Source organism: Psychrobacter sp. AntiMn-1, from assembly GCF_001854065.1.
Taxonomy (GTDB): domain Bacteria; phylum Pseudomonadota; class Gammaproteobacteria; order Pseudomonadales; family Moraxellaceae; genus Psychrobacter; species Psychrobacter pacificensis.
In genome coordinates this window covers 2,133,845-2,595,217 of sequence record NZ_CP012969.1, presented here as the reverse complement: position 1 = coordinate 2,595,217, position 461,373 = coordinate 2,133,845, and the positions used below count along the sequence as shown (strand labels likewise).

399 protein-coding genes, 7 tRNA genes, 3 rRNA genes and 4 pseudogenes (2 of these 413 only partly in view) are annotated in these 461,373 nt (G+C 44.1%); 181 read left to right on the top strand and 232 right to left on the bottom strand.

Features of this window, described 5'->3' with window-relative positions; translation table 11 throughout:
• A protein-coding gene (locus tag AOT82_RS11105) for a hypothetical protein (RefSeq protein ID WP_071003030.1) crosses the window boundary here: on the top strand, positions 1-363 show its 3' portion. 78 nt of this gene lie to the left of the window's left edge; only the last 363 of its 441 coding nucleotides appear in the window; the start codon falls outside the window, past its left edge; its stop codon occupies positions 361-363.
• Positions 364-470: 107 nt separating this feature from the next.
• Entirely contained in the window at positions 471-923 is a 453-nt protein-coding gene (locus AOT82_RS11100; protein ID WP_071003029.1) for a cell division protein ZapA, read from the top strand.
• Positions 924-1,069: 146 nt separating this feature from the next.
• Here AOT82_RS11100 and AOT82_RS11095 read toward each other — a convergent pair whose 3' ends face one another.
• From AOT82_RS11095 to AOT82_RS11080, 4 genes are all read right to left on the bottom strand, one after another.
• Positions 1,070-1,366, bottom strand: coding sequence for a hypothetical protein (locus tag AOT82_RS11095; RefSeq protein WP_071003028.1), 297 nt, complete (start codon positions 1,364-1,366; stop codon positions 1,070-1,072).
• A gap of 249 nt (positions 1,367-1,615) precedes the next feature.
• Positions 1,616-3,709 carry a glycine--tRNA ligase subunit beta gene (gene glyS, locus AOT82_RS11090; protein ID WP_071003027.1) on the bottom strand — a complete coding sequence of 698 codons (2,094 nt, stop codon included), beginning with the start codon at positions 3,707-3,709 and terminating at the stop codon, positions 1,616-1,618.
• A 9-nt stretch (positions 3,710-3,718) separates the two neighbouring features.
• Entirely contained in the window at positions 3,719-4,720 is a 1,002-nt protein-coding gene (gene glyQ / locus AOT82_RS11085) for a glycine--tRNA ligase subunit alpha (RefSeq protein ID WP_223333560.1), read from the bottom strand.
• Positions 4,721-5,171: 451 nt separating this feature from the next.
• On the bottom strand, positions 5,172-5,384 hold the full coding sequence (locus tag AOT82_RS11080) for a PspC domain-containing protein (protein ID WP_071003026.1): 213 nt from the start codon (positions 5,382-5,384) through the stop codon (positions 5,172-5,174).
• 581 nt (positions 5,385-5,965) lie between these two features.
• Here AOT82_RS11080 and nadR point away from each other — a divergent pair.
• The 3 genes from nadR (at position 5,966) to AOT82_RS11065 (ending at position 8,527) form a co-directional block, all read left to right on the top strand.
• Complete coding sequence (gene nadR / locus AOT82_RS11075; protein ID WP_071003025.1) at positions 5,966-7,033, top strand: multifunctional transcriptional regulator/nicotinamide-nucleotide adenylyltransferase/ribosylnicotinamide kinase NadR; 1,068 nt, start codon at positions 5,966-5,968, stop codon at positions 7,031-7,033.
• Positions 7,034-7,148: 115 nt separating this feature from the next.
• Complete coding sequence (pnuC, locus tag AOT82_RS11070; RefSeq protein ID WP_071003024.1) at positions 7,149-7,880, top strand: nicotinamide riboside transporter PnuC; 732 nt, start codon at positions 7,149-7,151, stop codon at positions 7,878-7,880.
• 212 nt (positions 7,881-8,092) lie between these two features.
• Positions 8,093-8,527 carry an Mpo1 family 2-hydroxy fatty acid dioxygenase gene (locus tag AOT82_RS11065; protein WP_071003023.1) on the top strand — a complete coding sequence of 145 codons (435 nt, stop codon included), beginning with the start codon at positions 8,093-8,095 and terminating at the stop codon, positions 8,525-8,527.
• A gap of 173 nt (positions 8,528-8,700) precedes the next feature.
• Here the strand turns inward: AOT82_RS11065 and AOT82_RS11060 are convergent, their stop codons facing one another.
• The 3 genes from AOT82_RS11060 to AOT82_RS11050 all read right to left on the bottom strand — a co-directional run bounded on the left by AOT82_RS11060 (position 8,701) and on the right by AOT82_RS11050 (position 11,240).
• Complete coding sequence (locus tag AOT82_RS11060; RefSeq protein WP_071003022.1) at positions 8,701-9,312, bottom strand: nitroreductase family protein; 612 nt, start codon at positions 9,310-9,312, stop codon at positions 8,701-8,703.
• A 307-nt stretch (positions 9,313-9,619) separates the two neighbouring features.
• Positions 9,620-10,459, bottom strand: coding sequence for a pirin family protein (locus AOT82_RS11055; RefSeq protein ID WP_237182779.1), 840 nt, complete (start codon positions 10,457-10,459; stop codon positions 9,620-9,622).
• Between the two features lie 67 nt (positions 10,460-10,526).
• On the bottom strand, positions 10,527-11,240 hold the full coding sequence (locus tag AOT82_RS11050) for a pirin family protein (RefSeq protein ID WP_071003021.1): 714 nt from the start codon (positions 11,238-11,240) through the stop codon (positions 10,527-10,529).
• 159 nt (positions 11,241-11,399) lie between these two features.
• On the opposite strand from AOT82_RS11050, the gene AOT82_RS11045 reads away from it, so the two are divergent.
• The gene (locus AOT82_RS11045) at positions 11,400-12,305 is read left to right on the top strand and encodes a LysR family transcriptional regulator (protein ID WP_071003020.1); all 906 of its coding nucleotides are present in this window, start codon (positions 11,400-11,402) and stop codon (positions 12,303-12,305) included.
• Between the two features lie 362 nt (positions 12,306-12,667).
• Here AOT82_RS11045 and AOT82_RS11040 read toward each other — a convergent pair whose 3' ends face one another.
• The 4 genes from AOT82_RS11040 to AOT82_RS11025 all read right to left on the bottom strand — a co-directional run bounded on the left by AOT82_RS11040 (position 12,668) and on the right by AOT82_RS11025 (position 15,036).
• The gene (locus AOT82_RS11040; RefSeq protein WP_143007412.1) at positions 12,668-13,072 is read right to left on the bottom strand and encodes a roadblock/LC7 domain-containing protein; all 405 of its coding nucleotides are present in this window, start codon (positions 13,070-13,072) and stop codon (positions 12,668-12,670) included.
• 8 nt (positions 13,073-13,080) lie between these two features.
• On the bottom strand, positions 13,081-13,614 hold the full coding sequence (locus tag AOT82_RS11035; RefSeq protein WP_071003018.1) for a GTP-binding protein: 534 nt from the start codon (positions 13,612-13,614) through the stop codon (positions 13,081-13,083).
• A gap of 4 nt (positions 13,615-13,618) precedes the next feature.
• Complete coding sequence (locus tag AOT82_RS11030) at positions 13,619-14,347, bottom strand: BLUF domain-containing protein (protein WP_071003017.1); 729 nt, start codon at positions 14,345-14,347, stop codon at positions 13,619-13,621.
• 329 nt (positions 14,348-14,676) lie between these two features.
• A complete protein-coding gene (locus AOT82_RS11025; protein WP_071003016.1) occupies positions 14,677-15,036 on the bottom strand; it encodes a hypothetical protein in 360 nt (119 codons plus the stop codon).
• Positions 15,037-15,472: 436 nt separating this feature from the next.
• On the opposite strand from AOT82_RS11025, the gene AOT82_RS14350 reads away from it, so the two are divergent.
• The 4 genes from AOT82_RS14350 (at position 15,473) to AOT82_RS14335 (ending at position 16,705) form a co-directional block, all read left to right on the top strand.
• Positions 15,473-15,625, top strand: a complete 153-nt coding sequence (locus AOT82_RS14350) for a transposase (RefSeq protein WP_442965702.1) — start codon at positions 15,473-15,475, stop codon at positions 15,623-15,625.
• Positions 15,609-15,794, top strand: a complete 186-nt coding sequence (locus tag AOT82_RS14345; RefSeq protein WP_442965719.1) for a transposase — start codon at positions 15,609-15,611, stop codon at positions 15,792-15,794. The genes AOT82_RS14350 and AOT82_RS14345 overlap by 17 nt, the downstream gene beginning before the upstream one ends.
• 86 nt (positions 15,795-15,880) lie before the next feature.
• Positions 15,881-16,237 (top strand): hypothetical protein, encoded by a 357-nt coding sequence (locus AOT82_RS14340; protein ID WP_442965724.1) that lies wholly within the window; start codon positions 15,881-15,883, stop codon positions 16,235-16,237.
• 93 nt (positions 16,238-16,330) lie between these two features.
• Complete coding sequence (locus AOT82_RS14335; RefSeq protein ID WP_442965701.1) at positions 16,331-16,705, top strand: integrase core domain-containing protein; 375 nt, start codon at positions 16,331-16,333, stop codon at positions 16,703-16,705.
• A gap of 241 nt (positions 16,706-16,946) precedes the next feature.
• Here AOT82_RS14335 and AOT82_RS11010 read toward each other — a convergent pair.
• Positions 16,947-17,021: transfer RNA gene (locus AOT82_RS11010), tRNA-Gly, on the bottom strand.
• Positions 17,022-17,604: 583 nt separating this feature from the next.
• On the opposite strand from AOT82_RS11010, the gene AOT82_RS11005 reads away from it, so the two are divergent.
• From AOT82_RS11005 to AOT82_RS10990, 4 genes are all read left to right on the top strand, one after another.
• Complete coding sequence (locus AOT82_RS11005; protein ID WP_071003015.1) at positions 17,605-18,417, top strand: M48 family metallopeptidase; 813 nt, start codon at positions 17,605-17,607, stop codon at positions 18,415-18,417.
• A 228-nt stretch (positions 18,418-18,645) separates the two neighbouring features.
• Entirely contained in the window at positions 18,646-18,966 is a 321-nt protein-coding gene (locus AOT82_RS11000; RefSeq protein ID WP_058025709.1) for a BolA family protein, read from the top strand.
• 60 nt (positions 18,967-19,026) lie between these two features.
• A complete protein-coding gene (locus AOT82_RS10995) occupies positions 19,027-19,386 on the top strand; it encodes a SirB2 family protein (protein ID WP_071003014.1) in 360 nt (119 codons plus the stop codon).
• Between the two features lie 185 nt (positions 19,387-19,571).
• On the top strand, positions 19,572-19,973 hold the full coding sequence (locus tag AOT82_RS10990) for a hypothetical protein (RefSeq protein WP_071003013.1): 402 nt from the start codon (positions 19,572-19,574) through the stop codon (positions 19,971-19,973).
• Between the two features lie 139 nt (positions 19,974-20,112).
• Here AOT82_RS10990 and trxC read toward each other — a convergent pair whose 3' ends face one another.
• Positions 20,113-20,550, bottom strand: a complete 438-nt coding sequence (trxC, locus tag AOT82_RS10985; RefSeq protein ID WP_071003012.1) for a thioredoxin TrxC — start codon at positions 20,548-20,550, stop codon at positions 20,113-20,115.
• 139 nt (positions 20,551-20,689) lie between these two features.
• Positions 20,690-21,562 carry an MBL fold metallo-hydrolase gene (locus AOT82_RS10980; RefSeq protein WP_071003011.1) on the bottom strand — a complete coding sequence of 291 codons (873 nt, stop codon included), beginning with the start codon at positions 21,560-21,562 and terminating at the stop codon, positions 20,690-20,692.
• A gap of 238 nt (positions 21,563-21,800) precedes the next feature.
• Between AOT82_RS10980 and AOT82_RS10975 the strand changes: the two genes are divergently transcribed.
• The 5 genes from AOT82_RS10975 (at position 21,801) to AOT82_RS10955 (ending at position 25,889) form a co-directional block, all read left to right on the top strand.
• On the top strand, positions 21,801-22,226 hold the full coding sequence (locus tag AOT82_RS10975) for an ArsR/SmtB family transcription factor (protein ID WP_228724536.1): 426 nt from the start codon (positions 21,801-21,803) through the stop codon (positions 22,224-22,226).
• 54 nt (positions 22,227-22,280) lie between these two features.
• The gene (locus tag AOT82_RS10970; RefSeq protein WP_071003010.1) at positions 22,281-23,990 is read left to right on the top strand and encodes a SulP family inorganic anion transporter; all 1,710 of its coding nucleotides are present in this window, start codon (positions 22,281-22,283) and stop codon (positions 23,988-23,990) included.
• A gap of 225 nt (positions 23,991-24,215) precedes the next feature.
• Positions 24,216-24,551: a beta-lactamase hydrolase domain-containing protein gene (locus AOT82_RS10965; protein ID WP_071003009.1), complete on the top strand. Its 336-nt coding sequence runs from the start codon at positions 24,216-24,218 to the stop codon at positions 24,549-24,551.
• 73 nt (positions 24,552-24,624) lie between these two features.
• A complete protein-coding gene (locus tag AOT82_RS10960; RefSeq protein ID WP_071003008.1) occupies positions 24,625-24,957 on the top strand; it encodes a TIGR01244 family sulfur transferase in 333 nt (110 codons plus the stop codon).
• 182 nt (positions 24,958-25,139) lie between these two features.
• Positions 25,140-25,889 (top strand): glutathione S-transferase family protein, encoded by a 750-nt coding sequence (locus AOT82_RS10955; RefSeq protein ID WP_071003007.1) that lies wholly within the window; start codon positions 25,140-25,142, stop codon positions 25,887-25,889.
• Between the two features lie 73 nt (positions 25,890-25,962).
• Here the strand turns inward: AOT82_RS10955 and AOT82_RS10950 are convergent, their stop codons facing one another.
• Positions 25,963-27,411 carry an alanine/glycine:cation symporter family protein gene (locus tag AOT82_RS10950; protein ID WP_071003006.1) on the bottom strand — a complete coding sequence of 483 codons (1,449 nt, stop codon included), beginning with the start codon at positions 27,409-27,411 and terminating at the stop codon, positions 25,963-25,965.
• Between the two features lie 264 nt (positions 27,412-27,675).
• On the bottom strand, positions 27,676-29,253 hold the full coding sequence (gene ahpF, locus AOT82_RS10945; RefSeq protein WP_071003005.1) for an alkyl hydroperoxide reductase subunit F: 1,578 nt from the start codon (positions 29,251-29,253) through the stop codon (positions 27,676-27,678).
• Between the two features lie 362 nt (positions 29,254-29,615).
• Here ahpF and AOT82_RS10940 point away from each other — a divergent pair, with 362 nt between their 5' ends.
• Positions 29,616-29,864, top strand: a complete 249-nt coding sequence (locus AOT82_RS10940) for a YdcH family protein (RefSeq protein ID WP_071003004.1) — start codon at positions 29,616-29,618, stop codon at positions 29,862-29,864.
• Between the two features lie 416 nt (positions 29,865-30,280).
• Here the strand turns inward: AOT82_RS10940 and ahpC are convergent, their stop codons facing one another.
• Positions 30,281-30,847, bottom strand: coding sequence for an alkyl hydroperoxide reductase subunit C (gene ahpC / locus AOT82_RS10935; protein WP_058025494.1), 567 nt, complete (start codon positions 30,845-30,847; stop codon positions 30,281-30,283).
• A gap of 282 nt (positions 30,848-31,129) precedes the next feature.
• Between ahpC and AOT82_RS10930 the strand changes: the two genes are divergently transcribed.
• Complete coding sequence (locus AOT82_RS10930) at positions 31,130-32,038, top strand: hydrogen peroxide-inducible genes activator (protein WP_058025493.1); 909 nt, start codon at positions 31,130-31,132, stop codon at positions 32,036-32,038.
• 23 nt (positions 32,039-32,061) lie between these two features.
• Positions 32,062-32,733: an HD domain-containing protein gene (locus tag AOT82_RS10925; RefSeq protein WP_071003003.1), complete on the top strand. Its 672-nt coding sequence runs from the start codon at positions 32,062-32,064 to the stop codon at positions 32,731-32,733.
• Here the strand turns inward: AOT82_RS10925 and AOT82_RS10920 are convergent.
• From AOT82_RS10920 to AOT82_RS10890, 7 genes are all read right to left on the bottom strand, one after another.
• Positions 32,711-33,313 carry a methyltransferase domain-containing protein gene (locus tag AOT82_RS10920; RefSeq protein WP_071003002.1) on the bottom strand — a complete coding sequence of 201 codons (603 nt, stop codon included), beginning with the start codon at positions 33,311-33,313 and terminating at the stop codon, positions 32,711-32,713. The genes AOT82_RS10925 and AOT82_RS10920 overlap by 23 nt on opposite strands.
• 193 nt (positions 33,314-33,506) lie before the next feature.
• A complete protein-coding gene (locus tag AOT82_RS10915; protein ID WP_227517144.1) occupies positions 33,507-34,154 on the bottom strand; it encodes a M48 family metallopeptidase in 648 nt (215 codons plus the stop codon).
• A gap of 49 nt (positions 34,155-34,203) precedes the next feature.
• Positions 34,204-35,736 (bottom strand): DUF1513 domain-containing protein, encoded by a 1,533-nt coding sequence (locus tag AOT82_RS10910; RefSeq protein ID WP_071003000.1) that lies wholly within the window; start codon positions 35,734-35,736, stop codon positions 34,204-34,206.
• A 3-nt stretch (positions 35,737-35,739) separates the two neighbouring features.
• Entirely contained in the window at positions 35,740-36,891 is a 1,152-nt protein-coding gene (locus AOT82_RS10905) for an imelysin family protein (RefSeq protein ID WP_071002999.1), read from the bottom strand.
• Positions 36,892-36,974: 83 nt separating this feature from the next.
• Positions 36,975-38,624 (bottom strand): di-heme oxidoreductase family protein, encoded by a 1,650-nt coding sequence (locus AOT82_RS10900; RefSeq protein ID WP_071003764.1) that lies wholly within the window; start codon positions 38,622-38,624, stop codon positions 36,975-36,977.
• Between the two features lie 226 nt (positions 38,625-38,850).
• Complete coding sequence (locus AOT82_RS10895) at positions 38,851-40,308, bottom strand: imelysin family protein (RefSeq protein WP_071002998.1); 1,458 nt, start codon at positions 40,306-40,308, stop codon at positions 38,851-38,853.
• 426 nt (positions 40,309-40,734) lie between these two features.
• Complete coding sequence (locus tag AOT82_RS10890; protein WP_071002997.1) at positions 40,735-41,391, bottom strand: OmpA family protein; 657 nt, start codon at positions 41,389-41,391, stop codon at positions 40,735-40,737.
• Positions 41,392-41,839: 448 nt separating this feature from the next.
• Here AOT82_RS10890 and AOT82_RS10885 point away from each other — a divergent pair, with 448 nt between their 5' ends.
• From AOT82_RS10885 to minE, 5 genes are all read left to right on the top strand, one after another.
• On the top strand, positions 41,840-42,805 hold the full coding sequence (locus tag AOT82_RS10885) for an acyltransferase (protein WP_071002996.1): 966 nt from the start codon (positions 41,840-41,842) through the stop codon (positions 42,803-42,805).
• A 341-nt stretch (positions 42,806-43,146) separates the two neighbouring features.
• Positions 43,147-44,238 carry a hypothetical protein gene (locus tag AOT82_RS10880; protein ID WP_227517143.1) on the top strand — a complete coding sequence of 364 codons (1,092 nt, stop codon included), beginning with the start codon at positions 43,147-43,149 and terminating at the stop codon, positions 44,236-44,238.
• Positions 44,239-44,314: 76 nt separating this feature from the next.
• Complete coding sequence (gene minC, locus AOT82_RS10875) at positions 44,315-45,142, top strand: septum site-determining protein MinC (protein ID WP_071002994.1); 828 nt, start codon at positions 44,315-44,317, stop codon at positions 45,140-45,142.
• A 414-nt stretch (positions 45,143-45,556) separates the two neighbouring features.
• On the top strand, positions 45,557-46,369 hold the full coding sequence (minD, locus tag AOT82_RS10870) for a septum site-determining protein MinD (RefSeq protein ID WP_071002993.1): 813 nt from the start codon (positions 45,557-45,559) through the stop codon (positions 46,367-46,369).
• A 2-nt stretch (positions 46,370-46,371) separates the two neighbouring features.
• Positions 46,372-46,662, top strand: a complete 291-nt coding sequence (minE, locus tag AOT82_RS10865; RefSeq protein WP_071003763.1) for a cell division topological specificity factor MinE — start codon at positions 46,372-46,374, stop codon at positions 46,660-46,662.
• 143 nt (positions 46,663-46,805) lie between these two features.
• Here the strand turns inward: minE and AOT82_RS10860 are convergent, their stop codons facing one another.
• Entirely contained in the window at positions 46,806-47,327 is a 522-nt protein-coding gene (locus tag AOT82_RS10860) for a cytochrome b (protein ID WP_071002992.1), read from the bottom strand.
• Between the two features lie 120 nt (positions 47,328-47,447).
• On the opposite strand from AOT82_RS10860, the gene AOT82_RS10855 reads away from it, so the two are divergent.
• The gene (locus AOT82_RS10855) at positions 47,448-48,542 is read left to right on the top strand and encodes an IS4 family transposase (RefSeq protein ID WP_071001282.1); all 1,095 of its coding nucleotides are present in this window, start codon (positions 47,448-47,450) and stop codon (positions 48,540-48,542) included.
• 124 nt (positions 48,543-48,666) lie between these two features.
• Here the strand turns inward: AOT82_RS10855 and AOT82_RS10850 are convergent, their stop codons facing one another.
• From AOT82_RS10850 to pilG, 8 genes and pseudogenes are all read right to left on the bottom strand, one after another.
• Positions 48,667-49,164, bottom strand: a complete 498-nt coding sequence (locus AOT82_RS10850; RefSeq protein WP_058025479.1) for a hypothetical protein — start codon at positions 49,162-49,164, stop codon at positions 48,667-48,669.
• A 17-nt stretch (positions 49,165-49,181) separates the two neighbouring features.
• Positions 49,182-50,183, bottom strand: coding sequence for a chemotaxis protein CheB (locus tag AOT82_RS10845; RefSeq protein WP_071002991.1), 1,002 nt, complete (start codon positions 50,181-50,183; stop codon positions 49,182-49,184).
• Positions 50,173-57,081 (bottom strand): Hpt domain-containing protein, encoded by a 6,909-nt coding sequence (locus AOT82_RS10840; RefSeq protein ID WP_071002990.1) that lies wholly within the window; start codon positions 57,079-57,081, stop codon positions 50,173-50,175. The genes AOT82_RS10845 and AOT82_RS10840 overlap by 11 nt, the downstream gene beginning before the upstream one ends.
• Before the next feature lie 30 nt (positions 57,082-57,111).
• The gene (locus tag AOT82_RS10835) at positions 57,112-58,047 is read right to left on the bottom strand and encodes a CheR family methyltransferase (RefSeq protein WP_071002989.1); all 936 of its coding nucleotides are present in this window, start codon (positions 58,045-58,047) and stop codon (positions 57,112-57,114) included.
• Positions 58,048-58,156: 109 nt separating this feature from the next.
• A pseudogene (locus AOT82_RS10830) lies at positions 58,157-59,230 on the bottom strand (methyl-accepting chemotaxis protein); the annotation flags it as partial.
• Between the two features lie 516 nt (positions 59,231-59,746).
• On the bottom strand, positions 59,747-60,277 hold the full coding sequence (locus AOT82_RS10825) for a chemotaxis protein CheW (RefSeq protein WP_071002987.1): 531 nt from the start codon (positions 60,275-60,277) through the stop codon (positions 59,747-59,749).
• A 3-nt stretch (positions 60,278-60,280) separates the two neighbouring features.
• Complete coding sequence (locus AOT82_RS10820; RefSeq protein ID WP_071002986.1) at positions 60,281-60,643, bottom strand: response regulator; 363 nt, start codon at positions 60,641-60,643, stop codon at positions 60,281-60,283.
• Positions 60,644-60,826: 183 nt separating this feature from the next.
• The gene (pilG, locus tag AOT82_RS10815; RefSeq protein WP_057761576.1) at positions 60,827-61,204 is read right to left on the bottom strand and encodes a twitching motility response regulator PilG; all 378 of its coding nucleotides are present in this window, start codon (positions 61,202-61,204) and stop codon (positions 60,827-60,829) included.
• 679 nt (positions 61,205-61,883) lie between these two features.
• Here pilG and AOT82_RS10810 point away from each other — a divergent pair.
• The 7 genes from AOT82_RS10810 (at position 61,884) to AOT82_RS10780 (ending at position 70,409) form a co-directional block, all read left to right on the top strand.
• A complete protein-coding gene (locus AOT82_RS10810; RefSeq protein WP_071002985.1) occupies positions 61,884-63,140 on the top strand; it encodes an HlyD family efflux transporter periplasmic adaptor subunit in 1,257 nt (418 codons plus the stop codon).
• Positions 63,141-63,447: 307 nt separating this feature from the next.
• Complete coding sequence (locus AOT82_RS10805; RefSeq protein WP_058025471.1) at positions 63,448-64,170, top strand: response regulator transcription factor; 723 nt, start codon at positions 63,448-63,450, stop codon at positions 64,168-64,170.
• 76 nt (positions 64,171-64,246) lie between these two features.
• Positions 64,247-66,322, top strand: a complete 2,076-nt coding sequence (locus tag AOT82_RS10800) for a sensor histidine kinase (RefSeq protein ID WP_071002984.1) — start codon at positions 64,247-64,249, stop codon at positions 66,320-66,322.
• Positions 66,323-66,583: 261 nt separating this feature from the next.
• Positions 66,584-67,354, top strand: coding sequence for a methionine ABC transporter ATP-binding protein (locus tag AOT82_RS10795; protein ID WP_071002983.1), 771 nt, complete (start codon positions 66,584-66,586; stop codon positions 67,352-67,354).
• Between the two features lie 19 nt (positions 67,355-67,373).
• Positions 67,374-68,060 carry a methionine ABC transporter permease gene (locus tag AOT82_RS10790; RefSeq protein WP_071002982.1) on the top strand — a complete coding sequence of 229 codons (687 nt, stop codon included), beginning with the start codon at positions 67,374-67,376 and terminating at the stop codon, positions 68,058-68,060.
• A gap of 169 nt (positions 68,061-68,229) precedes the next feature.
• Positions 68,230-69,210 (top strand): MetQ/NlpA family ABC transporter substrate-binding protein, encoded by a 981-nt coding sequence (locus AOT82_RS10785; protein WP_071002981.1) that lies wholly within the window; start codon positions 68,230-68,232, stop codon positions 69,208-69,210.
• A 350-nt stretch (positions 69,211-69,560) separates the two neighbouring features.
• A complete protein-coding gene (locus AOT82_RS10780) occupies positions 69,561-70,409 on the top strand; it encodes an aldo/keto reductase (RefSeq protein ID WP_071002980.1) in 849 nt (282 codons plus the stop codon).
• Between the two features lie 86 nt (positions 70,410-70,495).
• On the opposite strand, the gene ccmE is transcribed toward AOT82_RS10780, so the two are convergent.
• From ccmE to ccmA, 6 genes are all read right to left on the bottom strand, one after another.
• Entirely contained in the window at positions 70,496-70,996 is a 501-nt protein-coding gene (ccmE, locus tag AOT82_RS10775) for a cytochrome c maturation protein CcmE (protein WP_071002979.1), read from the bottom strand.
• A gap of 254 nt (positions 70,997-71,250) precedes the next feature.
• The gene (ccmD, locus tag AOT82_RS10770; protein ID WP_071002978.1) at positions 71,251-71,472 is read right to left on the bottom strand and encodes a heme exporter protein CcmD; all 222 of its coding nucleotides are present in this window, start codon (positions 71,470-71,472) and stop codon (positions 71,251-71,253) included.
• Positions 71,473-71,488: 16 nt separating this feature from the next.
• Positions 71,489-72,277 (bottom strand): heme ABC transporter permease, encoded by a 789-nt coding sequence (locus AOT82_RS10765; RefSeq protein WP_058025463.1) that lies wholly within the window; start codon positions 72,275-72,277, stop codon positions 71,489-71,491.
• A gap of 226 nt (positions 72,278-72,503) precedes the next feature.
• Positions 72,504-73,160 (bottom strand): heme exporter protein CcmB, encoded by a 657-nt coding sequence (locus AOT82_RS10760; protein WP_071003762.1) that lies wholly within the window; start codon positions 73,158-73,160, stop codon positions 72,504-72,506.
• Positions 73,161-73,203: 43 nt separating this feature from the next.
• Positions 73,204-73,395, bottom strand: a complete 192-nt coding sequence (locus tag AOT82_RS13950; protein ID WP_197496661.1) for a hypothetical protein — start codon at positions 73,393-73,395, stop codon at positions 73,204-73,206.
• A gap of 45 nt (positions 73,396-73,440) precedes the next feature.
• Positions 73,441-74,070: a heme ABC exporter ATP-binding protein CcmA gene (gene ccmA, locus AOT82_RS10755; RefSeq protein WP_071002977.1), complete on the bottom strand. Its 630-nt coding sequence runs from the start codon at positions 74,068-74,070 to the stop codon at positions 73,441-73,443.
• 162 nt (positions 74,071-74,232) lie between these two features.
• Between ccmA and AOT82_RS10750 the strand changes: the two genes are divergently transcribed.
• From AOT82_RS10750 to AOT82_RS10735, 4 genes are all read left to right on the top strand, one after another.
• Complete coding sequence (locus tag AOT82_RS10750; protein ID WP_227517142.1) at positions 74,233-75,342, top strand: hypothetical protein; 1,110 nt, start codon at positions 74,233-74,235, stop codon at positions 75,340-75,342.
• 30 nt (positions 75,343-75,372) lie between these two features.
• A complete protein-coding gene (locus AOT82_RS10745) occupies positions 75,373-76,140 on the top strand; it encodes a YbjN domain-containing protein (RefSeq protein ID WP_071002976.1) in 768 nt (255 codons plus the stop codon).
• 109 nt (positions 76,141-76,249) lie between these two features.
• Positions 76,250-77,167, top strand: coding sequence for a histone deacetylase family protein (locus AOT82_RS10740; protein ID WP_071002975.1), 918 nt, complete (start codon positions 76,250-76,252; stop codon positions 77,165-77,167).
• Between the two features lie 56 nt (positions 77,168-77,223).
• Positions 77,224-77,430, top strand: a complete 207-nt coding sequence (locus tag AOT82_RS10735) for a DUF2905 domain-containing protein (RefSeq protein WP_071002974.1) — start codon at positions 77,224-77,226, stop codon at positions 77,428-77,430.
• Positions 77,431-77,585: 155 nt separating this feature from the next.
• Here the strand turns inward: AOT82_RS10735 and AOT82_RS10730 are convergent, their stop codons facing one another.
• Both AOT82_RS10730 and coaBC read right to left on the bottom strand, forming a co-directional pair.
• Complete coding sequence (locus AOT82_RS10730) at positions 77,586-78,368, bottom strand: sulfite exporter TauE/SafE family protein (RefSeq protein ID WP_071002973.1); 783 nt, start codon at positions 78,366-78,368, stop codon at positions 77,586-77,588.
• 42 nt (positions 78,369-78,410) lie between these two features.
• Positions 78,411-79,808, bottom strand: a complete 1,398-nt coding sequence (coaBC, locus tag AOT82_RS10725; RefSeq protein WP_071002972.1) for a bifunctional phosphopantothenoylcysteine decarboxylase/phosphopantothenate--cysteine ligase CoaBC — start codon at positions 79,806-79,808, stop codon at positions 78,411-78,413.
• A 128-nt stretch (positions 79,809-79,936) separates the two neighbouring features.
• Between coaBC and radC the strand changes: the two genes are divergently transcribed.
• From radC to AOT82_RS10710, 3 genes are all read left to right on the top strand, one after another.
• Positions 79,937-80,620, top strand: coding sequence for a RadC family protein (radC, locus tag AOT82_RS10720; RefSeq protein WP_071002971.1), 684 nt, complete (start codon positions 79,937-79,939; stop codon positions 80,618-80,620).
• Between the two features lie 362 nt (positions 80,621-80,982).
• Positions 80,983-83,889: an acyl-CoA dehydrogenase gene (locus tag AOT82_RS10715; RefSeq protein WP_083328931.1), complete on the top strand. Its 2,907-nt coding sequence runs from the start codon at positions 80,983-80,985 to the stop codon at positions 83,887-83,889.
• 492 nt (positions 83,890-84,381) lie between these two features.
• Positions 84,382-85,758 (top strand): dicarboxylate/amino acid:cation symporter, encoded by a 1,377-nt coding sequence (locus AOT82_RS10710; protein ID WP_071002970.1) that lies wholly within the window; start codon positions 84,382-84,384, stop codon positions 85,756-85,758.
• Positions 85,759-85,852: 94 nt separating this feature from the next.
• Here the strand turns inward: AOT82_RS10710 and AOT82_RS10705 are convergent, their stop codons facing one another.
• On the bottom strand, positions 85,853-86,608 hold the full coding sequence (locus AOT82_RS10705; protein WP_058025453.1) for a TSUP family transporter: 756 nt from the start codon (positions 86,606-86,608) through the stop codon (positions 85,853-85,855).
• A gap of 506 nt (positions 86,609-87,114) precedes the next feature.
• Between AOT82_RS10705 and nhaA the strand changes: the two genes are divergently transcribed.
• Together nhaA and AOT82_RS10695 are read left to right on the top strand one after the other, a co-directional pair.
• Positions 87,115-88,317 carry a Na+/H+ antiporter NhaA gene (gene nhaA / locus AOT82_RS10700; RefSeq protein WP_071002969.1) on the top strand — a complete coding sequence of 401 codons (1,203 nt, stop codon included), beginning with the start codon at positions 87,115-87,117 and terminating at the stop codon, positions 88,315-88,317.
• 377 nt (positions 88,318-88,694) lie between these two features.
• On the top strand, positions 88,695-90,047 hold the full coding sequence (locus AOT82_RS10695) for an oxygenase MpaB family protein (RefSeq protein ID WP_071002968.1): 1,353 nt from the start codon (positions 88,695-88,697) through the stop codon (positions 90,045-90,047).
• 10 nt (positions 90,048-90,057) lie between these two features.
• Here the strand turns inward: AOT82_RS10695 and AOT82_RS10690 are convergent, their stop codons facing one another.
• Complete coding sequence (locus tag AOT82_RS10690; RefSeq protein WP_071002967.1) at positions 90,058-90,792, bottom strand: NUDIX hydrolase; 735 nt, start codon at positions 90,790-90,792, stop codon at positions 90,058-90,060.
• A 765-nt stretch (positions 90,793-91,557) separates the two neighbouring features.
• Between AOT82_RS10690 and AOT82_RS10685 the strand changes: the two genes are divergently transcribed.
• The 3 genes from AOT82_RS10685 to AOT82_RS10675 all read left to right on the top strand — a co-directional run bounded on the left by AOT82_RS10685 (position 91,558) and on the right by AOT82_RS10675 (position 94,452).
• On the top strand, positions 91,558-92,373 hold the full coding sequence (locus AOT82_RS10685; RefSeq protein WP_071002966.1) for an SDR family oxidoreductase: 816 nt from the start codon (positions 91,558-91,560) through the stop codon (positions 92,371-92,373).
• 4 nt (positions 92,374-92,377) lie between these two features.
• Positions 92,378-93,649 (top strand): AGE family epimerase/isomerase, encoded by a 1,272-nt coding sequence (locus AOT82_RS10680; RefSeq protein ID WP_156770991.1) that lies wholly within the window; start codon positions 92,378-92,380, stop codon positions 93,647-93,649.
• A gap of 239 nt (positions 93,650-93,888) precedes the next feature.
• The gene (locus AOT82_RS10675; RefSeq protein ID WP_058025448.1) at positions 93,889-94,452 is read left to right on the top strand and encodes an NUDIX hydrolase; all 564 of its coding nucleotides are present in this window, start codon (positions 93,889-93,891) and stop codon (positions 94,450-94,452) included.
• A 67-nt stretch (positions 94,453-94,519) separates the two neighbouring features.
• Here AOT82_RS10675 and AOT82_RS10670 read toward each other — a convergent pair whose 3' ends face one another.
• Positions 94,520-97,600, bottom strand: coding sequence for an insulinase family protein (locus AOT82_RS10670; protein WP_071002964.1), 3,081 nt, complete (start codon positions 97,598-97,600; stop codon positions 94,520-94,522).
• An 814-nt stretch (positions 97,601-98,414) separates the two neighbouring features.
• On the opposite strand from AOT82_RS10670, the gene AOT82_RS10665 reads away from it, so the two are divergent.
• Positions 98,415-98,876 carry a universal stress protein gene (locus AOT82_RS10665; protein ID WP_071002963.1) on the top strand — a complete coding sequence of 154 codons (462 nt, stop codon included), beginning with the start codon at positions 98,415-98,417 and terminating at the stop codon, positions 98,874-98,876.
• 99 nt (positions 98,877-98,975) lie between these two features.
• On the opposite strand, the gene AOT82_RS10660 is transcribed toward AOT82_RS10665, so the two are convergent.
• Positions 98,976-99,911: a LysR substrate-binding domain-containing protein gene (locus tag AOT82_RS10660; RefSeq protein ID WP_071002962.1), complete on the bottom strand. Its 936-nt coding sequence runs from the start codon at positions 99,909-99,911 to the stop codon at positions 98,976-98,978.
• A gap of 222 nt (positions 99,912-100,133) precedes the next feature.
• Between AOT82_RS10660 and AOT82_RS10655 the strand changes: the two genes are divergently transcribed.
• Positions 100,134-101,258 carry a YeiH family protein gene (locus AOT82_RS10655; RefSeq protein ID WP_071002961.1) on the top strand — a complete coding sequence of 375 codons (1,125 nt, stop codon included), beginning with the start codon at positions 100,134-100,136 and terminating at the stop codon, positions 101,256-101,258.
• Positions 101,259-101,446: 188 nt separating this feature from the next.
• Here AOT82_RS10655 and cspE read toward each other — a convergent pair whose 3' ends face one another.
• On the bottom strand, positions 101,447-101,656 hold the full coding sequence (gene cspE / locus AOT82_RS10650) for a transcription antiterminator/RNA stability regulator CspE (protein WP_025644841.1): 210 nt from the start codon (positions 101,654-101,656) through the stop codon (positions 101,447-101,449).
• 233 nt (positions 101,657-101,889) lie between these two features.
• Positions 101,890-102,315: a YbaN family protein gene (locus AOT82_RS10645; RefSeq protein WP_071002960.1), complete on the bottom strand. Its 426-nt coding sequence runs from the start codon at positions 102,313-102,315 to the stop codon at positions 101,890-101,892.
• Between the two features lie 828 nt (positions 102,316-103,143).
• Between AOT82_RS10645 and AOT82_RS10640 the strand changes: the two genes are divergently transcribed.
• Positions 103,144-104,040 carry an ABC transporter substrate-binding protein gene (locus AOT82_RS10640; protein ID WP_071002959.1) on the top strand — a complete coding sequence of 299 codons (897 nt, stop codon included), beginning with the start codon at positions 103,144-103,146 and terminating at the stop codon, positions 104,038-104,040.
• Positions 104,041-104,113: 73 nt separating this feature from the next.
• On the opposite strand, the gene AOT82_RS14260 is transcribed toward AOT82_RS10640, so the two are convergent.
• The 3 genes from AOT82_RS14260 to AOT82_RS10630 form a co-directional block, all read right to left on the bottom strand.
• Positions 104,114-104,239 (bottom strand): hypothetical protein, encoded by a 126-nt coding sequence (locus AOT82_RS14260; protein WP_257785218.1) that lies wholly within the window; start codon positions 104,237-104,239, stop codon positions 104,114-104,116.
• 35 nt (positions 104,240-104,274) lie between these two features.
• On the bottom strand, positions 104,275-105,339 hold the full coding sequence (locus tag AOT82_RS10635; RefSeq protein ID WP_071002958.1) for a RelA/SpoT domain-containing protein: 1,065 nt from the start codon (positions 105,337-105,339) through the stop codon (positions 104,275-104,277).
• A 270-nt stretch (positions 105,340-105,609) separates the two neighbouring features.
• Positions 105,610-108,543, bottom strand: a complete 2,934-nt coding sequence (locus AOT82_RS10630; protein WP_071002957.1) for a valine--tRNA ligase — start codon at positions 108,541-108,543, stop codon at positions 105,610-105,612.
• A gap of 290 nt (positions 108,544-108,833) precedes the next feature.
• On the opposite strand from AOT82_RS10630, the gene AOT82_RS14115 reads away from it, so the two are divergent.
• Both AOT82_RS14115 and AOT82_RS10625 read left to right on the top strand, forming a co-directional pair.
• A complete protein-coding gene (locus AOT82_RS14115) occupies positions 108,834-109,154 on the top strand; it encodes a hypothetical protein (protein ID WP_227517141.1) in 321 nt (106 codons plus the stop codon).
• A 29-nt stretch (positions 109,155-109,183) separates the two neighbouring features.
• Positions 109,184-109,984: a formate/nitrite transporter family protein gene (locus AOT82_RS10625; protein WP_223333556.1), complete on the top strand. Its 801-nt coding sequence runs from the start codon at positions 109,184-109,186 to the stop codon at positions 109,982-109,984.
• Positions 109,985-110,150: 166 nt separating this feature from the next.
• Here the strand turns inward: AOT82_RS10625 and AOT82_RS10620 are convergent, their stop codons facing one another.
• The 6 genes from AOT82_RS10620 to AOT82_RS10595 form a co-directional block, all read right to left on the bottom strand.
• Positions 110,151-111,074 (bottom strand): bile acid:sodium symporter family protein, encoded by a 924-nt coding sequence (locus AOT82_RS10620; RefSeq protein WP_071002956.1) that lies wholly within the window; start codon positions 111,072-111,074, stop codon positions 110,151-110,153.
• A gap of 312 nt (positions 111,075-111,386) precedes the next feature.
• Positions 111,387-111,920 (bottom strand): YbjQ family protein, encoded by a 534-nt coding sequence (locus tag AOT82_RS10615; protein WP_071002955.1) that lies wholly within the window; start codon positions 111,918-111,920, stop codon positions 111,387-111,389.
• A gap of 78 nt (positions 111,921-111,998) precedes the next feature.
• A complete protein-coding gene (locus tag AOT82_RS10610) occupies positions 111,999-112,436 on the bottom strand; it encodes a YbjQ family protein (protein WP_071002954.1) in 438 nt (145 codons plus the stop codon).
• A gap of 109 nt (positions 112,437-112,545) precedes the next feature.
• Positions 112,546-113,103 carry a UPF0149 family protein gene (locus tag AOT82_RS10605; protein WP_071002953.1) on the bottom strand — a complete coding sequence of 186 codons (558 nt, stop codon included), beginning with the start codon at positions 113,101-113,103 and terminating at the stop codon, positions 112,546-112,548.
• Between the two features lie 248 nt (positions 113,104-113,351).
• A complete protein-coding gene (locus AOT82_RS10600) occupies positions 113,352-113,588 on the bottom strand; it encodes a PA3496 family putative envelope integrity protein (protein WP_057761656.1) in 237 nt (78 codons plus the stop codon).
• A gap of 185 nt (positions 113,589-113,773) precedes the next feature.
• Positions 113,774-115,240, bottom strand: coding sequence for a hypothetical protein (locus AOT82_RS10595; RefSeq protein ID WP_071002952.1), 1,467 nt, complete (start codon positions 115,238-115,240; stop codon positions 113,774-113,776).
• Positions 115,241-115,717: 477 nt separating this feature from the next.
• Between AOT82_RS10595 and serB the strand changes: the two genes are divergently transcribed.
• The 6 genes from serB (at position 115,718) to hemJ (ending at position 121,338) form a co-directional block, all read left to right on the top strand.
• Positions 115,718-116,908, top strand: a complete 1,191-nt coding sequence (serB, locus tag AOT82_RS10590; protein WP_071002951.1) for a phosphoserine phosphatase SerB — start codon at positions 115,718-115,720, stop codon at positions 116,906-116,908.
• 182 nt (positions 116,909-117,090) lie between these two features.
• Positions 117,091-118,086: a DUF368 domain-containing protein gene (locus AOT82_RS10585; RefSeq protein ID WP_071002950.1), complete on the top strand. Its 996-nt coding sequence runs from the start codon at positions 117,091-117,093 to the stop codon at positions 118,084-118,086.
• Positions 118,087-118,369: 283 nt separating this feature from the next.
• Positions 118,370-118,762 (top strand): AciT family ciprofloxacin tolerance protein, encoded by a 393-nt coding sequence (gene aciT, locus AOT82_RS10580; protein WP_227517140.1) that lies wholly within the window; start codon positions 118,370-118,372, stop codon positions 118,760-118,762.
• A 189-nt stretch (positions 118,763-118,951) separates the two neighbouring features.
• Positions 118,952-119,458: an SCP2 sterol-binding domain-containing protein gene (locus tag AOT82_RS10575; protein ID WP_071002949.1), complete on the top strand. Its 507-nt coding sequence runs from the start codon at positions 118,952-118,954 to the stop codon at positions 119,456-119,458.
• 257 nt (positions 119,459-119,715) lie between these two features.
• Complete coding sequence (gene bioB / locus AOT82_RS10570; RefSeq protein ID WP_071002948.1) at positions 119,716-120,828, top strand: biotin synthase BioB; 1,113 nt, start codon at positions 119,716-119,718, stop codon at positions 120,826-120,828.
• A gap of 75 nt (positions 120,829-120,903) precedes the next feature.
• Positions 120,904-121,338 (top strand): protoporphyrinogen oxidase HemJ, encoded by a 435-nt coding sequence (gene hemJ, locus AOT82_RS10565; protein WP_071002947.1) that lies wholly within the window; start codon positions 120,904-120,906, stop codon positions 121,336-121,338.
• A 114-nt stretch (positions 121,339-121,452) separates the two neighbouring features.
• On the opposite strand, the gene AOT82_RS10560 is transcribed toward hemJ, so the two are convergent.
• The 5 genes from AOT82_RS10560 to AOT82_RS10540 all read right to left on the bottom strand — a co-directional run bounded on the left by AOT82_RS10560 (position 121,453) and on the right by AOT82_RS10540 (position 127,960).
• Complete coding sequence (locus AOT82_RS10560; protein WP_071002946.1) at positions 121,453-122,217, bottom strand: hypothetical protein; 765 nt, start codon at positions 122,215-122,217, stop codon at positions 121,453-121,455.
• 265 nt (positions 122,218-122,482) lie between these two features.
• On the bottom strand, positions 122,483-122,974 hold the full coding sequence (locus AOT82_RS10555; protein WP_071002945.1) for a hypothetical protein: 492 nt from the start codon (positions 122,972-122,974) through the stop codon (positions 122,483-122,485).
• Positions 122,975-123,093: 119 nt separating this feature from the next.
• Positions 123,094-123,810 carry a ribonuclease PH gene (gene rph, locus AOT82_RS10550; protein WP_071002944.1) on the bottom strand — a complete coding sequence of 239 codons (717 nt, stop codon included), beginning with the start codon at positions 123,808-123,810 and terminating at the stop codon, positions 123,094-123,096.
• A 182-nt stretch (positions 123,811-123,992) separates the two neighbouring features.
• A complete protein-coding gene (locus AOT82_RS10545) occupies positions 123,993-125,792 on the bottom strand; it encodes an AMP-binding protein (RefSeq protein WP_083328930.1) in 1,800 nt (599 codons plus the stop codon).
• 440 nt (positions 125,793-126,232) lie between these two features.
• Positions 126,233-127,960: an AMP-binding protein gene (locus AOT82_RS10540; RefSeq protein ID WP_071002943.1), complete on the bottom strand. Its 1,728-nt coding sequence runs from the start codon at positions 127,958-127,960 to the stop codon at positions 126,233-126,235.
• 778 nt (positions 127,961-128,738) lie between these two features.
• Between AOT82_RS10540 and parC the strand changes: the two genes are divergently transcribed.
• Positions 128,739-131,045 (top strand): DNA topoisomerase IV subunit A, encoded by a 2,307-nt coding sequence (gene parC, locus AOT82_RS10535; RefSeq protein WP_071002942.1) that lies wholly within the window; start codon positions 128,739-128,741, stop codon positions 131,043-131,045.
• Between the two features lie 247 nt (positions 131,046-131,292).
• On the opposite strand, the gene AOT82_RS10530 is transcribed toward parC, so the two are convergent.
• The 4 genes from AOT82_RS10530 to AOT82_RS10515 all read right to left on the bottom strand — a co-directional run bounded on the left by AOT82_RS10530 (position 131,293) and on the right by AOT82_RS10515 (position 134,020).
• A complete protein-coding gene (locus AOT82_RS10530; RefSeq protein WP_071002941.1) occupies positions 131,293-131,754 on the bottom strand; it encodes a BLUF domain-containing protein in 462 nt (153 codons plus the stop codon).
• A gap of 301 nt (positions 131,755-132,055) precedes the next feature.
• Positions 132,056-132,529, bottom strand: coding sequence for a BLUF domain-containing protein (locus tag AOT82_RS10525; protein ID WP_071002940.1), 474 nt, complete (start codon positions 132,527-132,529; stop codon positions 132,056-132,058).
• A 231-nt stretch (positions 132,530-132,760) separates the two neighbouring features.
• Positions 132,761-133,069, bottom strand: coding sequence for a BLUF domain-containing protein (locus AOT82_RS10520; RefSeq protein ID WP_071002939.1), 309 nt, complete (start codon positions 133,067-133,069; stop codon positions 132,761-132,763).
• A 357-nt stretch (positions 133,070-133,426) separates the two neighbouring features.
• Positions 133,427-134,020: a hemerythrin domain-containing protein gene (locus AOT82_RS10515; protein WP_083328929.1), complete on the bottom strand. Its 594-nt coding sequence runs from the start codon at positions 134,018-134,020 to the stop codon at positions 133,427-133,429.
• Between the two features lie 393 nt (positions 134,021-134,413).
• Here AOT82_RS10515 and AOT82_RS10510 point away from each other — a divergent pair, with 393 nt between their 5' ends.
• Positions 134,414-135,253, top strand: a complete 840-nt coding sequence (locus AOT82_RS10510) for a Cof-type HAD-IIB family hydrolase (protein WP_083328928.1) — start codon at positions 134,414-134,416, stop codon at positions 135,251-135,253.
• Positions 135,254-135,295: 42 nt separating this feature from the next.
• On the opposite strand, the gene AOT82_RS10505 is transcribed toward AOT82_RS10510, so the two are convergent.
• A complete protein-coding gene (locus AOT82_RS10505; RefSeq protein ID WP_071002938.1) occupies positions 135,296-136,108 on the bottom strand; it encodes a 3-oxoacyl-ACP reductase in 813 nt (270 codons plus the stop codon).
• A gap of 359 nt (positions 136,109-136,467) precedes the next feature.
• Between AOT82_RS10505 and AOT82_RS10500 the strand changes: the two genes are divergently transcribed.
• A complete protein-coding gene (locus AOT82_RS10500) occupies positions 136,468-137,595 on the top strand; it encodes an ABC transporter substrate-binding protein (protein WP_071002937.1) in 1,128 nt (375 codons plus the stop codon).
• An 81-nt stretch (positions 137,596-137,676) separates the two neighbouring features.
• Here AOT82_RS10500 and AOT82_RS10495 read toward each other — a convergent pair whose 3' ends face one another.
• From AOT82_RS10495 to pilM, 11 genes are all read right to left on the bottom strand, one after another.
• Entirely contained in the window at positions 137,677-138,888 is a 1,212-nt protein-coding gene (locus AOT82_RS10495; RefSeq protein ID WP_071002936.1) for an FUSC family protein, read from the bottom strand.
• A 206-nt stretch (positions 138,889-139,094) separates the two neighbouring features.
• Positions 139,095-140,516 (bottom strand): glutamate synthase subunit beta, encoded by a 1,422-nt coding sequence (locus tag AOT82_RS10490; RefSeq protein ID WP_058024467.1) that lies wholly within the window; start codon positions 140,514-140,516, stop codon positions 139,095-139,097.
• A 232-nt stretch (positions 140,517-140,748) separates the two neighbouring features.
• The gene (gltB, locus tag AOT82_RS10485) at positions 140,749-145,212 is read right to left on the bottom strand and encodes a glutamate synthase large subunit (protein ID WP_071002935.1); all 4,464 of its coding nucleotides are present in this window, start codon (positions 145,210-145,212) and stop codon (positions 140,749-140,751) included.
• Positions 145,213-146,093: 881 nt separating this feature from the next.
• Positions 146,094-147,233 (bottom strand): hypothetical protein, encoded by a 1,140-nt coding sequence (locus AOT82_RS10480; protein ID WP_071002934.1) that lies wholly within the window; start codon positions 147,231-147,233, stop codon positions 146,094-146,096.
• Between the two features lie 135 nt (positions 147,234-147,368).
• Positions 147,369-148,478, bottom strand: coding sequence for a 3-dehydroquinate synthase (gene aroB / locus AOT82_RS10475; protein WP_071002933.1), 1,110 nt, complete (start codon positions 148,476-148,478; stop codon positions 147,369-147,371).
• 78 nt (positions 148,479-148,556) lie between these two features.
• Positions 148,557-149,117 (bottom strand): shikimate kinase AroK, encoded by a 561-nt coding sequence (gene aroK / locus AOT82_RS10470; RefSeq protein WP_071002932.1) that lies wholly within the window; start codon positions 149,115-149,117, stop codon positions 148,557-148,559.
• Between the two features lie 205 nt (positions 149,118-149,322).
• A complete protein-coding gene (gene pilQ, locus AOT82_RS10465) occupies positions 149,323-151,692 on the bottom strand; it encodes a type IV pilus secretin PilQ (protein WP_071002931.1) in 2,370 nt (789 codons plus the stop codon).
• A gap of 27 nt (positions 151,693-151,719) precedes the next feature.
• Complete coding sequence (locus AOT82_RS10460) at positions 151,720-152,253, bottom strand: pilus assembly protein PilP (RefSeq protein ID WP_058025948.1); 534 nt, start codon at positions 152,251-152,253, stop codon at positions 151,720-151,722.
• Positions 152,253-152,987, bottom strand: coding sequence for a type 4a pilus biogenesis protein PilO (locus AOT82_RS10455; protein ID WP_071002930.1), 735 nt, complete (start codon positions 152,985-152,987; stop codon positions 152,253-152,255). Before AOT82_RS10455 ends, AOT82_RS10460 begins: the two co-directional genes overlap by 1 nt.
• Positions 152,984-153,634, bottom strand: coding sequence for a PilN domain-containing protein (locus AOT82_RS10450; RefSeq protein ID WP_071002929.1), 651 nt, complete (start codon positions 153,632-153,634; stop codon positions 152,984-152,986). Before AOT82_RS10450 ends, AOT82_RS10455 begins: the two co-directional genes overlap by 4 nt.
• The gene (gene pilM, locus AOT82_RS10445; RefSeq protein ID WP_071002928.1) at positions 153,634-154,689 is read right to left on the bottom strand and encodes a type IV pilus assembly protein PilM; all 1,056 of its coding nucleotides are present in this window, start codon (positions 154,687-154,689) and stop codon (positions 153,634-153,636) included. Before pilM ends, AOT82_RS10450 begins: the two co-directional genes overlap by 1 nt.
• Positions 154,690-154,881: 192 nt before the next feature.
• Between pilM and AOT82_RS10440 the strand changes: the two genes are divergently transcribed.
• Entirely contained in the window at positions 154,882-157,527 is a 2,646-nt protein-coding gene (locus AOT82_RS10440) for a penicillin-binding protein 1A (RefSeq protein ID WP_071002927.1), read from the top strand.
• 102 nt (positions 157,528-157,629) lie between these two features.
• On the opposite strand, the gene AOT82_RS10435 is transcribed toward AOT82_RS10440, so the two are convergent.
• From AOT82_RS10435 to AOT82_RS10365, 15 genes are all read right to left on the bottom strand, one after another.
• Positions 157,630-158,154: a DUF6586 family protein gene (locus tag AOT82_RS10435; protein ID WP_071002926.1), complete on the bottom strand. Its 525-nt coding sequence runs from the start codon at positions 158,152-158,154 to the stop codon at positions 157,630-157,632.
• 165 nt (positions 158,155-158,319) lie between these two features.
• On the bottom strand, positions 158,320-162,537 hold the full coding sequence (gene rpoC / locus AOT82_RS10430; RefSeq protein WP_071002925.1) for a DNA-directed RNA polymerase subunit beta': 4,218 nt from the start codon (positions 162,535-162,537) through the stop codon (positions 158,320-158,322).
• A 151-nt stretch (positions 162,538-162,688) separates the two neighbouring features.
• Positions 162,689-166,807 carry a DNA-directed RNA polymerase subunit beta gene (rpoB, locus tag AOT82_RS10425; protein WP_071002924.1) on the bottom strand — a complete coding sequence of 1,373 codons (4,119 nt, stop codon included), beginning with the start codon at positions 166,805-166,807 and terminating at the stop codon, positions 162,689-162,691.
• Positions 166,808-167,570: 763 nt separating this feature from the next.
• The gene (gene rplL / locus AOT82_RS10420) at positions 167,571-167,948 is read right to left on the bottom strand and encodes a 50S ribosomal protein L7/L12 (RefSeq protein ID WP_071002923.1); all 378 of its coding nucleotides are present in this window, start codon (positions 167,946-167,948) and stop codon (positions 167,571-167,573) included.
• A gap of 120 nt (positions 167,949-168,068) precedes the next feature.
• Positions 168,069-168,596 (bottom strand): 50S ribosomal protein L10, encoded by a 528-nt coding sequence (rplJ, locus tag AOT82_RS10415; protein ID WP_071002922.1) that lies wholly within the window; start codon positions 168,594-168,596, stop codon positions 168,069-168,071.
• Positions 168,597-169,070: 474 nt separating this feature from the next.
• A complete protein-coding gene (rplA, locus tag AOT82_RS10410; protein ID WP_071002921.1) occupies positions 169,071-169,772 on the bottom strand; it encodes a 50S ribosomal protein L1 in 702 nt (233 codons plus the stop codon).
• A complete protein-coding gene (rplK, locus tag AOT82_RS10405) occupies positions 169,772-170,203 on the bottom strand; it encodes a 50S ribosomal protein L11 (RefSeq protein ID WP_071002920.1) in 432 nt (143 codons plus the stop codon). Before rplK ends, rplA begins: the two co-directional genes overlap by 1 nt.
• Positions 170,204-170,298: 95 nt before the next feature.
• Entirely contained in the window at positions 170,299-170,829 is a 531-nt protein-coding gene (gene nusG / locus AOT82_RS10400; protein WP_071002919.1) for a transcription termination/antitermination protein NusG, read from the bottom strand.
• 71 nt (positions 170,830-170,900) lie between these two features.
• Positions 170,901-171,386, bottom strand: coding sequence for a preprotein translocase subunit SecE (secE, locus tag AOT82_RS10395; protein WP_071002918.1), 486 nt, complete (start codon positions 171,384-171,386; stop codon positions 170,901-170,903).
• A gap of 51 nt (positions 171,387-171,437) precedes the next feature.
• Positions 171,438-171,513 (bottom strand) — tRNA-Trp (locus tag AOT82_RS10390).
• Between the two features lie 368 nt (positions 171,514-171,881).
• Positions 171,882-173,072, bottom strand: a complete 1,191-nt coding sequence (tuf, locus tag AOT82_RS10385; RefSeq protein WP_071002260.1) for an elongation factor Tu — start codon at positions 173,070-173,072, stop codon at positions 171,882-171,884.
• A gap of 223 nt (positions 173,073-173,295) precedes the next feature.
• Positions 173,296-175,422 carry an elongation factor G gene (gene fusA, locus AOT82_RS10380; protein ID WP_071002917.1) on the bottom strand — a complete coding sequence of 709 codons (2,127 nt, stop codon included), beginning with the start codon at positions 175,420-175,422 and terminating at the stop codon, positions 173,296-173,298.
• Positions 175,423-175,773: 351 nt separating this feature from the next.
• Positions 175,774-176,247 carry a 30S ribosomal protein S7 gene (gene rpsG / locus AOT82_RS10375; protein ID WP_057761735.1) on the bottom strand — a complete coding sequence of 158 codons (474 nt, stop codon included), beginning with the start codon at positions 176,245-176,247 and terminating at the stop codon, positions 175,774-175,776.
• Between the two features lie 208 nt (positions 176,248-176,455).
• On the bottom strand, positions 176,456-176,830 hold the full coding sequence (rpsL, locus tag AOT82_RS10370; protein ID WP_011281154.1) for a 30S ribosomal protein S12: 375 nt from the start codon (positions 176,828-176,830) through the stop codon (positions 176,456-176,458).
• A gap of 409 nt (positions 176,831-177,239) precedes the next feature.
• The gene (locus AOT82_RS10365; protein WP_071002916.1) at positions 177,240-178,328 is read right to left on the bottom strand and encodes an EcsC family protein; all 1,089 of its coding nucleotides are present in this window, start codon (positions 178,326-178,328) and stop codon (positions 177,240-177,242) included.
• Between the two features lie 555 nt (positions 178,329-178,883).
• Here AOT82_RS10365 and AOT82_RS10360 point away from each other — a divergent pair.
• Positions 178,884-180,119, top strand: a complete 1,236-nt coding sequence (locus AOT82_RS10360; RefSeq protein ID WP_071002915.1) for a beta-ketoacyl-ACP synthase II — start codon at positions 178,884-178,886, stop codon at positions 180,117-180,119.
• Positions 180,120-180,122: 3 nt separating this feature from the next.
• Positions 180,123-181,826, top strand: a complete 1,704-nt coding sequence (locus AOT82_RS10355) for an anthranilate synthase component I family protein (protein ID WP_071003756.1) — start codon at positions 180,123-180,125, stop codon at positions 181,824-181,826.
• Positions 181,827-181,940: 114 nt separating this feature from the next.
• Here the strand turns inward: AOT82_RS10355 and hisC are convergent, their stop codons facing one another.
• From hisC to AOT82_RS10315, 8 genes are all read right to left on the bottom strand, one after another.
• On the bottom strand, positions 181,941-183,074 hold the full coding sequence (gene hisC / locus AOT82_RS10350; protein ID WP_071002914.1) for a histidinol-phosphate transaminase: 1,134 nt from the start codon (positions 183,072-183,074) through the stop codon (positions 181,941-181,943).
• 76 nt (positions 183,075-183,150) lie between these two features.
• A complete protein-coding gene (gene hisD / locus AOT82_RS10345) occupies positions 183,151-184,446 on the bottom strand; it encodes a histidinol dehydrogenase (protein WP_071002913.1) in 1,296 nt (431 codons plus the stop codon).
• A gap of 251 nt (positions 184,447-184,697) precedes the next feature.
• Positions 184,698-185,390, bottom strand: coding sequence for an ATP phosphoribosyltransferase (gene hisG / locus AOT82_RS10340; protein WP_071002912.1), 693 nt, complete (start codon positions 185,388-185,390; stop codon positions 184,698-184,700).
• A 96-nt stretch (positions 185,391-185,486) separates the two neighbouring features.
• Complete coding sequence (murA, locus tag AOT82_RS10335) at positions 185,487-186,755, bottom strand: UDP-N-acetylglucosamine 1-carboxyvinyltransferase (protein ID WP_058025508.1); 1,269 nt, start codon at positions 186,753-186,755, stop codon at positions 185,487-185,489.
• Positions 186,756-186,866: 111 nt separating this feature from the next.
• The gene (locus AOT82_RS10330) at positions 186,867-187,112 is read right to left on the bottom strand and encodes a BolA/IbaG family iron-sulfur metabolism protein (RefSeq protein WP_178379289.1); all 246 of its coding nucleotides are present in this window, start codon (positions 187,110-187,112) and stop codon (positions 186,867-186,869) included.
• Positions 187,113-187,282: 170 nt separating this feature from the next.
• The gene (locus tag AOT82_RS10325) at positions 187,283-188,272 is read right to left on the bottom strand and encodes an alpha/beta hydrolase (protein WP_083328927.1); all 990 of its coding nucleotides are present in this window, start codon (positions 188,270-188,272) and stop codon (positions 187,283-187,285) included.
• Positions 188,273-188,615: 343 nt separating this feature from the next.
• Positions 188,616-189,407, bottom strand: a complete 792-nt coding sequence (locus AOT82_RS10320; RefSeq protein WP_227517210.1) for a BON domain-containing protein — start codon at positions 189,405-189,407, stop codon at positions 188,616-188,618.
• 211 nt (positions 189,408-189,618) lie between these two features.
• Complete coding sequence (locus tag AOT82_RS10315) at positions 189,619-190,104, bottom strand: YraN family protein (RefSeq protein ID WP_071002909.1); 486 nt, start codon at positions 190,102-190,104, stop codon at positions 189,619-189,621.
• Between the two features lie 131 nt (positions 190,105-190,235).
• Here AOT82_RS10315 and rsmI point away from each other — a divergent pair, with 131 nt between their 5' ends.
• Together rsmI and AOT82_RS10305 are read left to right on the top strand one after the other, a co-directional pair.
• A complete protein-coding gene (rsmI, locus tag AOT82_RS10310) occupies positions 190,236-191,192 on the top strand; it encodes a 16S rRNA (cytidine(1402)-2'-O)-methyltransferase (RefSeq protein ID WP_071002908.1) in 957 nt (318 codons plus the stop codon).
• 54 nt (positions 191,193-191,246) lie between these two features.
• Complete coding sequence (locus tag AOT82_RS10305; RefSeq protein ID WP_071002907.1) at positions 191,247-192,266, top strand: adenosine kinase; 1,020 nt, start codon at positions 191,247-191,249, stop codon at positions 192,264-192,266.
• Positions 192,267-192,381: 115 nt separating this feature from the next.
• Here AOT82_RS10305 and AOT82_RS10300 read toward each other — a convergent pair whose 3' ends face one another.
• Complete coding sequence (locus tag AOT82_RS10300) at positions 192,382-193,692, bottom strand: O-acetylhomoserine aminocarboxypropyltransferase/cysteine synthase family protein (RefSeq protein ID WP_071002906.1); 1,311 nt, start codon at positions 193,690-193,692, stop codon at positions 192,382-192,384.
• 231 nt (positions 193,693-193,923) lie between these two features.
• Positions 193,924-194,586, bottom strand: coding sequence for a Fe-S biogenesis protein NfuA (nfuA, locus tag AOT82_RS10295; RefSeq protein WP_058025134.1), 663 nt, complete (start codon positions 194,584-194,586; stop codon positions 193,924-193,926).
• A 1,036-nt stretch (positions 194,587-195,622) separates the two neighbouring features.
• On the opposite strand from nfuA, the gene AOT82_RS10285 reads away from it, so the two are divergent.
• The 3 genes from AOT82_RS10285 (at position 195,623) to AOT82_RS10275 (ending at position 199,109) form a co-directional block, all read left to right on the top strand.
• Positions 195,623-196,690 (top strand): bifunctional nicotinamide-nucleotide adenylyltransferase/Nudix hydroxylase, encoded by a 1,068-nt coding sequence (locus AOT82_RS10285; protein WP_071002904.1) that lies wholly within the window; start codon positions 195,623-195,625, stop codon positions 196,688-196,690.
• Positions 196,691-196,851: 161 nt separating this feature from the next.
• Positions 196,852-198,249: a nicotinate phosphoribosyltransferase gene (locus tag AOT82_RS10280; RefSeq protein ID WP_071002903.1), complete on the top strand. Its 1,398-nt coding sequence runs from the start codon at positions 196,852-196,854 to the stop codon at positions 198,247-198,249.
• Positions 198,243-199,109, top strand: coding sequence for an SGNH/GDSL hydrolase family protein (locus tag AOT82_RS10275; RefSeq protein ID WP_071002902.1), 867 nt, complete (start codon positions 198,243-198,245; stop codon positions 199,107-199,109). The genes AOT82_RS10280 and AOT82_RS10275 overlap by 7 nt, the downstream gene beginning before the upstream one ends.
• 88 nt (positions 199,110-199,197) lie before the next feature.
• On the opposite strand, the gene AOT82_RS10270 is transcribed toward AOT82_RS10275, so the two are convergent.
• Positions 199,198-199,476, bottom strand: coding sequence for a type B 50S ribosomal protein L31 (locus tag AOT82_RS10270; protein WP_071002901.1), 279 nt, complete (start codon positions 199,474-199,476; stop codon positions 199,198-199,200).
• A 499-nt stretch (positions 199,477-199,975) separates the two neighbouring features.
• Here AOT82_RS10270 and AOT82_RS10265 point away from each other — a divergent pair, with 499 nt between their 5' ends.
• A complete protein-coding gene (locus AOT82_RS10265; protein ID WP_071002900.1) occupies positions 199,976-200,581 on the top strand; it encodes a YceI family protein in 606 nt (201 codons plus the stop codon).
• A gap of 108 nt (positions 200,582-200,689) precedes the next feature.
• Here the strand turns inward: AOT82_RS10265 and AOT82_RS10260 are convergent, their stop codons facing one another.
• Positions 200,690-201,124: a COG4315 family predicted lipoprotein gene (locus AOT82_RS10260; RefSeq protein WP_071002899.1), complete on the bottom strand. Its 435-nt coding sequence runs from the start codon at positions 201,122-201,124 to the stop codon at positions 200,690-200,692.
• 528 nt (positions 201,125-201,652) lie between these two features.
• Between AOT82_RS10260 and AOT82_RS10255 the strand changes: the two genes are divergently transcribed.
• The gene (locus tag AOT82_RS10255; RefSeq protein ID WP_227517139.1) at positions 201,653-203,290 is read left to right on the top strand and encodes an FAD-dependent oxidoreductase; all 1,638 of its coding nucleotides are present in this window, start codon (positions 201,653-201,655) and stop codon (positions 203,288-203,290) included.
• A 137-nt stretch (positions 203,291-203,427) separates the two neighbouring features.
• On the opposite strand, the gene AOT82_RS10250 is transcribed toward AOT82_RS10255, so the two are convergent.
• Entirely contained in the window at positions 203,428-204,111 is a 684-nt protein-coding gene (locus AOT82_RS10250) for a TIGR00730 family Rossman fold protein (RefSeq protein ID WP_071002898.1), read from the bottom strand.
• A gap of 596 nt (positions 204,112-204,707) precedes the next feature.
• On the opposite strand from AOT82_RS10250, the gene AOT82_RS10245 reads away from it, so the two are divergent.
• Positions 204,708-205,553: an alpha/beta hydrolase family protein gene (locus AOT82_RS10245; RefSeq protein WP_071003754.1), complete on the top strand. Its 846-nt coding sequence runs from the start codon at positions 204,708-204,710 to the stop codon at positions 205,551-205,553.
• A gap of 230 nt (positions 205,554-205,783) precedes the next feature.
• Here the strand turns inward: AOT82_RS10245 and AOT82_RS10240 are convergent, their stop codons facing one another.
• Positions 205,784-206,512: a putative quorum-sensing-regulated virulence factor gene (locus AOT82_RS10240; protein WP_227517138.1), complete on the bottom strand. Its 729-nt coding sequence runs from the start codon at positions 206,510-206,512 to the stop codon at positions 205,784-205,786.
• Between the two features lie 196 nt (positions 206,513-206,708).
• On the opposite strand from AOT82_RS10240, the gene AOT82_RS10235 reads away from it, so the two are divergent.
• Positions 206,709-207,299: a M23 family metallopeptidase gene (locus AOT82_RS10235; protein ID WP_071002897.1), complete on the top strand. Its 591-nt coding sequence runs from the start codon at positions 206,709-206,711 to the stop codon at positions 207,297-207,299.
• Positions 207,300-207,367: 68 nt separating this feature from the next.
• Here the strand turns inward: AOT82_RS10235 and phoR are convergent, their stop codons facing one another.
• The 3 genes from phoR to dtd form a co-directional block, all read right to left on the bottom strand.
• Complete coding sequence (gene phoR / locus AOT82_RS10230) at positions 207,368-208,483, bottom strand: phosphate regulon sensor histidine kinase PhoR (protein WP_071002896.1); 1,116 nt, start codon at positions 208,481-208,483, stop codon at positions 207,368-207,370.
• 92 nt (positions 208,484-208,575) lie between these two features.
• Positions 208,576-209,280 carry a phosphate regulon transcriptional regulator PhoB gene (gene phoB, locus AOT82_RS10225; RefSeq protein ID WP_058025125.1) on the bottom strand — a complete coding sequence of 235 codons (705 nt, stop codon included), beginning with the start codon at positions 209,278-209,280 and terminating at the stop codon, positions 208,576-208,578.
• A gap of 112 nt (positions 209,281-209,392) precedes the next feature.
• Positions 209,393-209,845, bottom strand: a complete 453-nt coding sequence (dtd, locus tag AOT82_RS10220; protein ID WP_071002895.1) for a D-aminoacyl-tRNA deacylase — start codon at positions 209,843-209,845, stop codon at positions 209,393-209,395.
• A gap of 129 nt (positions 209,846-209,974) precedes the next feature.
• On the opposite strand from dtd, the gene asd reads away from it, so the two are divergent.
• Positions 209,975-210,808, top strand: a complete 834-nt coding sequence (gene asd, locus AOT82_RS10215; protein ID WP_071002894.1) for an archaetidylserine decarboxylase — start codon at positions 209,975-209,977, stop codon at positions 210,806-210,808.
• A gap of 91 nt (positions 210,809-210,899) precedes the next feature.
• On the opposite strand, the gene AOT82_RS10210 is transcribed toward asd, so the two are convergent.
• The 4 genes from AOT82_RS10210 to fadB all read right to left on the bottom strand — a co-directional run bounded on the left by AOT82_RS10210 (position 210,900) and on the right by fadB (position 216,085).
• Positions 210,900-211,529, bottom strand: coding sequence for an HD domain-containing protein (locus AOT82_RS10210; RefSeq protein ID WP_071002893.1), 630 nt, complete (start codon positions 211,527-211,529; stop codon positions 210,900-210,902).
• Positions 211,530-211,659: 130 nt separating this feature from the next.
• Positions 211,660-212,235 carry an isochorismatase family protein gene (locus AOT82_RS10205; RefSeq protein ID WP_058025121.1) on the bottom strand — a complete coding sequence of 192 codons (576 nt, stop codon included), beginning with the start codon at positions 212,233-212,235 and terminating at the stop codon, positions 211,660-211,662.
• A 284-nt stretch (positions 212,236-212,519) separates the two neighbouring features.
• A complete protein-coding gene (gene fadA, locus AOT82_RS10200) occupies positions 212,520-213,692 on the bottom strand; it encodes an acetyl-CoA C-acyltransferase FadA (RefSeq protein WP_071002892.1) in 1,173 nt (390 codons plus the stop codon).
• A gap of 233 nt (positions 213,693-213,925) precedes the next feature.
• Complete coding sequence (gene fadB / locus AOT82_RS10195) at positions 213,926-216,085, bottom strand: fatty acid oxidation complex subunit alpha FadB (protein ID WP_071002891.1); 2,160 nt, start codon at positions 216,083-216,085, stop codon at positions 213,926-213,928.
• A gap of 810 nt (positions 216,086-216,895) precedes the next feature.
• Here fadB and AOT82_RS10190 point away from each other — a divergent pair.
• From AOT82_RS10190 to AOT82_RS10180, 3 genes are all read left to right on the top strand, one after another.
• Positions 216,896-217,957 (top strand): polyprenyl synthetase family protein, encoded by a 1,062-nt coding sequence (locus AOT82_RS10190; RefSeq protein WP_071002890.1) that lies wholly within the window; start codon positions 216,896-216,898, stop codon positions 217,955-217,957.
• A 70-nt stretch (positions 217,958-218,027) separates the two neighbouring features.
• Complete coding sequence (locus tag AOT82_RS10185) at positions 218,028-218,846, top strand: DUF72 domain-containing protein (protein ID WP_071002889.1); 819 nt, start codon at positions 218,028-218,030, stop codon at positions 218,844-218,846.
• 134 nt (positions 218,847-218,980) lie between these two features.
• Positions 218,981-219,493, top strand: coding sequence for a hypothetical protein (locus AOT82_RS10180; protein WP_071002888.1), 513 nt, complete (start codon positions 218,981-218,983; stop codon positions 219,491-219,493).
• A gap of 98 nt (positions 219,494-219,591) precedes the next feature.
• On the opposite strand, the gene AOT82_RS10175 is transcribed toward AOT82_RS10180, so the two are convergent.
• Complete coding sequence (locus tag AOT82_RS10175; protein ID WP_071002887.1) at positions 219,592-220,221, bottom strand: superoxide dismutase; 630 nt, start codon at positions 220,219-220,221, stop codon at positions 219,592-219,594.
• A 527-nt stretch (positions 220,222-220,748) separates the two neighbouring features.
• Between AOT82_RS10175 and rdgB the strand changes: the two genes are divergently transcribed.
• Together rdgB and tig are read left to right on the top strand one after the other, a co-directional pair.
• Positions 220,749-221,402: an RdgB/HAM1 family non-canonical purine NTP pyrophosphatase gene (gene rdgB, locus AOT82_RS10170; RefSeq protein ID WP_071002886.1), complete on the top strand. Its 654-nt coding sequence runs from the start codon at positions 220,749-220,751 to the stop codon at positions 221,400-221,402.
• 438 nt (positions 221,403-221,840) lie between these two features.
• Complete coding sequence (gene tig, locus AOT82_RS10165; RefSeq protein ID WP_071002885.1) at positions 221,841-223,184, top strand: trigger factor; 1,344 nt, start codon at positions 221,841-221,843, stop codon at positions 223,182-223,184.
• Positions 223,185-223,389: 205 nt separating this feature from the next.
• Here tig and AOT82_RS10160 read toward each other — a convergent pair whose 3' ends face one another.
• The 7 genes from AOT82_RS10160 to AOT82_RS10130 all read right to left on the bottom strand — a co-directional run bounded on the left by AOT82_RS10160 (position 223,390) and on the right by AOT82_RS10130 (position 230,178).
• On the bottom strand, positions 223,390-224,142 hold the full coding sequence (locus AOT82_RS10160) for a HupE/UreJ family protein (protein WP_071002884.1): 753 nt from the start codon (positions 224,140-224,142) through the stop codon (positions 223,390-223,392).
• Positions 224,143-224,193: 51 nt separating this feature from the next.
• Complete coding sequence (gene ureG / locus AOT82_RS10155) at positions 224,194-224,883, bottom strand: urease accessory protein UreG (RefSeq protein WP_083328925.1); 690 nt, start codon at positions 224,881-224,883, stop codon at positions 224,194-224,196.
• A gap of 78 nt (positions 224,884-224,961) precedes the next feature.
• The gene (locus tag AOT82_RS10150; RefSeq protein ID WP_071002883.1) at positions 224,962-225,756 is read right to left on the bottom strand and encodes an urease accessory protein UreF; all 795 of its coding nucleotides are present in this window, start codon (positions 225,754-225,756) and stop codon (positions 224,962-224,964) included.
• Positions 225,746-226,375 (bottom strand): urease accessory protein UreE, encoded by a 630-nt coding sequence (gene ureE / locus AOT82_RS10145; RefSeq protein ID WP_071002882.1) that lies wholly within the window; start codon positions 226,373-226,375, stop codon positions 225,746-225,748. Before ureE ends, AOT82_RS10150 begins: the two co-directional genes overlap by 11 nt.
• A gap of 179 nt (positions 226,376-226,554) precedes the next feature.
• Complete coding sequence (ureC, locus tag AOT82_RS10140; protein ID WP_083328924.1) at positions 226,555-228,729, bottom strand: urease subunit alpha; 2,175 nt, start codon at positions 228,727-228,729, stop codon at positions 226,555-226,557.
• Positions 228,730-228,773: 44 nt separating this feature from the next.
• Entirely contained in the window at positions 228,774-229,076 is a 303-nt protein-coding gene (ureA, locus tag AOT82_RS10135; protein WP_057761815.1) for an urease subunit gamma, read from the bottom strand.
• Positions 229,077-229,155: 79 nt separating this feature from the next.
• Positions 229,156-230,178 (bottom strand): urease accessory protein UreD, encoded by a 1,023-nt coding sequence (locus AOT82_RS10130; RefSeq protein ID WP_071002881.1) that lies wholly within the window; start codon positions 230,176-230,178, stop codon positions 229,156-229,158.
• 803 nt (positions 230,179-230,981) lie between these two features.
• Here AOT82_RS10130 and clpP point away from each other — a divergent pair.
• From clpP to AOT82_RS10115, 3 genes are all read left to right on the top strand, one after another.
• Positions 230,982-231,608: an ATP-dependent Clp endopeptidase proteolytic subunit ClpP gene (gene clpP, locus AOT82_RS10125; protein WP_212564481.1), complete on the top strand. Its 627-nt coding sequence runs from the start codon at positions 230,982-230,984 to the stop codon at positions 231,606-231,608.
• Between the two features lie 186 nt (positions 231,609-231,794).
• Positions 231,795-233,069, top strand: a complete 1,275-nt coding sequence (gene clpX, locus AOT82_RS10120; RefSeq protein WP_071002879.1) for an ATP-dependent protease ATP-binding subunit ClpX — start codon at positions 231,795-231,797, stop codon at positions 233,067-233,069.
• A gap of 342 nt (positions 233,070-233,411) precedes the next feature.
• The gene (locus AOT82_RS10115) at positions 233,412-234,440 is read left to right on the top strand and encodes an SDR family NAD(P)-dependent oxidoreductase (RefSeq protein ID WP_083328923.1); all 1,029 of its coding nucleotides are present in this window, start codon (positions 233,412-233,414) and stop codon (positions 234,438-234,440) included.
• Positions 234,441-234,533: 93 nt separating this feature from the next.
• Here the strand turns inward: AOT82_RS10115 and AOT82_RS10110 are convergent, their stop codons facing one another.
• The 3 genes from AOT82_RS10110 to argS form a co-directional block, all read right to left on the bottom strand.
• The gene (locus AOT82_RS10110) at positions 234,534-235,628 is read right to left on the bottom strand and encodes a PTS transporter subunit IIC (protein ID WP_071002878.1); all 1,095 of its coding nucleotides are present in this window, start codon (positions 235,626-235,628) and stop codon (positions 234,534-234,536) included.
• A gap of 148 nt (positions 235,629-235,776) precedes the next feature.
• Positions 235,777-236,589 carry an SPOR domain-containing protein gene (locus AOT82_RS10105; protein ID WP_071002877.1) on the bottom strand — a complete coding sequence of 271 codons (813 nt, stop codon included), beginning with the start codon at positions 236,587-236,589 and terminating at the stop codon, positions 235,777-235,779.
• A gap of 87 nt (positions 236,590-236,676) precedes the next feature.
• A complete protein-coding gene (gene argS, locus AOT82_RS10100) occupies positions 236,677-238,506 on the bottom strand; it encodes an arginine--tRNA ligase (protein ID WP_071002876.1) in 1,830 nt (609 codons plus the stop codon).
• 443 nt (positions 238,507-238,949) lie between these two features.
• On the opposite strand from argS, the gene AOT82_RS10095 reads away from it, so the two are divergent.
• The gene (locus AOT82_RS10095) at positions 238,950-239,168 is read left to right on the top strand and encodes a DUF2788 domain-containing protein (protein WP_071002875.1); all 219 of its coding nucleotides are present in this window, start codon (positions 238,950-238,952) and stop codon (positions 239,166-239,168) included.
• Positions 239,169-239,203: 35 nt separating this feature from the next.
• Here AOT82_RS10095 and AOT82_RS10090 read toward each other — a convergent pair whose 3' ends face one another.
• The 3 genes from AOT82_RS10090 to cmoA are packed head-to-tail and all read right to left on the bottom strand — an operon-like array spanning position 239,204 to position 241,465.
• The gene (locus tag AOT82_RS10090) at positions 239,204-239,590 is read right to left on the bottom strand and encodes a DUF1176 domain-containing protein (RefSeq protein WP_071002874.1); all 387 of its coding nucleotides are present in this window, start codon (positions 239,588-239,590) and stop codon (positions 239,204-239,206) included.
• Positions 239,577-240,629, bottom strand: coding sequence for a tRNA 5-methoxyuridine(34)/uridine 5-oxyacetic acid(34) synthase CmoB (gene cmoB, locus AOT82_RS10085; protein WP_071002873.1), 1,053 nt, complete (start codon positions 240,627-240,629; stop codon positions 239,577-239,579). The genes AOT82_RS10090 and cmoB overlap by 14 nt, the downstream gene beginning before the upstream one ends.
• A 50-nt stretch (positions 240,630-240,679) precedes the next feature.
• A complete protein-coding gene (cmoA, locus tag AOT82_RS10080; RefSeq protein WP_071002872.1) occupies positions 240,680-241,465 on the bottom strand; it encodes a carboxy-S-adenosyl-L-methionine synthase CmoA in 786 nt (261 codons plus the stop codon).
• Between the two features lie 210 nt (positions 241,466-241,675).
• On the opposite strand from cmoA, the gene msrA reads away from it, so the two are divergent.
• The 3 genes from msrA (at position 241,676) to AOT82_RS10065 (ending at position 244,795) form a co-directional block, all read left to right on the top strand.
• Positions 241,676-242,197 (top strand): peptide-methionine (S)-S-oxide reductase MsrA, encoded by a 522-nt coding sequence (gene msrA, locus AOT82_RS10075; RefSeq protein WP_071002871.1) that lies wholly within the window; start codon positions 241,676-241,678, stop codon positions 242,195-242,197.
• A gap of 137 nt (positions 242,198-242,334) precedes the next feature.
• Positions 242,335-243,000: a thiopurine S-methyltransferase gene (gene tmpT / locus AOT82_RS10070; protein ID WP_071002870.1), complete on the top strand. Its 666-nt coding sequence runs from the start codon at positions 242,335-242,337 to the stop codon at positions 242,998-243,000.
• Between the two features lie 334 nt (positions 243,001-243,334).
• The gene (locus tag AOT82_RS10065) at positions 243,335-244,795 is read left to right on the top strand and encodes a lytic murein transglycosylase (RefSeq protein WP_071002869.1); all 1,461 of its coding nucleotides are present in this window, start codon (positions 243,335-243,337) and stop codon (positions 244,793-244,795) included.
• Between the two features lie 83 nt (positions 244,796-244,878).
• Here AOT82_RS10065 and AOT82_RS10060 read toward each other — a convergent pair whose 3' ends face one another.
• The 6 genes from AOT82_RS10060 to AOT82_RS10035 all read right to left on the bottom strand — a co-directional run bounded on the left by AOT82_RS10060 (position 244,879) and on the right by AOT82_RS10035 (position 249,807).
• Positions 244,879-245,718: an IS3 family transposase gene (locus AOT82_RS10060; RefSeq protein ID WP_227517198.1), complete on the bottom strand. Its 840-nt coding sequence runs from the start codon at positions 245,716-245,718 to the stop codon at positions 244,879-244,881.
• Entirely contained in the window at positions 245,706-246,224 is a 519-nt protein-coding gene (locus tag AOT82_RS10055; protein ID WP_071001283.1) for a helix-turn-helix domain-containing protein, read from the bottom strand. Before AOT82_RS10055 ends, AOT82_RS10060 begins: the two co-directional genes overlap by 13 nt.
• Before the next feature lie 117 nt (positions 246,225-246,341).
• Positions 246,342-246,641: a hypothetical protein gene (locus tag AOT82_RS10050; RefSeq protein ID WP_058024783.1), complete on the bottom strand. Its 300-nt coding sequence runs from the start codon at positions 246,639-246,641 to the stop codon at positions 246,342-246,344.
• A 221-nt stretch (positions 246,642-246,862) separates the two neighbouring features.
• Positions 246,863-247,876: a DUF4062 domain-containing protein gene (locus AOT82_RS10045; protein WP_071002868.1), complete on the bottom strand. Its 1,014-nt coding sequence runs from the start codon at positions 247,874-247,876 to the stop codon at positions 246,863-246,865.
• A 165-nt stretch (positions 247,877-248,041) separates the two neighbouring features.
• Positions 248,042-248,932 carry a glutamate racemase gene (murI, locus tag AOT82_RS10040; protein ID WP_442965718.1) on the bottom strand — a complete coding sequence of 297 codons (891 nt, stop codon included), beginning with the start codon at positions 248,930-248,932 and terminating at the stop codon, positions 248,042-248,044.
• A gap of 275 nt (positions 248,933-249,207) precedes the next feature.
• Entirely contained in the window at positions 249,208-249,807 is a 600-nt protein-coding gene (locus tag AOT82_RS10035; protein ID WP_442965717.1) for a DUF1285 domain-containing protein, read from the bottom strand.
• Between the two features lie 537 nt (positions 249,808-250,344).
• Here AOT82_RS10035 and AOT82_RS10030 point away from each other — a divergent pair.
• From AOT82_RS10030 to AOT82_RS10010, 4 genes are all read left to right on the top strand, one after another.
• Positions 250,345-251,982 carry an electron transfer flavoprotein-ubiquinone oxidoreductase gene (locus tag AOT82_RS10030; RefSeq protein ID WP_071003749.1) on the top strand — a complete coding sequence of 546 codons (1,638 nt, stop codon included), beginning with the start codon at positions 250,345-250,347 and terminating at the stop codon, positions 251,980-251,982.
• A gap of 1,468 nt (positions 251,983-253,450) precedes the next feature.
• Positions 253,451-253,711 (top strand): DUF4212 domain-containing protein, encoded by a 261-nt coding sequence (locus tag AOT82_RS10020; RefSeq protein WP_071002865.1) that lies wholly within the window; start codon positions 253,451-253,453, stop codon positions 253,709-253,711.
• 4 nt (positions 253,712-253,715) lie between these two features.
• Positions 253,716-255,584 (top strand): sodium:solute symporter family protein, encoded by a 1,869-nt coding sequence (locus AOT82_RS10015; RefSeq protein WP_071002864.1) that lies wholly within the window; start codon positions 253,716-253,718, stop codon positions 255,582-255,584.
• 139 nt (positions 255,585-255,723) lie between these two features.
• Positions 255,724-256,257: a hypothetical protein gene (locus AOT82_RS10010; protein WP_071002863.1), complete on the top strand. Its 534-nt coding sequence runs from the start codon at positions 255,724-255,726 to the stop codon at positions 256,255-256,257.
• A gap of 43 nt (positions 256,258-256,300) precedes the next feature.
• Here the strand turns inward: AOT82_RS10010 and AOT82_RS10005 are convergent, their stop codons facing one another.
• Together AOT82_RS10005 and AOT82_RS10000 are read right to left on the bottom strand one after the other, a co-directional pair.
• A complete protein-coding gene (locus AOT82_RS10005; protein ID WP_071002862.1) occupies positions 256,301-256,906 on the bottom strand; it encodes a rhomboid family intramembrane serine protease in 606 nt (201 codons plus the stop codon).
• 87 nt (positions 256,907-256,993) lie between these two features.
• Positions 256,994-258,046: a 5'-nucleotidase gene (locus tag AOT82_RS10000; protein ID WP_071002861.1), complete on the bottom strand. Its 1,053-nt coding sequence runs from the start codon at positions 258,044-258,046 to the stop codon at positions 256,994-256,996.
• Positions 258,047-258,320: 274 nt separating this feature from the next.
• Between AOT82_RS10000 and AOT82_RS09995 the strand changes: the two genes are divergently transcribed.
• Entirely contained in the window at positions 258,321-259,214 is an 894-nt protein-coding gene (locus tag AOT82_RS09995; RefSeq protein ID WP_071002860.1) for a pirin family protein, read from the top strand.
• Positions 259,215-259,451: 237 nt separating this feature from the next.
• Here the strand turns inward: AOT82_RS09995 and AOT82_RS09990 are convergent, their stop codons facing one another.
• The 8 genes from AOT82_RS09990 to AOT82_RS09955 all read right to left on the bottom strand — a co-directional run bounded on the left by AOT82_RS09990 (position 259,452) and on the right by AOT82_RS09955 (position 268,138).
• Positions 259,452-260,231: a hypothetical protein gene (locus AOT82_RS09990; RefSeq protein ID WP_071002859.1), complete on the bottom strand. Its 780-nt coding sequence runs from the start codon at positions 260,229-260,231 to the stop codon at positions 259,452-259,454.
• Between the two features lie 131 nt (positions 260,232-260,362).
• A complete protein-coding gene (locus tag AOT82_RS09985; protein WP_071002858.1) occupies positions 260,363-261,193 on the bottom strand; it encodes a TIR domain-containing protein in 831 nt (276 codons plus the stop codon).
• A gap of 215 nt (positions 261,194-261,408) precedes the next feature.
• Positions 261,409-261,522: ribosomal RNA gene (rrf, locus tag AOT82_RS09980) — 5S ribosomal RNA — on the bottom strand.
• A 163-nt stretch (positions 261,523-261,685) separates the two neighbouring features.
• A 23S ribosomal RNA gene (locus AOT82_RS09975) occupies positions 261,686-264,546 on the bottom strand.
• A 351-nt stretch (positions 264,547-264,897) separates the two neighbouring features.
• Positions 264,898-264,973: transfer RNA gene (locus AOT82_RS09970), tRNA-Ala, on the bottom strand.
• Between the two features lie 96 nt (positions 264,974-265,069).
• Positions 265,070-265,146 (bottom strand) — tRNA-Ile (locus AOT82_RS09965).
• A gap of 73 nt (positions 265,147-265,219) precedes the next feature.
• Positions 265,220-266,756 (bottom strand): 16S ribosomal RNA (locus AOT82_RS09960).
• Together the 16S, 23S and 5S rRNA genes with 2 tRNA genes alongside form the textbook arrangement of a ribosomal RNA operon.
• Before the next feature lie 680 nt (positions 266,757-267,436).
• Positions 267,437-268,138, bottom strand: a complete 702-nt coding sequence (locus tag AOT82_RS09955) for a DNA glycosylase (RefSeq protein ID WP_071003748.1) — start codon at positions 268,136-268,138, stop codon at positions 267,437-267,439.
• A 368-nt stretch (positions 268,139-268,506) separates the two neighbouring features.
• On the opposite strand from AOT82_RS09955, the gene upp reads away from it, so the two are divergent.
• Positions 268,507-269,166, top strand: coding sequence for a uracil phosphoribosyltransferase (upp, locus tag AOT82_RS09950; RefSeq protein ID WP_058023728.1), 660 nt, complete (start codon positions 268,507-268,509; stop codon positions 269,164-269,166).
• A gap of 73 nt (positions 269,167-269,239) precedes the next feature.
• Positions 269,240-269,992, top strand: coding sequence for an SDR family NAD(P)-dependent oxidoreductase (locus AOT82_RS09945; RefSeq protein ID WP_071002857.1), 753 nt, complete (start codon positions 269,240-269,242; stop codon positions 269,990-269,992).
• 19 nt (positions 269,993-270,011) lie between these two features.
• On the opposite strand, the gene AOT82_RS09940 is transcribed toward AOT82_RS09945, so the two are convergent.
• Positions 270,012-270,665: a hypothetical protein gene (locus AOT82_RS09940; RefSeq protein ID WP_071002856.1), complete on the bottom strand. Its 654-nt coding sequence runs from the start codon at positions 270,663-270,665 to the stop codon at positions 270,012-270,014.
• 175 nt (positions 270,666-270,840) lie between these two features.
• On the opposite strand from AOT82_RS09940, the gene AOT82_RS09935 reads away from it, so the two are divergent.
• The gene (locus AOT82_RS09935) at positions 270,841-271,869 is read left to right on the top strand and encodes an alpha/beta fold hydrolase (RefSeq protein WP_083328921.1); all 1,029 of its coding nucleotides are present in this window, start codon (positions 270,841-270,843) and stop codon (positions 271,867-271,869) included.
• On the opposite strand, the gene AOT82_RS09930 is transcribed toward AOT82_RS09935, so the two are convergent.
• From AOT82_RS09930 to tyrS, 3 genes are read right to left on the bottom strand one after another with little or no spacing between them, the layout of a single operon-like run.
• Positions 271,866-272,105 (bottom strand): DUF1653 domain-containing protein, encoded by a 240-nt coding sequence (locus tag AOT82_RS09930; protein WP_071002855.1) that lies wholly within the window; start codon positions 272,103-272,105, stop codon positions 271,866-271,868. The genes AOT82_RS09935 and AOT82_RS09930 overlap by 4 nt on opposite strands.
• A gap of 23 nt (positions 272,106-272,128) precedes the next feature.
• Positions 272,129-272,707 carry a GNAT family N-acetyltransferase gene (locus tag AOT82_RS09925; protein ID WP_071002854.1) on the bottom strand — a complete coding sequence of 193 codons (579 nt, stop codon included), beginning with the start codon at positions 272,705-272,707 and terminating at the stop codon, positions 272,129-272,131.
• A gap of 38 nt (positions 272,708-272,745) precedes the next feature.
• Positions 272,746-273,960, bottom strand: a complete 1,215-nt coding sequence (gene tyrS / locus AOT82_RS09920; RefSeq protein ID WP_071002853.1) for a tyrosine--tRNA ligase — start codon at positions 273,958-273,960, stop codon at positions 272,746-272,748.
• 143 nt (positions 273,961-274,103) lie between these two features.
• On the opposite strand from tyrS, the gene AOT82_RS09915 reads away from it, so the two are divergent.
• The 3 genes from AOT82_RS09915 to AOT82_RS09905 all read left to right on the top strand — a co-directional run bounded on the left by AOT82_RS09915 (position 274,104) and on the right by AOT82_RS09905 (position 277,933).
• Positions 274,104-275,495 (top strand): anhydro-N-acetylmuramic acid kinase, encoded by a 1,392-nt coding sequence (locus AOT82_RS09915; RefSeq protein WP_071002852.1) that lies wholly within the window; start codon positions 274,104-274,106, stop codon positions 275,493-275,495.
• Positions 275,496-275,648: 153 nt separating this feature from the next.
• The gene (gene fabF, locus AOT82_RS09910) at positions 275,649-276,983 is read left to right on the top strand and encodes a beta-ketoacyl-ACP synthase II (RefSeq protein ID WP_071003747.1); all 1,335 of its coding nucleotides are present in this window, start codon (positions 275,649-275,651) and stop codon (positions 276,981-276,983) included.
• 164 nt (positions 276,984-277,147) lie between these two features.
• Entirely contained in the window at positions 277,148-277,933 is a 786-nt protein-coding gene (locus AOT82_RS09905; protein ID WP_071002851.1) for a hypothetical protein, read from the top strand.
• Between the two features lie 214 nt (positions 277,934-278,147).
• On the opposite strand, the gene AOT82_RS09900 is transcribed toward AOT82_RS09905, so the two are convergent.
• From AOT82_RS09900 to AOT82_RS09880, 5 genes are all read right to left on the bottom strand, one after another.
• Positions 278,148-279,965: an aminopeptidase P family protein gene (locus tag AOT82_RS09900; protein WP_071002850.1), complete on the bottom strand. Its 1,818-nt coding sequence runs from the start codon at positions 279,963-279,965 to the stop codon at positions 278,148-278,150.
• Between the two features lie 272 nt (positions 279,966-280,237).
• On the bottom strand, positions 280,238-281,740 hold the full coding sequence (locus tag AOT82_RS09895; protein WP_263281243.1) for a peptide MFS transporter: 1,503 nt from the start codon (positions 281,738-281,740) through the stop codon (positions 280,238-280,240).
• A gap of 355 nt (positions 281,741-282,095) precedes the next feature.
• Entirely contained in the window at positions 282,096-282,560 is a 465-nt protein-coding gene (locus AOT82_RS09890; protein WP_071002848.1) for a hypothetical protein, read from the bottom strand.
• A gap of 136 nt (positions 282,561-282,696) precedes the next feature.
• On the bottom strand, positions 282,697-284,271 hold the full coding sequence (gene lnt, locus AOT82_RS09885) for an apolipoprotein N-acyltransferase (RefSeq protein WP_071002847.1): 1,575 nt from the start codon (positions 284,269-284,271) through the stop codon (positions 282,697-282,699).
• 275 nt (positions 284,272-284,546) lie between these two features.
• Positions 284,547-285,446: a CBS domain-containing protein gene (locus AOT82_RS09880; RefSeq protein WP_071002846.1), complete on the bottom strand. Its 900-nt coding sequence runs from the start codon at positions 285,444-285,446 to the stop codon at positions 284,547-284,549.
• A gap of 263 nt (positions 285,447-285,709) precedes the next feature.
• On the opposite strand from AOT82_RS09880, the gene AOT82_RS09875 reads away from it, so the two are divergent.
• Positions 285,710-287,008, top strand: a complete 1,299-nt coding sequence (locus tag AOT82_RS09875) for an Lnb N-terminal periplasmic domain-containing protein (RefSeq protein ID WP_083328920.1) — start codon at positions 285,710-285,712, stop codon at positions 287,006-287,008.
• Positions 287,009-287,038: 30 nt separating this feature from the next.
• On the opposite strand, the gene AOT82_RS09870 is transcribed toward AOT82_RS09875, so the two are convergent.
• Both AOT82_RS09870 and AOT82_RS09865 read right to left on the bottom strand, forming a co-directional pair.
• Entirely contained in the window at positions 287,039-287,836 is a 798-nt protein-coding gene (locus tag AOT82_RS09870; protein ID WP_071002845.1) for a hypothetical protein, read from the bottom strand.
• A 45-nt stretch (positions 287,837-287,881) separates the two neighbouring features.
• Positions 287,882-288,475, bottom strand: a complete 594-nt coding sequence (locus AOT82_RS09865) for a YcgN family cysteine cluster protein (RefSeq protein WP_071002844.1) — start codon at positions 288,473-288,475, stop codon at positions 287,882-287,884.
• Between the two features lie 160 nt (positions 288,476-288,635).
• Between AOT82_RS09865 and AOT82_RS09860 the strand changes: the two genes are divergently transcribed.
• The 3 genes from AOT82_RS09860 to ylqF all read left to right on the top strand — a co-directional run bounded on the left by AOT82_RS09860 (position 288,636) and on the right by ylqF (position 293,633).
• A complete protein-coding gene (locus tag AOT82_RS09860) occupies positions 288,636-289,373 on the top strand; it encodes a dienelactone hydrolase family protein (RefSeq protein WP_071002843.1) in 738 nt (245 codons plus the stop codon).
• Positions 289,374-289,568: 195 nt separating this feature from the next.
• Positions 289,569-292,526: a DUF2339 domain-containing protein gene (locus tag AOT82_RS09855; RefSeq protein WP_197496659.1), complete on the top strand. Its 2,958-nt coding sequence runs from the start codon at positions 289,569-289,571 to the stop codon at positions 292,524-292,526.
• Between the two features lie 150 nt (positions 292,527-292,676).
• On the top strand, positions 292,677-293,633 hold the full coding sequence (gene ylqF, locus AOT82_RS09850) for a ribosome biogenesis GTPase YlqF (protein ID WP_071002841.1): 957 nt from the start codon (positions 292,677-292,679) through the stop codon (positions 293,631-293,633).
• A 21-nt stretch (positions 293,634-293,654) separates the two neighbouring features.
• On the opposite strand, the gene AOT82_RS09845 is transcribed toward ylqF, so the two are convergent.
• Both AOT82_RS09845 and AOT82_RS09840 read right to left on the bottom strand, forming a co-directional pair.
• On the bottom strand, positions 293,655-294,050 hold the full coding sequence (locus AOT82_RS09845; RefSeq protein ID WP_071002840.1) for a hypothetical protein: 396 nt from the start codon (positions 294,048-294,050) through the stop codon (positions 293,655-293,657).
• Between the two features lie 6 nt (positions 294,051-294,056).
• Positions 294,057-295,181: a hypothetical protein gene (locus AOT82_RS09840; RefSeq protein ID WP_071002839.1), complete on the bottom strand. Its 1,125-nt coding sequence runs from the start codon at positions 295,179-295,181 to the stop codon at positions 294,057-294,059.
• A gap of 191 nt (positions 295,182-295,372) precedes the next feature.
• Between AOT82_RS09840 and mutY the strand changes: the two genes are divergently transcribed.
• A complete protein-coding gene (mutY, locus tag AOT82_RS09835; protein WP_071002838.1) occupies positions 295,373-296,629 on the top strand; it encodes an A/G-specific adenine glycosylase in 1,257 nt (418 codons plus the stop codon).
• Positions 296,630-296,741: 112 nt separating this feature from the next.
• On the opposite strand, the gene AOT82_RS09830 is transcribed toward mutY, so the two are convergent.
• On the bottom strand, positions 296,742-297,644 hold the full coding sequence (locus AOT82_RS09830) for an acyl-CoA thioesterase (RefSeq protein ID WP_071002837.1): 903 nt from the start codon (positions 297,642-297,644) through the stop codon (positions 296,742-296,744).
• Positions 297,645-298,017: 373 nt separating this feature from the next.
• Positions 298,018-300,921, bottom strand: coding sequence for an RNA polymerase-associated protein RapA (rapA, locus tag AOT82_RS09825; protein WP_197496657.1), 2,904 nt, complete (start codon positions 300,919-300,921; stop codon positions 298,018-298,020).
• Between the two features lie 418 nt (positions 300,922-301,339).
• On the opposite strand from rapA, the gene AOT82_RS09820 reads away from it, so the two are divergent.
• Entirely contained in the window at positions 301,340-302,287 is a 948-nt protein-coding gene (locus AOT82_RS09820; protein ID WP_071002836.1) for a D-2-hydroxyacid dehydrogenase, read from the top strand.
• A 21-nt stretch (positions 302,288-302,308) separates the two neighbouring features.
• Here AOT82_RS09820 and AOT82_RS09815 read toward each other — a convergent pair whose 3' ends face one another.
• Both AOT82_RS09815 and AOT82_RS09810 read right to left on the bottom strand, forming a co-directional pair.
• On the bottom strand, positions 302,309-303,934 hold the full coding sequence (locus tag AOT82_RS09815; protein ID WP_071002835.1) for a flavin-containing monooxygenase: 1,626 nt from the start codon (positions 303,932-303,934) through the stop codon (positions 302,309-302,311).
• A gap of 89 nt (positions 303,935-304,023) precedes the next feature.
• A complete protein-coding gene (locus AOT82_RS09810) occupies positions 304,024-304,737 on the bottom strand; it encodes an RluA family pseudouridine synthase (RefSeq protein ID WP_071002834.1) in 714 nt (237 codons plus the stop codon).
• A 393-nt stretch (positions 304,738-305,130) separates the two neighbouring features.
• Between AOT82_RS09810 and trxA the strand changes: the two genes are divergently transcribed.
• The 3 genes from trxA to AOT82_RS09795 all read left to right on the top strand — a co-directional run bounded on the left by trxA (position 305,131) and on the right by AOT82_RS09795 (position 307,797).
• Positions 305,131-305,457 (top strand): thioredoxin, encoded by a 327-nt coding sequence (gene trxA / locus AOT82_RS09805; protein ID WP_058023544.1) that lies wholly within the window; start codon positions 305,131-305,133, stop codon positions 305,455-305,457.
• A 524-nt stretch (positions 305,458-305,981) separates the two neighbouring features.
• Positions 305,982-307,250 (top strand): transcription termination factor Rho, encoded by a 1,269-nt coding sequence (rho, locus tag AOT82_RS09800; RefSeq protein WP_058023543.1) that lies wholly within the window; start codon positions 305,982-305,984, stop codon positions 307,248-307,250.
• A 343-nt stretch (positions 307,251-307,593) separates the two neighbouring features.
• Positions 307,594-307,797 carry a glycine zipper 2TM domain-containing protein gene (locus AOT82_RS09795; RefSeq protein WP_227517137.1) on the top strand — a complete coding sequence of 68 codons (204 nt, stop codon included), beginning with the start codon at positions 307,594-307,596 and terminating at the stop codon, positions 307,795-307,797.
• Positions 307,798-307,958: 161 nt separating this feature from the next.
• Here AOT82_RS09795 and ypfJ read toward each other — a convergent pair whose 3' ends face one another.
• Positions 307,959-308,849: a KPN_02809 family neutral zinc metallopeptidase gene (gene ypfJ, locus AOT82_RS09790; protein WP_071002832.1), complete on the bottom strand. Its 891-nt coding sequence runs from the start codon at positions 308,847-308,849 to the stop codon at positions 307,959-307,961.
• Positions 308,850-309,394: 545 nt separating this feature from the next.
• Between ypfJ and AOT82_RS09785 the strand changes: the two genes are divergently transcribed.
• Positions 309,395-309,757: a hypothetical protein gene (locus AOT82_RS09785; protein WP_071002831.1), complete on the top strand. Its 363-nt coding sequence runs from the start codon at positions 309,395-309,397 to the stop codon at positions 309,755-309,757.
• Between the two features lie 182 nt (positions 309,758-309,939).
• Here the strand turns inward: AOT82_RS09785 and AOT82_RS09780 are convergent, their stop codons facing one another.
• From AOT82_RS09780 to rpmI, 5 genes are all read right to left on the bottom strand, one after another.
• A complete protein-coding gene (locus tag AOT82_RS09780) occupies positions 309,940-310,239 on the bottom strand; it encodes an integration host factor subunit alpha (RefSeq protein ID WP_058023539.1) in 300 nt (99 codons plus the stop codon).
• Between the two features lie 248 nt (positions 310,240-310,487).
• Entirely contained in the window at positions 310,488-312,893 is a 2,406-nt protein-coding gene (gene pheT / locus AOT82_RS09775; protein WP_071002830.1) for a phenylalanine--tRNA ligase subunit beta, read from the bottom strand.
• Positions 312,894-312,995: 102 nt separating this feature from the next.
• Complete coding sequence (pheS, locus tag AOT82_RS09770; protein ID WP_058023537.1) at positions 312,996-314,051, bottom strand: phenylalanine--tRNA ligase subunit alpha; 1,056 nt, start codon at positions 314,049-314,051, stop codon at positions 312,996-312,998.
• 307 nt (positions 314,052-314,358) lie between these two features.
• On the bottom strand, positions 314,359-314,715 hold the full coding sequence (gene rplT, locus AOT82_RS09765) for a 50S ribosomal protein L20 (RefSeq protein WP_071002829.1): 357 nt from the start codon (positions 314,713-314,715) through the stop codon (positions 314,359-314,361).
• 135 nt (positions 314,716-314,850) lie between these two features.
• Positions 314,851-315,048, bottom strand: a complete 198-nt coding sequence (rpmI, locus tag AOT82_RS09760; protein ID WP_058023536.1) for a 50S ribosomal protein L35 — start codon at positions 315,046-315,048, stop codon at positions 314,851-314,853.
• Between the two features lie 434 nt (positions 315,049-315,482).
• On the opposite strand from rpmI, the gene AOT82_RS09755 reads away from it, so the two are divergent.
• From AOT82_RS09755 to AOT82_RS09725, 7 genes are all read left to right on the top strand, one after another.
• Positions 315,483-315,926, top strand: coding sequence for a thioesterase family protein (locus AOT82_RS09755; RefSeq protein WP_071002828.1), 444 nt, complete (start codon positions 315,483-315,485; stop codon positions 315,924-315,926).
• A gap of 177 nt (positions 315,927-316,103) precedes the next feature.
• Positions 316,104-316,940: a bifunctional phosphoribosyl-AMP cyclohydrolase/phosphoribosyl-ATP diphosphatase HisIE gene (gene hisIE, locus AOT82_RS09750; protein WP_071002827.1), complete on the top strand. Its 837-nt coding sequence runs from the start codon at positions 316,104-316,106 to the stop codon at positions 316,938-316,940.
• Between the two features lie 204 nt (positions 316,941-317,144).
• Entirely contained in the window at positions 317,145-317,387 is a 243-nt protein-coding gene (tatA, locus tag AOT82_RS09745) for a Sec-independent protein translocase subunit TatA (RefSeq protein ID WP_058023534.1), read from the top strand.
• Positions 317,388-317,413: 26 nt separating this feature from the next.
• Complete coding sequence (tatB, locus tag AOT82_RS09740; RefSeq protein ID WP_058023533.1) at positions 317,414-318,073, top strand: Sec-independent protein translocase protein TatB; 660 nt, start codon at positions 317,414-317,416, stop codon at positions 318,071-318,073.
• On the top strand, positions 318,073-318,960 hold the full coding sequence (gene tatC, locus AOT82_RS09735) for a twin-arginine translocase subunit TatC (RefSeq protein WP_071002826.1): 888 nt from the start codon (positions 318,073-318,075) through the stop codon (positions 318,958-318,960). The genes tatB and tatC overlap by 1 nt, the downstream gene beginning before the upstream one ends.
• A gap of 162 nt (positions 318,961-319,122) precedes the next feature.
• Entirely contained in the window at positions 319,123-320,622 is a 1,500-nt protein-coding gene (locus AOT82_RS09730) for a UvrD-helicase domain-containing protein (protein WP_071002825.1), read from the top strand.
• Between the two features lie 75 nt (positions 320,623-320,697).
• Complete coding sequence (locus AOT82_RS09725) at positions 320,698-321,729, top strand: tRNA dihydrouridine synthase (RefSeq protein WP_071002824.1); 1,032 nt, start codon at positions 320,698-320,700, stop codon at positions 321,727-321,729.
• A gap of 49 nt (positions 321,730-321,778) precedes the next feature.
• Here the strand turns inward: AOT82_RS09725 and AOT82_RS09720 are convergent, their stop codons facing one another.
• The gene (locus AOT82_RS09720; protein WP_290127464.1) at positions 321,779-322,207 is read right to left on the bottom strand and encodes an MAPEG family protein; all 429 of its coding nucleotides are present in this window, start codon (positions 322,205-322,207) and stop codon (positions 321,779-321,781) included.
• 11 nt (positions 322,208-322,218) lie between these two features.
• Positions 322,219-322,632, bottom strand: coding sequence for an OsmC family protein (locus tag AOT82_RS09715; RefSeq protein ID WP_058023529.1), 414 nt, complete (start codon positions 322,630-322,632; stop codon positions 322,219-322,221).
• Between the two features lie 451 nt (positions 322,633-323,083).
• On the opposite strand from AOT82_RS09715, the gene AOT82_RS09705 reads away from it, so the two are divergent.
• Positions 323,084-323,605 (top strand): RNA pyrophosphohydrolase, encoded by a 522-nt coding sequence (locus AOT82_RS09705; RefSeq protein WP_058023527.1) that lies wholly within the window; start codon positions 323,084-323,086, stop codon positions 323,603-323,605.
• A 146-nt stretch (positions 323,606-323,751) separates the two neighbouring features.
• Here AOT82_RS09705 and AOT82_RS09700 read toward each other — a convergent pair whose 3' ends face one another.
• Both AOT82_RS09700 and AOT82_RS09695 read right to left on the bottom strand, forming a co-directional pair.
• Complete coding sequence (locus AOT82_RS09700; protein WP_071002822.1) at positions 323,752-324,585, bottom strand: NRDE family protein; 834 nt, start codon at positions 324,583-324,585, stop codon at positions 323,752-323,754.
• 90 nt (positions 324,586-324,675) lie between these two features.
• Positions 324,676-326,331, bottom strand: coding sequence for a DUF4139 domain-containing protein (locus AOT82_RS09695; protein ID WP_083328919.1), 1,656 nt, complete (start codon positions 326,329-326,331; stop codon positions 324,676-324,678).
• Between the two features lie 388 nt (positions 326,332-326,719).
• On the opposite strand from AOT82_RS09695, the gene urtA reads away from it, so the two are divergent.
• From urtA to AOT82_RS09650, 9 genes are all read left to right on the top strand, one after another.
• Positions 326,720-328,072 (top strand): urea ABC transporter substrate-binding protein, encoded by a 1,353-nt coding sequence (gene urtA / locus AOT82_RS09690; RefSeq protein WP_071002821.1) that lies wholly within the window; start codon positions 326,720-326,722, stop codon positions 328,070-328,072.
• Positions 328,073-328,519: 447 nt separating this feature from the next.
• On the top strand, positions 328,520-330,115 hold the full coding sequence (urtB, locus tag AOT82_RS09685) for an urea ABC transporter permease subunit UrtB (RefSeq protein WP_156771011.1): 1,596 nt from the start codon (positions 328,520-328,522) through the stop codon (positions 330,113-330,115).
• A gap of 10 nt (positions 330,116-330,125) precedes the next feature.
• A complete protein-coding gene (gene urtC / locus AOT82_RS09680; protein WP_071002819.1) occupies positions 330,126-331,196 on the top strand; it encodes an urea ABC transporter permease subunit UrtC in 1,071 nt (356 codons plus the stop codon).
• Between the two features lie 35 nt (positions 331,197-331,231).
• Positions 331,232-332,041: an urea ABC transporter ATP-binding protein UrtD gene (urtD, locus tag AOT82_RS09675; RefSeq protein ID WP_071003742.1), complete on the top strand. Its 810-nt coding sequence runs from the start codon at positions 331,232-331,234 to the stop codon at positions 332,039-332,041.
• A 133-nt stretch (positions 332,042-332,174) separates the two neighbouring features.
• Positions 332,175-332,873 (top strand): urea ABC transporter ATP-binding subunit UrtE, encoded by a 699-nt coding sequence (gene urtE, locus AOT82_RS09670; RefSeq protein ID WP_071002818.1) that lies wholly within the window; start codon positions 332,175-332,177, stop codon positions 332,871-332,873.
• A 304-nt stretch (positions 332,874-333,177) separates the two neighbouring features.
• A complete protein-coding gene (gene lgt / locus AOT82_RS09665; protein ID WP_071002817.1) occupies positions 333,178-334,062 on the top strand; it encodes a prolipoprotein diacylglyceryl transferase in 885 nt (294 codons plus the stop codon).
• Positions 334,063-334,073: 11 nt separating this feature from the next.
• Positions 334,074-334,823 (top strand): DUF2971 domain-containing protein, encoded by a 750-nt coding sequence (locus AOT82_RS09660; RefSeq protein ID WP_071002816.1) that lies wholly within the window; start codon positions 334,074-334,076, stop codon positions 334,821-334,823.
• A 38-nt stretch (positions 334,824-334,861) separates the two neighbouring features.
• Positions 334,862-335,722, top strand: coding sequence for a thymidylate synthase (locus AOT82_RS09655; RefSeq protein ID WP_071002815.1), 861 nt, complete (start codon positions 334,862-334,864; stop codon positions 335,720-335,722).
• Between the two features lie 80 nt (positions 335,723-335,802).
• Entirely contained in the window at positions 335,803-336,393 is a 591-nt protein-coding gene (locus tag AOT82_RS09650; protein WP_071002814.1) for a dihydrofolate reductase, read from the top strand.
• Between the two features lie 103 nt (positions 336,394-336,496).
• Here the strand turns inward: AOT82_RS09650 and uvrC are convergent, their stop codons facing one another.
• A complete protein-coding gene (gene uvrC / locus AOT82_RS09645; RefSeq protein ID WP_071002813.1) occupies positions 336,497-338,341 on the bottom strand; it encodes an excinuclease ABC subunit UvrC in 1,845 nt (614 codons plus the stop codon).
• Between the two features lie 152 nt (positions 338,342-338,493).
• Positions 338,494-340,020, bottom strand: coding sequence for a DUF3360 family protein (locus tag AOT82_RS09640; RefSeq protein WP_058023517.1), 1,527 nt, complete (start codon positions 340,018-340,020; stop codon positions 338,494-338,496).
• Between the two features lie 500 nt (positions 340,021-340,520).
• Here AOT82_RS09640 and AOT82_RS09635 point away from each other — a divergent pair, with 500 nt between their 5' ends.
• Positions 340,521-341,081, top strand: a complete 561-nt coding sequence (locus AOT82_RS09635) for a DUF4442 domain-containing protein (RefSeq protein WP_071002812.1) — start codon at positions 340,521-340,523, stop codon at positions 341,079-341,081.
• A gap of 275 nt (positions 341,082-341,356) precedes the next feature.
• Here the strand turns inward: AOT82_RS09635 and rplS are convergent, their stop codons facing one another.
• The 4 genes from rplS to rpsP all read right to left on the bottom strand — a co-directional run bounded on the left by rplS (position 341,357) and on the right by rpsP (position 343,820).
• Positions 341,357-341,776, bottom strand: a complete 420-nt coding sequence (gene rplS, locus AOT82_RS09630) for a 50S ribosomal protein L19 (RefSeq protein ID WP_071002811.1) — start codon at positions 341,774-341,776, stop codon at positions 341,357-341,359.
• Between the two features lie 205 nt (positions 341,777-341,981).
• On the bottom strand, positions 341,982-342,746 hold the full coding sequence (gene trmD / locus AOT82_RS09625; protein WP_071002810.1) for a tRNA (guanosine(37)-N1)-methyltransferase TrmD: 765 nt from the start codon (positions 342,744-342,746) through the stop codon (positions 341,982-341,984).
• Positions 342,747-342,851: 105 nt separating this feature from the next.
• The gene (gene rimM / locus AOT82_RS09620; RefSeq protein WP_071002809.1) at positions 342,852-343,385 is read right to left on the bottom strand and encodes a ribosome maturation factor RimM; all 534 of its coding nucleotides are present in this window, start codon (positions 343,383-343,385) and stop codon (positions 342,852-342,854) included.
• A 165-nt stretch (positions 343,386-343,550) separates the two neighbouring features.
• Positions 343,551-343,820, bottom strand: a complete 270-nt coding sequence (gene rpsP, locus AOT82_RS09615; protein WP_021812802.1) for a 30S ribosomal protein S16 — start codon at positions 343,818-343,820, stop codon at positions 343,551-343,553.
• Positions 343,821-344,257: 437 nt separating this feature from the next.
• On the opposite strand from rpsP, the gene AOT82_RS09610 reads away from it, so the two are divergent.
• The gene (locus AOT82_RS09610) at positions 344,258-345,742 is read left to right on the top strand and encodes an ATP-binding protein (protein WP_071002808.1); all 1,485 of its coding nucleotides are present in this window, start codon (positions 344,258-344,260) and stop codon (positions 345,740-345,742) included.
• A gap of 50 nt (positions 345,743-345,792) precedes the next feature.
• On the opposite strand, the gene AOT82_RS09605 is transcribed toward AOT82_RS09610, so the two are convergent.
• The 13 genes from AOT82_RS09605 to AOT82_RS09545 all read right to left on the bottom strand — a co-directional run bounded on the left by AOT82_RS09605 (position 345,793) and on the right by AOT82_RS09545 (position 358,819).
• A complete protein-coding gene (locus tag AOT82_RS09605; RefSeq protein ID WP_071002807.1) occupies positions 345,793-345,972 on the bottom strand; it encodes a hypothetical protein in 180 nt (59 codons plus the stop codon).
• A 154-nt stretch (positions 345,973-346,126) separates the two neighbouring features.
• Entirely contained in the window at positions 346,127-347,815 is a 1,689-nt protein-coding gene (locus tag AOT82_RS09600) for an ATP-binding protein (protein WP_071002806.1), read from the bottom strand.
• Between the two features lie 322 nt (positions 347,816-348,137).
• Positions 348,138-348,854 (bottom strand): response regulator, encoded by a 717-nt coding sequence (locus AOT82_RS09595; protein ID WP_071002805.1) that lies wholly within the window; start codon positions 348,852-348,854, stop codon positions 348,138-348,140.
• Between the two features lie 609 nt (positions 348,855-349,463).
• Entirely contained in the window at positions 349,464-349,880 is a 417-nt protein-coding gene (locus AOT82_RS09590; RefSeq protein ID WP_071002804.1) for a F0F1 ATP synthase subunit epsilon, read from the bottom strand.
• A 115-nt stretch (positions 349,881-349,995) separates the two neighbouring features.
• Positions 349,996-351,429 (bottom strand): F0F1 ATP synthase subunit beta, encoded by a 1,434-nt coding sequence (gene atpD, locus AOT82_RS09585; protein ID WP_071002803.1) that lies wholly within the window; start codon positions 351,427-351,429, stop codon positions 349,996-349,998.
• 38 nt (positions 351,430-351,467) lie between these two features.
• Positions 351,468-352,349 (bottom strand): F0F1 ATP synthase subunit gamma, encoded by an 882-nt coding sequence (gene atpG, locus AOT82_RS09580; RefSeq protein ID WP_071002802.1) that lies wholly within the window; start codon positions 352,347-352,349, stop codon positions 351,468-351,470.
• Positions 352,350-352,558: 209 nt separating this feature from the next.
• Complete coding sequence (gene atpA, locus AOT82_RS09575) at positions 352,559-354,103, bottom strand: F0F1 ATP synthase subunit alpha (protein WP_071002801.1); 1,545 nt, start codon at positions 354,101-354,103, stop codon at positions 352,559-352,561.
• A gap of 93 nt (positions 354,104-354,196) precedes the next feature.
• Complete coding sequence (locus AOT82_RS09570; RefSeq protein ID WP_071002800.1) at positions 354,197-354,820, bottom strand: F0F1 ATP synthase subunit delta; 624 nt, start codon at positions 354,818-354,820, stop codon at positions 354,197-354,199.
• Positions 354,821-354,833: 13 nt separating this feature from the next.
• Positions 354,834-355,304 carry a F0F1 ATP synthase subunit B gene (locus tag AOT82_RS09565; protein WP_071002799.1) on the bottom strand — a complete coding sequence of 157 codons (471 nt, stop codon included), beginning with the start codon at positions 355,302-355,304 and terminating at the stop codon, positions 354,834-354,836.
• A gap of 117 nt (positions 355,305-355,421) precedes the next feature.
• The gene (atpE, locus tag AOT82_RS09560) at positions 355,422-355,670 is read right to left on the bottom strand and encodes a F0F1 ATP synthase subunit C (protein WP_010197960.1); all 249 of its coding nucleotides are present in this window, start codon (positions 355,668-355,670) and stop codon (positions 355,422-355,424) included.
• A 33-nt stretch (positions 355,671-355,703) separates the two neighbouring features.
• A complete protein-coding gene (gene atpB / locus AOT82_RS09555; RefSeq protein ID WP_058023502.1) occupies positions 355,704-356,570 on the bottom strand; it encodes a F0F1 ATP synthase subunit A in 867 nt (288 codons plus the stop codon).
• Between the two features lie 682 nt (positions 356,571-357,252).
• The gene (locus AOT82_RS09550) at positions 357,253-357,651 is read right to left on the bottom strand and encodes an ATP synthase subunit I (protein WP_071002798.1); all 399 of its coding nucleotides are present in this window, start codon (positions 357,649-357,651) and stop codon (positions 357,253-357,255) included.
• A 286-nt stretch (positions 357,652-357,937) separates the two neighbouring features.
• Positions 357,938-358,819 (bottom strand): metal ABC transporter solute-binding protein, Zn/Mn family, encoded by an 882-nt coding sequence (locus AOT82_RS09545; RefSeq protein ID WP_071002797.1) that lies wholly within the window; start codon positions 358,817-358,819, stop codon positions 357,938-357,940.
• A gap of 199 nt (positions 358,820-359,018) precedes the next feature.
• Between AOT82_RS09545 and AOT82_RS09540 the strand changes: the two genes are divergently transcribed.
• The 6 genes from AOT82_RS09540 to gluQRS all read left to right on the top strand — a co-directional run bounded on the left by AOT82_RS09540 (position 359,019) and on the right by gluQRS (position 364,928).
• The gene (locus AOT82_RS09540) at positions 359,019-359,597 is read left to right on the top strand and encodes a Fur family transcriptional regulator (RefSeq protein ID WP_058023499.1); all 579 of its coding nucleotides are present in this window, start codon (positions 359,019-359,021) and stop codon (positions 359,595-359,597) included.
• 91 nt (positions 359,598-359,688) lie between these two features.
• Entirely contained in the window at positions 359,689-360,486 is a 798-nt protein-coding gene (locus tag AOT82_RS09535; RefSeq protein ID WP_083328917.1) for a metal ABC transporter ATP-binding protein, read from the top strand.
• A gap of 125 nt (positions 360,487-360,611) precedes the next feature.
• Positions 360,612-361,427: a metal ABC transporter permease gene (locus tag AOT82_RS09530; protein WP_071002796.1), complete on the top strand. Its 816-nt coding sequence runs from the start codon at positions 360,612-360,614 to the stop codon at positions 361,425-361,427.
• 527 nt (positions 361,428-361,954) lie between these two features.
• Positions 361,955-362,797, top strand: coding sequence for a metallophosphoesterase (locus tag AOT82_RS09525; RefSeq protein ID WP_071002795.1), 843 nt, complete (start codon positions 361,955-361,957; stop codon positions 362,795-362,797).
• Positions 362,798-363,269: 472 nt separating this feature from the next.
• Positions 363,270-363,707 carry an RNA polymerase-binding protein DksA gene (gene dksA / locus AOT82_RS09520; RefSeq protein ID WP_071002794.1) on the top strand — a complete coding sequence of 146 codons (438 nt, stop codon included), beginning with the start codon at positions 363,270-363,272 and terminating at the stop codon, positions 363,705-363,707.
• Between the two features lie 240 nt (positions 363,708-363,947).
• Positions 363,948-364,928 (top strand): tRNA glutamyl-Q(34) synthetase GluQRS, encoded by a 981-nt coding sequence (gene gluQRS, locus AOT82_RS09515; RefSeq protein WP_379542900.1) that lies wholly within the window; start codon positions 363,948-363,950, stop codon positions 364,926-364,928.
• A 107-nt stretch (positions 364,929-365,035) separates the two neighbouring features.
• Here gluQRS and ftsW read toward each other — a convergent pair whose 3' ends face one another.
• Together ftsW and murD are read right to left on the bottom strand one after the other, a co-directional pair.
• Entirely contained in the window at positions 365,036-366,232 is a 1,197-nt protein-coding gene (ftsW, locus tag AOT82_RS09510; RefSeq protein ID WP_186474963.1) for a putative lipid II flippase FtsW, read from the bottom strand.
• A 288-nt stretch (positions 366,233-366,520) separates the two neighbouring features.
• The gene (gene murD / locus AOT82_RS09505; protein ID WP_071002793.1) at positions 366,521-367,957 is read right to left on the bottom strand and encodes a UDP-N-acetylmuramoyl-L-alanine--D-glutamate ligase; all 1,437 of its coding nucleotides are present in this window, start codon (positions 367,955-367,957) and stop codon (positions 366,521-366,523) included.
• Positions 367,958-368,625: 668 nt separating this feature from the next.
• Here murD and AOT82_RS09500 point away from each other — a divergent pair.
• From AOT82_RS09500 to AOT82_RS09485, 4 genes are all read left to right on the top strand, one after another.
• Positions 368,626-370,125, top strand: coding sequence for a SulP family inorganic anion transporter (locus AOT82_RS09500; protein WP_071002792.1), 1,500 nt, complete (start codon positions 368,626-368,628; stop codon positions 370,123-370,125).
• Positions 370,126-370,305: 180 nt separating this feature from the next.
• Positions 370,306-371,160, top strand: coding sequence for a universal stress protein (locus tag AOT82_RS09495; RefSeq protein WP_071002791.1), 855 nt, complete (start codon positions 370,306-370,308; stop codon positions 371,158-371,160).
• 462 nt (positions 371,161-371,622) lie between these two features.
• Entirely contained in the window at positions 371,623-371,961 is a 339-nt protein-coding gene (locus tag AOT82_RS09490) for a P-II family nitrogen regulator (RefSeq protein WP_010197981.1), read from the top strand.
• A gap of 106 nt (positions 371,962-372,067) precedes the next feature.
• The gene (locus AOT82_RS09485) at positions 372,068-373,330 is read left to right on the top strand and encodes an ammonium transporter (RefSeq protein ID WP_071002790.1); all 1,263 of its coding nucleotides are present in this window, start codon (positions 372,068-372,070) and stop codon (positions 373,328-373,330) included.
• 196 nt (positions 373,331-373,526) lie between these two features.
• Here AOT82_RS09485 and AOT82_RS09480 read toward each other — a convergent pair whose 3' ends face one another.
• The 3 genes from AOT82_RS09480 to AOT82_RS09470 all read right to left on the bottom strand — a co-directional run bounded on the left by AOT82_RS09480 (position 373,527) and on the right by AOT82_RS09470 (position 375,323).
• A complete protein-coding gene (locus AOT82_RS09480; RefSeq protein ID WP_071002789.1) occupies positions 373,527-373,910 on the bottom strand; it encodes a DUF2147 domain-containing protein in 384 nt (127 codons plus the stop codon).
• Between the two features lie 260 nt (positions 373,911-374,170).
• Positions 374,171-374,434, bottom strand: a complete 264-nt coding sequence (locus tag AOT82_RS09475; protein ID WP_071002788.1) for a hypothetical protein — start codon at positions 374,432-374,434, stop codon at positions 374,171-374,173.
• Between the two features lie 52 nt (positions 374,435-374,486).
• Positions 374,487-375,323 carry a DNA/RNA non-specific endonuclease gene (locus AOT82_RS09470; RefSeq protein WP_227517136.1) on the bottom strand — a complete coding sequence of 279 codons (837 nt, stop codon included), beginning with the start codon at positions 375,321-375,323 and terminating at the stop codon, positions 374,487-374,489.
• A 186-nt stretch (positions 375,324-375,509) separates the two neighbouring features.
• Here AOT82_RS09470 and AOT82_RS09465 point away from each other — a divergent pair.
• Positions 375,510-375,600 (top strand) — tRNA-Ser (locus tag AOT82_RS09465).
• 282 nt (positions 375,601-375,882) lie between these two features.
• The gene (locus tag AOT82_RS09460) at positions 375,883-377,244 is read left to right on the top strand and encodes a tyrosine-type recombinase/integrase (RefSeq protein WP_071002787.1); all 1,362 of its coding nucleotides are present in this window, start codon (positions 375,883-375,885) and stop codon (positions 377,242-377,244) included.
• A 200-nt stretch (positions 377,245-377,444) separates the two neighbouring features.
• Here AOT82_RS09460 and AOT82_RS09455 read toward each other — a convergent pair whose 3' ends face one another.
• Complete coding sequence (locus AOT82_RS09455) at positions 377,445-378,818, bottom strand: hypothetical protein (protein ID WP_071002786.1); 1,374 nt, start codon at positions 378,816-378,818, stop codon at positions 377,445-377,447.
• A gap of 412 nt (positions 378,819-379,230) precedes the next feature.
• Between AOT82_RS09455 and AOT82_RS09450 the strand changes: the two genes are divergently transcribed.
• From AOT82_RS09450 to AOT82_RS09420, 7 genes are all read left to right on the top strand, one after another.
• The gene (locus AOT82_RS09450; protein WP_071002785.1) at positions 379,231-380,121 is read left to right on the top strand and encodes a YagK/YfjJ domain-containing protein; all 891 of its coding nucleotides are present in this window, start codon (positions 379,231-379,233) and stop codon (positions 380,119-380,121) included.
• Positions 380,122-380,302: 181 nt separating this feature from the next.
• The gene (locus AOT82_RS09445) at positions 380,303-380,581 is read left to right on the top strand and encodes a hypothetical protein (protein ID WP_071002784.1); all 279 of its coding nucleotides are present in this window, start codon (positions 380,303-380,305) and stop codon (positions 380,579-380,581) included.
• A gap of 56 nt (positions 380,582-380,637) precedes the next feature.
• Positions 380,638-381,633: a DUF932 domain-containing protein gene (locus tag AOT82_RS09440; RefSeq protein WP_071002783.1), complete on the top strand. Its 996-nt coding sequence runs from the start codon at positions 380,638-380,640 to the stop codon at positions 381,631-381,633.
• Between the two features lie 208 nt (positions 381,634-381,841).
• A complete protein-coding gene (locus AOT82_RS09435) occupies positions 381,842-382,870 on the top strand; it encodes a YqaJ viral recombinase family nuclease (protein ID WP_071003738.1) in 1,029 nt (342 codons plus the stop codon).
• Positions 382,871-382,979: 109 nt separating this feature from the next.
• Entirely contained in the window at positions 382,980-383,891 is a 912-nt protein-coding gene (locus tag AOT82_RS09430; protein WP_071002782.1) for a recombination directionality factor, read from the top strand.
• A 169-nt stretch (positions 383,892-384,060) separates the two neighbouring features.
• Complete coding sequence (locus AOT82_RS09425; protein WP_071002781.1) at positions 384,061-384,324, top strand: helix-turn-helix transcriptional regulator; 264 nt, start codon at positions 384,061-384,063, stop codon at positions 384,322-384,324.
• Between the two features lie 395 nt (positions 384,325-384,719).
• Entirely contained in the window at positions 384,720-385,352 is a 633-nt protein-coding gene (locus AOT82_RS09420) for a recombinase family protein (RefSeq protein ID WP_071002780.1), read from the top strand.
• A 77-nt stretch (positions 385,353-385,429) separates the two neighbouring features.
• On the opposite strand, the pseudogene AOT82_RS13860 reads toward AOT82_RS09420, so the two are convergent.
• Positions 385,430-385,504, bottom strand: a pseudogene (locus AOT82_RS13860) (IS1 family transposase); the annotation flags it as partial.
• A 76-nt stretch (positions 385,505-385,580) separates the two neighbouring features.
• Here AOT82_RS13860 and AOT82_RS09415 point away from each other — a divergent pair.
• Positions 385,581-386,417 carry a cation transporter gene (locus AOT82_RS09415; protein WP_071002779.1) on the top strand — a complete coding sequence of 279 codons (837 nt, stop codon included), beginning with the start codon at positions 385,581-385,583 and terminating at the stop codon, positions 386,415-386,417.
• Positions 386,418-386,920: 503 nt separating this feature from the next.
• On the opposite strand, the gene cueR is transcribed toward AOT82_RS09415, so the two are convergent.
• Complete coding sequence (gene cueR / locus AOT82_RS09410; protein WP_007394853.1) at positions 386,921-387,313, bottom strand: Cu(I)-responsive transcriptional regulator; 393 nt, start codon at positions 387,311-387,313, stop codon at positions 386,921-386,923.
• 65 nt (positions 387,314-387,378) lie between these two features.
• On the bottom strand, positions 387,379-389,856 hold the full coding sequence (locus AOT82_RS09405) for a heavy metal translocating P-type ATPase (protein WP_071002778.1): 2,478 nt from the start codon (positions 389,854-389,856) through the stop codon (positions 387,379-387,381).
• Positions 389,857-390,007: 151 nt separating this feature from the next.
• Here AOT82_RS09405 and AOT82_RS09400 point away from each other — a divergent pair, with 151 nt between their 5' ends.
• Complete coding sequence (locus AOT82_RS09400) at positions 390,008-390,202, top strand: heavy-metal-associated domain-containing protein (protein ID WP_025646094.1); 195 nt, start codon at positions 390,008-390,010, stop codon at positions 390,200-390,202.
• A gap of 147 nt (positions 390,203-390,349) precedes the next feature.
• Here AOT82_RS09400 and AOT82_RS09395 read toward each other — a convergent pair whose 3' ends face one another.
• The 4 genes from AOT82_RS09395 to AOT82_RS09380 all read right to left on the bottom strand — a co-directional run bounded on the left by AOT82_RS09395 (position 390,350) and on the right by AOT82_RS09380 (position 393,707).
• Positions 390,350-390,799, bottom strand: coding sequence for a GlxA family transcriptional regulator (locus AOT82_RS09395; protein ID WP_237182777.1), 450 nt, complete (start codon positions 390,797-390,799; stop codon positions 390,350-390,352).
• 177 nt (positions 390,800-390,976) lie between these two features.
• On the bottom strand, positions 390,977-391,444 hold the full coding sequence (locus AOT82_RS09390; RefSeq protein WP_071002777.1) for a hypothetical protein: 468 nt from the start codon (positions 391,442-391,444) through the stop codon (positions 390,977-390,979).
• A 21-nt stretch (positions 391,445-391,465) separates the two neighbouring features.
• Positions 391,466-391,918 (bottom strand): hypothetical protein, encoded by a 453-nt coding sequence (locus tag AOT82_RS09385; protein ID WP_071002776.1) that lies wholly within the window; start codon positions 391,916-391,918, stop codon positions 391,466-391,468.
• A gap of 136 nt (positions 391,919-392,054) precedes the next feature.
• Positions 392,055-393,707 (bottom strand): RNA-binding domain-containing protein, encoded by a 1,653-nt coding sequence (locus tag AOT82_RS09380; RefSeq protein WP_071002775.1) that lies wholly within the window; start codon positions 393,705-393,707, stop codon positions 392,055-392,057.
• Between the two features lie 191 nt (positions 393,708-393,898).
• On the opposite strand from AOT82_RS09380, the gene AOT82_RS09375 reads away from it, so the two are divergent.
• Genes AOT82_RS09375 through AOT82_RS09360 form a run of 4 tightly spaced genes read left to right on the top strand, consistent with a single transcriptional unit; the run spans position 393,899 to position 395,812 of the window.
• On the top strand, positions 393,899-394,576 hold the full coding sequence (locus tag AOT82_RS09375; protein WP_071002774.1) for a hypothetical protein: 678 nt from the start codon (positions 393,899-393,901) through the stop codon (positions 394,574-394,576).
• 60 nt (positions 394,577-394,636) lie between these two features.
• Positions 394,637-394,966, top strand: a complete 330-nt coding sequence (locus AOT82_RS09370; protein WP_071002316.1) for an IS630 transposase-related protein — start codon at positions 394,637-394,639, stop codon at positions 394,964-394,966.
• Positions 394,914-395,486 carry an IS630 family transposase gene (locus tag AOT82_RS09365; RefSeq protein WP_156770979.1) on the top strand — a complete coding sequence of 191 codons (573 nt, stop codon included), beginning with the start codon at positions 394,914-394,916 and terminating at the stop codon, positions 395,484-395,486. Before AOT82_RS09370 ends, AOT82_RS09365 begins: the two co-directional genes overlap by 53 nt.
• Before the next feature lie 20 nt (positions 395,487-395,506).
• Positions 395,507-395,812, top strand: a complete 306-nt coding sequence (locus tag AOT82_RS09360; RefSeq protein ID WP_071002773.1) for a hypothetical protein — start codon at positions 395,507-395,509, stop codon at positions 395,810-395,812.
• Positions 395,813-395,956: 144 nt separating this feature from the next.
• On the opposite strand, the pseudogene AOT82_RS09355 reads toward AOT82_RS09360, so the two are convergent.
• Together AOT82_RS09355 and AOT82_RS09350 are read right to left on the bottom strand one after the other, a co-directional pair.
• A pseudogene (locus AOT82_RS09355) lies at positions 395,957-396,340 on the bottom strand (transposase family protein); the annotation flags it as partial.
• A gap of 8 nt (positions 396,341-396,348) precedes the next feature.
• A complete protein-coding gene (locus AOT82_RS09350; protein ID WP_071002207.1) occupies positions 396,349-396,789 on the bottom strand; it encodes an IS5/IS1182 family transposase in 441 nt (146 codons plus the stop codon).
• A gap of 15 nt (positions 396,790-396,804) precedes the next feature.
• On the opposite strand from AOT82_RS09350, the gene AOT82_RS09345 reads away from it, so the two are divergent.
• Positions 396,805-397,344 carry a hypothetical protein gene (locus AOT82_RS09345; protein WP_071002772.1) on the top strand — a complete coding sequence of 180 codons (540 nt, stop codon included), beginning with the start codon at positions 396,805-396,807 and terminating at the stop codon, positions 397,342-397,344.
• Between the two features lie 79 nt (positions 397,345-397,423).
• On the opposite strand, the gene AOT82_RS09340 is transcribed toward AOT82_RS09345, so the two are convergent.
• The 4 genes from AOT82_RS09340 to AOT82_RS09325 are packed head-to-tail and all read right to left on the bottom strand — an operon-like array spanning position 397,424 to position 403,823.
• Complete coding sequence (locus AOT82_RS09340; RefSeq protein WP_071002771.1) at positions 397,424-397,855, bottom strand: hypothetical protein; 432 nt, start codon at positions 397,853-397,855, stop codon at positions 397,424-397,426.
• A gap of 31 nt (positions 397,856-397,886) precedes the next feature.
• On the bottom strand, positions 397,887-399,101 hold the full coding sequence (locus tag AOT82_RS09335; protein ID WP_071002770.1) for a restriction endonuclease subunit S: 1,215 nt from the start codon (positions 399,099-399,101) through the stop codon (positions 397,887-397,889).
• A complete protein-coding gene (locus tag AOT82_RS09330) occupies positions 399,094-400,734 on the bottom strand; it encodes an HsdM family class I SAM-dependent methyltransferase (protein ID WP_071002769.1) in 1,641 nt (546 codons plus the stop codon). The genes AOT82_RS09335 and AOT82_RS09330 overlap by 8 nt, the downstream gene beginning before the upstream one ends.
• Positions 400,728-403,823, bottom strand: a complete 3,096-nt coding sequence (locus AOT82_RS09325) for a type I restriction endonuclease subunit R (RefSeq protein WP_071002768.1) — start codon at positions 403,821-403,823, stop codon at positions 400,728-400,730. The genes AOT82_RS09330 and AOT82_RS09325 overlap by 7 nt, the downstream gene beginning before the upstream one ends.
• A 445-nt stretch (positions 403,824-404,268) precedes the next feature.
• Here AOT82_RS09325 and AOT82_RS09320 point away from each other — a divergent pair, with 445 nt between their 5' ends.
• The 6 genes from AOT82_RS09320 to AOT82_RS13685 all read left to right on the top strand — a co-directional run bounded on the left by AOT82_RS09320 (position 404,269) and on the right by AOT82_RS13685 (position 409,696).
• Positions 404,269-405,171 (top strand): helix-turn-helix transcriptional regulator, encoded by a 903-nt coding sequence (locus tag AOT82_RS09320; protein ID WP_071002767.1) that lies wholly within the window; start codon positions 404,269-404,271, stop codon positions 405,169-405,171.
• An 88-nt stretch (positions 405,172-405,259) separates the two neighbouring features.
• A complete protein-coding gene (locus tag AOT82_RS09315) occupies positions 405,260-406,813 on the top strand; it encodes a hypothetical protein (RefSeq protein ID WP_071002766.1) in 1,554 nt (517 codons plus the stop codon).
• 9 nt (positions 406,814-406,822) lie between these two features.
• Positions 406,823-407,521: a hypothetical protein gene (locus tag AOT82_RS09310; protein ID WP_071002765.1), complete on the top strand. Its 699-nt coding sequence runs from the start codon at positions 406,823-406,825 to the stop codon at positions 407,519-407,521.
• A gap of 221 nt (positions 407,522-407,742) precedes the next feature.
• Complete coding sequence (locus AOT82_RS09305; RefSeq protein ID WP_156770990.1) at positions 407,743-408,405, top strand: hypothetical protein; 663 nt, start codon at positions 407,743-407,745, stop codon at positions 408,403-408,405.
• Positions 408,406-408,414: 9 nt separating this feature from the next.
• A complete protein-coding gene (locus AOT82_RS09300) occupies positions 408,415-409,428 on the top strand; it encodes a hypothetical protein (RefSeq protein WP_071002763.1) in 1,014 nt (337 codons plus the stop codon).
• Entirely contained in the window at positions 409,421-409,696 is a 276-nt protein-coding gene (locus AOT82_RS13685) for a YkgJ family cysteine cluster protein (protein ID WP_083328914.1), read from the top strand. Before AOT82_RS09300 ends, AOT82_RS13685 begins: the two co-directional genes overlap by 8 nt.
• Positions 409,697-410,798: 1,102 nt before the next feature.
• Here AOT82_RS13685 and AOT82_RS09290 read toward each other — a convergent pair.
• Complete coding sequence (locus AOT82_RS09290) at positions 410,799-411,101, bottom strand: hypothetical protein (protein WP_071002761.1); 303 nt, start codon at positions 411,099-411,101, stop codon at positions 410,799-410,801.
• A gap of 357 nt (positions 411,102-411,458) precedes the next feature.
• On the opposite strand from AOT82_RS09290, the gene AOT82_RS09285 reads away from it, so the two are divergent.
• Positions 411,459-412,241, top strand: a complete 783-nt coding sequence (locus tag AOT82_RS09285; RefSeq protein ID WP_071002760.1) for a YdcF family protein — start codon at positions 411,459-411,461, stop codon at positions 412,239-412,241.
• A gap of 35 nt (positions 412,242-412,276) precedes the next feature.
• On the opposite strand, the gene AOT82_RS09280 is transcribed toward AOT82_RS09285, so the two are convergent.
• The 6 genes from AOT82_RS09280 to ftsL form a co-directional block, all read right to left on the bottom strand.
• The gene (locus tag AOT82_RS09280; RefSeq protein ID WP_071003737.1) at positions 412,277-413,227 is read right to left on the bottom strand and encodes a putative RNA methyltransferase; all 951 of its coding nucleotides are present in this window, start codon (positions 413,225-413,227) and stop codon (positions 412,277-412,279) included.
• 128 nt (positions 413,228-413,355) lie between these two features.
• A complete protein-coding gene (gene mraY / locus AOT82_RS09275) occupies positions 413,356-414,474 on the bottom strand; it encodes a phospho-N-acetylmuramoyl-pentapeptide-transferase (RefSeq protein WP_071002759.1) in 1,119 nt (372 codons plus the stop codon).
• Positions 414,475-414,477: 3 nt separating this feature from the next.
• Positions 414,478-415,926: a UDP-N-acetylmuramoyl-tripeptide--D-alanyl-D-alanine ligase gene (locus tag AOT82_RS09270; protein WP_071002758.1), complete on the bottom strand. Its 1,449-nt coding sequence runs from the start codon at positions 415,924-415,926 to the stop codon at positions 414,478-414,480.
• Positions 415,927-416,009: 83 nt separating this feature from the next.
• The gene (locus AOT82_RS09265; protein WP_071002757.1) at positions 416,010-417,728 is read right to left on the bottom strand and encodes a UDP-N-acetylmuramoyl-L-alanyl-D-glutamate--2,6-diaminopimelate ligase; all 1,719 of its coding nucleotides are present in this window, start codon (positions 417,726-417,728) and stop codon (positions 416,010-416,012) included.
• A gap of 67 nt (positions 417,729-417,795) precedes the next feature.
• Positions 417,796-419,880: a peptidoglycan D,D-transpeptidase FtsI family protein gene (locus tag AOT82_RS09260; protein ID WP_071002756.1), complete on the bottom strand. Its 2,085-nt coding sequence runs from the start codon at positions 419,878-419,880 to the stop codon at positions 417,796-417,798.
• Entirely contained in the window at positions 419,877-420,359 is a 483-nt protein-coding gene (gene ftsL, locus AOT82_RS09255) for a cell division protein FtsL (RefSeq protein ID WP_071003736.1), read from the bottom strand. Before ftsL ends, AOT82_RS09260 begins: the two co-directional genes overlap by 4 nt.
• Before the next feature lie 14 nt (positions 420,360-420,373).
• On the opposite strand from ftsL, the gene AOT82_RS13855 reads away from it, so the two are divergent.
• On the top strand, positions 420,374-420,532 hold the full coding sequence (locus AOT82_RS13855; protein ID WP_156770989.1) for a hypothetical protein: 159 nt from the start codon (positions 420,374-420,376) through the stop codon (positions 420,530-420,532).
• Positions 420,533-420,774: 242 nt separating this feature from the next.
• On the opposite strand, the gene rsmH is transcribed toward AOT82_RS13855, so the two are convergent.
• Complete coding sequence (gene rsmH, locus AOT82_RS09250; protein WP_071002755.1) at positions 420,775-421,824, bottom strand: 16S rRNA (cytosine(1402)-N(4))-methyltransferase RsmH; 1,050 nt, start codon at positions 421,822-421,824, stop codon at positions 420,775-420,777.
• A gap of 346 nt (positions 421,825-422,170) precedes the next feature.
• On the opposite strand from rsmH, the gene gltX reads away from it, so the two are divergent.
• The 8 genes from gltX (at position 422,171) to AOT82_RS09210 (ending at position 428,056) form a co-directional block, all read left to right on the top strand.
• Positions 422,171-423,694 (top strand): glutamate--tRNA ligase, encoded by a 1,524-nt coding sequence (gltX, locus tag AOT82_RS09245; protein ID WP_083328987.1) that lies wholly within the window; start codon positions 422,171-422,173, stop codon positions 423,692-423,694.
• 114 nt (positions 423,695-423,808) lie between these two features.
• A complete protein-coding gene (locus AOT82_RS09240) occupies positions 423,809-424,126 on the top strand; it encodes a hypothetical protein (RefSeq protein ID WP_071002753.1) in 318 nt (105 codons plus the stop codon).
• Between the two features lie 109 nt (positions 424,127-424,235).
• Positions 424,236-424,601 carry a hypothetical protein gene (locus tag AOT82_RS09235; protein ID WP_071002752.1) on the top strand — a complete coding sequence of 122 codons (366 nt, stop codon included), beginning with the start codon at positions 424,236-424,238 and terminating at the stop codon, positions 424,599-424,601.
• Between the two features lie 122 nt (positions 424,602-424,723).
• Positions 424,724-424,799, top strand: a tRNA-Ala gene (locus AOT82_RS09230).
• Positions 424,800-424,959: 160 nt separating this feature from the next.
• A tRNA-Glu gene (locus AOT82_RS09225) sits at positions 424,960-425,035 on the top strand.
• Between the two features lie 268 nt (positions 425,036-425,303).
• Positions 425,304-425,957: a LysE family translocator gene (locus AOT82_RS09220; RefSeq protein WP_071002751.1), complete on the top strand. Its 654-nt coding sequence runs from the start codon at positions 425,304-425,306 to the stop codon at positions 425,955-425,957.
• Positions 425,958-426,112: 155 nt separating this feature from the next.
• Positions 426,113-426,889, top strand: coding sequence for a nucleotidyltransferase domain-containing protein (locus AOT82_RS09215; protein WP_197496655.1), 777 nt, complete (start codon positions 426,113-426,115; stop codon positions 426,887-426,889).
• 78 nt (positions 426,890-426,967) lie between these two features.
• Positions 426,968-428,056, top strand: a complete 1,089-nt coding sequence (locus AOT82_RS09210) for a DNA polymerase beta superfamily protein (protein WP_071002750.1) — start codon at positions 426,968-426,970, stop codon at positions 428,054-428,056.
• 116 nt (positions 428,057-428,172) lie between these two features.
• Here the strand turns inward: AOT82_RS09210 and AOT82_RS09205 are convergent, their stop codons facing one another.
• On the bottom strand, positions 428,173-431,013 hold the full coding sequence (locus AOT82_RS09205) for an aconitate hydratase (protein WP_071002749.1): 2,841 nt from the start codon (positions 431,011-431,013) through the stop codon (positions 428,173-428,175).
• Between the two features lie 335 nt (positions 431,014-431,348).
• Positions 431,349-432,365, bottom strand: coding sequence for a DUF3025 domain-containing protein (locus AOT82_RS09200; protein WP_227517135.1), 1,017 nt, complete (start codon positions 432,363-432,365; stop codon positions 431,349-431,351).
• Between the two features lie 143 nt (positions 432,366-432,508).
• Between AOT82_RS09200 and AOT82_RS09195 the strand changes: the two genes are divergently transcribed.
• Together AOT82_RS09195 and AOT82_RS09190 are read left to right on the top strand one after the other, a co-directional pair.
• Entirely contained in the window at positions 432,509-433,225 is a 717-nt protein-coding gene (locus AOT82_RS09195) for a metal-dependent hydrolase (protein WP_071002748.1), read from the top strand.
• Between the two features lie 44 nt (positions 433,226-433,269).
• Positions 433,270-433,848: a YchJ family protein gene (locus AOT82_RS09190; protein ID WP_071002747.1), complete on the top strand. Its 579-nt coding sequence runs from the start codon at positions 433,270-433,272 to the stop codon at positions 433,846-433,848.
• 24 nt (positions 433,849-433,872) lie between these two features.
• Here AOT82_RS09190 and AOT82_RS09185 read toward each other — a convergent pair whose 3' ends face one another.
• The 3 genes from AOT82_RS09185 to AOT82_RS09175 are packed head-to-tail and all read right to left on the bottom strand — an operon-like array spanning position 433,873 to position 436,383.
• Positions 433,873-434,793: a class II glutamine amidotransferase gene (locus AOT82_RS09185; protein WP_071002746.1), complete on the bottom strand. Its 921-nt coding sequence runs from the start codon at positions 434,791-434,793 to the stop codon at positions 433,873-433,875.
• Complete coding sequence (locus AOT82_RS14110) at positions 434,794-435,168, bottom strand: hypothetical protein (RefSeq protein WP_227517134.1); 375 nt, start codon at positions 435,166-435,168, stop codon at positions 434,794-434,796. It abuts the gene before it with no gap.
• A gap of 48 nt (positions 435,169-435,216) precedes the next feature.
• A complete protein-coding gene (locus AOT82_RS09175; protein ID WP_071002745.1) occupies positions 435,217-436,383 on the bottom strand; it encodes a homoserine kinase in 1,167 nt (388 codons plus the stop codon).
• Between the two features lie 186 nt (positions 436,384-436,569).
• Between AOT82_RS09175 and hisF the strand changes: the two genes are divergently transcribed.
• The 7 genes and pseudogenes from hisF (at position 436,570) to glmS (ending at position 444,345) form a co-directional block, all read left to right on the top strand.
• On the top strand, positions 436,570-437,352 hold the full coding sequence (gene hisF, locus AOT82_RS09170) for an imidazole glycerol phosphate synthase subunit HisF (RefSeq protein ID WP_071002744.1): 783 nt from the start codon (positions 436,570-436,572) through the stop codon (positions 437,350-437,352).
• A 185-nt stretch (positions 437,353-437,537) separates the two neighbouring features.
• Complete coding sequence (gene ribH / locus AOT82_RS09165; protein ID WP_071002743.1) at positions 437,538-438,056, top strand: 6,7-dimethyl-8-ribityllumazine synthase; 519 nt, start codon at positions 437,538-437,540, stop codon at positions 438,054-438,056.
• Between the two features lie 216 nt (positions 438,057-438,272).
• Positions 438,273-439,103 (top strand): annotated as a pseudogene (gene nusB, locus AOT82_RS13680) (transcription antitermination factor NusB); the annotation flags it as partial.
• A gap of 29 nt (positions 439,104-439,132) precedes the next feature.
• The gene (gene thiL, locus AOT82_RS09155) at positions 439,133-440,164 is read left to right on the top strand and encodes a thiamine-phosphate kinase (protein ID WP_071002742.1); all 1,032 of its coding nucleotides are present in this window, start codon (positions 439,133-439,135) and stop codon (positions 440,162-440,164) included.
• 3 nt (positions 440,165-440,167) lie between these two features.
• On the top strand, positions 440,168-440,773 hold the full coding sequence (locus AOT82_RS09150) for a phosphatidylglycerophosphatase A family protein (protein WP_071002741.1): 606 nt from the start codon (positions 440,168-440,170) through the stop codon (positions 440,771-440,773).
• Between the two features lie 167 nt (positions 440,774-440,940).
• A complete protein-coding gene (glmU, locus tag AOT82_RS09145) occupies positions 440,941-442,317 on the top strand; it encodes a bifunctional UDP-N-acetylglucosamine diphosphorylase/glucosamine-1-phosphate N-acetyltransferase GlmU (protein WP_071002740.1) in 1,377 nt (458 codons plus the stop codon).
• 183 nt (positions 442,318-442,500) lie between these two features.
• Positions 442,501-444,345, top strand: a complete 1,845-nt coding sequence (gene glmS / locus AOT82_RS09140) for a glutamine--fructose-6-phosphate transaminase (isomerizing) (RefSeq protein WP_071002739.1) — start codon at positions 442,501-442,503, stop codon at positions 444,343-444,345.
• A 424-nt stretch (positions 444,346-444,769) separates the two neighbouring features.
• On the opposite strand, the gene AOT82_RS09130 is transcribed toward glmS, so the two are convergent.
• Positions 444,770-445,135, bottom strand: coding sequence for a MerR family transcriptional regulator (locus tag AOT82_RS09130; protein WP_071002737.1), 366 nt, complete (start codon positions 445,133-445,135; stop codon positions 444,770-444,772).
• Positions 445,136-445,221: 86 nt separating this feature from the next.
• Between AOT82_RS09130 and AOT82_RS09125 the strand changes: the two genes are divergently transcribed.
• From AOT82_RS09125 to AOT82_RS09115, 3 genes are all read left to right on the top strand, one after another.
• Entirely contained in the window at positions 445,222-446,100 is an 879-nt protein-coding gene (locus AOT82_RS09125; protein ID WP_071002736.1) for an alpha/beta hydrolase family protein, read from the top strand.
• The gene (locus AOT82_RS09120) at positions 446,075-446,479 is read left to right on the top strand and encodes a hypothetical protein (protein ID WP_071002735.1); all 405 of its coding nucleotides are present in this window, start codon (positions 446,075-446,077) and stop codon (positions 446,477-446,479) included. The genes AOT82_RS09125 and AOT82_RS09120 overlap by 26 nt, the downstream gene beginning before the upstream one ends.
• 65 nt (positions 446,480-446,544) lie before the next feature.
• Positions 446,545-447,069, top strand: a complete 525-nt coding sequence (locus tag AOT82_RS09115) for a PaaI family thioesterase (protein WP_071002734.1) — start codon at positions 446,545-446,547, stop codon at positions 447,067-447,069.
• 417 nt (positions 447,070-447,486) lie between these two features.
• On the opposite strand, the gene AOT82_RS09110 is transcribed toward AOT82_RS09115, so the two are convergent.
• The 9 genes from AOT82_RS09110 to recG form a co-directional block, all read right to left on the bottom strand.
• Positions 447,487-448,305 carry a sulfite exporter TauE/SafE family protein gene (locus AOT82_RS09110; RefSeq protein ID WP_071002733.1) on the bottom strand — a complete coding sequence of 273 codons (819 nt, stop codon included), beginning with the start codon at positions 448,303-448,305 and terminating at the stop codon, positions 447,487-447,489.
• 66 nt (positions 448,306-448,371) lie between these two features.
• On the bottom strand, positions 448,372-448,875 hold the full coding sequence (locus AOT82_RS09105) for a flavin reductase (protein WP_025646795.1): 504 nt from the start codon (positions 448,873-448,875) through the stop codon (positions 448,372-448,374).
• 103 nt (positions 448,876-448,978) lie between these two features.
• Complete coding sequence (locus AOT82_RS09100) at positions 448,979-450,007, bottom strand: methionine synthase (RefSeq protein WP_071002732.1); 1,029 nt, start codon at positions 450,005-450,007, stop codon at positions 448,979-448,981.
• 57 nt (positions 450,008-450,064) lie between these two features.
• Entirely contained in the window at positions 450,065-451,057 is a 993-nt protein-coding gene (locus AOT82_RS09095; protein WP_071002731.1) for a DUF1852 domain-containing protein, read from the bottom strand.
• A 272-nt stretch (positions 451,058-451,329) separates the two neighbouring features.
• Positions 451,330-451,848: a hypothetical protein gene (locus AOT82_RS09090; RefSeq protein ID WP_071002730.1), complete on the bottom strand. Its 519-nt coding sequence runs from the start codon at positions 451,846-451,848 to the stop codon at positions 451,330-451,332.
• A 202-nt stretch (positions 451,849-452,050) separates the two neighbouring features.
• Positions 452,051-455,140 carry an efflux RND transporter permease subunit gene (locus tag AOT82_RS09085; RefSeq protein ID WP_071002729.1) on the bottom strand — a complete coding sequence of 1,030 codons (3,090 nt, stop codon included), beginning with the start codon at positions 455,138-455,140 and terminating at the stop codon, positions 452,051-452,053.
• Positions 455,137-456,492, bottom strand: a complete 1,356-nt coding sequence (locus AOT82_RS09080) for an efflux RND transporter periplasmic adaptor subunit (protein ID WP_083328910.1) — start codon at positions 456,490-456,492, stop codon at positions 455,137-455,139. The genes AOT82_RS09085 and AOT82_RS09080 overlap by 4 nt, the downstream gene beginning before the upstream one ends.
• A 102-nt stretch (positions 456,493-456,594) precedes the next feature.
• Complete coding sequence (locus AOT82_RS09075; protein WP_071002728.1) at positions 456,595-457,278, bottom strand: TetR/AcrR family transcriptional regulator; 684 nt, start codon at positions 457,276-457,278, stop codon at positions 456,595-456,597.
• Positions 457,279-457,351: 73 nt separating this feature from the next.
• Positions 457,352-459,703 carry an ATP-dependent DNA helicase RecG gene (gene recG / locus AOT82_RS09070; protein ID WP_071002727.1) on the bottom strand — a complete coding sequence of 784 codons (2,352 nt, stop codon included), beginning with the start codon at positions 459,701-459,703 and terminating at the stop codon, positions 457,352-457,354.
• Positions 459,704-460,004: 301 nt separating this feature from the next.
• Here recG and AOT82_RS09065 point away from each other — a divergent pair, with 301 nt between their 5' ends.
• Positions 460,005-460,991: a patatin-like phospholipase family protein gene (locus AOT82_RS09065; RefSeq protein ID WP_071002726.1), complete on the top strand. Its 987-nt coding sequence runs from the start codon at positions 460,005-460,007 to the stop codon at positions 460,989-460,991.
• Positions 460,992-461,132: 141 nt separating this feature from the next.
• On the opposite strand, the gene AOT82_RS09060 is transcribed toward AOT82_RS09065, so the two are convergent.
• Positions 461,133-461,373, bottom strand: the 3' portion of a protein-coding gene (locus AOT82_RS09060; RefSeq protein WP_058025061.1) for a hypothetical protein. Its footprint extends 347 nt past the window's final position; only the last 241 of its 588 coding nucleotides appear in the window; its start codon lies off the right edge, out of view; its stop codon occupies positions 461,133-461,135.

The following is a 461,373-nucleotide window of genomic DNA, read 5'->3' as shown; positions in this document are numbered from 1 at the left end:
AGCAGCCTAAAACAACACCCTGTTAGCGATGCAAAAGAAGTCTCTGCTCTAAAAAACAAGCTTGATGCCAGCCACAGCGAGCGTGATGGCGCAAAAAAACAATTAAATGACCTCGACAAGCGCTATCAAAGCCTTGCTGAAGCGCACCATATGATTGGTGAAGAACAAGACAAACTACAAAAACAAATCAGCCAATTACAACAACAAAATAGCGAGTTGCAAAAGCACAATAATGAATTAAAGCAGCAGTATAGCAATATCAAACAACAAAACAGTGAACTGCAAAAGAAGAATCAGTTGGCAGCAGAGCGTACGCAAGTCGTCTTGCAACGCTTAACCCGCATCGATCAAGCAGAAAGCTAACGCATTCCTGTAATAGATAGCAAAATATGCTACTTATTAAACCGCCCAACGCTATTTGTAAAACCTGATATCACTCATTCCACTGACCAGACATTGTAGGATGTATCATGACCGACAACCAAAGCAACGCTATAGAAAAACAGCCAAAAAATAACCCATCACAAAATACTCAAGTACCGAATAAAGACGTAGCCGTACAAAAATCCACTCAATCGGGGGCGAGCACATCCAGCACATCGTCTCAAGCCAATGGCAAAGCGGCTGAGCCCCAGATCAAAAAAGTCGATATCGCGATTGCTGGCGTGACTTATCCAATTTTTTGTCCCGTTCATGAGCAAGAAGAGCTACTATCGGCGGTCTCTTATATCAATAACTATGCGCTTGATCTAAAGCGAGATGCACCAAGCCTCAGTCAAGAAAGCATACTGGTGCTGTGCTGCTTGAATTTATACGAAAAAATCCATGCCAACCAAAGAAGTGATGAAGACCGCTTGCAAAAAGATAAGCAATCACAGGCATTGCTAAATAAAATCATGAAAGACGCCCACTCTATTTTGTAATAGTGCGGTGTTGTCTCAGCAGACAGATCGTTCAAAACATGCATGATCTAATAGTGTGCGATATGATGAAAAAGCATCAAATCTATTAGCGCTTAGCCTACTAAAGCTAAGCGCTTTTTTATGGTCAATCGTTTTTATCTACCTGCTTACGCATAAGGTTTGTAAGTCTTGCCTGCGTGAAAGTCTGCCTGATGCTCATAATTGCAAAAGAATAATTCTTGGGCTGATTCAGTATTACCATCCCTGGTTGTCGCTAAGCTAGGCTTAGTTTCAAGGACACCGCGATATTCCGCCAAACTGTTACCACAAAAATTGCACTGACGCGGTGTGGTGACATCACCCTCTTTTGGCATCATGCTTTTGGGTGGACGTGGGTACATAAACTTGTAAAAAGCCCACATGGAAGCCCAGATAATAAGAATGACAATAATAACGGCAAACACGGCAGCGCTCCTTCAACGACAAATAAACGTAATGAATAACAAGAGTGATGACACTTACCATGATCCAAGACGCTCGAATGCCTAAATTTTACCGTCAATAATGGTAATGGCACAATGCCTTTACGGTTAATTGTCGATGATGCTGGGTTGTCATTCATAGCACTGACGAATAGCCAAGTGCTATAGCAACAAAAAACTGGCCACAGTGAGCCAGTTTTTGTATCAAAACCTAAGATTAAAGGCTAGCAGTTATAGCTGTAGCTCGCTGATATCAGCCACAGACAAGAACAAGGCGCGTACCTGCTTGAGCAAGGCTAAGCGGTTATTTTTGAGCGCTGCATCGTCGCTGTTGACCATCACATTATCAAAGAACTGCGTCAACGGCTCATCTAAGCTCGCCAGCGTTTGCAATACTTGCGTATAGTCCGCTTGCTCAAGCAATGGCTGTACCACTGTCTGTGCTTGCTGCACATTTGCATATAAATTTTGCTCAGCAGTCTCAGATAGTAGCGCTTCATCGACCGTATCAGCAACATCGACTTCTGACTTGGCCAATATATTGGCAACACGTTTGTTTGAATCCGCGAGCATTGACGCTTGTGACAGCTCGCTAAATGCTTGTACGGCGCGAATACGCTGATCAAAATCAAGCGGCATATGCGGGTTAATCGCTTGTACGGCCTGAATCGTATCGACGCTGACACCCTGCTCGGTATACATCGCACGATAGCGCGAGTTTAAGAACGCCATCACTTGGGTAAAGGTGTCACCCATTTTGGCAATCTTGGTACCTTCAGCATCGCTATAGCCTTTAATCGCTTGCTCAACGAGCGCTACCAGATTAATAGGTAACTGCTTTTCAATCAAAATGCGCAAAATACCAATGGCAGAACGACGTAGGCTAAACGGGTCTTTTGAACCCGTCGGTGCTTGGTCAATCGCAAAGATACCAACGAGCGTATCTAGGCGATCAGCCAACGCTAAGCAAATACCAACTGGTGTTTGCGGTAATACATCACCACTGAACTTGGGCAGGTATTGCTCTTCCAAGCTTGCTGCAACTGCCTCAGGTTCCTCATTCAAACGTGCATAATACGTGCCCGCGATACCTTGCAATTCAGGATACTCACCGACAAGCGAGCTGGCCAAATCTGCTTTGGATAAAATACCCGCACGTACAGTGTCATCGACGTTGATATCGTGGCCTTGCTGCTGCATTAGGGTAGCAATAAACGCGGCAAGCTTAGCAATACGCTCAGACTTCTCCCAAATCGTACCCAATTTGTCTTGGAATACACGAGTTTTTAGGCTCTCTGTGAGTGCAAATAACGGCTGCTTTTGATCTTGTAAGAAGAAAAACTCGGCATCAGCCAAACGTGGACGCACAACTTTTTCATTACCTTCAATAATCTGATTAGGGTCTTTAGACTCAATATTGGTGATAAAGATAAAGTACGGCTGCAATTTGCCCGTTTTATCCGTCAAGCAAAAATACTTTTGATCCGCTTGCATGGTCGAGATAAGCGCTTCTTGTGGCACTTGTAAAAAGCGTGCTTCAAAGCTTGCTCGTAGCGCAATGGGGAAATCAACCAATGCGGTAACTTCGTCCAACAAATCCTGCGGTACGATAGCATCAGAATTAACTTCATCTGCCAATGCTTTGACTTGGTTTTTGATCAGCATTTGGCGCTTATCAAAATCTGCCACGACTTTTAAACCATCTAACAGTTGCTCATAGTCATTGGCATGAGCAATATCATGGTAGTCAGGGCTGTGGAAACGGTGCCCACGAGTTTGCGAGCCTGTCTCATGCCCTTGGATAGTGGCATCGATAACAGTGTCATCCTGCATCAATACTACCCACTGGACGGGACGAACAAACTCGTTGCGACTGGCACCTGAGCGCATACGTTTGGCAATCGGTAGGCTATCTAACGCTGTTTGAAAAATAGCTGGCAGTAGCTCGGTAGTCGCTTGACCACTGATCGTTTGCTCAAAGCCGACATAGTCACCTTTATCGGTGTTAATGGTCGTAAGCTCGCTCGCTTCGATACCTAAGCCTTTAGCAAAACCTATCGCCGCGCGGGTTGGATTGCCATCGCTATCAAATGCCGCTTTGATAGCTGGTCCGCGTTTTTGCTCAGTGCGGTCAGGCTGCTTATCGCTAATGCCTTCAATTTGAATCGCCAAACGGCGCGGTGTGGCAAAGGCTTTGATGCTATCAAAGGTGATCTCAGCTGCAGATAATTGCTCAGTGACACTAGTTTGCAGCGCATCACGCAATGGTTTTAGGCTTTTTGGAGGTAGCTCTTCACACCCCAGTTCAAATAGAATAGTACTCATGGGATGCTCCTATTGCTTGTTCGTCGGTTGATTGTTGTCAGTGGTTTCTTTTGCTAAGCTGTCTGTTGATGAGCCTTCTGTTGCCGCGTCTTCTTTTGGCAAATACTTCTCAAGAGCTTCGGCACGGTGCGCCTCATCAGCCAATGGGAAGCCTAACTTGGCACGAGCTTCGACATAACCAAACGCAACCTTACGCGCAAGCGTACGTACACGCAGAATAAAGCGTTGACGCTCAGTGACCGAAATCGCACCGCGGGCATCAAGCAAGTTAAACGCATGAGAGGCTTTTAATACCATCTCATAGGCTGGCAATGGCAGGCCTGCTTCAACCAACTTATCTGCTTGCTGCTCATAAAAATCAAACATCTCACCCATCATTGGCACATCAGCGTGCTCAAAGTTGTAGGTCGATTGCTCAACTTCGTTTTGATGGAACACATCGCCATAGGTGACGCGGCCAAACTCGCCATCTGCCCAGACTAAGTCATAGACGCTATCAACGCCCTGCACATACATCGCCAAGCGCTCAAGACCGTAAGTGATCTCGCCAGTGACTGGGAAGCACTCAATACCGCCGACTTGCTGGAAATAGGTAAACTGGGTCACTTCCATACCGTTAAGCCAAATCTCCCAGCCAAGTCCCCACGCGCCAAGCGTTGGTGATTCCCAGTTGTCTTCCACAAAACGTACATCATGCACCAATGGATCGATACCAATAGCGCGTAGCGAGTCCAGATATAGCTCTTGAATGTTAGGTGGGTTCGGCTTTAGTACGACTTGGAACTGATAGTAGTGTTGTAAACGGTTTGGATTGTCACCGTAGCGACCATCAGTCGGGCGACGCGATGGCTGTACATACGCAGCGTTCCAACGCTCAGGACCTAACGAGCGCAAAAACGTGGCGGTATGAAACGTGCCCGCGCCGACTTCCATATCGTAAGGTTGCAATACCACGCAGCCTTTGTCAGCCCAATAATTCTGTAAGGTTAGGATTAAGTCCTGAAAAGTCATCGGTTGAGGAGTTTGGTCTTGTGTCATCGGGGTTGTCGCTTCGGATGTCATAGTTTGGGTTTTCATAGTAAGTCACTGTGAAATGGGTATGATTAAATAAATCTCTGATAGTACTCATCACCTATTTGGCAACGACGCTATTTGCCTGCTCACCTTACTAAAAATTGACTATTTTATCCATATTTACGTTAACTAAATTTGCGTTGTCGATAAAAACACGCGACTATATCCCTGATTTACGACCGAACTAACATAAAAGAAGCCTGACCGGCGACTGATCTTGAAAACAAAAAAATACCCAAATGCGTGAGCATTCGGGCAGGAGGAAAATTGTATCTTGGGCATCCTGATGATTCAGGCTTTTTATTTTTGGAGACTACTTGTTGGACAACTGCTTGTGGTACAGATTTATTTCTTTTAACGGGTATTAATGCCTAAATATCAAGCTTGGTTACTGATAGGAATCGCTATTGGCTTTTGGCATGACTATCCATAATACGATATAGATCAAAATACCCGGTACAGCAGCGCTTAGCGACGAGACAATTACAAATAGTAATCTGACCCACGTAGGTGACCAGCCGACATATTCTGCAATACCGCCCATCACGCCCGCTATCATGCGATTATTTTGTGAGCGATGTAATTTTGCTAACTTAGCCAAACTAAATACCTCTCTGTTATCTATTTTTATAATGTATTTTTTATTTTTTCTTGCTTTTTTAGTCTCAAGGCTACCTTGCCTTGCCAACTTATAAATAAGTATATCAATTCTTGAGAATTTATCTGTTGAAGGTATAGACGTACTTTGTGAGTTTATGATACGTAAGCTTGCCCTAACCTGTCATATCACCACGCAAGCCCCTGATTTTAAATAATTATTTCAAAATGTTTCAGAATTTACTTTGTTGCTAAAACCTTGCTTTAGCTATTTACACAGTTCATTATTTTTTAAATGAATCAAAGAGATAAGTGGTGTTTTGATAGCAACTTGATAGTGGTAATAAATGCTCAAATCTTCAATTGTCAAAAAATCATCACTCGCTTTTTATTTTTAGATTCACACAAAAACCGCTGATGAAAAACATAATAATCTGCGTAAGAGTCAAATATAAGTCAGATTTACAATAACCTACCTGTAAATCCTCCAAAACCTTTATACCATGCTCATAAGTAACTCAGGTTTTAGAGAATTTATCCTTAAATCTGAAACAAATATAAGCCCAAAACAGAATAAGGATGGCTATGTACGACAACGGATTGATGATTGGACACTTTGAGCCCTTACATTTGGGGCAAATGCGCAGCATATTAGAAGCAGCAGGACAAGCAAAGACCCTGCATATCGTCATTATGACGCATCCATCACCGCATCCAGATTTTACGATCACCTTACAAGACAAAGCGCGTTGGCTACAGATGGCCTGTGCGGATTTGCCATTTATTCATATTCATACTACTGATGAGATCGAGTTACCGCTTCATGAGCATCTTTATGATAGTAATGATAGTAGCGAAAATGTCAGGATCGATGTGGCGACTAGTAATGTCAAATTGCAGCGCTTGATAAAGGCATTAGCACTCCCTGCAGAGACAGCATTGTTTATGGCGGAGAACCACCCACTGACGCAGAGTGATTTACAAGAGCAACTTATCTTACAAGTGGTCACTACTACGCTACAGCCTGAGTTCGACTCGTACGCCATTGCTCGCGAACCAGTCGCCCATTGGTCAGCAATCCATCCAGAGGCACGCGCTAACTATACAAAAACCGTTGCGATTGTCGGCGGCGAAAGCTCTGGCAAGACAACACTGGTGCATAAGCTGGCTAATTACTATGGTGCCAGCTTTGCGCTGGAGATGGGCCGTCTGTATGTGGGCACAGATTTGGGCGGTAGCGAAGTTGGGCTGCAGTACAGCGATTACGGCCCTATTTGTCTGGATCATGCGCAAGCGATACGCGATGCTAAAGCCAATGCAACAGCTCCGGTTACGATCGTTGATACGGATTTTGTCACCACACAAGCGTTTTGTGAAGAGTACGAAGGTCGCACGCATCCTTTTGTCGCTGCTTGCGTTGATGAGTTTCGCTTAGACCACACCATCATGCTCGATAATAATACGCCATGGGTTGATGACGGCATGCGCTCTTTAGGTACGCCTGAAGCACGTGGACGGTTCGAGCAGCGCTTGCTAGATATTTTTGCGCGTCACGATATCGCGCCGCATATGATTGACCAGCCCGATTACGATGCTCGTTATCAGCAAGCACTGCAATTTATCGATCAGCATATCTATGGCAAAACATTATAAGAGGCATCAAAGAGTGCCCTATTTATCATCATTTATTCAGCTAGCGCGTTACAGTTAACATTATGTTGTCGTTAGCACTATATTGAAATCAGTATCAATTTTAGAGGAAAAATTTATGCGTATTCAGCTACTGGATAACATCACCGGAGAATGGTCAATGCAATGGATCATCGTTTGGTTTATTTGCGGGGTCATTGCTCTGTCCGCAGGTTTTTGGCTCACAACCGACCATACCACGCTTGATTGGTTTTACTTGGCTGTCTCGTTTATTGGTCTGATTTGTGTGGTGTCACTATCTTTTCGAAAAAACGTCATGGGCAATGGCTTTGGTATGGGCGCAACCGCAGGAGAAGTCATTGTACAGGCCACATCTGGCGCCGTAGGTCTGATGCTCGCGCCTCTATTTAACTTTTTTACCCATGTCTATGGCATTTTTTATTGGTCAAAACACACCGACCCTGATGGCGACATGATCCCAAAATCAGCGAGCAAAGCGGTGTGGTTGATCACTGCCGCATTTATCATCATCGGTCTTGCCCTTTTCCCAACCGTCAATGATCTACTGGCGAGCTACGGTTATGCGGTCGTCGAGGATGATAATAGTCTGTTTTTGGGATTTATCTCTTTCTTTTGGATCAACGTCATTGCCTTTGTGCTGTCTATTACCGCTCAGGCAGCCATGATTCTGCGTTATTCCTTTAACTGGTGGTTATGGATCATCGTCAACTTTGTCTGGCTGATCGTCAATCTCATGTCTGGCAACTATATTTTTGCGATTCAAACCATGGTGTATCAGGTAAACGCCTTTGTCGGTCTCTATGAGTGGCATCGCAGCGAACGAGGTTAATAGCAACATCTGTAGAAAAAAGCGTTTGAGATATTGAGATAAGTCTTACCAATATCGCATTGGCAATACGAGCGAAATTGACTGTGCCGTCTAACAGATAACATGGTGGACACGCGCAATTAGTGCTACAACTGGTACTAATTGCGCATGTTAATATTTAAATTGATAGCGCATGTCGGCGTCTTATTTCATTTACTAACAAGGAGGTTAGTATGTCTCGTCAACCCAAAATGTCCAAACGCACGCTTGAGCAGTGGCTCAGTGAGTATGCGGTCAGTCACCAAAACCTGATTAATAAGAAAATCCATTGGCTATGTGTGCCGACGATTTTTGTGAGTTTGTTGGGGATGGGAATGTCGCTGTCTGTATGGTTTACTCTCGTACTGAGCGCATTAGTCTTATTATTTTATATACGCTTATCGACCCCGCTATTTTTGGCAATGGGGCTGTTTATTCTGATTTGTCTGTCGGTTATGGCGGCTATGCCATGGGGATTCAAAGCGTGGGCGGCAGTATTTGTTGTTGCTTGGATTGGTCAGTTTATTGGTCATAAAATCGAAGGCAAAAAACCCTCGTTTTTTGAAGATTTACAGTTTTTATTAATCGGTCCAGCATGGGTCGCCAACAGTTTGATGCAACGTAAATAATCATTAAATTGTCGCATCAGTTCTGCAAATATCCAATGTAGCTTTGCTGTCTTTACCCTTTATTCATAAAAAAACGCCACCCGATGCTTGGGTGGCGTTTTTTACGTGCTCTGTAGTTTATTTAGCAAACTTCCTAAGCAAGGCCATAGGTTGTCTATTCTCAAACAACAACATTAAGCACCAAACACTTTCATACGCTCATCAAGTGGCTTGAATTCTTTGTCGCCTGCTGGCTGCTCAATCTTACCAAATACCAGCTGTGCTTTTAGCTCCCAATCTGCATCAACATTCCAAGTGCTCGCGACTTTCTGATCGATCACTGGATTGTAATGCTGCAAGTTTGCACCGACATCAATGCTTGCTAGTGCCGTCCAGATGACGTATTGATGCATTGCGTTGGTTTGAGTTGACCAAATTGGGAAATTTTCAGCGTATAAAGGCGCTGCTTCTTGCATGCCTCTTACCACTGCTTGGTCTTCAAAGAATAGTACGGTGCCAGCACCCGATCTAAAGCCAGCAATTTTATCTTTGGTAGATTTAAACGCTTCTTCGTCACCGACGATAGCGCGTAAGGTCTCTTCAGTCATATCCCATAGTTTGTGATGATCATCGCCGAATAACACAACGACACGCGTTGATTGCGAGTTAAATGATGATGGTGTATGCAAGACAGCATGCTCAACTACTTTTACGACTTCATCGTTAGATACTGGCAGCTGGTCGCTGAGTGCGTATATAGAACGGCGCTTTTCTGCTAATTGTTGTAAGTCTTTTAGTTCTGACATCGTACTTCTCCATATTGTTGTAGGAATGATTTGCTCTGGGTTGATAGACCTTGTCGATCTTGTGATCAACAAGTCGTTATAAAACAGTTTATTTATGTGGGCTATTATCGGAACAATTTACCTAAAACCCCATGTATTTTTTGTAAAAAAAACTTAACAATGATGATTACCTTTGAAAAATAGGTTAATAAATTTTGCGTATTAGTGGTTAACCTTTGAAGCCTTTGGGTAGTTCTGGTGCCACCAGACGCTGCATATCAGAATCCACTTCACCAAAACGCTCATGACCATTGTTCCAATCAATGACCTATTGCTTGAGCTCCTCTTTGTTGTCAGCGACAAAATTCCACCACAGTAATACTTGGTTGTTTAGAGGCTCCCCACCAATGAACATCAAACGTGTGCCCTTGTTTGCGACCAGCGTTATCGTTGTATCGTTAGAAACGTCTGTACGATGAAAACGTAATAACTGGTCTTTCTTGTATACTTGACCTTCAGACTCTAGCGCACCGACAACCACTAAAATACCGTACTCAAAGCTCGCCTCCAAATTCAGCGTGACGTCTCCATCTTCTAAAAAATGTACATCGATACCAACTATCTTTGAGTACTGCAGCGTTGGCGCTTGATGGTGCTCACCAGATGCTGATTGATAACTACCCGTGGTCAGAATCAGCTCGACGTTGCCCTCAGTCCATGCTGGCAGCTCTGGGTAATGATGAAAACTGCGTTCAATCTGCTGGTCAGTGGGTAAAGCTATCCATAGCTGTATCATATTGATGTGGCGATGAGCAGCGCTTGAGTCAGCATTGTCCAAAAAAACGCTTTGCTCTGTATGGCTAATACCTTGATTCAATCCTGTACCAGCTGTCATGAGGTTGACTTGGTTTTTGGCAATGACTTGCTCGCTACCCAAGCTGTCCTTATGTAAAATCTCACCATCAATCATCCTGCTAAAAGTTTGTAGATTGGTATGGGGGTGGCGACCAACTTGAACCCCTAAATCATCTTGAGCAAACTCAGCTGGCCCTGCGTGATCCAAAAAGCACCATGCGCCAATCGGTTGTTTGCCTTTATTGGGTAATAACCGTGCGATAGGAACACCACCAACCTCCGTTGATCGTGGCTCTAGAGTTCTAATCGTCATGTGGCACCTTTTGATCTGTATGCGGTTAGTCGAGCGAGCGAACGATGCTACGGCGCTCACCCGTGATCTACATAGAAAGCGGCACTTCCATCACTAATACTGTTGCCGCCTCTTTCACTTCCATAGTGAAGTGCTTAGTATCCCAAACCCCAAGGCCGTCTCGAGTAGACAAAATGTTACCGTCTATCACGACTGTTCCTGCAATCACAAAAATATAAACACCATTATTAGGATTGTTTAGTTGGTAGGTCTGCGTCACGCCTTCATCAAACTCTCCCATACTGAACCAAGCATCTTGATGAATCCAAACCCCTGCATCATCTGCATTTGGTGATAGCACCTGATTGAATTCATTGGGCGTCATGATGGTCCCCATGTGCACTTGCTGATAGCGAGGAGCAACACTCATTTTATTTGGCACGACCCAGATCTGTAAAAATCTCACAGCTTCTTCACGACTGCCATTCATTTCACTATGAGTGATGCCTGTGCCCGCTGACATGACTTGGATCTCACCCGTCTCAATCATGCCCTCATTACCGATGCTATCGCCATGCGCAAGTTTGCCAGCTAGAGGAATGCTGATAATTTCCATATCACGGTGTGAGTGCTTGCCAAACCCTTGACCACCAATGACAAAATCATCATTGATGACACGTAAAACACCAAAGCCCATACGCTCAGGATTATAGTAATTGGCAAAACTAAAGGTATGACGGCTTTTTAGCCAGCCGTGATTGGCATCGCCGCGTGAGTCTGCTGCATGATAGATCGTTTTCATTATTTATCCTTAACTGTCCATACGTTTATTATCTATATATTTGTTATTAATTCACGTGATTGAACAATGTATCTATTATAATTGTTGACTATATAGAGATAAACAGACATAAGTGCAAATAACTATTCTTTTTATTAGAACAATAATGAGGCATCGATAATGGGACAGTTAGAAGACATGGCGATGTTTGTACGCATTGTCGAGGCAGGCAGCATCACTAAAGCCGCCGAACAATTAAATATTGCAAAGTCAGCCGTTAGCCGCCGCCTAAAAGACTTGGAGGCGCGCCTAGGCACTCAGTTGATTAGCCGTACGACGCGCCACTCTCACTTGACACAAGCAGGTGAGCAGTATTATCAGCAGGTCAACAGTATCTTAAACGCGGTTGATGCCTTGAACGAGACTACCAATGATACGCCAACGCGCATTGGGGGTACGCTAAAGATGACCGCGCCATTATCGTTTGGTCTTATGCATCTGACTGATGTGATTGATGAATATGCCAATCAGCACCCAAACCTGAAGTTTGAATTGGATTTTTCTGATCGGCATGTTGATCTGATTGAAGAAGGATATGAGCTGGCTATTCGAATCAGAGAGCTACGAGATTCTAGTTATCAAGCAAAGCCGCTGGCACGGATTCGTTGCGTCATCTGCGCCAGTCCCGACTATTTAAAAAAAATGGGCACACCTCATACATTAGAAGATTTGGAGGGGCATGAGTTTTTGCAATACAGTCTTGGTCAAACAAACAATATAGAGCTGATTGACGCACAAGGAAAAAAGCATTATCACGCGATGAACGCCAAAATTAAAGCCACCAATGGTGAGTTTTTAACGGATTTGGCAGTAAAAGGACATGGCATTACCGTCATTCCAACTTTCATCGCTTATAAAAAGCTGGCACGTGGCGAGCTTGTACCGATTTTGCAGCAGTATCAATTGCCAATACTAAACGCTTATGCCGTCTATCCAAAAAATCGGTTTTTATCGCAGCGTTGTCGTTATTTGATTGACTTCATTGCTGAGCGCTTTGGTGATCATCCGTATTGGGATGATTTTTGATAAGATTTGATTAAGCAAGGTTAGGGCGTGTTGAACATTCGACCATGGCACTGACAGCGACTATTTTTTAGGCGATTCGATGTTAAAAATAATAAGTTTAGTCACTCTAAGCGCTTATTTTTAACGATGAAGCGGCAAAAAAGAGTCCTGTCCCCTGCTTTTATCGTTGGGGCTGATGCTAAAATTGCCCCATACTGCGTTACAAATCTCGCTAAGGCATCTGCATTATCGTCGCTTTGTGCCTTGTCTGGAACAATTTTAGCGATCAGCAGTGCCTATTTGCGAATGTTCAACACGCCCTAATCTTTTACAAAGTATAGCGTTGTAGCTCTAAGAAGCGATCTACTAGCAATAATTTCACGTTACTCGGTAATAGATGAGATTTCACCAATCAGCTTCTTAGTCTTATATCTTGCTTCTGCTAATGCCATCTTGTCTTGTGCCACAACGGTCAATACACATGGTTTGCCGATATAGTCTGTTTTGACAAATAGCATATTGCCAGACGTGGCTTCAACGATTGTGATATCGCACTTACCTTGTTTCATCTGGGCAGCTGATGAGTCGCTGAGCGCTGATAGCGTACTGCTCATCGCCGCAAACTTGTCAGATTGGTTGCTCAACTCTTTGATCGAGAAGCAGCTAATAGGAAAACCATCTGTGGTGCATAAGCTGACCAATACGATTTCTCTATTGGCCTCACACAACGCTTTCATGTGACCCAAAAGTGCTATTTTTGCAGGTGATTTTTCGTTTTGTGTAGTCATATCTAACATCAACCTTGATTGTTCAGGGTATTAAATAATGATAATAGAGACACAGCGGACTCTTTGTTTCTTGGATCTACATTGATCACAGGCGCGACTATATCGTGTTCCATCAGCATGACTCTGATCTCTTGTCCGAGCACAGCCACGCTTTGTTTATCGGCATCTTCGCAGTGAGTAATACCAACGATACAGGTCGTCTGCTTTTTTGCTGGTGCAAAAAAGTGTAGCAGTTTATCTAAATTTGCATAATCAGGCGTCTCGCCATGCTTGATTAAGATGAGCAAACCCCACAAAGAGTGGTTGACAAATTCCCACAAAAAAGAAAAACGCTCTTGACCTGGAACTCCATAGATACCTAGTGCCATATCATCAGATAAAGTAATTCTGCCATAATCAATACCGACAGTCGTGTACTCTTTACCAATATCGATACTCGATCTTGCCTCTGTTTCAAAAGGGCTGATTTCACTCAACGTCTTAACCATTCGAGTTTTTCCAGCACCTACTTCACCAATGATAGCTAACTTCTGATAATTCAATTTTTTACCTCATTCCTAAGAATTTCTTGATCGCGCCATAAAACTTATTAGGCTTTTTTTCATTAACCTTTGGCTCGTCTAACGGCTGTGTCTCTGTCACGCTCAGTATACCTGATTGATCAAACCCATTGATTATTTCTGTGACTTGAGGAGACGAACCAAACTCACCACTAGCGACCAATGTATCAAACGGATAAGGTTTTTTTGTCAGTTTGACACATAAATCCATAATCATTTGAGGATTACTGACATGATTTAGGTCAGGCCAAGCCAATAATTTAAGACTTTTACCTTTATAATCCTTTTGGGAGGCGGTATTAGACTTGTGTATATCAAAAAATGGCTGAATACGTTTTGTTTGCTGCTCATCGAAACTGTTTAAGACAACGCTATTTTTTTCAATAAAATCATCAAAAAAAGCGCCTTGATCCACAAAATCGAACACGCTGATGCCCCAATTACGAAAGCTACGTTCAGTTACACTTTTATTCAGAAAAACCCAGATATTTTCATGCCTAGTATCAGATGATATCTTAGCCATCAGTCTATCTACTTCAATATCAGGACCTTCCAGCACCTGAAGATACTGCCCTTCACGATAGGATATGATGCCTGTGATGTGTGACTGTGGATTATGCTTACTAGAGACGCTAATGATGTCTGATAACCCACTAGGCATACGAATACTGCGATCTTTAAGAGGCACTCTGCTGACGTATGCAATACATTTCATTTTGCCACCATTTGATAGAACATCTAAAACTTAATTAAGTTCTTATAATTATATATAAATTAATAATTCGTTATATACATACTGTATATAACGAATTTGACCTTATTGTGTATCCTAGGTAATACATCAGATGTAATAAGGCAGAATCAATAAACTATAGTAGAACCTCAATAAAATTGATACAGCATAGGAAACCCGCTCGATTAAACGCTACTTTTCTTGCTTGCTGTGACTGCGTCTCCAGAGGCTGCGAAAAATAGCGTTTAATCTTGCTATACCATTTTATAATGGTTTCACTATAGTGACTGGCTCAATTGATTTTGGCCAAATTATATTTCTAGTTTGCTTTCGATTGACTGTACTTTACGGCGTGCCAATGCAAGGTTCGCTTTTGATTTATCAAGTACTAAGTAGATAAATAAATCTTCATGACTGGCTGTCGGACGAATGATGTGTAGCTGAGACTCTAGTGTGATCAACATATCTTCGATTTCACCTTTGATGTCGAGTGATTTCATCGTTGCTACTTTTGCCTTTACAACTTGTGAGTTACCGGCAGCAGCTAGCTCAAGATCGACACCGCCACCAATCGTGCCTAACACCATACCTGACATATAATCCACAATGCAGGCACCCATCGCACCATCAAGATCCATTAACTCTTGTAAAGACTCATTGATATTTGACATACTTTTTCCTATTTTTTTGTGTTGAGATAATTCTCGATTAGAGACACTTGCACAATCGAGCAATATCAAATTATGTTAAGCTGAATTGACTATATAAACATTAGTATAACTTAAATATGCTTACTTACACTTAAGGAATTATGATAATTGAATACGAATAATTAAATGTATTTTTAGGTACAGGAACTATAGCGTAATCGTAAACAAATTTCCGTAGTGACTGTTATTATATTCTATATACGGGGTCAGATCACGTTTCTACTCGACCATTCAAGGAGAAATAACGACCACTGGGTAGGAAAAATCATACTAATTAATAATGATTATATTTTAGAGCCTAGAAACTACTTTTTTGACGTTAAATGGTAATCACCCCAAAAAATAATAACACTTAAAAGTAGAAACTAACTGCTAAAATACCAGCAGGAGTTTTGATATGAGCAAACGAATGACTGAGACCCAAATAGTATCCATTTTAAAAGAAGCAGAAGCTGGAATACCTGCTAAAGAGCTGTGCCGTAAATACGGGATTGCTAGCTCGACTTTTATAATGAGGAACGTTAAGAAACAGTCTGGGAGACTGTTTTAGTGACGCAAGACGAAGCGATAGCGAAGTTAGACCCAAGTACGGTGGTATGGAAGCTTCTGATGTTAAGCGATTAAAAGAGCTTGAAGAAGAAAACCGTAGGCTCAAACAGATGTATGCTGATTTAAGCCTCAAAGCGCAAATGCAGGAAGAGATCATAAAAAAGCTATAGCGCCTGTACCCGAGCGCAAAGTCTGGGCGCAAGAATTACAGGCGCAGTATGATGTCAGCATTGCAGTGAGTTGTCAGGTGGTCTGCATGAGTCGAACCGCTTACTACTATAAGCCTAAGCTATTTGATGATAGTGAGATTGTTGATGTCTTAAATGAGCTTACTGACAAGCACAATCGCTGGGGCTTTCCAAAGTGCTTTAAACGTATACGTAAGCTTGGCTATTCATGGAATCATAAGCGCGTACATCGAGTTTATACAGCGTTAAACTTAGACCTACGCCGTAAGTCTAAAAGACGGCTACCAGCACGTAACCCCCAGCCGCTAAGTGTGCCAAATACATTAGGGCACACATGGTCTATGGACTTTATGAGCGACAGACTACACAACACTATTCGCTTTCGAACCTTTAATGTGATTGATGATTACAACCGTGAAGTATAGTTGATCCAATTTGAGAGTGGTACAAGGCAGCCGAGTGCAGATGTATCTGTCATACTTCAAGCAAGGTTAACGCTGTAACGCTTTTATAATGGATTGACTATATTAGGCATTGATATTGGTACCAGTATGCCTTCACTCCGAGTAATTCGCTACCTTGACCAGCTAGCCGAGTGGCATGGCTATCCTAAGCAAATTCGTGTGGATAACGGCAGTGAGTTTACATCTAGCGTATTCACTGATTGGGCATCAGTTCATGGTGTCTATGTTGAGCCTGGCTGTCCTTATCAGAATGCTTATATTGAACGGTTTAATCGCAGTTACCGCAATGAGGTTTTAGACTGTTATTTATTCAATGATTTAAATGAAGTTACTCAACTGACTGAGGAATGGATCAAGGTTTATAACAACGAAAGACCCCATGATTCACTTAATGATATGACACCTGCTGAGTACAGGCAGGTGGCTTAGTTATTCTACGATGATGTTGTGTTAAGAATGGGGTATTTACAAAAGCACTCAAGTATTTAAGTTGATACGCCTAGTGCATAGCACCCATGACAGCTATTGCTATATTCTCTTCTTTCCATAGAGCGTCGATCTGTCCTTTGCCTTCGGTTATTTATCTAAAAAGTAGCGCTAAGTCGGATTTTACACATAAAAAAAAGCCTCACTATAAAGTGAGGCTTTTTGTGCTTTTTCAAGCCATATTTGGAGCGGGAAAAGAGATTCGAACTCTCGACCCCAACCTTGGCAAGGTTATGCTCTACCACTGAGCTATTCCCGCTTATTATCGAATCATCGTGTTGTTAACAACTACTCCGTCTCGATAGGCTGGCTATTTTAGCAAATATTCTGTGGGTGTCAACACCTTTTTTAAAAATTATGGCTGATATTTCCAGTCCAGACCTTCGTTTTTGAGAAAATACCACATAAGCAATTGATTTAAAAACGGAATTTCTTTTAGAAAAATATAAATTATTTCATATTAATAATAGCACTTTAAGGTTTATCCTCTGACATTGATACCTACTACTTCGGTTAAACCCTATCAGTCCATAGTTTACCTTACGTCACGTTTGTAAAAGATTATAAATTTTTTTGCTATCACTAAAAGCAAAACGTTACTTCATTATGAACAATGTCTATTTCACTTACAATCATACGCTCTATTGTTACTTTTCCTATCTTGGTTTTACTTGGTTAACATTATTATACTTATTTACAATGATAGCTCTAACAGGCTTTTACTGTCTTAGTAGGTGATTGGACGTCGATAAAGAGCCATAAAAAATAGCGCCATTACTTGCTGCAACCCGATTTACTTTGTTTGATTTTTCTTTTTATTATTTATCGAGAGGATGCTTTTTATGAAAAAACTATTGACCACTGGTGTGATGGCGGCTTCATTGTCCGCGCTAACATTGACAGGCTGTACCAGTACGACCAATACTGGTGCCGTCGGCGTCGATCGTCAGCAGTTATTGTTGGTTTCTAGCGAGCAGGTATTGCAACTGTCAGCACAGAGCTACGCGAAGACACTGCAAGATGCAAGATCAAAAGGTGTATTAGATACCAATACCGCCCAATTGAATCGCTTGAAAAACATTGCTAATCGTTTGGTTGGTCAAGTGGGTGTTTATCGTGCAGATGCAGCAAGATGGAAATGGGAAGTACACACGATCAAATCTGATCAGTTGAATGCTTTTGTTATGCCAGGTGGTAAGGTTATGTTTTACTCAGGCATCATTGACCGTCTGAACTTAACTGATGATGAGATTGCTGCGATCATGGGTCATGAAATCTCTCACGCATTACGTGAGCACTCACGTGAACGCATCTCACGCGAATACGCGACCCAAACAGGTATCGGTGTTGCTGCTAGTATCTTTGGTCTATCACAAGGTCAAGCGCAGCTAGCAAGCGTTGCTGGCGATCTAGGCTTGAGCCGTCCGCACAGTCGTACCCAAGAGAGCGAAGCCGATCAAATTGGTCTTGAGTTAATGGCGCGCGCAGGTTATAACCCGCAGGCCGCTATTACTTTATGGCAAAAAATGCAGCGTGCGAGCCAAGGCGAGCCGCCTCAATTCCTAAGCACTCACCCAACGAGCAGCAGCCGTATCGCGGAGCTACAATCATTGATGCCAAAAGTAATGCCACTGTATCAAAAGGCGCGTCGTTAACACGTGACTTAGCGTATTAAGCTACGACTCATGAAGTGCGCAAATACCAAAAAGCAAAGTACAGACTCTGAGCTGCGCTTTGCTTTTTTACTTTTACTATTTATGGTTGTCACAATTTAAGAGGTCTTAAAACGCGCGCTGTACTGGTTTCTATGTCTGCTATAATACCGATAGATATCATTTGCAGATTGCCTAATAGAATTGCGCAATATACATTGAAGGATTGTTATGAGCACTACACCTACCGCCGATGCACTTCATGCCAAGCTACAGGCTCTAGAGCCGCAGCACATTGAACTAATCAATGAGTCAATGGCCCATGCTGGCTATTTCGAAGGCAAAGAAAGCCACTTTAAGCTCACTATTGTCAGTGAGGCATTCGAGGGCAAGCGACTGGTCGGGCGTCATCAGCTAATATATGGATTGGTTACGCCTTTATTAACGTCACAAGGCGGTCAAGTACATGCCTTAGCCATTCATGCTTATACACCGACAGAGTGGCAAGGTCAAAGCCCTGACAGTCCATTATGCGCGGGTCAAAATAAATAGCTGACAATAAAATGTTTTAAATAAGCCCATATAATGCAGTTCTAGCAGGAGCAATATTCGATGAAACATCTACACATGCTGATGGCAGTACTGACCATTGTGCTGTTCTTATATCAGAGCTACTTAGTGCTCAGCGCAAATAGACGCGCGCCACGCGTGGTCAAAATCGCCACTCATATTATATATGCATTACTGATCCTGTCAGGTGCGATCATGCTCATGCAACTGATGAGTGTTAATGCGCCTGTACAGTGGGTATTTGCCAAAATCATCTTACTTATCGCAGCGATTAGCTCAAGCATCAAAGCCTTTAATGCCCATGCGACACCCACTCAGAGCAAAACAGGTATCCTGATTTCAGCTATCGCATATGTTGGCATTGTAATACTCGCCTTTGTCAAACCCGCCAACCTATTCTGATAAGCAATTGTCGTTGTAGCAGCGCTTTAATATTTTGAGTAAATATTGTATTGCTATCGCACAAGCAGACGTATTGATAAGACCGTAAAATATTAAACCATTTATATTTTTTCAATATCTTAAACATGCTATTTTTGCTATCTTAAATAGATATAAATACAATTACTTAGCTTAATGGAGCCACTATGAAAACGTTTACCAAGGCGACACTACTGGCAACAGTTGGCGTTTTTGCGCTCTCAGGCTGTGCCTCTACGGGCAATGTCACGCCGCAATATGTGCCGCCCAGCACTTATCAAAACTATGATTGCCAAGCATTGAGCCAAGAATACAATCGCGTCAACCGTTATGTCGAAGCGGCGCGCAATGAGCAATCTACTTTTGCAGCGTCCGGCGTGGGCGTGGGGATTTCTGCAGGACGCTGGGGTATCTCTCCCAATATTAGCTTTGGGGTTGGCAAAAGCAATAATACCAAAGCGCGTGACGCAAAGTTATCGCGGCTCTATGGTGAGCGCGATGCGATTGTCCAATCTGCCCGTATTCAACGTTGTAGTTTTGCCAATGGCATCAAGATTTATGGTGAATAAGATTTAGCGATCTGCACTCTCGTTAAGATAGAATCGTGACATAACAAAAAAGCCAATACGCGCTCAGCATATTGGCTTTTTTATAGCTATAACTTTGATGAGTCATAATCTAATCTGAGTAATACTACTTTACTAAGCCTTACGCCTGCAGGCTTTGCACCCACTGGATGATTTGATTGCTTGGTAGTGCGCCTGACTGACGCGCGACTTCCTTACCATTTCTAAAGGCAACCATCGTCGGTAAGCTTCGGATATTATAAGGGGCTGCCGCTTGCTCATATTTATCCGTCTGTACTTTGGCAAACACTACCTGCGGCAATTGACCAGCAGCCGTCTTGAACTCTGGTGCCATCATAATGCACGGCTGGCACCAGCTCGCCCAAAAATCTACGATGGTCAATACGTCGTTTTTTTGGATAACCTTATTGGCCGTCTGTGCATTAAGCTCATGCGGGCTTGCGGTCAACAATGCCTGACCACACTTGCCACACTTCGGTGCAGCGCTTAGCCGTGCAGCCGGAACACGGTTGGTGGCCTGGCAATGCAGGCATACTAAATGAAAACTGTATTCACTCATTATCTGTGTCCTATTTTAATTGTTCTGGAGTGTCTCGATCGGTTTGTATCAATAATTTTAGCATAGTCATTTATAGATAAGTGCCTACCCTACAGCGCGATACGATATATCATATTTTTTAGTCATGACACGCTTTGATTTATTCACCAAGGACATTGATAGGTACTTTTAGATAGCGCGTACCGTTGTCCTCTGGCGCGGGAAAGTTCCCCGCATCAATATTCACTTGTACCGCTGGTATAATCAGACGCGGCATGTCCAAGGTCGCATCGCGGCGCTCACGCATTTGCACAAACTCTGCTTCGTTGATACTGTCTTTGACATGGATATTTTCTAATTTTTGGGCAGCAACGGTAGTCGTTGGGCAGTGCTGGCGACTCTCACGCGGATAGTCATGGCACAGATACATCACAGTATCTTCAGGGAGTGCGAGCAGTTTTTGGATAGAGCGATAAAGCGTCTTTGCGTCACCACCTGGGAAATCACAGCGAGCCGTGCCCACATCAGGGGCAAATAACGTATCGCCGACGAACACCACTGTTTTCTCATTATCAGCCGCCACATAGGCCATATCAGCACGAGTATGACCTGGCACATACATGGCTGTGATTGTAATACTGCCGAGCGCTAACGTCTCACCATCGTCTGTCAAAATATCAAACTGACTGGCATCGGTGCGGAAACTGGTATCAAAGTTAAAGATTTGCTTAAATATTTTTTGTACTTCAGTGATGTGCTGACCGATGACCAATTGTCCACCCAGGCTTTCTTTGACATGGATCGCCGCCGATAAATGATCCGCATGAGCGTGCGTCTCAATAATGTATTTCAGCGCCCAACCGCGCTCACGTACGAACTCAATGACCTCGTCAACGCTGCTTGTGCTCGTCCTACCTGATTTTGCATCAAAGTTTAATACTGGATCAATCATGGCACATAGCTGCTGCTCGACATCAGCCAGTACATGTGTGTAGGTTTCTGTGTCTCTATCTAAGAAAGAATGAACTTGCATGGCTGCCTCTTTGTCTATTTATGAGTGTTTGAGTGTTATGGCAATGTGGTTTTTATATTCAATTAACGCTTAAGTATGATATTGAGTCGTATATAATGATTGCTTATCATTACGATTTTTTTGTTATTACTAATATAGCAACTGCAATACATTTTATCAATTTATATAATGTAAATAATTATATCTTGCTATGTGGCGCGATATCATTGATAATGAACCCTATGTTATTGAAAATAATATGGCAGTGACTGCCCTATTATATAAGGAGCTTATTCTGGCTACTTCTATTTCATCAATGAGTACATCTACTCATAGCGCTAACCATGATACGTCCTCTGATAGCGCCGACTTTTCATCTATTGATCTTGCCAAACAAATGCAACAAGCATCGATGCAGGCCAGCCAATTACTAAAGTCGCTCTCTCATCCTGATCGCCTACTTTTACTTTGTCAGTTGACACAAGGTGAGTACTGCGTCGGTGAGCTTGAGGGGTTGGTTGGTGTTGGACAGCCAAGCTTGTCGCAGCAACTGGGTATCTTGCGTAAGGATGAGCTGGTTGCCACTCGCCGTGAGGGCAAGCAAATTTACTATCGTATCGCAAGTGATGATGCTTTAGCCGTATTAGATCTGCTTTATCAGAGATTTTGTGCCAAAACCGAATAATGCCGTACTCGCCTGACTGTTTTATACTGCTTTCTATCTTGGTGATGTATTGATATGTCTTCTATCGCTGCACGTCTGATTCCTACTTGGCTGCGCCAATACCAGCTCACAGTATTACCGACTGATCTGGTCGCAGGACTGGTGGTGGGCGTACTGGTGATACCACAAAGCCTAGGTTATGCGGTACTTGCTGGTCTGCCGCCCGTGTATGGTCTGTATTCTGCGATCGTGCCTGTACTCGTCTATGCTTGGCTTGGTTCTAGCAACGTACAAGCTGTTGGGCCCGTCGCGATCACTGCCATCATGACGGCCAGTGGTCTACTGCCTTATGCTGAGCAAGGCACAGAGCAGTATGCCCTGATGGCGAGTTTATTGGCATTAATGGTAGGGGCATTGCTGTGGATTGCAGGGCGGCTAAAGCTTGGCTGGATTATGCAGTTTATCAGTCGCGGCGTCTCAGCAGGGTTTGTGAGCGGCGCGGCAGTGCTTATCTTTGTCAGTCAGCTGAAGTATCTGATGGCGATACCTATCGCTGGTAGCAGCTTGGTTGGCTATTTATCTACCATGCAGCGCTATGCCAGTCAGGTGCATCCGCTGACCTTAGTGATTGGTATTATCGCGTTTGTACTTTTGGTCGCTAACCGCTATGCGAGTCAATGGGTATGGCGAACGTGGCTGTCATCATCGTATGCCAAATGGGCCGAACGTTTATTTCCATTGGTTTTACTGGGTATTGCTATCGTTCTAAGTATGCTATTGCACTGGAATTCGTTAGGGGTTGCGACCATTGGTAGTATTCCACAAGGTTTACCCAGCTTTACACTACCGCATATGACCGACCTACAAGAAGCGCTCAAACTCTTGCCGACCGCAGGATTGATGGCACTAATTGTTTTTGTCTCTAGCAGTTCCGTTGCCAGTACTTACGCACGCTTGCGCGGTGAGAGCTTCGATGCCAACCATGAGCTGACGGGTCTTGGTCTTGCCAATCTATCTGGCGGACTGTTCCAGAGCTTTGCGGTCGCAGGTGGCTTTTCACGCACGGCGATCAATGCAGATTCTGGAGCAAACACACCCCTTGCCAGCCTTGTGACGGTGCTGGTAATGATTGCCGCGCTGATTGCCTTTAGTAATGCACTTGCACCCTTGCCTTATGCGTTACTAGGTGCAACCATCATGGCCTCTATCATTGGTCTGATAGATATTGCGACTTTAAAGTCTGCTTGGCAACGCGATCGCTTGGATGGAGCTAGCTTTTTGGCAGCGTTCGTCGGTGTGCTCATATTTGGGCTAAATACGGGTTTGGTTATTGGGCTAATGGTGTCATTCGCCAGTCTCATCTGGCAATCAAGTAAGCCACATGTCGCCATCGTGGGACAGCTGGGTGGTACCGGACACTTTCGCAATATCAATCGTCACGATGTGGTGACTTTTGACAATTTATTGATGCTGCGTATCGATGAGAGTCTGTTTTTTGGCAATAGTGAATCGGTACACCGCCGTATTCTAAATGCCATGCAGCAATATCCAGCAGCGCAGGAAATTATTTTGATCATGGCCGCGGTCAATCATATTGATCTGACAGCACAAGAGATGCTCAGTACCTTAAATAAAGAGCTTGCGCTGCAAAACAAGCGCTTACATTTTAGTTTTATTAAGGGCCCTGTCATGGATATCATCGGGCAGACACCGCTCATCAGCGAGCTGTCAGGGCAGGTATATCTCAGTACGTTAGATGCCGTCGATGCCTTGAAGGATATTTAGCTGCGTCATTATTTTTGTACCGCGCTTTTAATCGCTACTGTCGTCTATCGTACAATATCGCTATGATAGAGCCTGTGTTATGCTAGATTGACTGAACATAGGCTAATGGTACATAAACACATATCACCCGTCGTTTCAGTCTCAACAATGCATGACCTTATTTTTATCATCTCTGCCACGAGCTCAATAATAAATATATATTAATAACGATAACTGAAGCTATTTATGACCGATAACCTAAATGACCTAACGATTTATAAGCAAATTTATCCAAGCCAATGTATCAAAATTGCCGAGCTTGGCTATCGCTCAGTACTCAATATACGTCCAGACGCTGAGATCGAAACACAGCCTAACAGCTGTGATTTGGCAACTGCTACAAAAGAAGCAAACTTAACCTATCATCATCTACCATTCGATGATGAGCGCTTGAGTATGCTGACCGTAGAGCAGTTTGCTGAGTTTTATCATGCGATGCCAAAGCCCATATTGATGTTTTGCGGTACGGGCGCACGCGCCAAACTGCTGTATCAAAGCGCATTGATGCAGGGCTTGCTATAGTCATATTACTCGCTTTGGCTCAATCATAAATGTATTTTACACCACCAACTCAACCAATAAAAAAGGAGCTCCTATGAGCCATGAAGTTAGCTTTACCGGACAGATCACCCCTGACCAAGTGCCTATGATTGCCGAAAATGGCTTTAAAACCATTATCAACAACCGTCCTGACGGTGAAGAACCAAATCAGCCAACCAGTGCAGAGATTGAAGCTGCTGCTAAAGAAGCAGGACTTGCTTATAAAGAGATTTCATTCTCAGGTAATGGCTTGACGCAGCAGCATGTCGAAGCATTTGCAGATTTCTTTAACCAAGCTGAGCAGCCAATGCTCATCTTTTGCCGTACGGGTAACCGCTCAAACGGTATCTATGAAGCCGCCAAGCAAATGGATTTGTTAGACGACTAGCCTATTATTAAGCTAATAAAACTTGCTAACGCTAAAAATAAAAATGCCCATCCAGATTTTGGATGGGCATTTTTTGGGATATCATTTGAATGATAGAGATATCACGCAAGTTATAGACTGGTTAATTTTTGACATTGAGTACACAATCAAAAGTCACTGTGATCGTTGAATAGGATTTAAAAATGCAAAAACCACTACTGATCATCGGCAATAAAAACTACTCCTCTTGGTCGCTACGGGCATGGTTACTCTTAAAAGCGTTCAATGTTGACTTTGACGAGCAGCTGATTGAATTGTTTGATCCCTCAGCACGCCCAATACTTGAGGCGCATTCACCAACAGGAAAAGTCCCTGTATTGGTCTACGGTGAAGGCAATGAAAAAGTCACTGTTTGGGATACGTTAGCCATTGCGATACATATTGATGAGTACTTTACGGATATCAATATTTGGACAGGCATCAATAAGCCTGACACTAACGCTCAAACTGACCATCAAAATAGAATCAACAGCGCCTATTGCCAAAGCATCATTGCTGAGATGCATTCAGGATTATCAGGTATTCGTAATGAGATGCCGATGAATATCAGAGCAACTGCTAAAATACAACCGAGCAGTGCGTGCTTATCTGATATTGCTCGTATTGAGGCTATCTTTGCCGATTGCTTAAAAGGACGTTCGACGAACAGTTATTTGTTTGGACATTTCACAGCAGCTGATGTCTTTTTTGCCCCAGTGGTGTTGCGATTACAGACATATGCCAACGCCTCTGGTTTAACACTACAACCAACAACCCAGCAGTATTGCCAGGCCATGCTGAACAACCCGCATATCAAGGCTTGGATTCAAGCAGCACTGCAAGAGACACGGATGATCGAAGAAGATGAAGCGGGTGAGGTTGTCTCGTTATCGGGTATATTGTCGGCTAAATAACACTTTCCACAAAAAAACCACTTTAGCTTGGCTAAAGTGGTTTTTTATTTGATAAGACTTCAAGCATAACGTTTTACTGTTTTTGCTCTAATGCCTCTTTTACTGCTTTTTTGCCCCATGCACTCAGATCGAGATCTAATTTCTCATACTCTTGCGCATCGAATAACGGCTCTTTGACGCCTGATTTTAATTGACGGGCAAAGTCGTCAAGTAAGCGCTTGGCACGTGGGAACAGCATAATCAAGGCCAATAAGTTGGCAAGTGCCAGTACGCCCATCAATGGATCGGCGAAGAAGAACACGGTGGTAGCTGCTGGAGCGACTGCGCCCAAGAACAAGATCGCAATCACCACAACACGCAACACCAAGGTTGCCGTTTTAGTATTCTTCTTAACCAAGAAGTTAATCGCATTTTCGCCCATGTAGTAGTTATACATGATCGAGCTTAATGCAAACAATAGTAGCGAGATGGTTAACACGTACTGTGACCAATCACCAAGCTGCGCGGTGAGCGCTTGCTGCGCGAGTACGATACCATCAACTTCGGCACCTGGCTGATAAACGCCGCTGAGCAAAATCATAAATGCCGTGGCACTACAGACAACGATGGTATCGATAAATACTGATAGTGACTGCGAGATACCTTGACTGACTGGATGCGTGGCATAAGCAGTGGCGGCAATGTTAGGCGCAGAACCCAAACCTGCCTCATTAGAGAACAGGCCGCGCTTCATGCCTTGCTCAATCGCCACACCGATACCGCCACCAACGACGGATTCAATACCAAATGCATTTTTGACAATCATTGCCATCAGTGCAGGCAGATCGGCGATATTCAACACGATGATAATTAGTGCCATCCCAATGTAAATCAACGCCATCACAGGAATCACAACGTCAGCGACTTTTGCAATACGCTGGATACCACCAAAGACGATAAATCCACCCGCAACCACCAGTACCGTACCTGATATCCAGCGATCAATCCCGAAACTCTCAAGCGCAGAACCTGCTACCGTATTACCTTGGAATGCGATAAATCCAATGGAAAAAGACAGTAGTAAAGCAATAGCATAAATGACAGCGAGCCAACGATAATCTTTACCTAAACCGTGTAAAATATAAGTTGCAGGGCCACCGCGAAAGTTACCATCAATGTCTCTGCGCTTGTAAAGCTGAGCCAAGCTACATTCAACAATACTGGTCATCATGCCGATGAGTGCCACAACCCACATCCAAAAAACTGCACCGGGACCACCTAAAGAGATTGCAACGGCAACACCAGCAATGTTACCACCGCCAACACGTCCGCCGATCGACACGAGCAACGCCTGACGGGCAGAAATGCCGTCGTCTCCTACTTCGTCCGTCTTAAATACACGGAACATACGTTTAAAATATGTAAACTGAGCGAACCTGCCCACAATGGTAAATAATAAACCAAAAATAATTAACATAGGCACGAGTGCCCAGCCCCATGTTAGATCCCCGACTAGGGCAAAAAAAGATTCTATATATTCCATGCCTATTTTCCTTATAGTTCGTGACGCTATGATAGGTTTTATTGGGCTTATTATCGCATCTAAGACCCGTATTTGTAACGAAAATGGCGCATTTGTAACGTAGATGATGACATTTTTCAAGAGAAATTGCTTTATTCACTCATCAAAATGACTGGTTTTTAAACTTTAGGCGCTATTCTATAGAAAAATTCCTATAAAAACGCAAAAAAAAGCCACCTCAATTAAGGTGGCTTTTTCTTCTAAGACTAATTCTGATACTAAAACTTACTGCATAACCAAATATTCAAATGCTGCCAATGCTGCTTTACTACCCTCACCCATTGCAATATTAATCTGCTTAAATGGTACGGTGGTCACATCACCGCAAGCAAAAATACCTTTGCGATCGGTGCGGCAGCGCTCATCAATCTCAATCTCACCAAAGCGGTTTAAATCGACAAAGCCTTTGACAAATTCAGTGTTTGGTACGAGACCGATTTGTACAAACACACCTGATAAATCACGCTCATGTGTCTCGCCTGTGCTGCGATCTTGATAGACGATGGACGATACTTTGCCATCAGTCGCCTTGATCTCTTGCGTCGCCGCACCAGTGATGAATTCAATATTGGATTTCTCTTTGGCTTTATTGATCAATACCTGGTCTGCTTTTAACTCATCAGCGAACTCTAATACAGTGACGTGCTTAACAATGCCTGCCAGATCTAACGCAGCCTCAACGCCTGAGTTACCACCGCCGATCACTGAGATGTCTTTACCTTTGAAGAATGGACCATCACAGTGGGCACAAAACGCCACGCCTTTACCGATATTTTCTTCTTCGCCCGGTACGCCAAGCTTACGCCATTGGGCACCTGTCGCCAAGATAATACTACGAGTTTCAAACGTCTCGCCGGTATTTAGATTGATGCTGTAGTTTTCTTCTTCTGTCTCGCCGATATCTTTCACACTGACATGCTCTCTTAGCGTGATATTGTACTCAGCCAAGTGCTTAACGAAATTAGTCGACAAATCAGTACCATTGGTTAAAGGTACAGAGATCAAGTTTTCGATATCTTGCGTGTCTTTGACTTGTCCACCGATACGATCAGCGACCATGGTGACTTTTAAGCCTTTACGCGCGGTATAAATAGCTGCTGCAACGCCTGCAGGACCTGCACCAATGACAGTGACATCTTGCTGCTCTAGTTGCTCAGCATCATCTTCCACATCTGACAACAGATCAGGAAACTGCTCTTGTAATTTTCCAATCAGTTTGGCAGTATCAATCAGACCATTGGCAAATGGTTTACCGTTCAAGAATACGGCCGGTACACCTTGGATTTTGTTTGCTTCTACTTGCTCTTGGAAGAGCGCACCATCGATCATCTCATTGCTGATACCATCGTTTAGTAGCGCAAATTGATTCAACGCCTGAACCACTTCTGGGCAGTTATGGCATGATAGTGACACGTAGGTCTGAAACTGTAGCGGCTTGTTGAAGCGTTTGATTAGCTTTTGGATACCTTCATCCAATTTCAGCGTATGACCACCCGCTTGCAAAATGGCTAGGATCAATGAGGTAAACTCATGACCACCAGGAATACCACTAAATACGATACCTGTATCAGCAGTCTCTCCATCAACATGACTGACTACTTTAAAACTAATCGCGCTTGGCAAACTGTCATCGATAACCTGCTCATCGAAATTGATTTTGTCAGTCGTACCCGCAATCTTGCTCAAAAAGTCGATCAATTCAGCGCGCTTATCGTGCTCACCGCTACCCAATACAAAAGTAATCGGGCGCGTCATGTTTTCGCTATATGTCTTAACTGCGTCTAATAAATTTTGATCTATCATGTTTGTTCCTCATTATGACTGAATATGTAACGGCAACTGTCATGCTGCACGCCTAAATATGAAATCTTTACACTTGATAATATTATAAAAAACCTTGTATATATCGAGCTTTCGCTCTTGAATGACCCTATTATCAGGTGTTCGCAGTATTTGGGCAAGCTGAGAAACTCAAACTTTACGTTTTATAAAATCAATCGTTAATAGGTTTAATTAATTAAATACAAATATACTAGTAGATAATAGCCATAGTATCTAGGCTATTTTTTCGCTACAATCGAGAATAGTTCTTAAGTTAAGCCGTCTTTTTAACACCATACGCGATTGCTTATGACAAGCTTGCGTTTCATGACAAGGATGAACACATGAGAAAAACAGATACTTTCCACGATAACAGAGATATTATTGCCGAACTGAAGCTCAAAGACAGTCATTTTGCGAGTATTTTTGATGAGCATGCCGAGCTTGATCAAAAAATCAATTATCTCGAAAAAGATCTAGTCAAGCATGCCAGCCGTGAAGAAGAAATAGAACAAATGAAACGGCGTAAATTACATCTCAAAGACGAGATTTATAAGATTATTGATAAAAATAAAGAACAATCTCGCGCCTGATATAGTCAATCCTAAATAAAACAAATACATTATATATCAAAGTGGAACTGGTCTAAATCTTCCTTGCGTGCTGTGGCTATGCTGCTCGATGCTGCGAAAAATTTATCCCAGTCCCACTGTATCGTTTTTATACTGAATTCACTATATAGTCAATCAATATTAAAAGTGGTACAAGGCAGACGAGTGCAAGTACTACAGTAGTAGGCTAAACGAGTCTAACGCTGTAACACTTTAATAGTGGTTCGAATATACTACGCCTACTACGCTTATGATCAATAAATAAGACTCATAAGATTGTAGCTAGCGCCATAAAAAAACCCCATCAACATCAGTTAATGGGGTCTTTATTTGTAGAACTGATTCACACTAAAAGTATAAAAGTCAGCGCTACTTTATCTAAGGGATGAAATAGCTATTTAGATTTTACCGACTAGGTCAAGACTTGGCTTAAGTGTATCGCCGCCTTGCTCCCAAGCTGCTGGGCAAACTTCGCCATCGTTCTCACGAACGTACTGAGCGGCTTTTACTTTACGTAGCATATCTTTTGCGCTACGGCCGATACCGCCAGCATGAATTTCTGCTACTTGGATCAGACCATCAGGATCTACTAGGAACGTACCACGCTCTGCTAGACCTGCTTCTTCAATCATAACATTGAAGCCGCGAGTGATTTTACCAGTAGGATCCCCGATCATTGGATACTGTACTTTGCCGATCGCTTCTGAAGAATCATGCCATGCTTTGTGCGTGAAATGCGTATCAGTTGATACTGAGTATACTTCAACACCCAAACCTTTTAGCTCGTCGTAGTGAGCGGCCATGTCTTCTAGCTCAGTTGGGCAAACAAAGGTAAAATCAGCTGGGTAAAATAGAAAGATCGCCCAGTTGCCTTTTACGTCTTCTGAGGTGATGGTTTTGAACTCACCGTTTACATAGGCATCGGCTGAAAATTCTGGGATTGCTTGATTGATAATAGACGCCATGATTGGCTCCTCTCTTGTTAAGTAAATTAAAATTATTTATAGGGATTTTTTAACTAGCCCTTTAGCTTTCTGGGCTACCCGACAAACTATACGCGAATTCTACGGTTAATCCAGTTAAAAGTTTTTAATGTGATGTTTTGTTTTATTAAACTTGTTAAACTATGCTTTCTATATCCTATCATTGGTACATCCTATCATTGGTACATAACTGGTAATTTGCTGCCTTATAGAGGCTTACTGACAGGATAAATTACATTAAAAACCCATTAAAAGAGAGGTTTTATGATTACTTTACGACAACTTGAGTTTGCCTTAGCCGTCGCCAAACATCGTCACTTCAAACGTGCTGCCGAAGATTGTAATATTTCGCAGTCTGCCCTGAGCTTGGGTATCGCAGAATTAGAAAAACAGCTAGATACACAGATTTTTGAGCGCAATAACAAGCAAGTACTGATTACGCCTATCGGTCAAGAAATCCTCACAAGGGCACAGCGCGTGTTCTCTGAAGTGAGCGATTTGACCACACGCGCCCATAGCCATCAGACACCGCTGGCGTATCCGATGACCGTTGGTATCATTCCCACGATTGCGCCTTACTTGCTACCAAAGGTTCTACCAGCCCTGCGTGCTCAGTATCCAGAGTTTCGCATGACGATCGTTGAGCAGCAAACCGAGCGGTTGCTTGAGCAAGTGCGCTACGGTCATATCGATACGGCTATCATTGCGCTGCCATATGCTGTAGATGGCCTGCACAGTTTTGAGTTTTGGAGTGAAGACTTCTTTGCCGTCTTCCCAAAAGACGATGTACATGCCAAGCTTGATACCATCAGCGCTGACGAGCTAGCTACTGCCAATCTTATGCTCCTTGGTGAAGGCCACTGCCTAACCGATCAGACGCTATCTGTCTGTCATTTTGACCGTGCACAGATGAAATCAAGCTTCTCGGATGCCAGTCTAAACACGCTGATTCAAATGGCGCTTGCCAACATGGGCACGACCCTAGTGCCTGAAATGGCACTCGATCAGTTGCACTTGCAAAATCAAAATGCTGTCGCTGTACCTCTAGCTGAAGAAGGACCACACCGCCATATTGCTTTTGTCACCCGCTTAAATTATGCCCGTGTCGATGATATCAGCTTGCTCGGAGAAGTATTTAATAAGGCATTTAAAGATGCGGCTAATACAAAATAAATGGCAAGTGACAAAGGTTAATTATGAATGAATTGCCACCTATAAATATGGAGCTGGGCAATCATTTTTACTTATGCTTGTCTGCTCTCAATAGTGATGTGACACCAGACGACGCACAAACCCTCTGGCAAGATATCTCTGTGCGCTACGGTGAACCACAACGAGCTTATCATACCCTGAGTCATATTGAGCAGTTATTGGTACAGTTTGAAAGCATTAAACACCATCTAACTGCTCCGTATATCGTGGTGTTGGCACTGTATTATCATGATGTGATATACGACCCAACACGCGTAGATAATGAGCAAAAAAGCGCTGAATATGCCGTAGGCGCGTTGAGTTCTTATCTACGCCCAGAGCAGTGCCAAGACATCTACGCATTCATCATGATGACGGCCAATCATCAGGTAGATGAGTCGATAGATAGTGTTAAATACAGTGATGCGGCATATCTGCTAGATATGGATTTGAGTATTTTGGGTGCGCCTTGGCCTACCTATCAGCAGTATGCACAAGCGATACGTCAAGAATATGCACACGTCGCAGATGACAACTACCGTGATGGGCGCACTGCGGTATTACAAGGATTACTAGCGCATCCCAAACTCTATTTGACTGATTATTACTATAGCCAATTAGAAGCGCAAGCTCGGGACAATATCAAGCGCGAGCTTATTTCGCTCGCAGCTTTATAAATAACTCACTACTTTGCCGTGCTGGATGTGAATTATAGCTAGGTTCCATAATATCAAGATCAAAATGGCTTTGAAAACGCTGCTGGTACTCTTCTTTAGTGCCACCAAATGGTGGTTCCTCTCGTCCAAAGTCAGTATCAAATAACAAACCAACCAGTTTGCCTTGTGGTTTTAGTAACCTTGCCATCTGCTGCACATACTCATCACGGCGCACTGGATTAATCGCACAAAAAAACGTCTGCTCAAGTATCCAATCAAATTGGTACTGCTCAGCTGATAAGTTAAAAAAGTCCGCACAAATTAACTGCTCAGATGGGAAGTCGGGATAACGCGCCGCAAAGGCTTCAATCGGGACTGGCGCAAAATCGACCAACGTGACATTGGTAAATCCTTGCTCATATAGATAGCCTACCTCGTAAGCATTACCAGCACCTGGTACGAGTATTGCCTCATCCTTAGCATTTTCAGGCAGCTGGTCAATATAAGCTTTGAGCGGTGGTGATACTTGTCCCATATCCCAGCCAGTACTTTTTTTCTCATAGCGCTGCTGCCAAAACTCAGCTTGATTGACGTTTTCCATCTGACATCCTTGTATATAAAATTGGATTTAAACGACACGATTTGTATCGTTATTTCTTATCATATCAGTCTTATCAACATGTGTCGCCGTTTTAAATAGGATGAAAAAAGGGAGACAAATTACTCTCACACAGTGAAATTCATTTAGATGGGAAAGTCGCTCAAAGAATTAATGGACTCAATGTATGGATCTCTCAATCCAACTGCCCTGTCTTGCCTGCCAGTATATTATGCCATTGCCGATAATCTGGCATCGCACTCGCCACCGTTTGCCAAAATGCAAGGCTATGATTGGCATGATGCAAATGGCACAGTTCATGGACGATGACGTATTCGGTGCATTCGATAGGATAGGCAGGAAGATAAACGGACAACCAAATTCGCTTTGCGCGCGTGTTGCAGCTGCCCCAGCGTGTGTGCATTTTTTTTACTCGTATCTCATCGGCGTGAACACCAACAATTGGCTGCCATTTCTCAAATAGCGACGGCATGACATCGGAGAGCTGCTGGCGATAGTATGCTATTTTTTCATCATGGCTTAACATAAAGGTCTGCTCAGTGCCCCATAGATAGACAGGGTTCTTAGAAGTTGTAAGACCTGATGGCGCGCTTTTTTTACGCTGGTGTTGCTTTAGCACTTGTAGATGGTGGTTAATCGCCCAAGACACTCGCCGCGCCACCGCGTCAGCAGCTTTTGAATTACTAATATGCAGTGGTACAGAAACCATCAAGACATGCGGCTTTAAACGAAAATTGATGTTTTTGACACGCTTTTTGCTGATATGTAGCTCAATATCTGCCTGTGCGAGCTGCTGTCTAATAGTATCTAAACGGATTTCCAAGCTAATGTTTTATCTCCTCAATGGCCGTAACTGTGCCAATGGCTACGTATTATAACGCTTGCAAATGGTTATCAAAGGACATTCTATGCAATTGGCTGTCTGTACTAATATGCTTATCATCTTTACCATTCAATTTTGAATCTGGCAAAACACTTACTCTTAACGCTGTCAATTGCCCTTGCCCATCACTGATGATAAATCCTGACGGTTTAATATCATCTACGTTATTGGTGATTGCACTATTACTGGATAGGACGGATGCCCCTGCACAATCAGGCAAGCTCACATCATCAATCAACTCTCGAGTATGTAAGTCATAAATTGCCGCACAGCCACTAATCGGAGTGGTCACACAAAGCAAATTACGGTCACTATCAACGGCGACGCTCGCAATATATTGATGAAAGCGTTGCCATTGATTGTTTGGCATAGTCAGTGGCGCAAAGCTAACATCACCGCGCTGGTGAGTCAGTACTAACGGTACATTGATATGCTTTTCGCCTTGGAACTGGATACCGATCATGACAGTGCCATCATTGTGCATCGCTAAATGACGTATGCTCATCTGATTATGCTCGGGCGTCACTTGCTCAAGCAATGCCCCGTCATGACGATTCAGGTAGACCAGCGATGGTCGCATAGTGTCTAAATTTAGCTCTTCACGTGAGGCCTGCTCAGTCTTAATGCCACCGTTTGCAATGACTAGTGTTTCGCTATCAGGATGCATAATCAGTTCATGCGGGCCGATGCCATAAGAGTTAAATTCTGCTACTTTTTTATAAGCGTTGTTAGCATCATAAACACCGATTTTACCTGCCAGACTGACTGTGTCATTCTCAGTTACGTAAAGCAATTTTCCATCTAAGCTATAACAAGCATGGCCGTAGAAATGACGATGTAAATCCGCTTTGATCGCATGTTGTACTTGTCCATTTGAGGTATCAAGCACCCAGAATTTTTCACTTGGACGCCGACCCATGACGACGACGTCGCGCCTTTGGTCGACATTGCTATCCTGAACTTGAGATTCAGATACATTTGTAGGCTGAACAACGATGTCATGGACACGCTCAGGCATGGTCGTCTGCCAAACGATTTGTCTATCGGCATCAATACCTACCACGCCAAAGTCATGCTCATTTTGATTCAATGACGCGTTATTTTTTGGCATAGAGGCAACGCCGCTGACCCAGCGAACAGGCCGTGCGAGCATGGTCGTCGTATGCACAGCAGTAAGATCAAGCACGTTACTCTCATCATCTATCGCTTGATGATAAGCCTGCTGCCATGTCACCGCTGCTTGCTGACAAGCATAGCGAAAGCTTTTAAGGTTTGGCGTTGACCCAACGCCCGACTGTAATGCTTGTAACTGCGCTCGCATACCCGCCACATAATCTTGTAAACTGGCATCAGGATGCTGCTGCTTACGATAATGATGGTGAATACCGACCAGAGCCGCGGTGCCGACTGCCGTGAGCATTGACGTCGTCAAAAGCTCACGGCTTATTGAACTGGCTTTTGGCTCATCTGATCTGTCATGACGCTCATCTTCTGACATCGTATTGCCTTTAGTAATAAACATCCCTTAATCGCCATCGGTGCTATTAAAGCCTACGCGGATACCGAGTGTTGGAATCAGCTCGCGTTTAATCAAGCGAGTGACGGTAGTGAGATGGTCATATAACGCTTGTTGATCGTCTTTGTCTGCGGCTGATAAATCTTCTGGCATTTGTGCCAATAAAGTGGTCGTTTCAGCCAATGCCGTCGATAGATTATTAGCGACTGTGCTCTCATCATTGCTATTAAGTATCGCCGTCAATACGGGATCTGTCATGGCTTTATTGATGGCATCTAGTTTTGCATTGATAATAGCGCGGCTTTGACCAGCCGTAGCCGCTGGCAAATGACCTTTTGCTTTACCCGTCAGACCGAGCGGCTGGTCAATAGCATTAGACTTCATGGTCTCAACTAATGACAATAGCGAGTTAAACCATTGGTTCAAGCCTTGATCGCTCTCAGCAGACTTGTCTATCGCCAATAACTCAGTCGCGTTTTGCTGCCAGTTTTTCTCGATGTCTTTTAGACGCGTGCTCAAAGCACCACTGGCGCTAATGACGTAGGCGCATTGACCAGCATTTAAGCTCTCATTGGCAAACAAGGCTTCTTCTAGTCCTGGTACACCTTGTACGATAGCGCTTTCGCCCGCGAACTGCTCTGGCGTGAGTGTTGGATTGGCAGCAATCAAATCAGACACACCGCTATGTACCAAGCCGCGCTCATCAGGATAATAGTTGATGTACAGATTGCTCATGCTGGCAGTCGCAGGACCGAAATTAATCATCTCAGCACTCGACCACGCTTGTGCCAATACTAACCACTGCGCGCGTAATGCCTGTAGCTCAGCGCCGCTGACGGGTGCTTGCTGACAATGTCTCTGCGCCAATTCATTTAATAGATCACTTTGCTTTGCGGCATTAGCATACGCAGGAAGGACAATGTCCTCTGCCACATGCGTCAAATACGTTTTTTGAGTCTCAGGGCTGATATCTACCGCAACGATCTGCTCAGTGCTTTCCTTGCTGCTTTCTGCTGAGCTGTCAGTAGCTGTATTGTCTTTTGCAACTTCTTGACTATCCACTTCTGCAGATTTGTTGTCGTCGGCAGGTTTAACACAGCTAATCAGCAGACCGGCACTCAATGCAGATAGCGCCATCGCCAAAGCGTGATTTATTTTCATAGATTTCTCGGTAATGTTATAGGTAATAATTTATAGCGTTTTTGTGCTGATTTTATAATAGTGACTGTATTACAGTGACCTTATTATAGCGACTTTAAGAACGCATTTAGCTCGGCGCGACCTTGCTTGTCTAATTTCAATACTTGTTGCTGTTGCTTTTCGGCTTCTCCGCCGTGCCAAAGAACCGCTTCCATCAGCGTACGAGCGCGTCCATCATGCAAAAACGTCGCTTGTGGATCAACCGTTTGCGCAAGTCCCACGCCCCAAAGTGCGGGCGTGCGCCATTCATAAGAATTGGCTAAAAACTCAACTTGAGCGTCTTTGGATGGTAGCTTACCCGCGATAGTACGATCAGCAAGGTCATCTCCCATGTCATGTAGCAATAAATCGGTGTAAGGATAAATCACTTGTCTATGCTGCTCAAGATGATCGTCGTCAGTTTTTGGCAGCTGATATCTTGGTGTATGGCAGCTTTGACAGCCCATGTCATAAAAACGCTTTTTACCCGCCAGCACAAGCTTATCATCCGCATTACGGCGGTGCGGCACTGCCAAATTACGGGTATAAAACTCCACAAACTTGGCAACATCGTCGTTCACTTCAACGGGCGGTTTGCCATTGCCTTGCTCATCAACACCTGTTGTCGCATTTAAGCAGACGGTCTGGGTCGGCATGCAGGACTCATGAGGACGAATATTTGATGTCAAACCCATGTCTTCGTTAAAAGCACTTTGATTTTGGGTAATCAGTTTGGTTTGACCGGCTTTCCAGCCAAAACGTCCAAGCGCACGTTTGCCAGTCTGTGGATCCATCACCCAATTGAACTTACCACTGATGTCGCTATTACCCTTATGGCTTGCTTGTTTTTTAATATCATCCTCAGGTATTTGCTCTAGCAGCCCAAGCCCAATCATAGGCAGTGCCACTCGTGGTGATACCATCATCGCCTCATCAAAAGCGCCATAACCGGGGTTGGTCAGATTAAAGGTTGGCGCACGTAGCGTCTCAATATGCCCATCAGCGAAAGTGACTGGCTTATCTGTCCACTGTACTGCAATTCTGGCCTCAGCAGGGACACCTTGGATACCCCGATCTTGCAATTGTCCACCATACATAGGGTGAACGACCTTTTCAATCAGCGAGTCCTGTAACTGCTGACGCTGCTCATCCGTCGTTGCTGGCATAGAGAGACGAAGCAATAAACTGTCCGCATCATCATCGGCAGTCATGGGCGCATGACCACGGCCGTCTTTGATATGGCAAGATTGACAAGCCGCCACATTGAATAGCGCACCAAGCCCATCTCGACTGTCGGTACTGGCAGGAGCGACGACCCAAGGCTGCTTAAAGAATGCATTACCGATAAAAAACGAACCCTTACGCGACGCTGTCAGGTTCGATGAAGGCTTAGAGTAGCTTTCAGCACTGGTAATACTGATACCAGAGTCCCCACCCTGCTTGATCTCTTGCGGATCAAAACTGACCAGTTGCTGCATCGGCACGCCAGCCAGTGCTTCGATGTTATCCACACGCTCAGAGGTGAGCGGATGCTCGTCTTCACTGGCATTTGCGGCATGCTCACTATTTGAGGCGTCGTTAGACACGCTATCGGCTGGCTGACAAGCGCTTAGCGCCGCTGCACCCATCATAAGCAGTGCAAGCTTGGATGGCAAATTTTGTATTATGGCAGAAGGAAGAAGAAAAACAGAATACTTTGGATAGATGGCTTTCATAAACATCAAGCGCCTTAGTTTTGAGAGTAGAATCATCAAGTCGATATCGATCACGTTGTCATTGGTATCGATAGTCTGGTTCAGAATATAGCCTTATTGGCCTATTTTGAAACGGATAAATAGACGTTGCCAACCATCGTTGATAACGTCTATTTACCCAACTGATCATTTTATCAAGGTACGTCTTATACAGATAATAAGCACCTTTTAGCTACTTGGTGTCTACTTAAAACTGCGACCCTGCATCTGCATCAAGATTATCAATACCAACGGCTTTTGCGGCATTTTCGATACCAGCGGTCAGCTCTTGCAAGCTATTAATACCCGCTTCTACCCAGCCGCGACGGATATTCTGCTCTTCAGCAGAAACGCCTTCTTGACTTGCTTGACCAACCGTTGCAATCATTTGGTCAATTTTGATGCCTTCTTTCTCGCCCTTTTCAACCATGACGTTGAATGCACCTTCGACTTTACTAAAGTCAGCGGCCAGTTTATCAGCTTCCTCTACATGACTGCTGTCAACGAGATAGTCTTTAACACCATAGCCACCGACTGTTTTACCAGCGACTGTCTGGTAGCTACCATTAAAGACATTTTGGATACCGCGGGCATTATTGGCATAGCTCAGATGCGTCAAGTCACTAAAGCACTCATGCTCATCTTCGGTAGACCCTGTGACAAAAGCGACCTGCATACGCTCAGAAGCCAACTCACCCAGTGCTAAACTACCCATTTGGTACATAATCTGACGCAGGCCATTGTCGTATTTACGCGCCATCAAATCACTGCGTAAGGTATTTTCGGTATCAGGCTGCCACTGAGCTTCCATCGCCGTCAAATCATCCACCAGTAGTTGAGTAGCGGCTTTTAAAAACTCACCGCGACGCTCACAAATACTGGCATCTTCATTGACCGTATCACCGCTGGTACATTGTCCAGCTTCCGTCACATAATCAGTGACCGGGCGATTACCCGCGCCCTCTTTTACGCCATTGGTATCTTGACCCCATAACATAAACTCAATCGCATGATAGCCCGTTGTGACATTAGCCTCACTACCGCCAATCTCGTTCATGTCGGCAAGCAGCTCAGGTGTAATTGTACTGGTATCTTGCTTGGTACTACCGACCGTAATGCTATCGCTATTGATGATATTTTCTTGACTGTTATATTCGCCTTCATAGTCATCACTGACATAATCGATCAGCGCTTCATCTAGCGGCCAAGCGTTGATTTGACCTTCCCAGCTATCAATGCTATTGATCGCGCGCTTATCATTTGCCGTCACAAATCCTTCATCAAAACGGAAAATTTCCGTCTGCGAATACGGCTGACGAGCCGCTTTATAGGCAGCTTTGGCAGCATCAAGGTTGGCTTGTGTCGGTGTTGCCACAAACGTATTTACCGCTGTCTGGAGTTTTTTGGCTGTCTCTAGTGAATCCTTGTAGGCTGCATGGGCCATATTTGCGTAACTGATGACTAACCTATCAATATGTGCTTTTTCGGCAGCTGATATCTCTGTGTTATCGCCTGTTTCTGTGCTTACAACCTCTGTCTGCGTCTCAGTAGCAGCAGTGTCTTCTTCGGTTTTTTTGGTACAGCCCGATACCATTAACAATCCTGCAAGTGCAACAGCTAAAGTAGTTGGTAAAATCTTACGGCGTGTTTCTGTGGTAATCGTCATACAAATCCTCAAAGAGATAGCAAAATTCGTTTTGGTTAAATGGCTTCCATCATATCGATTATCAAATCACGCCTTAATCAGCTGATTTGATCTCGTATATTTATGCTTATCGCATATTATCAAGCTTGTAACTATTCAGTAATAAAACACTAATAAATTATAGTGTTATTGATAATCATTATCAATACTTAATTCTATATTAATAATCATTAATCTTTATGATCCTTTTATAAAATGTTATCAAATACTAAACGAGCACTATTCTATTTTGGACAGCAGATATTATACCTTCGCTATCCTAACTATCGAGTTTGTTCAATCAAAATTTAGCGCATAAAAAAAGAGCCAACATATCGCTGACTCTTTTTGCTAGATAAGTGCGTGAAAATCATTTGCACCTATCAAATAGCTATATAGAACTGTCGATTAGTTGACGCTTTGTGGTGCATTAACCGTTAGCTCAACACGGCGGTTTTGCTGACGACCAGATTCAGTGTTGTTGGTAGCAATTGGACGTGACTCGCCATAAGCAACTACATTGATACGGTTAGAAGCAACACCGCGAGCAGTTAGGTAGTTGGCAACTGAGTAAGCACGGTCGCGTGACAGACCCATGTTGTAAGATGCTGAACCTTGGCTATCAGTGTGACCAGCAATCGTGATGGTGTTCTGGTTATACTGGTTCATGGTTGAAGCAAGCTTGTCTAGCGTTGGCTTGAATGATGAGTTAAGTGTTGCACTATCAAACGAGAAAGTGATGCTACCTGGCATAACAAGATCAATGTTACCGGTGGTTGGGTCTTGGTTAACAGTCACGCCTGTACCAGCCATTTGCTGCTCAAGCTGACGAGCCTGACGCTCCATGTAATAACCAACGCCAGCACCCAATGCAGCACCGATAGCAGCATCACGACCAGTCTTGTCGCCGCCTGTTGCTTTTGAGATAGTTGCGCCACCTGCTGCACCAACTAGGCCGCCCAATGCAGCTTTATTCAAACGTTGCTGCCCAGTGTTTGGATCAGTCGTACAACCGCTAAGTGCTAGACCTGATGCTACTGCTGCAATTAATAATGTATTACGCATGATATTTCCTCTATAAGTTTAAAGTATTATAAATCGTGCTTTATCAAGATTGTCCGTTAATCTTATTAAGTACTTATTTACTTTAATCATTATTATGGCAATTACAATCTAACACTGTGTAATATTTTGTCACACCTATGTATGAGAAGTGCAGATTAACTTTACGGTATTTCTTAGCATCTAAACTATCCAATACCTGTTCCTTGTTATCACTAGTCACGTTTACACTCGTACACTGCGAAACGTTTCTGCTAAAATTATGTGGCCAAATTTCTCATCGTCAAATGACCGCTGTATCAGGAATTAATCAGCAACGCTTCTATGATTAGCGCTTAGTCCACTGGATTATTGGTCATCAATCATATGAGCAGTTTTGGCAATATTTAAAACATCGACTTGTGAAATATATGGTGTACTTATTAATTAAACTGAACCAAGAGGATTAAGCATGCGACTGACATCTACCATTCGAAAACTGCACAAACGCACGCCCAAACTGGGTAAGGCGGTTTCATTAGCGACAGCAGCAAGCGTTATCACTGCCAATAGCTTTGGTGGTAGTATTCCTTTGTGGTTGATGGGTGTCGGCAAAGTCATCACCGGTGCACCTATTGCAGATAAAGCGGTCATCAAAATCGCGACTTACTGGATCAGCAGCAACAGTGCACTAATCGATGATATGCTGCCTCGCAAAGATTGGCGTATCAGCCTACCAGATGATATTCGCATCGATGGTAAATACCTTCTGGTCAGCAACCACCAATCTTGGGTCGATACCAGCATCGTGCAATACATTGGCGAAAAGCGCCTGCCATTGACGCGTTTCTTTACTAAATTTGAGCTGATCTATATTCCCATCGTTGGGCAAGCTTTTTACTTTTTAGATTTCCCCATGATGCGCAGACACTCTAAAGAAGCCATCGCCAAAAACCCTGCACTCAAAGGTAAAGATATCGAAGAGGCCAAGCGTGCCTGTGCCCTTTTAAAAGACAAGCCGTTCACCTTGCTAAACTATCTAGAAGGTACGCGCTTTACCAAGGCCAAACATACCAAACAGCAGTCTCCTTATACGCACTTGCTAAAACCACGAGCAGGCGGCTTATCCCTTGCGATTAACGCCCTAGGCGAGGATATCGATGGCATACTGGATATGACCATCGTCTATCCTGATGGCGTACCAAGCTATAGCGATCTGTGGAAAGGCAATATCAAACGTTTGGGCGTGGATCTAAGATATATCGATATACCAGATGCGCTGTTTGAAGGTATTAAGCAAGGCGGCTATGAAAATGATGAAGAAATAAAGGCGCAGATGTTTGATTGGGTTGAACACATCTGGCGTCAAAAAGATCAGCGCATCACCGACATGCTGGCCGATTTTGAGACAGCCCCTAAAACTCAAGCGGCTCAATAAATGACTCACTTACGCCGTAAGTCATCACATAACTTTTAAAAGACGCAGCACTCATAGTCCGATAACGGACAAAATCTAGTCATACTGCCATAAGCGCTTGAGTAATCAATAACGCAGAGGTTAATGATGATACGTGAGCACTGTACTGATGATAGTCGCGTTGCAAATGATCATTATTACTTTATAAGTAGCTATGCATGATTTTTAATCATAGATGGGTTGTTTTTTGGCCTTATTCATTGATAATGTGATTAATCATGTACGCATCGATTTTTGATGGTTATTTTTAATAGCCGTCAAAAATTTACTCATTTCTTTGTGCCATTTATCATTTATAAGGTATGACTGTGCCCGCCTCTCCTACTACCAGCCCGCCTATTGCAACTGCACCGGTGTCGCCTCATCTTGCAAATAGTGAGCCACCAAGGCCAAACCGTCCAAAACCCAGTCGTTTAAAGCTCACTTATGATATCGTGATGCTTATCGCTATCAGTATTGATCTTCTGCTGATCAGTCTGGATGCTGTATTGATGAGCGACTTTAGTGTCAATGCTGCACAATGGCTGTCAGTCAGCGAAGGACTAAGTTGGTATCAGGCGACGTTGCATAAGCCGTTGCGTACCGCTGGTGGGTTTTTTACCATATTTTTGGTTGCTGAATTATTATTACGCTGGGCAATCGCAATCAAAGAAAAAGTCTATTATCGCTGGTTTTTCTTCCCTTTTGTCCACTGGTACGAAGTCTTAGGCTGTTTTCCGCAGCTACGTTTGTTACGGTTATTTAGAGCCGTTGTTATCGGACGCCGATTGTACCAGCTTGGCTACCAAGTACTCCCGCAGCCATGGATCAATCGTATTAAGTTCTATATTGACCTATTATTAGAAGAGCTCTCTGATCGTGTCATCCTGACGACCATCCAAAATTTTAGGCAGGAATTGACCAACCCTGAAACGCACAAATCTTTTATCGAGTCAGCCATCACGCGCAACCGTGCTGAGATTGAAGCGGCTGTATTATCTATTCTGCGCTCAGAGCTTGCACCAAAACTACAGGAGCTGACTGCCTCATCAGGTGGTGGCAGTCTATTAGCCAGCGAAATGGGCAACGCTATTGAAGAAGGTCTAGCCAATACTCCTGAGCTGCGACGCTATTTGCGCATGATTCCTATCGCGGGTAGCCTGATCGAATCACAACTGCAGCATGTCGGACACAACATCGGTGAAAACGTTGTTTATGCCTTAAATAAGCGCCTGCTTGATCCAGCGCGGCTTGACGCATTGATGGTGGCGATTGCCAGTGGTATTGCGCAAATAGACACCGATAATAGTGCACTTGATACTCTGATTTCGAGTATCATTGATGACAGTTTGACTGCATTTGAAGCACAAGTAAAAGTACAACAATGGAAACACCAAGACATGCTCAATCTATAGTATGCCTACTAACATGACACGATAATAAAAATGACACCGTGAATACAGCGACAGAATTATTTTTAAGGGTTTATATATGACAGTTTCAGACAATAATAATCAGACTGCAAGCGCAGCACCAGCCTTAGCCCTATATGGCAAGATGCTGACCTTTTCGCGTTTACAGTTTAGTACCAGCGATCTGGGCGCTATTGAAGCCCAGCTTACTGAGACACTGAGCAATAAATCAAGCAACATTCCTATCTTGCTCGATAGCGACGTCGAGCAAGATTTATCTGCCTTAGTAGAGCTATTATGGTCATGGGGACTACAGCCGATCGGTGTGGTGACAGGCCTACTTGATGATCAAGCGCGTGAGCAGCGCTTGGCCATCTTTCCTGCAGATGGTAAACGCATTGAACGTATCGTACCTAGCAAAACAGCCCCTACACCGTCCAATAAACCTAAAGAAGATAATCGCACAGAATCAGTCAACGCTACTAGCACCGAGAGTGCGGCAAATATATCTGCCACTGAAACCACCATCTCCAGTCTTCCAGATGAGACATTGTTAAGTGCTCAGCATATTACCAGCCTCATCTACGACCAGATGCTACGCTCAGGCCAAAGCTTAAACCATGTCGGCGGCGATTTGATTTTGACAAACAGTGTGAATAGCGGTGCTGAAGCCATCACTGACAACAGCTTACATGTCTATGGACGTGCGCAAGGTCGCTTGGTGGCAGGCGCAACGGGTGACAAAGATGCCCGCATTTTTTGCCAAGTCTTTAACCCCTCCCTCGTGTCTGTAGCTGGAACTTACTGTTTACGGGACAACCTACCTGAGCACGTGATAGACAAACCTGTGCAAGTAAAGTTTGTGGAAGGTGAAGGCCTAGTATTTATCGTAATGGATGAAGCTTAATTATTGCTCAGTTAAAAATAATAAACGGTTAGGTGATTGTCTAGTAAAGTAAACTGGGTAAGGTAAGCTGTAATTATATAAGCTGCTGTGTCAGATAAATAAAACAAGATATATTAAATTAATCGTTACAATTGGGCTATTATTAAGTGTTGGTTCTAACGTTATTTGCCGTATATTTAAATAGCTATCAAACGGCTAAAAATTATCGCCATTAACTGTAAAATTTATAAGCAAAAGCCCTTTATAGCTCATATCTCAGTTGTTTTTCTGCTTTAATATAGACTTGCTATAAATCCTTGTATATTTATGCTAGGCTATCTTCGCAGATAGTACATATATAGTTAGTAGATAAATACCATGCAATTGTGCTATTTATATAAAAGATATCCCATTGATTCATAGGAGTGTGCCATTGTGGCGAAGATAGTTGTAATCACTTCAGGTAAAGGCGGTGTAGGCAAAACCACGACTAGCGCCTCTTTTGCCGCTGGTTTAGCATTGCGTGGCTATAAAACGGTTGTAATTGATTTTGATGTAGGTCTACGTAATCTAGACTTGATCATGGGTTGTGAAAACCGAATTGTTTATGATTTCGTTGATGTCATTACCGGTAGCGCACGCTTGTCGCAAGCACTTGTCAAAGACAAACAGCTTGAAAACCTGTATATCCTTCCTGCTAGTCAGACGCGTGACAAAGACGCATTGACGGACGAAGGTGTCGCAGAGGTCATGAATGAGCTGTCTAAACAGTTTGACTATATCATCTGTGACTCACCTGCTGGTATCGAGCGCGGTGCACAGTTGGCCATGTATCACGCTGACGAAGCCATCATTGTTACCAACCCTGAGATCTCTTCAGTACGTGACTCGGATCGCATCATCGGTATTTTGCAAAGTCAAACGAAAAAGGTTGAAGAAAACCTAGGCTCTGTACGTGAGCACTTGGTTATCACTCGTTACAATGCAGAACGTGCTGCTGCGAACGAGATGATGGACATCGACACTATCTCAAATGACATCTTAAAAGTACCATTGCTCGGCGTTGTGCCTGAGAGCCATTCTGTGCTCGAAGCATCGAACCACGGTGAGCCTGTTATTCATTATACCGACTCTGTTGCTGGTCAATGTTATGATGATATCGTCGCCCGTTTCTTAGGCGAAGAGCGTCCACTACGTCATATTGATGTGAAGAAAAAGAGTTTACTACAGCGCTGGTTTGGGGGTTAATGATGACTAAGAAAAAAGGATTTTGGAGTAGCCTATTCGGTACTGACGATGGCAGTAGTGCAGGCAGTGCCAATCTAGCTACCGAACGCCTCAAGGTTATCGTTGCTAGCGAAAATCGTCTAAATAACCGCCTAACGGTTGATCGTATCGAAAAAATGAAACGTGAAATCTTAGAAGTGGTCAACAAATATGTGAATGGCGTGCAGATTGATGATGTCAATATCAATCATCGCTCAGAAGACAGCTTAGATGTGTTAGAGATGAACATTAATTTACCGGAACACAAAAAATAAATTTGTAACCAGACCTTTAGACCGTAAGCACTTTCATTTATCACTTAAAAAGCCTTAAGTAATGCACTTAGGGCTTTTTTGCATCTTTAAGTTTATTGGTACGGCATGCTGTATACAGCATTCGAGCATTGATCAATAGCAGATCATTTCATACGTGATATTAAATTGTCTTTTTTAATAAACTGATGATACAAGGCAGCACCAATATGCAGCGCTGTAAAACCGATGATCATTGGCCAAATAATATCGGTATGTAAATCATTATAAAAGCGGGCCAAACTCCTATCAGGAGTCACAAACACGGGTATTTGGAATAAACCAAAGATATCGACAGGACGACCACCATATACAGTCATCAATAAACCAGCAAGCGGCATAGCGATCAGAATGGCATAGAGCGCAAAATGCGATAGCTTAGAGACCATCGATTGCCATTTTGGCATTGGTATAGACGGTGGCGCTTTGGTAAAGATGCGGTTGATAACTCGCGCAATCATCCAAAACAACAAGCTTATCCCAAACGCTTTGTGAAATCCGATATATAGATTGCTATCGAGATTTTCATGCAGCAGTATCATCACCCATGTGATCAATAATAAAACTGCGCTGATCCAATGAAATATACGACTGCTGAGCGACCATTTTGATACGTTAGAATTATTCATGAGCGGCTCTATAGTTTTTATTAAACGTTATTTATAATTGATATTACTCTGCACACGACAAAAAAACAAAAAAGTCTGTTAAAGCAAAGGCATAATAGTAATTTTTAAGACGAATAGACCATGCCAAACTTTAACAGACTTAGTGAGACTTTAACCCAAAACCTGAGCATGAACAAGGCAAGAATCAATTGTTTGAGCCTAATGATAATAGCCCTGATTACTGCTCAAAGCAGTAATCTTAAAAAAACAGCAAGACACCTTCCTAAGGGTGGCAAGACCGACAGTCACTATCGCAGACTACAGCGATTTTTTGCCGAAGCGAGGATAGACTACGATCAACTGGCTTTAATGATATATCGACTATTTGGGCTAGGCGAAGTCACCTTAACCATTGACCGCACCAACTGGAAATGGGGTAAAAGTAACCTCAACATCTTTATGTTAGGGGTGGTATATAAAGGGATAGCCATCCCCTTATACTGGCAAATGCTAGATAAGCGAGGTAATACAAACCATCTTGAACGCTGTGAACTTATTGAGCGGTTTATCAAACAATTTGGCAAAGATAACCTTGAGATGATAGTAGCAGACAGAGAGTTTGTTGGCGAAAAATGGTTTAACTGGCTCACCAATAATCACATACCCTTTGCCATACGGATTAAGAAGAACAGTAAAGTTAAGAATCATCATGGCAAGTTGGTACAGATTAAAGAGTTATTGCGCCATGTTAGCCATCAAGAAACATATCGACATGGGCGAATACTGACTGTCGATGGTTGTTTGGTTCGAGTATTTGCCAAGCGTGATAAAGACTATGGTTTAGTGATTGTCGCAACCAATCAACTAGAAACAGTGGATGCGATGACAAGCTATGCTAAGCGTTGGGAGATTGAGACTTTATTTGCTTGTCTAAAGGGCCGTGGCTTTAATCTTGAAGATACCCACTTAACCCATCTTGATCGGGTCAGTAAATTAGTCGCAGTGAACGCCTTAGCATTTTGTTGGGCTTATCATGTCGGTATTTATAAAGACAAAGATAAGCCGTTAAAGCGCAAGTTAAAGTCAAACGCTCGACCTCAAGCCAGTTTGTTTGCGCTTGGCCTGGATGTGTTGATTGAGGGCCTTCACTTGGTGTTCTTTAACAATGATAAGACTGTATTTCGACAGTTAGTTAGCTTTTTAACCCCTAAACCTATGAAAATCGGGTGGGGATGATTTTTTTGTCGTGTGCAGAGTTGATATTATATATAGGGCAGCAACTCATTCAATAACAAAAAGTAATCAGCATTGCTCGGGTACTACCTATGAGGTGAAGCATAACTGAAACTTAGACGAGAATCTAGTCATCTAAATTCACCAAATGATGCGCAATTTTGTCCAAGTCTGGTACCAAATAAACATTATCGTCAATCATAACGGTTTGATACAGATAAGAGAGCACAACGTTTTCGTCAGACTGCCCTTCTATTTTATCAACGCTAGTATCCGCAAACTGCTCGGGAAGCTCTGTATCTTTGACGTCAGAAATACGGGCTTGTAATTGGCGCAACTCACCTGCCGTTTGCAAAGCAAATCGATGCTCGGTGGTATTACCCTCTAGTATGATGACTTTCTCTGGTGTTCTATCTTGCGGTAACAAGTGAAAGACAGCAAGATTTTGCTCTTGCCACTGATACTTGGATATACGCTCTTGATAATCGTCGACGCTCAAAATCAAACTGCTCGGAATAATCCAATCGGGTTGGTTAGATGCTGGCACGATAGTCACATCGAGCATACCATTGTTCGTGGTCAGTAAACTTACCGCTTCAAATGAGTGTTTCAAAATTTGTTTCATACGTCGCTCACAATCAGTTAGCGTGAATGGCTTGCTGCCCTTTCACCAATATAATCAGTCAGTTTTTTTGCCAAATCTGTCGGACTACCAACGAAACCACAATACCCTGAGTCAATAATAGCCTGAGGTTGACTCGGACATGCACTCAGACTAGGGTCTTGCGCCCACAACTGGCTGTTGTTGTCTTGAACCATATCCAAATACTGAGAGCCATCATTGCCCATACCCGAAAATATAATATTGATTAGATCGCTACCATAGACATCACTGGTATTTTTTAGAATCTGACCAATAGCAGGCTTATATTCACCGCTCCATGCTTGATCTAACAAGATGACCCTACCAGCTGAATCACAGACTATTTGCTTATCAATAGGGGCTATGAGGCAATGCCCTGCTCGCAAACGCTGCGAGGACGCGATAACCTCACAGCGCCAATCATTATGGCGATTGAGTATCCGTGGTAACGTACCAATCATGGTCTGATTGAAATGATGCGCCAATAAAATACACACTGGCAGTGTCGCTGGCACATTGTCTAAAAATTCTTTTACCGCACTAGGGCCGCCCATAGACGCGCCCAGAAACACGACATACTGCCAGCTTCTTTCAGTGTCATCGCCCTTGTATTCGGGAGTATCGATCAGGGCTGGTAGTGCTAAAAGCTTTGCAAGTTTACGTTTTAACTTACGCTGCCATTTACCATATTGCTGTGCCTCATTGAGATACGGTGCTTGGCTAAAGCCCACCAAGACAGCCGCTGATTTTGACGCGATTGTTGCGGTTGCTACACTGTCGTCGTAATCACTGTCTATCAGCCAAATATCAATATCTACATTAGACAGCTTACTTTTTGCTTGCCACTGTGCTCTTGACACACAACCTACAAGGGTAAAGCCGCAACTACGTACGGTATCTGAAAAAGCCAAGCGCTGGCGATGATCCTCTGCCATTACCAGCACTTTGATATCATGATTGCTTTTTTGTCGCAGTGCTAAAACACGTGCATTATCCGTCATTAGTTAGGCTAACCTCTTCACCTAGTAGTCTTTGAATTTTTTCAAGAAGCTCTTTTTCTTGGAATGGTTTACCCATATAGTCGTTCACCCCAATCTCTAGAGCACGCTCACGATGTTTTTCTCCAGTACGTGAGGTAATCATAATAATTGGGATATGCTGTAATCGACTATTGAATCTGACCTGAGTCGCCACCTCGAATCCATCCATACGCGGCATTTCGATATCTAACAAGATCATATCTGGTGTTGTATCTTGTAGTATCTCGATTGCATCGATGCCATCTTTTGCAACCGCCACATTGAATCCTTGACGCTCCAAGAAGCGAGACGTTACCTTACGTACAGTCACTGAGTCGTCGACTACTAGTATCGTTGATTTGGTGGCGATACGTCCTCGCTTGGTACCCGCAGATTTTGAGAGGTTTTTGACCAGCTGTGCATTACGCATTAATGCAATTAAGTCTAGGATGAGCATTACCGAGCCATCACCCATGATAGTAGCCGCTGAGATACCCGGTATATTCGATAATTGCTGTCCTAGAGGCTTAACAACAACTTCGATACGTGATCCTGCAATCTGATCAACTTGCAGTGCAATATTTTGCCCTGTGCGGTTTTTAATAATAATCAGCGGCAGACTGGTGTTGGTATTAACCACCAGCTCGTTCAGTTTATTACCAGATAAGATCTCGTTGAGATAGCGTACACGATATTCCGTGTCTTCAAAGTTCAATGTAGCATCATCTGAATGATAATAGTCATAGAGCTTTTCTGGGTTAACCCGTACCACGCGCTCAATCTGTACCAATGGTATTGCATAGTAACGATCTGCGGCGCGCACAACCAGCGCATCAGAAACAGCAACAGTCAATGGCAAGCGCATCGTAAATTTAGAGCCTTTGCCAAGCTCGGAGACAACAGAGACCGCACCGCCTAACTGACGAATTTCACTAATAACAACGTCCATGCCAACGCCGCGTCCAGAGATCTGTGTCACCTGCTTACTAGTACTCAGCCCAGCATTAAAGATATATTGCATAATATCAAGATCAGAGAGACTGTCATCGTCTGCATCAATAAGACCTTGAGAGATCGCTTTATTTCTTACCGCTTCTACATCGATACCACGGCCATCATCTGATAGTTGGATGACAATCTCACTACCTTCACGATGTACCTCAAGCGTAATATTACCATTACGCTCTTTACCTGCTTTTAGACGTGCTGATGTGGTTTCGATACCGTGATCGACAGCATTTCGTAGCATATGCTCAAGCGGTGAGGTAATCCGCTCTAGGATGGTTCTGTCCATCTCATCATCAGCGTTGATGATGGTCAGCTCAACCGATTTATTCAACTCATTAGCCGTCTGCCGAACAATACGCTCAAGACGCGGTGTCAGACGCGTGAATGGTACCATACGCGAATTCATCAGCCCATCTTGCAACTCAGTCTGTGTCCGCGATAGCTGTAGCAACAGGCTTTCACTATCACGAGTCTTTTCTAATAAAGTATGGTTAATATCCACCAAATCCGAGGCAGATTCTGTCAATGATTTTGATAATTGATTCAGTGAAGAATACTGATCCATCTCGAGAGGATCGAAATCCTCATTATCAATCAGCTCATCATCTATTTGTGACAAAATCTGAGCTTCAAGCTCAATCTCCATACGGCGTAACTGATCTGCCAGTCGCTGTACCGTTGTACCCATCTCTTCGATACTGTTGGTCAAGCTACTAATACCCATATCAATACGGGCGCGGTTAATCGCTGACTCACCAGATAGATTAATCATATGCTCAATCAGACCACCTGAGATACGAATCATTTCATTACTACTAGTGCTGTCGTCCTCCTTATTGGTATTACTGAACATAGATGGCATCTCGCTAATATCTTTTGCAAGATAGTGAGAGTCTTGGTTTTCTTTGGCAATCAAAATTGCTTCGCGCTGAGACTGTAGGGATTCTTTAGGAACTTGTTTGAGACTATCAGGATTTCTCCCAAACTGCTCTAACGCCTCGATCAATAGTGCAGGCGTTGGTGGATTGACATGTTGCTGAAGAATAAATACGGCATCAGCAAGCCAATCATGACTGGCAACTAGCAATTCTAATACTTTCTGAGTAGGGGGACGACGGTTACTCACAAAATCCGTATAAACCGACTCCATTTCATGAGCCAAATCAGCGATACCGGACGCAGTCACCATTCGGGCACCGCCCTTAATCGTATGCAGATCTCGCTGAAGTGCTTGTAATGCTGTGGTATTATTTGTGTCGTTCAAGAACAAATGCAGGTATTTATTACGATTGGTAAGCTCCTCCGCCTCTTCTAAGAACACCGATAATATGTCTGGATCAGGCAACCCATTAGCCCATGATTGCTTAATCATGGTATCTAGGCTGAGCAATTCTGATGTTTCGGTATTGCTAATGGCCTCATCCGCCACTACGTTTTGAATGTCTGGTTCAAAATAGTTTTTCGGTACTGGTATGATCAGCTCTACCGTTTCTGGTAAGGTTTTTTCTTTTTCAAACGTTCTTAGTTGCTCAATCAGCTCTGAGGTGAAAAAGGATTTTTTATGATTCACGATATGCATCACTTGTTGCGACATCGTGTCTTGCACCATTTGCATAATCTCAAGCCACTGTGTCGTCGGCTCTCGTCTGTTTTCTACAAAAGACTCATAAACACTTTCTGCTTCGTGAGTTAGATCACCAATACTACGAATGCCAGCCATCCGTGCGCCACCTTTAATGGTGTGCAAATGACGCTGTAATACTTTTAGCGAGTTGATATTAGTAATATCGTCACGCCATTTATTGAAACTCTCATCTAGGGCGTTATCAAGTTCTTGAGCTTCTTCTAAGAAAATCTCTAATAGCTCAATATCCGTATCAATCGTTTCAAATTGGATTTCAGGTGCTGAAATAGCTCGAACGACAAAGCCTTCGTCGTTATCGTCAAGGTTATCATTTTGATAGATACCTTGTAGCTCACTCATTACCTGCTGGTCTATTTTCAATGACGTACTACCAGCTAGGGCATCGAATAGCCCAATCAACTGGGCATGACCTGATAGCAGAATAGATTGAATATCTCTATCTCTCGCTTTATCAATATTATCACTCAGGTAACTATAGGCATTACCTAGCTCATTCAGAACGGTAATGAATTTTGGAAATGCTTGAGCTTTATCTATTAAACAGGTGATTTGTGAAATTTGCTGCGCGATATAGTCTTGACTGTGTTCTTTTTCAGCATGACCGAGCGCCTTCTCTAACTCCCACTCAGCATCTAACAACGTGTCGATATTATTATCTAATAGCTCTTCTATCGTTGGTTTGCTATTAGTAACAACGGTCGCATCAGCATCACTAATGACATACTGCTCAGCCAGCATTGCTTGCAATGACGCTATGTCTTGCTCTTGCTGACTGTGTGAATCTTCTACTATGACACTACGCTGCTGAATATTTTGTTTGTAGCTACTTAAATAACCATTTATCAGCTTGGCAGATTGCGCTAAAGCCTCTAGATGTTGGGCACTCATCGCTATATCTTGCTGATGCAATAGCTCCAAACTGTGCTCTATCGCTGCGCTAACTTCGCTGATAGCAGCCAAAGCACTGGAGCCAGATGCGGCTCGTAATGTATGAAATGCACGTACTATTTCATCCGTTATCTCAATCAGTTGCTGATCTTGATTGTCGGTGACAAATTGATCAATGTGATGAAGTAACTCTTCTGCTTCATCAATAAATATCTTACAAAATGCTTTTTCTTCTTCGCTTTGAGGCGCTAAAACAACAGTTGCCTCTGCCATTTTTTCGTTGACAGAATGGAAGGTCTGTAGCGTCATGTCTATCGCTTCATTAGTCTCATCATAGGTAGGATTGTCTTCGTCTATGCTAGTTATCAATACGGGCTCTTGCGCGGCGTCAGCTTCAGAATGGCTTGTTGCTTGCTCATATAAGCGAGAGTAACTAAACGCATCACCCTGTTGCTTACTATAGGCATTGGCGCAGGCAATCCATAAGGGCACTAAAGCTGGGTAATCTTGGCTGTTATTTTCAAATGCTACTAACATTTCAGGATAAGCGGCCAATACATCTGACATCAGCTGACACATATCGCTTGAGACAACAACACTATGATCCAATACGCGATTAAGCATATTCTCTATCGCCCATGCTAGCTCGGCGGTGTAGTTAGCGCCCACCATGCGACCAGAGCCTTTTAGGGTATGAAAACCGCGACGGATATCTTTTAGAGCGGCAAGGTCAGTCGATACTAGCTGCCAACCTTCATATAAAGGTACGATTTCGGCAAGTACTTCCTCGGCCTCTTCTATAAATATCTCTTTAATATCAGGATCTCCATCATTCGCATCGGCTGCTAATTGCTCGGTTTCTTGCATAAACGGGATAAGTACTGCTGGAATCTCTAAACCAGATAGCGATTCTGGTATATTTGTATTATTGCTTTCAGAATCTGCTCCTTCAGCACCATCAACGCTCGAAAGTAATGTTTCTAACGATACATCATCCATTGAATCAGAGTCATTGATACCTAACGCTACTTCAGCTGATGTTTCAGTGATTCCAGTCTCAAACGTATCTAAACCAGCATTGACAGGCTGCTGCGTCATTAGGTTACGACTTTTCAGAATAGTAATAGCAGGATCAGAGCTTGGTAATTGTTGTGCGGCAAAATCTGTCAGTAGCACTGGCAAACGTTCCGCCGTCTCTATTACCAGACGTACGACATCGTCTGTTACAGGGAGTGTCTTATCCAACAGACGGTTAAGTAGGTTTTCTATTGACCACGCCATCTCACTGATGCTAAAGGCACCAACCATGCGGCCTGAGCCTTTTAAGGTATGAAAGCTTCTACGGACTTCGGTCAAGGGTGTTAGATTTTGTGAATCCTGCTGCCAAATAGGAAGAAAATCTTCTAAATCAGTAATGACGTCGTTCACTTCTTCGATAAAAATATCACGAATCTCTTCATCAACTTCAAAGTTGTCAGGCTTGAGTTGTTCACGAGCACGCAGCAATGCATCACTCTCTACATTAGGATTAGTATCAGTGGTATCTTGCGTTGCTATCACCGTTTCATTATCTGAGCTGGTCACAGGCGCGATCTCACCACTATCATCATAACGAAGCACATTCATCGCGACTGGCTTTTGCGTCAGCCATGTATCGTTAGTTGTTTCTGGTGAGTTCGCATACGCATTAAGAAGCTGTGATGCTTTCGCTGCATACTCATTTGCCTGCGTCAATAAGTTTTGATCAAAGACTTGCTGCGCAAGATAGTCGAGTAACAATTCAATCGAGGTCAGACTCTCTGCCAAGGCTTGGGTCACATCCCAGCTAAGTACAGCAACCTCATGAGTGAGCAGTTGTGTGAATATACTACCTATATTTTCTATCGTCTCACTAATGACTGGCAGTCCCATATCATCAAAAGCATGGGCAATCTTGTCAAAGTCAGCAATGACTGGTAAAGACTGGATATCTTGACGTTGTATATACTCGTTAAAGCTTTCCTTGATTTCTTCAACGGCAATACGTAGCTCACGTAAGTCACTGTCAGTAGAAACTGACTCATGTCTACCTTCATCCTTTACATCACTGCTATCAAACGCTTCAGGTATAATAGCAAAAGAAGAAGAAGCGCCAATTTTGAGTGATATTGCCTGCTCGGTATCGTAAATAGCACTATATAGCTCTTGTAACTTGCGCTCTATGTGCCATTGCTGCTGCGTAAACTCTGTCTCTGATAAGCGTGCTTGCTCTAAATCTGTAAGGATCGATTCAACTTGCGACGCATATTGCACCCAACCTCGACTCTCAAGCTGGCTCTTTATATGTCGTAGAGGGTTTATTAGCGTATCTGGCTTATCTAGATTGAAGATAAGAGTCTCAATCTCACTGAGCAATCGCGTTAAAAAACGTAAGGTCGCAGGCTCACACTGTGATATCTCATTAAGGGTAGATTGAGTTCGCTCGCTACTATTCTCTAGGTAGATGAGCTGAATATAGACACTGTTGATTAAGCCTTTAACAAGGCTCGAAGATAAGTGCGTAGGCTGAGTAGCAGATTCTATGACGCGATCAAGCTGACCTAATAGTGGCGCATAATATTCAGGTGATGGCGCTTCATTATGGGCAAGATCACTCAGCCACAACTCGCTCAAATACCATAGACGCTGTAAATCATTGTCTTGAGTATTCTGCCATAGATATTGACTAACTTTTTCTAAAATTTGTAGAACAGGTGCCTGATTGATATTGGCAACCAGCAATTTTTGTACTTGCTGTCGCCACACCAGTAACATCTGCTGATAGTGTTGATCTTCTAAATTGGTCGTAACATTACTCGTGGGTACTGCGATCTGAATGCTATTGACAATATCTTCATGAACCATACCTTCATGAGTATCATCATTGTTTAGATGCGCATGCTGGGTATCAGTAGCATCTATAAATGCATCTGCTTCCACACCTCGTTGCGATAGTATCTGGGCAAGCTCATTAGTAGCCTTATTTATTAGAGCAGGGTTGTATTTGCCTAGATGCGTATATTGATTGAGCGCATGTTGCAATAACTTATGAGAAAACTTGCCTATTTGACAGTCTCTAGCAGACAGATTGTGACTAGCCCCCAAGCTCGCCATAAAACTCAACTTATTGGCAAGATCTGCTAGTAGAGGCAAGCGAATCATAGTCAGCGCACCACTAACTTGATAGTAGTGCGATGTCATCTGTTGATAACTGTCGATATCGGCACCTGATTGCCAGCCATCAGATATCTGTGATAATTGCTCATTGAGCAGTGGCGACAACCACTCAAGCGTCACTATGTCATTGGGCTGCTTTTTCATAGGTTTATCCTAACTCGTCTAGGCACTAATTTAGGCACTAATTTTTTGCCACACATTCACTTGTGGGTGCGCAATACGGCGCATATTCGAAGGGCGCCAAAACAACGCCTCACCTGGAGCCAATATAATATATCCCTCTACCGCACACTGCTCTGATAGCCATGCCAAAATATCACGCTGATCAAACTTGCGAAAATACAGCAGCATGTTTTGGCAGATAATCACATTTTGGAGATGCGAAGTGGGTGATTTTTGTTCAATAACATTGTGTAGAGCAAAGCTAACATAAGGTCGTAAAGCTGGCGCTACTTGCCAGTCAAACTGAGTATTGATAGACCTTTCTACTTTACTAGAAGTATCAGCCATACTCAGCTCATTACCTGCATTCTTGGTGATCAAAGGGTAAACAAACTGCTGACAATTTTGAGGAATTAATGAATACTGCCGTTGATCATATTGTCCTAATCGCGCGTTTGTAATCGCTTGCTCGCTCACATCTGTTCCCAGTATCACATGATTGGATAACTGCGCTGCTGTCAGACTCATGGCCAGTGACCAAGTCTCGTGCCCACTTGCACAACCAACGCTCCAAATGCGAAAGGGCTTACTCCTGTCATCTGCACACTTGTCTATTGCATATCGTGTGATGAAATCGATAGAAGGTTTATGACGAAAAAAGCGACTCTCATGAATGAGCACTTTGTCTAATAGCTGCTGACGAATCTCATTATTCTTTGGTAATTGATACCAGAGCTGCTGAGTAGTGAGTCCATTTAATGTTGCTGTGTGGTCAATGGCATTGGTCAACCACTGCAGCTGTGTATTTGGCAATATAAAGCCAATCTCTTGTTCTATATATCTCTGCCATTGCTGTAAATTAGCACTATCGCCCTGTATCATCTCATCACCCCATACAGGTTCAAATGTATTAGATAGAGCCTTTTCTGCTTGTATATGATTGTTCACGTCGCCTGCTATTATTAATGCTGCACGGCGTCAGAACCTATACAGCATTTTAATTAAAATCTTATACAAAAAGACGTATCGATACCGATTCAATATTCAAGCTAAAAGGTTAGACAATTTCTGATAAAGTTTGTTCAGAGTTAATCATTTCATCATCTAACAATTCATCATCATTGGATACTTTAAAGCCAGTAACCGATTCTTGTAGTGCGGCAGCCATTTCACTCAACTCACCAATAGAACGTGCTGTGGCCAACGTACCAGATGAGGTTTGTGAAGTAATATCTTGAATGATATTCATAGTATGAGAAATATGGCCAGCAGATTCAGCCTGCTGTAATGCAGCATTTGAGATGTTCTGAATCAAGTCAGCCAACGTGTTAGAAACGCTCTGTACCTCTTCTAGTGCTTCACCAGCATCTTTTGCCAAACGAGCACCACGTACTACTTCAGATGTCGTCGATTCCATCGACATAACAGCCTCATTAGTATCTGCCTGAATGGTTTTTACCAATGTTTCAATCTGTTTGGTCGCATTCGCTGAACGCTCAGCCAGACGCTGAACCTCATCAGCAACAACTGCAAAGCCTCGACCAGCCTCACCTGCCATCGATGCCTGAATGGCGGCGTTCAATGCCAGAACGTTGGTTTGGTCTGCAATATCGTTAATCAAGCCAACGATATCACCAATCTCTTGAGAAGACTCACCAAGGCGCTTGATACGTTTCGATGTCTCTTGAATCTGATCACGAATAACGTTCATACCTTCAATCGAACGCTGTACAACTTCTGCCCCATTATAGGCAATGGCAACTGAACGCTGAGCAACCGTCGCAGACTCTGACGCATTATTCGAAACTTGGTCAATTGACACGGTCATCTCATTAATAGCGGCTGATACACCAGCAATTTCTTGCGCTTGATGTTCAGAAGCTTCAGCAAGCTCAACAGCGTTCATCTGCGTTTGATCTGAAGACTGTGCAACTCGGTCGGCAGTACTGTTAATAACCAAGACCAATTGACGTAATTGGTCAATTGCGAAGTTGACTGAGTCAGCAATTGCCCCTGTAAAGTCTTCTGACACGGTAGCATTGACCGTCAAATCACCTTCTGCCAAATCCCCTAACTCATCAAGTAGGCGTAGAATAGCGATCTGGTTACGTTCATTTTCTTCTTGAATTTGACGAGCTCGTTCAGACTCTGCTTCTGCTTCTTGACGGCGGCGTAAGGTTTCTTTTTCAATCAGCAAACGCTCCGATCCACCACGTTGCTTAAGCAATTGATACGAGGCAAACATAATACCCAAAGCACCAATAGCAAAGACAAGTGCTGGTAAAACAATTGTTTGATTAAAGTTAGTAAAGTCTTGACTCACCGATAACACCGCGTTAGCCAACCAAACGACACAGACCACACTCAGCAGAATAAAAAATCCTAATAATAGATTCCACGTATTATTGGTCTCTTTGCCTTCTACAGTTGTGTTGCCTGTACCAGCTACAGGTTTTCTTTTAACATCACTCATCTTGCGTATCCCTTTCAAACAATCGTCAAAGTCTTATCGTGACTGACTTTGACAATCTTGTTGTTATCAAAACAATGATTAGCAAAGCCTGTATAAATACTGACATTCCACTGTATCGTGTCAGCCGCTATTAATCTGTCGTTACCGAATAAATAGATGTTTTATTGTCGATTACTATATCGCAGCATCTGAATACTGCAGATCTTGTGCCAGCAAGCTTGGCATGAAAACGTACCACTCCTGCTCGTCTTTCAAAAACTTACCATGGTTATAAGGTGCAAATGGTGAATTGGAATCAATCGCTTCTGGGCGGTAATGTTCCTGAGTGAACTGTTCGATACCAAGCACTTGATCGACCAGTAGCCCTGAAAAGTTATTATCGTGATCGATCACAATAACTTTGCGCTGGCTTAGCTGTGGCAAGCGGCTTGGCACTTGTAAAAAGCGTGACAAATCCGTCAAAGGTAGTAGTCGTCCGCGAATATTGGCAATACCTAGCATCCAAGGCTTTACTAGAGGTAAGCTAGTGTATTCTGGCATGGATAACACCTCTGATACCTGACCCATAGGAGCAACTAAGCGCTGACCACCAATCTCAAATACCACCCCTTGCCAATCAAACTCTTGACCACCGCGGCGACCGCTTTTGCGCGCACGTGCCAAATCTGCTAGACGCAGAAGCTCAATGAATCCTCTAGAGGCCACAAGTTACTCCATCACTTTGCGAATCATATTGACCAATACGTTTTCATCGACTGGCTTATTCATATACTCTTTGGCACCTTGACGCTTGCCCCACACTCTATCGGTTTCTTGATTTTTGGTACTGATCATAATGACAGGTATATGAGCGGTGGTTTTGCCGCGAGTGATTTTTCGCGTAGCCTGAAAACCGTTCATTTCTGGCATTACTACATCCATTAAAATGACATCTGGCAGATGATCAGCTGCCATCTGACAGCCCTGCTCGCCATTTGATGCTTCTAATACTTGAAAGTTATTTTTAGAAAGCATGTCGCGAAATTTCGCCATTTCTGATGGTGAGTCGTCAATGACTAAAACGGTAGCCATAGGATTTTCCTTTATTTTCTAAAATATCTATGAGGATATATTGTTGATAAAACGACTGAAAATAATGGCCAACAACTTATTCGTGATTTATTTTTATGCTAGTCACTTAGTATGTTAGTCACTTAAATAGTGAGTCATTATTTTTAATCTTAGCAATCACTATATTTGAGTCTATAGAGCTGATTAACGGTACTGGTTAATCGCATCAAAAAGCTCATCTTTACTAAATGGTTTGGTCAAATACTCATCAGATCCGACGATGCGGCCACGGGCTTTATCAAATAAGCCATCTTTAGATGACAACATAATCACGGGTTTATTAGCATAATCAGGGTTATTTTTTATGAGTGCACAAGTCTGATAGCCATCTAAGCGCGGCATCATGATGTCGACAAAAATAATATCTGGGTTGTTATCAACAATTTTTGCTAAGGCATCGAAGCCATCTATAGCGGTTACGACTTCACAACCCGCTTTTTGTAGCAAGGTTTCTGCGGTACGGCGAATGGTTTTTGAATCATCAATCACCATTACTTTCAAACCTTCAAAATTATTTTCCATTATCATTATCCTATGAACGACTATTTATTCGTAACGCTCTCTGTCTATATAAAGCTCTAACACTCATCTTAAGTCATGATATCAGTCAATATGAGACCAATACAAAAGACTGAGACTTCATTAGACCTTTTATGACAGTGAATACCTTTTATCAGTGTCTGCCCATCAAACACAGCGTCAACATGAGTTACTATACGCACTTTGCTCGTAATAAGCTCATAAAATTGAGTGCGATTTTTAGCTTTTTAGGCCTGATATTTTACTTCTATAACCATCAAGCAAAGTCGTATTATCTCTTAAAACACTCAAAAGTTTTTGAACTCATTTACTGTCAGTGACAACGTCATTTAAACAACGAGGCAACCAACTTTATGATATCCCTGCATTATATAGAATCAATAACCACATTGCTGAATAATTTTCTTTTGTGATAAAAATGTATCACAGTATTTCGTTATGTTTGTTTTAGCACAGTTATTGATGCTTTTCCAGTCATTAGCGAATTAATGTTCTAACTAATGAGTATCATAAACCGCTGTTCTTATTTAATAAGTCGGCAACCTCATCTATTTTCTTATGACAAACGCTTACGCTATCTAAGATTAGTAAGTGTGGCGCAATTGTTCCACCGCGTATCTATTCACTATATAATGAAACGACGACTATAACGGTGACTGCTATGACAGCCTTTAAACATTCCAAAAAAAGCCTCTACTTGCTCAGCGTTTTATTGCTTGCTGCTTGTCAACCCTCACCATCTGAGAATGAATCAGTCGCTCCCGAAAACACGGCAACGGCAGACTCCCCCGTTGTCATTACCAGTGATAGTGTCACGATCACACCAGAACACATACTCAGTATAAAGTCTTCCCGTTATCAGCCAAGTCTAGGGCTGCAAGGTAGCATCGAGCCTATCAAACAAACCAAATTTGTTGCAGTACATCCCGTCAATATAGAAAAAACGTTCGTTAGCGAAGGTCAATGGGTAGAAAAAGGTACGCCTTTACTAGTTGTCAGGCGTTTGGCGGCGGTGAGTGATCCTACCGTAAAATCAGACACATCTACAGAAGCCAACTCTTCTAAAGAAGAGATAGTGACAAGCACTACCAATAATAAGAAACCAGAGAGTACACCAAGTATCGACGACAATTCTGACTCTAGCTCTACTAAGGCTTTATCTGTTGATAATGATGCTAATGTAAATAATACTAACAATGATAAAAAAGAGTCGTCAGCAGCAAACCTTGTCACAGATAATAGTGACAACACCGATGGTAATGGTATAAAAGCTGCTACTAAAAAACCGAACCCACAATATAATTTGGTGACGATAGCTGCTAGCTTTTCAGGTCGTGTAGAAAACCTATATGCCACAACTGGTGAAAAAATGGCGGCGCGCACGCCCCTATTAGAAATTAGTGACGAGACCAAATTGCACTTTGCGGCGACACTACCCATTCAAGCGGAGCCTCAGCTTTCAGTTGGTCAGACTGTCAATTTTACGACCGAAGGTATCACTGACAAGTTTACAGGTCAGGTCAGTAAGCTTGTGCCTACCAGCCAGCCAAAAAAACTGTTGGTGTATGTTAACGTCATTGACAATGAAGCCAGCCGTGACAAGCTACAACCAGAAATGAAGGTCACGGGGCGAGTCAATTATGGACAAATAGACGTAGGTACTATCGTGCCTAAGCGCGCCTTGCATGATGTTGACTTAACAGAGTTACAAAAACCGCCTTATATGCCGCTTAAACCGTTGACCGCCAATGTCTGGATTATTGGCCAAGACCAGCGTCTGACACGCCAGCCTATTGAGGTTGTTGAGTATGATCCGACCACGCAACAATATTTGATTGCTGGTGTGAGTAACGATAGTTTAATTTGCTTGGCTGACTTACCTATTGACTCTGAAGGCAAAAAAGTCATCGTGTCATAGCCATTCACGCTGACAGTTACATTTGGTAGAAACATTAACAAAGCCTATCTTGTTTTGTAACAGCATCATTAGGCAATATAGTCGTACTATATATAGCACTATCCGAGTATTTAGGACTATCTTTATCACTACGTATTTTTATCATCATGATAGTTCAGTACTCTAAAACACCTGAAAACTTAGAGGCTCAGAGGTTTAATGGCATAGAATGTAAAAACTATTGATACTTCTATCATAGTTATCATAGTTAAGCGACTAGCACACATTAGACCTTTGGCAAATTATAAGAACAATTAGAGGATATCCCATGAGCAAGCAGATTTTATTGATTGAAGATGATCCAGATTTAGCAGAGCTGATCAGTGATTATTTGACCATGAATTACTATGACGTCCATCATGCAGGTTTGGGTCAAGAAGGCCTTGATCTGTTAGATACCAAAGAGCGTGATATCGATTTGGTCGTACTTGATTTGATGCTACCTGACATGGATGGCATGCAAGTATGTCAAAAAATTCGTGGCAACAAGAATAATATGACCAATAAAGTACCTATTATTATGCTGACCGCAAAAGGGGATACAACTGATCGCGTGTTAGGTTTGGAGATGGGTGCTGATGACTATATCGCAAAGCCTTTCGAGCCGCGTGAGCTTCTCGCCCGTATCCGTGCTGTTATCCGTCGTCATGAGCAGCCAAACCAAGCGGATAGCCAGTCAGATAGCTTAACCTTTGGTCGTTTGAGTGTGTTCCCTGACAGTCACGAAGTTACTATCGATGATGAGCCTGTACGTTTAACGACACATCAGTTCCAATTACTACACTATTTTGCTACCCATTCTGGCAAAGTGCTAAATCGCGAGCAGCTTTGGCAGGCAATGCCAAACGACGACAGCTCAGACAACATCGATCGTGCCATTGACGTGCATATTTCACGTTTGCGTGCTTTGATCGAAGACAACCCACGTCAACCAAAACGCATTATCACGGTGCGCGGTGTTGGTTATCAATTTGCCACTGATCAGGTTTGATCATAAAAGATGGATTAATCGATAGAGAGCATATTAAGCTCAGTCGATATTAGTGTCCAATAACAGAGATTGTTTAATGCAGCAATTGGGTTTTCGTTCCGTATTTGCCAAACTATTTGCCAGCGTTATGCTGGCACTTATTTTATTTGCAGTTGCTATGGTGCTATTGACCCAACTGGTGCATGACAAGGACGCAGGAATCCGATCAGAGATATTGGCCACGCAGATTTTGGGTCAGATTGATCCCTTTTTGCATGAGTTAAATATCTCTATCAGTAAGGACAATCACCTACAATCACGATTTATGCTAGCTGTTGTCAAAAAAAGCTTTGATATTTTTGATGAGTCACTACAGGCCAAAATGGGCTTGTACGACAGCGAAGGTCGGTTGCTCATGCAAACCGATAATAGCGATTTGCCGCTAGAGCTACCACCTACGCCATCTTTATTTTCACGTGTTTTTCCTTCGTTTGCAGATACCTCCCCTACTAAGCAGGCTCAAGTCTATAGCAGCACTGGCTATACTCTGCTGTATGAGTCGCGTTTACCTCCTAAAAAGCCCGTGCTTTCTGCAGCGCTGAATCTGTTTACAGGTACGTTGTTGCTGCTCATTATTATGGCCGGTGTTCTGTGGCTGATTGCACGGACCATGACATGGCGTATCGATCAGTTAAGTCAGCAGATGGCTCAGTTAGGGGATGGGGATTTTACGGTTCGAGTGAACGCTCGTGGTAATGACGAAATTGCCTCATTGGCGCGTGGGTTCAACCAAGCAGCGCAAAAGATTGAGCACCTCGTTGATGCCAACAATTTATTATTGGCGCATGCTTCTCATGAGTTGCGTACGCCTATCACGCGCATTCGCTTGCAGATTGAAATGATGGATATGTTGGCAAGCGGGCTGCCAGCAGATACCAAGTCCAAGTTTGACAAACGCGCTCATGCCATCACTCGCGATCTGTCAGGTCTCAATGATTTGGTCGAAAGTATATTGTTGGTCAGCCGTCTAGACGCAGGTCATGCCTTGCAGCAAATTGAAAACTTGGATTTATACGATTTGGTCAATCAAGAACGTCAGCACTATCCTGAAGCCACGTTGATTGGTGAGCACATCATGATCGACGGTCAATCATCAATGTTGACTCATCTCATTCGCAATCTACTGACCAATGCCATGCTTCACGGTAAGCCGCCCATTACCGTGTTACTGTACGGCGTTCAGACTATCGAAGATGCTGGCACTGTTCCTGATTACCTATTGCAGACCGTGCTCTCTAGCAGTTTCACCGATTATAATAGCTTGTTGGATTTTGACTCTTATGAAGAGCCGCTTGATACCAATAGTGATGAGCAGGAGTCTGCTTCACCCGAAAATGCCGACTCTACTCTGAGCAATAAAGACAAAATTGATTCAGTCGAGCCAATAGCTGTCTTGCCAGCACCGCCAATCTACAAAAATGGTGAAAATCTAACAGTCGATGAAGATGTAAATGCTGATATAAGTACAGCTCTTAACCTTATTAAAAACACCCCAAGTTCTGTAAAACCTGATGCTCATATTGCTAGCACCGATTTAGATAAAGTGATTTGGAAGGCCGTTCCTGATTCTAAAGACACTTCAGACTCTAATAAAGACGCTAAGAAATCCGTACATGATAATCTTATCGAAACTACAGATGGAACAATCGACAATCGTGCGCATGCTCTTGAAAACGATAGCAATCGAAAAACTGACAAAGTAGCAACCGATACAACTATCCACAAAAATGGCAGCAAAGATAAAGCGAAAAACAGTGCTAAAGCCAACACCCAAAATAATAACGAAGCCGCAGCCACACCGCGTAAAGAAGGCTTATTTGCTAAGCATCTCAAAAAGGCAAAAGCCGAGCCTGTACGTCCCCTACCAAAATATGCAGTACTAGCGGTGATTGATGAAGGCACAGGTATTCCTGAAGAAAAACGCGAAGAAGTGTTTAGTCCCTTCGTACGGTTACAGCAAAAGAATAAAGGGTCAGGGTTGGGGCTTTCTTTGGTTTCTCAGATTGTCACCGCGCATCAAGGGCGGATCACTACTGATACGCTAAACGGTCATACTCGCTTTTTAGTCGCCATACCCGTTGAACATGACCCTCATTACAATCAGCATGACTGATCAGCCATGCTAAAAACATCTGATTTTTCTCGTATCACGCATTCTACCCCTCTCCCCCCTTTCACATACCCTCTCCTTAATAGCTATTCATCATAAGTCAGTCACGGATGTGCATATCCAAAGTGACTGATAATATGCTATATTACCGCCCCTTATTATACGGTTATTGACTATTGTCGTTTTGATGGGCTTCTTATCTAGTAATAGAAGCATAACGACACACGATGACCATTAAAAAATTTATTGAATTTTGAGCCCTCCATGAATGACATGATTGTCTTAAACGATGTGACCAAAAGGTTTTTAAGCGACCGATCAATCAAAGACAAAGACGGCAAACCACATTGGTTTACTGCTGTTGAGCCGACATCTCTGACTATCAAACAAGGCGAGATTTTTGGTCTAATGGGCTATTCAGGCGCAGGTAAATCTACCTTGTTGCGCTTGATTAACATGCTTGAGCGTCCAGATTCAGGCCAAGTGGTGATAGACGGTACTGACTTGACCACGCTATCTGCCAGTGAACTGCGTATTGCTCGTCATAATATCGGTATGATTTTTCAGCAGTTTAATCTCATGACTAATCAAACCGTTTTTGACAATGTGGCGTTCAATCTAAAAATCTCAGGCTATCCTAGCCGCGATATTCATAAACGCGTTATGGAATGTCTTGAGATTGTCGATTTAACTGATCGCGCTGGACATTATCCTGCGCAGCTATCCGGTGGGCAAAAGCAACGTGTCGGTATTGCACGCGCGATTGCCCCGAGTCCAAAAGTATTGCTGGCCGATGAGCCAACCAGTGCGCTTGACCCTGCAACGACTCGCAGTTTGCTGACTTGTTTGCGCGATATCAATGAGCAACTTGGTGTGACCATCGTCATCGTAACCCATGAGATGAGCGTCATTCGCAGACTCTGTGATCGCGCAGCATTATTGCATCAAGGTCAGCTATTAGAAGTGGCCGATGTACGAGATGGTCTGATTCAGGCAACTACCCCGATTGGCAAAGGCTTAGTCGTTGAGGACTAATGAGGCAGGAGAAATAAATATGTTAACTGGTACTGAATTATCCGCCTCTATAGACAAGCTGCTTGCCCTACGCAAAGAGATTATGAGTGCGTTTGTTGATACGTTTATCATGCTTGGTATTTCAACCACGGTCGCCATCCTTATCGGTGGGCTCTTTGGCGTATTCTTGTTTTTGTCTAGTGACCGACAATTTTTGCAAAACAAGACACTCTATGGCGTACTTGGCGCCATTACCAACTTTATGCGCGCCTTCCCTTTTGTGATTTTGATGATTGCGATGAGTCCGTTTACCAAAGCTATCGTCGGTACTGGTATCGGTCCTATCGCCGCCTCTCTCGTCCTTGCGATTGCGGGTTCGTTTTATTTTGCGCGTTTGGTTGAGCAAAATTTGCGTGAAGTACCGCGCGGTATTATTGAAGCAACTGAATCGATGGGCGCCAGACCTTTTACCATCATCAAAGTACTGCTCAATGAAGCGCGCTCAGGATTGGTACTCTCGGTCACTATTCTTTGTATCAGCTTACTCTCTTACTCAGCAGCGGCTGGTATGATCGGCGGTGGTGGTTTGGGTGATTTGGCCATTCGTTATGGCTATTATCGCTATCAGACCGAGGTGATGATTTTTATCGTGCTGGTGTTGTCAGTGATGGTGATATCGATTCAAGCGTCTGGCAACTGGCTCGCCAATCGTTTAGACAAACGTTAAACCGCTTTAGAGAATACTTGACATTACGAGCGACTAGGTTTATTTTTGGCAACACTCAACCCTTATCTCAGCTCTCACAAAAAAGCAGCATTACTATTTATAATGTTGCTTTTTTAATGTTTCGACGATAAACGTTTCACTCAATTTTATTCATTATTAAGGACATATTATGAAATTAACAGATATCAGCCGTCAGTTAGCCACCGCATTTGCCGCGGTTGGCGTATCAGGTTTGGTCTTAGTCGGTTGCAGCAACTCATCAGCGCCAGAAGCGAACCAAGAGCCTGTTACCGAAGGTGCCACTGCAGAAACGACTGCGAGTACTAGCGACATCGATCCTGAACACACCAAAATTGTTATCGGTACGACTGAAGGTGATTTTGCTGATATGGTTCGTAACCAAGTAAAAGGCACACTTGAAGCTCAGGGTTATGAGGTTGAGTTAGTTGCATTTACTGATTATGTTCGTCCCAACCTTGCCTTGGCAGAAGGCGACTTGGACATCAACATCTTCCAGCACAAGCCATATCTTGATACCTTCAAAAAAGAGAACAACCTTGATCTCGTTGAAGTATTCCAAGTGCCAACTGCACCACTTGGTATCTACTCAGGCAAAAAGTCTAGCCTAGATGAAGCATTCAAAGGCATGAGTGTTTCTGCACCGAACGATCCAAGTAACTTTGCTCGTGCGTTGGTCATGATGGACGATCTTGGCTGGATTAAACTAAAAGACGGTATCGACCCATTGACTGCATCAAAAGCTGACATCGCTGACAACAGCAAATACGATATCGATATCGTTGAGCTAGAAGCGGCTCAATTACCACGCGCGCGTGATGAAGTTGACTTTGCAGTAATCAACGGTAACTATGCAACTGACTCTGGCATCAAGCTGACTGAAGCTTTATTCCAAGAGCCAAGCTTTGCTTATGTGAACTGGTCAGCGATCAAATCTGCTGATGCTGGTAAGAAATGGGTTGAAGATGTCACCAACGCCTATAACTCAGAGGCTTTCAAAAAGTACGCGCATGAAACGTTCCCTGGCTACAAGTACCCAAAAATCTGGGGTTCTGACACTAGTGCAAGCACTGATACCGCAGCTAAAACTGACAGTACTGAAACGGTAGAAACAGAAGCCGCGGCTCAGTAAGACACTAAAATCATCAGTGCCCAGCCATACGGGTACCTCGATGATTATCGGCGCTCATCACTTAACCGTGGTGGGCGTTTTTTTAATGTCTTCGTTTTGCTGATCTTACCTCTTTTTAAGCTTCCTATCATCCTAACAGGTTATCGAGTTCACGTTACAGCCTGTTTGTCCTTTGTAGGGATGCGTCACACGCTCTTCCACTTTGCTCTAGTTTTTCTTATAGTAGACAAACTTGATTATTAGATTAGCTAAACAACTGCTAAGTTTTCCTACTAGTATTAAATGTTTTGTTTAAAACCATTTTTAACTCAAGACATACTATAAATTATAAATAAAATAAGGATAAAAATATGAGGACTAAAAACTATAATATTCGTACCGCAGGACAAGCAAATATTCCCGTTCTAGGACTGGGTACTTGGCAATCAACTGGTCAAGACTGCGTAGACGTGGTTAAAAAAGCTTTAGAAATGGGCTACGAGCACATTGATACCGCTCAAGCGTATGAAAATGAAAAAGAAGTGGGCGAAGGTATCAAGCAATCCGGCGTGGCGCGCGATAAATTCTTTTTGACGACCAAAATTTTTCCAGATGACATGAAATTTGAGCCAGAAAAGCTCAAAGCTGCAGCTAAAAAGTCTCTAGAAAATTTGGGCGTGGACTATGTCGATCTATTGCTACTACATTGGCCAGATGATCGTGTACCATTATCTGAGACCATCCCTGCCTTGTGTGAGCTGCAAAAGCAAGGGTTGACCCGCCATATCGGTGTGTCTAATTTTAATATTGATCACATCATCGAAGCCAAAAAATATGCGGATGTACCAATCGTTGTGAACCAAGTAGAATTCCATCCGTTCATCAAGCAAGATACCTTGCAGGCATTTTTGAATAACCATCATATTTTGCTAGAAGCTTACTCACCACTCGCTCGTGGCGATGTATTTGATAACGATATCATCAAAGAGATTGCAGATAAGCACAACGTCACGCCAGCACAAATCTCATTGGCATGGATCTTATCAGACAAACACCGCGTTGCCATCCCAAAAACGTCTAACCCTGATCACTTAAAAGGCAATTTAGACGCCATCAAAGTAGAGTTGAGTGCAGATGAATTAGAAAAAATCGGCAAGCTAGCCAGTTCTGATGGTCGTAAGATTGAGCATCCTGATTATAGCCCTGAATGGGATGACTAATCATTAGCTGAATAGCTAAATACAATGTATTAAAAAGGCCACCGACTATCGGTGGCCTTTTTATATGTCATCAATACTTATCATCATTACTGTTGCAGGGTTTCAGTCTCATGAATTCTTTCGGCAGGATTATATTGTTCAGAAGAAGGCACTGCCCCGCTACGATTGTTTTCTTTCATTGATTTAGCGACTTCTGGTGGCATATAGTTTTCATCATGCTTTGCCAATACTTCACCAGCGACAAAGGTATCGCCTTGCATCTTGCCCGTAGCTACCACACCTGAGTTTTCGGCAAATAAGTCTGGCAAAATACCTTGATAAGTCACAGGTACGGTTGATTGAAAGTCAGTAATCGCAAACTCAACATTCAATGGATTGTCTGCTGCACGCTGCACACTACCTGCAACCACCATACCACCAGCACGAATACGCTTGTCTTGAGGCGCCTCACCTTGAGCGATAGCGGTCGCATCAAAATAATAGTCGGTTTGCTGCCCGATAGCATAAATAACCAATATGACTGCTACAGCTGCACCTGCCAGCGTAAACATCACCCACATCAGCTTTTTCCGACGAACTGCATTCATACCTCTACCTCGTTGATGAGTCTCTGTTTTAAATACAATTAGCCCATAAAACAGAAAATATTAAAGAAACGACGATTAGAAAAACGCTTGCAAGAAACATTGTCAAAAAATCTTTCTAATCGTAATCTTCTAATGATCATATGATAGCATTTTTCGGACAAATCAATAAGCCCTATAGCTACTCGCGAGGTCATATTTTTGTCAATAAAAGCATATAGTTTCTTACGCTAAAACTCTGATATTAATATATTTTCTCAGTCATATTGCTTGGTGATCGGTGTGGATTTTTTGGTCGTGCGCTGTGCCTGACGCGCTTGCTGAATCGTCAGCTGCTTGATAAGCGCTTGTCTTTGTCTGCGACTATAAATAATAAAAGCCAGCATCACACCGATGGTAATCGCCCAACATGACCATACAAAGACCCCATGCTTACCCATGGCGACAAACTCAGATATGCTATAAAAGTAAGGCTGCATAGTAGGTTCCTAGCCGTTATTTGTGTTGAGCACGAATGTATTCTTTGACCCACGCTTTGCCTTGGTCACGATGTAAGATCAGCGTATTGGTACGATAAATCGCCATGGTCGCAACCAACAAATAACTACCGATAATCATGAGCAACAGTGGCATCCACATGTCAGCTGACATCTTCGGTGCTTCGGTCAGACTAAAAGTGGCACCTTGATGTAAGGTATTCCACCATTCTACGGAGTACTTGATAATCGGTAGATTCACCGCACCAACAATAGATAAAATAGCAGCCGCTTTACCACGATTGGCCGTGTGCTCAAACGCGGCAAACAGCGCCATCACCCCTGCGTACAGAAACGCTAATATCAGCATTGAGGTAAGACGCGCATCCCATACCCAGTAGGTCCCCCATGTTGGCTTGGCCCAAATAGACCCTGTGAGCAAACTGATCACACAAAGCAAAAATCCCATCGGAGCCAATGCCTGCGCGACCAGACTGGCCGTCTTAATCTTCCACACCAAATAAATCACCCCCAAGACGGCAAGGGAGAAATAGATAGAGATAGCAAGACTGGCTGCTGGAACATGGATAAAAATAATACGGTAGCTATTGCCCTGCAAATAATCAGGCGGCGCAAAAGCAAGACCCCATACGCTACCAATGAGCAAACAGAGACTGGCTAATATCGCGAGCCACTTGACCCAAGGACTAAAAATCTGAAAGAACTGCTTGGTACCTACGGTGGTCAAGAAGCCCTGCCAAATGCGCTGCCATAGGCTAGGAGACGAGACGTTATTCAGGTTGGGCATGGGAATAAACCTATTACACAGCTTACTGGTCATGACCGATGTGGCCTACAAAAGCACACTATCAGCTCACCTGCTGGCGTTAAACACTGGATAGAATCTACAAAGAGCTGTTTACGTATTCAATTGACTATTATAGCAAAATTGCCCGTTTTCAACACAATGATAATACATGGCGCTCAGATAACTGGATTTAGACGACTGGGTTTTTAGTCTTTCGCAAATGTACTTAATTGAGCCATGACATTTTTAGAGTCACTGCAATGACCCACGGCATGACCAAAACGGATATAATACTTCCTGCCAGCAATAGCGCCAAGATGGGCAAACCATTTAAACCAGTCGCAAATAAATCTACCGCGCCTGTGGCAAAGATCAATACAGGCAGCTGCATTGGCAATGCAATCAATGGTACCAATACTGCGCCATTCTTCAATGACAGCGTTAAGCTACTGGCGACCGCTGATAGCATCAAAAGCATCGGACTGCCTGTCACGATAGACGCCATTAATATCCACGCTTCAAACCAACTCAGCTGAAATAAAGGGACTGCCAGCAAACTGAGTATCGCCACGATACCACTACTAAAAATCCAGTGAATGACCAGTCTAATAAGCACCCATAGCGGCAATGACGCGTTGGCGACGACCAATTGCGCAAGCGTACCATTATCAAGTGCAGGCTTGAACAAGCCATCAACACCCATCACCAAGGACAGCAATGCAGCAATCCACACGGCTGATACGCCAAGACGCTGCAAAAGCGCAGGCTCACTACCGACCGCTAGTGGAAACAAGGTGATAATCACTAAAAACAGTACCAATGGGTACAACCATTGTACCGCCCCTTGCTGCTTAACTTGCCATTCACGGCGCCACAACTGCATAAACCCAATACTGCGCGGCGTTGTGACAATAATATTTGATTTTTTATTCGCGGTTATGGTTGTGCTCACTTGCATTGGACTGTCTGTCATTATTCATCCTTTTACCGATACTGATGGTACTGATAGCAGTCACATTTAGACCATGTAATCTGACAAATCGAGCATTTGATTGGCGACACCTACTGCCTGATGACTGGTCATGAGTATCGAGCCGCCAGCCTGCGCAAAGTCGCATAATTCATCCTTTTACCGATACTGATGGTACTGATAGCAGTCACATTTAGACCATGTAATCTGACAAATCGAGCATTTGATTGGCGACACCTACTGCCTGATGACTGGTCATGAGTATCGAGCCGCCAGCCTGCGCAAAGTCGCATAACCGTGCTTCCATACGTGCCACCATATCGACATCGAGCGCGGTAAACGGCTCATCAAGTAACCACAGCGGTGTGACAGCTGGCGTCAATAAATACAATCTTGCCAGTGTGATGCGCCGTGTCTGACCAGCGGATAGATGACTCGAGCTGATGGTCTCAAACCCTTGTAGCCCAACCCAAGTGAGTGCATCGTCAATATCAGTAGCGCTAGGCGTGATGCCATATAAATTCAATAAAAATGTCAGGTTTTGTGCCACGGTTAGATTTGGATGGATACCCAACTGGTGCGAAACATATAACGGTTGAATAGGTAGACCTGATAGACCTTGATAAGAAATCTCACCTGTTAAAACCGGTAATAATCCTGCCAGCTGCATAAGCAACGTGGTCTTTCCGGTTCCATTTGCGCCAATCAGATGACAAATGCTACCTGCTGATAGATGTAATGTAACCCCTTCACAGAGCGGTATCTCGCCGCGCTGAACCGTCATCTCATCAAGCGTTAGTACAGGCGTATCCAAAACCGTCATCAAAACCTCTGGTTATTTATCAAGCAGCAGTCAATATTCATCACAAACAAAGGTAATGTTCGTGGCATAATACCCTATGCTCACCACAAACACACAGTATAACAAATTGTCGATTACTCTTACTTCAAAAAGTACGAACTCAAAAAAATACGACCTCAAAATATGACTTCAAAACCTATGCAGACTTCACAAGATAGCCAAAATCAAATGCCAGATGCGGAGACTAATAGTGTCAATGTAGACACCAACTTGTCAAAAGCACCATTAACCAGCCGCTTGACGATAGACAGCTTGATTGACACGCAAGTTGATTTTATGCAGCAATGGTTGTTGCAGCAGGCTGAACCGCTTGCCCTCGAAGCATGGCACTGGTTTGGCGCGCAGCCCTTAAGCAACTACATCACCTGTGACCATTTACAGCATTTAATGAAAGACTGGCTGTTAAATCAGCCAATGACTGATGTAATGCGCAAAGATATTCGTGACATTTTGCATACCATTATCTATCATCCAGTCAATGACAACGTGCCTTTGTCTGAGCTGGTCGATGACACCCAAATTCAGACCCTTGCTAACTATATTGGTAGCCATGAGCAGCAGCGTAACGTCCTCATTCATACGCTGGTGGGTAACGAAACCTTTGCGGATCTATTGACCCAAACGCTCTATCACGCTATCAATGATTTTATGGAGACCACGCTTGATAAAGCGGGCGGTGTTGGTAAACTGATGAAGCTTGGGCGCAGCTCGTTTGAGAAAGCGACCAATAGAAACCTCGATGAAAAACTACAAACGTACTTGCATCGCAATATCAAAGACTTGACGCGCAGAGCTGAGGCCAATGCACAAGCGCATTTGTCAAATCAAGAAGTGGCGCGTCTGATGGTCATGGGCTGGGATCGTATCAAAGACCAACCAATCAGTGAGCTACAAACTTACTTAAGCGATGAACCTGATAATAGCAGCATCGATCATATTGAAGCCAGCATCCAGCAAAGCTACAACCGCCTGCGACTGTCACCCTATCTACACAGTTTGGTATCAGCGAGTATTGATACTTGGTATGCCAATCATCAATCCGACACGATAGCGACCATTGCGGCGAGTTTGCATATCAATGAAGAGGCTATGGCGCAATGTAGCAGCGCTCTATTACCTATCGTATACAACGCCATTGAAACGCCTTGGTTAACGGCTCATATTCGTGACATGCTAGAAGCATTCTATGCACAGCCTGCTATCAAAGAAGGCTTGGCGCTCAATCACGATTAATTTACACCCCTTACTTGTCAGCATACTATTATGAGTCAACCCAATAAACTCAGCTTATGGCAAAAAATCAAACAGTTACTGACTGCTTCTGCCCCGCAGCCAGTAACTGATGCTGCGAGAAAGAAAAACAGGATGGCTTCTGCTAATACCACTCAAGCAGCGGACAGCATCAGCCCTGTAGACGGTTCTCATTCGGGCAATGATCAATTATCAACGCCTGATGCCACGCTCAAAACCGATGAAAAAAACACAGCCCCACCACATCATAACGAGACGCCCATCGTTGATTGCTTAAAACAGTACTTCAATGACAAGCAATGGCACTATACGCACTATCGTCCCAAAACCGGCGACAGCCAGCAATCGCATCATTTATCCCTAAGAATGCGTCATAAAAAAATAGACTGTGGTTACCTGTTTCGTGTTCAGGAAAAAAATAAACTGTTAGCAATCTATGGCATTTTGCCATTTTTGATACCAGAGAGTCATCAGAGCGCTGCCCTACTACTCATCACTCAAATTAACTATGACATGCTTATTGGCAACCTAGAGATGGATGTCAATGATGGGGAAATACGCTACAAAAATGCGATCGATGTCGAAGCGGTTGGTATCGATACTGAGATCATTGAGCACTCACTACAAAGCGTCGTTGCGATGACCACGGTTGCAAGCGAGCTATTTGGCGACTTGATTAATAATCAGGACCCTGCTGAAGATATGCAGACATTACTGACAGAGCTGCGCCAGCAATCAGATGCACGCACATTCTTTTTACCGACGCAGTTTGTTCAGTAATGCGTCAGTTTATTCACTCATATAGTTTACGCAATGAGGCCGCACTTAGCGGTCGCTCATCTATCTATTTGCATATCCAAAAAACCATCAATATTAAGCTAGAATTCTTATGCTAAAAATTGCCTACTCTGACGTCTTTCGCTACTCTGTGCCCGAAAAGCACCGCTTCCCCATGCAAAAATACATCTTGATTCCGGAGCGCTTATTGAGTGAGGGCACGGTCAGTCAAGATAACTTCTTTGCCCCTGCCTGCTTAAGCGAAGAGGAGATTTTGACCACTCATACAGCAGAGTACTGGTATCAGCTCAAAACCCAAACGTTACCGCGAAAGGCGGCACGAGCAATTGGGTTTGAGATGACACCGCAGTTGGTGGAGCGCGGTCGCTATATCGCCCATGCAACTTATGAGTGCGCGCTATATGCTCAGCAATACGGTGTGGCGATGAATGTCGCGGGCGGCACCCATCATGCATTTGCCGATCATGGCGAGGGGTTTTGTGTGTTTAACGATGTCTGTATCGCCAGCAATTTATTATTAAATCGCGGACAAGCGAAGAAAATTTTGATTGTGGATTTGGATGTCCATCAAGGCAATGGCAATGCCAGCATCATGGCGGATGAGCCACGCGTTTTTGTCTTTAGCATGCATGGCGCTAAGAACTACCCGTTTCGCAAACAAGTCTCTGACCTAGACATTGAGCTCGATAATAATACAGACGATGCGACCTATCTTAGGTTATTAAAAGACACCCTACCATGCTTGATTACTGAAGTTGCACCAGATATGATTTTTTATCAGTCTGCAGTTGATGTACTGGCGACCGATAAACTGGGTAAACTTGGCTTAACGCAAGCAGGCTGCAAAGCTCGTGATGAATATGTGCTTGAGCAAGCAAAAGCCGCTAGCATTCCAGTTGCTATCGTCATGGGTGGGGGTTATTCTGAAAATATTGAAGATGTGGTCGAGGCGCACTGCAATACCTTTCGAGTGGCACAGCAGCTGTATTTTGGTGAAATAGCTGGTTAAGGTTCAGCGCATGTATGGTGGAGACAAAAGAGTAAAATAAGATTAGCGAGGCTTATATGGCAAAAATACTGATTGTAATTGGCATCGTGTTAGTGGTTGTCGGGGTCATTTGGCTGGTTTTTCCCAATGCCTTTTCGTGGTTCGGCAATCTGCCAGGCGATATCAAACACACCTCAGGCAATACACGGGTTTATTTTCCAGTGGTCACTATGGTAGTTATCAGTGTTATCGCGACCATCGTGTTAAATTTATTCAATCGTTAACCTGAAAAACACTCCCTATAGTCAACTTACTTTAAACCGAGTCAGTGCTACTGGGAGGTTGTTTGTGCCGCATCGAACGATAGCAGCACGTAAGCAAGATTTATACCAGTAGCCTGTAATAGTTGATGGTTTGATTCTGTTTATTACTGACCATACTACAAAAACGCCATCACGCCTTGCCAGCCCACGCGTATTCCAAGCACGACTAGAATCAATAAAATAAGCTGACGAAAACGCGCTTGTGGCAAATAACGACGTAGACGAATTCCGACTAAAAGCGTAACAATAGATATCACACTGAGCAAGGCAATCAGCTGCCACTCATCGCTACTCAATGCCATGATAGGCTCACGCAACACGATAATTTGTGCCACTTTGCCTAAGAAATAACACATGTTGCCGACTTTGGCGATGGTGTTTTTATCATCACTGGCAGAGAGCAGATACATCATCAGTATGGTCGACATCGCATTGGTCGAGCCGCCAATGACGCCTGCACCAAAACCAACAGCAATCAACATGGGCTTCGTATCTGCTAAGCGGATTTGTTTGCCCAGCACGCTACTGGTGACATAAAAACCAATGACCGCCGCCAGCATCAATAGGATATAGGCACTGTTTATCCACAGCAGCAACTGAGCACCCAAGATGCTGCCAAGCAAGCTTGTGAGCGCCAGCAGCCAATAGCGTCTGCCATAGTAGATAAAGTTTTGCCAAACACTGCGCTCACCACCTGCTAGCCAAGTCATGATATTAACCACTAGCGAGGGGAAAATCACCAATACAATGGCATATGGCAATGGGTACATGCTAGCAAGCGCGGTAGTCGTGACGAGCGTCGCACCAAGTCCGCTAATACCGTGTAGCAGCGATGCCAGCGCAAAAATGAGCGTCAGCACTAGCATCTGAGTGCTATCGTTACCAGCTATATTGGTCATATTGTTTATACCATTTGAGGCTCAGCGCCTATATTTATACCACTAGCTGTTTTGACGTTGAGCGATTGTTTCACCAATAATACTGGCTAACTGCTCAGCGATCTTGTCTTTGCTGGCTTTGTCTAACGTTATCGCATCACGCTCATAGCGCTCAGAGAAAAATACCTGCATGGCATTATCGTCACTAGCAAAACCAATATCTGCCCGTGAGACATCGTTACAGGCAATCATATCTAGCGCTTTTGCAGCTAGCTTACCACGCGCATAACGCTCGACATCCTGTGTTTCTGCGGCAAAACCAACGACAAACAGTTCTGGATGAGCAAGAGAAATCGTCGCTAAAATATCAGGGTTTTTAACCAAGCTGAGATTCATAGCATCTTGTGTCTTTTTAATTTTTTGCGGGGCGGCATCGATGGTACGATAATCTGCTACTGCGGCGGTCGCGATAAAGATATCTGCCTTTACGAATTGGTGTTCAGTATAAGCCTGCGGTAGTTCATGCTCATCACCGCAACCACAATCGCTATGATGGTGCTCATGAGTGTGAGAATGACTATGTTCATGTGCGTGTTCATGTGCGTGCTCATGAGAATGGTCATACTCATCTTCAAGATCCAATTGAAGCTCGCTATGCGTACCATCCACACATTGCTGGGCAGCGATCAGCATATCTTTGGCAGACAGCACATCAATTCGTGTGACATTAAGCGGCGTGGGCAATGCCACTTTACCACCAGCGATTAGGATCACCTCTGCGCCAGCCGCCACGCAAGCGCGCGCTAAAGCAAAGCCCATTTTTCCTGAAGAATGATTGGACAAATAGCGCACAGGATCGATTGCTTCTACTGTAGGTCCTGCGGTAATGACCACTCTTTTGCCTGCTAATAATTGCGGCGTCGTGTTCATTGCTTTGAACAAGAGTACCTCAGCCAACAACTGCTCAGGCTCAGGCAGCCGCCCTGCACCCACGTCACCACACGCTTGCTCACCGCTGGCTGGCTGGATAATCTGATAGTTCATATCACGCAGGGTTTGTACATTCAGATTTACCGCAGGATGCGCCCACATCTGCTGATTCATCGCAGGAGCGATAATAACTGGTGCGGTTGTGGCAAGGCACACTGTGGTCAACAAATCATCAGCCATTCCCATAGCCAGACGTGCGAGCGTATTGGCGGACGCAGGGGCAATGACAATTAAGTCCGCCCATTTAGCCAGCTCAATGTGCCCCATCCCCGCTTCTGCCTGCTCATCGAGTAATGAGACATGCACCTCGTTACCCGTCAACGCTTGCAGAGTCAGCGGTGTGATAAATGCTTGTGCGCCTGTCGTCATAATGACGCGCACATCAAAGCCTGCTTTAATCAACAAGCGGGCAAATATAGCAGATTTATAAGCGGCGATACCGCCAGTAATAGCAAGCACAATATTGGACATAAGCGTGGCTTCAATCAAAAAGTGAAAAGATAAAATTGCGCTTATAGTAACAACTATGAGATAAATTGGGTAAAATTTTCCGTATTTACCTCAGATAACAATTAGCAATTTATTCTTAAGGAGTGGCAATGGCGATTAAAGACTGGCATGAGGATGACAGACCACGCGAAAAATTATTGAAATTCGGTGCCGCTCACTTATCTGATGCGGAGATACTGGCCATATTTTTACGTACGGGTACGCAGTCACAGTCAGCGATTGAGCTCGCGCGTCATTTGATCGATCAGTTTGGCAGCCTAGCTGAGCTGCTTGCCGCACCGCAAAAAACCGTTCTTGCTTGTCATGGGATCGGTCCCGCCAAGTACGCTCAGATATTGGCATCGCTTGAGATGGGCACACGTTATCTGGATAGTAAGCTAAAAACGGGGCAAGCACTTGGGCGCTCGCAAATGGTCAAAGATTATATTAGCACCCAGTTACGCGGTGAGCATCGTGAAGTATTTGCTGTCCTCTGTCTGGACAATGCGTTGAACCTGTTAAACTTTGAAATACTGTTCACAGGCGGCATCTCATCGTGTTCCGTCTGTATCAAGCATGTACTCCGGCACGCACTAAGCCATGCGGCTAGCCAGCTCATTATTGCGCATAACCATCCTCATACCGATGCCAAGCCCTCAGCTGCTGACAATCTACTGACCTATGAGCTAAAAAAAGCGTGTGACCTACTAGATATCTCACTGGTCGATCACATCATCGTTGGACGTAACGATACCTTATCTTATGCCGAAAGCTGCCTTGCACCTTTTGGTTAGTTCATGACACTGACCACTCAACTGGTCAGCAAATTTGAGCTACTTGGCAAACCCTACTCATTAGAATCTATTGGGTATGATACCTGATACATATTATCGACACAGCGTAGCACTTTGGCTATTGATAGTCATCAACATCTGTTTCATATTAGTAGCTTGTTCTATAGCAGCTGACGCATTACGCTTTTGTTTTAGCCGTATACAGTACAAGAGTCTGCTAGCAGCACCAAGGTTACTTATGCTGCCAACTATTATATGGTTAGAATTGTTTGTTATAAAACACAATAATAATCGTAACGGTTCATATCTTTTTACTTTCTTATATTTCACACTTTTTATTTAGTATCCCACAGGAGATAGTCATGGCAATTGGCTTGTTTATTTTGGCAGTCATCATTCAATTAGCTGTAGTCTTGGCCATCTTTTTGCTGTCCTTATCACGAGTCACGGGCAGTATTGTTGCCTTGATCACCGTTATTGTTACTGCCATTATCAGTCCATGGTCGCTCCTCTTAGGGGTGCCCATCGCGCTGCTTTGCTTGGTTTTACTCATTACTCCACTGCGCCAATCACTCATTACCAAACCGGTCTATAAGGCTTTGGGTGGTGCAATGCCGAGTATGAGTGATACGGAGCGCGAAGCACTGGATGCTGGTACCAGTTGGTGGGAAAAAGAGCTGTTTATGGGAGCGCCAAATTGGGAGGCTTTTGCCAATTACCCTTATCCAAAGCTCTCAGAAGAAGAGCAAAGCTTCATTGATAACGAAGTAGAAACGCTATGCGCTATGCTCGATGAATGGCAAATACAGCACAAAGATAAAGAGCTGTCACCTGAAGCGTGGCAATTTATCAAAAGTAATGGCTTTTTAGGGTTAATTATTCCAAAAGAGTTTGGTGGTCTAGAATTTAGCTCTTATGCGCAAAGCCGCGTGATGAGTAAAATCGCGTCGCGCTCACCGACTGCGGCAGTGACCTGTATGGTACCCAATTCGCTCGGTCCTGGTGAGCTACTAATGCACTATGGCACGGACGAGCAAAAACAGCGCTGGCTACCGGGTCTCGCCAAAGGTGATGAAGTACCTTGTTTCGGTTTGACTGGACCTGAGGCAGGCTCTGATGCAGGTGCGATCCCTGATACAGGCGTCGTCTGTTATGGCACGCATGAGGGCGAGCAGGTACTTGGTCTGCGTATGAACTTCTCCAAACGCTGGATTACATTAGCACCTATCGCTACTGTCGTGGGTTTGGCTTTTAAGATGCATGATCCTGAAGGGCTGCTTGGAGATCCCAATAAAACTGATTATGGTATAACCTGTGCACTGATCCCTGCCAATCATGAAGGGGTGGTCACGGGTCCACGTCACAACCCAATCGGCTCACCATTTATGAATGGTACGGTCGATGGCAAAGATGTCTTTATCCCCTTAGATTACATCATTGGCGGTGTCGAAAACGCTGGTCGCGGCTGGCGTATGCTGATGGAGTGCTTGGGCGTGGGTCGTGGTATCTCCTTGCCTGCTCTATCGACCTCAGCCAGTGAAATGACCTATCTGTCTGTCGGTGCATTTGCAAAAGTTCGCGAACAGTTCAAAATATCAGTCGGTAAATTTGAAGGTGTACAGGACGCCACCAGTCGCATGGCAAGTAACACTTATATGTTAGAAGCGTTCCGTCATTTGGTAACTTGCGGGTTAAACCAAGGCGGTACGCCATCAGTCATGACTGCAATGGCAAAATATTATGCGACCGAAACCATGCGTAGTGTGGTCAATGATGGTATGGATGTCGTTGGTGGTCGTGCCGTACAGATGGGCCCACGTAACTTCTTAGCGATACCTTATCAAGCAATTCCTGTATCTATCACTGTTGAGGGTGCCAATATTTTGACCCGCTCGCTGATGATTTTTGGTCAAGGCGCGATGCGTTGTCATCCTTATCTATTCGATGAGCTGCAACTGCTACAGAGTGAGGATAAAAAAGCAGCGACTGAAAAATTCGACACGCTTTTCTTCAAACATTTAGGCTATACCTTCAACCGCGGGGCAAAAGCGTTTATCGCAGGTTACGTCGGTGGTAGTGATAATGCGCCACGTTTTGCTGATGCCTTTACTCGTCCTTATTACAAGCATATCAACCGCCTAAGCGCAAGCTTTGCATTGACTGCAGATATGGCGTTAGGACTGTTAGCAGGGGATCTAAAACGTAAAGAGATGCTGTCTGGTCGCTTAGCGGATATTCATAGCCACTTATTTATCGCGACGGCTATTTTGCAATTTTATGAGCATGGTAGTAAATCCGAAGCTGAGCGTTTACATGCCAAAGTTGCACTCCAAAACAGCTTATATACGATTCAAGAAGCTTTTGTGTCTTTCTTTGCCAACTTCCCTAATCGTATGGCCGCCAATGTGGTGAGCTTTGTGACTTTTCCAAGTGGCCGTATCTTTACGCCAGCAAGCGATGAGCTAAAACGTCAGCTGGGTGATACCTTTATGGATGATTTTGCTACCAACCCATTCCGCGATTATCTCAAAACCATGGTGTACTACAATACCGACCCAGATGATGTGACAGGCCGTATGGAGCATGCTTATCAGACCTTGGTTGAGATCGAACCACTGTGGCAGAAGTTTAAAAAGGCAGAACATCAGGACAGCTTTGAAGGCCTAACCTTCGAAGACCATGTGGTACATGCGAGCCAAAACGATAGCATCACTGAAGAAGAGGCTGAGGTCTTGATTCAATATAATGCCATGCGCTTTGATTCATTATTGACCGATGTATTTGATAAGCATCTATCAGAAGCTCAAGAGCGCGATAATCCACATACGCTCGAAAATGCTGTCAATCAACTAACAAATTATGCAGCGCTAAAAAAAGAAGTAAAAAACAAAAGTAGCGTATCGACTGACAGTGAGATGCCAGTCACGCATGAGTTAAATGATACGACAAATACAGAACCACAGACTGGTGATGCCAATCCTAATCACGGCTATGAGAGCGATGGTGATGTAGAAATGGTCAGTGAGCAAGATACTGTGAAAGAAATCAAGTCACAGGCGAATTTTGAGAAATCAAATCCTGAAGCCGAAGCGCTTGATCATCGCTACCGTGATGCAGAGTCTCACCTCAATGAGCGTATGAGTAACAACCACAGTCGCCATATTGCTCCACCTGATGAGGTCGACGAAAGCGCAAGTGACAAACACCTCCAAACCTTAGATGATCAGACGCATCTGCCGCGCGAACGTGAAGAAGATGATAAGGTATAACTAAAAGGTCAATTCAAACGCGTAAACTCATGAGTATCGTGATTATTCATGACGATAAATATAAAACTTCAAAAGCCAGACTGTCTACACGCGACAGTTTGGTTTTTTTTGGAGTTGCCAAAATGTAAACGTATTTTATGACATCAAAGTGATAACACTGGCTTAATATCAATAGTTTGATATATCCATTTACCCTAAAAACTCTTTCATGAATATATTGTTTCATATCAGAAACAAACCGTTTACAATAAATCATCGCTATTTTATGGGCACATAGTTGTGACAGGGATTGTTCTCTTGGAATAAAATGATAAAAAAAATCTTGCAGTGCCCTTACCTATTCTTTTATATTGTCCTCGAAAATGTGACATCAAGCGACAATCACAAGAACTTAATAGTCATAACACGCATTATAGTTAGATTGGCAAACACGGTCACATAGATTTGGGTGACGCTGACTATAGCGCTGTTATGCACACAAAGGATATGGATATGTGGAAAAATATGGGACTGACAGGCAAGATTATCGTTGCCATGGTGCTCGGTATCATACTGGGTCTATTTTTAAACTACTCAGGATTGAATGGCGAAGGCAGCTTCGTTAATACTTACATCACAAATGGTGTCTTTGCTATTATCGGCAAGCTATTTGTTAACTCGCTAAAAATGTTGGTCGTACCTTTAGTACTTATCTCACTGATTTGCGGTGTGTGTGGCATTGGTGATATCCGTCTGCTAGGACGTATTGGTACCAAAACATTTATGATCTATATGATGACAACCGCGCTTGCTATTGCAACGGCGATTGGATTGGGTGTGCTATTTGGTATCGGTAAAGGCATGAATATCGAATCTGAAGCCACGTTTGAAGCCGCATCAGCGCCGCCACTGCTTGATGTGTTCTCAAACATTATCCCATCAAATCCCATCAGTGCGATGGCAAATGGCGACATGCTATCGATTATTTTCTTTGCCATTCTAATCGGTATCAGTATTTTGATGGTGGGTAAACCTGCCAAAGGCTTGGTTCAAAGTCTGGAGCTTATCAATGAAGTCATCTTGAAGATGGTGACCATCATTATGAACCTAGCCCCTTATGGTGTATTTGCGCTGTTAGCCAAGGCGATGTCTGAGCTAGGCTTTGAGTTAATCTTGTCACTGCTAAGCTATATGGCAGTATTGGTTGGGTCTTTGGTCTTCCATTTCTTCGTTACTATGATGATTGTGCTAAAAGTCTCTTCAGGTCTATCTATCAAGACCTTTTTGGCAAAAATGCGCGAAGTACAAATCTTTGCGTTTAGTACGTCAAGCTCAAACGCGACCATTCCGATTACCTTGCGTACCGTTACTAAGCGTATGGGTGTGAATAACTCAGTGGCTTCGTTTACCGTTCCTTTTGGTGCCACCATCAACATGGATGGTACAGCCATCATGCAAGGGACAGCGACCATCTTTATTGCCAATATTTATGGTATTGATTTGGGCGTGACCGAATATCTAACCGTTATCTTGATGTCAGTACTGGCCTCTATTGGTACGGCTGGTGTCCCTGGTGTCGGCTTGATCATGCTGTCTATGGTATTTGCTCAGGTCGGTCTGCCTATCGAAGGTATCGGTCTGATCCTAGGTGTGGACCGTATCCTTGATATGTTACGTACGGCGGTCAACGTTGGCGGTGATGCGGCAGTGACTGCTATCGTAGCAAAATCAGAAGGTAAAATGGATCTGGCGCTATACAACGATCCTAACGCTGGTGCTAAAGACGTGTTCGATGGTCATATCGATGAAGACAACGAGCGTGAATTCTCTAAAGTCATGAATGATGGCATCATGGGTAGTGAGTACGATGACGTTGATCGTCGCCACTAATCATCTCTGCTAGATAGACACTCATAAAATAAAAAACCTCAGCCACATTGGCTGAGGTTTTTTTGTGGTAGATCACGAGTGTGGTTATTCTCATTTAGCCAAAAACGTATTTGGTCAACATCGCTAGACACACCAGCACAATCATCGGACGAATCAGCTTACTACCGCCCTTGACGACCATATGTGAACCAAAATAGGCACCGATGGTTTGTCCCACCATCATTGCCAATCCCACTTTCCACAACACATTGCCACCCAAGATAAAAAATATCAATGAGCCGATATTGGTAGATAAGTTCAGCACCTTTGCAGTCCCTGTCGCTTCAATAATCTGACGACCACGCAATGCCACATTACCCAGCGCAAAAAACATCCCTGTGCCGGGTCCAATATACCCATCATAAAAACCAATCAACGGGGCCACCCCTTTTTGCCACTTACCCTCTGATATACGGGGAGCGGCCTCTACCTCACCAAGCCTAGGGGCAAATAAGGTATAAATACCGATAGCGGCAATCAAAAAAGGAATCAGTTTTTCGAGCAAATCAGGTGGTGACATCTGCACCGCAATGGTACCCAAGACAGAACCGATAAACGCGGCAATAATAGCCACTTTAATACGCTGCGGTTTGACAACGCCCTTTTTTATCATGGTAATGGATGCGGCCAATGCGCCAGACGCCGCTTGTAGCTTATTGGTGCCAAGCGTGAGCACTGGCGGGATATTGGCCAGTAGCATGGCAGGTATGGTCAACAGACCGCCGCCGCCGGCAATCGCATCAATAAATCCTGCCAATGCTGCGACAGCCGCAAGCATCAAAATAATCTCTAGTGAGAAGGTTAAGTCCATAATACTGACCTACAAAATATGGTGATAGGTGATAAAAGAAAAGAAAGCCTCAGATACTAGGCTAAAAAATTACTAATGACACTACTATCGTTGGTAATAGCTATTGTTGATAATAGTAGTGATGAGACGATAAATTCCCTGAAAACTTCTTAAGACATGAGATAACGTCATAATGCGTCGATCATTATAGATATAAAAACGCAAAAAAAGCCAAAAACGTCACAAAGTCTGTTAGATTTAGCCAATAGTGTTCCAAATCTCTCATATAACGGACAGTTTGTTAAAAAGATTTAACGACTTACAACTATTTTGCTCATCGCAGCGCCTTTATAATGTCACTATCATTGAGACGATATAATGGGCTAATGGCGTTATTTCAGCGTATTTTATTGTCTATATTAATAAGAGTGTGAGAAACTGTTTTTGTCTGCTTGCTATATCGTCATGAATAATAGCGTGGATATTTGAGATTATTTAGTAAATTGTACTTAGGAGATGAGGATAATATGGCAATACGAAGGATTAAGGCATTTTTTGAATTTGAGGCAGCAGGCGGTATCGTCTTAGCACTGGCTGCCGTTGCTGCAATGATCATTGCCAACTCCCCTCTTAATGTTTGGTACGAAGGTTTTATTCACGCACCAGTTGCCATTCAAATTGGTGAGTTTGCCATTGCCAAAGATGCTCACCACTGGATCAATGATGGTCTAATGGCCGTTTTCTTTTTCTTGGTCGGGCTTGAGCTCAAGCGTGAAGTATTGATTGGTGAGTTGTCTAACGTCAAGCAGATTATCCTACCAGCTGGTGCAGCACTGGGTGGTATGATCATGCCTGCGATTGTTTATCTACTCTTTAACTACAATGAGCCTGAGTTTTGGAAAGGTTGGGCCATTCCTGCGGCAACAGATATTGCTTTTGCGCTTGGTATTTTGAGCCTTCTTGGCAACCGTGTACCCAACTCTCTAAAAGTCTTTTTGGTCTCTATTGCTATTTTTGATGATATCGGTGCGATTTTGATTATCGCTCTGTTTTATACCAGTGAGTTGTCACTAGAGTCGTTAGCTTTGGCTGGCCTATGTCTGCCATTCTTGTACCTTCTTAATCGTCGTAACGTCACTAGCATCACGCCTTATCTACTTATTGGTATTATCATGTGGATTGCAGTGCTCAAATCGGGTATCCATGCAACATTGGCCGGTGTGGTCTTAGCACTATTTATTCCTATGTTTGACCGCACTGATCCTGAGCACTCTCCGCTTGAAGAGCTAGAGCATGACCTACATAACACCGTCGCCTTTGGTATTTTGCCAATATTCGCTTTTGCCAACTCGGGTATCTCACTCGAAGGCGCAGGTCTTGCTGAATTATTCCATTCAGTACCACTAGGTATTGCCGCAGGTCTGTTTATCGGTAAGCAGTTGGGCGTCATGATTATGTGCTGGTTAATCTTTAAGCTTGGTATCTCAACCATGCCAAAAGGTATGAACTATAAGCAAATCTACGGCGCAGCGCTATTGTGCGGTGTTGGTTTTACCATGAGCTTATTCATTGGTAGCTTGGCGTTCGCTGGCGACACCACTATGTTTGATGAGCGCTTGGGTATCATCATGGGTTCTATCGTTTCTGGTATCGCAGGTTACATCATGCTCAAAGTGAGCTTGAAAGATAATGTCAGCGGCACATCAGTCGATTTGACTCGCTCTCATTAATAGCAAAACGAGTGACTTATGAGCCTATTAGCTTATAAGTCGCTTTTTATTATCTGCAAAAACTTTTAATGAAAAATGTGTATTCAGCCAAGGTTGATTATTGTTAATGAACCCGCTGTAGCATTAGCAATAATTGTCATGTCGGCAGACGAGAATATCCAATACATCGTGCCTGCCGTATCGTTAGGGCGAAAGACGCGCGTGTAAGACTGCCGTTCTTATCTGATGAAATATGTGACCTAAAATCTCGTATCAGTACGATACAAAGACAACGAGAGTCATTGAGTCCATCAATTAACGCTTATAAGTGATGGTTATGGATCGCTCTTACGATACGAATGTTGTTTTATAGCTGACTTATAAAGGTGTTTGATCATATGGATAAGAAAATCAGCAATACTGCAAATATTCCCACCAATAAGACGCAGCATCCATCAACAGCGTTGTATTTGCGTCATGGGCGTACGACTGCTATCGATGACCATAGTGATTTGCAAGTGTTAAAGCGGATTAAGCGATATCTACTACCAAAAGACTTTGCTATCTCGCCTGCGCTACTAGAGGAGATAGTCGCCGGCTACGATATTGGCGATCCACTCGCAGATGATTTGGCCGCTAACAATATCCGCTTTGCAAAGCCCCTACAACAGATTATCAGCGGCGGCGATGGTCTAGACCTAAATAGCGATCTCGCAACCAACGCCTCATTTAATGCACTAACCGAGCAATTTAGCAGTCATCCTGATTGGTTCGATCCCAAACTCGCTCAAATCGGTGCGGTCGCCTATCGACGCTATCCACTGATGCTCATTTGGCTACTGCGTAATGTCGCGCTGATGGCAGGTTATAGCATCCCAGCCCTATCACTACCACTCATTCAGACGGGCGCGTTGATGCACGATGCGCTACCACGGCTCATGCGTACCTATGCCTATATCTTGGCGGTGTCTGAGCATCCACAATCAGATATGGGCATGCGCAATCACTCTCAACCTATCGATCAAGTATTGGCGATTGGCTCTGAGGGCTGGCGACAATCCATCAAAGTACGTCAGATTCATACATTGGTACGGCAAAACTTGCTCAAAGGTAAGGGCAATGCTGCTACAGGCGTGATACCAAACGCCGAGCAACATCACAATCCTGATGGTAGCTGGAATACCGATTATTGGGGCGTGCCGATTAACCAAACCGATATGATTGCCACCCATTTACAGTTCTCGTTGTTAATTATGCGTGGCCTACGCCTGCTCGGCGCCCGTATTAGCCCTGAGGAAGCGGAAGGTATTTTGCACTTATGGAATCTTGCCAGCTACTGGATGGGCGTTGATTTAGAGCGTCTGCCAAAAGATGAAGCGGCTAGCTGGGAATGGCTGTATACCTACTTATCAATACAGCAGCTAGACTTTAAGACGGGGCAGCCACTGGCAAAAGCCTTGCATGATCTACCGCGTCAGTTGATGGGCGAAGACAATCGACGTGGACGCTTTGTGGAGATGGTCAATGCCAGTGTGACACGCACCTTAGTCGGTGATGACATTGGTGACGGCTTAGCTTTACCAAAATCAAAGATACGCTTTGGCGTATTGTCTTCAGTGCCGATTCTTTTTGCGCTTGATACTGCGCGGCAGCACAATGCAACGGTTGCCCAAAAATTAGAAGCATTTCGTGCCAAGCGCCAAGACAATATGAATTGGTGGCTTAAAAAGAACGATGATTATTATAAGTAGATGATATCTATCAGCGTTTGTTTTCTACGCGGTAATACCATTCTAGCTGACGATCAAACCCAGTTTCTAGCAAACTGGCAATGACGCGCCCTGTCAGTCCCCACACCGTCTCACCATCCACTTGCCAACTCGGCGTCAGTATGGTCGCGGTTTGTTCTTGCATTTTATATTCTACCGCATACTCCACCGTTGGCTGGTTGACTAACGACTCTAAATCCGCCCAAAAGATACGCGATATCTCTCCCACTTCAGGAACTAATACCAGACCTGGGGCGATGAGCGCGACAATGGGACGTACACTCATACCGCTTTTGGACGTTTGGATCGGTAGTTGTCCCAGTAATTGCACTTTATTAGGTGGCAGCGCCGTCTCTTCACAAGCTTCACGTAATGCGGTCACGACGTTGTTGCCATCACCTATCTCATGTTTGCCGCCTGCACAGGAGACCTCTCCTGCATGGCTGTTCATATGAGCGGCTCGGCGCGTCAATAAAAGCTTGGGTCGACGCTCATTGGTAATTGCCACCAATATTGAGGCATCGGCAATCGGTGTCTGATACAAGCTGTCCAAAATACGCGTACTTTGTGAGGTGTTGCCACTCTCGTACATCGCTGGACTCGTGAGCGCATTCAATGTCTCGTGTTGTACTCGCTCGGCCAGTTTTCTGAGTGTGGGATGACGAATAAAGCTTGGGACAGCGACGCTAAACTTATTAAAAAAATCAATATTTTCGGGTACGGTCATTATCAAATCCTATGAGTGGTCATTTTCATATTACTCATGAAAATACCGGTGCCAGCATAACAGTATAACCTGTCGCTAGTATGGCAGCCTTTTTTATTAATCAGATTATCGCTTTTGTAGATGTATCTCATATTTACGTTATTTTCGACAAAGTGCGATTTATTGATGCATCGGCTGACTGCTATACATACAGTAGAACCTCAATAAAATTGATGCAGCATAGGAAACGCGCTCGATTAAATGCTACTTTTCTTGCTTGCTGTGACTGCGTCTCCAGAGGCTGCGAAAAATAGCGTTTAATCTTGCTATACCATTTTTATAATGGTTTCACTATATATGTGGTCACTATGATAAATATAAAACGGCTTACCGCTTGTGTATAAGCTTTGTTATATAGACTGAGCCTCTATCCAAGTGAGCCTTTCAACTAAATGTCTATTTTTTTGCCGCGTCTTTACACCTTTCTAAATCACTCAATATCTCATACCGTCTGTCTCAGACGGTGATCGTTTTATTAATTAAGATTTTCTCAATATCCTTTTTGCCTGGTACTTATCAATGATAATAAATATCATAACTGCAGCTTTAAATTACCAAACATTAACCGAGTAATATTTCAAAAAATGCATTTGGGTATTATGATAACTGCTAGCAAGACTATGAGGCGGACATCCTAAAATAGCATTATAAAAATACTGACACCAACGTCATAGGATTGCTGTAATAACAATAAACAATACCTCAAAAGAACAAAGGATACAGATTATGACAGACCAAATCGACAACATGATGCCACCTGCTGAATATATCAATGATAACTATAAAGGCTCAGGAAAACTGGCTGATAAGCGCGTTTTAATCACTGGCGGAGACAGTGGTATCGGTCGCGCAGTGGCTTTTCATATGGCACGTGAAGGCGCCAAAGTTGCCATCCTTTATCACTCTGATGAAGAGAGCGCCAATGAGACGCGTAAAGGTATTGAAGCAGAAGGCACAGACGCGGTGGTACTGCAGGGTGATACAGCAAATAGTAGTAGTTGCAAAGAGGCAGTCGAAGCGGTCGTGGCACAATGGGGCGGCATTGATGTGCTAGTCAATAACGCTGGTATGCAAAAGCCGTATCATGATTTGTCTGAAGTCAGTGATAAAGACTGGCAACAGCATTTCGATGTCAATATGGCAGGAATGTTTTATGCAACCCGCGCCGCCCTTGAGCATATGAAAGAAGGTGATAGCATCATCAATACGACATCTGTTAATGCGTATGTCGGCAATGATGTATTGGTGCCGTACACCGCAACCAAAGGCGCTATCGTTGGCTACACCCGCGCGTTATCGCAACAACTACTTAGTCGCGGTATTCGCGTCAATCAGGTAGCACCAGGTCCTGTAGTGAGCGAGATTCAACTGGTATTTAAAGACTTTGATAAAGATATTTTAGAATCGATGTCCTCACCAATGGGGCGTATGGGTCAGCCACGCGAGATGGGCGCTGCCTATGTATTTCTTGCTTGCCAAGACAGTAGCTTTGTGACTGGGCAGACCTTACACATAAACGGAGGCATGATTACCAATGGCTGATATCATGGATTCTCCTGACTCTTCTGACCTGCTATCTGTCTGTTGGGCAGATAGCAGTAGTCATCGCCGCTGGTTGCTCGCTGAAGGACAACGTTTGCTCGAACATTATGCCAAAGCGCGCGTGCCATCAGGGTTTGCTACTTTGGGTCACGATGGCAACATGGTAGATGACACAGCAAAGAGCATCATCACTACGAGGATGGTGCATTGCTATGCGCTAGCGGCACTAATGGGTATACCAGGTGCAGCAACACTTGCTGACCATGGCCTAGATGCGTTGCTCGATGGTCCATTGCGCGACTCGGTACATGGCGGTTGGTTCAGTGATGCTTACTCAACTCATGAAAACCCATCACGCAAAAACGCCTATCTGCATGCGTTTGTCGCGCTTGCTGGCGCGTCTGCTAGCATTGCTGGTCGCCCGCGCGGTACAGAGTTGATGGAGGCTGCAATAACAATCATTGATCAGCATTTTTGGTTAGAAGATGAGCAATCAATGCTACCTTCTTTTGCCGCTGATTGGGCTGATCCCGAAGATTATCGCGGCGCCAATTGCAACATGCATACGACCGAAGCCTGCTTAGCACTGACAGATGCCACCGGTGAAACGCGCTGGCTAGACCGCGCACTACACTTAGCCAAGCGTTTTGGTCATGATATTCCTGAGGCTTATGGTGGACGTTTGCCCGAGCATTTTGATAGTGGGTGGAATCTGTTGCCCGACTACGATGCGAATGAACCTTCTGATGACCTGCGTCCCTGGGGACTCACACCTGGTCACTTTGCAGAATGGGCAGGACTGCTGCTCAAGGTTGAGTCTGCTTGTATCGCGCATGATTATGACATACCTGATTGGCTGCTACCTGATGCCATCGCATTATTTGATAGCGCTATCGATCGTGGCTGGGCACCTGACGGTCAGCCCGGCATGGTTTATACCATTGGCTGGGATGATGAGATTTCAATACCAAACCGTCCTTACTGGGTACAGGCGGAAATGGCTAATACCGCACTGATGCTATCGCGCCGTACGGGTGATCCGCGCTTTGAGTATTACTACCGCTTAGCTTGGGATTATATTGCCAGTACTTTGATTGATCTTGAGCACGGCGGCTGGCGTCATGAGGTAGATGCAGATGGCAACTTAAGTACGGTCATATATCCGACGCGCGAAGATCTTTATCATGACTTTCAAGCCACATTGACGCCATTGATTCCTATCTCTGCGTCGGTAGCTGGTGGACTACGCACACAAATGCTCAAAATAAAAACCTAATTCCTATGTAGGATATACTCGATAATATAAGAACGCTTTGATGGCAATTAAAATGCGCTGTCAGAGCGTTTTCGTTGTAATCATAAAAATTAAATAAAATAACTTTTTCGTTAAAAGTAAAAGGATATCCTCAAAAGTATTTGTCACTATCGCTGCTGTATACAAAAGCAAACATCAGAACGGCAAAAAAACTTTTAAGATAAGTGGACATACAATATTTACTAATAAAGGTAGTTGGTATGAGCTATTGTCTCCAATGCGGTCATAAAGCAGAACGAAAAATCCCACCTACAGATAATATGCCGCGCTTGGTGTGCCCCAATTGTCACTATATCCACTACGAAAACCCAAAGGTTATCTGTGGTTCGCTAGTCGTACACGAAGACAGAGTCCTACTGTGCCGCCGAGCGATCGAGCCGCAATATGGGCTATGGACGATACCTGCAGGTTTTATGGAAAACGGCGAAACCATGGCTGAAGGCGCCGCACGCGAGAGCTACGAAGAAGCTGATGCCATCGTACTGAATCCGCATCTATACTGCATTTATGACCTACCAGATATTGGGCAGATCTACTCTATTTATCTCGCCGATCTAAAAGATGGTGCGTACGGTATTGGCTCAGAAAGCCTTGATTGTGCGCTATTTAGTGAAGAAGATATTCCATGGGATACGCTCGCCTTTGAGGCCATTCGCCTTACCTTAAAAAACTATTTTTCTGATCGTAAGCAGTATAACGAGTTGTCAGAATTCCCGATCCATCAAGACAAAATCGGCAAAGATTTGAGTATCAAACGGTACTAAGCAAATACTACATACAAAAAAGCCAAGCATGACGCTTGGCTTTTTCTTGGTGATAGATTTTGCTACCTTAGCTCTTTATTTTACAAACCTCAAAGCCCAGTCCTTTGACTGTCTCTTCTTTATTATAAGGCGCTAATACGGCACGCACATGCTTTTGACCTTGCAGATATTGCTTGGCAACACGCTGTAAATCATCAATGGTCACTGCCAAGATCGCAGCACGCATTTTGCGCTGCCAATCAGCACCGCGATGATGCAAGTTGGCGAAGCACGCTTTGATCGCCTCCCCTGCAGGAGAGCCTGGCTTATCCATACCGGAGATAATACCTAAAATCGCCTCTTCTAATTGCTCATCGTTTTGTGGCTCGTTTAAGATCCACTCAATACTGGCCTCAAAATGCTCAAAGGTTTCAGCGCACTGCGGATCGCGGTAACTAAAGAACTTAAAGGCGCAAGCATTGGCGTCATAGCCAGCACCGCCGCCATAGGCACCGCCGCGTTCACGAATGGCGCTGTGCAGATAGCCATTACGTAGGTAAGGCGCTAACACCATGAGTGCGGCAGTATCAGGATGGTCAGCCGCTGGTACCGTATAAGCACTGGCATTATGATAAACGTTGGTTGGCACTAACCACGCTAAATCTGCAACATCGAGCACATTGTTTTTAACATCGTCGCCACTCTCTAATGCCTTGACTGAATTAGTCTCACCATTTAACGCAGTATCTAGATGCAGATTTGCAAATTCGCTAGGGATATTTGCTTCAGTATTGTCTGCTTTTTCAGCAGATGTGACTGCTTTGCTCTCTGTCCAGCTATCGACGATGAGGCCACTCAAGCGTTCCGTTTGCTCGGCTTCACAGATAATAACGGCATGCTTAGGTAAGCTGATCAAACGTTGATGCAAATCCATCAAACTCGTTGCCAATGTATCCCACTGAGTATCATCGCTACTGGCATGTCCCAAGAACGCTTTTAGTGCATTTAGTGCTGGTAAACCACTACGCACATATTCTAGCTGCGCTTGACGACTCATACCGCGACTGGCGGTTTGCATTGCATATGAGTGACCAGAACCTGCCAAATTGGATTGCCAGCTGGCTTGACGCTGCTGCAAGATTTCTTTGATGCGATCATGCTCAGTAAAGATGCTGTGTTCCATTACTTCTTTGAGCAAATCAATCGCTTCAGGTTTGCGGTTGAGCGCGCGCGTTGCCACGACAAAATAGCTGCTAATCGATTGACTATCATCCACGTGGGTACGCTGGCTGATACGCGCGGTCACACCCGAAGAATGCGCGGCTTGCTTGGCCTGCATCTCATGAGCACTCATCGAGTCAGTACCCAGCTCTGATAGTAGGCTTAAATAAATCGGTAGCAATGGATGATTGATCACCTCGTTCACAGGCAAACTGCTGGTGTCCTGATTGCCAATGGCTTCAGTGAGCGGTACGATCACCTGATAGTAATAGATACCATTGGTGCCCGCTTCATATTCAAATAGCGTACTATCTTGCCCGCTCAGACGCACCTGCTTTTGGGTGCCTTCTTTAAAGCTAATGTCTGTTGGTACGTCTTCTAGACCTACCTTTGGCAGTAAGCTCAAATCATCTGGCGCTGCTTGGCGTGCGGCCAGATCTAATGCTTGCTTGTGCAAGATGTCTTTGTCATCAGCGCTCAAGTCCATCGCGATGGTATCTAAACGCACTTGCTCTGCTGCAGCAAGGCGCGCTGATTTTTCGCTATCTGGCGTCATGGTCACGCGCACACGGTGCTGATTGTCCAGCAGATGCGTTTTGATTAAGTTCGGTAGCCACTGCGGATCGACCACTTGCTCGCGCAACCACTGTAGATGCTCATCCACTTCCCACACATCGATAGGGTTACCATCATGAATGGCAGTACTAAAGCCCTCTAACATCAGGTTTAGACCATAAGGAATGCTATCACCGCCGATATGGCGCTGATCAATTTCAATCTGATGCAGAATGGTTTCGATCGTTTCGTCATCAACTGGCGAGTTTGCCACCTCAGTCAGCAAGTCAATAATGCCTTGCTCGACCGCTTCGGCATGCTCTGGGTTAGAGCCGCGCAGTCCCGTATAAAAGACCATTTCATAATGGCTGTCATCCAGCCCTAATAGCGGACTTGGCGCTTTGCCCAGTGGATGGCTGTCCAAATAAGCACGTAGTGGCGAGCCTGAATGCTCAATCAGTACGCCTTCGAGCAAACGCAGCGCCAAACGCTGCTTAGGATCAGTGATCGACGGCAACAACCAAGCGACCACGTGATGGGTCTGATCTGGACCGGCTTCATCAGCAGTGTACGTGTCAACTGCACTAATAGGTGCAGACAAACGCTGCTCTGGACGCGATACGTGTTTTTTACCTGCTTCGAATTGAATCAAAGCATCTTCGTGTATTTTCGCTTGCGTCTCAGCAACAGGAATATTACCAAAACTCATGATGACACTATTCGATGGGTGATAGTGACTCTCATGAAAAGCTGTCAGCTCAGTATGCGTTAAGTCAGGAATCTGAGCAGGATCGCCACCTGAATTGTAGTGATAAGTCGTCGTTGGGAATAGATGATGCGCAACCGTATGATAAAGCTGATCAATCTCGCCACTCATCGCGCCCTTCATCTCGTTAAAGACGATACCTTTAAACTGGGGCTTGTCGTTTTCGTCCAGCTCTACGCGGATGCCTTCTTGCGCAAAATCGAGCGGGTGGATATTGGGAAAAAACGACGCATCAAGGTACACAGCAAGCAAATTAAAATAGTCGTTTTTGTTTTGCGTGGCATACGGATACGCCGTCCAATCGGCTGCGGTCATCGCATTCATAAACGTGTTTAATGAGCGTTTGATCATTGAAAAGAATGGGTCACGTACTGGGAATTTCTTAGAGCCACACAATGCGACGTGCTCCAAAATATGCGCCTCGCCTTTTGAGTCCATCGGCTGAGTACGAAAACCTACTAAAAACGCATTTTCATCGCTTGGGTGCGCTAAATGATAGTGCATCGCGCCTGTCTTCACATGCTGACTGATCAGCACATCCATCGATAGCGCCTCAATATGGCGATGCTCAATCAGCTCAAATGCTGGATGCAACGTGAGATCAGCAGTAAATGGGGTATCAGTCATAGTTATCCTTATCGCTTACAATGCGTATCGTGTGCCCTGACTATCAGGGTAAATAGAGTGGTAAAAATTATTGAACTATCAGTCGTAAAAATGGCTATTAAAACATTTTGACTTACAATTTCTGAAAAAACTGAATGCTAAACCCAATACTGGCTTTTGAACTCAATTATGCAGGTATTTATAGTGACTATATTGGCTATATTGGCTAAAAAAGAATTGGCTTAGCGCTATTAGTGGGGTTTGGTCGTTGATAAGTCAAGTCAGCACATGGGCAATAATATATCGTGAAATGCTCGCCACTCTTTCAAACAGCCCAATATAATTCCAACAAAAGCCACATTCAAATGATGGTCATATCGCTTAACAGAGACCGTTTGCACTGTTATAGTCAATCAATATTAAAAGTGGTACAAGGCAGACGAGTGCAAGTACTACAGTAGTAGGCTAGCAGTCAACTCTGAGGTGACAGCTGCCATTTCTAACAGTAAAGGTATTGTTGACTACTGTCATGAAAAAAGGTCGACTTACTCATCATTGGGCGTCATGAACGTCACGGTATCGCCGCTTGGTTAGTCGGGTGCAACAGCCGATAATATCTTGCCAAACATCCCTTGCAACAGCCTAGTCGTCAAGCTTGATGAGCCAGTATCAGAATAAGGGGGCCGGCTCATCATTCGAGTTAACCTGTTATTTGTTAGCATTGCACTCGGGTGTTGTTCCATATCAAAATCTATGTCACAAAGATAGACAAGCATTACTTAACAGCGCTCTATAGTAGTGCTATAGTAAATACTATCTGACATGAGGAAGACGTATGAGTTACGAACATATTTTACTGGTCACCGACTTACTCTCTGATGCGGATATCGTCGCGCAAAAGGCCAAGCGCATCGTTGAAAACCGTCCCGGTTCTAAGTTGTCTGTGCTGCATATTGTCAAAGATACCATGGTGGGCTTCGGCTATGAGCTGGTACCTGCGTCAAGTCTTTATGATGAGATTGATGACGAACGCTGCCAAGAAGCACGGGCAAAACTGGCGCAATTCCTTGAACGCAACCAGCTCAATGCGGCAACGTCAGAAGTCACTACCGCTATCTCTAGCAGTGAAGGTATTGTCAGCTACTGTCATAAACACGACGTCGATCTGTTGGTCATCGGTCGCCATAAGCGCACTGGTATTGCCGCATGGATCAGTGGCGCGACAGCAGATAATATCTTGCCTAACGTACCTTGCGACAGCTTGGTCGTAAGACTCGACAAACCGGTTTCGACGTAGCAATTTGCTTTGGCTATATGGAATTATCAGTTAACAAAAAGCGCCCTATCATGATTAATACGGCGCTTTTTTACTCCTCACATTTTGACATTATCTCAGTTAATCTTGTTGGATAATATCTATAAACGTCTGCCAAATGGGGCTTTGATGACGGGCTTTGTGCCAGACCAGCCACCATGTCCGCGATAGATCGATTCCTGCAACGCTTACTTGCACCAGCTCACCTGTTGCCAATTCTGTCTCAATCACATGCTGCGATAGGCAGCCAAGACCAATATCTGCACTCACCATATGTTTGATGGCTTCTGATTGGTGTATGGCCTTTACCACTTCTGCATTGGGTAGATACTTTAGCAACTGCTCATCGATAATCTGCCGTGTGCCCGACCCTGCCTCACGTACGAGTAGCGGCAACTGTGCTAGCTGATTAATAGTTAGCTGATAGCAGCCCTTATCTTGGCTATAGATAGCGACGTTCTTTAACCATTTACTATCACGTTTGGCAAATATCATCAGCGTATCCGTTCGCCATTCGCGCTGCTCAATGGCTTTCATGTCTATCGGACGCGGCATCCCTTCTACTAAAGCAATATCGATATTGAGCTGCTCAACCTCACTCACCACCTCCTGAGTATTGGCAATATACATATCGACATTGGCATCTGGTAGCGCCTCATATAACTTACCAAGCAATGATGGCAGCACGTAATTGCCAATCGTGGTACTCGCCCCGATATGTATCTGCCTCGCTTGATATTGGTGATAATGTTCAAGCGTGAGCGATTGACCCAAGATAGCCTGTGCCTGTATATAAATAGGATGGGCATTGGGATGCTGATTAAGCCTGCGACCGACGCGCTCAAACAATGGCATCTGTAATCTAGACTCAAGCTCTGTCAGCGCACTGCTGACCGCCGACTGTGATAAATGCATCTCTTCACTGGCACGGCTGGTGCTACCTGTCTGGTAAATACTGACAAAAACAGCGAGCTGCTTAAGTGTAATCTTTGGCAATGTCTGTACAGATTTTTTCATGTTATTGATGATGCCTTATGTCATTTTTTAGCCTGTCTTATTCGCTATACATGTCTTTTTTTGCTACTCATGCGCGGTATATCTATTTCTACCGTAAACACTAACCTAAAATATCGATAGTTTATATCTTATTAATCTGTTTTTATTATAAATATAGTCAGCTTATACTGTCTACTCATAAGCTTATGCTTATTTTAATATCAGTAATAGGATATGCCTCTTATGCATACACTAGCCAAATCAGTCAGTCGTTCAGTGAGTAACTACATTCCAAGCCAACGCCACTTGGCTGGTTTGGCTGTGGTACTGATCGGTAGCGCATTCTGTCTATGGTTAGATACGCGTTTGGATGCGTGGTCGAACGGACGTATCGTTGGCTTATCCTCTTTAACGCTCGCGATTTTGCTGGGTATGGTCTTGGGCAACACCGTCTATCCAAATTTTGCTGAACGCTTAGGTAGTGGAGTCGCTTTTGCAAAAGGTCAAATTTTACGACTTGCGATCATGTTTTATGGGTTCAAGCTGACCATGACGCAAGTGGCGAGCGTTGGTATGCCAGCGATTATGACCGATGCTCTCGTCCTGACGTCAACCTTTATACTGACCTATTGGATCGGCACCAGATGGCTAAAAGTCGATAAAGAAACCGTTATACTCATCGGCTCAGGCGCGAGTATCTGCGGGGCGGCGGCTGTCATTGCTGCAGAGCCAGTGGTCAAAGCTCAAGCACATAAAGTGACTATTGCTGTGGCGACGGTCGTGGTCTTTGGCACCATGTCCATGCTGCTCTATCCTTTTCTCTATCAGCTTGGTTGGTTGCAGCCTTGGCTTAGTGCCCAGCAGTACGGCATGTACACGGGCTCAACCGTACATGAAGTGGCGCAAGTCGTGGTCGCAGGCAATGCCATCAATACTGAGATTGGCGACACTGCTGTCGTGACCAAAATGATACGGGTGATGATGCTCGCACCTTTCTTACTTGTGCTCTCATTTGCGCTAACCAAAGATCGCTCCGTAGATAATGCCGCTATAGAACATGAAGGTAGTAAAAGCGAGACAGCATCATTTATGAGCCGCGTCAAGCAAGTCAAAGTGCCATGGTTTGCGTTTATTTTTATCGGTATCGTCTTATTACATACTTGGGTGCCAATGTCTGCAAGCATTGAGCGTAGTATGGTGAGACTAGATGACGTACTGCTTACGATGGCGATGTTTGCGCTAGGTCTAACCACGCATCTAAGCGCGATCAAGCAAGCTGGCGTCAAACCTCTGGTATTGGGTGCGGTGATGTTTGGCTGGTTGATATTGGGCGGTGGTCTGATCAATATCGGTATTAGCTTTATATAATAAGTCAATTGCTCATGCTTATTGACTTACCTCAGTACCCAGTACAAAAATGCCTCTAACTATCCATATAGTCGGAGGCATTTTTATATCTGTCGTTTCATTTAATACCAAATCACAGACGAAAAAAAAAAACGAACCCTAAGGTTCGCTTTTTTACATCTTTTTATCTATCTGTCTATAAAGACAAATTAGATAGCAACGATGTTATGTGCTTGTGGGCCTTTTTGGCCTTGAGTTACAGTGAACTCAACTTCTTGGCCTTCAGCCAAAGTTTTGAAACCTGAGCCTGAGATTTCGCTGTAATGAGCGAAAACGTCTGCGCCGTTTTCTGGAGCGATGAAACCAAAACCTTTAGCTTCGTTGAACCACTTAACTGTACCTTTTTGAACGTCTGACATAGTCATAACCCTGATATTTAATTTATTTGTGGTCTAATAGACCGATAACGCTTGCAAATAGCTACTGAACGATAAATATTAAAACGAAGGATTATAACTAATACTACGAGGTAATGATTTGGTGCAGAACTGCTCTTAAGCTTGGATGTATTATAGGGGGAACATCCTAGTATCGCAAGCCTTATCTCAGGTTTTATGTAACTGGACTTAACTATTGCCCTATATTGGCGACTTTATTTGGCATTTGGCAGACGAAACAAATAGACGGCAACCCCGCTACAGACCAGTGCTACCAGCCATGCCGCCCATGTCATATCAGCGGGCAGACGATAAAACAACATGGCAGTCGATATCGCCATCATGATGGTCGCAAGCCACTTAGCATAGAGCGGTACTGCATGATTTTCTTCCCAATCACGGACGTATTTGCCGAAGTATTTGTGATTGATCAGCCAAAAATGAAAGCGCTTAGAGCTACGCGCCCAGCAGCCTGCTGCAAGTAGTATAAAAGGCGCAGTCGGCATCACAGGCAATAAAATACCGATAATCCCTAAGACAAAAAACACCCAGCCAAGCGTCACAAAGGTCCAGCGTATCATTGGACTTCTAGATTGGTTGGTCTTAGGCCTATGATAAAACGCTTTTTTATTATGGGTCATATAAGTGATGTCGATGGACGGTGCGGTGAATGATTTTGGTAGCCATCAAAAGTATTTACATAGCTACTTGTATGAATAACCAAGCATGCAATATCACCAAAAATTGTACAAGCCCATTTATACAAGCTTTTTGCTATCGATCAGTATCGTTGGTTAGTGATTGGGTAAGTACCAATGACAAATACTGCGCTCTTCTATTAACACGTCGATTGCAAGCGCTTATAAGATTGAAAGCGCTTATAAAAAGCCAACACAAATGTGAACTGTTATAAAGGGCGGTTAACGAGCGTCAGTCATCACCTTTCATTGTCATTCCTTGTACGCTTGCATCGCCGCTTACAAGTCGTCTATAGTAGAACCTCAATAAAATTGATGCAGCATAGGAAACGCGCTCGATTAAATGCTACTTTTCTTGCTTGCTGTGACTGCGTCTCCAGAGGCTGCGAAAAATAGCGTTTAATCTTGCTATACCATTTTTATAATGGTTTCACTATATGATGATGCAGTAGCTATCGATAATAGCCATTAGCAGTACTGATCAAAAATAATGCAGCACCACTTAACCTTGTCGGGGTGCTTTGCTTTTAACCTTGTAACGATTGTTAAAACCATCGCTGAGACACACCCGTGAACCTGAAGCAGTTAGCACTGACGTAGGAAACAAGCATGACAGAACCTAAGCAGTCTATAAATAAGAGAAATCTCTATCTGATTCGCTGAACTGATAGCGCCTTACATGTTGAGATTTTGCCTTTCTTGTTTTGCCTTTTTTGTTTTATGTAAACAGCATCAGTCTGATTGTTTTCTATCATTAAAAAGGAAACAACCATGCAGTCGACCACCAAATTGACCCTCACCCTCGAATGGTTTTTGAACCCTGATCACCTGCCCTTTATCGCGGGTGTGACCACGGGCGCATATGAGCAGGCAGGGCTGGATATCACTATTATCGAGCCAGATGACCATTATGATGGCTTTGCTGAATTGCAAAACCAAAGTATCGATCTGCATGTGAATGAGCCAATTCATTTATTTGAGCATTACGCGCCGAATCTGCGCGCGCTTGGCTGTTTTTTTGAGACCGATGGCGGCATATTGATGCAGCAATCCAGCATGGATAAGCTCAAGAACAATCAGCCGATTCGCATTTGCACCCCGGCGGCTGAAGAAAAAACCAATCGCATTGGCTTTGAGATATTAGCCCGCTATGCCAAGAAAAATGGCTTCACTATCAGTCGTGACAATGTGAGCTTTGTACAAAAGGACTTTTATCATATAAAAAACCTGCAAGAAGACCCAAGTCTCGATGGTGCATGGCTGTGCTTTTATAACTTTGAAGGCGTTGAGGCAACTCATGAAGGGCTAGACTTTACGTTTATCGATCAGCATCTGTCACCTTATCCGAATTTTTCGGCGTTAGAGATTCTGACGACGGATGAGATCTATAGCGCGAAAAAAGACGCGATAGATGCCTTTATCGACGTGACCAACCAGATGACAGAGCTGTGTAAAAATGATCCAGAGACTGCCCACCATATGTATTACAACTATAGTAAAACTGAGGCGGATACGCTGATGGATGCGATCATTGATAATACGCTGAGCAGATTGATCACGCCAATCACGCCTGATGCAAATAAATGGGAAGAACTGCGTGAGATGCTAGCCGAGATCGATATCGTGACGTTGACTGATGAGCAGTATCAATCGCTGTGGGTGCTGTAGGCGTTAAAATAGTTTGAGTAATAAAAAACCGCCATCGTGTTTGCTATGGCGGTTTTTTAGATTTTGAATTAAGTTAATATAAGAAGCTGGTATCCATCTCTATTGGGCTTTGGCGAGTGAACTTGAGCGTGATTGGTGCGGTGTCATCAATAGCAAGGTTGCTTAAAGGCGCGCGTTGTCCAACGGTGAGATGGTTCATGGTGTTCCTTTGATCTATTTGAGAGATTAGAAAATTTAGCTCAAGTTGGATGCGTAATCATTTAGCCTATTAAAATACCTTTTTAGAATGCTTATAAATTCAGATACATCTATGTAGAAGTTCGGAAAAGCCTTTCTCAAGTTAGTTAAATTTGTAATTTCAACGAATAAGACTTGAATTTGATCTGTATAATTCAATTCTTCTTCTAATCTAATATAAAGGTCATTAACAGTTTTAGATGCCGCTTTAGGATAAGTTCTCACTACACTTTCTTTTTTAATGTAGTCAATAAATATAATTGCATAGTCGTTCTTGGAAGTTTCATTTAGCTTATAGCTTATATCGGAGGTCATATTATTAAGAAGCGCTAGTAGTTCTGTTATTTTTAACTCTAGCATTATCTCTTTGAGCCTTATAGAACCTCTAATTACCTGTTCCGCGTCATCTATAGTAAGGTGCTTACGACCACTTTCAAACTTCTCAAACCATGAAAATATATAAGAAGATTCCTTAAAAAAACTCTTCCAGTCTTTTTCGCCATCGCCCCCTTTGAAATCTACTCCCATATAGGTCCCTATAGTTTCTACTACAGTAGACCATGCATGCTGTGACTTCGTCCTAACTTGTAACTCAAATAGTCTTTTGTACTCTACACCTTTATGGCTATTCGTTACTTCGAAAGTTATATGGTAACTTCTATATCCATCTTCTTTAGGTTTTTTTATATAGTTAAACTCTCTAACGAGAGAAATGTTTTTACCTAAGATTTTACCTTCTTGCAATAACTTAACTACCTTTGCTAGCTCTTTTAAATCATTGACTACAAGTCTTACGCCTACAATATCCTGCATTTTTGTAAGTCTCATACCTTTACTTTTGACTAATTTCTGTTTTATTGACACTAGCCTTTTTAGTCGTTGACCTATGTAGCAATTCTTAAGATTTAGATTTTTGACAATTCTTTCTAATAGTTTTGAAGCTATATCCAATGTATAAATGTTGTGAGATCGCCATTCTCTTATCACTTCATGAGCCTGCCTGCTATTAAAGTCTTCAGATATAAGCTTATATACGTTGTTATAGTATGTGTTTGACTTCATTCGAAGATACTCACTATCGGATGTAAATATTGTTGTATTTTAAAAATATTAAGAAGGATGTATTTATTACTGATTTCGGAAAACATTATTTACCGACTTCGTTTTAAATAACAAAGTAGTAGAAACATACAGGATGATAAATCATAACACATAGATGTTTATCAATAGCATAGAGATGAAGTCTGAGGTAAAGAACTACCCAGTAGATAATAAAAAACGCCATCACAATCGTGATAGCGTTTTCTACTTATACCGGTATTTCTACGCTAATTACAACGCTTTAAGCTCCTCCATCTGCGCCGCCATAGTCTTAATCTGCCCTTCTAGCTCAGCCAGTTTCGCTTTCTCAGCATCGACCACTTCCGCAGGTGCTTTACTGACAAAGCCTTCATTGCCGAGCTTGCGCGCGATACCGTCGGCTTGCTTTTGTAGCTTTTCATGCGCTTTGCCCAGACGTGCTAGCTCAGCCGTTGGATCGATGAGCCCTTTCATCGGTACGAGTACCCGTAGCTGACCGACCATACTTGATGACGAGAGTGGCACCTCATCGCCTTCTTTGACGATGGTTAAGCTCTCGACTTTGGCAAGCGCTTTGAACTGGTTTTTGATACGGGATAGACGCGCTTCTTCGTCGCTAGAGACGTTTTGTAGTAGCACTGGCAGGCGTACCGCGTTACCCAGTTTCATCTCACCACGGATGTTACGGACGCTCGCGATGAGCTCTTGTAGCCACGCCATATCCGCTTCAGTCTGCTCACTGATTTGGCTGGCATCAGTCTGTGGGTAGTCAGCGATCACGATGCTGTCGGTGTTTTTGCGACCCAGTAGCGGCGCGATGGTCTGCCAGATTTGCTCAGTCAGATACGGCATGATTGGATGGGTAAAACGTAGCGCCGTCTCTAATACGTGCAGTAGTACATAGCGGATTTGCGCTTTACGCGCATCCGTCACCGAGTCATCGTTGAGGCTGGCTTTGGCAAGCTCCACGTACCAATCGCAGTACTCGTTCCAGATAAATTCATAGATATCTTGGCTGACCATATCGAGACGATACTGGGCGAAATGCTGATGAATGTCTTTGATACTAGAATTCAGACGACTCATGATCCATTTTTCTGGTAGCTCCCACACGTCAGGGTTCGCCGTTTGGTCGATAGGCAGCGCGCTCCCCTCTTTATCGACACAGTTCATTAGGACAAAACGGCTGGCGTTCCAGATTTTATTACAGAAGTTACGATAGCCCTCGACACGCTTTAGATCAAAGTTGATATCGCGACCGGTACTGGCTAATGAGGTAAAGGTAAAGCGCAGTGCATCGGTACCGTAGGCTGGGATGCCTTCTGGGAACTCTTTACGCGTTTGCTTCTCAATCTTGGCCGCGTCTTTTGGGTTCATCATGTTGCTGGTGCGTTTTTCTACCAGCGCTTCTAGCTCAATACCGTCGATTAGATCGATCGGATCTAAGACGTTACCTTTTGATTTTGACATTTTTTGACCGTTGCCATCCCGTACCAGACCATGCACATAGACGGTCTTAAACGGTACTTGCGGCGTGCCGTCTTCGTTTTTGACAAAATGCATGGTCAGCATAATCATGCGCGCGACCCAGAAGAAAATAATGTCAAAGCCCGTGACCAAGACGCTAGTTGGGTGGAAAGTCTCCATCACGCGTGGATCGGCGTTGACGTCAGCCCAGTCAAGCGTACTGAACGTCCATAGACCCGAGCTAAACCACGTATCAAGTACATCATCATCTTGGCGCAATACCACATCATCGCTGAGATTGTATTTAGTGCGAACCTCCGCCTCGCTACGTGCGACATATACCTCACCTGCCGCATCGTCGTACCACGCTGGGATGCGGTGACCCCACCACAGCTGACGGCTGATACACCAGTCTTGCAGGTCAGTCATCCATGCCATATACATGTTTTTGTACTGCGCAGGGACAAATTCAATACGACCATCTTCGACCGCATCAATCGCTGGTCCCGCCAGCTTATTGACGGCGACATACCACTGATCGGTCAACCATGGCTCAACGATCGTACCGCCACGCTCAGCACGTGGGGCTTTGAGTGCGTAGTCCTCAATGTCTTCTAGCCAGCCCTGATCGCCTGCTTGCTCAACAAGGAATTTACGCGCGGCAAAACGCTCAAGTCCTGCGTACTCGCTAGGCGTAGTCTCTAGCTCTGGCTCACGCGTTTGCAAGTCAGGATAGACTTCCATCGCTGGCAAAATGTTGGCGCGCTCATCGAGAATATTGATGAGTGGCAAGCTATGACGACGACCCAATTCATAATCGTTAAAGTCATGCGCTGGGGTAATTTTGACACAGCCTGTACCGAAGTCACTCTCGACATAGTCATCAGCGACGATAGGCACGACGCGACCCGTAATCGGTAAAGTAATGGTTTTGCCGACCAAGTGTGCATAACGCTCATCGCTCGGATTGACGGCGACCGCCGTATCACCAAGGAGTGTCTCAGGACGGGTGGTGGCGACGACCAGATAGTTTTTGCCATCTTGCGTGGTCAGCTCTGTGTCCGTGAAATAATAGCGGAAATGCCACAAGCTACCTTTTTCATCGTGGTTTTCGACTTCAAGATCTGACAGCGCAGTTTGGAATTTTGGATCCCAGTTGACCAAACGCTTACCACGATAGATAAGGCCATCGTCAAACAGGCGTACGAATACTTCTTTTACCGCGTTAGACAGACCATCATCCATGGTAAAGCGCTCACGTGACCAATCAACCGAGCTACCCAAACGACGAATTTGGCTAGTGATACTGCCGCCCGACTCTTCTTTCCATTCCCACACTTTATCGATGAAATCTTCACGTGTCATATCACGGCGGCGGATGCCTTGCGCCTCCAAGCGACGCTCAACGACCATTTGGGTTGCAATACCGGCATGATCCGTACCTGGTTGCCACAGCGTGTTGTCGCCATTCATACGGTGATAACGTGTGAGCGCATCCATGATTGCATTGTTAAACCCATGACCCATATGCAGCGAGCCCGTGACATTTGGCGGTGGCAGCGCGATAGAGAACGACTCGTCTTTATCAAATGTTGGGGCAAAATAGCCGCTTTCTTCCCAGCCTTGATACATGCCTGCCTCGACTTGTGCAGGGTTATAGGCGTTTTCTAATTGATTGAGTGCCGCTTGAATAGAGGCAGTTAGGTTGTGGTTACTCATAATGGCATTATCTTTTATTGATTGAATGTGATCAAAGTTAATTGAATTAAAGAGAATATAAAAATTAGGAAAATAATGAATAGAGTGATTTTAACGCAGATAGGCAGATTTTGTTAGATGGTAAGGCAATTTATAAAGCCTGAAGGTCATTTTTCATGCCGTTATCGAACAATTAATAACCGCAATTGGTTAAACACTCAACAGAACCTACCACAGTCATGCGCTAAAATAACATCGATAGCGTTGTATCAGCTCTATCCATATACCAGCCGACCAACAGTGAGTCACCCTTGTCCCAAAATAACAGACCTAACCAAAGCCGTCGTCAGGATGCTCAGGATATCCTACCAGATAGCGCGCGCGTGAGTACCACCAGTCATTCATCTCAGGATGACGATGCAAGCGATCCTCATAAAAAAGACAATATGGCGCACAGTCACACGCTACAGCACAGCCACTCTCCAGAAGACGACGATATAGATATTCATACGCATAGCCTCGCAGATGATCATATAAAGGCCACCGAAGATTTAGACAATGATGACCTGCCAGAAGAAATCAGCGACGAAGACAAAGAAACCATTAAAAAGTTGCCAGTGACGATAATTTAAGCCAAGCGAAAAGCTATGCCAGTATTTTGGTGGAGCAAGTCATCCATGCCAAAGAAACCTTTGAGCGCTCGCTTGGCTCGCTGTTTACCAGCGCCTTTACAGCTGGGCTTGAGATTGGTATCAGCTTTTTTGTGATTTTATCGGCGTTTGCCTTACTTAATGATGTGCTGCCGAGTCGCTATGCGATGGTACTGTCCTCCCTGCTCTATCCGATCGGCTTTATTATCGTGGTGATTGGTCAGTCGTTATTATTCACTGAGCAGACCTCCCTACTCAGTCTACCTGTGCTAAACAAGATTGAACCACTGCATAAGCTGCTGCGTCTATGGGGCATCGTTATCGCTGGTAACATCGTCGGTGGCTGTTTGTTTGCCGCTTTAATAATTGGTTTGGGGCTGCATATGCATCTGTTTACCGACCATGCTATCGATGCTTACGCTGAGCATATCTTAGGGTTTGAGTGGTGGGTCATCTTTGGTAGTGCGGTACTGGCAGGTTGGATGATGGGCGTGGCGGCATGGCTAGTCACATCTGCACGCGATACCCTTAGCCGTATTGTTTTGGTTTCCATTATCACTAGTAGTATCGGGTTTTTGGGTCTGCATCACAGTATCGTTGGCAATATTGAAGTGTTTTCAGCATTGCTGTATGGCAATACGGTCAGCCTATGGCACTATTTGATATTTTTAGTCGTGGTCTTGGTGGGCAATACGGTCGGCGGCGTGGTATTTGTCGCGGTACTCAAAAACCGCACATTCTTGTTTGAAATTGAAAGGGTCAAAGAGCAGGCCGCTGAGGCACGAGCAGAAGTAGATAGGCGCAGATTTTAGCGTTGAGCGATGCTATCCGTATTGAATCAACCCACACACTTTAAGAAACCATGATAAATATAACAGCCCACAATAACTCTCATCATAAAAAGTATATTGTGGGCTTATTTTATTGGGTCGTGCACTGCGTACTTAGCAATGCACTGCGGCTTACATTCTGATTAAACTACATTCTTCTTGCAGCCAATACGCTATTTTCTCTGTCTACTCTATTCGCTTTATTGTGTTGCGCGGTAAATACTCTGACCATGATACCTGCGGTTAAGAACATGATTAGCGTATAAATAGCTGGAGTCAACGACATCTTATAGTTAGCGAGCAGCGTCAATGCCATAAACATCGACAGCGTACTGTTTTGTAGACCCACTTCCATGGTGATTGATCTTCTCTGCGCAGGATTTAGACCGAACCATTTACTGGTGTAATAACCAAGCGCCATCGTCGATACGTTCAATATAAGCGATACAGGGCCAGTGGCAACTAAGGCCTCGACCAAAATATCTCTTTGCACATATCCTAAAAAAATTACCAAGAAGCTCAAAAATATCACACCAAAACGAGACACCATCACCTGTGCCTTATCGGCGAAGCTTGCCGCATAGCGTTTGATGAGCATACCAATACTAACTGGCAGTATGGTCAGAGTAATCAAGCTGATCATGGTCTTGGCGACTGGCAACTGAAACTCACTACCAGCACCCATGAAGTACACGAGCGAAAAACTCAGCACGATAGGAATGGTAAAGACGGTGATAATACTGGCGATCGCCGTCATTGTGACCGAAAGCGCGACATCCCCTTTTGCCAAATAAGTAAATAAGTTAGATGTCGTGCCACCAGGACACAGTACTAGCAGCATAACGCCAACGGCATACTCAGGCTCGAGTGACATGAAAGTTGCCAAGGCAAAACCGACCAATGGCAAAAATAGTAGCTGATTGGTCAGTCCGATTGCGACTGCTTTGGGATATTTGACGACTCTTTTAAAGTCATTGGTAACTAAGGACAACCCCATTCCCATCATAATCAAAAAAATACTAATGGGAATGACTTTTGAATTGACAAACGTGACTAACTCCACACCTTCCATAACTACATCCTTGTAGATATAACCCTTACACGGGCAGGTTTATGACAACGTTATGATGCTCAATCAGCCAATCCTGCTGATATCTTGGGTAAAAGCCACCGACATTGTCAGCGTTTTTATACGACACTTTGTACACAACACTTTTTGGAATCATCACTACTGACATACACCCAAAAAATGTCGAAACATTGAAAGTCAGTATATCGTTGTAAAAGTGTATGTATTTGATTTTTCTGACTACTGGTCAGTCAGCGTTGGGTTTTGTGCTGCGACAACCACAGAGGAGAATCTAAATAGCAGTGCTACGAGGTATTAAGAGATGCTAGGAAGTGCAGAAGGTACACGTGCAGGCGATGTGTGTGTAGCAGAAACGATAGGTGTGTGATCAGTACTGATGACCGCCGTGCCATAAGCAATGGCTTCTACCATACTGCCCAATTGGTTTATGTTAGTGACTTCTAGACGTACACCATAAATATGAGTGTAGCCTTTGGCTTTCGCTTGTGTACGCATACGGACGATTGCCTCACGGCGCGCGCGATCAAGTAGGGTCTCATAGGTGGTTAGGTTTTTGCCAAAGAGACTAAGCACGCGAGCAATAATCATCTTAAAGTAATCTTGAGCAATAACGACGCTGCCAAGAACTAGCGCGCCCTCACTACCGACAGCCAGCTCAGGACGGTAGAAACGCTCGCTTGAAACCGTAATATCCCCTAGCGCCTGCTCTGCTACCGTTAGCTGTGCCAAATGCTGACGCTCGTGACGCGACCCAAAAAACCAACCAGCGGCGAATAAAAAGATAAACGGCCCATAATTGATAAGCACTTGCGTGAGTGAGTCATTCATGGGACGTTTCTCATTATAAAAATCATTACGGTTTTTAGCATTGTGGTTTTCAGTGCTACAGCTTTTAAAGCGCTAAGATCAACCAAAAGGATTAAAACGCGGTAAATCCTCTGGCGCAGTCTGGACTTGAGGGTTGGGTGTTTGACCGGACGGATAGTGATTATCGCTTGGTGGGTTCTGGAGCTGCTGCGATACTGGTACCGCTTTGACCGCTGTTCCATAAACAAACAGCTCAGAAGCCCCTTGGGCGATACTAGAGGTAGAGAAACGCAAGCCGACGATAGCATCAGCGCCCAACGCCTCGGCTTTCACCACCATACGATCGATCGCTTCTTGGCGTGACTCTTCTAACAGCTCGGTGTAAGCGGTCAGCTCGCCACCAACGATGTTTTTTAGCCCAGCAAACAAGTCTTTGCCCACATGCTTTGAGCGCACCGTACTGCCATACACCACATCTAAGCGCTCGGTAATTTGATAATTAGGTAGGTGTTCAAGATTGGAGAGTTGCACAGCCATAGTAAGACCTTATCGGTAACTTATTAAAGTATCTAAAAGAATGACCAGAGCGACTTAACGCAGCACCAATAAAAGACAGTACGATTATTCGTACTGTCTTTTAGAATGACTAGTCATTGGTATGAAACAACAAAAACAGCTCGGTCAAATTGCCTTCGATGCTGTTGGCCATTTGAACCATCTTATCTTCATCGCGACGCATTGCTTCTAGCTCTGGATCTTCATCATCAATGCCGCTTAATACAATCATTGGTAAGGTCAACACAGCCACGTCTTCTGCTGTCTCTTCGTCTTCAAACCAATCACTTGCTTCATCGCCATACATGGCATCAACAAAACCAATCGACCAAGCCACAATATCTGATTCATCTGAAAAATCAACTGCCACTTCTTCGTCACCAGCATCTTCGCCAAATGGCAATTCAATCGGAGTCTCGTTTTTTAGCTCAGCCATGATCGAGTCGCGCCAGCGCTTGATACCATCGATGACGTTTTCTGGAATCTCACTCACATGACCTTCAAAAAGTGCATCCATCCAGTTAGGGAGTGGGCGACCAATGACCGTCGCTGTCAAAAAACCATGCGCCGCGACACTATCGAGCACAAACTCGCTCTCTTGGTTATCCAAATAATCGAGCAGTTCATCAAAACTTAGTTGGTTATTCATGGCTTAACAGTCCTTGAGAGATAGCTATCGTCAATCGCAGTGATTGATTGGTTAATGGCAAAAGGGTTTTAAAACAAAGGCTGCTTGAATAACCGTAACCAAGCAGCCCTTATAAAGTAAGTATTATTGAATAGAGCAGATGGCGAGCCATTGTCAAAAATAACAAACAGCGAGCAATCGGTATAACTGAGTAGATAATTATCACTCATTAAAGCACTTTAGTCAGCTTAGACAATGGTGCCAATGAATTAAAAATCGTCGTCATCCCAATCATCACCATCTTCATCAAAATTGTCTATATCATCTAGATCATCTTTTAATTCTTTAGCCAAACGCTTTTCTTCTAGCAAATTATCGATCAGTCGACGCTTCTCAAGACTACTTAAACGCGTACGTACACTTGTCTCAGCTTCTTCAACCATCTTTGCATCGTCATCGTCGACAAAATCATCATCAAAATCGTCGTCAATATCAGCGTCACTCATGACAAACTCCTATCATTTTTAGGCAAGGGTATTAAATATACATCAATATATATATGCCTTATAAAGTCTCTATTGAAAGTTGTCAATCCTTTTTCTTAATATGTCACATTTCAGCCTGAGTACCAAGACTATGACACCAGTTATATAATGGACAATTGTAGTATAAATGACCCATGTTAATACTGCTATGTCGCTGACTCATCTTCGTCTTCAATCATGAGCACGGCATTACGAACATCTGCCAAACGCTGAATCATCGAGTCGTTCCCGCCATCGAATATCGCACACTCGCGCTCGTAGACAGTGGTTGGACGCATGATGCTGTGTACTTGTACATGGTTACTGATTTGTTTAAGACCAGCAGCTGGCAGCAATATCAGCAGTTGCTCTTTTTTGCCGATGCTCTGTAGTAGATGGGTCATGGGCTCTGATTGCGCCTCATCACTCACCCCTGCTTTGGCTGGTAGTGCAAAGCGCGACAGCTCGATATGCTTGTCATGAATGATTTTGTTGAGCATCAAGTACAGCTTGGCAAGCATGACCCCAGCCAGTGCTACTTTGGCATGGCTGTTGTCCGCTTTTAGCACCACGCTTGCACCATCGTCCTCAAAGTGTGCCTCATTGGTCGCACTGACACCCAGTAGTAATGGCTGTTTGAGTAGTTCGGTCACGGCTTGATTGAGCAGCTGCGTGCATAGCGCTAGATAAGGCAGGCGCTGCGCCGGTGCAAGGCGCTCAAGCATATTGAACTCATCATGAAAGAGGATTTGCACTCTCACGCTATCGACTGCGCGTGTGGCAGACAATTTAGACGTCTGACCACCAGATTGCGAACTATGACGCTTTACAGTGCCGACAACCTTGTCTTCAATATCGCCTTCAGACGTAGCCGTTAGACTGCCAGTTTCGTCGCTGCTGCTTTGGTTTTGCTGTGTTCTTAGGTACTCATTGACTTCGTTATGTACATTGAACGGACGCGCCTGTGCTGCATTGCCAGCTGTCTCGCTCTTGGCAGCCAAACCAGCCATTTGACTATCGCTTGGAGTACCATCAGCTAGACTGCCAGTCGTGCCGCGCTCAAGGTCACGGCTGTAGCCGCGCTGATCGCCCTGATTGTACTGCTCGCGATACAAGTCCTGAATATTACGGCTCAGCGCACTAATCTGCTCTTTGGTCGGACGAGCAAGATAGCCGTAGATTAACCACAGTAATAAATGCAGCAACATAGTGCCAATCACAAACGGCCACTGCATCGCGATGATTTCACCTTTACTAACGTCTTTTAACGTCAGTGCAACGCTACCAATCACTGCATCGCCGTTGGTGGCGATTTGGCGAATCGTATCGCCTTGCTGCATCGGCGCGTTGCCCACAGGCACCAAAATATCGTCTTTATTGTCTTTAATCAGTATTCTTGTTACGTCCTGCTCGCTGGTATAGCGGTTAGCAATCACACTGAGACTGACACGGTCTTTGTTTTCTAAAGACAACCTTGCTTCATCAATCAGCTGGGCGACCATTTGCTCGCCTTTTAACGCACGACTTTTGCTCAGCTGTTGATCGGTACTGATGACCAATAACAACGTCTGCAAACAAAAACTAACCAGAAGAATAATGGCAAACAACCCTTGCCGCGGCGCTAAATACGTCATGATATGTTAAACTTTTTTGGAGAAAAGAAATTAAAAAACGAGTCTATTGCTCATTTTTTGGCTAATTTTTGAACAATTGTAATGCGCGAATATTGATCGATATTCACGGAAAATCGATAGTATTTCATTGGAATCAGTCATCATATAAAATGCTACTACGTAAAATGACACTTATTTATTGAGCTAAATTTGAACGATGATACTATCGCGCGCTGCCTCATGATTATCGCTGCTATTTTTGCCACAGCATCGTTACAAGGGGTCAGTTTAAGTCATCTACTATATCACCATAATAAGCCTTATAGCGTTAGTCGATTTATAAATTTATCATAATAACTTTGTTGCATTTCAGCAGATTTTAGGCGCTGATAAGCATTTTTGAACACCCATGATACTTTGCATGTCATCTATAGGCGCTGCTCAGTAAAACTGTTATTATTCCCAATCTTATATGAGCATACAAGGGACAATTGAGCCATGCCAAAAAATACATCTTATTCGTTACCAAAAGACAGCAAAGCATGGCAACAAGCCGTCGACTCTATTGCAGAATTATTACCTGATGATACCAATCTGCGAGATTTTGATGCGCTACAGTCGCTGCCTGTTTTTGCGCTCATTGTCGTGCTGCCTACTCAAGTATCAGCGATAGACATTCATCAATATGTTCAGTCTTGGGTCGATGAACAGCCAAGTTGGCATTTGGTGACGGTCGCTGAGGATACTGAGGCGAGCTTTGTTAATATTACGGTCTCTGATACAGAGCCAACGGCAGCCGATGCACAGCGTCTACCCTTTACCAATGCCCAAGTATACCGCTATTTGTTGGTACCTGTGACCGATACACTGATGCACCCTGGTAAAAAGACCGCCGCCGCTCACATCATTGACGATCAGCTGACCACTCGTCTGCGCCATGACTTGTCTGAAGAATACAACCGCACACGCAGTGCGGATAGTACAGGCAATCTAGACATCGTCGATTGTCACATCCTATCGGTCGGTCATATGCTACGTACTCACAAGCTTGCCTGTTTTGACATGGATTCGACGTTGATTGAACAAGAGGTCATTGTAGAGCTGGCAAAAACGGCTGGTATTGGTGAGCAAGTTGAAGCCATTACTGAGGCGGCGATGCGAGGTGAAATTGACTTTGATGAATCATTTGCTCAGCGCGTGGCCTTATTAAAAGGTATCTCTACCGATGTGCTTGATGATATTTGCAACCGCTTGACGTTATCGGTCGGTGCCCGTACCACCATTAGTGCGTTAAAAGCCTTGGGCTACCATACGGTACTGGTGTCTGGTGGCTTTACTTACTTTGCCCGCTATATCGCTGAGCAGTTAGGGATTGACGAAGTCCATGCCAATGCCTTAGACATCGAAGAAGGAAAAGTGACCGGTCACATACAGCTGCCCATTATAAATGGTGCCAAAAAAGCCGCTATAGTCGAGCATACGGCTGAGCGCTTGGGGATGGAGATGTCGCAAGTGGTCTGTGTCGGTGATGGGGCTAATGACTTGCCGATGATGGCGCTTGCCGATTTAGGAGTGGCTTATCATGCCAAACCCATCGTGCAAGCACGTGCTGATGCCGCGATCAATGTGACAGGACTTGAAGGGACGCTTTATGCACTTGGCTATCCAGCGCTCGCTCCTACTCAGTAATCGCTAAGTATTCTATATCATCCGTTAAGCTGGGTTAATGCCTGTCTCATTAAGCCAGCTTTTATGCGTTAGCACATGTTTCATAAAATGATGTTGCTTTAATTTTTAAGTACGTTTCGTTGTAATAACGCCAGATATTTATTTTTAGATAACATTTATTCTCAGATAATAAAGGACTGTTCATGACGGCACCACAATCCCCACGGCCAAACCAGCCGTCAGTAGCAGAGCCACTAGACCCAAACACTCCTCCCGTACGCACTGATAGTCCAAAGCAGCTGCTTGGTGTGTATATCAAAGGCATGGCGATGGGTGCTGCTGATATCGTTCCTGGTGTCTCTGGTGGCACTATTGCATTGATTGCAGGGATTTATGAGCGCCTGATTAATGCACTCGGTAGTATCGGCCCCAACCTTTGGCAGATATTTCGACAAGACGGCGGAATCAAAGGACTCGCTGCGGTATGGCGACAAGTTGATGCGACATTTTTATTGTGTTTGATACTTGGTATTGCGACGAGTTTTGCTACCTTGGCTGGTATTATCAAATATTTGCTAGACAATCAACCACTGCTTATTTGGTCGTTCTTTTTTGGACTGGTCATCGCAACGGTATTTATCTTATTAAGTGAGATTAAGCGCTGGAATATAGGACGTGTGGCGCTGTTTGCTGCCGGAATCATTGCTGCTGTGGTCATTAGTAGTCTGCCATTACTCGCGGCGACACCTAGCTTACCGTACTTATTTTTTGCAGGCGCGATTGCGATTTGCGCCATGATATTGCCTGGGGTCTCAGGGTCTTTTATATTGTTGTTGCTAGGTGCCTACGATACCGTATTAGAAGCCGTGCATACTCTTAACTTTACGGTACTATTAACTGTGATGGCGGGCATGGCAACTGGATTGTTATTATTTACCCGTGCTCTAAAATGGTTATTAGCCCGCTACTATCAAGCCACCTTGGCATTGCTGACCGGTTTTATTGCCGGCTCTTTGGTCAAGGTATGGCCGTGGAAAGTAGATGTATTAGGCGCTCTTAACAGCGAGGCGATCAATAACGTTATGCCATGGCAGTATCCTACTGGTCCCCACTGGCTGACCACAGTTGGTCTTATGCTACTCGGTGCTATTTTGGTGTCGTTACTATCTTGGTGGGGCAGACGGACCAATAAGGCTTAACTGTTGATCCTCCCTGTGTAAATATTTGATTAAAAAGCCTCTGTTTGAACCATTACAACGGCTCCTACCCTCCCCAATATAAGCGCCCTTTTTTGCGGCGCTTAGCCTACCAGCTAACGATTAAAAATCGTACAAGCTATCCAAAAAAAAGCAACCTTAATCTAAAAAATCAAACGTCAACGGTTGTCGCAAAGTCGCCTAGCGCCTCTTTAGCTTTGCTCAGCAACCTTCCATAATAGTCTCATTGGAGTTCACCTTATGAATAGCGAGATGAATGATGGCAATGACTATTTTTTCTTTTATTGGCGTAGAGATGTGGAGCAGCTCAGCATGGCTAGGCTATAGCTTGCTAGCAGGTATGATCGTGGCGCTCGCTCTATCATCGCAGCGTTGGCTGTTGCTATATTTATTTGGTGGTATGGTCTACTGGTTGGCTGTTGAGATGATACAGAATATCTTGGTAGGTCGTCCGATGCTATCTGCGCTTTCGGAATGGCACCGTTACGTCATCGCGATGGGAATCAGCTGGTTACCTTTGGCCGGCTGGGTACTATACCGAGCACTACGCTACGAGGATGTGAGTCATGCAGTCAGTCGGCAGCGCAAGTTAGAAGCGGCTCGCTATGTCGAACATACGCCTGTTTACGATGATGATTATAAGCCACGCTTTCATTGATACTGCCATACTGATATGAATACCCTACCCATAACAGTGATATTTAATGTTACAAGATACTTAACGCTTTCTACTTAACTCCTAAAGAGTTGAAATCACTCAGTAGGTTATAATCTAGTTATATGTTTATCATAAAAACTGGTATAAAGTACGATTTATTTTTATGCCCCATTCTTTAGGAGTTCCACTATGTTTACTATTCCTGTATTAGATATCAAATCTGACCCATTAGATGCGTTATTGGCCGTGGTTGGCTATCGTCTGTCCATGCTCGCTGATAGCGACAACGAAGACGTCAAAGCACTCTTTGCCGATCGCAATGTCACGATTGAGTTTGCCAGCACCGAATCTGATATCGCGCGTTCTTTTCGCTTTGATAATGGACAATTTAGTCAACAAAGTGGTCATGCAAAAGCAGCAGATTTGACCATTACTTTCAAAGATTCTATGACGGGCGTCAAGCTATTGACCAAAGGTAGCTTGCCTGCATTTATGACTGCCGTGCAAGAAGGCAATCTAAGCATCGAGGGTGACTATAGCCTAATGATGTGGTTCAACAAACTTGCTAAGCACATCGTGCCAGCTGTTCCAGAAGAGTGTAAACCCTACCTCCAAAAAGCCAAGCCTTATGCGTATAAAGCACAGAAGTTTGCTGAGCACTGGGTGGGTTTTGCTAAGCATAAATTGGGCAAGTAAATAGCTGATCCTTTCCTATAAATGAGTAATGCATTGCATGATATTCACTGGTAAAATGGCTGAAATAGGATCAACTAGATAGTTGCTATTTATGTGCGCTATTGTGACAATTATACATGCTCTCTAGCAGTGTTCTGATTTTCTAAAAAGGTTGCGGTATACTATACGGCAACCTTTTTTTATTACCTTATAAATGACAATAGACACATACATTGATATTACCTGATACCATTTAATTTTATAAAAGGATTTACCTTATGGCAGGACTGCTTAGCATCTCTGAACCAAACGCCGATAGCACAACTGACCTACTCAGCCAACCTGATACTCACAAAGCCGCTCGCACATACAGTCGTGACGACATCGCTCAGTTGTTTGATTTGCCTTTGATGGACTTGTTGTTAAAAGCCCAGACCATTCATAGAGAGCACTTTGTCGCTAACGAAATACAAATCAGTACGCTACTGTCTATTAAGACGGGTAACTGTCCTGAGGATTGTGGCTATTGCTCACAATCAGGTCATCATCGCGATACGACGAAACTGCAGGCAGAAAAACGCATAGAAGTGGATAAAGTCATCGCCGCGGCCAAACGCGCCAAGGCAACCGGTTCATCTCGCTTCTGTATGGGTGCTGCATGGAAACACCCAAGCGCCAAAGACATGCCTTATGTGGTCGAGCTCATCAAAGAAGTCAAAGCGTTAGGACTTGAGACTTGCATGACGTTAGGTATGCTCGATACCAATCAAGCGGCGCAACTCGCGGATGCAGGACTGGATTATTACAATCATAACCTAGATACCTCGCGCAGCTATTACGAGCAAGTCGTCAGCACGCGTAGCTATGATGAGCGCTTAGATACCATCGAAAACGTACGCAACTCTGGTATCAATGTTTGTAGTGGTAACATCGTTGGTATGGGTGAGAGCCGGGATGACCGTATTGATTGGGTGCATGAGCTCCTAAAAATGCCGAAAGCCCCTGAGTCGATTCCTGTTAACCTGCTAGTCCCGATTAAAGGCACACCGATTGGCGATAAAGTATTGGCAGAAGGCCAGTTATCAGTGCTAGAGTGGATTCGTACCATTGCCGTGGCACGTATTTGCTGCCCGACTAGTTATGTGCGTTTGTCTGCTGGCCGTGAAAGCTTATCAGATTCAGAGCAAGCCTTGGCATTTATGGCGGGTGCTAACTCCTTCTTTTATGGCGACAAGTTATTGACGACGGGTAATGCCAGTCAATCAGGCGACGACAGACTCATGCGTGAGCTTGGTCTCACCAAGCAGTTTGCCGCACCAAGAGCGCCCAAAGTGTTGCCTGTGATGGATGCGATGAGCGGTCATCAATCGCAGATGGTATTGGCCGATTAGTTTGGCTGTTTGCTGCTAACAACAATTTATGAAAACAAGCCTGATATTACACGGCTGATAATAAGAGATTAAGTAATGGCAGATTATTTTAACTGGATTAAAGCTGCACACATCATCTCGGTGGTCTGCTGGTTTGCGGCGATATTTTATTTGCCGCGTCTGTTTGTCTATCATGCGATGAGTGACGATAGCATCAGCCAAGAGCGCTTTACTATTATGGAGCGCAAGCTGTATCGCGGTATTATGACGCCATCGATGATAGCGACATGGATATTCGGTCTATGGATGTTAGGACTGGGCTGGGATGTTTATAAAACCCAAGGCTGGCTACACGTCAAACTACTGCTCGTCGTGTTGCTATCAGGCTATCATGGCGCTTGCGGCTTTTATCGCAAAAAACTGATTGATAACCCTCATTATAAATCCCATAAGTTTTGGCGCTGGTTTAATGAGGTACCTGTTTTTGCCTTGGTGATTATTGTCATTTTAGTGGTCGTTAAACCATTCTAAAATCCAGTCGAAATGCTTATAACTGATGACCTACCAATAAAAAGCGTCCGCCACTTCCATAAGTGACGGACGCTTTTTTATTCATTTTTTGGACTGTCTACCAAATATTATAGATCAAACACTAGGCCGCATGATTTGATAGACATTGCTCAAATCATAAACACGATAACGCGCCGGCTCACGGCGGTTTTCACCAGCATAGCTTAATATCAATGCTTGCTTAGCACGCTCATCGACCCAACCGACGAACAGTCCACTGTGCTCAATGCCATTGTAGCCATGATTGATATAGTAAAGCCAGTCACCTGTCTCAATGTCGCTACTATTGGCATAAGGGCCTTGCGCATACGTGCCTTTATGAATGGTATTACGCGAAACTCCCGCTCGATTAAACACCGCATTCAAATAATCCCAGCAGCCGCCTTTGATAATCGTCCGCTCATTCAGTGCCATTTTACGTGCCGTGCTGACCACTTCGCGGGCAGCCATACTGCTTTGCGTCTCCGCACTACTCAATAGCGGTAAATACTCGCTATCGACATTGTCATAACTCCCTGATAAAAATGCTGGCAACACCGTAGGTGCCTGACGCTGCATTTCAGGATAACGGTAAGTAGTACTTAACGCTGGCTGATTGCCATAACTGCTCATGCTATCATTGCTATATGATGGTGAGCGCGCGCGTTGAATAGTAGATTGTGTACTGACTTTGACGGAGGGAACTGCTGGATAAGAAGACATATAGCGCGCACTAGAGTCAGACTGGACGGACTTTTGAGCGATAAGGGCACTCATACTATCTGCATGGGCTTGTATGCTACAAGTAAATAATAATAAACTGCACGATGCTGCGACTGACGACATAGGCAAACGCGACATGACTAACTCCTGATCAAAAAAGTATCAATGACAGTATGGATAATAGTGAAGATTGAATTTTGTAATCTTACTTATAAACCATTTAGACAGGCATCTGCAAGAACTATTCACCTTAGATTGGCGATAGACGGTATAAAAATCATGACGAATGGTCATAATAAAGAAGAGCGTTCAGAAGGGTCAAAGAAGACAAAGCGCGGTGGTGTTAGATAGGATAGAGACTGGAGTGACTTTTAATGAATCAAGCGACTGAGGCGTAAAAATACTAATCACTACTCATTTTAATATTTACGTGGCGTTTTGTCAGTGCTTGCCCTTCTAATATGGCTTTAGTCACTTTCGCCTCTTGGGCACTCTCAAAACCAGTAATATGATACTTGCGTGCCTCACTGCTATCGACAATCTGCAGCCCATCACCGATAAGCACAACTTTATCGTCGTCAGTCAAATGAATGTGTTCACGTTTGCCTAGATTGTCATGTACCAACTCATCCGCTCGCACCCATAATATACCGCTACTAATCATGCCACTCATGGCTTTTTTATGCTGCTGACGTTTTTTGTTAAAAATAAAACTACCGACGATAAGCAGTGCCAGCGCACCGATAGCCAATCGCTCAGACAATAAGCTCATTGCCATAGCAACTGCCACCGCCCCTATCAGTAATGCAGATCCAAACCAAAACATACCGTTGTCAGCATTATTCGGCTGACCCTGTAAGGTGATTTTGGCGCCATCATCAGTCAGCTTGAGCATGCATTGTTACCTATTGCGAAATGTAAAAAGTGTTTTTTATGAAAAAACTGCCTATCAGAAACCAACAGGCAGTTATCAAAACTAAAAATAAAGACAGCAAGTTTTATCTAAATACCAGACTACCAACCAAGTGCAGTCTGCTGCATTTTAATCAACTCAGCAATGCCTATTTCAGCCAATGACAGCATAGCGTCTGCTTGAGCGCGAGTGAACGGCTTTTCTTCAGCCGTACCTTGAAGCTCAATAAACTCACCTTTTTGAGTCATAACGACGTTCAGGTCGGTATCACAGCTAGAGTCTTCTTCGTAGTTCAGATCCAGATAAGCTTCACCACCTTTCATACCAACAGAAACCGCAGCAACCAATCCAATCAGCGGATCAGCTTTGAGTTTTTTGCTCTTTTGGATAGTTTCTAACGCATCGATCAGTGCAACTGCCGCACCAGTGATACTGGCCGTACGAGTACCGCCATCCGCTTGCAACACATCACAATCAAGATAGATGGTGTTTTCACCAAGCTTACTTAAATCAATCATGGCGCGCAAGCTACGACCGATCAGACGCTGGATTTCCTGCGTACGGCCTGACTGCTTGCCGCGAGCCGCTTCGCGTTGATTGCGAGTATTGGTTGCGCGTGGCAGCATACCGTATTCGGCGGTTATCCAACCTTTACCTTTACCTTTGAGCCAGCGCGGTACACCAGATTCGACACTGGCCGTACATAGCACTTTGGTATCGCCAAAACTGACCAATACTGACCCTTCAGCATGCTTAGTATAGTGGCGCTCAAAGCTGATAGAACGAAGTTGGTCAAGTTCACGATTGTCAATACGCATAAAAATTCCTAGTACAATATTATAAAAGCAGTGTCATAAAAGTACGCTATCAGTGGCTAATAAGCAGACCGACAGGTATCTGGTAGACTAAAATCTTAAGATATCCTAACGTGACAGCGGCGCAATGACAAGATTCACGCCCGCCATTGCGCCGTCAGTTAGGCAATAATGGACGATAGAGGCTATTCTAAGCCTTCCATCTTACGCAATTCTTTACGTAGGATTTTGCCAACGTTCGACTTTGGTAATTCGTCAACGAACTGTATGTGACGCGGACGCTTGTAGCCAGTCAGTTGTTTTTTGCCGTACTCAAGCAGCTCTTTTTCGGTAACATCGCCTTTTTTGACCACAAATACTTTTGGCTCTTCACCGCGCTCATCATTAGGAACGCCAATGGCACCGCACTCTACCACAGCTGGATGCTCACTCATGGCTTCTTCGATTTCATTTGGATACACGTTAAAACCAGATACCAAGATCATGTCTTTTTTGCGATCAACAATTTTGATAAAGCCTTTTTCGTCCATAATGCCAATGTCACCGGTTTTTAGGTAACCACTAGCGGTAAAGGACTCGGTTGTTTCTTTTGGACGGTTTTGATAACCAATCATCACCTGTGGACCTTTGACGCATATCTCACCGCGATCACCCAGCGCGACGACGTTTTCTTCTTCATCGATGAGCACGACATCGGTGCTAGGTGCAGGAATACCAATCTTGCCAGTAAACTCTGCGATGGTCATTGGGTTAAAAGCAACGATTGGTGACGTCTCAGATAGTCCATAGCCTTCAACGATAGGTAGACCTGTGATTTTATGCCACTCTTTGGCAACGCTCGGCAATACGGACATACCACCGCCGATAGAGGCTTTTAGATTAGAGAAATCTAGGTCTGCAAAGCTGTCTTTGTGCACTAAGCCATTAAATAGCGTATTCACAGCTGGGATAAAAGAAGGTTTGTATTTACCCATCTCTTTGATAAGCCCATCGAGATCGCGCGGGTTAGGAATAAGCAAGCCTGTATAACCCTGGTACATGCTACATATACCACATACCATAAATGAGAACACATGATACAACGGCAGTGCTGTCAAGATGACATCTCTGCTGTCTATATCATCTTCGAATGCACTATTCATCAGTGCATTAACCTGTAGCATATTGGCGACTAAGTTGCCATGAGATAGCATTGCCCCTTTCGCCACGCCTGTCGTCCCGCCTGTATATTGTAGTAATGCCACATCACTCAAGTTCAACTCAGGACGCTCATAATGACTGGCAGAGACTGCGCCCAATGCCTCCTTAAAGCTCACGCTATTTGGGATTCGATAAGGAGGAATCATTTTTTTGATATGACGAGCGACGAGGTTGACCACGACCCCTTTGACCGTACCCAGCATATCCCCAATCTTACAGACGACAACATGCTCAATCTGCCCTTTATCTTCGGCATCTTGATAGGTTTTCGCAAAATTCTCAACGATGAATAAGGCTTTGGCACCACTGTCATGGAGCTGATGGGACAATTCGCGACTGGTATATAAAGGGTTTACATTGACGAGTATCATACCGGCGCGAATGACACCTAACGCGATGATCGGATACTGCAAGAGGTTGGGCATCATAACCCCAACCTTATCGCCTTTAACCAACCCTAGCGATTGCAAATAACTGGCAATCTGGCGGCTATATAGGTCCAATTGCTTAAAACTAATCGAGGCGCCCATGCAGATATAGGCCGTTTTTTGGCCATAACGGTTAAAATTACGCTCAAACACATCAAGTAAAGAGGTACTGTCCTCTGGCATCTCAATCGTAGCATCAATGCTATAACGCTCATAAGCGCTCAACCATGGACTGTCACTGGCGATAGTCGGCATAGTAGGGAATGCATTGTCTTGATAAATATACTCAGATGCATTGCCTTTATCACTGGTGCCAGCGTTATTATCTGTTGTCTCTTTATTGATATTGTCCGTCATAATTTTCCTTAAATATTACTGTTAAAAACATAGAATACTTTATATAAAAACTCTGTTTTTTTGATGGTGTAATGTTTGATGCAGCATGGTGAAATCGTATTAAATGAGCTCACAGGTCAGCGTAGCTATATCATTTTTATAGTAATCGCTTTGCAAGTCATATTGAGTAAAATCATCACTCTATTATAAATAAATGCAAAAACCTCTTGGCTGGCACTATAGCATTTTTACTAAAAATTCTCTATCTATACTCCTTATGCCTCACTATTCACAACAGGCACAAAGACAAAAAATGATAAGGCAGCACGAGACAACCTTATCATTTTGGTTATAACAATAACTAAATCTGGTTACTCAGCATATTACAAGTACCAATCAATCATAGAGGTACTTATAAATAGCCAGTGATAAAACCCCATCTAAACATAAGCCTTCGTAGATTAACCGTGGTTTTTCTCTTCGAGTGCTCGTAAGTCTTTACGTAAGATTTTACCGACGTTCGATTTTGGTAGCTCGTCAATAAACTCAACATGGCGAGGACGTTTGTAGCCAGTTAGGTTTTCTTTGCCATACTCAATGACTTCCTCTGCAGTCAGACTAGCGTCACTACGTACCACATAAATTTTGGGCACTTCACCACTCTTCTCATCATCAATGCCAATAACCCCGCATTCCAAAATTTTTGGATGGGTGGACATGGCGTCTTCTACTTCATTTGGATACACGTTGAAGCCTGAGACCAAAATCATGTCTTTTTTGCGATCGACAATTCTAAAGTAGCCGTTTTCATCCATGATACCGATATCGCCTGTGCGGAAATAACCGTCAGACGTCATAACCTCAGCAGTCGCGTCATCACGCTTCCAGTAGCCTTTCATTACCTGCGGACCACGAATACTAATCTCACCACGCTCACCCAAGGCCACTTCATTGCCTTCTTCATCCAAGATCGCAACATCGGTGCCAGGTACTGGTAGACCAATCGTACCATCAAAAACGGTGCTACCCATGGGGGTGGCAGTGGCCACAGGTGCTGTCTCAGATAAGCCGTAGCCTTGCGAGATGACGTTGCCCGTCACTTGCTGCCATTGCTCAGCCGTTGAGCCAAGTACTGCCATACCACCGCCCATTGAAGAGACCAGCTTACTATGATCCAAAGACTTAAACTCTGCGTTATTGGCTAAGGCGGTGAACAACGTATTCACTGCTGGGAAAAATGCGGGTGGATAGTCTTTATATGCTTTGATCAAACTTGGTAGATCACGTGGGTTTGGTACTAGCAGCCCGATGCAACCACGGTATAGGCCAAACATACCACAAACAGTAAATGAGAAAATATGATATAGCGGCAGTGCCGTCATGATAACGGGTTGCTCATTTTTTCTTTCAAACTCATCGAACTCATCGCCCAATAGCATGTTGCACTGGATCAGGTTCGCTATCAGGTTACCGTGCGTCAGCATGGCACCTTTCGCCACCCCCGTCGTACCGCCCGTATATTGAAGTACAGCGACATCATCGAGGCTGATATTGTTAGGACGTTTATAGCTTTTAGCAGAAAAAAGGTTCATTGCTTTTTTGAACTTGACGCTGCCTTTGATATGATAAGCAGGCACCATTTTTTTGACGTGACGTACCACGGCATTGACAATAAAGCCCTTGAGCGGACTCATCATATCACCCATTGAGGCAACTACGACATGATCGACGAGGTCTTGGCCGATATCTTCATAAGTTTTGGCAAAGTTCTCAAGCAAAATCAAAACTTTGGTATCTGAATCTGTTAACTGATGTGACAGCTCTTTGCTGGTATAAAGTGGGTTGACGTTGACCAATGTCATACCAGCACGTAGCACCCCTAGCACCGCAACTGGTAGCTGCAAAATATTAGGCATCATTACTGCCACTTTATCGCCTTTTTGTAGTCCTAATGACTGAAGGTAAGCGGCAACTTGTTTACTATAGAGATCCAACTCTTCGTAAGACAGCTTAACATCCATACAGACAAACGCCGTTTTGCCTGCATGATTGATAAAGTTTTGCTCAATGATATCAATCAATGAGGTGTTGGCTGGCGGCATATCAATATCATACTGAATGCCAAGTTTTTCGTATGTTTTGAGCCATACTTTGTCGTTGCGACGAATCAGGTTACCTTGATCTTCCATAATCTTTTCTCTCCTAGTAATAATACATTACCGTCAGCTCATGCAAATCACAGTGTGATAAACAGACGAAAAACCAGAGCGCAGTCTCACCATCATGATGACAAGCGAGGCTGCGATATAGTCGTAAGGTGATGAGCAAACAATGTAGTGGTAAATAGCCCTTTGTTCATTAACATACACACTTTATATAGACTACTCAATACAAAAGATTGTTATACGAGTTCTCAAACTGGCTTGACGGCTGATATTTTCATTAATATCAATTATTTATACCAACAAAAACTGGTCATGTCACTGAATTTTACCCACAGTATCTCTTTTATTTTAGACACAATATTTACATAATAAAACTGCCTTCGCCTGTGCTCTCGAGGGCATCAGCTGGCCCAGTGAGCGGCGTAAAGTTACAGTAAGCTCCCTCTTCTCTTTGTCGCTGCTCGGTTTAGCTGCGCCGGTTCTGTCACTAATTCGGCACTGTCACTCTAAGATATTTATTAAAAATAAATGTTAGGTTTACTATACTTAACTTTATCTATAAAAGCCACGTAAGGGGACATGGCAAGTAAAGTCTATAAAAGCCAGTATAAGCACGTCATGAGCTGTCGTATATTCTGATACATGTCTTTTTAATTGGATCAATATCCTTTACGATAGCACTATCTTATTTTTACGTGAATATCGCGCCCAACCTAAATGAGCATACGGTGCAGTTCACACCTATACTATGCCTAACTATATAAACCATACTAATTAAAAACTCATAAGCGAAGTCTATTTTATGTCTGATGTTATTGATCCTACTGTTGCCCCAATCATTCCTAATGAGCCGATGGATACTCGCTCAGTGGCAGAGTTCACTGAGCAGGCCTACCTCAATTATGCCATGTACGTCATCATGGATCGGGCGCTACCAAATATCGCTGACGGCCTAAAACCTGTTCAGCGCCGTATTGTCTACGCCATGAGCGAGCTTGGGCTAAAATCCTCTGCCAAGGCAAAAAAATCTGCACGTACGGTCGGTGATGTGCTCGGTAAATACCATCCACATGGTGACAGCGCGTGTTATGAAGCCATGGTATTAATGGCACAGCCGTTCAGCTATCGCTATCCGCTTATCACGGGTCAAGGTAACTGGGGTAGCCCTGATGATCCTAAGTCCTTTGCGGCCATGCGTTATACCGAAGCCAAAATGTCTGCTTATGCCAACACCCTACTTGCAGAGTTGGGACAAGGCACGGTCGATTGGCAAGATAACTTTGACGGCACGATACAAGAGCCAACCACTCTACCCGCTCGCCTGCCCAATATTTTATTAAACGGCACTACAGGAATCGCGGTTGGCATGGCAACTGACATTCCGCCGCATAACCTTAACGAAGTGGTACGTGCTGCTATTCGTTTATTAAAAAATCCTGAGCTGTCTGTTAAGCAGCTTACCCAGTCAATACCAGCACCAGATTTGCCAACGCCAGCTGAAATCATCACTAGCAAAAAAGACTTGCAGGCGATGTATGAAACAGGGCGTGGAAGTTACAAAATGCGCGCGACTTTTCATATCGACCCCAAAGAGAAGAATTTAGTCATTATTGACGCGCTGCCCTACCAAGTCTCAGGCAACAAAATCCAAGAGCAAATCGCCAAGCTCATGACGGATAAAAAACTGCCTTGGATTACCGATATTCATGATGAATCAGATCATGAGAACGCTTGTCGTATCGTATTAGAATTGCGCTCAACGCGCGTCGATGTCGATCGCGTTATGAGCCATCTGTTTGCTAGCACCGATCTTGAGAGCAACTACCGCGTCAATATGAACATGATTGGCCTCAATGGTAAGCCACAGGTCAAAAATCTAAAAGAAATCTTAGAAGAATGGCTCATTTGTCGCCGCTCAGTCGTCACACGCCGTCTGCAATATCGTCTTGATAAAATCGATAAGCGCTTGCACGTCCTTGCAGGTTTGCTAATTGCGTATCTCAATATCGATGAAGTCATACGTATCATTCGTGAAGAAGACGATCCAAAAGCAACATTGATGCAGGACTATAACCTGACTGATATTCAGGCCAATGCTATCTTGGATATTCGTTTGCGTCAGTTGGCAAAGTTAGAGGAAATTGAGCTACGCCGCGAGCAAGATGAACTCGCTGCCGAACGCGCCACCATCCAAGAGTACTTGGACAATCCAGACAGTCTCACCAATCTGATGATTGAAGAGCTCACCGCCGATATGAAAGAACACGGCAATGAGCGTGTGTCGCCATTAGCAGAACGCGAAGAAGCACAAGCATTAAAAGAGTCAGAACTCGTACCGAGCGAGCCGGTCACCGCTATCCTATCGAAAGCGGGCTGGATTCGCGCGGCCAAAGGCCATGATGTTGATGCCGCTGGTATGAGTTATCGCTCAGGGGACAGTTATCAAGCGCACGTGCGCGGCAAGTCCAATGAGAAAATTTACGTCCTCGATAGTACAGGACGTAGCTATAGTATTGATACGCACAACCTTGCCTCTGCGCGTGGTCAAGGCGATCCCCTGACCAGTGTGTTAAAACCACCAGCAGGTGCAAGCTTTGAGCAGCTATTGACTGGTGCTGACGATCAACGCATCATTCTTGCCAGCTCGCAAGGTTATGGCTTTATCAACACCCTTGTTAATTTAGACAGCAATCAAAAGGCAGGCAAGAATGTCATTAACCTCGCTGCCGATAGTCGCCTGCTGTCTGTCGCTCGTATCGACGCGCCAGTAAAAACGGCGGATAACACTGACGACGAGACCACCAAGTTAGAGATAACGCCTGACCATGTCGCAGTGGTAACCAATGCCGGATATCTACTAATATTTGCCCTCGATGATTTGCCCGAACAGGCTCGCGGTAAAGGTAATAAACTGATTAAGCTGAAAGATGATGAAGAAGTGCTGGCTATTACGCCACTCAGTTTACAAAACAGCCTCGTCATTACTGCTGGCAAACGCCACGTGACGCTAAAGCCAAATGACTTGTCTAACTATACGGGCACTCGCGGTAATCGCGGCGGACGGTTACCACGAGGCTTTCAGAATGTAACGAGTGTTGAGGTTGGGTAGTTTTGGTCTCTCAAGTTTGATCAAGCTAGATTAAAACCCAGCTATCACGCATCAAAAAGCCGCCCATACACAATGTATGGGCGGCTTTTTTGTACTAATAAAGGTTTGTATTACCAAGAACAAAAATTTGTACTACAGCAGAAAAATGTCTGACCATATTTGAATATTAAAACTAAGAGCCACCGAAACTAGAAACGATTAAAAGTAGAGTGAAAAAACAAAGTTGTAGCGAACAGATACGCTCCATTTACATATCGTTAAGCAGTTCATCTGTGAACAGCGCATCCATAAAACTTGTGATTCGATCTTTCGGCATTAGGTAGGGATTAAAGTCAGTACCTGCCGAAAAATGTCTGAGGGTATGTACTTCATATTCAGGAGTTGGTGTTAAGTATCTGATCAAAAATCCATCCCATTTACGTGTCTCTACCTCTTTAATATCTACAACATGGATAAAAAGATGTGGACGTTCCGTGATAATCCTCGTTATCAGCTCGTTGACATCAAGTCTTGAACCTTCAATATTTTGAATAATATAGTTGTCGTTGATGGCCAGTGCTGAGGTTATACCGCTTTTCTCGTTGTTTCGTCTTGCTATCTCAAAAGTACGAGCCATTTTCACGCCATCATCTTTTTCACGGTTTTTGCCAATATACGTTAGACTGGTGAGAATGTGAGCACCGTTTTTATTTCTCTCGTCTGAAATCATTCTCTTCTCTCTTCTAAACTAGAATTCAATAAATCTACGCATAAGGTATCTAATTAAAAATCCATTTAACTTAAGATACTATTTAAGAATTACCCTAATCAATAGCCCCTTATTTTTTTGTTATATAGTTACTAATTAATAACCTTAAGTTATTAATTCTCGAAAACCCATCTTGTATTTTTATTCCAATTCCACTCAAAAAAAATCTAAAAACAGCATCTATAATATCTTTCTCTGAGAGTTCTGTAGCGAGAACAACTCATCAACTCTTTCTTCACAAACCTTTTCAGTCATTATGTCGTTATAATTTTTTTTGATCTGCAAAAATCTCATGTAAAAAGTTCTCAATCTGACTACTTCTCATAAGGTAAGGGTTATAGTCAGCACCTGTCGAGAAGTTTTTCAAAGCATACAACTCATCTTCATTACTTGACGTTAAATGTTTGATTAAAAAACCATCCCATTGGCGTGATTCTATTTCTTCTATGTTGATAATGTTAGGAAAAATAGTTGAATGCTCGTCGAATATCTTGTGCAAGGCAGTACTGATAGCAGGTCTTGTTCCCTGAAAGCTTTGGACAAAATAGCCTTCACTGATAACTAAAGCTGAAACGATGCCGTTTTCTTCGAAATACCTTCTCCAATACTCAAGTGCACGAGTCAACTCGATGCCTGAGTCTAGATCGACATTTCTGGCGATATATGTCATGTTGATAAGAATGTGCTCGCCATTTCTTTTTCTGTTCTCTGAAGCATGGCTTGTCGTTGTATGCATAAGAAACCCTATTTGCAAAATACTTATCTAAATTAAGATACACTTTATTATAAAATATAATCAATGAAATTGTTACGTTTTGACCGAATTTTTACCATCTATTATTATTTTTTAAATTGTGACATGACCTTTTTGATGAGATAGGACACCAGTATTTACTGCCGCGAATTTTACTACAAATGTTGGTGAAAACTGTGTGATTGTATTATTCTAATAGCTCAAAAGCCTAATCTATATTTGACTATAATTACTATTTTTTAATCCCAAAATAGCAATAACTAAGCTTTCCTTAATCGAAAATCTCGAGTTTTCAATGTTTTGAATAAAATAATGATCCTTAATGACAAGCGCTGAAGTGATATTGCTTTTTTCGTTATTTTTTCGTGCCGTCTCAAAGGTACGAGTCAGCTTTATGCCATTATCTTTCTCACGATTTTTACCGATATATGTGAGGCTAACCAGAATATCTGCCCCGTCTTTATCTCCCTCCTCCAAAACTTCAGTACCAGATTCTGAGATGTAATCAATAACTTTATGCATAAAAGATTCCAATGATCAAAAGCCACTTTAAATTAAGATATCCTTTACTCTAAAGTACAATCAACAACATTTTGTATTTTTTAGTAGGTTTTTACCCGTTATTACTATTTTCTAGAGAGGCAACGTTGCAGTTTCAATAAGATAGCGTACTCATACTCCTATCGCTACATCGTAGTACTATAGTCAATCAATACTAAAAGTGGTACAAGGCAGACGAGTGCAAGTACTACAGTAGTAGGCTAAACGAGTCTAACGCTGTAACACTTTAATAGTGGTTCGACTATACAGATTTTGATACATTCAGTGCGGTAGTCTTGTCTGATAAAAAATGAAGCTGAACTATTTTTCGCTATAACACTAATTTAACCCCAAAATAGGAATCACCAAATCTTCTTCATCAGTGAGGTGTTGCGACAGTAACTCACTTGCATCCATTAAGCGCTGATGCAATTGCTCAACCAGCGCTTTATCTTCAGTATTGCTTGATGCTAGCCTGCTATTTAGCACTTGCAGCTCATTAAGTAGTGTATCTAAATGCACATGATCACGATCTAATATCTCAAACCCTGCTTTTAGTTGAGGGTACATGCGCATGAACTGTGGAAAGTAGCCTGTATCTTCAATATTATGGTGCTGATGTAATTTAAAAATATATTGATTAATCCGTGGTGAGATTTGTGAGCGGTATTCTAACCATTCAATATCACCAGCATGATAGGCATCACTGATTTGGATAAGAACGTGTTGGCGTTTACGTATGTCAGCGTGAATACTTAGCCAAAACGATGTCTTATAAACATAGTCGTTACTGAACCATTGATCTGGTGGCAGTTTGTCATACAAAAATAGCCATTCTGATTGTAATCGGCTCTCAGGGTGACGTGGCATAGACGCATCGAGCGTGTTATCTGCTATGGCATCATGATTTGATTTTGGGGTAGAAGCAGTCATAATCTTGTCCCTATAAATTATTTTGCTTATTCAATTTTCTCTATAAGTGCTTGAGTCGTTATCAATAAACCCTCTTTAAAGAACTTAGCTCAGAAAACGACATAGTAATTTATTAGATAAAATTCATTAGATGAACTAAAAAATATTTAATTTAAGTGTAGTCTATATATAGTCTAAACATAGAATATCAACGGTATCTTCGGTAATACGTTAGCAATTTTATGAATCATCAAAGTGAATAGCGTAAGACCCATGCGTTACACAACCTAGTCAAAACCATCCTCATTTTTGGCTAATGAGCCTGTAGGATAAGACGAATAATAAAGTCGCTCAGGCATTAGTAATCAGCTACTATTACCTTTAGTAGCAGCGCTTAAAATGTAGAGGATCATCATGTTTATCGAAGATAAAATTGCTCAAGAAAGTATGAATACCAAAGTTTCTACACCTAAAATCATCTTTTTCGATATCGATGATACCTTGAGTCGCAGCGGCGTCATTGCCGAACATAATAAAGCAACCCTTGAGCAACTGGCAGACACTGATATCAAGCTGGTGATTTCAACTGGGCGCTCCAAGGCCATATTGCCTGAGGATATCTTAGCATTGCTTGATGCAGATATATTGGATGCCATTATTTGTATGAATGGACAGTATAGCTTTGATAAAAAGGGCCGAATCAGCCACTATCCATTGTCAGATGAGCAAACAGATAAAATCGTGCGTCTTTGCCAGCAGAGCGACTTGATTCATAAGTTTGACTCTGCTACTCATATCGCATGGTCAGATGAAAACGACCGTTTGCGTGAATTCAACGCTGTCACACCCAACTCTATTCTTGACCCTGAGTATTACAAGTCAAATATCGTCTATCAATGCTCAGTATTTTTTAATAATCAATTCGATAAAATGCAGGACATCGATTTTGCGCAGTATGATTTAAAGCTGGTACATTGGCATCAAATCGGTGCAGATATTTTGCCAGTAGATGCTTCAAAAGCGCGCGGCATCAAAGATGTCTGCGAATACTATGCGGTCGATGTCAGCGAGTGTATGGCGTTTGGCGATGGTATGAATGATTTAGAAATGTTTGATTTGGTGGGGTTTGCGGTTGCGATGGGGGATGCTCAGCCCGCTCTGATAGAACGAGCTGATTTTGTCACTGGTACGATTGAAGAGTATGGTATCCAAGCCGTGCTTGAGCAGTTCTACACTGCCGCGTCCACCAAATAAAAACCTTGCTTGAGCCTATATCAAGTACCCGTTAGCTTTTTGCTAAGGCATCGTCAAACCACCATCAACCGCGATGGACTGACCGGTGATAGCCACGCTCAAATCAGACGCCATGAGTAGTACAGAGTTAGCAAAGTCGGCAACTGAGGTGGCTTGACGCAGCGGCGTGGTGGTAGCGATATAGTCAAAGACTTCCTCAGTCGTGAGGCTGCTAGCATCGGTAGTCTTTAACAGGCCGCCTGCTAATAGGTTTACGCGAATGCCGTGCGGACCAAGCTCGCTAGCTAGATTGCGCGTGAGCCCCAGCAGCGCCGATTTGGCGGTCGTATAGTCATAATAAGTCACGACAGGATTGTAGACAAGGTTGGTTGAGATATTAATGATTTTACCCATCTGCTGCGCTTTCATCTGTGGCAATACCGCTTGTACAGTGTTGACCGCGCCTTTGACGATACCGTCGATTTGCTGAGAAAAATGCGCCCACTGCACGGTCTCGATGCTAGTATTGTCAGCACTAGGGTCAAATTGATAGTGTGGCAATGCATTATTGACCACAATATCGATACGACCATGACGGCTAATAACTTCAGCCGCCATGGCCTTTACCTGCTCAAGCTTGGTGACATCCGCCTGATATACGAACGCCTGCCCGCCTGCTGCCATGATATCAGCCACTACCGTCTCAGCCGCCTCTTTACTGTTGAGGTAATTGACACAAACGATTGCGCCAGCTGTTGCCATTTGCTGAGCAATTTGTGCACCAAGTCCACGACTGGCGCCAGTGACGATGGCGACTTTGTCCGTAAGTAATGCTGGTATAGCGACAGGTCTGTTAGTAGAGGTACTTTGAGTCATCACGCGGTATCCTTTATTATTGTGGTATGGTTCATTGAGAGCCAAGTGCTTTTTGCGATTTTGCGCTTGAGCCTACGTTTATAGTAGCATGGTTATATCACCTCATTGCCCAGCACCTTGTGAGCAGTTTTTTAGAAATTCGACTGATTATCATCTGTGTTCAAATCAGCTGTTATGACAAATTTGATTTGTCTCATGAGCGCTATGTATGCGCATTACGACATATTGTCTTAGTAATAGCCCTTTAAATTGTGCAAAGTGATAACCATAATAGTGTTATTAGCGACATTAGGCATTAATTGCCTTATCATTTTTATCCGCATCTTTGATTTGAATTGTCTTTATTTAGGAGAGGTATTTTGACCCATTTATCATCGTTCCATTCAAGCAGCCCGGCACGCTTTGGACGTATGCTGCCAAAAGCATTACTAGCAGCCACTGTTGGCTTGGCATTATCCAGCTGTAGCAATTCTGACAATGCGGCAGATGCTAGCGCTGCTGCGAGCAATGAGACGCTTAATCTGTATAACTGGTCAGAGTACATGCCACAAGAGATTTTGGATGGTTTTGAGGAAGAAACTGGTATCACGGTCAATTACACAACGTTTGATTCCAACGAAGCCATGTACGCCAAACTCAAATTGCTTGATGATTCTAGCCAGTATGATTTGGCCATTCCATCGACTTATTATGTCGAAAAAATGGCCAAAGAAGGGTTACTGCAAGAGTTAGATAAGTCTAAATTAAGTAACTTTAAAAACCTCGATACGTCATTTACCAACACCAAAGTCGATCCTGACAATAAATACTCTATACCGTACATGTGGGGTAGCACCGGTCTTGCGATCAATGGCGATAGTGTCGATCCTGCAACTGTGAATAGCTGGAACGACCTATGGGATCCTAAGTACAAAGGTCAGGTGATGCTTACCAACGATGTGCGTGAAGTGTTCGGTATGGCGTTACTGACGCTAGGCTACTCGGGCAACAGTAGCAATCCTGATGAAATCAAAGCGGCTTACGACAAGCTTACAACGTTAATGCCAAACGTCAAAACGTTTAACTCTGATGCGACACGTATGCCGTACATCGAAGGTGAGACGTCTCTTGGCATGACGTGGAATGGCGAAGCAGTCATGGCGAATGACGAAGGTCTAACGAGCCTAGCTTATAAATACCCAACTGAAGGCGCTATCTTGTGGATGGACAACTTTGTCATTCCAAAAAATGCCAAACAGGTTGATGCAGCACATAAATTTATTGATTACTTATTGCGTCCTGAAAACGCCAAAATCGTGAGTGAAGAAATTGGTTATGCCTCACCAAACCAGGCAGCACGAGAGCTGATGGATGAAAGCGTTCGCAACAATCCAACGATTTACCCATCTAAAGACGTGTTAGCCAAAGCGGAATTCCAAGAAGATGTGGGCGATGAAGCACTACAAGTGTATCAACAATACTGGGATAAGCTAAAAACGGGGCGCTAATAGCCATGGTTTAATACCTTTAAAATAAAGTAAATCTTTAAGAAAAAACGCTGATCCTAAATGGTCAGCGTTTTTTGTGCGTTATAAATGCAAATCTGTCTCGCCGCCCTGCTCTTTCATCCGGCGCTGCTCACGGCGCTGATAACCCAGCCCAGATGCAGCAAACCAGTGTGGCTTAGAGGTTTGTAACAGATCACTCAATTGCTGCAACTGGGTTTGCAACGTCTGTGTTAACCAAAAATACCCCTGCCACTCAAATGCTAAGTGCTGCACACTTGGATATTCTGACACAGCAATACGAGTAATCGGGCGAAACACTTCATCACTTGGACTTCGGAGTACCGCCGCCATATGCTGCATGGCTTGCGTCAATTCGTGCTGATAATGCATCAGTAACACATGGTTTTCTTCATCAATTTCGATATTCGCCAAACGCGGAGCAGCGCTTAATAATAAATCAATCGTTCCGATAATATTACGATGGGTACGCTGAATTGTCTCTAGCGTCTCTTTTTCGATTCCTGACTCACTTGCTGTCGCAGCGATATGTGGACGCACAGCCAGCAGGCGTTTGTTGATCTGCTGTAGCGCTGTTACCAACTTCCTATCAACGGGTACTTCTTTAATAGGAAAGGCGATTGGGTTTGATTTTTGAGTAGCATTGTCCATTAACCCATCCGCTGCATCAATATGATGACCCACGCCAGCATAGAGACTGCTACAAGCGTCAAGATTACTGCTCAATAAAAACCGCCACATCAACGTTGATTTGAGCGGTAAAATCAGCGTCACTGCTACCGAAACACCTGTACCCAGTAAGATATTTAGCGCGCGGTAGATGCCATCTTGACCGATGCTGTTGTGACCCAAGTCAGAGACAATCATCAACATAGTGATACCCGTTAGCAACCCTGTATATCCGAGCTTTCTGACGGCTAAATAGCCAATGATGCCGCTTAATATACCGATAAGTGCATAATCGATCCATAGCCATGCACCTGCATTTTGAATGAACCACAGCACCCCAAGGGCCGTACCTATGCCTAATAGAGTACCTAAGACACGCTCTTTGGCTTTGGTATAGATAGCGCCTTGATACTGCAATAATCCCAAGATAATAAAAACCGTAATGGTGGTCCACTCACCATGCGGCAGGTTGGTGAGTTTATTGGCCAGTAGCGCCAGTATGACAGCCGTTCCTAAGCGAATGGCGTGCAAGACGTCGGCATGTTGATAGCGAACATAAGGCTCAGTAAATGGAGCAGTAATAAGCTGGTAAAGGGTTGATTTCACGCAAGGCTACTCTTTTTAGTGAATAAACGAGTTTTAGTGGATAAATGAGGTAAACGATAAAGCATATAGGGTACGCAAAAACATGCTAGTAGTCGAGCCTCGATTTACCAAGCATCACTCAAAAAAAAACGCCTTTTGACTATTAGAAGACAAAAGACGTTTACATCACAAACCACTAATAAATCGTGGAATCTAAATCGAGGTAATTATACTTCTAGAAAGTCTAGTATACCTTCTGCTGCTTCGCGGCCTTCCCAAATAGCCGTCACGACCAAATCAGAGCCACGTACCATATCACCACCTGCAAAAATTTTGGGATTCTGCGTTTGGAATTTAAAGGTTTGTTTTTCTGCAGCCAACACTCGACCAGAGCTGTCCATTGCCACTTGCTGCGACTCGAACCAATCAGCAGGACTTGGTCTAAAGCCAAATGCCATAATCACGGCATCACATGGGATAATCTCTTCAGAATTAGGAATCGGCTCAGGACGCTGACGTCCGCGGTTATCTGGCGCACCCAAGTGCGTCGTGACTACTTTCACCCCATTGACCTTGCCGTTTAAGCCAATGATTTCAGTAGGCTGGCGGTTGAATAAAAACTCAACCCCTTCCTCACGAGCATTGACTACTTCGCGGCGTGAGCCAGGCATATTTTCTTCATCACGGCGATAAGCACAGACGACTTTTTCAGCACCTTGACGAATACTGGTACGGTTACAGTCCATCGCTGTGTCACCACCTCCTAGTACGACAACTCTTTTGCCTTTAAGGTCGATGTACTCTTCGGCATCTTTTTCCCAGTCATTACAACGATTGACGTTGGCAATCAGGTAATCTAGCGCATCGTAGACGCCTGTCAACTCTTCACCAGCGAAGCCGCCACGCATATAGGTATATGTACCCATACCCATAAAGACCGCGTCATACTCAGCCAATAGCTCATCAATGGTGACGTCTGTACCGATCTCTGTCTCTAAGCGAAATTCCATACCCATGTCTTCAAAGATGACACGGCGGTTACGCATGACGTCTTTTTCCATTTTGAACTCAGGAATACCAAAAGTTAATAAGCCACCAATCTCAGGACGTTTGTCAAAGACGACAGGCTTGACACCATTTCTGACCAAGATATCTGCGCAACCAAGACCTGCTGGTCCTGCGCCAATGATAGCAACTTTTTTGTCTGTCCAAACAACTTCAGACATATCTGGGCGCCAGCCAAGTGCAAACGCGGTATCGTTGATATATTTCTCGACATTACCAATGGTCACTGCCCCAAAGCCATCGTTCAATGTACAAGCGCCTTCACACAAACGGTCTTGCGGGCAAACTCGTCCGCATACTTCAGGCAAGGTATTGGTGCGATGGCATAATTCAGCCGCTTGGAATATCTGTCCTTCTGTCGCCAACTTTAGCCAGTTAGGAATATAGTTGTGTACTGGGCATTTCCACTCGCAGTACGGGTTACCACACTCAAGACAACGATGCGCTTGCTGAGCAACAGCTTCGTTTTCAAAAGGTTTATAAATCTCAACAAACTCTGTTGAGCGCGTTGCAATGTCTTTTTTGGTTGGATCAAATCTCGGTACATCTAAAAACTGGAAGTTATTTTCTAAGCGTTTTGCCATGGTGCTATCTCTTTTATATAAGGCTCTTTTGCAGTGGGTGGCGACAGTCATGCGATGTGTTGTTTGTCTAAAATCTAAGACATATATCACTGCTGTCACGTACCTGCTGAAAACCTGTGAGTTAAAACGTCTCTAAAAACGGAACGCTGGCTACCCTAATTAAAGTCATTGTCGATTCCTCAATACGATCTCTTAAGACAATCGATTGACACGACCGACAATGACAAATCGGCTATTGTGGGTCGGCCATGGTAGTTTTAAGAAGACTTGCAATGTTCGCCGCTTTTGGCTTCACCAAATAGAATTTACGAACATAGTGCTCAAAGTCGTCCAATATCGTCTGACCCCACGCACTGCCTGTTTTATCTACATGAGCTTCAATCACTTGTTGTAAGTGAATGCGATGCTCTTCTGTTTGCTCGCTTGAGATACGGTTGAGATCGATCAGTTCATGATTGCAGCGATCAAAGAAGTCACCTTCCATGTCGAGTACATAAGCAAAACCACCCGTCATACCAGCGCCGAAGTTGAGCCCAGTACGGCCAAGAATCGTGACGTTACCGCCCGTCATATATTCACAGCAATGGTCACCTGTACCCTCGATGACTGCATGCGCACCAGAGTTACGGACGCCAAAACGCTCACCTGCGGTCCCAGCAGCATATAACTTACCGCCCGTTGCACCATATAGACAAGTATTACCGATGATGGCGGTTTCTTGTGCGGTAAAGTTTGAGTCTTTAGGTGGATAAATGACAATCTCACCGCCAGCCATGCCTTTACCCACATAGTCATTGGCATCGCCTTCAAGCTCGATATTTAAGCCGCCAGCATTCCACACGCCTAAACTTTGCCCTGCAGTACCTGTCAGGCGAAGCTTGATCGGCATATCGCTCATGCCAAGGTTGCCCCATACTTGCGCAATCTCACCAGAGATACGAGCACCAATAGAGCGGTCACAGTTGCCAACGAAATAGCTATAATCGCCGCCTGAGCCTTGGCGAATATTAACGAGCATATCGCGAATCATCTGCTCAGCGAGCAAGCCTTTATCAAACGGCTCGTTACGCTCCACCTGACACGTTTGAGCTTTGCCCACACTGGCTGGGTGACTAAATAGCAATGGCGTTAAATCAAGATGACGCTGCTTGTCCGTATTACCTTCTAAGATATCTAGCAAGTCAGTACGACCGACCAGCTCTTCCATACTACGAACACCTAGCGCTGCTAACCATTCACGTGTTTCAGTCGCCACAAATTTAAAGAAGTTAATCAGCATTTCTGCTTCGCCAATGAAATGCTCATCGCGTAGCTTGGCTTTTTGGGTAGCAACCCCTGTTGGACAATTATTTAAATGACAGATACGAAGGTACTTACAACCAACCGCAATCATCGGCGTAGTACCAAAGCCAAAGCTCTCTGCACCAAGAATGGCAGCCTTGACGACATCCAGTCCTGTTTTTAAACCACCATCGGTCTGAACACGTACCTTATCACGTAATCCATTCACTCGTAGAGACTGATGGGTTTCAGCCAGACCTAGCTCCCATGGCGAGCCTGCATGATGGATAGACGATAGCGGAGATGCTGCTGTACCACCATCATAACCTGAGATCGTAATCAAATCGGCATAGGCTTTTGCAACGCCTGTCGCGATCGTACCAACACCCGGACGCGACACCAATTTAACCGATACCAATGCATCTGGATTGACTTGCTTCAAATCAAAAATCAGCTGCGCCAAATCTTCGATAGAGTAAATATCGTGATGCGGCGGCGGTGAAATCAAGGTCACGCCTGGCACCGAATAACGCAAGCGCGCAATCAGCGCATTCACTTTACCACCAGGTAGCTGACCACCCTCGCCCGGTTTTGCGCCTTGAGCGACCTTAATCTGCATGACTTCTGCTGAGCGCAGATATGCAGGTGTCACGCCGAAACGACCAGAGGCCACTTGCTTGATCTTTGAGTTACGCAACGTGCCATAACGCGCAGGATCTTCACCGCCCTCACCAGAGTTTGAACGTCCACCGATAGTATTCATCGCCATCGCAATTGACTCATGCGCCTCAGGAGACAGCGCACCTAGTGACATGCCTGCTGAGTCAAAACGCGTCAAAATCTCAGAGATATCCTCAACATCATCGACATCGATACTGTTGTCAGTCTTTAATTGCAACAAGTCACGTAAGGTCGCCACTGGGCGGCTATTGACTAGATTGGCATAATTCTGATAATTCTCATAATCGCCCGTACGTACTGCCGTATGCAGGCTGTTGATCACGTCAGGGTTAAAGGCATGGTACTCTTTATTGAAGACAAATTTGAGCAAACCGCCCTGATCTAGTGGCGCACGACGCTTAAATGCGTTGGCAGCCAGTTGCGCTTGGTCAGCGGCAAGATCTGCAAAGGTAGCGCCTTTGATACGGCTTTGTACGCCTTTAAAACATAGGCTCACGACCTCTTCAGACAGACCAACTGCTTCAAACAGCTGCGCACCGCGATACGACACAATGGTAGAGATACCCATTTTTGATAAGATTTTTAGCAAACCTTTATCCAAGCCTTTGCGGAAATTAACGCGAGCTTGAATCGGATCACCAAGCAACTCACCAGTCGCCACCAAGTCATCGATGACATCATATGCCAGATATGGATACACACAAGTTGCACCAAACCCGATCAATACCGCGACTTGATGCGAATCGCGTGCAAGACCTGTCTCAATCACCAAGTTAGCATCGGTACGGATACCTTCTGCAATCAGATAATGATGTACGGCTCCTGTGACCATGATGGCATTGGCAGGTACTTTTTCTGCATCGATCTCTTTATCAGACAGTACGATCAAGGTATTGCCCGAACGGATTTTATCTGCCACTTCTTCGCAAATAGCAACGATAGCATCAGATAACTCTAAAGTACGGTCATAGTTCAGATCGATACGAGCCATCTTGAATGCTGGATCATCCAAGGTTTCAAGCTGCTGCATCTTGCTGGCTGACAAGACTGGTGATGACAAAATAATACGGTGAGCATCTCTTGCTGATGGCGCAAACACATTAGTCTCAGCACCTAGGCAAGTTTGTAGTGACATCACGATTGATTCACGTAATGGATCAATTGGCGGGTTGGTCACCTGTGCAAATTGCTGCCGGAAAAAATCACCCACATGACGTATCTGCTGCGATAGTACAGCCATCGGCGTATCATCACCCATAGAGCCGACGGGCTCTTGGCCGTTTTCAGCATTAGGACGAATAATCTCTGTACGCTCTTCATTGGTGATGTGATACATCTTTTGTAAAGCTTTTAGCTTATCGCCACGGCACGCTTGCGCTGCTAAGGTTTCTTCTAAGCGCTCATCATCACGGACACGTGTCGCTTCTTCACGCAGCCACTTTCGATACGGATGCGCATTTTTCAGCAACGTTGCAACAGCAGTCGTATCCATCACTTGACCTGTCAACGTATCAATAACCAGCATTTGACCTGGGCCGACACGACCTTTTGCCAACACATCTTGTGGTGAGTAGTCCCAAACACCAACCTCTGATGCAACCGTGATATAACCGTTCTTGGTGGTCACCCAACGTGACGGACGCAGACCGTTTCTATCGAGCATACAGACAGCATAGCGTCCATCTTGGATCACAAGCCCTGCAGGACCATCCCACGCTTCCATATGCTGCGAGTAAAACTCATAAAACGCTCGCAAATCCATATCCATGCTATCGACGTTCTGCCACGCTGGTGGCACCAAAATCGACATCGCATGGAACAAATTCATACCACCAGACATTAGCACTTCAAGCATGTTATCTAGGCTTGATGAGTCAGAACCTGTACTGTTTACAAGCGGCGTCAATTCATTCAAGTTCGGCAGTTTGTCTGATTTGAGCTTTGGCGTGCGTGCTTTAGACCAGTTGCGGTTACCTGTAATGGTATTCAATTCACCATTATGAGCCAGATAACGGAACGGCTGTGCCAATGGCCAACGCGGCAAAGTATTGGTGGAGAAACGCTGATGGAAAACCACGATATGTGACGCCAAGCGCTCGTCTTGAAGATCCAAGAAAAATGCTGGCAGGTCTGATGGCATGACCAGACCTTTATAAATAATGGTCTGGCAGCTTAATGAACATACATAAAACAGCTCGTCATCTGTCAGGCGCTGCTCTGCTTTTTTGCGTGCAACAAACAGCTTACGGTTGAAATCTTCAGCAGCCAAGTCATCTGGCGCATTGACAAATACCTGCTTAAAATCTGGTAATGTCTCACGGCCGATCTCACCCACAATACTCAAATCAAGTGGCACATCACGCCAGCCAGCGACTTCTAATCCTTGAGCGGTAATCTCATCGCTCAATACTTGCTGGCTATGCTTGGCTTTACCATCATCCAAATTGACGAACACCATACCAACAGCAAAGTTGTCTGTGATTGCGAATTGCTGCTCATCAGCGATCTGTTTAAAGAAGTCGGTAGGCGTCGCTAATAGTAGACCGCAACCATCACCAGTTCTACCATCTGCCGCCACACCACCACGATGTGTCATGCAACTTAAACTATGAATGGCGGTTTTTACCAAATTATGGCTGGCTTCACCCTTAATATGAGCAATTAGACCAAAACCGCAATTATCAGAAAAATCATCTGGCGTGGCCAGGTGTGTTTGCGAGGAAATCATTGACATAGCTTGTCCTTTTAAGTAGACGGGCAACTTACATCTCCAATGCGGAGCATAAGCTGGTACCCGTAAGCAGAACGGGCTGATAGTGGATATTCGGATAGTTGAATTAGTAAATGGTGCGAGGCTCAATCAACATCATGCTATAAAAGCAAGTAACCCTTTGACCCTCTTAGTCATTAAGTAATGTCGTGACATATGCGTCATATATTAAAGACAGTGAATGGCAGCCCTTTGAAACAGAGTAATTTATACCCCCAAATGCCAATTGCCCAATCAGTAATACGTTATGTCGTTCGTTTAAGCATCGTGTGTTATGTCGTTATATCTAGCAATGAGAGCTGGACATCCAACCATTTAATAATCGTGCATGTGGTTCGTCTTGAATATCTGACGCTCTGTATTCAAGCGCCTTATTCACTCTAAAAAGAGTGACAATAAGAGAGGTTGCGTCACTTACAATGATCTTGATGTCGGTTATAAGTAGCCGCGCTTGAGACAACAAATTTCAGTAATAAACTCTATAAATGATAGATCTATCACTAAATGCTTGTTTAACAATAGTTTTTTACGATAACTATACAGAACGTCGCCCACAGTTATATTAGTTAATGATTCACAAAAAATCTAGTCTTTTCTATCGATTCATCAGCCATAATTTGTATATGGTCTCATTACTATTGGTTATAGGACGATTAAAAACCTATTAGAAATATAATATAAAGCGCCTATGTTAGGGTTACCTGAGGCAATGGATGATATCTGTCTACCTTGAATACTTTGCCCCAAAATAGCGACAGTAGCCACTAATATATTAAAAAAACGAAGTATAAAAAAACCCCACTAACCAATTAGCTAGTGGGGTTTTCAATAACAGAAAATGCGTATCAGTTGCTTTTGTCCTCTATTAACGACTTGATACTGTCACTATTATTTTTAGGCGCATTATTATTTTTAGGCGCATTATTATTTTTAGGTGCATTATTATTTTTAGGTGCATTTGCATTACTATTTGCCCCATTGTTGCTCGTATTGGGCGGTTTTGGCGCAGGTACAGCGGGTGGTTTTTTAGCGGTGCTATTATCTGCACCTGCTGTTGACGGCTTTTTATTTTCCTGCTTGGAGTTATTGGTATTACTTTGCGTTTGACTTGATGCCTCATCAGTTGATTGTGGCTCATTACCAACTGTGCGCTCTTCTGTGACAGATAATGTTTCAGAGGTATCTGCAGATTGACGGATGCTTTCTACTGGGGCGCTATCGTTAGAGGAACGTTGACTATCGCGACTCGTATTAGTGTTAGCGGCTTCTTGCTCATTAGCCGTATTGTTGACTGCTTGCGCTTGCTGACGTACTGGTATTTCACGCTTAGTCGGTTTTAGATTGACAGCGCGCGTGCGCTTCGTACTTAAGTCTTTTACTGGATCAGGACGCTCGTAGTTATCGATAATACTTACGTATCGATTGATTTCCTCCGGTAGCACACGTACATTGGCAGGCAGTTTAAAATCTGTGAGCTTTGTTGCCCCAACGGCCTCCTGTGGACTACTCATGATTCCGTAAGTCAGCATATAACGGACTTGATTTTCACTATCAAGATAGCGGAAATAAGCGAACTTATCACGATCTTCACGGCCTTCTAAATAGCTGACAATCACGTCATTTTCAGCGACATTCATCACCTGCACGGTCCACTTACCCTTGTTGGCAAGTAGATAGCGCTTGTCTTTAAACTCGTCAGGATAATTACGCAAGTCACGGACAGTCGTATCAAAACTAATCGGCTGTACATCGGTATCCAGCTCGTGAAGCGACTCGATTTTTAATGGTTGCTCAAACTCATCAGCCAACATTTGCGGTGCTGATACTGGTTCGTTTTCAATTTTGGCACCCATCGCTGGCGTTTGGCTTAGCATCCAGACTAACGCTGTCACAACACCTAATAGTAACGTCGCGACTAGCCAGATCAGGGCTTGACGACTGTATGATTGGCCAGCGGTACGCGTCTTCGATTTTGATGCTGCCATAGGAATATCCTTGGTAAAAACATATTTAAGAGCATTACACCAATGCTCATTCAAATAGAAGTGCAGTTAGTGCAGCCTATGAATCTGCTGTACATATCAAGTTTTAGTACGAATACTCACTAAAATTTTGATACATTATGCGCTGTGTTGTGACAATACTTCGAGCAACAGATCGTTATCGAAGTCATTGGTCACTACTGCACTCCCTATTGATTTTAACAAAATCAGCCGGATTTGTCCGTGTTTCACTTTTTTATCGTGTCCCATCAAGTCCAGAGCAGTTTGTACATCAATGGCAGGCGGTTTGGTTGGCAGGTTACCTAGCATCAAAACACGCTCAATGCGCTCAACCTCATCAAGGGTCAACCAACCAATTTTTTGGGACAGTTCAGCTGCTTGCATCATGCCCGCCGCTACCGCCTCACCATGCAACCAATTGCCGTAACCTTGATGGGTTTCGATCACATGACCAAACGTATGCCCAAAGTTCAACAGGGCACGCACACCTGACTCTCTTTCATCTTGAGCGACCACATCTGCTTTGTATTGACAGCAGCGCTTCACGGCTTCGCCAAGTACTGCCAGATCCAACGCCATCATTGCAGTTAAATTCTCTTCAAGCCATGTCAGGAATGCTTCATCCATGATAAGCGCATACTTGATAATTTCAGCAACTCCTGCTGACAGCTCACGTGCAGGCAACGTTTTGAGCGTACTCATATCAGCGAGCACCATTTGCGGCTGCCAGAATGCGCCAATCATATTTTTGCCTTGCGCATGATTGATGCCCGTTTTGCCGCCAACGCTAGAATCGACTTGCGATAATAAGGTCGTTGGAATTTGGATAAAGTTGACCCCGCGCATAAAACTTGCCGCAGCAAAACCTGTCATATCACCCACCACGCCGCCACCAAGTGCGATAAGCGTGACATCACGATTGAAATGCTCTGCCATTAGTGCATCATATATTTGGTCAATGCTTGTCTGGTTCTTATATTGCTCACCATCTGGTAACACGCAAACTTTTACCGTAAACTGCTCTGCTAGCTCGCCTTCTAAAGCTTGCAAGTATAGAGGTGCCACGGTATCGTTAGTCACGATCAATACTTGGCAACCCTTAATATAAGGTGCGACTTGCTTTGCCATACTGCTATCTTTTGACGTCGCATCTTCAGTAATAATGATTGGATAATCATGACTTTGCGTACGAACTGTTAAGCTATCATGAAACAGTGACGTTGCCATGAGACACTCCTTAAGCATTTATAATTGGGTAAAAGTAGCTGAGTATACCTACCTATCATATCAATAGATAATATCGGTCTACTCTTTATTGTCTTTTGGTGTTGTGTCATTACAATCAAAAAATGCGTTCAGCTGCTGCATTAATTGGCTGACCATATGACGCGGATAAGTGTGACCAGTGGGCATAATAATATGCGCGACCTGACGATATAATGGATCGCGAATACTATATAGATCTTGCAGTATTTTTCTAGGATTAGGCTGTTGTAAAAGAGGCCGTGACTTGTCTTTAGAAGTGCGGGCCATTTGCACATCGACTGGGGCATTGAGATAAACCACGATGCCACGCTGTCTTAAGAACTCTCGGTTTTCAGCAGCCAATACTGCGCCACCGCCAGTTGCCAATACAATTTGAGGGGCTTGAGTCAGCTCATCAATGGCACGCGTTTCACGCTCACGAAAACCCGCTTCACCTTCTTTGGCGAATATCCAAGCAATGTCAGCACCGGTTTGCGATTCGATATACCAATCACTATCTACAAAAGTGCGACCTAACTGCTTGGCCAGTAACTTACCGATCGTCGTCTTCCCCGCTCCCATCGGACCCACTAAAAACACCGACGGCAATTCCTGCACCATAATACTCACTCAGCTAAATTAGCTATCATACAACGTCATTGATATTCTGGCTAGTAATGCGCTGTGATTATTGTTAGTAATATTTAGAGCTTATCGTCCATTAATCCATGCATATAGCTCGCAATATTAAAGAGGCTAAGTTTACGCACAAAAAAAAGTAAGCACTAAGGCTTACTTTTTTAGTGAATAATCAACAAATTTATGATTAATTCAAGCGACTTGTGCCATCATTGATCAATTTTGGTGTGACAAATATCAACAGCTCTTCCTTATTGTTATTGCGCACATCTTTACGGAATGCACGGCCAATGTATGGTAAATCGCCTAAAAACGGCACTTTGTCCACATTGTTGTTAGTGCGGTTTCTAAAGACCCCACCCAATACCACCGTTTGACCATCTTCAACGATCACATTGGTTGAGATAGAATCTTCATTGATAGCAACGATACCATTGGTAAATAATGGTGTACCATTGGTGATAAGTAATTGTAGACCAATTTTGCCATCAGGGGTAATATTTGGCGTCGCCTCTAAACTCAGTGCCGCTTCTCTAAAACTGGTTGTAGTTGCGCCGCTCGCTGAGGCTTCCTGATAAGGAATCTGGGTACCAGAAGAAACTTTTGCGGTTTGCTTGTCGGCCGTCAAAACTTTCGGGGTTGAGATGACTTCACCGCGATTGTCCGCTTGCAATGCTGATAGTTCAAGATCAAGCATCACATCAGATAAACTTAATAGGCCAAAAGCGATACTACCGGCTGGATTATCCACCCCTAAATCAACGTTTAAGTTATCAGGACGGCTGATGTCATATGAAGGATAAGAAACCGTTTGTCCATTGACAGTCGTGGTCTCTATATCAAAATCTTTAAGATCTGCTAGTGTCTGGTTGCTACCACCAACCAACAAGCTACGATTATTGGCTGCACCATTTGATAAGATTCCCCAGCGAACCCCAATCTCTTTACTAAAGCTGTCAGTGGCACTAACGATACGCGCTTCAATCATAACCTGACGCACAGGGATGTCAATCTTGCTAATTAAGGTACGAATATTTTCAATGCTATTTGCCACATCTTTGACAATCAAGGTATTGGTACGCTCATCAATTGTTACCGTACCACGATCCGACAACAACGTATTATTGTCATTTCCACGATTTGTAAGTCCGCTCGTGCCCCCTATACCGCTACTACCAGATGAGCCACTTCCTTGAGAAATCAAAGTCAGGACATCTTGTGCTTTTGCATAGCTCAAACGAATATATTCAGTACGTAATGGCGCATAAGATTGAACAGCTTGCTGCGCTTCAAGCTCACGTGCTTCTTGCTCAGCAAGTTCAGTAGAAGGCGCAACCAAAATCACATTACCATTTTCGCGCTTGCCTAGATTTTTACTTTTTAGAATAATATCGAGTGCTTGATCCCAAGGCACGTTGATCAAACGCAAGGTGATGTTACCAGCGACTGAATCACTCGCAACGATATTCATCTCGGTAAACTGCGCTAAAATATCTAACACGCTGCGAATTTCAACGTCTTGGAATTCCATGGACAGTGGCTCGCCGCTGTATACTCTCTCCTCAAGTGTCGGCTCACGTAGCAGCTCAGGCTTGCTAATACTAATATTTAACTGATTGCCTGACTGATAAGCTTGATACTCGTAATCATCAAACATATTAATAGTGATGACACCATTTTGTCCTTGGTTTTTAGTATCGATGCTACTCACCAGACCACTATTAATATTTAATCGACGTAGCAAGTTTCTTGGGACCGTACTGCCTGTTAAACGTACGACAAGCTTATTACCTTGGCGTTGTACATCTACCGGAATGGCTTCGTTGGCAAGTACCATGCTGACGTTACCGCCACCATCATTACCTGCCGAAAAATTGACCGCACTGAGACCATCATAGCTGTATTGCTTACTTACTTGTGCCGAAGCAAGTTGCGGGTTCAACAGTGGATTAACTCTGACTACCATCGTATCGGCTGGTACTTCGTTTTCTACCACGACGGTATTATTTGTACTGACAGCTGCAACGGGAACCGTGCTGGTCTCAACGATTGGCGTGACGACTGCAGTGGTGGTGATGCCGCTAGAGTTATTAAGGACATCTTGTACAGGGTCACTAGTAATCACTGGACGATCAGGATCTGTAATGGTCAGTAGTAGCTCGTTACCCTCAATCGCTGTTGTATAATTGCCTGATTGCTTGAGGCCAACGATAAGACGCGTCGTACTGTCGCTACTCAACGTGGTGACATCATTGACCATACCGATATTGTATTCGTTGAAACGACTGGCAAGACCGTTTTGTACTTGTTCAAAGTCTAATACCAAGCGGCTAGGATCATCAAGCTCGTAGGCTGCAGGCAATACTGGTAAACCTGTGAACCCCAAACGCATTTGTGTCACTGCTGGTGCAGTTTGCACTACAGACACATTATTGATGCGCTGTGCAGCGTGGGCGCTACTACTTACTGCCACCATGCTGACTGCCAGTGCTGAAATGGCAAAAGCAGAAGAAACGCGGTTGCTCATCATCATTACCTTGTTATTGCGTACTGTCATTATTTATTCCTCAAAAAATCTGCCGACTTAGCTTATAGGGGATACCAGCGACTGGGGTTTTTCAATAAACCCAGCGCGGCTGTCTGGCACAATTTCAATCAAATTGATCTGGGTCGGCGTGATTTCAACAATACGGCCGTCATTCAATCCAAGATAATCACCTACCTTCACACTAGCAACTGAACCATCAGGACGTTGTACCAATGCGTATCGCTGACCTTCAGGCGACACTACTACGCCTCGAAAAACCAGTTGCGATAACTCGTATTGTTCAAGTGGTTCTTTTACACGTGTAATATCTGGGCGCACGCCATCAATAGAAGTGGTAGGACCCTCTACATTCACCAAGCTCGGTGGTAAAAACGGGCTGCGCTGTGAGCTTGCACTATAGACGAAGTCTTCTACTAGTTCAGCTTTGGGTGGTGGTTCGATAGGCTGCGCTGGCTGGTTACGGATGTCAGTCATCGCTTGCTCTGCCATACCGATACGATCCGTACAGCCAGTCATCGCTAGCACTGAGATACTTAAAGTCAACAGCATGGGTAGTTTTTGCATACTCATTAGTTACCTCCTGCATTTGCATCAGTAGCGGCGGCATCACCTGCAGGAGCCGTTTCATCTTCAGGAGTCGCTTCTTTTGAACGATAGGTTTTGGTTTGCAAGACTAGATTAAGCTCAGGTAAAACATCTAAGCTCGGTTGTGGGTTACTCACCTCAAAATCGTGCATGGTGATGATACGAGGCAGTGCTGCAAGGCCACTAATAAAACTACCAAACTGATGATATTCACCTAAAGCAGCAATGCGAATCGGTTGCTCAATGAAAAATTCATTTTCAATCTCAGGTTCGACAGAGATGTCTTGAAAACGAATATTACTACCGACACCTGTCATATTGATACCTTCTACCAGCTCTGACACACGCGTGTCTTTTGGCAACTGGTCTAATAAGGTATTAAACTCCGTTTCCATCTGAACGACCTGTGCTTGATAGGCTTGTAGGTGACGCGCGCGCGATTCTTTTTCACGATAGCTTTCAAGCAAGGTCTGTTGCTGACTTTCAGCAGCATTGATCTCATCGATTTTACTACTAATCGGTAGCGCCCATGATAGGGCCGCTATAAAGGTAATAATAAGACCGATCACCGTCACCTTCACTGGTAACGGCCAGCTGCCATAGTTTTCAGAGTCTAGTGACTCAAAACTGCGACGAAATTCATTAAGATCAAACTGCTTCTTTGGTTTTGAAGCAATTTTTTTGGTCTTGATCAGGCTTTTTTTACGGACAAGTTTCATAACTCCCCTCCCACACCATCTTCCGCAGGGACAGGCGTTTCTGATTGTACTTTAGTCGTCACTACGAACTGTACATAACTGTCTTCAGGATAGACTGGACGCGGTGTCTCACCAGCCGTAGTGACGGTATTATTTAGTACAGGGGCCGCTTCATAAGCGCTAATGTTCTGTTGAATATTGCTAACTGCTGAGTTACCCATCCATTTACTGCTGTCCAAATTACGTATCAGGCTAGATACAATGTTTGGGTTATCAGCCAGACCAGTCAATGTTAATACATCGCCTTCGCGTTTGAGATTGGTTAGATAAAGCGCTGGTGGAATCGCTCTTGCCAGATCATCCCACAAACGTACTGGTACAGGACGCCGACCTTGCAAGTCTTGAATGACCTGCATACGTGAGATAATATCTTCACGGCGCTGCTCTAAACTGTCAATCTCAGTCAATGCGGTGTCTAAGCGTGCATTTTCTTGTTCAATCAAAGCATTAGCATCAAGCTGTTCATCAAGCTCATTGTTAAAATAGCTCCATGAAGCAAAGGCCGCCAATAAGGTGAGCAAAGTCACCGCAACGATCAGAGTCATAAACTCTTTGTTACGACGCTCGCGCTCCTCTTGTCGCCAAGGTAAAAGGTTAATACGAGCCATTAGTCAAAGCTCCTTAACGCAAGACCGCATGCAGCCATTAATCCTGGCGCGTCAATGGTCAATTGCTCATTATCGATATTAGGCGCAATGGTCATATTGGTAAACGGATTGGCAACACTAACGCTTACACCGAGTTTTTGTTGTGCCATCCCAGCAAGACCTGCAATGGAGCTACTACCACCCGCAAGTACCACGTGGTCAATACTACTATACTGACTTGAGGAGAAGTAAAATTGTAAGGAACGAGTGATTTGCTGAATGGTATTTTCTATAAAAGGGGTCAAAACTTCAGGATAGTAGTCATCAGGCAATGTGCGCTCACGTTTGCTCAGCGTTGCCTCTTCAGCTGACAACCCATACCGGTTTTGAATCGCTTCTGTTAACTGAACACCGCCAAACAATTGCTCGCGACTATAAATAAACTCACCATTCTTTGCGATATATAAAGTGGTTTGATTATGGCCGATATCAACCAAAGCGACCAGTTCTGGCATATTTGGCAGATTGTCTGCCATCAGTCCAAAAGCGCGCTCTATTGCATGTGACTCGATATCCATAACCTTGGTTTGCATACCACCAAAGGCCAACGCATCAACACGCTGATCAACGTTTTCTGAGCGAGAGGCCGCAAGCAGTACTTGTACCATATCCTCACTCACTAAAGATGGACCTAGCACCTCAAAATCTAAATTGACATCTTCTAATGGATAAGGCACATATTGATCAGCATCCAAACGTATTTGTGCTTCACGCTCAACATCGCTTAGCATCATATCCATATCAATAATTTTGGTGATGACGGCAGATCCTGATACGGCGGTTGCAGCATTACTGCCCGCAACTTGGCAACGTCTTGCTAGACTCGCTATAATGTTGCCAACCGCCTCTGTATCAACTAGGAGTTTGTCGACGACTACACCTTCTGGTAGTCTCTCAATACCGTAAGATTTTAGGTGGAACATGCCTTGTTGACGCTGTATGTCCACTATTTTTACTGAAGTGGCACAAATATCCACACCAATCAAATGTCGACTTTTTGAAGTAAATAGCCTCACAAACTCTATACCTTATATTAAGTGTACAATCTGATAGTTATTTGTAATAATTGAATACAATACTTTACTTAATTGGTAGATTCAAGCGTTTAAAAATATATTAAGGCCTACTTACACATTTATTATGACCTGTTGATTTTGTTCAAGGTATAATACCTTATCCGCTACAAATTCTAATGAATAAGTCTTATTATGGCCAAAAAAAATGCTACCGCTCGTCTCATTCATTTCTTGGTGGGACTTTTCGTCGCTTGCCTAGCATTGGCAGTTATCTTAGCGCTTGCTGTACCTATTGGTTTTTATGGGATGGCGATGTATTTATCGCCAACTTTGCCAAGTATTCAAGAGATAAAAACTGCCAATTTAGAAATGCCATTGCAGATTTATAGTAGCGATGACAAATTAATCGGCCAATACGGCAATCGTTTATCGTTACCAGTCACATTTGATGAAATTCCTGAAGATTTGACTCACGCTTTTTTAGCGGCAGAAGATGCTTCTTTCTTTCAGCATAGTGGCATCAGTATCAAAGGTCTTGGGCGTGCGGTCACTGAAGTGGTGACTGATGATGACAGTCAGACTGGTGGCTCAACTATTACAATGCAGGTCGCCAAAAATTATTTTTTAAGTCCTGAGCGTACTCTAAACCGCAAACTGACGGAATTATTTTTAGCACGTAAAATCGAAGACGAGCTGAGTAAAAACGATATTTTGACTTTATATGTCAATAAGATTTATTTGGGCGAAGGCGCTTATGGTATCCGCGCCGCTGCCAAAAAATACTACAGTAAATCACTAGATAATCTTACTATTGCTGAAATGGCAATGCTTGCCGGTTTACCAAAAGCCCCTTCTAAATATAATCCTGTTGCCAATCCTAGCCGCGCGTTGACTCGGCGTAACTGGATTATTGGCCGTATGCATGAGCTTGGTTATATCACCAAAGCTCAGCATGATGAGGCCGTTAACTCCCCCGTTGGCATTAAGCTATATCAAGAAAAACTCGACGTTAATATGCCCTATTTGGCAGAAATGACACGTGCAACCTTAGTTGAACGCTATGGTGAGCAAGTCATGCACAGTGGTTGGCGCGTTCGTCTCACGGTCGATAGCAAGGCACAAACGGCGGCAGAGGCTGCCATATTAACTGGGCTGATTGCTTACGAGCATCGTCATGGCTGGCGCGGTGCAGAGGCAAATGACGAGCCTCTCGAAAACTTTCAGCGCTATAGCAATATGTCTCCTGCCAAAGTTACCAAGGTCAACTCTCGTAGTTTTGAAGCGATATTACAGTCTGGTGAAAGTGTAACGGTCAATTGGTCTGGCATGAGCTGGGCACGCAAATACATCTCTGCCAATCGTATCGGTTACTATCCTAATAATGCTGGCCAAATAGTGAGCAAAAACGATATTGTCCGCGTGATACCTACCGCAAATGGTAATTGGCAACTAGGGCAGATACCCAAAATACAAGGTAGTCTGGTTTCATTAAATCCAGAAACCGGCGCGGTTAATGCATTAGTAGGCGGTTTTGATTTCAAACACAGTAAGTTCAACCGAGCCTTACAAGGATGGCGCCAACCTGGTTCAACCATCAAACCATTGGTCTATACCGCCGCTTTGGAAAAAGGCTATCGCCCAGACAGTATTGTTTCAGATCGCCCTACTCAAGTAGGCGACTGGAAACCTAAAAACTCTGATGAACGCTTCTTAGGTGACATTACCTTACGTCGCGGTTTGTATTTATCGCGCAACTTGGTTTCTATCCGTCTCCTACAAGCCATTGGTATCTCTGATGCGCGCAACCTCTTAGATGAGTTCGGCCTAGACAAAGAAAAACTACCAACAACTTTATCGTTGGCTCTAGGGGCAGGACAAGCAACCCCATTGCAAATGGCAACGGCGTATTCAACCTTTGCTAATGGTGGTCACCGCGTACAACCTTACTTTATTGAGCAAATTTATAATTATAAAAACGAGTTATTATTTCAGGCCAATCCACTTCAGGCTTGCGCCTTATGCTTTAATGAGCAACTTGAAGCGGTTAATAAAAACCTGATAGAAGAATATAACAAATCATTAGAAGATAAAAACAGTACTACTGAAGAATTGGCTACCGAGAGCACAGAGCTAGAAAATAGTGAAAATGTAGAAGAAACGGATGAAGCAATCGATCTTACTGTCTATGACGCTGGTCCACAATCAGATCGCCTAAAAGCACCTGTCGTACAATACATAGCAGCCAAACAAGCACCAAGGATATTAAAGCCTAGAGTAGCATTTGAAATGGCAGATATTTTACGTGATGTGGTGCAACGTGGTACTGCAGTACGAGCAAAAGCCTTAGGCCGTGATGATATTGGCGGCAAAACCGGTACAACCAACGAAGCCAAAGACGCTTGGTTTGCAGGGTTTCATCCTACCAATGCAACGGTTGTATGGATGGGGTTTGATCAGCCAACATCTATGGGTCGCCGAGAGTATGGTGGTGTGGCTGCCCTGCCCATCTGGATGGACTTTATGAAAGCTCAGCTCAAAGACACGCCAAACCAATGGGTGTCTATCAATAACCGCTCAAAATCTAAAAAGCAGCAACAGCAAATTATAGAAATGACCGATGATGGTATTATAACTGATGATGACGACATCTCTGATAATAGCGCACCAGCAAAACCGGTCAAGACTCAAATTCAGCAGCGCAAACCGACAGTCGCCGAGCCCACTGCAGATACTAACAACTCAGCAGCTCAAGCAAACAATAGCCGTAGTAACGATAGCGTGCCGCAAAACCCTTTATCGGTTACGCCGGTCCAGCGTATGCCCCCGATGCCAGAATAATCTACTGGTATCTCTAGCTACCGATATAAAAAAAAGGCTTGTTCAGTCATCACTGAATAAGCCTTTTTTTGTAGATATTATATTTCGAATAGACTCATCCTGCTAAAAATCAACCATCCCTGCACGTAGTTGCTCGATCAGCTCTAAAAGCTGATTACGCCATTCTCTTATCGTTGCCTCATCAGGTAACCATTGATTTGACAAAGTAACGACATTCACAATAAGGTCGGGCGCGGCTAAATCGCTACTTGGTTTTTCATCCACAACCGTATCTGGTGGTACCGCATAGAGACAACGCTCATAAGCGCGCTCTATATTTGCAATAAAGCCTTGCTGCTGCAATTGCTGCAAACGCTGAATCTCAGGAGATACCTGCGTGCGCTCGCTTAGTGCTTGCTCAATATCTGACAAAGTTGGTGCGGTCATATTTAAGCTATAAAAATGACCCAGTTCTTGAGTGAATGCCAGCAGCGCACCATACAAATGAAAAATAGCCGTTTCACAATGAGCTTGATATAGCTGCTTATCATTGGTGCTGCCTGCTGCTTGACAAGAGAGACGGCAGAAATACAGTTTTTGATTGGTACGATCTGCTTGATATTTGGCAACGCGAGTTTTACCTGCCATGTGCGACTTATCCTTCTATAGATAGTAAATTGAGGCTTATTTTCCAGTGTACTATTTTTTTAGATAATAGCACCATGCCTTTCTCAGTTTTTATACACACAAAAAAGCCAGCGACTTAGGCTGGCTTTTTTTGAATTGAAAATGAATCAAAAATATTTAATACAATTAATTATTTTGATTTAGCTCTTGAGCAAAGGCCTCATCAAAGCTTGCAAAGTCTTTGCTGTCAGTGCTTGCAGTCATATCAAACGCTGCATTTAGATCACTGTCTTGTAGCTTCTGATCCGCTGTCTCTTTGCGTGCCTTGTGATAAGCAAGACCCGTACCTGCAGGAATCAAGCGACCAACCACCACGTTTTCTTTCAGACCACGTAGCTCATCCACTTTACCAGTCACAGCCGCCGCCGTTAGTACACGGGTTGTTTCTTGGAAAGACGCCGCTGAGATAAAGCTTTCAGTTGCAAGACTTGCCTTAGTGATACCTAATAATTGACGCTCAAACTGTACTGGGAATTTGTCTTCCGCTTCTAGTTTCGCATTCAACGCTTTGATATCTGCATACTCGACCTGATCACCTTTGAAGTGGCTTGAATCGCCGCCGTCAGTGACTTCAACTTTACGCAGCATCTGACGAATAATAACTTCGATGTGCTTATCGTTGATTTTTACACCCTGCAAGCGATAAACGTCCTGTACTTCGTTGACGATATAATCAGCAAGTGCCGTCTGGCCTTTCAAACGCAAGATATCATGCGGGTTTTGTGGACCATCTGCAATAATCTCACCACGTGCTACCGTCTCGTTTTCAAAGACGTTGATTTGACGCCATTTTGGAATCAGCTCTTCATGTACTTCGCCATCTTCATTGGTAATAATGAAGCGGTTCTTACCTTTGGTCTCTTTACCAAAGCTTACGACACCTGTCATTTCTGCCATGATGGCGTGATCTTTTGGACGACGTGCTTCAAATAGATCAGCAACACGTGGTAGACCACCGGTAATATCTTTTGTACCAGAAGAGGCTTGTGGGACACGGCCTAGAATCGAACCTGCTGCTACTTTTTCACCATCGCTCACGCGAATGATCGTTTCAGCTGGTAAGAAGTAAACCACTTCTTTGCCTTCGTCAGTGTTCAAGATAATGGCAGGACGTAAGTCTTTTGCTGAACTTGAACGGTCACGAGTCGCTAGAATCTCAAACGAGCTCATACCAGTGGCATCATCAACCTTAACGGTCGCCGTTGAACCATCAACGATATCACTGAAACGTGCTGTACCAGCAAATTCTGTGATAATTGGATGGGTATGCGGATCCCATTTAGCGATGGTTTGACCGCTTTCAACCTGCTCTTCGTCTTTCACAAGAACGCTTGAACCGTACGGTACTTTATAGCGCTCACGCTCACGGCCAAGCTCATCAGTCAACGCGATTTCAGCTGAACGCGATACGATGACTAAGTGACCATCAGTATGCTGTACCGTTTTCATGTTTTCAAAGTGCGCTTGACCAGCATTACGTACAGAGATGCTGTTGTCCACAGATGCTGAACTCGCGGCCCCGCCCACGTGGAACGTACGCATGGTTAACTGAGTACCTGGCTCACCGATGGACTGAGCGGCCATAACACCAACTGATTCGCCGATGTTCACTTTATGACCACGTGCAAGGTCACGACCATAGCATTGTGAACACACACCATGTTCGATATCACAAGTAATCACCGAACGTACCCAGATATCATCGATTGCGTTGTTATCAAGGACATTAACCCAATACTCATCAATCAAGGTACCCGCTGGAATCAATACTTTTTCACTGTCATCATTGTAAGTAACGTCACGGGCAGTCACACGACCAAGTACGAGATCACCTAGCTTCTCAATGATTTCACCACCTTGGATATGTGGCTTCATGAGTAGGCCTTCTTCAGTACCACAGTCATCACTGGTGATCACCAAATCTTGCGCCACATCAACTAGGCGACGAGTTAGGTAACCCGAGTTAGCCGTTTTCAGTGCTGTATCCGCTAGACCTTTACGTGCACCATGCGTTGAGATGAAGTACTGTAGTACAGTCAAACCTTCACGGAAGTTCGCTTTAATTGGTGTCTCAATGATTGAGCCATCTGGTTTCGCCATCAAACCACGCATACCGGCCAACTGACGAATCTGTGCCGCACTACCACGAGCGCCAGAATCCGACATGATAAAGATCGAGTTGAATGACTTCTGCTCGTCTTCTTCGCCTTGCGCGTTGATAACTTTATCTGTTGCCAAATTATCCATCATCGCCTTAGCGACTTTGTCATTGGTACGTGACCAGATATCAACGACTTTATTATAGCGCTCACCAGCGGTCACAAAGCCTTGCTCAAATTGATCTTCGATTTCGCGAACTTCGCCTTCTGCCACTTCGATGATTTGTTTTTTCAGTGGTGGAATGACCATATCATCGATACCGATAGACACACCAGATAGCGTTGCTTGAGCAAAACCAAGATACATCAATTGGTCAGCAAACATAACGCTTTCTTTGACGCCCACTTTACGGTAGCAAGAGTTGATCAAACGAGAGATATTTTTCTTCGTCATCTCTTGGTTACACTCATCAAACGTCATACCTTTAGGCATGATGTTCCAGATAAGTAGACGACCAGCAACCGTATCTTTGATACTGGTTTCTTTGGTCTCGTTACCGTCTTCGTCAATTTGCGTTTCAGTGACACGCACTTTGATCTTCGCGTTTACATGCAAATCATTTGAACCAATTGCACGCAAAGCTTCGTTGACGGTCGAAAATATCATGCCTTCGCCTTTGGCATTGATAGACGAGCGACTGATGTAATATAGACCAAGTACAACGTCCTGTGAGGGTACGATGATCGGATCACCGTTCGCAGGTGACAAGATGTTATTAGTAGACATCATCAAGGCACGTGATTCAAGCTGTGCTTCAAGGGTCAATGGCACGTGAACGGCCATTTGGTCACCATCGAAATCGGCGTTGAATGCAGTACAAACAAGCGGATGCAACTGGATGGCTTTACCTTCGATCAATACTGGCTCAAATGCCTGTAAACCCAAACGGTGAAGTGTTGGCGCACGGTTGAGAAGTACTGGATGCTCACGGATAACCATGGCCAGCATATCCCATACTTGTGGCTCTTCACGCTCTACCATCTTTTTGGCAGCTTTAATCGTAGTCGCTAAACCATGAGACAATAGTTTGTTATAAGTAAATGGCTTGAATAATTCTAGAGCCATTTTCTTCGGTAGACCACACTGATGTAAACGTAATGTTGGGCCCACAACGATAACCGAACGACCAGAGTAATCGACACGCTTACCAAGCAAGTTCTGACGGAAACGACCTTGCTTACCTTTGATCATATCAGCCAAAGATTTCAATGGACGCTTGTTACTACCAGTGATGGCACGACCGCGACGACCGTTATCAAGCAACGCATCCACTGACTCTTGCAACATACGTTTTTCGTTACGTACGATGATATCAGGTGCGCTCAGCTCAAGCAGACGCTTAAGACGGTTGTTACGGTTGATCACACGGCGATATAGATCGTTTAGATCTGACGTCGCAAAACGACCACCTTCTAGCGGTACTAACGGGCGCAAATCTGGTGGTAGTACTGGCAAGATATTCATTACCATCCACTCAGGCTTGTTATTAGAGTCACGGAATGCTTCTAATAATTTAAGACGCTTAGACATCTTCTTAAGCTTGGTCTCAGAACCTGTTTGTGGAATCGCTTCACGCAGCTCATCAATCTCAAGATCCATATCGATATCTTTCAATAGGTCTTGGACAGCTTCCGCACCCATCTTGGCAGTGAACTCGTCGCCAAACTCTTCAAGTGCTTTGTAATAATCTTCATCATCAAGCAACTGATACTTCTCTAAAGAAGTCAGACCAGGATCAGTCACGATGTAGCTTTCAAAATATAGGACGCGCTCAATATCGCGCAATGTCATGTCTAGCAATAGACCGATGCGGCTTGGTAGTGATTTTAGGAACCAAATGTGCGCCACAGGACTGGCTAGGTCAATATGACCCATGCGGTCACGACGAACTTTCGCAGTGGTGACTTCAACACCACATTTTTCGCAGATAACGCCTTGGAACTTACGGCGCTTATATTTACCACATAGACATTCAAAATCTTTTACTGGGCCAAATATTTTGGCACAAAAAAGACCATCACGCTCAGGTTTGAACGTGCGATAGTTGATGGTTTCAGGTTTTTTTACTTCGCCGTGCGACCATGACTTGATGACGTCAGGTGAGGCTAGAGTAATTTGAATGCTATCAAACTCTGTATTACCGTTGCCGGTAGGGCTTTGCATGATATCGAGTAAATCTTTCAAGTTGCTTCTCCGTTATCTTTATAATCATCTGACAGCGTACCATTGACGCAGATAAGATGAATGAAGGCAATGAATAGGGTTGAGACAAATCACTAAAAGCAGCAGCAATAAAGCAGACTGCCTTTAGTGGACAACTAAGTTAAACAACGGGCTAGTTGCTTTGTTTTAACTCAATATTAATACCCAATGATTTGATTTCTTTGGTCAGTACGTTGAACGACTCAGGCATGCCTGGATCCATATACTGCTCACCATCAACGATGTTTTTGTACATACGAGTACGGCCTTCAACGTCATCCGACTTCACCGTTAGCATTTCTTGCAACGTGTAAGTCGCGCCGTATGCTTCTAATGCCCACACTTCCATCTCACCGAAGCGCTGACCACCAAACTGCGCTTTACCGCCGAGTGGCTGCTGCGTGACTAGAGAGTAAGAACCCGTTGAACGCGCATGCATTTTGTCATCAACCAAATGGTTAAGCTTGAGCATGTACATGTAACCCACGGTCACTTTACGGTCAAATTTCTGACCTGTACGACCATCATATAATGTCTGCTGACCATCGCGATCCATACCAGCAAGCTCAAGCAGGTCTTTGACTTGGCTTTCTTTTGCGCCGTCAAATACTGCTGTGCCCATTGGTACACCGCCACGTAAGTTGTCTGCTAGCGCCATGATGTCATCATCACTTAAGCTATCAAGATCAACTTGCTCACCGCCTACTTGGTTATAGATTTTGTCCAAGAAGTCACGTAGCTCTTTGATCGCTGCTTGAGATTTGAGCATACCATCAATCTTCTCGCCCAATCCTTTCGCTGCCATACCCAAATGCGTCTCTAGAACCTGACCAATGTTCATACGAGATGGTACACCAAGTGGGTTCAATACGATGTCAACTGTATTACCATTTTCATCATAAGGCATGTCTTCAACTGGCATGATGCGCGATACCACACCTTTGTTACCATGACGACCAGCCATCTTATCACCAGGCTGAATACGACGCTTAACCGCTAGATATACTTTAACGATTTTTTGTACGCCATGTTGTAAGTCATCACCAGCAGTCAATTTGCGTTTTTTCTCGGCAAACTTCACATCGATGTCTTTTTGCTTATCAACCAAGTAATCAGAGATTTGCGTCAGACGCTCAGAGATTTCTTCTTCTACTGGCTGGATATCAAGCAATGTTTCAAGGCTCATATCTTTCATATCAGCCAATGCCATAACCGTACCGGCTTTTAGACCAGCACCGCCGCTGACTTTTTGGCCATCTAGTAGAGTACTAATACGACCGCGAGCCGCTTCTTCAAAGATACGTAGCTCTTCTTTCAAATCTTTGCGATAGCTATCAAGCTGCGATTTTTCAATCGCTCTTGCGCGTGCGTCTTTTTCAACGCCATCACGGGTGAAAACCTGTACGTCAATAACCGTACCTTTACTTGAAGTTGGTACGCGTAGTGAAGTGTCTTTCACATCCGCCGCTTTTTCACCAAAGATAGCGCGTAGTAGTTTCTCTTCTGGCGTTAGCTGCGTTTCACCTTTTGGCGTCACTTTACCAACGAGAATATCACCAGCATCAACTTCAGCACCGATATAGACGATACCTGCTTCATCAAGACTTGATAGTGCGGCTTCACCAACGTTTGGAATATCAGCCGTGATCTCTTCTGTACCTAGCTTGGTATCACGAGCCACACAAGTCAATTCTTGGATATGAATCGTAGTGAAACGATCTTCTTTTACGACTTTTTCAGATAGTAAGATTGAATCTTCAAAGTTGTAACCATTCCACGGCATAAATGCGATGCGGATGTTCTGACCAAGTGCTAGCTCACCAAGATCCGTTGATGGACCATCAGCCAAGATATCACCCAAAGCAATCTCGTCACCTTGGTTAACGATGATACGTTGGTTGATACAAGTGTTTTGGTTAGAGCGCGTGTATTTGATCAAGTTATAGATATCAATACCCGCTTCACCAGCAACCATCTCGTCTTCGTTGACACGAACCACGATACGTGATGCATCAACATCTTCAATCACACCGCCACGCTTAGCGATGACACAAACACCTGAGTCACGAGCAACGTGACGCTCCATACCGGTACCTACCAATGGCTTATCAGCACGCAGGGTAGGAACCGCCTGACGCTGCATGTTCGAGCCCATCAAGGCACGGTTAGCATCATCATGCTCTAGGAACGGAATCAGACCTGCTGCAACCGATACTACCTGACTTGGTGATACATCCATATGCGTCACTTTTTCTGGCGGCATACGAACAAATTCACCATAGCTACGTACACTGACCATCTCGTCAGATAACGCGCCATCCTCAGTCATCGGAGAGTCAGCCTGTGCAATAACAGTACCGACTTCTTCGATTGCTGATAGATATTCAATATCATCAGTCACTTTACCATCAACCACACGGCGATATGGCGTTTCTAAGAAGCCAAAGCTGTTGGTTTTAGCAAATGTCGCTAGTGAGTTGATCAGACCAATGTTTGGACCTTCAGGAGTCTCAATAGGACATACACGGCCATAATGGGTATCATGTACGTCACGTACTTCAAAGCCTGCGCGTTCACGAGTTAGACCACCAGGTCCTAACGCTGATACACGGCGCTTATGGGTAACTTCAGACAATGGGTTGTTCTGATCCATAAACTGTGACAACTGGCTTGAACCAAAGAATTCTTTAACCGCAGCCGCTACTGGCTTAGAGTTAATCAAATCTTGTGGTGACAAGTTGTCTGACTCTGCTGAGCTCAAACGCTCTTTTACGGCACGCTCAACACGTACTAGACCAACACGGAATTGGTTTTCTGCCATCTCGCCCACTGAACGAATACGGCGGTTACCTAGATGGTCAATATCATCGACATCGCCGCGACCGTTACGAATTTCGATAAGTTCTTTTAGAACATTAACGATATCATCGTTGGTCAATACACTGCGTTCGCGTTGTACGTCTGGGTCATCGGTGTTTTCAAATGGCAGACCAAGACGACGGTTGAACTTCATACGACCGACGTTAGATAGGTCATAACGATCGGCGTTGAAGAACATGCTCTCAAACAGTTTCTCAGCCGTTTCAACCGTTGGCGGCTCACCTGGACGCATAACTTTGTAGATTTCGATCAATGCTTCTTCGCGGGTTGAGGTGCTATCAGCACGTAGCGTATCAGCAATATAGCTGCCTTGGTCGATATCGTTAGTGAACAAAATGCTGAACTCTTTGATGGCACCACTGGCTTCAAATGAGTTCAATTTCACCAATAACTCGTGGTCGATTGGCGTGTTCGCTTTAGCGATGATTTCATCATTAACAACGATGTCTTCAGCTAAAATACGCTCATATAGGTATTCATCAGGCACAGCAATTTTCGTCATACCTGCTTCTTCAAGCTGACGGATACGGCGTGCGTTAATACGTTTGCCCTGCTCTACAATAACGTCACCTTCAGGTGATACGATATCAAACTGCGCCATTTCGCCACGTAGACGATCAGCAACTAGATCAATTTCAAACGTCTCTTCAGCTTTATAAACAGCAACTTTATCAAAGAACAAATCTAGAATTTCAGATGTAGTCAGGCCAAGTGCACGTAGAATGATAGACGCCAATAGCTTACGGCGACGGTCAATACGAGCAAAGACTAAGTCCTTTGCATCAAATTCAAAGTCTAACCATGAACCACGGTAAGGGATAATACGCGCGTTATAAAGCACTTTACCACTTGAATGCGACTTACCTTTATCATGGTCAAAGAACACACCAGGTGAACGATGTAGCTGAGATACGATAACACGCTCAGTACCATTAATAATGAAAGTACCGTTCGCCGTCATCAAAGGTATCTCGCCCATGTAAACGCTTTGCTCACGGATATCTTTGATAGCGGCTTTGCTATCTTTATCTTTGCTATCTTTATCTTTGATGATCAAACGAATTTTGACACGCATCGGCGCCGCGAACGTTGAACCACGTAAGATACACTCACGCTCATCAAATTCAGGCGTACCTAAATAGTACTCAACAAATTGCAACTCCGCGTTACCAGAGTGACTCTCAATTGGGAAAATAGAGGAATACGCAGCTTGCAAACCAGTATTCTCACGAGCTTTTGGCTTTTTATGCTCTTGCAAAAATTGCTCATAAGAATCTACTTGAATAGACAGTAAATAGGGAACGTCCATTACAGTGGGCAATTCAGCAAAACTTTTGCGAATACGCTTTTTTTCAGTATAAGAATATGCCATCGAGAGTCCTTACAGTAAACGTGGAAACAAATTAAAAGCGTGGCCAATATGCATAAATACGATGCACACTTAGCGACGTAAACGATAATATAAAACGGGTTTTCGTGTTCAGTTCATGTCTTTTCTGTCAATTACTACTTTACTCATCAGTGCTTACCTAGCACACTTCACTTAATCTCGTCGTTGCTTGCTAAATTCATGGTAAGTGAATCAATCTATATGACTGTTGCAACCAAAAAATTCAATATTATATAATCTATAATGCATTGCCTATGAGGCTTAATTTACAAATACATTGCTGGAAAATAACGTCTATTAAGATTGCATATAAGCCACTTGCCATCTAGACTGCTTATTACCGAACTATGTTCCCTACACATGCAAACTGTCTATAAGACTTAATATCGACAGTCATGCCACACCAAGTAGGCAACTTATGATCACCAGCTTTTTCAGAATACCGCTTTTTTCAGGATTAATAATTGGGGTAACTATAACTTTAAGAATCAGTATAAACTATAGTGTTGATAGGAAAGCATGCAGACACAAAAAAATGCCAAACATCTACAGACGTTTAGCTGATATTAACTGATTTTAAAAACTGGTATGTGTACTTGCATGTATATCGTCTGTCCTTTTGATGGGTATCCACCGTTAATGCATACGTATGTTGGCAGACACAAAAGGTCAAGCTACGAATTATAATAAAAAAAAGCCGGCAATGCAAGGCATTACCAGCTTTTTTTTCTGTACAGTGTTAAACTTATTTTAGTTCAACAGTTGCACCAGCTTCTTCAAGTTTCTTTTTCAACTCTTCAGCTTCAGCTTTAGATGCGCCTTCTTTGATTGGAGCTGGAGCGCCTTCAACCAAATCTTTCGCTTCTTTTAGGCCAAGACCAGTTGCTTCACGTACGGCTTTAATTACGCCAACTTTCTTGTCGCCGAAGCTAGCAAGAACAACGTCAAACTCGTCTTTTTCTTCAGCAGCAGCAGCGCCACCAGCAGCAGCAGCAACAGGTGCAGCAGCAGCAACAGCAGCAGTTACGCCGAATTTTTCTTCCATATCGCTGATTAGCTCAACGATGTCCATTACTGACATTTCAGCGATTGCGTTTAACACATCTTCTTTAGATAGTGCCATGAGAACTCTCCGTTATCTGATAAAAATTAATTGATTTTAATATCGCTTTGATTGATTGCCGAATGTGGCAATAAAATTCAACCAAAATTAGCAATGTTAAAGTTACGTTAAAACAAGCAATTAAGCAGCTTCTTTTGCGTCTTTGATTGCCGCTACAGTGCGAACGAACTTGCCAGGAACAGCGTTCATAGTCTGGACAAGCTTGGTCACTGGTGCGTTCATAGTAGCCATCAAGATAGAGATTGCTTCGTCGCGAGTTGGTAGCTTCGATACGCGCTCTAGCTCTTCTGGACCATAAACTTCACCACCGACTGATACTAATTTGGTCTCTAAAGCTTTGTTGTCTTTGCTAAAGTCGAAAACGACTCGAGCGGCAGATCCCAAGTCTTCCATAGAGAAAGCCAAAAGTAGTGGACCAGTCATACGGTCTGACATGCTCTCAAACTTAGTGCCTTCAAAAGCGCGTTTTGCCAGGGTATTTTTTACCACTTTCAAAACGACGCCTTTTTCACGGGCTTGTACGCGAAGCTGAGTAAGCTGTGCAACACCAATACCGTGATATTCGGCAGCTACTGCTGAGTAAGCATTAGCAGCAACTTCAGACACTTCAGCCACAACTTGTTGTTTTTGCTCTAGCGTTAATGCCATAAGTTGACTCCTTTAATCTTATCAATCTGCTTATCATAAAAGCGCTAAAAATCGAAATTTCTGCAAGCTTAAATTTCAAGCTAGGACTGACTTGATACGACACATTACCAGCGGATTCAATTAATAAAAAAAGCATCTACTGGTAACGACTGATTACGGCACCGTTATCAGAATGACGTTGAGTAATAGTTTGAAGATTATATAAATAACCTTACCGCCCTATTCGCTCGTGTCTTAAACTGTGTGGGCCACCGTCTGCGTAGGACAACTAAGATTTTCATCTGTCGTCGATTAACAAAAGTGACTCAGTGTCATATTTAACCATTCGAAAATTGTCACTTATGACGCTAAACCACTCTCTACCTACGGTCTTAGACAGCGTAGCAAATACTACGCTGACCTAATTTTTGAATATAGTATGTGCTCGACATTCAAAATACTTGAAGTTCAAGTACTCAAAAATAGAGACTTTAATTATTTTGCAGTACGATAAGGAACAGCGTCAATCGTTAGACCAGGGCCCATCGTGCTAGACAAGGTGATTTTCTTGATGAAAGTACCTTTAGAAGTAGCAGGCTTAGCACGCTTTAAATCAGAAAGAATCGCTTGCGCGTTTTGCTCGATTTGCTCAGCAGTGAAACCAACTTGACCGATAGTTGCATGGATAATACCAGCTTTATCAACACGGTACTGAGCCTGACCCGCTTTCGCATTAGTCACAGCTTCAGCAACGTTTGGCGTTACCGTACCAACTTTAGGGTTAGGCATTAGACCACGTGGACCTAGGATCGTACCCAATTGACCAACAACACGCATAGCATCAGGAGCTGCGATCACAACATCAAAGTCCATGTTACCGGCTTTGATTTCTTCTGCTAGGTCTTCAAAACCAACGATGTCCGCACCAGCTTCTTTAGCGGCTTCAGCAGCAGCGCCTTGAGCAAATACAGCAACGCGTTTAGTTTTACCAGTACCAGCAGGTAGATTGGTTGCACCGCGAACGACTTGGTCAGATTTACGTGGGTCAACGCCCAAGTTTACTGCAATATCGATAGACTCTTTGAATTTTAGCGCTGGCAAATCGTTTAGGATTTGAACAGCTTCTTCTAGCGTGTATTGTTTTTCGTTATCAACACGGCTTTGAATTTCTTTTTGACGTTTGGTTAGCTTAGACATTATACACCCTCCACGGTAATACCCATTGAACGTGCAGTACCAGCGATGGTACGGACAGCAGCGTCAAGATCAGCAGCCGTTAAATCTGCATTCTTAGTCTTAACGATTTCTTCTAGTTGTGCACGGTCCACTTTGCCGACTTTAGCAGTGTTCGGTGTACCTGAACCTTTAGCGATGCCAGCAGCTTTACGTAGTAAGTACGCAGCTGGTGGTGACTTCATGATGAAGGTAAAAGATTTATCGTTATATACTGTGATCTCAGTTGGGATCGGTAGACCTGGCTCCTGGCCTGAGGTCGCAGCGTTAAATTCTTTACAGAACGCCATGATGTTCACGCCTTTTTGACCCAAAGCTGGACCAATCGGTGGTGAAGGATTTGCTTTGCCTGCAGGCACTTGCAGTTTGATGTAACCATCAATCTTCTTAGCCATGATACTCTCCTAAATGGGTGATAGCGCCAAATCAACGTGATATGACATATACCTAGTTGACTAACAGCTCCCCGGTTGATTAACTTTTTGCTGATTTAGTCTAGTTTTTCAACTTTACTAAACTCAAGCTCAACCTGCGTAGGTCGATTAAATACGTTTACCGTTAAATGTAGTTTAGACTTCTCATAATCCACTTTTTCTACTAACCCTTTAAAGTCAGTGAATGGACCATCGATAACCAATAACTCTTCGCCTGGCTCAAATAGCGTCTTAGGACGTGGGTCAGTTTCAGTCTGGTTCAAACGGTTCAAAATACGGTCCGCTTCTACTTGCGTAATTGGTGCAGGCATCTCAGGCGTGCCACCAACGAAGCCCATAATACGAGGGCAATCTTTTACGATGTGCCAAGTATTATCGTTCATCTCCATCTGGATCAATACATAACCTGGAAAGAATTTACGCTCACTCTTACGCTTTTTGCCGTCTTTCATTTCGACGACTTCTTCAGTAGGAACCAGTACATCACCGAATGACTCAGCAAAGTCACTACGGTTAATACGATCAGTTAACGAACGTTGTACTTGTTTTTCATATCCTGAAAACGCTTGGACAATATACCAACGCATATCACGCTCCTGATCATTATGAATAAGTCGTTATAAGTAAATCTCTCGTTAATAGTCACTAATACGTGCTATTAACCGATAAAGATACCAACGAACCAATTAAAGAAATTATCTAATAACCAAATAAAAAACCCAACAATTCCGATTACGACAATGACTTGCCATGTGTATTGAAAGGTTTCGTCTTTACCTGGCCATGTCACTCGGCGAAGCTCAACACCTGCGTCTCTTAATAATATTTTAAAAGCACGACCTTGATGCGTCAGCGCCAAGCAAATTAATGCAAATAAAACAAGTGCAACAATAATACCAATACGTACCCAGACATCGTTGGCAGGTTGCCAATAGCCTGGTAGATATTGATTAACGAGAGTCGCACCGATCAAAACAATTGCGGCAAGTAGCCACAAAATCAAATCTTTGATTGAGCCAGTCTTAGCAACTTCAACAGCAGAAGTACCGCTCGCTGAGATGTGCTTATCTTTAGACAGCATTCCACCAGCAACCGCCTTGGCATCAGATAACTTAGTCTCGAGGTTATCTTGATTATTGCTCATAAAGAACTCGCTTCGGAGATGATGGGGTACAACAAAGATGAGATAAGAAGATGGCAGGCGATGTAGGACTCGAACCTACAACCCTCGGTTTTGGAGACCGATGCTCTACCAATTGAGCCAATCGCCTATGGATGTAAAGGACAGCATTATACAATATCCAGCATAGAATGCAAGCCTTTGGCGGTAAAATTGTTAATTTTTACCTGATATTACATCTATCAAAAGTCACTATATTAATTATAGGCTTTCTCGTTATGGTTTAGATTAACCATACACGTTAAATGCAGCGCTAATATAGCAAGCTATGTGGCAAATTACAATACAGTGCATTATAAATAAATAGCCAGTATCAAAAGTCACTCCATCAAAAGAACCATTTTACCAAAACTTAGATCTAATGCTGCAAATACCCCTATTTACCTCCAAAAAAAAGCCACCCTAGATAGGGTGGCTTTTTTATGACTAATTCATAATCTCATTACTGAGACTTAAGTCTTAGTTCAATACGTTAGCAACAACACCAGCGCCTACAGTACGGCCACCTTCACGAATAGCGAAGCGTAGACCTTTGTCCATAGCAATTGGGTGGATAAGCTCTACGCCCATCTCAACGTTATCACCAGGCATGACCATTTCAGTACCGTCTTGTAATTGGATTGCGCCAGTTACGTCAGTGGTACGGAAGTAGAACTGTGGACGATAGCCGTTTAGGAATGGTGTGTGACGACCACCCTCTTCTTTTGACAGTACATATACTTCAGCGTCAAATTTGGTGTGAGGCGTGATTGAACCTGGCTTCGCTAGTACTTGGCCACGTTGTACGTCTTCACGCTTAGTACCACGTAGTAGTACGCCACAGTTTTCGCCAGCACGACCTTCGTCAAGCATTTTACGGAACATCTCTACACCAGTACAGGTGGTTTTTTGAGTGTCACGGATACCAACGATTTCGATTTCGTCACCAACTTTTACGATACCAGATTCAACACGGCCAGTTACTACGGTACCACGACCTGAGATTGAGAATACGTCTTCGATTGGCATTAGGAATGCTTTGTCAACGTCACGCTCTGGCTCTGGTATGTAGGTGTCTAGTACGTTTAGTAGTTCTACAACGGCTGGTTGGCCGTATTTTTCTTGTGAGCCTTTTAGGGCTTCAGTAGCAGAACCGTGGATGATTGGGGTGTCATCACCTGGGAAGTCATAGTCGTTCAATAGTTCACGAACTTCCATTTCTACTAGTTCTAGTAGTTCTTCGTCATCTACCATGTCACATTTGTTCATGAATACGATGATGTATGGTACGCCAACCTGACGTGATAGCAAGATGTGTTCACGAGTCTGTGGCATTGGGCCGTCAGTTGCTGATACAACTAAGATTGCGCCGTCCATCTGAGCGGCACCTGTGATCATGTTTTTAACATAATCGGCGTGACCTGGGCAGTCTACGTGTGCGTAGTGACGTGTGTCTGTGTCATATTCTACGTGTGAGGTGTTGATGGTGATACCACGTGCTTTTTCTTCTGGTGCTGAGTCAATAGACGCGTAGTCTTTTGCTTCGCCACCAGAGGTGATTGCAGCTACGGTTGCGATTGCAGCGGTAAGGGTGGTTTTACCATGGTCAACGTGTCCGATGGTACCGACGTTGACGTGTGGCTTGCTACGTTCAAACTTGGCCTTTGCCATGGGTATTTCCTCTTTTTTTTGGTTCCAAAGCTTAATTCATATAAATATGACAATTAAGAAAATCTTGGTCACCTTAAGATAATTGTTAAAAGGTTACACATACTAATGTGCAGATATTATAAGAAAATTGCGACCAATAACAAGTCTTTTAACAAGTTATTGGCCGATTCTTTAGTGACAATACACAGAGATACTCTATATTGTCACCTTTAGTAAGTTTTATTTACTCGTCATCATCTTTAGAGTTGTACTTAGAGATGATTTCAGCAGCAACTGATTTTGGAATTTCAACGTACTTTTGGAATTCCATTGAATAAGTTGCACGGCCTTGTGACATAGAGCGCATTTGAGTGGCATAACCAAACATTTCCGCTAATGGTACTTCAGCACGAATCTGTTTAGTGCCACCAGGTAGGTCTTCCATACCCTGTACCAAACCACGACGACGGTTAAGATCGCCCATGATGTCGCCCATGTAGTCTTCAGGTGTTTCAACTTCTACTTTCATCACTGGCTCAAGTAGCGCTGGATCAGCTGCTAAGAAACCTTTTTTGAAGGCCATAGAACCTGCCATCTTAAATGACAATTCATCAGAGTCAACGTCATGATAAGAACCATCATACAAAGTCGCTTTTACGCCAACAACTGGGTAGCCTGCAAGTACGCCGTTTTTCATGCGCTCTTGGATACCTTTATCAACAGCACCGTGGAATTCTTTTGGTACCACACCGCCAACAACTTCTTCAGCGAATTCATATTCAGTGTCGCCAGCTGGATCAAGTGGTTCAAGACGTAACCATACGTGACCAAACTTACCACGACCACCTGTTTGACGTACGAATTTGCCTTCTTGTTCAACAGTGTTACGAATCGTCTCACGATAAGCAACCTGAGGTGCGCCGATGTTTGCTTCAACGTTGAATTCACGCTTCATACGGTCAACAAGAATCTCTAGATGCAGCTCACCCATACCACTGATAATCGTCTGACCAGATTCTTCGTCAGTGTGTACACGGAACGATGGATCTTCTTTTGCCAAACGGCCAAGCGCGATTGACATTTTTTCTTGGTCAGCTTTGGTCTTTGGCTCAACCGCTAGAGAGATAACTGGTTCTGGGAATTCCATACGCTCAAGCGTGATCACGTTGTCTTCGTCACATAGCGTATCACCAGTCGTTACATCTTTCATGCCGACTAGGGCTGCGATATCACCTGTACGAATCTCTGCAAGCTCTTCTTGAGAGTTTGCCATCATCTGTACAATACGGCCAACACGCTCACGCTTCATTTTAACTGGGTTATAAACACTGCTACCCTGCTTCATGACACCAGAATAAACACGTACGAAGGTTAAGTTACCAACGAACTTGTCGTTCATGATTTTGAACGCTAGTGCTGAGAAAGGTGCTTCATCTGATGCTTCACGGCTGCCTTCGCTTTCGTCTTTGTCATCAAGAATACCTTTAATAGCAGGTACGTCAATTGGTGCTGGTAGATACTGGATAACCGCATCTAGCATCTTTTGTACGCCTTTGTTTTTAAAGGCAGTACCACAAAGAAGTGGGATGATTTCGTTATCAATAGTCAACTGACGAATAGCACTGTGGATCTGCTCTTCAGTCAACTCACCGTTTTCTAGATATTCGTTCATCAACTCTTCATTGGCTTCAGCAGCACTTTCTACAAGGTACTCGCGATACTCGTCCGCTTTGTCTTGTAGTTCAGTTGGGATATCACGCTCATCATACTGCATACCTTGAGACGCTTCGTCCCAATAGATAGCTTTCATAGTCACTAGATCAACAACGCCTTCGAAGTCATCTTCTTTGCCAATTGGAATAACCAATGGTACTGGCTTGCCGCCAAGACGGGTTTTGATCTGTTCGATAACACGATAGAAATCAGCACCAACACGGTCCATTTTGTTTACAAATGCAAGACGTGGTACTTTGTATTTATTCGCTTGACGCCATACGGTCTCAGACTGTGGCTGAACGCCGCCTACTGCACAGTAAACCATGCAAGCGCCATCAAGTACGCGCATAGAACGTTCAACTTCGATTGTGAAGTCAACGTGACCTGGGGTATCGATGATGTTGATACGGTGTTCGGCAAACTGTTTAGCCATACCTGACCAAAAACAAGTTGTTGCTGCTGAGGTAATAGTAATACCACGCTCTTGTTCTTGCTCCATCCAGTCCATAGTGGCTGCGCCATCATGTACTTCGCCAATTTTGTGGCTAACACCGGTATAGAATAAAACACGCTCAGTAGTGGTCGTTTTACCAGCATCGATGTGCGCTGAAATACCAATATTGCGATAGCGTTTTAGGGGAGTTTTACGAGCCATAGTGTTTTCCTAGGAAAAGTCGTGTATATAATAATGTATTGTGTCTCTACCTCATACTCTATGACAAAGCGTTCAGCTTCGTAATATTACTTACTGATTATTGAGCCTAATACGGACAAAAAAAGAGCAAATACTAAGAATAGTGTGGCATCAAATTTGGGATGTTCTCTAATGAAAGGATGAAAGTCATACTTGTTAAGAGAGACATCTTGATAGATGTCCGCCACCCCAGTCATTAATAAATAACATTTATATATGACCGAATGATGATGGCGGCAATCAATAGAATAAACAACAATGTAAGATTAATGAGTATGAGCTATTAATCTCAAGCTACTGTTAAAAAGTAGCTTAGAAACGGTAATGAGAGAATGCTTTGTTAGCATCTGCCATGCGGTGAACTTCGTCACGCTTTTTCATAGCAGCGCCTTTGCCATCAGCAGCATCATTCAATTCACCAGCTAAACGCAAAGCCATTGATTTTTCAGAACGCTTAGCAGCAGCTTCAGCTAACCAACGCATAGCCAAGGCAGTACGACGGGAGGGGCGTACTTCCATTGGTACTTGATAGGTTGCACCGCCAACGCGGCGAGCTTTTACTTCTACCATTGGGCGTACATTTTCAAGCACTTCTTCGAAGAAAGATACTGGATCTTCAACTTTACGCTTCTCACTTACTGTCTCAAGTGCACCGTAAACGATACGCTCAGCAGTAGATTTTTTACCATCACTCATTACATGGTTGATGAATTTTGCAACAGTTTGGCTACCAAACTTAGGATCCGGTAGGATCTCACGGGCAGCAACGACGCGACGTCTTGGCATAATAAATTTCCTTATCTTCAGGAGTGTCTAACATTCACAACATCGACTACTCATCATTAGGGTATAGCAGCGAGTTATCAGTTAGCCTTACTGCATGGTGGTATGTTTTAAGAGCAAATCACTTATATAAAAGTAATATGACTACTGACACCAAACCCATGCACAGTTATTGGGTAGTACAAAAAGCTTTGTTAATAACGTTTAGTTATTAAACTTTAGGCTTCTTAGCACCGTACTTAGAGCGACCTTGCTTACGGTCTTTAACGCCTGCACAATCTAATGCACCGCGAACAGTGTGATAACGTACACCTGGTAGATCTTTCACACGACCACCACGGATTAGAACAACACTGTGCTCTTGTAGGTTATGACCTTCGCCGCCGATATAGCTTGATACTTCATAGCCTGAAGTCAAACGTACACGACATACTTTACGCATGGCAGAGTTAGGTTTTTTTGGCGTGGTAGTATATACACGAGTACATACACCGCGACGCTGTGGGCACGCTTCCAACGCAGGAACTTTTGACTTTTCCTTGATGGTTTTGCGACCTTTACGAATCAATTGGTTAGTTGTTGCCATAAGGCATCCTTCTCCCGTTTGGTATAAAACAAAAAAATGGGCCAATGCACCATCTATCTGACAATAATTGCAGATTTCTGGGCACCCATTTTTAGGACAGTGTATTATAAAGAGTTGTTGCTGCTATTTCAACCACTTATGAATGGTTTCGCTTTACAACATTTGATAGATATGCATTCATCCTCGCATTATATCACTTTATCGTTTTTTCGCCGAAAAACAGCGTCATAAATAAAGTAAACAAGGCAACCTCAAGCATCATTAAGAAAAAATATTCGAATATAAATGCTACTTGATAGTAACTAAGTGGTGGTATTTATCCTGATTTCAAGTCACCCTACTCAACCGAACCAAAATAAATACCATTTTGCTTATTAATATACAACCTAACTAGCAAATAATATGTCTATTACTTGGCTTTTTTATCAGACGTTTGCTTGTCTGAGTCTTTTTTGCTACTGGTTTCTTCTGTATCGCTATTTTCTTCTGTCTTTTCTGTGTCTTTCTGCGCATCGTTATTACTGGCTTTTTTTACTTCAGCCTCGCTACTACTGTCATCAGTAATGGCACGATTGGCAAGTTTTGCCTCTGGCGCAAAAGTCGCTTTAGCAACGCCAATCACTTCATCAATCAACTGACTGTTATAATGTACGCCGATGGCTACTGCTGTAACGGGAATAAAACGGCGAACCCATAATAGGTTTATTTTGTCCAAATCAATTCCTACTTGTCTAGCAATACTGTCTATTTGCTCAGCATAGTAGTTTACGTTTTGATTTTTTAGACCCAAGTTCTTCAGCTCGCTATGCAACCCGTGGCTCTGAGCATTATCCAGCAAACCTTTACCGATACCCATACCTGCTAGCAATGCTTGTTTTTCTTGCATTTTGCTTAGATCGGCACTTGAGAGCAATTCGTATGCCATTTTCACACCTTGTTTACCTGTGAGCGGCTTATTGTATATAGCTGCAATTTGGTAGACAGTACGTAGAGATACCAATAATAGCCATAAGGTATCAGCAAGTAGACCTGGCAGCCCTGCTAGACCCGTAAGGCCGCCCATTGCTGCAAGTGCACGATTTTGGTTAGCGATGTCAGTTGCAAGTGCATAACGCTCTTCATCATCTAAAGTAGCAATATTGGCAAAGCGATGCTCGTTCGGTAAGTCTAATTGACTCCAGTTTGATGCAAGTTTCGCAACTTGAGCAAACGCGCTATCTACTGTCGATTGAAAAAAGCTGTTTGGTACGACTTTTTTGGCATATTTGCCATAAGTAGCAAAACGTGGACCTAATAATTGCTGCGTAGCCTTTAAGGTTTGCTCACGAAATAAGTCTTGTTGATAATCCTCATCGCCTAAATCTACCGCTTTATATTGGCGCGGTTTGCCTGTTTTGGCATTCATGCTATCAATCATGGAGCCCACGCGCTCTAGGTTGTTGCGTGTGAAAGAGCCAATAGTATTGATACTTTTTGAAAGAGTGCTAGGCTTTGCCATTGTGATGTCCTTAATATGATGAATAATAATGTGATGAATAATTTTTTTAGTAATAGTGATATGAATGTGTTTAATCTTCAAGCTGTCAGTGTAATAAGTCAAGGCCGTTCCTGTCAGTGCGAACAATGTTATCGCAATCACAAATTTTGTATCTAAAAGTACAACTTAATTTTTGTCCGACTTAACCATAGCCTTTAGCTTACCCACATTGTTTTTCATAAACAATAAAGCGATTGCTCAAACAACAAGGTTTCATAGCCACTCAATTTCTCATTACCTTGTAGCGATAGAGGCTATTTCGCCATTATTTTACACTTGTCCAAAGATTTTCACTGCTTGATACGTTATCATGTGCCGTAAGTGAGAGCATAATTGTACACTGAAATGACATTGTCTTTAATAGGCTGTAATTATCTTAATTCATGCTATCGTTATCTACATAGGCTGTTTTTTCATTATAATGCTCAAATTCATTCATCGTTAAACATTACATATAGATTTACAACGATTATTGCAACCAATTGCTAGCAAGTCGTTACTCATAAGGAATAGCATATGCGCCGCGTCGTCATCACTGGAGCAGGGATTGTCTCTTGTATCGGACATGATCTAGACACTGTCACTACCGCTCTTAAAGAAGGGGAATCTGGTATCACATATAATGATTCTTACGCTGAGCACGAGTTTAAATCACACGTGAGCGGTAGTATCAATCAATCAGAACTGGATACTAGTGGTATCGATCGTAAACTCAAACGCTTTTTTAGTGATGCCAGTCTGTACGCTTATGTCAGTGCACTAAACGCCATTGAACATTCAGGACTGTCACTTGACACCATTAATAACAATCCACGTGTGGGTGTGGTCGCAAGCTCAGGCGGTGCGTCAACAGAAAACATCGTGAACGCTGTGGATGCCATGCGTGAAAAAGGTCTACGCGGTGTCGGTGCGATGGCTGTACCTAAAACCATGGGCAGCTCAGTATCAGCAGCCCTAGCCACTGGTCTAAAAATCCAAGGTGTCTCCTACTCGCTTTCCTCTGCTTGCGCAACCTCGACTCATTGTATCGGTCATGCCGCTGAGCTTATCCAACTGGGTAAAGCTGATGTAATATTGGCTGGTGGTAGTGAAGCTGAGCATTGGACACAGTCTTGTATGTTTGATGCGATGGGTGCAGTGAGTACTCAATATAACGACACACCAACACTCGCCTCAAGAGCTTATGACAAAGATCGCGACGGGTTTGTGATTGCTGCTGGTGGCGCGATGGTTGTGGTAGAAAGTTTAGAGCATGCTCAAGCTCGCGGTGCCAACATCTTAGCTGAAATCGTCGGCTACGGTGCCACCTCTGATGGTGCAGAAATGGTTGCGCCAAGTGGCGAAGGCGCTGTACGTTGTATGCAACAAGCCTTGGCTGAAGCTGGCTTAAAAAGCGTAGATTATATCAATAGCCACGGCACCAGCACACCGCTGGGCGATATCACTGAACTCAAGGCGATTGCCAAAGTCTTTGATAATGATGTCAGTAAAGTACCGGCTATCAGCTCAACCAAATCCATGACTGGTCATAGCTTAGGCGCTGTTGGTGCGCAAGAGCTAATTTACTGCCTACTTATGCTACAAGACGGCTTTATTGCCCCAAGTATCAACGTTGACAACTTAGATCCTGCAGCTGAAGGTTTCGATATTGTTACCCAGATGCGCGAATCAAACCTTGAAACCTTGATGAGCAATAGCTTCGGCTTTGGTGGTACTAACGCCACGCTCATCATCAAAAAATTCGACACTTAAATGATGCCTGTACCAAATTCTAATATAACTGGGCAGACAGATTCTGCCCCATCGCCAGCTAGTAAATCTAGCTGGCGTTTTGGTGATTTGTCAGCGGCTGAATTAATGCCACAGCTAAGACGCCATTTACTCAACCAAGATGATGCAGCAAATTGGCAATTGGCTTGGTTAAATAATGATGGACGACCAGTAATTGGTTTGCTGCCTAAAGTCAGCTGGTCGGTTTATCCTACTGATCAAAAACCTGCTAAAGATTCAGTCAATACTTATAGAGTGGTTAAAAACTGCCGTGATAACTGCTCTACTCATAGCGAAAATACCTTGACAGCCTATATGAGTTATCTAGAATGGCAAAATGAGCTTATTGCTTACAGCAAAGCTTATGATACTGATAATAATAGCTCAAATAACGTAAACCCGAAAAGCACAAAACCCTGTTATCATCATGGTCTGATTGGTTTTATCGGTTACGATATCGCTGCTTATGAGTTAAGTCCTGCAGACAGAATCGAATTGGCAAATCAGCCTTGTGCCTCATTAGGGCATTACGATATCTATCTAACACCTGCTGCAGATACTGTTACCGGTTGGGAGCTAAAAAGTATTCAAACCAATAGTAGCTCTGATGAAGCTGTCGGCAACAAGTCAAAAGATGAGTTCATAGTTGCTCTGACATCCTACCTAGATGAACTGGATAAAAAGCTGTCCGACAAACATCTTAATCAAGCACAATCTAAGCACACATCACATACTATACCTGTCGTCCTAACGGCACGATGGAGTAAGCGTGATTATCAGCAAGCATTTGATGGTACTCAAGACTATCTAGAGCAAGGTGATTGCTATCAAATCAACCTGACGCAAAAGTGGTCGGGCTACTTGCCATATAAAAACGATGCGACTCAACCAACTTCAGCGCTTATCGATTATCTGCCTGCGCTACATCATAATACCAAAGCACCATTTGCAGGCTATTTGAGCGTTGATGGTGCGAGCGTCGATGGTACAAGCGTTGAGCACGTTGATATCTTTAACCACAGTTTTGAGTTATTAAGCTGCTCGCCTGAGCTGTTCTTTACATTTACCAAAAACAAAGTGACTGATAAGCACCATATTCTGACCAAGCCAATCAAAGGCACAATGCCAAGAGGTGCCGATCTTGAGCAAGATACGCGGTATAAGCATCAGCTGACCAATAGCGAAAAAGACCGTGCCGAAAATGTTATGATTGTGGATTTACTACGCAATGATTTGGGTAAATATGCCAAAATCGGTAGCGTAAAAGTGCCGCAACTGTTTGCGATTGAGAGTTTTAGTAACGTGCATCATATGGTCAGCACTATTACTGCTGAGCTAAAAGCGGATACGCATCCATTAGCTGTATTATTTGGCAGTCTGCCTGCTGGCTCTATCACTGGCACGCCCAAAAAACGAGCCGTCGAAATTATCTCTGAGCTAGAGTCTACACCACGCGGTGCTTATTGCGGCACCATGGGTTATATGAATTTTGATGGCAGTGGTCAATGGAATGTGCTTATTCGTACATTGCAAGCTGGTGCTTCATTAACTGATGAATTTAATAAAGAAAAACACATAAATCTGTGGGCGGGTGGCGGTATTACGGTCGCGTCTGATTGTCATGCTGAATATCAAGAGTGCTTAGATAAGGTAGGCAATCTACTGGCGGTGTTGGCGAAAAAAGTATAAACGACTGAAATACTATTTTGCGCTGGCCTCTAAAGAAAAAAGCCTGCTTAACATTGCGCTAGCAGGCTTTTTTGGTACTTATCGATAGCATTTACTACACAAGCAGGTAAACCATTAATCAGCCGTCATGCTAGTCTCTGTATGCAGCTCTTTTAGCGTATCAATCAAGCGCTCATGCTGCTCGGCGGTACCAACAGTAATACGCAAATACTCACTAATGCGCGGCTTATCAAAATGGCGAACGATAATCCCTTGATCACGCAATGCACTCGCCACAGCACTTGCATTACCATCTTTTGGACGGGCAAAGATAAAGTTGGCATGCGAGGGCAATACTTTATAGCCTAGCGCCGTCAACTCTTCGGTCAATGACGTACGCAAATCGATAACCTGTTGGCGCGTTTGATCAAAATAATCCACATCTAGCACACTTGCCGTCGCACCAGCTTGCGCTAGCTTATCCAGTGGATAGCTATTAAAGCTATTTTTCATACGCGTCAATGCTTCAATCAACGAAGCACTACCAAAGGCCATCCCAACACGTAAACCAGCAAGTGACCGTGATTTTGAAAAGGTCTGCGTCACGATAACGTTGTCACACTCATTGATTAAACTGACCGCTGAGACTTGCGAGCCTGTACTGTCTGCATCAGCCTGCGCAAAATCAATGTATGCCTCGTCAATTACAATCACCGCATTGGAATGCTCGCTGGCTAGCTTACGGATATCAGCAAGCGATAGGAGTAAACCAGTCGGCGCATTTGGGTTGGCAATGATGATACCGCTACAAGGCTGGCGATAAGCATCAGGATCAATACTAAAATCGTCTTCTAATGGGATTTTGACAAGATGCACACCAAAAGTCTGTGCATAGACAGGATAAAAGCTGTAGCCAATATCAGGTGATAAAAGCGGACGCTCTTTTAGGAAGAAACTGGCAAATATAAGCGCCAATACTTCATCTGAGCCATTACCGACAAATACCTGATTGACATCAAGGTCATATGCTTGTGCCAATGCAGCACGCAGGTCATTGGACTCAGGTGCCGGATATAAACGCAGCTCTTGCGCTTGCTGGGTGAGTACTTTAGCGATTGCCTCCCCTACTTTTGGTGAGGGCGGAAATGGGTTTTCATTGGTGTTCAGTTTGCATAAATTGTCGTGCTGTGGCTGCTCACCCGGTACATAGGGTGATAAGTTGCGTGCTTTAGACGACCACAGCCTATTATCTATCTTTGACTCACTCATAAATTATCCTACTAATTAGCCATACAGACTATTAAAAATATCTATCAAAAGTAAAAATGAAGACGCTCAAAATATCTTACTGATAACGATAACGGGCTGAGCGCGCATGGGCTTCTAAGTCCTCTCGCTGCGCTAGAATATCAGCCGTCTTGGCCAATGGCTTGCTGCCGGATTCACTGCAATAAATAATTGATGATTTCTTCTGAAAGTCATAGACACCTAAAGGTGAAGAAAAGCGCGCAGTACCAGATGTTGGTAGCACATGGTTCGGTCCTGCACAGTAATCGCCAATCGCTTCAGGCGTGTGACGACCCATAAAGATAGCACCCGCATGACGAATATCATCTAACAATGCATCAGGGTTATCAACGGATAACTCCAAATGCTCAGGAGCAATACGATTAATCAGTGCCATACCCTCGCTACGATCTTTTACCAAAATAAGTGCACCACGATTTTGCAGCGAGTCACGCGCGATATCTGCTTTTGGCAGCTCAGCGAGTGCTCTTTCTATCTCTAACTCGACTTCTTTTAACTGCTCTTCACTGGTCGTCACAAAGATAGCTTGAGCGATACGGTCGTGCTCTGCTTGCGATAACAAATCCATCGCGAGCCAATCAGCTCGATCTTGCGCTTCACCCTCTGCATATACCAACACTTCTGAGGGGCCTGCAATCATATCAATGCCGACTTGTCCAAATACTGCGCGTTTGGCTGCCGCGACATACTTGTTACCCGGCCCTGTGATTTTATCCACCGCTGGAATGGTTTCGGTACCGTAGGCTAAAGCTGCTACCGCCTGTGCGCCGCCAATGGTAAAGACACGATCCACTTTGGCCAAATGAGCGGCTGCTAATACCAATGGATTAAGCATCCCTTTTGGCGCTGGTACGACCATGATGACTTCAGTAACCCCAGCCACTTTGGCAGGGATAGCATTCATCAATACTGATGATGGATAAGATGCCAAGCCACCCGGCACATAAATACCAACGCGATCAAGTGGCGTGACTTTTTGACCTAAGCGATTGCCTAGCTCATCTTCATATTGCCACGTTTCTTGTACTTGACGCTCATGAAAGGTCTGTACCCGAGTAGCTGCTGTGGTCAATGCCGTTTTTACATTCTCATCCAGATTGGCAAATGCATCGGCAAGTGCTTCTTTAGACAGCTCTAATTCTTGCATCGTTGTCGCTGGATGCTGATCGAATTGCTGAGTTAATGCCAATACGACGCTATCTCCATCCGCACGTACTTGTGCGATGATATCGTCAACGGCATGCAATAATTCAGCATCATTGACGGTTTCAAAGGCAAGCAGTTGTGTCAATTGATTGTCAAAATCGGCATCTTGGGTACTTAACTGGCGCATGACCTAATCCTATATCTGAGCATAAAATACTGCTGAAAATAAACGGCGTGAATATAACTAAAGTATGCTTATTATTCACAAATATGGCGACTTACTGGCTGTCTTCTTGTCTAAATTTTACGGTGATTTTATTTTTTCGCAAGCTAAGACAATAAAACCAGTTTAGCACGCTATATCACTCATAGCCTGCTAAACTGGTTTAAAAATTCGCATACCTATACTTTATATTACCAATGATTGACACCGGTTTACTAGGCATTGGCAATACTGTTTTTAAAGCTATCTAAAATGGGTTCTAGTAACGCAAATTTGCGCTTATAGCTGACTTGATTGACGATAAGACGTGATGACACATCACAAATATGATCGCGCGCTTCAAGTCCATTCGCGCGTAGGGTATTACCCGTATCAACCACATCGACAATCAAATCGCCCAAGCCCACCAATGGTGCCAGCTCCATTGAACCGTAAAGCTTGATGACATCAACTTGCTGACCTTGGCTCGCAAAATAAGCGCGCGCTACATTGACATATTTGGTCGCGATACGCAGACGACGATTGGGCAGTGGTGCGTCTTTTACGCCAGCGGTCATCAATTTGCACTGAGCGATTTTTAAATCAAGCAGTTCATACACGTGGTTCGCGCCATGCTCAAGCAGCACATCTTTACCTGCTACACCAAAATCAGCCGCACCGTGCTCGACATAGGTTGGTACGTCGCTTGCACGCAAAATTAATACACGTACATTTGGGTTTGAGGTTGGAAAAATAAGTTTGCGCGAGGCTTCAGGGTCTTCTAAAAGATCAACACCCGCTGCACGTAGCAGTGGCATCGTCTCTTCTAAAATACGGCCTTTTGATAACGCCAACGTTAGACCTGAAAACGCATCGTTTACTTCGTTTAGTAGACCATCGGCTGGTGCAGGTTTGCTTGTCTCAGTCATAATGACATCGTGTCCATATGCAGTTAGTTTCCCCATTCAAGGGAAGTTTTAATGTATAACGTAATTCATGTATAAACTACGGTTGACCTATCAGTATTAGCCGTTGGTATTGACACGCTGGATATTCACACCAAGGCTACGCAGCTTGTCTTCGACATGCTCATAACCACGGTCAATATGATAAATGCGGTCAATCAAGCTCTCGCCTTCTGCCGTTGCAGCCGCCATCACCAGTGACATAGAAGCGCGTAAATCTGTTGCCATAACTGGTGCCGCCGTAAAGTTCTCGACACCTCTGATCACCGCAGTATGTCCATCCACTTGGATAGATGCACCCAAGCGGTTTAGTTCAGGTACGTGCATATAGCGGTTTTCAAAGATGTTTTCGATAATGGTACTGGTCCCATCAGCCAGACAGCAAATCGCCATCAACTGAGCTTGCATGTCTGTTGGAAAACCTGGATGTGGCTGAGTCCGAATATCCACTGGCTTTGGACGACCTTTCATCTGCGCGCGAATCCAGTCATCACCTGTGGTGATCACTGCACCCATCGCTTCAAACTTCTCAAGCACTGGGTACAATAAAGAGGCTGTAGTTTTTTTGGTCAACACATCCCCTTGAGTCATCAAGGCACCAGCAAGATATGAGCCTGTCTCAATACGATCCGGTACCACTGAATACTCACAACCGTGTAGACGTTCGACCCCTTCAATGGTCATCGTCGAAGTACCGATGCCGCTGATTTTGGCGCCCATCGCAACCAGCATATTGGCTAAATCGACTACTTCTGGCTCTAATGCACAGTTAGCCAAAACGGTCGTGCCTTTAGCTAATGCCGCTGCCATGATGACGTTTTCCGTACCGCCAACTGTCACCATATCAAATGAGAAGTGGCAACCAATCAGCTTACCACCTTTAGGCGCTTGCGCTTTCACGTAACCGTTCTCTACGCTGATTACCGCACCCATCGCTTCAAACGCTTTTAGATGCTGATCAACAGGACGTGAACCAATCGCACAGCCACCTGGTAACGACACTTCAGCTTCGCCAAAACGCGCCAGTAATGGACCTAATACCAAAATTGACGCGCGCATGGTTTTTACCAAATCATACGGCGCATAAAAGTTATCAATAGTTTTGGTATCACAAGTGACCGTATCGCCCTGCTTTTGGATATCAATCCCCATGCCACTGATCAATTCAATCAATGTTCGTACGTCTTTTAATGACGGCACATTATGCAATGTCGTTGGCGTCTCAGCCAATATCATCGCAGCAAGCAATGGCAAGGCGGCATTTTTGGCACCTGAAATAGTAACTTCCCCTGCGATACGACTACTACCAGTGATTAAAAATTGATCCATAAAGGTGACAACCTAGCGATGAGTATAGAAAATGGTGAAAACGAGCAGTAAAGAATCCTTATGTCTGTTAAACGAACTCTTCGATTGCCAGTTAGATAGATAGCTATATAATTAGCCTTTTGATTGAGCGTCCCACTCAGCAGGCGTTAGCGCTTGAATATTGAGGGCGTGAATATCGCCACTCGCAATCTTATCATTAACCAGCGCATAAATGGCTTGCTGACGTTGAACGGCGCGTTTGCCTTCAAAGCTTGCATCAACCACGCGCACGTCAAATTTATTGCCTTGATTGGCAGCTTGGATAAAAGCGTCTGGGAAGTGAGTCTGTAAAAATGCGATCAAATCGTCAGCGTTCATGCTCATAAAATAGTCTGCCTTAACGTTTAGAATAGGGTATAGATTTAAAGTGATGACATTATAACAAGAGTTTGCCTATCTTACAGTACTGTCTTGCTCAAGTATATTTGAGGACTGAAACCGTATCGAAAAATAAGCAGTCAAAAGCCCATGATATGAATAACAACAAGCTATTTGAGCATTGTGTCTAGATACGTCACTACTTGCGCGCGTACATCATTGACCCAGCGTAACGGCGGTGCCATTGCTCCAATGATAGTTGCGTGGCTCGCGCCTTCGATTTCACCCGTCTGCACCGTTACCCCTGCCTCTTTCAATGCTTGCGTCATTTTGAGTGCATTGGTTGGATGCACCACTTTATCTTTTTCTGCGGTTAATAACAAATATGGTGGCTGTGCCCCTTTGATCTGACGATCAGGCATGACTTGATCAGGTGTGGCATCCGAGGGAAAAGCTGACGCACTACTAAACTTACGGAAGTCATAACTGTAAGGCCCTGCAATACCGATAACCGTCGCAATGTCTGTTGGCTTAATACCATAGGGCGCTAAAAAGTCTTCGTTGGCGACGGCTGCGACTGCATTAAACGCGCCAGCAGAGTGGCCCATGACAGCGACACGCGATGGATTAGCATGCAAGCTGGCCGCATTCTCGATACTCCAAGCAATCGCTTGGGCCGTATCATTGACATAATCAGGGTAGACATGCTCGGGCACCTTACGATAATTAATCACTGCGGTGACATAGCCTGCCTGCGCTAAGCTTTGACCGACAAAGGCATATTGATCTTTATTACCACTCTCCCAAGAACCGCCATGCACGAATACCACCATAGGGTAGTCATTATTGATAGCGCTTTGGGCTTTCATTGCCTGTGCCAAGGGCTTTGGATAGTAAATATCTAAATCTTGCAAAGGCTCATCGCCGTATAAGATATCTTTACTTACCCCTACGCCGCCACTAGAAGTAATGCCATTGACAAAGCCTAGCGGTGATAATGCCTGTGCACTTTGGGTGGCAAGCGCGATGCTGCCTAGCGCCAATACTGCCGCTCCTACAACCCTTAGTCTGCGCGGGTGTTTACCAAAAGAATTATGATCAAAGTTCTTGCAGTTGTTCGCACCTGTCTTTTGTTTTATGTGATTTACCGAATCCTTCATTGCCAATACCTTGTTACAGTTATGGATCTTAAGATATGTATCTTATAGTTATGAATCATGCCTAACATCGTGAGCGCTCTATGGTCTCATTAGAACCTCTGATTCTGCTACTTTTCACTATTGATATAGTACTCACTGGCTGAGGATTTCTCGTGCTTTTACTGTTATATCTATTTAGGCTTATTGTGATTAATATCAAAAAAAGCTACTAGCATCCTATGGTGTGACTGGGTATCACATATAGCTAAGTAGCTATTATATAAGCTCTTATTTATCGTCTATACACGCTCTTATTTATCGTCAATCATTGCTTGGTAGACTCAGCTTGGCAAACTCAGTAGTTTTACTGATTTTGATAAAGATCGATATATGGGCTTGATGATGGTTGCGCCGTAGTAGCCTCTTCTTCCGTTATTACTATCGGCGTTGCGGTACTGACAGCAGTATCTTGGACAGCTGGTGCGACTGCCGGATTGGCTAGGTTATTCTCGTACATAATATCATCATCGTTTATCTTTACACCTCTATCATCGACAACGGTCGTCAGCAGTACCAGCTCGGTCACCCCAACAGTGCTGTTCGCAACATCAATTAAGTTACTTTGTTGGGTGGGTGTCATGCGACCCATAATATAGACCACGCCATTGTTGGTGACTGCTTTGATTTGTGAGGTTTTGACGCCATCGCTGGCGGCTATTTTTGCCAGTAGTTTTGAGGTGATATAACCATCATGAACCGTTGAGCTATAGCCTTTTGAAGCACTTACTTCCATCTCGTTGTAGACGCGGCGTACATCTGGCATGGAGCTGACGACCTTTTCTACTTCTGCTTTGAGCGCTTCAGACGGTACTTCCCCTGTGAGCAGCACTTCGCTATTGAAGCTATCGATACCCATACGACTGGTCTGCTGCAAGTCTTCTTTTAGCCCATACACATTGATTTTGGCAGTATGCTCGATACTACGATCTAGTAGACGCTGCGGAATGGTGCGCTCAGTCATTGGCACACCGTAAGTTCCTTCTGTACTGTTGGTCAGATAGTTGGTGGCACAGCCTGTACTGGCCACACAAGCAGCAAGCATAATGCCCGTCGTAATACAGCGTGATGAACCAAAAATAGCAGTGCGCAAATGCATCCGTGTCATTGTTTACCTCTTAGAGCATGGTGGTGACGGTGTTATAAATTCAATGAGTTGAGTCAATTTTTATCTAGCAGTGATAAGACAAATTTTGTTAACAGCTACTTTACTTAATTTTGGCCAGCAGCGGTTAGGTTTTTGGTAACGAGTATTGCGCGCTAGATTCAGTCAGGCGCGCGAGTCATCCCGTATTTGCGTTATATATTTACTACCATGCACTGGCTACAAAGGCACCTTTAAGCCATTGCAGCTCATCACTCAACGGATTCTCTTTTGAGCTGAGCTTACCCGCCGTATTATAAGCAATGACATCAAAGCGGCAGTCATAATGAGCGTACTCAGGATGCTGCTGCAAAAAACATTGCGCCGCTTTAATCACTTTACGCTGCTTGCTTGTCGTCACGCTGAGTGCTGCATCGCCATAGACTGACCGCTTGCGTTGACGAACTTCGATAAATACTAGCGTTGACCATGCAGGTCCTACTTCCGTCATAATCAGATCTAGCTCGCCTATTTTTGGCTGTTGCCAGTTTTGCGCCACCAACCGTAACCCTTGTGCTTGTAAATACTCACACGCCTGCTGTTCAAACAGGCTGCCTTGGCGTTGTTTCGGTGAGGTTAAAATCAAAGGTTTGTGATTCGCCATAAGGTCAATTCGTCTGCTTAACATTTGAGAATTATCATAGCACAACATGCTAAACTAGCCACTTCTGCGCGTTATGCTCTCAAAATCTATCGATTTATTCACTCACTATTTGACTGAAAAATCATAGATAACGACTGGATATAATGGCGCACTATTATTGTTAATAACCCGAGGTTTTCATGTCTACCCCTACTGCGATGCCAGCTTGTCTCTATATCGTTGCCACGCCGATTGGCAACTTGACCGACATGACGCCACACGCGATTGCTGTTTTAAAGCAGGTCGCGATCATTGCCTGTGAAGATACTCGCACTTCAGGTAAGCTGTTGTCGCATTTTGGTATTGATACCAAAGGAAGCAAAACGGATGAGGCAAAAAGCTCAGAGACCCATCATGCCACAAGTAGTGTAGAAGATGATGAGGCCACAACGAAGCAAAAAGGTCATAACAAGCTATGGGCTTATCACGAACACAATAGCGCTATTCAAACGCCTAAAATCATTCAAATGATTGAGCAAGGTCATTCGATTGCCTTGATTAGTGACGCTGGTACGCCACTGGTTAGTGACCCAGGTTATCAATTGGTACAGGCTGCACATGAAGCTGGCGTGACCGTATCTCCTATCGTTGGGGCTTCTGCTGCTATTGGCGCATTGTCAGTGGCAGGGTTGCCATCAGATCGATTTAGCTTTATTGGGTTTTTACCAGCCAAAACTCACGGCCGTCAAAAACAACTGAACGATTTGATCGCACGTACCGAAACTCTGATATTTTATGAAGCGCCGCATCGTATCGTATCTAGCCTGGAAGATATGGCGACGATATTTGGTGCAGGCCGTGCAGTGACTTTTTGTCGTGAATTGACCAAAACGTTTGAAACCGTACATAAGAGCACCCTTGGCGATTTAGTCGAGTTTGTCAAAGCAGATGACAATCAGCAACGCGGTGAGATCGTCGTGGTCGTCGCTGGCGCCGGTGTGGCAAAGGATACTGACGACATCAGTACTCATGATAAATTGCTACAGCGTTTGCTAGAGGATCTATCGGTCAAAAAAGCAGCCGCGCTGGCCTCTGATATCACTGGTGTAAAAAAGAATGCACTTTATCAGCGTCTACTAGAGCTGCAAGCTGACTAGTTTTTAACAATAAGAAAGATAACTGTTTATAAATTAATTGAAGAGAGGTAAGCAATGTACGATGTAATGGCGATAGGTAATGCGTTGGTTGATCACGAGTATGTGCTGTCAGATGCGGCACTAGAAGAGACCGAGCTGACCAAAGGTAATATGACACTAGCAGAGTTTGAGGAGCAGCAGCAACTACTGGCTTACTTTAAGTTGGCTGAGATTGAGCCATCAAAACAAGCCGGCGGTGGCTCAGCAGCCAACACGATGTTCACCTTTGCTAGCCTCGGTGGCAAGCCGTTCTATGCATGCCGCGTCGGTGATGACGATCAAGGGGCATTTTACCTCAGAGACTTGCACGAAGCAGGCGTTGCCACATCAGATAAATCTATCCATGAAGGCGGTGTGACCGGCTCATGCGTGGTCGCTGTCACCGAAGATGGCGAGCGTACCATGCAGACCTATCTTGGCACCTCAAGCGAAATCGCAGCTGACAATGTTGATTTTGATGCGTTGACGCAAGCAGACTGGCTATATTTAGAAGGCTATTTGGCCATGTCTGAAAGCATTCAACCAGCAATGACGCAACTGCGCCAACAAGCCGGTATTCATAATGCAAAAATTGCCGTGAGTTTTGCGGATCCTGCGGTAGTGAAATTTGCCAAAGACGGCCTGCTTAACATGCTCGGCAATAAAGTTGCCGTGATATTCTGTAATAGCGAAGAAGCCAAGCTATTCACCGATAAAAAACAAGTCAAAGCCGCTGCCCGTGCTTTGCTTGAACATTGCCAAACAGCGGTCGTCACTGATGGTGCCAACGGTGCGGTCATTGCCCACAAGCCTGATGACGAATCGGAGATTGAAGTTTACGACGTGGCAACGCCAGCAGTAACGAGTGTCATCGATACCAATGGCGCAGGTGATAACTACGCGGGTGCCTTCTTGTATGCGCTATCACAGCATTATAGCTTGCCAGAGTGTGGACGTCTTGCTAGCGAAATATCGTCACAAGTCATCCAGCAGTTTGGACCACGTCTTGCCTCGCAGGATTACCGAGATATCGCTCAGCGTGTCCTATCTGCTTAAATGCTGAATATGTATATTTAACGCAAATAAAAAGCCCATATCGACTTGATATGGGCTTTTTTGTTTATGGATTATAATCGCTCAAATAATTTTCCTAAATGAGCACGCTTTTATATTAAGCATTAGCTAATGCTTGCGCAAGATCGGCTTTGATGTCTTCAATATGCTCGATACCAATAGACAAACGTACCATATCTTCACTAACGCCAGCTTGCTCAAGCTCTTGTCCATTTAGCTGACGATGCGTCGTCGAGGCAGGATGACAGGCCAATGACTTGGCATCACCGATATTCACCAAGCGCGTAATCAGCTGTAGCGCATCGATAAAGCGCGACCCTGCCTCCAAACCGCCTTTTACGCCAAAGGTCAAAATAGCAGAAGGTGTGCCTTTCATATATTTTTTGGCAAGCTCATGCTCAGGATGGTCAGACAGGCCTGCATATTTTACCCAAGCGACCTTGTCATGGTCACGTAAGTATTCTGCAACCGCTTGTGCGTTCTGTACATGACGCTCCATCCGTAGGCTCAGCGTCTGCAACCCTTGCAAGATACTAAACGCATTAAGCGGACTAAGCGCCGCGCCCGTATTGCGTAGCGGTGCGACACGAGCACGCGCGATAAAGGCAGGCGCGCCCACGTCTTTGACAAAATTCACCCCATGATAACTGGCATCTGGCGTGTTCAGTAATGGGAAACGCTCAGGATAATCGCCCCACGCAAACGTACCACTATCGATAATCGCACCACCAATCGACGTCCCCGTACCGCTCATATACTTAGTCAATGAATGCACCACAATGTCCGCACCAAACTCAAACGGACGGCATAGCGCAGGCGTGGCAACGGTATTGTCAATCACGACAGGCACACCGTACTCGTGAGCAATATCACTGAGCGCCTGAATATCTACGATATTACCTAGTGGGTTACCGATACTCTCGGCAAAGACCATTTTAGTCTTATCATCGATTAAATCACGAATCGCTTCTGGATTTTTGTGGTCAAAAAAGCGCACCTCGATACCTTGACGCGGCAATGCATGCGCAAACAAATTGTAAGTCCCGCCATACAGAGTCGATACCGCAACGATATTGTCACCTGCTTCACAAATGGTCTGGATCGCATAAGTGATAGCAGCCATACCAGAGGCGGCCGCAAGCGCACCGATACCACCTTCAAGCGCAGCAACGCGCTCTTCTAGCACCGCATTGGTCGGGTTCATAATACGCGTATAGATATTGCCCGCGACCTTTAAGTCAAACAGATCAGCACCATGCTGAGTGTTATCAAACGCATAGGAGCTGGTATGGTAGATAGGTACGGCGACGGATTTGGTGGTCGGCTCCACGCTATAGCCAGCATGAATCGCCAAGGTCTCAAGACGCTGGTTGTTCTTTAATTCTTGGGCTGCTTGTTCATCACTCATCGTACATTCCTTTGTATGGATCAAATGTATTGATCAAGATTTACTGATTCAAGAGTTCGCGTTTAAAAACTATCTCAAAAAGCTGTCTGCTAAATCATAGCAATAAAAAAAGCTGAGTTCATCATAACTCAGCTTCTTTATTAAAAGAATAGCAAAATACTAATTGTTTAATGACAAACATGCATAAGCGTTTTTTATAACCGCTATGCTGCTTTTATTGGTTTTTTGCATTTATTTATAATAAGCATTTTCTGTGCGCGTATGGTCGGTATCATCAACCACTTGCGTCAGTTCTGGTATTTGCTGCTTAAGCTGTACTTCAACGCCTTGACGCAGTGTCATATCAACAGCTGAACAGCCTTGGCAACCACCGCCAAACTTCAAGACCGCGGTCAGGCCAATACCTTCTTCTTCAATCAATTCAAGCAACTGTACGTCACCGCCATGCGCTGCCAAGCCAGGGTTAATCTCCGACTGCAAGACATAGTTAATACGCTCTTCGACACTGGCATCAGCGCCCACTTTGGGTACTTTAGAGTTTGGCGCGCGGAAGGTCAGCTGACCACCAAAACGATCTTTATTGTAATCAATGACCGCATCTTCCAAATAAGGCACCGAGGCCGCTTCGATAAAGGCTGAAAAATCATCATAGGTCAAGCACAAATCAGCGCTGTCTTCTTCGCCTGGTTGGTTGTAAGCCATGCAGCACTCTGCGCGCGGCGTACCAGGATGCTCAACGAAGATACGCACACCGATACCATCAGTGTCTTGCTTGGCTAACAAGTCTGCCAAATAGCCTTGAGCAGACTCAGTGATGGTGATATTGCTTTTTGCTTCAACTTGCTCAGTATCTAATGCTGACTCATAGTCAGCGGCTTGATTTTGCTCACTCATAATGTTTCCTATGCGTTATGACACAAGCGCAATATCTATTATGGCGACCGTGTCGTGAATTTGAATTTTTCAAAATTTTTATGGCTTATATCAGTTTGCAAGCCATCAGTGCTTGAGGTTTATTATTGTAATGCACTGGCAGCAATAGTCATAAAATTTAATCCGTCTATAATGGCCATTATACCTGAATCAAGGAGTAATTCCGACCGCGCTACTGTGAATTGAACCGTGACCGCTGCAAATGGTTGTCATTGGTTTTTTCAATGGCACTACAAGTCAGTAGATTAGGCATTGTTTATATAATGACTGATAAGCTACCCTCTATATAAAGACAGCTGCATTATTTATCAAGTATCCTAGGTAGCTTTAAAATCATAAGAGATTTATGCTAATTAACGCCATGCACTTATCAAACCGTATACGTTCTATCACTAATCGGATTAAACACAAATAAAAACACTAGCTGTTTTCATTAATGACACTAGATTTACAATAACGGATTGTGATGATTAGGATTTTCGTAAGAAATTTAGCAATAGCTTTTCTGTATAAGACTGTTGTTACTGAAAGTTCTATTCATAAATAATAAATAAACAAAAGTAGATATTTATAAATGGAATATACAATGGCAACGTTAATATTGAGCATCTTTGTTATTCTAATAATCACTATGATAATCGCTAGTAATTATTACTTCACCTTAACCAAAAAAATAATGAAACGTTACGACAAAGCACCTTATCTACTCATCCTGTTTTACAATCCCTCATACCATATAACCTTTTACGCAGATTATAAAAATGATTTAAATCCTAAAGAAATAAATGCGTTTAAGTACTATTTTATACTTTACATAGTTACCATTGTTTTGTTTATAGCGCTGTTAATCATAGGCAATACCCTTATATATCTGAATAAAAACTAAGTGTCGCCTTTGACAAAACATCTTTCTACTTGTCAGAAAGTCACAGGCTGTGTCAGTATTAGCGTCATTAATTTTTTATCAGTAAAAATAAATTGTAGGAAATTGGCGTCTATGAGTGAATTATCAGAGCAAGCTTCAGATAAGCAAAACCCCGAGCAAAAAAACAGTACACACTACCGTTATTTGGTTTTTATCGGGCGTTTCCAGCCGTTTCATTGTGGGCACAAGGCAGTCATTGACGAAGCGCTCAAACGCTCTGATGAAGTGATTATGCTGATTGGTTCGGCCAATCTACCACGCAGCTTACGTAATCCATTTAGCGTCGCTGAACGCGCTGCAATGATCAAGGGCGCTTACTCAGCAGAAGACGCCGCTCGTATCCATTGCGTCGGTCTAGACGATGCGCTCTACAATGACACGCGCTGGCTACAATACGTCCAAGCAGGCGTGAAATCGGTCACGGGTGATTTGCAAACGGATATTGGCTTGATTGGTCACTCAAAAGACAGCTCATCATATTACTTATCGCTGTTCCCTAACTGGGCATCGGTGTCAGTACCCAATTATCATAATCTATCAGCCACGCCTATTCGCGACAGCTATCTGATGGGCGCTACGCCAACGCCTGAGCGCACGCCTGAGTCAACGCGCAGCGTCCTCGATGCATTCAAAAAAACGGACGACTATCATCAACTGCATGAAGAAGCGGACTTTATTGATAAATACAAAAGACAGTGGCAATCTGCCCCCTATCCACCAACCTTCATGACGGCTGATGCGTTGATTGTACAATCTGGGCACATCTTACTAGTCGAGCGACGTAGTATGCCAGGACGCGGATTGTGGGCATTACCGGGTGGTTTTTTAAACCCAAAAGAGACGCTATTTGACGCTTGTATTCGCGAGCTGCGTGAAGAGACACGCCTGAAAGTGCCTGAGCCCGTATTGCGCGGTTCTTGCCACAGTCAGCATACCTTTGATGACCCGTATCGTTCAGCACGCGGACGCACCATTACCCAAGCCTTTTACTTCCAGCTCAAAAACGACCCAAAAGGGTTGCCAAAAGTCAAAGGCGGTGATGACGCAACCAAGGCTTTTTGGCTGCCACTGGCAGAGCTTGATGCCAAAATGATGTTTGAAGATCATTATGCGATTATTACCAAAATGGTTGGCTTATAGTTTTTTAACAAATGATTACGTAAGCGATAGCTGTCTCAATCATTAATAAAAACCTCACTATTTACTTTGTTATTTTTATACCAGTGCCGATAGACGGCACTCAACCGCCGCCACTGTTCTTTCAAGGCAGCTGCGGCATCTCAAAGCAGAGGAGTTCTGTGATGTACACCAGTAATCTAAACAATTTAATCTTAAATAGTGACAGCTATAAAACCTCACATTGGGTGCAATATCCAAGTGGTAGTGAGTATCTGTCCAGCTACATTGAAGCACGCAAAGGCGACTATGATGTGGTGTTCTTTGGTCTGCAGGCCTTTATCAAAGAGTACCTAAGCACTCCTATCACGCATCAAGATATCGACGAAGCCGAAAAAGTGATTAAAGCGCATGGCTTAACCTTTAATCGTGCGGGCTGGGAGCACTTGATTGAAAAACACAACGGCTATTTGCCACTGCGTATTCAAGCCGTTCCTGAGGGCAGCATCGCTCCGGCATCAAATGTAGTCTGCCAAGTTATCAACACTGATCCTGAGTTTTATTGGCTACCAAGTTATATCGAAACAGCGCTATTACGCGCGATTTGGTATCCGTCAACGGTCGCTAGTGTCTCTCGCTATTGCAAAGAGATTATCCGTCAAGCGCTAGAAAAATCAGCGGACAATACAGAGTCGCTACCTTTTCGCTTACATGACTTTGGCGCGCGCGGTGCGTCGAGTCAGGAGACGGTTGCCCTTGGCAGCTTAGCGCATTTGGTCAACTTTGCTGGTACCGATTCAATGACAGCACTTATTGCAGCCAGTCGCTGGTATCAGATGGGTGATGACATGCCTGCGTTCTCTATCCCAGCGGCCGAACACAGCACAATGACGGCTTGGGGGCGTGATGGAGAAACCGCTGCTTTTCATAATATGATTAAGCAGTTTGGCGGCACAGATAAAGCTTTTTCAGTTGTGTCTGACAGCTACGACTTATGGAATGCGATCGATAATATCTGGGGCGACGCCTTAAAAGATGAGGTCGAAAATATGGGTGGCACGCTGGTCATCAGACCAGACAGCGGCGAGCCTGCCAAAGTGGTACGCGAAGCTTTAGAGCGCTTGGCGGTGAAGTTTGGCACCACCGTCAATAGTAAAGGCTATAAAGTATTGCCAGATTATGTGCGTATCATCCAAGGTGATGGCATCAGCCCAAACACTTTGGGCAGCATTATCGATGTGGTGCTAAAGGCTGGGTTTAGCGCGGATAACATCACCTTTGGGATGGGCGGCGGATTATTGCAGCAAGTCAACCGCGACACCATGAGCTGGGCGATGAAATCGAGCGCTATTTGTATCGATGGCACATGGAAAGATATTTATAAAGACCCTATCACCAGCCGCTCAAAACGATCGAAAAAAGGACGATTGGCACTGGTACAAGATGGCAATGGTCAGATCAAAACCATAAAAGAGCAAGCATTGAGTGCTCAAACGGACAATCTATTGCGTGATGTCTATGTCGATGGTCAATTATTGATTGAGGATGGCCTTACAACTATTAGGGAGCGTGCAGGATGGTAGACACCAACAAACTAACATCTATCGCAAAAGATGTCCTACTTGCCCCTGTATATCTTTATCAAGGACGCAAAATCAAGCGTGAAACCGTTCGTTTGCCGGAGCCAAACGGCGAAAGACATGGTATGGTTGAGCTATCAAAAGCAGATGATGGACTGTCATCTAAAAGCCAAGAGACGCTTAATTTGATGGTCGTGGGCGACTCAGCAGCAGCAGGTGTTGGCAGTCAGACTCAGCAAGAAGCGCTGGTTGGTAAGCTGATTCCGATATTGGAACAGAATGCCGTTATTCGATCGAACTTTGCACAGCTCAATTGGTCATTACAAGCGACGACTGGTCATACTAGCTTTGATATTTTGCGCAGATTATATGTTCTCCCTATTCCTGACCAACCTATCGATGTGATGTTGCTGAGCGTTGGGGTCAACGATACGACGTCCAATGTGGCAGTCCACAAATGGCAACAGCAGATCGAAGACATCATCCATATTGCACAGCGCAAGTTTGGTGTCCGCGAATTGATTTTTTTGAGCTTACCACCGATGGCGCAGATGCCTGCGATTCCCTCCCCACTCAATAATTTTGTTGGGGCAAAGGCCTCAATACTTGATGAGATATTGCAAAAAGTCTGCGCTGCTCATGACGGTGTCAACTATATGGCAACTGACTTTGCACGCATGATAAAAGAGCATGGCAATGGTCAGCCTATTGATATTGCCGTGATGTTCGCCAGTGATGGCTTTCATCCGAGTAGCCTGATGTATGGTTATTGGGCACAGCAGATCGTAGAGAACATTACGCAGTTATTGGCTCCATCTGCCATTCAGGCTGATGACCAAACACACTCAAGTGTTAGTGCCTAAAAACACATGTGTTTAAAAACAAAAAAACCGCTGAATCATCAGCGGTTTTTTATTACTTAGCAAAACACATTTACACCATAGGTATAAATTATTCAGCAGAGCCAGCAGTTTTCTTGCTACGGCCACCAAATGCACCAAAGCGTTTGTTGAAGCTTGCAACACGGCCTTCAGTAGAGGTTTTACGTTGCTCACCAGTATAGAATGGATGCGACGCACTTGAGATATCAAGTGGGTAGTATGGGTATTCTTTACCTTCGTATTCGCGAGTTGCTTTAGTCTGAGCCGTTGAACGAGTCAAAAAGAACACGTCAGCGTTCGTATCATGGAATAAAACTTCTTGGTAATCAGGATGGATATCTTTACGCATAATAAACTCTCTAGGTCCGATGTATGTATGGCAATTTGCGTCAACATCATGAGCGATGTCTCAAGCAAACGAAAACATACGTAACTGAGGCACTAAGGACATTATAAGTATGGCAACTGCGTCACTGGCTTATTCCAGCACAAAGCACCACTCTTCTGCTCACTTAGCCTTTCCCCAGCGGGAAAATTAAACCGCGATTTTAACGGTTTTTGTCACCCAACGCAAGCCGCAGTTGTGATAGAGATATGTGATAAGTTGTCACCAATACACAAATAGTGTTGAGATGTACGAGTTAACCCAGTACAATACTTTGGTTAGTTTAATTAATCAATTATATAGATATCTGTAGTTAAGCTAACGAGCTTTAGCTTTTCTTTGCCATTTATCTATTATCTATCGAACATTTATGCGATATGGCTAGTCAGTTTTCTTCAAAAAATATCGCACTCTTTGTTCATCGGTAAGCACAACTTCCCTAACACTAAATAAGGACTATTCAATGATAAACACTACCATCAAAACCACTACTAAGGCACTATTAATCAGCTCAGCACTTGCTATCACGACTATGGCAAGCGCTGCTCTACCAACTCAGTGGCAACTAGATAATTCACATACTCGTGTCGGTTTCTCTGTTGAGCATATGGGATTTTCTACGGTTATGGGGCACTTTAGTGATGTCGACGGCACTGTACAGTTCGATCTAAAAAACCCAAATCAAACTCAATTTAACTTTGTTGTAGATACAGACAGTATTGATACTGGTTGGGAAGCCCGTGACAAGCATCTGAAAACCGATGAGTTTTTCAATGTTGAGAAGTACCCTACCATGAGCTTTAAATCCACTCAGGTTAACTTTATCAATCCACAACAAGCAAAAGTCACTGGCGACTTTACTTTACTTGGTCAAACCAAACCATTAACACTTAACCTAACGCTAAAGAAAATCGATAACAGTCCTTTGACCAAAGAACCTGTGGTTGGCTTCCGTGCAACAGGTAATATCGATCGTACAGCGTATGGCATGGACGCTTACTCACAAGGCATCACCACCAACGTCCCTATTCAGATAGATGGTGAGTTGGTAGAAAAGAAGTCAAAATAAGTCTTGTTAGCTTCTAGCATTTACTACTAGCCATAAAAAAGCAGCCTCTATGATAGGGCTGCTTTTTTGTCTTAAGCTACTTTTACCTTAAGATAATATCATGACACCTTATTTGGTTGGAATAACATGCCAAACGTCGAATTTGTCATCGCCGTCTTTGTCACCCACCTTTGTATCATTAGCATAGAAGTATAATGGTTTACCATTCATCGCCCATTGATACTTACCATCTTCACGCTTGAACGCCGCAAACTGGCCAGAAGCTTTAGCATTGCTTGGTGCTTGGAAGATTGGCCACACAACTTGACACGCTGTGCCGCAATCTGACTTATTCATTGAATCTTTGTCATAGGTATAAAGCGTCATGTAATTGGTTGCATCAACCAACACGCCATTTTTGCTAGCAACAGGGGCAGTGTTATTATTGGTCGCTTGGACTTCGTGCGTGCCTGACATGTCATTTCCAACAACACTTTTTAGGGTCGTACAGCCTGTCAATGCTAATACGCCAGTTAGTGCAGATAACATCATGATATTTTTCATAGCAAATTCCTTGTCATTTTGATAATTGTAATAGTAAATTTTATGAGCCATTTTTATTTTTTGATGTAAAAGTGATAAAAACAAAGCTTTAATCTCACTTGAGCAAAATGAATATAACACAATGAATATAACACACAGTTTTTAGCGATAATGGCCATCAATATACAAACTTACAAAAGTGGCTGAATCTTACAAAATGCTTAAACACAGGCCTTTTTGGCTACAGAAAGCTGACCTTATCCCCACTCTCCAGATGTTGCACTCGACCTCGCCTATTAGAAACTGCCCAAGCCCACCTCACCTCGTTGACAAAACTCATGCATCTACTTACGTATTTGTCATCATATTGTCTGTAGTTCTTCGTAAAATGAACTTATAGAAATGAAGTATTACTACACAATGCAAAATCCCTCTGTTGTGGCTTATAAATAAATATTGAACTTAGCGACCTTCGCACGCATATCAATAGTTACAAGACATTTAACGATGATACCAGCATGGCCTGATGCAAATGCTACTAAGGATATAATGACGACAATGACTCAGTCTTCTAATAAAAATCACGCTCATTCTGTCAAACAAGATGATTCTTCTGATTCTTCTAAGGTGCTGTCTTATGGAGATCATCAAAACTCGCCAATCAAACGTCCTACTAAACGCGTCGGTATTTTGGGCGGCGGTACTGCAGGCTCAACGATTGCCATTCGCCTTGCCGCACTAGGGCTTGAGACTTATTTGTTTGAGAAGAAAAAATCACTCATTGATGGCCCACCAATGTGTCATTTGCATGCTGGCGGCAACTTGTACCGCGAGATACCTGATGAAGATTGTATGGCGCTCCTCAAGCAATGTATTGACATATTACGTCTCTATCCTTATACCATCGACGTCCGTCCTACTGTATTTGCGGTGCCGACACGCGATGAAGGACTGCCTGAAGACTTGCTACCGCGTTTGGATATTTTGACAGAAGCTTATCAAGATCTTATCGAGCAGGATGTCAACAATAAAGTACTTGGCGAACCTGAGGATTACTATCAGCTCTATAGCCATGAGCAGTTGCTTGAGTTGTCTGAGCGTGAGCAAGTTGAAGTACCAAGTACGGTTGATGAGTGGATGATACCCGTTGCCAAATACTTAGACTTAAATAAGGTAAAATTTCCGCTGATTGTCGTACAAGAATATGGCTGGAATATCTTTCGCTTGGCGGCTTCTGCGCAGTTGGCGCTTGAAGAATATGATCATGCCCATGTCTTTACTGACACCACAGTACAAAAAGTAGTCCCTGTGGATTGTGAAAACTGCACCAATGCCGATCACCATGTTACCAAATGGCGCATTGACTATCAGCAAGCAAACGACTCTCAAGCTGAATCTATCGAAGTCGATTATTTGGTCAATGCTTGCGGTTTTCGCACTGGTGTCATCGATGACATGGTCGGTGTTGAAGTCACGCGCATGGTCGAGTTTAAATCCTCTTATGTCACCCATTGGGGCGATGCAGGTGGACAGATACCTGAGATTATTGTGTATGGTCAACGAGGTACGCCCGAAGGCATGGCGCAGTTAACCCCCTATCCGGGTGGGTATTTTCAGATACATGGCATGAGTAAAGCCATTACCTTATTTGATGACGGTCTGGTCGCATCTAGCTCAGACAGCGCTCAGCCTAAACTACCACAGCAATACGTACACTATATCGAGGATGGCTGGGACAAAGCGCCGCTACAAGCGCGTAGCCAGCAGGCGATTGAATATGTGGCTGAGTTTGTACCGACATTCAATAGTGCACGCACTGTTGGCAATGCGCTATATGGTGGGCAGCAAATTCCTGGAGAAGATGATACGTTGCGAGTGGCTGACGTAAGCTTGTATTCTAATATACGTTACGCTCGTGCAGAAAATGTCAAAGCTTCCTCGACTTTGATCGCTGCTGATCAGATAGTCACTGAGCTGACGACGCTCGGATTGGTACAGAACGACACGCCAATGAATCGTAGCCGCTACGCACACGAATGGTCGTACCTGACACATAACGATGGTCTGGCTGTTGATAAGGTTGCACGTGTACTCGCTGAGCAGCGTGGATTTCCAATAGCAATGGCAGATGTCAATCATAGTATTCGTGAAGCAGCACTGGATGATCTCTCACCCGCTGATGTATAGCCGATATTAGTCATTTCTAGCGTTTACGGTTAGCTTTATGAATATAAAACTGACTATAAAAAAGGAGCGGACAACCAATAATCGGTTATCTGCTCCTTTTTTATGTGATTGCTTTTAATTGCTCGATTTTATAAAGCTTAGCTGTTGCTACCAGCCATTTTTTCTGTATCTACATGATCATTGATGGTCACGACGGTCTGTAGCATCTCGATTGCCTCGTTGATGGTATTGCACACCACCAAACGATCTAAATCTTGCTGCTTCATAAACCCTTGCTCGGTGGTATATTTTAGATGCTCAATCATACGGTCATAAAAACCATTGATATTGAGAATAATCATTGGCTTTTCATGTTGATACAGCTGACGCCATGTGGCGATTTCCATAATTTCTTCTAGTGTACCCAGTCCGCCCGGCAAGGTAATAAAAGCATCAGCATACTCTGCCATAACGGTCTTACGCGTGTGCATGGTATCGGTCAAATGCAAGCGAGTCAGCTGCTCATGAGCGATTTCGTGCTTGAGCATAAAGGTTGGAATGACGCCTACCGCCTCAGCACCGCCTTTGATGACCTCATCTGCGACCGCGCCCATGAGACCAATGCTAGCACCGCCATATACCAGTCCCATACCATTATCTGCCAACGCACTGCCAAGCTCGCGTGCTGCCTGCTCATACACATCATTGTTGCCCAAGCGTGAACCGCAATATACGGCCACTAGCGGCATGGACAAGGCAGACTTATCGACTGCTTTTTCAATATTGGTAATGTCTTTGCTCGTGATTACATCATAAGTATCATCGTTGATTTTCATTTGCATATAGTTTCCTTAATTTATCGATCATTTTTTATTGAATGTTTGTTATTAGGGCGTGTCATCATTTAGATAGCGAGGCTTAAAATGAGATAAATAGTAGTCAAATGAGAAAAAAATTGCAGAGAATATAGATATATTCACAAGATTTTTGACGATATTTGACAAGATTTAGCCATTTTAAGACCGCTAAATGATTGAATGGGCTAATTGATGACAGGCCCTAGTAAAGGTCAAATACCACACGTTTCATTTATAGTGTTATGCACGCCATTTATAGAATGAGTTCAACCAAGTCATACAAAACTTGAAAGTCATATTTGAGTACCTGTCTCGCTAGTATTTATCTTAACATAAGCAATGCTACCACATAGTCACAACGATTTATCACTACGCAACAACTACATTTTAAAGATGGGAATTGATGACTCATCGCAGTTTAATAATCACTATCTACTCATAAAAAACATGAAGGTATCACGATGGATAATCACAACGCTGTTTCTGCCGCAGAGTATGCAGAAAGTATTATTAACAATCCTTTGATTAGTCCTAATATTGCTGATGGCGCAACCAATATCGACACGTACTCGTTGAGCATCATGACCGATCGCAATCAGGCATTGGCAGCCACTGTCTATCGCCCTAAAGAGGGAACGACAACAGCGATTATGATCGCGCCCGCCACCGGTATCAGACGTCATTTTTATCATAGCTTTGCTATCTATTTAGCAGAGAGCGGCTTTGGCGTACTGACTTTTGATAATGAAGGGATTGGTGAGTCGCTTTCGACCAATCTGGCTAAGTGTGATGCTTCGCTCATAAGTTGGGGGCGACACGATATGCCTGCCGTGCTTGATGCGCTGCAAGATGAGTTTCCCGAGGCGTCTTATCACCTTATTGGTCATAGCGCAGGCGGGCAGCTTATCGGTTTGATGCCAAATTATCAGGCGATTACGTCCGTATTCAATGTCGCGTGTTCTTCTGGCCGCATCAAAAACATGAGCATGCCTTATAAGCTCAAAGCCATGGGATTTATGGACGCCTTTATCCCATTATCAAACTTAACCTTAGGGTACACACCATCAGACAAGATTGGCATGGGCGAGCCACTACCGCGCGGCGTGGCTCGTCAATGGCGTGAATGGTGTAATGGCGCAGGCTATATCAAGACTGCTTTTGGTAAAAGTATACACACCCATTTTTACGATGCACTCAGCATGCCAGCATTGTGGCTCGGTTTTAGCGATGATGATATTGCCAATAGCGAAAACATGGATGACATGATACGCGTATTTACGAACATGCCCGTCGAAAAGCGGTTTTTAAATCCTGAAGATTTCGGATTAAATCATATCGGTCACATGCGCTACTTTAGCAGTAAAACCAATGCTAAAGCGCCAGAGCTGTGGCAAATGGCAGTAGATTGGTTTAGTAAAGGTGAATAGCGTTGTTCATCCATCAATATATAGTCAAGTCAAATTAAAAATGACACAACGAGATTAAAGGCTATTTTTCGCAGCCTCTGGAGACGAAGTCACAGCAAGCAAGGAAAATAGCATTTAATCGAGTGTGTTTGTGATGCTACATCAGTTTTATTTGGGCTTTACTATAAGAGGCCGTCGCGACTGATATCATTTATTTGTATCAATACACAAAGTCGGTAAATGCGCTTTTATTACTTAGCATTGTTTGTTTTTTCTGCTTCTATCCGCTTCTTTAGGGCAGAATACAGTGACGGCTGCATACTATGAATATTGCCTATCATCCATTTAACATAGCTGATAGGCACCTCTTTGATTGGCTTGCCTTTGTGTTTGCCAAATGGCATCTTGCTCACAGGCGTCGCTTTATTTGAGATAGCATGTGCCGCTGCAAAATCGGTCGGCGCAATCTCTAAACGCTCGCAGCAGGCTTGATAAAGTAGATAACACATCCGTGCATCCCCTAGCGCGTCATGAGCGGCAATCGTCATCGTGCTCGCCTCGCCCTTACCCAATAATTGCTCGATACACTTAGACTGACCATAAGCGCGCCACTCTGGAAAGGCAGCACGCGCGAGTCTCACAGTACAAATCAGCTTAGCAGAAGGACTGCCAATCACTCGCCAATCAAAGCGTACATTATGGCCAATCAAATACTCTGGCAGCTCAAACTGATCCAACTCAAAACGCTCAAGACCAGCCACATCAGCATCAGTAATACCATGCACCTTGATGACGGCAGGGGATATAGAGCGGCCGCTATTGAAGTACTTCATCCATTCAAATCCAGTTGCCACGTTGATCGTCGCCACTTGAATGGGTCTCGGATTACGGCCTTGATCGGTTTCAGTATCGATGACAAGCGCTGTTTCAGCCATAGTAGCCGTATCTGTCATGTCAGCGGTGTTCAAAGCATCATTCATAAAAAATTAACCATCCATAGCACCATCATCGCTCAACCGAAGCGTTAAGTAGATAAAGTTATATTTGCTGTGCTTGTATTTAACCACACCTGTATTTATGGGGATAAAAACCATAGATAACAATGCGATACATACCTTAGCGGCTAGGGCTTTTATAATATTAGCTCATATAATATAAAACAGATAAGAGACATCAATGCTAGCAGATGGAAAAAGCCAACCACCGAAGCCTTCTTTTGTCAGTCGTGTACTCGGCGTACTGATTAAGGCAGTTGTATTGATAGGATTCTTATTTGTCTTTGATAAGCTGCTACCCAGCATTAGCGAGCAGACCCAATCATTTGTGGTCGCCAAGTGGCAGCAGATGAGCCTATTACAACAAGAACTGCCAACAGAAAACAGTCTCCCCAGTCCACTGCCAGAGAAAAACCTGACGGACACTTGGGGTGCGGCACGCAGTCAAGGGCGCTCACATGAAGGCATCGATATCTTTGCAGAACGTGGCACGCCGATACAGTCAACCACGCAGGGAATTGTGAGTAAGGTTGGTGAGAATAACTTGGGTGGGCGCGTGGTCGTCGTGGTAGGGCCTGGCGGTGCTGGTCATTATTATGCGCATCTAGAAGACTATGCCGATATTGCGCCCAATGATTGGGTCAATCAAGGCGATATTATCGGCTATGTGGGTGATAGCGGTAATGCAAAAGGGACACCGCCACATGTACATTACGGTATTTATATCAATGGCAGTGCCGTCAACCCTTACCCGCTTTTGCAAAAAGACTAGGTATACTAAATTAGTCATGCTAAATAAATCCGCATGACGAGTCTAAACAATATGGGGCAATGCCTGTACTAATTTGTCGCAGCCGACCTTACATACGCGGCTGGAAATACCACGCTAAATGTCGACCCCTCTCCCTCTATTGAGTCAATCTGCAACTGCGCTTCGTGCTGATGCAAAACGTGCTTCACGATAGCCAGCCCTAATCCTGTACCGCCTGTGGCACGACTACGCCCTTTATCAATACGATAAAAGCGCTCCGTCAAACGCGCAATATGTTCTGGTGCGATACCAAGTCCATCGTCCTCAACGGCAAATCGGCACCCATCCGATGTCTGCGTCCAACTGATGGTAATATTACCGCCTTTTGGCGTATATTTAATCGCATTGATGACTAAGTTGGACAAGGCGCTGATCAAGTACACCTCTGACCCATATAACCCATCATAAGTATCTATGTGCAAATGAATGGTGTGCTTGTACGCTTGGTTATATGCCTGTGCATCATCATAGATATTGGTGAGGAGTTTGGTCATATCGACATCATTAAACTCATGCGTCTCTTCGATTTCAATCTTGGAGAGCAGTAATAAGTCATTTACGATTCGATTCATACGGGCTGTTTGCTGGGTCATCAGCTCAAAACCGCGACGCCACTGCGGCGGCATGTCTGGTTGGTGAGAGAAGTTCTCCAAATAGCCCATCATTACTGTCAGCGGTGTGCGTAGCTCGTGCGAGACATTCGCCACGAAGTCTTGGCGCATTTGCTCTAAATGCTGCACGCGGGTCACATCATAAATAAATAATAGCTTCTCATCACCAAAAGGCGTGAGCTCACACTTTAGATAACGACTGGGATCGCGCCACGATTCTATATGAATACCATCATTGGGCAGGGTGGTGTTTTGATAGTACTGGCGAAACTCGGGCACAATGATAAAGTCAAACACACTTTGGCCTTTGTCAGCTGGCTGCAGTGACAAGAGATCCTGCGCCGCCTGATTCCACCACTCTAACCCATCATCTTCATTCAGTAAGATGACCGCATCTCGCAATGCTCGCAGCGCACTTCTGATTTTCTCTAATTGCTCCGCCGCATTTTGGCTAGCGATTTGTACTGGCGCATCTTGCTGGTCATTATTATAGTTATGGTCTTTTTTCTTTTTTGCTGGCGCTATCTTGTTCATTTCTTATCCTTACCACTATCCGCTATTTTATTTATTGTTATGGTGGCATTGTTCATACAAGATCAAGTTATCAAAAATCAACTTATATAAGATTAGCTTGGCTCAATAAGACTAGAGAACCGATAGCCTGTACCGCGCACCGTTTGTATCAATGTATCACAATCATAAGGGCGCAATAGTTTACGTAGACGCTTGATATGTACATCAATGGTTCGATCTTCGATATAAACGTTACCGCCCCAAACCTGATCGAGCAGCTGCGTTCTTGTGTAAGCGCGCTCTGGGTGACTCATAAAAAATGCTAATAAGCGATATTCTGTTGGGCCGACCTCGATGACTTTTCCTGCGGCTGTCACGCGCTGGCTTTTGGTATCGAGACTCAGCTGACCAATTTCGATAGGCTTGTCGCTACTCATCGCGCTACTACGGCGCAAGACCGCTTTGATTCTGGAAATCAGCTCGCGCGTCGAAAAAGGCTTGGTCATGTAATCATCTGCACCTGCATCGAGGCCGTGAACCTTGCTGTCTTCTTCGCTTTTGGCCGTTAGCATAATGACGGGTATCTCAGAGAGCATCTCATCGCTTTTGAGCATACGACAAAAATCAACACCGCTCTTGTCTCCGGGCAACATCCAATCTAATAATATTAATGACGGTCTATGATCGACCACTTGCTGATGCGCTTCTGATACGTCAGCCGCTTGTAGGCTATCAAACCCAGCCATTTCTAGCGTCATCACAACCATTTCACGAATCGCAGGTTCATCTTCAACAATCAAAATTTTCTCATTATACATAGGACATTCTCGGTGTTAGCGGACAAAATCTGGCATATAAAAAGGCGATAAATACTCACCAGTCTCTATCTATTAAACGGATTAATTATGACAGCCTGATGACACTCTGATGTCAGATCTCCAATAGAAAATTAAGTGGTCCATCATTGATGCTTTCAACTTGCATGTCAGCGCCAAACTGACCAGTGGCTACATTCGGATACTGGGTTTTGGCATAGTCGATGAGTTGCTCGAACAGCGCTTGGGCCGCATCAGGTGCCATCGCGCCACCAAAGTCAGGGCGGCGACCTTTATCCGTTTTTGCCATCAGCGTAAATTGTGACACTAATAACAATCCGCCGCCGACTTGCTGGACGTTTTTATCCAGTTTACCAAATTTGGCAGGATCGTCATCATTTTCAAAAATGCGATAGGTCAATATTTTGTCAATCATTCGCTTGGCGGCGGCGAAATCATCATCATGACCCAACCCAATATAGGCCAATATCCCATGATCAATTTTGCCAACACAATGCTCATCGATAGTGACGCTAGCACGGCTCACTCGTTGTATCAGTGCTTTCATTTACGACCTTCTTTATTTATAAATGGCTTACAGTTTATGGTCAGACAATAATACGCTGTCCATGATAAAATATGGCCATTAACTTGCCTATGCAATAATGACATCACATCCTATTTTGGTAGCCTTATTATGAATGTATTTACCACCTTACAACAGCTGGTACCGCAGCAAAAGCTCAGTAAAGTCGCTGGACGTTTGGCCGCCAGTCGTCATCCTTATGTCAAACGCACCTTTATCCGTGGTTTTGCCAAAGCTTATAATATCAGCCTAGATGAGTATGAGCGCCAGAGCCTTAATGCTTACGAGAGTTTTAATGACTTTTTTACTCGTGAACTAAAAGAAGATGCTCGCACCATCGATACCACCGCAAACGGCATCGTTAGTCCTGCTGACGGTATCATCTCTCAGCTTGGGCAAATTAAAGATCATAAAATGCTACAAGCCAAAGGGCGTCACTATGACGTTGGCCAATTGCTGGCTGATAGCGAAGATGGCCGTTATTTTGCCGATGGTAGTTTTGCGACAATCTATCTAGCTCCTAGCAATTACCACCGTGTTCATATGCCATTTGCCGGTACGCTGACCAAGACTCGCTATGTCCCTGGTACGCTGTTTTCGGTCAACAATACCACGGCAGCTAATGTGCCGGACTTGTTTGCACGTAATGAGCGTTTGGTCTGCATGTTTGATACCAAGTATGGCAAAGCGGCCGTTGTCATGGTAGGCGCTATGATTGTCGCTGGTATCGAAACCGTCGCCACTGGCAAAATTACCCGCACGGATGATATACAAGAAGCGGATCACGATATGCAGTTTGCGGCAGGTGATGAGCTTGGTCGTTTTTATTTAGGATCAACGGCTATCGTAGTGTTGCCAAAAGCAGCAAAAGCCGATTGGCAAGAGACCATGAAAGCCAATAGTTTTGTAAAAATGGGTCAATTACTGGGTGTCACGAAACCGTAATTTATTTCTAATATAATAAGAAATAAAAGCCCAGTGAAGCGTATATCACAATGCTCAACTGGGCTTTTTTATACCTAGCGTTTTTATAGATTTACGCGTCGATCAACCATCCTTGCTGGGTCGCATAGTCAATATTGTGTGATAGCCATTTATGAATAGGAGCAAAGCTGTCTTGAATAAACGCATGTGCACCTGCGACTTGACTACGTGTCACTCCAAGCTCACGCCACGTTTTGCCTTCAGTATTTAAGTTGAGCAAAAATGGCAGTAAGCGATCGACCACTTTAAGTAGCGCAGTCTCTTTACTACTGCCTGTCTCTTGCGCCTCCCAAATCTCACTCAAATTGCCAATCCCATTGCCGCGTTCGCCTTGCAATCTGGCGATACCCGCTCGCTCCTCAACATGTGCATCATGACGCGAGTCGGCGTACAAAAACGTATCGCCCGCATCAATCTCGCCCAAATCATGTACCAGTGCCATCTTTAGCAATTGTTCATGATTGACATCCAGCTCAAACAACTCAGCGATCGACCAGCATGCCATTGCTAAGTGCCAAGAATGTTCGGCAGAGTTTTCTCTGCGATCAGTCTCAGTCACGTAACTACGGCGATTCACGCGTTTGAGCGCATCTAGCTCTAGTAAGAAATGAGTGACGTCCTCTATATCGATAGTTGCAACGGATTTTTGATCGGTCAATGACGTCAGTGTGTTTGAAGACATATTTCTCTCTGATTTTTTGATAATTTTACACATTACGGTGTGGCTAACAACAAAATAGCGCTGATGTTATCAAGCGCTATCTCTTATAAGTCATTGGGTCAAATGACTGAGCACCCTATTATATAACCATCTACTTAATCAAATTCAGAATGGTTTTGAAAGCAGGGTCTTCACTGCTACGGCACAACTCAAACAAAATGGTTTCTACTGTCGAGATTATCCCACCTGCACGGCGAATACGGCGAATGGCTTGTTTTTTGTCGTATGGAAAACGCGAGCCAACGGCATCGCCAATAATGACCGGTTGCATACCATTGTCTAGCAAATCAAGCGCGGTCTGTAGCACACAGACGTGTGCCTCAACTCCGATAAGCAATACGGTACTACGGTTTTGCTGCGCTAAATGATGCCATGTGTCATTGTTATCGCAGGCACTAAATGTGACTTTTTCAAAGCTCTTTGCATTGTCGCCCTCTAGCACATCACGAAGCTCTGGCAAGCTATCGCCCAATCCTTTTTTATACTGCTCGTTGAGCATGATGGGAATACCAAGCGCTTGCAGTCCTTTGATTATGGTCACTGTTTTTTTGACGATATTTTCGTGATCATAAATGTACGGCGTGAGGCGTTCTTGTACATCGATAATCATCGCTTGGGTGTTTTCACGAGCAATTCGGTAAGTACGATCAGTAATCATGGTAGACATAGTACACTCCTTGTACGACTGATATTTATTATAAAAAGCTATTTTAGAATGGTCATTATTAGAGTTGTCATCAATAACATCTTAGCTCAGCTCACCCTTATTTAGTCACAGTTTCTTGAATGCGTCAATGGAGATAATTTTCATACGTACCTGTGTGCTCTTTACTACGCCAAGCATTAACTCGCTCATTATATTCACAAAAAACCCCCAGCCATCACGGCTAGGGGTCATTATTAGAATATTTTTAATCAACAAATGTTACAAACTGGTTGCCGATTTTAAAATTAAACACGCTCGATAATAGTGGCGATACCTTGACCAAGACCGATACACATGGTTGCAAGGCCAAGCTCGGTATCTGACTGCTCCATTGCATTGAGCAATGTCACTGTGATACGAGCACCTGAACATCCTAGTGGATGACCTAGAGCAATCGCGCCACCGTTGATGTTGACGATATCTTGCTTGTCCGTCAAGTTCAACGCTTTTAAGACTGATAGGCCTTGTGCGGCAAAGGCTTCGTTTAACTCGATGGTTTGCATGTCATCGATGCTCATGCCAGCACGCTTCAAGGCTTTGTTGGTGGCTGGTACAGGACCATAACCCATAATCGCTGCGTCACAACCAGCGACAGCCATGCTACGAATACGAGCGCGAGGCTTTAGACCAAGATCTTTGGCTTTTTGCGCGCTCATGACTAGCATCGCTGACGCACCGTCAGAGAGTGCAGAGGACGTCGCAGCAGTCACTGTACCGCCTTTTGGATCAAACGCTGGACGTAGCTTTTGCATTTGCTCCATCGTCGCATCTGGGCGAATCACTTCATCGACGGTACATAGCTGCAGGCGGCCATCTGCATCATGACCTTCGATGCCGATGATTTCATTATCAAAACGGCCTTCAGTGGTCGCAGCCCATGCACGGCGATGCGATTCAAGACCAAACGCATCTTGCTCTTCACGCGTAATGCCATTCATACGGCCTAGCATCTCAGCGGTCAACCCCATCATATTTGAGGCTTTTGCATAGTGCTTAGAAGCGGCAGGGTTTAGATCAATACCATGCATCATGCCGACGTGACCCATGTGCTCAACACCGCCAATGATAAACACATCACCTTGGTTGGTCATGATTTGTGCAGCTGCGGTATGTAGTGCCTGCATAGATGAGCCGCACAGACGGTTAACCGTTTGTCCACCAGCAGTCTTTGGAATACCTGCCAATAGGCCAATGTTACGACCGATGTTCATGCCCTGCTCTAGTGTTTGGTTGACACAGCCCCAGATAATATCTTCGATGTCATTGGTGTCGAAGTCGTTACGTTCTACTAGCGCGCGTACCAGTTCAGCGGATATGGTATCCGCACGTACATGGCGGAACATACCATTTTTAGATCTGCCCATCGCTGAGCGCACGCCATCTACGATGACCACATCTTTTGGACTTAAAGTTGTCATACTATCTTCCTTTTCAATTTTTATTGTCAGTGTTGTCGATTTAATCGGGCTCTATAGCCATCTATCACGCGATCCGTACATCAGTACGATAACTATCTAGATGTTTTCGCGCTGGATATTATCGCGGCAGGCCAGACCTGATAAAACCGACCAAAACGGTGCGTCTGCTATTTTTTTATCACCGATAGCGACGTCAGCAAACGCACCCCACTTATCCTAATACGGTATGTTCGTTACGCTGTGGCGTAAAAAGTCTCGCCAGCGGCTGCCATATCGCGAATCTTCTGCGGCGCTTCATAAGCTTTGCCAAGGTGTGCGTATTTTTCGCATAGTGCCAAGTAGTTATCGAGACCCATTTGGTCGATATAACGACAAGGACCACCGCGGAATGGCGGGAAACCGACGCCCATAATCATCGCCATGTCAGCCTCGGCAGGCGTGCTGACGATGTTGTCTTCTAGGCAGCGAACCGTTTCGTTGCAGAAAGCCAGCATAGTGCGGTCGATGATGGTTTGATCATCAAACTCTTTTTTGTCGCTATCTGTCGTGGTTTTAAGTAGCTCATAAGTGGCGTCGTCAGCGACTTTCTTTGGCTTACCGCGCTTGTCAGTTTCATATTTATAGAAACCTACGCCGTTTTTCTGACCGAGACGCTCATTCTCATATAGATGCTGAATCGCCCCTTTATAGTCTGGTTTCATGCGGTCAGGGAAACCATCCGCCATCACTTCTGCGCCATGTACACCTGTATCTAGACCGACCACGTCGATTAGGTATGCAGGGCCCATTGGCCAGCCGAATTTTTCCATGACTTTATCAACATGAGCAAAGTCAGCACCTTGCTTGAGCAATAAATCAAACGCGCCAAAGTATGGGAACAAGACACGGTTGACCAAGAAACCTGGGCAGTCGTTGACCACAACTGGCACTTTACCCATTTTTGAGGCGAGTGCTACGGTAGTCGCGATGGCTTCTTCAGAAGATTTTTCACCGCGAATCACTTCAACGAGTGGCATGCGATGTACTGGGTTGAAGAAATGCATACCGACGAAGTTTTCTGGGCGCTCAAGCACTTCTGCTAAATGCGTAATAGAGATCGTTGAAGTATTCGAAGCCAAAATCGCGTCTTCTTTGACTAAGCCTTCGACTTCTTTGAGTACCGCGTGCTTCACTTTTGGATTTTCTACGACCGCTTCGATGACGATATCAGTCTCGCTAAAGTCGCCATAGTTCAAAGTAGGACGGATGCGGCTTAAGGTTTCACCCATTTTCGCTGGGGTCATCTTCTTACGTTCAACCATTTTACCAAGCAGTTTGCTGGCTTCACCCATACCAAGATCTAATTGCTCAGACTTGATATCTTTCATGATAATTGGCAAGCCTTTGCTGGCCGCTTGATACGCGATACCGCCACCCATGATACCAGCGCCTAGCACAGCGGCTTCATTGATATCATGTGCAAGCTTGCTGTGTTTTTTGGCCAGTTTTTTGACTAGCTGATCGTTTAAGAATAGACCAACCAAGCTCTCTGCTTGCGGGGTTTTGGCCGCTTTGGCAAAGCCAGCAGCTTCAACTTCAATCGCTTTGTCACGTGGTAGGTTGACGTGCTTTTCAATCGCTTCAATAGCAAGAGCTGGTGCTGGGTACTGCTTAGGATTGGCTTTAGCGAAAATAGCACCTTTGGCACTATTAAATGCCATGGCTTGCTCAAGCTGGTTTAGCTTAACAGGAGCCAGTTTTTCTTCACGTTTTGCTTGCCAATCAAGCTCACCTGAGATACATTTTTTGACCAAATCAATGGCTGCATCTTGCAAGTCGTCAGCTGGTACGGTTGCATCAACCAAGCCGAGTTTTAGCGCATCAAGTGGTTTTTTTGGTGTGCCAGTGGCGATAAGCTCAAGCGCGTTATCGATACCAATGATACGCGTACTACGAACCGTACCACCGAAGCCTGGGAAGATACCTAGCTGAGTTTCTGGTAGACCGATAATCGCTTTGTCACTCATGACGCGGTATTCACAAACCAAGGTCATTTCACAGCCGCCGCCCATTGCCGCGCCATTGATGGCAGCCACTTTCGGGAATGGCAAATCTTCAAAACGATTGAAAGCGTCATTGATATGAACGACCCAATCTTTGATCTCGCTTTCTGATTTTTTGAAAGAAGCCACAAACTCTGTGATATCAGCACCAGCGATAAACACGCCTTTGCCTGAAGTGACGATAAGACCTTTGACGTCGTCCGCTTTTTCTAAAGCAGTAACGGCTTCACCAAACTGTTTGTTGGTTTCGGCATCAAATTTGTTCACGCTCTCATTTTCGGCGTTGTAGTGCATGTTGGCGATGCCATCTTCTAGCATTGTCACCGTGATGCGATTTCCTTGGTATACCATTTGAAACTCCTTTCTATATAACGAAAGCTACGTTTTGAATTAAAATAAATAGCCAGTTACTGTTAGTAAAATGGGTAATAGCACTGTGCGCCGCCTTCAAGACAAGCATCGTCATGACGACAAACCACTAGCGGGCGCACAGTGAAGGTGTCTTTATTATCCAGCGCTCATGATTTGATACTTATTTTGACGTCTCTTGTATTGTACCCCATCACACGGCGCTTCATTTATATGTTGCAAATACCGCTATTAAAATACTGACTGAGACATGGTCTAACACTGACAATTGCTGAAGTAATACGCTCAGTAAAAACCCATTACGGTCAACATCAGACCATTTTCACGTCAATTAGTGTAGGGGATTATGCCCCCAACTGTCACAAGCTAATACCATACTCGCAAGTCACTCTTAAATCACCTGTAGGCATTTACCTTATGCGCAAAGTGTTTTAGTGAATACTTGTATACTGAGCTGCTATTTTGAATGTATTCGGTCTTGCTCGTCTTTACGGTCTACCACCTCAAGGGTGATAAACCGTTGCTGTAGCCCAATTAATATAACTTACTTAGCTTGCGCTTTTATCAAAACATATTCAACCAGCAAGTGACATCAGCGATACGTAACCAAGACTTGTTGTAAGATTACGATTGTATTGCCTCGTTTTTGGATAAATCAGAGCTATAAAATGCAAAAAACAAACGATTGATACCGTGTCTCACACGAGCAATATGGCCTATCATGCTACACTAATACCGTTTTTGCCTTATCCTTAATAAGTTTTCATTGTATCCCTGATAAATGGTTGGATTATGACGGTTTCCCTTACTTCTAGCGCTATCTCTTCTGGCTTTACCCCTTTTAACGCTGTCTCTTTTCAAAGCACTGAGCAATTTCATGGTGCTGTGCGCGCGCAACTGGCAAAAGATATTGAGGTCTTGTTTGCTTATGCCAAGCTGCCTAGTCCACTGGTAGACGCCTGTCTTTATGTCATGACGGGACAAGGTAAATTGGTGCGCCCATTGATGGTTGCCAGTGCTTTTGCCAGTATTAATAGCGGTAATAGTGAACGTACAGACGAGCGCAATGACGACATCGACATGCTCAATGCTGATCTGGACTCATTGCTGGAAAACGACTCAGACTATGATATGTCGCGCCGTGCTGCATTGGCCGTAGAGCTACTACATACCTATTCGTTGGTGCATGATGATTTGCCATGTATGGATGATGACGAGCTGCGCCGTGGGCAACCGACTGCTCATATTGCCTTTGATGAAGCGACGGCACTGCTGGCAGGCGATGTATTGCAGACGCTCGCATTTGAAGTATTGACCGCAGAGATGCCAACCTTTGCGCCATTCGATGCCAATATCGCAAGTCAGCTATTGGCCATATTTGCCCCGCGCGCTAGACGCATGGTATCTGGGCAAATGCTGGATCTGAATGCCGAAGCCAGTACTGATATTGTGCAAAACGATTTAGAAGCCATCCATCGTGACAAGACAGGTGCACTGATTGAAGCGGCCATGCTTATGGGCGGCGTCTGTGCTGGCGCAACGGCTCCACAGCGTATGGCATTGCAAGAGTGCGCCCAATATATCGGTCTTGCCTTTCAAGTTCAAGACGATGTATTGGACGTCACGATGACGACAGATACGCTTGGTAAGCCTGCGGGTAGCGATGAAAAATTGGACAAATCTACCTATGTAAAACTGATGGGCGTCGATGACGCGACCAGCTATGCGCAATCGCTATTTGATGGTGGGCGCGCGGCTATCAGCCGTGAACTTAGCAATAATCAAGACAACACTGTCAAAAACAATGATGCGCTACTGGCATTGATTGAATGGCTGTGGTCACGTAAGAAATAGCTAGTGAATAGCCGCTGAATAAAAACAGCTCAGAAAGTTTTATCACCTCAAACGGCAGTGAGTGGTCAACATGGACAGTAACCCTACCCCGCGCATTTACCTCGGCACTGGTGGCTATAGCGACACGGATTTGCTCGGCACGCTGTACCCACAAGGCACCAAAAAAGCGGACTTTTTACGTGAATACGCCAAACAATACGGTGCAGTCGAAATAAACAGCACATTCTATGCGCCCATCGGGCAAAAAGCCTTTGCGGGGATGATTGATAAAGCTTACACACAAGCTAATAGCCAGTTAAAATTTGCCGTTAAACTACACCAAGACTTTACTCATGCACGTAAAGGCACTGCCGCACACGCACAGGCTTTTCTTAACGCCTTGTCGCCACTTGTTGAAGCGGATGCGTTAGCGCCGTTACTGCTCCAGTTCCCACATGGCTTTGACCGTACTCGCGAGCATCGTCTGTACTTGGCAGAACTTGTCAGCTGGTTTAAGGACTATCCGCTTGCCATCGAGTTTCGTCATAACGGCTGGCACACGCCGCAAGTAATCGATAGCTTTAAACAGCAGGGGCTGATTTGGTGCAGTGTCGATTATCCTAAAGTCAGCGGGCTGCCGCCCTCGCGCCTGATATTTACCGAACGTACGGGCTATCTGCGAATGCATGGCAATAATCTGAACTGGTGGGATGCGATGAGCGCGGCTGATCGTCATGATTATCGCTACTCTGAGGCTGAGATGAACGACTGGGCGCAAGCGATTACCAATCAGCGTCAGCATTTTGATACGCTCTATATCTTTTTTCAAAATACGGTGAAGGCGCATGCTTATTATAATATTGCGATGCTGCGAGAAGCGTTGGGTAATTTTGGGTTTGAGGTTTTGTAGGATTAAGTTTAAATAATAATCTTAACTATATTTGTAGGCTGGGTTTTTAACCCAGCATTTTATCTTTGCAAAGTTTCAAAGCTAGGTTAAAAAACCAAATTACGTCTACTAAATATTATCAACTGGTATCAATTATGAAACATCGTTTTGTACTTACCCTAGTCTTATTATCTTGCTTTCAATTGGGTTGTGTCAGTACAACAAAAAGTATAGATATAAATAAAAATAATATGGAACAAAAAGACGTTATTGTAGAGCCAGCCAAAGTTGTTATAGAAGAAAAAAAAGCTCGTAAAAGACCGACTGATCTTTTTACTCATTATCCATCTGAGTCACAGATGGTGGCTATTATCTATGGCGAGTTTGTACTTAAAAATAATTGTCTATTGCTTGAGCTTACTGGACAAGATGCTTTTATAACCCCTGTCTTTCCTCAAGGCAAAGCCACTTTTTTAATAGAGGAAAATGCTGTTATGCTAGGAGATATTAAAGTGCCATTGGATGTACAAGTAGGCACAGGCGGCGGCGCTTTACCTAAAAATAACGTGGTTTATGCTACTAAAGGTGATGCGTCATGCCTAACAGATAGAGTGTTTATAACAGATGCTGATGTGATTGCTATTGAAGAGGACACAACAATTAAATAAGGTCTATATTCATTAGCGGCTCCCAAACTGTCCATTAAAACCAAAAAAAGGACGCCTCTCAGCGTCCTTTTTTATTAATCGAAACTTAAGCGTTAAGATTACTCTTCAACGCCTGCGTCTTGACCTTTATATTTTGCGTTTGCGTAGTCCCAGTTTACGAGCTTGTCTAGGAAGGTATCTACGTAGTCAGGACGACGGTTACGGTAGTCGATGTAGTATGCGTGTTCCCATACATCACAAGTCAATACAGCGACTTGGTCGTGCGCTAGTGGGGTGTCTGCGTTGCCAGTTTTGGCGATAGACAGTTTGCCACCCACTTTATCAGCGACTAGCCATGCCCAGCCTGAACCGAACTGTGAAGTTGCCGCATTTTTGAACTCTTCGCGGAACTTGTCATAGCTGCCAAAATCTTCTTCGATTTTTGCTTTTAGATCGCCAGTAGGTTCGCCGCCGCCGTTGGTTGGCGTCATGCAGTTCCAGTAGAACGTGTGGTTCCATACTTGAGCGGCTTGGTTGAACATACCTTGCTTGCTGTCATCTTTAGCAGTCGCTTTGATGATTTCTGGTAAGGTTTTGTCTTCTAAACCAGAACCTGGTAGTAGCTCATTTAACTTGTTTACGTAAGCAGCATGATGCTTGTCATGATGATATTCTAGCGTCTCGGCACTGATATGTGGCTCTAGCGCGTCTTTTGCATATGGGAGATCTGGTAAAGTAATATTTGACATAATTATTTTATCCTTGCTTATTTGTCCACTCATACTACTGTCTCTCTAAATACAGACATACCTAAAATAGATACGCCTTAAGAATAGAAACACTTGGTATCGAGCTAAATTGGCTGAGTTGATTGTTTGAAGTGAATGTTATCGCTTAATACACGTGATTGCTTAACACTGTATCACGTATTATTATGAATCCAAAATTAACCTAGCTGTTATTGTTCGTCCAAAAGCCAAGTGTTTGACTCTATAGACTTATATTAACTTAATATTCACAAGCTATAAGATATATTTCACTGTAGCTTGGTCACTATTATAACAACAGCCCCTAATAATATCAGTTACCAAATGTTATAGCTCGTATATTCTGCATCGTCACTGGTTATTTATTCAACGATGACCTTTTACCTCGTCAAACCCTATGCCATCAGTACTAACATCGTTATCGAGGTCGATCTTATAGCATCTATAAAAATGCCAAAAGTTAAAGCTCGGCTAATTCATTCATATTTTTTATATAACGGAACGACCCTATGAGCACTACCGATACCGTACAACTTGCTCCCCAATCAACCTCTAATAACCAGTGGGTGCTGGCCAGCAATAACAAAGGCAAACTGGCTGAGTTTAAACGGCTATTTGCCGAAGCGAACTTGGACGTGACGATTGTCCCGCAAGGTCAGCTCAATATCGACGATGCGATAGAAGATGGGCTCAGCTTTGTCGAAAACGCCATTATCAAAGCCCGTCATGCCAGCCGTCTGAGCGGCTTGCCTGCGATTGCTGATGACTCAGGACTGTGCGTGCCTGTACTCGGTAATGCCCCCGGCATCTACTCGGCGCGCTATGCTGGCGAGCACGGTAACGATGACAAAAACAACGCCAAGCTCATTGCTGACTTGCAGCCGCTACGCAACGCCCAGCCTGACACACCGATTGAGGGTATGTTCGTTTGCGTATTAGCGATGGTGCGTCATGCAGATGACCCATTACCGATTATCGCTCAAGGCTTATGGCACGGTGAGATCTTAGACGCACCGCATGGCGACGGCGGTTTTGGCTATGATCCATTGTTTTGGTTACCTAATCTACAAGCCAGTGCGGCAAGCCTAAGCGCGGCTGATAAAAATCGTCTCAGTCATCGGGGGCAGGCTATTCAGCAATTATTGGCACAACTGCCTTTATAGGTTCTCTTATAAAAACTTTATAGGTTCTCTTGTAAAATAAGTGCGCTTGTCATCGCAAAAAACCTTAGAAACCCTGCCGTCAAAGAGATAATTTTTACTTTAATAAGCAGATAGATTATACTGTTCTACTTTTAAAATTTTGTTGAAGGCCGTTATTTGCCTGTATAATTCACCAAAAAGCGTTATTATGCGGTGCATTAACGGTTTATAACTGATATTTGGTAACCCTGACAACTTCGACAGTGTCACCCTTTGGTATCAGCGGCGATTGCTACTGGTGCTGATTTTGAAGTGGCGGGCTTATCATTATCCCCTATTTATTCCAGCGACAACCGTCGTACACGCCCGTAATTTGAGGCACGGTTTGTCTATTACCATTTAACCCAAGTACTATCTCATTAATCAAACGTACTACTTAATCCTAAAGGTGTAATGAACATGGCTACAGATTTGCAAGTCACAACCAACAAGCTATCTAATAAAGAGACTCAGCTCACGGTTAAAGTACCCGTTGAAAAAATTCAAAACAAAGTAGAAGGCCGCATCAGCCAAGTGGCGAAAACCGCCAAAATCGACGGTTTCCGTAAAGGCAAAGTGCCAATGTCGCACATCCGCTCACAGTACGGTGCAGGCATCCAGCAAGAAGTGATCAACGATGTGATCCGTGATACGGTCTTTGAAGCGATCAAATCTGAAGACATCCGCGCGGTTGGCATGCCAAACATCGACGACGTCAAACTTGAAGACGATTTCTTGGTGTATCAAGCCACCGTTGAAATCTTCCCAGAAATCGACGTACAAGGTATCGATGAAATCGAAGTTGAGCGTCACACGGCAACCGTCAGCGACGAAGACGTCGACACCATGATCGAAAACCTGCAAAAGCAGCGTCAAGAGTACGTTGAGAAAAAAGGTAAAGCGACTAAAGATACTCAGGTCACTTTCGACTTTGAAGGTTCAATCGACGGCGAGAAGTTTGAAGGCGGTAGCGCTGAAGACTTCAAACTAGTCATCGGTAGCGGCCAGATGATTCCAGGCTTTGAAGACGGTATCAAAGGCATGAAAGCTGGCGAAGAAAAAATTATCGATGTGACTTTCCCAGAAGATTATCAAGCTGAGAACCTAGCTGGTAAAGAAGCTCAGTTCAAAATCAACGTAAAATTGGTTGAAAAACCTAAGTTACCTGAGATCGATGATGCTTTCCTTGAGCTATTTGGCGTGACTGAGGGCGGCGTAGATAAACTAAAAGAAGACGTACGCAAAAACATGGAACGCGAAATCAAGAACGCCGCGCGTAGCCAAGTGAAGCAAGCGACTTTTGATGCATTGCTAGAAAAGAACGAGTTTGACGTACCAAGCGCCATGCTAGAGCAAGAAATCGAGCGTCAGCGCAACATGATGATGCAACGTTTTTCTCAGCAGTTTGGTGCGAGCGCTGATAGCTTCGATAAAGACATGCTGCCAAATGAGCTGTTTGAAGAGCAAGCGCTACGTGCAGCCCGTCTTGGTATCATCGTTGCCCGTGTTATCGACACCGAAGGTCTAGAAGTGGATCAAGAGCGTGTTGAAACCTTCATCAAAGAAGCGGCTGAAAACTACGAAGATCCAGCGGAAGTAATCGAGTACTACACCAATGACAAGCAGCAACGCGCTAACATTGAGTCTGTGGTACTAGAAGACCAAGTAGTAGATTACTTGATCAGCCAAGGCAAAGTGACTGACAAAGAAGTCAGCTACCAAGATTTGCTAGCGGCTCAGCAACAACAGCAGCAAGGTATGTAATCTAGACTGAGCGCTGTATGGTGTTAAACCATAACACCATACAGCACGCTTGTTCTACATATCAAAAAATACGGCCCCGATCATCGATCGGGGCCGTATTTTTTTGTGCACGCTCAATGGCTTTTTTGATTAACCAATCGCTAGCATGGTCGTTACGCAAGACGCATCAGCTAAGACTACGCTCAAAGTCTTGCAATAATACACCCTATACTAGAGCAGGTACAAACACCGCACCCAGTCCAAGTACGACCAGACCACGCTGTAACCATAAGTTATCACCTAGGCGCTGCTGTAGCTGCTGGCTGACCAACGTACCAACTGCATATAGCGCCAGCATCGTCACTAGCATCCCTGCATAAAAACCCAACTGACCACTTACGCCAGCATTCGCTGGTACTTCAAGGGCATGTGCCAATCCGTGAAAGACCGCCAAACCACCAAAACCAAACAACGATAGTTGCTGGATGCTTGGCGTATGCGCTGGCTGCGTACGCGCTGAAAAAGCTTCTTGTCGACTCTTATCACTCATCAAAATCAGAGCCAATACGACCACTGATAGCGATATGGCAATCTCAATCCATCCAGATGATGCCACAAACCCAACACCGCCAACCAACACCCCAATAGTGCCCAAAACGGCCCCTAGTGATAATCCAGTTGTCAGTGACATCATACCTAGGCGCTGCTTTTGTAGTCCATAAAACAACATGCCCATACCGACTGCCAAAAACAGATGATCAAGACCCGTCACTGGATGCATCAGTCCCGCTTGCAATGTGCCCAAAAACGAGGGCGCTTGTATAGTAGCCGAGTGAAGATGACCCGAATGTGCCTGCGCCAACGACGGTACCATCGTAAAGGTTGCAAGCGTCATTGAAGCCGCTGCTATTTTTCGAGAAGATAAAGCCTGTGAAAAACGGGCTTTATGACTGTGATGCTCTTTTGTATGTTGTGTCATGGGGTTGACTCCTTATGATGAATATTTTAATGATTGATGAGGGGCTATTGGTTAAGCGAGCATACCGTGCTCTTTGATAAAGGCAATAATTTCATCCAGACCATCACCGGTTTTCATATTGCTAAAGACAAAAGGCTTATCGCCACGCATTTTTTTGGCATCGCGCTCCATCACCTCAAGCGATGCGCCAACCATTGGGGCAAGATCGGTTTTATTGATGATTAATAAATCCGACTTGGTGATACCAGGGCCTCCTTTACGAGGTATCTTATCACCCGCTGAGACGTCAATGACATATAAGGTCAAATCAGACAGCTCTGGGCTAAAGGTCGCGGCAAGATTGTCACCACCCGACTCAATGATAATCAATTCTAGGCCCTCAAAGGTTTCTTGCAACTCGGCAATGGTCGTCAGGTTGATCGACGCATCTTCACGAATCGCAGTATGCGGACAGCCGCCCGTTTCTACGCCGCGAATACGTTCAGCGGGCATCGCATTATTGCGTGTCAAAAACTGCGAATCTTCTTTGGTATAAATATCATTGGTGACAACTGCCATATTGATCGTATCACGCAAGTTTTGACACAATTTTAGGGTCAAAGCGGTCTTACCACTGCCGACTGGCCCGCCGATGCCGAGGCGTAAGCAGGATAAAGAAGCAGGCGGATTTGACTGGTCATTATCAATATGTGAGTCAGGTGTAGATTGGATGCTTTTTGTTTTGATCGGGGTTAGAGACATGGTAAGCTCCTTAAATGTTTCATATAGGAATAGTGATAAATAGAGATAAAGGTACAGTTATGAGAGATAAAGGTACAGTTATGAGCGGAACAACCGGCTGTATTGCTCCTCATGCATACTTGAGAGAATCGCCAAATTGGGCAAGCTATTAGAAATATTGAGCCTGTCATAGAGGTCTTCGCACAGCTTTTGATAACCCTGATGTTCACTCATATTGAGCGTGTCGATCGCTTTTGATGACCTAATTACATTCTCAAAGGCTTGCTGTATGCTATCGCTCAGCGCTTCAACTTCAGAGCCAAGATCACTTTGCAGCTGCCACAAGATACGCTGACCTGCCATTTGCCCGAGTGGTACAGTCTTGACAGCAGCGAGCACCATATTTTCCAATTGAGCAAATCCATAGGTGGTCATCGACTGCATGAGTGGCAGCTGCCAATGCTGGGCAATGTGAGCAAAAAGTGGTAAATAACCATCATCAGGTATCTCAGCAGGTATACCAAGATTCAGTACCTCGTTGAGCCAAGATACCATCGCTTGTGCCAACTGCTGCGACTCTAGTATAAACTCTTTACTCTCAAGGCCTGCATGATAATCATGTGCCAGATTTGCCGCTAGCGCTTCATGACCTTGATCAAGCGCACACATGATCAGTGCCAATATAGGTAGCTCGTAGCCAATAACAGCCAGCGCTAGATAGTCCTGCATAAAGGTAAGCGTACTGGTTTCATCAAAGACAACCCCTGACTCAATCGCTGACTCTACACCTTGCGAGTAGGTATAGCTACCAATCGGCAAATTGCTCGATGCCAGCATCAACATCTGTCCAAGTTGGACAGACTGAGTAGGCTGAGTACTGCCATCAACCCTCATTTGAATGACCTATAGACGCATTATGATGGCTGTGGCTGTCATCATGGTTATGACTGTGATTGTGGTTGTGGTTGTTGTCATGGTCATCATGGCTATGCGCGTCATTATGCGAATGCGTATGAGCGTGAGAATGGCTATGCGAATGCCCGTGTCCTGTCTGATAAGCGCCTGTTTCAGGCTCAAACGGCACTGATGCAGACTCAGTATGCAGCCCAAGATTTTCTAGCATTTGTGCCAGTACATGATCGTTTTCAAAATACAGCGCGTATCCTGCTGCACTGTGCTCAAACATTAACGGCACATGGCGATTGCCCAAATGATACGCGCCTTTCATTAATAAAAAATCATCGGCTGCCGTCACTTTGGTCACCGCTTGGGGCTTGGCGATGACTTGCATCAACTCCCCTGCGGCATTGGTGAGGACGTCATCTCCTTTTAAGACACCAGTACGCGGCAAATCGATACCGACCGCCTCCCCTGAAACAGTAATGGCCCTAAAGCGAGAATGCTGACGAGTATCAAAGTCCAAAAGCAGATAGTCATCCGCTTGGCGCTGGGCAGTCAATTGCGCTTGTTGGATATCACTTAAGGTAGGAAGACGGGTATTAAATATTTTCATAAATATAATGCTCTGTTTACTGTGGCTCAAACGATTGAATAATAGTATTGATAATAAAAGTGCCCAAAATGGCAGTCAGCAATCAATGAGAAGATCACCCAAAACCAGCTCTCTATAAGCCTGTGACACGCTTTTTAAGACAGCCTTTAGCCGTGTGTCTTTAAATCTTAAAATAAAAATCAGAATAAGAAATAACGCTGTGCCATGGGCAGTACCTCAGCAGGCTCACAGGTAAGTGTCTTACCATCGGCACGTACTTCGTAGGTCTCAGGATTGATGTCCATATCTGGGCAGTAGCTGTTGAGGCGCATATCGCTTTTGCGAATCTCACGTATCCCATGGACAGGCTGAATCACTTTTGTCAGTCCAAGCTGTTTATCGACTTGTTTGTCTATCGCGGCTTGCGACATAAAGGTGATACTGGTTTGAGCAACCGATTTGGGATACGACGCAAACATAGGACGATAATGCACAGGCTGAGGGGTGGGAATAGAGGCGTTAATATCGCCCATCGGTACCGCAGCGATCAGGCCACCTTTGATGATGCATTCAGGTTTTACCCCAAAAAACTTGGGCGACCACAGCACCATATCCGCCCATTTACCCACTTCAATGGAGCCGACCATATCGCTAATACCATGCGTAATCGCAGGATTTATCGTATATTTTGCAATATAGCGTTTGATGCGAAAGTTATCATTGTCCGCGCTTTGATCGTAGTCGGTCAGAGTAATATGCTGCGCTTGATGCTCTGTTTGTGCTGTCGCATCTGGAGCCAGATGACCACGCTGAACTTTCATTTTGTGCGCCGTCTGCCATGTGCGAATGACCACTTCACCCACGCGCCCCATCGCTTGTGAGTCACTACTCATCATCGAGATAGCACCCAAATCGTGCAAGATGTCTTCAGCCGCGATGGTTTCTTGACGAATACGGCTTTCGGCAAATGCTACGTCCTCTGCGATAGCAGGGCTTAAATGATGACAAACCATGAGCATATCGAGATGCTCATCAATGGTATTGACGGTATAAGGCCTAGTAGGATTGGTGGAAGATGGAAGCACATGCGACTTGCCAATGGCCTTTAGAATATCAGGCGCATGGCCACCGCCTGCGCCTTCGGTATGAAAAGTATGAATACAGCGGTTTTTAAATGCGCCAAGCGTACTCTCAAGATAGCCACTTTCATTTAACGTGTCAGTATGAATCGCAACTTGCACATCATAGTCGTCAGCAACGCTCAGACAATTATCAATAGCTTGCGGCGTCGTACCCCAATCTTCATGTAGCTTGAGTCCGACGGCACCCGCTTCGATTTGCTCAGCAATTGGAGTGGGCACACTCACATTGCCTTTACCCAATAGCCCAATATTCATAGGGATACTATCGGTAGATTGTAGCATTGAGGCAATATGATATGCCCCCGGCGTACAAGTAGTCGCGAGCGTACCTTGGGCAGGGCCTGTGCCACCGCCTAGCATCGTGGTCACCCCCGACATCAGCGCCGTCTCACACTGCTGAGGCGCGATAAAGTGAATATGACTATCGACGCCGCCTGCGGTGAGGATTTTGCCTTCACCAGCGATGATTTCGGTCTCGCCGCCAATCGGAATATCGATGGCAGGCTGGATATCAGGATTACCCGCTTTACCAATCGCGCTGATACGGCCATTTTTGATACCGATATCGGCTTTGTAGATACCCGTATAATCTACAACCAGTGCATTGGTAATCACGGTATCTGCAACTTCCGCGCCCAGCAGTTGCCCTTGACCCATACCATCACGGATGACTTTGCCGCCGCCAAATTTGACTTCTTCACCCTTAATCTCGGTAGTATGGCTAGTACCTTCATCACTTTGTGACGTATTCGCTTGGTCAATAGCAGTATCTTTATGGCTGGTCAAATCCGCCTCAACCTGTAGCCAAAGCTCAGTATCAGCGAGACGCACTTTATCGCCGGTAGTCGGACCAAAATGCTCTGCATAAATCTGCCGACTTACCCGCTTTTGCGAAGTAGCCAGTTGCTTTTCATCGGTCTTATCTGGTTGAACCGCGCCCATGACACGACCTGCAAAGCCATATACTTCCTGCTTGCCAGCATAAGCCACCAATTCTACCTCTCGCGACTGCCCCGGCTCAAAACGAACTGCCGTGCCAGAGATGATATTTAGGCGATACCCACGGGTCTGCTCTCTATTAAAGCTCAGCGCATCATTGACTTCATAAAAGTGATAATGCGAGCCGATTTGGATCGGTCTATCGCCAGTATTACTCACACTGATGGTCTGTACTTGTCTTCCTTGGTTTAGGATAATGTCACCATCTTGGATGTTATATTCGCCTGCTTGCATGGGAGCCGCCTTATGTTGGAGTGATCATTTAGTGATAGACAGAACTATACGATGGGATTGTGTACCGTGACCAATTTGGTACCATCAGGGAAGGTCGCCTCGATTTGCACTTCATCGACCATCTCTGCCACCCCTTCCATGACATCATCGGCAGACAGGTAAGTAGCCCCTTCACTCATTAATTCAGCCACTCTTTTGCCATCTCTAGCCCCTTCCATCAGCAGCATACTGATATAAGCGATGGCTTCGGGGTAATTGAGCTTAACGCCGCGGTTTTTGCGGCGCTCAGCCACCATGCCAGCGGTAAATAGCATGAGCTTGTCTTTTTCTGTTGGCGTCAGATGCATGGCAAATCCTTATTTTATTTATTATAAAAGTTATAGCAGATTATCAGGTCGTGTGGCTTAGCTATGAAAAACCGTAGACTTAGGTGTCCCAAATACGCGGACGGCAAGGCTCAAGCTGCCACCAATGATGTCGCAAGCCTTCTCTGATTTGATAAAAAGCTTCAAAACAGCCGCGCACATCTGAACCGATATACCGAATATTAATGGCTTGACCGTTATGAGTACAATAAACCGGTAATCTAGCCTCAGCAATCATATGGCGTAATGCAACGATGGTATTGTCTAAATAGCGAGCTAGGGCCTGCTTCATCGTTGCTAAGGCTGTCTCGTCTGATTGTGCGGCAGAGGCAGGCAGTGCAGCGTTGTCATGTACATCGCTCAAACTTGGCACTGCCCAAAATGACCCATAAATATGCTGATCTGCTAGTCCTAGACTCGATGTAAACCAGCGACTTTGGGCAGCCTGTTTGACCCGATCAGCAACGATAACCTTACCTTCTCGGTAGATGTTTAATCCAGTATGATAACGCCCTTGCAAGAACTGCTCATCATATGCTTGCCGCCCAAATACGCTAATCTCCCAAGTCAGCAAGCTAGATGAGTCAGCTAAATCAAAACGGCTCACTGCATGCATATTGGCTTCGTTATAAATAATACTCTCTTGTGGTAGCCATTCTAAGCGAACATGTGCGGCGAGTTTGGCTTGCAGATGTTGGCTTGCATAGGCAGCTATCTTGTCTTGGCTCATACTTTGGTGCGTGTCGTTGTCGTCCGACCGAGCTTTATGTTTTTGGCTGACACCGTCATTACCATACCACTTGCCAGCCCCTGGTGTAGTGATAACAGCATGGCTGCCATTGTCTAAATGCAACTCTATCGTCAGCGTATCACCGCCTGCGATACCTGCTGGCGGATATAACATCAATATATGACAAATGCCTTGCTGCCCACGTGGCTCAGGATATAGGGCACGCTGTACCATAAGCGCGCCCGTGTGCTCACGATGAGATAGCCGCGTCTTAGCGGTAGCAGCCGCAATTTTGGCAATATCTGTGCGCTTAACAGTGTCAAAACTCAATGTTAAAGAAGAAGCCCAACTCATTTTATATACTCATTTGCTCATTTTACTCATTAAATACAATCTAGTAATCTGGTTCCTGACCAAAAAGTCAGTTAATTTCACTGTCTATACAAGCATTATGCCAACTCATATGCAAACACTCTTACATACACTCCACCATCACACCCAACATAATGATTTTACTTTGGTTTTGACTGTATATTTTTTCTTACTAACATGACAAAGCTGGTTTAGCTATTTTTTAATCAGCCTTTTACCGCTGATAACTATTAGATAAATAACGGTTTGCACCAAATTGTGGCGTTTTTCGTTAATATGCACCATTTTTTAGCATTCAAACTTGGACTATTAACACACTATGTCAGGCCGCACTTTCTACTTATAAGAATAACTATGAGTAAATGCGCTTAAGGATTCTTTTGACAACCCACATTTGCACAATTGAATAGTAAGATAGGTAGATTGCAAGGCAGTTAATCAGGTATTCTATGTTAAAAGTATGGTGAGACACTGCTCTATGATATCCATATCGGGGTAAGTTTCTGTGGGATACGCCTGATTTGCAGATAGAATCTGCCTTTTTTGGATATTCTTTCAACTTATATATAAAAATATAGCGGACTCACTTTTTCACCTATTTTATGTACAAACGGGTTTTATAGGCTTGAATAGTGGGCGTAGTCCCCCTATAAACTACCCATTAGCACAAAACATACCAGACAATAAAACCATTTTAACTGTTTTTTATTTTATCCCTTTATCGATAGGACTTTTCTATGACAGATTATGAACGCATCACTGCTAACCCACATTTTGATATGCTAATGAGCGCTCACAAAGAAGTACAAACCACCCAAGCGGCGCTAGTACCAATGGTGGTTGAGCAGTCTTCACGCGGTGAACGCTCGTTTGATATTTTTTCACGCCTATTGCGTGAGCGTGTGATCTTTTTGACAGGCCAAGTCGAAGACCATATGGCCAATCTAATCGTCGCACAGCTGCTATTTCTAGAAGCTGAAAACCCTGACAAAGACATTCATTTGTATATCAATTCACCAGGTGGCTCAGTAAGTGCAGGCTTGGCAATCTTTGATACCATGAACTTTATCAAACCTGAAGTATCCACCATCTGTATGGGCGGTGCTTATAGCATGGGCTCATTCTTGTTGGCCGCGGGTCAAAAAGGTAAGCGCTACTCACTCGCCAATGCTCGCGTGATGATTCACCAGCCATCAGGCGGCGCGCAAGGCCAAGCGACTGATATCGAGATTAATGCTCGTGAAATCCTCAAAATCCGTGATCGCCTAAACCGCATTTTGGCTGAGCGCACCGGCCAGCCACTCGAAAAAATCGAAAAAGACGTCGAGCGCGATTTTTGGTTAGATGCTGAGGAAGCCAAAGAGTACGGTTTGGTTGATGAAGTATTAGAGCGCCGTCCTGAATCTTTGTAATCTCAAATAAGCGCTACGCCTCTCAAACGAGTGCGCCATCATAAGAATAGTTATAGTCTGTTTGTATGGTAAATCAATATGCCGCTCATACCTGATAGATCGTAAGCAGGTATGAGCGTTCAACCAATACAACCATCGATATGTCGCAAATAGACTAACCAGTTTTAAACTTTAGGAGCGCCTTTTATGGCAGAAGATAACACCCCGCATTGTTCGTTTTGTGGTAAAGCCAAAAGTGATGTACAGCAGCTGATTGCTGCTGATGACGCCAATATCTGCAATGAATGTATCGAGCTATGTACTGATCTAATCGCAGACAGTGCAGAACACAGCGATGACGACAGCGACGTAGATACCTCATGGGTCAACAAAAAGCTACCTACCCCAAAAGAGCTGCGTGCCAAGCTTGATGAGTATGTCATCGGTCAGGACGCTGCCAAAAAAGCGTTATCGGTCGCGGTATATAACCATTACAAACGTCTAAAAGTCAGCCAGACACTTGCCAATAACAGCAAAAAAGCCAAAATCGGTGCTGATGACGCGATGGTAGAATTGGCAAAAAGTAACATTTTGCTGATTGGCCCAACGGGTTCTGGTAAGACCTTGCTGGCGCAAACCTTGGCTCGTCTGCTTGATGTGCCATTTGCAATGGCCGATGCCACCACCTTGACCGAAGCAGGGTATGTCGGTGAAGACGTTGAGAACATCGTGCAAAAGCTACTACAAGCGTCTGACTACGATGTGGCCAAAGCGGAACAAGGCATCATCTATATTGATGAAATCGACAAAATTAGCAAAAAAGGTGATAACCCATCGATTACCCGTGATGTATCGGGCGAAGGCGTGCAGCAAGCGCTGCTAAAGCTGATCGAAGGCACCGTTGCTGCGATTCCGCCGCACGGTGGTCGTAAGCATCCACAGCAAGAGCTGATCCAAGTCGATACCAGTAACATCCTAATCATCGTCGGCGGCGCGTTTGCAGGACTTGATAAAGTCATTCAGCAACGTACCGAAAAAGGTGGTATCGGCTTTAACGCAGATGTTAGCTCAAAAGACGACAGCCGTCGTAGCTCAGACTTGCTACAAGAAGTTGAGCCAGAAGATTTGATCAAGTTTGGTTTGATTCCTGAGCTCATCGGTCGTCTGCCTGTGCTTGCAGCGCTCAAAGAGCTTGATGAAGAAGCCTTAGTCCAAATCCTTACCGAACCTAAGAACGCACTGGTCAAACAGTACAAGTACTTGTTCGATATGGAAGGTGCTGAGATCAGCTTTACAGATGAAGCACTTGATGCCATCGCCAAAAAAGCAATGGAGCGTAAAACTGGCGCGCGCGGTCTACGTTCTATCGTAGAAAACGCCCTGCTTGAGACCATGTATGAGCTACCTTCTATGGAAAATGCCAAGACCGTGATGGTTGATGCAGAAGTCATCAATGAAGGTAAAATACCTAAAATTGCTTAATGCATAATGCGACTTAGATGGCTCATTATTAGTAATGAGGTATTCAAAAAAAGCGTCTGGCCTTATAAGCCACGGCGCTTTTTTATGTCTATCGATCGCCTAAATTATTTATCAAAAATTTGATTAACCTTTATATTCCAAGAACACTTAACAGTATAGTGCTTTAGAGATAATTGACGCTCCTCATTACAAAATGATAGCAGTATTTATCAATCGCAAGTAGACCTCATGATTAATCATGCTAATGTAGATAGTCTATTGCGACTTTTATTCTACTGCTGTTTTCCAACGTCTATGGCACCTATGAATACTCACTCTTAATAATACAAAGGACTGTTTATTATGCTTAACAATATAACCACGATGGCGTCCTCATTACGCCAGCACCTGCCCTTTTATACACCCAGCGAACAAGATAATGATATTGCACCTTATTACCAAAATCATGTCGCCGCCATTACTGGCGCAGGTTCTGGGATGGGACGCGAGCTTGCGCTTCACTTAGCAAAAATGGGCTGTCATGTGGCGCTATCAGACATCAATGTAGAACAACTGACACGAACCAAAGAGATGCTGGTTGGTTATGATGTTAAGGTCACCATGACTGTACTTGATGTATCAGACAATGACGCTATGCAAGCGTGGGCGGATAGCGTGATGCGCGACCATGGCAAAGTCAATTTCATCTTTAACAATGCAGGCGTGGCCTTCTCTTCGACGATAGAGGGCGCTAGTATTGAGGAGCTTGAATGGGTGATGGATATCAATTTTTGGGGCGTGGTTTATGGCACCAAAGCGTTTTTGCCACTCATCAAAAACAGTGTCAAACAAAGCGAGGTGACGAGTGATAATCAAAACGATCAACCCCGCCAGTTTAAAGAACATGGTCATGTGATCAATATCTCCAGCTTGTTTGGTTTGACCGCTCAGCCTTCATATTCTGCTTATAATGCCAGTAAGTTTGCGGTACGCGGCTTTACAGAAAGCCTGCGTCAAGAGCTTAACATTCAGAATTGCGGTGTATCAGCGACCTGTATCCATCCAGGCGGTATCAAAACCAATATTGCCAATAGCGCACGTGGCAATGATAGTACCAGTACGGTCGGTATGCCTACTGGTGATAAAGCCATTAAAAGCTTTAATAAACTGTTGAAATTTGATGCCAGCGAAGCAGCTTGGATTATTTTACATGCCGCTGCGACCAATCAGCAGCGCTGCTTAATTGGGAATGATGCCAAAATGGTTGATGCCATTCAGCGGGTATTCCCATCACATTATAGTGAAGTTATAAACGACATCACTCAGTTATCGCGTAAACTAAAACCAAGACGCAATAACAAGCGTAGTGATAAAACAAGTACCGCACCATAACTAACTGACGCTCCTTAAATAAAAAAGCCCTACTGTTTTTGAACAGCAGGGCTTTTTTGTTGTATGGTCACGAATACAAATTTTTAACCGTTTTTAGGGCAGCTTCATATCACCAGCGACTAGCCAGCCCATACGGCGCATGATGTAAGCGACCAAACCTGCAATCACTGCAGGCAATACAAACATCAGAAGGACAATCGCTGTCCATAATTGGGTCGTACTCATGATTTCTTGTGATGCTTCAATAACGCCGAACACACCAACCAGACCAGCGGTACCCATGCCCGCCCCTGTCGCCGTACAAGCCAAGCCAAATCCGACAGTCGCGATAGGGCCAACGATCGCGCTCGCAATAACGGCAGGCAGCAAAACGATAGGTTTTTTTAGCACATTAGGGATTTGCAGCATGCTGGTTCCCAATCCTTGAGATATCACGCCACTAAATCCATTATCCTTAAAACTGGCCACGGCAAAACCAATCATATGCGCGGCACAGCCAACAACTGCGGCACCGCCCGCCAAACCACCAAGGCCAATCGCAATACAAATGGCAGCGCTCGATGTCGGTAGCGTCAATAAGATACCAACGACGACTGCAATCACGATACCCATCAGCAATGGCTGTAGCTCAGTTGCCGCGTGAATCCCTTGCCCAATCGCATTAACTGCCGCAACAACAGGCGGATTGAGCAGCGCACAGACCAATAGCGCGATACCACACACTGCTAAGGGCACTAATAAAATATCGAGCTTGGTCTTGCCTGCGATCCACGTACCAGCGCGATAAGCGAATACAGACGTCAGATAAGCGCCGATTGGGTTGCCTGGCAGTGCTACAAAGGTCGCAGGGCCACCCTCTTGTGGTATGAATAGCGTTCCTGCCATTAGTGCTTCAGAATGCGCACCCAACATACCTGCTACAAGGCAGCTAAGCCTCACGAGTGTTGGCGCTTTTAAATAATAAGCGATACCTACCCCAATGCCCGCCCCCATCAATATTGACGCAAGCTTACCCACGGCGATTAATGCGGGCAAATTCAACCAGCCACCGATTTGCGAGATAATCAAGCCAGCAATTAGTGTGACAAATAGCCCTAACGCCATGCCCGTAAAGGCATTGATAAAGTACTTTTGAAAGAATGCTTTGATAACGCCTGCTTGCGGTACTGCTGAGGGAGATGCTGTCATAACCATACTCTTTATGAATATTTTGATTAAGGAGAAAAGATGATAGAGTGCTTAATAAATTAAAGAGATAAAAAAAGCGTCATGACGACGCTTTTTTATGATCACAAATACTTCTTATATATACCGATTATTATATATAGCGCTTGGACTAACGACGCTGTTCAACGATAATAGAGTCAATACCGTTATTTTGTAGGCGCTGCTGTGCTGTTGTCACTGCCTGACGGTTACTTAACGGACGCGAGATTACCTGATAGATAGGTAAGCCATTACCTGTCGTATTTTTGACTACTCTGGCATCCACGCCTGCCATCAATACTTGGGCGCGGCGACGATCTGCTTCATCTGCATCACTAAAGCTATTGATCTGCAAAATATAGGTCGCAGCAGGTTTGGCCGCTTGAATACTTGCCGTACCTGCTCCTGCATTGTTGTTACGGGTCGCAGAGTTGCTGGTGTTAGCAGGTGGCGTGCCATCATAAGTTGCGTCCTCTTCAACAACAACAATATCGTCGCCCGCAGCAGTATTACTACCGCCACTGGTCTCGCCTGCAGGACTTTCCACATTACCAAAGCTACCAGCATTATCTATACCATTAGCTGCCGTACTATCCGGCTGGGTCACGACGACATCCGGCTCAAACGCGCCAATATCTCCTATCTGATCGTTATCAATCTCAGCGATATCTTCATCAGGAATGGTTGCCATCTCTTGATTGGGCAAAATATCGTAGAATTCATAATCGCCATTATCGGTATCAGTATCTACGCGCGGCTGCACCTGCCTGTCAGGATCGTTCTCGGCGCTACCATCAGCGGGACTAAAGTTGAATAATGGTGAAAGGTAGATAAATACCCCGATCATAAGGGTCAATACCGCCCCAACAAACATCCACAATAAGCCCGATACGCTACTTGATTTGCGCTTTTCTGTTGCGCCTTTCGGTTTTTTGGCTAGCATGGATCTCGTTCTCCCTACTGAATTTAACGGTCATCATCGAATTAATGCTATTGGCTGTCTATACTCATGTCACATGTTAGAAAATGACTACATAGCAGAAGGTGCTGACAAACCAAGCAGACCAAGGCCGTTCGCCAAGACCTGTCTAACTGCTTTGGACAAGCGCAAACGTGCTTGCATCAATGCCATCTCATCTGAGCTTGGTGTTTCACCTGTCGTGAGACTGACAGGCAAAATGCGATTGGTGTCATACCAACCATGGAACAATGCAGCAAGCTCTTTTAAGTAGTTAGTCAAGACATGCGGCTCGTAGCCAGTCGCTGCACGTAATAGTGTCGCTGGATAACCAGCTAACAGTTTAATCAACTCGTCTTCATTGGGCGCATTAAGCAAATCTTGATGTGCCAAACCAACAGCATCATCTACTGCCAAATCGTAGGTTGCCAGTTTTTCTAATACACGGCAAACGCGCGCATGCGCATACTGAATATAATACACTTGATTGTCTTTGCTTTGTGATTTGGCAAGCTCTAAATCAAAGTCAATGTGTACTTCAGGCTTACGCGCGACATAGTAAAAACGCGCCGCATCATTGCCGACTTCTGCACGTAAATCACGCAAAGTAACGAACTGACCTGAGCGTGAAGACATTTGTACTTTTTCACTGCCGCGCCACAATGCCACAAACTGTACGAGCACGACATCAAGACGTTCAGCATCAATCCCCAACGCGAGCAGCGCCGCTTTTACGCGTGGCACATAACCATGGTGGTCGGCGCCCCAAACGTTAATCACTTTGTCAAAACCGCGATCAAACTTGTTTTTATGATAAGCAATATCCGAGGCAAAATACGTCGACTGACCATTAGCACGGCGAACCACGCGGTCTTTTTCATCACCAAAATCGGTCGATTTGAACCAGATGTTGCCGTCTTTTTCGTACAAGTAACCTTTGTCATCGAGTATTTGTAGGACAGGCTCAATCTCGCTATCAATCGATCTTTCACTGAACCAGCACTCGTAGCTCACACCAAAGTCATTCAAATCGTCTTTGATATCGGCCAAAATACTGCTCAAGGCGGCATTTAAAAACAGCGCATAGCTGTCACCAAGCAAGGCTTTGCTACCCGCAATCAAGCCATCAATATGCGCTTCTTTGTCACCTGAAATGAGCGTTTTTTCGCCATCCGCATTGATCTCAAACTTTGCGTCTTCTGGTACGTCTTTGGCAACATCGGCAAAACGATGAACGTAGCTGTCACCATGCTGCGTTTTTAATGTCTGTGCGATATCACTGACATAATCGCCTTGGTAGCCGTTGATTGGGAACGTGATTTGCTCACCATTTAGCGCCAAATAACGCAAATAGGTACTGGTCGCCAAAATATCCATCTGACGACCCGCATCATTGACATAATACTCGCGAGTGACGTCGTAACCGATGGCTTCTAGTAAGTTTGATACGCTCATACCAAACGCTGCACCGCGTCCGTGACCGACATGCAGGCTTGAGGTCGGATTGGCAGAGACAAACTCGACTTGTACCTTTTGACCATCAAACTGATTACTCAGACCAAAACGATCTTGCTGAGTAAAAATATCGTCCAATACCGCAAACTTAGCCTCTGAGTTTAAAAATACGTTGATAAACCCAGGACCGGCGATTTCTACTTGGCGAATGTCTTGATTCTCAGGGAGTGCATTGACGATTTTTTCGGCAAGTTGGCGTGGATTGGCCTTGGCCGCTTTGGCCGCCGTCAGTGCGATATTGCTGGCAAAATCACCGTGGCTTAAATCTTTCGTACGCGTGATTTGGCTGTTGTTCTGCCAGTCGCTTGGTAGCGTACCATCTGCTTGTAGGGTTTGAATGGCATCATTGAATAGGGATGCAAGCGTATCAATTTGGGCTTGTGACATAGGGATTTGAACTCAATTAAATAAACAACAAAAACGGTGCGAATGCGAGCAGTCGATAACTGCTTATTATAGTGCCGACCGACATTGCAGGGATAAAATAATGCAAAAAGATAAGTAATCTGTAAATATAACAATCTTTGCGCTTTATTGCACCATTTGCGCCAAAATTAGCCCTAAAATCTTACCGTTATGACAACTAATATTGATAATTGGGATTAATATAAATTTTGTTCGCTCGTTTGCTGATGCTTAGTAAAATAAATCTGGTATAAATAATATAAAATCAATGAGCGAATGACTTTGTCAATTGTAGCGTTCCTGTTGCCCGATACTGGGCAGTCGTTTATACCCAACCGCTTACACGTTATAATGATGGTTTATATTGCGCTTCTATGACGCTTTTACGCCATAGAAGACGCGTTATTACCCTATAGGATTACGCTATGTTTGCTATTGCTGCCAGTACGGTCACCAGTTGGGGCTTGTACGTCTTACTGCCGATATTCATCGCTTTCTTATTCTTTATCATGTGGGATATCTCTAAAACTTCTGATGCTGGGCGCGCAGGTACCTTTTGGATCTTTTTGGCCCTTGGCGCAGGCTCTGTTGGTTTCATCCTTAAAATAGTCATGGAAGTCGCTTTCAAAAAATGGCTGATATAATCAGTCATTTTTCGTCATTAAATCCCAAATATTTCTTATCGAGCCTTATCGATAATTGCTTGTGTTTGCTTAGCAGATAGATCATATAATGCAGCGTCACTTCCAGCGGGCTGCAATGTCCCATAGTTTTTATTATTTAACCACAGCTCAGCCTTATCTTTGGATACTTTTGATGCCAACTGAATTTGTGCCTTTGGCAGCGCTACTTTTGGCGATACGGTGAATAGCACTGAAACAGGCTTATCTATTGAGGCGTCACTTGAGTAGCCTGCCACTCGGCAAGTACGCGTATTATCACAAACCACTTGCCAGTCGTCTTGTACAAAACCTGAATCTTTGGATGGTGTCCCGTATCCTGCGAGAGCAGGTAGCGATAGCAAGCTGATGGTAGCTACAATAAAAGTCTTGCTACTTTTTCGCAATCAAAGTCGCACGCATGGGTGCAGGATATCCTTCGATGGTCTTAGTTGAGTCATTAGGATCTAAGAAGTCTGCTAACGAATGATAGGTCATCCATTCGGTTTTTCGTTGTTCCTTCATTGAGGTGACAGCCACATCGACACAACGCACTTCTGAGAAACCTGCTTTTTCTAGCCAACCTATCAATGCGGCGACCGATGGTAAAAAATACACGTTATTCATCTGCGCGTAGCGGTCGTGCGGTACTAGGACTGTATTGGCATCGCCTTCGATAACTAACGTCTCAAGCACTAGCTCACCGCCTTTGACCAACTGCCCTTTCAACTGTTGTAAATGCTCGAACGGTGACTGGCGATGATAGAGCACACCCATGCTAAATACGGTGTCAAACAGTTGGCTATGCTCTGGCAAGGCCTCGAGCGGCACAGGAATATAATGCGTACGGTAACGGCCTGTATTATGAGTATGGGCATCCGCGCTACCGACAAAATGACGAATCGCCATAAACTGATGGTAAAACAAGCATGACGGATCAATAATAATGACCGTGTCCGCGCCAGCCCCTGCCATACGCCAACCGTGATAGCCAGAACCTCCGCCCACATCCAATACACGCCGACCATCAAGCCTACTTAAATGCGGCGCAACACGTTGCCATTTCCAATCACTATGCCACTCGGTATCGATCTTAATACCTGACTCATCATCGCCGATTTGACCGCCAATCTGAAATGGGCCTTTACGCCACGGCATCAACTGCTTTAATAACGCCGTTGTTTGTTTGCGCTGAGACTCATTTAGACTTGCCTCAATCGTCAATATATCGCTGTTGAGATCGACGTGATTGACAGCCAATTGTGGTAAACGAGCGACTGACGCTTGATAAGCAGGCGCATGTGCGTAGTTAGCTTTGTCCTTGATGTCATTTAACCATGTTGGCAGTCGCGTCAGCCACTCATAAGCGCTCGGCTGCTGCTGAGCCAGCTCTAATAGGGTTAAATATAGTTCGCGTTCGGCGTGCGTAATTGTGTCGTTTAGCATAGAAGCAGATTACCGTAATGATGAAGAAATAACTGTGTTAAAAGTAAGGATTATTTAAACGCCACAATAGAGACAAAATTTAAAAACTGAAACCACGTCAGATGACGTTTAAAGCCAACCTGATCTAACCGTGCATGATGCTCATCTAGCGTATCGGTAATCAGCACGTTTTCTAATGCATTACGCTTGCCACTGATTTCCATTTCGGTATAGCCATTGGCACGCTTAAAGTCATAATAACGCTCAACCAACCACGCATCATACTGCTCATCAAAGGCATGAGTTTTTTCGGTTAATACCAGTATGCCGCCTTCGCTCAAGGCCGCATAGATTTTTTCTAATACTGCGACTCTATCGGCTGCTGGTAAAAACTGTAGCGTTAGGTTTAAAATCACCATGTCGCATGGCTCAAGCTCAACGTCGCGAATGTCTGCAGTAATGACTTCGATATCGTGCTCAGGATAATTGTCACTCAATAACGTCGTGGCTTCGGTCGTCATCGCAGGGGAGATATCAATCGCCTTAATCTGCAAGTCTTGCGGATCAAACTCACCAGCCAGCGTCATACTGGCGGCACCAAGCGAGCAGCCCAAATCATACACGCGGCTCACGCGCTGACCGCTGCCCTTTTTCTGACGATACTTGCAGTGACGACGGGCAAATATGGGCAGCATGGCCAATACCTGACCATAACCGGGTACGCTACGGCGAATCATATCGGGGAAACAAGCCACCACTTGCTCATCAAAAGAAAAACGCGCCGCTTTGTCCAGCGGTGTGGTAAATAGCGTATCATGCTGGATGGCTGGGGCAGTATCGGGCGTTGGCTGGCTCATGGTCACACTCATTATTCAAATAAAATGATGGGCAAACCGCACCGTTTTTATCAGCGCTGCGGTCATACCACACGTAGCAAAAGCCCATTATAACATTACTGTTTGTTACTTATCGCCACCAGATGCCCTGCTAAGCTAAACGACATTGTTTGATAGATCACACCTAGGCAAACAACGATGATTTTATATTTATAAAAATAGGAAAAAATTATGCAAACAATCGTATTAGGCGGTGGCTGCTTTTGGTGCACCGAGGCTGTCTTTTTATCCGTAAAAGGCGTGCAGTCTGTCGTTTCAGGCTATATGGGCGGCGATGCAGTATCAGCCAATTATGAAGCCGTATGCGGTGGTGACACTGGACATGTCGAAGTCATTAAAGTCGAATTTGATGAGACGACCGTCCCGTTGGAAGTCATCCTCGACGTATTTTTTGCCACGCATGATCCCACAACGATGGATCGTCAAGGCAATGACGTTGGCAGTCAGTATCGCAGCGTGGTCTTTTATACCGAGGAAGATCAGAAACCAACGGTCGACCGCACCATTAATAAGCTGCGTGACATGGGCATCAATGTCGTCACAGAAGTACATCCTGCCGTTGAATTTTACCGCGCAGAAGAGGCGCATCAAGACTTCTTTAACAGAAATCCAGGACAGGCTTATTGCAATTTTGCCATACCACCAAAGCTTGCTAAATTGCGTAAAGAATTTAGTCAATATATGACGAGCTAAACGATTGATTAACAAATCCTGCTTGCTAACAGCCAAATGCTTATAAAATAGGTGTTTGGCTTTTTATTGTGTTCAGCATTTTCAAATAAGACGTTATTATAAAGTTATCAACAAATACCTATAGATAGGCGTAAATTATGAATCCCGAATTTTGGCACAAACGCTGGCAAGAAAAGCGTATCGGATTTAATCAGTCAGATGTTAATCCGTTATTAGTCAATTACTTTGACCAATTAGACTTATCCACGGGTAGTCGCATCTTTGTGCCTCTTTGCGGCAAATCTATCGATATGGTTTGGCTCGCGGCACAAGGGTATGATGTGGTGGGCGTTGAGTTGGTTGAGACAGCCGTACAAGCATTCTTTGCTGAACAAAATATCCAACCTATTGTCTCTCAGCATGTAGAAAATCCAGATATTAAATGCTACCAAGGTCAGCTGGTAGATGGTGATGAGCAGCGAACTATTACACTCTGGGCTGCTGATATCTTTGCCTTGACCTCTACAGATCTAGGTACTATCGATGCGATATATGATAAAGCAGCTTTGATCGCTCTGCCAGCTGATATGCGTCCCGACTATAGCGAACAGATACGTAAAGTTAGCGACAATGCGCCACAATTGCTAATAACGCTTAATTACGATCAAAGTAAAAAAGATGGGCCGCCGTTCTCTATCAATCATGAGCAAGTGCAGCAGTATTATGGCAGTCACTATCAGATCTGTAAGCTAGCAAGCGAGCCTTCTTCTATAGGGTCTGCACCTAATCTAAAAGTCACAGAGCATATTTGGCTATTGAAATAAGCAACAAAGAATTGGTTTGCGCAGCAAACTTGGGTAAAAATGCGGCGCGGATTCATGGCTTTATTAAAGAGTTGGATAATTTGCTAGCTAAGTAGATAGGTTCTATTTGCTAAAAAATCTCTGAAATTTAAATGCTGTCTGACACTTTGAACTTTTAGCTCAACAAAATACTCTCCCAACCTCACGCCATCGTCAATTTATCGTAACCATTCATAATCTTAGTACTTCGACAGCTTTTCTTTACTGTTTAGATTGGTTACTCTACCTTGATACCACTTTTAGCCTTTTGATTTTTGTCTCTTAGCAACCAACTTAACGTTTATAGGATGTTTTCATGCGTTTGACTCCTTTTTCTACCTTTTCATTGCTTAGTGTTGCAGTTGGCATTAGCCTTGCGAGCACTGCCCAAGCAGCTCAGCCGCCCGCTCCAGATCTGTCCAATAGTGAATTTCAGCAATGCTTGGATGGCCTAAAAAATTCGAGCAAGTTTCGCGGTGTCAGTAGCTATACCTTTAACAACTATCGTCCAAGCCAGCCTGATCCTAGTGTCATTCAGTCACTCAACTATCAGCCAGAGTTTCAAAAAGATGTCTGGGATTATCTCTCAGCGCTAGTAGACAAAGAGCGTGTCGAAGATGGTATCCGTGCCAAGCGCCAGTGGCGTGACACGCTGCGCCAAATCGAATCGCGCTATGGCGTAAAAGCGGAGCATGTGCTTGGCGTATGGGGCGTAGAATCTAACTTTGGTCAGACGCTGGGCAAAAAGCCATTGTTTGAATCGTTAGCGACATTGTCTTGTTTTGATCGTCGTCAAAGCTACTTTCAAGGTGAGTATGCCAATGCCCTAAAAATCGTACAAAATGGTGATATCGCGCCCAATGATATGACAGGCTCATGGGCAGGTGCGTTTGGGCAAACGCAGTTTATGCCTAGTACCTTCTTAGAGCTAGCAGTAGACGGTGATGGTGATGGACGTCGTGACCTTGTTAATAGTGTGCCTGATGCGCTCGCCTCTACTGCAAATTTTTTAGACAAACGTGGTTATCGTACGGGCGAGCCTTGGGGTTATGAAGTCAAACTACCTGATGGATTTTGGGCGGCTTCCAACCGTAAAGACAAAAAATCTATCAGCCATTGGCGCAATCAAGGTCTAACGCTGGCTAACGGTAGTCCGCTGCCTTATGACTTGAGTAGTGCGGGTTTATTGCTACCAGCTGGTGTCGATGGTCCTGCGTTTTTGGTTGGTAAAAACTTTGATACGTTCTACTCGTATAATGCTTCAGAAAACTATGCTTTGGCTATCGCCCATTTATCAGATTTGATTACTCGCGAAGACAGTAGCAAATCAGACTTTATCACTGCTTGGCCAACAGACGATCCTGGTATCAGTCGTCAACAAGCAAAAGATATTCAGCAAGCCTTATTAAATGCAGGCTATGATATTGGTGGTGTTGATGGCATCATTGGGGACAATACCCGTACCGCTATCCAGCAATATCAGACCAGTCGTGGCATTTTCCCAGCAGATGGACGCGCAGGCCAAAAGTTCTATCGGGCCATCATTGGTAACGCATCGCCAACTCAAGGGCAGTACGGTCAGCCAGCAAATAGCCGACCTTTGAGCCCTGCGCCTGCTGATCGTATGGGGCAGCTAATTGAGCAGCAGACCACTACGCCTAATAGCTATTCTTCTAAACCATTGATAAGTCCTTCAACTTCTACTAATACGCGCTATCGCCGTGTTGCTAGTGCCGATGGGACGCTCAAGCTAGTTCGCATTGACGAAGGGTCATAATAATGTAACGAATAGTCCTACCGTAAATCATTAAAAAAGCCACGCTATAATTGAACTGACCCCCGAAACTTGGACGGTTTAGTTTATACCAAGGACTGAGTTCTGTACTGCACAGGGCTCAGTCCTTTTAGTTTGAGTTGAATACGCTCATTATTGTAATAATGCATATACTCATGAATCTGTTGTTCTAACTGCTCAATCGATTTTGGTTTCTCAATATAAATCGTCTCGCACTTCAGCGTACCAAAGAACCCCTCCATCAGCGCATTATCCAAGCAGTTGCCTTTTCTGCTCATGCTTTGCTTAATACCGTGCTGTTTAAGCGCCTTACTGAACGGTCTCATCTGATAATGCCAGCCTTGATCTGAATGCAGCATTAAACGGTTGTTCTGGTGCGTATCTATCTTATCTAACGCCTTATCTAGCATCTTGCTAACCAAATCATAGGTAGGTCTCTTTGAGAGCGTATAGCTGATGATCTCATTGTTATAACAATCGAGTATCGGTGATAAATATAGCTTATGATCACCTACCTTAAACTCAGTAATATCAGTGAGCCAGCGTGTGTTTGGTCTATCTGCATGAAACTGACGCTTTAAATAATTCTTTGCAATTTTGCCTTGTACACCTTTATAAGAGCGATATCTTTGTCGTCGAATCCGTGCACTTAAGTTTAAATGACGCATAAGCTTAGCGATGAGCTTGTGATTGTAATGGCTACCTAACTGCTTTAGCGCTGCCGTTATTCTACGATAGCCGTACCTGCCTTTATGCTGGTGATACAGCTTAGTAATACGCTGTTTTAAGTCAGCATGTTTATCTTTATCACCAAGCTTTTCTCTATGATAGTAAAAGACGCTTTTAGGCATACCAGCGGCTTTAAGTAAGTCAGATAAACAGCAGCGCTCTCTTAGTCCTTCGATGAGCCTTGCTTTTTGCCTGCTTTTTCCTCCGCTTTGAGCAAGGCATCGAGCTTTTTTAGGTAGGCAACCTCTGCACGTAAGTACTCATTCTCACGCTTCAATTCTGCTAAGCTTTTTTCATCCTCTGGTTTGTCTGTAATGAAGGGTTTGCTCATGACGGTTCTACCTTTAGGTTTGGAGATGAGTCCAGATATGCCTTCTAGTCGATACGCTTTATGCCAGTGACTAATAAGCGCCGGTGAGCTGATGTTATACCTTAAAGCAACTTCCAATTGACTTAAGCCTTGGCTAAGCATCGTTGTAATGACTTTGTGTTTAAACTCGTGACTATAGTAAGCTTTGCTGGTCTTTGGTTTGATAGCTTCAATACCACCGCTTTGATATTGCTTAACCCATTTGATAACTATCTTATTATCTAGGTTAAATTCCTCAGCTGTAGCACGACCAGTATGTCCTTGCATATAGTATGCGATGACTTCAAGCTTAAAGTCTAGATCGTAGCGCATAAAAATACCCCATAAGTTGTGTCCAACTTATGGGGGGCAGTTCAAATTAGCGTGGCTTTTTTATGTTTGGTGCCTAGTGAAGACCTTCACCTATCACATCGATATTTAAAGAAAGATTTAGACAATGGGTGGCGGGTTTGGCTTACCGTTGTCACCGTCCCAGTTTTCACGAGCGTTATCATCTAGATCAGCAGCCGTTTTTGGCTCCCACTTGCCATTTTCTTTCCAAGTCGCATCACCCCAGTCTTCATCTTCTGCTTTTCTATCCAAATCTTTGTAGGCTTGGCTAGGGTCGATACCGCGACGTTTCATATCTGCCACTTGTTCTTCTAGTGTATGAAATTGATCAGCGTCATGCATGTTTTTCTCTAGACCATCAAGCTCTCTTAATAACTCGTCATTTTTAGCGTTACTCATTGTGTGCTCTCCTTAATCGATCAATAGTGTAGTACGTTTTATGTATTTTTAATTCTGACACAAATTCTCGTATCTGATGGCTATTATTATCACGAGTCTTGAGTCGATTCACAACCATTGCCGCGTATGCTTTGTATTACAAAACGTAGTCATGGTCACCGTGAGCATTTCTGCAGAGAATTTTTGATGATATTAAAGGGTAGCAGTCATGAGGATGGATCTTATTCAGACGTTTGAGAATCTTCATTTTCTAGTAGGCTTCTGGCATGAAAAGTAAGCTTCCAAAGCTCTTGTGACAAACGTGTACCGTAGGTTGTTAATTGTATCCAGTTGGCGCTTACTAGCTGACGTTGTAGGTTATTGAGATCATCTTGAGAGATTTGGCAGCGTGAGACAGCGTGAACGTTTGGCATATCGTTTTTGATATCTATCTCAGCTTTTGGCGCGATCAGACGATTAATGGCATTTTGTAGCCCGTAGCTCGAAAATGTAGACGGTATTTTCATTAAGGTGATTAATACTTCTTGCCAAGATAATATTACTTCTCTGGTAACATCCTTCAAGTTACCACCTTCATAAGCTTGAGCACTATATTGCACATCAAACGTTTGTGTCAATACAATTGGTTTGCTAACATTGTCAGCCGCAAAACCCTCATCAACAGAACGTTCTTTCTTGGTATTAGTATTAGTATTAGTATTCTTAGATAAGAGATCAGCAAGTCTTTCGGCGACCGTTTGTCGACTAAATTTAATCATCTCCTCAGTCGCTCTCACCCAGCCACCTCTCACTTTATGACTGGCTACTGCGCTGTAGTAGGCTTGTACGAGTAACGCTTCGATATCGTCCTCTGTATCATAGTAATAAATCTGATTTTCTTGCCTAGAGACGAGTTTAATCAGTTCTTGTAATTGGCGACTGACACCCGTTTCTTGGTAGTGATTTTTGATGAAAATCAGTAGGGGCTTGGCTTTAGCTTTGGCATTCAGGTAACTCAAATGCATTTGGCTCACGCCTGTCTTTTGTACGGCTCCGTAACTGTCTCCAATGATCATCAATGCATAATCACAAGAATCAATACATTGTCGACCATATAGCGAAGCTTTTGGCAACTTACTAGACACGTCATAAGTCAAAAACGCCCGTACTTGAAAAAATATCGCTACGCTGTCCAAGACCAATAATTGATCATTATCAGCACATATAACATGAATGTGATAGCGGCGATGTGGCACGATTACCTCTGAGCTTAGGTTGCGGCATAAAAGGGAATAGAACGAAATAGAGCAAAAATATCTTGTTTTGTATCAACTCGCACAGTCTTGCGAAAATACATTCGACGTATTTTAACCACATCCATGCTGCAATAAAGGTTTTTGCATAAATATCTTTGCTAACCATTACTCAGAATAGTATTGCAGTATAGTCTCTTGACCAAGTAAACGCTCAATCAAAGCGCTTAGTCTATCACTATATTTAGTCGCATGGAAAGTTAATGGCTGTCTAATATCAACATTTGTCATATCGATTGTATTCAGATTATGAATACTTGTCTTGTCCAAAAAAGCCGTGGCGAGTTTACTTTCGCTCAAAAGTTGCTTGACTCGTTCAGCGATGGCTTGCCCAGAGTCAACCACCTGTATGGCCAACTGCTGCTGCGCAATTTCGTCTAATAAAAACGATTTAAAAAATGGATAATGTGTACAGCCTAGCACGAGATGATCAATTCCTTCATTTGCAAATACTTGTATTTGTTGGCGCAAGCGCTGCGCGGTCTCATCTTGTAATGGCATGCCAGCCTCAACCCAAGGTACCAGCTGTGGATCAAAATATTTTGTCACCACCGTACCATTTGGATTGGCAAAATTGGTAATAACGTCATTAAGCAGCCGGCCATTGAGCGTCGCTTTCGTGGCCAATACCGCGACATGACCGCTGTTGCTTGCCAATATCGCAGGCTTTAACGCTGGTACTAGACCTACAATAGGCATATTCGGATAAGAGCGTCTCGCTGTATCTAGGGCATAAGCTGATGCGCTATTACAAGCGATCACAATCAGCTTACAGCCTTGCTTATGCAGCCATTCAACGGCTTTTAGCGTGAGCGACTCGATATCATCGCTCTCGCGGTTGCCATAAGGGACATTTAAGGTATCAGCGTAATATATATAGCGCTCATTAGGTAGTTGCTGGGCTAAATGCAAATAAACCGATAAGCCGCCAATCCCCGAATCGAATAGTCCTATCGGAGCACGTTGGGCATCATCAGTGCTGGTTGCATCGATAACCATTGCATTCATGCCAGTATTGTTAATAGCAGTGTTTGACAGCACATGACTATCCAAAATATTTGTTTGTTCTATATTTGCTTGACTTGTTGTCATCTGATTTGCAGCACTCGCCATCGTTACTTCACCGCCATTTTTAGATACATATCATCATCTCTATATTATCTCTGATTTCTACTCAATCAGAGATATCTGCGTTTCTTGTATTATGACATCTCCACTGATGAAATGGATTTTATTGTCATAATCTATAAATGCTGCTGTTGATGTATTAACGTTTAACGGTCTGGCATAGTCATAGAGTAAGACTTTCCACCGCTTTGTAAGGTCAACATCGTCTTACCATCATGCTCTGTTAGTTCACCAATCTCCGTCAAATGATAAAAGGTATTTCGTCCAATCAGCGCGTTCAGACCATTTCTTACTGGCATATAAGGACGTACTTGCGACTCATCTATACGGGCTGCGGCATTATCAGGCTGATATGCTTGTAAGCTAATGGGATGCTCATCGTCCAAGCGCACCACGTCACCGGTGGTGGTCACAAACTCCAACCAGCTCACCTCATTTTCTTTTACGATACCGACATCATTGATCAGCAATGGCACATCTTCTACTTGAATACGAATTTTTTGCACAGGAGTTTTCAAAAAATATTCGGTTACACCGTCGTTCTCTTCTTTCCACAAGATGGTTGCAAAGAGATTGACGAGTGACTGTCTGGTCATTTTCCCACCCTCATGCCACCACTCGCCATTTGCTTTTATCACCAGATCCATATCGGCAATATTTTCTGGATACCATTTATCAAGCGGCGGTATTGCCCTCCCTTCACGAGTGGCATCGGTTGATTTGAGATATTGGCTGAGGGCATTCATATTATTTAGACTGGAGGTCTTATTGACTGGGGCTTCCAAATTATTTCCGTTATTCCCATCAGTATAATTGTTATCATTATTCATCGCACAATCCTTTATCTAGTATTCAAAGTTTGGCAAATCTATTATTACTATAAATTTTCGTTTCGGGTATGATGAAGCTTTATCATCTAAACACCCTTATTGTTTCAATATAACCTTAACACCGTTGCTCATAAATGCGTATCGTGTTTGTAGGACTTTTCTTTTATAATGAGTAACGATTTTTTATTGAAATGGTCAAGTGGATTTTGTATTGATGACACATTTTTATCGGGCAGCCATATGTCTGAGTGACGTTAGCGCCGCAAATCTATTATTCGGTTGTTACGCTAATGATGCCCTGAGATAAGCCACTAAAGTTTAGGAGTAGGTATGCAAGAGCAAGACAATCAAGCGCCAGTTGTAGACAGCACTACTGTAGACGCTGACGCACCAGTAGTAACAGAGACGGCAGCGCCAGTCGTAGAGCCGGAACCTGAGATCGAGCGTGAGTCCATGGAGTTCGATGTCATCATCGTTGGTGGTGGACCTGCAGGTCTCTCTGCGGCTATTCGTTTACGTCAGCTCGCTATTGAAGCCGGTAACGATGAATTTATGGTGTGTGTGGTCGAAAAAGGCTCTGAGTTTGGTGCCCATACGTTGTCTGGTGCAGTCATCGAGCCACGCGCTCTAAACGAGCTGATTCCAGACTGGAAAGAAAAAGGCGCACCGCTTAACGTACCAGCGACGGAAGATCGGTTTTATTATCTAAACTCTGCCACACGTTCAACTCAAGTACCGCACTCATTGATTCCAGGCCCAATGCATAATGACGGTAACTACATTGTCTCATTAGGCAATGTGGTTCGTTGGTTGGCTGTACAGGCAGAAGAGCTTGAAGTGATGATGTTCCCAGGATTCCCTGCCGATGACATCTTATACAATGACGATGGTTCGGTAAAAGGGATTTTGACTGGTGATATGGGTGTGGCTGCCAATGGCGAAGCCAAGCCAAGCTTCGAGCCTGGCTATGAGCTGCTGGCCAAATACACTATTTTTGCCGAAGGCAGCCGTGGACACTTGGGCAAACGCTTAATCAGTCGTTTTGATCTAGATAAAGACTCCGATCCTCAGCATTATGGTATCGGTCTAAAAGAGCTGTGGGAAGTCGAGCCTGACAAGCATGAGCAAGGCGTGGTCATGCACGGTCTTGGCTGGCCATTAACTGAAACCGGCTCAACTGGCGGATGGTGGTTGTACTTCGATGAAAACAACCAAGTGAGCTTTGGCTTAGTAGCGGATCTGTCTTATCACAACCCTTACATGTCGCCATTTGATGAGATGCAGCGCTTGAAGACCCATCCTGTTATCAAGCGTGTTTTAGAAGGTGGTAAGCGTATTTCTTATGGCGCACGTGCTTTGACTAAAGGCGGGCTTAACTCATTACCAAAATTCACATTCCCAGGCGGTGTGTTGGTGGGTGATGATGCTGGTTTCTTGAACCCCGCAAAAATCAAAGGCACCCATACCTCGATGAAGTCAGGCATGCTCGCCGCCGAAGCGATCTTTGAGGCGCTACAGGCAGAGCGTCAGCATGACGAAGTAGTGGCTTATAGCACCATGTACAAAGAATCATGGCTCTATCAAGACAACTATGAGGCACGCAACTTCTCTCCTGCAATCCACCGCATGGGTCTGTTTATGGGCGGTGCTTTCACCTTTATCGAGCACAACTTATTAAAAGGCAAAATGCCACTGACCTTGCATGATAATGTACCAGATTACGATCAGTTAGAGCGCGCCAACCATGCTTATCAGCCGACTTATCTCAAGCCTGATGGCAAGCTGGTGTTTGATAAATTGTCATCGGTATTCATCTCAAATACCAACCATGCAGAGGATCAACCAACGCATCTGAAGCTGACTGATCCAACCGTGCCTATCTCTATCAACTTACCGCTCTATGCTGAGCCTGCACGCTTGTATTGTCCAGCGGGTGTATATGAAGTGGTCAAAGATGCTGAAGGCGCCAAATTCGTCATCAATGCGCAGAACTGCGTGCATTGTAAAACATGTGACATCAAGGACCCATCACAGAACATCACGTGGGTAACCCCAGAAGGTGGCGGTGGCCCTAACTATCCAAACATGTAAAAGATGATGTAACATCATAAAGATCAATAAAAACCGCTCTTCTCTGTATAAAGAGAAGAGCGGTTTTTTCGTTTAAGCAGACTATAGTCAATCAATATTGAAAGTGGTACAAGGCAGACGAGTGCAAGTACTACAGTAGTAGGCTAAACGAGTCTAACGCTGTAACGCTTTAATAGTGGTTCGACTATATGTTGACCTACTACTTATAACTCTAAACTCTCTGAGAGTAGAATTTAATCCATCCAAACATGACGATTGGCCTCGTCTTTCGGCTTCACACAGCTGTCAGGATTAAAGATGGTTTTCCGTTCTATAAGCTGATTTTATAATCAGTACAATCGCTGCTGAGAGTTGGCTACAGTGAGCCATGTCTTAAAAACATCATGATGGCTGCTTGATGGTTATTGTTCGCTGCACAAAGACGAAGGCCATCGCTGAAGTACAGTCTAGCGATAAGTGGCGGTATTTTGACTAAAGCGCGGCTATTTCGTTCAGCTTATATCTTTTTTTACCTATTCTATGAACCATAAAATCTATACATTCAATTTATTGCTGCCATTTTATAACCGTATTCATTTGTATCCATACGCAATAATTAACTTTTGTTTTACTAAATAGTGGATATCACCTTTATTTCAATTAAAAATACGATATTAGTAATAATTTGCCTACAATGTCCGATTACCGTTATACTCGAATCCATATGAGGACAAAATCATTATTGAGATAAAAAATATTAGCAATCAGCCATATTTTTTAGCATTTTAAATCCCCATGAAGGTTGTGGATTTAACAAAATTGACGTATAACTGTCCATATATCCGATATTTACTGTGAGTAAAACATTACCTGTTTGATACTGAGTAGTTGTATTCATATATATTTTGTTACAAAAAGCTTGTGAAATATACTTATTGTGAATTACTGAGATTTTGTATATATTCCCAATAGGGTTTAGATGATTGATGCTTATAGTATCGATATAACCCTATTATGGCGTACACATTTGGATCATTACCCAATGACGTTCTACCATAACCATCATGGTGATATAACCACCATGTGAACGAGCCATACTCTCTTTTGTCAAGAAGACAAGAGTTAAAAAAGACAGCGGATTGTCTCTCTTCGGCACCACTCCCTCTTTTTTTCATGATGATGGCAATAGCGTTAAGCACTGACTGGCCAATCACCGCATGCTTACGCGTAATAATGACCATGTACGACCTGTAATCGTTTGTCTATCTACTGTTTTTAGTCACCACAAGTGTGCTAAAAATATAACAACCGTTATCCACCTGTTGGTTTGATCAGCCATTTGATCGCTTGGTTTGTATCTAATCTATATACCGTTAATAGCTTCTACAATCAGATTGGGTGTTATTAACAAAGTATTGGTACACATCATCATTGAATGGCTATCGCCAACCACTCACCCTGTTTTATGTAAGACAAAAGGAGTTGTCCTATGAAAAACCATGATGATCCCTCTGGATATTGGCGTGCCAATGTGCGGCTGATTTTAGGTTGCCTAGTCGTTTGGGCGCTGTGTTCCTATGGTTTTGCTATTTTGCTACGGCCTTTATTGGCGGGCATCGCCATTGGCGGTACTGATCTGGGCTTTTGGTTTGCGCAGCAAGGCTCTATTGCGATCTTTATTATCATCATCTTTTTTTACGCGTGGCGTATGAATAAGTTGGATAAACAATATGGCCTAGACGAGGAATAGCCTTATGAGTCAATTTGTAATTAATATTATCTTTGTGGGGCTGTCTTTCGCGCTATATTTTGGGATTGCGATTTGGGCGCGTGCAGGGTCGACCAGCGATTTTTATGTGGCAGGTGGCGGTGTACACCCCGTACTCAATGGTATGGCAACAGGCGCAGACTGGATGAGTGCAGCGTCATTTATTTCTATGGCAGGTCTACTCGCGGCAGGCGGCTACGGTGCGTCTTCTTATTTGATGGGCTGGACAGGTGGCTATGTGCTACTGGCCATGCTACTGGCACCTTACTTGCGCAAGTTTGGTAAATTTACGGTTCCTGATTTTATTGGGGACCGTTTTTACTCTAAGACCGCAGCCATGGTGGCAGTTGCTTGTTTGATTATTGCGTCAACCACCTATGTTATCGGTCAGATGACGGGTGCAGGCGTGGCATTTTCGCGCTTTTTGGAAGTCGATAACAACACAGGTTTGATTATTGCAGCATTTGTGGTGTTCTTTTACGCGGTACTTGGCGGTATGAAAGGGATTACCTATACGCAGGTGGCGCAGTATGTGGTGTTAATTATCGCCTATACCATTCCTGCGGTCTTTATCTCGCTTGAATTGACGGGCAACCCGATCCCTGGGTTTGGTATGTTCTCAACTCATACAGAATCAGGCTTACCGCTATTGACCAAACTTGATCAAGTGGTGACAGATTTAGGCTTTGCCTCGTATACCGCTGATGTGCCCAATAAGCTAAATATGGTGCTGTTTACGTTGTCATTGATGATTGGTACAGCAGGCTTGCCGCACGTCATCATTCGCTTTTTTACCGTACCCAAAGTGGCCGATGCGCGCTGGTCAGCGGGTTGGGCATTGGTCTTTATTGCCCTGCTCTACTTCACTGCGCCTGCGGTAGGCTCTATGGCACGTTTGAACTTACTTGATACCATCTACCCACAAGGCGTGAATGAGCCTGCGCTCGAGTATGACCAACGTCCAGATTGGATGCGTACATGGGAGCAAACAGGTCTAATCAAATATAACGATCTAAACGGCGATGGCCGCATTCAGATGTATAACGATAGTGGCCTTGGCGCAGCGGAGCTGGCTTTAACCAATGCCGAAACCGAAGGTGGTGATGTTGGCGCAGCTACCACGGCGGTTGACGCCGCTCGCGTCTTACACGATCTTGAAGCTGAAGGCCGCTTTGCTGATGCAGGCTGGGCAGGTAACGAGCTAGATGTCAATAACGATATCTTAGTATTGGCAAACCCAGAGATTGCGCAGCTACCACCATGGGTGGTTGGTCTGATCGCAGCAGGTGGTCTGGCCGCGGCACTATCAACCGCCGCAGGTCTACTGCTCGCCATCTCATCAGCCATTAGTCATGATTTGATCAAAGGTCACTTTAACCCCAATATCACGGATAAAGGCGAGCTGATGGCGGCGCGTATCTCGATGGGTGTCGCGATTTTGATCGCCACATGGTTGGGTATGAACCCACCAGGCTTTGCCGCTCAGGTGGTAGCACTGGCCTTTGGTATCGCAGGGGCGTCGCTCTTCCCTGCCTTGATGATGGGTATTTTCTCAAAACGCATCAATAATGTCGGCGCGATTGCCGGTATGCTCACAGGCCTATTTACCACCTTGGTCTATATCTTTATGTACAAAGGCTGGTTCTTTATCGCTGGTACGGCCAACCTACCTGACACGGCTGAATACTGGATTCTTGGTGTCTCGCCACTGTCATTCGGCGCGATTGGCGCGCTATTGAACTTTGCGGTTGCCTTTGCAGTCTCTTACGCTACCAAAGCGCCTCCAAGAGAGATTCAAGAGTTGGTCGAAGGTGTCCGTTACCCACGCGGTGCAGGTGGTGCGATTGATCATTAAGCCGACTTTCGCTTTTATCTGTTAAGATGACCATCACTCATGAGCCATAGCTGCTTGTGGGTGATTTTTTATGGTATCACTGCTTGATTGATGAATTAACCAACTGACACACTGACCCACCGCTTTGAGGATTTATTTTATGATTTATGAGTTTATTGCGACCATCGCTGCTGGGTTTGGTATGGCTGGGTTGGCACTGATTATCACACATTTGAGCAAACTGGCAGGAAAGCGTGCGCCCAACTGGCTGATTCCATTGTTTGCTGCCATCGGTATTTTTGCGTTTCAGATTCATCAAGAATACAACTGGTACGATCAGCAAGTGGTTCAGCTGCCAGAGGGTGTCACCGTCGTCAAAAAAATCGAGGATACCGCTTGGTTTCGACCTTGGTCTTACCTAAAGCCTCAGACCGTGCGCTTTATGGCTGTTGACAACGAACGTGCGCGCAGTGCCGATCAGGGTCTATATTTGGTCAATTTATATTTGTTTGAGCGGCGTATGAGTGTACAGCAAATGCCACAAGTGATTGATTGCCGTGCGCCTGCACGTGCCGATTATAGGATACCTGTAGCCAAAGACCGTGAGCTTGGCTTGAGAGAATATGTGGCAAATACCACCCAATGGCGACCGCTAACTACTGACGATCCTTTGTTTTTGAGTGTTTGTCAGTAAAACCACACCATGACAAGATGGTTAAATCAGCAGCCTTAAGCATTTATTGATGGCGACTGACACTGGTATAGTGATGCTTGGAAGTTGCTCCCAGCAGTAACCCTGCGCACAATCCCCCAAAATGTGCGGCAAAAGAAACTCCCGGCTGCGGCATCAGACCTTGCTTGATGATTAGCCAGTAACCTGTTCCCATGATAATACAGGCCAATAAATATCCCCAACGCCGTGCAAAAACAGCGCCGCCTATCATATAGCCAAGCATCGCAAAACATAACCCCGACGCTCCAATATGAATGGTCAAGGGTGATGCTATCACCCAAGTGGCCACTCCTGAGGCGACAATAAGCTTCAATGTTGTACGATACGCATTGTTTTCAAACAGCCCAAACAAAAACAATATCTGCAATAATATAAAAGTATTGCCCATCAAATGAGCAAAATTACCGTGCATCGTCCATGATGCTATCACGCCTATCATACTACCCAAATCTAGGGTGCGCGGCACAATACCGAAGATATTCCATAAGCCAAATAGCACGCTTTCATTAAGAAAAAACATGCCCCACATCGGTACCAATACAAAAGCGTATAGCCCTATGACCTGCTTTAGGCGTGTTATAACCAAAGATAGTATCGCTTGCCAATTCATCGATTGCCTCTTAACATTAACTGATAACCCTTCAAAATAGTGTTAGCATCAGTGAGAATACTTTATATTGTATCCAGCTGAAATGACTCATACCTTAAGTGCAAAAAGTGGTTGCACAGTTGGCTTGAAGGTCAAAGTCGACGCCACCTCACTGGAGTCTAAATAGCTATTATCATGCAGTAGCGAGGTAGAACGATAAGGGACTAAAGCGGTCGGCATAAAGCGCCGAGCCGCATCTATGTGCTTTATAGAGTCGTCAAAGAAGATATGCGGAGCAAAGGTTTTGAGCACCGATGTTTTCTCAAGCCCTCCCAAGAAGAAAGCCATATCCACATCTACGCCCCAAGCTCGCAAGGTTTTTATCGCTCGCAGGTCTGCAGGAGCATTGCGGGCCGTCACTAAAGCAATCTTTATCGGACAGTGATGCACTTTGGCAGGTAAGCGCTGCTGCAATTTTGATAGCTTAATTAATAGCTCGGCATAAGGGCCCTTTTCGATCGGTAAGTCGATCATCTCAGCTTCCCTATCATGAAAAGCTTGTAGGCCTTTTTGTTTATACAATAGCTCCCCTGAGTCGTCAAATAAGACCGCATCCCCATCGAAGGCAATGCGTAGCTGATCGGTATCAAGCTCGTAAGTGTTGACTGGAGTGGCGTCCAATATCGCACAAGCGCAAATGTTGGCATCGGCGACTTGCTGGGCGTCCTCACGGTTAGTCGTCAAAAACAGATCGACATTAAAATCTTTGATATATGGAGCGACAGGACTTCCGGATACAAAGGCGGAACGTGAAATATTCAAACCGTTGTCACGAATGGCATTGAGCACTTGAATGCCAGTATCAGGACTGCTCTTTGAGACGATGACGACTTCCACAAGTGGCGACTCGGTCGTTAAATCCGCTGATAGACAGTCGTTACAGTAATTATTTAGATTCAGCAGCGCTTTGATTAATGGATATCCTGCACCACTATCTAATGGCTGATCTTCACGCTTCGCCATATAATCGCGAAACTCCTTTACTGCCTCGTCAGGGCGCTGCTGTAGTAGCTGTAAAAGGTGGTTCTCAGACTCCGTTAAATCAAACAATGCTGTCGCTGATATAGCCACTATTAAAGTATTGGTTAAATCGACTGCCATATTATCCGTTCTCTATTCTAAGCATGGTATTGGTTAATGCTCATCAGTTTAGCAATTAAACCTCAGTAGGTAAGTAAGATTTTTATTATTGGCTACTCTTTAATAGTAATCCCTTTTGTACTGATAATTGATTAAATAATACTTAATTATCATTATTATTTATTAATATAAACTATATAATAATATTGAAATATATCCCCTTGGCCTCAAATAAATAGCTAAGAGTAATAAATCAATGCTCACCAACAGATATTAAAAATATCAGGAGAGAATAATGAATAATACTGCAGCGAATAGCAAAAAAGATACTGTGACCCAATCGCGTCAAATCGAGCAGCTTTTTGCTGGGGTCGATACCCAAGACGGCGCTGGCGTTAAATTGACTCGCGTACTGACGCAGCAGCTGCAACAGCGCCTCGATCCGTACTTGATGCTCGATAACTTTAAAAGTGACAATCCAGATGATTATGTCGCAGGGTTCCCCAATCACCCGCATCGCGGCTTTGAAACCATTACTTATATGATTACGGGGCGTATGCGTCATCGTGATAGCGTGGGTAACGAAGGGCTATTACAGAACGGCGGCGTGCAGTGGATGACAGCGGCGAGCGGTGTGATCCATTCAGAGCTACCGGAACAAGAAGACGGCGCGATGGAAGGCTTCCAGCTGTGGCTTAATCTACCTGCTAAAGATAAAATGAATGACCCTTGGTATAAAGATTTCCAAAGTGAGGACTTGCCTAAATACACAACTGAAGATGGCGTAGACGTTACGGTAATCGCAGGTACATCGCATGGCGTAGAAGGTGCAGTCACCCGCGACATTACTGAGCCGACGTATTTGGATATCCATTTACCAGCAGGAAAGAGCTTTAGCCAAGCGATTCCAGCCGATCATAATGCGTTTGCCTTTGTATATCGTGGTAAAGTAGATATTGAAGGTAGAGAAGTACCAACTAAGACTATGGCTATTCTTGAAAACAATGATAGTGCTGATGGCGTCACTATTACCGCCAATAGTAGTGAGGATACCAAAGTGATCTTAATCACTGGTCGCCCACTACGCGAGCCGATTGTGCAATATGGTCCGTTTGTCATGAACAGCCAGCAAGAAATCATGCAAGCGGTCACTGATTTCCAAAGTGGTAAGTTTGGTGAAGGGGCTTAATGATTAGCCTAGTTTGTTAAATACTCTATTGAATGTTAAAGCCCGTATTATTTGTTAATATGGGCTTTTTTGTGGGAAAATTGCTGCTTTGGCTGTTTGTGGAGTCCTCATATACTCTAACTATAACATTATGACTGAGCAGCTCCGTAGGGTATTTAGACCAGTAGGCGAGCAATTTTGGTTTGATTTTAAGAGATTGCGGTTATGAGCTAGATAATAAATTTAAGTTATGAGTCTTTAATCTATCCGGTTATAGTTTGCTTGATTCACCCGAAGTTCATTTTCTTTAGGTTCTACACCATTCTCAATAATATTAATTTTGATAATATATTTTGGTAAACCAAATTTATCTAAGAAACCTGTAGCAACTTTTTTAGATGTTTCATCAAACTCTAAATCCAAACCATTAAAGTAACGCTTCGCAAGCTGTAATGAAAATGGTGTACCATAGCGATAAAGCAATGTATCTTTACCACCTGTTTCTAGAGCTAAGTTAAGAGGTACACATACAGCTCTAGTTACCGCAGAAAATGAGATTTGAGAACCTCTATGATAAGGGTATTGCCTTAACGCTTCTTGATACGAAGAACCTAACACAAAGTTTGTAATTTCTTCATAATCATAAAGCAAGTACTGAGAACGAGGAGCGTTCTTCAATATTTTTTTAGCTTGGGGTATTTTCATTGCACTGAAGGATGCTTTTCTCCAGTCACGCTTTTTTGCTTCAAGAAATGCAGCTCCATGAAGATCAGTGCCGTCTTTATAATTAATATTTATAACTAGAGCAATGTCGCCAAAATTATTCTCAAAGTTCCCCTTTAATTTATATATTTGCCAGTCTATTTTGTTCTTTCTATCGTTACTAGTAAAATACATGCCATCTAGTTCACGTCTCAAGTCAGAAAGTAATTTTAGAGTAATGAAGTCTTCATTCCATTCGTGACCTGTTATTTCGCTAATAGAGTTTCGAATAGTGTTCTCTATTCGGCCTGTAAATTCATCTAAACTGGATTCCATTTGATGTCTCTACTTAAAGTATGATACAGAGTAAACTGTATTTTAATTAGTATTTAATTCTGTATTATATGAATAAACTATACGCAAAGCAGATTAGTATCTGATTAATTAGCTATCACACGCAGTTGGTCTTAGATCAATTTGTTCATATCAATGCTGTAGCCAGACTGTTTCATTTCTTTAGCTAGTTGCAACTGCCATGCAGAGGATTCATCTAACGAAATATAAACTACACCACTAATGTCATTTGGCAGTTCTAGCTTACCATCTACTAAAGCACAAACATTTTCTCGTCCAAGTTTACCAATAAGTAAACCGTGCTCAAAAACTACATTTTGTCGTGCTCGAACATTTAAGTTTCCAGCATCTGTTTTTACATTACCAACATCATCAGGTGTATATAAAACTATCGCGAATCCAGTATCGGAATAATGCTCTATTTTCTCAATAATTGTTCTTCCTGAGCTTGCCTTTTCGTGAAGAATAATTGCTTCGAATCCTAATCTTTCTACGAATCTAGCAGCTTTGTTTTGCGCGCCCTCATCATGACCATGGACTATAAACACTCTATTTGGTTTGGCATCTCTAGACTCTTGCCTGACAGATCGTGTAGCTACAAGCTCTTTCTTATAGCCTACTGCACCTTCAATAAAATCATCAGTGACGTTTGTTGCCCGTCCAATAGCCTGATAGGTATCAGATGGACCACCGATTATAACCATTGATGAGTTTTGATTCTCTGCTCTGATTTGAGGAATAAAAGATTCAATTGTTTTTTCACTTTTAGCAATAGTTATCCTCTCAAGATCATCAGGCTGAACAGTCTTTCCATTAATGACAATTGGTTTTCCTTGCTCATAAGGTTCAACAAACCTTGAAATTAATTGTTCTTTAGTAAGATCTGTTTTGTACTCACCGTAATGTGTATCTGATTTTGGTTTTACTTTTACATGGTAATACATTTTGATTCCTTATAAAGACTAACAATTTACTATCCTGTAAATCTAGCATTAATACGACAGACCAACAATCTAAATATAATAATAGAAAATGAAGAAAGAAATTGATTAAATCATCTATAAATATAGTCCTAAAACATTAAAGAACTATAAACAAAAATCCCGACCATAAAAAAAGCCCCCTTCTACTTTCGCAGAAGGGGGCTTTTGGAATAGAGAGCTGACGATGACCTACTCTCACATGGGCGAACCACACTACCATTGGCGCAACGATGTTTCACTTCTGAGTTCGGGAAGGGATCAGGTGGTGCCATCGCGCTATTGTCGTCAGCAAAGGGGGTTAGATATGAGTCTGTTTGTGTGACTTTTGATAAGTACCACTTACCCTAACTGAATCAAGGTTAACGGTGATATCGAAATGTTTCTGTCTGTTTCTATAGCCTGGGCTATATAAGATAGATTAATTAGACTTGATACAAACCACTTGGGTGTTGTATGGTCAAGCCAAACGAGCAATTAGTACAGGTTAGCTACACACATCGCTGTGCTTCCACACCCTGCCTATCAACGTCCTAGTCTTGAACGGCTCTTTAGGGAAATCTAATCTTGAGGTGGGCTTCCCGCTTAGATGCTTTCAGCGGTTATCCCATCCGAACGTAGCTACCGGGCAATGCCATTGGCATGACAACCCGAACACCAGTGGTTCGTCCACTCTGGTCCTCTCGTACTAGGAGCAGATCCTCTCAAATTTCCAACGCCCACGGTAGATAGGGACCGAACTGTCTCACGACGTTCTAAACCCAGCTCGCGTACCTCTTTAAATGGCGAACAGCCATACCCTTAGGACCTGCTTCAGCCCTAGGATGAGATGAGCCGACATCGAGGTGCCAAACACCGCCGTCGATATGAACTCTTGGGCGGTATCAGCCTGTTATCCCCAGAGTACCTTTTATCCGTTGAGCGATGGCCCTTCCATACAGAACCACCGGATCACTAAGACCTACTTTCGTACCTGCTCGACTTGTGGGTCTCGCAGTTAAGCGCGCTTTTGCCTTTATACTCTTCGACCGATTTCCGACCGGTCTGAGCGCACCTTCGTACTCCTCCGTTACTCTTTAGGAGGAGACCGCCCCAGTCAAACTACCCACCATACATTGTCCTCGGTATTGTGATACCTGAGTTAGAACCCCAACATGACCAGGGTGGTATTTCAAGGATGGCTCCACCAAGACTGGCGTCTCAGTTTCAAAGCCTCCCACCTATCCTGCACAAGTCAGGTCAAAGTTCAATGTAAAGCTGTAGTAAAGGTTCACGGGGTCTTTCCGTCTAGCCGCGGGTACACAGCATCTTCACTGCGATTTCGATTTCACTGAGTCTCTGCTGGAGACAGCGCTGCCATCATTATGTCATTCGTGCAGGTCGGAACTTACCCGACAAGGAATTTCGCTACCTTAGGACCGTTATAGTTACGGCCGCCGTTTACTGGGGCTTCGATCAAGACCTTCGCATACGCTAAGCCCATCAATTAACCTTCCAGCACCGGGCAGACATCACACCCTATACGTCCACTTTCGTGTTTGCAGAGTGCTGTGTTTTTAATAAACAGTTGCAGCAGCCTGGTATCTGCGACTACCAGCAGCTCAAGGAGCGTGTCCTATCACCACCAATAGCGTACCTTCTCCCGAAGTTACGGTACCATTTTGCCTAGTTCCTTCAGCAGAGTTCTCTCAAGCGCCTTGGTATTCTCTACCTGATCACCTGTGTCGGTTTAGGGTACGATTCGTTTATGACTATCGCTTAGAAGCTTTTCCTGGAAGCCTGGTATTTGCCACTTCGTCCTACAAGTAGGACTTGCTATCAGATCTCGACCATATAGCAGCCCGGATTTACCTAAGCTGCAAGCCTACATCCTTTCACCTAGATAACCATCACTAGGCTGACATAACCTTCTCCGTCCCTCCATCGCATCATAAACAAGTATCGGAATATTAACCGATTTCCCATCGACTACGCCTTTCGGCCTCGCCTTAGGGGTCGACTCACCCAGCCCCGATTAACGTTGGACTGGAACCCTTGATCTTCCGGCGTGCGAGCTTTTCACTCGCATTATCGTTACTCACGTCAGCATTCGCTCTTGTGATACCTCCAGCATGCTTTACAACACACCTTCACAGGCTTACACAACGCTCCCCTACCACTTGAAAACAATTTTCAAATCCGCAGCTTCGGCTCCTAGTTTGAGCCCCGTTACATCTTCCGCGCGGGCCGACTCGACTAGTGAGCTATTACGCTTTCTTTAAAGGATGGCTGCTTCTAAGCCAACCTCCTAGCTGTCTATGCCTTCCCACCTCGTTTCCCACTTAACTAGGAATTTGGGGCCTTAGCTGGCGGTCTGGGTTGTTTCCCTCTCCACGATGGACGTTAGCACCCACCGTGTGTCTCCCGGATATCACTCATCGGTATTCGGAGTTTGCATCGGTTTGGTAAGTCGGTATGACCCCCTAGCCGAAACAGTGCTCTACCCCCAATGGTGTTCGTCCGAGGCGCTACCTAAATAGCTTTCGGGGAGAACCAGCTATCACCGAGTTTGATTAGCCTTTCACCCCTATCCACAAGTCATCCCCTGGCTTTTCAACGACAGTGGGTTCGGTCCTCCGGTGCCTGTTACGGCACTTTCAACCTGCTCATGGATAGATCACTCGGTTTCGGGTCTATACCCTGCAACTATGACGCCCTATTAAGACTCGGTTTCCCTACGGCTCCCCTAACGGTTAACCTCGCTACAGAATATAAGTCGCTGACCCATTATACAAAAGGTACGCGGTCACACTGCAAGAGTGCTCCCACTGCTTGTACGCACACGGTTTCAGGTTCTATTTCACTCCCCTCACAGGGGTTCTTTTCGCCTTTCCCTCACGGTACTGGTTCACTATCGGTCAGTCAGGAGTATTTAGCCTTGGAGGATGGTCCCCCCATCTTCAAACAGGATTTCTCGTGCCCCGCTCTACTTAATATGTTATCTTCAGAATTTAAAATACAGGACTATCACCTACTATGGTCAGCTTTCCCACGCTGTTCTTCTATTCTAAAGATAATCGGCTTCTCCCCGTTCGCTCGCCGCTACTTGGGGAATCTCAATTGATGTCTCTTCCTAAGGGTACTGAGATGTTTCACTTCCCCTCGTTCGCTTCTTATACAAAGTATAAGATACCTAGCTTATGCTAGGTGGGTTTCCCCATTCAGAAATCTCCGGATCACAGGATATTGCCGCCTCCCCGAAGCTTATCGCAGGCTGTCACGTCTTTCATCGCCTCTGACTGCCAAGGCATCCACCATGTGCGCTTCATTACTTGACCATACAACCCCAAGTAGTCTTTCGACTTCTATGTGTCATACAATCTAATTATGATAACGATATCACCTATGTTTATACGCTTGATTCAGTTCTCTTTACTTTTTTAATAACTCACCCCTGGGATAACAAACAATGTCGTTAAGAGGTGAGTTATTAAGGTTAAGATGGGCGCGTGAATACGCTCATCCTAACCCAGACTCATATCTATGTTTTTAAATAGTTCCTATGCTCTCGTCGAGTCATAGTTTTCTGTATAAAACAGAAAGAAGTAATCGTGTCTTTATTCAAGATGAATCACTTGTTTCTATTTGATACCTATTTTATTTAGCACGCTAAGCTTAGCTGTATGTAGTGGTGGAGCCAAACGGAGTCGAACCGTTGACCTCCTGCGTGCAAGGCAGGCGCTCTACCAACTGAGCTATGGCCCCTGAGCGAGGATACAACCGAAGCACTGCTTCGATCCGAGCGCAAGAGGAAATCCCTTAAAGGGGATTGACTTAGGGCTCTTTCACCTACATTAATAATGGTGGGTCTAAGTGGACTCGAACCACTGACCCCCGCGTTATCAACACGGTGCTCTAACCAGCTGAGCTACAGACCCTGATACGTCCTAAAACGTAAGCTTAAACTAAAGAACAACTTGTTGTGAATTCTTGCTGAGCGAATGCTGTCTATAAGGAGGTGATCCAGCCGCAGGTTCCCCTACGGCTACCTTGTTACGACTTCACCCCAGTCATCAACCACACCGTGGTGATCGCCCTCACTAAGTTAGGCTAACCACTTCTGGTGCAATCAACTCCCATGGTGTGACGGGCGGTGTGTACAAGGCCCGGGAACGTATTCACCGCGGCATTCTGATCCGCGATTACTAGCGATTCCTACTTCATGGAGTCGAGTTGCAGACTCCAATCTGGACTACGATAGGCTTTTTGAGATTCGCATCACATCGCTGTGTAGCTGCCCTCTGTACCTACCATTGTAGCACGTGTGTAGCCCTGGTCGTAAGGGCCATGATGACTTGACGTCGTCCCCGCCTTCCTCCAGTTTGTCACTGGCAGTATCCTTAGAGTTCCCACCCGAAGTGCTGGTAACTAAGGACAAGGGTTGCGCTCGTTGCGGGACTTAACCCAACATCTCACGACACGAGCTGACGACAGCCATGCAGCACCTGTATCACAATTCCCGAAGGCACTCTCGTATCTCTACAAGATTCTGTGTATGTCAAGACCAGGTAAGGTTCTTCGCGTTGCATCGAATTAAACCACATGCTCCACCGCTTGTGCGGGCCCCCGTCAATTCATTTGAGTTTTAACCTTGCGGCCGTACTCCCCAGGCGGTCTACTTATTGCGTTAGCTGCGTCACTAAGTCCTCAAGGGACCCAACGACTAGTAGACATCGTTTACGGCGTGGACTACCAGGGTATCTAATCCTGTTTGCTACCCACGCTTTCGAGCCTCAGTGTCAGTATGATGCCAGGAAGCTGCCTTCGCCATCGGTATTCCTTCAGATCTCTACGCATTTCACCGCTACACCTGAAATTCTACTTCCCTCTCACCTACTCTAGCCTAACAGTTTCAGATGCAGTTCCCAGGTTAAGCCCGGGGATTTCACATCTGACTTATCAAGCCACCTACGCTCGCTTTACGCCCAGTAATTCCGATTAACGCTTGCACCCTCTGTATTACCGCGGCTGCTGGCACAGAGTTAGCCGGTGCTTATTCTGCAGCTAATGTCATCGTCCCCGGGTATTAACCGAAGAGTCTTCTTCACTGCTTAAAGTGCTTTACAACCAAAAGGCCTTCTTCACACACGCGGCATGGCTGGATCAGGGTTCCCCCCATTGTCCAATATTCCCCACTGCTGCCTCCCGTAGGAGTCCGGGCCGTGTCTCAGTCCCGGTGTGGCTGATCATCCTCTCAGACCAGCTACAGATCGTCGCCATGGTAGGCCTTTACCCCACCATCTAGCTAATCCGACTTAGGCTCATCTAATAGCGAGAGCAACAAGTTGCCCCCTTTCTCCCGTAGGACGTATGCGGTATTAATTCGAGTTTCCCCGAGCTATCCCCCACTACTAGGTAGATTCCTAAGTATTACTCACCCGTCCGCCGCTCGACGCCTGATAGCAAGCTATCATCGTTTCCGCTCGACTTGCATGTGTTAAGCCTGCCGCCAGCGTTCAATCTGAGCCATGATCAAACTCTTCAGTTTAATCTATCTGAAGCCTTTACCTATAAATAGGAAGACGACTTCTAATCTTGGCTCATTTAATCTGGCAAAATCGCTCGTAATTATGTTCGTAATGAATTAACTTTGAGTTTTTCTGCTGTCTTAAATGATAATTTTTATAGTTGGTGTTCTACCGAAAAGATAGTCGACCAACTTTATTTTTTAGCATTCTGAATCAGCAAAAATCCACACAAGTTGTTCTTTAGTTATGCTTTTAAATAGTCTCAATCACTGTCGTCCAGTCATCGATATATAGGGTATTACTAACGCTATCTGCCTTTTCCGTCTCCGGTTAAGCTATCTAGCGAGCCGACTATCTTATCATAATGATTTGAATTGTCAAGACTTTTTATAATTTGTTTCGCCAGGTTAACTGGGTTATTAATGTGTAATCTACACATCTCTTACTGCCAGTCCGTCTGATGAGGGCGTATTATAGAGGGTTTAACTTTTGTGTCAACCAATTTATACATGTTTTTAAAATTATTTTACAGCCATTTGAAATTTTAAGTATTTTCAATAGGTTATGAATTGGTCGATTGGTGAGCATAGTAGAGAGATGAGGACGGATTTCCCTTGCAGTAAGAATATTCTGCTTTAACAGCTATAGACCTTTTACTATTTTTCAGATTTTTCCGTCTATTAACACAATTCTATTCACCTTATAACTTACCCATCCTCTCAAAAAACGCCTTATACGCCGCGACTTTCTTATCCAACGATAAGGGATAGGCGCGTGAGGTCGATGGTAATCTATATAAGGTTAAGTCATTAACATCCATTTTTTTATTATCTGCATCCTGCCATTGATAAGGGTAATCCATACTTTGATTGGTTTTTGGATGTTTTGATTTGGCAATTGGCTTATCTAATAACCCAAGTAGCACTTCGGTCGCCTTGCCTCCTGTCGTGAATAATGTCGCTACCTTTGGCACTTGCGGCAAGATACTATCCAAATCAACTGGCGTCACCACGGTTAGGTTTTTATCCGAAGCATTGCCAGTCTCTCGAATAGCCTGCTTGACTGTCGGGCAATAAGCGATGCCACGCTCGAACATAAAATTGCGTATGCGCTCAGGGTCAAAGCGCTTCTCATCGCCGACTCTAAAATAGTTAGCGTCATCAAAAAACACTCGGCCATAGATACGCCACATATCATTATAAAAATTGGGATAATGAAAGCTCATTGCCCATTTATCGCTAGTCGGCGGAAACGTACCCATCATCATGATAGTCGCATTTGGTGGTAAAACAGGCGCAAAAGGATGATTTTCAATTTCTCCTGATGAGCTCTCGGTTGCTACTATCTCGTTATTAGCCTTGTTATTAGCGTCTTCTTGGGTGTTTGATGGTGTTATAGTCATGATATTCTTCATCAGAAAAGCGGTTTTTTTGGTATCATAGCAAGCCTAGACACTACTGCACTTATGATAATTTTATACAGTCAAACTTAGTCGATTCAAATAGTGCGACAATATGACAATAATATAGTCGCTTAGCCTGAGCGGTTTAGGCTTGGCTGCCAATTGTGAGTGTCTAACTGATCACTTTTGGTGACATTACACTCTTATACAAGTAGCACGTTTATTTGATTTGCATGGTCATTGAGGTTTTTATTTTACTATCAATGAGACCAAACAGAGTTAAAGTGGGGTAAGTGTTTGTATCTTTTTATATTAATAGCAACCGCAATGACTGCGCACGCATCAGACAAAAAACCAAGAGAATACTTATGAGTGATTTAAACAACGATTTAAACATTACGGTCATTGATCATCCATTGGTCCGTCATAAACTCAGCCTCATGCGCGAAAAAGACTGTAGTACTTATAAATTTCGTACATTGACTAAAGAGCTTGCACGCTTGATGGCTTATGAAGCAAGCCGTGATTTTGAAATTGAGACCTTCCCAATGCAAGGCTGGTGCGGCGAAATCACGGGTGAGCAAATCATCGGTAAGACTGCGACTATCGTGCCGATTTTGCGTGCAGGTATTGGCATGCTTGATGGGGTACTCGATCTGATCCCTACTGCCAAGATTTCTGTGGTCGGTTTACAGCGTGATGAAGAAACGCTGCAGCCAGTACCATTCTTTGAAAAATTTGTCAGTCACATGGACAAGCGTCCTGCGCTAATCATTGATCCAATGCTAGCTACGGGTGGCTCAATGGTTGCGACCATCGAGATGCTAAAGAAAAATGGCTGTACTAATATCAAAGCATTGGTATTGGTAGCTGCACCTGAAGGCGTCCGCTTAGTTAATGAAGCACATCCTGACGTGACTATCTATACCGCTGCGTTAGACAGCCATTTGGATGAGCACGGTTACATCATCCCAGGTCTTGGCGATGCGGGCGATAAAATCTTTGGTAAGCAGTTATCAAATAGATAAGTCTCATTAGGGTAAATAAAGCCGTCATCAAGTTTATGGCAACAGCAGACAACATCAATAATAGGGACAGACAATGAACGTATTGATTACAGGAGCGAGCGCGGGTTTTGGTAAAGCGTTGGCAGAGCGTTTGGTGGCTAATGGTCATCGCGTGATTGGTTGCGCTAGACGTATCGATAAGCTGAATGCTTTAGCAGAGATTTTAGGTGAGAATTTTTTACCTGTGGTGATGGATGTGAGTGATACGGATTCTATTCCGCAAATCATTGCTGACTTGCCTGATGACTTTAAACACATTGATGTCTTGGTTAATAATGCAGGATTGGCGCTGGGTACAGAGCCTGCACACAAAGCCAGTCTCGATGATTGGATGCAAATGGTCGATACCAATGTTAAAGGTCTAATGTCATTGACTCATGCAGTCTTGCCAGCGATGGTCGAGCGCGATAGCGGATATATCATCAATGTCGGCTCGATTGCTGGTAGCTGGCCATACTTTGGTGGCAATGTATACGGCGCAACTAAAGCCTTTGTCAAACAATTTAGCCTAAATCTACGTGCTGACCTTGTCGGTACGCAAGTACGCGTGACCAATATTGAACCGGGCGTAGTCGCGGGTACTGAGTTTTCAAACGTGCGCTACCATGGTGATGACGATAAAGCAGCTAAAGTCTACGATGGCTTTAAGACCATGACAGGTGAAGATATCGGCGATATATTACTGTGGTTGATTGAGTCGCCTGCGCATATCAATGTCAATCGTTTGGAAGTGATGCCAGTCGCGCAAACCTATAACGGTCTAACGGTGGCTAAAAAAGACCGTTAAAAGCGCATCTATTTAACAATCAACGTAACTCGTAAGACCGAAGCAATATAGATGACTCTATATTGCTTTTTTTTATGTCCTCAATTGTTACCTCATTTACCAAGCGTAAGTCCTGAAAGTCCATAATCAATACTTCATTACGCAGGCGCTCGCTAGTGCGTTTATTATGGCGTATCGGAAACCCTAATACTTGCTTACCGACGATGGTGATTTGATTAACGATTATCTTTGAATAAGAAACCTGATGAGTTGCCATTTTTTGTGCGTTAATGATTGCCGTGGCTGGATTGACGGTGGTGGTGAGTAGTTTTGTTTGTCGTACCACTTTTGGCACCTCTCCTGCAAAAAATACCACCTGATCTAATGGCATATACTGCGCATGGCGGGTCAGCTCTTGACGAAACAAAGCGGGCATTTCTACATTAAAACTGTCTTCTGTTTGTTGATAAAACGCGGTAAAGTTGCGATGCAAATACCGTCCAAATACTGTGGCATTGATCCATTCTTGATAAATATCGTTCGCCAGTAGTCGCTTGGAAAAGCTATTGGCATCTATCGTGACCTCATTATTCAACATCGACAATAAAAGCGCTTGTGGACTGGTAAATGTCTGCTGCTCCCAAACTTGTGGATACAAGCTACTATCCAATGACGACAATATCGATTTGCTCATACCCTTCTACCCTTATCAGTTATCGCTACTGCTTTTACCGTTAGCTAAATTCTATGCTATGGTCAGATGACTGCTTCAATATAACAGTCTTTTATTCGCGGTATGAATACGTTTGTAAAAATACATCTTGACCACTCAACCAAGATGGCTTGATAACCAAAAGTGATGTCATTCTATGAAAAACCTCCTTTTTTCTCTACCCGCATCATATCGATTACGAACAATCGATATAAAGACAGCTGATGGTACGGCGCTACCCATATCTGTCATTGGGAATGGTAAACCCATCATGATGATGCATGCTTATGGCATGGATGCGCGTGAGTTTTTACCTTTTATACTGCCACTAATGGGTAAATATGAATTTTACTTGCCGCATTTCCGAGGTTTTGGTGCTGCAAAAGATATTGAGTTGACGCAGTTTGATTTCGTGCATCAGTACGCTGAGGATATTGATACAGTGATTGAGCACATCTGCCTGAGGCGTCACGTAGAGTCATTACCTGTGGCCGCGATTTCAATGGGTGCGCTCGTCATGTGGTCTTATTTTGAGCGTTTTGGTACAGCCAGAGTCAGTCGCTATCTAAATATTGATCAAAGCCCTGTGATTCACAATCAACCAGATTGGCAAGGCGGGTTGTTTGGGGATCGGCAAAAAGAGAGGTTTGCCGTGTTTCAAGAAATTGTCGATAGGACACTACCGTATGCGCACGTTGAACACTTTACGCACTTGCCGTTTTCTCTCAAACGCCATGTGACAGATGTCGAAAGATTGTTTTCTTTACTCTCTGTCAGCCGTCCACGTTCAAAAGCTGTCGTACAAGCACTTACTCATCAAAACGATCATAAGCTGGCATTTTATAATCACCAAACCTGGCAACACAAAATGCGCTGCCTGCAGGCGTATCTCGCCATACCTTATGATTTTCGGGCAGTTATAGAAAACGTCACCATCCCAGTGGTCAGTCTCATTGGTGGTCAATCAAAACTCTATGATCCCAATTGGCAGCAAGAAATCACATGTATGCTACCCAATGCTCGTGACGTCATCCTACCGCGCTCAGGACATGCCGTCCCTATGGATGAGCCGATTGGTTTTCATAAGGTGTTAAAGAAGTTTTGTGAGAATGATTTACGAGTCGCAACCAAAAAGCGACTTAGTAAAGTCGCTTTTTTAGGAGATGCTGCCAAGTTCAAGAGTTAATCCACTAGGGGTTTTATCAGCTCAAATCTAGGCACTTCTGTGCCACTACGCATCACAGTTTCAGCAAACATCGACAGCGGTCGTACCCATACGCCGTACTCACCATAAAGACAACGATAAACGACTAAGGCTTCTTCGGTTTCTGAGTGCTGCGCGGTATGCAATACTTGGTAAAGATTGCCTTTATAGTGTCGGTAAATGCCTTGGGGTACCGAATTTTGATTTTTTTGAGACATAAACCACTCATTTATATTGATAATTAAAAGATGCTTTGTACTTTTGCTGCAAGCTTGGGTTTTATACCCGCCCATTCAGAATAGACCATACTATACATCACGGTATCTGAAATAACGCCGTCACGGCGTACTCGATTGCCACGAATCACACCATCCTTTTTGGCACCTAAGCGCTCGATGGCTTGTTGTGAGCGATGATTATCGACATCTGTACGCCAGCCTACGGTTTGATATTGTAGCGTTTCAAATATATAAGTGAGCAGTATGAGCTTGCAGGTGGTGTTGACATGCGTGCGCCAGTAAGATTTGGCATACCAAGTATAACCAATCTCTAATCTTTTGGTAGTCGGCAAAATGTCATGGAAGCTGGTTGAGCCAATCGCTTTACCAGTACGCTCATCAATGACGGCAAAAGCTTGCCTATCCGTCATTGAATCTGCAACATTAATATAATCCATGACCTTGTCTGGCTCAGGTATAGACGTCTCGTTTATCTGCCACAGCGCACCATCTTGGCAAGCTTCAATCAAGTCAGTGGCATGAGCGAGCGTTAATGGCTCAAGGGTAATGTCATTGCTCGATAAGGTAACCCGTTCTAGCATTTATCTCTCCTCAAGCCATTATTGATGTGAGCAAGCGCTTAAGCAATCGTCACTTTTGCATAAGCCTTTTTACCAGCTTGAATCACAACTGTTTGACCTGAGGTTAAGCTAAAGCCAGCATTGACCACCTCACCATCGACTTTGACTGCATTGCGCTTGATCATGTCTTTTGCCGCTGCACTATTCTTAGTCAAACCTGCTTGGTTTAATACCTGTGTGATAAACAAGGCTTCTTGACCCTCTTCAAGCGTCAATGTCACTTCTGGCAAATCAACGGGCAACTCACCATCTGCTAGGACATTGCCTGCTGATTTATGCGCGTTGGCAGCGGCATCCGCATCATGGAAACGCTCAATCAATTCTTCGGCTAGGATACGTTTGATTTCTTGTGGATTACGACCAGCTTCCATTTCCGCCATCAAGGCTTCGATTTCGTCCATTGGCTTAAAGCTCAAAAACTCAAAATAGCGTTGGATTAAAGTATCTGGCATCGATAGAATTTTTTGGTACATGGTGCCTGGTGCATCATAGATAGCAACATAGTTGCCGAGCGACTTAGACATTTTATTGACACCGTCCAAACCTTCTAAGATCGGCACCGTAATACACACTTGCGGCTCTTGACCATAACGGCCTTGCAACGTACGACCCATCAATAAGTTAAAGGTCTGATCTGTACCACCTAACTCAACATCCGCTTTTAGGGCGATAGAATCATAGCCTTGTACCAATGGGTAGAGGAACTCATGAATTGAGATAGGCGTTTGCGATGCGTAACGTTTCGAGAAGTCATCGCGCTCAAGCATACGCGAGACCGTCTGCTGGCTCGCAAGCTGAATCATATCAGCGGCGCTCATGTCACTGAACCACTCAGAGTTGAAGACCACGCGGGTTTTTTCTTTGTCCAAGATTTTGAATACTTGCTCAGCGTAGGTCGTAGCATTGGCTTTGATTTGCTCATCAGTCAATGGCGGACGCGTGCTATTTTTACCAGAAGGGTCACCAATTTTAGCGGTGTAGTCACCGATTAGAAAATAAATCTCATGACCCAAATCTTGAAAATGCTTGAGTTTATTGATCAGTACCGTATGACCTAAATGCAGGTCAGGTGCGGTCGGGTCAAAGCCTGCCTTGATACGTAGCGGACGGTTGAGCTTTAGCTTAGCCACTAAGTCGTCTTCAGATAATATCTCTTGCGTACCGCGCTGAATTAGGGCCAGTTGTTCTTCTAGGGTGTAGGTTTGATCGGTCATGATGCTCTCTATATATCGCTTGAATTGGGATTTTTAGGAATATTGGTTACTGGCGCAACCCCTTATGACGTTTAGCAGCTCAAAGGGTTAGAAAAAATGCTAGAATTTGACGGATATACTAGCGTTTTTTAAGGTAAATTGCCATGACCAACCCCGCATCCATTGCTGACACTGAACACAATGCTATCGCCGACTTACTTATGAATAATGGTTTGGGTAATGGCTCAGACGATATTGATGATTTGACCGATGATAATTCGAACTATGCCACACTGACCGACGCGCTTGAGCAAACGGTGTTTGAAAGCTTCGATGATGGTTTATATATCGGCATGATGTCAGGCACCAGTTTGGACGGGATGGATGCGGTTATTTGTCAGTTCAGTAACGACATGGCTGATAAAGAGACTACCAACAAAGAAAGCATCAGTAATAAAGACAGCACCCAACCGCCAATGCAGCTGCTGGCGACGTATAGTCAAGATTTTCCACCGCGATTGCGTGAGGTCCTATTGGCATTATGTCAGCCCAATGGTGTGAATCAACTCGTACCAGAGGCCGATGAGCCAACTAGCGAGCTTGACTGGTTTGGTTGGGCAAGCCGCGAATATGCGGAATTTGCCAGCGAAGTAGTCAATACCTTATTACAGCAAGCAGATATCGATGCTGAATCAGTACTGGCGATTGGCTGTCATGGGCAAACGGTACGCCATCGTCCACAGATGGGTTTTAGCTTGCAATTGGTCGATGCCAATATCATCGCTGAGCGTACAGGCATTAGCGTCGTCAGTGACTTTCGTCGCCGTGACATGGCCGTCGGTGGTCAAGGTGCGCCTTTGGTACCTGCCTTCCACCAAGCACTGTTTGGCGCATCTGATGACACACGCGTGATATTAAATTTGGGCGGTATTGCTAATATAACCGTCTTGCCTGCTGATGGAAAATATCAGGTTGTTGGCTACGATACGGGACCTGCCAATTTATTGTTGGATGCGTGGACAGCATTGCATAATGATAATAGCTATGATGCGAGCGGTGCTTGGGCGCAGTCTGGGAAAATTATCGAGCCACTACTCGAGCAGCTGTTGGCACATCCGTTCTTTACTCAGCCTCATCCAAAAAGCACGGGTCGCGAAGTTTTCAACTTAGCTTGGCTACAAGATGAGCTACAAACATTCGATCAAACTTCTGTCTATACCCACTACTCATCTGCAGATGTACAAGCCACTTTGACTGAGCTAACTGCCATGAGTGCAAGCGCGCAGATCAATAATTTTATAACTACTGATAAAAATAGCTCGGTGTCTGTCTGCGGTGGCGGTGCTTTGAACGATTATCTGATGACGCGTCTGCAAGCCCATCTACCCCACTCTACAGTGATGACCACAGATCATTTAGGGCTGGCACCAACATGGGTAGAGGCAGTCGCTTTTGCTTGGTTAGCCAGACAAACATTGATGGGTGAAACTGGTAATCTACCCGCTGTAACTGGTGCCAATAAAGGCGTGGTATTGGGGCAAGTTTGCTTTGCCTGACCAGTTAGATTTTAGTTTACATACGTGCACCAATGTGTTTTATAATAACTTTAAAAACGCCATCCTCTTAGGACCCGTAAGTATAGGACATATCGCATGAGCCAACACAGCACTTCACCTATCGACCAAGCCACCAATGATGACACAAATAATATGACCGCAGCTCCTGTATACAAATCGCGTCAAAAACCGCCTCATTATGAGCGCTCTGATGATACGCGTGTGGTGGTGACTGGTATGGGTGCCATCACCCCACTTGGTCTAGACGTGGATAGCTCATGGACCAAATTGCTCAATGGCGACAGCGGTATCTCACCGATCACCCATTTTGACGCGACTGGCTACCGCGCACAAATCGCAGGTGTGATCAAAGATTTCGATGCCAAGCAGTACATGAGCGCCAAAGATGCGCGCCGCTATGATGAGTTTATACATTACGGGATTGCAGCGTCTTCTATGGCATTGAAGAATGCAGGGTTTATCGATGAAGTCAGTGCCACTGATGCACCTGTACAAGGGGTTGACCAAGATCGCTTTGGTATTATCTTGGGTTCAGGTATTGGTGGTATCCAAACCATCGAAAACAGCCGAGATACCCTACGTGAAAAAGGGGCTGCCAAAGTCTCACCCTTTATCATTCCAGGCTCTATTGTCAATATGGCAGCGGGGTTGGTCGCGATTAAACACAATTTAAAAGGTCCAAATCTTGCGACATCAACGGCTTGTACCACTGCCACTCATGCCATGGGTTTAGCAGCACGCTTGATTGCTTATGGTGATGCTGATGTCATGTTGGCTGGCGGTAGTGAAAAAGGCTCAAGCCCACTTGGTATAGCAGGCTTTAGTGCCATGCATGCCCTCTCCACACGTAACGATGAGCCAACCAAAGCATCACGTCCGTTTGATAAAGGCCGTGACGGTTTTGTACTGGGTGACGGTGCTGGTATGATCGTCTTAGAAAGCCTTGCTCACGCCAAAGCGCGCGGTGCCACCATACTGGCAGAGCTGGTCGGGTTTGGCATGAGCGATGACGCGAGCCATATTACCGCACCACCAGAAGATGGTAGCGGCGCTGCAAAAGCCATGCGCAATGCCCTCAATGATGCTGGGATTGAACCCGCAAGCGTCGGTTACGTCAATGCGCACGGTACCAGTACCCCTGCAGGTGATGTCGCTGAATCAATTGCTATCGAAACCGTATTTTCGCCAGTGAAAGACAGCATTTTGGTGAGCTCAACCAAATCTATGACAGGACACCTACTTGGTGCAGCGGGCGGCGTAGAAGCCATATTTACGGTGCTTGCCCTACAGCATCAGCACGTACCACCAACGATTAACCTAGAAGAGGTAGAAGACAACTGCAATCTCGACTATGTGGCCAACCAATCACGTAAAGTCGATAACCTGCAATATGCTGTATCCAACAGCTTCGGCTTTGGTGGTACCAATGGATCCTTGATATTTGCACGCTGGCCTACCAACCACTAATAGCCAAAAGCCTATCGTGCGATGCGATACCGCTTTATCGTATGCTCACTTTGTCGCTTCGCTACTTTGCCACGTTGTAACGTTGGTGTCAGTTTGGCTACGTTTGTCCACTTGCAGCCCCTTATCGTACTTGCGTATGATAAGGGGTAATTTTTGGAACATTTATGGAAGATACCATGTCAAGCTACTCATTTTCCCATCAGTTTTATCAGCGCTGGACGTGTGCACCTGAGACCGTACGCGCAGCCATTACCCAAGAGCTAAAAGACATCACGACCCTACTACAAGCAGAGACTGTATTTGAGAGCTTTGAGTTCAATACACATGATTTGGATGCGTATGTGGATGAGCTGTATGACAACTATAATGCCGAGCAAGCCATTGCCAAAGCGATCATAGACAAACAAGAACAAGAACGCGCGGCGGCTGAAAAGCAGCAGTTGGAAGAAGCCCAGAAGAAAGAGGCCGAAGAGACGGCGCGCAAAGCAGAAGCAGCTCAAAAAGAACAAGAAAAAAATGAGGAGCTGGCTGCAAATAAAACCCATAATAAAAAAGACAATCTAACCGAACAAGAGGCTATAGACGATGCGGTGGATCACCTAAAAACTGAGAAAGTCAGCACGGGCGCAGCAAGTGGTGAGAATAACAACAGCACTGACAGTCAGACGATTAGCAAACAGGATGCTACCCTGAGTGATAAGCCCATCAAAAATATACCAGACAACGCCAATACCACGATCAACTTGGTACTAGAAGACAGTGAGCTGGATGCGACGGATCATACACTGATTCGTGAGCTTGAGAGTCAAATCGACGACTACTTGAGTGAGCAAATGATGCTGATGTCGGAAAACCTAAAATCTTGGCTACGTGCCGAGATGACACAGCATTTCAGTGAGCAAAACGCGCCTGCTCCTACTAAAAACGCCTCTACAAAAAACATTCACTAACGGTAATGCACTATCTGTCCTGAAAAATCAGGCAGCATAAACCGCGAAAAGCTCCGTAAATTATTTACGGGGCTTTTTAATGTTTGCTTGAAAATTATTGACCTTGTTTTATACCACTTTCAAAAACGTAAGTAACAAGGCAAACAAGCGTAGGTACTAGATCCAGTAGACTAAGCGAATTTGACACCACTCATTATATTACTTGAGCTAGGTACTAGATGGCTTTGGTACGTTCAGTCAACCACTCAAGGGCAGCGCCTTCCACTCGATCATTCAGCTCAGCATACACTTGGCTATGATAGCTATTTAACCAATCAATTTCGACTTGATCCAGTAGTGATGGCTCAATCAGACGCGTGTCGATTGGGCAATAAGTGATGGTTTCGAAGTGTAAGAATTGACCAAACTCTGTCTCAGTAGGGCTAGGAACTGGTGTATTCACAACCAAGTTTTCGATACGGATACCCCATTTGCCCTCGCGATACAAACCTGGCTCATTACTTGAAATCATACCGACTTTCATCGCACGCTCTTTTGATGTGCTGGCGCTATAAGCAATGACTTGCGGGCCTTCATGCACATTTAAGAAATAACCAACACCGTGACCAGTACCATGACCATAGTCCATCTGAGCTTGCCACAATGGGGCGCGGCAAATCGCATCAATCAATGGGGAGGCAATACCATCAGGGAAGTGAGCACGAGCGAGCGCAATATGGGCTTTGAGTACGGTCGTAAAGTCACGTTTGTGCTCAGCGGTAACTTGGCCAATACCGACCACGCGAGTGATATCTGTCGTACCGTTTTGGTACTGAGCACCTGAGTCAATGAGTAGTAAACCACCTTCACCCTCAGCCACATCAAGATAGCTAAACTGCTCTGGCGTTGCGCGGTAATGCGGTAATGCCCCATTTTCATTGAAACCCGCGATGGTTGGAAAGCTTGGCGATACATAATGCGGCTGACGGCTACGCACCTCTATCAGCATACTATCTACATCCAGCTCACTCAGGCGCTCGCCTGCTGCTAGACGCTGCTCAAACTCAGAAAAGAATTCAGCTAAAGCCGCACCGTCTTGACGCATTGCCTCACGCACATGATCGATATCTGAGTCAGACTTGACAGATTTGAGCAGTGTACTCGGTGCCATTTGCTCAACAAAGCCAATATCGTCTGCCATTTTGGAGAGTGTCCCAACAGCAACTTTATTTGGGTCTAACAGTAATAAATCTTCTGGTGTTAATGAGCTTAATGCATCCTGTACAGCAGAGTAATCAGCCAATGTGATACCGCTATCTTTTAGACTTTGTGCAATATCTTCGCTCACTTTATCGGTATCAACAAATAACGTTGCGCTGTCTGTATCAATGAGCATATGTGCTAAGAACACTGGGTTATAATCAACGTCAGCACCGCGTAAGTTCGTCAACCAAGCGATGTCATCTAAGCTTGAAAGTAAATGATGGGTCGCACCTACTTTTGCCATGCCTGCGCGTACTGCCGCAAGTTTTGCAGTCGCAGACTGCGCAACAAACGGCTCATCATGTGCATACAATTTGGCATCTGGCAGTGCTGGACGATCTGTCCAAACGCTCGTCAATACATCACGTTCAGTGATCAAGGTAATATCATTGGCATCAAATGCCTTCAATAGTCGATCTTGCTCAGCGATAGAGAGCACATTACCATCAACTGCCACGCTATTTCCTTCTTGCAAATGATCGGCCAGCCAGTCGATATGATTTGGTTGACCAGGTGCCAGCTTCTCCAACGTGATACCCGTACCCTCTAGCTGCTCAGCGGCATGTACCCAATAACGGCTATCCGTCCATAGACCAGCAAAATCAGCCGTCACGACAAGCGTCCCTACTGAACCCGTAAATCCTGATAGCCACTGACGGGTTTGCCAATACTCTGGCAAATACTCAGACAGATGTGGATCGGCAGAGGGTATGATGATCGCAGTGAGGTCTTGAGCCACTAGTGTTTTGCGTAGCGTATCGATACGCGCTTGGATGATTTGTTTGTTCATTGAATGTGTCCTTATTTATTTTAGATAAATTATTTAGAAATCGAGAGGTGAGTAGCAACTATGAATAGTCGTCTTATTAGATGCTGCTTGATAGTATTGCAGTAGAACATAACTAGATGTTTGGGCAGAATGTAGGCTTTCAATAGCCTAAAAAATATCTCACTGATTGAAATAATAAAACGTGCTGCCAGTTATGGTAACACGTCTTATCATGAGTTATGGACTGATTCTACGGGCATGATAGAGGATTTGCATACACCAGTTATCTGTCTTTATTGGCTTACCTCGTCAGCATGCTCGCTTTTTTGCAGCATATTATTGATAGGCTTGGCCAATACCAACAGTATCACAGCAGAGACTACCAAGAAGATCGTCATGGTAGTAAACAAGGTCGGCAAACCTTCGATTTTGTCCGCTGAGACATGACCACCAAAGAAGGCCGCAACCAAGTTACCCATCGCAATAGAAGCAAAGAACAACCCCATCATCTGACCTTGCATGCCTTTTGGTGCAAGCTTGGTCATTGATGACAGACCTACCGGGCTAAGCGCAAGCTCGCCAAGGGTCAATAACAGCAGACTTCCCACCAACCATAAAGGCGATGCTAAGCCAGCACCAGGCGCTAAGATGCTTTTTGAGGCAAAAATCATCAAGGCAAAACCAGCGGCGGCAAGTAGCATACCGAGTGCAAATTTCGCCATGCTGCTCGGCTCAAGACCTCGGTTACCCAGCTTGACCCAGATAATACTAACGATAGGCGCCAATATTAAAATAAATAGTGGGTTCAGCGACTGAAACCAAATGCTTGGTATTTCAAACCCCATAACATTTAGATCCGTATAACGATCGGCAAATAGGTTAAAAGAGGTTGGCTGCTGCTCAAAACTTGACCAAAATAGCGTCGAGCCAATGATTAAAATAAAGCAGATCAGCAAGCGCAGTTTGTCCGTCTTATCCAACCGCGGTGAAATAAACATAATGGCAAAGTAAAGGATGACGACGGCTGCAATGATATAGGTCATATACTCCGCCACCATCTCAGGATTGAATGACACCATACCCGTAGAGATTAACAGCACCGCAGCGACCAACAATGCAACAAAACCACCTACCCAACGGCCAATGTTTTTGTAGCGATCATTGGATTGCTCCCACTCGGCATCGACACCTTTGGCCTGCGCATAACGCGTCAAGTTCTTGCGGGCGATAAAGCGGTAGGTAAGCAAGGATACGAGCATCCCTAAACCACCAACGCCAAAACCGACGTGCCACATGCCTTTTTCTTTGAATACGCCAACGATGAGCGCCGCCAAGAGTGCGCCAATATTGATACCCATATAAAATAAGGTAAAACCGCCATCACGGCGAGAGTCACCCTTAGGATACAAAGCCCCTACCATTACCGAGATACAGGTCTTAAATAGCCCTGACCCCAAAACGATACAGATCAAACCGACGAAAAACAGCGTCATACCAAACATGGCAGAAAGCGCAATACATAAGTGACCAAGGGCAATCACAATACTACCCCACCACAGGGCACGCTCTTGACCCAGCCAGTTATCTGCTAGCCAACCGCCCGGTACGGCTGCCAAATATAATGAACCAGCAAAAATACCATAGATAGCAGAAGCCGTGACTTCATCAAACCCAAAACCACCACTACTTACTGTTGCTACCATAAATAGCACGAGTAGCGGACGGATACTATAGTAAGAGAAACGTTCCCACATCTCAGTAAAAAACAACGAGCGTAATGGCGCAGGATGACCCATAAAGCCATTGTCTAGTGCTTGCAGCTCAGCCGCACTAGCTTCTGATTTTGATTGTGTACTCACAACTTTATTCCTTTAAAGGTTATTTTGGTAATGACCAAATGCCTAATTATTCCGATAAGCGGTCATATAGGCGGAACATTGTTTCACTTGGTTATACCCAAGTAAAGAAAAAGTTGGCTAAAACTTACACAAACACCCACAAAAAAGCTCGCTCTCAATCCCAGAGAACGAGCTTTTTTGTGGTCTTCAATGCAGTCCTATCGTATTGATATTACTGCTAGTAGAGACTTTAATAACCACTCATTTAAGAGTCGTTTTTTGCTATATAAACTATCAATTGCAATGTCAAAAATTACTGCGCTACTGCTGTGTCATCAGCGGCGGTGCCAGCATCCCCAGCATCCCCAGCATCTAAGTCACCATCCGCTTGCTCAGCAGTTAAATCAGCATCGGCAACAGCCGCTTGGCTTACTGTACCAGAAGCGGTCGCTGTACCTGCTTCTGCAGTGACGACTGCACTATCTGCATCTGTCGCTGGGGTGACGGTTGCATCTGCAGCCGTATCAGATGCTGCTGCATCTACTGGTGCTGTTTCAGCATTTGCTTCAGCTGGGGCAGCAGCGTCTTCGGTAGCAATGGCTTCTGCCTCATCAGCCGCTTCTGATGCTTCCGTTGGCGTCGCCGTGATGTGCTCGCCTGCTGGACGCAAAAACGCAGAAATACCAATAAGTAAGACAATACCTAAAAACAAGGCAATGCCACCTAGAGTGTATAACAGCTCTTTTTTTGGATTGTTATTGACGATACCTTCTGACATACCTTATCCACCTTGCACAAAATATTTGAAATATTGACCTATTATATCGCAATTTATACTGATTTGTGAAAACCCTTAAGTATTTAAAGGGTTTATTATCATCAATTTTACTATTCGCTTTTAGCGTTGATGACAGTTATTTACCCAAACGTACTAACTTCTTAGGACGCTTACCCAAGTAACTCAGTATCAGCAGTAGCGCCATAATAAACAAAATAGGATATTGGCCAAAACGCATAAACGGCGTATTACCAACGCGCGCCTGTATATTACCGCGTAGTACGGTGCGCTCAAACTGCGGAGCACGCGCTACGATGCGACCTTTATGGTCGATGATAGCTGTCACCCCCGTGTTGGTCGCACGCATAAACCAGCGACCATTTTCGAGCGCGCGCATCTGTACCATCTGTAGATGCTGTAGCGGGCCTGCCGACGTACCGAACCACGCATCGTTTGAGATGGTCAATAAAAAGTCTGTGCCAATCGCGTTTTTGCGCGTGGTATCTGGATACGCCACTTCATAGCAGATAGCAGCGCCCAAATTATGACCGCGCACTCGTAGCGGTGACTGTTGGTCACTACCGCGGCTATAGCTCATGATATCTTGGCTACCTGCCAGATTTGGCAGGATATCAAGCACCCCTTCAAATGGAATGTATTCACCAAAGGGTACCAGACGCTGTTTTTTATACAAGCCATCTGCCTGAGCCCCTAGCGCCACCACACTATTATAAAACGGCGCATATTTATCTTTACTGGCATCAAACGCGGCTTCGTCCTTATAAGGGATGCCCGTCACCCATGCCGTGTCCGTCTCTTTGGCCATTTTGACCATTTCATTGATAAAACCAACCGCTTCTGTCTGAAACATCGGAATCGATGACTCAGGCCACAGCACAATGTCACGCCCCCACTCATCGCGAGTCAAGGTTGCGTAGATTTTTAGGGTTTCTATTTGATACTCAGTAAGCCATTTTAGATCTTGCGGGATATTGCCTTGAATCAAAGACACTGATAGATCAGGCGTGCCTTTTGGTTTGGTCCACTGCGGATTGATCAACCATAGCGAGCAGCTAACAACCAGCAAAGCTATCGACGGAATCATATAGCCTGCGCGGCGACGTAGTAGCTCAACGACGCTGGCTCCCAATAATACCGCCACAAAAGAAACCGCGAAAACACCCGCAACAGGCGCCAAGGATGACAACCAATATTGCTCAGTAAATGCATAACCGACGAATAGCCAAGGGAAGCCGGTGAATAGCCACGTTTTCATCCACTCTTGGAGTACCCAAAGCGCAGCAAAAGATAATGGCTGTTTGCCAACCACTCGATTAAAAATCAGCGCCAAAAAGCCATGGAACAACCCCATGCCGAGACCCATCAGCGCAATCATAATCAGCGCAAGCCATACGGGCGTCGAACCATAGACATGGATAGATGTGTACAGCCAAAACGCACCCACACACCAAAGCCCCGTACCGTATGCCTGACCAATTAGAAAGGCGCGGCGACCTGTCATATCCGGCATCAACAACGCATATAAAATGGCAGGTGATACTAATGCAACTGGCCAAATACCATAAGGTGCCAGTGCAAGTATAAAAGCGCCTCCTGCCAGCAAAGCAATCAGTACCGTCAGTCCCAGATGTAAGCCTTTTGGCTGTTCAGGGTTCAGGCGTTTTTGTAAATCAACAGTAGACAGACGCATAGCAGTTATCCAAAACCATATTTTCAAAATTTTACAGCTCAGCACTGAGACAAACCCCAAGCAAAAACTGACTGCATAATGCTCTATGCAGGACCACAAATAAAATCCACCCATGATACCAGTCAAAACCGATTAATGGGTAAATTTGCGTAGCGAAAGTCTCATACCAAAATACAAAAGGCAGAAAGCAAAAAACACGATGGTTCATCGTGTTTTTTATTGGGTATGCTAAGAATGTTTTATCACTAACTATTGATTATGGGAATACAAACAAATTAATGGCTGCCTATCAGTATCTGCTGATCCCCATTGGTTTTGGTCAGCTCTAGATTTTGGATAAAGCGCCCCTCAACATCGGTGATGGTGATTTGCCAATCATCTATCACCACGCTCTCACCCTCCAAATCACCAACGAAACCGAGCGCTTGCATGACCAGACCACCCATCGTGTCGACATCGGTATCATCAAAACGACTGCCAAGCTCATCATTACAGTCTTCAATCACCGTGGATGCTTGGACACGCCATGTGTTTGGCTTTTCGGGATCAGGGACGATATTATTAATATCGCTGTCTTCATCAAAGTCATCATGCTCATCAACGATGTCACCAACGATCTCCTCTAACAAATCTTCCATGGTAACGACACCACCAAAGTTGCCAAACTCATCGACGACGATCGCCATATGCACTTGCGTGCGCTGCAATGAGCGCAGCAGGGTATCTGAACGAGCTGTTTCACTGATATATAATGGCTGGCGCACCAAGTCTTTTAGACGTTTGCTATCGATTTTGTCTTCTTGGTTGCGTACCATGTGCACCAGAATAGGAATCAAATCTTTTGCCAATAGGATACCAATGACGGCATCATCATCTTGACTATCAAAAACAGGATAGCGCGAGTGCGTCGTATCAAGAATGATGTCCATCACTTCAGGGAGACTGGTGCTTTCGTGCAGACCAATCACTTGTGGCCTTGGTGTCATGATTTCGCGCACTTGTGTCGCCGGCAGATCGAGCACGCCTTCTAACATATCGACCGTATCGGGCTCTAAAAACTGGCGCGAGTCTTGTACCAGACGAATCAATTCATCACGGGTTTCGGGGGCGGTCGATAGCCAGCGTTTTAAGCCGCGCATCGACCAACTACTCGGGCTGGGAGTGTCGTCAGACATGGTGGTGTGATTTAACCTCTTTAGTTAATGGCAATTAGAATAACCGTTCATAAAATAAGTAGAGCCTAGATGGGGACAAAAGCGCCAAATAAAACAGCGAGCTTATCATTATCTGTGTAGCAAACAACAGACATACCAGCACAATTTAGCTTCACTTTATCGCAAGCCTCACCGACATTCAACGACAAATTCACTCAAATTGTATTGTCAGTGTGTTATAAACTTTGCTATGGTCAAAGCCATTATTTATCAAAACAAACCTTATGTCGCTACGCTCCGTTTTTTACCGCTTATTATCGTCGCGTTCACGCAGCCAGCTTGCAGATAGCCATTCTGTCAGTCGCGATTTGGACAACAGATCAGCAGATAACAAACCACCAAGACCGACATGGCGACATCGTCTTGTTATTTTTTTGATTGCTATCACAATATTGCTATCAGCAATATGGTTGCTATTAGCGATTTGGTATCAGTACGGGATAAGCTCTGTACTCACTTGGCTTGCAACACTCATCATCGTGGGTATATTAGCTGCGCTGCTAAGTATGCGTTATTGGCATACAGTCACAAAGATACTGCTCAGTGTCTCATTGTCTAATAAAAAATCAATTCATAAAAACACAGCGACTAGATACCTCATTGGCTTATATGGAGCAACTTGGCTCATAGGTCTAGGCTGGTTTTTTTCTATCGAACCCCAGCAAGATCGCGACTGGATGGCTGAGGTCGACCAGCAAGTGGCTTATGAGCGCGATGCAACCAACCCTGATTTGATTACCTTAACCAATGTCCGTAATTTTGATTGGCGCACAGACGAGGACGCCACAGAGCATTGGGAGACGCGCACGATTGATTTATCTAAACTCTCTGGCGTTGATGTGACCAACTCTTACTGGATGGGTCCACTGATTGCTCATACCTTGGTCAGCTTTCGCTTTGAAGACGATAGACCACTTGCCTTCTCATTTGAGATTCGTAAAGAAAATGGCGAGTCGTTTTCGGCACTGGCGGGATTTTTTAGACGGTATGAGCTGAGCCTGATTGCCGCCGAAGAGCGCGATATTATCTATACGCGCAGCAACGCGCGCGGTGAGCAAGTCTATCTGTTTCCTATCAGCAATTTGCAGCAACATGAGGTGAGATCGTTGTTTGAATCTTACCTAACGGCAATGGATGAGCTCAATACCAAACCCTCTTGGTACAACACATTGACGAGTAACTGTACTAATATTATCTTTTATATGGCGCGTATCGTCAGTGGTGATCGCCTGCCGTGGGATTATCGAATTTGGGTCTCTGGTTGGCTGCCAAACTATCTATATGATGTCGGCATGCTGGATGCTGCGCCTGAAAAACAAAACCAGCCTTGGTCAATGGATACGTGGTATGAGCGCACTCATATTAATCCAAAATCGAGTGGCTTCAATAACCTGCACTCTATTGCCAATAGCCGTCAGTTCTCTCGGCAAATTCGTCAAGACATTCCAATCCCTTTACTAGCCGACTCCCAATCTAGTGCTGAAGCACAGGCCAAATCAGCGGCTCAGAGCTCTCATGAATAGTATTGATAGCATATTAAATAGCCCTGACCATTAAACCGTGGTTATGCGATTCTTGGTAAACTCAACGATCACACGATAGTCAACAAGCTCAGTCAACTCAGTCTCTATGCGTTGACGCTCGGTTTCATTAGACGTTGGTCGGTAAATCGTCACATTAATAGTATTGGTCATGGGGCTAAAGCCAATACTTTGAGCGTCAGGATAACGCTTTAATATCTCAGGCCACGCTTTTTCTTGCAATGCAACAATCTGCTGATGCGTTTTATCACTAATGGCTTGGATATAAATAGGAAAAGAATAGTTTTCAAATTCCTTTTGCTTAAAGTGATACACGTATTTTGGCGGGACGGCTTTAACTTTAGTTAGTGTCGTCACTTTAATAGAAAACTCATCAGCGTCATTATTGTCATAATAAACGGCGGCAACATTTGCGCCTAAATGCTCTGTGATTGAGTTAATCAGCGGCGAGCTAATTCCTTGCAATAATAATCGACGCTGTGCCTCTTCAATAGAAACATTAAAATCTTGTGCATAAAACCAAGGCGCACCATTCCTTTCTTCCTCGGATAAAATATTCAGATAATAGTCAGCCAATGGCTCGTCTTCATATTTTTTATCTGCAACTGCCTCTATCTTTTGCCAATCCACCACAACTGGCGCGTCTAATGTAGGCGCACTCACAGATGTTAATACACCTTTTACAGGTATAGCTTGCGCCGTTTGAGAAGTAGGAGAATTGGTCTCAGACAAATGAGCAATATTTGAGCAGCCGATTGACAAAAAAGCAGCACTGAATATCAAACTTGTTGTACGGCAAATTTTATTCATATTCCAATCCTTAGATCATAACCCTTTATATCAGCAAATAATAAACTATGGATTCACCCAATTAACCACGCGCGTTTCCATTTCTTCATCAGACATACCAATCTCCGACACACAGCGGCCAGCGACACCCACATTGGCTGCACGCATCTCGTGCTGGGTGACTACCGCATCCTGAGTCAATAACAGATGCCAGCTTGGCAAATTCTGTCCTTTATACAACCGCTTGTAGGCGCAATGCGATGGCAGCCACATCATGTTGGGCAAGTTGTCCATGGTCAGCTGAATACAATCTGGTACATGCTCTTGGCGCGTCGCATAATGTTGGCAATAGCCTGTCGCACAGTCCATGAGCTGGCACGTCACATCGGTATACTCGACCAGCTCTTCGTCATCATCATTATCGATGTATTTGATTAAGCAGCAGCTGCCGCAGCCATCACACAACGCTTCCCATTCGCTATGATTTAGCTCGTTTAAGGCAAATCGCGACCAAAACTGCGGGCGTAGTGGCTCAGACCTAGAATCAGTGTCAGCATTATCAGGAAATAAACTTACCGACTGCGCAAGCTTAGCATCTGGATTGACGCCTGAATGCAAGCCTGATTGTTCATCATTTTTGTTTAAGAAATTTATAGTCATAGGGTCGCAGTAGCATTTTGATAAAGAGCGTTACACTATTATAGCTGTTTTTGCTAGATATGGGCGTTAAGGTAGTACGAGTTAGAAAACGAACCATCACAATGACAAATAATCAACACGACGAATAATCAAAACTCATAATATAAAAAAGGACAATCCTATGTCAGTTAAGACTTTCGAGTTAATCAGTACTACCGAAAATGGCGTTGAACTTATCAGCTATGTGGCACTACCAGAAAACGCTTCTGATGATAATCCAGCAGCAGGTATCTTGGTCGCACCAGAATGGTGGGGCGTGGTCGATCATCCAAAATCAGTAGTAGAGCGTTTGGCAGAAGCTGGTTATGCAGCGGTCGCAATGGACGTCTATGGCGAAGGAAAACTCACTACCGATGCGGCTCAGGCCAACATGTGGATGGAGCAAGTGCTTGCTGATCAAGACATGCTGATGGCACGCTGCCGCTTGATTTTGAACGACTTTAGCGATCAGTTATCAGTTGACGGTGACAAGCTCGCGGCAATCGGTTACTGCTTCGGCGGTAAAGTCGTCCTAGACATGGCTCGCGAAGGCATGCCACTAAAAGCGGTCGCTACCTTCCATGGTAACCCAACGCCAAAACAACCAGCAGACAAAAACTTCACTGCAAAAGTACTGGTCGCGCATGGCCGTGATGACTCAATGGTATCAATGGATGCCATCGAAGGCCTAAAATCAGAGCTAGACGCAGCTGACGTAGATTACACTATCGATGTCTATGACAATGCTAAGCATGGCTTTACCAATCCACATGCCGATGAGCGTGCTGAAAAAAATGAAGTGGACCTTGGCTATAACGAAGCCGCTGCTAAGCAAAGTTGGGAAAATATGCTTGAGTTTATGAAAGCCAATTTGGCATAGATTGGCATAAAAAACTTCTGATATAAAACTCATAAAGAAGGGCAGCTTAACTATTAAGCTGCCCTTTTATTTTGGGTTTTGTTTTACCAATGACCTTTTGGGTAAGTAATCAGAGCGGTCTTGTACTTCTTAGCAAATCGCGTCATTATCACATTACTATCAGCTGGATTGAGCAACAAAATGTTATACCTATGGATGACCCAGTTAGGTTGGCTGGCTTTTACAGTTTTATTGATTGTAGTAGTCGCTTTATACACCAAAATAAAGCGAGAAATCACGTATTTGCGCCGCGATGTAACAAAACTACAGGCTGAACTTGAGCAGCAAGCAAAACGTAGCGTAACATCCTCTGCCACGCAGTTGGTTGATGACGGTGCCCATACACGCAAGAATTTTTCTAAAGACACTGATGCCGTTACTGAAACGGATACGATTGCTGGCACTAGGGATAACGCTACCAAAGACCTCATCGTTGACTCAAACCGTCGAATTCCTATATCGTCGCCACCGCCACTACCTACTACTGACTCGACACCAACCAATGATATAAAATCAGACGCTTCTGATCAGAAATTCGTAGCCCCTCTTGACCCAATAGCAGCAAAAAACAACGACAAAAATACCCCCATTGAACCAGATGAGCGCTCACTCCCTATCGTCACCTCGCTCATGCACTCAATCAAAAACTGGTTTTTTGGTGGCAATCTCGTCGTACGAGTTGGCGTATTGGTACTGCTGGTGGGTGTGGTACTGCTGCTGCGCTTGCTTAGCGAATATATCGAGATCTCAATTACCACAAAGCTTGTCACCATCGGCGCTGCAGGTTTGGCATTAGCAGCACTGGGATTCAAACTCACCGCAAAACGCTTCTCGTATGGTATCACGCTACAGGGCGCAGGCTTAGCGATTACATATTTGAGCACCTTTTTTGCTTATAGTGTCTATGAAATCATGCCAAGTGTACCGAGCTTTATTGGGCTTGGAATATTATCTGCCATCACTATCGCCCTCGCCGTACGTCAAAACGCTTTTCCGCTCGCGTTGTTAGCGTTATCTGGTGGTTTTTTTGCGCCGATTTTGACCAGTGAGAGTACGGGAAGTTTGACGGCGCTTTTTGGTTATTATCTGCTTCTCAATATCACCATCGCTGTCATCGCCCACTATCGCCCATGGAAAGTCCTAAATCTGCTTGGGGTAACTGTCACGTTTGGACTGGCCTACTATTGGGGCTTGACCGAAGACTTGCCCGCCATTATTAAGACGCAGCGCTGGTCGCTGGTAATGATCACTGCGCTGCATGTGCTGCTGTACTTGTTTGTGGTCATTCGCTATGCGCAGCATGTTATTGACTACAACACTGCCAGTACTACTAATGATCAAGCGCCCGACAGGCTATCTTTAGCCAACTCATCATCGCAAGCAATTTTCCCCATAGATACCAGCTTACTATTTTCAGCACCCGTACTGGCCTTTGGGGTGCTGGCCGCCTTGCTTGATGGCGTGTCGCATGGATTGACGATTACTGCTGGTATTTTGGCATTGCTGTACTTAGGCACAGGATATGTCTTTGTCAAACAAAGCCCGCGTTATCTACTGGTGACCGAGAGTATGCTGGCGTTGGGTGCTGGGTTTTTGGCGATTATGGTGGCGTTGGCGTTGGACGCTAATTGGATGACCTGTGGCTGGTCGATACAAGCCTTAGCGTTGGTCTGGCTGGGCGAGCGCTCAAAGCGGACTTGGTCCGTCTATTTTGGGCTGGGTCTGCATGTGCTGAGTGTGGCTTGGTTATGGTTGCTCGATATTCCGTCTCGGTTATCTGCAGGTGACACCTCCCTTATGTTAGTGTGGCTACTGGTGGCATGGTTGCCGCTGGTCAGTGCGTATTTACTACGGCATTTTTCACTGTTTGATGCAATCAGCAAATGGAATCAAACCAAAATTGCCCATTGGCAACGTCGCTGGTTGATATATGCTTTTTCACTACTGGCTACCTGTTGGAGTATTTGGGCGACGTATATCGCCTTTGAGTTGTGGTTAGCAGTGTCAGTAACGACGCTGTTTATATTGACCGTCATCATACACAGTCTTGGCTTTTGGCTTATCGATAGCAAAACGCCGTGGGCACAGGCACGCCGTATCAACCGTGCGATATTGCTCGCTCTGTATACGTTTATGGTCACTCTCACACCCATTATCATTATATTTTCCCATCGGTGGGATAACATTGAATGGCGATACTTTATTATCAGCGCGCTTATGGTATTAGGCGTTGCACTACTATGGCTCAAACGCTGGTATCAAGCAGGCGAACAGCGGTATGTGGATCCAACCAGTCTACTGATCACCGCGTTGTCTGTGCTGTTTTATACCTTAGCGCTACGGTCAAATGCTGAGCATATCGCGCCGCCGATGCTACTGGTCGCGCTACTATATGTCATCCCTCTCTATCTAACTTACAAGCAAATCAGTACGTACGCATCTGAGCGCAAACAGACGCTGATCGCGCGCGCTCCTGCTTGGCTCAACCTGCCACATGCGCTGATAGGCACTGGCAAAGCATTGCTGCCTATTGCTTTGTTTTGGGTCGTTTTCAGTAATTATTATAGCGACGGCGCGGTCTGGCAGCTGCCATATTTGCCAGTGCTGAGCATCATTGATGTCAGTATGGGGTTGGTAATAGCTGCTTCCTTGCTATTATTACGACTGCTTCAACAAGTGCGTGCGCCCAATACGGTCTTTACCGAGCGTTATCGCCATACGCTGATCATATTGGCTTTGATTGCCTTTTGGTGGCTCTCAAGTATTTTGGTACGCAGCCTACATGCCTTTATCGGTACACCGCTTTGGGACGGCGCTCAGGGCGGCGCTTGGAGTAGCGAACAAGTACAGACAGGACTGACCATCTTGTGGACGCTCTTGGCTTTGGTCGCGACTATTGTCGCCAGCCGCTACTGGCAGCGCGCGCTGTGGTTTATGGGTATTGGGTTGTTAGGCATCGTTGTGATTAAACTGGTCTTAGTTGACTTATCACAGACCGAGGCAATTTGGCGCGTGATCTCGTTCATTGGTGCCGGCAGTTTAATACTATTGATTGGGTATCTTGCGCCGTTGCCGCCAGCCAACGAAGAGATAGGAGATCCCCCTCAATCGTAACGGCGCATCTGGTCAGGTAAGTAGGTCAGGTGAAATTGTCCCATGGATACATCGGGTTTGTAGTAAACTGGATCCCATGACAACAGACAATGCCAACATAGCGCCATGTCTTTTGCGCGACATTTATGAATAACAAGGTTATAAAAGCAGATGGATAAGAGAGCAAGTATTCAGTGGTTCCCTGGGCATATGAACAAAGCCCGCAACGAAATCAAAGAAATCATGCCGCAGATGGATGTGGTCATCGAGGTCATCGATGCACGTATCCCCTATAGCAGCGAAAACCCAATGGTCGCAGCCCTACGCGGCGAAAAACCTGTGATTAAAATCCTGAATAAAGCTGACCTTGCCGATCCTGAATTGACCCAAATCTGGATGGATCATCTTGAGCAGCAAAGCCAAGTCAAAGCCATTGCGTGCGATACTGAAAAAGCCAATGACGTAAAACGCATCATTGCCATCTGCAAACACCTCGTACCCAATAAAGTCGGGACTGGTCGTCAAATCAAAGCGATGATTATGGGTATTCCAAATGTGGGCAAATCAACGCTGATCAATACGCTAGCAGGTCGCGCCGTGGCAAAGACAGGTGACGAGCCAGCGGTAACCAAGTCGCAGCAGCTGATTAAGCTCGACGATGACATCATGCTCTATGACACGCCCGGTATGCTATGGCCGAAAGTTGAAAATGAAAACTCTGGCTATCGTCTAGCAGCGACAGGCGGTATCCGTGATACTGCTTTTGATTTTGCTGATGTCGCAAGCTATACCGCTGAGTACTTGATGCACGCCTATCCTGAGTCGCTAAAAACCCGCTATAAAATTGACGAGTTACCCAAGACCGATTGGGAGTTCTTTGAAGTGGCAGGACGCAATCGCGGCTGTGTACGCGCAGGCAATCAAGTCGATACCTACCGTATGTCTGAGATTCTCATTAACGAGCTACGTAGCGCAAAGATCGGGCGTATCACGCTTGAGACCCCAGCTATGATTGAGGCAGAAGAAATCGTCGTCGCCGAACAACGCATCGCTGCTGAAGAAAAGAAAAAAGCCCGCGAGGAAGAAAAACGCTTACGTCGTCTAAAAACGCGGAAGAATCGGAAGTAGATTTAATAAACGTAAGACCAATCATGTAGAAGTGAAAATTTTCCCGTCAGGCAAAGAAACTAACCCTAGCAAATAATAAAACACCAACCCATGTTTCTTTGCCAATGGTGCAATTACTCTAGCAGCTTCTTGCATGTTATTATCTGGCAGCGGCAGAGAGACAGCAAATGTATTCTGTAGCTGTACATGAGCGACCGTTGCCCCGAATGCTAATGAAAGCTCAAATGATAAATCACCTTCCTGAGCCAGTTGTTGTAGCTCAGTGGCAAACTCGAATATGTTTTCGCTATGAGCGCTGACTTCTATCTCTATAAGCTGCGGTAGTAATACACCTGCACTATCGTAAGAGATAGGCAGATACTCATCGCCATCACCCAAACTTGCATCCCAAACATAAAGCAAAGCGTATTCAGTCATAATCAGCTACTCCAATGGCTCTACGGTAGATAAAATCTCTAAAAGTCTATCCCAGCGCTCATTCATTCTATTCTTAACATAGTCGTTTGGTGAGTTATCAATAAGTTCACGATACTGTATGATCAAATCATCATAGTCCTCTCGACCTGCAAGTTTGGCTAGAATAAGTTGTTTATCCACTCTTTCACCATGGCTGTGCCCTCTTGCAATCTTATCATGCAGTAACAAAAAAAGCTGATTGTAGCTGTCTATTTTATCTACTTCATCCAGTTTACTGGCAAACTCAGTATTAATAAATTCAGTAATCTGTTTTTGCTTATCTGCAAAGTTTTTATCGCATACATTAATGTAATCTAGCTTTAAATAAGGAGATTGCCGAGTAAGCTCAGTTGGCAGCGTTACTTTATCGTAAATCTCTTCAAACGCTGGTGATACAAAATACGCATGAATTTTTAATCTAAAATAGCCGTTCTTACCTTCCGCTCCTCCGGTTAGACGCACATGACCATAAGGCATGGCCTTGGTACAACCATCGACTTCAAGAGAGTCATTAACGTTAGCGCTTGTTACTTGACTACACTGATAACCATAACGTTCTAAACAATCATGCATGAATGGGTGCAGTATTTTTTCAAAGTCCTCTCTATCTCTAGGAACCTGTGCCTCTGGCTTATAAATATCAGCAGACTGTTTTGCCAGCGCCCGCTTTTCTTTTAGCAGTGCCATACCTCTTGCGATGTTAGGCGGATAGATCGTACCATCTGGATAGGCAACCATACCCCGAGTGTCATAAAACACTAGCCCTAACTCTTCACATAGAGGGGTGATAACATCTAACGCTTCACCGTGCAGTGCTTCAGGTGTGGGTATGGCTACGCAAGCGGTTTTAGAATGAGTTTTCATCTCTAAATTTGTATTTACGTAGGCTTCATAAAAGACTTCTGAATAATCCGAGGTTCTGGCTTCGTCCACGAGACGATCTGCTAGCTCAATGATATTTGAGCTGATAGTATCCACTAGCTGCTGGCGCAAAGCTTCAAAGTCGTGCGTTGCTTGTTCCCATGAGCTGTCTTTACTTGGTGTACAAGTAATTTGATGGATATCCCAAACGAAAAAGGTTTGTGCTGACAAGATACTATCTCCTAAACTATTAATGAAAACATTGGTTTTACTTATTATTAAACTGAAAGTGAAGAACACGTAATAACTAACTAATGCTTTTCCTTAAAAACAACAAACCATTGCATAGCGAGTCAGCCCACCCCATAAATTAGTTAACCTTTTATGGTCTAATATTTTTTATTAATTGACAAGGATTATTCTTGCCTACTTTATTCTCTCAACCTGAGTCATCTCTAAACTCCTTTGCCCCGCGCCTACTCGATTGGTTTGCCGAAAATGGTCGCCATGATTTGCCGTGGCAACAGCACCAAACTGACACGCCCAATCCTTATATCGTTTGGTTATCCGAAGTGATGCTTCAGCAAACACAAGTGACCACAGTACTGCCCTACTTTGCACGCTTTATGGAGACGTTTCCGACCGTGCAGGATTTGGCCGCTGCCGACTGGGATGTGGTCGCCGAGCATTGGGCGGGGCTTGGCTACTATGCACGCGCGCGTAATTTGCATAAAGGGGCAAAGCAGCTGGTTGCAGTAATCGAGGAGACGGGCGAGTTCCCGCAGACACTCGCAGGTTGGGAAGCGATTTCTGGCGTTGGCCCATCAACGGCTGGGGCGATTATGGCGATGGGATTGCATCATTATGGCGTCATCTGTGATGGTAATGTCAAACGGGTATTGACGCGCTGGGCAGCCATTGACGGCGATATCACTAAATCTGCTACGACGAAAGAGTTATGGGCATTAGCGGAGCGTTTAACACCGACAGAGAACTCAGGACTGTTCGCACAAGCCATGATGGATATGGGCGCAACGTTATGTACGCGTAGCAAACCTGCTTGCCTATTATGCCCGCTACAAGAAGATTGCTTGGCACATGCTGAGGGGCGCGAGACTGATTATCCTGTCAAAGCGAAAAAACAGCCCAAACCGAGCAAGTTTAGCGATGCATTGCTGATAGAAAATATAGACGGTGAGATATTGTGGCTACAACGCCCTGATAATGGCATTTGGGGTGGCCTATGGAGCTTGCCTTTACAGTTCGTAGAAAAAATTGATGGTAAAGCAAATAGCAAGATAACTGGCAAAACTACTGCTAATAAATCAGTCACGAGCGACGATAAGTCATCAAGCTTGGCAAGTGGCGTGCGCAGTAATGAAAAAATATACGAGACAGAGTTCACCACGGCTGAGCAAATTATCAACGAATGGCTAATAAAGAATGAACTGGTAACCGAATCAGTTAGCAATACCTTATTAGATGACGCCCCTATCAAGCACTCATTGACGCATTTCCATTGGTATTTAACACCGCGCAAACTCACTGTCGATGCTGCGCAAACGATAGAACTCAACGAGAAACTAGCAGCAGCTGAGATTGATTTTAAATGGCTCACCGAACAAACAGCACAAGACAGTCTAGGATTGCCTCGTGCGATGATTAAAATCTTAGAATAAAAATTAGTGTAAAAAACTGGCATAAAAAAAAGCGACTCATTATCAATAGTGAGTCCCTTTTTTATGATCACAAGATGACAGTAGCCAACAATAAATAGCGCTAAGGCTAGGGTTAGGACTTTGGCACACGCAAGCGCATTAGGCCTTCTTGTTGCACGGTGGCAACCAGTTTGCCATCTTGCCAAAACTGCCCATGGTTCAGCCCTTTCGCATTGGACGTGGTATCGCTCCACATGTCATAGAGCAGCCAGTCATTCAAATCAAACTCACGGTGGAAGTGCATCGAGTGATCGATACTAGCAGCTTGCAACCCGCTGGTCATAAAGCTCACGCCATGTGACATAAGCCCCGTGCCCACCAAGTAAAAATCAGACGAAAATGCCAATAGCGCTTGCTGAATCGCCACCGGCTGGTTGCCCAGCTCGCGAATACGCAGCCAGTTGGCTTGCTTAGGTTTCATCGGTTCTGGATTGATCGGATTACGCGGTTTGACAGGCTTTATCTCGACATGACGGCGGCGCATAAACCGTGCTTTGAGCGCATCTGGTACTTTGCCCACGTACTCTTCTTTTAAATCTTGCTCGGTCAATAGATCTTCTGGCGGTGGATAAACAGGCATGTCTTCTTGATACGCAAGGCCATCCTCCATGGGAGAAAACGACGCAATCATCGAAAATATCACTTGCTCAACAGGCGCTTTACCGCGTACTTCTTTGTACTGAATAGCCGTCACTTCACGCGCGGATAAACTGCGACCATCACGCAGACGGCGCACTTGATAGATCACTGGTTGATTGATATCACCACCACGCAAAAAATACCCATGCAACGAGTGACAAGGCTTGTCTTGATCTAATGTATGCGCTGCTGCCATGATCGCTTGGGCCAATACTTGCCCGCCAAATATACGACTGCCCACATAATCATGGCTCTTACCCTCAAAGACATCGGGGGTAACCTCAATAAGCGCGATTGTAGCTAGCAGCTCATCAATCAGTTGTGAATTATCGGACATGACAATATGTTTCCTTATTTTTATCAAACACGCTCAGCATCCAAAAGTAAGCATCTAACAATCTCGATGCCATATAGCCGCTGCGCTTGAATTTAAAATAATATGAGATCGCTTGCTAATATATACAAGAGAGACTTTAGAACAAACACACAGCCATAGCTCACCAGGCCATGGCTATCTGTTCATTTTCGATAGAAAAGGTAAATATCTTACCCAATATTGTTGGCTTTGACTAGTTACTGTCAGCTTACTCATAAGTATTGCTTAACGATTTGCGATAAAAAATCGCATCTACTTTACTCGTCCAAGCAATCTCATTCATAAAAAAACGAGATGTCTAACAACATCTCGTTTTTGACAATCATCTAAAAGTTTATGGCTTCACTGCTATCAGTACGCGAATAGAGTCCGGCACTAGCGATAAATTACCAAGCGCTTGCTCTCCTTGAGCTTTGAGCTGCTCTAGGCGCTCAATCTCTTCGGGGCGTACATTTGGATTAATGGTCTGCAAGTGCTTGAGACGTTTGATCTCACGTGACCACTGCTGACTAAAGCGCGCACTTGCTTGTTCACCAATCTCCGCGATTTGCTCACGTGCGATGTCTTCAGCCTCGTAATACCGCTGCTCGATCACATCGCCGCGCACTTTGATCACTTGACGAGCACGGTTTTTGTCCAAGCGTTCCACATGCGGCATGATCATATCAGCACTGATACGAGCGGACAAGTCACTACCCTGCTCACTGATAAAGACACGGATATTTTGCGTGGTCAATGTCGCTGGCAGATTGAGCACTTTTGGGGCGATGGCTTCGATACGGAAGTTTACTTCTAGCAGTACCATCCCTTGCGGCACAGCGGCGCTTTTTAGCATAGCCACTGTCGTATTACCAAAAGTGCTGGTACTGGCAAGCTCATAAATAGCGCGCATCAATGGATGCTCATGCGTAATAAAATCGATATCTTCACGCTGAAGCGCTTGCTCACGCACAAAAGTCAACGTCATACCATCTTCATCACCAAGCGGCAAGCCATCGATATAGTCGCTGATCTCAGTGCTATCAATCGGTGCGATGACCCACGAGCCATCACGCTGGATATTATGGTCGATATTGGCAGAGGCAAAGAAGCGCTCAATGAAATGCGGCAACAAATTATTGCCATCAAAGTCACGCATGGCATCCGCAATACGTCCAGCGACACGCGGACGACACGAGTTGTACTCTAGCAGACGATCACGGCCCGCTTGTAGCTGCGCCTCTAAGCCCAAACGCGTCTGTAGCGCCTCATCAATGATGTCTTGTAAGATAGCATTGTTATCCGCAGTATCCGCGCCTTCAAGTACAGGCTTGAGCTCTTGGATATACTGCTCTTGCACGCTTTGTGCCGTTGGTGATATTTGGTTAAACATATTCAGCGCATCGTTATACCAATGATACAGACGCTCTTGCGCCGTGCCCTGTACATAAGGCACATGCAGCATGATCTGCTGTGTCTGACCGATACGATCTAGACGACCGATACGCTGCTCCAAAGTATCTGGGTTTGCCGGTAAATCCCAGAGTATCAGTTGGCTTGCAAACTGGAAGTTACGACCTTCAGAGCCAATCTCTGAGCATAATAATATTTGTGCGCCTTCACTATCCGCGAAAAATGCTGCTGCTTGGTCACGCTCAAGCAGGGTCATCTGCTCAGTAAATATAGCGGTTTTGATGCCGGCATGCAGACGCAATACAGCTTCTAAGCTCTCTACTGTCGCGCCACTGCGAGCGATTAGCAGTACTTTTTGCTGCTTAAGCTCACTGCGTAAGATATCAACCAACCAAGAGACGCGTGGATCATCTTCTAGCCAACCACCGTCGGGCTGGTTTTCTTCGCCCCACAGCTGCTCACGCAGTTTGCCCGTGGTTTGGTAGCTATCAACCCATGCGTCAGGCAGGTGCAGTGGATATGGCTGATGGCTTCGTCCATAAAACCCTTTGACACTCTCACGAGTATTGCGAAATAAGATACGGCCGGTACCATGACGGTCCAGTAGCTCGTTAAGGGCATAAGTACGCAAGCGCTCATCGTCATTGATTGCGCCCAGCTCATCCATACTAATGTCTAATAAATGGCTCAAAGCTGCAATTTGCCCATCACTCAGTGGCTTGTCTTCTATCAAGACGCCAGCGACGGCAGCGGTTTCGGCAAAGGCTTCTTGACCATCGATGAACTCATCTAGATCATCAAAGCGATCAGGATCTATCAGGCGCAAACGGGCAAAGTGACTCTGCGCGCCAAGTTGCTCTGGCGTTGCTGTCAGTAGCATCACCCCAGGCGTCTCTTCAGCAAAGTCAGCAATCAAATCGTATTTGTCATTGCCGCCCTGCTCTTCATCCCAGTGCAAATGGTGCGCTTCGTCGACGACCAATAGATCAAAGCCCGCTTCCATCGCCTGATCGTACAAATCAGGATGATCAAGCAACAAATCCATGCCCGCGATGATGCACTGCTCAGTGGCAAAGACGTTTTGCTCAGGATCATGTTCTTTGATCGCAGCTGTGCGCACCAAATCAAACAATGCAAAATTCAGATTAAAACGACGACGCAGCTCAATCATCCATTGATACTGTAAGCTGTCTGGCACCAAAATCAAAACACGCTCAGCTTTACCCGTTAGTAGCTGCTGATGGATAATCATGCCCGCTTCGATGGTTTTACCAAGACCTACTTCATCAGCGAGCAGGACACGCGGCGCGATACGCTTACCGACTTCGTGTGCGATATAGAGCTGATGCTCGATGATATCGACACGCGCGCCCATCAACCCTTTGAGTGGATGGCCTGCCAATGCTGATTGCATACGCAAGATATCTTGGCGCAGCTCGTACCAATCGCCGCGTTCGATACGACCAGCGAGCAGACGCTCAAGCGGCTTGGCTAGCGTGATATTGGCCGCAAGGCGCGTCTCCATTATTCCTTTAGAAGCAGTGCCGCCCTCGTGCTCATCGACGCTATATTTGAGCACACCCATGACTTCATCGACAGCATTGACTGTATAGCTTTTGCCATCTTGGTCATAGATCGTATCGCCAACCTTAAACACCACGCGCGATAGTGGCGCAGAGTTTTTTGCGTAGACGCGCGTCTCTTCACTTTGTGGAAATAAAATATGCACACATCGATCATCGACATCGATAACCACACCTAAGCCAAGCTCAGACTCCGTATCAGATAAATAACGTTGGCCAACGGCGAATTCAGTACTGTGCAATGAAGCAATAGAGATAGTCATAAGGCGATGTCTTTTGTACTCAGATAATTAAAAATTAGATAGCAATGGTGGCTTGTGATAGTAGTCAGGTTAAAAATGAGGCAAATCATCAATAGATGCAAACGCAGTGTCATAATGTTAGTGAAACCAATAGCCAAGCCTTACCATTATATAACGTTAGCGGCTAGATGAGTGCGTTAAGTTCAATTTTCAAGAGGCGGCTTATGATACCCATGACTTTATAAGGTCTTTGGGCCCAATCATGCTCAGTAAATCCGCTCATGATATAAATTACTTTGTTTTTAAACGCTTATCACCACTTAGCCAATATTTAATGGATTCGTTTTTGACTAAAAACTCCAACGTGCTACATTAAGCCCATAACGATTCATTTGACAACTATTTCTATCTATAGGACAACAATAAATAAGGAATCATGATGCAAGCCGTTTTTTTGGATAAAGGCACTTTTTCTGATGGCATTGATTTGCCCGCACCAGCAGGCATAGGCGATTACGTCACTTATAACGATACGCCAAAAGACACGGACCTCATTATTGAGCGCTGTAAAGATGCCGATATCATCATCACCAATAAAGTGCAAATTGGCGCAGAGGTGATCGCTGGCCTACCCAAGCTAAAATTGATTCAACTGACCGCCACTGGCATGAATAACGTCGATCATGAGGCTTGCGATAAACATGGCGTAGCACTTTATAATGTGGCGGGATATGCGGTAAAAAGCGTGCCTGAGCATACCTTTATGCTCATGCTGACTGCGATGCGTGCCGGTATTCATTACCATCAAAAAGTCGCTGATGGCACATGGCTAGCAAACGGGAATTTTTGTCTGCTGGATATTCCGCTGATAGATTTGGAAGACAAGACGCTAGGCATCATTGGTATTGGCACCATTGGCAAGCGCGTAACCGAAATCGCGCGTGCATTTGGTATGACAGTTCTATGGGCGGAGCATCAAGGACGCACGCCGCGCAACGACGATTATACGGCATTTGATGAGGTATTAGCTCGTGCAGATGTCCTCAGTTTGCATTGTCCATTGACTGAACAAACCGAACACCTCATTAATAAAGATACCTTGGCAAAAATGAGCAAACAACCGCTCATCGTCAATGTCGCTCGTGGCGGCGTCGTTGATAGCCAAGCATTGACTGATGCGATTAACAATGAGCAAATCATCGGTTATGCCAGTGATGTATTTGCACAAGAGCCCATCGCGAACGATGACCCATTACTCAGTCTCAGCGACCATCCACGCGTCATATTTAGCCCGCACAATGCTTGGGGCAGCAAAAGCGCCCAAGAGACCTTGTGGCAGATATTAAGCAAACAAGTTGCTGACTTTATCGATAATCAGCATCAATAGCGACTATCGATCAATTAAAACCTAACGACTGAACCGCAACCAGTCGTCTTTTATTTTGCGGTATTTGAGCATCACACGGTCGCTAAGATAGTTGTTGGTCACGTACCACGGGTAGCGATCGCCTTGCTTCGGCAGTCTGTCTTGGGCACGCCTGACATATCCAGACGATAGCGAGCCCATCACCGTATCTGCTTGGGCGTAGGCGGTAGCATTCGCCGCCTGTGCCTGTGGCAGCGCGACTTGGTAGCGGTTTTTGTGCATATAACTCAACAGCCGCACCACATATCGACACGCCAGATCAATCTTTAGCGTCCATGAGGCATTGGTATAGCCAAATAAGGCCGCCATGTTAGGCACGCCTTCGATCATGACTGCCTTATACGTCATGCGCGTACCGATATCAATGGCCTGCCCGTCGATATATACCGCTGCTCCGCCTAGCATTTGCAGCTTCAATCCGGTTGCTGTGACGATGATATTAGCCTCAAGATGCTCGCCTGATTGCAGCATAATACCGGTTTCAGTGAAGTGGTCGATCTGATCGGTGACCACTGCTGCACGTTTACCGTGCAAAGACTTAAATAAGTCACTGTCTGGCACAGCGCATACGCGTTGATCCCACGGATTGTAATCGGGCATAAAGTGCTCGACATCAACGCCGCTACCTTTTAACTCTTTTGTCACGCCGCCTTTTAGCACAGCTTTCATCAGCTTGGGCGCGTGAGTGGCTAATTTATACAGCCCTTGCTGCCGCAACACGTTGCGCGCTCGCAGTACCGTATAAGCCTGCTCTTTTGATAAAGGTGAAAACTTGCCTGATAGCCAGTCGATAGCATGATCATCGCCCGGTACGCTTGCCACATAAGTGGGTGTCCGCTGTAGCATCGTGACATGACGCGCACACTGCTCGCTGCTTTCATCTACCAGTGCCGGCAATAGCGTCATTGCAGTGGCACCGCTGCCAATAATGACCACTTTTTTGTCATTATAATCTAAATTACCCCAATGCTGCGGATGGACAATACGACCGCGGAAATCTTCTTCTCCCGCAAAATAAGGACGATAGCCTTGCTTATAGTCGTAGTAGCCCGTAGCACCGACCACGAACTTTGCCGTCTTAACGAACACTTCTCCGCTGGTATGGTTTTTTATGGTTGCTGTCCATAACTTATCCATACTCGACCATGATATTTGCTGAACTTCATGCTCGTAACGAATATGCTCCGTAATACCAAACTCGCGCGCCGTATCAGCGATATAACGCTTAATATCGCCACCTGCTGCCAGCATTCTATAATCTAGCCACGGTCTAAAGTTATAGCCAAAGGTTAAGGCATCAGAATCAGAGCGGATACCAGGATAGGTAAATAAATCCCACGTGCCGCCCAAATCAGCACGTTTTTCTAATATGGCAAAGCGCTGCGAGCCTCTTTTGTTGTTAACTGATTTGTTCTGCCTTTGTTTTTTTGCACCTTTATGACCAAATAGATTTTTATGCGCTAGTTGCTGTAAGCGGCAGGCCATACCGATACCCGCAATGCCCGCACCAATAATCAGCACTTCATAATCAGCAGGCTTACCCCTTTGCGACTGTCTACGTGCGAGGCGACTTTTAATCGCCTGTTTGGTAGTAGCGATATCAAGCATATTCTCATCCTTGTGTTTACATGATCAGCGATAACCTTAGTGCTTCTATTAATCGCGCGCTTCGACTTCATATTCAGGCAGCTAATGCATCAAAATGGGCATGGACTTTCCCAGTCCATCCAAGCACCCAATACTGGATGCTTTAAGCGCAATTGCTGCGCATGTAGATTTAGCCTTGGCGCAATCTTGAGTGCCGCGCCTTCAGCATATATCGGATCACCAATCATCACATGACCTGCATGCACCATATGCACGCGTAGTTGATGGCTGCGACCTGTAACGGGTTTAAGCATCACTCGGGTAACTGGTTGACCATCACACATTTCGTGCGCTATGACTTCATACAGTGTTAAAGCATGCTTTGACCAGTCATGATCAACGATATGACGCGGCTTGGTCGTCGGCTCATAGCGTACTGGCACCGATATCTCACCCGCTGCGCCCACCTGCTCCCATTCCCCAAAAACTCGTGCTTGGTATTTTTTCTGCGGTAAGCGTTCAATAAACTGTTTACTGATATTGGTTTGGGCGGTGGCATTTTTTGCAAAAATAATCAGACCTGACGTGTCCATATCCAGTCGATGAATCAGTTTTACCGCTGGATTGGCACGCTCAAGCCGAGCAAGCAGGCTTACCTTGAGAGTCTTGCCATCGACACTTAACAGCCCTGCCGGTTTATCCACTACCCAAATATCATCATCTTCGTAAACGGTAATCTCTTGCACAAATTGTTTGAAAAACTCAAGTGGATAGGCATTTTCTTGCGCGTTGAGAGCGTCGACTTCTTCATCAGTAAAAGGCATAAACTTAACTACTTATATAAATTGAACGTAATATGGGGCTTTGGCGGCTGTTATTTTGGCACAGTAGCGCCCTATTTATTGAGAGTAAAAGTGGGATGATTCAATGTAAAAACAGACGGCTAAAAGTGCTCAAAAAGTATGTTTTAGCAAAGCAATGATCACACGTAACAGAGAAAACCCAACCTGTGTCATTCTGTTTTGATTTATTGTGCTAATCGTAATTGTTGAACAATTTAACCAGCCTAAATCTGTCAAGACTGAGCAAACATGTTAATATAATGGCACATTTTCACCACTTCTAAACGATTCTTTGACCACTGACCCACTTATTATTAGATAAATATGACAGCTGGTGTGTGGTGACAGAATAAATAAAACAAGAGAGATAAAATTATGTCAGACCTTATTGTTAATACTACCGACACAAACTTTGACCAAGACGTTCTAGAATCAGATCTTCCTGTATTGGTAGATTTTTGGGCAACTTGGTGTGGTCCTTGTAAAGCGATTGCGCCTATTTTAGAAGATTTAGCGACTGAGTACCAAGGTAAAGTTAAGATCGTTAAAGTTGACGTGGATAACAACCCACAAGCAGCGAGCCGTTTTGGTATCCGCAACATCCCAACTTTATTTGTCTTCAAAGACGGCGAAAAAGTAGATTCAGTGATGGGTCTACAGCCAAAAGCTGAATTGGCCAAAGTATTGGACAAGCATTTATAAGTTGAATGTTCTCATTTCAAAGTTTTTTGAATCAATGAGCTAAAGCGATAAAGAAAGCCATTATCTGATAACGATAATGGCTTTTTGCTTGTTTTTTGTGCAAAAAACTTGATTATACGAATTTTTTGGCAAAATTTATTGACAACGCTATTGTGAAGACCGTATAGTCTGCTGACAAGAGAAAACCATCTGTTTTCCTAGTATCTTGTCGCTATTCTCCTCGTGTTTATCAACAAAAACACAATCGTCATTATAAACACCATTGCTAAACGAAATGACTAAACGCAATGACTGATATTGAGTTTTTGACGCAGACTCTTATGTAGCCTTTTTTATTCCTAATTCTTATGACCTTGCATCTAGCGATAGCAATGCGTCTATAAGCAGACATGCAATACCAACACTACATAAGCCATTGCGCTGTACAAATACCTTCTATCATCATATTACTGTCGTTTTACTCACTGTCGTGACTTGTGCTGCTAATGGCATCTCTCATCTGATCAATTGCTAATGACCTATCTATGAATCTAACTGAATTAAAGAAAAAATCAATCTCTGAGCTGTTGGCTATTGCCAAGGAAATGGGTCTTGATAACATGGCGCGTAGCCGTAAACAAGACATTATCTTTGCTATCTTAAAAACCCATGCCCGCAACGGTGAAGCCATCTATGGTGACGGTGTGCTTGAGGTGCTCCCTGATGGTTTTGGCTTTTTACGCTCATCAGAAGGCTCTTATCTAGCAGGTCCTGATGACATCTATGTCAGCCCTAGTCAAATTCGCCGCTTCAGCTTAAAAACGGGCGACAGTATCGCTGGTACGATTCGCCCACCAAAAGATTCTGAGCGTTATTTTGCGTTACTAAAAGTTGGTGAAATCAACTTTGATACGCCAGATCGCTCACGTCATAAGCTGATTTTTGAGAACCTAACACCGCTATTCCCTACTGAGCAGCTAAAGCTTGAGCTTGGTAATGGTACTACCGAAGATCTGACAGGGCGTATCATTGATTTGATCGCACCAATTGGTAAAGGTCAGCGCTCTATTATTGTCGCACCGCCAAAAGCGGGTAAAACGATGTTATTGCAATCTATTGCTCAGTCCATCACTCGCAATAATCCTGAATGCTACTTAATCGTCCTGTTGATTGATGAGCGTCCAGAGGAAGTCACCGAGATGGAGCGTACCGTGCGCGGTGAAGTCGTTGCCTCTACCTTTGATGAGCCACCTCAGCGTCACGTACAAGTGGCTGAGATGGTCATCGAAAAAGCCAAACGTCTGGTCGAGCATAAGCAAGATGTGGTGATTTTATTAGACTCGATCACTCGTCTGGCACGTGCCTATAACACCGTTATACCATCATCAGGCAAAGTATTGACCGGTGGTTTGGATGCCAATGCGCTTGAGCGTCCAAAGCGTTTCTTTGGCGCTGCGCGTAATGTCGAAGAAGGTGGCAGTTTGACGATTATTGCCAGTGCGCTGATTGATACTGGTAGTAAGATGGACAGCGTGATTTTTGAGGAATTCAAAGGGACGGGCAACCAAGAAATCACCCTTGAGCGCGACTTGGCCGAAAAACGTGTCTTCCCTGCAATCAATATCAAAAAATCAGGCACACGCCGCGAAGAGCGCTTGTTGGACGAAGATAAACTACGTAAAGTCTGGATTTTACGTAAACTGCTGCAGCCGATGGATGGCGTCCAAGCTACTGAATTCTTGTTAGATCGTCTCAAAGAAGCGAAAACCAATGACGAGTTCTTTGAGCAAATGAAACGCAAATCACAGAACTAATTTACGCATATTTTTTCCAAGCATGCCATTGTTTGCTTGATATAAAGACTGCCGTTCGGTGGTCTTTTTTATTTCCGATTGCCAAAATACTCGCCTACCTATTTTTGCGCTAAGTACCTCATATAAGCAAGTACCCGTTTTATGATACAGTGCGGCAACATCAATTACATGTCGTTTGCAAAGTTTAGCGTTTTTACTACGACTAACTATCTACTAACCCACTATTATGGCAGACAGTAGGAATATATTTGAAAATATCATGGACATTGTTTTTTTAAAGGTATTATATTTCAAACTTGACGAATAAATAGGTGATAATGTGAAATTTGCTAAGACGATCGCAATGACAGCAATTACGAGCTCAGCACTCATCATGACTGGTTGTAATTCATATGGTGGTATGAGCAATACCGCTAAAGGCGCAACAGCAGGTGCCGCAGCTGGCGCACTTATCAGAAGTAAAGGCGACAGCAAAGACATCGCTCGTGGTGCATTGGCTGGTGCAGCTATTGGCGGCGCTGGTGGTTACATTCTTGATAACAACTAAAAACTTCTACACTGATATTTCTTAATAATGCGTTGAGTCATATCAGATAGAAGATAATAAAAAAGCCTGCAATTGATTGCAGGCTTTTTTATGTCAAATTTTTGCGTGGTTATTGTTGTACTGATAACCCATAGGCGGAGTTGCAAAAAATAATCTTACTTTTAAAGCGCACCACTAAAGGTATCGCAAGATTGTACATTACCGCTCTCTAAGCCCCGCGTGAACCACTCAACACGCTGCTGGCTAGTACCATGCGTAAAGTTATCAGGCGCAACCGCTCTACCACTCGCCTGTGCCAATCGATCATCACCGATTTGACCAGCCGCATTGATGGCTTCATCAATATCACCCGCTTCTAAAAACTGTACACGCTCTTGGTTACGCTGCGCCCAAACGCCAGCAAAGCAATCTGCCTGCAGCTCTTGTAACACTGACAACTTATTGGATTGTGCTTGGGTCACTTGCCGACGGGCTTCATTGACCTGCTGACTAATACCTAGTAGCGTCTGAACATGATGACCCACCTCATGTGCGATAACATAAGCCTGCGCAAAATCCCCCGCTTTACCTTGGTTTTCCTGAGTCCCAGAGCCTTGCTGATCCCCTGCGATACCCAGATTTTGACGCATCTCCACAAAAAATGATGTGTCTAAATAGACCGTTTGATCGCCTGGGCAATAAAAAGGCCCTGTCGCCGCGCTGGCACTACCGCAAGCCGAATTTACTTGACCATTGAACAGAATTAGCGAGGGCTCTTTATAAGTACTACCCGCTTCGTTAAATATCTGATGCCAGACCTCTTCAGTATCCGCCAGCACAACTTTGACAAACTGGGTATCTCGATCGTCACTTATCGCAGGTTCGCTGGAAGTTCCATTACTACCACCACCAGCGATTACCTGACCTGTTTGCAGCGCAGTCATAGGATTTACCCCAAATACCAACCATAAAATGCCTGCGATGATAATACCGCCAATACCACCACCTATCATTTTGCCGCCGCCCGTACTAGAGCGAACATTAGAACTGCCTCGTCTGCCTTGCCATTTCATAGTTTATTCCTCAAATATACGAGATATAATCACTCGTATTGTTCATTATTCATGTTGTACAGTAAGCCGCTCAATACGTTGATTTGATTTTTGGTTTGCTCACTCACAAGCAATTTTTCTTAATATAAATAGCGCTAATTATCATGGCTTATTTGTCCCATATTTACTTGTCCCATATTAATGGCGTACTTGTGCCTCATTAGACGAGACAATCGGCTCTAATTTTACTTAACTAAACACCATACATACGTTAAATTACAACCAAAAGTAGGACTGCATATTGTGCCGTAACAGTCTGATGTCATTGATTATACGTCGATTAATCAGGTTTGTTGTATTAAAAATACTATCGAACAGATGAAGTAAAATATTATTTTAAATATTATTGTTACTTAATTGTACAACCCTATTTCCATTTTCATATAAAACATATAGAATGCGTGGAAGCTGAGTAGCTGTAACTAAGACTAATTGAATTCTGAGAAACCTCGGAATTCGTCCTTTGTTGCTGCTACTGCTCATTTCATTTTTCCGGAGAAAATCTTATGAAACTTAAATTACTTGCTCTAGCTGGTATCATGACTGCAACTATGGGCCTAACTGCCTGTGACAGCAACAAAGAAAACGCTGCTGAAGATCTATCTGACGCGCAAGAAGAAGTGCAAGACGCACAAGAAGAGCTAGCTGAAGGCGCTGCTGACGGTGAAGCTATCCCTGCTGATGCTGACGCTGCTGTTGCTGACGCTGAAGCTGACATCGCTGACGCTCAAGTTGCAACTGCTACTGACGAAATGGACGCTGAAGTTCCTGTAGACGGTACTACTACTAGCGTTGACGTAGCTAGCGAAACTGATACTGCTGCTGTTGACGCTTCTGACGAAGTTGTTGTTGAAGAGCCAGCTCAGTAATTTATTGTTCATACAATAAATAAACGGTAATAAAAAAAAGAGAGCCTATGCTCTCTTTTTTTATGCCTGCAATTTATGACAGTTAGTTACTTATAACCATACTTGGTATTTATTGGCTATACAAGCCAATAGTTTTACAAGGCTATAGCGAAAACAAGCAAGCTGTCATACTCAATAACGCATTAAGTATCGAATAAACGCTCATCAACTTTCTGACGAAATTTTTGTCCTGTCTTGAACGTCACCACGCGGCGCGCGGATACGGCGACAGGCTCTCCTGTCTTTGGATTGCGGCCTGGACGGCTGTTTTTGTCTTTAAGCTCAAAGTTGCCAAAGCCTGAAAGCTTGACCTCTTTGCCATCAATCAAACTATCTGACAGCTCATCAAAAAAGTTCTCCACCAGACAGCGACCTTCTTGGCGTGTCAGATTTAGATGACTCATTAAGTGCTCAATCATGTCAGATTTGGTTAAGGTGCTCACAGTACGACTCCTATACTATGTCGTGATGTCGAATATCATGGTTTAGCGGTATGAGGGTTAAGTCTAATTATTATAAAGGTTTTTTGAGTAGTTTTTAATAAACTATACATTAAAATCCTTTATTAATAATGACTTAACTTATTTTACAAATAAAAGGGTTATAAATAATAGTTTTTACGAATAGCAATGCTCCATAGCCTCATAACTGAAGAGGCTATAGAGCATTGGGTCTTTTAAAAGACTAAATATTAGCTGTCACGTAACTGGACTGCGTGTTGATCCGTTAATGCCTGTACAACCTTATCAGTGGCAGTTTTTACAGCTTCATCCGATAGGGTTTGTGTAGCATCTTGCCATACAAGTGCAAACGCCAATGAGCGCTGACCAGTCGGTACTTTATCGCCTTGATACACATCAAATAGCCACAGATCAGTCAACAAATCACCTGCCGCAGCTCGTACCGTTGACTCTAAAGTCTGCAAACTGATATCGCTGTCTACTAAAATAGCAATATCACGGCGCACTTGTGGGAACTTGCTAGGCGTCGTAATCGAATGCTGCTCACGAGCAAGCGTCAATAGCGGTGCCAGTGACAATTGGGCAACCCATGTCGTTGGCAGATCCAACTGCTTAGCAGTATTTGGATGTAGCTGACCCAACCAACCAACATAGATATCATCGATATATAACTCAGCGCTTTGTCCTGGATGCAGGAAGCTCAGCGCACTACGCTCATAGCGAATACGGGCGCTATCGATCTGCGCTGGTAATAACTGTTCAATATCATGTTTGAGATCATAAAAATCTAAGACGCGGTTTTGATAAGCCTGCTCACTCCATACATCACCCACTGCGACCAATGCAATGCTTGGGGTTTGCACCAAATCACTGATACTTTGTCCAACAAAGCTAAGACCCGTCTCAAAGAAACGTACGCGTGGCTGCTGACGATTCAAGTTATATTGCACGCAAGGCAGTAAACTTGACAGCAAGGTACGACGCATGACCGCCAAATCACTAGAGATAGGGTTTGCCAGTGCCAACACCTCTCCTAGCGCTTCATCATCAAGCAATGCTTCTAATTTTGCATCACTAAAGCTAAAGCTGATGGCTTCCATATAACCGTTATCGACCAGTGCTAGCTTCATCCCATGAGTCAAATCTGCAGTATCGTCATAATCCATGCTGACTTGCAAATATGGCAATACGCTTGGAATATTGTCATAGCCATAGATACGGGCAATTTCTTCGATGAGGTCTTCCTTGATACTCATATCAAAACGGTAAGACGGCGGCTTACAAATCAATGCGTCGTTTTGCTGCTCTACCTCAAAACCTAATTGAGTTAAGATACGTACCATCTCTGATGGCTCGATATCAATACCAATAACATCACGTACTTTCGCGATTGGCAATGTAATCGGTTCGCGTGCTGGCAGATGCTCAAGGTTTTCGGCCGTGACTATTTGACCTGCTTCGCCGCCCGTGATGCTTGTGATCAAGTCACAAGCTCGTGCCAAGGCAAGTTCCGGCAATTCAAAATCGACCCCACGCTCAAAACGCTGTGATGCATCGGTATGCAATCCAAAACGGCGTGCGCGCGCAGCGATAGCCAGTTGATTAAAGAAAGCGCTTTCTACCACGATATTGGTCGTACTATCGGTGACACTGCTACGCTGACCACCCATAATGCCAGCCAGTGCCAAGGCACCTTTGTCATCAGCAATCACAAGCTCATCACCGGTTAGCGTAACCGTTTGCTCGTTGAGCAAAGTAATGGTTTCATCAGGCTGTGCCAAACGCACAACGATATCACCTTCGATGGTATCGGCATCAAAAGCGTGTAGCGGTTGCCCCAATTCCATCAACACATAATTGGTCACATCGACCAAGAAGTTGTGTGAACGTAGTCCTGACTGTACCAATGCATCTTGCATCCATTTTGGAGTATCGATGCTACGATCAATATTGCTAATCGATTGCAACAGATAGCGAGGGCACGCCTCTACCGCATCAACAGTTACAGCGGGCGTTGCACCATTATCAGAAGCGACTACATAGTCAGGAATCTCTGGCAACTGTACAGGCAAGTCATTGATGACTGAAATCTCGCGAGCGATACCGCGAACGCTAAAGCAATCACCACGGTTTGGGGTGATAGAGATATCTAATATCTGATTATCTAGACCTAAATACTCACGGATATCGGTACCAACTGGTGCATCTTCAGGCAACTCAAGCAAGCCATCGATATCATCGACCAAGTCAATTTCAGAGGCGCCGCATAGCATGCCGTTTGAGGCAACACCGCGTAGCTTGCTTTTCTTAATCTTAAAACCTTTTGCGTCATCGCTTGGTAGTATCGCACCAACGGTAGCAACCGGTGCTTTCATACCGACGGTCACATTAGGTGCGCCGCAGACAATTTGCAGCGGCTCAGCGTCGCCAATATTTACCTGCGTGACACGCAGTTTGTCTGCATCTGGATGCTGCTCAACGCTGATAACTTCACCGATGACCACACCGCTAAATGCACGGGCAACTGCGTAACGGTCATCAATCTCAAGCCCTGCCATCGTCAGCTGTTCAGCCAACTGTTCGCTGGTATTTTTGGGGTTTACCCATTGACGTAGCCACTGTTCGCTAATTTTCATAAATATCTCGGATCAGAATTTTATAATAAAGATGTTGGAGTAAAGCTTGGCAAATTAACTTGTTGTATTAACAAGGAGCACTTTTATATCAACAAAAGCACGTTAGCCAAATTGCTTTAAGAAGCGCACGTCATTTTGGAAAAACAAACGTAAGTCATCAATACCGTAATACAACATCGCAAAGCGCTCGATACCCATCCCAAATGCAAAGCCTGTGTATTTGTCGCTATCAATACCGCAATTGGTCAATACTTGTGGATGTACCATACCGCAGCCCATCACTTCAAGCCATTTGCCGTTATCATCTAAGATATCTACTTCTGCAGACGGCTCAGTGAATGGGAAAAATGAAGGACGGAAACGTACGGTCAGCTCTTTGGCAAAAAATGCTTCTAGAAACTCACTAATCAGACCTTTTAGCTCAGCAAAAGTGCTCGACTCTGTGACCATAAGGCCTTCTAGCTGATGGAACATCGGAGAGTGGGTTTGGTCTGAGTCGTTACGATAAACACGGCCTGGGCAAATGATGCGAATCGGTGGCTCGTTCTTTTCCATGGTACGAATCTGCACTGGGCTGGTATGCGTACGCAGTAGATAATGCGCATCGAAATAGAATGTATCATGCATCGCGCGCGCAGGATGGTGCGACGGGATATTCAACGCTTCAAAGTTATAGTAATCGCTCTCAACTTCAGGGCCGGTGGCAACATTGAAGCCCGCTTGAATAAAGTACTGCTGCATACGCTGAGTAATCATCGTCACGGGATGCAGATGGCCTTTTTGACCACCGCGAGCAGGAAGAGTAATATCAATGCTCTCTGCTTCTAGCTTAGCGTTGAGCGCGGCGACTTCTAACTGCTGCTGTTGATCGCTCAGCGCTTGCTGAATGCGGCTACGCACCTCGTGCAACCAGCCACCGTAGGTTTTTTTATCATCAGCATCGAGTTTGCCCATCTGCTTTGACCAGCCAGTCAATGGGCTTTTTTTGCCAGTCAATTGCACACGCAAGTCTTGCAAGGTACGCGCATCAGTTACTTGTAGAATCAAAGCTTCAGCAGCACTCGCAAAGTCGGTAAGCTGAGCTTCATTGAGCTCGTTTAGCTCTGAAGACAAGGTCGGTAGCGCCGACAAGTCGTTGGTAGCAGCAGGGTTAGTCATAAGACGCATTATTCCTGATTTGAACGGACTATTAATTGTAGGGATTTGACCAAATATTGCAAACCATTTATCCCGTTATCTTCATAAAGATAAGTGGTCTAAAAGGCTTGAATATTTAGACAGATAAAGAGCAGGTGCTGGTATCCACTCAGACTAAGTAAATACACCATAATTTAAAATAAAAAAAGCCACCGACCAGCGGTAGCTTTTATTAATATCGTACTATTAATCAATATTAGTTCTATTCGTTTAGACGCTTACTTAGATAAATTTTATATCTACTTAATCTCTAAAGAGTAGTTAATATTTATGCTAGTTCCGCTTTTGCTTTTTCGACCAATGCTGTGAAAGTCGCTGCATCATGCATAGCGATGTCTGCTAGAACGCGACGATCGATTGCGATGTTTGCTTTTTTCAAGCCATTGATAAAGCGGCTATAGCTCAAACCATTTAAGCGTGCACCAGCATTGATACGTGCAATCCAAAGACGACGGAAAGTACGTTTTTTGTTGCGACGGTCACGATAAGCATATTGACCAGCTTTGGTCACTGCCTGTACCGCTACGCGGTAAACACGTGAACGGGCACCGTAGTAGCCTTTTGCGCGTTTTAAGATTTTTTTGTGACGGCGATTTGCCTGTACACCACGTTTTACACGGGCCATAATTTACTCCAAGATTTTGTAATCACTGTTAAGCGAGTGATGATGCTGTCAAATAACAAACATCATTGTCAGATTGCAAAGCCAACTATCATTTCATCAGATAGTTTTCAATCAAAGATAGATGACAGTAGGCTATTAGATGTATGGGCACATACGACGAATGGCTGCTTCGTCAGATTTATGTACCAACTTAAGACCACGCAACTGGCGAATACGCTTAGGTGATTTCTTGGTCAAAATATGGCTTTTGAATGCTTGCTTACGTTTAAAGCCATTTGCTGTTTTTTTGAAGCGTTTAGCGGCACCGCTTCTGGTTTTCATCTTAACTTTCATGATGATTTGCCTCTTTTTCTGTTTTAGAACCTGGTCGTCAAATAGTCATACCGAATAATCGCTATATAAATAACCACTAAACCTCTATTTGCCTCGAGGTGGGAGGCGGTATTTTAGCAGATAGTGCCTTGTTTTGCCAAGTAAAGTTTTGGTTAACCTTTACTTGGAAATAAAGACCGTTAGCCAGCATGAGTAGCGCTACAGCGCAGCTCTTAAAAACCTCATAAAAATGGTCAATTTTCATCCAAATAGATTGAATGTCAGCTGAAGCTGTGCTTAAGTAGATACTTAAGTTACATCATAATATGAGTGTCATGAAAGCACACTCATTTATCAAGTGTATACAGCCTTTTATTTGTTCATCGTTATTATGATTCTGCCAACCTATCGCATGATAAGTAGCATAATTGTTTGCCACCACTTTAGGAGATAGTGTGTCAAAGCAAGAGTTGGTATTTGAGGATTATTTATTTGTTTTTGAGACAGTGATGTGCGTGCGTCATACCGAAATCGACTTGGGACAGCATGTGACCATCGAATCTCTGACTGCCCTTCTGTCCGAAGCGCGACTAAGATTTCTACACGCTAAAGGTATTAAAGGAATCAATTCAGATAACCAGGGCTTAATTATTGATACATTGCAGTTGGTTATTTTGAGTCGTATACGAGTATGCGAAGAGCTTTTGTTTGAAGTCGGTGTTGAGCCAATATATGATAATGGCGGTAGCATCGTGATAAAGATCACACGTATGCACACAGGTGAAGTGGTCGCCAAAGCAAGACAACATTTTAGAAATTATGATTTTAATCTCAATAAAGTGATTAAGCACGATAACACGACCAAAGAGGCTCTATATCCTCATTTATTTAGGCTGTAAAATAGCGAGTCAATATCACCTTTCTCATTTTAATGCTCGCGCAGCTTTCATATGACATCATATTTCAGAGCATTTTAGACAATCTCCTCGCTCTAATCATAACTCGCTCCAATCATAAGTAGTATAATTACTTATTGATATTTTTACTCTTTCTAACTATAAGACGATACATACATTATGACTCTACCTGCTTGGCTGACTGCCATAACTTTTAATGCTGATGGTTTGATTCCTGCAATTGCTCAAGATCACAAGTCAGGCCGTATTTTGATGATGGCTTGGATGAATGCAGACGCATTACAGCTCACCGTACAAACGCAGACCGCGGTTTATTTTTCGCGTTCACGTGGCAAATTGTGGCACAAAGGCGAATCATCAGGTCATACGCAAACCGTCCACGATATTCGTCTAGACTGTGACGCAGACGTGATTGTGCTAAGCGTGACTCAAGCGGGCGGTATTGCTTGTCATACAGGCCGTGAGTCTTGTTTTTATCAGCGTTTAGATCTATCAGGCCAAACACCTGAATGGCAGACAGTCGATAAAGTATTGAAAGACCCTGCGGAGATTTATCATTCTGATAAATCTGCTAGCACCAATGCTGAAAACGAAAATGCTAGCGCGACCATCGACTCTAATAACACTCAAGCGCAAGTCGATAAAGGCTCTGTGCTACAACAGCTCGATCAGGTATTGGCAGAGCGCAAACAAGCCGATGCCAACAGCTCTTATGTCGCCAGCCTATACGCCAAAGGCTTGAATAAAATATTAGAAAAAGTCGGTGAAGAGAGTACAGAGAGCATCATTGCTGCCAAAGATTTTGCTCACTGTGATGAAAATAAAGACAAAGCTGCTTTTGAGGCGGCGCGCCACGAGCTGATCTATGAAGTGGCAGATGTCTGGTTCCATACTTTAGTCGGACTGGCATGGTTTGACATAGAATCAGACGCTGTACTAAATGAGCTAGGTAGACGGTTTGGCTTATCAGGTATCGACGAAAAAGCGGCTAGATAGTTATTAAGATACAAAAAAAAGCATCGACCCTGTTTGATTATTGTTGATTTCACCTATTTGTAATAACTGCGGGTTATAATATAGCTCTGTTTTATCTCGCATTATATGTGATGCTTTTTTTGATACATAACTCTTTTATCAATTCAAAGCAGACATATGAAGACTGAAAATCAAATCACAAAACCAGGTCACAAGGATACCATTATGGGTAGTTTTTCTATTACGCATTGGCTGATACTATTGGTCGTCGTCGTTGTCGTGTTTGGCACTGCAAAACTAAAAAACGCTGGCAAAGATTTGGGCAGTGCGGTTAAAGGCTTTAAAGAAGCGGTCAAAGATGAAAATACAGAGCATGCCAAAAAACGCGTGGTGCTTGACCATGATGGCACGGCCCATACCGACGAGCGCCCAACAACCACTAAGGTTGATGACAAGCATAATGTATAGCATCTAGACAGTGACATCGGACCATTATGTTTGATATCGGGTTTTCTGAACTACTTCTCTTTGGCGTAATCGCCCTAATCGTCTTGGGCCCAGAAAAACTGCCACAGGCAGCGCGTACGGCTGGGCAATGGTATGCCAAAATTCGCCGCACCGTCTCCACATTACAGTCTGAAATAGAGGCCGAGCTAGACTTGGCTGAGACACGCCAACAAATGCAAAAAGAGCTGGCCAAAATTCGTCAAACCGAAGCCGATATGAGGCGTGAGATGGCGGAGATGCGCGGCAATATGAAGGCTTTTGAAAGCTCACAAAACCATTCTATAAAAACCTCGAATGAAGCGGTAGCGAGTGATAGAGATAACAAAGCTGACGGCACAAAAAACCATCAGCAATCACCCACACCAAAAGCATTCGACTACTCTTACGCAACTGACGAGCCCCAAGATACTTTAGAGAAGGGTCAGTTATCAAAGCACGGTAACAGCAATGATGATAGTGATATGGCCGCGCCCGTTACTCAAATCCTTAATACCCGACCGTGGGAAAATATGTGGTTCCGTTTGGGTGCTTACGATAAAGCTCGTCGCCTCCCAATGCCACCTTATCTACCGAACTATAAAGCCGATACCTTACTAAATAGCTCGGTAAGTACGCAGACTTCTGATAATAAGCAGGGGACTGACTGATGCAACTACTCAAACGCAAGAAAAGCCGCCAAGAAAAACTCACTGATTCAGATATTCCTGCTTTAAATGGCATTAATCAAGACGGTAAAGCAACAACTGATAGCACTCAAAATGAATCATCAGAGGATGTTTTAAGCGCATTGGGCGATATGCCTATCACTGAGCATTTGATTGAGCTACGCCGCCATTTAATTAAAATATGCGTGGCTGTTTTGATCATATTTTTGGGATTGGTCGGTTACTCACGTGAGCTGTATAACTTTTTATCAGATCCGTTGGTGGCACAGTTGCCTGCCAATTCGACCATGATTGCCACAGATATCACCTCGAACTTTATGGCACCGATACGTTTGACGGTTTTTGTTGCTGCCTTTTTGGCGATGCCTTATATCCTTTATCAAATTTGGTCATTTGTTGCGCCAGGTTTATATAAAAAAGAAAAAAGAATCGCTATCCCAGTGCTGCTGTCTTCTATATTTTTGTTTTATGCAGGTGTGGCGTTTTCTTATTTTATTGTGCTCAAAGGCGTCTTAAAGTTTTTTATTCTATTTGCCCCACAAAACGTACTACCGATGACCGATATCGACAGTTATCTGAGTTTTGCTTTAAAGCTATTTATGGTGTTTGGCTTGACCTTTGAGATTCCAGTTGTGACCTTGCTATTGATATTGGCAGGGATTGTCTCCATTCAGAGTCTAGAGGAAAAGCGTCGTTATATCATTGTGGGCTGTTTTGCTGTGGCTGCCGTGGTCACGCCGCCTGACGGGGTATCGATGCTGATGCTAGCAATCCCGATGTGGTTACTGTTTGAGCTTGGGTTATTTTTGGCTAAAATCTTGATCAAAGAAGAACCTAGCACTGACCTGATATCAACAGTCAAAGAATAAAGCATTTACCCGTCTGACTTATCTTGTTTTCTTCTTGCCCCACGCGTAAGCTTAGTGCTTATTGTCACGATTGAGTACCACCATCTATGAGCCATTGTTTATCCAGTGGCTTTTTTTGCCCCTTGTGTTTTTAATCACTTCTTGTATTTAGGTAGCTTTATTATGTCCGCATCGATGCCAGCTTATATGAGCGATCCCACTGATGAGCAGCTCGCCGCGCTGAATATGGCGATGGACCAAAAATCATTTAAAGTGGTGGCGTACGCAGGCGCTGGTAAGACCACGACACTCAAGCTAATCGGTGAGCGCTTGCGAGGTCGCGGACTGTATCTGGCCTTTAACAAAGCGATTGCCAATGATGCTCGTTCCAAGTTTCCACCGCATGTAGAATGCCGCACTTTTCACTCGCTGGCCTACCGTCATGTCGCGCGTGATATTACCGCCAAGCTATCTCTACCGCGATTTTCACCTAAGCGTCTGGGTGATGATTTGGGCTTGCAACCTGTGCAAGTCCGTCGGCAAATGGATGGGGTTAATAAATACATTACGCTGACACCAGCACGGTTGTCTCGATTCGTCAGTGACGCAGTGAGTAATTTTTGTAGTACACATGCCAGCTACCCTGCGCCAAGGCACATACTGTTTCCAAGCTGGCTCGATGATTCAGACGCCGAGCAATTACGCGAGATTCTCTACCCTGCCGTTGAGCAGCGCTGGCTACAGTCGATCGATGCGCGTCATCCTGCGGGCATAGGGCATGATATTTATCTCAAACTGTGGGCATTGTCCAAGCCGAGCATCCCTGCGGACTTTATTTTGTTTGACGAGGCGCAAGATGCTGATCCATTAATGATGGGTATCTTGACCCAGCAATCAAGACAAGTCATCTATGTGGGCGATGCGCACCAGCAGATTTATGAATGGCGCGGCGCTGTGAATGCAATGAAAAAACTGCCATTGCCACAGACGTTATTAACGCAATCCTTTCGCTTTGGTGAGCCGATTGCAGAAGTGGCCAATACTTTACTAAAAGCGCTGCAAGAAGATGTACCGCTAAAGGGCAATCCAAACAAACAGTCTTCTACTGATAAAGGTATGGTACACAGTAAAAAAGACGCCATTTTATGCCGGACCAATGCTGCGGCGATGTCGCAATTACTCACAGGGTTAAAGCACGGGCACCGTGTAGCGCTACAAGCAGATACTGATCGCATGCTCAAATTCTGTCAAGCAGCAGAAAACTTAAAAAATGGTAAATCGGCTTATGGTGTACCCGAGCTCGCTTATTTTTATAATTGGGGCGATGTACAAGAGTATGCTGAAACCAACGAAGGCAGTGATCTCAAAACACTGGTCAAACTGGTCGATGATCATGGGACTAATGTATTAAGCCAAGCGGTCAATAGTCTCACTAGTATCGAAAATGCGGATTACGTCATCTCTACCGCGCACAAAGCCAAAGGGCTTGAATGGGGGAAAGTACAACTAGATGATGATTTTTACTACGATGTGACGACCAATGCGGTCAAGATAACTCCAGAAGAGCTGCGCTTGCTTTATGTCGCTTGTACGCGGGCGCAGAGTAATCTAGATATTCATAATATTAAAGACTTGATATCAGGATTGCAGACAGGGAAAAAAGTGATTTTTGGCAATACTTAACCACTTTTTTGGTTGCCAACCTAACGCCTCAATCCACTTCACATTATAACGACCTTTTAACAGTGCATCACAAGTATGAATAATATTCAGCAACACCAAGCACATCAAAATACCATGCATCAGTTATTTGCCAATCCCGTCCGCCTCCTCGCCCCCATGGAAGGTTTGACCGATCCTTTAATGCGCCAAATTTTAACGCAAATTGCAGCAGACTTAGGTCGTCCCTATGATTGGTCAGTCAGTGAATTTATTCGTATCACCCAGCATGTCTTGCCAGCCCATGTGTTTTATAAATACGTGCCTGAGCTGCATCACGATGCCAAAACGGCTTCTGGTACGCCCATTCATGTGCAGCTTTTGGGTAGCGACGCGCAGCTGATGGCAGAAAATGCTGCTTATGCTGTCGAGCTTGGTGCGCCTGCCATTGATATCAACTTTGGCTGTCCTGCAAAAACGGTCAATAGCCATCGTGGTGGTTCTGTATTGTTAGATGAACCTGAAACCATGTATCAGATTATCAGTGCCGTACGTCAAGCCGTTCCCACTGACATACCAGTATCAGCTAAGATTCGTCTAGGCTATACCGATACTAGCCGAATGGATGACATTCGCGGCGCGATTGCTGCTAGTGGCGCTGATTGGCTCACTATCCATGCACGCACCAAAACCCAAGGTTATAAGCCGCCTGCCTATTGGGACAAAATCCAAAGTTTTAATGCACTTGATATTCCTGTGATTGCCAATGGCGAGATATGGAGCGCAGCGCAAGCAAATGACTGTATGATGCAAGCAGGCACGTCACATCTCATGTTAGGTCGCGGCGCAGTCACACGACCTGATTTGGTTGCGCAAGTCGATAACTATACTGAAAATCATGATGACAGCGGAAAAAACACGGCAACCTTGCTATGGCAAGATTTGATCGCCCATCAAGTTAAGTTTTTGGAAGGTGAGGCAAAGAATGATGTGGTATTGGTTGGGCGTTATAAACAGTGGTTAGGGATGCTCACCAAAGGCTATGCTGAGGCGCAAACAGTGTGGGAAAGTATCAAGCGAGAGAAAAACAAAGCGGTGATTATCAATGCACTACAAGCAAGCGTACAATAATAATCACCTGATCATATGTGGTCTACTTGGTAAATATAGACGGGTAACGCTATACACTGACTCGTATCGCCAGATAAAACAGCATCAGATAGCATGCCATGGATAGCACCCAGAGAATAGAGCGAAACGTCGATAAGTTGGTGATATAAGCGGTGCAATAACCAATTCGAATGATCACATACAGCCATGCCAACACATTAATGATCGATTGTGGTACAAAGAACAGCATGGCCACCAACACGGCCGCCAAAAACACTGGCAGAGTTTCATAGCTATTTTGCTGCGCAGCATTGGCACGTGCAGCCATTCCAGTTGTGTGCTGAAAAAAATCGCGAGGATGTGCATTATTTCTGACCCTAAAGCCGCCAGATACTTTTGCCACTATTGATACCGCCCATGGCAGTAAGCTCGCTACCACCATTGCCCAGATGGCAGACGCCACTTTATCAGAAACCAAGTCAAAAAATGCACTGATCATCGTATAAATCCTTAGCCTGCAATCACTTCAAAATCATGGGTAATATTGACCCCACCTGCGACCAGCATGCGACTGGCTGAGCAGTACTTCTCTGCTGATAGATGAATGGCCTTTTCGACCTGTTTGTCTTTGATGTCTTGACCTGTGACTACAAAATGCAGATGAATATCGGTATAAACAGCTGGTACGGTTTCGGCGCGCTTGGCGGTCAGCTCACAGCGTACATCCGTGACATCTTGACGCGACTTTTGGAGGATTGACACCACATCGTAGCTCGCACAACCGCCCAGCCCTAGTAAGACTAGCTCCATTGGGCTTGAGCCTTTTTCTTTGTCCGCATCGATTTGTACGTTATGTCCTGATGGTGACACGCCCATAAAGGCTTTGTTCTCTTGCCATGTAACGCTTGCTTTTGATTCTGACATTGTAAATGTTCCTTACTGTAATTGGCATAAGCCTATTTTTATTGTTTGAAATATATGCAGCTTGGCTAGTGTAGCATAAGCCAAAGCAAGATTTGATAAAGCCATTGTTTGGCTATCGTGTCATGAGAAAACAATTTCTTGGTCTTATTCTCTTCTTCAATAAATGATTTGAGTACTATGAAGCTATCGTTACTCGCATCGATATTTATCAAATTTTTATTTGAAAAACCTACAAAAGTCTGTTTATAAACAATTGATTTTAAAAGGTAAAACTCGTGAAACATTTTATAGCAAAATACTGTTACACATTCTGCTTGTTTCTTGGTTTAATGACGGTAATGAATCTTGTTTTTAGCTGATATTGATAACCATCACCTTATAATAATTATGATTGCTATCGCAGTATCAAATGAAAACAGGCTATTTTTAAACAAATTAAAAAGGTTTAGTCATGATAGATGCAGACGGCTTTCGCGCCAATGTCGGCATCATCTTGGCAAATACACAAGGGCAGGTTCTGTGGGCAAAACGTATTGGTCACAACGCTTGGCAATTTCCGCAGGGTGGTATCGACCGCGGGGAGACGCCGATGGATGCAATGTATCGCGAGCTCTGGGAAGAGGTCGGTTTACACCCGCGTCATGTGGACTTATTGGCAGTCACTCAAGACTGGCTGCGCTATCGTCTGCCAAAACGTTACGTACGCCATGGACAGCACCCCTTATGTATTGGGCAAAAACAAAAATGGTTTTTGCTACGCTTAGATGAGCCGAATACCCAACACATCCGCTTTGATGAAGGGAAACCTGAATTTGACCATTGGCAATGGGTCAGCTACTGGTATCCACTCGGACAAGTGATTCACTTCAAACGAGGCGTGTATCGTCGCGCCCTACAAGAGCTGGTACGTGAGCTACCCTTAAAGCAAGAGCTGATCTTGCCTGAGCAAAGCAATCATTTGATTCAGTCTTAATCAGTAAAACGTACTTTTATTGTTTGTCATATTACAAAAAGCCTGTATCCAGTGATGCAGGCTTTTTTGTGTGAATGGTTTTAATAATGATGTATAGGTTCTCGTGAAATCAGTAGAAGTTATCACTGACATTGAATAATAAGTTTTTACTCACTAGCCACTGAATGTGGATACTCTCGACTGACAATGTGAGCGGTGATCTCTGAATCTACCCCGCCATTTTTGCTCAAGGTCAAAATACTCTGGGTTCGTGTTCCATAAGTAGGCTTGCTGATGTCAGCATTGCCAAAGCTCACAGGCTCAATATAGACAGAGGATAAGGTCTGTTCAAGCTCAGTGCTCATCCCTGTATCTGGCAACTGATCATCCGGTGCCTTGGTATTATCTGACAGCACATTGAATGCAGCTGCTTGCCAGTAGCTAGCCGCGCTGTCCTCGGCAATTAGCGGTAGCACTTCTTGGCGTAAACGCCCACGCAACCGCTCGGTCTTAAACCAGCTGTCCTCTGGCTGACCGTTTGAAATCTCATGTAATCCTGCATGTAGCGGCGTGGGGGCATGACCGCGGTTATTAACAATGACTGCTTGCCTAGCGTCACCAATAATCAGATTGAAACCCGCATAAGCTTGTAATTCAATCTGCCGTGCAAACGCCATCGGACTGAGCGTACCGGTCAAAAAACGCGTGACCAATTCACCACGAGAACGCTCATTAATACCTGCCTGCACGCCATCACGAAAGTTCAATACGGCGGCCCAGCGTCCATTTTGTTCATAATATTCCGAACTTTGCGTTTGTAACGCTTGCTGATGGATACCCAACCACGTACCGCCACTTTGCTTATCACGCCCTGCATAGATATCCTGATCGGCCCATTGGTGCAGAGGCTCCGTCGGACGCTGCAAAAACTCATCGCGATTGGACAAGAGTACTAATGGCAGCTCGTCAAATAACTGCCAAGCAATGGCGACAATACACATAATATTCCTTTGATAAACGTTTATGGGGCGCGAGATTTTTGGTAAAAATAAACATCATCGCTTAAAACTGATTTGCTGAGCAAGTATCATTTATCGATCACCACTCAATATCTTATTGGCAGGGTAACTGATTTGCGAGGTTGAGCGTATCGCCTGTGACTGTTTACTCGGCACGTTAAACTCCCACGCTACCATGCCTTGATTGTCATTCCAATTACGCTCGGTGACAGGCGGCGTGTGGGTAACGTCGACTTTAAGACTGTCATCACGGCTGATAGGCTCGCTCCCCAACACTTGCAGGCGCACAGGGCGGTTATGCTGATTGGTAAATTCATAGGCTTGGGTCGTTGTTAGAGTTTGGGTGCGGTTGAGCACGCCTTTTTCCCCTTGCTTGTCTTCATTGATTAGCGCTTTGACCATCATGCTTGGATCACGACCAAAACCAATCCCCTGCTCTTTTAGCATTTGATAGTTATAGCGCGATTGTCCAACATAGTTGTCATCACGGTACAGCTGTAGTGAGCCATCTACCCACTCTGGCGTCAGGAACGGCGCTGATGCGTACCAATAGGCGGCCGTCTCAACGCTCGGGGTACTACGAACCCACAGCTTACTGCTGCCAGACTGCTCGCCAATGACAGTACGTACTCGCCTGCCACCACTGGGTATCGTCACTCGCTGCGGCAAGCGATATTCAATAATACCGTTTTTATTTTGGCTACTGACCGTAAAGTTCGGCAGTGGTGCCATATTTGGTGCTCTAGAATCGTCGCTATAACCTTCTCTGGCAGATACTACGACAGGCGTGTTATCCGACATAGGTATTGCATACTCAACATTTTGGTTTTCTTCATAAAGTGATAGGCGCGGCACATGAGGCAGTCGTCCTGTCGCGCGCTGGTTGGGGTTGGCTGTACTGAGAGTGACAGGAACGTTGGTCCAATTCTCGCCCGTTTGTTGGGCGATAATCGCAGAAGCGGTGATATTTAGGTGCTCGCTATTGGTGTTGAGACGCGCCTGATACGTAGGCTCCCAGCCTGCGCCTTGTACTTGATAATGCAATTTAATGCTACTTGGCGCGCGACTGGCAGTGCGTACACTCACTTGGGTCACATTACTCGCCGTTGACGTGACACTGCTTGCCATCATCTGATTCAGTGTATCTTGGGCGCTTGCTTGTCGCCGCTCCATCTCAATAATACTTTGGTTAATACGGGTCGCCTGCGCCTCTATATCGCGTGCGTTACTAGCAATCGTACTCGCCGTGTTGACTTGCGTGGCCTTAGTCAAATTTTGCAAATAGGCTTTTGCTAAGCGCGCCGCTTCTAATTCCGCATTAATACTAGCTAAAGTATTTTGCTGTGTTTGTACCTCGGCATCGCCTTGATATTGGCACTGGATTGCTTGCTCTCCTGTTAACTCTTCAATGCTGATTTCACCAATATTGACACCACCTATTGCCTGCACGCTGAGACTGTCTTTATCCATATAAGGTGATAGGCACGAAAATACCACGGTTTGCTCACCGCTACCAGTAATGGGCAATGAGCGTGTCACACTCGCCAGCCCTTGATAGACAGTCACTTGCTCGATACTACTCGTTGCCGCTTGGGCGACGGGTAAGCCTAATACCGTACTGCCACCAAGCACAAGTGGCAAAACCATAAGGCGCGATCGTTGCGAGCGCCGTGATGAGGTGCGAGCATGAGCCGTTAGGCCAGACCACTGTGTTCGGTATGCGTTCATATATCTTTCCTTGGGGGTGTGATTAATCATGGCGTCAGCGTAATCTGTTCATGAGATACGTATGTGAAATAATGTCTATTCTATAGGCATTACCGTAGCCGTTTTGCCAGTCTTTGGCAATAAATGCTTTTGTTCGTTGTGCTATTTTGATAATAACGGCTCTTTTTTTGCTACCAGTCTGTCAATTGCACCAATTTTTTATCTCCTTCCCCGTTATGGTGCGCTCTATTAACAATCGTGCACTAAATTAACGAAAATCATAGAAAATATTTAATTATTGCTCAAATATTATACGATTATTGGCATTTTTGACTTGGCACGGAACTTGAACGCTTAATAACTGTTCAGGAGCCATACTTTATCTTTTGTGTCTATTTAGGAGATGTCCATGTTTTCGTTACCCACTTTAGCCAATCCTCAGTTTGTTAATGCTCACCTACATGGCAAAATCAAATCACGTTTTTCATTATTAGCGATTGCCGTCGTTGGTAGCCTGAGTCTAGCTGGCTGTCAAAAGCCTGCCGAAACTGCGACATCGACAGAGACAACAACCGAAACCACGACAGAAACAACAACCACTCCTGCCGCTGATGGCGACACGATCAAAGTAGGCATCTTGCACTCGCTATCTGGCACCATGGCCATTTCTGAAACTTCCCTAAAAGATACCGCACTGATGACCATTGACGAAATCAATGCCAATGGCGGTGTGCTCGGTAAGCAGCTAGAGCCTGTCGTTGTTGACCCTGCCTCTGACTGGCCCTTGTTTGCCGAAAAAGCGCGTCAGCTGCTTACTCAAGACAAAGTCGATGTGATTTTTGGTGGTTGGACCTCGGTCTCGCGCAAGTCTGTCTTGCCCGTGGTTGAAGAGCTGAACGGCTTGATGTTTTATCCCGTGCAGTATGAAGGACAAGAGCAATCAGAAAACATCTTTTATACTGGCGCGGCGCCCAACCAGCAGGCCATTCCAGCAGTTGAGTATTTGATGAGTGAAGAAGGCGGCGGTGCAGAGCGCTTTGTATTATTGGGTACCGATTACGTCTATCCACGAACTACCAACCAGATTCTAAAGGCATTTTTGAAATCAAAAGGCGTGGCTGATGAAGACATCATGGAAGAGTACACGCCATTTGGTTTTAGCAACTATCAAACCATCGTCTCGAATATTAAAAAATTCTCAACAGGCAAAAAGACGGCGGTGATCTCTACCATCAATGGCGACTCAAACGTGCCATTCTATCGTGAGCTTGCCAACCAAGGTATCAAAGCCTCGGATATTCCCGTCATGGCATTCTCAGTTGGCGAAGAAGAGCTGCGCGGTATCGATACCAGCTTGCTACAAGGACACTTGGCGGCATGGAATTACTTTATGTCGATCAAAAATCCCGTCAATAACGATTTTACCAAACGCTATAAGCAGTACGCCTTGGACAAAAACCTACCGAATGCCGATAAGGTTGTGACCAACGATCCTATGGAAGCCACTTATGTGGGTATCAATATGTGGAAACAAGCCGTGGAAGATGCTGGCACCACCGATGTTGATAAAGTCCGTATTAGCATGGCTGGACAGACATTCGATGCGCCCTCTGGCTACACCCTCAAGATGGATGAAGAAAACCATCACTTATGGAAGCCTGTCATGATTGGTCAAATTCGCGCCGATGGTCAGTTTGATACGATTTTTAAAACGCCAGAGGTCATCCGAGCGCAGCCATGGAGCGAGTATATCCCGAAATAAATGGCTCCCTCAATAAATAGGTGCTGAAAAGCGCATGGTGGTAGCAAGTATGAATAGTCGACCAATATACTATATCAATGAACGAGCCAACGCCTACCCGCTATCTTGAAGTTCAGCACTTATTCTCAAAATTTTAAGTACCTCCAAACCTTATCACGGCTTCTATGACTTACTGCGTTAAGTAATAGAGGACAAGGATTTGTTGTCTGTAAAAACAGGGAGCCGCACATGCAGCACCATACTTTACGCCCATTGTTGGGGCAGATATTATCCAAAAGCAACAATGATCAGCAAGCATTAGCAAAGACATACGCGTCTAGTATCTCAATGGTTGTGCCGCGACGGCTGCTGGTATTAATCGCCTTACTGTTAGCGGCCTTCACCACCATCGTTCATGCAGATGACGGTGCTCAATCGGCAAATATCGCCACTGTGACCTCAGAGTCGATGACCGATGGTAGTGACACGCTGCGCACCAATAATGAGCAGTCATTGACTACCCCGACACAGCCTACGACGGCAGTATCAGGCGATGCTATTCAACAATTTGTGGCGGGCGATTTTAGTCAGCGCCAAGCCATGCTAAGTGCTTGGCCAGGATCGGTTGAGAGTTTGGACAATCTAGTCGAGTTGATTGCTAATGATGAGCTGTATCAAGGCAACCGTGGGCAAACGTATTTGCTCAATGCAGAGGATCAGCTCTTCACATATCCCGACAAAACCGAAACGTCTGATTGGCCAAGCGATTTGTCCCAAGTCACCTTGACCAATACCTTACGCTCGGCGCTTATCTTTGGACAGGCCAAGGTAAAGCTCGAATCTGACAAGCCAGCACAGCGCTTGCAGGCTGTGGAGATTTTGGCAGATAACATTGACCAAGTCGATCCAGCCATTATCACAGCCGCTGCCGCAAATGAGGACAATGCCAACGTTCAAAAAGCACTAACGGCGTTACAGGCTCGTATTGATTTCAAAAATGGCGATTTACCCACTCAGATTGAGGCTGTGAACCTACTCGCTGATAGCGATAATCCGCAGGTATTGGTTGATCTTGAATCTGCCCTTGCATCTGACAACTTGGATCCGACGCTTGAGGCGGCGCTCAGTGATGCCAGAGATAGCGTGGCACGCCGTATTGAGATAAGCACATGGACAGGTCATATTTTCACTGGCATGAGTACCGCCAGCATTTTATTGCTCGCGGCACTTGGCCTTGCGATTACTTTTGGTTTGCTTGGCGTGATTAATATGGCGCATGGTGAGCTGATTATGATTGGCGCGTATACCACTTATGTGGTGCAAAACTTATTTCAAGCTTATCTGCCAGATATGGTTGGCTGGTATTTGCTTGCGGCGGTTCCCGCTGCATTTTTGGTCAGTGCCATCATCGGTATGATTATTGAGCGCATTGTGATTCGTCCGCTATATGGTCGTGAACTAGAGACCCTATTGGCAACCTTTGGTGTGAGTCTAATCTTAATGCAATTGGTGCGGATGATTTTTGGCGCGCAAAACGTTGAAGTCAGCAATGTGGCGTGGCTCAGCGGTGCCTATCAAGTGTCATCAAGTTTGGTACTGCCTTACAACCGTATTGCCATCATCGTGTTTACCGTCATTGTCGTGGCGCTACTGGTGTACTTGCTCAATAAGACTCGCTTCGGATTATTTATACGCGCCGTCACTCAAAACCGTCAAATGGCACGTGCCGTTGGTATCCCTTCTGCGCGCATCGATATGATGGCATTTGGTTTGGGCTCTGGACTGGCTGGCATGGCTGGTTGCGCGCTTGCTCAAGTGGGCAACGTGGGTCCTGATCTGGGTCAGACGTATATTATCGATACCTTTTTGGTCGTCGTCGTTGGCGGGGTCGGACAAGTATGGGGCGCGGTTTTGGCCGCCTTGGGATTGGGTGTCAGTGGCACGGTGCTTGAGATTGGCATTGGCGCGGTTTTGGCCAAGATTGTGTTGTTGGTTCTTGTGATTCTGTTCATTCAGAAGCGGCCACAAGGTTTATTTGCGCTCAAAGGCCGCTTTGTCGAATAAGGAGACTCTTATGATACTGACCAAATTACTGTCTGATACAAGGCGTAGCGCCATTTTAATCGGTTTGTGCTTTGCCGTGCTATTGATACTCCCTTGGCTACACTTAATGCCAGAGACGTCACCCTTTCACCTATCCGCCTACTGGATTACCCTGATTGGCAAAATCATGGCATTGGCAATGGTGGCCTTGGCACTAGATCTGGTCTGGGGCTACGCTGGTATTTTGAGCTTGGGGCATGGTTTATATTTTGCACTGGGTGGTTATGCGTTTGGCATGTACTTAACGCGTGAGACTGCTGGCGATGGCCTGCCTGATTTTATGCGCTTTTTGAGCTGGACTGAGATGCCATGGTATTGGGCCGGCACGCAGCATTTTTGGTGGGCGATGGCATTGGTGGTTTTGGTGCCAGGTGTGATTGCCTTTATCTTTGGTTTTTTTGCTTTCCGCTCAAAAATCAAAGGTGTTTATTTTTCTATCATCACTCAGGCCATGGTCTATGCCGCCGCCCTGCTATTCTTCCGTAACGAAACAGGATTTGGTGGCAATAACGGCTTCACGGGCTTTACTACCCTCTTAGGTTATGACATTACTGCTGCCTCAACCCGTTCTATGCTGTGTTTTGTTACCGCCTTGGCATTACTCCTCTCTTACATGGGTCTGCGTTATTTAATGAACCAGCCTTATGGACGCGTATTGGGTGCGATTCGCGATAGCGAAAACCGCTTACAGTATTTAGGCTATCGCACGCTGTGGTACAAGCTCTCCGCTTGGGTATTGTCCGCCGTCATTGCTGGTATCGCAGGTGCGCTCTATGTGCCGCAAGTCGGTATTATCAATCCAAGTGAGATGAACCCTGTGAACTCAATCGAGATGGCCGTTTGGGTAGCCACTGGTGGTCGAGGCAGCTTGGTAGGTGCGATTTTGGGAACAGGTGTGGTGAATGCAGTAAAAACCTATTTTACGGTTGCCTATCCTGAGTTTTGGCTATTGATATTGGGCGGGCTGTTCGTTGTAGTCACCTTATTTTTGCCCAATGGCATCATGGGCTTGTTCGATCGCTTCAAAAAGGAGAAACAGTAATGCTAACTGATAAATCAACACCATCTGAGCAGTCAATCCATGAGTATGGGCGTACTCATGGTGGTACGGGTCGCAGCCACCCAAAGCCAGCAGGCGTCGATTTTAGCCATGGCATTGCGCTATATCTAGAAGAGGTGAGCGTTTGGTTTGACTCGTTTCGCGCACTCAACAATCTGTCGCTCTATATTGAGGAAGGCGAGCTACGCTGTATCATCGGCCCCAATGGTGCGGGTAAAACCACCCTGATGGATGTCATCACTGGTAAAACCCGCCCTACCGAAGGCAGTGTGTTTTTTGGTCAAACGCATAATCTTGCCAGCCTATCTACCGAAGAAATCGCTGAAGCGGGTATCGGGCGTAAGTTTCAAAAACCCACCGTGTTCGAAAATTTTACGGTAATGGATAATTTGCTACTTGCTGCGCCAAAAGACAAGCGCGTGGTCAAAAGCTTATTCAACAAACTCGATGCCGATACGCGCGATACCCTCAATTCGACCCTTGAGCAAATCCGCTTGACGGACAAAATCAATAAGCCAGCAGGCTTACTCTCTCATGGTCAAAAGCAATGGCTAGAGATCGGTATGCTGTTGATGCAAAGCCCCAAGCTCATTCTGCTCGATGAGCCTGTGGCTGGTATGACGGACGCCGAAACTGAGCATACTGCCGAGCTGTGCCTGCGCCTCAAACAGAACCATACCTTAGTGGTGGTCGAGCATGACATGACTTTTATTGATGCGATTAGTGAAAAAGTCACGGTATTGGCACAAGGGGCGATATTGGCCGAAGGTACCTTGGCGGAAGTGCAAGCCAATGAAGCGGTGATTGAGTCCTATCTGGGTCGATAGTTGGACAATGATTCAATACATCATTAGCCCATAAACCGCGAAACTATGCAAATACCAAGCTATACAAATGCCAAGCTATGCAAATGCGAAACCCTGCAAATATTAAAAATCATTGAAAGATTAGGAGACCGTCATGTTACAAGTCAATGGTATCAATCAATATTACGGCGGCAGTCATATTTTACGAGATGTCTCGTTTACAGCGCCTGTAGGCGCGTGCAGTGTGGTACTTGGACGTAATGGCGTGGGCAAAACCACCTTACTCAAATGCCTGATGGGGATATTACCGATCAAATCAGGACAAATTTTGCTCAATGACCAAGACATCAGCAAACTCTCCCCCGAGCAGCGCGTGCGAGCAGGTTTGGCTTATGTGCCGCAAGGACGTGATATCTTTTCGACACTAACGGTAGAAGAAAATATCTTAATTGGTATGGCAAAGTTTTCACGCGCTAAAGCCAAGCAAGTACCCAAGCATTTATATGATATTTTCCCAGTGCTTGATGAGATGAAACATCGCCGCGGTGGTGATTTGTCTGGCGGTCAGCAGCAGCAGCTTGCCATTGCTCGTGCGCTCGCCTCCGAGCCGACTGTCCTTATTTTGGATGAGCCAACCGAAGGTATTCAGCCGTCTATTATTAAAGATATCGGCCGTGTGCTTCGCGACTTGGCTGACAAAGGGGACATGGCGATTGTACTGGTTGAGCAGTTTTATGAGTTTGCCGAAGAGCTTGCTGACAATTACACCGTGCTCTCGCGTGGCAAGGTCATCTCTCAAGGTGCAGGCGATACGATGGTCGACAACAAGGTACAAGATTTGGTCGCCATTTGATGACTCTTTCTCATACTTAGATAGTCATGCTCGCTCTTTGCCACTGATAATTGTGTCTCTATCTTACGCTGTGCATCATAAGAAACTCTTTATGATCGGTCTAAACCGCTCGCATCACGCCTATAACCCATATCTGCGGCAGTGTATTCATCATATCTCATTACTACCTACCCAAAAACAGGGCATCAAATCAATGCCCTAAATCATCAATACCGCGTGCTTGCCTTGATAGCAATTGTGTATGACCAGCGCTTGAAATTTGCTATTATAGTCAGCACTTTATTATCGATATTATGACACTCTTATGATGATTCATCCTCAGTACGATCCTGTCGCCTTGGCACTTGGGCCCGTCCAAGTCCACTGGTATGGCCTCATGTATTTATTGGCGTTTGCTGCCGCTTACGGTCTGGCATGGTATCGCAGCACCAAGCGTGAGGGCTGGACAACAGATATGGTCTCAGATCTTGTGTTCTTTGGCGCACTGGGTGTCATCTTAGGTGGCCGTGTCGGTTACGTGTTGTTTTATCAATTTGGCGAGTTGCTACAAAACCCAGCCTACCTCTTCAAGGTTTGGGAAGGCGGCATGTCATTCCATGGTGGCCTGATTGGTGTCATGCTGGGGATGCTGTACTTTGCTCGCAAATATAAAAAGACTCCGTTTCAAGTGCTCGATTTTATCGTGCCTTGCGTCCCGACAGGCTTGTTATTTGGTCGCATCGGTAACTATATCAATGGCGAGTTATGGGGCCGTGTCTCTGATGGTGGCTATAACTGGCTCACCTACTTTCCCCAAGCGGCTGGCTTTGATATGCAGCAGCTACAAGCCAATCCTGCGCTACAAGAGGTGATGACCGAGGTCAATGGTCAGTATTTATTGCCTCGTCATCCGTCACAGCTGTATGAAGCCTTTGCCGAAGGTCTGCTGTTATTTTTATTCCTTTGGTGGTACTCATCAAAACCTCGTCCGCGCATGGCAGTGACTGGTGTCTTTATGCTCGGCTATGGCTTGAGCCGCTTTATCATTGAGTTCTTCCGTCAGCCAGACGTTGACCAAGGGTTTATTTTGTTAGGTTGGGTGACCAAAGGGCAAATATTGAGCACGCCGATGATTATTATTGGTCTGTTTTTAATCGGTTACGCTTACAAGCGTGGCATCTACGATTGGGGTAAGCATGCCGCTTATTAAGGTGTCAAGCAATGATTGAACCCATAGAACATTATGCTGTGTTAACACGATACATGCCTTTTATTAAGCTAGTTTCTATGTTGGAAGAAGGCTTCTTTATTCCTAAAGCGAATCTTTTCAGTGACAAATGGGAAGGCGGTTTACACTTATTTAATGGTAAAGAAGATCCGTTTTTAACCAAAGAAGAACTTAAAACTGCCAAAGATTGGATTTACGTAAGTTGCTGGTATGCAAATGAACCAGAGACACACGCCATGTGGAACTCTTACGGAAACTCAGATAACGCTGTAGCAATACAGACAACACAATATGATTTCAAAGCCGCTTATCATGGCTCAAAAATAGATCCAATGTGTTCTTATGTTGGTAAAGTTAAATATCATATGCCAGCGAGCGCCCCAGAGCTTTATGACAATCAAAGTATTCGACCTTGGCTTGGAAACAATAATAATGATTCGAAAGATCCAAAAACTACGTATCCTCGTTTCTATTTATTTCACAAGCATCATGCTTTTTCTTTTGAAAAAGAAGCAAGATTTTTATTGATTGACAATGATGCTACAGTGGCAAAAAGCAATGACAAGCTTGGCATTCATCTTTCGGCTAAGCATAGTAGAGAAATGATTAAGAAAATTATATTACATCCTAACTGTTCGGACTGGTTCGAAAATACCATTCGTAAGCTTGTTAAAGACACATACAAACTAGATATTCCAATTTACAAATCATCGTTAGTTGGTCATAAAAGCCTATCTAACTGAACGTTAAAACCTTTTAAATATTATTGAAGTTAAAAAATATGATGAATAGCAACAACGAGCAAGCGTATCTTGATTTGCTGCGCCACGTCTTAGACAACGGTACTGAAAAAGGCGATCGCACGGGTACGGGTACGCTGAGTCATTTTGGCGCGCAGCTGCGTTTTGACTTAGTGGCAGGTTTTCCATTATTGACGACCAAAAAAGTCCACTTTAAGTCCATTGCTTATGAGCTACTATGGTTTTTGAGTGGCAGCACCCATGTTCAATATTTGCAGGACCATGGCGTGCGTATCTGGAATGAGTGGGCGACAGCGGAGCAAACCGCACGTTTCAATCGTCCTGAAGGTGAGCTGGGCCCTGTCTACGGTCATCAATGGCGTAACTATGGTGCAAGTAAAGACGCGGACGGCAGCTACAACGATGATGGTGTCGATCAAATCGCACAGGTCGTTGAGCAAATCAAGACCAACCCCAACTCGCGCCGCTTGATTGTATCAGGCTGGAATCCAGGAGAGGCAGAGCAAGTGGCACTACCCCCGTGTCATACACTGTTTCAGTTTTTTGTGGCGGATGGTAAGCTCTCTTGCCAGCTGTATCAACGTTCGGCTGATCTTTTCCTAGGTGTGCCCTTTAACATTGCCAGTTATGCGTTATTGACACATATGGTCGCGCAAGTGTGTGATCTGGAGGTTAGTGAGTTTGTTTGGACAGGTGGTGATTGCCACATTTACCAAAACCACCGCGAGCAGGCTGAGCTACAACTGACACGTTCGCTATATACACCGCCAACATTGACGCTGAACCCAGAGGTGAAAGATATTTTTGCCTTTGAATACGACGATATTAGCGTCAATAACTATGAGTCTCATCCGACCATCAAAGCCAAAGTCGCCGTTTAAAATACGTCTTGTGCACGACAATAAATAAGACTGTGATTTAAAAATATAGACGTTTAAAAATATAATAGAAAGGACCCATTATGAGCTATGCCCACACTGAAGTTGCCCAAATCGCCGCCATAAGTAGCAATCGCTGTATCGGTAAAAACAACGAGCTACCGTGGCATATCTCACAAGACCTGCAGCACTTCAAAAAAATGACCACACGTGACTCGCAAAATACGGCCTCTAGTAGCGATATTCAGGGCATCGTCATTATGGGTCGTAAGACGTTTGAATCCATGGGTAGCAAGCCTTTACCAAAGCGTGTGTGCTTTATCATCTCTACCCAAATGGACTATGCAGAACAGCAAGGACTGGTCGGACATGAATACGCGCATGTGGTGCATAATTTAGATGATGCGCTCACTCATGCCGCAAGTTTGGCACATGGGCTACATCTGGAGACGATCTGGGTGATTGGCGGTGAGCGCGTCTTTAGCGAAGCACTGATGTATACCGACCGCATTGAGCTGACCCACGTAGATACTGATATTACGGATGGCGATGCGTTCTATCCTGAGCTACCAGATCGCTTCAAAGTAGCAGAAGAATCTGAGCAAATGCACGATGAAAAAAGTGATTTGAGCTTTAAATTTGTGACTTATAAGGTAGAGAAGACTGACCAATAGTATTTGATTGACTCAAAAAAGGGCTGCCGCAGATAAATTAAATTATCTGCGGCAGCCCTTTTTTTGGACGTTATCAAATCACTGGTAGAAACAATAGATCAAGCTATTCATGTAATACTTTATAAACCGTCTTTGCCAGTACAGGGCCAATTCCCTGCACACCGGCTAGTTCCTGCTGTGACGCGCCAAGCAATTGCTGCATACCGCCAAAGTGATTAAGCAAATCACGACGGCGTTTTTCACCCAGACCTGGAATGACCTCAAGTACCGATGAGGAGCGGCGCTTGTCGCGTTTTTTGCGGTGCGCGGTGATCGCAAAACGATGCGCCTCATCGCGAATATGCATCAGTAAATGCAGCGCCTTGCTGTCCATGGGCAGATCCAGCGGCTCATGATCGATAAAATGTAATACTTCTAAACCCGCCTTGCGCCCTTCTCCTTTTGCCACACTCACAAGCAACGTGTCATTTAAAATACCCAGCTCGGTCAAGACGTCTTTGGCGATATTAAGCTGACCTTTCCCACCATCAATCAGCAACAAATCAGGCAACGGCTGCTTTTTATACCGCCTTGTCAGCACTTGCTTCATGGCTGCATAGTCATCGCCGCCTTGGATGTCATGAATCGCATATTGACGGTAGTCACGCCTGCGCGCACCGCCTTGGTCGAACACCACGCAACTACCGATGGTCGCCTCACCCATGGTATGAGAGATATCGAAACACTCAATCCGATCAATGGTGCGATCAGTCACCTCAGCCAGTACGTCTTTTAGTGCGCCAAAGCGTGCGTGCAATTCTAAATAATCACCAAGCTTAGTCTTTAGGGCATTACTGGTATTGAGTGTTGCCAAATCCAGCCACTCTGAGCGATGCTCACGCACATTGGTTTTGATGACCACTTTATTGCCAAAATGCGTTGCCAATGCTTCGCTTACTGCTACCTGATCAGGAATCTCATGGCTTAATATAATCTCGGCTGGCAGATCATCCGTCACCTGAAAATAAAACGAGGTAATAAAAGCTGATAGGTTATCTGCTAGCGGCTCGCTACTGTCCACATCAGGGAAATAATTTTTGCCGCCTAACACGCGACCACCGCGCACGGTCAGCACGTTGACGCAAGTCATGCCCGCCTGACTGGCAATGGCTATCACATCTGCCTCACCTTGCACCGTGTAGACAGCTTGCCTTGCCTGCACTTCACGTAGCATCGACAATTGATCACGGTACAATACCGCCTTTTCAAAATCTAACGCTTCGGCAGCGCCTTCCATTTTCTCGATCAGCGTACTATGAATATCACTAGAGTCGCCCTTCAAAAAGCGAATGGTGTTATTCACATCTTCTGCATACTCTTCTGGCGATACCAATCCTACGCAAGGCGCACGGCAACGCTTAATCTGATACTCCAGACAAGGGCGCTGGCGCTGCTTAAAAAAGGTGTTGGTACATTGGCGCATTTGAAACATTTTTTGCATCAACACCAGCGTTTCTTTTGCTGCATGGGCAGAGGGAAATGGGCCAAAGAAACGACCTTTTTGATGATTGCCTTTACCGCGTCCATACGCCAAACGTGGATAAGGCTTATCCGCTGAGATAAACACGTATAGATACGACTTATCATCACGTAGCAAGACGTTATAAGGCGGGCGATATTCTTTAATTAAGTTCTGCTCGAGCAACAACGCCTCGGTCTCACTACGCGTGATAATGGTCTCAATATTATGAATCCGTGCCACCAGTGCCCGCGTTTTTGGATGATCGATCGTCTTGGCAAAGTAACTATTCACACGGCTTTTTAGCGACTTGGCTTTACCAACGTATAAAATATCGCCGTTTTTGCCCAGCATCTTATATACCCCTGGCAAATTAGGCAAGTTCTTGATCAGATGCTTAAGACGGGCTTTTTTGTCATCGACAGGACTCAATTCTGAGACAGTAACCATAGAATGTATTGCTCTTAAAAATCTTAGTAATACTGCTAGTTATGGGGCAGGAATCGTGGTTTTGCAAGCTGATTATTGTCTCGATAGCACGCACAAAAAAGCCAGCTTTATGCTGACTTCGTTTGTTCGGTTATATGCTAATTATCAATGGTCTAATGACGGAAGTTTGCCATTAATGCTGGAATACCTGGCAACATACCGACGATAGCCATCACGCCAGTCAGTACCACGAACATAATACCCGGTATGATCCATCGGCTCATTTTAGTCAAATTAGCACTGCGCTCTTTTGAGCCAATCAAGCCCAAATTATCAAGCAATAGCGTGAGTGACCAACCAAAGGCTGGGTTCACTAAGGCAGAAGCAAACACCACAATAGCAGCAGACTGCGTGGTTTTACCTTCGCGCGTCATCTCCATGCCAGCCTCTAACAGTGGGATGAAAACCCCAACGATCAATGCCACGCACATCACTGGTTGCCAGATGGCCAAATCCATTGGATAGCCCCAAACACCTGCGATAATACAGAACAAGGCCGTCAATAAAGCACCAGCAGGAATCGGACGCCTAGCAATCGCCGCAGGGACAATATACGTTCCCCAAGATGACGCAAAGTTGGCACCGCCTAGCACAGAGCCCACTACCTGACGAAATGAAGCGCTGGTCATCGTGTCATCGATGTCCATGAGCACTTTTTCAGTACGCTTAGGGTAGCTGATTTTTTGGAATACTTGATGACCCAAAAAATCTGGTGACCACATAGCAACTGCCAAGATAGCAAACGGCAATACCACAATGAAGCTTTCAATCGTCGGTAGCCCTAACATCCAACCTGTATTCTCACCCCACCAATACATTGGGTTCATATGCGGTAGACCTGGTGCCGTTTTGAACGCAAAAGGTGCGCCCAATGCAAAAGCAAGACCGCCACCTAACACGCAACTGAGCGGAACCGCAAGCCAGCGCTTTTGCCAATGCTCAAGCAATGCATATAGCAGGATAGTCGCTAGAATAATAAAGAAAGCAATGTGCGACATACCAATCCCTTCTGCCCAAGCAAAAAGGTTCTTAACCTGTGACGTCGTACCGATAAACCCTAAGTAAATTAAGAGGCCACCGCATACGCCTTTACTGGTTAAATTGGCCAGTAAGCTTCCTCCTTTACTAATAGCAAGCAGCAGGCCAAAAGCCCCAATGAGTAGGCCAAAAGCCATTGGATGCCCACCTGCAGCAACGACAATGGGAATCAATGGAATAAGTGGCCCATGAGTACCAGCGAGGTTGGCTGTCGGTAGCAGAAATCCAGAAAATAAGATAATAAAGAACGAGACAATCAACAGCTCATAACGAACGTTTTCTAAAACAAACGCATCACCTAAGCCGAGTGGTCCTGCAAAGGTTGCTGCAATAGCGCCCACCATGACCACTTTACCGATGGTCGCTGCCATCGCTGGGATAGTATCTTCATACTCAAAACGATAATCACGAAATGGTAAATTGGGACGCCAGCGTTTTGGCTGCATGATTTGCAATTCGTGGTTAAGATAGGCATCTCGACTGTCGAAGCTTGAGCTTGGCTTATGCAAATCTATATAACTGCCTTGCAATTCGCTGTCTTGATTGGCTGGGTTTGGTCGCGGCGTATTAGACCCTGAAGATGAGGCCTGAATGTTACTCATCACATTTCCTTGTGTCGATTAGGTTTTGATTGAATACTTTTTGGTTTGGCGTTAGCTAAATGACCAATCGGTCATAATAAGCGGAAAACCATTGTATGTTAAGGCATAAGGAAATGCGAATTTAAGGTGAATTAAAAAGACTACATGTATCGTTATAAAAATAAATTAAAGTTTTCATTGGATACAATAATAAACTTAATAGGAAACTATTGGGAATAAACAGCGCTAATTTGGACATAAAATTAAATTAAAGGCCAATTTTCTTAAGAATAACTGACATCTGAACATTTTTTATCATATAACTAAATACTAAAGATAGTTATATTAAATATTGCTTTGCGATAACTATAAAGACTATGCTTAGTTACGCTTTGAAACTAGCGAGCGCAGTCATTTTTAACTATGATAAATGTCTTTGTCGTTTATCGTCTAATAGCAAGCACTAAGAAACAGCGCTACCCATATCACTGAAAAATCAATAAAAGCAACAGGATAGATTTATGAGTGTGCTACCCACCAATTTTGAGACTTTGAAGCGTCGAGCCAAGCAAAGTATCATGCCGCTACTGACCCCGCATCTTTTAAAGCTGCGACTCAATACTTACGCTCCCTATATCGGTGCAGGCATCAAAATCGACCACATCAGCCTCGATCAGGGATTGTGCGTGGTCAGCATGGAACTGACCACTCTCAACAAAAATATCGTCGGTACTCAATTCGGTGGTAGTTTATACTCCATGGTAGATCCCTTCTATATGCTCATGCTGATGCATCAATTAGGTAGCAACTATGTGGTCTGGGACAAAAGCTCACATATTGATTTTATCGCGCCCGGTAACAGTAAAGTCACCGCGCGAATGAAAATACCTAGCGCTGAGGTGATTACCATTCAAGAGTTGGCAAAAGACGGTGAAGCTGTATTTCGTGAATATAAAGTCGATATCGTAGACGATCAGCAAAAGCTCATTGCTACCGTCACCAAAACCTTGTATATCAGACTACGCAAATACAGCAAATCTAAAGAGCAGGCCAGCCGAATTGAAACACCCCATACTGAATAGTTTTTGGCTACTTTACTGGTAAGGCTTTTTGACTAATGACAAGGCATAGTATCTATCAGCTGTGAATATCCAGTTAACCACTCAGCAAGTTTAAATTGATAAGCGCGCACATACAAAAACCCCAATCTAGCATTCGCATAGATTGGGGTTTTGTCTTTTTTGGTATGGCCCGCTTATTTATAAATAAACCTATGAATAAGGGCTTGTATCTACTATTACCTTGTTTTGAGTCAATTCTAAAACCATACAATCAACTCAAAACGGCAAACTTGTGCTTAAATACCAGGTGCAGTATCAACGGCATCAGGTACACCAGCGTCAGTCTTTTTCTGAGCTGGACGTGGCGCAAGTTTTTCGCGGATACGTGCTGATTTACCAGAACGCTCACGTAAGTAGTACAGTTTCGCACGGCGAACAGCACCGCGGCGTTTCACTTCAATGCTATCGATCAGTGGTGAGTGCAGCTGGAATGCACGCTCAACACCAACGCCGCTTGAGATTTTACGTACGGTAAACGCTGAGTTTAGACCACGGTTACGCTTAGCAATTACAACGCCTTCAAAAGCCTGTAAACGCTCACGCTCACCTTCACGTACTTTTACTTGTACCACAACGGTATCGCCGGGTGAAAAGTTTGGGCGCTCGATCAATTGAGCGTTTTCGATGACCTGAACCAATGGATGCTTGTTGCTCATGAGAGTTATCTCCTCACATTAGATAATAGAGGCTTTACGCATATCACCTGTTTGTAATAATTAATCGTATCTCTTTATAGTGAGATACAACATAAATGGGTTATAACCAACGGCCACTATGCGATGACTCGTTTTATTATTGCTCAAAATTCTATTTGTTAACTGTTTATCAAGCTTAATGACGATAAAGTCAGGTATCAACAACCTACTTTTTATCTGCTTTTGCTAGTGCTTTAAGCCACTTCGCTTGCTCTACCGTCGGAGTAAACGCTTGCCACAAATCCGGACGACGCGCTTGCGTACGACTGACTTGCTGAGCAAAACGCCACTTAGCGATATTGGCATGATGACCTGAGAGTAATACCTCAGGGACGCTCATACCTGCAAACTCATGCGGCTTGGTATAATGCGGACAGTCAAGCAAGCCATCGACAAACGAGTCTTGCTCCGCTGACTTGTCATCCCCCATGATATCGGGTAGACGACGTATCACGCTATCCATCAGCACCATTGCTGGTAGCTCACCACCAGTCAACACATAATCGCCCAATGATACTTCCATATCGACATATTGTGACAGTAGGCGCTCGTCGATGCCTTCATAACGACCGCATAATAAAATCATGCCATCGTAATCCGTCATACCGACGACGCTACTCTCACTAAGCGTTTGCCCTTGCGGTGACATATAAATCACCGGACAATGCTCACTATCGACACGGCAACCGTATTCCTTGGCACGCAAGCGTGCATCCTCAATGGCTTTTGACAATGGCTCAGCCATCATCACCATCCCAGGACCGCCACCATAAGGGCGCTCATCAATACGGCGATAGTTATCAGTGGTATAATCACGTGGATTAATGCATTCAATCGTAACTTGCTCCTGAGTCACTGCCCGTCCCGTGATTCCAAACTCACGAATCGTGGCAAACATCTCAGGAAAAATACTAATGACGGCAAAATACATCTGATGTCTACTTACATTGAGGCTAAAACAATCGGTGTGACTATTAATAAATTCTGATAATAAATTCTGACTAAAAAGCCAGAAGCGATATTACCAGAGGCAATATTAATAATCACTTGGCCATGCCACAAGTACGGTTTTTTCAGTCGTATCGACTTCTATCACCGTTTGCTTATGCCATGGAATTAGGCGCTCTTCATTATCCAAACTGTCTGAATTGGCTGCCACGCGCATGATGTCGTGGGCACCAGTTTCAAACATTTCAGTGATATTGCCTAAATACTCGTTCTGCTCGTTCATCACGCGCATACCGACCAAATCCGACCAATAATATTCGTCTTCAGCTGTTTCCGGCAAGACATTTTGTTCGACCCAAACGGTCACACCGTTCATGGTCTCAGCAACATTGCGATCAGGAATCTGCTCAAATTGAGCCACAAGTCCTGTGCCGTGCTCACGCCAAGCTTTCACAGTCAAAGGTTTCATGCCAGTAGCAGTTTTCATCCACCACGGCTTCATGTCGAATATTGCTGTACGATCATCCGTATCGCTAAATACCCAAAGCCAACCTTTGATGCCATAAGGCTTCTTGAGTTGACCAATTTTCATGAGATCACTAGCATTTGGAGTGGATGACATAGCAGCTAACCTAACAATGATTACAACAGCAATTGCAAAAACAATTGTGTCAAAAGCGATAAACAGTTAATGGCGCACCCTGGTCAGACCAGTTACGCTATGTGTTCTAAAGTCTACTGAATCAGCTTGTAATAAGACTACGAGCGGCTCAATAACAACGGAAACTTAAGCAGTTGCTTCAGTTTGTGCTGCAGACTTGTTGTAAGCTTTTGCTAATGAAGCAACGCGATCTGAAGGTTGTGCACCTTTTGCGATCCACGCATTGTACGCTTCCATGTTTAGGCGTACTGCTTCTTCAGACTCTTTAGCGAGTGGGTTAAAAAAGCCGATGTTTTCAATGTAGCGACCGTCACGCGCGCGGCGTTGATCAGCAACAACTACTTGATAAAATGGGCGTTTCTTGGCACCGCCCCGTGCTAAACGAATAACAACCATGTGAATTCTCTCTTTCGCAGGTATACCAAAAAGGGCATAATTATATCACAGTCTTGATTTATTGAAAACATAAACTGTGCTTATTTAATTATTTATTAACAATAGTTTAAATACCCGTCTATGTAAAACATAATCGAGCATAACCGTACGTTTTATACAATTATTAAGGACCCTCTATTTTAATCAGTTACTAAAATATACCGCGCTTTAGATTTGGTATTATTAAAATATTGGAGAGGCACATAACAAACTGCTTAAATGAATAGCGTCACAGTAAGATTCATCGATTATGCTATTCTATGGTGTGTTGAAGTAGACTGGCACACCCTACTCTCAGCCGCCATGTTTAGAAATAACCCGCTCTTTCTCCAAAATACAATTGTGGCTTAACTCAAAACCAAATTTAATCAGACATTTTCTTAATCTGCTGGATTTATATGATTACTTCAAACTCAAAGTCCCGTCGCAAAGGTTGGCTGCCACGTTCTTATTCCAATACTTGGCTGACAACCTTGATGGTCGCTTTTATTGTTCTCATAAGTGTGAGTTTGTCGATTTTATTCTTTTGGCGCAGTCTTTATCTGCCAGAACTCAAAAACCATGCGCGTTATTTGACAAGTGAGCTGCGATTAATCAATAGTGTAAATAAAGACTGGCAATATCGTCCTGATATCCGCCAATGGGTGTATCAACATTCTCATGTCGTGGTGGTGAACAACCCCAGTGACTTTCCAGAGGTGGCTGACAAAGCATTTGTGAGCTTCTTTACTGATGTACTTCAGTATGAGATTGGTGCACAGCTGGGTCGACCTGTCGAAGTTTATTTCAAGTTCAAACCAACACCGCAGCTTTGGGTACAAGACAGCCGCGATGACAGTTTCTGGATTCGTGAGCCAGTGGTTTATTACTCGCAGTACAGCCCAACATTGCTCATATTGTTTTTGATTGGTTTGCCTATCTTATCGCTGCTAACGATTATTTTGTTAGCTAGGCAATTGAACCGCCCTTTACGTTATCTACAACGTGCAGCGACTAACTATATTCGTCTGGGTCATGCGACCACACTGCCAACGCAAAAAGGCCCTACCGAGATACGTCAAGTAAACATGGCTTTCAACCGTCTATTTACAACATTAAATCAAGCCCAAAAAGAGCGAACCATCATGCTCGCTGGTATCTCACATGACTTGCGTACGCCATTGACTCGTATGCGTTTGACTGCTGAGATGCTACCAGATGATTTTTTTCGTGAAGGGCTAATTTACGACATTGAGGATATGGATGCGATTTTGGAGCAGTTCATCTCATTTATGAAAGACGGCTCCGATGAGCCAGTTAGCTTGACCAATTTGGACACGATATTTAATGAGATCATGGTGCAGTTCGCACCCATGAAGTTCGTTTATCAATCAGAGTGTCACAAGGTCATTCCTGTACGCCCCTTATCCATCAAGCGTCTCATCATTAACCTGATCAATAATGCCAATCGTTATGGCAAACCGCCGATTTATCTATCAGCCACGGTGATACCAACATTTATAGAAACGGTTGAAGAAGAAGATAGCGATGTCGTCAGTGAGAACGTTGTCAATAAAGAAGCACAAGAGCAACTGATGATTTGTGTACGTGACTGCGGTGACGGTGTGGCAGAGGATCAATTGGAGCGTATCATGCAGCCATTTGAGCGTGGGGAGACCGCACGTACTACCCAAGGTAGCGGTCTAGGACTAGCCATTGTAGATCGCATTGCACGGTTACATCATGGCACAGTTGAGGCCATCAATCATCCCGATGGTGGGCTGCAAGTATGTGTGCGTATACCCCTACTCTCTAAAGTTGCTGGAGACAATAATTTGGCTGCTGATGCAGTCGATGACACATCTACAGTCGATAGTATTACATCGAATGCAGACAACTCTTAACACTATCGCTCAGATAACACTATCGCTCAGACAGACCCTGCGTGGATAAATTAATCTTTGCTACCAATGATAGGCGGAATATATTCAGCACTATTAGTAAATGCTAATGGCTGAGTAATTTCTTTTTTGGCTGTCTTTAGCGTTTGGGTTGTTGATGGCTGCTTTAGAAACAAGTAGTAACCCAGCGTAATCGCATTCAATAGCACCAAGCCACCAAATAAATATGGCATCCTTTGCCTCCTATATTGTCAAACTACCCTAGAATAAGCTGCTGCAAGCATGACACCTGATGATCAAAATATTGGTAATCAGGTTCGTTTAATGATGACAACTTTTTACTTGTCATCATTGTTCAGTATCATTCAGCATTGTTATTTAGTATTGTTATTTAGTGTCAAAATCGCGTTCGCTTTTTTCTTGCGTCAATTCATCAGCAGCCAAAACCTGTGTCAAAGGTTTGATAGGCCATGTCATTACGAATCTTGCGCCGCCAAGATCTCGGCTCTCATCTACTTTCATACTACCATTAAACCAAAAGGCAATGCGCGATACAATAGACAGACCTAGGCCGTAGCCGCCTGATGCTCGTGTACGGCTATCATCCAAGCGCGAAAATGGTATAAATACTTTTTCACGATCAGCCTCAGGAATACCATGACCGTCATCTTCGACGCTAACGAAAGCATTGCCCTTTTTAACACCAGCACTCACGATAATAGTAGTTTCAGCATAACGTAAAGCATTACCTGCAAGATTCTGAATCACACGGTGCAGATAGCGTCGATCAGCAATCGCGGTTACTTTCGCATTTGGCAAGTTGGTCACTATTTTAATCGGCTTACCTAGTGCATTGGTCTCACGCTCAATCTGCTGTAGCAGCTCTCTGAGATTTACTGGTTCTAAATCTAATTTTGGCGAGCCCTCTTCGAGCTTGGCATAAGTCAAAATCTCATCAATCAAGCCATTCAGTGATTCGATATCTTCATCGATATAGTCACGCTGCATAAAGCGTGAATCTTCGTCATCAGTATCAGCCAGCATATCTACCGCAAATCGAATACGAGCAACTGGCGTACGAAGCTCATGTGATACGGCTCGCGTGAGCTCTCGTTGCGACTCAATCAAACGCTTTATATGTGACGTCATTGCGTTAAAGGTGGCTGATAAACGTGCGATCTCATCTTGACCAATGACTTGTACTTGAATATCAAGGTTGCCTTTACTCACCTCATTAACACCAACTTGAATCAGTTGTAGCTTGCGCTCAAGTGGGAAAATGAGCGCATAAACACCCAAACTGATTAAAAACATACTAATCAGGATCATACTAATAATCAAATTAAGTGGAAACCAGTTAAATAAGGGTACAGGGCCTATCAAGACTGCCATATCATTGATTTCAGACGGGACCACTATCTTGATGGCCGAGCTACTGGTACTACTATTAGGGTCTTGTAATGAGATGACCACTTCATCGCGGCGTAGGCGTGACATTTGATCTGAATCTAAATCGAGCGTGTTAACAGGCACAAATGCCAGAGGAAAAGAAAATTTCTCCTCAAGTTCGGCCAAGCGTGCACGTTTATCAGACAAGGTGACTTCATAAGACAAATCGTCCAATAAAAAGACCGCAATTGCTCTGACTTGCTGCTCCGTAACCTCCGATATCCGTGCTGTTAGGACATTCTCATTATCCGGCAAGCGATAATAAACATCTGCATACACAGGCTGTTCGACATAACGCACAACGGTATTGTCATTTTCAAAACGTCTCAGCTCGCTTGCGGTAAAATCTATGTCATCAATAGGTATGATTTTAAAATTTGCACCAAACAAACTACTGGCATCAGACAACCAGTATTCACGCTCTTCTGCAGTGTTTTGGTGAGAGATACCCTCACTCACTAGATGAAAAGCGCCCATTGCCATATTTTCACGGTAGGACTGTACACGCTCTTTATTGATAGTACCCATCAATAACTGCGCAAACAATGCTACGCACAAACAGACTATGAGTAGTCCAGCATAGATACGAACAAAAATACTGTGTTTTAAAGAAGAGACTAATGACATACGTGCCGTGACCAACTTAATGAATAAAAACTGCTGATATCTTATAGCCTGTGAGCACTGCTATATTACTAATATCAAGCTCTGTAGAATAGAATGATTAAACGCCAAATAATATACTCAAGTTCATATACCATTATGTTCCATAAAAAAAGTGCAAATAGTTTATGTATTTAATCAGCGTCTATAATAATTGCTTAATTAAACCACATAACACCGCATTTAAGTTTAAAAATTAAAATTTAGCCACAAAAAAACCAGCATAATGGCTGGTTTTTTTGTGAAGTGATTCTCAATATTTCATGATTATATGAATCAGTTCGACCTAGTTACCTTCTTTCACGAACAGGTAGCCTTTACTACGTACTGTTTTGATACGTTTTGGGTTCTCTGGATCATCACCGATTTTTGGACGGATACGCGAGATACGCACATCAATGGAGCGGTCTTGACCATCATATTCAATACCGCGCAGGCGCTCAAAGATATCTTCACGCGATAAGATACGACCTGCGTTAGACGCAAGTAACCATAATAAGTCATATTCGGCGCTAGTAAAATCTACCAGCTCATCACTAAGCGTGACTGAACGACCACCGTTATCGATGACCAACTCACCAAACTCTAGACGCTGTGGCACATCTTCTGATGGTGCATTTTCTGAGCGGCGCAATAACGCACGAATACGAGCTAATAGTACGCGCGGCTGGGCGGGTTTGGCAACATAATCATCAGCACCCATCTCAAGGCCGAGTACTTGATCCATATCTTCAGTACGGGCAGTCAACATCAGAATTGGATTTTGATAATGCGGACGCACTTCACGGCATACGGTCAGACCATCGCTACCAGGAAGCATAACATCAAGTACGACCATGTCTGGTTGCTCATTGACGATACGGCGAATAGCGCGGTTACCATCAGTTTCAATTGCTACTTCTAAACCATTTTTGACCAAGTAATCTTGAGTCAACATGGCCAGACGCTCATCATCTTCAACAATCAAGATTCGGGGGGTGTTGTCTTCTTCAGTCGTTGTCATTGTTATATCCTCTAATACATCTAAATTAAAAGCAGTAAAAGTAAGAGCGGTAAAAATTAATAGCACCATAAAGTGGCACAATCGATGTTCGTATAGCTGTTACAAACTTAGCAGCACAGTATACTATTAAACCTATCGCTTCCCATACTATAGCTGATAGTCGTTAACAAAACCTATAAACTATACCGAATAAAACTTTAGTTTACGTCCAAGAATAAAGTGATTTATCCTCTACTGGCTAATCGTTTTATTCTGATTTGCCAATCACTGCCTAAATACATATAAATTGTCAAAATGAGTGATACATTACGCTTACATGCGCTCAATCATCACTCCCTATTTACAATGTTTCATTGTCTAATATAACGACATATTACGATTGTCGCCAGTCACTTTTGGACAAATTCTCATATTATTTTATGTGACAATGGATGAGTGGCTATATTTTAAAGAAGACATGAATGATGGATTCATCTATTTGAATTTAGTGAATTTAGCTTAAAAAAGACTGACAATAAAAAATCCATAGGCACAAAAAAACAGTCCATAAAGGACTGTCTTATTGTTGCTTGAGAATCCAAGCTAAAAATATCTAACCAAAACTCTGCTTTACGCGCGGTTTTTATACTTGCGAATAGTTTGTAATTGTCCGACTGATTCTGCAAGCGACGCTAAAGCTGCATTGGTTTGTAGAGTATCAGACTGATTGACCAGCATTTGCTCTGCTTTTTTGCGTGCTTCAACGATTTTGCTTTCGTCAAGATTGTGCGCACGCATAGCGGTATCAGCCAATACAGTTACCATTTTTGGTTGTACTTCTAGTACACCACCTGAAACATAAATGATTTCTTCTTCGCCGTTTGCTTTTTGCACTCGCATTGCACCCGGTTTTAGCAAAGTAATCAGCGGTGTGTGACCTGGCAATACACCAATCTCGCCTTCGGTACCAGTAGCTATTAACATGCTAATTTCGCCTGAATACAACTCTTCACGAGCACTTACGACGCGACATTGTAACGTTGCCATACTTAACTCCTTACCATCAAAGCGCAATCAAAAAACAGTAAACACTGCGATGCGTTACTAAAGAGTAGATATAAAATTTATATTATACCTACTCATTAACTCATGCTCATACAACTTACGCTGCAGAAGACTTCATTTTTTCAGCTTTAGCAACAACTTCATCGATGCTACCAGCCATGTAGAATGCTTGTTCTGGCAGGTCATCATACTCACCTGAGATGATTGCTTTAAAGCTAGCAATGGTATCGCGTAGTGGTACGTATTTACCAGGTGCACCCGTAAAGACTTCAGCGACGTGGAATGGCTGAGACAAGAAGCGCTGAATCTTACGAGCGCGATAAACAACCAATTTATCTTCTTCTGATAGCTCATCCATACCCAAGATAGCAATGATGTCTTTAAGCTCTTTATAACGCTGCAATACTTCCTGAACACCACGAGCAACGTTGTAATGCTCTTCGCCGATAACTTGTGGATCTAGCTGACGCGACGTCGAATCTAATGGATCAACCGCAGGATAGATACCCTGTGATGCGATATCACGGCTTAGTACGACTGTTGCATCCAAGTGAGCAAACGTTGTAGCAGGTGATGGATCGGTCAAATCATCTGCAGGTACGTAAACGGCTTGAACTGAAGTAATCGAACCTGACTGCGTTGACGTAATACGTTCTTGCAGTAAGCCCATCTCTTCAGCGAGTGTTGGCTGATAACCAACCGCTGATGGCATACGGCCAAGTAGTGCCGATACTTCTGTACCCGCTAGTGTATAGCGGTAGATGTTATCAACAAACAACAGTACGTCACGACCTTTGCCAGTAACAGGATCTTTGGTATCACGGAAGTACTCAGCCATGGTCAAACCAGACAGTGCAACGCGTAAACGGTTACCTGGTGGCTCATTCATCTGGCCATATACCATTGCTACTTTAGACTTACTAAAGTCTTCAGTGTTTACAACGCCAGCTTCCTGCATTTCGTGATAGAAATCGTTACCCTCACGAGTACGCTCACCAACACCAGCAAATACTGATAAACCTTCATGTTTTAGAGCGATGTTGTTGATCAGCTCCATCATGTTAACGGTCTTACCAACACCAGCACCACCGAACAGACCAACTTTACCACCTTTAGCAAACGGGCAAAGTAGATCAATAACTTTAATACCCGTCTCTAGTAGCTCAGTGCTGTTTGATTGCTCAGCATAACTTGGTGCTTCACGGTGGATAGACCATTTATCATCAGCAGTAACAGGACCTTCTTCATCGATAGGACGACCAAGAACATCCATGATGCGACCTAGCGTACCAGTACCTACAGGCACAGAAATCGGTGCACCAGTATTAGTAACAGGTAGGTTACGCTTTAAACCTTCGGTTGAACCCATTGCAATAGTACGTACGATACCATCACCTAGCTGTTGCTGTACTTCTAGGGTGGTTTCGGTACCATCTACTTGCAAGGCATCAAAAATTTGAGGAACTTCATTACGGTTGAACTCAACGTCAAGAACCGCGCCAATAATCTGTACAATACGACCGCTACTCATTGCGTTCTCCTTGAACTTCTATATATAGGTGTAGTCAATTATGAAACAGCAGCAGCACCGCCAACGATTTCCGAGATTTCTCGGGTAATCGCCGCTTGACGCAGCTTGTTATAAACCAACTGTAAATCGTTAATAAGGTCACCAGCATTATCTGTTGCCGCTTTCATCGCGACCATACGTGAAGACTGCTCAGAGGCAATGTTTTCCATTACCGCTTGATAAACAATCGACTCGATATAGCGACCAAGCAATTCATCAATCAACGTCTTGATGTCAGGCTCGTAGATATAATCCCAGCTAAGTTCTGTCTGTAGACCACTGTCTTCATCATCAAATGACTGCTCTGGTAGAGGTACCAACTGATTAACCGTTGGCTTCTGAGTCATCGCATTGACGAATCGGTTGTAGACCACATAGATACGGTCAAGTTTACCGTTACTGTAGTCCTCAAGCATGGCTTGAACCGGTGCATTTAATTGCTCAAACGTTGGTTTGTCACCATAATCGGTCACAGCCGATGTAACATTACCACCAAAGTTTTTGAAGAAGCTGACACCTTTGGCACCGATGACTGCAAACTCAGCTTGTACTGACTGATCTTGATAATCTTGGATACTTTTAGTTAAAGCTTTGAATAAGTTAATATTCAAACCACCCGCTAGGCCACGGTCAGAGGTGATGACAATATAGCCAACCTTATTGACTGGACGCGATACCATATACGGATGTTTGTAGTCTGATGAGGCATGCACCAAATGTGAAATAACCCGGCGCATACTATCAGCATACGGGCGACCCACTTCCATGCGCTCTTGAGCACGGCGCATCTTACTCGCTGCTACCATTTGCATCGCACGAGTGATTTTCTGGGTGCTTTTAATACTGGTGACTTTGGCACGTATCTCTTTTAAGCTTGCCATAATGATTCCAATATAAGAGGGTTAAAAAGCATTGGCGCATGCAACAATCATTTGATATACAACATCACTTTTATAGAATAACATTTTATATCTTGTGGCATTACGCGATCTAATACCGGTCATGGTTAAGACAGTGGCGCCAATATCTAGTCAGACAACGCGCCACTTTTCAAACGACAGTCATAACCACTTCGGCTTAACCCATTAAATTAATAACTGTGATTTTGTTTAAAGGTCTCTAACGCTGACTTTAAACGACCTGCGATATCATCATTGTAGTTCGCAGTGTCATCAATCTCACGCATCAATTCACTTTGTTCATCATGCATATAACGCAAGTAGGCTTCCTCAAAAGAACCAATCTTCTCGACTGGTACGTCAGCTAAAAAGCCTTCGTTTGATGCATAGATAACCGCTGCTTGCTCAGAGATTGACATTGGCTGATACTGCTTTTGCTTCATCAATTCAGTAACACGCTCACCATGATCAAGCTGTTCGCGAGTGGCGTCATCAAGATCTGAGGCAAACTGAGCAAATGCTGCTAGTTCACGATACTGAGCCAGTGCGGTACGAATACCACCAGAGAGCTTTTTGATGATCTTAGTCTGAGCAGAACCACCAACACGCGATACCGAGATACCAGCGTTGACTGCTGGACGGATACCTGAGGCGAATAAGCTAGACTCTAGGAAGATCTGACCATCAGTGATCGAAATGACGTTGGTTGGTACGAATGCAGATACGTCACCAGCTTGTGTTTCGATGATTGGTAGTGCGGTTAAAGAACCAGTTTTACCTTTCACTTCACCGTTAGTGAACTTTTCTACGTAATCCGCGTTTACGCGTGATGCACGCTCAAGTAAACGTGAGTGTAAATAGAATACATCACCAGGATAGGCTTCACGACCTGGCGGACGACGTAGCAATAGTGAAATCTGGCGATAAGCAACGGCTTGCTTTGATAAATCATCAAATACAATCAGTGCATCTTCACCGCGATCACGGAAGTATTCGCCCATCGTACAACCTGAGTAAGGCGCGATATACTGTAGTGCTGCAGGCTCCGACGCTGAAGCTACCACAACAGTGGTGTATTCTAGTGCGCCAGTTTGCTCAAGCTTACGTACCACGTTAGCGATGGTCGAACGTTTCTGACCGATAGCCACGTATATACACTTAATGCCTGAAGCTTTCTGTGCGATGATCGCATCGATAGCCATTGCTGTTTTACCAGTCTGACGGTCACCAATGATAAGCTCACGCTGACCACGACCGATTGGGATCATAGTATCAACGGCTTTATAACCAGTCATCACTGGCTGATCTACTGACTGACGATCGATAACACCAGGGGCGATCTTTTCAACTTTGTCAGTCATCTTGGCATCGATAGGACCTTTGCCATCAATAGGATTACCCAAAGCGTCAACAACACGGCCTAGCAGCTCAGGACCTACGGGTACTTCAAGAATGCGACCAGTACAATAGGCTTTTTGACCTTCTTGTAATTTTAGGAAGTCACCTAGTACTACTGCACCAACAGAATCACGCTCTAAGTTAAGCGCCATTCCGTAGACTTCACCTTCAAACTCAATCATTTCGCCGTACATGGCATCTTCAAGACCATGAATCTGCACGATACCGTCAGATACTTTGACAATCGTGCCTTCATTCTTTGCAGTTGCACCCGCATCAAGGTCTTGAATACGCTGCTTAATCAGGTTACTGATTTCCGCTGGATTCAATTGTTGCATTGCCTTGTTTCCTTTAATTTATGATAACCCGCCCACTGACTCAAATGCTCTTACTGTCACGCAGACATTATATGACTGCGTCGATAAATGGCATTAGGCAGTTAGCTGTGTTTTTAACTGTTGTAACTTGCCGCGCATCGAATCATCAATGACTTTATCACCGACTTTGATTGTAGCGCCTGCCAATAAACTTGGATCCACTGATTCATGAATGACTATGCTTGCATTTAGTGATGTAGCAAGACGCGTTTGTAGCATTTGACGCTGTTCATCAGTCAATGGGTAGGCAGAAGTCACATATGCGTCAAGCTGCTTTAAGCTTATTGCCTTGTGACGGCGATAATGCTCATAAACTTCAGGAAGCAGCGCCAGACGCTCTTGTTGCGCCAACTGCTTAACAAAATTATTGAGCTGGGGTGATACTTTAGGGTAGCTAATACTGTTACCGTAGCGAGAACCTTTGCTCTCGCCTAGTAGCTGTTTAAAAGCAGAGTCGCTATCACCGGCTACTTGTGAGTCATAAAGATCGACCAAAGCAGCTGACTTATGCTCAGCAGAAACAGCTGGATTGTCTAGCCAAGTACTGAACGACTTGTCATTGACAACAGTGCTAGCGACAAGTAAGAAATCTTCCCACTCGTGTACAGCGCCGTTTTCATTGGCATAGTCAAACGCGGCTTTAGCGTACGGTCGTGCTAAGGTTGATAAGTCAGCCATTATATCCTCACAATTACAGCTTCGCCGCCAGTTGGTCTAACATACTGGCATGTTTTTGCACATCGACTTTGTCTTGCAAAATCTTCTCTGCACCAAGTACAGCCAGTTCAGCAACTTGGGCACGTAATGATTCACGCGCTTGATTGATTTCTTGGTCGATAGACGCTTGCGCTTGTTGACGAATGCGCTCGCTTTCCGCTTGGGCTTGCGATTTTGCATCTTCGATGAGCTGATTGGCACTCTTGTTTGCTTGCTCGATTAGAGCGGCAGCCTTGGTCTTTGCAAGATCAAGTTCCTGCTGGACATTTTGCTCCGCGGTTGCCAAATCTGCTTTTGCTTTTTCTGCGGCATTCAAACCTTCAGAGATTTTGCGCTGACGCTCATTGATGGCACCGATAAGTGGTGGCCACACGAATTTCATGCAAAAAACCACAAATATTGCAAAAGCAATGGCTTGACCGACGAGGGTAAAATTGATATTCACGTGATCACCTCTTTGTTAATGAAAAACCAGTTTCATTGATCATGTTTGGTAGTCAAATCTTGACTATATTTAATAGAAAACCCTTGAGCACCAAACATGTACAACTGAGCTTTCGGATTAACCTGCTAGAGGGTTAGCGAACAACAATAGCATAGCAATACCAACACCGATCATCGGAATAGCATCCAAAAGACCTGCTACGATGAACATACGAGTTTGCAACTGTGAGCCAAGCTCTGGTTGACGAGCAACGCCTTCTAAGAATTTACCACCTAGAATAGCAAAACCAATACCTGTGCCAAGTGCGCCAAGACCGATAAGTAGTGCTACTGCGATAACTGTGTAACCACCTAATACTGGATCCATTGATGTATCCTCATTTACCTATTGAATGTCTAATTAATGTTCAGTTGATGATGCAAGCGACATATAAACTATCGTCAGCATCATGAATACGAACGCTTGAAGTGTAATAACTAAGATGTGGAAGATAGCCCACGGTACCGATAACGCCCATTGAATCCAAAACGGCATTAGAGCAATCAGTATGAAAATCAATTCCCCAGCATACATGTTACCAAACAGACGCAAACCGAGTGATACAGGTTTTGCTATTAAGGTAACTGCTTCTAGGATGAAGTTGATCGGGATCAAAATCGCTTGTACGATTGGGTTTTTGGCACTAAATGGATGCAGTGTTAACTCACCGATAAAGCCGCCCAACCCTTTTTCTTTAATGCTATAAAAGATAATCAGTGCAAAGACAGAGAACGACATGCCAAGCGTGATGTTAGGATCAGTCGTTGGAACAATCTTAAAGAAAACATGATGGGGATCATGACCCATAGCAGCGCCAACTTGGCCAGCTAAACCTGGAATAAAATCAACAGGGATCAAATCCATCAAGTTCATCAAGAAGATCCAAACAAAAATAGTCAACGCCAATGGCGCGATCAATTTTGATGTACCACTATAAGAATCACGAACGTTGTTATCAACAAACTCAACGATCATCTCAACCGCTGCTTGAGTTTTACTTGGTACGCCTGAAGTAACCTTTTTGGCAACCATCCAAAAGATGGTACAAAATAAAATACCCAGACCCACTGACCAGAGCATAGAATCAAGATGGATAGCGTTAAAGCCCATTTGCGCTGCTTCTTCAGCAGTATGAGCGACTTTCCAACCTTCGCCCGGCAGATAACCGTACGTCCAATTCGTTAAGTGGTGAGAGATATATTCTGATGATGTTTGCTCGGATGCCATAATGTAAGCTTCTTATTAATCAACGATTTAATCAACTACCAAAAATATGGTTGTCATCTGATGGGGTTTGTTATTTCTATTTGCCCTGCAATTAAGCAAACAAATAAATCATACTAAAAGCACCCATGTAACCAACAACATCCAACCCATAGTTCTATTACTAATGCTATATTTGATAACTTGACATAAATTTTAGCTATCAAAAAAGGGCTTATGATAACTCAGTAATAGCCCTTGCATGTATACGCAAAATTATTATATATGTGCTTGTCTACTGGCCGTTTTTTACGACCGGCGCTTAGTGCAGCGCTTATAAACAAAATATTTAGCTGTCTATATTAATGCAGCGTAGTATTCGTGTAAAGTCAATTATGATTTTATTATCCAATGTATGAATAAGTTAGCTGACAATAACGGCTACTAATATAGTTAGTCGTCCATAACTAAACTGTAAAAATTTAATCATCAATGATATTAGTAGCTAAATTGACTCTACCCTATCATTGTGTCGTTGCATACTACGCCTCATATAAAGGCTCATACTTCGATTTTTATAATCAATGGTGCTGTCATGGGACAGTTTTGTACTTTGACTTTTTGAACTAGTCATAGAGAAGTTGGACGGCAGGGTGACTTGCCATTACTATGAATAAATTATCTATGTAGTGATCATTTATTAGCGCTAGCGTATATGCCACAACATCCAACTGTGACTAATTTGCATTACCATAAAACCGATAAATAGCGCAGGTGCCGATAGGGGTTGTACGGTAATAAAAATTAGTGCGAAACCAAACACAGTCAATAGCCATTTAGCCATCTGACCTCGATATAGCTGGCTAACGATATGTTGGCGCGCGCGATATCCAGTGTACCAAAAGATAAAAAAAGCAAAAACAACTTGAGTCGTAAAACTGAGCAGCGCACCAATGGCGGCGCTTTTTGCTACAGTAAGCTCACTACGTAACCAAATCGTATCTATAATCCAAGCAATAATGATAAGGATAAACAATATCCATGCTTGCCGTTTGATATAGATGCCTATTTTATCTTTTTGCGTGCGTTTGGCAGGCTTGGTCATCGATATTCCTATAGCCTTTCAGCATTGGGATAATATAGCATACTTACATCACTTTTATCCGTAAATGACTTACTCTACAGGCATTATCTTTAAACCAAAATAAAACGCCACTTATTATAAGGAGACAGCCACTATTAAGCAAGTAAAATATGACTTTTATCAGTCACCTAACGCAACCCACTAGTATTGCTATGTTACGTAGCCGTACCAGATACTTGAAAAACAGCTGTCTCACTCTTTTTAAAACTTTAGCTTATAGAACAACCCTAACGAATAGATTCCTATTCTAGGATATACATTGGTGGATTTGCTGAGCCATTTCTGTCCATCCTTCTACAAAGTCTTCGCTATCGCTCATGTCTTCGATTTGGACAGTGGTATTGATAGGCTGCAATTTGACAAGCAATCCTTTGCTAGCGGTGCTCTGATTGACTAAGCACATTTGTTTGGTTGGACGATTATCATTAAGCCAGCGCAATTGACTTGCTTTTGGAGCAAGGTGATGGTCTGGGCTTAAGCTACCTGCCAGCTTTATTTTTGTGGCATTTTCAATATATTGATAGGCATCGTGATAGGCCCAATAAGGACGCTGTTTTTGTGTGGATTGCTGTATTTTCGCTACAGCATTGTCCATACGCTGTGCAAATTTTTTGGCGTTGGCTTGGTAGGTACTTTTATACTCTGGATTGGCATGGCTATGAATAACAGCTAAGGCACGAGTAATGGCCTTTGCATTTTCAGGATCGAGCCAGATATGTGGATCAAACGTGCCCGCAATAGGCTTTCCTTGAATATCACGAAGAGGATGCCGAGTAAAAGCATCAAAAGCAAATAAGTCAATGGCATTAGGTGCCATCTCTAAACTGCCAGTCAGGCTGTTTTCTAATGAGGGACCAAACCAAACCACAAATTTACTGTCTTGAATGGCTTTCTTATCACTTGGACTAATACTGCCATGATGCCCCACATCGCCAGCTTGTAAAATTTGGTTAGCAGAAGGTGTGCCTTCCGTTACGGCTTGACTGAGTAAAAACATGGGATGATTGCTGACACTGACCGTTGCTGCGTGCGCGCTTAATGTAAAAGAGCCTAAGACTACCAATCCTGTAATCAGTAAGCGCTGTAACGTAATGATTGAGCGTCGTAAATAAGTAAAAGCAGAGTTCATGGTAAGCTCTTTAATCAATGAGTAACAAAGTTATGAGTCACAGTGTCGTGCCGCATCATTGGATAAAAAATGATCAATATATATAAGCGATGTGAGACAACTGATTCGATTTCACGTTTATTATGTTATACTATAACAATAGAAAACGCTATCATAAAAAACGTCATGCGATTACCATGCTATTTTGGGAGCCTGTACTATGTCTACTACCTCATCGAATTGCGAACATTTACATGATGTGCAAGATTTGACTCCGCATGACGTTATTGAACGCTTAGCAGCAGCAAAAGAGCACTGTCGTCTAAGTGGGGCACGTTTTACCCCTTTGCGCCAGCAAATATATCAGCTGGTTTTAGAGTCTGATCAACCTGTTGGTGCTTATGACTTAATCACGCAATTGCAGCAAATGCGCCTCTTTGAGATGGATGATAGTGATACGCTAAAAGCATCTGGCTTATCAAAGCAATCTGTAGAAAAACCATCAACCAAAAAGCGAGCGCCAAAAAATGTTGCGCCGCCGACGGTTTACCGCAGCTTAGAGTTTTTACTAAGTGAAGGGTTGATTCATCAATTAACGTCTATCAATGCTTATGTTCCTTGCTGCCATCCCAGAGCACAGCACACAGCTGCCTTTTTAATCTGCGATCAGTGCCAGCGAGTTCAAGAATGTAGCAGCTTACCAGTACAAGAAATGATGAGTTTCGCTGAACAAGATGTCGGTTTTACGGTTGAGCGTAGTGTTATTGAGCTGAGTGGTCGTTGCCAAGTTTGCCAGTAAGATTTATTGAGGCTCTTTGGTTGCCTGAAAAGTACGTCGCTGTCCTTGATTGTTTATTTGTATTATCCATTTACCTATTCGTTGTTATCCTATGAGCCTGTCTACCTCACCCTCTAACCAGTCGACTACTGCTATTGTGAATAGTAGTACCACGAATGAAGCTGGCAAACTGCTGAGCTTGAACGACGTCAGCTACCATATCGGCCACCAACGTTTGCTCTCACATATTGATATCGATATTGCAATCAATGAGACCGTCAGTATTATCGGACCTAATGGTGCGGGTAAGTCAACGTTGGTCAAGCTTATTTTGGGTCTGATCGAATCCACAAAAGGCAGTATCACAGCTCATCAACAGCTACAGTTTGGCTATGTACCGCAGCGATTCGCTGTGCCACCCATATTGCCGCTGCGCGTCTGCGATTTGTTGGGACAAGCAGATAAGAGACGCCTTACCGCTGAGCAGCGACAGTTTATCTTTGATAATTTATCACTAACGCATTTATTGTCACGACAAATGCTGCAATTATCAGGTGGTGAGACGCAGCGAGTGCTACTGGCAAGGGCGCTATTAGATAAGCCCAATTTACTTATTCTAGATGAACCGATGCAGGGTCTCGATCCTGATACCGAGGTTTGGTTATATCAATTTATCGATGAGTTGCCGGAGTTTTTGCGCTGTGCGATGCTGGTAGTATCACATGATCTGCACTGGGTAATGAAAGGCAGTCGCCGTGTCATTTGTCTCAACAAGCACATTTGCTGTGAAGGACAACCAAGCGAGCTTGCTATGAGCTCTGAGTTTCAAAAGCTATTTGGTCATCATTATGAGCAGCCATATGTGCATCAGCCACATGCTTGCGAGCATCATGCACCAAGCGAGCTATAACGATAATGACCAAAAACAATGATGAACTAAATCGAAAATAGCTAACATCAAATTCGTTAAAGCCAGCGTTACCAGACCGATAGACAGCACTAACTTTTCTTATAAAAATTTTACGGACACTTCTTATGACCGCTTGGTTAGCCATTATTGCACCTGCTTGGATCGCTGGCAGTATTTTAGCCCTACTATCAGCGCCTTTAGGATGCTTAGTCTTGTGGCGACGCATGGCATTCTTTGCCGATGCTTTAGCACATGGTACCTTGCTTGGAGTCGCACTTGCTGCTTGGTGGCAGTTGCCCATGGGTATAGGTGTGGCATTGGTTAGTGCAGCGGTGGTGCTGTGTCTGGTACTGATGGATGATGACCGTCTGCCAGCTGATGCCGTGCTTGCGGTGGTAGCCGTCACGCTGTTGTGTTTGGGGCTATTGACTTTAACGCAGCTGACCAATCAACAAGCCAATGTCTTGGGGTTTTTATTTGGCAATTTACTTGAACTGGACTGGGCGGATTTGCCACTACTCGCTGGTAGTGTACTGGCTGGGTTGGGGCTACTATTGTATATTTGGCCCGCTCAAATAAAACTTGCAACTCATGAAGCATTAGCTCGCATTCAAGGCATTAACCCGACCCGCCAGCGACTATTTTTTATGGGTGTTCTTGCAGGGTTCTGTGCGATTGCGCTACAAGCTGTTGGAAGCTTATTGATCAGTGGTTTATTGGTATTACCTGCACTAACGGCACGCTTATGGTCTTCATCACCAAAACAAATGGTGATCACAGCGTTTATCATTGCGCAGCTCGGCGTGACGCTTGGCGTGTGGGGAAGTATCTGGCTAGATATCCAGACTGGACTCTCTATCGTATTGATATTAGCGATATTGTTTTTTATCGCGCTAATGATTTCGAAGCTAGCCAAAATAAAATTTCGGTCAGCGCGCTAGCGTGCTGATATATAGGCTATAGCAGCATTATACATCTGCTTTAGTCAACTTTATTTCATTGATATCACTAGAGCTTTCATTGGCTTTATGTTATAAACTTGCTTTGCCATTATTTGTACCGATTCACTATATGACTCGTCATTAATTAGTGTTAATAATAGATTAGGGCGTGTTGAACATTCACAAATAGGCACTGCTGATCGCTAAAATTGTTCCAGACAAGGCACAAAGCGACGATAATGCAGATGCCTTAGCGAGATTTGTAACGCAGTATGGGGCAATTTTAGCATCAGTCCCAACGATAAAAGCAGGGGACAGGACTCTTTTTTGCCGCTTCATCGTTAAAAATAAGCGCTTAGAATGACTAAACTTATTATTTTTAACATCGAATCGCCTAAAAAATAGTCGCTGTCAGTGCCATGGTCGAATGTTCAACACGCCCTAATATAATTTTGAAAATAGTAGATCATTTATCCATATTCGTTCTCACAATGACCATTGTTTTGATTCGATAAGGGACCGACCCAATGCCGAACTATCCCGTCAATAAAATCAGCACGTCCGATGAACAGATAAATATTTTACAAATCACTGATTTGCATCTATCTACGCCTGTCGCTGCTGATACTGACAGTAGTCATGTCAATGAAGTGGGTGATTGTCAGCGTAATTTTGAAGCTGTACTGCAGCAAGCACTGAGTGAAGATATTCGCTGTGATTTGATTATCGTGACTGGCGATCTGGTCAGTAAAGTAAAGCCCGCCACCTATGACCATATTTTTGCCGTACTACAGGCAACTCAAATTCCTTTTGTATGTATCGCTGGCAATCACGATGTGACTGATGAGAATGGTGAAGACTTGCCGTTTTTTCAGCGGACACTCATTGCCCAGCCTGCTGACTCACGCTTACTCAGTCGGCACATCATTGAGAGTGATCACTGGCAGCTACTGTTATTAGACTCGTCTATCACAGGGAAAGTGGCAGGTGAGATAACCACTACAGATATTGATTGGTTATGCAAACGGCTTGAGGCATGTGATAAGCCTGCGCTTATCGCCCTACACCATCACCTCATCCCAGTAGATTCTGACTGGATTGACACCCATATGGCGCAAAACGCTGAAACTTTTTGGGAGTATATGGCGCCTTTTGAGCATTTACAGGTAATCATTAGCGGTCATACTCACCAAGAGCAGATTCGTCATCGTCAAGGTGTGACTGTTTATAGCACACCATCTACCTGCTATCAATTTAAACCTTATTCGCATGATTTTGCTTACGATGAAGCTTGCTTGCCTGGTTACCGCTGGTTGCAATTAGCCAACAATGGAAAGGTTGCAAGCTGGATTGAAAGACTGGATACTTAATGCCCATATTTATTGGTGCATAAAATAGCTATAGCGCTTACACGTCAAGGATTTAGCACCTATTAACTGAAGTGGCACTAGAGAGTAGATTAAGCAAAAATGAGATCAGGATAAAAAATAACTTCATTATTATTAAAAACAATGATACAACTTGTAAAATGAAGCGAAATGACCTGATATCTCACATTAGTCAGCAATATAGTAGCTAAAATCGTTTTTCACAGTCAGTCATTTACCACATGATTGCAGCCATGCTATTGAACGAAAATTTTGCATCGCAGTATACCTAAGCAATGGTGTGTCGATACCGATAGACCAGCATAACGATATTATTTGATCAGCTGTGTTACTTGTGTTACCAAGTGGTAAAACGTTTGATAAAAGGACAAATTATAGCGTTTGTAAAACTGATAACGTCTTGTCTTTTGATACGTCGTTTTATTGAATTAATTTGAAAAAGTAGGATACCTATATGAGCACCGTGACCACAAATCCAAGTGAAGTCAAGTTTACTCCTTATGTGCCAGCCCCAGACGAAGAGTATATGTCTGATGCACAGTTAGAGCATTTTAAGGCGATTTTGTTGGAATGGAAAAACCAACTGATTGGCGAAGCGGATCGTACCAAAAGCTACATCCAAGACGAATCAAGCGCCATGCCTGATATCAATGATCGTGCCACTCAAGAAGAAGAGTTTGCCCTTGCTTTACGCACACGTGACCGTGAACGCAAACTTATCCGCAAAATCGACAAATCCATATTGGAAATCGAAAATGATGACTATGGATTTTGTGAAACTTGTGGCGTAGAAATCGGTTTGCGCCGTCTAGAAGCACGTCCAACCGCAACCCAATGTATCGACTGCAAGACCTTGTCTGAGATTAAAGAACGCCAAAACCAAGGCGCTTAAATCAGATAGAACTAAGATGACTGTAAAACAAAGCGACCCTATGAGTGGTCGCTTTTTGCATTTTAGACGACCGTTTAGATGACTGCCTCTTCACGCAAACGCTCCCCCTACTCTGTGTTAAGTAGAGGGAGCGTTGGTGAAATGTTGCCTTTGCTCACGAAACAATCTCATTTAATAAATATCTTTTGGACCTGATTTTTATTATTCTATCTGTATTATTTTTATCGATAGCCATTTATTGTGAAAACTATTCCTACTGATACGCCATCTCACACCAAATCATCCCAGCCTATTGGCCGCTTTGCCCCTTCACCAACGGGTGAGTTGCACCTTGGTTCTTTGACCACGGCACTTGCAAGCTTTTGCCATATCAAATCGCTCGGTGGACAGTGGCTGCTGCGTATCGAAGATACCGACACCGAGCGCTGTGATAGACAGTTTACTGAACAGATTTTGATGGACTTAGAGGTGCTTGGGTTGCACTGGGACGGTGATGTCATTTATCAGTCTGAACGTATTGATATTTATAACGAATACTTGTCTTCATCGTTACGCCCATTGACCTACGGCTGCCAGTGCTCACGCAAATACCTAGAGCAATATTGGGCGCAAGAGGAAATTAATAGACATCACAATAATGCTAACTTAACACAACCATGCAATCAAACGCAGCCAAACAGACAGCGTTACCCACGACGCTGTGTTGCATCTGGCCTTGATAGGCAACAGCATAAATTACGTATACAGCTGCCAGACTATAAAATTGGCTTTCACGATGGTATCCAAGGACTGCAATGGGACAATCCGCAGCAGACACTAGGAGATATGGTGGCTCGTCGTCAAGACGGTATGATCAATTATATACTGGCAGCCAGCATTGATGACGGCCTACAACAGGTAACTCATATCATGCGTGGTTTGGACATTTTACCCATGACCACAGCACAGATCAGTATCATGCAGGCGGCACAACTGCCAACCATCGACCATTGGTATCATTTACCATTAATCAATAATGCTGACGGTCAAAAGCTCTCTAAGCAAAATCTTGCGCAGCCAATTGATACCTCAGACCCAAGCCGTCTCATTACTCATGGATTAGAGCTACTCCAGCAACCAAAGGTCGATATCGACACACCAGCCAATATGCTCAAGCAAGCAATTGCTCAATGGGACAATACGCCGCTACGAGGGAAGCAGCAGTTGAATTCGCCTTATTGAAGATAACTAAAAAGCAACTCACAAAAAAAATAGATAGCAAAAAGCGCCACTGTTTGCGGCGCTTTTTTAGTGCTTGATCATAGAATGTATAGACTAATTTAAACTTTTTAGTAGTAGCGGCATTGGCTCTTTTCAATCTCAGGACTTTCTTTATATATTTTTAATAATAAAGCCACCATCATCAAGCTAATCAACATTGAAGAACCGCCATAACTAAAGAATGGCATGGTGAGACCTTTGGTAGGAATGGCACCCATGTTCATCGCCGCATTAATAATCGTCTGCGCAATAAACACCACACCGATACCGAACGCGGTATAGCTCATGCGCATTTGGCGACGTTTTAGCGCGTTGTAACTGATACGCATCGCACTACCGATAATCAATGCTTCAAGTATCAATACCATACTGACACCAACAAAACCCAATTCTTCACCCGTAATCGCCAATAAAAAGTCAGTATGCGCCTCAGGCAAATGCGACAGTTTTTGCACGCTTTCGCCATAACCAACCCCGGTAAACTGTCCACGGCCAAAAGCAATCAGACTACGTGCCAGCTGATAATCGGTATCCTGCACATCATCAAACGGATCCATGAACGACATCACACGTACCAATCGATACTCTGCCGTGGTCACCATCAACACTGCGCCACCAACGGCTGCCGCACCCAATGCTAAGAAATGCTTATAAGGTGCTCCAGCGATATAAAAAATCGCAAATAGCGTCCCCAAAATAACGACAAAAGAACCAAAATCTGGCTGCGACAATAGCAGTATCGTTATCAGTACCACCACTAGCATAATGCGTAAAAAGCCGTCTAGGCCATTACGAACCTCAAAAGAGCGGCGCACCACAAAATCAGAGACAAACACAATCATGACAAGCTTAGCCAACTCGGCTACCTGAAAGTTAAAGCCTCCCAGCGTGAGCCAGCGCTTAGAGCCGTTAATGGGTGTACTAAACAGCGTTGCCACCAGCAAAATACCAGTAATACCCAACAAAAGAAACTGCGTTTCAGTCTTATATAGCGTCCGTAACGACACACCATAATAAGGGATAATGGCGACGATTAACCCAATCGTCATGTAAAGTAGCTGATTATTGAAAAAATACAGCTCCGTCATACCGCGACTGAGCGCAAAAGGAATAGAAGCAGAAGCCACCATCAGCAGACTAAGTACCATCATGCAACCTACGCTCGATAGTAAAATTGCGCGCGCTGATGGCATAGAAAGCACACCATCTGAGCCAGAGGCTTGCTTGGTTTTGGGCGAAGAACGAAAAAAAGAAGAGAGCGCCATAATTTTATATACACTAACAAACGAAAAAACACGGCGTCTATGAAACGCCACCGTTTAAAAAATCATAAAGTAAATCTTACTAGATAGACGATGATAAAAACCCTCAATCATCAAAAAATGCTTGAGCAATCATTTATCTAGCAATCAGAGTCATTACGGTCGACAGTAGCAGCAATTTATAAGCAAAACAATCATTTATACGAGAAATACTGCTTTGGTTAATAAGTAACTCACGTGCTACTACACCATCTAAGCTAATCTGTTCGAGCCCATAGCCATTTAAAACTTTTAACTGATAATCGTGCTGTCTGATTGTGCCGTGTCTAACTGAGCAACCAATCGACTGAAATGCTCACCGCGAGCCGCATAACCACTGTATTGATCAAAACTGGCACAGGCAGGTGACAACAATACCGCTTGCACTTGCGATAGGCTGCTGGCAGTGACTTGCTGAATAGTGACAAAGGCGTTTTCTAATGTTTGGCATTGATGCAATGCGACATCGTCGCTGATCTTGGCGGCGCGTAAATGCTGCTCAATCTGCTTGCCATCCTCACCAATAAACAGCACTTGGCTGACATACTGATTGATAAAGGGCGTCAACTCGCCAAACTGCTGGCCTTTACCTTGCCCGCCTAAAATCAATAATAGCTTACCATCTTTTGGTGCATAGACCGCGCCTAGCCCTTCGATAGCAGCCATGGTCGAGCCAATATTGGTGCCTTTAGAATCATCAAAATAGTCGATATTAGCAAAGCTCCCTACATACTGGCAGCGATGCTCAAGACCTGTGAATTGCTGTAACGTTTCGAGCATACTCTCAAGGGGCAAACCTGCAAGCTCACCGAGCGCTAAAGCTGCTTGCGCGTTTAGCAGATTATGACGTCCTTTCATCAACAGTTTGTCTGCGGACAGTAACCTTTCTGTACCACGCGCAATAAATGTTTGACCTTCCCCATCTGTTATCAGGCCGTACTGTCCTTTGTCAGGCGCATGGATGCCAGTACTGATCCTTGGCAGATTGTCTGCAACCAATGGACGGGTGAGTGCATCCTCACGGTTGATGACGACGGACTTAGCGCCTTGGAAAATACGATGTTTGGCCTGATGGTAGCCCAGCATATCACCATGGCGATCGAGATGATCTGGCGACATATTGAGGACAGTAGCAACCTTTGCCCCCAAGTTTGTGACGGTTTCTAGTTGAAAGCTAGATAGTTCTAGCACCGCCAGCTCCATGTTCGTATTATCCAGCAAAGTGAGTGCCGGTATCCCTATGTTGCCGCCCACACCCACATTGATACCAGCGTCTGCTGCCATTTGCCCCACTAAGGTGGTCACGGTGCTTTTGGCATTGGAGCCTGTGATCGCCACGATCGGCACCGTACAAGCCTCACAAAAAAGCTGAATGTCGCTGACGACGGGAATATTTGCGTGACGAGCTGCTGCAATGGCAGGTGTGTCAAGCGAGATACCAGGACTGATAATAATGCGGGCAGCTTGCTGCAATAATTCTGCATCAATGTTACCAAACTGACGAACCTCAATCTCATCTGGCAGTTGTGCTGCCAGTGTAGGCGCGACCTGTGCATCTGTTACCGCCACTTGATAGCCTTGTTTGGCAAGATAATGCGCGACCGATAACCCAGACTGTCCCAAACCAACCACGACCTGTAGACCATTACCCTTGTGGATCAAGGTTTCTGTTGCGTTATGAGCGGTCATATCTATTCCTTCTATTGAACGAGCGAGATGTCATCAAGCACACTGATGCGGATAGCGACTCCAAATGACACCGTCGAGATGACAAGCATCATAACGGTATCGTTCAGATTTCGGTACTGATTTTTTATGTGTTTGTGCTATTATTCGCCTATTTTTATATTCAGTGGCTAATGCTATAATAGCTAACTTAATTGATGCGTGACATTGCTATATGATAAAGCAGTTCACCCAAGCATTTTAGTTTATCATGTTGTCACATTAATCGCGCTATTGTCACGTCTCTTTAGCAATGATTCAAGTGTCACAATGGGATGTCAGACCCGCATTCTTTTCTGGCAGATTATTGATTACCCTCTACTGCAGCAAGTGATTGCTGATTCTATGTCTTACGATAGGCCTTTTTTATAGCCTATTTTAAGCAATCTGGTTCAAACCATATTTTAGGTAGTTTTATTGCTCTTATCATCTTTTTGAATATTGATGAGCGTATTTGTGATACCAAAAAAATCAGTAGACATACTTATGATTGACCTTTCACATTCCAACACGGCAACATGACCTGTGCATGTTGACGTAAAAGAAAAATGAATAGCTATTTTTAGTGACACGATCATTTTATAAATGAGTAATGATTACTTTTTTTGCCTCTAACCCTATGTAGTTTACTTATGATATCTTTTGTTGATAACTTGCGTGACGAGTGGTTCTCCAACGTTCGCGGTGACGTTTTATCGGGCTTGGTTGTCGCCTTGGCGCTTATTCCAGAAGCCATTGCCTTTTCTATTATCGCAGGTGTTGATCCAAAAGTCGGCCTATATGCCTCATTCTGTATCGCGGTCGTGATTAGTTTTGTCGGTGGTCGTCCAGGTATGATTTCGGCAGCAACGGGTGCTATGGCCTTAGTCATGGTTGATTTGGTTGCCGATCATGGTTTGCGGTATTTACTGGCTGCGACCTTATTGTGCGGCGTCATTCAGGTCGTCATGGGCATCCTAAAGCTCGGTAATTTGATGCGCTTTGTCTCGCGCTCAGTCGTCATTGGCTTTGTCAACGCACTGGCAATATTGATATTCGCCGCCCAGTTACCAGAATTAAATCCCATGACTGAACGTGTCGGTATGACGGTATATATCATGACGGCTGTGGGTTTGGCAATTATTTATCTGTTTCCACTTATCCCTAAAATAGGCCGTGTGATTCCCTCTCCATTGATTTGTATCGTTGGTTTGACAGCGGTCGCCATGTATATGAATCTTGATATTCGTAACGTCGGTAACATGGGTGATTTGCCAGATTCGTTGCCTGTGTTTTTATTGCCTGATATTCCATTAAACCTAAATACATTGTTGATTATTGCTCCTTATTCTATTGCGCTTGCCATTGTGGGTTTATTAGAGTCTATGATGACTGCGACGATTGTCGATGAGCTGACCGATACGCCAAGTGATAAGAACAAAGAGTGCCGTGGTCAAGGCATAGCTAACGTGGTGTCAGGTTTCTTCGGTGGTATGGCAGGCTGTGCGATGATTGGTCAGTCAATGATTAATGTAAAATCCGGTGGACGCACGCGCCTTTCTACCTTGATCGCAGGTGTAGTACTGCTTATCATGGTGGTGTTTTTGAGTGAATGGGTCAGCCAAATTCCGATGGCAGCCCTCGTTGCTGTCATGATTATGGTATCGATTGGCACGTTTAACTGGCAATCTATTCGCGAATTCAAAACGCACCCTATGTCATTCAATATAGTGATGCTAGCGACGGTATTGACCACTGTCTTTACGCACAACTTAGCTTATGGCGTTGGTGTTGGCGTGTTGCTATCTGCCTTAGCATTTGCCAATAAGATTGGTCAGTTCTTAACCATATTCAGTGAGTACGATGATAGTAGCAATACCCGTTATTATTATGTTCAAGGACAGGTATTCTTTGCCTCTACGACGCAGTTTTTGAATAGCTTTGATACCAAAGAAGCGGTAGACAGCATTCAAATTGACGTCAGCCATGCACATTTTTGGGACATCAGTGCTGTTGATACCTTGGACAAGCTGGTCATGCGCTTGCAACGTGAAGGTATTAATGTCAAAGTGGTAGGACTCAACAATGCGAGTCGAACACTGATTGACCGCTTCTCTATTCACGATCGCCGAGATATTGGCTTATTAGATTAAGCAAATCTACGTCTAACTTGTCATTGATGTATGGCAAGGTTGTATGGCAAGGTTTTGTGAATCGATGGATAAGATGGATAAATAGACAGCTGCGTTGGTCAAAAGAGTTGGGTATGTACGTGATGCCTTAGCCCTACGCTGAGTGGCTGATTTTGATGATTAGAATGATGTGGCCGTTTTATGAGTAACTTAAAACCAGATAGTGTCATTGCTTGCTTGGACTGTCCTGATCATGTTCAAGCTGTATTAGAGGCCAGCATGTGGGCTTCTATTCGCTTGCGCGCGCCTGTAGGACTGCTACATTCAGTCCCAAGCTTACAGCAAAAAGCTGCGGTCAATTATTCTGGTTGTCTCAATATCGATGATGAAAATGCCTTGCTTGAGCAGTTCACAACCAAAGAGCATTTGGGCAACTGTGAGCTAAAAGCACAGGGCAGACTATTATTGTCTCAAGCTACCACGTATTGCGAGCAAAAGCCTCATAAGCTTAAAACTTATACCTTGCATCGTCATGAAAACCTGAACCAGAGTATCGATTACGTCGATGACAAGGCACAATTGATCGTCATCGGTCATCATGTCACGTGCAAATCGACATTAGGACAACTGATTAGAGTCAGCCACTGCCCCATTTTGGTGACACATGCACCATTTTTGCCCCCTACTACCGCTTTGTTTGCTTTTGACAACAGTCCAACATGCCATAAGTTACTTAATTGGTTGTGTAAAACTCCGCTCGTGCGTGCCTTGACCATTCATATTGTCATGATCGGTAAAGAAACCTCTGATAACTGTGACGCCCTACGTGAAGCATACGCGAAGCTCAAGCAAGCAGGTATCAAATCTAAAAAAACATTATTAGACTGCCGTGATGTTGCGGCGGCTTTAAATTACTACCAAAACCAAAACGATATCGGCCTACTCATAACAGGCGCGTTTGGCCAATCGCGTTTACGTGAGTTGCTACAAGGCAGCGATACTAAGAAGTTATTAGGCAGCACCAAAACACCGTACCTCCTTTTTCCTAAGGCTTAAGCATCGTTTTATCTACACACATAGCCTATCTATATAAGCGCAGAGCACCAATGACTCTTTTGGTCTCTGCCGCTTACCGCGACCTCTCCTCTATTTAGCTTTAATCAGCTGTCATCAAACGTTCATTTTATTACTAAACTCAAGTTAGCAAATCGTCACATGAAATAGAGGGATAGCCTCCCCAAGCACCTAAAAAGTTGGTTATAATAAAGTTTTCATTAACCAAACGCTAAAGGTTGATTCGCTTTTACTATGTTTATAATGATGGCTCTCATCATTACATCGTCACCCATATACTCTGTTGCAACCGCGGTTATTTTTGAATAAATAAACCCAATTCTACCTCCCCCTTGAGTAGGTTGGCACAGTTCTTGAATAACTTATCGTAAGCAAAGCAGAGATACGACGATGCACTATAATGCCTCTATCAATCTGCGGCATCACACAAATAAGGAATTTTTTATGAAGCTAATCACTGCGATCTTAAAACCGTTTAAGCTCGACGATGTGCGTGAAGCGCTTTCTGACATCGGTGTTAAAGGTGTTACCGTCACTGAAGTCAAAGGTTTCGGTCGTCAAAAAGGTCACACAGAGCTCTATCGCGGCGCAGAATACGTGGTGGACTTTTTACCTAAGGTAAAAGTCGAAGTCGCTGTGATCGACGAGATGGTCGAACCTGCTATTGAAGCAATCACTCGTATCGCTAGCACTGGCAAGATTGGTGACGGCAAAATCTTCGTCACTGCGCTTGAGCAAGTCATTCGTATCCGTACGGGCGAAACCGGACCTGATGCTATCTAGATTTGAGGCCATATCTATAAACATCGATTTATAGAGAAAGGCTCTTACTGCATTTTTATCTATCGGTCATACCGATATCTATATTGTAAATTCAAGGGGAATTTAAATGGAAAGTCAAATCTTTGAGCTCCAGTATGCGCTCGATACGTTTTACTTTTTGATCTGTGGGGCGTTGGTCATGTGGATGGCAGCTGGCTTCACTATGTTAGAGGCCGGATTGGTCCGATCAAAAAACACGGTCGAAATCTTAACTAAGAATGTCGCGCTATTTGCAACCGCCAGTATCATGTACATGATATGCGGCTACGCTATTATGTATGGTGGCGATCTGTTCTTGAGCGGAATTGCAGGCGGCGACACCTTGGTAGAAGACGCGTTAGCAGCCTCTGCCGAAAATGGCTTTAGTGGTGACTCCGTCTACTCTGCAGCCTCGGACTTTTTCTTTCAAGTTGTCTTTGTAGCAACCTGTATGTCAATCGTTTCAGGTGCTGTTGCTGAGCGTATGAAGCTATGGGCTTTCTTATTATTTGCTGTTGTCATGACTGGTGTTATCTATCCATTAGAAGGCAGTTGGACTTGGGGCGGCAACGATGTCTTTGGATTATTTAACCTAGGTGACATGGGTTTCTCTGACTTTGCAGGCTCTGGTATCGTCCATATGGCGGGCGCTGCTGCTGCTCTAGCAGGTGTATTACTCCTAGGACCCCGTAAAGGTAAATACGGTCCTAACGGTGAGATACGTGCGATTCCTGGCGCCAATCTTCCACTAGCCGCGCTTGGTACGCTGATCCTATGGATGGGTTGGTTCGGTTTCAACGGTGGTTCAGTACTAAAACTTGGCGATATCGCCAGTGCCAACTCTGTTGCCATGGTCTTTTTGAATACCAATGCTGCTGCTGCTGGCGGTGCTGTAGGCGCTCTGTTAATCGCTCGTATCATCTTTGGTAAAGCGGATCTAACCATGCTCCTAAACGGTGCATTAGCCGGCCTAGTCGCCATTACTGCAGAGCCATCAACCCCTTCTGCGCTACAAGCCACTCTTTTCGGTGTTGCCGCTGGTGTCATCGTCGTATTATCAATCTTAGCGTTAGATAAAATCAAAATTGATGATCCAGTGGGTGCAATCTCAGTTCATGGCGTGGTTGGTCTGTTTGGTCTACTAATCGTACCAATTACCAACCCAGCATCTACCTTTATCGGTCAGATTACAGGCGCTGCGACCATCTTTGCTTGGGTATTTGTTGCAAGCTTCATCGTTTGGGTCATCATCAAAGCTGTCATCGGTATCCGTATCTCTGAAGAAGATGAGTACGAAGGTGCTGATATTGCAGAGTGTGGTATGGAAGCTTATCCAGAATTTATCAGATAAGATCTCTTAATAGTCTAAACCCTATCGTTCGATACGCTGATACTACTTACCGTAGTGTCAGCGTTTATTATTTTATTGAGTAACCTCCCCTTACTGATACAATAAAATATAAAACATAAAAAATCCCGCAGTACCTTTCGGTAGTGCGGGATTTTATCTATTAAGTACAGATCTGATAAAAAACTACTTGATCGACTTATTTCTTTTTCCACTCTTGGCTACGAGAGAATGGACCAATATAGCCTCTTAGCTTCAAAGTATTACCACTTAGATTTGCCGTCATACGATAATCTTTGCCTTTTTCAGGATCAGTAATCGTACCACCGCTGTATTTACCGCCGCCATCAGATTTTAGACCTCTAATAATGGTCTTGCCTATATGCTTTTTGCCTTTGGCTGAGTTAGTAGCAATGAGCGTACCTGTCAGTACCCCATTTGACTCAGTAATTTTTACCGTACCTTTTGGCTTGCCTTCATCATATGTCTGCCAAGTCGTATTGGCTAATGGGTCAGCAGCAAATGCCATACTAGCAATACCAATACCAGCAACGGCTAACGTGGTTTTTGTAAATAATTTCATAGATTGACTCCCTTCATACAATGATTGCTCGAAACATTATGTTTCTGATGTCCTATGCTTATCCTTTGCTAGAATCTTTTATTACAAGCTTTGCGACTCTCTACTTATAAAGCGTAGGTTATCGATATTGCTCATAACTCTTTGTCAAAGATTTTGAGCGACATAAGCGATGTCTTGACTCATTATAATCAATTTTCCGACTTTGCCTAGTAATTTTTTTATACTTTATTATTTCTATAAAATAAAACCATATCAAAGACTTACAAGAAGGGATTGTCGATATCTTTGCCGAATTGGTCATCATTTTCCTTTGACTTATCATCATTATTATTATAAAGGTTTTTACTTTCAAATGTGTTTATGACCCGACTCATTAGCTCATGCAATTGCTGAGCGTGTTCATATCCGGATGCATCCAAAGTCAGGTCTAGATCACCATAGATGATGATTTTGTCCTTTTGGTTTTCAATAACAAGATCACCAACCTGCATGCTTTGGTGATCATTGGCGAATGGGTCAATCATGTGTGCATCCTTATGGTGTATTTAAAACTCAAAAAGTATTCTACGTTTTGCTCTATGCCTTTAACTGCGAAAGTAACCACTCCAAAATAGCCCAGACGAATAGCATCCAATCCGGCTCCTGAGCTGGCGCATCAGTTGTGTCTGAACTCTCCCCTGCCTTCAATGGCAAATCCAATGCTTCTCGCTTAGTTTGAATGTCCAACATCGGCAAGACATCGATACCGGTTTCAGCGGTCAGCTCATCGATACTAATAACATCAATGCGTTCAGATTCGTCATTTGGTGCGTAATATACCCCTGCCTGATTGGTCGCGGGTATATACACTGCTTTGAAAAAATGGCTGGGTACAAGCACACGATTGGCAAGCTGCTTGGTCTTAGTATTGGTAAATGCGACGCCAGTAATGGTATAAACCTCACCGTATTGCTGGGTCAAATAGCGAGTTGCCGATTCGATATTGCGCCAAATATAACGATTATTGCGCGGCGACTGCGGCGCGATATTGGCCAGACTGAAGCTATCATACTGTTGGCTGCGCGTTGCCATATTGGCATTTGGTGCTAGGTGTCCGCGATCATAACCAGAACCTGAATAGTCAGTTAATGACGCGCGTGCTGATTCTGGGAGCTTGCTTTCTTCGTGAAAACTGTCTTCGCGGTCGATCTGTTTGGCTTGCTGCAGACGTGTGCGATCTAGATGTTCTGCTGACCAGAGCGGTGTCCGTGATACACCAGAGTACATAACGGCAAAGCCATCCATGCATAGTGTTTGTGTTTGATTACTTAGCTTGGTGTTGGTAAATTCAGGATAGATACCACCATAAAAGGACTGGCTACACTGCGTGAAATCATCAGCATGCGCCTGAGTGATACCTATTGCAACTGTCATGACAGTCATTAGTATGCTGTGTTTAAGTCCATATGTGCGCTCACGGAAACTTATCATTCAATCTTCAACCATTTATACTCATCATTGCGTATCTGCTATCCTAGCAGGCAGTTAGCAATAAAGAAAGATAGCGCGCAAGTCGTGACATTTTAAATGGTATCCGCTATACTTAGGCGTTCAAAAAACGGTGAAGTGGGTGAGTGGCTGAAACCGCACGCCTGGAAAGTGTGTATACGTTAATCGCGTATCGAGGGTTCGAATCCCTCCTTCACCGCCAATCTTATTAAATACTAGTTTCCTAGATTGTCCTAAACTATCCTATATACATCTCAAACCCTTTAAATATAACGCTTCTAGCGTTTTTTTTATGTCTAACGTTTTCCTAATCTATCCGAACATGACCCACCTATCCCATGGCTTGTGTTGGTCTATCTGTTGGTCTATGATTTCATTAGACCCCAAAAAGACCAACATTTAGGCTTTATGATTCAGCATTAGACCAACGTACTTGTTGTATTTGTTGATTCATATAGCTTGTAGCCATAGGGAATAGACCAACATGTTAAGTGATAGTAAGATACGCAAGCTTAAACCTAGTGAGAAATGCACACCTTCACGTCCTGACAAATACAGTGATCAGCAAGGCTTACAGCTATTAGTACGCAATACTGGCACAAAGACATGGATAAGCGCCTATCGCTTCGATGGTAAGCAGACACGGCTCACACTTGGTACTTACCCCATCATGTCGCTTGCTGAAGCCAGACAAGCCAATACTGAGATTAAAGCGCTGCTCGCTGATGGTATCGACCCAAAAAATAAAAAGCGTCAAGACAAGCTTGCTAACATCCACGCGCAGAAATTTAATGACTACGCCTTAGACTGGCTCGCTGAGCGCAAGCGCAACGTTAAGCCGCGTACCTATCAGCAAGACTATAACCGGATGCATAAAGACGTGTTGCCTCATTTCGAAGGCATTGCACTAAAAGATGTAAGCTTTGAGGATTGTCGAGCGATGGCAGATGCGATCGAAACGCGTGTAAACACAAAAGGTGAGCCGCCACGTGAGGTCACTAGACGCACAATTGATCTGGTGGCTAATGTTTTAAGACGTGCCAAACGTGAGCGCATCATTGAGCAAAATCCAATTGATGATTTAAAGGAACTCTACCCCAAAGCGAAAAGTCAGCACATGAAGCATGTGGATATCGATGAGCTGCCTGCCCTACTCCAAGCTATCGAGGGCTATCACGGTCATGATCAAACCCGCTTAGGTATGAAGTTTTTAGCGTATTCATTTTGCCGCACCATTGAGCTTCGTATGATGAAGTGGTCACATATCGATTTTGCCAATCGCTTATGGCGTGTTGATATTGATAACCTTAAAATTGCGCGTAAGCATGTCGTACCACTGTCAGATCAAATGCTCAAAGTGCTAGAGGAAATGAAAGCCATCACGGGGCAATATGAGTACGTGTTTTATCATACAGGCATGCATCAGCCATATAGTGAAGAGTTTATCAATAATGCGCTCGATATCTTGGGTTACGCAGGCAAACAGACAGGTCACGGCTTTCGTCACATAGCCTCTACCAACCTAAACGAGCTTGGCTATATGGGCGACGCGATTGAAAAGCAGATGGCGCATGATAAAAAAAGCAGCATACGCGCGGTTTATAACCACGCGCAGCATTTAGAGGAGCGTCGTAAAATCATGCAGGTCTGGGCAGACTTTTTAGACCTGCTCCGAGACAAAGGTAAGGTAGTAGACTTTCAAACAGCTCGTCAGCAGATTGAGCAGTCACTGGCAAGTAAGCAACCAAACAAATTACAAAACGCTGATAAACAAGATCTGATCAAAGCGCTATTAGAGCAAGGTATCACAGCTGATGAGCTGCAAGTCTACATTGAGAATAACTGATGTATTTAACTGTTAAGAAAAATTATTACAGCCGTCTATTAGCATTAATTTTCTTAAACGTAATAAATTCTGTATCATAATCAATTGATCTACGTATAGGGCCAACTTAATATAAAACCATACAGCAGGACAGGGATAAAACTTTATAACACTTGTTGACTTAGACTCAGCAAGCTAGAAAAACCTATCCCTATATTAAGTCATAACTGATTATAATTTTCTGTATTAGTATCGGCTTTATCTTCAGCTGGTTTTCTATCACTTACTTTAGGGTAAAATGGTTGAAATGGTTGAACTTCTTGTTTGGGTGTAATAGTCTCAGCTGGCACATCTTCATTATCGTATGTCGATGAGCCAACCGATTCTGCATCATAATCGCTACTTAACTCTTGCTTATCTTTAGTTAGAAAAGTGTCTTCAGAAATGACCTCTCTCTCAGTATGTTCGCTTGGCAAGCTTGAGGGCTTCTCTAGAGTTATCTTATCGAAAGCCTTATATTGATTAGGGAAAGATGGGGCTAGCTTAATCTCTTGATTTTGAATCTGTTTATAAGCGGATTCAACCAAGTCGTTTAAGATTTCACGTTGCGTCTTACCACAAGCCTTAGCAAGATGTTTTAGGTTTTTCTTGTTGTCATTGGTGAGATCTATACCCTGATTTTTCTTGATTTTATTGCGATCGCGTCTGTGTTTCGAATTCCAAACGTCTTCCATATTACTAATAAAGAGCATCCTATTATCAGTCTTTTCTCTGTCTACAACGTCACCCTCCTTGTAAAGCCAATAAGTATCAAACATCCAATAATCTAGTGATGCCAGTATGTGACAAAGCCGCATAGCTGTATCTGTTTCTTTAAAATTAATAGTGTTAGAACAAATTAAAGCCTGTTGGCAACCAGCCTTATTAATATTTGTTTTTCGTCCTCCATTCTTTTTTTTACTTTCTTTGTTTCTTCTCAAGTTATTGAGATCATGCAATTTATTCATATATTTATATATATGGTTTATTTTAACGCTACTTTTGCTCTTACTAGTCAGCCATTTAATATCTTTCGAATTTACTTGGCTGAGAAGGTAAGCTTCTTTTAATTTTTCTAAAGTTATCTTTTTAAATGCAATTCGTGAATCGCTATTTCCATCAACAATTTTTCCATTCAAGACCAACAGTTTTTTATTAAAAATAACATCATGAATAAAAATCGATATATCAGATTCTGTGATGATTGGTTCACTTGAGTTGATAGTGTTTTCTAAAACCATCTTTAGCCATAGCGCAGCTCTTGCATCCTCGTAAAACCATTTGACATATGGCAACGGAATGCTGTTTTCAGCACTTACTTCTAAAAATATATTTAAACTTCTAACGCTGTATCGTTGCTCTTTTAAAATTCTTATTAATTGTAATTTACAAAACGAGTCGTTTTTCAATACAGTTTCTGTCGGTAGTTGACGCCGCCATCCCAGCTCATAAAGACACCAATACACGTTATAGATGCTAAGAGCGTTGACCTTTTTTTCAATATACTTTTCATTATCTATCAAAATCTCGCTACTATTTCTAAGTCCGTTTTTCATTATACATCCTTATATAATAATTAAAATTGAATTATCACCTATTGATTTATGCATCATAAAATCATCATTTTTTCGTCATTAAAACGTCGGTATAAATATAGAATATTACATGCATTATATACGATTGAACTATAAAATCCTTATAAATTAACGTCAATGATGATCAGCTAACTCCATCTTCACTCTCTCCTATGAAACACAGCAAATTACTGTATTACGATTTTCAGAAACCCAAGGCTGGCTTACAAAAAAATTGCCTTTGGATGCTCATGGAAGGACGGTAAGATAATATAAGTTATATTAAGTACTACTTAACCAAGGCGGATGCTATCCACACTTAACAGTAAAAAAATATACAACCCTATGAATATATGTAGCACCCATTCAACTTTATATTCATAGGAAAACAATCATGATCTATTCAACCGTTAATCACTCACAACTCATCTCTAACGTCGACAGACTGGTTAGAGATGTATTATTTGGTACGATTAATTTTCAGCAAGTCAAAAGTCAATTGAACGAGTTCTATTACTCGTTCATGATTAGCCTTAATTCTGAAGACAGATATTCAAAACCTATCCAAGCATTTATAGAAACCACCAATATGATTATTGGTAACGATTATCCTTACAACGTCTTTTGGGATGATGAAAAGACAGTACAATTTATTCAGTTGCTGTTAAGTCATGAGAAGACAATTAGAAAAGACTATAGTGCGTGGCGTTATCAGAGTCATCAAAACGGTAAGCGTTTAGAGAATAATGTTCGAACTCTAATCTCAAATTACTCAAGATTATTATTTGTCAGAGTGGATTTAAAATACATACAAGAGATCAGTAATCACATTACCATCCGTGATTTTGACTTTCATATGAAAAAATTAAGAGACGCCATTCATAATGGCGATACTTGTTTTACGCATTTATTGCATTACGCTTTGTCATTAGAACATGGGGGAAAAAATGGTGGCTTTCACTGTCATCTGCTGTTGATCTTTGATGGCGAAAAACATTACAAGGACAAATATTTGGCTGATCAAGTTGGACAAAAATGGCAAGCGATTACTGAAGGCGTTGGCTATTGCTTTATTTTAAATACTAAGGAATATAAGGAAGGTCTTGCACGCTACGGCAAACTTGGTATCGGGATGATCCATCGTAATAACCTGCAAGAAGTTGAGAATGCGGTTAATGCCGCTTTGTATTTAACCCGTCCTGATAAGCCTGATGGCAGCTATCAACGTCTTAAAGTATCTTTACCAAATATGAAGGCCTTTGGGCAAAGCAGGCCCAAAGACTAGGTTAATGGTCAATATAGCTAGAACCTGTAAACGTATCTCATATCAAAATAATCTCAGATATATAGTATCCCCATGAGATGAGCATCAATGTCATCGTTGCCTCATCAATCGAACCCTAAACGTCTAATCAAGGTCTGCTTTATAGCAGGCCTTTTTTATGCGCCATTATCAAGGAGATCCTATGAAACCTATTTGCCCTTACTGTCACTCATCCGATGTAATCAGTCAATCTAATCCCGTCTCATCAATATTCGAGCAATTGTGCTCTCAGGCAACGCTGACAAGCCTTGGCGTGAGCATTTGTAAATACTATAAAGTCAACCCTGCCATTGGTGTGATCACAGCCACCGCGATTGCCTCTGCTGTTAGCGTAGCAACGCGCCGCGCACAAACGCCGCTGATCACAATCCCTCAGCAAAACTACCTTTGTCAGCGCTGTTTTAAGCCCTTCACGCCATAACCTTATTTTTATCATTACTCATTTATTTCATTAAAACTTATCAAGGAGCAGTACTCATGGCACATTTAATCGAATCAATGGCATACGTCGGTGATACCCCCTGGCATGGACTAGGACAAGAGTTGTCCCCTAAGCAGCCTATAGAGGTATGGGCTAAAGAGGCAGGTATGGACTGGCGTATTGAGTCCTCAGACGTCAGCTACATGGCAACCAATGATAAAGGCCAAAATCTGATCATGCCGTTTGACAGCAACAAGGTGTTGTACCGCTCTGATAACTTAGAGCCGTTATCAGTGGTCAGTCAGCGCTATCAAGAAGTACAACCCAGTGAGATCTTAGAGTTTTATCGGGATCTCACCGAGCAAGCAGACTTTGAGCTAGAAACCGCAGGCGTCCTAAAGGGTGGCCGTAAGTTCTGGGCCCTTGCTCGTACCGGCCAATCCGCAACATTACGTGGTGGTGATGTCAGTCATGGCTATTTGCTGCTAGCAACCGCTTGTGATGGTACGCTTGCCACCACAGCGCAGTTCACCAATATCCGTGTGGTGTGTAATAACACCTTAGCAATCAGTCTTGCTGATGGCAGCGGAGGGGTGGTCAAAGTTCCGCATAGCACTACCTTTGATGCCGACAAGGTCAAGCAGCAACTAGGCGTATCTGTCAGTCAGTGGGATGACTTTAATTATGAGATGAAGCAGCTCACCAACAGACGAGTGACGCAAGCAGAAGCCGCTAATTATTTAAACCGTGTGTTTAACGATGTCAAAGACGATGGCCTTATTTTATTTAATACCGCTAAGAAGGAGAAAGAAGCGGTTCCGAATGCCCGTGCGATGAATCAGGTGATGAACATGTTTAACGGTCAAGGTCGTGGTGCGGACTTAGCATCTGCCAAAGATACCGCTTATGGCCTGCTGTCTGCGATGACAGAGTTTGTCGATCATGAACGCCGTGCTATGTCGCAAGACCATCGTCTTGATTCAGCTTGGTTTGGTGCAGGGGCTAAACTTAAAGATAAAAGCTTAGATGAAGCGCTGCGCTTAATTGCTTAATCTCTTAATTACTGTAGTTACTCAATGAATCAACCACGCCTTTGAGCGTGGTTTTTTTATGCCGTTTATTTAACCAATAATAAATCTAATGAAGGAGTTCATTATGAACATGATCGCATTAAACAATACAAATACGACGCGGCCAAGACTTAAGCGTGCCACCGTTAAGGGTAAAGTCCCACTAAACGCTCGGCACAATAGCGTAGAGATGCCAACAAAGTCTAAGGCTGAAAATAAACCCGTTAAGCCGTCTGCTAATCAATCAAGCACGGCTAAACGTTTGGTCAACACCAAAAACTTAAGCCATGACAAATGGCTTGAAGTTCGCAAGCAAGGCATTGGCAGCTCTGACGCTGCTGCCGCTTGTGGTATCCATCCTTACCTTTCCATGCTTGAGCTATGGATGATCAAGACGGGTCGCATGGAATCAAGCATCGATGAGAGCATCGAGGGCTACTCACCACTGTACTGGGGCAATACGCTTGAGCCGATGGTAGCTAAATACTATCAAAAGCACACCGGCAATAAGGTGCGCCGTGTTAATGCTGTCTTACAGCACCCTGATCCTGACAAACACTTTATGTTAGCCAATCTAGACTACAGTGTGGTGGGGTCAGATGAGGTACAGATACTTGAGTGTAAAACCACAGGGGAGCATGGAGCCAAGCTTTGGAAGCATGGCGTGCCGTTATATGTGACGTGCCAAGTACAGCATCAGCTAGCGGTCACAGGCAAAACTGCTGCCCATATCTGCGTGCTGCTGTGTGGACATGAGGCGAAGATTTATAAGGTTGAGCGTGATGAGCGTTTGATTGAGTCCATCATGGAGCGTGAGCGTGAATTCTGGCAATACGTAGAAACCGACACACCACCAACCCCTGATCATAGTGAGTCGGCAGCAAGAGCCTTAAAGCAGCTTTATCCCAAACCTGAGCCTAACAGCAAAATTGACTTTAAAAATGATGCTGGCGCTAACAAGCTATTTGAGCAATTGCTGAGCTATCGTGATTACATGCAAGAGCTAGAGCAGCGTCATGATCAGGTAAAGCATCAGCTACAAAGCCTAATCAAAGACCATGAGGTGGCGGTTTTCGATAAAGGGGCTATCTCGTGGAAACGATCCAAGGACAGCGTAAGCTTAGATACCAAGGCGGTGATCAAAGCCCATCCTGAGTTTATGGAGAAGTTTAGTAAAACCCGTCAGGGTAGTCGTCGTTTTGTTGTCTTAAACGATTAACCTGCTATCTATTCTAATCAACACACACAAACCAAATCTAGCGCATAACCGCCCATCTATCAAAGGTGGGCTTTTTTATGGCTAACTAAAACATATAAGGAATATCACCATGATTAAAGGTCTCACCATAACCCCACCAGTATTAGGTCGTATCAGCATTGGACGTGTTGTTCAAAAAGACGGCAAGCGTCTACCAGCTAAAGACGATCAATTCACTATCACCAGCCAAGTTCAAAACAAGGATGGCTGGGTCAATCATCCACTCGATGCAAGGCTGCGCGAAAAGAATGACGGTAAACTCAGACAGATTCCCGTACGCATGTTGTTTAATGACCCTGACCTAAACCTTCGTGCTGAGTACACGCTGTTTGATCGACAAACGGGCAGACCGCTATGTGTGGGTGACGGTGAACATTGTCAGCGTCGTACCAATAATGGTGTCGAGCAGCTTCCTTGCCCATCACCCGATCGCTGCCCCTTAGCGCAAGGGGGTGCTTGTAAGCCTTATGGCAGGCTCTACGTTAATCTTAGTGAAGACGATGAACTGGGCACCTTTATCTTTCGCACCACTGGCTTTAATAGTATTAGAACGCTTGCCGCACGCTTAAGCTACTTTGCCGCAGTATCTGGCAATAAGCTGTCGTGCTTGCCGTTGCAACTCACCTTGCGAGGTAAAAGCACGACGCAAAGCTATCGCACACCGATTTACTTTGTTGATTTAACATTGCGTGATGGGGTGACGCTTAAAGACGCGGTACAACATGCCAGAGCGATTGATAATGAACTGAGCGAGCACGGCTTTGATCAAGCCGCACTAGAGGAAGCGGCTAAGGGCGGTTATAGCAATTCGTGTTTTGAGGTTGATAACGATAGCCTGCTAGATGTGGTCGAAGAATTTTATCCAGTAGAGACAGAGGATATCAGTAGTGATCAGCAAGGAAACTATCAGAATGGGTTAGCTACCCATAACGTGAATAGCATTGAGCAAGGGCTACGGCAGAGCGTGACGGCTGTGAGCTAAAACCTATCAAGAAAAATAATTGACATAAAGAGGAGCGGATTCATTCGGCTCCTTTTTTTATTGCTTCAAAAAAGACTAGAGGACGGACCGTATAGGATGCCGTAAAAAAATATAGGACTCCCTAACTGTATGAGAGATGACGCTCTCATTAACTTATAAGGAGATAATCATGGAACTATTAAACGCAAACACCCAACCAAACGCATTAACGCCAAGCGTGCCACAAATACCGCGTATGCTCCCGCTAAAGCAAGTTGTACACTATACAGGGCTTAGCAGAACTACCATTTACGATATGCTTGATAGAAGATCAAACCGTTATGACCCTACCTTCCCTGTTCAGGTAAAATTATCAAAGGGACGTGTGGCTTGGGTTGAAAGTGAAGTTGCTCAGTGGCTTGAGAGTAAGATCGCTACTGCTCGAGTTCATTGAGCGGTGATAAAAAATAAGCCGCATGAAGCGGCTTGTTTTTTTGTCCAGTAGCTCATTAATTTATTTTGGGGCTGTCCTAGATAAGTAAAATTATTTAGGATAGCACTATGAGAAAGAGTAAACTAAGTTGGTATAAACAAAGCAGACTAATCGAGCTATTTGTTCAGCTAGTTTCTTAATGTCAGATTGAGTCGTCATGACCCCTGCTGTCAAATCCGTACAGTTGAACTTGGGAAATTTTGATTACGCAGCCTGATGATAAAAATCAAACCACACCGGTCTTAGCGATCTATACCCTAAGGGAACCAGCTATTTCACCCTTCAAACCTATTAACAGACCACTTAAAACAGACTGGTATAATGGAACCACTTATAACAGACTATTTTAGGTGTTTATGTTTATTAGAGCGTATCTACGAGCGTCAACCAAAGAACAAGACGCTAAACGTGCCAAAAGCGAACTCATAGCATTTGCCAACGATCATGGCCACAAAATTGCTGCCTTCTATGTCGAAAACGAATCAGGCGCTATCTTGGCGCGACCAAAGCTTATGCAGCTGATTGAAGATGCTCATAAGGGCGATGTGATCTTAGTTGAGCAAATTGATCGCTTAGCACGTTTGAATCAAGCTGATTGGGATACGCTTAAAAGAATGCTGTCAGAAAAAAAGCTCTCTATCGTATCAAAAGAGCTGCCGACCTCATATATGGCGCTTCAATCTGAAAGCAGCACTGAATTTATGAGCAGTGTATTGCAGGCCATTAACTCGATGATGCTGGATATGCTCGCAGCCATTGCTCGAAAAGATTATGAGGATCGCCGTAACCGTCAGATGCAAGGGATTGCTCGTGCTAAGGCAGAAGGTAAGTATTCAGGACGCAGGAAAGATATGGAGAAGCGTAAGATTATTGCCAGTCTACTCAAATCAGGTCATAGCTATTCTGAGATACAAGGTATGACCAAGTGCTCACGGCATCTGACCGCTGATGTGGCCAAGGAAAGACCGAAGATGCTCAGTAGTCATTAAGTGGTTCCAATATAGTAGTCTACTATGAGTAGTCTATTAATGGATTAATGAGCCTTTTTAGAGGGTTCCGCTGGGTTATAGCTTTTGAAACCATTTTTCTTTATATTGTCACTTAGACAGGCTGGGCATTTGATGTATAGTGTCATTTGCATTTCACTATTTATCAATTTCTCAGCCTGTTTTTTTTCAGCCTACTTTTTGAACCACCACCCGGATATAAATGTAACTATGAATAAAACAACTTTTAAAATATCGAAGATGGACTGCCCTTCGGAGGAAAACCTAATCCGAATGAAATTAGAGGGCCACTCGAATATTGAACATCTTGAGTTCGACATTCCTAACCGTCAATTAACTGTGTTTCATCATGACAATATAGAAGGGATAGAGACTGCTATTCATGACCTAAAATTAGGAGACACCCTACTCTCGACCGAAACCATTGACCCCTCTGATCCCAACAATAATTTTAAAATTGATGCTGACTCTAGTCACAAAAAAGATGCTGAGCAAAGAAAGCTACTATGGATAGTGCTGGTCATTAACTTTGCTTTCTTTATTATTGAAATGAGCACGGGACTGATTTCTCGTTCGATGGGGTTGGTCGCCGACAGCTTAGATATGTTAGCAGATAGCTTCGTGTACGGAATTAGCTTATTTGCGGTCGGTGGAACGGTCATTAAGAAAAAACGGATTGCTAGAATTGCCGGATATTTTCAAATTACGCTAGCGATTCTTGGTTTTTTAGAAGTACTAAGACGTTTCTTTGGCAATGAGCAGTTACCTGACTTTTCTACCATGATAGTCATATCGATTCTTGCGCTAATTGCAAACTTGATTTGCCTCTATTTACTACAAAAATCGAAAAGCAAAGAAGAAGAAGAAGCCCATATGCAAGCCAGTATGATTTTCACTTCAAACGATGTGATTATCAATTTAGGGGTAATTGTTGCAGGGATTTTGGTTAATTGGTTACACTCTAGTACGCCTGATTTGATTATTGGTAGCATCGTATTTGCTTTAGTTATTCAGGGCGCCTTTAGAATATTGAAGTTGAGTAAGTAGCCAAGCCTAATAACTGAAGCAAATAGCTCAAGTAAGTAGCTTAATTAAACCGCTAAGTGTAAAGTAACTGGGTTTGAAGCAAATAAACATCATAAGGATATGAGACCTCAAGCAATGATTGAACAAACTTTAAATCTAGTCACCACCAAAGACCATCAGCAAGTTGCCGTTTGGCGAATAATAGATGATGAAGTCTTTGATAAGAATCTGGGAGACCTTCCTAAATTTTGTGTAAGTATTTAATCTAAACGTCAGTTACACAGAATCTGGGATGGTCTCTTCAAGTCCTCACTAGCGCACCGATCATAGATAGAATATCTATGGTAAGTACATCATGAAGTACACTGTGGCTATCTCAGCAAGTTGAAACCTTAATACCATTAGCTCACAGCCAAAGATTCAAGTCCTCACTAGGGTACCGAACCAGTGAAAGCACCTGATTAGTTCACCGCAGGTATACGTTTTTCAGACTGATATATAGATAAGATCAAATGCAATTTATTTTATTCACCCTGTTCAAGATCTTCTAATATGGCACACTCTGCGTTTTCATTACCTGAGCAATGATCAGCAGAAATCTGTAATAAGCTCACCATATCTTGCAACTGAGCTATTTTTCGGTTTAAAGTTTCTATATGTGTCAGTGTTAATTTTTTAACATCAGCACTCTGCCGATCTGTATTTTTCCACAAATTAAGCAATTCTTTCATCTGTTTGGAGGAAAAACCTAAATCACGAGCCTGTCTTAAAAAGCATAAGTTTTTTATATCTTGATTAGAGTAGATTCGATAACCTGAATTCGAGCGTTTGGCGGTATCAAGCAAACCGATTTGTTCATAATAGCGAATCATTTTGGGAGAGATTCCTGATCGCTCTGACGCTTGACCGATATTCATAACTTTCCTCCTGATATAAAAAGGGTTAAAGCCAAACGGCTACTTTAACCCTATCTTAATATAATCTATGCTTTAATCGCTGGCACCTGAAAGTACTTTAAACGTAAGGCATTACCTAGCACAAAAACAGAGGATAGCGCCATTGCTCCTGCGGCAAAAATGGGTGACAGCAAAATACCAAATGCTGGATATAAAACCCCTGCGGCAATTGGTATCAGGGCAATGTTATAGAAAAATGCCCAAAATAGATTCTGTCGAATATTTTTGATAGTCGCTTTACTTAAAGCAATCGCATTAGGGACGCCTTGTAGACTACCTGACATCAACACCACGTCTGCTGCTTCAATTGCCACATCTGTCCCTGTCCCAATTGCCAGACCGACATCCGCTTGAGCAAGAGCAGGGGCATCATTAATCCCATCACCAACAAAAGCCACTCGTCCATACTGTTGTTGCAGCTGACGTAGTGCATCTACTTTTCCATCAGGCAACACTTCTGCGACCACTTGATCAATATGTAATTTTGCTGCAATTGCTTGGGCGGTATGCCGATTGTCGCCTGTAATCATTGCCACTTTTAAGCCCAGTTGATGTAAACCTGCAATAGCAGTATAAGTGGTATCTTTAATAGGGTCTGCAACGGCAATAATGGCTGCTAGCTTTTGGTCAATCGCGACATAAAGTGGGGTTTTACCTTCTTGTCCTAAGCGTGCAGCCTCATTTTCAAAAGGTGTAACATCAAGCTCTAATTGCTTCATATAACGATCAGCACCAATATGAATGGTTTGACCTGTCACTTCCGCTTTAATCCCTAGTCCGGTCACAGAGTCAAAGGCGGTAATCGGTAATAAGCTGATATTTTGTTGTTCTGCGGCTTGAACAATGGCTACGGCAATGGGATGTTCAGACTTTGCTTCAACCGATGCCACAATACGCAAGACTTGCTCATGTTGAAATCCTTGTTGGACATGAAAATCCGTTAAGGTTGGTTTACCTTCGGTCAAAGTGCCGGTTTTATCGACCGCAATGACTTTAACTTCCTGTAAAGCTTGTAACGCTTCACCTTTACGGAATAAGACGCCCATTTCTGCACCGCGACCTGTACCAACCATAATGGAGGTAGGGGTTGCCAATCCCATTGCACAGGGACAAGCAATGATTAAGACAGCAACGGCATTAACGAGACTAAACGTCAAAGCAGGCTCAGGACCAAGAACAAACCACACAGCAAAAGTCAGAGCTGCTAAGAACATGACCATGGGAACAAACCACATAGTGACTTTATCAACCAATGCCTGAATCGGTAATTTAGATCCTTGAGCCTGTTCAACCATGCGAATGATTTGCGCCAATACCGAAGAGTCGCCAATGGCCGTTGCCCGAAAATTCAAAGTTCCATTCTGATTGATCGTCCCTCCTACCACTTGATCACCCACTTGTTTTTTAACAGGAACGGGTTCACCCGTAATCATGGATTCATCAATATAGCTTTGACCTTCAACCACTTCACCATCAACAGGAACACGCTCACCGGGACGAATCTCAACGATCGTTTCTGTGGTTACTTCTGCAATCGGTACTTCATTCACTTGCCCATTATGGTGAACACGCGCTGTTTTTGCCTGCATACCCACTAGATGTTGAATGGCTTGAGAGGTACGTCCTTTGGCTTTTGCCTCAAAATAACGCCCTAATAAAATTAAGCTTACAATCACAGCGGCCGCTTCGTAATAAACATTCACAGTGCCCTCGGGTAGAACTTGTGGAATAAATGTTGCGACTAGCGAAAAACTATAAGCCGCCAGTGTTCCAACCGCGACCAATGAATTCATATCCGGTGCAAAACGCCATAATGCCGGAATACCTTTTTGATAAAAACGTCGCCCTGGAAAGATAAGAACCAGCGTCGTCAAAACAAATTGAATCAACCAGCTTTGTTGCGTGCCGATATTGTCCACGACCCACATATGAAAAGCTGGAATCATATGTGACCCCATTTCTAGAATAAAAACCGGAACGGCCAAAATCAAAGAGATGATTAAATCTCGTTTCAGCTGCTGCTGTTCCGTGGCTTTCTTGTCCTGTTGGTCACTTTGATCCTGCTCAACCAGCTTCGCATGGTATCCCGCTTTTTTAACGGCTTGAATCAAATCGCTGCTCTGTACTTGAGCGTTGCCTTGTACCCATGCGCGTTCAGTAGCAAGGTTGACGTTTGCTTGTTGTACGCCCTCAACTTTTTTTAATGCTTTTTCTACCCGTCCAACACAGGAAGCACAAGTCATACCTTCTATCGACAGCTCAATCGGCTGAGATGCCAAGATCTTATAACCGGCTCGTTCTACGGCTTTGGTTACTGCGATAAGGTCTAAAGGTTGAGATGAGGAAATCATGGCTTTTTCAGTCGCAAGATTCACCTCAGCATTTTCAACACCTTCAACTTTTTTTAATGCTTTTTCTACTCGTCCCACACATGAAGCACAAGTCATACCCTCAATGGGCAATGTCTCACTATAAAGATAAGACTTACTATTTTCTGAATTCATAACAGCCTCTATCATGTTCAATCTATTATCAACAGCATATAGGTTGACATCATGGTAAGGTCAAGTATATTTTTTCAAAAATGTGTTTGACCTTACCATTATGACAAGGCTTAAGCTTAGTGATGAAATAAAACTTATTTGGAGAAAGGGTATGAAACTATTGATTGCAAATATGAACTGTGGCGGTTGTGCCCGTGGTGTGACAGCAGCTATTCAGAATATCGACTCAAAGGCCAAGGTTAAGATTGATTTAGCAGCCAAAGTGGTCAGTATCGAAACCATCGCCAGTATTGAGCAGATGACAGCTGCTTTAGCAAAAGGCGGTTTCCCTGCACAAGCGCAATGAATCAGCCTTATAAACGCGCAGCCTATCTGTTTGACAGAAAGGACGATGGGCTGAATCACATCTGAAAATATTGACCAGTTGGAGAAAAGCTGGAATGAGCAACTGCATCTTATTGATGCGCTTTAAAAAAGTAATCGCCTGAGTACATTACTCTTTATCCAGAGTAAATCTGCGCCGATACTCACTTGGTGTCAAACCAACAACACGCTTAAATATTTTACGAAACGCACTAACATCACTATAACCCACCTTCCACGCTATTTGCTCAACAGGCATTAAAGAGAACTGTAGAAAGTCTTTTGCACTACCAATGCGTAATCGCTGACAGTATTCTGTTGATGTCATGCCCGTCGCCTTATGGAAACGGCGCAGAAAAGTGCGCTCCTCTAACTGCGCACAACTGGCTAGGGTGGATAAATCAATAACCCGTGCTTCTGTTTTTTGTAGCCAATGCTGCACCTTTAGTATGGCCGCGTCACCATGGGTGAGGTTGGGTGAGAACGCACTGTAATAGCATTGTTCACGCCTTGAGGGGTCAATTAACAATGCACGAGCGGTCTCATTCATCACTTGTGAGCCAAGAAAGCGATCTACCATTCTAAGTCCTAAATCTGTCCAAGCCATCGCGCCACCAGCGGTCTGTAGTGGTCAAAGTCGCAATGACTACAATTAAAACAATGGGTTAAACAGGGTTTGAACTGGTTATCTAGGACAGCCCCTTTATTTTTATCTTTAATCAATATTTCAGGTTAGCCTACTTAAGATGGTAAACTACTATTCAATATTATACCCAAACTTCTCTCCACCTTTTTCAATATCCCCATCGTAACTATGACACACTTTTAGATACAGATAGGTATTTGGATACATTGCACCTGGCACCCAACTATTATCACCTACACCTAATGGTAAAATAGTACCATTACTATTGGGCTTGCCTGCAAGGTTAGGTTGACTAAGTGAGCAGTTTGCATAGATATCGTAAAAATCATGGTCCCATATTATTTTTTTTGAATCCCACTCTTTATAACCGTTCACCGCTTTCAATTTTATTTGCTTATAATTGGGACGGTCTTTTGTTACTTGAAAGTCCATAATTCGAGTTACTGTACATGGATTATGATAACAGGTAGTCGAGCTGACGCCCTTTTTTAACCATGACTGATCAAAAGTACTGGCAGCATTACTATGTATTGACAGTAATCCGAAAGAAATAACTAAATACAATGGTAAAGTTCTCATATGTTAATCCCTTTGATAAAATCACGGAAGCGGTACTTCATCTTTATCATAGTAATAATCTGATATCTGAAAATCTCTAATCACTTGACCAGGCTTTAGCTTCACGGGCTCAGGAGAGTGATCGTCACAACTCACATCAAGAACCGTTGCACTACAATGACTATATAATGCCCCTACTTTTCTATATAAGCCTTTAGGATCACCGGCTTGGCTTCCTAGCTTTTCTTTCGTCCAAGAAAATAATATATAAGTGTCAGGAGCAGGCAGCCTTATTTTATATTGTGGAGCGCTATTTGGAACCTCAACTGAATACGTTTCACCTGTACTTAAGCTTCTTGCATAAACGGTCATTTCTGGTGTGTAGTCTGAAGGATAATAAGGCTTTCCATATATCGTTGCTGTACTATTCGCAGCAGCTATATTTGACAAAGGAACAATCGATAAAAGAAGTAGTGTTGTTAATTTATTGTTCATAGACCTACCCAAAATAGTTTATATTTAAACACATTACATAGAAAGCAAATTAGAATCCACTACTATAATTCATATAGGTCGTCCAATAAGCTAAACATAGCTAGGTTTAGCTATTCTTAGCTGTTTTTAGCTATCCTTAGCTATTTGCAAGAGTCCAAGACCAACCCTCAGAAACGACTAATCCATCACGGCGCATTTTCTGCAACAGGTTACGCACCTTGTTCTTACGCTGTTTATCATCTAGCACTTGCGGTAACTTGTTAGCCAGCATTTTATCAAAGTCAGCTAGTCTGCCTCGCTCAAACGTCTTGAGGTATTCTATAATCAAGCTTTGATAATGCATGTCATCTAAGCCGCGCATTTGCATATACTCTGCCTGCTGCTCAGTGTGCTTTGCAACATCAGCGGCAATGATATAGCTGTTTTTACGTCCTTCTATCAATGACTTTTTGCGTAACGCGTCGGCTTCCTCTTCAGTGATTGACTGCCCTTTTTGTACTTTATCCAGCGCTATGATGTCGTGCAGTGTGAGATTATCAACGGTCGCTAGCTGCTTGGCGTACTCTTGATCAAGCACTTTGCCTGTGAACTTCACGCCTACTCTTTCACGGGATAAGTCATAATCTGGCAATGGAAAAAAGCGCTTGGACTGAATCTGATACATTTTTTTGATGCCGCTACCGATGGTGTCCATCATATTTAGATTGACCATGGCATTGACTAAAAACGGATTGCGGTAGCTCGCTTCAGGCGCATCTTGCAATAGTACATTTTCAATGGTCTTAGGAATAAATGCGCCACTGTTTTGAAACAATAGCGTTGAGTCCTCTTTTTCAACTACTATGATACGTCCGCCTAGTCGGTAATCTTGATGACCGATAGCGTTACTTAACGCTTCACGAATGATATAAGGATCGTACTGCTGCACCTCTTCAGGAAACAGCGTACCTGACGCCATGTAGCGATAGTTTAGGTTACGGATTTTGTTATACACCTCATCTAAGACTAACAAAAACGGCGGTTCAAAATGCTCATAGTCTTTTTCAATGCCATCAACGCCCTTTAAAATCCATGTGATATGCGCTTGCGCTGGACTCAAAAAACTCGTGGATTCATAACGACCTAATAAGATAATCGCCGTGTTGGTGATTTGACCATGAATGGTAATTTTGGCTTTATTTAAAAAAGTGATGTCATCCCATTCTTTAACATCTTCAGCCAACCGCTTGTTTTTATCCGCAAAGACTTGTCTAGCAACAGCGATAGCTTTAGGATCAAGATCTTCAATCGTTGCTTCATGACAAACCTCAGCGCTCCAATCATCGGCTTGATTTTGCCACAGCTTACGGCTTTGATCAGGATAGTGCTTGAGCAGTTTTGTGACGCTACCAATACGAATATAAGGCTCATGCAAAAAGCTAATGGGTGTATCGGTAGCTGCTGGAATCTCAAACAGCACCACTGCTTTACCATCGATCTGTAGTTCATGAATGGTAAAATGAATCTTAGGACTTAGACGGCTGACCAGCCAATGCTCTAAGTCCTCGTTACCTTTGGCTTTTTTTGTCTTTGGGCTAAAGCTTGTGCCTACGATTTCATGCGTGCCGTCCTCTACGCCAAAAACTAAATAGCCAAACTTCTTGCCAGCTAAACACGCGCCATTAGCAAGCGCAGATATACGCTTACCGATCTCATCAGGGCTATGAAAGTTATGCTTAAACTCAAGCCATTCTTGCTCGGAGGGCTGCTGAGTTAGGCTTAGGACAAGGCTTTGGTAGTGATTGGGCATAATGAGAGCGCTGAAAATAATTAATTATGAAAGGTTCTGCTTTATCTATTATACGCTGTCAATTATGCAAAAGCAGTGTATCATTAGCAAAACTATAGTTTGTAGAATCAATACGCGCGACAGTCACTGTCGTATTATTATAGTATTGATTAGTAAATCATATCCAAGTTTTCAGTAAAAAGGTAAAATATATGGATCGTCCTGTAGTCATTACTCATCATGAGCTTATTTTGGAAATAAAAAAAAATGGTAGGAATAAGCCTGTTACACCTCTAACTAGAATATCAATATTCGATATATTTAGTAAGTTGCAGAATAAAGGTTACGAAACTAAAGATCGAATGTTTAAAGACAATAGGTTCTGTGGATTACTTCCTATAATCTCTGTATCAGTAAGTAAAGATAGAGTGGATTTAATGTTATGTCTTTCAGATAAAGATGCAGATAATCAGATTGTTAGGGATTTTAATAACGTACAAAATACACGACCATTAACGAGAAAAGATACTGAAGGAGTGGATAGTATAGTCCATGTAGTCATAAGCTTAGATAAAACAACTCCAACTACAGCGAAGTTCGCAATGGAACGTAAGACGGGCTTAACGCCCAGATTTTTTGTTGATACTCTTAATTATTTTTTGAAAGATCTAATTGCAGCTTACTCGGATGAATTTAAAGGCAATCATCCTACTGATAAAGATAATAAAGGCAACCCTAAGAAACTACCTCTAAAATTAATATTCAAGTATGAAAGCGTTTTAAGCGATGAAATTGTAAACGCTTTTGAAAAAGGTAGAGTTAAAGACGTTCTATTTCACGAAAAATTACCTCTGTCAAATAATTTTGATCCACATGGAAACTTTGTATAGTCAATTCCACCTAAAAGTGTTATAAACTAATTATCAAATTCAATTGTTATTATAAAGACCATGACTTACTCACTAGATTTTCGTATGCAAGTACTAAAAAGCTTAGACGAGGGTATGACCTTTGCCGAGGCGGCTGAGTTTTATAATCTGAGCCCAACCACCATACAGAACTGGAAGCGGCGTATTCATAGCAAAACAACCAGGCAAACCAAACCCTATAAAATACCAGATGACGTGCTACTTAATGATGTCAAAGAACATCCCGACGATTACCAGTATGAGCGAGCACGTCGTTTGAACTGTAGTAAAACAGGCATTCATCATGCCCTAAAACGGCTTGGTATCAGTCAAAAAAAAGACCTTAGAACATCCAAAAGCCTGTCCGATTAAAAGAGCGATATATCACAGTAAGCTTGATATCTTTAAACAACAAGGCTATCCCATTGTTTACATGGATGAAAGCGGCTTTGAGTACGAGACTATTCGCTCTCATGGGTACACATTAATTGGTACACCTTGTATTGATAGCTACAATTGGCAAGGTAAAAAGCGAACCAACGTTATCGGTGCTCTCTATGAAAAGATGCTGTTTGCACTAGATTACTTTAAGCACAACATTAACAGCAGCATATTCTACAACTGGTGCAAACAAACCCTAATCCCAAGTCTTAAAACCAAATGCGTGATTGTGATGGATAACGCTCGATTTCATAAGAAGAAGCGCATTCAAAAGCTACTGAATAGGCATGGTCATCGTATTCTATGGCTGCCACCGTACAGCCCTGATTTGAACCCTATTGAAAAGAAATGGGCACAAGTAAAGTTTCTACGCCAAGGCTGGTTGGAAAACGACTTATCCAAGTTGTTTTATGATGTTTGTCCTAACCATAACAATTTTATTTTGAACTGACTATACCTAATAAAAGAACAATGCATTTAGATGTTCAAGGCAAGCTAATTAATCAAAAATCTAGAACTAATAAGGAAAAAATATACGATTTGAAGGCGGGTTTTAAAGGTTTGATAAGAGGTAATAAAAGTCTTAAAGGGACTACATTCACTATCAAATTTACAAACAAAGATGGGCAAAGCCAAACTGCTTACTACGACGCAACTTATGATGAATTTTCACTCGCTAAAAAGACATATCTACCAGAGACTATAAAAGAACCTATTGAAGAACCATTAACCTTAAATCAAGAGTTGTGCGATAAGATGTTCTTACAAATAAAGTAAAGTCTAATTTTATGGTAACAAAAAATGATAGAGGTTATATTCAAACCACTACGCTATCTAGCAATCAAAGTAGAAGGTGGTAGTAAATTCAGAGTTGATATTGTAACCCCATTTGTAATTGGGTTAGTAGACCTCTTGCAAAAGTCATAATTTAAGCTCGGAATTAATGATACCAGCAAACAGCTTCATTCTAAGATCATAGCGCTGACGACGGTTGCGATATTTATGAGCCACGATTTTAAACAACTTGATTAAGCCTATTTTGTGCTCAACCACAATACGGAACTTTGCCAGATAGTGATTGGCCTGTTTGCATATCTCCAATAACTGACCACCACGAGGTTTCTTAAATGGTGTGAAAGTTTGGTTATGTAGCTTTGCTAACCCTTGATAACCACTGTCTGCTAGATAGTTAGTGTTCTCAGGTAACCAATCAGGACAAGTATCTTTATACAGCTTAAAATCGTGGATTGACCCTTTACAGGTTTGCACATCAAGTATCAAACCGGTTTGCCAATGAACGATAACCTGCGCTTTTAAGGTGTGTTGTTTTTTCTTACCGCTGTAGTAGTCTCTTTGGTTTTTTTTGGACGCTCAATTGGGGTTTCGGTGGCATCGACAATGACGACGCTCCAATTGATGTCCTCATCGACACGACTAGGCAGCTTTTTAGGCAATTCAAACTTGCCAGAGTCAATCAGTGTGTCTTCTACTTTACGAATGATACGGCTAGCAGAAGACTCATGAATACCAAAGTCCATACTGATATGATAAAGCGTGCGGTATTCACGCCAATAAGTCAGGGCTAGTAGTATCTGCTCCTTAAGACTGAGCACACTTGGTCTGCCTGATTTGGTCTTAGATGCTTCATGCTCTTGCATGGCCTCAAGCATGTCATAAAAGGTGGCTTTATGAATGCCAGTGTAGCGTTTAAAACCAGCGTCACTTTGTTTGAGTAGCTTATCTATGTTTGGCATGGTTCTTAGACAACGATGAATGTTCTTCTTATTTTAATTCCCTCTGCTACTTTTGCAAGAGGTCTAGTAATAAGTCTTGTGTTTCTATATCTTAAACTTAAGTATCAGATTGACTTATTTGATAAGAATAGTTCGCTAATTCAAAGTATTTCTGGTTTAGTTCAAACATTGCCAGGTTTTTACATTGCGGCGTTAGCAGCTATTGCTACGTTTCCAAGCACTTCAATGAACAACCCAATGCCAGAACCTACTCCTTATTTAAAGTTTCCAAATAATGATCCTGATTTATTAAACCGTCGTCGTTTTTTATGTTATATGTTTGCTTATTTAGCATACATTAGTATAGTCGCTCTTTTCATCACATCTATAGCTATATTTATGTATGGTAATGATTTATTAAAAGTGCCATCTATTCTTTATTTTTTTGCATATTTTTTCGTTTGTTTAGTAATATACTTTTTACTTATACAAATCGCTCTTCTTACATTCGTCGGTCTTTGGTATCTTGGTGAGAGAATCCACCTCAACGATCCTCAAGATATAGAAGATAAATAGCTAGGCTTAACAGCGCCTTGCCGTTTATAAACGTAGGCAACATCTAGTCTCCACTCAAAACTAGATAATTTCACCTCAGCTAACCCGCCCTTACATGCGGGATCAGCTCACCACTAGGTAGCTCTATTAGATAAGTGGTCACAAGGTACGGCTCAGCTGGGAGTGTTAAAGCTTCAGGGATTAGTGGGCCATCTATGCCTATGCCATAATTATTCATATTCGCAAAGGTGTTTTCAGCGGCTGCTAGGGTGTCCTCTACAATGCTGTGCATGTATTGATTAAAGGTGGAGACTTCGACAGCTCCGGACATCGTCCCATGCTCAGAGCTAAGCTGATAGTTATCGGGTATCTTTACGACTTGCGCTGTGCGGTAGTCGGAACGCGCAAGCGTGGTCAGAACGGTGCCTATCTCTTGATCGGTGGCGTCTAGCGCATAGGCTCTAAACAAAAAACGCTGAACGACGCCCGTCATTTGATCTACGATTGGCCAAATATTTGCTACCAGCTCCATAACGCTTTTCCTGATTATAAGTTTATCGTGATTACTTTACCGTCACCTGACCGTTCATCAGCATAGGTAGGAGCCAGTCCCGAAGCTTTTCAAGCTGCTGATTTTGAAAAATATTGTCTCTGATCCTCTCATGAAAAGGCTTAACTTTTTCTTGAAAACATTGAGCTACTAATCTATTTGGAATAACACACTTCGTATCCTTTAAGAACTTATAGTGCCTTGCGTAGCCATAGTTTGATAGATCAATATCTGAAACAATTTGATAAAGTAGATAGCTGGGTATTTTATCGCTTTTAGCAATCAAGACTTGTGTACCGTCCGCACCTCTTGCATAATCAAAATTAACTAGCTTAACTACTCTTGTGTGATCACCAAAGATAACATGTGCCATTTCTGGTTTTATTACTGTGCTTTCATCATCTGTGTACCCACAAATAAAGTCTTGGCTTTGATCGATAATGGGATATTCACCTGTGTCCTTAAATTCTTTTGTTGGGACTCTATTACTAGATGGAACCTTGTCAATAATGTCTTGAACAATTCCATTATTCCACCCCTCAGGTATCTCACGCTTTAGCACCTTGCTATAAACCATCTTACCGCCAGACGATTTATAAGGCTTACCGTCTGCATCGGGAAAGTCAAACTGTACAAACCAATAGTCATACAGCGTCTTTGCCATAGCTTCTAGTTCGGTATTGATTTGGTTGTTAAGCTCAATTTTATTTTCTATTACAGATAGTACATCAGCAATCTTGCTTTGCTCTAATTTTTCAGGCCCATTAAAAGGTAATCGAGATAAAATACCTGTATTTAGATTTGGCATGGTAGCGCCTACAGCTTGGCTTACAATCCATTTCTGTATCTCAGATGTACTGAGATAATAAGTTAGAAACCTAGCATCAAAATTGCTTCCAGGGCGCAGTAACAAACACCCAGTACCACAAAAGTATCCAGCTTCATTCTGACGGATTAAAGCTTTCTGTGTAACATCTCCTCTACGGCTATATATAATGTCATTCTCTTTAACAAGATATTTTGATAAACGCTTCGCATCTAATTCACTAATATAAGAGATACTAGTTAGATCAACTCTACTATTTTTCATGTTAGCTGGCATAATGCATGGAATACCATCTTCAACGTAATCAGAGGCATGTAACTGGCTACCAAAAGGACCTGTATGGATCTTGCCATCACCAGATTTCACTAGCTCTCCAAGCTCACCAGTCATTTTGTTATTCATATTCTAATCCTGCCAGCTGCTTTTTAATTTCACCTTCAAGCTTACGAGAATCACCAAACAACCGATCTAAGTTATCCGTATAGCTTTGCATCTTCTCTTTAAACTGCTCAGCGGTAATATCGACATACTCAATTTTTACTTCAAAGTACTGTCCTGCACTAAAGCTATAATTTTTTGCTTTAATATCATCATAGCTGACAGCTACAGACAGATCATCGACTTGCTCTTTGGTATTAAAGGTACGGATGATTTGCTGCTCTTCCTCAGCAGAGAGTACCGTTTTTTGATTTTTGCCTTCTTTGACTTTTTGACCGAGGTTTGACGCATCAACTAATACGACATCGCCATCATTGCTGTCATCGATAAACACGATCGATACATTTGTCCCTGTGGTCGCAAAGATATTCGACGGCATAGAGACCACACCAGCGAGCATCTTGTCATCGATTAGCTTTTGCCGGATTTTTTTATCGATACCAGACTGCGCAGTGATAAAGCCTGTCGGCACAACCACCGCGGCCTTTCCGCCTTTTTTAAGTGAGGCGATAATATGCTGTAAAAACAGCTGATAGATTTCCATCTTATCTTTGCTTTTAGGCTTAATTTTTGGTATGCCTGCAAAAAATCGCTCTTTATTTTCTTTGCTATCTAGCGCATCTCGATAGTCGCTAAAGTCGAGCTTAAATGGCGGGTTAGAGACGATATAGTCAAACTGCTTCAGCTGATGCGTCTCTTTATCTTTGTGATACGGATGCAAAACGGTATTACCCTGAATCACATTGGGTATTGAGCGCACGAGATTATTTAAGATTAGGTTTAGCCGCAATAGGTTCGATGACTTTTGTGAGATATCTTGCGTATAGACCGTACAGCGGTCTTCACCGATGGCATGAGCGACGTTCATCAGTAGCGTCCCCGACCCTGCCGATGGATCGTAGCATGTCACATTTCTGACAGTTTCACGCCCAGCGTGTGGTACAAGGATCTCTGCCATGATACGCGCGACGGCGTGAGGCGTGAAGTACTCAGCGTATTTACCGCCTGAGTTACTGTTATAGTCCTTGATTAAGTACTCAAAAATACCCGCGTAAAAATCAAACTTCTGATCAAAGATACGCTCAAAGCTGAACTCAACCAGCTTATTAATGACCGCGCGACAAAAGTCATCACGTTTAGACTCATCTGCAATATAGGTACTGATACGATCAAAGAGCACTACTTTTGCGCCGCCCTCAGTTTTTACCGCAAAGATGTCGTTATTTTTGGTGGCGATATCCATCAAGGTATCATCGAACAGCTTAGCAAAATCTGGCGCGTTACTTTGATTAAACAAGGTGCTGATAAAATGCTCAGGCTCTAAGCGTGCGGTATCCGCGCTCATCTGCATCTGTAGCATGTCGTAGTCGTCTGCACTCATGGCTTTAAGCGCTTCTTCCCACTTATCAGCTGCTGCCACGTCCTCATCTATTTTTTTGGCTTCGTAGGCAAACTTATCATTTAAGAATTTGTACAAAAATATCTGAGTGATGATTTTAAACTCGTTACCATCGTTACCAAGGCCATAGTTGGCACAGATGCTTTTTAGACCATCAATTAACTCTTGGGTTTTGGCTTTAAATTCAAGCTCTACCATGCTCTTGCTCCAGTGTGGTATTCATTGGTGTACTCATTGACAACCAATTTGCTAACGTAACGTACGCTATCACTATTTAGTGTGATCTTATCTTGGCTCGTGTCTTTATTGAATCGCTTAATGATGATAGGCATCATTTCCCGTTCAAAATAATCGCCATGCTCTACGATGTCATTGCTGTTGATCACCTTTTCATCGGCATCAGTTTTTATCTTTGCTAGGACTTCATATAACTTATATTCTGAGCGTTTTTTATTGTCTTGCTGACCTTGCTCTCTTAAGCGCTTATGAATGCGGGCATATTTGGTATCACCGCCGTATTTTTGACTGAGATTGGCATTTTTACGATTCAGCTCTTTGATGCGATTATGAATCTTGGTCAGCTCATCAATGTTTGCATTCATCTGCTCTTGCGTGACTTCGCTTAGTTTTTTGCCCTTAAAGATGCGCTCAAGCTCTTCTTTTAAACTGATAAACTCAGGATCTTTTGGATCAAAATTATCTGTCATCGCTTCACGGGTTTTGCGTAGAGTGCTTTTTAGTTCATCGGCCAATACCAGCTCTTCTTCGCCTATTTTGGTGAACTTAAAAATCACATCTTCTAGTGCTTGATTGAGTAGATTACTGGTGGCTGTCCCATGCTCTAGGTTTTGCTTGGTATTGAGCAGGTCAAGATGATGGCTGGCTTCACGGTATAAGACGTTGAGCTTTTGAAAATCAAGTGACTCTAAAATTTCATAGTCGCCTTGCAAACGGATCAGGTTATATAGGCTTCTGGCGTTTGCCAATACTTTTTTGAGCGTCCGCATTTGTCCCAAATCTTGTATTTGGCTGATCTGATCGCTGAATACTTCCATATTGCTGGTATCGTATTCAAACAGCACTTCTTTGACCTGTGCGATCTCCTCATGAATCTCTTCTTGAGTTTTGAACAGGTTTGAATAGTGCTCAAGCTCATCGCCCAGCTCAGATTGCAGCTCTTTAAAATAGGCTTTATTGGTCTCTTCAAACTCTTTGCTGATGTCTGCAAAATCAACCACATAGCCGTATCTGAAGTCTTTATAGGTGCGGTTGACGCGCGTTAACGCTTGCAATAAGTTATGCTCACGAATAACGCGGCCAATATACAGCTTCTTTAAACGCTTGGCATCAAAGCCAGTCAATAGCATGTTATAGACAAATAAGAAGTCTATTTTACCTGCTTTAAAGTCCTCGACCCAGCCTTTACGATCTTCTTTTGTGCCTACATCGTGCAAAATTAGCTGGGCAGATTTAACTTTTATTTCTTCATGACGAATCTCTGCTAAGGTTTTAGCGTTTGAGCTAGACGCTTGGTTATCCGTGATTGCTTCGCCTTTAGCATAGAGTTTATTGAAAATCTCATACATCTGCTTGGCTTGCTTGGCGCTGTCACAAATGACCATACCACCTATACTCGCATCATTTAGTGCCCCACGGCTTTTTTCAAAATCTGAGACAATGTATTCAAGCATGGGGTCAACAAAGCAAGGATGAGCATATATGTCTTCACGCTTAACATCACCTGCCAGCACCTTTGCCTTTGCAAGCGCTTCTTGTAGGATAAGTTTATAGTTAGTAGATATCTCCTCTCTTATCAATCGCAGGGTATAGCCATCAGCAATAGACGCGTTGTAATAATACTTATGAATATAGTCGCCAAATAACGCTCTTGAATTGTAATCGTCACCAAGTAACGGTGTGCCTGTTAGCCCAATCTTGATCGCGTTTGGATCAGATTCTTTTAAATTTGCTAAAAAGCTGCCTTTAGGATTATAGCTACGATGCACCTCATCCAAGAAGTACACGCGCTGAATATCAACGTTATAGTCTTTGGTTGAAGCAACGTCAGAATCGTTTTTAAACTTATGTATATTGACCACTGTAATTTCAGGTACACCTGCATCATTATGAATGGCTTTGGTGGCTTTGATATCACGGGCAAACTCATCTTTTGAACTCACCGTCTTCACTCGCAAACCGCGAGCGGTAAACTCACTTTGCGCTTGTTGCAGTAGATCTAAGCGATCAACGATAAAATAAAACTTCGGCGTGATGTTTTGTTTTTGAAAATAATCGGTCAAATGCGCAACGTTATAATAAGCCAAAGCGGTTTTACCACTGCCTTGAGTGTGCCAAATAATGCCTTTTTTGATACCCTGATCTAAAGTGTTTGCAATGGCTTTAGTCGCAAAAATTTGCGGATAGCGCATGATATGCTTTTCAATACCCTTCGTCTCATTCACATAAGCCAGCGCGTAGCGTAATATAAATGCTAGGCGATCACGGCTCAGTAGTGAAGTACAAATACTGTTAGTTGGGCGCTCAGGCTGCTTATTTAACTGGAACTCAGGGCTGTTATGAATAACCGTTAAGTTATTGTCTTTGAGTACCAAAAGCTCTTGTTCTTGGCTGATAGGCTTGAGTATTGCATTATAGTTAAATATTTCTTCTTCACGAAAATAGTTAAATATTGGCTTGTGATAAGAGCTACTGGCATAAAATGCCCCTTGGATCGGCTCAGGATCACCGTCAGCATATGGCATGTTATTAGAGAAGATCATAAACTGAGTCAGATTAACGAAGCGTCTAAACTTAGGATTGCTAAAGCGCTTATTAATACGATTACGCTCGTCAATGACTCCGTCTCTATTATTAGGTTTTTTAACCTCAACAAAGACCAAAGGCATACCGTTAATCAGCAGAATGATATCAGGACGAAATTCTTCATCCCCATTTTTATAAGTCAGTTCGGTGACGACGTGAAAGCTGTTATTATCGAAGTTTTCAAAATCGATCAGTTTGACGCCTGAGCGCTCCGTGAGCTTCTCAAAAAAGGCGCGCCCAAGATCCTCATTATCTAGCAATAGCTTGATGTCCTCAAACAAGCGCTTGACGTCATCCTTCTCTAATCCCTGATTGATACGCATCATTGCATCATAAAAAATATCCGTGAAGATATTGGTATCCATATCCCACGTAGCTGTCGATAGCGGTAAATATGCATAGCCTAGCTTCATTAGATGCAAGATGGTGGGAATTTTGACACGGGAGTCTTCGTTAAATTTCATGGGGTAAGCTCTTGGTTAAAGAATAAAATAGTCGTAGTAGCAAATCTATGGATAAGAGTCGTTATACGTCAATTGGTGTCGTCAGTTTTTTTATTTTAGAAATCAGTATAGCAATATCAAATAAATTTTGAATGTTTCTATCCATAGGCTATCCCCGTAAATCTTAGCTTAAGCTATTAACCCCCAATTAACTACCATGATTGCTCTCATTAGTTGAGAGCTTTTTTACAGGCTGAATAGTGTTGAATACGATTAACCTATCGATAGACACAACCTGTCATTACTACCATTTATACTCACTAGCGTAAATGAAGAAGAAAACAGCATTGACATGTTAAACGGCTAAATATTTGTTTTATTTTATTGACACAACAATATAAAAGACGATAATTACAATACGCAATAAAAAAACAACATTTAGTAATAAATTAGGATAAGTAGGTTAATGGGCAGTAGAAAACACGAACGTTTAGCCTATCGGCTATCAGATATCATTATTCGTTTAAACAACGGTGAGCGATTAAATATAGAGTCCTTAGCACAAGATTATCAGGTTTGCATCCGTACGCTTAAACGCGACTTTCAAGAGCGATTAGCTACGCTTGATTTTAGTGATTCAGGTCCTGTTTTTTATCGACTATCCCCCAGTCGGGTTGGATATTTAAACCTAACTGAGATAAGACGTTTTGCGAATTTTGCCAGCATACAAGACTTATTACCTAAAATTGATCGAGATTTTTTTTATGACAAGCTGAATCAAAATATTGTGGTCAAAGGCTTTGACTATGAGAATATTCAGGCGCGAACCCAAGAGTTCACTCTCATCAATCAAGCTATTAAAGACTGCCGAATAATTAGCTTTGATTATCAAAAAGTCAGACAGCAAAATAGTCAAAACGCGAGAAAGCACTATTATCTTGAACCCTATCATCTGCTTAATAAAAATGGTATCTGGTACGTGATAGGTAGACGTGATGCACAAACGCGTAACTTTTGTTTTACTCAAATGTCTAATCTCTGTGTCACTGACAAGACTTATGACTGTGATGAAGAAATTAAGGCAGATTTGATAAATACAGATAGCTTATTTTTTGACAACCATATCACTGAGATTGTGTTGCAGGTCAGAGCAAAAGTGGCAGGCTATTTTGAGCGGCGCGCTCTACTACCTAATCAAGAACTGATTCGCAAACTAGATAATGGCGATCTGTTGCTAGCTTGTCGCCACGTACATCCACGTGAAGTCACACCCATCGTGCAATATTGGCTGCCTCATATCAGAATTATTAGTCCTTCTAATATTCAGGAGGAAATGGAAGAAATTTTGAAAAGCTATTTGTCTGCGTAAAGAGATTTCATAAGCAAGATCAGGATAATGGTTTTACTATTAATTGCCATTAGATTAAAGGAAATAACTGATATTTAAGAGAGTAATAATGAATACTGTAGTCAAAGAATATAAGCAGCAAAAAAGTACGGATTCTGATTTACGAAATATTGCGATCGCAAGTGCAGAACAAGAACTGATTCAACGTTATGGTACAGCAGGAAGTCAATTTTTAATTGGTCTTCGTGGTATCGATCATGAAACAGGAAAAGTTTTTGATAGAAGCCTGCTGAGCATAGCTAAAGGAAAGTTAAATCGTGATCCTGTTAACTATCAACGAAATGTAAAACAACAAGCAGGATTCTCAGCTGAGGTTGCAAGTGTTTCAAAACGTAACGCGAACGCCATTATTAATAAAGACTCATCTCGCTTTGCTAGAAGTGAAGACATTGTAGGTTACGGAAAAAATCATAATGTAGTTGATATCATAGAGTTAATGGATAATACCGAGATTACTTCACAGATGAAGTTTGTAACTAATAAAGAAAAATTATTAAAAAATATCGCTCGTGGTAATGGTGGTGGAGAAAACGATTTATCTCGCTATTTAGCTGTTGATAAACTCGAAGTGCCAACTGAACAAGTTAATGAGATGAAAGCTATATGTCGAAGCGAAGCTCAGAAACTTACTAAACAAAGTAATGCCCTTAGAAAGTTAGGCAAAACTGAACTGGCTGATATAAAACTAAAACAAGCAAAGAACTACGAAAATTTAGAGCATAAAATAACAGATTCTGGATTAACAACTGAAGAAGCCATTCAATACAGACTCAATCCTAAAGCTATGACGGTAAAGGACATTGGAAAAGTAAGTCATGCAGCTGGCTTAGAAGGCTTAAAGTTTGGAGTAGCTATCGGTGGCTCTATATCTGCTGTAAATAACATTATATCCGTCTATTCGGGCAATAAAGAGTTCTCAGAAGCTATATTGGATATAAGTAAAGACACTCTCATTGCAGGTGCAACTGGTTACGCTACTGCCGCTTCAGGTACTGCCATAAAAACCTATATGGCACAGTCATCAAAAGAAATGATACGTGGGATATCTAAAAGCAATATGCCTGCGATGGTAGTTACTGCTTGCTTATCAACAGGTAAAAGTATAAAAAAATATGCTATTGGAGAACTTGATGAAGCCGAGCTTGCTCAAGAGATTGGTTTATCAGTTACGGGCATGATGTCGTCTTCTATGTTTGCCGCTATTGGTCAAGTCGCCATACCTATTCCAGTTTTGGGTGCATTAATTGGCGGTATGGTTGGTTATGCACTTACCAACACAGTGTATCAAAGCTTCTTCGATGTTTTGAAAGAGGCTAAATTATCGACCGAACGCAGACAGCTTATAGAAATGCAATGTGAAGCTGCAAGAATGCTTTCAAAAGAATATGAATTAAAAATTAAGGAGTTGTTTGCTTATCGTCTTAAAGAGCTAGAGACATATAGCAATATCATGTTCGACGCTCTAGAGTCACCTGATATTTCTTCTGATGAATTTTGTGCAAAAATGAATCGCTTCGCTGAAGAACTCGGTACAAAAATTTCTATTAAAAATATGGCTGAGCTAGATAAAGCTATGCTCTCTGATCTACCGCTAACTATATAAGGTAACACTATGTTCTTAAAGGATTTAAAAGAAAAACCACAAAGGATCCTGTTTTTGGAGTTAGCCGCACTTATTATGATGGCTGAAGGTAGTCAATCCATGACTTCTGAAAAGATCCAAAGACTAGAACCTCAAAGTAAAAGATATGCAATTATTCCAAAACTAGATTCAGAAAGTAAAAAATATAAATGTTTTCAAACATTAGAATCAGAAGGTAAAAGATATGTATTTCTACAAAATATAGATGAAAATAAAATGAATACTCTAGATACTTATGCAAAGGAATTAGAAATAAAGTATGTTGACGACTTGTTTCCATTATACAGTAGAAACAATGTATTCGAGTTGATGAATGTTTTGGAAAAAGAAATAGCTGCATTCTTAATTAATTATGATCAGTTAGGTGAAGATTTCAGATCAACGATAACTAATGTTAAAAATTATATTCTTGAACGTACTGCTGATGAGTTAATCTCTATCAGAAAAAAAAGTATTAGTCACTTAAATAGCAAAGAAAAGAAAATAGTACTACTTGGATTAGTCAGAGCAGGTTATAGTAGTAGATATTTTGAGGATAGAGGAAAATCACTACTATTACATATCTGCAAGTCATTAGATATTGAAATCGACTATATTGATGAATTCATAGAGATTTCAGAAAGGCTTTTTTCGATAAATATAGAGTTAGAAACTCTAATAAATGAATAGTAGAAATCAATTATATAGTCTGTAGAATTCTAACAATTTCATCTTACTTATTCTGCTTGAGTTACAAGAAGCTGTCCTTAAACTCTCTGTATCTTTTTAAGATAAAAGTAAACACATAAATATTGTAGAATAAATAAAAACTTAAGGTAATTAATATGTTTTTAGAATGTTTAAAACAACCCTCTGTCAAGGTGCTTTTCTTAGAGTTGTCAGCACTAATAATGATGGCTGAAGATAATAAAAAAAATACATCTTATAAAATAAAAAATTTAAATATCGATCAGCAAATTCAGAGCTTTTGGCAAAATATTGGAGATAATGAGTTAGACTTATTATTGAAAAACTCTATGGAAATGAATGTAAATTGCTACACAGGTTTCAATAATAGTAGTAATATGTACAACAATATTCCAGAAAAAATATTTAGCAAGTGTGGGGATTTTTACTTAATAAACATTCTTATTAACCAAACAGAATCAGTGTTAGAGGAATGCCATAATTTAGAGCATTTTAGACAAGAAGTAATTCAGGAAATTTCTTTAAAAGACGGTGGCTCGCATATTATAAGTCGTAAAAAAATAAAAGACTTAATGCTGAAGAATAAGAACGTCAGACAAGATATCCTAATTCGTACCATTGATGGTATTTTTGCTAATAGAGAAATTAATTCTAACATCTTGGATAGTAAAGAAAAGAAAGCATTTTTATATGAACTGATCCAATCAGGATATATTAATGGTCAGTTTGACGATAATAAAAAAATATTACTTTTACGTGTATGCAATCTAATAAATATAGATAGTGAATATCTCGAAGAACTCCTAGAAATTACAGGAAGTCTTTTCGTTATAAATAAAAACTTAACAAACTTGATAAATGAATAGGAGAGAATCATGCCAATCCCGCTAATAATAGGAGTAGCTGCTGGTGTCGCTGGAGCAGCAAAAACTGGCAAAGCATTTTATGATAATAAAAAAGCAAGCGAAGCTAACGATACCGCCCAAGGTATAGCCAGACGTGCAGAATGGAGCTTAGAAGAATCTCGTGAGAAGTGTCAAGAAGCTCTTGCAGATTTAGGGGCGAAAAAAGCAGATACTCTAGCAAACCATGTAAGTACCTTTATTACTACTTTCGGAAAGATCAAAAATATAGACTTCCAACATGATGGTAATTTAGGAAACTTAACAGTTAAAGAATTTAGCAATGTTGTACTTAAAGAGCTAAAGCAAGACGTTTCATTTGTTATTGACTCTGGCCTGGGCGCTGGTGGAGGTGCTATGGCGGGAGCTCTAACAGCTTTCGGAGCATATAATGGCACCATGATGTTTGCTGCTGCAAGTACAGGTACTGCTATTAGCTCATTAAGCGGTGTAGCCGCTACTAACGCAACCCTTGCTTGGCTAGGTGGTGGCAGCTTAGCATCTGGTGGTATGGGAATGGCCGGTGGCGCTTTAGCTCTTAATGCTCTAGCGGCAGGACCTGGACTACTCATCGCTGGCTGGTATATGGGCAGTAAAGCTAAGACCAAGTTAAACGATGCTCATGGTAATATTGCTAAGGCTAAAGAATTTGCTGCTGATGTAGATCAAGCTATAGCTCTGACAACGGGAATAGAAGAAGTCGCTTACAAAGCCTCAGATATTATTTCTACTTTACGTAAACATCTGCGTCGTAACTTGAAAAGTCTAGAAAGAGTAATCGAGATACAAGGTACTGATTATTCGCTATATAATGAAGAAGCAAAGATGACCGTCTTAAAAAACGTCAAGATTATTCAAGTCCTTAAAGTAGCTATCGATACCCCGATACTTGATGAGGAAGGCAGACTGTATGGTAGTGCCTCTGCAAATTTAGCTAAAATTGACTTTAGTATTAACGACGGTTTTTCTAAAATAGAAAATGTCTAAACTACCATTTCCATGTACAAGCTGTGGCCAATGCTGCAAAAACGTCCATTTAAGTGAACAGACTAAATACCTAAATCGAGGTGACGGCACATGCCGTCATTTCGATGATAGCAGTCTACTTTGCACTATATACGAGCAGCGTCCGCTGATATGTCGCATTGAAGAATATCATGAGAGGTATCTATCGCACTTATATGATTGGGACGGATTTGTGAAAATGAATTTGGAGGTCTGTAAGCAATTGAAGAAAGGCAAGTCAACATTTTAATTTGACTTATTATTAATAATTCATTACCTAAAAAGTATTAACAACAAGCGAAAGCAAGGATAGAAAACTTAAACGGTAAGATAATATAAAAAGCTTAGATTGCTAAAACTGACTTTCTAGTGATAGTATGTACCTGAAACCGCATTATGACTCATAAATATTTAGTTACAAATTATTATGAGGAAAATCCCATTATTTGCCTTGCCTCTAATACTGTTGCGCTGTTGGTCTAATTGTTGGTCTAACAAGGTTAGTTAATTAAATAAATTTATATAAATCAATAACTTATATTTGCAGTTAGACTTCCTCCTTCACCGCCAATCTTATCTATTCTGAGAAACGCACTAGTTTTTCTGTACTGTCATACTCTATCCTAAATAAAATCCAGACACCTTAACAGTAAGACTGTCAGTCTGATCGTCTAATGCTGCCTAAATGGTGATTTTTATCCTATCTATCAAAAAAAACCACCAATAAAGAATATTGCTGGCTCATATCACTGCTCTATTGCTGCTAATATCTAAACCTACAGCTGTTTACTGCCTATACATCTCTTTATTGCTTCTTTTTCACTGTCACTTAGATTCATATGTAACTTGTTCAACCCCAAATTTATGCGGCAGTCTCGTCTGATTTTTTTCGTTTCAGCAGACTTGACTGGTTTTGGAGTCGCGTTTACTGCTTCTGCAAAAGCAATGCTTGGTACCATCGCGTTGGCTAAGTAGCCTATTACACTGAATAAGGTGATAAATAGTACGAACAAGGTTTGTCTCATGGGCGCTCTCAGTCGATTTTTAAGATGATTATTTAGGACAGTCAATGAATATTTAACATCACTGGTTTGATTGAAAAGCACTACTTGAGATAACTAGCGCGCGCAGACGATGTTAATACTGCCTCTTATCATAGCCAGTTCCTATGTTAAGTAGCTTGATGAAAGTTTAAGAAACGTTAAGGTGTGAGCGTTTTGCATATCTGCTAAACCGTAATATCTCTTCAAATAGAGATACAAGACCAGATATATCACAACTACTAGCCAAACCATTGCACATAAAAATGACGCCTACTTAGGGCGTCATTTTTAAATAATCAGATATCACTTTTAAGAGCGGTGTCTGTAGTCGTTTTTGCTTTGTTTATCGTTTTTATATTTGCCCTGATATTTGTCTTGATGCTTTTCTTGTGCTTTATGCTTGGCAGCCACTATTTTTGCTTTTTGCTGTGATACCTTTGCCTTGTTTTTGACAACTTTATGTTTACTACCTACTTTGGCTTTAGCATCATGCTTTTGATGCTGTACTTGAGCGGCATGAGACTTTGAGTAGTCAGGTGCAGCGTTGGCTTGACCAACCATAGATAAACAAGCGGTAGCGGCTAAAATCGAACTTACTATTATCTTTTTCATTGTTTTTTCCTAATGTAATTCATATCAATAAATGATGATTAAAGATACCTTATGAAGTATTACGATAAAGCATCGCTCTATCGACAAAGAAAATGATAACTGGTTCTCGTATTAAGTAGCTTTATGAAACTTGAAGAAAGGTTGCGATTGTTACCGTTATTTGGCATATTCGTCCACTAAACTGCAGACAGTTGAATAGTTGTGCCACTGGTGTAAATAGACGGGCAGACCTAGAAGTATGTATAACGCTTTTGGTCGCTGTTGATGTGGCTGTAGCGTTTAATATTTGATGCTGAATGTTTGACACTTATATAAAAAGCGTGATTGATCTATCAGTGCTGACAGGATAAAAAATTTATGTTTGGATTATTACGTATCGTATTGATAGCGCTTGGATCCATACTCATCATTGACTGTACTGCTCTGATGGCCGTAGATAAGGTTAATTTTGGTACAGTGCTGCCTTTTTTGATAGGCGTGGTTTTTGTAGGGCATGGACTAGGTGCTCCTTTAATTATAAAAATACTTGCTAAGAATCCTTTACTGCGACGTATTTGGTACGGATTGTGGCTAGCGTTTGGGTTATGGTTCATAAGCTTTTTGCTCTTTGTTTATTCATTGCAGCAGCAGATTGCCCAGGGCAAACAAGATTTGCCACCTGTAGCAGCTATTATTGTACTCGGTTCTGGGACGGTCGATGGCAAGCCGACCCCTACCTTAGCTAGTCGCTTAGATACGGCAGCAACACTGATCGAGCAGCAACCACAGGCATTGATTATTACCAGTGGCGGTGTGGGCTATGAGCACACGCGCAGTGAGGCGGACATCATGGCGACTTACTTGGCGCAAGCACATGACATTCCACTAGATCGTATCTATCAAGAAGGGAAAAGTACCAGTACTGAGGAGAATTTGGCGTACAGCCAAATCATACTTGAACAGCATGGTATTGATAAAGAGGTACCGATTGCGATTGTCACCAGCGACTTTCATACCATCCGCGCAGCCGCCATTGCCCTCCATCAAGGTTATACGCAACCAATCACGCTTGCCAGCCCAACCCCACTGTCTATTCGCTACAATGCATGGTTTCGAGAGTATTTTGCCTTTGGTAGCGGTTGGCTACTACAAGAATACTGATTAGTGGATGCCGTAACAAAAATATTAAAAGGCTCTCAACTGGACGCCTTTTTTTGCAAAATATAAACCACAAACTTGGCCTCTGTATTAAATGGCGCGTGCTTACTAAGCTCCAGTAACGCTTGTCTTTTTTCACTACGTGCGCGGTAGGCATACGGGGTCATGGTCATTAAATCAGCCAAATCATCCGCTGATAATGTCATCTCTGTACTAACATGGTCAGTCCCCATCAACGTAAAGTATGGCGCCAACTCGTGTAAAAACTTATCAGAATCATGCTCACGCACATCATCGAATAAGGCATCTCGCATCGTCGCCAAGTGTCCGGCATCTGGTTTGGCAATGATTAAATAACCATCATCGGCCAATACCTCAGCGAACGCTTCAGGTAAAATAGGACTAAAAATACTGCTAATACCCGTCACACTATGAGAGCGTAACGGTAGATGCGCGGCGCTGGTCACTAACGGATAAATCACCGTTGTTTTGGCAGCGTTAGTATTATTGCGCTGATACCAAAGACGACCTGCCGCTTTACTCACTTTAGCCAATTCCACCAATGCAGGTTTGCTGATATCCGCTGCGAGTAAGTTATCAATAATACCTGAGCCCAGTTGTGCCATTGCCTGCGTGTAGTAGCCCTCGCCGCAGCCAATATCAAGCCAATTCACAGACTGAGTATCCTGCTCCTCTATGGCCTCACTTTTTGACAGTAGCGCTGCCATCTTTTGGCTAATCAGATTCTGTAACGGCCCATAGTGACCATGACTCAAAAATCGCTTACGGGCATTGATAGAGTCTTGACTGTCGCCAGGTGCTTTTGATTTCTTCTGCTGTACAGGCAACAGGTTGACGTAACCTTGGCGAGCCACATCAAAAGGGTGTGAGGTGTTTTTGGGGTGCAAACTACCGTCACAGCGCCAAGTATCTGCGGCAGGCTGTAGTGGCGACTGGCAAAGTGGGCAAATAAATAAGGACACAGGTATCTCAACGTCATAGCAATATGACCCACATTTTAACAAATTTCGTGTTGCTTAGACGATAAAAAGCCACCTCAATAATCATCGAGATGGCTTCTAAGCAGGAAAGTTAGGTATGTTTGAGGCTTGTTTTTCTAACGCAGCTTCAAAGTCATTAGCCCAAGGATGACGAGAATGATGGCGATAATCCAAAAGCGTGCCACCACTTGCGTTTCTTTCCAGCCAATTTCTTCAAAATGATGATGTAGGGGAGCCATACGAAAAACGCGTTTTTTGCGCAATTTATAAGAGCCAACTTGCAGCATTACTGATAGCGCTTCAGCGACAAATAGACCACCCATAATGGCAAAGGCAATCTCTTGTCGCGTCATCACGGCAATTGTACCGAGCATCGCACCCAGTGCCAACGCGCCCACATCACCCATAAATACTTGTGCAGGATGCGCATTGAACCATAAAAAGCCAAGACCCGCCCCGACCATAGCACCACAAACGATAATGACTTCAGAGTTATAGGGAATGTACGGAACATGCAAATAATCCGCAAAGCGCACATCGCCTGACACATAAGCCATCGCACCCAAGCCTGCTGCGATAAGCACTACTGGTAGGATTGCCAAGCCATCCAGGCCATCGGTTAAGTTAACCGCATTGGACGCACCATTGATCACAAAGTAGGTAAAGATAATAAAACCAATACCAAAAGGTACTGCCGAAAATGGAATCATCCAATCTTTAAAGATCGGTATCAACAAGTCCTGCATCTCGCGAGTGGTGTTGATATCCGGCTGTAGTGTGGCGATGTAGTATAAAGAGACGCCGACGAATAATGCGCCCATCGACAACCAAAAATATTTCTTTCGCGCAATCAGACCTTTAGGGTCTTTATACTTGATTTTGAGCCAATCATCCGCCCACCCTACAGCACCGAAGATCACCATAACAACGAGCAAAATCCACACATAAGGATTGTTCAAACGTGCCCATAGCAGAGTCGATACCCCAATAGCACTGAGAATCAATACCCCGCCCATGGTTGGCGTACCAGTCTTGACCAAATGCGATTGCGGCCCATCATTGCGAATGGCCTGACCGTATTTGAGCGCACGCAGATGCTGAATGACCCGCCCACCAAAAAACATACTAAACACAAGCGCTGTGATAACCGCAAGCAGCGCTCGCAACGTCAATGAAGAAACCGCAGAAAACGGTGTATAATACTGGCCAAGCCAGCCAAACAACCAAACTAACACCGCCTACTCCTCTACTAGCGCATGAATAAGTGTTTCCATTGTCATGGAACGCGAGCCTTTGAACAACACAGTACAAGGCTTGGCTTGTTGCGCTTGCAAATACGGCTGTAAATACTGTAATAAACTGTCTTTGTCTGCGAATGCCTGAGCATTGATATCAGCAACCTCTTTCGCACCAGCAACGGTGGCCTTGGCATATTCGCCAACACAGAGCAGCACATCGATACCTGTGGTCGCGATAGTACGGCCGAGGCTTTGATGCTCACTAACTGCCGCCTCTCCTAGCTCGCCGATATCACCCAACACCATCACTTGCGTACCCGTTTGTGCAGCCAATACTTTGGCAGCGGCGCGTACCGAGTGTGGGTTGGCATTATAAGTATCATCAATCAGACGGTGCATACCCAGTATCTGACTGTTCAGACGACCTTTGGCTGGACGCGCGTTTTCAAGGCCGATAACAATATCACTGACGTTGATATTTAATGCATGCGCACAGGCTGCAGCAGCCAAAGCATTATTGACATTGTGCTCGCCTGCCAGTGGCAAATTGATATCATGAGTCTGACTACCAATATGCAGCTTAAACTCACTACGCTCAGGCTCTACATCAAGATGGCTTGCACTCACATCGGTATTGCCAAAACCAATCACATGTGACGTGTGCTTTTCAGCAATGCGGCGCAATTGGTTGGTAAAATCATCCTTATCAGGCACAATCGCAAACTGTGTGTCCGTTAAGGTGTGATAAATCTCTGCCTTGGTTTGGCAAATGCCTTCGCGGCTACCGAACTCACCCAGATGAGCCGTACCAATATTTAGGATACAGGCCACATCAGGGCGCACAATCTCAGTCGTATAGGCGATCTCACCAATGTGGTTGGCACCCAATTCTAAAATGGCATAGCGATGATGGTCTGATAACTCAAGCAGCATCATTGGCACACCCAAATCATTATTGAGGTTACCACGAGTAATCAATGTCGGTGCCAATCGACCAAAAATACTGCCTAGCATTTCTTTGCAGGTGGTTTTACCGCTAGAACCAGTAATCGCTATCACGGTCAGATCTTTATGCTGCTGACGACGATAGCTTGCCAACTGCCCTAACGCCAAACGGGTATCACTGACAACCAGCTGCGGAATCGCATTTGACTCAGATAAGATAGGACGAGACACAATGACAGCAATGGCACCTTTTGATGCTGCCATATCGATATAGTCATGACCATCGAAGTTCTCACCACGTAACGCCAAAAAGATATCACCAGGCTTTATCGTACGAGTGTCGGTCGCAATACGCTGACTGGCTAGGGCTGGCTGGCCTGCATCTGTATAGTCTTGTGGCAGTTGCCAGTGACCATCGAGCGACGCTGTCGCCTCGAGCATATTATCCATTTGCCAGACATAAAGCCCTTGCGACTGGATGGTGTTATCGTTGTCGGCTGTCATAATGGTTACCTTATATAATGACTACTCAATTTTTATATTTAATGTTTAATTTTTTGATAATAGGGGTATCGATAATCACTCGACTATATACGGCCCGCTTGCGCTAACGCCTGCTGCAAAATCACACTGTCATCAAAATCGTAACGGACGTTGTTAATCTCTTGATAGGTCTCATGGCCTTTACCAGCGATGACGACAATATCGTCTGGACCTGCCTGACTGACGGCATATTCAATGGCCTTTTGGCGAGCAGGTTCTATATGCGTACGTTGATATTGTTCAGCACTCATCCCAGCCTGCATATCCTGTAAGATGGCATTAGGGTCTTCGGTACGTGGATTGTCAGCGGTCAAGACAACTTGATCAGCACCTGTGAGGCCCGCTTGCGCCATCAGTGGGCGCTTACCTGCATCACGGTCACCGCCACAACCAAACACTGCCCATAGCTGACCTTTACAGTGAGTTTTCAGGCTCGCCAGCACTTGACTTAAGGCATCTGGCGTATGTGCATAATCAACGATAAAACAGCCATCATTCGATGGCACGCGCTGCATACGCCCAACTGCACCTTGTAGCTTAGGAACAGCCGTCGCAATATGCTCGGTACTGATGTCTGACTTAGCACCGAGCGCCGCAGCTGCCGCCATCGCTGCGATCAAGTTGGCAACATTAAAGCGCCCTAATAGTGGACTGACAATCTCGATAATATCCGTTTTCTCATCACCAACTGTTTTATCATTAAAGTCAGTACGCAGACTTATCTTGACGCCCTGTAGACTTGGCTCGATATCAGCAGCGACAAAAGTAGCAGATGTTGCAGACTCTAGACTATACGTCCATACCGTCAAGTCACTAGCAGTGGCTGTATCCAACATAATATGAGCATGTTCATCATCGACGTTGATGATGGCATGGGTCAAATCTGGGAAGTGAGCTTTATCAAATAGTTTGGCTTTGGCAGACGCGTATTCTTCCATATCAGCATGATAGTCTAAGTGGTCACGACTCAGATTGGTATAAATCGCAATGCTAACTGGCACGCCTTGTAAACGCTGCTGATCCAGACCATGAGAGCTGGCCTCTAATGCCAATATTTCAGCATTCTCGGTACCCATTTGATATAAAAACTGCTGTACAGCCAAGGCGTCTCCAGTGGTATGGCTGGCTTGCACCAAAGCGCCAAGGCGACCATTACCTGCCGTACCCATCACTGCACTGCTCATGCCTGTTAATTGGGTCAGCTGTGCCACCAATTGACTGATGGTGGTTTTACCATTGGTGCCCGTGACAGCGACTACCTTTGGCAGGGTCACTGGCTGCTGATATTGCAAATATGCTTGGATTAAGCTGCCTAAGAAATCACGAATATTAGGGACGTATAAGATTGGGCACGGCAGCGCTGCTAATTGCTGCTGTGCGTTAGACTCACCATCCATCTTCAGAGGGGTATTTGCTTCGCTAATCAAGGCAGCAGGATCCATCTCTGAGAGGACAAAAGCAGCCTTCTCAGCGGCTTGTAGCAAATAATTTCGGCTCTTTTGGTGATTTGGATTGTGGCTTTTTAAAAGGATGAATACGTCATTATTGGATAGTTGACGGCTGTCTAGTTGGAACTGCTGAAAAGGAATATGAGCAATTGATTGAATCTGATCCGCCCCTGACTGACTCGACGCCTGTTGAACCGATGCTGCGATCATCGCGGTTAGCTGTTGCGCCAGCCTATTATCGCTAGTATCGATAAGCTGCTGTAGAGTGGCCGTCGTAACAGTGGCGCTATTTGGCGATAAGGTAGGCATGGTCATGAGCAAATCCTAAACAGTTAATACAAATCAGCCCTTAAAGAGCTGACTACTTAAAATCATTGAACGCCTACTGTGGTTCTGTTTTGAGCGGCTTATCTAAAGGCACATTATACAATCGTAACGCTTCTTTCATCACGTTGTGGAACACAGGTGCGACCGTTAGACCCGCATAAATCTGACCGCGCGGATCTTCAATAAGCATGACGCCCACAAGCTTTGGATTAGACGCTGGTGCCATACCAGCAAAGACATTGCGATACTGGTCAGAATAATAGCCACCCTCTGGGTTGATACGGCGCGAGGTACCCGTCTTGCCTGCCACACGGTATCCGTCAATGGCGGCGGCTCTAGCTGTTCCACCTGCCTCGGTCACGCTCTCAAGCATCTGTACAATAGACATCGCCTGCTCGCGCGCCATAATGCGTTTGCTTGGTTGCGGTTTGTCATCTTTGATCAAAGTCAACGGGTGCATCACTCCGCCTGCTGCGAGGGCTGAATAAGCCTGCGCTACCTGCGCTAGTGTCACTTGTAAACCATAACCATAGCTGACTGTCGCACGGCGTGACGTCTCTTTCTCTTTTGGCGTCACAATCAGACCACTGCCCTCACCTGGGAACTGTAAAGGCGTTTTTGAACCAAAGCCAAACTGTCGTTGCATATTAGTAATGGCATCAGGCGGTAGCGACAACGCAATCTTAGTTGAAGCCACGTTACTAGACTTCTGTAATAGCGTCGCCATGTTGATCATGCCCAAGTTATTATGATCGCGGATGGTATAGCCACGCACGCGAATTGAGCCAGGATTGGTGTCAATTAAAGTGGTCGGCGTATATTTGCCTGAATCTAAGGCTGCCGCAACGGTAAAGGGCTTCATCACTGAACCGGGTTCAAACACATCCAATAGCGCACGGTTACGCTGGTTTTCACCGGTCATCTCATTGAGATTGTTTGAGTTGAATGATGGCCATGTGGAGAGCGCCAGTACTTCACCAGTCTGTACATCGACGATCATACCCGTCGACCAGCGCGCTTTTTGCAGACGCCCTGCTTTTTCTAGCTCTTTGTAGAGCAAGTATTGCAACCGCGAATCAATCGTCAGCGCCACATCTTTGCCTGGTATCTCAGGCTCAAGTTGCTTGATCTCTTTTAAGCTGTTTTGTTTGGCATCTTTTAAAACAAGCACTTTGCCATCGTCGCCTGCTAAATCTTTTTCATACTGGCGCTCAATACCAGCACGTCCTTCGTAACCACCCTCAGGGTCGTTGGCGTTTTGCCCCATAAACCCTAACAACTGCGCGTTAGATTGCGGCTGCGGATAATAACGCTGAAAGAAATTTTTCTCATGGACACCAGGGAAATCAAGCGAGCTAACACTTTGCGCAATCTCAGGTGTGACTTTATTGAGAAGGGGTAAATAATGCGAGCCTGCACCAGAGGGCAGCGCCGCTTTGACTGCTGCTTCATCGGTCACATCAATACTGTCATCGATTGCCGTGGCTTTTTTTAGCTCATCGACAGAGATGTTGGCAGCCGCAGCCAGCGTCGTCAGATCCATATTGTCCAAACGCTTTTGCATACGCGCCTGCAATTGTGGACTATTAGGATTGGTCAAGATAATACGTTTGAGCTCGTAGTATTCGCTCGCGTAATCATGCGGGCTAAATGACACGGTCGCCAGCGGTGCGCTCACTGCAAGTGGTAAATCATTACGGTCAGTAATCATACCGCGATAGGATTTTTGCGTGCGCTCACTGGTAATGAGCTCATTACCTTTGTCTTGATAAAACTGCGCGTTGGCCACCTGAATATAGTAGGCACGGCCAATCAATAGCACCAATATAACCAGCGCCAAACCCCAAACGGTACGAAAACGGTTTTTGTCCTGCTCAAAGCCGCCACGAGACGAGGCGCCAGAGGCTTTACCTAAAAACCCTCTTTTGCTCTTTGGGTTTCTGGCACTAGCATGCGTCCCTTTCGTGTCACTCTTTTTGATACGATCAAATAATTTGGCTTTACGACTGCCTGCCGCTTTATCACTCGTTTGTCCAGATTTAGCAGCGCTCGCACGGCGTAATGGTTTGGTCACCTTGCCACTGGCTGGTTTTTTACTGGTATTTTTTGCTGATGTGGATTTAGGTTTTTTGTCGCTCATTGTCCTGCCTCCGCTACCGGTTCTTCAGGGGAGATATCGGTAGAGGCTCGTGGTCCGACCACATCTAAATCTAACTCATCGTCGTCATCAGAGACTACTGGTGCCAAGGCGGTGGCGACACCAGGCTGAATAATCAGCTTATCCTTTAGTGTCGGTGAGTACATACCCAATTCCGCCACTGCACGACTGGCGATTTGCGGCGTGGCGCTAAAAGTTTGCTGCTCAATCAATAGACGCTGATGTTCTATTTGTAGCTTACGCTCTTGTTTTTTCATGTCTTGCAAGGTTTTATAATCCTGATGATATTGCTGAACGGCTTCGGCAGTCTTGATGCCGCTCCATACGATTGCGGCTGCCAAGAGCAGTAATACGACCACATAAATGCTCACCACATTGAACCGACGCACGAATAGCTCGCCGATATCGGTGTTATAGGGCGCGACGGCGCGGCGGTTTGCAGGTTTGTCAGATATTGCCATGACGATCTCAAAAAGTGAACGTAAACGATAAAGTAGATAATGGTCTGCAAGCAATGAACGCATCATTGCTCAGCCATACCATTGATAAAAATAAAACCAAAGATGACCGTCTTATAGCGGCAACAGCCTACCGCTATAGCGATATGTCATATCAAAACCTGCTGTCTTACTAAACCTGCTATCTTGCAAAGTCGAATAGGTCGAATAAATAATCACGTTATTTTAGAGTAAAGAATGATTGAGTTGCTTGATATCTCAGACACTCTCAACTAATAAATGACGGAAAATTATTTGCTGAGCCTAACAGACAATATTTACAGCTTTTTAACAGTGGCGTAGCGATTAAGACATTTATGCATCATTCAGACAAACAATAGCAATCATATGCGATTTACTCAGTGTTTTCATCCATGATTTATGGCGCGACTGTCTGCTGATACTCTGTGTCGGTGCGAGTTGCCATACGCAACCATGCACTGCGCGCGCGCGGGTTTTGGCTCGTTTCAGCTTTGCTGGGGCCAACGCGTTTTGGCTTGCTAAAATAGCGCGGACGATTGGGCAGCATCGGTAGATTTTCATCTTCTGGATATTGCCCTTTGCTATGTCGCTGCAAAAACTGCTTGATGCGGCGATCTTCTAATGAATGAAAGCTAATGACCGCAAGCTGCCCGCCTGACTTCAAGATAGCAATACTTTGCGCTAAAAATTCGTCAACATCGCCCAGCTCATTATTAATAAAAATACGCATGGCCTGAAAGCTTTGCGTGGCTGGGTGCTTACCGCGTTGCCAATTGGGATGCGCCTCTTTGATTACCTCTGCCAGCTCAAGCGTAGACTCGTAGCTCTCCATCTGTTTGATAGCGCGCGCAATACGGCGACTATGACGCTCTTCACCAAATTCATAAAGCACATTGGCCAATGTCTCATCGTCAACCTGCTCAAGCCACTCGGCAACTGACTGGCCGCGACTGGTATCCATACGCATGTCCACTGCCCCATCGCGCATAAAGCTAAAACCGCGGCTACCATCATCAATTTGCGGTGATGAAATACCCAAATCCGCCATCAAGCCATCCACTTCACTAATGCCCATAGCAGCCAGACTATCTGTCAACGTTGCAAAGCTGTCATGAACCACATGCACACGGCTGTCTTTACTTGCCAATTCCTGCGCCACACTAATGGCTGTCGGATCTTTGTCAAAGACAATCAGTGTGGCGTCATCGGCAAGCTGACTTAATAGTAACCTGCTATGACCGCCACGACCAAAGGTCGCATCAACGTATATACCGCTTATATTTAAGCCATTTTGGTCGCCGTCTTTTTGCTTGGGTAGGGATTTTACCCCTAGCACGGCAGCGACGGTCTCCTCTAGCAGTACCGCATCATGGACAAAACTTAATTCATCAGACGTGATATCACGCTCACTATCGGATTGAGTCGGGTTTAGGGGTTCATCTTGCATGGTGACATCCTCATTAGAGAATGGACTGGGCGCTGATTCAGTGCGGTCAGTGGGAGCAAGACTGGCTTTCGATTTTGGCGTAGACTTTGATAGGGACACAAACAACTCAATAGATGACGACCATACTGGCCAGTAATTGGATGAAAATAAACAAGTTATGACTTGCCTAGCATTATTATCGCAAGGATACACGGGTAGTCAAGCACTAGAAGGGCTTTTCATTAAAAATATCACATGTCTCTGTTATACTAGCGCTATATTTTACGCTATTTCTTAGCACCCTCTTCATATCTTTCATCGCTATTTATACTAATAGCCTATATTGATAGTAAACTTTGAGACTTTTATCATGCAAACCTCTACTGACAGCAAGCGCCCTGTACGCACGCGTATCGCACCTTCACCCACGGGCTTTCCACACGTAGGTACTGCCTATATTGCCCTATTTAACTTGGCTTTTGCCAAAGCACATGGCGGCGAATTCATCCTACGTATCGAAGACACTGATCAGACGCGCTCGACTGAGCAATCAGAGCAAATGATTTTGGATGCCTTGCACTGGGTTGGCCTAGACTGGAGCGAGGGTCCAGATATTGGCGGCCCGCACGCCCCTTATCGTCAGAGCGAGCGTAGTGATATCTACAAAAAACACGCCGAGATACTCATAGAAAAAGACCATGCGTTCCGCTGTTTTTGTACCCCTGAAGAGCTCGATGCCATGCGCGCTGAGCAAATGGCCAATGGCGAGACGCCGCGTTATGACGGTCGCTGCGCACATCTTGCTCCAGAAAAAACCGAGCAATTAGTAAGCGTGGGCAAACCACACGTGATTCGTATGCGCGTGCCGACCGAAGGCACCTGTCAGGTACAAGACATGCTACGCGGTACGGTTGAGTTCCCTTGGACCCAAGTCGACATGCAAGTACTGCTAAAAACAGACGGTATGCCAACCTATCATCTCGCCAACGTCGTCGATGACCACTTGATGGAAATCACTCACGTCATGCGCGGTGAAGAGTGGCTGAACTCTGCGCCCAAGCATCAGCTGCTATATGACTACTTTGGCTGGGAAATGCCGACCCTCTGCCACATGCCGCTACTGCGCAACCCTGACAAATCAAAACTGTCTAAGCGCAAAAACCCAACCTCTATCACTTACTATCGTGATGCAGGCGTGCTGCCTGAAGCGTTACTCAACTATCTCGGTCGTATGGGTTACTCCATGCCCAATGATGCTGAGAAATTTACCTTAGATGAGATGATTGCAAGCTTTGATATTCAGCGTGTGTCGCTTGGTGGTCCGATTTTTGATATCGAAAAGCTCAACTGGGTCAATAGCGAGTGGCTACGCGCGCTCACCCCTGAAGAGCTAAAAAATAAAATCCTTGAATGGGCCAGCAACAGTGACAAGCTGACTGCTATCGCCGCGGCGATTCAGCCACGTATCGAGCTATTGTCTGATGCGGTTAATTGGGGTGGTTTCTACTTCCAAAACCTACCTGACATCAACGCTGAGAGCTTTACCCATAAGTCACTCTCGCCTGAGCAGATTATCGAAATGCTGCAATTAGCACTTTGGCAGCTTGAGACCCTACCAACGTGGTCAGAAGAAAACATCTATGCCACACTAAAAGGCCTTGCTGCTCACCTTGATATCAAGATGCGTGACTTTATGGCGCCGTTCTTTATCGCGATTGCTGGTAGCACTTCATCGACGCCAGTCATGAACTCTATGGCGATTATCGGTGCTGACATGACTCTGACTCGCTTGCGTCATGCAGTTGATGTATTAGGCGGCCTCGGTAAAAAGAAATTGAAAAAACTTGAGAAACAAGCGGCAGAATTGCCAGACTTTTTGGCTGTTGAGTAGTTAAAAACTTAAAATGGATCAAATTATGACGTGGGTTTGCAAAAGCTAATTTCACGTCATTTTCAAATTCAATCTGCTCTATAAAGCTTAGATAAAAACATAGGATAATATTATATGGAAGAAGGATATTATAGAGTTGATAAGTACATTGATACTTTTAAAGGTAAAAACTATGGTCTTATCCCAGTGAAAACTAGTGGTACACAGTTAAATAACAGGTTTAAAAATTCTGAAAAATGGGAGCTTATCAAAGAAAAAAGAAATATTGATGAGAGAAATGACAATCAATGTGACATTGATAGAGGCTCTAATTTAACTTATCAAAACATCGAAACAAAAAATATTGTTAAGGTTACTCAGGAACGTTCTAGAAGCGGTAAAACACTACATTGGTCATTTTGCTATTTTTTTGAAGGAAAAGCTGATTTCTAAAAGATGTAGAGCAAATAATTTGTAAGACATTATTAGCATAGTAAGGTGATGACTGCCCAGTCTTGTCTTAGCACTGATATTTACTTAAAATTATCGATTGGAAATGAACATGGCCGCCAAAACCGTCATAATAGAAAGCAAAGATTATGTGTTTAACACCCTAAAAGAAGCGCAAAAATACTACGATACCATCGTAAAAGAGCTTTTTGAGGCAAACCTTACCCTAACCACAGGTCAGGATTTTGAAGATTTAAAATGGATATACCGCAATTACTGCGGTTATACCAAGCATAATCTAGATAAATTAGGCAAATATGACATCATTGGGGTCAAAAGTATCAGAACAATCCGAGAAAAAGGCGGTCAATATGTGCCAACGGAATGCTGTGCGATTATTTTTTCTGATTGTAGCGAAGCAGAGTTTTATACCGATAAAGCCATCAAAGAGATCGCGCTTAAGCAAAATCCACGCTAATTTGGGTTTGTTTAGCCTTTAAAATAGGCTAAAACGCTTTTTTTTGCATATTTATGAATTATTTTTAAAATAGTGGTTGACAAGACTGCCGCTCTTACATAAAATACGCACACTCTTAGCGAGGGGCTATAGCTCAGTTGGTAGAGCACTTGCATGGCATGCAAGGGGTCAACGGTTCGACTCCGTTTAGCTCCACCATACTTTATTTATAGCAACGCTCAGTATTACTGAAACGTAATCGTAAATACTCGCTAGTAGGACGATATCAGCACCTAGGCAAGGCTTGCTCTATTATTAATAGATAAGCTATCTGATATTGTGAAGTACCGTTGTAACCACTGGTTATAACACTCTATGCGTCCCCATCGTCTAGAGGCCTAGGACACCGCCCTTTCACGGCGGTAACGGGGGTTCGAATCCCCCTGGGGACGCCACTATTCGGCGTCACTTATTAGCCCTTTTGCTTAGCATCAGATCAGACTAATAAGCGAACAATAAAAAAGCCCATTCATCATCCGGTGTCTGGGCTTTTTTACGTCTGTCATTTCTCTAATATATCTTAACGCAGTTCTTTTCATAGCTATCCGCGCTATTGCCAAGCTATTCAATGCTCGCTACTATCTACTCCATAAGTATTCTGTACAATATAAAAATGTCCTACGACGTATGAATTTTTGGTGCTATTAAAGGAAGGTATTGGCTATGTTTGGTATTGAAAACTACCTAGGGTTTGTCCTAGCGGCTATTTTATTGAACCTCACGCCCGGCACTGATAGCATGTATATCATCACTCGTAGTGTCTCGCAAGGGCAAGCCGCAGGAATATATTCTGTATTGGGCATTACCTCGGGCACTTTGGTACATACACTATTGGCAGCACTAGGATTGTCAGTCCTACTCGCCAACTCCCCTACCACCTTTATGCTTGTTAAATATATCGGTGCGGCTTACTTGTGTTATCTAGGCTTTAAAATGCTAACGAGCAAAAACTCGAACTCAATCGCAAACAGTTTGTCTAAAGCTCAGAATGTGACTAACCAAAAGGCCTTAGACGGGTGGAAAATCTATCAGCAAGGCATGTTGACCAATGTGTTTAATCCAAAGGTTGCCTTGTTTTTTATTGCGTTCTTTCCGCAGTTTATCGACCCTAGTTATGCTTATGGCATGCTGTCATTTTTGATGTTGGGACTGACTTTTGCTACCACTGGCTTTATATGGTGCTTATGTTTGGCGCTATTGGCGGCGCGATTTAGTACACGCTTGCGGGAAAACCCCTCTATTGAAACAATGTTAAATAGAGTCAGCGGTATGGTGTTTATTGGGCTGGGGATTAAGTTATTGACTGAGAAGGGTTGAGTAATTTTTGAGTTGGGGTATGTTGGAAATTAGTCCATAGCAATAATAATTTACTATCTCATCCTAATATATCAAGATTGCTATTTCATCATTACCGCACATCTCCTTTATGCTGTTGTATACTCATTAACAAACAACCGCCGATGATATCTTCTATGCAAAACAACGATACCGATCAAATTATTCAAGCCATACAGCAGGTTTGTCAGATGCGGCAGATTACTTGTCTGCACGCTATTGAAAGTGGCAGCCGTGCATGGGGCTTCGCCTCACCTGATAGCGACTATGATGTCCGTCTGCTGTATTGCCAACCGTCTGACTGGTACTTGAGTTTGTTTGAGGGTAAAGACACGTTTGAGTTTATCCAAAACGATCTGCTCTCAGTACCATTTGACATTGGTGGCTGGGACATCAAAAAAGCTCTACAGCTACTCTATAAATCCAATGCAGTGGTATTTGAATGGCTACACTCACCTATTGTTTATGAGCAGCAGACCGACCTAATGGCACACTTGCAAGCATTGAGCATAGACTATTTTCAACCTATCACCGTGTTTCACCATTACCTCGGTATGGCAAAAAATGCCAGTCGTGATCTCGACCTTAATGCACCTGTGCGCCTCAAAAAAGTGTTTTACTTACTGCGCGCACTGCTTGCGGCAAAGTGGATATTAACAATGCATACGCCGCCGCCAGTCATCATGAAGCAGATGCTTGAGCTGTTTGAGCAAAAAGTGCAAACTGAGATACTAACCTTGATTGATATCAAGCGCACGCAAGATGAAAGTTACATACACCAGCTTTCACCAATAATGATCAACGCGATTGCATCACTACGCGCCAGCATCGACAACCCCACTTTTGCACCCACCACGGCTTCCGATATTGCCCCCTTAAATGCGTTTTATCGTAGCGTTGTACGCTCGATATAACAGTATATGGCTAATATTTAGGTTAAATGGCAACCAATATAGATGACACATTCAATATCAAAAAAAGAGAAGCCCGTTATGCCAGCAGCCCCTTTAACCATAGAGCGCCTCAAAGCTGAAGGGCTGATTCTCTTAGAGTGCGTCTCAGGTAGTCGCGCTTATGGCCTCGCGACCGCCGATTCAGACACTGACATCAAAGGCGTGTTTTATCTGCCAAAGTCTTATTACTTTGCTCGCCACGGCGACTATATCGCGCAAGTCAGTAATCGTAGCAATGATATCGTCTACTATGAGCTTGGACGCTATATTGAGCTGTTGCTGCAAAACAATCCCAATATGATGGAATTGCTTGCCACACCAGCCGAGCACATCCTATATCAACATCCGCTCATGGCACATTTTTCTGCTGATTGGTTCATTAGCAAATTGTGTCAAAAAACCTTCGCAGGCTTTGCGAGTAGTCAAATCAAAAAAGCACGCGGATTAAACAAAAAGATCGTCAATCCGATGGACCGTGAAAAAAAATCCATTTTAGAATTTTGCAGCGTATTTATAGATGGGCGTAGTATGCCGCTGAACGAGTGGTTACAGAAAACCGCAATCGATCAGCGAAGTATTGGACTGGCAGCGATGGCAAAAGCGACGCACATGTATGCCATGTATATTGATAAAACTGAGACACTTAGATTTTCGGGCTTGTATCAGCATGCAGATGCCACTCAGCTGCGCCTAAGTGCCATTCCAAAAGGTATGACGCCTATCGCTTATCTGTCGTTTAATGAGCAAGGCTATAGTAAATACTGCCGAGACTATAAAGAATACTGGCAGTGGGTTGCTAACCGCAATGAAACGCGCTATCAATCTACCATTGCTCACGCCAAAGAATATGATGCTAAAAATATGATGCATACCATTCGTCTACTTGAGATGGCATACGATATTGCCACGACTGGCAAAGTCATCGTCGAGCGTCCTAATCGTGATGCGTTGCTGAGCATCAAAGCAGGTCAAAGTGAGTACAACGAACTATTGGAACAGGCTGATCATCTAAGCATCCAGATTGCCACCGCTTTTGAGCGCAGTCAGTTGCCTGATGTACCCAATGAGCAAGCAGCATTGTCAGCTTTAGTCATGGTCAGAGATCGGTTGTATGCAAGTACAGATTGAACCTATTCAGCGATATATGATGCTGATATGAAAATCGTAGCGGACAAAAAAATGCTCAACCAATCGGCTGAGCATTTTTTATGATACTTACATTCCATATTGAGTATAACTAGCGATTAGCCTGCTTCTTTGCTCTCGCTTGCCAATTGACGCAGTACATAGTGCAACACGCCACCATGACGCACGTATTCGCGCTCTTTTGGTGTCTGTAGGCCGACATTGACCTCAAAGGTTTCGGTCGAGCCATCGGCGCGGGTGGCAGTGACTTGAGCGGTTTTGCTCTCGCCATTGTTTAGGCCAGTGATGCTCAGTACTTCAGAGCCATCGAGCTTGTAGGTTTGAGCGTCTTCGCCATCTTTGAAAGTCAATGGCAGCACACCCATACCAACTAGGTTTGAACGGTGAATACGCTCAAATGAAGTGGTGAGTACCGCTTTGACACCAAGCAGAATGGTACCCTTCGCTGCCCAGTCACGACTAGAGCCTGAGCCATACTCCGCCCCGCCGAGGACGACGAGCGGACGCTTGTCTTCTTTATACTTCATCGCTGCATCATAGATAGCCATTTCTTCGCCATCTTGTAGCGTCGACTTATCATCTTTGAAGTAATAGGTATAACCGCCTTCTTTGCCGCCCATCATTTGGTTTTTGATACGGATATTGGCAAAGGTACCACGAGTCATGACTGCATCATTACCACGGCGTGAGCCATAACTGTTGAAGTCCGCTTCCATGACGCCGCGCTCTTGCAGGTACTTACCTGCTGGTGAATTTGGATCAATATTGCCCGCAGGTGAGATATGGTCGGTGGTGATTGAGTCACCAAACAGACCTAAGATACGCGCACCTTCGATATCAGGGATACCCTCTGGCTCCATGGTCATACCATCGAAGAACGGTGGATTTTTGATGTACGTTGAGCCTTCATCCCATGGATATAGCTGGCTATCGGCTGAGCTAATCGCGTTCCACTCTTTACTACCGTCGAACACTTCACCATAGTTTTTACGGAACATATCAGCATCGATATTATTGGCAATCAGCTCGTTGATCTCATCTGACGTTGGCCAAATGTCTTTTAGATAGACATCATTGCCGTCTTGGTCTTGACCGAGTGGGTGGGTAGTCAAGTCAATATCGACTGTACCTGCTAAGGCATAAGCGACAACCAATGGCGGCGATGCTAGGTAGCTGGCCTTGACGTGTGAGTGAATACGACCTTCAAAGTTACGGTTACCTGACAAGACCGCGGCAGCGACTAAATCGTTCTCTTCGATGCCTTTTTCGATCACATCAGGAAGCGGACCTGAATTACCAATACACGTGGTACAACCGTAACCGACCAAATAAAAACCTGTTTTTTCGAGCTCATCCATCAGTTTGGTTTTTTCAAGATAATCGGTGACTACTTTTGACCCAGGTGCCAATGAGGTCTTAACCCAAGGCTTGGCTTTGAGGCCTTTGGCAGCGGCCTTTTTGGCGACCAATCCAGCACCAATCATGACGGCTGGGTTCGAGGTGTTGGTACAAGAGGTAATAGCGGCAATCACGACTGAACCATCGCGCAATTTGTGCTCTTTTTCGTCAATATTAACGCTTGAGAACACGTTATTGGCTGGCTGGTAGCCTTTGCTATCGTCAGTTTCGGTGTCAACGTCGATCTTTGGTTCAGCTGCCAAGTGTTCCGCTTGCTCTTGCTCGCCGCCTTCTTGGTCAAAGCGTACTTTGCCTTCGACTTCTGACTTGCGGTCTTTGGTCATTTTTTCTAGCGTTTCGCCAAACTTCTCATGCATATCAGACAGGTTGATACGCTGCTGCGGCAAGTTCGGCCCTGCTAATGCTGGTTGTACTGACGATAGATCGAGCTCTAGCTTGCTCGAGTAAGTCGCCGCTGGCGTATCGGCATCATGCCATAAGCCTTGCGCCTTGGCATATTTTTCGACCAGCTCAATTTGCGCTTCGTCACGGCCTGATAGACGCAGATAGTCAATCGCCATTTGGTCAATCGGGAAGATACCACAAGTCGCGCCATATTCTGGCGACATATTGGCAATCGTCGCCCGATCCGCTAATGGCATTTGATGCAAGCCTTCACCGTAGAATTCGACAAACTTACCGACCACGCCATGTGCTCGTAGCATCTCGACCACACGCAAGACGAGATCCGTTGCGGTGACGCCTTCACTGAGTTTGCCTGTCAGCTCAAAGCCAACCACTTGCGGGATGAGCATCGAAGACGGCTGACCGAGCATCGCCGCTTCAGCTTCGATACCGCCAACGCCCCAACCAAGCACACCGATACCATTAATCATCGTCGTGTGACTGTCGGTACCAAATACCGTATCTGGATACGCCATCAGCTCGCCATCAACATCCGCTGCCATCACAACGCGCGCAAGATACTCAAGGTTGACCTGATGCACGATACCCGTCGCTGGCGGGACAACGACAAAGTTCTCAAAGGCATTTCGGCCCCAATGGAGAAACTCATAACGCTCGTTGTTGCGTTTAAATTCAATCTTTTCGTTGAGATCGAGCGCATCTTCGCGGCCATAAGCATCGACCTGTACAGAGTGATCGACGACCAGCTCACTAGGGATAAATGGGTTAATCTGCTCAGCCTTCCCGCCAAGCTCAACCACTGCATCGCGCATCGCTGCTAAATCGACGACTGATGGCACGCCGGTGAAATCTTGCAGCACCACGCGTGCTGGCATAAAGGCAATCTCTTTGGACGCCTCAGTGCCAGCGTCCCAGTTGGCCACTGCTTCGATGTGGTTTTTGCCGACAGACTGACCATCATCTTCGTTACGCAATAGGTTCTCTAGTACGACTTTCATACAGTATGGTAGCGTATTGATATTGTCGTAAGTCTCGGCAAGTTTGGGCAAGCTATAATAGGCATGCTCCTTGCCATCGACCGAAATGGTGTCTTTTACATTAAAAATATCACTCATGGTAGCTTCCTTATCTACAGGGTAGAAATTATTGTTATAACGGTGGCTAATGGATCTGTCTGAGCTATCTTTTTCATACATGACAACATTTGTAGTTGGCAAGTAGAAAAATAGATCTGCAGGATTTACTTAAATAATAACATCAGTTTAATTGATTTTAATAAGGCGCTTGCTCAACAGAATAGGTGTGCGTTCCTTTTGCTGTTAGTAGCAGCGTTCTTTTACCATAACAAATAAGTAGGCGTTTGTTAACGTCTAGGCGTAGGCATATGGTGGCAGAATCGTAACCGAAATAAGCCTTAAGAAAAGGCAGATGAAAGGTTTATGAGTCACTGCTAACGTCCTTTGGGCCGATGGCGACCGCTACGAAAGACAAAAGTGTCCTCATAAAAGCTGACCTCGCTATTGTCGGACCAAAAATGCGGCACACCTAAAATGGGCAATGGCGATAAATGACGCGGTGTGACTGCGTCCTTTGATAATAATTCATTCATATAATCAGCCAATTTATCATCCAAAAAGGCGATGCGCTGCTGCGTTGACAAAGCAAAGAAATCTTGGCTAACGTGAATGACCACGCTATGCGCGCACAACGGCTTACGCGGCGCTATCAATTGCTCAAGGAGGGCATGACCAAAAATATAAACCGCAGCTTTAGCGTCTTTGCTAGGGTTATCCATTTTATCCCAATACTTTCTTGGTTTGACTAGACTGTTTTGCCAATCAAAGTCGATCAAAGCCTCACCAATGCTAGTATCAGAGGTCACTAAAATTGCACCGTTCTCATCAAACACGGTGATGGTATCGCGCACGCGGCCACGGTTTTTACTACCAGTTGGCTCTTCACTACATTTGGCAATCTCAAGCATGTGATGATAATTGAGCATGGCCTTGGTCTTGGGAAAGGTGAGCCAAATACTGCCGTTAAATAAATCATGTAGGTTATCGCGCGTCGGAATCTTGCCAGTTGTACCGATGAAATGCTCGTAAGCTTCGCCATCGGGCAATGCGTTTTGAGAGACAAACTGAAGAGTATGAGGGTGATTATCAGCGCTAGGTTTAGTCCTAGGTAGCGACTGTCTATCCGCCGCGCCTTGCTGCGTTAGCGCTTGGTTTAATACTTTAGCGATACTAGCTGTTTGCTGATTATCGTTAATATACCTATCAGAATTCACTTGATTGTCAGACGAGCGGCTTAAACTGCTTATCGTTTCACTAAGATAATCAAGCTGACTTAAATGATATACCCAAGGCGCGTGCCAATCGATATTGGCAAAGCTGGCCTCTAATCGCCGCTCAGTAAGAGCGCTAGCAAAATTGTGATTTGTCGAAGTAGAAGTAGAAGTAGTCATAGTAAGCATCGTCGCAGTAATTATCTTAGAGCCTATAGCAAAGTGGCCTATGCTATCATAGAGCGCTTTTTTGGCGCTAGGCAAACAGGCTGTACGTCTTATCAAGAGATGATGAATAACGAGATAACGGATAAAGAAGAAACATGGCAAATTTTAATACCCACTTAAACGTCGCTTTTATGGTCAGCGGCACCCTGAGTTTGACGGTTTATAAAGCTGGATTGATTGATGATTCAGGGTTTTTAGTATGCGTGGCGCTTGGTACCATCGGTGGATTGCTACCAGATTTGGATTCAGATAATTCAACACCGATTAAGCTGGGTTTTAATATTACCTCGTTTGTCTTTGCCTTTGGCTTGGTCATGCATTGGCGTAGTGATTTGAGCTTGCTCGCATTGATCGCATTATGGCTGGCGGGTTATGGTTTTATGCGTTATGTGATCTTTCATATTTTTACCACCATGACCGTACATCGCGGCGTTATCCACTCTGTGCCTTATATGGCGATACTTGGACTGGGGTTAACCTGTCTAAGCTATTATGGTCTGCATCTACCGCTGACAACCAGTTGGTTTTATGGTCTGTTTTTATTTGGTGGCGCGATGGTGCATTTATCATTGGACGAATTGTATAGCGTCAATTTGTCCAATATGAAAATGAAGCGCTCGTCGGGTACGGCGATGAAGTTTTATCAGCATAAAGACAAATGGTGGTATTTGCTGCTATACGTTATTTTGGCGTTATTGTTATATATCGCGCCGCCGTTTGACACCTTTTGGCAACAGGTCAGTGATCCTGCAGCTTGGGCAAAGCTTAAGCTCGGTCTATGGCCAGAATTGATAAAAGGCTGGCGAAGTTAAGGCCGCCTCTACCAGCAAAAAATGATAAATAATGAGAGTACACTATGTCGACTTCTGCCGCCCTCCAAACCTGCCCTTGCCAAATCAACCCCGCGTCAGAAACCACCACCGCGCCCCTACTTTATAAAGACTGCTGTCAGCCTTATCATGACAGCCTGTTAAATAAAGAAGCGGATAAAACTGACGGCGTACAGGCAGAAACGGCGGAGCGGCTGATGTGCACGCGTTATAGCGCTTTTGTGCTTATCAAGCCAGAATACATCGTCAAAACCACACTACCCGCGCAGCAAAGCTTACTTGATGTGACAGCAATTGAGGAATGGGCCACCAAGACCGATTGGGCAGGATTAGAGATTGTAGAACACAAGCCAAAGCTTGGTAAAAGACATGCACAGGTTGAGTTTAAGGCTTATTTTAATACCAAAGATAATACAAATGATTTAGCAGGAAAAATACAAGCGCACCACGAGTTGTCTGCTTTCGTAAAGGTTACAAACAAAACTAATCAAGATGCACGCTGGTACTTTATCGACCCGACCGTGCGCATGAACGTGAGCCAAAAACAGCCGTGTATTTGTGGCTCAGGGGAGAAGTTTAAGCGGTGTTGTGGGGTTTATATTTAAACAACGTTAGATATCCATTGACCGCTAAACACTCGCCCCAACTTCCCTTGCAATCGCAATCCCTTCCTCAACGGTCAAAAACTTGCGCTGACTTGGGCTGTCTTTATAAATGACGTCACCATCTTGAAAGATTAAGCATTCATTGACGGCGAGCTGCTGCCACTTCTCATTTTCAGTCAATGGCACGGTCACCAAAATCGTCACCTTATCGGTATCGGTGGTGACATCGCTAAAATTAATCGCCATATCATCGTCCGCCAGTTTGGCTTCACCAAATGGCGCTTTGCGCGTGAGATAAAACAGTAAGCTACCTGCATACGCCAGTTGCCACCTGCCATTGGATATTAAGCAATTAAATAACCCATTGGCCGATAGATAGCGACATTGCGTGGTCAAAAAATTAAACAGTGTCTTGTCATCAGGACGGGTTTTAAAGCTGCTCTTTAAACGATTGACCAAATAGCAGAATGCCATCTCAGAATCAGTACTGCCTACTGGTTGACAATGCGCGGCATTGCCGTTGTCTTGCAAGCGCTGACAGCGTTTGATAAATTCGCTATTCATCTGTCCATTGTGCGCAAATACCCACTGTTCGCCCCAGACTTCACGGACGAATGGATGGGTGTTTGCCAAGCAGTTCTGCCCTTGCGTCGCTTTACGAATATGCGCAATAACGTTCATGGCTTTGATTGGATAGTTGTTAACCAAATCAGCGACTGGCGATAGATGGCTTGGACGATTATCATGAAACAAACGCAGACCCGTTGAGTCATTTGCCGTCTCATCATTGGTTTTGTCATTATTGCTGCATTCGCTGCGCTCAAAAAACGCAATACCAAAGCCATCTTCATGACTGTCCGTCATACCGCCGCGCTTGCGAAACCCTGCAAAGCTAAAACCAATATCTGTTGGGGTATTACAGTTCATTCCTAAGAGTTGACACATTTATAAAGTACCGCCGTTATTGTCATCTATTATTGAGTTACCTTGAGTAGCATTGCCTTGAGTAGCATTGCCTTGAGTAGCATTGCCTTGAGTAGCATTGCTTTGATTGGCAGATAGCGCATCAAAGTCAGCATCACTCATCTCATCAAGCAAAGCGGCACCATCAGTTGGGATGGTATCCAAAATGCGCTGAGCTTCTGCCAAGACGGTGTCTTCTACCCAGAGAACGATACCCGAGTTCATACCAGGGATTGCGCTGAGCGGCTGCAAGGACACGGTTATGCCGTTATTACGTAATAGATTGGCATGCAGCTCGCCTTGTATATTGGTATCAAAGCGCGCCAGTTTGTGCCAGTTGTCAACGTGATCGGTCATGGGATCGCCTTCAAAGTGTTGGTAGGTACATACCTGAGTAAAACATACTTATGCCAATTGGTCTAACGTATATGTTTCAATCGTAAAATCATTGGTGTTGGTTAAGTGATCATGTGCTTGCTCAGCTTGGGTAATACTGCTAAACACACCGACTATTTGATTGTCTGGTTTGCTTAATAGTACAAATACGGTGTTTTGCGACTTTTCAACATGCGCCCAATGGTAAGCGGCCAGACGCTTCATTAGGTCAGGGTTTTTGACCATGATGTTATCACCCGTACGACCTTCGGTACGGTTGTAATGAATCACATTGAGGCGCAATAACCAAAAAATCACGGCCGCTTTTGCTAGCATCACAGGTAGTGCACGTTTTTCCTCACCATTGAGTGGACGTATCGATTCATAACCTTGTAAGAACGCTGCCATTTTACTGCGGTCAAAGTTCACAGATTCACCTTGTTCTGCGCCGCCCCACGTGGTACAAAAATCATTGATAGTGATCGCAATATCCATCACGTAATGCTCGACGCTGACTTCGGTGAAGTCTAGTAGACCTGTCAGACGCGCCTCGCCTTTTTGTAGATTCCATAAGGTATTGTCGGCAAACATATCTAAATGGCATAGACCTTTTGGCAAGGTATCTAATGGCAGCTCTGAATAAGCGCGCCAAATATCGCTCATCAGCTTGGCTTCGTCACCTGGCATGAACTGCATTTCACGGTCACGCACGTCGCTCCATGGATACAAAGGCACGCCGTACTGCTCACTTGGCTGCAATGCTTGCAGCGTCTCATGTAGCGTCGCCAATGCTGCGCCAATATCGTGACACATCGCTTGCGTAGTTTGCTCGGGATGTGAGCCTGCTAGACACGGCACTAAAGTGATGGCTTTGTCTTCATAATGGATGACATAGCGTTTATCATCACCATCTGTTCGCGAACCATTTGACTCAATAACGGCTAACGGTGCGGCGACTGGTAATTTGCCATTTAACTGATTGAGGATAACGGCCATTTTTTCGATATCAGCAGGAGGACGCTCTTCAAATAATGTAAACACGTAAGAGTAGGTGCCGTCTACATCGTCAGTCGTTTGAATAAACCAGTTTGAGTTTTTAATACCTTGAGTGATCGGAATCGCGCGGGCAAACGATACGCCAAAACTTTGGCAAAAGGCGGCAAACTGATCATCGGTTAACTGGGTATAGACGGACATGACATCTCACTTATAGCAATTGGGTAAAGAGGTTAGATAGAATAAATTGATGCGGTAATGACCGCAATTGTACCGCACATCATAAAACGATGGTGAAAAGCGTAATAATCTTGCGAAAACCTGCCTGAAATAGCAGTGATTTTGCTAGACTAGCGCCTATGAATTGATTATAAGGTGAAAGACCCTATGTTAGCAAAGCGTATCATTCCTTGCTTGGACGTTGACAATGGCCGCGTGGTCAAAGGCGTACAGTTTGTCGATATCAAAGACGCAGGCGACCCTGTCGAAGTCGCTCGCCGCTACAATGAACAAGGCGCTGATGAGATTACTTTTTTGGATATTACTGCGACCAATGACGAGCGCGATACCACTTATCATACGGTCGAGCGTATGGCTGAAACGGTATTTGTCCCACTCACCGTAGGCGGCGGCGTGCGAAAAATCGCTGATATCCGCAATTTGCTCAATGCGGGCGCAGATAAAGTCGCAATTAACTCAGCTGCGGTATTTACGCCTGAGTTCGTCGGTGAAGCCGCGCAGAAGTTTGGCAACCAATGTATCGTTGTGGCCATCGATGCCAAACGCGTCGCTGACATCAACGTCGATGGGATTACTGTGCCGCGTTGGGAGATTTTCACCCATGGTGGCCGTAAGCCAACCGGTATCGATGCCGTCGCTTGGGCGAGCAAAATGGCTGAGCTGGGCGCTGGTGAATTGCTGGTCACCTCAATGGACGGTGATGGCACCAAAAAAGGCTACGATTTGGCACTCATGCAACAAATTACGAGCCGCGTCAATGTGCCCGTCATTGCCTCAGGCGGCGTCGGCAACCTGCAACATTTGGCAGAAGGCGTGTTAGAAGGCGGCGTCGATGCGGTACTTGCCGCCAGTATTTTTCACTTTGGTGAGTATACCGTGTCGGAGGCCAAAGCCTATATGGCAGCACAAGGGATACAGATGCGTCTGTAGCACGCTCGTAAAATACAAATAACACCCAAAAAAATGCTATCATAGTGCTAACCATTTATTTTCGTTCAATTAACTAGAGCAACGCCAAAATAATAGGCGGCCAAGTCGATTGAACGCATCAGACTGTTTAGCTATTTATTGATGCCTATATTTCAATTGAACGCTTATTAAGCAAAGGATTTTTTATGTCGAATTTACAACAGCAGTGCAACGACGTGACTCATATCGATGGTAACTTGCATCAAAACGCTGACGCGCGCATTGGTATTGTCGTCGGTCGTTTTAATGGTTTTGTCGTTGAGTCATTGGTTGATGGTGCGATTGATGCCCTACTCCGTCATGGTGTATTGGGTAGCAACATTACTGTTATTCGTGTGCCTGGAGCATTCGAGCTGCCACTTGTGGCCCAGCGTGCTGCGGAATCAGATCGTTTTGACGCCATTGTGGCATTGGGTGCAATCATCCGTGGCAGCACGCCACATTTTGATATTGTAGCCAGCGAGTCGGCCAAAGGTTTGAGCGCTGTGGCAATGGATTATAATATTCCTGTCGCCAACGGTATCATCACTACTGACAGCATCGAGCAAGCTATCGAGCGCTCCGGTACCAAAGCAGGTAATAAAGGCTCTGAAGCTGCGATGGTCGTATTAGAGATGATTGCTGTTCTATCACAGCTTGATATTGATGATATCGATGAAGCTTAAGCCTTAAAGCTCAAATTTATTAGTCTAACTGGTGCTGCTATTGAGCAATAGCAGCACCTTGTAACATGACGCCAGCTATCAAGATAATTGGCTATTTTTTGAATTTTCGCCGTATTTCTATACCCTTTAAAATTTTGAATAAACAAAGCTAAAAAGCTACTTTGTTATTTATATTTTGACTGGGTATCATCTCAAAAATTTAGGTACAGACCCCCTATGACTGACCAACTCAAGCGCGCTATCAGCGCTGCGAAAACCGCACAAGCCAATCAAGCTGAAGCTACCCGTATAGCGAGCAGTAGTGCAGGTGATCAAACCTTCGATATGAGTGAGTCTTCTTACAAGACCAGTCACACTGCTATCCGTAAGGCGCGCCGCTTTGCTATGCAAGGTCTATACGAGTGGCTCGTCACCGACCGCCGCTTTGATATAGATGGCAAGCTTGGCTGGAAAGACAATGCACCGCATGATATCGCGGCACGCACGCGCGCAACCAACGCTATGCACACCGTCCATATCGGCTACTATCACGAAATGATGCGCGATATCCCAGAGCAGATCGACGCGCTAGATGCGCTTATCAGCCAGCATCTCGATCGTGAGGTTGATAAGTTAGATACGGTTGAGCACGCTATTTTGCTAATTGGTGCGTACGAGCTACAAAACCGTATGGAGATTCCTTACAAGGTTGTACTCGATGAAGCGATGAAGCTGAATAATCACTTTGGCGCGACTGACGCTCACAAACTGATCAATGCAGTATTGGATAAAATGGCTGGTGAGCTACGTGCTTTAGAGGTACAAGCAGATACCAATGCCAACCTACGCACGTCACAAAAAGCGGCGGCTAAACAATCTGAAGCGAGTTCGGCTGAAGTAACGGTAGCTGACAATATCGAAGCGGCTGCTGAAACAGAAAGCGCGATCGATAATGCACCGACTGCATCAAATAAGCCACGTATCAGCGCTAACAAAGCTAACGTTAAACGCAGTAGTGCCAGTAAAGCCAGTGCCAATATCAGTGACTTCAAGGCGAGCAAGAAAAACGCTAACGATACCAAAGACTAAGACTAGCCATGAACGAGTTTGAGCTGATTGAGCGTATATTCTCACAGATGCAGGCCACGCATGCGCCATTAACGGGTATCGAAAAAGGTATCGGTGATGACGCGGCTGTGATGGCATTGCCAGCAAGATCACGCTTGGTTAGCTGCATTGATACATTGGTTCAAGGGCGTCACTTTCATGCTGACTTTGCACAAGTAGATAAGCTTGCGTTTGAAATTGGTTATAAAGCTGTTGCGGTTAATGTTTCAGACATTGCAGCGATGGGCGCGACGCCGCATAGTATTTTGCTAGCGTTGGCATTGCCTGAGCGTCTAGCGAATCATGAATGGCTCACGACATTTGCCAAAGGATTGTTTCATGCCTGCCAGCTGTTTGGCGTGACGTTGATTGGCGGTGATACCACGCGCAGTGCGCAATTGGTGCTGAGTGTCAGTGCGCAAGGATTGCTTGCCGCAGGTACACCAGCTGTTTATCGCTCAGGGGCACAAGTTGGCGATAAAATCTATGTTTCAGGCACCCTTGGTGATGCTGCCTATGCCCTCAAGCACCCCGATAGCCCTATTGGTAAGCAACTGGCGCATCGCTTGCACATGCCGACGCCGCGCATTGCCTTAGGTGCCGCCTTGGCACAAGCTGGCGCAACCTCGATGATCGATATCTCTGACGGTCTTTATCAAGATCTTGGACATATCTGTCAGCAAAGCTCAGTCAGTATGCGTATTCATTTAGATCAATTACCGAGTAGCAAGTCACTAGCCACGGTAGAGTTATCTGAGCGTTTGTTATGTCAATTAGCGGGTGGCGATGACTACGAATTGGCGTTTACCTTGCCTGCACATATTGAACCACCTACTTCTAATACGCCTGTCACTTGTATTGGAGAAATCGTTGCGCGCGCAGATTCTATTGCGACAGATGCCAAATCGCCTAATCACTCACGTCTTGAACTGTTTTATCAAAATCAGCCAGTCACACCGACTCAATCTACCCCCTTCTCTACGTGGCCTAATCTCACCGGTTATCAACATTTCACAGGCTAATCCATGACTGATCAACACTTATCTAAGCCTGATATTCGACAAGCAAATGACTGCCCGCCTCTACCAATCGGTGCCAGTATGCTTGACCGCATGGTTTATTGGCTCGGACTAGGTTTGGGCAGCGGCCTACCTCGACGCGCGCCCGGTACGTGGGGCACGGTTGGTGGTCTGATTGTGGGCGTGCCGCTTATGAGCTTGGGTTTCGTTCCTTTTTTAGTACTGACTATTTTATCTTGTTTGGTTGGTGTTTGGATTTGCGGGCGTACGTCTGAGTTGATGCAGGTACACGATGATCCGCATATTGTGTGGGATGAATGGGCTGGCATGTGGATTACCCTATTGCCGTTATCTTATATATTATCATATGTATTTCCTACGTCTGAAAATACCTTGTCGATAATGATGCTGCCGATGTTTTGGGGCTGGCTACCGACTGCTTTTATCCTATTTCGCGTATTTGATATTTTAAAGCCACCACCGATTGGCTGGGCAGACAAAAAGGTTGCGGGTGGCCTTGGGGTAATGTTGGATGACATTATTGCAGGGGTTATGGCAGCAGTGATTTGGTTGATTATTTACATCATTGTGATGATGTTTATGTCTTTTTAATATTATTCCGCGGAAATCATTACTTCGGTCTAGCCATCTTACGTATTTGATTTTGCTTGCTTAAGTTTTGGGTATTCAAGTTACAAAGCTTGCACGTCATAATTTTTTTTGTGCAAGTTTTTACGCTATAATTCAACATTATATTTTGTTACATTTGTAGGCTTATTATGACACCTCCTCTTTCTGTAATTATTTTAGCGGCCGGTAAAGGCACTCGCATGCAGTCGGCAAAGCCAAAGGTTTTGCAGACCCTAGCTGGTAAGTCATTATTGGCCCACGTATTAGATACTTGCAATCAGCTCACTGTTGATGAAACCATCATTGTCCATGGTTTTGGCGGTGATCAGGTAAAGTCAGAGATTACCAACCAATATACACAGTCGTCGTTTACTTGGGTTGCCCAAACTGAGCAGTTAGGAACAGGTCATGCGGTCAAAGTGACACTGTCTGATTTACCGAAATCAGGGAAAAGTCTCATTCTATATGGTGATGTGCCATTGGTCAGCTGCCAGACATTAGCTGCTTTAAAAGCTGCCAATACTGACGGTATGTCTATGCTGACGTTGACTGTCGATAATCCGTTCGGGTTGGGTCGTATCAAACGTGACCAAAACGGCAACATTGAAGCCATCGTTGAGCAAAAAGATGCCAGTGCTGACGAGCAAAATATTAGAGAGATCAATAGTGGTATCTACTGCGTAGACAACGCCCTACTGCATAAGTATTTGCCAGAGCTCTCTAACAATAATGCGCAACAAGAATATTACCTCACTGACATCGTCAAAATGGCCGTCGCTGATGGTATTACGATTGCCGCGATTGAGCCTGAGCATACGTTTGAGATTGAAGGGGTTAATAACCGCCAACAACTCGCAAGTCTAGAGCGCACGTGGCAACGCAAGATAGTCGCCGACCTACAAGAAGCGGGCGTTCAATTTGCCGATCCCACGCGCGTGGATATTCGCGGGTCGTTGAGTGCCGGACAAGATGTGTTTATTGACGTCAATGTGGTATTTGAAGGCGACTGCACTTTAGGCGACAATGTCTATATTGAAGCAGGCTGCGTCATCAAAAACGCTCAGATAGGCAATGCTTGTTATATTAAGCCTTACTGTGTGATTGATCGCGCTGACATCGGAGCTGGTGTCGACATAGGACCTTTTGCACACCTGCGTCCTGATACGGTATTGTCTGACAACAGCAAAGTCGGTAACTTTGTTGAAATCAAAAAATCAACAATCGGTCAAGGCAGTAAAGTAAATCACCTAAGCTACATCGGTGATGCAACTGTCGGCACAGGCGTCAATGTCGGTGCAGGTGTCATTACTTGTAATTACGACGGTGTCAACAAGTCGCAGACCATCATTGGAGATAATGCCTTTATTGGTTCCAATGCAAGCCTAGTCGCGCCAGTAACCATCGGAGATACGGCTACCATCGCTGCAGGTTCTGTCATTACCAAAGACGTTGATAGTAGTGCTTTAGCATTTGGCCGAGCTCGTCAGGTACAAAAAAATGACTTTCAACGACCGACTAAAAAATAACTGATTTATTGAAAGTTTGATCAATCGTCGTCATTCTTGAGTAAACCTAAGCAGTACGGCAATCGTGGTAGTACTGCTTCATCATACTTTTGAGCTAATAACTGAGCATTGGTAGCTAACGACACTTATTAGTCTTGTACCATCATATATTGAATTATTAAAAAACAAATTTAAGGAGATGCCATGTGTGGAATCGTTGGCGCAGTTGCTGAACGCAATATTGCGAATATCTTGCTTGAAGGTCTTAAGCGTCTAGAATATCGAGGCTACGATTCGGCTGGTTTAACCGTCATTCGTGATGGTGAGCTACATCGCGAGCGTCAAGTGGGCAAGGTTCAAGCCTTGGTCAATGCGGTTGAAGCCAGTACCGATTTTTTTGATGGGCATATTGGTATCGCTCATACTCGCTGGGCCACGCATGGCGAACCTGCACAGCGCAATGCCCATCCGCACATATCTGGTAAGATTGCCGTCGTTCACAATGGTATCGTCGAAAACTACGCTGAACTCAAAAAAGAGCTCATCGCTAAAGGCTACGAGTTTACCTCACAGACCGACACCGAAGTGGTGGCACATCTGATTCATGACATTTATGAGCAAACCAATGATTTGCTAGAAGCGGTACGCGCAGTGATTCCTAAGCTGCATGGTGCATTTGCTTTAGGCATCATTCACGTGGACACACCAGATGAGCTGGCCGCGGTACGTTTAGGCTCGCCTTTGGTCATCGGTGTTGGTATTGGTGAAAATTTTATCGCCTCAGATCAGCTGGCACTACTGCCAGTCACCAACCGCTTTATGTACCTAGAAGAAGGCGATATTGCCAAATTGACCCGTGACAGTATTAAAGTCTATGTCAATGGCGAGGAAGTCAGCCGCGAAGTGCATGAAATCGATGCCAAGCAGCATAATGCTGACAAAGGCGAGTTCAAGCACTATATGCTCAAAGAAATCTATGAGCAGCCAGATGCAGTCGCGCGTACGCTTGAGATGGCGATTGATAACCGCCAAGCATCAGCCCTGCGTGATGACTTTTTAGCACGCAATGAAGCGCAATTATCAGGCGTACAGCATGTACAGATCATCGCTTGCGGCACCAGTTATCATGCGGGGATGGTTGCTAAATATTGGTTTGAGAGCTTGATGCGCCTATCCTGCTCTGTTGAGGTTGCTAGTGAATTCCGCTATCGCAATCCTGTAGTACTCGACAACTCGCTGGTGATTTGTATCTCTCAGTCTGGTGAAACAGCCGATACCTTATCAGCCCTGCGTGAGATCAAAAAACAAAACCCAGCAGGACTGGTTAGTCTAGCACTATGTAACGTGCCTACCTCATCCTTGGTTCGCGAGACAGACATATTCTTGCCGACCCTTGCAGGTCCTGAGATCGGTGTAGCATCGACCAAAGCTTTTACCACCCAGCTGGTCGCACTCATGCTATTGGTCTTAAAAACAGGCGCAGTACAGCAGCGTATCGACAGCGCAAACCTAAGCACCTTACTTGGCGAGCTACAAAAGCTGCCCGGTCAACTCTATGCCAGCTTGCACCTTGATGCTCCGATCAAAGCGATGGCGGAGCACTTTGAAGATAAGAAAAGCTGCTTATTTTTAGGGCGCGGTCTACAGTTCCCTATCGCTCTGGAAGGCGCATTGAAGCTCAAAGAAATCTCTTATATCCACGCTGAAGGCTACGCCGCAGGTGAGCTCAAACACGGTCCGCTAGCGCTTGTTGACAAAGACATGCCAATCGTCGTGCTGGCACCCAAAGACAGTATGCTCGATAAGCTCAAAGCCAACATGCAAGAAGTACATGCCCGTCACGGCGAACTGTTCGTCTTTGCTAGTGAAGATAGTCACATCAATGCTGAAGACCGCCTACATGTAGTATATGTTAAAGCAGTTTGCGAGACGCTTGCCCCTATCGTCTACAGCGTACCCATACAGCTACTGTCTTACCATGTGGCCGTGATGCGCGGTACTGATGTCGATCAGCCACGCAATCTTGCCAAATCAGTGACGGTTGAGTAATACAAGTTATTGATTTTATTATAATTTTTATTAATAAATTACCCGTCACACTATTGTGTGAGGATTCATCCTTTGCTATCTTGTATCAACGAGGTGGCAAAGGATTTTTTTGTGAATAACAAAAATAGAAAAGGACCCACAACAACTGAGTCTTCGAAAGATTATCAGCCATTTGTCAAAATAGCTGATATATTCTCACTTGGAAGATCTCACCGTGTCTTTGGTCACAAGACTAAACGAACACACCACTATAGGCCTATGTCAGCAACCAAGGAAGAGATAGCTGAGTTCATGAAGTCTGAGTTCCCTTAAGCAAAGTACAAGATTGAGGCAGTAAATAGCAGTAGGTCAATTTTATCCCATGATATTGGTTTAGATGATTTGAGACCTGGAGGTACTGTATCGGGACCTTTCATAACTTAGATTAAAGCGCTAGCTTATCCTTATAAGAACACATGCCTTTTAATGCATCATCTATTAACGCTTTCATTTTAGATAACTCTAGAATCTTAACTTCAATTTGCTTGTTTTTTTCTAGAAGCTTTTCACCCATTTGTGATTGCGTCAGGTTGTTTGAATACAATAGCTCTGTTAGCTCTCTAATCTCTTTTAAGGTGAAACCTAACTCCTTCGCCATAATAATCATATTGAGCTGTTCTACAATCCTGTTATCGTAATCTCTATAACCATTAGATTTTCTAGATGGTGACGAAATTAATCCTTCCCTTTCGTAAAAACGAATGGTATCTCTGCTTAGTCCGACTGTTTCAGTTAATTCTTTTATATTCATTAGCGAGCACCCTCAATTAACGCTTGACTGTGGAGTAATGTCCATAGTTTATAGTAGGCGTTAATTAACAACAAGTAGGTTCTTTTATGGATATAAATATTCTGACGGACGACAACGTCGAGCTGCGTGCAACCCTCTATAAAGCGAATAACCCTAAGGCCGTTGTTCTAATAAATCCAGGAACCGCTACTAAAACTTCTTATTATTTGCCGTTTGCTAAATACTTAAGAGAGCATGGTTTTCATGTCATTCTTTGGAACTATAGAGGGTTTTGCGATTCTAAAATAAGTCATCTAAAGGAGTGTCATTACCAGTATTCTGATATTGGGCGCTATGACATTCCAGCTGCCATCGATACAGCTAAGCGCCTATTTAAGGATTTACCCTTGTATTGTGTGGGTCATAGTACTGGTGGTCAACAGGTAGGTCTGGCTCATAACGCCGATCAATTAGATGCTCTAATTGCAGTGGCTGTCTCAGCAGGATACTTTAGCTATATGCCGCTTCGCTATCGTCTTAAGGCTAACTTCTTTTTCCGTTTTTTAGCCCCGCTTAGTAATAAAGTCTTTAATTATGTGCCGGCTAAAAGCTTCAAACTCATGGAAGATTTGCCAGCTGGTTTTACAGATGAATGGGGGGCTTGGTGCCGAGAAAAAGAGCTGTTTTTCTCAGATAAATTCTATGGGAAAACCATTCCCCTTGGGACTTACAAGAATTTTAATGTGCCAACTTTCGTCTTCACTGCCGATGATGATGAAATCTGCACTGAACGCAACCTGCATAATTTTTGGAAAAATGTGACTAGCGATCAACCCATCACTTTTAAACGCTATACCATTAGCAAGGGATCAGACCAATCAATTGGGCATTTTGGCTATTTTAGAAGCAAGAACACTCATATTTGGCAAGATATTTTAGAGACGATCAACAAGGTACACCATGATAAATCGTTACAAACATTATAAGACCTTAATTTTCATTGTATTACTTAATGTGTTCTCGAGCATTTTGCACTATGTTCATAATGTGGTTTATTTTGACCACTATCCTGAGCCTGATTGGTTATCCCCTCATCTGGTAGATGCTTTTTGGTTCGTCATGACACCAATCGGTATCTACGGCTTGATCGTGGCTGTCAAAAGCCAGATGAGCAAGGGGCATTGGTGGCTTTATTTGTATGCCTTGATGGGTTTATTGTCACTACTACACTACAACGTTGAGACTGATAATATTATGACGATCACCATGCACAGTCTTATCTGGTTTCAAGCAATATGTGCTTTTTGGTTAAACGGCTATGTAACGATGTATTTTAAAAATAAAAGCAAACATCAAGAACACTAATTGATAAAACTTTGGTCTTTATAAGAATGAGCTAACCTCTTATTTATCGTTTTAAGGAATTGAAAATGAATGTTGAAGAAACTATAGCAACATGGGAAACAGAAGAAGCACGTATTAGAGAAAAGCTAGGTGACGCTGACGTCATTCCATTATCAGACTTAACCACTCGCAGCGGTATGGACATTTTTAACGCTATGTTTGCAGGAGAGCTGCCTCATCCTCCTATTGGTCTAACGCTCGACTACACTCCTATTCATATGGAAAAAGGTATTGCCGTTTTTCAAGGGCGTCCAAAGCGTCATCATTACAACCCATTGGGTACAGTCCATGGTGGCTGGTTTTGTACGCTTTTAGATTCTGCTGTTGGCTGCGCTGTACATACCCTTTTACCAGCAGGAAAAACCTATACAACTTTAGAGATAAAAGTAAATATGGTGCGAGCTTTGACAGTGGCAACACCTTTAGTACGGGCTGAAGGTAAAGTCATTCATGCTGGTCGAAGAACAGCAACTGCTGAAGGAAAAATTGTAGGGCCTGATGGCAAGTTGTATGCTCATGCCACCACAACCTGCATCATTCTTGATGTTTAGATAGAATTTTCGATATAGTCAATACACTCTAAAAATGTCATAGCGCTACTGGGATGAATTTTGCGCAGCCTCTGGGAACGCAGCACGCAAGTAAAATTTATACCAGTAGCGCGTTTAAATCCATAACAGTTTTACATTCAGCTAACTATAGTTAATGAAGCTTACCTGACAGTCTCAAGTCTAATAGCTTCTAAACCAAAGAAAACCGCTAAGAATATAATGGATGTTATAGTGAAACCATTATAAAAATGGTATAGCAAGATTAAACGCTATTTTTCGCAGCCTCTGGAGACGCAGTCACAGCAAGCAAGAAAAGTAGCATTTTATAATAGATTACTAAACTAGGCGTGATTTTCAATATTAAGCAATATCATATCGTTCTTAGTCTTCATATTTCAAACACACCAATCCAAATCTTCAAAATAACCCTTTATACAGAAAATAAAGTCCCACTACGAATAACAATACCGAAAAGCACTTCTTTAACAGTGGCGGTGAGAGCATATGAGCGACTTTTGCCCCAACTTTAGCGGTAAAAAAGCTCATACTCGCAATGCCCAAAAAGGCATAAATATGCACAAAGCCAATGGTATTGGGTACATCAACTTGCTGCTGCATACCAAAGAACATAAAGCCGAGCGCACCAGCAATGGCAATAGGCAAACCACACGCCGCCGACGTGCCTACCGCCTTTTGCATGACCACATTATAACGGGTGAGATACGGCACCGTTAAGCTGCCACCGCCAATACCAAAAATGGCCGAAGCCACACCAATAATACCACCTGCCGCAAGTTGCTTGGGTTTAGACGGTAATACCACAGGCGTATGACTCGCATCACTCATATGTGTACGTCTTTTACCAGCGGTAAACATTCTATAAGCGACCCACAGTAAAAACACCCCGACGATAAGCTGCAGATATAACCCTGATATTTGCCCTGCTATCCCTGCTCCCAAAAAACACCCTAGCGCCAAACCAGGTGCTAGATTTTTAAAGACCGGCCACATGACGCCGCCCTTTTTATTATGCGCCATCAGCGAGCTGATCGAAGTGACGATGATGGTCGCAAGCGACGTCCCCAAAGCCAGATGCATAATGGTATCGGCATCATAGCCCATTTGGGTAAAGACGATAAATAACAGCGGTACGATAATGGTGCCACCGCCCACGCCGAAAAGCCCGGCCGCAAACCCTGCTAGTGCACCTATGATTAAAAAAATGAGTAGTTCCACGGGATAGTGTCTTCTTATATAGATTTATTTTCTGAGCAAGTGCTCTATATTAATGCCAGTTATGACTTATACAAGCTCAACTTGACCGACGTAATGATAAGCACGGTTAAAATACACTAAACTCTCATCTTGCCCGCTTGGGGATTCTGGAGGTTTGATAGCGACCACTCGGCACATCAGCACACTATGCGTACCCACTTCTTGAATGTGCTCAATCTCACAATCAAAGCTCACTAGCGCATCTTTCAGGATAGGCGCGCCTGTCACAAGCTCAGTCCAAACTCCTTGCTCGAAGCGCTCATCTGAGCTTAGTTTAGAAGCAAAAGCATTAGATAAGTGTTCATGCTGGGCACCAAGCACATTGACGCTCAAGACTTTATTATCCACAAAATGCCCATGCGAGCGCGCCGCTTGATTCATACATACTAGCAGTGTCGGCGGTGTATCAGTGACGCTACATACCGCCGAGGCAGTAAACCCATGAGTGCCTGACGGACCATTGGTGGTGATCACATTGACCGCCGTGGGCAATAGCGCCATGGCATCTCTAAAGTCAGTGGCTTCAATCATATCTTTTATCATTACTACAATCCTGAGAAACGTTAAATCTATAAGTACCTTGTTTACTGAGGCCACTCATAAGCTTAAACAAGCCAAAACTTGTTAAGTTTTGCTAAACGCTCAGCTCTTGCCGCACGATTGCCGCACCAGCGCTCAGCGCATGTAGCTTGCCGCGTGCCACCTCACGAGACAACGGCGCCATACCGCAGTTGGTCGAGGGGTACAGCTTGTCCGCATCGACAAATTGTAAGGCCTTGCGTAGCGTATCGGCTACCTCCTCAGGAGTTTCAATATCATTAGTGGCGACATCGATTGCACCAACCATCACTTTTTTACCGCGGATGAGCTCTATCAAATCCATGGGCACATGTGAGTTTTGACATTCTAATGAGACGATATCGATATTGGACTGCTGCAATTTAGGAAACGCTTGCTCATACTGACGCCACTCTGAGCCCAGCGTTTTTTTCCAGTCGTTATTGGCTTTGATGCCGTAACCGTAGCAGATATGTACTGCTGTCTCACATTGAAGTCCCTCTATAGCACGCTCTAGTGTCGCAATGCCCCAATCATTGACGTCATCGAAAAAGACGTTAAACGCCGGCTCATCGAATTGGATAATATCCACGCCTGCTGCTTCTAACTCGCGGGCCTCTTGATTGAGAATTTTAGCAAACTCCCATGCCAGTTTTTCACGGCTCTTGTAGTGACCATCATACAGCGTATCGATCATGGTCATCGGGCCGGGCAGCGCCCATTTGATCGGCTGGTCGGTTTGACTGCGTAAAAATTTTGCATCATCTACAAACACAGGCTTTGAGCGGCTAACACTGCCCACTACCGACGGCACGCTTGCTTCATAGCGATCACGAATTTTAACGGTTTTACGATTGGTAAAATCGACGCCGTCTAAGTGTTCGATAAATGTAGTCACAAAATGCTGGCGGGTTTGCTCGCCATCACTGACGATATCGACGCCTGCTTGCACTTGCTCTTGTAGCGATACTAGCAGCGCATCCTGTTTTGCCTGAAGCAATTCTTCACCGTCAAGTTGCCACGGCGACCAAATTTTTTCAGGTTCTGCCAACCAAGAGGGTTTTGGCAAGCTGCCAGCGGTCGATGTTGGTAATAATAAAGTCATGTCGTATTGTCTTCTCTATTTTAGGTGTTATAGCGTGCGCTTTTATATTTGGATTTTTTAAGCGACGTTCTTGTTTACAGCGTAATTGGCTGCCCATGCTTCAAGAATATCTTGGTAAGGCTTGATAAAATGCGTTTCGGTAAATTTGCCTTGTTTGACCGCCATTTGGCTACGCTCTTCACGGTCATAGACAATCTGCGTGAGCGAATAGTCTTGGTATTTTAGGCTTGGCTGATAGACCTGACCTGCCGTTGAATTGGCGTTATAAATCTCAGGACGATAAATCTTTTGGAACGTCTCCATCGTGCTGATTGCGCTGATCAGCTCAAGATCGGTATAGTCGCTGGTCAAATCACCCGCAAAATAAAACGCTAATGGTGCAGCGCTGCCCTCAGGCTTAAAGTAACGTACGACTAGGCCCATCTTATGAAAATAATCATCGGTCAATGAGTACTCATCTTGCTTGTATTCTACGCCCAATACTGGATGCTGATTGGCAGTACGATAATAGGTCTTGCTGGTTGAGACACTCAAGCAAATCACAGGCTGTTTGTTAAAGTGGGCTTTGTAGGCCTCTGAGTTCAATAAATATTGAAACAATTTGCCGTGTAAGTCGCCAAAGTCGTCAGGCGCTTTGGTATTTGGATGCTTATTAAAATGCTCCAGTAGCACCACGCTAAAATCATAATCGCGCACGTAAGATGAGAAACTGTTGCCAATCATGCCATCGATGCGCTTGTTTTCTTTATGGTCCACGATGGTGGTTTGTAGCATCTCAATCACAGGGAACGCATCGCCATTGCCTTCGATATCCATGTTGGCAGACACGATGTCCACTTCGACCGAATAACGATCGGCATTGGGGTTGTCCCAATGTGCCAGCGCGTTAAAGCGGTTGTTAATCATGGTCAACGCTTTACGCAGATTGTCTTCACGCTGCTCGCCGCGCGCCAGATTGGCAAAGTTGGTCGTCATGCGCGTGCTGCTGGCAGGCTGATAGTTTTCATCAAAACGAATGTGCTTGATTGAGCATGCAAAAGGCTTAGTCATGGTGATTCCTACCCTACAAATTGAGATAATACTAAATGTCTGTATGGGTATATTTAAACAAATCTTTAACATGAATAAAAACGATATAAACTTATTATAAGTTGAATTTTATTCATTATTAGTAGTTGTGACTTTTTTTAATCATAAATACGTCATTTTCTATTAGATATATTTTATAGATAGAAAAAAACCTTAAGACAGCAGCGCTACTATCTTAAGGTTTATTAGTTTTACTTCTGAAAAATATACATCACCAAAAATCTTACTTTACGCTACACCCCAAACCCACAAGCAATGCTGTTATCTTTTTTATCAAACGTTAAATGCGTAAAGCCCTCGCCTGTCACTTGATAGCCGCTACTGTCGTTTTTGGTTACGGTGTTAATATCATGTTTATCAACAGGCAGCGTAAATCCACTGCGTAGCGACTGTGGGTTATTGGCAAAATACAGCTTTAAATGCGACCATTCAAAACCGCTGAGATATTCAATTTTTGAGAGCTGTTTACCAAAGGCGGTCGCGTTATTTAGCGTGTAAGTGGTGATGGTTTCGTCCAAATGCTCCAGTTGCTCCTCATCAGACGAATTGTAAGGTTTGATACGTGTATCGGTATCAATAATGGACTGCTGATACGCTATGGGCAAGCTGCTGGTTGTCGGGTTAGGATAATCACAGCCTTTTTGCATGGATTTGAGATATGGGGTCCAGTCGGTACTGGCTGCCTGCCGCGTTGCACAACTGGTTAGTGATAAGGCGGCGACCATACTGAAAATGATGGCGGTTAGCTTCATGAGTGCCTCCTAATGACAAATCATAGAATACGGTTTGATAATGGCGTTACTATAACGTATTGATATATCAGACAATTAAACGATAAGTAAAAAGGCATATGGGTTCTATGACAGTTTGGTTGTGAGAAGTATCAAATAACCCCATACGCGGTAGTCACGTATGGGGTGCATGATCATCATGATGACTGTGTATTGCAGTATGTTAAATATGTGGGCTTCTCTTCTTCCCATGTGGCACCAGCCATTTGGCAAACCATCCCGATAGATCATCCATCAATGTATATACCACCGGAATCACTACCAAGCTTAGTAGTGTCGAGGTGACAAGGCCGCCCAGCACAGCTGCGGCCATCGGGCGACGGAACGTCGGATCGGCATCGCCCCACCCAAATACCAAAGGCAGCATCCCTGCGCCCATCGCAATGGTGGTCATGATGATAGGCCGCGCACGCTTGCGACAGGCATCCATAATGGCCTCAAAACGCGCGAGCCCGCGGCGCTGAGCAATCAACGCGTAATCGACGAGTAGGATTGAATTTTTGGTTGCGATACCCATGAGCATAATAAAACCAATCATCGACGGCATCGACAGACTACTATTGGTAATGACCAAACCCACAAACGCACCGCCTATCGATAACGGCAGTGCCATCAAAATGGTAAATGGCTGTAATAAACGGCCGAATAATAAGATCAGCACGCCCAAAATACAGACCACACCGACCGACATGGCAATGACAAAACCACTAAACAGCTCTGCCATGTTTTCTGCCTGACCTTGGTCAATGATGGTAATCGATGGCGGCAGCGTCTGCATCGCTGGTACCGACTTGACCGCCTGCACCAAGTCGCCAAGCTCGCCATCAGAAGGCTGCACAGTAATACTAATGGCGCGCTCACGATCGAGCCGGTTGATCTGGGCCGGGCCTGTCCCAAAATTTAGATCGGCCACCTCGCCCACGCGTACCCCTTGTCCTGCAGGCAGCGCGCTTGGCACGTATAGGCCTTCTAATTGGCTGACGTTTTGCTTGGCAACATCGGGTAGACGCACCACGATAGGAATCTGCCGAGTATCGAGATTAAGCTTAGATAAGCGCTGCTCATAGTCGCCGACCGTCGCCACTCGTAGCGTGGTGGCGATATCTTGCGTGGTGACGCCTTTATCTGCCATCGCCAGTCTGTCAGGCATGACCGTAAGCTCTTGCCTCGGCAGGCTACGGTCACTGGTCACTGCGCCGGCGCTGGGCAGCGCTCGGATTTCAGTCATAATCTGCTGGGCGGTCTGCTCTAGCACCTCTGGATTGGTACTGGTCAAAGAAAAGTTATAGCCTGTCTCACCGCCGCTCGATAGACCAACGGTAAAGCGTGCGCCAGGTACCTCCGCGAGCAGATGACTGATTTTGCGCTCAATCTCTTGCTTAGAGATACGCTCTGCTCGCGGCGCAAGGACGATATCTAGCCCTGCGATATTTTCGGCTTTGCCGCCAGAGCTGGGCTCCATAGCAGCTTGCGCCTCCCCTACCGAGGTAAAGATATTGGTCACTTCGGGCATGGCCAAGATACGCTCACTGGCCATCGCTGCCACGCGCTCGGTATCTTCGAGCGCCACATCTGGCGTCAGCTCAATCTCAACACGCGTCTGATCGATATCATTGTCAGGAATAAAGGAAGTTGGTAGCAACTTCACCAGCATCAATGAAGCGACAAACAGCATCAAAGTTGCGCCGATGGTGATCCAGCGTTGTCGTAAGGTCCATGAAACAATCTTAAGATACCAATCCATCAGCGCGCTTTGTTTTTCCACGCGATTTTTTTCTGGCCGCAGTACGTAAGCTGCCATCATCGGCGTGATCAGTCGCGCTACCATCAAGGACGCAAATATCGATAAAGCCGCTGTCCAGCCAAACTGACGGAAGAACTGCCCAACAATACCGCCCATAAAGGCCGTCGGCAAAAACACAGCAATCAAGGTAAAGGTAGTAGCAACGACTGCCAGACCAATCTCATCAGCCGCTTCCATCGCCGCCTCATAAGGTGTCTTGCCCATACGCAGATGACGAATGATATTTTCGACCTCTACGATGGCATCATCGACCAACACCCCAATCACCAATGACAATGCCAATAAAGAAATAATATTGAGACTAAAGCCAAACAGATACATACCCAAAAAGGTAGGAATAACGGACAATGGCAACGCCACAGCTGCGACAATGGTCGCACGGATATTGCGCAAAAATAAAAACACCACCACGACGGCCAATAGTCCACCTTCTATCAGCATACGCAGTGATGCTTGATAATCCTCGGCAATAGGGGTGGCTCGATCATAGACTTTTTCGATGCTGATATTACCCGTATCGGCCGCCAGTTTGGCAAGCTCGGCATCGACGCGCTCCATGACCTCGACCTCACTGGCACCGCGCGAGCGGGTGATGTTAAACGCCACCACCGTCTGCCCATCGAGCTTAGCAATCGAACTTGGGTCAGCAGCACCATCGGTGATTTGCGCCATACGTCCAAGCGCTTGCGTCCCGCCAGTGGGAACTGCGACTTGTACATCGTTAAGCTCATTCGCTCGCTCAACGGCGCCAAGGACACGGATGGTCTGCGTGGTTTTACCGACCTCGGCTTCACCACCTGAGCTGTCCTGCTGAATCCCAGCGATTTGCTGCGATAGCTGAGAGATAGGAAACTTTAAACCACTGAGCGCAATCGGGTCCGCTGCCACGGTGATCTCACGCTGCAGGCCACCGATACGGCTAACGGTACTGACACCAGGGATATCAGATAACCGTTTGGTGACCGTATCATCAACGAACCAAGACAGATCTGCCACATTCATGTTTTCTGCGGCGACAGAATACGTCACCACCGGAAACCCTGCGGTTGAGACCTTAGTAATAATCGGATCATTGGCCGCGGCTGGCAGATCCCCTCGCACCTCACCGACGGCTGAGCGCACATCATCGACCGCTTCTTGGATGTCTTTTTCTAGGACAAACTCAGTGACCATGGTGGCAGCGCCGGTTTGTAGGGTGGTGCGAATATGCTTGACACCTTCGATACTGGTCAGCTTATTTTCGACTTTTTTGGCAATGTCGTTTTCGAGCTGGGTAGGTGCCGCGCCAGGCAGGGTGACGGTCACTACCACGGCAGGCAAATCAATGTCAGGGAACTGCTGCACCTTCATTTGCATAAAGCCATAGATACCGCCCAACGTCAGCAGTACAAACAGCAAAATAGCGACCAACGGATTTCTAATCGAATAAGCAGATACATTTAGGCTCATGAGCGCGCCTGCGAAGCTGTATCAGCGTTATTATTGGATTGATTAAGACCATCGACGATGCGCACCAAATCGCCATCGTTTAAAAAACTACCGCCTTGCTTGACGATTTGACTGTCGCTCGGCAATGGCTCTGTGACCGCCACACTATCGCCGAGACGCTCACCCAAACTCACACGCTGCTGCTTGATACGGCCTGTTTTTTGCGCTGCGTGGTTGGTGCGAATTTGTGTGACCATCATCACATAGTCATAGCCATCATTGCTGACCACCGCACTGTTAGGAACGGTTTGGGTGTTGCTGCTACCCAATAAAAACTCACCCGTTTGATACATGCCAGCGCGTACTTTTGCGTTGGCCGCTAGGCTAGCATAGATGGTGATTTGGCGATTATTATCTGCCGTCGGTGCGATACGGTTCACCTGTCCCATCACACTATCATCACCGGGTAGAGCGACTCGTACAGGTGTACCAATATTGATATCGCCGACAAGCTTTGGATCGATATCTGCGCGCCATTCTAATTCCCCGCCTTTTATGATGGTAAATAGCGGTTCACCGCCTGCGACCATGCCGACGACCATGCCGACCTCCACCATTTTATCACTGATGACGCCGCTGACTGGCGCAACTACTGTGGCATTATCAAGGGTCAAACGCTGATTGCTTAAACGGGCTTTGGATGCTTGCAAAGCTGCGCGGGCACGTACCTCAGAAGTACGGTAGCGATCGGCTTCTTGTTTACTAATGGCGTCAATATCGATGAGTGGCAATACGCGGGCCGCATCGGCGCTGGCGTTGGCAAGTGTGGCTTCTGCCTCTGCCACATCTGCCTCAGCTTGCAGCACTTGCTGCTCCATCGCATCGGTATCAAACATTGCGAGCACTTGCCCCGCTCTCACGCGGTCGCCCTCTTCGACCAATACACGCTCGATGGCCACACCACTGACTTTTGCACTGACACTAGCGATATCTTTGGCGTTGATGGTGCCATCAGCGCTAAGTGTGCGACCGATATCATCTTGGCTTGGGCTAACGGTTTCTACTGACAAAACAGACTGCTCCATACTCGCAGTGCTATCAGCTTCATTGCCACCTGCCACACCACTAGAGGCGACTGGCTCCTCTCGTAACTCGTCTGCACTACCGCCCCAATACTTACCTAGCACAAACCCAATCACCAGCACCGCAATCAATGCAGGTATGAGCAACGGGGGTAGTTTTGCAGATTTATTGGTAGAGGTAGCCTCAGCTTGACGATACGGGGGTAGCTCAGCGTGTTGAGGTGTCTCAATATTGGTTTGCTGTCCGCTAGTCGGTTCTTGCTTATTATCAGGGTCTTTAAAGTCACTCATAGTCGGTCTCTATAAATACGGATAATAATAAAAGCAGCGCTTAAACGCTCACTTAAACCATTACTCAAAAACAATTACTGGACAGCCACTAGTCAGAACAGCTTATGAATTAGTGGTTAGTGCGCTATTTCTTTGTAGCAAGCTCATTGCGAGATTTTTTGCAAACGATTTAAGCTGTTGTTGTAACTCTGGTTGCTCATAAACCGACCCGCCAAGCGTGGCTTGTTGTAGTGACGAGTCTGTAAACATACCGATGGTAAAATAAAGCAAGGTGAACAGGCGCAATGGCTTAGTATGATCGTCAGTTGGACCAAGAAATGTAGACAGATAGCCTTGAAACCGCGCCAATACTTGAATGTCATGTTCAAACAAAGTCACCATTTCTGGGTTATTTTGTACTGAGATATTCTGTGACGCTAGCTTAGCAATCGCTGGATTCTCAATCAGTAAATCCAAAGTTTTATCGATCCACTGCTCTAACGCTTGGGCGGGCTCAAGTGTACTATCTGCAATCGCGGCTTCTGTTTGAGACACAAAAGCCAACAGCTGACGAGCATGCATTCTACATACCGCTTCATACAGCGACCGTTTGCTTTGCCAGTGAAAGTGAATGGTGGAAATATTCTTGCCAGAAGCCTTGGCAATATCTCGAGTAGTAACCGCTTTAAAGCCTTTAGCCGAAAACAGCGCTTCGGCGCATCGTAAAATGGAGGCGGCGCTACTACTAGGTTCAGATTCGACTCGATCAAGCGCGGTTTCAAAGTCAATTTCAGATAATTTTGTCATGGGTCATTATTAATCAATCAATTGATTGAGTCAAACGTTTTAGATATCCAAACGGTATATAATAATAGCCCTTTTAAGCATTGGTATAACGACTCGCCTCAGGCATCCAGCGATGAATCAATTGGCTGACATCCGCTTTTCTGGTAGGGTCTGCAATCAAGTGCTTGGCCAAACGCTGCGCAATCGCAAATAACTGCTCATCACGGATAAGATCGGCCAAATAATAGCCAACATTGCCTGTCTGGCGTTTACCGAGCAGTTCACCCGGTCCGCGCAGCTCTAAGTCTTTTTGAGCGATAACAAAACCATCAGTGCTATCACGTAGCACGTTCAAACGCTCCGTGCCTGTTTCTGATAATGGTTTTTGGTATAACAACACACAAAAGCTCTTGGTTGAGCCGCGCCCAACGCGCCCGCGAAGCTGATGCAATTGTGAAAGCCCTAGACGCTCCGCATTTTCGATCACCATGAGTGATGCATTGGGCACATCAACCCCCACCTCAATCACGGTTGTGGCAATTAACAAATCCAAATCACCCGCCTTGAACGCCTGCATGATGGCTTGTTTATCCGCAGATTTCATTTTGCCGTGTACTAAACCAATGCGAATGTCTAAGCGCTCATTTAAATCTTCATACGTGGCTTCAGCTGCTTGTGCATCGAGCACACTAGACGCCTCGACTAAGGAGCACACCCAATATGCTTGCCTGCCCGCTTCGCAATTCACGGCAATGCGTTCGATCACCTCATCGCGGCGATTACGATCGATGGTCACCGTGGTAATGGGGGTACGTCCTGGCGGCAGCTCATCAATGATAGAGGTATCCATATCGCCATAAACGCTCATGGCAAGCGTTCGTGGAATCGGGGTAGCGGTCATGATTAGCTGATGCGGTGTGCTATTGGCAACGCCTTTATTGGTCAATGCCATACGCTGCTCAACACCAAATCGATGCTGCTCATCAATGATCACGAGCCCTAGCTTGGCAAACTGTACTTGCTCTTGAAACAAGGCATGCGTACCAACGACAATTTGTACCGTGTTTTCCGCAACCGCTTCTAAGGCCTCGCGGCGCTGTTTGGCAGTTTGCTTACCCGCGAGCCAACCAACACCGATACCTAGCGGCTCAAACCATTGCTTAAAGTTCACGAGGTGCTGCTCTGCTAAAATCTCAGTCGGCGCCATGACTGCCACCTGCCAACCACTATCAAGCGCATAACCCGCCGCTCCTGCTGCAACCAAAGTCTTGCCAGCGCCCACATCGCCTTGTACCAGTCGTAGCATTGGGATAGAGGTTGCCATATCAGTCGTGATGTCTTTCATCACTCGTTTTTGTGCACCTGTTAGATCAAACGGCAATGCACCAAACAGCTTATCAGCTAGCGGACTGTGGGTTGTACATTTGGGTGCTTTGTGCTGATGCAGCTGCTGACGACGGTACAACAGGCTAAGCTGATGGGCGGTCAACTCTTCGATAATCAAGCGCTGACAGGCAGCGTGAGTACGCGCAGTCAGTTGGGTCAACAGTTTGTATTGCTGGCTTGCGTTGGTGTAGGTGGGCGGTGTATGTAGCAGTACTAGCGCTTCAAATATCGTTAAGTTATAAACATTGCTATGAGCGATGCGAGCAGCTGCGCTATGGCTATCATTATTGACGTTGTAAACGGACGCAGTAGGCCTATTCACACTATTGCCAATCACATGATCAGGCACACTTCGCGCCAATGTCGAAAAAATATCTTCTGGAAACTCTGTCTCTAGCAGTAAAGATTTGGCTGGCTCAAAAGGTACTAATGGTAAGTCAGCCACGACGGCAAAATCCTCCTTCGTAAACAACGTCATCGGTAGACCCTGACTACGAACCGTTTGCAGGGCCAGCTTGATCAAAGTGCGTAGTTTATTTTGGTGCAAGCCTTTCACACTCGGATAAATGGGCTGTAGACCCGTATCAGTCGTAGCTATATTATCTGTGATAACTTGATATTCAGGATGGTGTATTTGTTTGCCGTAACGACTGACTTTGACTTCACCAAACAGCTGTAATCGCGTCCCCACATTCATGGTCTGCGCAAGGCCGCGATAGACTTTAAAAAACCGCAAAGCTATGGTGCCCGTATCATCGTTCACAGTTACGGTCATGCCGCTACGTTTAGTATCGACATGGACCACACGTCCGGTAATCATAGCCGACTGTCCGTGAGCCACTTCTGCGATTGATACCAGTCGACTGCGATCTTCATAATCACGCGGCAAATGCAGTAGCAAATCAAATATCCGCTTAATATTCAATTGTGCCAATTGCTCCGCTACCTTTGTCCCAACACCTGCCAACGCTGTCACTGGCATATCTAACGCCGAGAGTGGCAAGTCAGGCCTTATATGGTCTGCTGAATTGGCTGAAGAAACATTCATCGATACTGGCATCAAAGATCCTAACAAGGTTATTTATTATTTTTATCTATGTCATCGGCTGTTTTAAATATAACTCACCTAAGAAAGATTGTCATAAAATGACCCGTAAAAACAGCAAAATATAAACATCGATTCATCTCATTATAGCTGAACAGTCAATGACTTATGCTAAGCTATTCCGTCATGACTGCAAAACCCTTTAAGACAACTTGTTTACATCTATTATATAAATAGTAGCTGTCTTATTTTCTACAACATGGTTTTTCTGCATCATGGTTTTTATAAACTACGGTCATTTTATAAGGTGTTTTTTATGTCAGACTCTGCTCTATATCGACCGTCTCATCAAGGTTTAAGTATATTACGTCTTAGCATGCTTGCCATAGTTGGGTTATGCGTCAGTGCTTGCAGCACCCTAACACCCACTGCTCAAACACCTAAAACGCCAGAGCCTATCGTGAAGTTACCTAGCGTCGCATTGGTCTTGGGTGGCGGCGGTGCCAAAGGGTTTGCCCACGTGGGTGTGATAAAGGCATTGGAAGAGAATGGCATCAAACCTACCCTGATCGTCGGCACGAGTGTCGGCAGTTTAATCGGTAGCCTGTATGCCAGTGGATACGCGCCGTTACAGCTTGAGCAGTTGGCACTGACCACCACCGATAGCCAGTTGACAGACTTTACCTTATCCAATCAAGGCTTTGTCGAAGGCATCAAACTCAAAAACTTTGTGAATGAAAAAGTTCGCGGACAAGTCATAGAAGACTTTCCAATTACCTTTGCCGCCGTTGCAGCAGAAAAAAACACCCTAAAAAAAGCCGTCTTTACCACAGGTAACGCAGGGCTTGCTGTCCAAGCATCCTGTAGCGTGCCCAATATTTTTATTGCCCCGCGTATTCCAGAAAAAGTCGGCAAAAAATATATTGACGGTGGCGTGGTCAGCCTCGTACCCGTTGACAGCGCACGCGACTTGGGCGCTGATATTGTTATTGCTGTTGATGTGACTGCCGCTCAAGTCAATGGCCCTATTGATAATAGAGCAATAACCATCAGCTCATTAAGCGACTTTTGGGGCTTTCTCGAAACCAATATCGTATCCCCTACCAATCGCTCCCCATCAATAAGCCGCGAACGAGATCGCGCGGACATTGTCATTACGCCTAATGTCGGTCGTAATAGCTCAATAGATACCAGGCAGCGTCGTACGCTGATAGAAGCAGGTGCACAAGCCACAACGCCACAAATCAACGCCATCAAACAGCTGATTCGAGAGAAATCTTCTAGCAAATATGCGACGCTTTGATTAACTCTATTGCGTACTCATCACAAGAGTTAAGCGACATTAGATCCAATGCATAAAAAAGCACCACCGTTATAAACGGTGGTGCTTTATCAATAATAAACATCATTATCTGACGAATTTTTTACTATGAAAGTCTTAGCGTTACTTTACGCGCGCGCGATATTTCACTGCAACGGTGTCGTTCAAACCAACACCTTCAAGATCCCAACGAACCGCTTTATAGTATTTTAGTGCCACATCTTGTAGTTGATTGTCTACCTTGGTACGTAGTGGCATACGGGCGAAGTTGTTGCCATCGACACTCCCATATGGGAACTCAGGTGCCACTGTACCAAGCAATTCTACTTGATCCGGAATACTCATGGTGACCGTCATCTTACGG

Excerpts from the sequence above, each read along its gene's own strand:
- lgt (WP_071002817.1), top strand. The coding sequence starts at position 333,178 with ATGATGATTCATCCTCAGTACGATCCTGTCGCCTTGGCACTTGGGCCC.
- AOT82_RS11050 (WP_071003021.1), bottom strand. The coding sequence starts at position 11,240 with ATGAAAACGATCTATCATGCAGCAGACTCACGCGGCGATGCCAATCAC.
- ahpF (WP_071003005.1), bottom strand. The coding sequence starts at position 29,253 with ATGATAGATCAAAATTTATTAGACGCAGTTAAGACATATAGCGAAAAC.
- tyrS (WP_071002853.1), bottom strand. The coding sequence starts at position 273,960 with ATGACCGATCAAACCTACACCCTAGAAGAACAACTGGCCCTAATTCAG.
- AOT82_RS10105 (WP_071002877.1), bottom strand. The coding sequence starts at position 236,589 with ATGCTAGCCAAAAAACCGAAAGGCGCAACAGAAAAGCGCAAATCAAGT.
- hisG (WP_071002912.1), bottom strand. The coding sequence starts at position 185,390 with ATGACTGAGACAAGCAAACCTGCACCAGCCGATGGTCTACTAAACGAA.
- AOT82_RS10820 (WP_071002986.1), bottom strand. The coding sequence starts at position 60,643 with ATGGCTACCGTTTTAGTCATTGACGACTCACCATCAGAAATGGCGAAA.
- AOT82_RS10010 (WP_071002863.1), top strand. The coding sequence starts at position 255,724 with ATGATTTATGAGTTTATTGCGACCATCGCTGCTGGGTTTGGTATGGCT.
- AOT82_RS10245 (WP_071003754.1), top strand. The coding sequence starts at position 204,708 with ATGACCGATCGCAATCAGGCATTGGCAGCCACTGTCTATCGCCCTAAA.
- AOT82_RS09095 (WP_071002731.1), bottom strand. The coding sequence starts at position 451,057 with ATGACTAAGCCTTTTGCATGCTCAATCAAGCACATTCGTTTTGATGAA.
- AOT82_RS14110 (WP_227517134.1), bottom strand. The coding sequence starts at position 435,168 with ATGACCGATCACGTTGACAACTGGCACAAACTGGCGCGCTTTGATACC.
- cmoA (WP_071002872.1), bottom strand. The coding sequence starts at position 241,465 with ATGAGCCAGCCAACGCCCGATACTGCCCCAGCCATCCAGCATGATACG.
- AOT82_RS09810 (WP_071002834.1), bottom strand. The coding sequence starts at position 304,737 with ATGCCTTTTACTGATGAAGAAGTCGACGCTCTCAACGCGCAAGAAAAT.
- AOT82_RS10730 (WP_071002973.1), bottom strand. The coding sequence starts at position 78,368 with ATGACCAATATAGCTGGTAACGATAGCACTCAGATGCTAGTGCTGACG.
- AOT82_RS10745 (WP_071002976.1), top strand. The coding sequence starts at position 75,373 with ATGAGTCAACCCAATAAACTCAGCTTATGGCAAAAAATCAAACAGTTA.
- AOT82_RS09955 (WP_071003748.1), bottom strand. The coding sequence starts at position 268,138 with ATGACTATAACACCATCAAACACCCAAGAAGACGCTAATAACAAGGCT.
- lnt (WP_071002847.1), bottom strand. The coding sequence starts at position 284,271 with ATGCGTCTGTCTACTGTTGATTTACAAAAACGCCTGAACCCTGAACAG.
- AOT82_RS09175 (WP_071002745.1), bottom strand. The coding sequence starts at position 436,383 with ATGTCCGTCTATACCCAGTTAACCGATGATCAGTTTGCCGCCTTTTGC.
- pilQ (WP_071002931.1), bottom strand. The coding sequence starts at position 151,692 with ATGACAGTACGCAATAACAAGGTAATGATGATGAGCAACCGCGTTTCT.
- AOT82_RS09320 (WP_071002767.1), top strand. The coding sequence starts at position 404,269 with ATGGGCAGTAGAAAACACGAACGTTTAGCCTATCGGCTATCAGATATC.
- aroB (WP_071002933.1), bottom strand. The coding sequence starts at position 148,478 with ATGGCAACGTCACTGTTTCATGATAGCTTAACAGTTCGTACGCAAAGT.
- uvrC (WP_071002813.1), bottom strand. The coding sequence starts at position 338,341 with ATGGTTACTGTCTCAGAATTGAGTCCTGTCGATGACAAAAAAGCCCGT.
- glmS (WP_071002739.1), top strand. The coding sequence starts at position 442,501 with ATGTGTGGAATCGTTGGCGCAGTTGCTGAACGCAATATTGCGAATATC.
- AOT82_RS10880 (WP_227517143.1), top strand. The coding sequence starts at position 43,147 with ATGACTGTGCCCGCCTCTCCTACTACCAGCCCGCCTATTGCAACTGCA.
- ccmE (WP_071002979.1), bottom strand. The coding sequence starts at position 70,996 with ATGAATGCAGTTCGTCGGAAAAAGCTGATGTGGGTGATGTTTACGCTG.
- AOT82_RS10610 (WP_071002954.1), bottom strand. The coding sequence starts at position 112,436 with ATGGCTGTGCAACTCTCCAATCTTGAACACCTACCTAATTATCAAATT.
- AOT82_RS09795 (WP_227517137.1), top strand. The coding sequence starts at position 307,594 with ATGACAGCAATTACGAGCTCAGCACTCATCATGACTGGTTGTAATTCA.
- AOT82_RS09345 (WP_071002772.1), top strand. The coding sequence starts at position 396,805 with ATGAATGTTCTTCTTATTTTAATTCCCTCTGCTACTTTTGCAAGAGGT.
- AOT82_RS11065 (WP_071003023.1), top strand. The coding sequence starts at position 8,093 with ATGTCTCGTCAACCCAAAATGTCCAAACGCACGCTTGAGCAGTGGCTC.
- AOT82_RS09265 (WP_071002757.1), bottom strand. The coding sequence starts at position 417,728 with ATGACCATGCCTACCTTATCGCCAAATAGCGCCACTGTTACGACGGCC.
- AOT82_RS10605 (WP_071002953.1), bottom strand. The coding sequence starts at position 113,103 with ATGAATAACCAACTAAGTTTTGATGAACTGCTCGATTATTTGGATAAC.
- AOT82_RS10885 (WP_071002996.1), top strand. The coding sequence starts at position 41,840 with ATGCGACTGACATCTACCATTCGAAAACTGCACAAACGCACGCCCAAA.
- AOT82_RS10750 (WP_227517142.1), top strand. The coding sequence starts at position 74,233 with ATGACTTCAAAACCTATGCAGACTTCACAAGATAGCCAAAATCAAATG.
- AOT82_RS11055 (WP_237182779.1), bottom strand. The coding sequence starts at position 10,459 with ATGACGATTAGAACTCTAGAGCCACGATCAACGGAGGTTGGTGGTGTT.
- AOT82_RS09380 (WP_071002775.1), bottom strand. The coding sequence starts at position 393,707 with ATGCCCAATCACTACCAAAGCCTTGTCCTAAGCCTAACTCAGCAGCCC.
- AOT82_RS10180 (WP_071002888.1), top strand. The coding sequence starts at position 218,981 with ATGAAACATCGTTTTGTACTTACCCTAGTCTTATTATCTTGCTTTCAA.
- AOT82_RS10575 (WP_071002949.1), top strand. The coding sequence starts at position 118,952 with ATGTTTACTATTCCTGTATTAGATATCAAATCTGACCCATTAGATGCG.
- AOT82_RS10895 (WP_071002998.1), bottom strand. The coding sequence starts at position 40,308 with ATGACGATTACCACAGAAACACGCCGTAAGATTTTACCAACTACTTTA.
- ureG (WP_083328925.1), bottom strand. The coding sequence starts at position 224,883 with ATGTCTCTAACCCCGATCAAAACAAAAAGCATCCAATCTACACCTGAC.
- AOT82_RS09925 (WP_071002854.1), bottom strand. The coding sequence starts at position 272,707 with ATGCTAGAACGGGTTACCTTATCGAGCAATGACATTACCCTTGAGCCA.
- AOT82_RS09445 (WP_071002784.1), top strand. The coding sequence starts at position 380,303 with ATGAAACCTATTTGCCCTTACTGTCACTCATCCGATGTAATCAGTCAA.
- AOT82_RS10360 (WP_071002915.1), top strand. The coding sequence starts at position 178,884 with ATGCGCCGCGTCGTCATCACTGGAGCAGGGATTGTCTCTTGTATCGGA.
- AOT82_RS09875 (WP_083328920.1), top strand. The coding sequence starts at position 285,710 with ATGTCGCTACGCTCCGTTTTTTACCGCTTATTATCGTCGCGTTCACGC.
- AOT82_RS09470 (WP_227517136.1), bottom strand. The coding sequence starts at position 375,323 with ATGACAGTTGCAATAGGTATCACTCAGGCGCATGCTGATGATTTCACG.
- AOT82_RS09890 (WP_071002848.1), bottom strand. The coding sequence starts at position 282,560 with ATGTCAGAAGGTATCGTCAATAACAATCCAAAAAAAGAGCTGTTATAC.
- AOT82_RS09075 (WP_071002728.1), bottom strand. The coding sequence starts at position 457,278 with ATGACAAAATTATCTGAAATTGACTTTGAAACCGCGCTTGATCGAGTC.
- AOT82_RS09480 (WP_071002789.1), bottom strand. The coding sequence starts at position 373,910 with ATGAAATTATTTACAAAAACCACGTTAGCCGTTGCTGGTATTGGTATT.
- AOT82_RS10005 (WP_071002862.1), bottom strand. The coding sequence starts at position 256,906 with ATGAATTGGCAAGCGATACTATCTTTGGTTATAACACGCCTAAAGCAG.
- AOT82_RS09430 (WP_071002782.1), top strand. The coding sequence starts at position 382,980 with ATGATTAAAGGTCTCACCATAACCCCACCAGTATTAGGTCGTATCAGC.
- cspE (WP_025644841.1), bottom strand. The coding sequence starts at position 101,656 with ATGTCAGACGTTCAAAAAGGTACAGTTAAGTGGTTCAACGAAGCTAAA.
- trmD (WP_071002810.1), bottom strand. The coding sequence starts at position 342,746 with ATGTATTTTGCCGTCATTAGTATTTTTCCTGAGATGTTTGCCACGATT.
- AOT82_RS10015 (WP_071002864.1), top strand. The coding sequence starts at position 253,716 with ATGAGTCAATTTGTAATTAATATTATCTTTGTGGGGCTGTCTTTCGCG.
- rimM (WP_071002809.1), bottom strand. The coding sequence starts at position 343,385 with ATGTCATCCACTCCAAATGCTAGTGATCTCATGAAAATTGGTCAACTC.
- AOT82_RS09460 (WP_071002787.1), top strand. The coding sequence starts at position 375,883 with ATGTTAAGTGATAGTAAGATACGCAAGCTTAAACCTAGTGAGAAATGC.
- AOT82_RS10065 (WP_071002869.1), top strand. The coding sequence starts at position 243,335 with ATGCGTTTGACTCCTTTTTCTACCTTTTCATTGCTTAGTGTTGCAGTT.
- AOT82_RS09340 (WP_071002771.1), bottom strand. The coding sequence starts at position 397,855 with ATGGAGCTGGTAGCAAATATTTGGCCAATCGTAGATCAAATGACGGGC.
- AOT82_RS09260 (WP_071002756.1), bottom strand. The coding sequence starts at position 419,880 with ATGAGCGACAAAAAACCTAAATCCACATCAGCAAAAAATACCAGTAAA.
- rplA (WP_071002921.1), bottom strand. The coding sequence starts at position 169,772 with ATGTCTAAGCTAACCAAACGTCAAAAAGAAATTCAAAGCCGTGTTGAT.
- AOT82_RS10630 (WP_071002957.1), bottom strand. The coding sequence starts at position 108,543 with ATGAGTAACCACAACCTAACTGCCTCTATTCAAGCGGCACTCAATCAA.
- tig (WP_071002885.1), top strand. The coding sequence starts at position 221,841 with ATGGCTACAGATTTGCAAGTCACAACCAACAAGCTATCTAATAAAGAG.
- AOT82_RS10175 (WP_071002887.1), bottom strand. The coding sequence starts at position 220,221 with ATGTCAAATATTACTTTACCAGATCTCCCATATGCAAAAGACGCGCTA.
- AOT82_RS09310 (WP_071002765.1), top strand. The coding sequence starts at position 406,823 with ATGTTCTTAAAGGATTTAAAAGAAAAACCACAAAGGATCCTGTTTTTG.
- AOT82_RS10450 (WP_071002929.1), bottom strand. The coding sequence starts at position 153,634 with ATGGCTCGTATTAACCTTTTACCTTGGCGACAAGAGGAGCGCGAGCGT.
- secE (WP_071002918.1), bottom strand. The coding sequence starts at position 171,386 with ATGAGCAATAATCAAGATAACCTCGAGACTAAGTTATCTGATGCCAAG.
- AOT82_RS14350 (WP_442965702.1), top strand. The coding sequence starts at position 15,473 with ATGAGCAAACGAATGACTGAGACCCAAATAGTATCCATTTTAAAAGAA.
- AOT82_RS10460 (WP_058025948.1), bottom strand. The coding sequence starts at position 152,253 with ATGAGTATGCAAAAACTACCCATGCTGTTGACTTTAAGTATCTCAGTG.
- AOT82_RS09105 (WP_025646795.1), bottom strand. The coding sequence starts at position 448,875 with ATGATTGAAGCCACTGACTTTAGAGATGCCATGGCGCTATTGCCCACG.
- AOT82_RS09290 (WP_071002761.1), bottom strand. The coding sequence starts at position 411,101 with ATGAAAAAGATAATAGTAAGTTCGATTTTAGCCGCTACCGCTTGTTTA.
- rpmI (WP_058023536.1), bottom strand. The coding sequence starts at position 315,048 with ATGAAAGTTAAGATGAAAACCAGAAGCGGTGCCGCTAAACGCTTCAAA.
- pilG (WP_057761576.1), bottom strand. The coding sequence starts at position 61,204 with ATGGAAAATAATTTTGAAGGTTTGAAAGTAATGGTGATTGATGATTCA.
- hisD (WP_071002913.1), bottom strand. The coding sequence starts at position 184,446 with ATGCGCCAGTTAAGTACCCAAGATGCCGATTTTGACAATCAATTGACA.
- AOT82_RS10810 (WP_071002985.1), top strand. The coding sequence starts at position 61,884 with ATGACAGCCTTTAAACATTCCAAAAAAAGCCTCTACTTGCTCAGCGTT.
- AOT82_RS09705 (WP_058023527.1), top strand. The coding sequence starts at position 323,084 with ATGATAGATGCAGACGGCTTTCGCGCCAATGTCGGCATCATCTTGGCA.
- urtB (WP_156771011.1), top strand. The coding sequence starts at position 328,520 with ATGACCGATGGTAGTGACACGCTGCGCACCAATAATGAGCAGTCATTG.
- AOT82_RS10030 (WP_071003749.1), top strand. The coding sequence starts at position 250,345 with ATGGAGTTCGATGTCATCATCGTTGGTGGTGGACCTGCAGGTCTCTCT.
- AOT82_RS09200 (WP_227517135.1), bottom strand. The coding sequence starts at position 432,365 with ATGACTACTTCTACTTCTACTTCGACAAATCACAATTTTGCTAGCGCT.
- atpB (WP_058023502.1), bottom strand. The coding sequence starts at position 356,570 with ATGGCATCCGAGCAAACATCATCAGAATATATCTCTCACCACTTAACG.
- AOT82_RS09530 (WP_071002796.1), top strand. The coding sequence starts at position 360,612 with ATGACCGCTTGGTTAGCCATTATTGCACCTGCTTGGATCGCTGGCAGT.
- AOT82_RS09090 (WP_071002730.1), bottom strand. The coding sequence starts at position 451,848 with ATGAAGCTAACCGCCATCATTTTCAGTATGGTCGCCGCCTTATCACTA.
- AOT82_RS10760 (WP_071003762.1), bottom strand. The coding sequence starts at position 73,160 with ATGCAGTTGTGGCGCCGTGAATGGCAAGTTAAGCAGCAAGGGGCGGTA.
- AOT82_RS09420 (WP_071002780.1), top strand. The coding sequence starts at position 384,720 with ATGTTTATTAGAGCGTATCTACGAGCGTCAACCAAAGAACAAGACGCT.
- AOT82_RS09935 (WP_083328921.1), top strand. The coding sequence starts at position 270,841 with ATGAAAAACCTCCTTTTTTCTCTACCCGCATCATATCGATTACGAACA.
- AOT82_RS10530 (WP_071002941.1), bottom strand. The coding sequence starts at position 131,754 with ATGATTTCAGACGAGAGAAATAAAAACGGTGCTCACATTCTCACCAGT.
- AOT82_RS09395 (WP_237182777.1), bottom strand. The coding sequence starts at position 390,799 with ATGGTAGATCGCTTTCTTGGCTCACAAGTGATGAATGAGACCGCTCGT.
- nfuA (WP_058025134.1), bottom strand. The coding sequence starts at position 194,586 with ATGAGTGAGCAAAATCAAGCCGCTGACTATGAGTCAGCATTAGATACT.
- AOT82_RS10680 (WP_156770991.1), top strand. The coding sequence starts at position 92,378 with ATGGATTCTCCTGACTCTTCTGACCTGCTATCTGTCTGTTGGGCAGAT.
- AOT82_RS10560 (WP_071002946.1), bottom strand. The coding sequence starts at position 122,217 with ATGTCGCGTTTGCCTATGTCGTCAGTCGCAGCATCGTGCAGTTTATTA.
- AOT82_RS10900 (WP_071003764.1), bottom strand. The coding sequence starts at position 38,624 with ATGAAAGCCATCTATCCAAAGTATTCTGTTTTTCTTCTTCCTTCTGCC.
- AOT82_RS09115 (WP_071002734.1), top strand. The coding sequence starts at position 446,545 with ATGAATGTTGAAGAAACTATAGCAACATGGGAAACAGAAGAAGCACGT.
- AOT82_RS10275 (WP_071002902.1), top strand. The coding sequence starts at position 198,243 with ATGGTAGACACCAACAAACTAACATCTATCGCAAAAGATGTCCTACTT.
- AOT82_RS10645 (WP_071002960.1), bottom strand. The coding sequence starts at position 102,315 with ATGACCCATAATAAAAAAGCGTTTTATCATAGGCCTAAGACCAACCAA.
- AOT82_RS10940 (WP_071003004.1), top strand. The coding sequence starts at position 29,616 with ATGAGAAAAACAGATACTTTCCACGATAACAGAGATATTATTGCCGAA.
- AOT82_RS09610 (WP_071002808.1), top strand. The coding sequence starts at position 344,258 with ATGATTACTTCAAACTCAAAGTCCCGTCGCAAAGGTTGGCTGCCACGT.
- AOT82_RS10255 (WP_227517139.1), top strand. The coding sequence starts at position 201,653 with ATGACGACAATGACTCAGTCTTCTAATAAAAATCACGCTCATTCTGTC.
- AOT82_RS10330 (WP_178379289.1), bottom strand. The coding sequence starts at position 187,112 with ATGAACGCTGACGATTTGATCGCATTTTTACAGACTCACTTCCCAGAC.
- AOT82_RS09860 (WP_071002843.1), top strand. The coding sequence starts at position 288,636 with ATGTCAGTTAAGACTTTCGAGTTAATCAGTACTACCGAAAATGGCGTT.
- AOT82_RS09570 (WP_071002800.1), bottom strand. The coding sequence starts at position 354,820 with ATGGCTGACTTATCAACCTTAGCACGACCGTACGCTAAAGCCGCGTTT.
- tatB (WP_058023533.1), top strand. The coding sequence starts at position 317,414 with ATGTTTGATATCGGGTTTTCTGAACTACTTCTCTTTGGCGTAATCGCC.
- AOT82_RS10050 (WP_058024783.1), bottom strand. The coding sequence starts at position 246,641 with ATGAGTAACGCTAAAAATGACGAGTTATTAAGAGAGCTTGATGGTCTA.
- minE (WP_071003763.1), top strand. The coding sequence starts at position 46,372 with ATGACTAAGAAAAAAGGATTTTGGAGTAGCCTATTCGGTACTGACGAT.
- recG (WP_071002727.1), bottom strand. The coding sequence starts at position 459,703 with ATGCCAGTATCGATGAATGTTTCTTCAGCCAATTCAGCAGACCATATA.
- pheT (WP_071002830.1), bottom strand. The coding sequence starts at position 312,893 with ATGAAAATTAGCGAACAGTGGCTACGTCAATGGGTAAACCCCAAAAAT.
- AOT82_RS10600 (WP_057761656.1), bottom strand. The coding sequence starts at position 113,588 with ATGAGTGACGCTGATATTGACGACGATTTTGATGATGATTTTGTCGAC.
- AOT82_RS10110 (WP_071002878.1), bottom strand. The coding sequence starts at position 235,628 with ATGACAGCATCTCCCTCAGCAGTACCGCAAGCAGGCGTTATCAAAGCA.
- glmU (WP_071002740.1), top strand. The coding sequence starts at position 440,941 with ATGACACCTCCTCTTTCTGTAATTATTTTAGCGGCCGGTAAAGGCACT.
- ypfJ (WP_071002832.1), bottom strand. The coding sequence starts at position 308,849 with ATGAAATGGCAAGGCAGACGAGGCAGTTCTAATGTTCGCTCTAGTACG.
- trxC (WP_071003012.1), bottom strand. The coding sequence starts at position 20,550 with ATGAGTGAATACAGTTTTCATTTAGTATGCCTGCATTGCCAGGCCACC.
- AOT82_RS09535 (WP_083328917.1), top strand. The coding sequence starts at position 359,689 with ATGAGCCTGTCTACCTCACCCTCTAACCAGTCGACTACTGCTATTGTG.
- AOT82_RS10790 (WP_071002982.1), top strand. The coding sequence starts at position 67,374 with ATGTTAACTGGTACTGAATTATCCGCCTCTATAGACAAGCTGCTTGCC.
- AOT82_RS10435 (WP_071002926.1), bottom strand. The coding sequence starts at position 158,154 with ATGGCAGGTAAAACTCGCGTTGCCAAATATCAAGCAGATCGTACCAAT.
- AOT82_RS10655 (WP_071002961.1), top strand. The coding sequence starts at position 100,134 with ATGCATACACTAGCCAAATCAGTCAGTCGTTCAGTGAGTAACTACATT.
- ureC (WP_083328924.1), bottom strand. The coding sequence starts at position 228,729 with ATGCAAGCAGGCGAATATAACATCCAAGATGGTGACATTATCCTAAAC.
- AOT82_RS09125 (WP_071002736.1), top strand. The coding sequence starts at position 445,222 with ATGGATATAAATATTCTGACGGACGACAACGTCGAGCTGCGTGCAACC.
- AOT82_RS10240 (WP_227517138.1), bottom strand. The coding sequence starts at position 206,512 with ATGAATGATGCTTTGAACACCGCTGACATGACAGATACGGCTACTATG.
- AOT82_RS10520 (WP_071002939.1), bottom strand. The coding sequence starts at position 133,069 with ATGCATAAAGTTATTGATTACATCTCAGAATCTGGTACTGAAGTTTTG.
- AOT82_RS10555 (WP_071002945.1), bottom strand. The coding sequence starts at position 122,974 with ATGCTCAAGCTGACTGATGATGGCGCCAAAATCACCTTACAGGGTCAG.
- AOT82_RS09900 (WP_071002850.1), bottom strand. The coding sequence starts at position 279,965 with ATGAACAAACAAATCATCCAAGCGCGTATCGATACGCTACGCAAAACA.
- AOT82_RS10995 (WP_071003014.1), top strand. The coding sequence starts at position 19,027 with ATGAAACATCTACACATGCTGATGGCAGTACTGACCATTGTGCTGTTC.
- trxA (WP_058023544.1), top strand. The coding sequence starts at position 305,131 with ATGTCAGACCTTATTGTTAATACTACCGACACAAACTTTGACCAAGAC.
- AOT82_RS09205 (WP_071002749.1), bottom strand. The coding sequence starts at position 431,013 with ATGAGTGATATTTTTAATGTAAAAGACACCATTTCGGTCGATGGCAAG.
- AOT82_RS09605 (WP_071002807.1), bottom strand. The coding sequence starts at position 345,972 with ATGCCATATTTATTTGGTGGCTTGGTGCTATTGAATGCGATTACGCTG.
- AOT82_RS10285 (WP_071002904.1), top strand. The coding sequence starts at position 195,623 with ATGAGTGAATTATCAGAGCAAGCTTCAGATAAGCAAAACCCCGAGCAA.
- AOT82_RS10975 (WP_228724536.1), top strand. The coding sequence starts at position 21,801 with ATGGCAGTGACTGCCCTATTATATAAGGAGCTTATTCTGGCTACTTCT.
- AOT82_RS10365 (WP_071002916.1), bottom strand. The coding sequence starts at position 178,328 with ATGGCAAAGCCTAGCACTCTTTCAAAAAGTATCAATACTATTGGCTCT.
- AOT82_RS14260 (WP_257785218.1), bottom strand. The coding sequence starts at position 104,239 with ATGAACCATCTCACCGTTGGACAACGCGCGCCTTTAAGCAACCTTGCT.
- AOT82_RS09915 (WP_071002852.1), top strand. The coding sequence starts at position 274,104 with ATGACCAACCCCGCATCCATTGCTGACACTGAACACAATGCTATCGCC.
- AOT82_RS10905 (WP_071002999.1), bottom strand. The coding sequence starts at position 36,891 with ATGAAAATAAATCACGCTTTGGCGATGGCGCTATCTGCATTGAGTGCC.
- AOT82_RS10845 (WP_071002991.1), bottom strand. The coding sequence starts at position 50,183 with ATGACGGATAATGCACGTGTTTTAGCACTGCGACAAAAAAGCAATCAT.
- ccmA (WP_071002977.1), bottom strand. The coding sequence starts at position 74,070 with ATGACGGTTTTGGATACGCCTGTACTAACGCTTGATGAGATGACGGTT.
- AOT82_RS09415 (WP_071002779.1), top strand. The coding sequence starts at position 385,581 with ATGAATAAAACAACTTTTAAAATATCGAAGATGGACTGCCCTTCGGAG.
- AOT82_RS09315 (WP_071002766.1), top strand. The coding sequence starts at position 405,260 with ATGAATACTGTAGTCAAAGAATATAAGCAGCAAAAAAGTACGGATTCT.
- AOT82_RS10785 (WP_071002981.1), top strand. The coding sequence starts at position 68,230 with ATGAAATTAACAGATATCAGCCGTCAGTTAGCCACCGCATTTGCCGCG.
- rplS (WP_071002811.1), bottom strand. The coding sequence starts at position 341,776 with ATGAGCAACAAGCATCCATTGGTTCAGGTCATCGAAAACGCTCAATTG.
- atpG (WP_071002802.1), bottom strand. The coding sequence starts at position 352,349 with ATGGCAAGCTTAAAAGAGATACGTGCCAAAGTCACCAGTATTAAAAGC.
- AOT82_RS10735 (WP_071002974.1), top strand. The coding sequence starts at position 77,224 with ATGGCAAAAATACTGATTGTAATTGGCATCGTGTTAGTGGTTGTCGGG.
- AOT82_RS10480 (WP_071002934.1), bottom strand. The coding sequence starts at position 147,233 with ATGGCAGCATCAAAATCGAAGACGCGTACCGCTGGCCAATCATACAGT.
- ftsW (WP_186474963.1), bottom strand. The coding sequence starts at position 366,232 with ATGGCGCTCTCTTCTTTTTTTCGTTCTTCGCCCAAAACCAAGCAAGCC.
- AOT82_RS11005 (WP_071003015.1), top strand. The coding sequence starts at position 17,605 with ATGAAAAAACTATTGACCACTGGTGTGATGGCGGCTTCATTGTCCGCG.
- dtd (WP_071002895.1), bottom strand. The coding sequence starts at position 209,845 with ATGAAAGCACTGATACAACGAGTGAGCCGTGCTAGCGTCACTATCGAT.
- AOT82_RS09990 (WP_071002859.1), bottom strand. The coding sequence starts at position 260,231 with ATGGAATCCAGTTTAGATGAATTTACAGGCCGAATAGAGAACACTATT.
- tuf (WP_071002260.1), bottom strand. The coding sequence starts at position 173,072 with ATGGCAAAGGCCAAGTTTGAACGTAGCAAGCCACACGTCAACGTCGGT.
- AOT82_RS09545 (WP_071002797.1), bottom strand. The coding sequence starts at position 358,819 with ATGAACTCTGCTTTTACTTATTTACGACGCTCAATCATTACGTTACAG.
- AOT82_RS09475 (WP_071002788.1), bottom strand. The coding sequence starts at position 374,434 with ATGATTGACCCATTCGCCAATGATCACCAAAGCATGCAGGTTGGTGAT.
- AOT82_RS10305 (WP_071002907.1), top strand. The coding sequence starts at position 191,247 with ATGTACGATGTAATGGCGATAGGTAATGCGTTGGTTGATCACGAGTAT.
- AOT82_RS10925 (WP_071003003.1), top strand. The coding sequence starts at position 32,062 with ATGAATGAATTGCCACCTATAAATATGGAGCTGGGCAATCATTTTTAC.
- AOT82_RS10640 (WP_071002959.1), top strand. The coding sequence starts at position 103,144 with ATGCAGTCGACCACCAAATTGACCCTCACCCTCGAATGGTTTTTGAAC.
- ftsL (WP_071003736.1), bottom strand. The coding sequence starts at position 420,359 with ATGGCAATATCTGACAAACCTGCAAACCGCCGCGCCGTCGCGCCCTAT.
- AOT82_RS09815 (WP_071002835.1), bottom strand. The coding sequence starts at position 303,934 with ATGCTTGATATCGCTACTACCAAACAGGCGATTAAAAGTCGCCTCGCA.
- AOT82_RS09700 (WP_071002822.1), bottom strand. The coding sequence starts at position 324,585 with ATGTGTATTGTCGCCATTGCTTGGCAGTTATTTGACGAGCTGCCATTA.
- AOT82_RS10970 (WP_071003010.1), top strand. The coding sequence starts at position 22,281 with ATGTCTTCTATCGCTGCACGTCTGATTCCTACTTGGCTGCGCCAATAC.
- AOT82_RS09385 (WP_071002776.1), bottom strand. The coding sequence starts at position 391,918 with ATGAACAATAAATTAACAACACTACTTCTTTTATCGATTGTTCCTTTG.
- rho (WP_058023543.1), top strand. The coding sequence starts at position 305,982 with ATGAATCTAACTGAATTAAAGAAAAAATCAATCTCTGAGCTGTTGGCT.
- AOT82_RS09695 (WP_083328919.1), bottom strand. The coding sequence starts at position 326,331 with ATGAACGCATACCGAACACAGTGGTCTGGCCTAACGGCTCATGCTCGC.
- AOT82_RS09550 (WP_071002798.1), bottom strand. The coding sequence starts at position 357,651 with ATGACCAAGCCTGCCAAACGCACGCAAAAAGATAAAATAGGCATCTAT.
- AOT82_RS10980 (WP_071003011.1), bottom strand. The coding sequence starts at position 21,562 with ATGCAAGTTCATTCTTTCTTAGATAGAGACACAGAAACCTACACACAT.
- AOT82_RS09590 (WP_071002804.1), bottom strand. The coding sequence starts at position 349,880 with ATGGCAACGTTACAATGTCGCGTCGTAAGTGCTCGTGAAGAGTTGTAT.
- rplL (WP_071002923.1), bottom strand. The coding sequence starts at position 167,948 with ATGGCACTATCTAAAGAAGATGTGTTAAACGCAATCGCTGAAATGTCA.
- AOT82_RS10150 (WP_071002883.1), bottom strand. The coding sequence starts at position 225,756 with ATGAGGGTTGATGGCAGTACTCAGCCTACTCAGTCTGTCCAACTTGGA.
- AOT82_RS10690 (WP_071002967.1), bottom strand. The coding sequence starts at position 90,792 with ATGACCGTACCCGAAAATATTGATTTTTTTAATAAGTTTAGCGTCGCT.
- hisC (WP_071002914.1), bottom strand. The coding sequence starts at position 183,074 with ATGAGTGAGTCAAAGATAGATAATAGGCTGTGGTCGTCTAAAGCACGC.
- AOT82_RS10805 (WP_058025471.1), top strand. The coding sequence starts at position 63,448 with ATGAGCAAGCAGATTTTATTGATTGAAGATGATCCAGATTTAGCAGAG.
- AOT82_RS11040 (WP_143007412.1), bottom strand. The coding sequence starts at position 13,072 with ATGACTACACAAAACGAAAAATCACCTGCAAAAATAGCACTTTTGGGT.
- serB (WP_071002951.1), top strand. The coding sequence starts at position 115,718 with ATGCCAAAAAATACATCTTATTCGTTACCAAAAGACAGCAAAGCATGG.
- AOT82_RS10850 (WP_058025479.1), bottom strand. The coding sequence starts at position 49,164 with ATGAAACAAATTTTGAAACACTCATTTGAAGCGGTAAGTTTACTGACC.
- AOT82_RS09305 (WP_156770990.1), top strand. The coding sequence starts at position 407,743 with ATGATGGCTGAAGATAATAAAAAAAATACATCTTATAAAATAAAAAAT.
- AOT82_RS10510 (WP_083328928.1), top strand. The coding sequence starts at position 134,414 with ATGTTTATCGAAGATAAAATTGCTCAAGAAAGTATGAATACCAAAGTT.
- AOT82_RS10320 (WP_227517210.1), bottom strand. The coding sequence starts at position 189,407 with ATGCATTTGCGCACTGCTATTTTTGGTTCATCACGCTGTATTACGACG.
- murD (WP_071002793.1), bottom strand. The coding sequence starts at position 367,957 with ATGACCGCTCATAACGCAACAGAAACCTTGATCCACAAGGGTAATGGT.
- AOT82_RS13685 (WP_083328914.1), top strand. The coding sequence starts at position 409,421 with ATGTCTAAACTACCATTTCCATGTACAAGCTGTGGCCAATGCTGCAAA.
- AOT82_RS09635 (WP_071002812.1), top strand. The coding sequence starts at position 340,521 with ATGAGTGTGCTACCCACCAATTTTGAGACTTTGAAGCGTCGAGCCAAG.
- AOT82_RS09525 (WP_071002795.1), top strand. The coding sequence starts at position 361,955 with ATGCCGAACTATCCCGTCAATAAAATCAGCACGTCCGATGAACAGATA.
- AOT82_RS09270 (WP_071002758.1), bottom strand. The coding sequence starts at position 415,926 with ATGACAGCCGACAACGATAACACCATCCAGTCGCAAGGGCTTTATGTC.
- AOT82_RS10280 (WP_071002903.1), top strand. The coding sequence starts at position 196,852 with ATGTACACCAGTAATCTAAACAATTTAATCTTAAATAGTGACAGCTAT.
- fadB (WP_071002891.1), bottom strand. The coding sequence starts at position 216,085 with ATGGTATACCAAGGAAATCGCATCACGGTGACAATGCTAGAAGATGGC.
- AOT82_RS10545 (WP_083328930.1), bottom strand. The coding sequence starts at position 125,792 with ATGACGGACAATATCAATAAAGAGACAACAGATAATAACGCTGGCACC.
- AOT82_RS10210 (WP_071002893.1), bottom strand. The coding sequence starts at position 211,529 with ATGTCTTCAAACACACTGACGTCATTGACCGATCAAAAATCCGTTGCA.
- cmoB (WP_071002873.1), bottom strand. The coding sequence starts at position 240,629 with ATGCTAAACGACACAATTACGCACGCCGAACGCGAACTATATTTAACC.
- AOT82_RS10540 (WP_071002943.1), bottom strand. The coding sequence starts at position 127,960 with ATGGAAGATCAAGGTAACCTGATTCGTCGCAACGACAAAGTATGGCTC.
- AOT82_RS09435 (WP_071003738.1), top strand. The coding sequence starts at position 381,842 with ATGCCAACAAAGTCTAAGGCTGAAAATAAACCCGTTAAGCCGTCTGCT.
- AOT82_RS10020 (WP_071002865.1), top strand. The coding sequence starts at position 253,451 with ATGAAAAACCATGATGATCCCTCTGGATATTGGCGTGCCAATGTGCGG.
- ccmD (WP_071002978.1), bottom strand. The coding sequence starts at position 71,472 with ATGCAGCCTTACTTTTATAGCATATCTGAGTTTGTCGCCATGGGTAAG.
- AOT82_RS10620 (WP_071002956.1), bottom strand. The coding sequence starts at position 111,074 with ATGGAAGGTGTGGAGTTAGTCACGTTTGTCAATTCAAAAGTCATTCCC.
- rapA (WP_197496657.1), bottom strand. The coding sequence starts at position 300,921 with ATGACTATCTCTATTGCTTCATTGCACAGTACTGAATTCGCCGTTGGC.
- AOT82_RS10660 (WP_071002962.1), bottom strand. The coding sequence starts at position 99,911 with ATGAAAAAATCTGTACAGACATTGCCAAAGATTACACTTAAGCAGCTC.
- atpD (WP_071002803.1), bottom strand. The coding sequence starts at position 351,429 with ATGAGTAGCGGTCGTATTGTACAGATTATTGGCGCGGTTCTTGACGTT.
- nadR (WP_071003025.1), top strand. The coding sequence starts at position 5,966 with ATGTACGACAACGGATTGATGATTGGACACTTTGAGCCCTTACATTTG.
- tmpT (WP_071002870.1), top strand. The coding sequence starts at position 242,335 with ATGAATCCCGAATTTTGGCACAAACGCTGGCAAGAAAAGCGTATCGGA.
- clpP (WP_212564481.1), top strand. The coding sequence starts at position 230,982 with ATGAGCGCTCACAAAGAAGTACAAACCACCCAAGCGGCGCTAGTACCA.
- ylqF (WP_071002841.1), top strand. The coding sequence starts at position 292,677 with ATGGATAAGAGAGCAAGTATTCAGTGGTTCCCTGGGCATATGAACAAA.
- AOT82_RS09895 (WP_263281243.1), bottom strand. The coding sequence starts at position 281,740 with ATGGGTCATCCTGCGCCATTACGCTCGTTGTTTTTTACTGAGATGTGG.
- AOT82_RS09785 (WP_071002831.1), top strand. The coding sequence starts at position 309,395 with ATGAAACTTAAATTACTTGCTCTAGCTGGTATCATGACTGCAACTATG.
- AOT82_RS09720 (WP_290127464.1), bottom strand. The coding sequence starts at position 322,207 with ATGATCAGTGCATTTTTTGACTTGGTTTCTGATAAAGTGGCGTCTGCC.
- AOT82_RS09195 (WP_071002748.1), top strand. The coding sequence starts at position 432,509 with ATGGCAAATTTTAATACCCACTTAAACGTCGCTTTTATGGTCAGCGGC.
- AOT82_RS11060 (WP_071003022.1), bottom strand. The coding sequence starts at position 9,312 with ATGTCAGAACTAAAAGACTTACAACAATTAGCAGAAAAGCGCCGTTCT.
- fusA (WP_071002917.1), bottom strand. The coding sequence starts at position 175,422 with ATGGCTCGTAAAACTCCCCTAAAACGCTATCGCAATATTGGTATTTCA.
- AOT82_RS10635 (WP_071002958.1), bottom strand. The coding sequence starts at position 105,339 with ATGAAGTCAAACACATACTATAACAACGTATATAAGCTTATATCTGAA.
- fadA (WP_071002892.1), bottom strand. The coding sequence starts at position 213,692 with ATGACAACTTTAAGTCCAAAAGATGTGGTCATCGTAGATGGCGTGCGC.
- ureE (WP_071002882.1), bottom strand. The coding sequence starts at position 226,375 with ATGAAAATATTTAATACCCGTCTTCCTACCTTAAGTGATATCCAACAA.
- AOT82_RS09360 (WP_071002773.1), top strand. The coding sequence starts at position 395,507 with ATGCATTTAGATGTTCAAGGCAAGCTAATTAATCAAAAATCTAGAACT.
- AOT82_RS09350 (WP_071002207.1), bottom strand. The coding sequence starts at position 396,789 with ATGCCAAACATAGATAAGCTACTCAAACAAAGTGACGCTGGTTTTAAA.
- hisIE (WP_071002827.1), top strand. The coding sequence starts at position 316,104 with ATGACTCTACCTGCTTGGCTGACTGCCATAACTTTTAATGCTGATGGT.
- AOT82_RS10515 (WP_083328929.1), bottom strand. The coding sequence starts at position 134,020 with ATGACTGCTTCTACCCCAAAATCAAATCATGATGCCATAGCAGATAAC.
- nusG (WP_071002919.1), bottom strand. The coding sequence starts at position 170,829 with ATGCGTTGGTATATTGTCCAAGCGTTTTCAGGATATGAAAAACAAGTA.
- AOT82_RS10265 (WP_071002900.1), top strand. The coding sequence starts at position 199,976 with ATGATAAACACTACCATCAAAACCACTACTAAGGCACTATTAATCAGC.
- AOT82_RS09400 (WP_025646094.1), top strand. The coding sequence starts at position 390,008 with ATGAAACTATTGATTGCAAATATGAACTGTGGCGGTTGTGCCCGTGGT.
- AOT82_RS09595 (WP_071002805.1), bottom strand. The coding sequence starts at position 348,854 with ATGACAACGACTGAAGAAGACAACACCCCCCGAATCTTGATTGTTGAA.
- rplT (WP_071002829.1), bottom strand. The coding sequence starts at position 314,715 with ATGGCCCGTGTAAAACGTGGTGTACAGGCAAATCGCCGTCACAAAAAA.
- AOT82_RS09080 (WP_083328910.1), bottom strand. The coding sequence starts at position 456,492 with ATGAGTGACTTTAAAGACCCTGATAATAAGCAAGAACCGACTAGCGGA.
- AOT82_RS10160 (WP_071002884.1), bottom strand. The coding sequence starts at position 224,142 with ATGACACAACATACAAAAGAGCATCACAGTCATAAAGCCCGTTTTTCA.
- AOT82_RS09330 (WP_071002769.1), bottom strand. The coding sequence starts at position 400,734 with ATGGTAGAGCTTGAATTTAAAGCCAAAACCCAAGAGTTAATTGATGGT.
- AOT82_RS10315 (WP_071002909.1), bottom strand. The coding sequence starts at position 190,104 with ATGTTGTGCTATGATAATTCTCAAATGTTAAGCAGACGAATTGACCTT.
- AOT82_RS09370 (WP_071002316.1), top strand. The coding sequence starts at position 394,637 with ATGACTTACTCACTAGATTTTCGTATGCAAGTACTAAAAAGCTTAGAC.
- AOT82_RS09905 (WP_071002851.1), top strand. The coding sequence starts at position 277,148 with ATGGAAGATACCATGTCAAGCTACTCATTTTCCCATCAGTTTTATCAG.
- AOT82_RS09240 (WP_071002753.1), top strand. The coding sequence starts at position 423,809 with ATGGAAGAAGGATATTATAGAGTTGATAAGTACATTGATACTTTTAAA.
- AOT82_RS10800 (WP_071002984.1), top strand. The coding sequence starts at position 64,247 with ATGCAGCAATTGGGTTTTCGTTCCGTATTTGCCAAACTATTTGCCAGC.
- AOT82_RS13950 (WP_197496661.1), bottom strand. The coding sequence starts at position 73,395 with ATGCGACTTTGCGCAGGCTGGCGGCTCGATACTCATGACCAGTCATCA.
- AOT82_RS09830 (WP_071002837.1), bottom strand. The coding sequence starts at position 297,644 with ATGTCCGATAATTCACAACTGATTGATGAGCTGCTAGCTACAATCGCG.
- AOT82_RS09235 (WP_071002752.1), top strand. The coding sequence starts at position 424,236 with ATGGCCGCCAAAACCGTCATAATAGAAAGCAAAGATTATGTGTTTAAC.
- rplK (WP_071002920.1), bottom strand. The coding sequence starts at position 170,203 with ATGGCTAAGAAGATTGATGGTTACATCAAACTGCAAGTGCCTGCAGGC.
- murA (WP_058025508.1), bottom strand. The coding sequence starts at position 186,755 with ATGGATCAATTTTTAATCACTGGTAGTAGTCGTATCGCAGGGGAAGTT.
- AOT82_RS09455 (WP_071002786.1), bottom strand. The coding sequence starts at position 378,818 with ATGAAAAACGGACTTAGAAATAGTAGCGAGATTTTGATAGATAATGAA.
- asd (WP_071002894.1), top strand. The coding sequence starts at position 209,975 with ATGAATGTATTTACCACCTTACAACAGCTGGTACCGCAGCAAAAGCTC.
- AOT82_RS09450 (WP_071002785.1), top strand. The coding sequence starts at position 379,231 with ATGATCTATTCAACCGTTAATCACTCACAACTCATCTCTAACGTCGAC.
- AOT82_RS10115 (WP_083328923.1), top strand. The coding sequence starts at position 233,412 with ATGCTTAACAATATAACCACGATGGCGTCCTCATTACGCCAGCACCTG.
- AOT82_RS09215 (WP_197496655.1), top strand. The coding sequence starts at position 426,113 with ATGCAAAACAACGATACCGATCAAATTATTCAAGCCATACAGCAGGTT.
- AOT82_RS09660 (WP_071002816.1), top strand. The coding sequence starts at position 334,074 with ATGATTGAACCCATAGAACATTATGCTGTGTTAACACGATACATGCCT.
- atpA (WP_071002801.1), bottom strand. The coding sequence starts at position 354,103 with ATGCAACAATTGAATCCAGCGGAAATCAGTAACCTGATTAAGCAGCGT.
- AOT82_RS09865 (WP_071002844.1), bottom strand. The coding sequence starts at position 288,475 with ATGACTATAAATTTCTTAAACAAAAATGATGAACAATCAGGCTTGCAT.
- murI (WP_442965718.1), bottom strand. The coding sequence starts at position 248,932 with ATGGTTATCGATGCAACCAGCACTGATGATGCCCAACGTGCTCCGATA.
- AOT82_RS10185 (WP_071002889.1), top strand. The coding sequence starts at position 218,028 with ATGGACAGTAACCCTACCCCGCGCATTTACCTCGGCACTGGTGGCTAT.
- aciT (WP_227517140.1), top strand. The coding sequence starts at position 118,370 with ATGACTATTTTTTCTTTTATTGGCGTAGAGATGTGGAGCAGCTCAGCA.
- AOT82_RS10715 (WP_083328931.1), top strand. The coding sequence starts at position 80,983 with ATGGCAATTGGCTTGTTTATTTTGGCAGTCATCATTCAATTAGCTGTA.
- AOT82_RS09495 (WP_071002791.1), top strand. The coding sequence starts at position 370,306 with ATGAGTAACTTAAAACCAGATAGTGTCATTGCTTGCTTGGACTGTCCT.
- AOT82_RS09870 (WP_071002845.1), bottom strand. The coding sequence starts at position 287,836 with ATGAATAAAATTTGCCGTACAACAAGTTTGATATTCAGTGCTGCTTTT.
- AOT82_RS10675 (WP_058025448.1), top strand. The coding sequence starts at position 93,889 with ATGAGCTATTGTCTCCAATGCGGTCATAAAGCAGAACGAAAAATCCCA.
- AOT82_RS10095 (WP_071002875.1), top strand. The coding sequence starts at position 238,950 with ATGTTTGCTATTGCTGCCAGTACGGTCACCAGTTGGGGCTTGTACGTC.
- AOT82_RS10055 (WP_071001283.1), bottom strand. The coding sequence starts at position 246,224 with ATGCGCTACGATCTAGACTTTAAGCTTGAAGTCATCGCATACTATATG.
- AOT82_RS14340 (WP_442965724.1), top strand. The coding sequence starts at position 15,881 with ATGAGTCGAACCGCTTACTACTATAAGCCTAAGCTATTTGATGATAGT.
- pnuC (WP_071003024.1), top strand. The coding sequence starts at position 7,149 with ATGCGTATTCAGCTACTGGATAACATCACCGGAGAATGGTCAATGCAA.
- AOT82_RS09130 (WP_071002737.1), bottom strand. The coding sequence starts at position 445,135 with ATGAATATAAAAGAATTAACTGAAACAGTCGGACTAAGCAGAGATACC.
- msrA (WP_071002871.1), top strand. The coding sequence starts at position 241,676 with ATGCAAACAATCGTATTAGGCGGTGGCTGCTTTTGGTGCACCGAGGCT.
- AOT82_RS10840 (WP_071002990.1), bottom strand. The coding sequence starts at position 57,081 with ATGAAAAAGCAGCCCAATGACATAGTGACGCTTGAGTGGTTGTCGCCA.
- aroK (WP_071002932.1), bottom strand. The coding sequence starts at position 149,117 with ATGGTGCAGGAATTGCCGTCGGTGTTTTTAGTGGGTCCGATGGGAGCG.
- AOT82_RS10855 (WP_071001282.1), top strand. The coding sequence starts at position 47,448 with ATGCCAAACTTTAACAGACTTAGTGAGACTTTAACCCAAAACCTGAGC.
- AOT82_RS10505 (WP_071002938.1), bottom strand. The coding sequence starts at position 136,108 with ATGACTCAAAGTACCTCTACTAACAGACCTGTCGCTATACCAGCATTA.
- AOT82_RS10355 (WP_071003756.1), top strand. The coding sequence starts at position 180,123 with ATGCCTGTACCAAATTCTAATATAACTGGGCAGACAGATTCTGCCCCA.
- tatA (WP_058023534.1), top strand. The coding sequence starts at position 317,145 with ATGGGTAGTTTTTCTATTACGCATTGGCTGATACTATTGGTCGTCGTC.
- AOT82_RS10525 (WP_071002940.1), bottom strand. The coding sequence starts at position 132,529 with ATGCATACAACGACAAGCCATGCTTCAGAGAACAGAAAAAGAAATGGC.
- rpsP (WP_021812802.1), bottom strand. The coding sequence starts at position 343,820 with ATGGTTGTTATTCGTTTAGCACGGGGCGGTGCCAAGAAACGCCCATTT.
- AOT82_RS09985 (WP_071002858.1), bottom strand. The coding sequence starts at position 261,193 with ATGTATTACCATGTAAAAGTAAAACCAAAATCAGATACACATTACGGT.
- AOT82_RS10585 (WP_071002950.1), top strand. The coding sequence starts at position 117,091 with ATGACGGCACCACAATCCCCACGGCCAAACCAGCCGTCAGTAGCAGAG.
- AOT82_RS09715 (WP_058023529.1), bottom strand. The coding sequence starts at position 322,632 with ATGTCAGAATCAAAAGCAAGCGTTACATGGCAAGAGAACAAAGCCTTT.
- AOT82_RS09405 (WP_071002778.1), bottom strand. The coding sequence starts at position 389,856 with ATGAATTCAGAAAATAGTAAGTCTTATCTTTATAGTGAGACATTGCCC.
- rpsG (WP_057761735.1), bottom strand. The coding sequence starts at position 176,247 with ATGCCAAGACGTCGCGTCGTTGCTGCCCGTGAGATCCTACCGGATCCT.
- AOT82_RS10990 (WP_071003013.1), top strand. The coding sequence starts at position 19,572 with ATGAAAACGTTTACCAAGGCGACACTACTGGCAACAGTTGGCGTTTTT.
- AOT82_RS09390 (WP_071002777.1), bottom strand. The coding sequence starts at position 391,444 with ATGAGAACTTTACCATTGTATTTAGTTATTTCTTTCGGATTACTGTCA.
- rplJ (WP_071002922.1), bottom strand. The coding sequence starts at position 168,596 with ATGGCATTAACGCTAGAGCAAAAACAACAAGTTGTGGCTGAAGTGTCT.
- AOT82_RS09600 (WP_071002806.1), bottom strand. The coding sequence starts at position 347,815 with ATGTCATTAGTCTCTTCTTTAAAACACAGTATTTTTGTTCGTATCTAT.
- AOT82_RS10965 (WP_071003009.1), top strand. The coding sequence starts at position 24,216 with ATGACCGATAACCTAAATGACCTAACGATTTATAAGCAAATTTATCCA.
- rph (WP_071002944.1), bottom strand. The coding sequence starts at position 123,810 with ATGCGTATTGACAATCGTGAACTTGACCAACTTCGTTCTATCAGCTTT.
- AOT82_RS09100 (WP_071002732.1), bottom strand. The coding sequence starts at position 450,007 with ATGACTTTATTATTACCAACATCGACCGCTGGCAGCTTGCCAAAACCC.
- ureA (WP_057761815.1), bottom strand. The coding sequence starts at position 229,076 with ATGCATCTGACGCCAACAGAAAAAGACAAGCTCATGCTATTTACCGCT.
- AOT82_RS09220 (WP_071002751.1), top strand. The coding sequence starts at position 425,304 with ATGTTTGGTATTGAAAACTACCTAGGGTTTGTCCTAGCGGCTATTTTA.
- phoB (WP_058025125.1), bottom strand. The coding sequence starts at position 209,280 with ATGTATAATGAGAAAATTTTGATTGTTGAAGATGAACCTGCGATTCGT.
- pheS (WP_058023537.1), bottom strand. The coding sequence starts at position 314,051 with ATGACTAACCCTGCTGCTACCAACGACTTGTCGGCGCTACCGACCTTG.
- AOT82_RS10765 (WP_058025463.1), bottom strand. The coding sequence starts at position 72,277 with ATGCCCAACCTGAATAACGTCTCGTCTCCTAGCCTATGGCAGCGCATT.
- ahpC (WP_058025494.1), bottom strand. The coding sequence starts at position 30,847 with ATGGCGTCTATTATCAATCAAGCAATCCCAGAATTTTCAGCCGATGCC.
- AOT82_RS10190 (WP_071002890.1), top strand. The coding sequence starts at position 216,896 with ATGACGGTTTCCCTTACTTCTAGCGCTATCTCTTCTGGCTTTACCCCT.
- AOT82_RS10950 (WP_071003006.1), bottom strand. The coding sequence starts at position 27,411 with ATGGAATATATAGAATCTTTTTTTGCCCTAGTCGGGGATCTAACATGG.
- AOT82_RS10000 (WP_071002861.1), bottom strand. The coding sequence starts at position 258,046 with ATGGCAGTCGATTTAACCAATACTTTAATAGTGGCTATATCAGCGACA.
- rsmI (WP_071002908.1), top strand. The coding sequence starts at position 190,236 with ATGTCTACCCCTACTGCGATGCCAGCTTGTCTCTATATCGTTGCCACG.
- AOT82_RS09065 (WP_071002726.1), top strand. The coding sequence starts at position 460,005 with ATGTCAGACTCTGCTCTATATCGACCGTCTCATCAAGGTTTAAGTATA.
- argS (WP_071002876.1), bottom strand. The coding sequence starts at position 238,506 with ATGTCACAAGCCCAAATTGATACGCTTGCATCCCTATTCAATGATGCC.
- AOT82_RS10205 (WP_058025121.1), bottom strand. The coding sequence starts at position 212,235 with ATGTCTACCATGATTACTGATCGTACTTACCGAATTGCTCGTGAAAAC.
- AOT82_RS11000 (WP_058025709.1), top strand. The coding sequence starts at position 18,646 with ATGAGCACTACACCTACCGCCGATGCACTTCATGCCAAGCTACAGGCT.
- upp (WP_058023728.1), top strand. The coding sequence starts at position 268,507 with ATGAGTGATTTAAACAACGATTTAAACATTACGGTCATTGATCATCCA.
- AOT82_RS09995 (WP_071002860.1), top strand. The coding sequence starts at position 258,321 with ATGAATAATACTGCAGCGAATAGCAAAAAAGATACTGTGACCCAATCG.
- nhaA (WP_071002969.1), top strand. The coding sequence starts at position 87,115 with ATGGCAATACGAAGGATTAAGGCATTTTTTGAATTTGAGGCAGCAGGC.
- AOT82_RS09725 (WP_071002824.1), top strand. The coding sequence starts at position 320,698 with ATGAATAATATTCAGCAACACCAAGCACATCAAAATACCATGCATCAG.
- AOT82_RS10930 (WP_058025493.1), top strand. The coding sequence starts at position 31,130 with ATGATTACTTTACGACAACTTGAGTTTGCCTTAGCCGTCGCCAAACAT.
- AOT82_RS09285 (WP_071002760.1), top strand. The coding sequence starts at position 411,459 with ATGTTTGGATTATTACGTATCGTATTGATAGCGCTTGGATCCATACTC.
- AOT82_RS09820 (WP_071002836.1), top strand. The coding sequence starts at position 301,340 with ATGCAAGCCGTTTTTTTGGATAAAGGCACTTTTTCTGATGGCATTGAT.
- AOT82_RS09485 (WP_071002790.1), top strand. The coding sequence starts at position 372,068 with ATGGAAAGTCAAATCTTTGAGCTCCAGTATGCGCTCGATACGTTTTAC.
- AOT82_RS10910 (WP_071003000.1), bottom strand. The coding sequence starts at position 35,736 with ATGTTTATTACTAAAGGCAATACGATGTCAGAAGATGAGCGTCATGAC.
- AOT82_RS09730 (WP_071002825.1), top strand. The coding sequence starts at position 319,123 with ATGTCCGCATCGATGCCAGCTTATATGAGCGATCCCACTGATGAGCAG.
- phoR (WP_071002896.1), bottom strand. The coding sequence starts at position 208,483 with ATGAACAAGATAGCGCCAGCAAAAAAGAAAAAAGACCATAACTATAAT.
- rsmH (WP_071002755.1), bottom strand. The coding sequence starts at position 421,824 with ATGCAAGATGAACCCCTAAACCCGACTCAATCCGATAGTGAGCGTGAT.
- AOT82_RS10960 (WP_071003008.1), top strand. The coding sequence starts at position 24,625 with ATGAGCCATGAAGTTAGCTTTACCGGACAGATCACCCCTGACCAAGTG.
- hisF (WP_071002744.1), top strand. The coding sequence starts at position 436,570 with ATGTTAGCAAAGCGTATCATTCCTTGCTTGGACGTTGACAATGGCCGC.
- urtC (WP_071002819.1), top strand. The coding sequence starts at position 330,126 with ATGATACTGACCAAATTACTGTCTGATACAAGGCGTAGCGCCATTTTA.
- AOT82_RS11045 (WP_071003020.1), top strand. The coding sequence starts at position 11,400 with ATGGGACAGTTAGAAGACATGGCGATGTTTGTACGCATTGTCGAGGCA.
- ribH (WP_071002743.1), top strand. The coding sequence starts at position 437,538 with ATGTCGAATTTACAACAGCAGTGCAACGACGTGACTCATATCGATGGT.
- AOT82_RS10235 (WP_071002897.1), top strand. The coding sequence starts at position 206,709 with ATGCTAGCAGATGGAAAAAGCCAACCACCGAAGCCTTCTTTTGTCAGT.
- atpE (WP_010197960.1), bottom strand. The coding sequence starts at position 355,670 with ATGGATCCAGTATTAGGTGGTTACACAGTTATCGCAGTAGCACTACTT.
- AOT82_RS09945 (WP_071002857.1), top strand. The coding sequence starts at position 269,240 with ATGAACGTATTGATTACAGGAGCGAGCGCGGGTTTTGGTAAAGCGTTG.
- hemJ (WP_071002947.1), top strand. The coding sequence starts at position 120,904 with ATGGCAGATTATTTTAACTGGATTAAAGCTGCACACATCATCTCGGTG.
- AOT82_RS10130 (WP_071002881.1), bottom strand. The coding sequence starts at position 230,178 with ATGAGTTGGGCTTCTTCTTTAACATTGAGTTTTGACACTGTTAAGCGC.
- AOT82_RS09845 (WP_071002840.1), bottom strand. The coding sequence starts at position 294,050 with ATGACTGAATACGCTTTGCTTTATGTTTGGGATGCAAGTTTGGGTGAT.
- AOT82_RS10490 (WP_058024467.1), bottom strand. The coding sequence starts at position 140,516 with ATGGCAAAACGCTTAGAAAATAACTTCCAGTTTTTAGATGTACCGAGA.
- rpsL (WP_011281154.1), bottom strand. The coding sequence starts at position 176,830 with ATGGCAACAACTAACCAATTGATTCGTAAAGGTCGCAAAACCATCAAG.
- bioB (WP_071002948.1), top strand. The coding sequence starts at position 119,716 with ATGGCAGGACTGCTTAGCATCTCTGAACCAAACGCCGATAGCACAACT.
- thiL (WP_071002742.1), top strand. The coding sequence starts at position 439,133 with ATGAACGAGTTTGAGCTGATTGAGCGTATATTCTCACAGATGCAGGCC.
- AOT82_RS10250 (WP_071002898.1), bottom strand. The coding sequence starts at position 204,111 with ATGCAAATGAAAATCAACGATGATACTTATGATGTAATCACGAGCAAA.
- gltB (WP_071002935.1), bottom strand. The coding sequence starts at position 145,212 with ATGTCAATGATTTCCTCGCAAACACACCTGGCCACGCCAGATGATTTT.
- AOT82_RS10035 (WP_442965717.1), bottom strand. The coding sequence starts at position 249,807 with ATGAATGCCCTCAGCCAATATCTCAAATCAACCGATGCCACTCGTGAA.
- AOT82_RS09325 (WP_071002768.1), bottom strand. The coding sequence starts at position 403,823 with ATGAAATTTAACGAAGACTCCCGTGTCAAAATTCCCACCATCTTGCAT.
- urtE (WP_071002818.1), top strand. The coding sequence starts at position 332,175 with ATGTTACAAGTCAATGGTATCAATCAATATTACGGCGGCAGTCATATT.
- AOT82_RS10890 (WP_071002997.1), bottom strand. The coding sequence starts at position 41,391 with ATGCGTAATACATTATTAATTGCAGCAGTAGCATCAGGTCTAGCACTT.
- AOT82_RS11025 (WP_071003016.1), bottom strand. The coding sequence starts at position 15,036 with ATGTCAAATATCAATGAGTCTTTACAAGAGTTAATGGATCTTGATGGT.
- cueR (WP_007394853.1), bottom strand. The coding sequence starts at position 387,313 with ATGAATATCGGTCAAGCGTCAGAGCGATCAGGAATCTCTCCCAAAATG.
- AOT82_RS09490 (WP_010197981.1), top strand. The coding sequence starts at position 371,623 with ATGAAGCTAATCACTGCGATCTTAAAACCGTTTAAGCTCGACGATGTG.
- AOT82_RS09650 (WP_071002814.1), top strand. The coding sequence starts at position 335,803 with ATGAGCTATGCCCACACTGAAGTTGCCCAAATCGCCGCCATAAGTAGC.
- AOT82_RS09855 (WP_197496659.1), top strand. The coding sequence starts at position 289,569 with ATGACCCAGTTAGGTTGGCTGGCTTTTACAGTTTTATTGATTGTAGTA.
- AOT82_RS09190 (WP_071002747.1), top strand. The coding sequence starts at position 433,270 with ATGTCGACTTCTGCCGCCCTCCAAACCTGCCCTTGCCAAATCAACCCC.
- AOT82_RS09300 (WP_071002763.1), top strand. The coding sequence starts at position 408,415 with ATGCCAATCCCGCTAATAATAGGAGTAGCTGCTGGTGTCGCTGGAGCA.
- AOT82_RS09500 (WP_071002792.1), top strand. The coding sequence starts at position 368,626 with ATGATATCTTTTGTTGATAACTTGCGTGACGAGTGGTTCTCCAACGTT.
- glyS (WP_071003027.1), bottom strand. The coding sequence starts at position 3,709 with ATGAGTACTATTCTATTTGAACTGGGGTGTGAAGAGCTACCTCCAAAA.
- AOT82_RS10270 (WP_071002901.1), bottom strand. The coding sequence starts at position 199,476 with ATGCGTAAAGATATCCATCCTGATTACCAAGAAGTTTTATTCCATGAT.
- AOT82_RS10740 (WP_071002975.1), top strand. The coding sequence starts at position 76,250 with ATGCTAAAAATTGCCTACTCTGACGTCTTTCGCTACTCTGTGCCCGAA.
- AOT82_RS10670 (WP_071002964.1), bottom strand. The coding sequence starts at position 97,600 with ATGACTGATACCCCATTTACTGCTGATCTCACGTTGCATCCAGCATTT.
- AOT82_RS10325 (WP_083328927.1), bottom strand. The coding sequence starts at position 188,272 with ATGAAGGATTCGGTAAATCACATAAAACAAAAGACAGGTGCGAACAAC.
- glyQ (WP_223333560.1), bottom strand. The coding sequence starts at position 4,720 with ATGACTTTTCAGGACTTAATCCTAACCTTACAGAATTATTGGGCTGAC.
- tatC (WP_071002826.1), top strand. The coding sequence starts at position 318,073 with ATGCAACTACTCAAACGCAAGAAAAGCCGCCAAGAAAAACTCACTGAT.
- urtA (WP_071002821.1), top strand. The coding sequence starts at position 326,720 with ATGTTTTCGTTACCCACTTTAGCCAATCCTCAGTTTGTTAATGCTCAC.
- AOT82_RS09930 (WP_071002855.1), bottom strand. The coding sequence starts at position 272,105 with ATGTCTCAAAAAAATCAAAATTCGGTACCCCAAGGCATTTACCGACAC.
- fabF (WP_071003747.1), top strand. The coding sequence starts at position 275,649 with ATGACCGCAGCTCCTGTATACAAATCGCGTCAAAAACCGCCTCATTAT.
- AOT82_RS10695 (WP_071002968.1), top strand. The coding sequence starts at position 88,695 with ATGGATAAGAAAATCAGCAATACTGCAAATATTCCCACCAATAAGACG.
- AOT82_RS10615 (WP_071002955.1), bottom strand. The coding sequence starts at position 111,920 with ATGAATGACTCACTCACGCAAGTGCTTATCAATTATGGGCCGTTTATC.
- coaBC (WP_071002972.1), bottom strand. The coding sequence starts at position 79,808 with ATGTCCAATATTGTGCTTGCTATTACTGGCGGTATCGCCGCTTATAAA.
- AOT82_RS09085 (WP_071002729.1), bottom strand. The coding sequence starts at position 455,140 with ATGAGCCTAAATGTATCTGCTTATTCGATTAGAAATCCGTTGGTCGCT.
- AOT82_RS09150 (WP_071002741.1), top strand. The coding sequence starts at position 440,168 with ATGACTGATCAACACTTATCTAAGCCTGATATTCGACAAGCAAATGAC.
- AOT82_RS10795 (WP_071002983.1), top strand. The coding sequence starts at position 66,584 with ATGAATGACATGATTGTCTTAAACGATGTGACCAAAAGGTTTTTAAGC.
- AOT82_RS10300 (WP_071002906.1), bottom strand. The coding sequence starts at position 193,692 with ATGAGTGATGAACAAGCAGCCCAAGAATTAAAGAACAACCAGCGTCTT.
- AOT82_RS09640 (WP_058023517.1), bottom strand. The coding sequence starts at position 340,020 with ATGAGTAACATTCAGGCCTCATCTTCAGGGTCTAATACGCCGCGACCA.
- AOT82_RS10955 (WP_071003007.1), top strand. The coding sequence starts at position 25,140 with ATGCAAAAACCACTACTGATCATCGGCAATAAAAACTACTCCTCTTGG.
- AOT82_RS10685 (WP_071002966.1), top strand. The coding sequence starts at position 91,558 with ATGACAGACCAAATCGACAACATGATGCCACCTGCTGAATATATCAAT.
- AOT82_RS10860 (WP_071002992.1), bottom strand. The coding sequence starts at position 47,327 with ATGAATAATTCTAACGTATCAAAATGGTCGCTCAGCAGTCGTATATTT.
- clpX (WP_071002879.1), top strand. The coding sequence starts at position 231,795 with ATGGCAGAAGATAACACCCCGCATTGTTCGTTTTGTGGTAAAGCCAAA.
- AOT82_RS09375 (WP_071002774.1), top strand. The coding sequence starts at position 393,899 with ATGGATCGTCCTGTAGTCATTACTCATCATGAGCTTATTTTGGAAATA.
- AOT82_RS10440 (WP_071002927.1), top strand. The coding sequence starts at position 154,882 with ATGGCCAAAAAAAATGCTACCGCTCGTCTCATTCATTTCTTGGTGGGA.
- AOT82_RS10710 (WP_071002970.1), top strand. The coding sequence starts at position 84,382 with ATGTGGAAAAATATGGGACTGACAGGCAAGATTATCGTTGCCATGGTG.
- AOT82_RS09120 (WP_071002735.1), top strand. The coding sequence starts at position 446,075 with ATGATAAATCGTTACAAACATTATAAGACCTTAATTTTCATTGTATTA.
- AOT82_RS11030 (WP_071003017.1), bottom strand. The coding sequence starts at position 14,347 with ATGAAATGTATTGCATACGTCAGCAGAGTGCCTCTTAAAGATCGCAGT.
- AOT82_RS09880 (WP_071002846.1), bottom strand. The coding sequence starts at position 285,446 with ATGTCTGACGACACTCCCAGCCCGAGTAGTTGGTCGATGCGCGGCTTA.
- dksA (WP_071002794.1), top strand. The coding sequence starts at position 363,270 with ATGAGCACCGTGACCACAAATCCAAGTGAAGTCAAGTTTACTCCTTAT.
- AOT82_RS10780 (WP_071002980.1), top strand. The coding sequence starts at position 69,561 with ATGAGGACTAAAAACTATAATATTCGTACCGCAGGACAAGCAAATATT.
- AOT82_RS09655 (WP_071002815.1), top strand. The coding sequence starts at position 334,862 with ATGATGAATAGCAACAACGAGCAAGCGTATCTTGATTTGCTGCGCCAC.
- AOT82_RS10705 (WP_058025453.1), bottom strand. The coding sequence starts at position 86,608 with ATGGACTTAACCTTCTCACTAGAGATTATTTTGATGCTTGCGGCTGTC.
- AOT82_RS09335 (WP_071002770.1), bottom strand. The coding sequence starts at position 399,101 with ATGAATAACAAAATGACTGGTGAGCTTGGAGAGCTAGTGAAATCTGGT.
- AOT82_RS10260 (WP_071002899.1), bottom strand. The coding sequence starts at position 201,124 with ATGAAAAATATCATGATGTTATCTGCACTAACTGGCGTATTAGCATTG.
- AOT82_RS10455 (WP_071002930.1), bottom strand. The coding sequence starts at position 152,987 with ATGAAACTTGTCCGTAAAAAAAGCCTGATCAAGACCAAAAAAATTGCT.
- AOT82_RS09425 (WP_071002781.1), top strand. The coding sequence starts at position 384,061 with ATGGAACTATTAAACGCAAACACCCAACCAAACGCATTAACGCCAAGC.
- rdgB (WP_071002886.1), top strand. The coding sequence starts at position 220,749 with ATGAGCACTACCGATACCGTACAACTTGCTCCCCAATCAACCTCTAAT.
- AOT82_RS10920 (WP_071003002.1), bottom strand. The coding sequence starts at position 33,313 with ATGGAAAACGTCAATCAAGCTGAGTTTTGGCAGCAGCGCTATGAGAAA.
- parC (WP_071002942.1), top strand. The coding sequence starts at position 128,739 with ATGTCTGATGTTATTGATCCTACTGTTGCCCCAATCATTCCTAATGAG.
- minC (WP_071002994.1), top strand. The coding sequence starts at position 44,315 with ATGACAGTTTCAGACAATAATAATCAGACTGCAAGCGCAGCACCAGCC.
- AOT82_RS11100 (WP_071003029.1), top strand. The coding sequence starts at position 471 with ATGACCGACAACCAAAGCAACGCTATAGAAAAACAGCCAAAAAATAAC.
- AOT82_RS10665 (WP_071002963.1), top strand. The coding sequence starts at position 98,415 with ATGAGTTACGAACATATTTTACTGGTCACCGACTTACTCTCTGATGCG.
- AOT82_RS09940 (WP_071002856.1), bottom strand. The coding sequence starts at position 270,665 with ATGAGCAAATCGATATTGTCGTCATTGGATAGTAGCTTGTATCCACAA.
- AOT82_RS09185 (WP_071002746.1), bottom strand. The coding sequence starts at position 434,793 with ATGTGTCAACTCTTAGGAATGAACTGTAATACCCCAACAGATATTGGT.
- AOT82_RS09210 (WP_071002750.1), top strand. The coding sequence starts at position 426,968 with ATGCCAGCAGCCCCTTTAACCATAGAGCGCCTCAAAGCTGAAGGGCTG.
- AOT82_RS09440 (WP_071002783.1), top strand. The coding sequence starts at position 380,638 with ATGGCACATTTAATCGAATCAATGGCATACGTCGGTGATACCCCCTGG.
- rpoB (WP_071002924.1), bottom strand. The coding sequence starts at position 166,807 with ATGGCATATTCTTATACTGAAAAAAAGCGTATTCGCAAAAGTTTTGCT.
- AOT82_RS09540 (WP_058023499.1), top strand. The coding sequence starts at position 359,019 with ATGTCTACTACCTCATCGAATTGCGAACATTTACATGATGTGCAAGAT.
- radC (WP_071002971.1), top strand. The coding sequence starts at position 79,937 with ATGGCGATTAAAGACTGGCATGAGGATGACAGACCACGCGAAAAATTA.
- AOT82_RS10595 (WP_071002952.1), bottom strand. The coding sequence starts at position 115,240 with ATGACGTATTTAGCGCCGCGGCAAGGGTTGTTTGCCATTATTCTTCTG.